Origin of the sequence: Pseudomonas resinovorans NBRC 106553 (genome assembly GCF_000412695.1) — a bacterium.
In the GTDB taxonomy this organism is placed as follows: Bacteria; Pseudomonadota; Gammaproteobacteria; order Pseudomonadales; family Pseudomonadaceae; genus Metapseudomonas; species Metapseudomonas resinovorans_A.
This window is the reverse complement of the sequence record NC_021499.1, coordinates 2,713,973-3,167,656: the sequence shown is the minus strand read 5'-3', so window position 1 is coordinate 3,167,656 and position 453,684 is coordinate 2,713,973. Positions and strand designations below refer to the sequence as shown.

Here is a 453,684-nt window from a genome sequence, read left to right as displayed (position 1 = left end):
TTTGTACGCCTTGATGTCCTGAGCGCTTAGGTTGCTCAGGTGTTTCCACAGCAGCGCCCCGAGCAGGTCGGACTCTTTAACGTCCTCCTTGGTCTCCACGATCATCTTGATCCGCTTGCTCTGTAGCGCTTCTACAGCCTCATCCCGCAGACGATATGTTTTGGCCATGTGCCACCATCACGTGTGATTTCCGACGAGTATCATTTTTGCACGTGTTGCATTGTGATTTGTGATTCATGTATAAAGCACCGAAAGATCATTTGTGATTTTGCAACACGGTCACAAGTGACGTCTCTTTCGAGGTGCACGGATGTTCATCGACTGGCTTAGCGTTACTCAGGAGCACAACCACGACCTTCCGGTCGTGTGTGACGTGTTCACGCTGACCATCGATGCCAACACTCATGAGGTGCTCAGCACCCGCCAGCCCTGGTTCAAGCATGAGGGAAGCTACTCAACCTCGATCAGTATTAGCGTCCAGGGACGAAAGGTTCGCGTTGAAGGCAACCCCAGCAAGATCGACCGCCTCGACAACCTGTTCGGTTACGAAACGATTGAGCAGTGCATCGCGGTCTACAACCGCCTGCTTGCTGAATACGGACTGCCGCCATTCACCCGCTGCACTCAGGTTTCTCTGCGCGATGGCGCTTCCGGTGCCCGTGCTGGTGATTGGGTTTCGGATGGTTGCACCGTCGAGCGTATCGACCTGACCACAAACGTCGCTGTAGGGGAGGGCAACGTACTCGCTTACTTGCGCGGCCTCTCAACTCAACGAATCGGCCACTCGGTTGGCTATCTGTTCCCCAACGGCCGTACGGTCGATTGGACAGCTGGCGGCAAGAGAAAAGGGGGCGTGCGCCTCCAGTACCGCAAGGCCTACGACAAGGGCTTTGAAATGGCGGAACACGCCCGCCCGCGCATCCTGCGCATGTTTGGCGAGCAATCGCCGGAGCTGGCCTACATCGACCAGCTGATTTCCTACTGCAACCAGCATGGCGTTGTGCGGCAAGAACAGGAGCTCAAGCAAGAGTTCCTGGCTCGCGAAGGTCTTCGCTACTGGGGCCTGTTCAACGAATCCCGTCTCCGCACCATTCACGACGAATTCCTCGCGGTGGACAACAAGCTGAAGGTAACGGCCATGGACCTCGTAACCATCTCTGGGCAATTGCTCGCTGAGGGCATTGTCACTAGCACTTATGCCGCCAACATGACCGCGATGGTTGCGATCAATTGGAGCAACGGTCAGCCCTTCGACAAGGACAACCGCTCGCTCCAGAAGCATCGTGCACGCCTCCGCCAGATCGGTATCGATATCGCCAACCCCTGCGATACCAGCCGCTTCACGCCGGTCATCGTCCGCCAGGCTCGCGAAGTCACGAAGGTCTACGACCTGCCGATCCCCGCTTGGTATCGCCGTCCTGCTGGTCACCTGCAACTGGTGGCGGCATGAGAACCGTCAGCTTCCAGGGCACCGGCCTGAGCCATTCCCAGCGCCTGCGTATGGACCAGCAACAGGCGATTGCCCGTAGCTTCATCAATCCGATTCTCCAGGCCCAGGTCGACCAGACCATTCGCACCCTGGACGAGCGGAAAGAGCAGGGCGCCAAGTCCGAAAAAGTCTGGTTCCTGGACTACGAGGAAAAGGGCACTCCGTGTGTCGCTGAAATGGCGGGGTACACCCTGTGATTGCCGCCATCGTAGACCTGATCGTCGTCCTGATCCTGGGCGTCCTGGCCATCCACGCGCTGGGCGTGTGGGCCCGTTCTCCAGCTGCTCCGCGCAGCCCCAAATACCCCGCTGCTGGGAACCTCCCTCGACAGCACATTCCAGGGCAATTCCGCCCGATCACTAGCAAGAGGATTTAACCCATGCCGTTCGTATTCCTGGGCATCACCCGCGACGCTGGCACTTCGAAGAACACTCAGAAGCCTTACGACATCTGTCAGCTGCACTACGCCGACGACGCCAGCAACACCAGTCGTCCCGATCGCAAAGCCGCTGTCGGTCTGGAGGGCAAAACCATCGCTTGCAGCCCTGACGTGATCCTGAAATTCCAGCAGCTGCCGCCGCTGTCGGTGGTCAATTTCGAGTTCGAGCCGGACCCCCGAAGCATGGAGCGCAACCGTGTTTGCGGCTTCAAGTTGGTCAAGCAGTCCGAACAGGCCGCCTGATCATGGCCACCTGTCCCGAGTGCGGAGAAGAGTCCGCCCTGGACGACTGGGATCTGAGCTTCATTGACGGCGAACTTGAATGTCCGGCGTGCAATGAGTCGGTTCCAGAAGATGAACTTGGGGACGATTAAATGCCCGAGTCTCTAACAACTTTGACGGTTGACGGAGTTATTACCGTGTATACCGCAGGTTTCATGCTCACAGTCGCTGGTTGGGCTTTGGGCTGGAAAATAGGCGTCATTATCGGCGTCATTCGCAAACTCTGAGGAGAAACAAAATGGATGCAATCTTCGCTGCTGTAGACCTCGCTGAAGTCGCTACCTGGGTAGCTGCCACTGGCGTTCTGGTGATCGGTATTACCATGGCGTTCAAGGGCATCGACCTGGGCAAGCGCGGCGTCAAAAAGGCCTAAGTTGGCCAGGGGAGGGGATAGCAATATCCCCTCTAAACCTTATGGAACAATTAGCGATTACCCCGGCGGATATAGCCATGCTCGCTTACTCGCTGGTGTTTATCGGCGGAGTGATTGGCGGATGGGCATTTGTTATCGGTATGCAGCAGCGCTAATCGCGCTGTTTGTTTTCTCCCCCGCTGCGCTCGCAACGCAGCGCGTCAAAGTTGACCCCTATATCAAGGCCGGCCCTGGTTACACAGCGGCAACTGGCTCTGTTACCGGTTATGTGCCGACCAAATCCAATCAGGACTTGTTACTTGAAGCTGAGCGAAAAGGCTGGCTTGGCAATGGTTCTGCAAAAACTCCTGTGACGGTAAAGCCGAAGGTCAAAGTCCCTATTTCTGGTGTTGCTGGAAAGTTGAAGAACCTCGTCAAACTCAATCCGGCCCAGGTGATGCTTCACGCTGCGACTACTGCTGCTGTTAATTCTGTCGGCTGGGTGATGGATGAGGGTTCTAAGACAATTAAGAAAGAGGTCAAGAACTACGAAAACGCGCCGATCGCGACGTTTTACTGGCGGGGTGCTCCGGAGACTGGGGTTTATGTCTATGGCGTATCGGCTACGGCGGCTTGCCAGCAATTCGTGGGTTACAAGCCTCAGTGGTTGTCCCTTATTGGCGTCGAGTCGGTTAGTGCCACCGTAAAGAACTGCCGTCTTCAGAGTACGGGTGGTCCTTTCCTTATGAGCATCAATCGTTTTGGCACCTGTACTGCGCCGTACGTGTTAGACGGTGATCAGTGCCGTCGTGAATCTGGTACTACGAAGGTGGACCTGCAGGAATCTGACTATGCCTCCCTGGACCCGGTGATCACGGCCGCGACAGCCGGTTTCATCCGCGACATCCTCCAGCAGTCCTGTGAAGGGTCGTTGAACCCGCAGGGCTGCTATGACGATCTTCAGAAGCAAGCGCCTCCAGCTGTTAGTGGCCCGGCATCTGTTGCTGGTCCGGCTTCCTCAACTACTGGTACGTATACAAAGCCTGACGGCACTCCCGGAACGACTTCCAGCACAACCACCACGAATTACAATATTCGTTACGGTGATAATTATTTTGACTACGACACCGTAACTAATACCGCTAATTATAAGGACGGCGTGAAAGACTCCGAGGAATCGACTACGGATTCCGGCACTCCAGAAGAGAACCCAGAAGAGGATAATCCGGAAGAAGAGCAATATAGTTTCCAAGATTCGGACCTTCCGGAAATCGAGCCGTTCTATGAACAGAAGTATCCGGATGGCATGCAAGGTGTCTGGAGTGATGCTAAGGCTGATTTCGAGAACAGCGAATTTGTGTCGTTCATGCAGTCGTTTGTCCCGAGCTTCTCTGGTAGCTGTCCGAGTTGGTCAATGAACTTTGCGATTGGCGCTCTGGCTAACTTCGGCACTATTCCTTTTCAGAGTCTCTGTTACATATTTGATTTCATCAAAGTCATCATGCTTGTGACGGCAGTATTCACTTGCCGCGCAATTATCTTTGGAGGCTGATATGGGCGGAATCTTCCAATTCTTTACTTCGCTACTGGCCAAGATATCGGCTGTTGCTAGCTGGTTGCTCGCCCTGGTCAAGCGGGTTTTCGATGACCTTTGGAACATCGTTACAGATGCGGCCTGCTGGGTGTTTGAGGGGCTTCTTGGTGTTGCTTCGTCTGCGTTGTCGGGGATTGATGCGCCGTTCAATCCGCAGACCTACTACGGACTGATTCCGGCTGAGGTCGGCAACATGCTCGGCGTGATCGGTGTTAGCCAGGCCCTGGCCATGATCGTTGCGGCCCTGCTGATTCGCTTCCTGCTGCAAACCATCCCGTTCGTTCGCTGGGGTTCCTGATCATGATTAACCTGTTGCTTGGCCAGCCTGGTGGCGGCAAATCCTATGAATCGGTGGCGTTCCATGTGATCCCGGCCGTGGTGCAGCAGGGGAGGAAAGTCATCACGAACCTGCCCCTTCGCCTGGATATGTGGGAACACTTCTTCCCCGGCTCGACGAAGCTGATCGAGATCCGCGGGAACTACCAGTTCGACGGCAAGCTACATCGGCCATTCAGCCGCGTTGAGGATTTCGGCGACACCTGGCGCAAGGACCTCGGCGACGGCAACGAACTCGGTCCGCTGTACATCATCGACGAATGCCACAAGTCGTTTCCCTTCAAGGGCACGCCGGTAGCAGTCGAGGAGTGGTTTGCCGAGCATCGTCACGAGGGTGCTGACGTGCTGCTGATTACCCAGTCGTACGGCAAAATCAGCTCGGCCATTCGTGACCTGGTGCAAGTGGTTTACCGCTGCAAAAAGGCTACGGCGTTCGGCAGTAATGAGAAATACATCCGCAAGGTTCAGGACGGTCTACGCGGCGAGGTGGTCAACACCTCGGTTCGTGAATACGAGTCCAAGTATTTCCCGCTCTACAAGTCGCACACGAAGAGCAACGGTGCGGTGCTGGAAGCGATGGCGAATGACATTGTGCCGCTGTGGAAACGCTGGCCGTTCAAGGGTGCGGCTATCTGCGTCGTGCTGTTCCTGTCGATCGTGGCCTACCAGCTGCTCAAGGATGACAAGAAAAAGCTGCCTCCGGCGCCGGCGAAGCCGGTTCAGGTTCAGCACCAGGAACAACCTGCGTCTCAGCCGCTGATGCCTGTGGCGCCAGCTGCCGATACGGCCCAGCCTCGCGGCCCTGAGCAGAAGATGCACCCGTACCAGGGCCTGTCTATGCACCTCCAGGCGCTGCTTAAGGGCAAACGCACTAGGGAAGGTGTCGAGGAGGATTTCCTGGGCGGCTACGTCACCATTGCGCAGAACGGCCAGGCCATCCGTCGCGTATCGTTCGATGACCTGCGTACCGCTGGCTACGAGATCGTCTACGAGTCCGCTACAGTCATCAGCCTGACGTACAAGGGCGTTGATGTCGGATTCGTCGTTGCCGACCTGCCGACTACTGGACTTGCTTCGAAAGTGGCTACAGCCGGCGTGACGAACTGATCGGATCGGGAGGGCTCCCGCTTGCGGGAGGGACCCGATCCGGGAAGGCATCCCGCCACCTGCAACACCTCAACGAACAACCCAATTGGTTGCCAGCTCGCCAAGGCCGGTGGCCGGCAGACTTGCCCTCGTAGTTGTTGCTGATAACCTTCGGCGACGATCAAACGAGGGTTTTTTATGGGCATGCAGGACAGGGATTGGTATCGGCAGGAGCTTAGGGAAAAGCGATATGAGGAGTATCAGCGCCAGGTTATCCCGATACCGACTGAGGACAAGCCTGTGCGACGCCAAATCGGTTCCGGCGTTTGGCTGCTTTTGGTCATGGTGATCGCCATCGTTCTTACCTTAGGCTTCGCATAATCTATATTATGTTAAACCAGATGCTATGTCATAGATGTTCATGAGTAGCTTAAGGCGCCCTGTCCTAAAGTTCTCTGAACTAAAGATTCACATTTTTGGGAACTACAGATTCACATTGGAAACGCCGACTCCGTTTTGAATCTGTAGTTCACGAATTGGCCGTTACTACCAGCTTTCCTCTCCATCGGCGCCACTCGACACATCCTGTTGCAATCCTCGTCAACGGCGCCGCGCACGTAGACGACCTACTCGCCCGGGATTAGCATGAGTTTGACCATGCCCCCCGTTTCGGGCCGAAGCTGCGTGCTGCATGCGAGGGTTTGGCGCGCCAGGTTTCGGAGAGATTCGCGCCGTAATTGAGCGTGCCGGTTGGGCCGATCTCTAGGCTCGATGTGTAAGCATCCGTGTAGCTCAGCTGCTGACTGGATCCGCGATCCAACTCCAGTGAGGGAGATTCCGATGTGACCGTGCCTTACGAGCGCACCAGAGCCGTAATCCAGACCGGTGAGTTCCTGAAACGACTGGAGCAAGATGTGTCGCTGAGCGAAGACATCCGCGGTATGGCAAATCAGCTTTTGCGGCATTACCCAAGCAAGGCGGAGGTGCTTTTGCAGGGACTGCTTGAAGAAAGTCGTCCGGCTGACGTGCGGATTTCACCCTTCTTTAGTTCCTCACCCACCTACCACCCGATGGAGCCCCCCATCGTGTCCCGAGTGTGGCGTAGCCTGCGCAGAAAGGTGGCGCTGTCGTTGTTCAGCTGATCAGTGGTTTGGTCGAAGGGGCTGGGGGGAGGAATCAGCATGTCGAAGTCTCCGCAGCCTCTCTTTGAAAGCCTCGCCCGATTTAATGAACTCAACTTTCAGACACTCGGACTGTCAGCCGAGCTCCCCGTCGTGCGCGACTTCCTGGAAGGTTTCCCGGCAGTGTGCCGGGCCATAGAGGGCTACGTTGTCGTCCGCTCGTTCCTAAGGGTTCACAGCGGAAACCAGGCGACCTTCGCATCGTATCGGACCCATGTTGAGCGCTTACTGCTGTGGTCGCTGCTAGTTGCGCACAAGCCGCTCCTGGACCTGCAGAGCTACGATGCCAAGGACTACGTAGAGTTCTACCTGAATCCCACGCAGGACTGGGTTGGGCCTGTGGTGAAGTCCAGGTTCTTGCGTATCGGCGGCAGGGCGAGGCGGGCAACGGATACCTATATCCTCAATGTCAAATGGCGGCCGTTCAATGTCACCAGGCCTACGCGAGAACCTACGGGGGCTGCACAGCTGACCACTCCCCTACCCTGTCCTCCCTACCTGAAGTCCTTGGCGGATGTTGCTCACTCGATTGCGGTGTGCGGAAGCTTCTTCCGCTATGCCATCAGTGAGGGGCTGACCGAAATCGACCCCTTCATAGCTGTCAAAGACAATCCAAGCTACAAGCAGCACCAAACCACGAACGTGGCCGCGCGCTCCTTGAGCAAGGTGCAGTGGCTCTATGTGATTGAGACGGCAGAAGCGATGGCCTCGGAAGACGTGAGGCATGAGCGAACACTGTTTCTGGTTGCAACGATATTTGCCCTATACCTGAAAGTATCAGACTTGGCAGGCCACGGTCCCCATTCGCCGACCATGGGCGACATTCGTTGCGACGCTGCCGGGAGCTGGTGGTTCTATCCGCAAAACACGGGCGGAACAAAGGGACGAATCAGCCTGCGTGGCGAGTATGTCCAGAATTACCTGGTACGTTACCGTCGTCATCTGCAGCTGCCCCCTCTGCCCTCAGATGATGAAAAGACTCCCTTGATCAGCACCCTCAAGGGTCGCGCAGGCTTATCCGACCGTCATATCCGCCTGTTGCTGCAAGACGTGTTCGATCGGGCCTTGGCGCGAATGCAGGAGGAAGGTTGGAATGATCAGGAGATCGACCACTTGCGCTCCGCATCACTCCAGTGGTTGCGCTACACATCGGCCACCTTTGATGCGCCGCACCGGGAACCAACGGATTTGCAGGCGGACCTTCGGCTCCAACCCTTAACGTCCTACTCCGCTAGTTCCGATCAACGTCGAGCGCTCTCTATTAAGGGCTTGCGACTTAAGGAGTGATTGACGGATACATTGTCGTAGAAAAGCGAAATAGGCCTCGTCCCAGCCGTTTTCTGCCAACCGGCTGATTGGCAAGCCAGCTGCCATACGAGCCAGATGCGGGGTGCATGCCGGCTTGCTGACGGGCAACTTAGGACGAGAACTTAAACCTGTTCCACTTGACGATAAATGATGCATTCGGCAGTGTTGCTCTCAATCGCGCCCGATCCTCTGGTGCTGGCAAGTCCGGCATTACGCTCGGGCCTTCTCATTTCTTAGGCAAGAAAGGCGGCGTATGAAGGCGCGGTGATGAGCGGAGCTCATATCCGCGGCGCGGGCAGTTGATCACCTCAGACCAGCCGTCTCAGTTATCGAAAACTGGGCGAAAAGCCTTTTCGATAGCAACCATTGAGTCTACCTGAGACATGACTTTCTTCTGTTCCATGCTCACGAGCAACGGGCTCCCCTCCTCCTCCGATTGACGTTCCAGCTTGCTGACACGGGCGTAGCCCAAACGCCGGTAATCCTGACCAGATGTGGTGACTGATGGCAATTCTGCAGCGGCTCCCCACGGCTTTCTACGACCCGTGTGCGTGACGCCCGTGGTGCTAATAGATGCGTAGCCTCTTCTATCATTAGGTAGAAGGGTTTTCTTAGCTGACCAGCTAAACAGCCTCTAGAAGATAAATTTCCATGACATCGGTTTCTCACGCGCTGGGCTCATCTGTGTTCGAAGGCAAGATGCTTAGCCTCCTCATAGCCGCGCTTTCCGAAGCCTTAATGGGTACAGCCAACGTAGAACCTGGTCCTGATGCTTCTTTTTCGACCATCAACTCTACGGACGCTCTACTCACTCTGAAAGGTAAAGGAGAGTCCGTTGTGGTGGTTGTCGAAGTGCTTCGCAACGCCTACCCACGGGATGTCAGGCGAGCGATCTGGAGCCTGAATGAGTTCAAGCCTCAGAACCGCAGTCTGATTCGGTTGATCGCTGCTGAAACCCTAAGCCCGGGGGCAAAGCAAACGCTGAAGGACCACGGCTTCGCCTACTTCGAGAAGAGTGGCAGCCTGTACCTTCGCTCAAGGCGTTGGTTCATCAACATCGAGCGCCCTTCAAAAGCACCTGCGAAACCGTCCATCGTCCCTCTCTTCACTGTGGCTCGTGAAGATGTGGTGCATGCGCTACTCATGCACACGCATCAGTGGATGACTGGCAGCGAGCTTGCCGGACTGGCAAAGACCTCTTCGTATACTTGTTCGGTGGTGCTGCAGGAGCTTGAGCGACGGGAGTGGTGTGAGTCGAGCGGTGGCGGGCCGACCAAACGCCGCCGGCTGGTGAAGCCCGCGGAGTTGCTCGACGCCTGGGCGGAGCATTGGACGCAGCGGAAAGAACAAAAGGCGAAGGGCTACCTCTTCGTTGAAGACTCGAAGTACCTTCTCAGTGAAGCAGCCAACCGGATCTACGAGGCGGGGCTTGCATCCAAGTGCGTCTTGACCGGCCCGGCTGCGGCAAACGAATTTGCTCCTCTTCTGACAGAGGTCGGCTCGATTGACTTGATTGTTCCGCCAGGGATGACATTGGCGGTGATGCAGGCTCTCAAGCTGAAACCGATGGTCAGAGGGGCGAATGTGTCGATCGTGGAACGCGAGGCATCGATCCTGCTTGGCCAACCTTTCAAGAACAATTCGTGCCACTTCGCGAGCCCCTACATACTCTACCTGGACTTGCTGGATGGTCGCGGCAGGAACAAGGAACTGGCTGAACACCTCAGGGTGAAGCTGGAGCAGACGTGGCCAACATGAAACAGAGGATAGCCAGCGGGTAAGCGGCTTACCCCTGCGTCCGTCTGGCTCGTGGAGACTTGAAGGTAGCATTCTCCAAACATGCCCTTAAGCGCGACACAGAAGCGTTGATTTGCACCCACCCAAGACGTCAAAAGCATGTCTCGCGATGACCGCTAACTTGTCGCTACACGGTCGCCGTGCGGGGAAGCGCCACGATGATCACCGACAGAGCCCCATGCTCATTTTCGAGATAGTTCCCGCCGGCCCAGCCGACAGCTAGTTGCTGATAGCCCACCTCAATGACGTCGGTACAACAGATCAGCTCCAGGGAATCACGCGCCTTTGTCTCAAAGATCTCGGGGGCTCTTCGTCAGGATTCTGCCAGGCGGCTGGGCGTTTCTTGGCATTCTCCTCAGACTCATCCAATTCCAGAATACGAACCGCACCCCCAGTATTTGGTGCTGGCGCCGATAAAATCGTTGCGTCGTTGGTTCAGTCAATGTCGCTTGCGTCGTTGGCCAACGCGGGCATTTCACGCTTGATGTGCAGAAGGTTTTGCTTGACCCTGCTGAGCAGATCCACGAACTGCTGACGCTCAGTCTGGCTCAGCCCTTCGAGAATGCGTTCGCTCATCTCGTTGCTTTCAGCGGTCATCGTCCGAATGAGCTGCTTGCCCTTGTCCGATAGGTAGATGCGCTTGACGCGTCGGTCCACTGCATCCGATCCGCGCACGACCAACTCCGACTCCTCGAGCCGATCGATGAGGCTGCCGAGTGCTGCCTTGCCGATTTCAAGCATGTTGGCCACATCGCTCTGGGTCATTCCGTCATGGCGTGAGACACACGCCAACACCCACCACTGCGAGCGGGTGACACCGAGCGGCTTCATGAACTCATCGAAGACGGTGCGGCGCAGCCGAGAAACGTCGTGCATGAGAAAGCCAAGACGCTGCTCCCAGTTCACATCCTTGAGGATTTTACTTTCCGTCTTGCTGGAAGTTTTGCTCTTCTTCGAGGCCCCAGGCTTTGGTGCCGAGATGATTTCCATCGCATCGACTCGCATAAATTCTAGACACTCCGGATTTATTAAGATGGAGAGTTTTTCCATCAACTCTTGGCTCAGGGCACGCCGATGTGCTGAGCGGTTGAGCTGCAGAGTCTCAACGGCGCCTTCGCGGCGAAGTAGCAGGAGGGCCAATTCCGCAATCCTATTTGTTGAGGAATGCCTCGAAAGCAGCCTGGGCCTCATCTGATGCGCAGCAGTCAAGGAATTCACGTTCTTCGGCAGCCATTGCAGCGTTCAGCGTGCTACGTCTGTGACTTGCCAACAGCGCCTTGGTCTTGCTCAGTGCTCGGGAAGGCAGCTGCGCGAGAGCTTCTCCACGCTTAATCGCCACTTCAAGGGCTCTGCCCTCCTCCACTACTTCATTTATCAGGCCAATCTCCCGTGCCAGGTCGGCCAGGAAAGGCTCGCCGAAGAACAGCAAGTTGCTCGCCACCTTGCTGCCCGAGAGCAGCGGCAGCAAATAGGTAGCACCGCCTTCAGGACATAGCCCCAGTCCCACGAAAGGCAGGCGGAAGGTGCTGCCCTTGCCGCCGTAGGCAAGGTCGCAATGCAACAACATGGTCGTTCCGATTCCGATGGCGTAGCCCTCGATCGCTGCGATCACCGGCTTGCTCACCCCAGCAAGAATGCGCAGGAAGTCGATGCCGGGTACCGATTCCGCGCCCTTCAGCAGGCGAAAGTCCGACAGATCGTTGCCTGCGGTAAAGTGCTTGCCCTCTCCGCTCAGAACTATGACCCGGATGGCGTCGTCCTGGTCGGCTGCCAGCAGTACCTCTCCCAATCTTGCATAGGTCGCAACGTCCAGCGCATTGCGCCGCTCGGGGCGGTTGATGCTGATCTGGCAGATACCATCTGCTGGTTTAGCGACCAGAACTCCGCCGCTCATCAGGACAGTCCTACCACGGGGATCACCGCACCGTGGATGGCGCTGGCGCGCTCGGAGGCAAGGAAGCCGATCACGTCCGCCAGTTGCCGAGTGGACACCCACTTGCTGGCGTCGGCGTCCGGCATGGCTCCACGGTTCGCTGGAGTGTCGATGATGCTAGGTGCCACGGCATTCACATTGATACCCCGCTCGCGCAGCTCCTGGGCCATGGACTCGGTAACACGCGCCACCACGCTTTTCGACGCACAGTAAGCGCCCATGCTCCCCTTGCCGCTGCTGGCGGAAGCCGCCGAGACGTTGACAATCTTGCCACCTCCAGCCGCCAGCATACCCGGCACCACTGCCCGGCAAGCATTCAGGGTGGTAGACACGTTCATGTCCATCATGCGCTCCCACACGGAAGCGTCGGCGTCGTGTACATCCACACCCATGGCAAACCCACCGGCGATATTGCAGAGCACTGCCGCCGGACCATGGGCCTCTATAGCACCACCCAGCGCCGCCAGGGTCGCCGAAGCATCGGTCAGATCAGCTACCACGAAATGCAGAGTACCGGTTGCCCCTTCATAGGCCGAGCGAAGCACCGCTTCGTTGCAGTCCACAAGCAGCAGCCGATGGCCTTCCTCGATGAAGGCATGGGCAACCGCACGCCCGAGGGCGCCAGCGGCGCCTGTAACCACGACCAGACTGGACATTCATGAACCTCCTTACGCCTTATATAGCTGACCCATAGTCAGCTTGATTATTCCCCTCGCAGAATGCCTGAAGCACAGAAGACATAGGGGATCCCGATCATTCAGGCTTAGCTCGTAGGACGCTTGCCTCGGAAGGAACTATACAACAAAAATAACAGTGTGTTAGTTTTAATCCCAAGCGAGCGAGCCATAGATGGCTGGGCGGAACCTGACGCATGATGCAAGGCAACGCCAACGCCCCCTGGAGAACCCCATGAGCACTGCTTCGAACCGAATCCTTCCCGAGCTGGACAGCCTGAACCGCTTCTTCTGGACCAGCGGTGCAGATGGCCAGTTGCGCGTCCTGCGCTGCGCCGATTGCCGCTTCTGGCTGCACCCGCCGGGAATCGTTTGCCCCAAGTGCCTGAGCCGGAACCTCGCTCCCGAGACCGTTTCGGGCCTGGGCACCATCGAAGCCCTGACCGTCAACCACCAACCTTGGAGTCCGGGCCAGGAAGTTCCCTACACCGTCGCCATCGTCAGTCTCGACGAGCAGCAAGGTCTGCAACTGACGACCAATATCGTTGGCTGCCCACCCGAATCCGCCTTCATCGGCCAACGGGTGAAGGTGGTCTTCGAGGCGGCGGAGGACGTGTACCTCCCCCTCTTCACTCCAGCCTGAGAGAGTCCGCATGCAAGCCGATCACGCTGAAGACCTCGCCAGCATCCGCGAACAGGCCCGACGCCTGCTCCAGGACCAGGCGACACCCGAGCACCTGAAATCACTGCTCAACGAGCCCGGCAGCTTCGACCGGGTGCTCTGGCACCATGCCGTCGAGCAGGGCTGGCCGTCCGTGGCTATTCCGGAAAGTGCCGGAGGTCTGGGACTCGGCTGGAGCGGCCTTGCCGTGATCTGCGAAGAACTGGGTCGGCTCACCGGCTCCCTGCCCCTGATTGGCAATACCCTCGCCGCCCATGCCCTGATTCATGCCGGTAGCGATGAACACCAGGCATTGATTGACTCCCTGACTAGCGGTGACGCCATCGCCACTCTGGCGCTGGCCGATCCCTCCGAAAGCGGCCTCTGTGGAAGCAGCTCGGCCCAGGTGCGCAACGGTCGTATCAACGGCGAGAAGGCCCTGGCTGCTTTCGCTGCCGTCGCCGACATCGCGCTTGTTCAGGCCGGCAATGAACGCGGCAATGGACTCTACCTCGTTCGTCTCGACCAGCCGGGCGTACAACGTCGCTTGGTAGAAGGCTTCGATAACTCCCGCGCAACGGCGTTGCTTCAATTCATCCAGGCGGAGGTCACCCCTCTCGGCGGCGCCGAACTGCTTGGTGAAATCGGCAATCTTGCCGCCCTAGCCACTGCCTTCGAACAGATTGGCGGCACCCAGGCCTGCCTCGACATGGCCTGCGACTACGCTCGCGAACGCCGCGCCTTTGGCCAGCCTATCGGTGGTTTCCAGGGCATCAAGCACAAGCTCGCGGAGATTTACTGCCTGCTGGAGATCGCCAGGGGCTGTGCCAGTGACGCCCTGGATGCGTGGGAACAACAACAGCCCACGAGACGACAACTGACCTCCTCCGCGCGCATTGCCGCCATTCGCGCCTACAACCTGGCCGCCCAGGAGAACCTCCACGTGCACGGCGGCATGGGCGTGACCTGGGAAGCCATGCCTCACCACTTCTACCGGCGCTCTCGCAGCCTGGCCCTGGAACTAGGCAGCCTCGCCTACTGGCGTGAGCGCCTCTTGGCTGATCTTGGACTCGAATCCGCAACCGCGCTGGTGGGGTGAACAACATGAATCATGAACTCAAGCTCTATCGCGAACGCGCCCGGGCCTGGCTAGCCGAGCACGCGCCCCGATACTCGGGCCAGGCCCGCCACGGCCTGCCCTTCGAGGATGACCTGGCCCTGGCCCGGGCCTGGCAGGCCCACAAAGTCCAGCATGGCTACGGTTGCATCACCCTGCCCCGCGAGTTTGGCGGCGCAGGTGGCAGCGAGCTGGAAAAGGTCATCTTCTGCGAAGAGGAAATGCGCTACGACCTACCCCTGGTCTACTTCAGTATCAGCCTGAACAACCCGTTGCCGATCTTCCTGCGCTATGCGCCGGACGCGTGGAAACAGAAACTGGGACCGGCCACCGTGCGCGGTGAACTGATCTGGTGCCAGTTGTTCTCCGAGCCCTCGGCTGGTTCCGACCTCGCCTCATTGCGTCTGAAAGCCGTGCCTACGGAAGGCGGCTGGCTGCTCAGCGGCCAGAAGGTCTGGACCAGTTGGGCGCAGATTGCCGACTGGGGAGTGGTGGTCGCCCGTACTGACCCCAGCCTGCCTAAGCACGCCGGCCTCACCTACTTCTTCCTCGATATGAAGTCGCCGGGCATCACAGTCCAGCCAATTCACCGCCTGGGCGAGGAAAAGGACCTCAACGAGGTCTTCTTCGATGAAGTCTTCGTCCCTGACGAGCAACGCTTGGGTGAGATCAACGGCGGCTTCAAGGTGGCGGTCGAGACGCTGATGATCGAACGCTACGCCGTCACCGACGAGTCTGGCTACGGCCCCACCCTGGAAAACTTCGTCGACCTGGCTGGTAATGCCCGTCTCAACGGCCGGCCAGCGCTGGAGGACGGCGAAGTACGCGCACGCATCGCCGAAGTCTTCGTCGAGCGCCAAGGCTTGCGTGCCATCCACCGTCGTGCCCTTGAAGCCTTTGCCCGCGGTCAGGCTCCCGGGCCAGAAGGCGCTATCCGCAAGCTGCTGCTGGGTCGCACCCGACAGTCACTGGGTGCTATGGCCATGGACATGCTGGGCGCCAATGGCGCGCAACTGGCCCCTCATGGGCACGCGGTAACTGACTTCGCGCGCGCCTGGCTGGATCCCAGTCTGCGCATTGCCGGCGGAACCGACGAGTTGTTGCTCAACACCCTGGCTGAACGGGTCCTGGGGTTACCCCAGGACCATCGGCCGGACAAGGGCATTCCCTTCAACGCCGCGCCCAAGTAAGGCCGGGCCACGGCTGAACTCTGTCCGCCGCCCCCACACCGGGCGGCGTATGCGACACCCGCTAATAACAGGAGCGGAACCACCGCTCGCAGCAAACAGGACTGAACCCATGCATTTCACACTGGATCAGGAAGACGAACACTTCCGCCAGGAGGTCCGCGCCTTCCTCAAGGACAACCTCCCGACAGACCTGGCCGAGCGCAACCGCCGTGGCTATCACCCGTTGCGCGAGGACATCCGTCAATGGACAAAGATCCTCAACCGCCAGGGCTGGTCCGGCGCCAACTGGCCCAAACACTGGGGCGGCACTGGCTGGTCGCCGGTACGCCAGTTCATCTTCGATGAAGAGTGCTTCCTCGCCGGCGCACCGCCGGTGGATACCGCCGGGTTCAAGATGATCGGCCCGGTGATCATGACCTTCGGCAGCGAAGCCATGAAACAGGAGTACGGCCCACGCATCCTCAACGGCGATGTGTACTGGGGCCAGGGTTTTTCCGAGCCCAACGCCGGTTCCGACCTGGGCTCGCTCAGCACTCGTGCCGACCGCGTCGGCGACGAATATGTGATCAACGGCCGCAAGATCTGGACCTCCTTCGTCGAGACCGCGGAAATGATCTTCGTCCTGGTGAAAACCGACCCCGAGGCTCGCCAACGCGGCATTTCCATGATCCTGGTGGACCGTAAGGCCCCCGGCGTGACCATCCGCCCGATCTACGACATCGGTGAGAGTCACAGCCTCAACGAAGTCTTCTTCGACGATGTGCGGGTGCCGCTGACGAACTTGGTAGGCGAGGAAGGCAAGGGCTGGACCTACGCCAAGTTCCTCCTGGAGAACGAGCGTGCTTTCAGTGCCGAGTGGCCGCGTAACAACGCCAACCTGGCTCGACTGCGCAAGTTCCTCAATCTCAGGCAGGCCGATGGCCACCGTCTGATTGATCGCCCTGGTTTCGCCAGCCGCCTGGCCCAACTGGAGACCGACCTGCTCGCCCTGCGTTGGCTCTCCCTGCGTGCCCTGCACGAAAAAGCCGGTGGCCAGAGCAAGCTACCGGTGGGCTCGCTGCTGAAAATCCGTGGTTCGGAGCTCCTGCAGAAGATCGGCGAACTGCAAGTCGAAGCACTGGGGTGCTACGCCAGTTACGTCTACCCGGACCCATTGGGTGACTCCAGCCTCGAAGAAACCTGGGCCCCTGGCCCGGACTACGCGCCCGGCATCATGGCCGACTACTTCTACCGCCGCGCCACGACCATCTACGGCGGGGCCAACGAGGTCCAGCGCACCATCATCGCCCGTTCATTCCTGGAGCTCTGAGCCATGGATTTCCAACTCAACGAAGAACAGAGCATGTTGCAGAACAGCGTCCGCCGGTTCATGGAGGACAACTGCGCATTCGACAAGCGCGCCTCGGTGGTCGACAAGGGCTCCTTCGACTCGGGCCACTGGCAACAACTGGCCGACTTGGGGCTGCTGGGGCTGACAGTGCCGGAGGAGTTCGGCGGGATGAACTGCACGGCAGTCGAATCCGCTCTGGTGATGGAAGAAATCGGCCGGGTACTCTGCGTGGAGCCCTACTGGGCTGTGGCGGTTCTGGCTGCCCAGACCCTGGTCGCCACCCGTGACGCCAAGGCCGCACCATTGCTCCAGGCACTCTGCCTGGGCGAAGTACTGCCGGTACTGGCGCACGAAGAAGCCGAAGCGCGAGGTAACACGGCCCTGGTGCAGACCCGTGCCACCGCCATCGATGGCGACCGTTGGCACCTCAATGGCGAGAAGGTCGCGGTGGTGGCGGGCAACGTCGCCGAACTGCTGATCGTCTCTGCCCGTACCAGCGGCAATCACGACAGTGAACAAGGTATCAGCCTGTTCCTGGTGGACCCCAAAGCGCCGGGCGTGGAACGTCGCGATGTGCGCTTGATCGACAACCGTTGGGCCAGCCACCTTTACTTGCGCAACGTGGAGGTTAGTCAGAAGAACCTGCTGGGTGTCGCCGGCCTCGGCCTCGCCGCCCTGCGCCATGGCATCGAGCAGGCCACGGCGGCGCTCTGCGCCGAAGCCGTTGGCGTCATGGAGCGTTCCCTCTGGATCACCCGTGACTACTTGAAAATCCGCAAGCAGTTTGGCCAGTTGCTGGGGGACTTCCAAAGCCTGCAGCACCGCATGAGCGAGATGCTGATCGAGCTTGAACTGTCTCGTGGAATGCTTCACTACGCCCTCTCCAGCCTGGACAAGGGGCCGGCCGAACGTGCCCGCGCACTGTCGGCGGCCAAAGCCCATATCGGCAAGAGTGGTCACTTCGTTTGCGGCCAGGCCATCCAGCTGCACGGTGGTATCGGCGTCACCGAGGAATACGTGATCGGCCATTACTTCAAGCGCATGACGCTGATCAACAGTGCCCTTGGCAGCAGCATGCACCACTTCGAGCAGCTGGCAGCCCAGGAGAGGTCAGCCGTCGCCTGAGCACGAGTGCAAGCCCGGGCGTCGATTGCTGTCCGGGCATATCGAGCACCCTCCAACGCCGCTGGAGGGTGCTCCTTCACAAGGCATGCTCGGGTTCGCCCGGCCATGCCTTGTTTTTTTTGGGGAACAAGCAGGCCCTCCCCCTACATATCTCAGCATCGCTGAGAGGACGCCTGCACTGCTCAAGCAAATCGGCGCAACACCTCGGCCAGCAACTCTGGATGGGACACAAAGGGCTCGTGAGGCGTATCGATCGCAATCACATCTTCACAACCCAGACGCTCGGCAAAGCGCCGCTGCCAGTCTGGCGGCAGGATATCGTCTCGCAAGGTCAGGATGTAGCTTGCCGCAGTTCCGACTTCCTGGTAACCCCGCCGCGACACCGGTTCGAACTGGGCCGCAGGCGGCGTGCGGTCTTGACTGACTTCATTGAGCAGCCATGTCAGTTGTACGGGACTGAGATCGCGACCGAAAATGGCAACGCTAAGCGCCTCGGGTGACGTGGTCGCCAGATCAACTGGCCAACCCACCTGCTCCGGATTTTCGCCCTGCCGCGTCGTTCCCAGCATCTCCATGATGGTCTGGCCTTCCTTTGGCGCAGCGGTGGTCAGGTAGACCAGGCGCGAGAAGAGCGAGGGGTCCTCCACAGCCATCATCGGCAGCAGCACACCTGCGATGGAGTGACCGACCAGGACACCGCCCTGCACTCCTTGGGCTCGAAGCTCGTCATTCAGCTCCCGAGTGATATCGGCCAGCGACGCGTCCTGTGGATCGCGATGACGCTTGCGCCCACAGCCTGGCATATCAAGCGCGATAATGCGGTCGAAGGGATGTCCACCGGCACCCAGTGTTTCGATCAGCGGTTCCCAGCACCAGGAACCATGCTGACCGCCGTGGAGGAAGATCAGGTCTGCCATTCTGGTTGCTCTTCTCCCAGGAAATGAACATGGCCGGACATCCCATTACCAGGATGTCCGGCCATTCATTCAAGCAATCAGCCGTAGACTTCGAACAGCCCGGCTGCGCCCATTCCGCCGCCCACGCACATGGTTACCACCACGTAGCGCACACCACGACGTCGGCCTTCCAGAAGCGCGCTGCCCACCAGGCGCGAACCGGTCATGCCGAAAGGATGACCCAGTGCAATGCCACCACCATTGACGTTGAAACGCGCAGGGTCGATGCCCAACTTGTCACGGCAGTAGAGCGCCTGGCAGGCGAAAGCCTCGTTCAGCTCCCAGAGACCGACGTCGCCCACGGTCAGGCCATGCTTCTTCAGCAGTTGGGGAACGGCGGTGACCGGACCTATGCCCATCTCCTCAGGTGCGCAGCCTGTAACCATGAAGCCACGATAGGCGCCCAGGGCTTGCAAGCCACGCTGTTCGGCCAGTCGCGCCTCCATCAGCAGGCAGGCCGAGGCACCATCGGACAGCTGGCTGGCGTTGCCAGCGGTGACACTGCCACCTTCCAGCACCGGCTTGAGATTGGCCAGGCCTTCGGCCGTGGTGTCGAGACGCAGACATTCGTCCTTGCTGAACAGGAAGTCCTTGTAGCTGACCTCCTTGGTTTCCTTGTGCACCAGTTTCTGCCGGACCTGCAGCGGCACTATTTCCTCATCGAACACACCACTGGCCTGGGCGGCTGCCGCGCGACGATTGGCCTCCAGGGCGAAGGCGTCCTGAGCCTCGCGGCTGACGCCGAACTTCTTCGCGACGTACTCGGCGGTTTCGATCATCGGCATATAAGCATGCGGTACCACTTCAACCAACGCGTCGTCCTTGTCCCGCACCGCCCACTCCAGATAGCTGGGGGTCAAGGCACTGACATTCTCCGAACCACCGCCGATCACGATGTCCATCTGGTCGACCATGATCTGTTTGGCGGCGATGGCCACCGCCATCAGCCCTGAGGCGCACTGGCGATCGACGGTGGAGCCGGCGACATTCACGCCCATGCCGGCACGCAAGGCAGCGGCGCGGGCCAAGTTACGGCCGGCGGTGCCCGCGCCCATGGCCGCGCCGATGATCACGTCTTCCACCTCGGCCGGATCAATGCCCGCGCGCAGGGCAGCCTGCAGCAACACATGGCCGGTCATTGAGGGGGACTTGATGTCGTTCAGTGCTCCGCGGTGGGCTTTGCCTATGGGGGTACGCGCGGTGGATACGATGACAGCTTCTCTCATGAGGTTCTCCAGATGGCCGCTTCAGCCACGGGGTGCATTGGGCAGATTGAGGACGGCCTTGGCCAGGATGTCCCGCTGAATCTCGTTGGCGCCGGCATAGATGGTCACTGGCCGGGACATCATCAGCGGCCAGTGCAGGTCGGTATGCAGATCGCCCAGCTGGACGTCGCCCACAATGCCACCGTGCTCACCGCTGACTTCCAGGTTGAACTCAGTGATCCGCTGCAACAGCTCGGAGACATAAACCTTCAACACCGAAGCCTCGGCGCCCGGCTCTATGCCTTCCAGGGCGATGCGATCGCAGAGCTGGGCGTACAGCAGGCGATAGTCGTGCAAGTCGGCCTGCAGCTCGGCCAGGCGATCGAGCACGCCTCGATCGGTCGAGAGGCCCAGTTGGGCGACCAGGCGCTCCGCCAGGTCCAGCGCGCTGCCGGCCATAGCTGAACTACCCAGCCAGATACGCTCATGCCCCAGCAGCGCCTTGGCCACGCTCCAGCCCTGATGCAGCTCGCCCACCAGATTCTCGGCAGGCACCCGCACCGCGTCGAAGAACACCTCGCAGAACTCGTTCTCGCCGGCGATATTGGCGATCGGACGGATACTGACGCCAGGAGCCTTGAGGTCGATCAGCAGGAAGCTGATGCCCTGCTGCTTCTTCTCGAACTTGCCGGTGCGCACCAAGGTGAAAATATGCGTGCAGTCCGTGGCGTGGGTGCTCCAGATCTTCTGCCCGCTGACGACGAACTCGTCGCCGTCCCGCACCGCCTGGGTGCGCAGGCTGGCCAGGTCGGAGCCGGCGCCCGGCTCTGAATACCCCTGGCACCAGACATCCTCGCAACGCAGGATGCGTGGCAGGTAATAGGCTCTCTGCGCCTCGCTGCCCCACTTGATAAGGGTCGGGCCGAGTTGGGTTTCGCCGTTGTCGATGATCCGTCCAACGCCGGCGCGCTCCATTTCCTGCTGGTAGATCCACTGCTTGCTGAAGGAAATCCCCATTCCGCCATGTTCGCGTGGCCAAGCCGGGGCGCGCCAGCCGTGATCGTCGAGCAACCGCAGCCAGTTGCACAGGTCGTCACCGCGCAGACGCAGGAACGGTCGCTTGTCGTTTTGCTTCAGGTGCTTCGGGTAATGCTCGTCCAGCCAGCGGCGCAGGCGCAGGCGAAACTCGTCGTCGCTCCAGTCACGCGGGTCACTGGACAGGCTGAACTCCACATCCAGCCGGTCGCCGCTGGCCAACTGATCCTGACGCAGAGCCGGATACGCAGCGGCAAAGGCACGTCGGTGGGCCTCTACCGAGCCGAGCCAGGCCGCGCCAAACAACGCCGATCGCAGATAGAGGCCGATATCCACTTCCTCGGCGAAGCCCATCGCACCGTGCAACTGCACCGCCTGCTTGCCGGTGATCAGTGCTGCAGTGGCGCAACGGGCTTTGGCGGCGCTGATGGCAGCCAGGGTGTCGCCGGCGAGCGGCGCGCGTTCATAGCTGTCCAAGGCGTGACGCCAGGCGGCGTTCGCCAGAGAGATTTCAATGTGCAGGTCCACGCAACGATGTTGCACGGTCTGGAATGCACCGAGGGGGCGTTCGAACTGAACCCGCTGGCTGACATAGTCGATGGTCTGACGCAGGCATCCCGCGGCCTGACCGGCCAGTTCGGCACCGAGGGCCACGCGCCCGGCGGCTCGCGCCTGTCGCAGCGCTATCTCAGCCCCTTCGCCCAGTAGTAATGGCTCGGCGAACAACAGCGGCGCCTTCTGGAAATGCACATGTCCCTGCGTACCGATGCCGGCCGCGAAGGCGTCAATGCAGACGCCGGGGGCATCAGCCGCGACCGCCACCACCGCCAACTGACCCTCCAGCTGCGCAGACACCAGGAGAACGGAATCGGCCTCGCAGCCAAGCACGAACTGCTTACTGCCACTCAGCAGACCATTCTCGATACGGCAGGTCGGCAGGCCTGGCTCGAGCTGCCCGGCACCTTCCTGCCAGGCCAGCGCGAGTGGGCGCTCAGCAGTCTGCAACCAGCCCGCGAGCTGAGTGACGCCATTGACGGCGCCCTTGGCGTAAGCGGCCTCCAGCAGTACCGACGGCATCACGCAGCAAGCGACGAAAGGCTCGGCCAGCAGCCGCTCGCCCATTACCTCAACCAGTACGCACGCTTCACGCAAGCCAAGCCCGCTTCCGCCCAATTGTTCCGGCAGCATGACCGAGGTCCAGCCAAGCTCTGCCATGCCTTGCCATAGCTTGCGCTCGAGGGGACGTACACGCCCGATCCAGCCACGCAGGCGGGCTGGTTCGTGGTTACCGGCCAAAAAGTCGTTAGCCGAGTCCTTGAGCAGTTGTGCCACACCCGTATCATCATTCATTTCAGCTATCTCGTCGCTTAATAACTGATAAACTATCAGCTATAATGCCTCAGCAACGCAACAAGTCAATCCGTTGGAATAGGTTCGCCTCGACAACAACACGTAGATACTGGAGGTTCCATGCTCAGAGGGTTGGATAAAGGGCAGCGCGCTGCACTGCTAATCAGCGAATGCCAGCAAGGGGTAATCGACCCTGCTCTGTCGCCGTTCCAGAGCCTGGCCGAACAAGCCGCGACGCGAAACATCGTGCCGTGCATCGCCCGCCTGGCACAGTGCTTTAGAGATGCAGAACTGCCGGTTATTCATTTACACGTAGTGCATCGACCAGGTTACCCAGACCTGCCCCGCACCAGCGCGATCATCGTCCGCTCAGTCAAGGACCAGCGAATGATCGCGGGCAGCCAAGACGTGCTGGCGGTGGACGAACTGCAGCCCCACCCGACGGATATCGTTCACGCTCGCAGTTTTGCCCTGGTGGCTTTCCACGGCACCGAACTGGACGCCATGTTGCGCCACATGGGCGTGCAGACGTTGGTAGCGGTCGGAGTGTCCACCAATGTGGCGATTTCCGGGCTATCTCTCTGCGGCTCGGACCTCGGCTACCAGGTGGTGGTCCCCGAAGACTGCATCGCCGGCGCCTCGGCAGAGAGCCACGAATTCATCCTGCGCAACCTCCTGCCCCTGTACAGCACTGTGTGCGACAGCGATGCGGTGGTACAGGCGATAAGCTGAGGACCTGCTCTCAGCGCTCTGCGTGGGGGCGAGTTCATTCGCGGATGAACTGGCCCCCCATTTACCGGACGACCATTGGGCTTCCACTGCCCCTGATGCTTCAGCTGGCGAAGCGCTCCCTGAGGACATGCTTGAGTATCTTGTTCAGGGTCTCGTTGCGCGGCAGGCGCTCCACCAGTTCCAACTGCTCTGGGATCTTCTGCACCATGATCCCGCTGGCCCAGAAGTAGGCGACCATTTCCTCGAACGCCAGCGGCGGCTGACCCTCGGCAGGCTCGACTACCGCGCAGACCCGCTCTCCCCGCTCGGCGTCAGGTAGGCCTATAACGGCCACTGCGCGCACCTTGGGATGGCCGTAGAGGATATCCTCAAGCTCCCGCGCGGAGATGTTCTCGCCCTTGCGGATGATGACGTCCTTGAGGCGTCCGGTGAGCGTCAACCGGCCATCGGTGCGTAGCAGGCCGAGGTCGCCGGTGCGGAAAAAGCCATCAGCATCGAATGCATCCGCTTCCAATGCCTTATCCGTATAACCCTTGAACACGCCACGACCGCGTACTCGTATTTCGCCGGTCTCTCCCGCGGCGGCAAGACTGCCGTCCGGGCGCACGATGCGCAGCTCTATGTCTTCGACGGGCAGACCTTCGGAGAAGGCCAACTGATCGTCTCCATGGCCGGGGGAACCGGCGCAGATCAGCGGCACCTCGGTCATGCCGTAGTTGTGGGTGAGCACGCAGCCCAGTTCGGCCTTCACCTGGTAGTAGAGCTCCGGCGGCTTGGGCGCGCCGCCGCCACAGAGCAGGCGCAACGATGGTATTAGTGGCTCGCCCGGTTGGCGGCGCTGCTCCGCTAGCAAGGCTTCGTAGTGGGCAGTGCTGCCGCCTGTTGTGGTGACGCCGAACTGGCAGAAAATGGCCGCCGCCTCTCCTGCCTGGAACCTGTCCAGCAGCACGGCGCTCATGCCGCTGGAAAGCAACATGGCGGTATACATGGCGCCGCCTATATGGGCGTAGGGGAACGCCACGGTACCCACATCGGCGGATCCGACGCCCATGGCCCGCGCCAGGTTACGTCCACCGATCATCAGCGTCTGGTCGCTGTGGCAGGCTCCCTTGGGTTCCGAAGTGGTACCCGAGGTGTAGTAGACCCAGCGCACGGCCTCGCCGTCTTCCGGGGCCGGCGGAAGGTCGGCGGCCTTGCCCTGGGGCAGGTCTCCGGACATGACGATGACCTGAGGGGGATGCTCCAGGCTGTCGCGAATGCGTTCGGCCATTGCCGGAAAGTCCCGCTCGGCTGCACCTGGGACCAATAGGAAGTCTGAGCGGTTGCGCTCCACGATGCAGCGCACTTCACGCTCGCCATAGAGCGAAATGATCGGGTTCTGCACGGCCCCCAGTCGCGCCAGCGCAAGGGCGGTCATCACCGCAGTTATCCCGGTGGGCAACTGCCAGGTTACCACCGAGCCAGGTCCGATACCGCGCTGCTGAAAGCCGGCAGCCAAGCGCGCCGAAATATCCAGGGCTTGAGAAAAGCTCAGGTGTAGTCGGCGACGTCCGTCGATCAGCATGTTGGCCTGGGGCGTAAGCACCACTCGGCGCTGCAGCAGTGCCCAGAGCGTTGGTGCTTCCAGGATTCGATGTTCCATGATGTTTACCAGGCTGCGCGATGGGCGCCGCCATCCACCGGGATCAGACAGCCGGTGAGGTAACCACCCAGCTCCGAGCAGAGATAGGTCGCCAGGGACGCGATCTCCTCCGGCCGGCCCATTCGTTGTATCGGCACACCACGAGACAGGCGTTGGAGGAGGTCGTCCGGCGCCATGCCCTTGGCCGCGGCCATCTTGCCCACCTGATCGCGCATGTGCTCGGTGGCAATCCAGCCGGTGGCGAGGGTATTGACGGTTATGCCGAAAGCAGCGAACTCGTCGGCCAGTTGCTTGTTCAGGGTCACCACACCGGCGCGCGCGGTGTTGGCCGCCATCAAGCGCAGCCCAGGCGCAGGTTCCTTGGCAGCGGCCGTGCCTATGGTAAGCAGGCGCCCCCAGCGCTGTTCCCGCATATGCGGCAAGGTTGCCCGAGCCAAATGCACCACACTCATCACCAGGCCCTGGAAGGACTCGATGAAGACGTCGGCGCTGTCCTCCAGGAAGTCCCCGGGATCTCCGCCGTGGACGTTGGTTATGACGATATCCGGTGCACCGAAGGCCTCACGAGCAAGGGCCACGGCACGCTGGACGTCGGCCTCGCGGGTCAGGTCAGCGCTGACCCCCTCGGCTGTTCCGCCAGCGGCGCGTATGGCGGCGACCGTCTCCGTGATCGCTTCGCTGCCGCGAGCGACTACCACGACCCGACAACCTTCGGCGGCGAGCATCTCGCTGCAGGCGCGACCTATACCCTTGCTGCCGCCCGAGACCAGGGCCACGCGTCCATCCAATCCAAGTTTCATGGTTCGCTTTCCAAGCATCATTGCGGTTTCAGGCGCGCGGGAGCAGGCCGGATGGCCTGTTACCAGAGCCCCGCCCTACCCTGCTCCGACGCCGGGACTCCTCTGTCAGACCGTGGCCCGGTAGTGTCGGGCGCGATGATCTTCGTCAAGCTCTTCCGCTTCCGGCTCAATGGTATTGGGCTGTCCGCTTCCAGAAGTTGTGGTCTGGGCCAGCTCGCCACTGGAGGAAGACGGGAGGAGGAAATAGGACAGCGCCGGGATCAAAATCAGCGCCCCCAGCATGTTCCAGAGGAACATGAAGCTGAGCAGAATGCCCATGTCAGCCTGGAACTTGATCGGCGACCAGATCCACGGCAGTACGCCGGCCGCCATGGTCAGGCCAACCAGCCCGACGATGCGCCCGACGAAGTCGAGGGAGCCTTCATAGGACTTGGCCAGTGTCATGCCCTGGCGCTGCATGCCGAGCTGCACGCTCAGCAGGTAGAGGGCGTAGTCGACCCCCACGCCGACGCCCACGGCGATTACCGGCAAGGTGGCCACCTTGATGCCAATGTTGAGCATCACCATCAGGGCCTCGCAGAGTATCGAGGTGATGATCAGCGGGATCAGCGCCACCACCACCGCGCGCCAGCTGCGGAAGGTGATGAAGCAAAGCAGCGCAACCGCACCGTAGAGCACGAGGTGCAGCGTCCAGAAGCTGCGCTTGACCACGATGTTGGTGGTGGCCTCGATCCCGGCGCTACCGGCCGCCAGCACGAACTCGCGACCTGCGGTGTTGAATTCGGCTGCATGCTTCTCCACCTCCTGCACTACGCGGTCCAGCGTGGCCGCCTTGTGGTCGGACAGGTACGCGACAATAGGCGTGATGGCACAACTGCGGTCGGCCAGTTCGGGCCGGTCCGTAGAAAACATGTTGAAAGCCTGGGTGCGGTTGCTGTCGTTGCGTGGGATGGTCATCCACTTTGGGTTGCCTTCGAACGTACCGGACGTGGCCAAGCGTATTCCGTCAGCCGGCGAAAAGGTGGTCTGCACGCCAGGCAGCTCACGCAGGCGCGCGCTCAGGCGATCGGCTTCGACCAGCGAGGCAAACTGGGTGCACTCCCCCAGTGGGGTCTTCAACATCACCACGAACTGGTCGGTGGACAGGCCGTAGTTCTGGCTGACGAACGCCACGTCACGGTTATAGCGAGATTCTGGGCGCAGTTCCGGCGCGCCGGGGTTTAGGTCGCCGAACTTGACATGCTGGCTGATCGAAATGCCGATGGCGGTCAGCACCACCGCGACGCACACGGCCACAGTGGCGCGTCGGCGCTCGGTTAGCCGAATTAACCAGGCGCGTATGGCCTGCATCGGGCTGCGACCGGCGTCCAGCTGCGCCGCCGACTGCACGCTACGTTTGGCAGCAGCAGGGCTGACACCGAAGTAGGACAGCAGCACCGGAATCAGGAACAACTTAGTGAAGATCAGAATGGCCACGCCCAGGCTGGTGGTCAGCGCCATGTCGCGGATCACCGGAATGTCGATGATGACCAGCACGGCGAAGCCGACAATATTCACCAGCAATGCTGTCAGTCCGGCCATGAACAGGCGACGGAAGGTGTAGCGAGCGGCGACGTACTTGTGGGTGCCACGACCAACATCCTGCATGATGCCATTCATCTTTTGCGCGCCATGGGACAGGCCGATGGCAAAGATCAGGAAGGGCACCAGGATCGAATAAGGGTCGAGTACGTAACCCAGTACGCTGAGCAAGCCTAATAACCAGACCACACCCAGCATCGCGCAGAACACCAGCAGCAGCGTACTGCGAAGGCAGCGGGTGTAGGCCAGCACCAGGGCGCTGGCGATCAGCACCGAGTAGGCGAAGTAAGTCATGACGTCGTAGAGGCCGTCGATCAGATCGCCAACCAGCTTGGCAAAACCAATGATGTGGATCTTGATCTTGTCGTTCTCGAGCGAACGTACCTGGGTTTCCAGCTGCCGAGAGAACTCCGCGTAGTCCAACGCCTTGCCGGTCTCGGGATTGATGTCCAGCAGCGGCACGAAAATCATCGAGGAACGCAGGTTGTTGGCCACGTAGCTACCGACGATACCGGCGCGGGTGATGTTTTCCCGTAGGCGCTCCATCGCTGCCGGACTACCATCCCAGCGATCCGGGATGATCGGGCCGCCGCGATAACCTTCTTCAGTCACTTCAGTCCAGCGCAGGCTGCTGGTCCAGAGCCCTCGCATCCAGCCCTGGTCTACGCCGGGCATCAGGAATACGGCGTCGTTCACTTTCTGTAGGGCCAGCAGGTAGTCCTTGTCGAAGATATCGCCTTGGGTATTTTCCACCACGATGCGAGTGGAATTGCCCATGCCGCGCAGCGCCTCACGGTGCTTGAAGTAGTTCTGAATGTAGGGGTGGGACTGCGGAATCATCTTCTCGAAGCTGGTGTTGACCGGCAGCTTGAGTGCGCTCCAGCCGAAGAACAGGGTCAGCAACGCACAGAGCAGGATGACCATGCCGCGATGGTTGAACACCATACGCTCCAGCCAGTTCCCACTTGCCCTGTCGAACTGCCGCAGATCCGAGATGACAGGCATGTCGAGTGCGTTTGAAAAAGCCATATTCGCCTCTTGTTGTTCTTTATTTCGACTGACGTCTAACGCAGGCTTACCTGGCGCGCACCAGAGTATCCAACTGTGGTCACTTTGCCGCCCGGCAATAGAGCCAGGCTGGAGAACCGCCCCGGTCGGCTGGTCGCAACGACCTGGAAGCCCTCAAGCTTCGCGTCGCTAATGATTACCCGGCCATCAACGCTGGCCATCAGGAAGCGCCCGTCCGGCAACGCCTGGACATCGCTCAGCGCCACCTTCACACCGGTCTCCATGGACGACCAGGAGACGCCCTGGTCCAGCGATTTGTACGCAGTACCGCGCAGGCCTGCGGCTACCACTGCACCGGGTGTGACCTCGATACCGAAGAAACTGCCGGTATACCCGGTTTCCACCAGGTCGAAACGGCCGCTGTCCTTGTTGAGACGGAAGACAATGCCGCGCTCAGAAGCGATGAACACCTGCTCACCGGAACCGGCTATCGCCAGGTAATGAAGGAACTCTGGGTTATCCACCCGCTCCATCCAGGACACCCAGGTCTTGCCGCCGTCCTCCGTAGCCAGCAGGGTGCCGAAGGTACCGGCAACAAAGCCACGCTGATCATCGGCAAACCAGACGTCCATCAACGCCTGCTCCGGGCCGTCCTTGTAGTTCAATTTCACACCGTCGAGGTAGGCCTGGGCTGTCTGGTCCCCGCCTTCCGCCAGTTTGGTGAAATGCTCCACCAGTTGCTTGGCTGCTTGGCGACCATCGTACTGCTTGACCCAGCTATGACCCTGATCGGCGCTATGCAGCACCACGCCTTCGTGACCCACCGCCCATCCCTGTTGCGGCGTTGGGAAGTGCACTCCCAGCAAGTCGGAAGACACCGGCGAGTCGACCTGGCGCCAGGTCGCCCCAGCGTCATCGGAGACCATGATCAGGCCTCTGGCCCCTACCGCCACCAGGCGTTCCCCTGCCGCAGCCACCGCATTGAGATGGGCTCCAGCCAGATTGCTTACTGCAGACGCCGGACGATCCAGTGGATCGAGGAAGTCGCCCGCCTGACCCGCAAAGGCCGGCAGGCAGCTCACCAGGAGGAACATCAGGAACAGATTACGTACAGCAGCCATTTCATCCTCACAGCAGCGCCGGACCGTTGTGCATTCAATCCCTGAACAGTCAGGAAAAAAAGGGGGATTTCTCCCCCTAACGCTCAAACTTTGCAGCGGGATGCTCAGCGCACCCCACCACCGGCCAGTGCCCCCGAAGTGAAGAAGCTCACCGGGTAAGGTTTGACCTCGAAGAAGCCGGTCATCTTCGGTGCGCCCATCAGGGAGCCGTTGCCGTATACGCCTTTGGTCATGTCGTAAAGCACGTACTGGCCGTTACGGTAGGCGGGCTTCTCGTACTGCTGGATGGACGGTTGGTACATCAGGTGATGGACCTTGCCGGCCTGATCCAGCGAGTGGTACACGAGGATGCTCCAGCTGTCTTCGTCCAGCAGGAAACGCTTGACCTTCTGTACATGGCGCTCGCCCGACTTCAGGGTCGCTTCCACCACCCACACCCGGTGCAGCTCCCAACGCAGTACATCCGGATTCAGGTGCTTGGGCGTGTTGGCTACCTTCGGATCGACGCTCCAGGCCTTGTACGTGTTGTAAGGCACGAGCATTTCCTTGCGACCGACCAGCTTGAAGTCGAACTTGTCCATCTTGCCGTCGAAGCCGTTGATCTCATCGAACAACAGGATGCCGCCGCTGGAGGTACTGACGGTGTCGTACTTGAACTCCGGCGCCAGACGTACGCGGCGCTGGCCAGGCACATACGACCAGGCCATGGCGTCACGTTCGTGGACATTCAGGAAGTTGAAGCGCATCTGCTTGACGCCGGCGGAAGCCGACGGCTCGCTGGTGGATGCGATCAGCGCCCAGTACGGCTGGTTGTCCGGCACCTTCTCCAGGCTGTTGTCCCAGTAGAGGTTGCGGTTCTCGATCTTCTGGGTACTGGTCAGGCTCACGCCGCCGGAACTGTCGATCAGGTAGGCTGCCTGAGTTCCCTCGGAGAACGGCAGCTCGTACTTGACGTTGGCGTTCCACATGGCCTCGTAGCCATCTTTTGGAATCGGGAACGGAATCTGCGCATGAGCGCCTTCCAGACCGGGAGCATCACCCACGAGCTTGGGATTCTTCACGCGCTTGATGGTGTTGTCGTATACCCATTGCGGATAGCAGGCAGTCCGGTGGGTCGGATACACATCAACGCGGAAGCTGTCCGGGTAACGCTTGAACAGCTCCAAGGTACCCTCGTCCAGCTTGTCCTTGTACTGCGCCAGGTTGGCCGCGGTGACGCTGTAGAGCGGCTTCTCGCTGGCGAAGGGGTCGACATAGGGTGAGCCGCCCTTGGCGCCCATGATCGGCTTGTAATCGGCCGGTGCCGAGCACAGGCCGCCATCCCAGGCGGGGATGGTGCCGTCGGCATTTCCCGCTTTGATCGCACCCAAGGGTGTCAGGGTACTGCCGAGCTGACTGATCTCTTCATCCGTCGGGGCTGCAAAGGCCTGACTGGCGAGCAACACGCCAGCGGTACCGACCATCAACATTTTCTTGTAGTTCATTGACTATTCCCTCACATCGGGCAGGAAAAGGGGAACGGACTAGAAAGTCGCCTTGTAGGTGAAGGACAACCAGCCATGGTCGTTCTGCACGGCGGAGCCGTTGGTGTAGTCGGTCGTCACGTAGTTACGTGCCGGATTGACGTCGTAGTCGGCATAGGAATCGATCCACTTCAGGGTGAAGTTGTGCACCTGGCGGTACTTGCCACTGATGCCGATCGAATAGTTGTATGCGCCTTCGCTGGTACCGCCCAGGGTCGGACTATTGCCATCCAGGCCATAGGCGACGCTGACCGGCATCGACACATCCCAACCCGGGAACAATTGCGGCCACTCGGGAGTGAAGCCGACCTGCATGCCCCAGGAATCCTTGGTGGCACAGTTCTCGGTAAAGGCGGTGACGCACGCGTGGGCACGATCGTTGAAGCGCGCCTCGTTCTCGGTGATCTTGTCCAGGCGGTTGTATGTCAGTTCGCCCTGCAACGTACCACCTTCCCAGAGCGGGGTCTTGGGCAGCAGGTAGATGCCGTTGATCAGCGCATGCCAGGTATTGCCCCGGGCACCCTCGGCCTCATCGTACGTGGCCTGGGCGTTGTTGCCCGGCAGGACGGTGAAGCCAGCAACCGAGTTCAGTGCGGTGTCCTTGCGATAGGAGAGCTCACCCGCGACGCTCACGGTGCCGACGTTCTTGGTCAGGCTAAGGCCATACAGCTCGGTATCCCGGGCGTAGTTCAGGCGAATTGCGTTAGGCAGGGGCCGGAATACACCAGGCGCGACCTGGACCACACCGAGCTGGGTAAAGCTCCAGGGCAGCTTTTCATCGAACTTGCGGTAGTAGAGACCCGCAGTGCCTTCCAGCCAGTAGGGGCTCCAGCGCAGATTCACGCCGAAATCGCCTCTATCGTCAGGCTCCAGGTCGTCGCCGTTAGGAATACGGAAGACCGCGGCCGCCGACCCCAGGTCGGAGCGCGCACCGTCGGACCCAGCGAAGTAGGTGCCGCCCGGTACCAGGCGGAAGGGTTTCCATTCGAACAGATACTGCGCTGACAGCGCGAGCTCGTCGGTCAACTGCAAAGTAGTGGAAATCTGGTCGAGCGGCAGGAACAGCTCCTTGGCCTCCGAACCCGGACTGGTGGCTGCCTTGATCGTATCCACCGGTCCCTGGGAGTAAGCGATGCTGTTGCCGATGGAGAATAGTGACTCGCCCCAGTAGACGTTGTGCTGACCAGCCTTGACGTTGACACCTACGTTGCCCAGCTGGAAGCCGGTGAAGACGAACGCATCGAGAAACTCCCCGGACGGGCCAGAAATGTAGCGGTCCACGTAAGAGTTGTATCGATTGTTGTTGTAGTTACCACTCCCCACCAGAGCAGGGTTCGGCTCGGGATTGCCTTGGTAGGCATCGTCATACCAACCTGCCGCGCTGACACGGAAGCCGTGCTTCTGCTGCCAGACCACATCGAGCTCGGTCAACAGGTCCAGGCGATTGGTCACCAGATCTCCGCGATCGAACTTGTTCTCCGTGTCATCGAAGAAGGGCGAACGATTGAAGTCATCGTTCTGCCCTTCCATCCGCCAACCGGCGTTGTAGCGAATGGTGTTGTCCCAACGGACTTCGAGATCCGGGTTACCGGTATCGATGGGCATTGCCTGCACGCAGGTGGACCCCGCCGCACCAAGGATCAGCGCGATCGAGCAGGACAGTTTGGAAGGGCTTGGACGGCCGGAAACACCACTGCAAGCACTTCTTGTTTTTGTTCTTTTCACTTGGCTGCTTCTCCGATTCAGATCGGTTTTTATTGTCGGTCCCGCACGCCGAGGCGGTCGGAACATCGGCAAGGAGAGGAGTCGACCGGTCCACGATGAAAGCCCTATCGACCGGAACTCCTGGGCCATAAGCTAACACACAGTCAGCTTTGCGCAACCCCTATGCCCAGAAAAAATGGCCACCCCAACGGTTTCCGTTTCCAATCAGTAACTTAACCTTCCCGATGCCGTGCCGACAGCGCAATAGTCCTACCCGCCAGAGTGCAAAAAAAATTGTCGGCGCAAATACGTAACAGCCACACAGGTGGCGTGCTAGAGCGTCCTGATTGAGTTACCGGGACAAACCTGGAGCCGCCTCTCGGGCGACGAGCGGCGTCCGCCAACCCGCCCATACTCCGCACCACCAATCAGGCGCAACGCCAGCCGTGCCGTCATCCAAGCAACTTCGCCCAGCCTCCTGATTCCCATGCGTATCCCCTAGCGTAACCGCTATAACTGATATATCGTCAGCTCTACATTTTCAAAAGATGCGCCCCGACGACGGCAGGCCAGATCTGTCCCAGGGCCGAAGGCCACGAGCGGCTCAACAAGGAGGCAACAATGCCCGACGCTCCCTACCCCAACCTGTTCCAGGACCTGGTCCTGCGCAACCTGCGAATTCCCAACCGCACCGTGATGGCTCCCATGTCCACCAACCTGGGCAGCCACGAGGGTTTCGTAACCCCCGAGCAGATCGCCTTCTACCGCGAGCGTGCGGCCGGTGGCACGGGAATGATCATCGTCGAATTCTGCTGCGTGGAAGGTGCGACCGGGCGTTCCGAGCATCGCCAACTAACCTTGGAATCCCCTGCTCAGGTAGCCGGACACCAGCGCCTCGTGGAAGCCATAACCTCGGCCGGCGCCGTTGCCTGCCTGCAGCTGCAGCACGGCGGTCGTGGCGCCAAACGCGACCTGCTGAGCGATGGCATGCCCATTGCGCCCAGTGATGTCGCTACGCGCTCCGGTCGACTGATGGCGCGCGCCATGGACGATGCCGAGATCGAGCGTCTGATCGAGGCCTTCGGCCGTGCGGCCGAACTTGGCGTGCAGGCGGGATACCAGGCCGTTGAGCTGCATGGCGCCCATGGATACCTGCTCACGTCCTTCCTTTCGCCCTACTCCAACCAACGTACGGACCGCTGGGGCGGGGACGAGGAACGCCGACTCAACTTCCCGAGGCGGGTGATCCAGAGGGTGCGCCAGAGCATCGGTGACCGGCCGCTGATATTCCGCCTATCCGCCGACGAGTTCACCCCAGAGGGCCTTTCCATCGAGGACATGGAGCGCATCGCCCCCAAACTGGAAGCGGCCGGGGTGGATGCCTTGCACGTTTCCATCGGGCTAGGCTGGACCAGCTTCGACAAGGTGGTGGAACCCATGTCCACCCCCGAGGGCTGGCGCCTGCCCTACTCCCGGCGTATTCGTGCCGTCACTGGCATACCGGTGATCAGCGTCGGCCAGATCCGTTGGCCGGAAACCGCCGAGCGCGCCATTCGCGACGGCGACGCTGACATGATCGCCCTCGGCCGGCCGTTGCTGGCCGACCCGGAGTGGGCGAACAAGGCCCGCCGCGGCGAACGGGACTGCATCCGCCCCTGCACCTCCTGCAACTACTGCGTCGCCGTCAGCTCGGCTGCCGATGGCGCCATCGGTTGCGCCGAAAACCCACGCACCGGCCATGAGCTGGACAGCCTCCCGGACGCCGGGAGCCGGCGGGGACAGCGTGCCGTAGTGATCGGCGGCGGCCCCGGCGGCATGGCCGCGGCGCTGATGCTGCAGCAGGCCGGCTTTACCACCGAGCTGCACGAATCCCGTTCGATACTGGGCGGCGGCCTGATTGCGTCGGCCGCCCCACCCTTCAAGGACAAGCTCACCTGGTACCTGGACTACTTGCACCGCCAGCTCGAAAAAAGTGCGGTAGAGGTACACCTGGACAGCCGGGTAGACCTGGCCGGTCTCATCCAGGGCGAAGCTCCGGCCATTGTCATGCTCGCCACCGGTGGCCAGCCCATTCGCATGCCAATAGCAGGGGTGGATGGCCCGGCCGTGCGCGACGCCTACGACCTGTTGATGGGTGACAGTCCGCGCCTACCGGTCGAGATCGGTGAATGGCCGGTGCTGGTTTACGGCGGTGGCGAGACTGGCTGTGAAACCGCCGAACTGCTCAGCGAGCAAGGCCATGAAGTCGTACTGGTAAGCCGTTCCCCGGTCGAGCAACTGGCTCGCTCCGCGGAAATGATCTACCGGGGCGTACTCAAGCGCCGTTTACTGGAAAACCCGCGTATCCACATACAGGACAACGCCAGCATCGAGCGTATCGACCACGACGGCCGCGTGCTGCTGCGTCACCAGGACGGCGGTAGCAGTGAGCTGCAAACCAGCGCCGTGCTCATCGCCCAGGGCCGCCGCCCGGACGAAAGTCTGCTGCGCAGTCTGCTGGAAGCCAACCTGCCGGTAACCGTAATCGGCGACGCACGCCGCGGCGGACGCATCGGTGACGCCGTGCACGATGCTTACCGCGCGGTTCATAGCCTCTGCTCCAGTGCGGCTCCACTGCGCCCACTGGCCTGCTGATCAAGAACGGGAAACCTGTCGAAGGAAACAGCCATGCAACTTAATCTCACCCCGGAAGACGAAGCCTTCCGTGACGAAGTCCGCGACTTCCTCAAGGCCAACCTGCCCGGCGACGTGATCCGTCGCAGCCGCACCGGTATGCATCCGCCGAATGAGGACGACCGCCGCTGGTGGAACCGGATCCTGCACGACAAGGGCTGGGCCGCGCCCCACTGGCCGGAGGAGTACGGTGGCACTGGCTGGTCGCACCTGCGGACTCACATCTTCGAATACGAATCCTGGCTGGCGGGTGCTCCCGAGCTGCGCTGGCAAGGTCTGCGCCTGCTCGGCCCGGTGCTCTACACCTTCGGCTCCCCTGAGCAGAAGGCCCGCTATCTGCCTGCGATACTGAAGGGGGAGGAAATGTGGGCTCAGGGCTTCTCCGAGCCCGGCGCCGGGTCTGACCTGGCGTCCTTGAAGACCAGCGCGATTCTGGACGGCGACCACTACATCATCAATGGACAGAAGCTCTGGACCACCGAGGGCCAGTACTGCGAACAAGGCTTCTTCCTGGTCCGCACCGAAAATAGCGACCGTCCGCAGAAAGGCATCTCGATGATCATCATCGACATGCGCACGCCGGGTGTGACCGTGCGGCAAATACCCATGATCAACGGCGAGGGCTCCACCTGCGAGGTATTCCTCGACAATGTCCGGGTGCCGCGCGAGAACCTGATCGGCCAGCCGGGCAGCGCCTGGACTCAGGCCAAGTTCCTGCTTTCCAACGAGCGTACCTCCAGTGCAGATCTCTACAAGGCCCGGGGCGACCTGGAACGCATTCGCACCATTGCCAGCCAGGAACTCAAGGACGGCCGGCCACTGCTGGAAGATTCGAACTTCGCCCGTCGCTTCGGCACCCTGCGACTGGAGGTGGAAGCACTGGAGTGGTCAGTGTTGCGGGTGATGCACGAAGCCCCCAGCCGTCACCCCATCGCCGCTTGCGCCTCGGTGCTCAAGGTACGCGGCTCCAGCCTGCAACAGAAACTTACCGAGATGATGGTGGAGGCCCTGGGTCAGCGCAGCCTGCGCCAGTACCGCCGCGACGAAGCCTATGCGGAGCCCACCGGCAACCCGCTATGGCCGGCCTATACCCCGGGGGTAACCACCGACCTCATGTACCTACGGGCCTGCACCATCTATGGCGGTGCTATGGAAGTCCAGAAAAACATTATCGCCAAGCTGGCGTTCGGATTCTGACCATGAACTTCGACTTCACCGATGAGCAGAGACTGCTCTCCGACAGCGCCGAGCGCTATATCCGCGAACGCTACTCCTTCGAGGAACGCAGGCATCTGTTCAAGAACCCCGAAGGTTTCTCTCGCCAGCACTGGAACGCCTTTGCCGAAATGGGCTGGCTGGCCCTGGACATTCCCGAGGAGTTCGGCGGCCTGGGCGGCAGCAGCCATGACCTGGTCCTGCTGATGGAACAGCTTGGCAGCGGCCTGGTGGCCGAACCTCTGGTGGACAGCGCCGTGCTCTGTGCCCGAGTGCTGCGCGCCTGTGACAACCTCGAATTGCGCGAACGCCTGCTCGCTCAGGTCGCTGCCGGCGATGTGGTACTAGCTCTGGCGCACCAGGAGCAACAGATGCGTCACGAGTATGATTTCGAGCTGACTACCAAGGCGCGTCCTGTGTCCAACGGCTGGAACCTATCCGGGGGCAAGCACCGGGTGTTCCATGGCGCCAGTGCCGACTATTGGGTAGTTAGCGCCGAAATTGAAGGCACCGGTGACTTTGCTTTGTTCCTGCTGGAGCGTCATCCGGTGGGAGCGGCCGTGGACAGCTACGAGCTGATCGATGGCACCCGCGCGGCTGATATCACACTGGACCATGTTGTGATTCCGGAAAGCGCCCTGCTCATCCGTGGCGAGGCTGCCCAGGAAGCCCTGGAGGAAGCCCTCGACCACGCAGTGCTTGCCACCAGCGCTGCTTGCCTGGGCTCCATGGAACAGGTCATGGCCATGACCGCCGACTACCTCAAGACCCGCGTGCAATACGGGCAACCTCTGGCGCAGTTCCAGGCCCTGCAGCACCGCATGGCGGAGATGTTCATCGAGACCGACCAGGCTCGCTCGATGCTGTTCAGCGCTGTTCGGGCCGTTGAGTCCGGCGATTCCCTGCAACGCCGTCTGGCCATTTCTGGCGCCAAGGTGATTGTGACCCGCGCCCAATACTTCGTCAGCGGTCAGGGTATCCAGCTCCACGGCGGCATAGGCACTACCGATGAATACGCCGTCGGCCACCACTACAAGGCCGCGGTGGTCTACGACAAGCGTTTCGGTGACAGCGAATTCCACCTCGACCGCTCCAATGCCGACCTGAGACCGGCTGATGGTCGTCCCCTGCGGAGTGCCCTCAATGCATGACTACTTGCCCCTTTCCTTCGCCGACGACCTGGAGCAGCGCGCCCGTTTCTATTCCCATGAGCCGGCCTATATCCAGGGTGAGCGCCGCATCAGTCACGGCGAGCTGCTGACCAGCGCCAAGCTGATCGGCTCTGCCATCTACAGGGCTGGATTACGTCGCCAGGACCGAGTCGGCATCTTCTCGATGAACTCCATCGAGTTCGGCGAGATCATGGCCGCTACCCAGTGGGCCGGCTTCATCCTGGCGCCGGTGAACTTCCGCCTGGCACCTGCAGAGATAGCCAGCATCATCCGCGACGGTGCGCCCAAGCTGTTCTTCTTCGAGGCCCAGTACCTGCCGGTGATGGAGCAGTTGCGTCATGAACTGCCGTCGGTACAGACCTACGTCTGCATCGGCGGTGAGACGGATTGGGCCGTGCATCACGAGGACTTCTTCAGCGCCGGAGACGAGGCCGGCCCGCCAATTCGCTCTACCGAGGAAGATATCTGCTGCCTGATCTACACCAGTGGTACCACCGGCAAACCCAAAGGCGTGATCTGGGGGCACCGTGAGTACCGCCAACTGGCCCAGGTGGATACCTGGTTATGCGACATGCAGCAGCCGGATGTCACCTTGATCGTCATGCCCATGTTCCACCTGGGCGGCATGGTCATCAGCCTGTCCCAGCACGTGCGTGGTGGCGCCGCCTATCTGCAGCGGCAATTCGAGCCGCTGGACGTACTCAAGGCCATCGAGCAGGAACGCCTTTCCATCCTGCTTCTGGCTCCGACCATGGTGCAGATGGTGCTCGACCACCCCTATGTAGCCGAGGCCGATCTCTCCAGCGTCCGCACCATCATCTATTCCGCCGCGCCCATGCCGGTGCCGGTCCTCAAGCGCGCCATCGAAGTGTTTGACGGCTGCGGTTTCGTCAACCTCTTCGGTCAGAGCGAAATCTGCATGTTCTGCCTCTCTCCCGAGCAACACAGGCCGGACGGCAGCGAAAAGGACCGCAAGCGCTTGGGTTCGGTGGGCAAGCCCTACCCCAACCTGCTGGCCAAGGTCGTGGACGAAGATGGCAATGACTGCCCGGTCGGTGAACCCGGTGAGATCCTTGCGAGAAGCAGCGCCATGTTCCGCGGCTACTGGAATAACCACGGAGCCACCCTGGAGACCCTGCGCGATGGCTGGTGCCATACCGGTGACATGGGCCGTTTCGACGAGGATGGCTTCCTGTACCTGGTGGATCGCAAGAAGGACATGATCATCACCGGCGGCGAGAACGTGTACTCCCGCGAGGTGGAGGAAGCCTTACTGCAACACCCGGCGGTATCGGAATGCGCGGTCATCGGTATCCCCGATCCCAAGTGGGGGGAGAACGTCTGCGCAGTGATCACCTTCAAGACCGGCCACAGTGCCAGCGAGGCTGAGCTCATCGAGCACAGCCGCAGCCTGATCGCCGGTTACAAGAAACCGAAGAAAGTCATAGTGGTCGACGCTCTGCCCAAGCTGGTGACCGGCAAGGTCAACAAGATCGAGCTGCGCAATCTGTACGCCCGGGCCTGAGGGCCTGGCACAGGTAATAACAACAAGAGGCACTGAGAAGATGCTCAATCTGTCCATGAAACCCACCGGCTGGTTCCAGATCGGCTGGAGCGCGGAAATTCCACCGGGCGGCGTCAAACCGATGAAGTACTTCGGGCATGACCTGGTGGCCTTTCGCAGCGACGCCGGCGTATTGACCGTGCTCGACGCCCACTGCCCGCATATGGGCGCCCACCTGGGCTATGGCGGAAAGGTGAAGGGGGACTGCATCGCCTGTCCCTATCACGGCTGGGAGTGGGGAGCCGAGGGGCAGAACACCCTGATTCCGGGCGAGGAGCGCAGGATTCCCAAGAAGATGCGCAAATGGCATGCAGTGGAACGCCACGGCATCCTCTTCCTCTGGCACGACCCATCGGACCTGGGCGGCAAACCCCGTGAAGGCTGGGAACTGCCGGATATCTTTGCGCACCCGGATCTCCCGGCAGATCCCCAGGACTTCTATCCCTGCTATCCCGATGCCATCGTCTTCAAGCCCGATGAGCGCATCCATCCGCAACTGATGACCGAGAACGCAGCGGATACCGCGCATTTCCGCTACACGCACCATGCCCCGGAAGATCCTGTGCTGCTGGAATTCGACACCAGTACCACAGTGTGGAAGTCGCAGATGGGCTTCCTCAACAAACACACCAAGGAAATCGCCCTGCGCCTGCACGCGCGCAATGCTGGTGTGGGCCTGTCCTTCACCATCTTCGAACACGGAGCTCTGGGCCGCCGACTGGTGCTTTCCTGCACGCCGGTGGACGACGAAATCTCGGATCTGCGCGTCAGCTACTTCTTCCCGCGGGACCCCATATCACCTGAAGTGATGCCCGAGCACGTGCGCAAGATGGCTCGACAGACCGAGGAACTGTTCGAGGAGGACGCACGTATGTGGCGTCATCAGCGATTCCGCCAGCAGCCGATCTTTGCCAGACGGGACGTCGAGGGCTACCGCGCCCTGCGTAAATGGTGCAAGCAGTTCTACGAGGCCGAAGGCTACCCAATCGGACCGCTGAAGGTGATGGAGGACGAGTAGTGACCCCCACCAGCATTGAGGTCTTGCCATGAATTTGTCGTTTACCGAAGAACAACTGCTGCTGCGAGACACTGTCGCTCGGCTGTTCGCTAGCGAATCCTCCCCGACTCGTGTGCGCGAAGTCGAAGCCGACGGCTTCGACCCGCACCTGTGGGAGCAGTTGGTAGAGCTTGGCATCCCCATGATGCGCGTCCCGGTCGAAGCCGGCGGTAGCGACATGGGCGTGCTCGACGCCCTGCTGGTGGCCGAGGAAGCGGGCCGCCACCTGGCCTCAGTGCCCTTGGCCGAAAGTCTTCCGGCGGCGCGTCTGCTGGCTCGACTGGACAGCCCCGAGGCCGCCGCGTTGCTATCTCGGATCGCCGAGGGAGCAGTGGTCAGCTTGCTACCACAGCCCCTGGACGCAGCTGCGCCCCTGGTAGTTCCGGGTGCACGCGCCGCGGAGGCAGTGCTGGCCATGGAAGGAAAACGGATATTCGCATTGCGCGGAGAAGCACTGCTGCAGCTACAGGCCAATCTGGGTAGCGACAGCTGTACCGTGCTGGACATCGACCAACTGGCCAGCCTGGAGCGCCAGCACCTGGCCTCCAGCGACGGTGCGGGCCGTGCCTTTCTCGCAGCGGTGGAAGAATGGAAGCTGCTCAAGGGAGCCATGCTTGCCGGGCTGGCGCGGCAAGCCATCCAACTGGCGGCTGACTATTCCTGTGAGCGCACGCAGTTCGGCAAACTCATTGGCAGCTTTCAGGGTATAGCTCATCCCCTGGCTGACGCCCTGACCGAAATCGAAGGTGCCCAACTGCTGCTCTGGCATGCCGTATCCGCCATCGCCCGCAACGAGCCGGATGCCGCCGCCCTGGTGCCCATGGCCTGGTGGTGGTCCGGACAGTCCGCAAACCGTGCCGTGGCCCGAGCCCTGCATAGCTTCGGTGGCTACGGCGTGTCGCTGGAGTACGACATTCAACTTTACTATCGCCGCGCTCGCGCTTGGTCCCTGTTGGCCGGCGATCCGGCACAGCAGCTGGACGCCATAGCCGACCGTCTCTGGAATCCGGAGTCCGACACGCCTCTGCCCGAAGCCGGCGAGGTGACCCTCGAATTCGGCTATGGCGAAGCGGCTGCCCGTTTTGCCGAAGAAGTACGCGCCTTCTTCGAGGCCAACCTGACCGACGAACTCAAGGCGCACGCCCATCATTCAGTGGACGGCTACCACGCGGGCTTCAACCGCCAACTGGCAAACGCCGGCCTCCTCTTCCCGCACTGGCCGGAACAATGGGGCGGCAGGAACAAATCGGCCTTCGACATGCATGCCCTGCAGGAAGTCTTCGAGTCGTTCAATTGGCAACGCATCACCGGCCCCATCACCAACCAGGTGGCGCAAATCGTCATGCGCTTCGCCAGCGAGGAGGCCAAGCAGGAGGCACTGCCCCGCTTCGCCCGCGGCGAGGCCCTGGCCTGCCTGGGCTTCAGCGAACCCACTTGTGGGTCCGATGTTTTCGCAGCCAGGACCCGCGCTACCCGGACCGTCGAGGGCGACTGGCTGATCGAGGGACAGAAGATTTTCACCACCGCGGCGAATCTGGCCGATTACTGTTTCCTGCTTGCACGCACCGATCCGGACGCACCGAAACACGCAGGCCTGACCTTGTTCCTGGTGCCGATGGACCTGCCGGGCATCGAGGTACACCCGGTGTACACCGTGCAGGACGAGCGCACCAACATCACTTACCTGAGCGGCGTGCGCGTACCTGACTGTTACCGAGTCGGCGAGATCAACGCTGGAACCTCGGTGATGGCCGCGACCCTGGAGCTGGAGCACAGCGGCGACCAGTACCGCATCAGCTTCTGGAATATGTACCGCCATGCCGTGAGCTGGGCTCGCGAGCAGGGCCGCCTGGGCGAGCAGGATGTGCGCCGCCGCCTGGCCAAGGTCGCAGTGCATACCACCATCGCCCGCGATCTCTGCTATCGGGCCAGTTGGTCGGTACAGGCCCAAGCCCCGAACCGGGCGGCCTATGGCCCAATGTCCAAGCTGTTTTCTACCGAGCAGTACCAACGGGATGCAGTAGAACTGATGGAGCTGTGCGCGCCCCGCTCCCTACTGTGTGACGACCATGGCGTGGGTCTGGTCGAACTGGGATATCGACAGTCCATCGGCATGACAATCTACGGTGGCACCAGCGAGATCCACCGTAGCCTGATCGCCGAACAGGGCCTGGGCATGCCACGTTCCCGTACCTGACCCGCCGCCGCGCTCCATCAAGAGCCAGGGGGCGCGGCATTCTCACCCAGGTACGATCGTCGATCGAGTGTCGGTCAGTGGCTTCCCGCCAATGTGCCGACCGGAGCCGGCAAGTCGAGGACACTGCGCCATCCGGGTGCAGCGGCCGCGATGCGCGGCAGGAAGTTCAGAGCTCTAGCGGCGTTCAGCGCTGCAACATGATCCGGCTCATCGGGATTCGCCACCAAGCCCAGTTCGCACTGAATCGTCGGAGATCCCTCGATAACCACGCGCCAGTTGGATGCATGCTCGGAGTCGCGCCAACCCGAGCCGATATCCAGTCGCGTCGTCTGCTCGTTGACCAGCTCATAGAACGGCTTGCCCCCGGAGAAGGCGGTAAACGTCCAACGCACGCCGGCGACCGTGTCTTTCGCCACTGCAAGCCCACTGGGCTGCAGAACCATATCGGCTTGCGACGCACCAAACTCCTTATTGGTCAGGCGAAGCTCATCCATCGTTACGCCCAAGCCCTGAGCCACCAGAGCAGCGGACTGGGCAATTCCCCACATCCATAGCCTGTCTATTTCCGAAGGGACGGCCGACGGATCGAATGGCGCTTCGGGAATAGGTTGGCCGATTCCCAGGTACTGCCCCATCTGAATCGCGGAGGGATAGTGCGGTATGTAGTTGCGTTGCATGGCTCTGACCATGCGGATATTGCTGGAGTAGCCCGAACAGAACAGCGGCAGTACATCGCTAATCAGTCCGGGAATGTTGCCACCGGCGACCAGCGCAGCACTACCCTGCTCCGCTGCCTCCTGAAGCATCCGATGTTCGGGCTGGCTCGGCAGATACCAGCCACCGATGCCGGAATAGACGCTGATCCCTGCTCGGAGAAACCGGGCGATGACCGCAGGCTCCCACTTCAGCCCGTGCCAGGACATGACATCAGCACCTAAGGTCGTAAGTGCGCCTACGTCACGCGTGGCAGCGATGCCGGTCGGAGCGGCTCCCACAATCTCTCCGACGTCTTGCCCGTCCTTGTCTTCACTGTGCACCAGCACACCCACCAGCTCGTAGGCCGGGTTACGCAGCAACTGACGGATCAGCTCGCGGCCGACGCCGCCGGTGTAGCAAACGATCACGCGTAAGGTCATCTGTTCTTTTCCCGCTGTGTTTTGGCGAAAAACAAAAGCCCCGGTCGTCTGAGCCGGGGCCTTGTCGTAATCGCTTTACCTACTACCGCCCTGGTCTACAGCCCCACGAATCCGGGCGCACGCTTATTTAGGAAGGCATCCACCGCCTCACGATGGTCGCGGGTGAGATACAGGGCGGCCTGGTTATCCATCTCGTAATCCAGGGCATCGCCGAGACAGGTAACGCCACGAGCAAGTGCCGAGCGCACCAGTGCAACAGACAAGGGTGCATTGGCGGTGAACTCAGCGGCGATTTCCAGACTCCGTGCCAGCAGGTCGGCGCCCTCTTCCAGGAGTTCATCCACTATGCCCAGCTGAGCCGCTTCGGCCGAAGCCACCACCCGTGCGCTATAGAAGATTCGTTTGGCCTGTGCCAGGCCTACACGCTGGGGCAAGGTCCAGAGCAGACCGAGATCGGGAATCAGGCCCACCTTGGCAAAGGACGACACGAACTTGGCACTGGGGGCTGCCACCACGAAATCGGCTGCCGTCGCAAGGGAGAAGCCGGCCCCGGCGGCGTAGCCTTCCACCATGGCGACCACGGGCTTGGTGCCTTCGACCACTGCCCGGATCACTCGATGGCCGAGCACCATGCGGCCGCGTCCCACTGGCAACGGCCGCTCGGCCGACATGCCGGAGACATCGCCCCCCGAGCAGAAATGCCCGTTGGCGCCCTTGAGCACAATGGCGCGCACCTCGGTATCGTCGTTCAGGGCCTCGAGGCACTCGGCCAGGGCAAACAGCATGTCCCGCGACAGCGCATTGCGGGTCTTCTCGTTGTTCAGGGTGACGACGGCGACGGCGCCGTGCCTTTCCTGCAGGACCAGTTCACTCATGTTCCGCTCCAGAGGCCAGCAGCCCGCGTAAGATCGAAATCACCGCGAGAGGCTGGTCAATCATCATATGATGGTAGGTTCCGGGTATGCCGAATGGGCCGCGCCCAAGGGGCAACAGCTCGACGGCCTGCTGGGCGTCCTGACGGCTGACCACCGGGCTGCATTCGCCATAGACCACATCCACGGGACGCTGCACGCGGGGCAGCAGGCTGACGCCAAGCTCCTCGTGGGCAAGGCCGACCGGCAGGTTGAGGTCGAACTTCCAGCACCAGCCCTGCTGCTCTTCACGCACTGAGTGGCGGGCAATATTTGCCAGAATCGGCAGCACCGGGTTCGGTTGCTCCGGCATCAGTCGGTATCGCTGCAGGGCGCTGGGCAGGTCCGGGTAATAGCGCTTGCTGCTGGTATTGGCGGTATCGACGGGAATCTCGACACCGGGCAAGACAATGAACGAGTCCAGCACTAGCAGACGTTTGAATAGCTCAGGACGGTCGGCGCAGGCGCGCAGTACCCGCGAGCCGCCGTAACTGTGACCGACGCCGATCACCGGGCCGAATCCGGCACCTTCGACCAGGTCAATGATGTCCAGAGCACCGAACTGCTCCGGATAGCTTTGGCGATGGTCGCTGTCGCCCATTCCAGATAGATCCAGAGCGACCACGCGGTAATCTTCGCTGAAGTAAGGTGCAATGGCGTCCCACCAGTGGGCGTGGCCACGCATACCGTGCACCAGCAACAACACAGGCCGCTCCGGCCCCTCCTCACCCCAACTCAGGTAATGCAGGCGCCGACCGTCCACCTCGAGAAAGCATGGACGGCCAGGACGCTGCATTGCCCAGGCAAGCCAGGCGGGCACTTCCACCTGCTCACGCTCCTGCGCAATGCCCATCAATACTTACTTCTTGTTGAACACAGGCTTGCGTTTTTCACGGAAGGCAGCGATGGCCTCGACGTGGTCCGGATGCTGCGAGGAGATGGCCTCGTAGGCCATGCCCACGTCCATCATGCTGGCGGCCATCTGGCGCAGCGGCACGTTGATGGTGGACTTGCTCCAGCGCAGCGACTGCACCGGCATAGCCGCCAGCTTGTCGGCATAGGCATCGACGTAGTCGTTCAATTCTGCTGCCGGCATGGCCTTGTTGATAAGACCAAAGCGCTCGGCCTCGGCCGCGCTCAGTTTCTCGCCGGTGAACAGATAGTGCTTGGCGCGAGCGTAGCCCATCAGGTAGGGCCACATGATCTGGCCGCCGTCGCCGCTGATCAGGGCAACGTTATTGTGCGGATCGCCAAAGCGAGCGGTGTCGGCGGCGAAGATCACGTCGCTGAATACGGCAACGGTCGAACCCAGGCCGATGGCATCGCCATTGACCTTGCAGATGATCGGTTTATCGCACTCCAGCATGCCGTTGACGATGCGCTTGGCTTCGCGAACGCAGCGGTAGAACTCGGCCGGGTTGTCATGCAGCCACTGCATGTACTCGATATCGCCACCTGCACTGAAGGCGCGCCCGGCACCGGTGAGGACGATGATGTCGCTCTCCTTGTCCTCCACCAGGTCATAGAACAGCCAGGACAGTTCGGTATGCGAATCCCCGGCGAAGCTGTTCAGTTTCTCGGGCTGGTTGAAGGTAACGGTGAGAACGCGGCCACGGCGTTCGAAGGTCATCGTCTTGTAGTCAGCGAAATTCATCGTCGCTCTCCAGGTCATGCGGGCTGTTGGTTTTTTCTTAAAGCTGACATTTGGTCAGTTCTGTGTAGAATGTATAGCACTGCACATGGGCTGGCAAGCAACTCGAAGCTTCGATGTTTATGTCAGGTATGGCGCCGCACCCGCTAATCAATCGGGAAACGGCGCAGCAGTTGGGTCAACGCGGATTCAGAGAACTAAAACTGACTCATATTCCACTCTAGCCAGGAGTCACCAGATGCGGATCTTTGCGGCAACCTCTCGATACGTGCAGGGCGCGGGGGCGCTTGACGACCTCGGCCGACATTGCCGTCCATTGGGCAGAAACGCCTTCGTAATCACCGATGCGGATATGGCCAGGTTGCTCGGTGCACGTGTAATGGCCAGTTTCGAAATAGCGGAGATGACCAGTTCTCTGGAGGTTTTCCCGGGAGAAATCACCCACGCCGCCATCGTCGAACTGGCGGAGCGGGCTCGCGGTTTCGGCGCGGACATGGTGGTAGGTCTGGGCGGCGGCAAGGCGCTGGACACCGCCAAGGGCGTGGCACTCAAGATTGGGGCTCGCAGCGTCAGCGTGCCCACCATCGCTTCCAACGATGGGCCTGCCAGTGCTGCCATCGCCATTTACGACGAGCACCACATCATGCAGGACATCCTCCACCTGCCGCGCAATCCCGAGCTGGTACTGGCCGACACCCAAGTGATCGCCAATGCGCCGGTGCGTTTCTTGCGTGCCGGCATAGGCGACGCCATCTCCAAGAAGTTCGAGGCCGAGGCATGCGCCGCAGCCGGGGCTACGACCCTGCTCGGCACCCCCGCTTCCCTGACTGGCCTCATGGCGGCCGACGCCTGCTATCGGATCATCCGCCAGCACGCGGTCGGTGCCGTGCGAGCGGTGGAGCGCAAGCAAGTCAACGAAGACCTGGAGGCCCTGGTGGAAGCAACGGTGTTGCTCAGCACCCTGAGCTTCGAGAATGGTGGGCTGTCCCTCGCCCATGCCTTGGCGAGGGGCTTTTCCTACCTGGACCGGGCCCGCGGTACCTTGCACGGTGATCACGTCGCTTACGGCCTACTGGTACAGCTGGTCATGGAGAATCGCAGTGAGCATTTCATTAGCGAGCTCTGCGCGTTCTACCGAGAGGTTGGCCTGCCCACCCGCCTGGCGGAATTCGGTCTGGAACAACCCACCGCGGGTGAAATCCGCGAGCTGGCGGAGAAGTCCATGGTCAGCCCCAGTGCGGCCCGTTTCGCTCCGCCGGTGAACGCCGACCAGCTGGAGGTCGCGATCCTAAAAGTAGAAGCCATTACCACTGCACAGACGTAATCGAGACAAAAAGAAAACGGGGAGCTCTGCTCCCCGTTATTTCACTTGCTCAATCAGCCAAAACGCGCCAGCAGCGCTGCCATACCAGGGGATGGAATCATCTTGCCCGGGTTGTAGAAGGGCGAAAGCACCTTCAGCAAGCGCTTGCGGCTGGCCTTGGAGATCTTCGCCTTGAGGGTCTTCTGCCGCTCGATGGAGCGCTCGCGCTCTTCAGGAGTCATGGACTCACGATCGACGCCATTAAGGTAGGCCGCCACTCTCGCGGTATGGGTTCCGATGTGCTTGACCGCGAAGATAAAGGCCCACACTCGGTAGAAATAAGCGAAGGGGCCGCTGCCAAAGAGCGCCTTATAGGCCTGGAAGCAGACCTCGCGGTGCTCGAACTCCTCGGCCAGATGCCACTTCCACAGGTCCACGGCTTCCTGGTCGGCCCCTTCCAGGTAGTCCTCGAGCTCTTCGAAGAATACCTGTCCTGCGGCCGACCCCATGGCCTCGAAACCTTCACAGTAGGCCACGTTGAAACGAAGGGACCTATTGGCGAGGAAGCTGGCGTAATCGTCGCGGTAGGGCTTTTCCAGATCCTGCATGCCGGCATAGCCCAACTTGTAGAGCATCTTGTTGAAGGCTACGTGTTGTTTGCAGTGCTGTACTTCCTGCTTGTTGAAGATCTCGATGTTCTCGCGTAGCGCCTGGTGCTCTTCACCCAGTTCATCCTTGACGCGCATCATCACCTTCACCAGGTAGGGCTCGATATGAGCCGGCACCGTGGAAAAGGCGTTATAGCTCTGGGCAAATTCGCGAACGGGCGCCCAGTGCGGGCGAATGCTGGCGAAATCGAAGCCGGGTTGGCGGACTTTCATCCCACTGTTCCTCTTGTTGTCATGTGATGCATCCGGTACATAGCCGAATGCTCGTCAGTTCATCGCGCGATACGGATCTGACGCCATAAATGACTATTTGTCAGTTGTAAGCTCATACCTGTCCCGCGTCAATCAGCGCTGCGACGATCGGTTACCGGTGGTTCAGTGCCTTCCCCAACGGCGCAGGTCCTCGACGAAGGCAGCCGGACTTTCCATGGCAGCGAAATGCCCGCCCTCCTCCAGATCGCTCCAGCCCGCAAGGTTGTAGACCAACTCCACCCGGCTACGTGGCGGTGCCGGCGATAGTGCGTCCCCGGTGCATTCGAGGAAGTGGGTCGGCACCTCGCATCGCTTGCCTTCCGGCAACAGGGTAAAGCCGTCCTTGACCACTCCGGGGTAGAACCAGGCGGCGCTGGCGAAACTGCCAGTCATCACGTAGATCAGGATATTGGTCAGCAGGCTATCGAGGCTGAACACCTCCTCGAAGGGGCGATTGCGCAGATCGGCCCAGTCGTGGAAACGCTCCAGAATCCAGGCGGCCTGGCCCATTGGGTTGTCAGCGGTGGCCCAGGCAATGGACTGCGGTTTGGTCATTTGTACGGCGGCATAGCCACTGTAGCCGCGCTGCGCAGCTTCGGCCCGAGCCTGCCAGGCCTTCTCGGCCTCATCCCGCGGCGGCACAAGGGAACGGAAACCCAGCATGTTCAGATGGATAGCCTCCACCTGGGCACCATGATCCAGCCCCAGCCAGGAGGTCACTATGGCGCCCCAGTCTCCGCCTTGGGCGCGATAACGCGTGTAACCGAGCACTTCGGTCATCAACTTGTTCCAGAGTGCAGCGGTCTGGCGTTGGGAGGTGACTCCGGCCGGCTTGCCGCTGAACCCGAAGCCAGGCAGGCTGGGGATCACCAGATCGAAGGCATCTTCGGCGTTGCCACCATGGCGCGACGGATAGGCCAGAGGCTCGATGGATTGCCAGAACTCGAAGTGCGACCCCGGCCAGCCATGCGTCAGCAGCAACGGCCGACGCCCTTCGGCCTCGCCCTTCACGTGGACGAAATGAACCACCTGGCCGTCGATCTCCACCTGGAACTGGGGATAGCGATTGAGCACCGCCATACAGGCCTGCCAGTCGAATGTCTCGACCCAATGGCGCTGCAATCCAGCTAGGAACGCTGCATCGCAACCCAGGGACCAGCCGGCTCCGGCGGGCGCAGGTGGCAGGCGGCAATCGGCAACCTTGGCAATAACGCGATCGATTTCGCTGCGCGTCCACTCGACCTGAAAATTCTTCATTTTTATTGTCTGCCTGTTCAGGGATGAAAAACGGCTGCAGGGGCAGCCGCGGCCATCAGGACCAAGACCAGTCCGGATCGCGTTTTTCCAGGTAGGCCTTGCGTGCTTCCTGGGAGTCGTTATAGCGCGTTACCCGGCCGGTATAGTCCTGCTCGATGCGGTACCCCTCTTTCAGCGACAGGTCTTCCACCCGGCTCAAGGACTCCTTACCCAGTCGCAGACCAATGGGGCTATTGCGCGCGACCTGCGCCGCCAGCTCCAGGGCAGCGCTCATCAGTTGCGCCGGCGGTACCACGGCTTCCACTGCGCCCAGTCGGTAGAACTCCTGGGCAGGCACCGCCTCACCGGTGAAGAACATTCGGCGGGTTTTGAAAGGGCCGACCAGGCGCTGCAAGTGACGGGCGCCGCCCAGTACTCCGGCCTTGATTTCGGGCACGGAGAAGCTGGCGTTTTCCGAGCAGACGATCATGTCACAACTGGCCACCAGGACCAGCCCGGCGCCGATGGCCTTGCCGTTGACCGCGGCTATCACTGGTAGCGGGCATTCGAGAATGGCCCAGAAGCATTCGCGTACTACAGCGCCCGGGTCGAGCAGGTCGATACTGCTGTCGTCCTCGACCAACTGGCGAGCATGACGGCGCGACGAGTCGTTGAGGTCGATGCCGCCGCAGAAGATCTTTTCACCAGGCGCAGTGAAGACAATCACGCTGGCTTCGGTGGAGCGCGCCAGGGCATTGAAGGTGGCCGTCAACTCGCGAATAGCCACCGAGTCCAGTGCATTGACCGGCGGCCGGTCGAGGGTGACGGTGGCAACGCGCTCGCGAATCTCGACCTGTACATGACGCATCGCGGGCAAACTGGCAGGGATATTCATGTTTGGATCTCTCGGGTTATCAGGCCGGCGGCCTTCTTGTCGTGAGGGACGGTCAGACACAGTCTGCCGTTCCCAGGATCATGGTCGCCTGGCTGGACAGGGTGCCGCCGTTGGCATGGGCTAGCGCCAGACGTGCCCCCGCCACCTGGCGATCGCCGGCCTCTCCGCGTAATTGCAGGCAGGATTCGACCAGGGTGAACAGCCCGTACATGCCGGGATGGCAGCACGACAGACCGCCGCCATTGGTGTTGACCGGCAGCGAGCCGCCCGGACCAATGTTTCCGCCGGAAACAAAGCGCCCTCCCTCCCCTTTGGGACAAAAGCCCAGATCTTCGAGGAACAGAATGGTGTTTATGGTGAAGGCGTCGTAGAGCTGGACCACATCGATGTCCTGCGGCCCGACGCCGGCAATGGCGTAGGCGCGCTGACCCGACTCGCGAGCAGCGGTAACTGTCAGGTCATGGGACTGGTCCACCCCGGAGTACCAGGTGGAGGCAGCCGCGCCCAGTACGTGGATAGGCTGTGCATGGAGGTCACGGGCACGGTCGGCGCGCGTGAGCACTATGGCAGCGGCGCCGTCGGTAACCAGGCAGCAGTCACGAACGCTAAGCGGATCGGACACCATACGGGCCTTCAGGCAGTCCTCGATGGTCAACTCGTCGCGGGCAAAGGCTTCCGGATTCAAACGGGCCCAATTGCGCGCGGCCACTGCGACCTCTGCCAGTTGCTCGCGGGTGGTGCCGTATTCATGCATATGCCGCGACGCCGCCAGTGCGTAGGACGACAAGGGCGTCAATGGCTTGTAGGGCTTCTCATAGGGCGACGGTAGACGCATGGACACCAGTCCGCCTGACACCGTGCGCTGGTTGCTGCCATAGATGATCAGCGCCGTATCGCAATAGCCCGCCTCCAGCATCAGGCTGGCCGCTATCACATGGGAATGGAAGGCCGAACCGCCGGTGCGATTGTTCTCGGTGAAGCGCGGCGTGATTCCCAGGTATTCGGCAGCGCTCAGCCCAGACAGCGCGTCGTCCGGAGTACAGACAAACAGCGCATCGACATCGGTCAGCTTGAGGTTGGCGTCCTTCAACGCCAGCACCGCCGCTTGCGCGGCAAGGTCCAGCGGACGCATCCCGGGAGATTCGCCCATGCCATAGGTGGCTGCACCGACTATGGCCACGCGGCCACGAGGAAACTGCTCCATTGCCCTACTCCGCTGGCGACCTTTCGAAGGTCGCATTGTTCTGGACTCGACTTACATAACTAACATAGTATCAGTTACGACCTAAGCTACTCCATGCCGGAGTCCGGCGCAAGGAGCTCCTAGCCAAGGGCAGGTGTCTAGTTTTCAGTTTCCGTGACGGATAAGGCCATTGCATGAGCGAGTTATCCAGCAATCTCACATCTCTTTGTGCAGTCCGCCCCGAATGGGTCGAGTGGGCCCTGGCACAGCCAGGTCGTTCGCACTTCGTCGAAGCCAATGGCTCCCGCCTACACTTTCTTTCCTGGGGATTCGAGGACACACATAAGCCCACTCTGCTGTTCGTCCATGGTTTTCGCGGCCACGCCCATTGGTGGGATTTCATCGCGCCCTGGTTCGCCGAGGAGTACCGGGTCGTGGCCATGGACCTCTCCGGTATGGGCGACAGCGCCCACCGTGCGCAGTACGACGCCACCACCCTGGGGCGTGACATCGCCGCCATCGCGGAACACATAAGCCAATCACCGTTAATCGCGGTCGGCCATAGCTATGGCGGTTCGCGCCTGTTGCGGGCCTGTGGCGAGAGACCCGAACTGTTCCAGCGTCTGGTGATAGTCGACAGCTATGTGCTGTTCGAGGGTGAGAGCCTGCCGCCCGAACCCATCAAGGTTCGCGGCAACCACGAGTACCCTGACCTCGAAAGCGGCGCCGCACGATTCCGCCTGATACCCGCGCAGGCGGACGCGATGCCATGCCTGGTGGAACATGTGGCCGGTCATTCCCTGCGGCGAAATGGCGAAGGCTGGCGTTGGAAGTTCGACATCGGTCTGCCGCCGGGTGGCGCCCGCGAGACGGACGGCGGGCAGATGCTCGCACGGGTGACCCGTCCGGTTGACTACCTCTATGGAGAGCGCAGCGTGGTGGTCAGTCGGCAGCGCGCCGAGCAAATCGTCCAGGCCCTGCCCCATGCCCGCGGCCCCATCGCCATTCCTGCCGGACATCACCACCTGATGTTCGACCAGCCCCTGACCTTGATCAGCACCCTGCGCGCGCTCCTCGCCGCGCAGCCTTGAAGACCACAGGAAGACCCAAGATGGCCATCGACTACGAAAAGCTCCTCGACCTGCAGATCCCGGACACCCAACAGACCTATACCCACAAGGACAGCATCCTTTATGCCTTGAGCCTGGGTTATGCCAGCGACCCGCTGGACGCCAGGCAGCTGCCCCTGGTCTATGAGGCCGAGCTGCACGCCGTGCCCACCATGGGCGTGGTCCTTGCTCACCCCGGCTACTGGCCCAGGACCATGAACACCGGACTGGACTGGGTACGCATCGTCCACGCCGAACAGGGCCTGACATTGCACAAGCCCCTGCCGGCCGAAGCGCAAGTGATAGGAAAGTCGCGAGTGGTGGACATCATCGACAAGGGCGCCGACAAGGGCGCGCTGATTACCTATGAGCGGCGCATCCTCGAGCGATCCAGCGGCGATCTCCTGTGCACCATCACCCAGACCATGCTTGCCCGTGGTGACGGCGGCTTTGGCGGCCCGCAACGGAGCGTAGCGCCACCCCCGTCTGTACCGGAGCGCCCGGCCGACCATTGGGTGGACCTGCCTAGCTTGCCAAGCATGGCACTGCTCTATCGGCTCAACGGCGACTGGAACCCGCTGCACGCCGACCCGGAAGTCGCACGTAAGGCTGGTTTCGAGCGCCCCATTCTGCATGGCCTGGCCACCTGGGGCATCGCCGGGCGCGCCATAATGCAGGCAGTGTGCGATTTCGACGGCAGCCGCATCGCCTCGATCTTCGGCCGGTTCACTGCCCCAGCCTATCCCGGCGAAACCTTCCGTACCGAAATTTGGGTCGACGGTTCCACTCTGGCCTTCCGCGTGCGGGCCGTGGAGCGCGACGTTATCGTGATCAATAACGGCCGCGTCGAGCTGCGCGCCTGAACTGAGGGATATTCCATGACACCCAAAGATATTCAACTCGATGGCAAGGTGGCATTTATCACCGGAGGCTCCGGTGGAATAGGAGCGGGTATCGCCCGCAACCTGGCTAACTTTGGAGCTTTGGTGGCCATCGCCGATATCGATGTGGAAGGCGGCGAACGCCTGGTGGCAGAGATTCGAGAACAGGGCGGGGACGCGCTGTTCTTGCAGACCGATGTCAACCATACCGAGCAGATCAATGCGGCTGTCGAGGAGGCGGCGCGACACTTTGGGCGGCTCGACATTCTCGTGAACAATGCGGGCGGCGTGCGCAGAAGGCCCTTTCTGGAACAGACCGAAAAGAGCTGGCGCAAGCACATCGACTTCAATCTGATCAGCACCCTAGCTGCGACTCAGGCAGCGGCCAGGGCCATGGTCGGCTTCGGCCGCGGCGGCACCATCATCAACATTGCCAGCAGCGAGGGGCTTCGGGCAGCGCCGGGCTTCGCCGTTTATGCGGCCTGCAAGGCAGGGATGATCAGTTTCACCCGCTCCATGGCGCTGGAACTGGCCGAGCACAATATCCGCGTGCATGCCCTGGCTCCGGACATGATCCTCACACCTGGGCATGCGCCCTACTTCGAAGCGGCAGGCGAAGCCGGACGCGCCGCTCGCGACCGGTACATTCCTATGGGGCGTGTCGGCAGTACGGATGAATTGGCGGGAGTGGTGATCTTCCTAGTGTCCAACCTGGCTACTTTCGTCACCGGCCTGACCCTGCCGGTGGACGGCGGTGCCATCGCCTCCAGTGGCTGGACACGTTCGCCGGTGTCCGGGGCCTGGGACCTTTACCACGCACCGGAGTGACAACTTCGCGCAGGTCGGCCCCCGCGTGCCGACCTGCAAGCCTCCTGCCCTGGCAGTCCCTCACAGCCTCAGAGCTGAGATATCGGCAGCTTCACCATCAGCCCATCCATCGCCTCGCTCAACACTACCTGGCAAGCCAGCCGGCTGCTCGGTAGTACGTGCAAGGCGCAATCCAGCATCAACCGTTCCTCCTCGACTGGCTCCGGCAAGGCTTCCGCCCAGGCGCCCTCGACATAGCAGTGACAGGTGGCGCAGGAGCAGCTGCCGCCGCAGTCTCCGAGGATTCCCGGTACCAGATTGGCCAGGGCCGCCTGCATCAATGACTGGCCAGCTTCCGCCTCGATTCGGTGCTGCCCGCCATCGTGCTGGATGAAGGTAATGGTCGGCATGTTGAATCCTCCGGGGTTGTTGTTTTTCGTTCCCGATGAGTAATATAACTAAGCATTCGCCAGCTTTCCAAGTCGACCGCCAAGCCGATTCGCAACCGCGAATGGCGAAGGCGACGAAAAGCTATCAATGCTGGCGAATCACGAGGGCTTACCCATCAAAACAACAATACGAGGGACCCATCATGACCGCTCCACTCAGCGAACTCCCGGATCACGTACCCGCCGACCTGGTTCGCCACTTCGACCTCTATGAACCCATCGAGGGAGATGACGATTACCAGACCTGGTTCACCAAACTGCAGGCCGCAGGTACGCCCGACATATTTTGGACCCGGCACAATGGCGGCCACTGGGTAGTGACCCGGGGCGAAGACTTCGATCACGTCCTGAAGACCCCCGAGACCTATTCTTCGCGCATCAACGTGGTGCCGCGCGAGCGGCTCATGCCCATCGTCAGCAAGCCGATCCAGCTGGACCCTCCAGACCATACTCGCTACCGCAACTTGCTTATACCGGCCTTCTCCCCCAAAGCGGTCGTACCCCTGGGCGAAAAAGCGCGGGCGCTAACCATCGAGCTGATCGAAGGATCTCTTGCCCGTGGGCGATGCGAGTTCGTTTCGGAGTTCGCCCGCCGCTTGCCGATCGGCATTTTCATGGACATGGTCGCCCTGCCGACAGCAGATCGCGAGCAGTTGCTGGAGTGGGTGGACGAAATGATCCGTCCAACCCAGGTGGACAGCCTCGAAGCCGGCAACCAACTGATACGGTACGCCTTCGACCAACTTCAGGAGCGTCGCGCCGAACCGGGCAGCGACCTGCTCTCGGAGCTGACCCGAGCCCAAGTGGGCGGCAACCCCCTGCAGGATGAAGAACTGGTGGGCATGTTCTTCCTGCTGCTGCTGGGCGGACTGGACACCGTGGCCGCCATGCTCAGCTTCATCATCCGCCATCTGGCCTCTCATCCCGAGGCGCGCCGCGAGCTGATCGAGCACCCCGAGCGGATTCCCGCTGCAGCAGAGGAACTGATGCGGCGTTTCCCGATTTCCACTCTGGTGCGCGTGGTAACCCGGGATCACGAATACAAGGGCATCAATTTCCGCGAGGGCGACCTGGTACTGATGCAGACCTCCGCCCACAGTGTCGACGATCGCTTGTTCAACGATCCGCTGGCAGTGGACTTCGAACGCAAGGTGGTGTTCCACGGCACTTTTGGTAGCGGCGCTCACCGCTGCATCGGTTCAATGCTGGCGCGCGTCGAGGTCCGCGTGTTCCTTGAAGAGTGGCTCAAGCGCATTCCCGAGTTTCGCCTCAAGCCAGGCCAGCCCTTGAGAGTGGAGCCCGGCATGGTGCTGGCCATGCCGCGTCTTGAGCTCGAGTGGGATATCACCGAAAGCCGCCCCTGACCCCTACCGAATAACAACAAGAGGCTATTCCCATGAGCACATCGAGTCTGCAAGGCAAGGTTGCAGTGGTAACCGGCGGAGCGCTTGGCCTTGGTCGCCAGGTCACCGCCCAATTGTTGGAACAAGGCGCTCGCGTCGCCATCCTCGGTCGTACCGCCGCAACCCTGCAACGCGCCGCCGACGAACTGGGCGAACACCTGCTGCCCGTGGTAGCGGACGTTGCCGACCCTCAACAGGTGCGGCACGCGTTTGCCAAGATCGTCACGGCGTTCGGCGGCGTCGATATCCTGGTCAACAACGCCGCCGTCTACCAAGCCTTCGGCCTGGACGAGGCCAGCGACGAAGAGTTGCAGACCACCTTCGCGGTCAATGTGCTCGGCCCGTCTTTCTGCATACGCGAGGCGATCCCGCTGATGCGCCAGCGCGGTGGTGGTGACATCGTCAACGTTTCATCGGAGTCGGCACGTGCTCCCTTCCCGCTATTGGCGGCCTACGCCGCCTCCAAAGCCGCGCTGGAAACCCTCTCTGCCGGACTGCGCAACGAACTCCGGGCAGACGGCATCCGGGTCACGGTATTCCGCTCCGGGCATATGAACGGCGACAACACCAGCGTGCTCTCCTGGCCCGAAGGCCGTCTCCAACGTTTCCTCGAGGCTATCGAGCTTTCCGGGCACGGCCGCTTCGTGGGTGCAGGCATGGCGCCGCAGACAGTCGCCAGGGCATTGGTCTCGGCCATCGCCCTGCCACGCGAGGCGAATGTTGATTTTCTCGAGGTGCGCCCGGCCTGACGGGTCGCGTCATGAATCGCCCCGCTCGAGGCAGCGCTTGCCTCGTGTGGGTAGCCGGATCGGCCGATAAAACATCCAGAGGAAAACACACATGAACAAGGAATTGGTGATCATCACTGGCCTTGGCGCGATGGGCCTTGCCTGTGCCCGAAGGCTGGGCACGGGCCGCCACCTGCTGCTGGTGGACAACTCCAGTGAGCGACTGCACGAGGCCGAACAGGCACTGGCCGAAGACGGTCACAGCGTCGAGAGTCTCCTGCTTGATTTGGGCGCCAGCGACGCGGGACAACGTCTGGCCGAGCGGATAGAGGCCGCTGGTGTAGCTTTGCGACTATTGCTGCACACGGCGGCGGTATCTCCCACTCAGGCCAGCGCGCGAACCATCTACCAGGTCAACCTAGAAGGCACCGCATATATGCTGGAACAGCTGACGCCCTACCTTGCCCCCGGCTCGGTGGGCATCGTGATCGCCAGCATGGCCGGACAGTTCGTCAGCCTGACCCCGGAGCAGGAACAGGCCTTGGCAAGCGGTCCAGCTCAGTCGCTTGCGGCATTGGCAGCCAACTGGGAAGGCTCGGAGGATACCAATCGGGCCTATATGGTCGCCAAGCGTGGTAACCAGCTGCGCGTCGAAGCCGAGGCATTGCGCTGGGCCCGACATGGCGCTCGCCTGGTCTCTATCAGCCCAGGCATCATCTCCACTGCGCAGGGCCGCCAGGAGGTGGCCGAACAACCCCAGGTTGCGCAACTGGTACACGACTGCCCGGTTGGCCGCATCGGCACGCCGGAGGACATCGCAGCCTGCGTAGAGTGGCTAGCGAGCCCCGCCGCGGGATTCGTCACCGGTACCGACCTGCGCATTGACGGTGGCACCATTGCAGCACTGCGCTGGGCCTCCGAGAGATGAGCACCCGTAAGTACTTTGCTGGCAGAATGTCGCACGCCACGTAACACTGTTCAGAAAAAGAAGGCATTGCATGTCCGTGAAAACCAGAGGGCGGCCCCGCAAGGAACTCGATGTCGCCCTGCTAGAGGCCGCTGCCGCGGAATTTCTGGAGTTCGGTTACACCGACGCCAACATCGAGCGAATTGCCGCTGCGGGAAACACCACCAAGCCAGCGCTGTACCGCCGCTACCCGAGCAAGGAAGCGCTGTTCGAGGCCACCCTCTCCCACCTGGCAAAGGACTTCGAGCTGGACTTGGGCTTTCTCGACCATACACGGCCCGTCGAAGATGCTCTCTACGATCTAGCGCTGCTGTTCTATGAGAAATTGGGTACCACCAAGGTGGTGTCCATGACGCGGTTGAGCGCCTTCACCAGCAATCGATTTCCTGAGCTGATCCTGGCCTTCCGGGCCGAGGTGATGAAGGGTTTCATGGGGCCTCTGACCGCTTACTTCCAGTGGCTCAACGAGCAGGGGGTGGTGAGCATGCGGGACACCCTGGACGCCGCAATCATTTTCACCACCCTCACCGGGCGGCCCCATGAACGGCTGATGGGCGTGATCATGCCCGAGGAGAAGGTCGAACCCCATCTGCGCGAGCTTGTCCGGTTCTTCCTGGCAGGTTATGCGCCAGGTAAGTCTCGGAAGCCAGGTAAATCTCGGAAGTAGTCCTGCAACCGGGTTGCCGCAAAGCCCAACAAACGCCCCTGGATTTTTCGTTCGTTGGGCTTCTCTCCGCTTCGTATTGCTTGCAGCCAGCAGGGATGGGCCTTGCTACTTGACCGCCCCTAGCTTGCGCAGCGACATCAGCTCGCTCTCCCCTATCCCGATCTCGCGAAGCACTTCATCCGTGTGCTGGCCGAATCCCGGCCCCATACGGAGTTCACCCACGGGCCGCTCATCGAATTGAGCGGGTGATACGCCCGTCATGTAACGGTCCGCCACTGGGCTGACGAAGCCATTCTCCAGGGCCTGGGCATCGGCCAGAACTTCCGTCGGGTTCTGGACGGGAGCCCAGACGCCTTCCAGGCTCGCCAAGCGCGTGCACCAGTCGGCATAGTCGCGGCCGGCGAAGACGTCGTTCAGTACGGCAATCAGCGCTCGCGAATTGATGTGCCGCGCGCGGATATCGACGAAGCGCGAGTCCTCAAGCAGATCAGGGCGCTCTACATGGGCGACGAAGTCCGGCCACCACTTGTCCATCAGCAGGCACAAGCTGATCCAGCGGCCGTCGCGTGTGCGGTAGTTGTTGGCCAAGGCGAAGTCGCTGTCCGCCTGCGACTGCACGGGGATGGTTGGCGCACCGATGCTGGTCGCCAGCAAGGATTGCGACATCAGGTAAGTCCCCACCATATAGAGCGCGTTGTCCACCACCGCCCCCTGCCCCGTGCGTTCGCGACGGAACAGCGCTGCAGCTATTGCGCCGGCCAGCGTGACGCCACCGGTGAGGTCGCCAATCGAGCCAGGCTGACGCGGCGGCATGTCACCCGGCAGGGCCTGGCCATTGGCGGCCCCTGCGCGACACCAGGCCGAGGGGTAATCGAAACCTCCATCATTGGCCAAGGCGCCGCGAAGGCCATAGCCAGTGCCGCGGGCATAGATCAGCCTTGGATTGCGCGCCATGAGGTCGGCTGCCTCTATGCCCAACTTCTGCCGAGCGTCCGCGCGCAGGTTGGTGAGGAACACATCGGCGCCATCGATCAGCCGGTACAACTGCTCACGGCCCGCCGGCTGGGTCAGGTCCAGCGCGATACCGCGCTTGCCGCGGTTGGCGGCTTCGAAGAAGGGGTTGATTGCACCGTCGGCACCCGGCAGTTTCATGTGCCGCGCGGCGTCACCACCCTGGGCGCGCTCCACCTTGATCACATCCGCCCCCCAGTCGGCCAGCACCATTCCGGCAGCGGGTACGAAAGTGTGCTCAGCGACCTCGATTACCCGCACTCCGTTCATGACGTCGTACATAACTTCTCCTGGCTAAACAGAAACAAAACAGGGCAACCCTCCCGGGGCGGCCCCGATTAGGCGCCACGACCGCGATGGGCGAACGATTTTTCTCGTAGACACCGGTCCGCGTGCAATTTGCCCAGCTCGGTGAGCAGCACGTACTTGCCGACCACCTCACGGTTCAGAATCGAGCGCAACGCGGCAGCCCCATCAGCCAGGTCGAAGGTGCGCGCAACGAAGGGTACAAGTTGCCCAGCGGCAATCCGCGCCTGGATATCGACCAGGTTCTGCCTGCTGGCCGCGGGATTGCGTCGGGTCCACTGGCCGATATTGACGCCTATCGCCACGGCCTCGCGCAGCAGCAGCAGGTTGCTCGGCAGCTGGGCGATCTGCCCAGAGGTGAATCCGATCACCAGCAAGCGGCCAAACGGTGCCAGGGACTTCAGCGTGGCATCCACCTGCGCCCCGCCGACCGGGTCGAAAACCACGTCGACGCCGGCGCCATCGGTCAGCTCGTGCAGGGCCTCGCGTAGCGCCCGGGTGCGGCAGTTGATCACCTGGTCGGCGCCCAGGCGGCGAACCCGCTCCAGCTTGTCGTCGCAGGAGCCCGTAGCGATCACCCGCGCGCCCAGGTACTTGCCGATCTGTACAGCGGCCAGGCCGACCCCACCGCTGGCGCCATGCACCAGCAGGGTTTCTCCGGCTCGCAGGTCTCCGCGTTGCAGCAGCGCGTGCCAGGCGGTGTTGTAGGCCACCGGGAAGGCCGCGGCGCTGACCATGTCGATGCCCTCGGCGAGCTTCACCAGCGCCGCCGCCGGCACGCACACCTGCTCGGCCCAGCAGCCCATGGCCAGGACCAGCACTCGGTCGCCCGGCCGGAACTGCTCCACCCCGGCGCCACATGCTATAACTTCGCCGGCCCCCTCGGCACCGAACACGCACGGAATGGCCGAGCCAATCTGGTAGGTGCCGGCGACTTGCAGGATATCCGGGTAGTTGAGCCCCGCTGCATGCAGGGCGACCAACACCTCCCCGTCCCGCGGCGTGGGCGCCGGCCAGTCCTCGAAGCTCAAGCTTTCGGGCTCACCGTGATGTTTGCAGACCAATGCTTTCATCCGTTCCTCCTCAACGGCCCTGCCAGTGCGGCGCGCGCTTCTCGGCAAAGGCCAGGGCGCCCTCGCGCGCATCCGCGCTATCGAACACCTGGCGGATCGCCTCCTGCACCTTTGGCCGCACGGCTGTGCCCCCCTCCTGCACGCACGCCCACATCAGCCGCTTGGTCGCCGCCAGCCCCAGCGGCGCATTGGCGGCAATGCGCCGAGCCAGCTCCAGGGCCGTGTCTAGGACCTGCTCCGGCGCCACCACCCGGTTCGCCAGCCCCAGTTGTTCGAGCCGCGTGGCACTGATGGTGTCGCCAGTCAGACCGAGTTCGAGCGCCACCGCTAGGGGAATCCGCGCCGGCAGCAGGACCCCGCCGCCGCCCGGGAACAAGCCGTGCTTCACCTCCGGAATCCCGAAGCGGGCCGCCTGAGATACCACCGCCAGGTCGCAGCTGAGCATCAGCTCGAAGCCACCAGCTACCGCGCTGGCCTGCACCGCGGCGATCACCGGTTTGCTGAAGCGCCCCTCGATGAATGCCTCGAAGTGTACGGTGGAGCGCGGCACGCGGTTGTCCGGTCCGGCCGCGAAGTCCTTAAGGTCCATGCCAGCGCAGAATGCCTTGGCGCCGGCCCCGGTCAGTATCAGCACGCGCACCTCGGCGCAGCGCTCGGCCTCCTCCAGGGCGGTGGAGAGCTCCTCCATCAACTCGGCGCTCAGCGCATTACGCTGAGCCGGGCGGTTCAGGGTGAGTATCTCGATGAAGCCTTCGCGTGAACGCAGTAGAACGGACATACGTCTCTCCAGTTGATCTGACGACCTTCAGCCGATCGGGTAGGTGATGGACTTCTCCAGCAGGAACTCATTGAGCCAGTCCTTCCCCAACTCCCGGCCGATGCCCGAATGCTTGAAGCCACCGAAGGGCGCCTTGACGAAGAAGTCGCCAGTGCCGCCATTGATGGAAACGCCACCGGTACGAAGCTTGAGCGCCATGCGGTACGCGGTAGCACGGTCGGCGGACATTACCGCGCCACTCAGGCCGAACTTCGAGTCATTGGCCAGGCGGATAGCTTCGTCGTCGCTGTCAAACCCGATCACGACACCGACTGGGCCGAACACTTCCTCCTGGGCCAGTGTCGAGCTGTTGTCGACGTTGTCGAACAGGGTCGGCTCGTGGAAGAAACCACGCGGCAGGAACGCCGGGCGCCTGCCACCGGCCACCAGGCAAGCCCCGGCGTCCAGCCCCATCTGCACGAACTGCTCGGTCTTCTGTCGCGCACTTTCACGAATCAGCGGCCCCACCACCACGCTGGGGTCAGCCGGGTTACCCAACTTGAACTGGCCCAGCACAGCCTTGACCGTCTCGACGAAAGCCGGGCGGATCGAGTTGTGCACCAGGTAACGGGTCAGCAGCGCACAACCCTGACCGGCATGCAGAGACATGCTGAAGGCAGCGGTGGCGGCAGCCTTGAGCAAGTCGGCGTCTTGCCGGACGATCAGCGCCGACTTGCCCCCCAGTTCCAGGTGGACCTTCTTCAGGGTGCCGGCGGATTGGCGGAGGATCGCCTGCCCCACCTTGTCCGAGCCAGTGAAGGTCACCAGGTCGACGCGCGGGTCTTCGGTGAGCATGGCGCCCACCTCAGGCCCGCCGTTGATCACACTGAGCACGCCATGGGGCAACCCGGCCTCGACTATCATCTCGCCCAGCAGCAGTCCGGAGAAGGGCGTGAACTGGGAAGGCTTGATCACCACGGTATTGCCCGTCAGCAAGGCTGGCACCGCCTTCACCACATTGAGCAGGAAGGGATAGTTGTAGGGCGTGATGCCCACCACGACGCCGTAGGGCTCATGCACCACCATACCGGCGGCCAGAATCTCGCCCCCCGCCGAGTCAAAGGGGTTGGGTTTGAGTTCGATGGGCGTACCGTAGGGCTCGAGCTTCTCGGCCAGGCTGATGGCGTAGTCGATGGCTTCGATGGCGCCATTGAACTGGGCACTGTTGAGCAGCAGTTGGGCCGCGCCAACCTCGGCGATCAGCAGCGCCTTGATGCGTACCTCGCGCGCCAGGATGGCAGCGCGCAGGCGTTTGACGGCGGCGATCCGCTCGGCCATCGGCAGACCCGGCCAGGGTCCCTGGTCGAAGGCCTGGCGCGCCGCCGCAAGTACCATTTCTACTTCAGTACGGCCAGCTAGCGGTGCCTCGCCGATGACTTCTTCAGTGGCCGGATTGAGGATGGGCTCGTACCCCTGAGTCGGCAGGACCCATTCGCCGTCGATGAGGAAGGACTTGATATCGGTGTACGGAACACTCATTGCTGTTGACCCTCGAGTTCGTGGAGGTCCAGTTGACGATGGGGCGAGTCTGACTGGCGGCGGGTTGCGCCCTCCAGGATGAGTTCTGCCGCGCGCAGGGCGATGGCCATGGCCGGGGCGTTGGTATTACCGGAGACCAGAGTCGGCATGATGGAGGTGTCCACCACACGCACGCCGCTGACACCCCGTACACGAAGTTCGGGGTCAAGCACGGAAGCGCTATCCCCGCCCATTCGGCAGGTGCCGGATACGTGGTAGGCGGTCTGTCCGATGGCACGTGCGGCGGCGAGGACTTCCTCGTCGCTCTGTGCGGCCCTGCCGGGAACCTCCTCGCTAACGATGTAAGGAGCCAGCGCTGGCTGGGCGCAGAGTTGGCGCACCCAGCGTATCAGGGCGATGGCGGCGGTCTGGTCGACCTCCGAGTCCAGGAAGTTGGCGTCTATGGCCGGCGGCACGTCCGGATCGGCGGAGCGGATGCTCAACTGGCCCTGACTCTCCGGGCGCATGAAGTAGCAGTAGAAAGTCAGGCCCGGTAGTTTCTCCGGCACCACTGTCTCCCCCTCCTGCACTAGCGAGTGCAGGCTGACGCCGATCTGGGCATCGGCACGGTCCAGCTCCGGTCGGGTCTTGATAAACCCGCCGGCCTCATGAGCGGCGTGAGTGAGCGGACCACGGGAGTGGGCGTAGTACTTCCACAGCGAACCCAATAGACCCAGGCCTCGGAAGCAATGGTTCAGGCTGCCGCCAGTGACCCGGTACTGCATGGCCAGGCAGACATGCTCACGCAGGTTGCGCCCGACGTTCGGCGAGTCGCTGATCAGTGGGACACCGTGCTCAGCCAGTAGCGCGGCCGGACCGACGCCTGAGAGTTGCAGCAACTTGGGCGACTGGATGGCTCCGGCGCTGAGGATCACTTCACGACGGATTCCGAACTGCCGCTCGCCGCGTTTGTCGCGGACCAGCAGACTGACAGCGCGTCGCTCGCTGAAGTTGATCCGCAGAACCTCGGTGCCAGTGAGAATGCGCAGGTTCGGGCGCTTGCGGATGGGATGGAGAAAAGCACGGGCTGCGCTGAAGCGCTTGCCCTGCCAGGTGGTCTGTGGCTGGTAGCCGAAGGCACCCTGCTCCACCGTAGCCACGTGATTGGTGTCTGATACCCGCTGCACACCAGATTGTTCGGCTGCCTGGATCACGGCCTCGCAGAGCGGCGAGCCCGAGGGATGGATAGACACCTTGAGTGGGCCGCTGTCGCCGCGCGCTTCCGAAGCGCCAAGCTGGTGGTCCTCCAGGGCGACAAACTGGCGGGCCATATCCTTCCAGCCCCAGCCGATGCAGCCGGCCGCTTCCCAGGCGTCGTAGTCGGCCGGCGCGCCGCGGACGTAGACCATGCCATTGATGGAGCTGGAGCCACCGATGGCGCGCCCTTTGAGCCAGACCTCAGCGGGCATGCCTTGACCCCGGGACACCTGGTAGTCCCAGACGTGCGGATTGCCCGGAGCCAGAAGCTTGCCTATTCCTCGCGGCATCCTGATCAGCGGGCTGCTGTCGTCCGGGCCACTTTCCACTAGCAGGACGGATATCGATGGGTCTGCGGATAGTCGGTTGGCCAGTACGCAGCCAGCCGACCCCGCCCCCACAATGATGTAGTCATATTGCTCTTGCATGGAAGGCACCTGATTGTTGTTGTTTTACGTTACCTAGAAGTAACATAACATCAGCTTTGGGGCTTTGCCACTGCCTTCCTGCGGAACGAGTCAGCCAATCACTCCGGCCCCTCAGGACTACGCTCCCAGAGCACTTCCTTGACTGTTGGTGCCGCCACCTCGCCTTCCATCCAGTACAGGATGTCGAAATAATCCTGTTTCAGTTCGTCCTGCAGAACCTCTGCTCGCTGCTTGACCTTGACGACATACATGCCCTGAACGTTCTGGTGATCCAGTGCGCGCCATTTCTGTTCGTCCTTGAGCAGGCGATAACTGTGATCTTCCAGAGCGGCGATAACGGCCGAGGACTCTGTCGAACCAGCGCGCGCCACAGCTTCGGCCCACTGCCGGACAATGCCGTAGGCCGACGCCGCAGCGCTTGACGGGTAGCTCTGGTAGCGGCCGCTGTAGTCGACAACAAAGCGTTTGCCCCGCAGGTTTCTCTCACGCTCGGGGACCCGCCAAGTCCAAGTATCGGTGCCAATCACACCACTCATCAGCGCCGGCCCGGCCTGGTCGACCACGTCCTGATTGAGGTTGGGCACGACAACCAACATGCGGTCCTTGAGTTTCAGGTGGTCGACCAAACGCATGGCATTAACCACGTCTGTACCGTAGAGCATGAGGATTAACACGTCGGCATCGCTCTGCGCCGCCTGCTTGAGCGCATCGCGGTAGTGTCGCTGGCTGGACAGGTCGCGGCCGCGCGAAGCCTCGCCCAGGCTACCGCTCCTACCATTGGGGATGACGTCGTCGCTGGTGATGATGAAATAGCGCTTACCCGGCAGAGTGGTCTCCAGGTATTCCATCAACAGGTTGTTGGCCATCCGAGCACTTGCCCCTTCGCGGAACAGGTATGTATGGCCAGCGCGGCCAGTCACCCGATTGGCGTAGGCGGTGGGCACAAAGTACGGTAAGCGCAATTGCCGGGCGCGCTCGCCGGCGGCAATGACCTCGTCACTGGACGCACCGCCCATCAGCATTACGGCACCGTCCGCAGCCAGGCGCTCGACATTCTCCGCCGCCCGCTCGGGTGTGGCGCCGCTATTGCGGCTGACAATTTTGAGCGGCCGCCCCAGAATGCCGCCCTCTCGATTGATCTCCTCCACCGCCATCAGCGCCCCGCGCTTCTGTGACAGCCCCTCCCACTTGTAGCTTCCGGTACTGGGGTAGCTGAGACCGATCACCACGGGCTCCGCAGCGTAGGCTTGGGCTTGCAGCCAGAAAAAAGACAATGCGGCGGCCAGGACTCTCATGTCCGTCTCCTTGAGATTGTTGTTCTTGTCGTTATCTCGCACGCGCCTGGTCATCCCGCCCGATCAGGGCGGGCCATCATCCAGGAGTCACTCTCGCGACAGCAGCACAGCACCGGCCAGAGGCCCGCCACCATTACTGGCTACGGCCAGTTTCGGAGTGCCCGGCACCTGCCGTGCCTCGCCCTCACCGCGCAGCTGCACTACGGCCTCGTGCACATGGCCGAGACCGTGCAAGCGCCCGGCGGAAAGCTGTCCGCCGTGGGTAGCCAGGGGCAGCTCGCCGTCGAGTGCAATGCGCTGGCCACCCTCGACGAAATCTCCCGCTTCGCCACGGCCGCAGAAGCCCAAGCCTTCCAGCCAGAGCAGGGAGAGGAAGCTGAAGCCGTCATAGAGTTCGGCGAGGTCAACGTCCGCTGGTTTGTAGTCCGTCCGGCTCCACAGGCGTTTCCCGCAGGCTTCGGCTGAATACCGGGTGAGGTCATCCATCTGGTCCCAGGCATCACGACCGCTGAAGGGGCCGCAGATGGACTCGACAAACACTGGTTTACTGCGCAGATCCGGCGCGGTGTCGCGGTGCGAGATAATGAGCACGGTGGAACCATCCACCGGCACATCGCAGTCGAACAGGCACAGCGGTGTCGAGATCATTCTCGAGGCCATGTACTGGTCGAGGCTCAATGGGTCGCGGTAGACCGCCTTGGGATTGAGCATGGCGTTGCGCCGAGCGTTCAATGCGATGGCCGCCAGTTGCTCGCGACGGGTGCCGAACTCATGGAAATAGCGACTCGCCGCAAGGGCAACCCAGTTAGCTGCGGAGGCCGCCTGGAAAGGCACCAGGAATTCGGCGAAACCCGACACCCGCGCTGCCGCCCCTCCCACGGTGCTGGAGCGCACACCCTGCGCCAGGGCGCTCGATTCGGTAACGGTACGGAAGCACAGCACATGGCGCGCCTGACCAGAGGCCACGGCCATGCAGGCATTGATCAGAGCACTCATCTGGGTAGCCTCGTTACCCGCGCAGTACCAGTTCAGCTCCAGCCCGAGGGCCTCCTTTACCTGGCCGATGGACACCGGCGAGAAGGCTGGCATATCGGCGCGATAGCCCGGCCAACTGGCCACACCGTCTATCTGGCTGCGGTCGAGGCCGGCGTCTGCCAGCGCCGCGAACACGGCTTCAAGGGTAAGATCCAGACCTGTGCGCCCCAGCCTGCGCCCCACGGCCGACTGGCCGATGCCGGAAATGATCGCTGTTCGTTCCAGAGCCGACACCATGGAGCTTCCTCTTTGCTTGTTATCGGGTTTCAGGCGGGTTCAGGGGGACTCTTCGAGAGAGTATTGACCCCCCATCCAGACTGCGGCAGACTCTAAAAAATGTCAAACAGTCAGTTTTTAACTACCAATGGCCAGAGTGGCCAATGCTAAGGAAACCTGACTGCAGGCCATGGTAGCGGGACTGCCTCTCGATCCAGGCTCCACGAGAGGCACCTACAAAAACAACATCGAGGTCCAGATATATGTCAACACGCGAACCCGGCTGGAGCACTGAACAGGTCGACACCATCAATGCAGTGCTGCAACGCTCGACTGAAAAGTATGGTGAACGCAAGTTTCTCGATTTCCTCGGTGAGACCTACAGCTTCGCTGATCTCAACCGGACCGCATGCCGCCTTGCCAATGGCCTGCGCGCCCTGGGGGTGAGCAAGGGCCAGACCGTGGTCACCATCCTCGATAACTCGGCCGACGCAGTATGCATCTGGTTCGCCATCAACAAGCTGGGCGCCATCAGCGTACCGGTGAACACCGCACTCAAGGGTGAGTTTCTCCGCCATCAGGTGTCGGACGCCGATTCGGTTCTGGTGATCGCGGAAAGCGACTATGCCGAACGCGTGGCGAGCATCGCCAGCAAGTTGCCCAAGCTGGAAACCCTGGTCTATCGCGGCGCGGTACCGGATCTCGTGTTCGACAAACAGCTCCTGTCCTGGACGAGCCTGCTCAGCGATGACTCCAGCGAGCCTGGTGTGGACGTGCAGCCCGGCGATCTGGCCATGCTCATCTATACCGGCGGCACCACTGGCCCATCCAAGGGCTGCATGATCAGCCACAACTACGCCTGCAGCCTGGCCCGGCAGATGCTGGTGATCACCAACCGCCAGGAAGACACCATTACCTGGTCTCCGCTGCCGTTGTTCCACTTCAATGCGGTGGCCACCACCGTGCTGTCGAACATGATGGTCGGCGCTCAGGTTGCGCTTTATACCCGTTTCTCGGTTTCCAACTTCTGGCCGGAGATCGAGCGCACCGGTGCCAACGATGTGCAGTTGCTGGCCTCCATGATGCCGATGCTGGCCGGCGCCCCGGAAAACGACTCGATGAAACGCTGCTTCGGCCAGCTGAAGGCAGTCTGGGGTGCGCCCTTCCCGGTTCCGGTGCAACAGCAGTGGAAAGAGCGCTTCGGTGTCACTCATACCATCTGCGGCGGATTCGGTCTTAGCGAATGCTCGCTGCCGACCATCCTTCCCTTTGGCACGCCGATGCGCCCGAACAGCTCCGGCAAGCGCAACACCGAGTACTTCGACGTGCGTATCGTCGACGACAACGATGTCGAGCTCCCGCCCAACACCCCCGGCGAGATCATCGTTCGTCCGCGCAAACCCCATGTGATGTTCGAAGGCTACTGGAAGCGTCCGGAAGACACCCTCAAGGTGATGCGCAACATGTGGTTCCACACCGGCGATATCGGCATGTTCGACGAGGATGACTATTTCTACTTCCTCGATCGCAAGAAGGACTACCTGCGTCGCCGGGGAGAGAACATTTCCAGCTTCGAGGTGGAAAGTGCCTTTCTCCAGCACCAGGCGGTGGACGAGGTGGCCGCCCATGCTGTGCTGTCCGATTTGGGCGAGGATGAGCTGAAGGTGACCATCACCCTCAAGCCGGATGCGGTGCTGAACGAAGTAGACCTGTGTCATTGGGCGGCCGACCAGATGCCCTACTATGCGGTGCCGCGCTATATCGAGTTCCGTAGCGCCTTGCCGAAGAGCCCGCTGGGTCGCGTCTACAAGTTCCAGTTGCGTGACGAAGGTGTCACCGCCGGCACCTGGGACCGTGAGAAGGCCGGCTTCAAGCTGCAGAAACGCTAGGGAGCCGCGACGATGAAAGTGCAGGCCTGGTTCAAGGGCGCCAATGGCAACCGTCTGGCGGCGGACCTTTCAGGTGCGGAGGATGCCCCCACGGTCATCCTCCTCCACGGTGGCGGACAAACCCGCCACTCCTGGGCGCGCGCGCACCAGGTACTGGCCGACAAGGGTTATCGCGTGGTCTCGGTGGATGCCCGCGGCCATGGCGAGTCCGACTGGGCAGCAGATGGCGACTACAGCCTGGAGGCCCAGGTCGCCGACCTGCTTGCGGTGATCAAGGCCCTTGGCGGTCGTCCGGTCTTGGTCGGTGCCTCCATGGGCGGCACCCAGTCACTGGTGGTATGCGGTAGGTATCCCGATATCGCGAAAGCCTTGGTCCTGGTGGACGTCACGCCGCGCCTGGAGCCTCAGGGTATCGAGCACATCGTCGGCTTCATGACCAGGCACCCGGACGGATTTGCCTCACTGGAGCAGGCAGCCGAAGCCGTTGGCGCCTACAACCCCAACCGCCCTCCTCCACGCGACCTCAGCGGCCTCGCCAGAAACCTGCGCCTGCGCGACGATGGCCGCTGGTACTGGCACTGGGACCCGTGCTTCATCGTTGGCGACCACAGGGACAAGGTCGAGCGCATCAGCCAGACGATGAAGGCGGCGGCCCCGGCTGTCAGGGTCCCCACCCTGCTGGTACGCGGTCGCCAGAGCGACGTAGTCAGCCCGGATGGCGTGGAAGAGTTGCGCAGCATGCTGCCGCATCTGGCCTTCGTCGATATCGAGGGCGCCGGGCACATGGTCGCCGGCGACAAGAACGATCACTTCAACTCCGCCATCATCGACTTCCTGCAGGAACACCATCCATTGCCCCAGGAAGAGCAGACGGAAGCAGGGCTGTAGATTCAAGCCCTGCAATTCGCTCATTTTTACTCCCGCTCCCCAACAAGACAGTCTTGGGCAATGGACGCCACCAGGTTCCGCGACTGGTCGAACACCCGGGCCTGCGTAAGGCCGCGCCCCCTCTGCATGCTTGGGCTTTCGCAGACGAACAACAGCCAGTCATCGGCAACAATGGGACGATGGAACCAAAGGGAATGGTTGAGGCTGGACACGAACAGCCGCTCCCGCGCCTGCTCGATGGGCACGTGGTAGCTGATGGCCGCCGAATTGATCCAGTAGTCGCTCAGATACGCCAGTATCTGGGCATGCAAGGCGGGCGACGACGGCAGGCTCTCGCGCAACTTCAACCAGTAGGCGATGGCTGGCGCTTCGGCACATTGGCGTAGGTAGTGTTGCGGCTCGACGATGCGCAGCTCCACGAACGGTCTGACAAAGCGCGCCCAATGGCCGTCCTCGACAACATCTAGCGACAGCAGTTGCTCCGGCCCGGGCAGTTCGGTGGCGGTTTCCATATGGAAGAATCCGCTGATCGGCGCCTGTAGCGTGACCTGCGCATCCACTATCCGGCGTTCGCCCTGCTGGCCGCTTACATGCAGGCTGGTGAAACGTTTTCCTTTCTGCAGGGGCGTCACCCGATAGTCCAGCGGCTGGTCGGTGCGCGCGCCCTGGAGAAACAGACAATGCAGTGTCGCTGGCATCAGCTCCGGACTGTAGCGCTGGGCTACGGCCAAGGCCTGTCCCAGCAGTTGGCCACCAAATACCCGGCCATTGAGGTTGGTGTCGTGAGTGCTGGCGAGGAATGACCCGGGGGCCTCCCGCTCCAGCACGAACAGTTCCGCTAGGCGCTCCTGACTCCAGTTTCTTGGCCTTACCGCCGCTGCTGCCGTCATGAAATATGTACTCCGAAAACTGGCTCTCGTGCCCTTGTTGATGGTATCGAAACTAACCAATAAACTGACACATAGTCAATTATTAGCAGGTAACCAGGACAGTGATGAAGGCCCATGACGCCAGCACGCAGATGATCGAAGCCATTTGTTCAGCCCAGGCAAGGAGTGCCCGGTTGCGAATCAGGGGTGGTGACAGCAAAGGCTTTCTTGGCCTGAGCAGCTGTGGAGAAAGCCTGGACAGTCGCAATCACCGGGGCGTCCTCGAACTCGATCCAGCGCAACTCTGGATTCGCGCGCGGGCGGGCACCGCCTTGCGGGAACTCAACACCACTCTGGACGAATACCAGCTAATGCTCGCCTTCGAGCCACCGAGTTTCTCAGCGGGCGCCACGGTCGGTGGCATGGTCGCCACTGGCCTGGCGGGCCCCCGTCGCCCCTGGGTCGGGGGCGTGGCGGAACACCTACTGGGTGGCAGTCTGATCGACGCTAACGGTCAGATACGCCACTTTGGCGATGAAGCCATTCCAAGCCGGCTGGTGGCCGGCAGCTTGGGCCGCCTGGGCTTTATCTCCGAGATCTGTCTGCAAGTGCGCCCTAAGCCTCGCCAGACCCTCAGTCTTCGCCTGGAAATCAGCCAGTCGCTAGCACTACGCCAGCTCCAGGCCTGGATGCGCTATCCCTCCCCGCTCAGCGGCGGATGCCACACCGGCGATGCGCTTCACCTGCGCCTGGAAGGCACGCCGGAAGCCGTGAAACGAACCAGGAGCCTGATTGGTGGAGAGGAATCCAACTCCAGCCTGTGGGACGAACTGCGCGAACAGCGCCTGGGATTCTTCCGCGACCCACGTCCGCTCTGGTGCGTTCAGGTAGCAGCAGAAGCTCCGCAACGGGAGCTGCCGGGCATGGTGCTACTGGACTGGGGCGGAGCCCAGCGCTGGCTGAAAAGTGCTGAGCCGGCACTGGTGATCCAGCGCCACGCCCAGGCACTGGGGGGGCGGGCAATCTGCTTCACGCCGGATGGTTGCGCACCTGGTCTCGGTCAGTTGCCGGAAGCAGAGGACATGCGGCTGCTCCGCAAGCAGTTGGACCCGCAAGGCCTGTTCGCCGACTAGGCCGCCGGCGTCTTGCGATTCACGTACTTGAAGGTACCCGACGCAGTGGCGAGCAGTTCGCCCGCTTCGTTGCGCACCTCACCGTCGCAGAATACCAGTGACTTGCCACTAGAGCGCAGGAACCCCCGAGCGACCAGCAAACCACCAACGCCGCCGCCAGGCCGCATGAAGTTGGTCTTGAGCTCCACTGTGACACAGCTGCGACCACTGCCGTGCCCCAGGGTGCAACAGGCCAGCACGGCATCCATCAGGGTCATCATCAATCCGCCGTGGGCAGATGCTCCGCCATTCATGTGATGCTCTTTCAAGCGCAGGCGCAAGGTGGCCCCCTCCTCGTCGAACTCCGGAGTGCCAAAGATCTCGAGGTGGGTCAGCAAGGGGTCCATGCCCGCTTGTGGCGGGACACTTGCCACATAGGCGCTCACTTCCTGGACGTTTCTGCCGCTCATCTTCGCACTCCTTATACCTGGCTGCGGGACAGGCCCGGTAGGTCGTTACTCGACTGATCGGCAGTCTGCTGGGCTGGCTCTGGCAGGTCGAATTTCGGGTATCGACCCAGAGTGAGAATCAGCACCGAGCCCAGGGCGAAGGTGATGACACAGTGGGTCAGCAAGCCGGAATAAGAACCGGTCTGGGCGTAGAGATAAGCGAAGTACAGCGGTGCCAATGTAGCCCCCAGGCCGATGAAGCCCATGTGCAGGCTGAAGATGCGGCTGTAGTCACGCATACCGAAGTAACGCGCCATGAGAAATGCGGCGATGTCCATCTCCGCCCCCGCACCTACACCGACCAGGACCGAGGCCAGCATCAGGCTGGTCATGTGGGTATCCGCGCCGGCGAACATCAGGCAGCCAAAGGCGGGCAACGCTAGCACCACAAAGGCAACCCCCGGTGCCCAGAGGCGGTCCACCAGGTAACCCACCACCACTCGACCGAGAATCAGGGAGATGCCATAGACACTGAATGCCAGTCCCGCGTCGGTGGCGGACAGCCCCTTGTCGCGCAACATGGGAATGGTGCTGGTGACCATTCCAATCATCGATGTCACCGAAAGCACTAGTGCCACGTTACACAGCCAGAACCGTGGCGACAGCGCCGCCTGGCGCAGGGACATGCCTGGCAGTTGGGGAGCAGTGCCGGGCTCGGCGGCCGCACGGGTGATCGGGCTGTCGCTACGCATCCACAGCAGCGAAAGCGGCCATGTGATCAGCAGCGGCATGGCGCCCAGCACCCAGAATCCGGCGCGCCAGTCGGACTGGGCAATTACCCAGCTCAGCACCGGCGGCAGCACCAGAGCGGCCAGCCCGGTACCACTGAGGATGATGGCCAGGGCCAAACCGCGATTGCGGTCGAACCAGAGGTTCACCAGCTGCGTCCAGGTCACCATGGTGGTGCCCATGCCAACAAACGCCAGCAGGGAGTAACCGGCATAGAGCTGCCAGATCGGGCCGGTCATCAGGCTGATGGCGAAGTAGCCGAGGGCCAGGGCAACCAGCGAGGAGATTGCCACCGGACGCAGGCCATAGCGGCGGATCAGCCAGCCACTGATTTGCACTGCGACGATGGTAAAAGCAAAGAGAAAGGCGATGGCGGGCTGAATCTGCTCGCGAGACCAGCCGAAAGCCTCCTGCATGGGCAGTACCAGGGTACCGAAGGAATACAGCGGAGCGACCCCCACCGATGTGCCAATACCCAGCAGTGCCAGGATGAGAATGCGCCAACCCTGGCGAAACTCGGTGAGGTCAATCGCCAGGGAAGGACCGGAATGGTGCTGGGAACTCATGCGTGGATACCCCGCTCAGCCTTGTTGTTGTTTTAGCCGGATTCTATACCCGCGAAAGCAATAAATGACACTCTTTTATTTTTCGCCATCCATGTCGCCCCGAAAGGACACTCGATGGCTGGGTGCGGCGCCTCACCAGAAATAGTGTTGGGCAGGTATCGCCGCACTTCAGGAGGTCAACGTTTGGCAAAGGTCAGGTTCGCCTTGACCCTGTCCCAGGTCTGCGGGGTAACCCCGTCATCGCGTAGCTGGTATTTGAGAATGCGCCCTACCGGGCTGCGCGGCAGGCTGGTGCGAAATTCGATGAACCGAGGGACCGCGTAGTAGGGCACGCGATCGATGGCCCAGCGACAAAGATCCTCTTCGCGGAGCATGCTGCCCTCCCGCAGTACGGCGGTAACCTTCACCTCGTCCTCCGACAGTTCGGAAAACACCGCATGGACCGCCACTTCCTCGATCTCCGGGTGAGCACCAAAGCTGCGCTCCATCTCGAAGCCGGAGATGTTCTCGCCGCCGCGACGCATGTAGTCCTTCTTGCGGTCAAGGAAGAAGAAGTAGCCGTCCTCGTCCATCTTTCCGATGTCGCCCGTGTGGAACCACATGTTGCGCATCACCTTGAGCGTGTCAGCCGGACGGTTCCAGTAACCCTCGAACATCACGTGAGGTTTGAGTGGTCGAACGATCAGCTCTCCGGGAGAGCCATAGGGCAACTCGACATCGTTGTCGTCGACCACACGGATATCGAATGAATCGCAGCGACGCCCTGCACAACCTGGCTTTACCGGAGCGCCAAAGGGAAGCATGGTGACGATGGCGCATTCAGTCAGACCGAAGCCGGCGCCGCCAACGGTGTGACGTACGCCGAAGCGCTCGCGCCAGCGCTGCTGCACTTCTGCCGTGAAGGGTGCGCTGTAGACCTTGTCGAGCTGCCCATGGCAACGCTTCATCGCGTCGCTTTCCGGCGCCTCGGCCAGCAACGGAGCCATGGTGGCCAACAGATTGGCCTCGTTGGCGCCGCTGCGCTCGATGTCGGCCCAGAACCCGGAGACCGAGAAACGCGGGTAGATCACGGAGCGGGCGCCGATCATCAGGTTGCACAGGACTGTCGTAACCGTGGCGTTGAGGTGGAACAAGGGCAATGGTGTCCAGGTGATGGACTCCGGCGTACGCCCGTGGGCTTCGATGATCTGCCGTGCCTCGTTGCAGGCGTTGTTATGGCTGATCATGCAGCCCTTGGACGGGCCGGTGGTGCCGCCGGTATAGATGAGCATGGTCAGGTCGCTGGGTATTACCTCGACCTGCGGATCGCTGGCATCGTCACTGCGCAGCGCCTCGAGAGAGATAAGCGTCTTGCCGCTGAGGTCCGCCTCAGGCGCGGCGCCACGATAGGCGATGTGCCTGAGGTGCGGCAGTTCGTCCTTCACCAGGGCGATGCGCTCGGCGTACTCGGTTTCGGCGATCACCATCGCGGCGGTGGCGTCGGCAATCTGATGGCGCAGGAAATCGCCCTTGAGCGCGGTGTTCACCGGCACGCTGATAGCGCCCAGCTTGTTCAGCGCGAACCAGAGCAGTACGGCATCGGCGTTGTTATCGAGGATGGTCACTACCGTCTGGCCCTTGACCACGCCCAGGGCCGCCAGGCCGTTGGCCAGCCGGCAGCTTTCCCGCTGGATGGCGGCGAAGCTGTAAACATCGCCCTGCACGTCGAGGAAGGGACGCTCGCCATGCTCCCGCGCCGCGCGGCGCACCACGTCGTTAACGGTGTCCATTTGGCCGACGGACCAGCCCGGCAACGCCTTGTCGTTGAGTTGGGTGGAAAAGCTCATGATTTCAGACTCCGGATGGGTACTGGTCGACCAGGCGTTTCCAGCGCTGTCCTGCCAGCGCCAGAGAGCCCTCATGGGTCAACACGTGGAAGCGTTCTTCGCGAATGGCCTCGAGCAGCACTTCAGCCACGCTTTCGGCGCTCATCTCAGCCTTTTCCAGCGCCTTCTGGGTGCCTTGTTGGAAGGCCAGCGCAGCAGTCGAAGGCTCGGGCGCCCGCGACAGCGGATGATCGCGTCCCGGCCCCGTGAGGCCGGTGCGTACCAGCCCTGGGCAGAACACCGAGACTGCGATGGGAGCCCCTTCGCTCTTGAGTTCCAGGGCCAGGGATTCGGACAGCGCCACCAGCGCCGACTTGGCCGCCACATAGGGCGCGATGTAGGGAATAGCCATCAGCCCGCCCATGGAGGCCGTGTTGACGATATGGGCCGGACGCCCCTGCCGCAGCAAGCGCGGCACGAAGCTGTGCAGTCCATGGATGACTCCCATCAGGTTGACGTCCAGCACCCGCCGCCAATTGCCCAGGTCATGCTCCCAGCTGTTCCTTGGTCGGTCGCCGGTGATGCCGGCGTTGTTGCACAGGATGTCCAGCCCGCCGATGGTATCTACCTGGCGCGCCAGCTCCTCCACCGAGGCGGCATCGGTAACGTCAACTGGAATGGCCAGGACCTCGCCGCCCAGTTCTGTCAGGCTGGCCCGCGCTGCCTCCAACGCCGGACCAGGCAGATCTCCCAGGACAACGCGCATGCCCTCACGCTGGAAGGTGCGCGCCATGGCCAGGCCGAGGCCACTGGCTGCGCCAGTGATAACGGCGGTCTTGTTCGAAAATTCGCGCATCGCTCGCCTCCCTCAGCGGACCGGCACAGTGCCGCCATCCACACAGAGGGTCTGGCCGGTAATGAAACGCGAGCCCTCCCCGGCGAGGAAGACCATCACTGGCGCCAGGTCCCGCTCGGCGTCTCCAAGCTTGCCACCCAAAGGGATGATGCGGCTGAGCATCTGGTCGTGGGCGGCAAGTTCCTCGACACTCATCTTGGCCCGGTGGGCGTCGTACATGGGCGTCCAGATCATCGGCGCGAGGGCGTTCACCGTAATGCCGTAGCGCGCCCACTCCTGGGCCAGGGTGCGAGTCCAGGCCAACACGGCGCCCTTGGACGCGGCATAGTGGGCGGCGCCTGGCATGCCACCGAGGCCGGCAGCGGAGCCGAAGTTGATGATGCGCCCGCCCCGGTCCTTCAAATAGGGAAACGCCGCCTGATTGGTGTGCAGCGTGCCACGCACGTTGACATCGAAAATCAGGTCCCAGTCCGGTTGGCCAATGGACTCGGCCGGTGCTGTGCGCTCCACCGCCGCGACGTTGGCCAGCACATCGAGTCCGCCCAGCCAGCCCACAGCCTCGCGGAAGGCACCATCCACTTGCGCCTTTTCAGCAATATCGCAATGGAGGAACAAGGCCTTGCCTGGATGGCTGGCCTCCAGTTCATCGACCAGAGCCTTGCCCTGCTCATCCAGTACATCCAGGGAAACCACACGCGCGCCTTCCGCTACGTAGGCACGTACCACGCTGGCGCCTATACCGCGGGCACCACCGGTGACGATCGCATTCCTGCCTGCCAGCTGCATGGCATCGACCTCTTGTTCTTGTTGTATGGGGAGTTGATTGCGTCCGCGGGTGGGCATCCGCCCATCCTTCCTAAGGCAAGCCGCCATCCACCTTGATCAGCGAACCGGTGGTGTAGGTGGAATACGGGCTGGCCAGGTAGAGCGCAGTAGTAACGATCTCCTCCGGCTGACCCGGTCGACCGAGCGCGTTGGCACAGCTCTGCCGCATGTCCTCGGTCCAGGCCTTGGCGATATCCGTAAGGAATGGGCCGGCGGAGATGGTGTTTACCCGCACCTTGGGTCCGTACTCCTGGGCCAGACCGACGGTCATTGCGTTGAGCGCGGCCTTCGCACCGGCGTAAGGCACGATTTGCGGAGCAGGACGGATGCCACCGGTGCTGCTGATATTGATGATGGAACCACCCTCTCCCGCCGCCATCCGCTGGGCAACCAACGCGCTCAGCCGGAAAGGCCCCTTGAAGTTGAGGCCGAGAACCTTGTCGAACAGCTCCTCGGTCACTTCGTGGCTGGGCACCGCCGGCGACATACCGGCGTTGTTCACCAGCACGTCGATACGGCCGAATTCGGCGTAGACCACATCCACCAAGCGCTCCACTTCGGCCCACTTGCCCACGTGACAGGCTACGGCCAAAGCGCGCCGGCCAAGAGCCCGCACCTCCTCAGCCACGGCTTCGCAGGCGTCCAGCTTGCGGCTGGCGATGATCAGGTTGGCGCCGCGCTCAGCGAATGCCTTGACCATCTGATAGCCAAGCCCTCGGCTTCCCCCGGTGACGAGAATGACCTTGCCGCTGAGGTCGAACAGCTTGTCGCTCATCATTGCTCCCCCAGGATGTCGGCGTAACGGTCACGGGCGGCGGCGATCTTCGGCGGCAGGTGTTCGGAGGGGAACAGACCCTCGGCAGCCTTGTAGTTGCGCAGCAGTTCACGGGCGACGGTGACCTGGTGCACCTCGGTCGGGCCATCGGCCAGGCCCATGGTGGGCACGTTGTTCCACATGTAGGCCAAGGGAGTTTCGAAAGTCGCCCCGAGTGAGCCGTGCAGATGGATGGCGCGGCGGACGATCTCGTAATAGATCTTTGCCATTGCCACCTTGACCATGGCGATATGGGCGCGCGCCTTGCGCGGATCGCCGTGGCTGTTGTCGATGATCCAGGCGGTCTTGAGTACCAGCAGGCGGAACTGCTCCAGCTCGATCTGCGTGTCGGCGAGCATGGCCTGTACCGTGCCCTTCTCCGCCAGCAGGGTGCCCTGGGTGTACCGGCTGAGGGCCCGCTCGCACATCATGTCCAGCGCACGCTGGCACTGGCCTACGGTGCGCATGGCATGGTGAATGCGGCCTCCGCCAAGACGTGCCTGAGCCACCGCGAATCCGCCACCGATATCGCCGAGCATATGGTCCAGCGGCACCCGCACATTGTCGTAGCGCAGGTAGCCTTCGGTGGCTTCGTCCTGCTCAAGGCGCTCGCCCATGTGCGGCACGTTGCGGATGATTTCCAGACCCGGAGTCTCCCGCGGCACGATGAACATGGACATGCGGTTCTGGATCGGCGCGTCCGCTGCGGTCACTGCCAGTACCAGGATGAACTCGGCGTAACGGGCATTGGAGGAGTACCACTTCTCGCCATTGATCACCCAGTGTTCGCCATCGCGCACGGCGGTGGTGGTGAACACCCGCGGATCCGCACCACCCTGAGGCTCGGTCATCGAGAAGCAGGAAACGATGTCGCCATCCAGCAGTGGCTGCAGGTAGCGTGCTTTCTGCTCGGGGGTGCCGAACATGGCGAGAATCTCGGCGTTGCCGGTGTCCGGTGCGGCGGTACCGAAAACCGTGGGCGCCCAGAGGGATCTGCCCAGGCGCTCATTCATCAGCGCCAGCTTGAGTTGACCATAACCCTCCCCGCCCAGATGTGGGTCGAGGTGGCAGGCCCAGAGCTTCTGCTGGCGTACTTTCTCCTGCAGTGGCCTGAGGATTGCGCGGGATTTCTCGTGGCGGGTGTCATAAACAACGCTTACCGAGGGATAGAGCACATCCAGCGGCTCCACTTCCTCACGCAGAAATCGGTCGATCCAGTCCAGCTTGGCTTGAAATTCGGGGTCGGTGGAAAAGTCCCACATCTGTTGTGCTCCAGGCAGTTTCGGCGGACCGCGTCAGGCGGTGGCGATGAGTTGTCGGGCCTTGGCCATCAGCCAGGTGGCGTAGTCGTGCAGGTAGTCCCCCAATTCTTTCGGGGCCTTGCCGATCAGCGAGCGTGCATAGGTGCCTTCGAGCAGGCAGGCGAGCTTGTAGCAGGCCAGAACGAAGAACCACGGCATGCTTGCCATGTCACGACCGCTCAGCTCGCCGTAGAGGGCGATAAGCTCGGAGCGGCTCATGAAACCATCCCAGGGCTCCACCACCGGCTTGGCACCGGCGCCGCCCTCGGGGTCGCCCCGCTCGCGCCAGGAGGTCAGCACCCAGGCCAGATCCAGCAGTGGATCCCCGAGGGTGGAGAGTTCCCAGTCGATCAGCCCGGAAATTCGGGGCGCGTGCAGGGAAAACATGACGTTGGGCCACTGGAAATCGCCGTGAATGATGCCGATGCGGCCATCCGAGGGGACATTGTCGGAGAGCCAGCGACCCACCTCGTCGACATGCGACAAGGAGGTCTCGCTGTAGCCGGGAGTGTCACGGTAACCGTCCAGCTGCGAGCGCCAGCGTTCCACCTGGCGACCATGCCAATCATTGGGCCGACCGAAGCCCTCGAGGCCGAGGGACTGATAGTCCAATCCGCCCAGGGCTGCCGCGGCGCGGACGAACTCTTCTCCCATGCTCCGGCGCCAGCTGGCATCCGTGGCATAGCGTCCCTGCAGCTGACCCGCAGGAGAGAAGCCCTCCAGTGGCTCCATCGCATAGAAATTGACACCCATCACCGCGCCATCAGTGCTGGCGGCCAACAGACGTGGATGGGGTACGTTGCTGCCTGCGATCGCCGCCAGGACCCGAGCCTCACGGGCCATGGTCTCGTTGCTGTTGGTGCGCAGATGACGCGGCGGGCGACGCAGCACGAAACGGGTTTCGCCACGCTGCATGAGGAACAGATTGTTCTGCGAGCCGCCGGTCAGTTGGGTGACTTCTGTCACCGGACCACGACCAGGCAGACCGGCCGACTCGACCCAAGGGGCCAGGGCGGCCCAGTCGAGCAGTCCGTCGAAATCGGGAAGGGTCCAAGTCATCTGGTTCGCTCCCTGACTGCTCGCCCCGCCTGACTGGCGGGGCGGCGCGGATCACTCACTGTTGCGACCATCGACCACCTCCCGTTTACCTGGTTCTTGTTGTTATGCCGGCCCTCCTGCGGACTCTTGTTTGTCCAGCTCGAGGTTCCGGCGAATTTGCCTCAGCACACTCAACGTCTGCTCCAAATCCACGACTTCCAGCCCACGGGAGATGCGCTCGGTCCACTCCGCGCTTTCCCGGTTGGCCTCGGCGTAGGCCCGGCGCCCCTGTTCAGTGGGAACCAGCTGCTTGGAAGTCTTGTGATGAGGGTTGTCCACGTAGAGGACATGCCCGTCCTCCACCAGCACATCGGCCACCCGCTGCACTGCCTGACGGCTGTAGCCCAGGCTGCGCGCAATGCGCGCCACGGTGGGCGGCTCCTGCGCCAAGACCACCGAGGCCAGCACGATGATCTGAGCGGAACTGCCCAGCGCTGCCGGCTTCCTTGCACTCATCACCCGACCGTGCAAACGCAACACCTCATCGACCAGCTCAGCCAGGCGAGCACCCTGCTCGCTGTGGACCGAGTGATCGAACGTCACTGCACCACTTGAATCGGACGTCTTGCTCAAACTATGACACCTCATTTCCAGATTGACAACATGCTGTCAATTTATCTCTTGTTGAACTGCCTTTGATCCGACAGGCCGGATTAGAGGGGAAGGCTATGCGGTGCTTGGGTCCCGGGCAACAGGGTTGCAGCGCTTCAGCCGCTGCGAACTGTCGGCGGTGACATGGATGCAGGGGTTGCCACGAATGCAAAAGGCGGAGCAGAAAAAGAAAGGCCCGGCGAATGCCGGGCCCAAGTTCAAACGCCGTTGGCCATGTATCCGCCATCCGCCGCCAGCACATGACCAGTGACGAACGAGGCTGCCGGCGATACCAGAAACAGAATGCACGCTGCTATCTCTTCCGGCCGGGCCCAGCGCCCGAGAGGCGTACGCGCCAGCACCCGGGCATTACGCTCGGCGGCATGCTCCTGGATACCTCGGGTCATTGGGGTATCGGTCCAGCCCGGCGCCACGGCGTTGACCCGAATACCTTCCTTGCCCCAGGCCACCGCCAAGCTACGGGTCAACTGGACTACACCGCCCTTGCTGACGGAGTAGGCCGGCGCCGTGGGGCTGCCGAAGAAGCTCATAACCGAGGCCAGGTTGACGATGGCTCCACCATTACGCGCCAACAGCTCGCGGGCGGAATAGCAACAACGCATGGAACCGTTGAGGTTGATCTCCACCGTCTGCAGGAAGCCCTCTTCCTCGAACTCCGCAGCCCCCCGACCGATACCAGCGGAGTTGACCAGGATGTCCAAGCGCTCGAGCTCGGAGAAGTAGCGCGTCACCGCCTCACTATCGCGGACATCAAGCAGGTCGAACACTGCGCCGGCCAGCTCAGAGTCGGCCCGGCAGGCCTCAATTTCTGCTGCGGAGACCCCGGTGGCACGCACCGCGCAGCCCGCCCTCAATAGGGCAGCCACAGTCGCCAGGCCTATCCCGCTGCTCCCGCCAACTACTACTGCAATCTTCCCCGCCAATGCGTCGCTCATGCTTCGTTTCTCCGGGCCGGAGGCCCAATCAGTGATAACACGTCAGTTAATAACTCTTGATACGCGTCAATCCAAGCTGTCTTGACGCACACACATAACTAACATGCAGTCAGTTTCACTAATCAACCAGACCGATCACAGAGGTCATGATGCGTAACGTCAATTACCCGATCTACGATGTCGACCGGCACTTCTACGAGCCGCCGGAGGCCTTCCTGACCCACCTGCCCAAGGAATACCGCAAGGAATTCCAATACGTGCAGGTCAACGGCCGTACCAAATTGGCCGTCGGCGGCGTGATCAGCGACTACATCCCGAACCCGACTTTCGATGTGGTGGCTGCACCGGGCGCTCACGAAAAGTGGTACCGCGGTGAGAACCCCGAGGGCCTGTCGCTGCGTGAAATCGGCGGCGAGCCGATACCCTCGGACCCGGCCTTCTTCGATGGTGCCGCACACCTGAAGGTGATGGACGAGCAGAAGATTCATGCCGCATTGTTCATTCCCACCCTGGCCTCGGTGATTGAAGAACGCCTGGCTGACAAGCCGGATGTGATTGCCGCCCTGATGCACGCCTCCAACCGCTGGCTGGCCGAGGGCTGCGGTTTCGCCCGCGAGAATCGACTGTTCCCGGTGCCGATGATCAACCTCTTCGATGTCGATCGCGCTGTCGAAGAGCTGGAGTACGTCCTGAAACATGGTGCTCGTGTCGTAGGCATCCGCCCTGCCCCGGTCGCCGGCACCAAAGACCCGATGGAGGGCCGCGCTCCAGGCATGTCGGAGTTCGACCCGTTCTGGGCCAGGGTCAACGAGGCGAAGATCTTCGTCATGCTGCATGTCTCCGACTCCGGCTACGACAAGATCAACCGCTGGTGGACCGCCGGTGGCAAGGGCGAATTCCGTCCCTTCGAGAAGGATCCCTTTGCCGAAACCCTGGACTGGATGGGGCGCGCCATCTCCGACACCCTGACCTCGCTGGTCTGCCACGGCGTCTTCGACCGTTTCCCGGACGTGCGCGTGGCCTCGCTGGAGAACGGCAGCTCCTGGCTGGAGCCGCTGCTGGAACGTTTGGCGATGAACTACAAGAAGATGCCAAAGGCCTTCAAACAAGACCCGGTGGAAAGCTTCAAGAAGCACGTCTTCATCTCGCCGTTCTACGAGGACCCGGTGCTGCGTATCTGCGAGATCATGGGTGACAACCGCGTGCTCTTTGGCAGCGACTGGCCGCACCCGGAAGGCCTGAGCCACCCGTGGGACTTCTTCAAGGACATCGAGGATCTCAGCGATGCCCAGGCTCAGCGTGTCATGAGCACCAACTTGAAAGGTTTGCTGGAGGGCGTCCGCGACTGATCCGGTGCGGACTTCGCTAGCGACAGGGCATGGGCACAATCCATGCCCTTTTTTATGGCATTACGAGCGGAGAAAGACCTCCAGTGACACTCCCCCCCTGGGCGAACATGGAAGCCCGCCGCTGCGAATCGCGCTCAAGCCCAGCCTTCGAGGCGCAGGGTCGCCCGTACCAACCGCTGCTCTTCCTGCTCGATCTCCTTGAGACTGTCGCGAATGCCGTGGATGTGATCGCGGGCCGCGCGCTGAGCCTGGTCGGGCAAGCGCTCGGTCACTGCGTGGTAGAGACGGGAGTGCTGGCGATCCAGCTGTTTCAGGCTGAGCGGCCGGTGGTAGAGGTTGTTAACCGAGGCAAACACCGAGCTCAACATCAGGTCGGTCAGCGATTTCAGGGTGTGCACCAGGACCGGGTTATGGGAGGCCTCGCATACCGCCAGATGGAAAGCATGGTCGAGGTGCGCATGTTCCTGGGAGTCAAGGCCCTCTGGAGCAGCATGGGCCGCAAGCATTTCCTCGTAACGTCGCGTAATCAGCACGAAGTCCGCCTGGGTACCGCGCAGCGCGGCCAACCTGGCGGATTCGCCCTCCAGCAGCGCGCGCACTTCCAACAGGTCGTAGAGGGTGCGCGGCTGGGATCTGAACAGGTGCATCAGCGGACTGGAATCGCGCGGTCCGGTCAGCTCAGCCACATAGGAACCACTACCCTGGCGGGTTTCGATGATGCCGCGCCCACGCAACACCTTCAGCCCCTCGCGCAGGGCCGAACGGGAAATGCCCAGCTTGTCGCACAGGCGTCGCTCAGAAGGCAGCGACTGGCCGCTCTTGAGCACGCCATCGACGATCAATTGCTCGATGCGCTCGGCCACCACATCGGCGACGTGTCGACGTTCGTCAGTCTTTTCGCTGGACATTGGCCTCTCCTCAAATTGGTAGGACCAGTTGCTAAACACCCTTTCAAGGCTTGAATGAAACTCCCTACAGCATAGAGACCGCTTTAGTAGCAATGAACAACCTTAGCTCTATTTGTCACAGAAACTGGTAGGACCAGTTGACAGACCAATGGACGGCCAGCTGAAGCGGGACCAATGATGGTTCTACAAACGCCCCGGCAAACGCTGGCGCCACAACAACAAGACCGATGAGCCTGCCATGAATATCCTCTACGACGAGCGCGTCGACGGCGCGCTGCCGAAGGTCGACAAAACCGCGCTGCTGGCCGAACTGCGCGAGCGGCTGCCCGACCTGGACATCCTCCACCAAGAGGAAGACCTCAAACCCTACGAATGCGACGGCCTGTCCGCCTACCGCACTACGCCGATGCTGGTGGTGCTACCCGAGCGTGTTGAGCAGGTGGAACAGTTGCTCAAGCTCTGCCATGAGCACCAGGTACCGGTGGTGGCCCGCGGTGCTGGCACCGGACTTTCCGGCGGAGCCCTGCCCCTTGAGCAGGGCATCCTGCTGGTGATGGCGCGCTTCAACCGCATCCTCGAAGTGAACCCGTCCGGGCGCTTCGCCCGGGTCCAGCCTGGCGTGCGCAACTTGGCGATTTCCCAGGCGGCAGCGCCCTTCGACCTCTACTACGCACCGGACCCCTCCTCGCAGATCGCCTGCTCCATCGGCGGCAACGTGGCGGAGAACGCCGGCGGCGTGCACTGCCTCAAGTACGGGCTGACCGTGCACAACCTGCTCAAGGTGGACATCCTCACCGTGGAAGGCGAACGCCTTACCCTGGGCTCGGATGCGCTGGACAGCCCCGGCTTCGACCTGCTGGCACTGTTCACGGGCTCAGAAGGAATGCTCGGCGTGATCACCGAGGTCACGGTCAAGCTGCTGCCCAAACCGCAGGTGGCCAAGGTGCTACTGGCGGCCTTCGATTCGGTGGAAAAGGCCGGCCGCGCGGTGGGCGACATCATTGCCGCCGGCATCATTCCCGGTGGCCTGGAGATGATGGACAACCTGGCCATTCGCGCCGCCGAGGACTTCATCCACGCCGGCTACCCGGTGGACGCCGAAGCCATCCTGCTCTGCGAACTGGACGGTGTTGAGGCGGACGTCCACGACGATTGCGAGCGGGTTCGCCAGGTGCTGGAAACAGCCGGCGCCACCGAAGTGCGCCTGGCTCGCGACGAAGCCGAGCGGGTGCGCTTCTGGGCCGGACGCAAGAATGCCTTCCCGGCGGTGGGCCGCATCTCGCCGGACTACTACTGCATGGACGGCACCATCCCACGCCGCGAACTGCCCGGCGTCCTGCGCGGAATTACTGAACTGTCGGCCGAGTACGGCCTGCGGGTGGCCAACGTGTTCCATGCCGGCGACGGCAACATGCACCCGCTGATCCTCTTCGATGCCAACCAGCCCGGAGAACTGGAGCGGGCCGAAGCTCTGGGCGGCAAGATCCTCGAACTCTGCGTGGCGGTGGGCGGCAGCATTACCGGCGAACACGGCGTGGGACGCGAAAAGATCAACCAGATGTGTGCCCAGTTCAACGCCGACGAACTGACCCTGTTCCACGGCGTGAAAGCAGCCTTCGACGCCACCGGCCTACTCAATCCCGGCAAGAACATCCCCACCCTGCACCGCTGCGCCGAGTTCGGCGCCATGCACGTGCACCATGGCCAAATGCCCTTCCCCGAACTGGAGCGCTTCTGATGAGCCAGACATCTTTCGATGCCAGTGCGCGGCTGCTGGAGCAGGTCAACGATGCCATCGCACAGCGCAAACCGTTGCGGATACAGGGCGGCGGCAGCAAGTCGCACCTAGGCCGCGTGCTGACAGGCGAGCTGCTGGATACCCGGGAACATCGTGGCATTGTCACTTACGACCCGACCGAGCTGGTAGTGACGGTACGCACTGGCACGCCGCTGGCGGAGCTGGAACAGACGCTGGATGAGCAAGGCCAACTGCTGGCCTGCGAACCACCGCACCTGGGAACCGATGCGACCGTGGGAGGCATGGTCGCCGCAGGCTTGTCCGGTCCGCGCCGCCCTTGGGCCGGCTCGGTGCGAGACTTCGTCCTCGGCACTCGCGTCATTACGGGCCAGGGCAAGCACCTCCGTTTCGGCGGCGAAGTGATGAAGAACGTTGCCGGCTATGACCTGTCACGCCTGATGGCCGGTAGTTTCGGCTGCCTTGGGGTGGTTACCGAAGTTTCCCTCAAGGTGCTGCCCAAACCCCGTGCCGTGGCCAACCTGCGCCTGGAGCTTGATCTGTCGCAAGCCCTGCAAAAGCTCGCCCAATGGGGCCAGCAGCCGCTGCCCATCAGCGCCGCCTGCCATGACGGCGAATACCTGCATCTGCGCCTGGAAGGCGGCGAGGGCTCGGTGGCCGCAGCTCGCGACCGCCTCGGCTGCGAAACCATCGGGCTCGATTTCTGGGAAGACTTGCGCGAACAGCGTCTGTCCTTCTTCAGCGATAAGCGCCCACTTTGGCGTGTCTCTCTGCCCAACAACACCCCGCCCCTGTTGCTTCCAGGAGCACAGCTGGTGGATTGGGGTGGTGCCCAACGCTGGTTGAAATCCGAGGCGCCGGCCGAAGACATCCGATCTGTAGTGAGCCACGCCGGCGGCCACGCAACCTGCTACGAAACCTGCGACAGCCCCTTCCAGCCGCTGCCGGCGGCGCTAATGCGCTACCACCGCCAGCTCAAGGCGCAACTGGACCCGCATGGGATCTTCAATCCCGGGCGGATGTACGCGGAAATCTGAGGCCGACCATGCAAACCCAATTAAGCGAACAAGCACGCGCCCTGCCGCGCGGCGAGGAAGCAGAAGCGATCCTGCGCTCCTGCGTGCACTGCGGCTTCTGCAATGCCACCTGCCCCACTTACCAGTTGCTCGGCGACGAACTCGACGGCCCACGCGGGCGCATCTACCTGATGAAACAGGTGCTCGAAGGCTTTGAACCCAGCGCCAGCACCCTGCAACACCTGGATCGTTGCCTGACCTGCCGCAACTGCGAAACCACCTGTCCCTCCGGCGTGCAGTACCACAACCTGCTGGATATCGGCCGCGCCGTGGTCGAGGAGTGGGTGCCACGCCCATTGGGCGAACGCGCTATCCGCGCCGGACTGCGCGCCGTGGTGCCTCATGCAGGGCTGTTCAAGACCCTTGTACGTACCGGCCATGCCTTCCGTCCCTTGTTGCCGGAGGCACTCAAGGCCAAGCTGCCCCGCCAGATTCGGCCAGCACAGCCACGCCCCGAGGTGCGCCATGAACGCCAGGTACTAATGCTGGAAGGCTGCGTGCAGCCCGGGCTCTCACCCAATACCAATGCCGCCGCCGCGCGTGTGCTGGACCGCCTCGGTATCAGCGTCGTCCCCGCCCGTGAAGCCGGTTGTTGCGGTGCCGTGGACTATCACCTAAACGCCCAGGACGCCGGCCTGGACCGGGCACGGCGCAACATTGACGCCTGGTGGCCGGCCATCGAAAACGGTGCCGAAGCAATCATCCAAACCGCCAGCGGCTGTGGCGCTTTCGTCAAGGAATACGGTCACCTGCTTAAGGATGACCCGCGTTACGCCGCCAAGGCTTCGCGTGTAGCGAATCTGGCAAAGGACCTGGTGGAAGTACTCCGCGATGCACAGTTGGAAAGCCTCGGTATCCGCAGCGACCTACGCCTTGCCTTCCACTGCCCTTGCACCCTGCAGCACGCGCAGAAGCTCGGCGGCGCGGTGGAAAACGTGCTCAGCCGGCTCGGCTTCCACCTGACCCCGGTGCCCGACGGACACCTTTGCTGCGGCTCGGCCGGCACCTACTCCATCACCCAGCCAGAACTGTCGCGGCAACTGCGCGATAACAAGCTCAACGCCCTGGAAAGCGGCCAGCCCCAGGTGATCGCCACCGCCAACATCGGCTGCCAGACCCACTTGGACGGCGCGGGTCGCACTCCGGTGCGACATTGGATTGAGCTGGTGGATGAGGCCATGGACTGACACAGCGCATCGCGCCGTTCGTAGCCCGGATGCAATCCGGGGCCGTCCTGGCGCTGCACTCCCCGAATTGCATCCGGGCTACATGAACTGAACACACTTGCGAGAAAAACCATGCAAACCAAAGCAGTGCTCAACCAGAACGAAGTCACCCGCATCCTCGCCGCCGCTCGCGCCGAGGCCGAAGCCAACCAGTGGACCGTGTCCATAGCCATCGTCGACGACGGCGGTCATCCGCTGGCATTGGAGCGTCTCGACGGTTGCGCACCGATTGGCGCCTACATCGCCACGGAGAAAGCTCGTACCGCCGCCCTCGGCCGCCGTGAATCCAAGGGCTACGAAGATATGGTCAACGGCGGGCGCAGCGCCTTTCTCTCGGCACCCTTGCTCACCTCCCTGGAGGGCGGTGTGCCGGTGATGGTGGACGGCCAGGTGGTCGGTGCCATCGGCGTGTCCGGTGTCAAGGCCGAGCAGGACGCCCAGATCGCCCGCGCCGGTGCCCAGTGCCTGGCCTGATTTTCAACGGAGAAACAGCATGACCGAACGCGTGAGTCGCCACCGCCTGCAGGTGGCCACTGAACTGGCTGCCTTTATCGAAAACGAAGCGCTGCCGGGCACCGGCCTGGACCAGGACAGGTTCTGGCAGGGCTTCAATGCCCTCGTCCACGACCTGGCGCCGAAGAACCGCGACCTCCTCGCCGAGCGGGATCGCCTGCAAAGCGAACTGGATAGCTGGCACCGCAGCCACCCAGGCCCCATCCGCGACATGTCGGCGTACCGCAAATTCCTGGGCGAGATAGGCTATCTGGCGGCGCAATCGAAGCAAGTGCAGGCCACGACCACTGATGTCGATCCGGAGCTCGCCGAACAGGCCGGGCCGCAATTGGTCGTCCCCATGTCCAACCCGCGTTACGCGCTGAACGCCGCTAACGCGCGCTGGGGTTCGCTTTACGACGCGCTCTACGGCACCGATGCCATCCCTGAAGACGACGGCGCGGAGAAAGGTGCCGACTACAATCCGGTGCGCGGCGCACGAGTGATTGCCTTTGCCCGCGCCTTCCTTGACCAGGCCGCGCCGCTAGCCGACGGCTCACATACCGAGGCTACCCGCTATCGGGTGGAGAATGGCCAGTTGCTGGTTAGCCTCGGCGACCGCCAGAGCACGCTGCGCGATCCACGGCGCTTCATCGGCTTCCAGGGCGCGGCACAAGCACCGAGCGCCATCCTGCTGAAAAACCACGGCCTGCACTTCGAGATCCAGATCGACACCAACCACCCCATTGGCACAACCGACGCCGCCGGGATCAAGGACGTGCTGCTGGAAGCCGCCCTCAGCGCCATCATGGATTGCGAGGACTCGGTGGCCGCGGTGGATGCCGCCGACAAGGTACAGGTCTATCGTAACTGGCTTGGCCTGATGAAGGGCGAGCTCACCGAAGAAGTCAGCAAGGGCGGCAAGACGTTCACCCGCAGCCTCAATGCCGACCGTAGCTACACGGCTGCTGACGGTTCGGCCCTGAGACTGCCCGGCCGTTCGCTGATGTTCGTGCGTAACGTCGGCCACCTGATGACCAACCCGGCCATCCTCGATGGCGAAGGTCGGGAGATTCCCGAAGGCATTCTCGACGGCGTGGTCACCACCCTCGCCTCGCTGCACGATCTGAAGAGCCGGCGCAACTCGCGGTGCGGCTCCATCTATATCGTCAAACCGAAAATGCATGGCCCGAGCGAAGTCGCCTTCGCCAATGAACTCTTCGGCCGCGTGGAGGATTTACTGAATCTGCCACGCCATACGCTGAAGATGGGGATCATGGACGAGGAGCGACGCACCAGTGTCAACCTCCAGGCCTGCATCAGCGCTGCCTCGGCACGAGTGGCGTTCATCAACACCGGCTTCCTCGACCGTACCGGCGATGAGATGCACACCGCCATGGAAGCTGGCCCGATGCTGCGCAAGGGCGATATGAAATCCACCGCCTGGATTCAGTCCTACGAGCGCAACAACGTGCTGGTGGGCCTAGCCTGCGGCCTGCGCGGCCGCGCGCAGATCGGCAAGGGCATGTGGGCCATGCCGGACCTGATGGCGGCCATGCTGGCGCAGAAGATCGCCCATCCCAAGGCCGGCGCCAACACCGCCTGGGTGCCCTCTCCAACTGCGGCTACCCTACACGCCTTGCATTACCACCAGGTGGATGTGCAGGAGGTGCAGCAGGAGCTGGAGCGCATCGATCTCGCCACCGAACGCGAAGGGTTGCTCAACGGCCTGCTGACGGTGCCGGTGGCCGAGAGGCCTGAGTGGGACGCCTCTGCCATTCGCGAAGAGCTGGAGAACAACGCCCAGGGCCTGCTCGGCTATGTGGTGCGCTGGGTAGAACAAGGTGTCGGCTGTTCCAAAGTGCCGGACATTCACGACGTGGGCCTGATGGAAGACCGCGCCACCCTGCGCATCTCCAGTCAACACATGGCCAACTGGCTCCGCCATGGCGTGGTCAGCCGCGACCAGGTTCTTGAGGTGCTACAGCGCATGGCCAAGGTGGTTGACCAGCAGAACGCTAGCGACCCGAACTACAGGCCCATGGCGCCGGACTTCGACTCTTCCGTTGCCTTCCAGGCCGCTTGTGCGCTGGTCTTCGAAGGTTGCGCGCAACCAAGCGGCTATACCGAACCTCTGCTGCATCGTTTCCGCTTGTCGTTCAAGAGCAGAAACTGACCTTCTCGCACCAAGCCGGCAAAGCCATCCGTTAACATGGATGGCTTGCCCCCCCTCCGCTTTTACCACCTTCAGTCCCGCACCGGCCCAGTCCCGGACGGCCAGAGTGCCGTTCCTGCCAGCAGTACCGCCAGTACCCAGAACGGTACTGTTGAGCCGATGCCGAGCAGCAGCGTCCCGGCCAATGGGCCGACCACGATGCCAAGCCCCTGCATTACCCCGATCGAACCCGCCGCTGCCCCCTGTTCGTGAGGCTCGACCGCATTCGTCGCCAGGGCCGCGAAGGCCGGGAACAACCAGCCCATGCCTAGGGCGGAAATGAAGAAGCTGACAGCAAGCAACATGACCGAGGAGGTCAGCGCGGTCATGAAAAAACCTGCCGCCGCAACCAAGCCGCCGATGCGGATGAGCCGCTGCGCCGACCAGCCCAGGCGACGCACCAGCAATTGCGCCAGGATCATGGCGAGACCGGTCAGCGTCAGCGCGAGGCTGGCGGCCCTGGCTGCGGAAACCGGCTCTAGGTGCAGGCGGTCAAGGGCATAAAAACCCGCGGTCATCTGCGCGGCACCTATGGCACTCACCACGACCAGACAGACCGTCATGGCCCGGCGTAAGCGAGGATCGGCCAAGCGCAAAAGTACCTTGCTGCGGTGGCGCAGGTGCTCATGACGCGGCAAGGTGTACCACAGGGCAAAAAAGCCGATTACAGGCAGCAACGCGGTGACATAAAGCGGCAAGGTCAGGTTGGATTGCGCCAGCAGGCCAGCCAGGGCCGGGCCAGCCACCATGCCGAAGGCGCCTGAGGCGCCCAGAGCCGCCAATGCTCCGGCCCGTTCGGCCGGGGCGTAGTGATCGGCGATCAGGGCCTGGGCCGTGGTAGGGATCGCAGAATAGAAAGCACCGACCGCGCCCCGGGTGAGCACCAGTCCGATGAATGCCAGTAACGCCGGAGGTAGCAGGCGCAGCGACAGAACGATGACCGCGCACATGCTCCAGTACGCCAAAATCACGCCTGCTGCACCCAGCAGCAGGGTATGCCGGCGTCCGTGGCGGTCGGCCATCGCTCCCCAGAACCGGGCCAGCAGCATCCACAGGATGCCACCCAGGGTGACAGCAAAGCCCGCCTGCCAGGGTTGCAGGCCTAGCAGGCGCGAGATTGGACCGGCCAGGGAGACAAACGAGACCACGGCCATGGTGCAGGCCATGTTGGCGAACAGCAAGGGTGGCAGGGACAGTACAGCGGGAGCTGAAGTTTCGCTCATCAGTTGGTCCTGTTTTGGGCTTCTGCGTCCGCCACATCGCAGACAAGCCGAGGGTGCGGAGGCGTCATGTGAGTCTTCAGATACGGAAAGTTCCGATCACCTGTTGAAGATTTCCCACTTGTCCGAGCAATTCCTCACTGGCTTGCTCGGCACGGGCTGCGTCCTTGGCAGTTCGCTCGCCCACCTGACTGATCCCCACCAGATTCTTGTCGATGTCCTGGGACACCGCAGTCTGCTGCTCGGCCGCCGCAGCGATCTGCTGACTCTGGTCGACAATGGTGCCGATGGCACCAAGGATGTTGTCCAACGCCGCCTCCACGTGGTCGGCCTGACTCGCGGTTGCCCCGGCCATCTGGTGGCTCTCGCCCATGGCCTTGACCGTTGCACCAACCCGGTTACGCAGGTTGACGATCATCTGCTCGATCTCGGTGGTGGACTGCTGAGTGCGCTGGGCGAGAGTACGCACTTCGTCGGCCACCACTGCGAATCCACGCCCCTGCTCGCCCGCTCGCGCCGCCTCGATAGCGGCATTGAGTGCCAGCAGGTTGGTCTGTTCGGCGATGCTCTTGATCACGTCCAGCACCTGGCCTATGGAATTACTGTCGGCAGCCAGCTGATTGATGACCAACATCGACTTGTCGATCTCCCCGGCCAAGGCTTGGATGTTCTCTACCTGACGACGAACCATGCCACGCCCGCGCACAGTCTCGTCATTGGCGCTGCGGGCACAGTCAGCAGCGGCCACGGCGCTACGTGCCACTTCCTGGGCCGTGGCGGACAGTTGGTTCATGGCCGTAGCAACCTGTTCGAGCTGGCCACGTTGCTCCGCCACGGCTCGAGAGCTGGCGGCCGAGACTGACTGCACCAACGCGGTCTGCTGACCGACCTGCAGGGCAACACCACTGACTCGGCGGATCAGGTCCTGGATCTGCCCCACAGTGCCGTTGAAGATGGTTCCCAAGTCAGCCAATTCGTCGCGGCTGTCGCCATGGAAACTTGCCGTCATGTCACCGGCCGCCACCTTGTGCATGACCCTCCCCAACTGGCCGAGCACGCCACGAGTAGAGAGGTAGAAGGCACTATAGAGGTAGAGGATCAGCAAGAAGATCGCCGCCAACGTTGCCAGCAGCAAGGTCATTTGCCGACGGGCCTCGGCGACACGCGCCTCGAGCTCTTCGCCAAGGACATTTAGCGCAGTTACACCTAGGCGCTGACTGGTCTGGCTGAACCCGGCCATTTGGTCGAAGAAGACGGTCCACGGCGTCTTCAGTTCTGTGGCATTCAGGACTTGCTCATCCACCAGCATACGGGCGCCGGTCACGCCATTGAGACTCTCACCTACCGCGTGAGCGAGATCCTGGTAGCCCTTGGCGCTCGCCAACAGATCCTCGGTCTTGAGTCCGTACTCACCACCCAGTTGCCCCAGTTCGACCACCAAGTTGTCGAGCAGAATGGTGTCGTTGGAACTGAGGAAGCCCTGGCCCAGCGCCGCCGCGCCCTGGGCACGTGCACTGTTCAGAAGTTGCATCACCTTTGGTGCCGTGATGCTGACCAACTCGGCCACCTGGCGCACAAGTGGCTGCGGATCCTGGCTGAGACCGACCTGAGCTACCAGGTAGATCAGGAACAGCTCGCAACGCTTGGCCAGCTGACCTGCAAGCTCCATTTTAGGAGCACCGCCATCGGCCCCGGCCAAACGCTGCAACCCTTCCCGCAGCTCATCTCGCTTCTGCCCGAATATGCGCTCCTGCTCGATGTCTGCGCCGCTCCATTCAAGTCGTTGCGCCAGTTCCACCGCACGAGCCTCGGCCGCACGAATGCGTTGATCGATGTCACTGCTCTTGTTCACCTGGCTGACCCGCACGCGAATCAGGGTGAGGTCCTTCAGTTGGTCCAGTTGGTACTGCAGATCGAGAGCCTGCTCCACCAGCGGCAGGCTACCCAGCAAGGCGCTGGCGTCGCTCCACTGGCGCTGGGCATCACGCACCAGGTAGTAGTTGGTGCCCAACAAAGGCACGAAGAACAGGGCGCTGATCAGGCTGAACTTCATGGCGAAGCTCAGACGATTCATCAGCAGTATCCCGGGATTCAGCACAACCTTCATCACGATGCCCTCATTGTTCTTGTTCAAGTGGCGTGGGTTGCAAGCCTCGGCGCTGGCAATGCCAACGGCGAATGCGGAATAATAACTGACTAGTAGTTATTTTTACAGCATCACGCCAAGCATGAGGAACGAAGATGAGCGAGCATGAAGTGGTAATCGTCAGCGGGGTTCGCACTGCGATCGGGGATTTCGGCGGCAGCCTGAAAGACCTACCGCCAACGGAACTGGGTGCCCTGGTGACAGAGGAAGCCCTGCGTCGAGCCAGCGTATCTGGTGAAGAAGTAGACCATGTGGTGTTCGGCAACGTGATCCACAGCGAAGCCCGGGACATGTACCTCAGCCGGGTAGTGGCCATGCAGGCTGGAATCGGCCAACAGGTTCCTGCCCTGACGCTGAACCGCCTGTGCGGTTCGGGCCTGCAGGCGATCATCAGCGCTGCCCAGGGCATCCTCCTTGGCGACAGCAAGGTCGCTGTGGCCGGCGGCGCGGAGAATATGAGCCGTGCACCCTACTCCAGCGCTACCAATCGATTCGGAGCGCGCATGGGTGATGTGAAACTGACCGACATGCTTACCGGCGCGCTCACCGACCCTTTCCACAATGTTCACATGGGAATCACCGCAGAGAATGTCGGCAAAGCCCACAGTATCTCCCGCGAAGAGCAGGACGCCCTGGCACTGGAGTCCCACCGTCGAGCAGCCGTCGCCATTGAGCAGGGTCACTTCCGCGAGCAGATCCTGCCGATCACCCTGAAAAGCCGAAAAGGTACGGTGCAGTTCGACACCGACGAGCACGTGCGTCGCGATGCTTCGCCGGACGACTTCACCAAGTTGAAACCTGTATTTGATCGTCAGTTCGGCAGCGTCACTGCTGGCAACGCTTCCGGACTGAACGATGGTGCCGCCGCGCTCGTGCTGATGGAGCGCGCCACCGCCGAGCGCCGAGGCATCAAGCCGTTGGCTCGCATCCTCTCGTATGGCCATGCCGGGGTGGACCCGTTGCAGATGGGCATTGGCCCGGTGCCGGCCTCGCGCCAGGCACTGGAACGCGCTGGCCTCAGCATTGCCGACCTTGACCTGATCGAAGCAAACGAAGCCTTCGCCGCCCAGGCATGTGCCGTCACCCGCGAACTGGGCCTGGACCCAGCCAGGGTCAATCCCAATGGCTCGGGCATCTCCCTTGGCCACCCGATAGGCGCCACCGGCGCCATCATCGCCATAAAGGCCATCTACGAGTTGCAACGCACTGGCGGACGCTACGCCCTGGTAACCATGTGCATTGGCGGCGGCCAGGGCATTGCCGTGGTGCTCGAACGCCTCTGAAGGCTTTCCTCCAGATCAGAGAACCGGCCCTTGTGGCCGGTTCTTTCTTTTCGGCTAACAAACAAATAACTGACATATATTCATTTATTGATCTAGATCAAGAGCCGCGAGAATCCGTCGGAATGTAATGGCTGCGGGCCTTCGACCCAACCACAACAACCGAGGATCTGCGCGTGAGCACTATCGACTACCCCATCTACGACTGCGACCAGCATTACTACGAAACACCGGACGCCTTCCTGCGCCACCTGCCCAAGCAGTTCCGCAACGACTTCCAGTACGTACAGATCAACGGCCGCACTAAACTGGCGGTGGGCGGCGTGATCTCCGACTACATCCCCAACCCGACCTTCGAGCATGTCGCCGATATTGGCTCCCACGAGGGCTGGTACCGTGGCAACAACCCCAAGGGACTGTCCCTGCGCGAGTACGGCGGCGCCCCGATTCCCTCTCGCCCCGCCTTTCACAACGGTGCCGAGCACCTAAAAGTGATGGACCAGGAGGGCATCCACGCGGCCATCATTCTGCCGACTCTGGCCTCGGTCATCGAGGAACGCCTGGAGCACAAGCCGGAAGCCATCCAAGCGCTGTTCCACTCGCTCAACCAGTGGGTCGCCGAGGAATACGGTTTCGGCAACGGCCGCCAGTTCCCGGCCGGCGCCATCAACCTGTCTGACTGTGAAACCGCCTGCAAGGAACTGGACTTCCTGCTCGCCGCCGGCGCCCGCTGCGTGCTGATCCGCCCCGCTCCGGTGGCCGGTATCCGCGGCAGCCGCTCCCACGGTTTCAAGGAGTTCGACCCATTCTGGGCGCGCATCAACGAGTCGAAGATCTTCGTCATCCACCACGTCTCCGACTCCGGCTACAACCGCATCTACCGCTGGTGGACCGCCGGTGGCCAGGGCGAATTCCGCCCATTCGAAAAGGACCCGTTCAACGAGATGCTCGACTGGATGGGCCGGCCGATTGCCGACTCGCTGTCGGCACTGGTCTGCCATGGCGTGTTCGACCGCTTCCCCGACGTACGCGTGGCGGTGCTGGAGAATGGCTCGGCGTGGCTGGAGCCGCTGCTCAAGCGCTTCGAGCACGTCTATTCGAAGATGCCCAAATCGTTCAAGCGTGACCCGGTGGAGAGCTTCCGCGAACACGTATTCCTGGCGCCCTTCTATGAGGACCCGGTGGACAAGGTAATCGAACTGCTCGGCGCCGACCGCGTGCTATTCGGCAGCGACTGGCCGCACCCGGAGGGCCTCAAGCGCCCGCTGGACTTCTTCAAGGACATCGCAAACCTGTCCGATGCCGATACCAAGAAGATCATGCACAGCAACCTCAAGGGCCTGCTCGAAGGCGCCCGCGACTGAGTCCAGCGACAACAAGAGGGTACAACCATGGACATGAACGATCTCATTCTTATCAGCGTCGATGATCACGTCATCGAACCGCCGAACCTGTTCGACAAGCACCTGCCGGCCAAGTACAGGGATGTCGCGCCGCGCCTGGTGACCGACGAAAAAGGCGCCGATACCTGGGTCTACGACGGCCAGGTGATCCCCAACTTCGGCCTCAACGCCGTGGTCGGCCGCCCGCCGGAAGAGTACGGCATGGAACCGACCGCCTACAGCCAGATCCGCCGCGGCACCTTCGACGTGGCCAAGCGCGTGGAGGATATGAACGCCGATGGCGTGCTGGCCTCGATTTGCTTTCCGACCTTCCCGCACTTCGCCGGTAACCGGCTGATCGCTTCCAGCGACAAGCAGGCCGCTCTGGCCATAGTGCAAGCCTACAACGACTGGCATATCGACGAGTGGTGCGCCGCCGCCCCTGGCCGCTTCATCCCGCTGGCGATCCTTCCGTTGTGGGACGTTCAGGCCTGCGTGGCCGAGCTCAAGCGCGTGGCTGCCAAGGGCTGCCGCACCGTGACCTTCCCGGACAACCCGGCGGCCGTCGGCCTGCCGAGCATCCACCTGGGCTACTGGGACCCGCTGTGGCAGGCGGCTGTCGAGGAGCGCATCGTCATCAGCAGCCACATCGGTTCCGGCAACCAGGCGCCGCACTCGTCGATGGACTCGCCGATCGACGCCTGGATCGTGACCATGCCCATGGCCATCTCCGGGGCCGCTGCCGACTGGCTGTTCTCGCCGGTGTTCAAGAAGTTCCCCGATCTGCGGCTGTCGCTGGCCGAGGGTGGAATCGGCTGGATTCCCTACCTATTGGAACGCGCCGATTTCGTCTACAAGCACCACCATGCCTGGACCAACGCTGACTTCGGCGAGCTGCTACCCAGCGAACTGTTCAAGCGCAATGTGTTGACCTGCTTCATCGACGACCAGTTCGGCCTGCACAGCACCGACTTCCTGAACATGGACATGGTTGCCTGGGAGTGCGATTACCCGCATTCGGACTGCGTCTGGCCAAATTCGCCGGAAACCGTCTGGGGGGCGATCAAACACCTGCCCAACGAGATGATCGACAAAACCACCCACCTCAACGCTATGCGCGAGTTCCGCTTCGACCCGTTCGCCATCCTCGGCCGCGAGAACTGCACCGTGGGTGCCCTGCGCGCCCAGGCCAGGCACGTCAACGTGACGCCGGTTCCCGGCATGGGCGGACACAACCCGTCGAACCGCCATGGCAACCCGGTCACCTCCGGTGAAGTAGTCAAGCTATTCGCCTGACCTCCCCGGCCTGGGCGCTAGCCGTGCGTCCAGGCCGTTGGCCTTGGCTCCCGAAAACCATCCGCAAGGAGATTCCATGCGCGTTCGCAGCCCCGCAATCGATTTCGCCAACGTACGCCCCGACTGGGCGCCGAACCGCGAGTTCGCCCAGTACTACAACGCCGCATCCACCGTACCCGCCCACATCGAACCCTTCCTGGTAAAGGTGATGATGCGCGCCCGCGACGAACTGGCCTCTCGGCCTGGCCAGCAGCGCCTGCTGGAGGAGGTCGACATCTTCATCAAGCAGGAAGTGCAGCACTGCAAGCGCCACCTAGCCTTCAACCAGCGCCTGTACGAGAGCGGCTACGCCGGCATGTGCAAGCTGGAGGCGACCTATGAGGCCGATTATCGGCGCTGGCTGAAAGACAAGCCACTACGTTTCCTGCTGGCCTACTCCGAAGGCTTCGAGGCCATGGGCTCGTCCAGTGCCGAAGTGTTTTTCACCGACCTGGACGATTACCTGGAAGGTGCCGATGAAAGCGCTGTGACCCTGTGGAAATGGCACCTCGCCGAGGAATTCGAGCACCGCAGCGTCTGCTACGACGTGTACAAGGCGCTCTACGGACACGGCCTGCGCGGCTACCTGTACCGCCTGTATGGCTTCATCTACGCGATTGCCCACATCGGTCGGCACGTCAAACGGATCAATGCCTACCTGCTCGAGCAGGACCGCCGCAATCTATCGGAGGCAGACCACGCCGCCTCGGTCGAGCGCGAGCGGGTGGTCAAGCGGCACCTCGCCAGGGCCAGTCTGCCCCGCCTGCTCAAGGTGTTCTCGCCACGCTACGACCCGGCTCTCAAGAAGGCTCCTGCAGGTATGGCGCAGTATCTGAACCTCTGAGGCGGACTTGCTCAGGCTGCGTTTGCTTCCATTGCCTCATAGCCCAGATGAAATCCGGAGAGCAGGGCTTGTTTGCCCTCCGGCATTCGTTGAAGCCACGCGCTTCCCCTTTCTCGCTCCTGTATGTTCAGGAATCGTTGCGCGGCAAAGGCTCGCTGAGGTAATGGGAAACCCGAGGAGCCTCACTGCCTACGTGCAGCGCGCGAACGCTCTCCTCCGCCTCCCGGTCAGCCAGTGTGGCGCGGGTTTGCTGCCGCAGGTAGTCCGACCAGGAGTCCACCATGAAGCGTTCCATGTACCAGGCCGGGCGCTCCAACTCGCGGTAGACGCGCCAGAAACTGGCGCCGTCTCGACGACGGTTGACGCCCATCGCATGGATGCGGCGGAGGAACTCCGTGCGTTCTTCAAGACGGATCTGGTAGGCGATCTGAACGGTCACCGGGCCGTCCTGAGGTTGCAGCTCAGCGAAGGAAAAGGCCGGCACCTCGTGGCTGGAAGGCGTCACCTCGGCCTCCTCTCCCAAGCGAGCACGATAGCGGCGCATGACCAGCAGTGACACCACCACCATCAGGGACGCCACAAGCAGCGCATCGGGCGTGCCGATCCGAGTTGCCACCGCCCCCCAGGCGGCTCCGCCTATGGCCAGGGAGCCCTGGAACACAAGCATGTAGATGGCCACGGAGCGAGCACGGATCCAGGGCGGAACAGTGGACTGGATCGCCACCAGGTTTATCGTGCCGACACAAAGCCAACCTATCCCGGCGAAGAAGAGTGCCACGCACTGAACCATCGTACTCGGCACCTCGGCCACCACGAGCATTCCCAGCGCATAGACAAGGCTGGCGATCAACACCATGCGGTTGATTTCCAGATGTGCCCGCAGCATAGGCAGAACCAAGGCCCCGCACATGGTGCCGACACCAATACTGCCCAACAGCAGGCCGTAGCTCCCTGCACCGCCGGACTCGCTGGCAACTACCGGCAGCAATGCCCAGAGCCCGCTCCCCGCGCCAACGAAGGCAATAGTGCGCAGGCACTGGGTGCGTACCACCTCCGAGTAACGCGCATAGCGCAGAGCACCACGCAATCCGGCCCAGAGGGTCTCCGCGGGCATCGAGGCATCCTCGGTAGGGCGGCGCATGCATGCCACCACCAGCACCGAGCCCGCCAGCAACAATGTGCAGATGATGAACACGCTGACGATGCCTGATGCCGCCATCACCCCGCCGGCCAACGCAGGCCCCACCGCCCTGGCAGAGCTGTAGGAGACCGAGGACAGCGCCATGGCCGAGGCCATGAAGGCACGCGGCACTGCTTCAGCCTGAGTGGTGTACCAGGCAGGCCCCTGGAGGGCGAAGCCGATGCCGAAGGCGAAGGTCAGCGCGAGAAGCGACCATGGGCTGATCATCCCGCTGACGCAGAACCCCACCAGCGCCAACGCGGCCAGCAGCATCCCGGCATGGGTCAACAGCAGATAACGGCGCCGGTCGAAGATATCCGCGAAGACTCCACCCGGGAGACCGAAGAAAAAGGACGGCAGGCTGATGGCGGTCTGCACCAGCGCCACCAGCATCGGCGAGCCACTCAGGGACACCATCAACCAGGCCGCACCGACGTTCTGCATCCAGATCGCCAGGTTCATCGCCAGGGCTCCCAGCCACAGCCAGCGAAAGGCACGAAAGCGCAAGGGCGCCCAAAGGGAGTTCGAGCTATCGGTCATCAGGTTTCCCGTTTCAGCGAAAGCGGCCCCGGCTTGACTAGCCGTTTGAATGCTCGCATATTAAAAACTAACTGATCGCCAGTTTTAACTTTAAGCGTTGCCTCGTCAACCAGGGCAGCGGTGGCTATCAGGGCAAACAATGACAATCAGACAGTTTTAATCAGGCGCGAGCAGCTTGGCTCCAGGCGCCCACCAGGGATTGCACACCATGGCCCTATGCCCCGATCTCGAATTCCAAGGGTTCCTCAAGCAGGGGCGATTCATGCTCCAGCGCAGTCAGTCCAGCCAGCGTCACTTCTTCTATCCACGAGTACTGGAGCCCGGCACCGGAGCCACTGACCTTGAATGGGTGGAGGCCTCGGGCCTGGGCACGGTCTATGCGGTCACCGTGGTGCGCCCCAAGCCTCCGGCCGAGCCCTACACCGTCGCCCTGGTCGACCTGGATGAAGGCCCACGCCTGATGTCCCGCGTCGAGGGCCTACCTGCCGACCAGGTGACCATTGGCTTGCGGGTCAAGGCGCGCATCAGCGCCGAGCCGGAGCAGTTCTTCGTCGTTTTCGACCCCCACCGCAACTAGGCGAACATCATGGCCAACAAGAATCCGATGTCCCTCCAGGGACGTACCATTATCATCACCGGCGCCGGACAAGGCATCGGCCTGGGCATTGCCCGCCTGGCCATAGAGCTGGGCGGCAATGTGGCCGCAGTGGATCTCAATGCCGAGGCTCTGCAAGCGGCGGCCGAGGATCTGGGTGAGCGCTACCTGCCTCTGGCCGGTAGCGTGGCCGACGCCGATTTCGTTCAAAGTGCCGTGGAGCAGGCCATCACCCGCTTCGGCGCAGTCCACGGCCTGGTCAACAATGCCGGAATCGGTCGTCCGGCAATGATTGAAAAGATGACCTTGGAACAATGGCAACTGGTGCTGGACGTGCACCTCACCGGATCCTTCCTCTTCACCCAGGCCGTCGGTCGCCACCTGCTGGAACGTAGCAAGGCCGGCGACCAGGCTCCTGGCTCGATTGTTTTCATCTCCTCCGACGCCGGGCGCCGGGGCAGCCTCGGACAGATCAACTACTCGGCAGCCAAGTCCGGCATGTTCGGCATGGCCATGACCGCCGCCCGCGAGTGGGCGAAGCACGGCGTCCGTGCCAATGCCGTGTGCTTTGGCATGGTGGAAACCGCGATGACCGAAAAGGTGCGCACCGATCCGCGCTTCCTCGACACCTACTTGCAGCAGATTGCCCTGGGCCGCTTCGCCTCTCCCGAGGAAGTATCGGTACCGGTCTGCTTCCTACTCTCCGAGGGGGCTTCCTACATCACCGGCCAGGTCCTTTCGGTCAATGGCGGCTACACCATCGCGGTATGACCATGAACGACATCTCCCCTGAAGTACTCGGCGGTATCCGCATTCTCGACATGACCCGAGTGATCGCCGGGCCCTACGCCGGACAGATCCTCGCCGACCTTGGCGCCGAGGTGATCAAGGTCGAGCGCCAGGGCGAAGGCGACGACATCCGTCGCATCGGCCCCCCCTGGATCAAGGGCACTGAGAACCAGCCGCACCAGGAATCCACCTACAGCCAGGCGGCCAACCGCAACAAGCGCTCCATCACGGTGGACTTCGCCCAACCCGAAGGGGCTGAGTTGATCCGCCAGCTGGTGGCCAACTGCGACGTTCTGCTGGAAAACTACCGCACCGGAACCCTGGCCAAGTACGGCCTGGGTTACGAGGACCTGCGCAAGATCAATCCGCGCCTGATCTACTGCTCCATTACCGGCTTCGGCCAGACTGGCCCCTACGCCAACCGATCTGGCTACGACTACCTGATCCAGGCCATGGCTGGGGTGATGTCAGTCACTGGCCATCGCGAAGGCGAGCCAGGTGACGGTCCGATGCGTGTGGGCATTCCGGTAGCGGACATCTGCGCCGGCCTCTACGCCGCCATTGGCGTGCTCGGGGCGTTGAATCACCGCAACAGTAGCGGCGAAGGCCAGCATATCGACGTGTCGCTGTTCGACGCCCAGGCAGCCACCCTGCTCAATACCTTGTCCGCCTGGCTCAACGGTGGCAAGGAACTGGGCAGGACCGGGAACGATCACCCCAGCGCCTCGCCGTATGGCGTCTATCCGGTGGACGACGGTTTCATTCTGGTCGCCACCTTCAATGATCGTGAGTTTGTCCGCCTTGCCAAGGCGGTGGGCCGCGAGGACTGGATCGAAGACCCGCGCTTTGCCAGGAATGGCGCCCGAGTGGCCAACCGCCGCGAACTGTCGCAGCAACTCACGGAGGCGCTGCGGGGACGAACCAAGGCCGAATGGATCGAACACCTGAACGCCAACACCGTGTCCTGTGGCCCAATCAACAACATGCAGGATCTTGAGCTGGATCCCCATGTGATCGAGCGGGAGATGATCGTTTCCCAGGAGCATCCGTTGAACGGCACCGTGCGCTCGGCTGCAAGCCCGATGCGCTTCTCCGCCACTCCCGTGCGCTACAAACTGGCGCCGCCGGCCATTGGCGAACACACCGACGCGGTCCTTGGCGAATGGTTGGGCCTCTCGGCCGAGCGCATCGCCGAACTGCGCCAGCGCAACGTCATTTGAGGGACCTGCCGTGACATCCCCATTCAGTTTCAAGCCCTTGCAACTGCCCTCCTCCCTCGAACCCTTGCGCCTAGAAGCCCGCGCCTTCCTGGCCGAAGCAGCGAAAGATTGGTCCGGTTGGAAGGTCGGCCACTCCTGGACCGGCTTCGACCGCGATTTCAGCCGAGAAGTCGGCAAGCGTGGCTGGATCGGCATGACCTGGCCGAAAGCCTATGGCGGCCATGAGCGTTCCGGCCTGGAGCGCTATGTGGTAGTGGAAGAGATGCTTGCAGTGGGAGCGCCCCTAGGTGCCCATTGGTTTGGTGATCGCCAGAGCGGCCCGTTGCTGCTGCGCTTGGGCACCGAGGCCCAACGCCAGCGCTTCCTGCCGCTAATCGCACGAGGCGAAGCTTCATTCTGCATCGGTCTCAGCGAACCGGACTCGGGTTCCGACCTGGCTTCCCTGCGCTCCCGTGCTACCCGCGTGGAGGGCGGTTGGCGCCTAAACGGCCGCAAGGTATGGACCACCAACGCACACCTCTGCGACTTCATGATCGGCCTATTTCGCAGTGGCGGCCAGGCCGACACCGAGAAGCACAAAGGCCTGTCGCAGTTCCTCATCGACATGAGTGCGTCCGGCATCGAAGTCCGACCTATTCACGACCTGACTGGCGAGGCGCATTTCAACGAAGTGACCTTCGATAACGTGTTCGTTCCCGACGACATGCTGGTCGGCCGCGAGGGCGACGGCTGGGCGCAGGCCAGTGGTGAACTGGCCTTCGAGCGCAGCCAGCCGGACCGCTACATGAGCGCCTTCCCTCTGCTGCCGCTGACCATCGACGCCTTGCGCGAGGCGGGCACCGACGATCGTCTCGCCTCCCGGCGTCTGGGCGAAGCGGTGGCCGAGTTGGCTGTGCTACGGGAAATGTCCCTCTCAATAGTCGGACAATTGCAGGATGGCCACTCCCCCGCCAAGGAAGCCGCGCTGGTCAAAGACCTCGGCAACCTCCATGAGCAACGCATGCCGGATCTGGTCCGCGAATTGTTGGACTGCCCGTCCAGCATCGTTGCCGCCGACCGGCTCAGCGAGCTCCAGGCGTTCCTGGTGCAGAACGTGCCCTCCTTCTCCCTGCGTGGCGGCACCCGGGAAATCCTGCGCGGCATCATCGCCAAGGGGCTAGGACTGAAATGAGTAACAGCGAAATGAACATCAGCGAAATGCTCGCAGAGCAGGTCCAGCGTCTGTTCAGCGCCCGGATCGACCGCGATACCTGGGTGCACGCCGAAGACGGTGAACTCGACAGCGACCTCTGGCAGGAAATCGAAGCCATGGGCATCACTCTCGCCCTCAGCGACGAGAACGCCGGCGGAGCTGGACTCAACTGGGCCGATAGCGAACCGGTGTTGCGCCTCTGTGGCGTGCACGCCGCTCCCGTGCCGATAGGCGAAACCACCATCGCAGCCTGGGCACTGTCACGCGCAGGGCTGGAGGTTCCCGAAGGCGTACTGGCGATCTCCGGCGAAATCTTCCAATTGGATGCCCAGGGCAGACTGCAAGGACAGGACGCCCAACTGAGCTGGCTGCCTGTAGCCGGGCATGTGCTGGTTGCCGCTCTGCGCGAGGGAGTCACGCACCTCTGCCTGGTGAGCGCCGACGCCGGTCGCCAACAGGCCATCGACACGCTCGACCGACTGCCCTGTGCCAGCATGGAGCTGGAAAACGTCATACCGCTGCAAACTGCCGAGGCGCCGTTCCTCGACGAGCTGGGCTTGCGCCCACACCTCGCAGCGCTGCGCAGCATGCAAATGGCCGGTGCCCTGGCCAGGGTGCTGGACCTCTGCGTGGAATACGCCAATACCCGCGTGCAGTTCGACAAGCCCATCGGCAAGTTCCAGGCGATCCAGCAGATGGTCGCCGAGCTCGCGTCCCAGGCTGCCGCGGCACAGGTTGCAGGCCTCTATGCAGCGCGCCAGGTGGATGCCGGCAACGCCAGCTACGGCGCCGCCGTGGCCAAGAGCCTGGTAGGCCGGGCAGCAACCCGAGCGGCGGCCATCGCCCACCAGGTGTTCGGCGCCATAGGCGTGACAGACGAGCACAGCCTGCACTACTACACCCGCCGTCTCTGGCAGTGGCGGTCCGAGGGCGGCAGTGAGCATTGGTGGTCGGAGCGAATTGGCCGGAAGGTGCTGGCGAAGGACGGTGCCCACCTGTGGCAACAGCTGACTGCTCCCATCGGAGCTTGAAACGAGCGTCCCCCTCTTCCTTTGGTAGAGGGGGACGGGATGCTTCGAAGGGGGGTGTCGGCCGCATGGCCCTGAGCGGCCGAGACGATCAGCGCCCATTGGCCAGTGTGATCGAAACCGACTCGGCAAAGCGCAAGGCGTGCGGTTTGTCCACTTCCACTTCGGCATACCGAACACGTGGCTCGCTCATCACCAGATCGAGGATTTCCTGGGTCAGGCGCTCCAGCAGAGCAAAGCGATTTGCCTCGACGTGGCGAATGATCGCCTTGGTGATGGTGCGATAGTTCAACGCCTGCTCGATCTCGGTTCCCTGCACCGCCGCACTCGCCAGGTAGTGGATGCACAGGTTGATCAGCACATCCTGCCGGTTGAGGATCTCGTCTTCCTTGATGCCGATATAGGTGCGCAGGCGCAAATCCTTGACGCGGATGCGGGCCATGCCGGGTTGAAGGCCAGGCATAGGCTACTTCCGCCCTATCAACTGGAGGAACTCGGAACGGGTGTTCTGCGACTCGCGGAAAGCGCCGAGCATCACCGACGTGCTCATCACCGAGTTCTGCTTCTCCACGCCGCGCATCATCATGCACATGTGCTGAGCCTCGATCACCACAGCGACGCCGGCGGCGCCGGTGACCTGCTGGATAGCCTCGGCGATCTGGCGGGTGAGGTTCTCCTGGATCTGCAAACGCCGTGCATACATATCGACGATGCGAGCCACCTTGGACAACCCCAGCACCTTACCGGTAGGAATGTAGGCCACGTGGGCCTTGCCGATGAAGGGCAGCAGGTGGTGCTCGCAAAGGGAATAGAGCTCGATTTCCCTGACGATCACCATCTCGTCGTTGTCCGACTCGAACAACGCACCGTTGACGATCTCAGCCAGGGTCTTCTGGTAGCCATTGCAAAGGAATTGCATCGCCTTCGCGGCGCGCTTGGGAGTATCGAGCAGGCCTTCGCGGGCGGGATTTTCGCCAACGCCGAGCAGGATTTCCCGGTAATGCTGGGTCATGGGTTCGCTCATCTGCGCCTCTCCCATTGATGACATTGAACAGGCGCCCAGCCACCACTGGGCGCCCCGACCTCAGATGCGCTTGAGGATGGTGACCACTCCGGCGCCACCCAGCCCGATGTTGTGCTGCAGCGCGAGGCGGGCGTTCTCAACCTGGCGATCGCCGGCTTGACCGCGCAAGTGCCAGGTCAATTCAGTGATCTGTGCCAGACCGGTTGCGCCCAGAGGGTGCCCCTTGGACAGCAGGCCGCCGGATGGGTTGGTAATCACGCGACCACCGTAGGTGTTCTGCCCGTCAATGACGAACCTCTCCGCACCCCCCTCCTCGCACAGCCCGAGCGCTTCGTAGGTGATGACCTCGTTGGGCGAGAAGCAGTCGTGCAACTCGACCACATCGATATCTTTCGCACCAACGCCAGCTTGTTCGTATGCCTGGGCCGCCGCGCGACGGGTCATGCCGGCACCGACAACGTCCAGCATGCTGCCGGATTCGAAGCTTTCAGCGGTGTCGGTTGCCAGGCCCATGCCAGCGATCTCAACGCAGTTGCCCAGGCCGTGTTTGCGCGCGTAGGCCTCGGAAACCACCACAACGGCGGCCGCGCCGCAGGTGGGCGGACAGCACATGAGGCGGGTGACTGGTCCGAAGATCTGCGGCGAGGTCATCACCTGCTCCAGAGTCAGAGGTTCGGTAAACAGCGCATAGGGATTGCGCAAGGCGTGACTACGAGCCTTGACCGAGACACGGCCGAACAGCTCAGCGGAAACGTTGTACTTCTCCAGATATTCGGCACCGGCACCGCCAAAATACTGCGGGCCGCTGGGGGCGTTGTCATCCCAGCCACGGATTTTGCGCACCGCCTCGTCGATCTTCACCGTGATCGGTGTGCGCAGCGCGGCGTCACCGGTGGACATGGCTCCCGGGTTCATTTGCTCGAAGCCGACCGCCAGGGCGACATCGACTACGCCGCTGATAACCGCCTGCCGCGCCAGAAACAAAGCAGATGATCCACTGGCACAGGCGTTACTGACGTTGATCACTGGAATGCCGGTGATTCCCACACGGTACAACGCGGTTTGTCCGGAGCAGGTATCGCCAGCGACGAAACCCGCATAGGCCTGCTGCACGTCGCTATAGGCGATGCCCGCGTCCTTCAGCGCCAGCGCGGCGGCATCGCCGCCCATCACGTCATACATCTCGCTCTTGCCGGGTTTGGTGAACTTGACCATCCCCACGCCGGCAACCAGCACCTTATTGCTCATGTTGAACTCCCTGGGGCCATTCGCCCCGCAGCTATGGGACGGTTACTTGGCGAAGTCCATGATGGTCAGAGCGGCCTCGGGACGAAAAACCTTGTCCTCCGCCGCGGCAAGGCTGTGGGCGTCGAATGCCGCGTTCTTGCCGCCTCCTGGAATGCCCTCGGCGGACAGCAGCTTCAGCTCACGCACACTCTGGCCGGAGGCGAACAGGCAGTGGCCGGTGCGTTGGCCCGACAGCTCGCTGACCATGTAAAGCACGACCTGAGCCACATGCTCGGGCGCCATCTGGGCCTTGGTGGCCTCGTCCATCAGCGGAGCGGTCAGGGCGGAAACGGCCGCCGGAGCGAGGGTCCAGACGCGGACACCGAACTTGGCGCCCTCGATGGCCAGCACGTTGGAGAAGCCCCAGGCGCCACACTTGGACGCGGCATAGTTGCTCTGACCGAAGTTGCCGACCAGGCCGGATGTGGACGAGGTGTTGACGATCACCCCACCACCGTTTTCCTTCATCCAGGCAAATACAGGCTGGGTGACGGCGTACATGCTCTTCAGGTTGACCTTGATAACCGCATCCCAGTCCCCTTCCTCCAGTTTGAGGAAAGACTTGTCGCGCAGGATGCCGGCGTTGTTGATCAGGATGTCAGCACGACCGAACTCACCAAGAGCGGTTGCCAGTAGCGACTGACCGCCTTCCGCCGTAGAGATGTCCTGGGTGTGCGCCACGGCGCGACCGCCGGCCTCACGCACAGCGGCGACCACCGCCTCAGCGGTGTAGCTGCCGTTCTCGTCACGCCCCAGGTCGTTGACCACCACTGCCGCGCCTTCGGCGGCCAGGAGTTGTGCATAGGTGGCGCCCAGGCCACGCCCGGCACCGGTGATGATCGCGACCTTTCCTTCCAGTAGAGCCATTGTCTGTCTCCGAAATGTTCTTGTTTGGGTGGGCTCCGGCCCTTGCCCGGAAGCTCCCGTGCGTCTCGGCACGGGAGAGTTTTCGTCGCAAAGCAACTGAAATGCCATCAGAAAAGGCAGAACAATCACCCGCACTACATGCCCCACACAGGCATACTACATCATGTAACTGACTGTTTGACAGTTTTCAAGCAAAGCGCAATGCTAGAGACAAGAACCGCCCTACTGAGGAAAACGACGTGCCTCTCGACTACCACCGCATCAAGAACTGGCCCATTACCGAAGGCCGGCAGAGCTACAGCACTCGCGACACCATCCTCTACGCACTCGGCGTAGGGGCGGCGACCAGCAACCCTCTGCCGGACGGCGACCTGCAGTACGTCTATGAAAAAGGCTTGAAGGCACTGCCCACCATGGCCACCATCATGGCCAGTGGCGAGTTCTGGTTGGCCAATCCGGAAACCGGCATCGACTTGACCAAGGTGCTGCATGGCGAGCAGTTCTTGCGCATCCATAAGCCGCTGCCGGCCAAGGGCACCCTGATTGGGCGCGACAGCGTAGATGAGATCTACGACAAGGGCGCCGACAAGGGTGCCGTGATGTACATGTCACGGCGCATCTACGATGCCGAGACAGAGGAACTTCTGGCCACCTCCACCTGGTCCACCTTCATGCGCGGAAATGGCGGCTTCGGCGGCACCGCCGAGGGCCAGCCCAAGCCTCATCCGCTGCCAGAGGACCGCCCCTTCGACCTCAGCATCGAACTGTCCAGCCGCCCGGAACAGGCCACCATCTATCGCCTGTCGGGAGACCTGAACCCGCTGCACATCGACCCCGCCTTTGCCGCCAGGGCCGGCTTCGACAAGCCGATCCTCCACGGCATGAGCAGTTACGGCATGGCCGGACGCGCCATCGTCCGCCTGCTCTGCAACGATGACCCGCACCGCCTGCGTGCACTCAACCTGCGCTTCGCCTCGCCCATGTATCCAGGGGAAACCCTGAAGGTCGAGGTCTGGCATGAAGGTCCCGGCAAGGCCAGCTTCCGCGCGCGAGTGGTAGAGCGCGATCTGATCATTCTCAACAATGGCTACGCGGAATTCGCTGCCTAGCCGCAACGAGGAATAACAAGATGGAATACTCGGACATCAGCTACGAAGTGATCGGCGCCGTCGCGCGCATCTGCCACAACCGTCCCGGCCAGGCCAACGCCGAATCGGAGAACCTGCTGGCCGAACTGGATGACGCACTGGACCGCGCCAAGCGCGACGATGCCATTCGCGTGATCATTATCGGCGCCAAGGGCAAGCACTTCTCCGCCGGTCATGACCTGATGGATGGCATGGAAAAGCGCGGCGACTTCTCCCCCGAACAACACTGGCTGTGGGAAAGCGAACACTACCTGGGCAACGCCCTGCGCATCTGGGACTTCCCCAAGCCCACCATCGCCCAGGTGCAGGGCGCCTGCATTGCCGGTGGCTTCATGGTGGCCAACATGTGCGACATGGTGGTCGCCGCCGACGACGCCTTCTTCAGCGACCCGGTGGGCCACAGCCTGGCGGCCGCCTCGGTTGAAGCCCTGGTACATCCCTGGGTAATGGGGCTGCGCAAAGCCAAGGAGTTCCTCTTCACCGGCCAGAGAATCAGTGCCGCGGAAGCCAAGGAATGGGGCATGGTCAACCATGTGGTGCCCCGCGCCGAGATGGAAGACTTCACCCTGGAGCTGGCCAACCGCATCGCCGCGGCCCCCCCTATCGGCATCCGCATGCTCAAGCGTTCTCTGAATCGCTCGGCGGACATCATGGGCTTCCGCAATTCGCTGATGGCGCACTTCGATACGCACATCCTCAGCACGTCCACCAAGGAGCACTTCGAAGTCGCGGCAGCCGGTATGCGCGCTTCGATGGAAGCTGCCAAGAAAGCCCAGTCCTGACCCCGGCCGGGGCGAAGGCATCACGCCTTCTCCCCCATCCTTTCCTTCCCTTCATGTCCTTCCGGAGTCCCAGGTGTCCCTCGACTACCAAAAGCTTATCGACTGGCCCTTCCCCGCCGTGACCCGACATTACGGCCAGGAAGACTGCATCCGTTTCGCCCGCGGTTTCGGCGCGGGCGCATCGACGGACTGGGCCGAAGCCGACCGTCCCTACCTTCTGTCCGACAACGAGTTTCAGGTACTGCCGATGTCTGCCGTGGCCCTGGCCGACGGTGAGTTCTGGCAGATGGACCCGCGTACCGGCATCGCCTGGCAGCAGATCGTTCACGCCCAGGAAACCCTGCGCCTGCATCGTCCGCTGAGCAGCGAAGGCGAACTGGTAGTCACCCAGAAGATTGATGAGATCTTTGATCGTGGCGCCGACAAAGGGGCCGTCATGCTACAGACGCTGACGCTCAGCGAACCGGAGGGCGAGGCCGTCGCCAGCATCGAGGTCACCACGGTCCTGCGCGGCAACGGCGGGTTCGGCGGCAAGCCGCAGGATACGCCACGCCCCACTCCACTACCGGAACGAGCCGCTGACCTGGTACTGGAGATTCCTACGCCGCTGGAACCGGACACGCTGTTCCGTCTCTCGGCGGATATCGCCATTGCAGCTCAAACCCAGGGCAAACCCCAGGCAATGATCCGTGGCGTCGGCTGTTTCGGCCTGGCTGGCCGCGGTGTGATACGGATGGTCTGCGACAATGACGCCACGCGCCTGCGTAGCCTGTCGGTCCGCTACGCTGGACCGATGTACAGCGGAGAAACCATGCGCATCGAGCTTTGGCGAATGGAGCCCGGCCTCGCACTGTTCCGCATGCATGCGGTAGAGCGCGACAAGCCGGTACTTAGCCATGGCGTCATCGAGTTCGAGGTCTGAACGAACGCCGTTGACAGGAAAGCGGGCTCAACCCTCGGCAGCCACTTCCGTCGCCGGGGCTGCAGCCTTGGCCTTCGCCGCACGCGGCTTACGCGCACGGGCGGCGGGGGCGGTTTCGCCGACAGCCTCGTCAGACATGCCGGAACGCAGAGTCTGCACGACAATGCGCGCAATGGCAGCGTTCACCCGCTTGGAACCCAGCCCACGTTCCATCACTACCGGGTCGGTGGACGCCAGCCGCTCCATGGCAGCCTGCAGGACGGTAGCCTCTGCGTAGGCATCACTCTTTTTGCGGCTTCCCTCGGCCGGATTGACCGTGAGGATCAGCTTGGCGAAGCGTTCGATGAATGGAATATAGGTGTTCATCCGCAGCTCCTCAAAGCGCGGGTCGCCACGATCTGCTTCGAGGTTGCGGTAGCGCAACACTTCACGATGGCGGCTCCAGACCCCATTCATCGACTCAATCAGGCGCAGCGCTTCTTCCTCGAAGCGTTCAGGAGCCCAGGGCTCTTCCAGCAACTTCGAAACTTTGGCCATGTCTTCGCCGGCTTCCAGAGCCAGCGAATAGAGCACGTCCTGCACGTCGTCGAAGTACATGTAGAAGCTGGCGGAGGACGTGCCCGCAGCCTTCGCAATGGCCACGGCGGTGATGTCCACCAGGGCGTGAGTGAAAAGTAGGCGGCGAGTGGCGGCCATCAGACGCTGGCGGGTTTCCTGGCCCTTGCGGCCAAGTACCTGCCCCTGCTTGTTCATGCTGACTTCAAATGCCATGGCATGGTCCCTTTGACTCGAAATTCAAGATTGGCGCGCCCGCCTCCCGGCATTGAAGTGCCAGGGTCATTGGCCTTAACGGCCCCTGCTGGACGCAAACACCGCAATAATAAACAAAATGACAGCTCTTGGTCGAACCTATAGAAAGCCGCCGAACATTTCAATAGCCCGCAGGCTAAGGGCCTTGAGGACTTTACGTCATCATCGAGTATCGATAATAGTCCGAACGGACTAGACATAACTGACACATTTACAGTTATCATAGAGGCATGAACCCAACGCGCAGGCCCCTGCCCGCGCCAGGAACCCAGAAGCCAATTCAGGAGGCGACATGCCGAACATGGTTGCAGACAAAGTCGTGGTCATCACCGGGGCCGGCAGCGGCATTGGCCGAGAGTTCGCCCTGGCCTTCGCCGCCCAGGGTGCGCGTGTCGTGGTCAATGACCTGGGCCGGACCGAGGCTGGCGGTAGTGCGGCGGAGGCCGTGGTCGCAGAGATCCGAGGTGCAGGCGGCGAGGCTGCTGCCAGTATCGACAGCGTCGCCGAATGGGATTCTGCCCAGCGCATCGTGGAGACCGCGCTCGACAACTTCGGGCGAGTGGATTGCGTGATCAACAACGCCGGCATCGTCCGCGACCGCTTCTTCTTCAATATGAGCCTCGAAGAGTGGCAAGCGGTGATCAACGTCCACCTCAACGGCTCCTTCTATGTCGCCCGCGCTGCGGCCCCGCACTTCAAGGCCCAAGCCAGCGGTGCCTACATCCACATGACGTCCACCAGCGGACTGATTGGTAACCCGGGCCAAGCCAACTATTCGGCAGCCAAGCTGGGCCTCGTTGGCCTATCGAAGACCATCGCTCTCGACATGGCGCGCTACAACGTGCGCTCCAATTGCATCGCCCCCTTCGCCTGGACAGCCATGACCGCCTCAGTGCCCACCGATACCCCGGAAGCCGCGGCGCGCATGGAAAAGCTCAAGGCCATGGAGCCGCGCAAGATCGCCCCGCTGGCGGTGTATCTGGCCAGTGATTCGGGTGCCGGGGTGTCCGGACAGATCTTCGGTGTGCGAGCCAACGAGATCTATCTCTACTCCCAGTCCCGCGTGATCCGCTCGGTGCATCGTAGCGAAGGCTGGACTCCTGAAAGCATCGCCGAGCACGCAATCCCCGCGATGAAGAATTCCTTCTACGAGAACATCCCCTCTCCCCAGCTCACCACCTGGGACCCGATCTGACAGCCTCTGGCCAGAACAACAAGGAACACAGCATGAGCGCGATTGAAACCATCGGCACCGGCTTCACCTGGGACGAGCTGCCCGTGGGCCGCAAGTTCAAGACTTACGGGCGCACCATCACCGAGGCGGACATCGTCAATTTCATTTCCGCCACCGGCATGCTGGAGGTGCTTTTCACCAACAAGGAGTTCCTCCGCGACGCCGGCTTCGACGGCCGTCTCGTCCCCGGTGGCCAGGTGTTCTGCATGGCCGAAGGCCTGCTGTTCCAGACTGCCCTGCAGGGCGTGGGCGTCGCCTTCCTGAATATGGAGCTGGACATCAAGGGGCCCACCTACGCGGGCGACACCATCCATGTCGAGGTAGAAGTGATCGAGTCCCGCCCGAGCAAGGGCAAGCCCGGCATGGGTCTCGTGCGTACCCGCAACCAGGTGGTCAAGCAGGACGGCAGCGTGGTCATGATCTACACCCCGCTGCGCCTGGTGAAAGGCCGCGAAAACCTGCACGCCTGAGTTATCACCGGTCGCAGTGCGTCGACCATAGCCGGAGATGAAGATGAAGCAAGTGCGTTTGTACGGCCCACAGGACTTGCGTATCGACGAAGTGCCGATGCCGCAAGCCGGACCACGGGACGTGGTAGTTCAGGTCGCTGTATTCGGTATTTGCGGCAGCGACATCGGCTTCGCCAGAAATGGCTATATCGGCCGACCGGGTCCGCAGCCCATGCCCCTCGGACATGAGCTGGCGGGCACCGTACATCAGGTCGGCGAGGCTGTGCAGGGCATTACGGTCGGCCAGCGCGTAGTGGTCCATCCGATGAAAGGAAGCAATCGCATCGGCACCGGCGACCCTGAGCACGGTGGGTTCGCCGAGTTTCTTTTGGTGCGCGAGGCAGTTCCGGGTGAATCGATCTTCCCGATTCCTGATGCCCTGGCGTTTGATCGAGCAGTTCTGACCGAACCTGTCGCGGTCGGTGTGCACGGCCTGAATCTTTGCCAAGCCGGTCCGGGCGACCAAGTAGTCCTGTTCGGTGCCGGCCCCATCGGCCTGGGTGTTGTTGCAGCCCTCAGGCACCGTGGCGTCGAACGAATCGCGGTCGTCGACATCATCGACGAGCGACTGGAGCGCGCTCGCCAGCTGGGCGCCGAGCGATGCATCAATCCGACGCGAGAAGACTTGGCCACTGCGCTGCAAACGACCTTTGGCACAGTCCCCGGCAAGCTTTCTGCGCAGCCAATGGTGAACTGCTCCCTGTACATCGACTGCGCCGGCCAGGGTGCCATGCTCCAGCAGGCGGTCGCCATGGCCAAGGACATGGCGCGCATCCTGGTATTGGCCACCCATAAACAGCCGGTAGAGCTGGATATGGTCCAGGTCATGGTCAAGGAGCTCGCCATACGCGGCTCCCTGTCCTATCCCGACGAGTTCCCGGAAGTCCTCGCGATGCTGGGCGACGAGCGACTGGCACTCGAAGGGATGCACAGCCACTCCTTCGACTTCGACCGTTTCGCCGAGGCCTTCGCCATGGCCCAGGATCCCCACCAGTCCGCCAAGGTGCTTGTACAAGTCAGCTGAAGGGAAAGACCCTCCTCGATCGACCCCCAGGGGCGGTCGAGGGCTACCCCAAAAAACCAACGAACATCGTGCCGTTAGCGGCACAGCCTGAGCCCGGAGTGGATATGAAGAAGTGGCAATGCTTTTTCTGCAGTTTCATTTATGACGAATCCCTTGGCCTGCCCGACGAAGGCATAGCGCCGGGCACTCCCTGGGAAGACGTACCGGACGACTGGATCTGCCCGGAATGCGGCGCCACCAAGGAAGACTTCGCCATGTTGGAAATCGCCTGAGCCGCGCCTGACGCCCCTGGAGAATCGCCATGACAGCCCCAACCCAAGCATGCGCAGTAATAGTCGGCGGTGGTCACGCCGGCAGCGAGGCGGCCATTTCGCTACGACAGAACGGCTTCGAAGGGCGCATCCTGATCGTCAGTGATGAGCCCGGCCTTCCCTATCAGCGCCCACCGCTGTCCAAGGCCTTCCTTGCCGGTACCCTCGGTGCTGAGGCGTTGCCGATCCGTCCGGCAGCCACTTACGAAAAAGCTGCTATCGAAATCCTCAATGACGCTTCGGTCAGTGCCCTGGATCTGGACAGTCGCTCGGTGCAGCTTGCCGACGGCCGACGCCTTGGCTGGACCCATCTGGTCCTGGCTATCGGTAGCCGCGCGCGACAGCTCCAAGTCGCCGGGCTCGGTGAGCGCCAACCGGATAACCTGCACTATCTTCGCAGCCAGGCGGATTCCGAGCGCCTGCGTGAACAGCTAGTAGAAGGCCAGCGCCTGGTGATTGTCGGCGGCGGTTACATCGGTCTGGAGGTGGCGGCAGCAGCCCAGAAAGCCGGGCTGCAGGTCACACTGCTGGAGGCCCAACCACGGGTTCTAGCGCGAGTTACAGCCCCTGATGTATCGAGCTTCTATGAGCAGGTACACTGCGCCGCCGGCATCGAGTTGCGCTTGAACGCCCAACTGGAACAGGTCTGCCTGGACGCTTCGGGCCAAGCGGTGGAAGCCTTGGTCACCACAGACGGCGCGCGCATCCCAGCTGACCTAGTGCTGGTGGGAGTGGGTGCCATCGCTAACACCGAGCTGGCCGAGCAGGCAGGCCTCGTGGTCGACAACGGCATTGTCGTGGACGAGTTCTCCCGCACCAGTGCCGCCGATGTCTATGCCATCGGCGACTGCAGCAACCACCCCAGCATGCTCTATGGCTGCCGTCTTCGCCTGGAGTCCATTCCCAACGCCATCGAGCAGGCCCGCGCGGCGGCTTCGGCCATAGCCGGCAAGCCGACACCTTATCGCGCCATGCCCTGGTTCTGGTCCGATCAGTACGACCTCAAGCTACAGATCGCGGGCATCAACCAGGGCTATGACCAGGTGCTGATACGCGGCAGCAAAGCGCTGCGATCCTTCGTCGCCTTCTATCTGCGCGAGGGTCGTTTGATCGCAGCTGATTGCGTCAACCGTCAGCAGGAATTCATGGCCATCAAGAAGCTGGTTCAGGCGGGCTTTGCCGGTAACGCCGAACTGCTCGCCAACGAGTCGGTCAGCCTCAAGGACCTGGCAGCGAGCCAGCCGGCCTGATACTCGCCATGTCCAGGATCGAGGAAATCCGCAGCAATGCCATCGAGCTGATCGCCCTGCACGGCTTTGGCGCGGTATCCCTGCGCCAACTGGCCAGGAGCTGCGGCCTGCAGGCCGGTTCGCTCTATGCCTACTATCGAAGCAAGGATGATCTGCTGCAGGACCTCATCGCCAGCTACCTGGAAGACCTGCAGCAATCCTGGCAAGAATCGTCAGGAAATCGTGGAGACCCGATACGTGCGCTCGCGGACTTCATCGCACACCACCTGGAATTCCAGAGCGCGCGACGCGCCGAAAGCCTGATTGTCAGCATGGACCTGCGCAATCTGCCGGAGCACGGCAGGCATCAGGTGATCGCCGTGAAGGCATGCTACGAGCGGGAGCTGAAGGACATTCTCGAGAGCGGTGAGCGCCAGGGCTTGTTCAGCCAGGACAGCATGACCAGCACCGCCATTCTCTCCATGCTCACCGGCCTCTGCCTGTGGCAGGAGGCCGACGAGGATGACCCCAGGCAGTTGATCCACGTCTGCCAGCGGATCGCCCTGCAGATTGCCGGCGCGAACCAGCACTCCGGCGCCTACGGCATTCAGTCGCCGACTTTTTCGTAGTAGCCGACGGACACCAGGTAATCGCCGACCCGCCGGAAGTAGGTGTGCTTGCGCTCCAGCTTGCGGCTCAGGGGATTCTCCCAGAGGTAGTCGTACTCGCCTGAGTTGCTCTTCTTCGCGGCCGCCAGCATCGGCTCACCCACCGGCTTGCCCTGCGGGTCCTTGACCCGGCGGAAGTCGGTGCCGACCAAGCGCTGGTTGTAACCATGGGCCACGTAGCGGGATGTGCTCATATCAACAACGAAGACGTAAAGGTCATCCTGCAGGAAAGCCAGGTTCTCACTGTTGATCGCGGCAAAGGTCTGCTGGGGGCCCGCCGACACAGCTGCCGCAGCTTTTGCAAGGAGATCCCGGGCATGGGCCGGGGATGCCTTGGAAATGAAATAGCCAGCGCCCAGCAGCACATCATCTACCCGCTGGAACAGCACGCGCTTGCGCTCGGTGCGCCCGGTCTGCCAATTGGTCCAGTGGTACTCCGCCTCCTGGATACCCTGCCCTTCCTTGACCTTCAAGGCTTCGTCGAAGGATGTCTTGAGCTCAGGCGGCAATTGCTCCAGCAGGTTGCTGCCGATAAGGCTGGCGGATGGTCCGCCACTGGCCAGCATCACACCGTTGATATCCAGCACGTAGACATAGTGGTTGCCACGCACGAAGGGCCCCTGCCGACTGAACACCGGCAAGGCCTGCGCCTTATGCTCCCGATAGTAGGCCACGGCGCTTTCCAGCAACGCTCGCGCCTCCTGCTCCTCAGCCTCGTAACCACCCGGCGCGGCGCTGACGCCTCCAGCGAGTACAGCGCTAACCAGCATTCCTACCCAGCCCATGATCCTGCCAAATTCCATAGTTGCCGTTCCCCCCGCCGCTTTGTCCGCAGTCGCAGATAAAAATGACATTGTATTATTTAACCCAAGAAGGCTCCAGCCTGGCGTCAGCCACCCGTCGCATGTATCAGGGTCGCCAAGGATCCAAGCCCTGTCGCCTATTGACAGGTAATCACTTCGACTGGAAGGTTGGGAGTCAATCGGCAAGGTCTCCAATCCTGCCATGCAAAAACCACAATAACTGACTATTTGTCTGTTTTGCTATTGATGAACGCCTCGACTCGGGGTAACGTTCGATATCGCATACAACAACAAACCTGAAGCAGTCCGAACCTGCCTGGTGAGGGGCCGCTTGAGCGATGGAGATAACGCATGAAACTTGATGATCTCATTCTTGTCAGCGTCGACGACCACATCGTCGAGCCGCCCACCATGTTCGAGCAGCACCTCACCACTGCCCAGAAAGCTTTCGCCCCCAAGGTACTGAAAGACAAGAACGGGGCTGATTACTGGCTGTTCGAAGGCCGTCGTGCCGGCAACATCGGCCTCAACGCCGTGGTCGGTCGCCTGCGCGAGGAGTATGGCTGCGAGCCGATCTCCTTCGATCAGATGCGTAAAGGCGCTTGGGACATCCATGCGCGCATCGACGATATGAACGCAAACGGCCTGCTGGCCTCGCTGAATTTCCCCAGCGTAGTGACCTTCGACGGCAGCCTGTTCCACCAGTTCGAGAACAAGCAGAACGCGCTCGCCCTGCTGCAGGCCTACAACGACTGGCACATCGACGAATGGTGCGGCAGCTACCCGGGCCGCAACATCCCCAACGCCATCATTCCCTACTGGGACATCAACGCGTCGGTGGCCGAGATCAAACGCGTCGTTGCCAAGGGCTGCCACGCCATCTCCTTCTCCGACAACCCTTCGCTGAAGGGCCAGCCGAGCATCCATGACGCCCATTGGGAACCGCTATGGAAGGTCTGTGCCGAGAACAAGGTGGTTATCAACATCCATATCGGCTCAGGTGCGCAGGCTCCCCATGCTTCGATGAATTCGCCTATCGACTCCTGGATCATCACCATGCCGATTTCCATCGTGAACTCGGCTGCCGATTGGCTGCACCTCAAGGCCCTGCAACGCTACCCCGACCTGAAGATATCCCTGTCCGAAGGCGGTATCGGCTGGATTCCCTACTTCCTCGAGCGCGCCGACTTCGTCCACGAGCACCACAAGGCCTGGACCTACGCCGATTTCGGCGGCAAGAAGCCCAGCGAAGTGTTCCGTGAACACTTCCAGACCTGCTTCATCGACGACCGCTTCGGTCTGAAGAACCTCGAGGACATCGGCGAAGACAACGTCGCCTACGAGTGCGACTACCCGCACTCGGATACCGTCTGGCCGGAATCGGCCGACATGCTGTTCGACTCCCTCAAGCACCTGCCCGACTCCACCATCGACAAGATCACCCACGGCAATGCCCTGCGTCTCTACAACTTCGATGCTTTTGGCAAGATGGGCGGCCGCGACAAATGCACCGTGAGCGCCCTGCGCGCCCTGGCGACGAACGTGGACACCACACCGAAGTCCTTTGGTGGCCCGGCCCCGCTCAAGGAAGGTGAAGTTCGCCGTCGCGTGACCTCCGGCGACATCATCAAGATGTTTACCGCCGTGGCCAAGGAAGACGGCAAGATCATGGCTGAAGAAGCCTGATCGCGTGCACTAAGGAAACGCCCCGTTTGACGGGGCGTTTTCGTTTTAGAGCAGATCTTTCGCTTGTCGCTACCAGGTGCCTGCTACCAAGTTGTCGCGCCCTGCTTTGCGGATATCAGCAGTGCCACTCAGAGCCAATGTCGCATCGAGCTCCCGGCGAATGATGTCCAGGCATTTATCGACGCCAGCCTCACCTTCCGCGCCCAGACCGTAAAGATAACCACGTCCGATCATGACTCCCCGGGCGCCCAAGGCGCAGGCTTTGAAGACGTCCTGTCCGCTGCGCACACCTCCATCCATCCAGACTTCAGTGCGCGCTGCCACGGCATCCACAATGGACGGCAGAACGCTGATGGTACTCAGAGTGAAGGGTACGCCAAAACGCTCAGCCGCGCGGGCCGCAAGTATCTCACCGTCGGCTCTCTGCATGCCGGTGAGGCCGGCCGGTGCCAGGGCCACTGGCATGGTGACCTCCTCGCCCAACAGGCAGGTCTTCAGGTTACGCGCGCCGACATCGACGGCGACGCGCTGGCGTAGCTTGATACGCGAGAGGTCCGCCTCGTTGGCGCGGTAGGTCCCTTCGCTGTATGAGTCGGCGTCCACCAGGTCGTAGAACATTCGCGGTACGCGGCGGCTGGCAAGCCGCTGAAGGTCTTCGATGGTTGCAACTATGGTCAACGTACTGCCCTCGGATTCAACGCCGGGGCCGGCCGGCCGCGGCGCGGGAAAAGGGAAAGAGAAAAAGGGTGTGCCTGCCGGCTGGACTGCGCCGGCAGGATGGTCCGAGCCACCGATCTGATAAGGGCCCGGACCCACACCATCAACTCAGCGAATGCCGGTACCGGCCAGAGAGCCGGGGGAAAAGTAGGTGCTGGGGTAGCGTGCCACTCGATAGAAGCCGGATGACTTCTCCGCGCCCATGCGTGCGCCATGGGTGTATACGCGTTTGGTCAGGTCGTAGAGGACGTTGGGCGCCGTGCGGTACTGCGGCTTGTCATACTCCTGGAACCCTGGGTAGTAGGTAACTTTCTGGATAGCCCCGGTGTTGTCGAAAGCGTTGTAGATGGCCACCGACCAGCTGTCCTCGTCCAAGTAGAACATCTTGGTTTTCTGCACATGACGCTCACCCGGCTTGAGGTGGGCCTCCACGACCCAAACTCGGCGCAGTTCGAACCTCAGATAGTCAGGGTTCGCGTGGTTCGGGGTGTTCACCAACTCGCTGGAAGCTCCGTTGAATTTATAGGCGTTGGCCGGGATGTACATCTCCCGCTTGCCCTTCAGCACAAAGTCGAATTTATCCATCTTGCCGTCGAAGCCACTGATCTCGTCGAACAGCAGAACCCCGCCGGAGCTGGTGGAGACGGTGTCGTACTTGAACTCGGGCGAAAGCCGGACCCTTCGCTGCCCCGGCACATAGGACCAGGCCATCGGGTCACGGTGCTCCGTGTCGAGGAAGTTGTGCCTTAGCTGCTTGACCCCGGCGCTGGAAGCCGGCGCCACTGTGGTGGAAATCAGGGTCCAGTAGGGTTGCTCGTCCGGCACGGCCTGTCGCTCGTTGTCCCAATACGGTTTGCTCTGCTCGACCCGGTTGATGGAGGTAAGGGTGACGTTGCCGGCAGCGTCCACCAGCCAGGTTTCCTGGTCGCCCTTCACATAGGGCACATCCACCCGCACCGACTGGTTCCACATGGCCTCATAGCCGTTCTTGGGGATAGGGAAAGGAATCTGCGCGTGGGCATTGAGCAGTCCGGGGGCTCCGCCCACCAGTTTTGGGTTGCGCACATTCTTGATGGTGTTGTCATAGACCCATTGTGGGTAGCACGCGGTCCTGTGAGAGGGATAGACATCGACCCGGAAGCTCGCCGGGTAGCGCTGGAACAACTCCTTGGTCCCCTCATCCAGCTTGTCGGCGTACTGGGTCAGATTGTCACTGGTGATCTTCAGGATCGGTTGCTCGTTGGCGAAAGGATCCATCCAGGGGCCACCACCTGACTCACCCTTCTTCGGCTGATAGCCCGCCGGAGGCTTACAGAGACCGCCATCCCATGGAGGAATGCTTCCATCCCGATTACCCGCCATCTCTGCACCCAGTGGTGTGAGAGTGGTACCCAACTGGCTAATTTCCTGTTCCGTGGGTGTCGCGAATACCCGCATGGCAACTAGGAGGCCCAGGGTCGCCAGCGTCATGCACTCAAGCTTTTTCATTGTTGTTCTCCCGGATTGTCGCTGCGGATCAGAAGGTCGTCTTGTAGGTGAAAGACACCCGTCCATGGTCGTTCTGCACTGCCGCACCACTGGTGAAGTCAGTCGTCACGGTGCCGTCGGCGCGGGTGTCGTAACGGGCGTAGGAGTCGATGTAGCTGAGGGTGAAGGTATGGGCGCTGCGGTATACGCCACTGAGGCCCACCGTCCAGCTGTAGGAACCTTCATTGGTGCCACCTAGAGTCGGACTGTTGCCATCGATGCCCCAGGCCAGGTTGACCGGCATAGAGAGGTTCCAACCCGGCAGCACCTGCGGCCATTCAGGCGTGAAGCGCAGCTGCATGCCCCAGGCGTCGCGGGTGGCGCAGTGCCTGGTGTATGCCGAGGTGCAGCCATGGCCTTCGGCGTTGAACCGGTTCTGCGGGTCGTCGGTGATCTTGTCCAAACGGTTGTAGGTAACCTCTCCCTGGAAGGTGCCCCCCTCCCAGAGGGCAGTCCTAGGCAGCAGATAGACCGCATTAACCAGGGCGTGCCAAGAATTACCCCGAGCGCCTTCGGCAGTTTCGAAGCTGGGCTCCTCGCCCGCGGCAACGAGCACTGGGTATCCGGACCGGGACACCAGGGCGGTGTTCTTGCGATAGGACAACTCGGTAGCCACGCTCATCTGGGCGATGTTGCGGGACAGGCTAAGGCCCCAGAGTTCAGTATCCCGCGCGTAGGCCAGTCGTACTGCGCGCGGTGTACGACCTTCGATCTGGGTGAAGCTCCAGGGCAGCTTCTCGTTGAACTTGCGGTAGTACAGTCCCAGCGTGCCGCCCAGGGCCATGGGGCTCCAGCGTAGGTTCAATCCATACTCGCCGTGTTTGCTACCAGGCTCCAGGTCGTCGCCGTTGACCAGTGCCGGCGGTGAGGCAAGATCCGCGCGCGAGCCGTCAGAGTTGGCGTAGAAAGTGCCTCCCGGTACCAGGCGGAACGGCTTCCAGTCCAGCAGATACTGCATGCCCAGGGACAGCTCGTTGCTCAGGCTGAGGTCAGCCGACAACTGGTTTATCGGTAGGAACAGTTCCTTGGCCTCGGTGCCAGGGCTGGAGGCGGACTTGATGGTGTCCACCGGCCCTTGGGAATAGGCGATGCTGTTGCCCAGGGTGAATAGAGACTCACCCCAGTAGACGTTGTGCTTGCCAGCCTTGGCACCCACGCCCACATCTCCAAGCTGGAAGTTGGAGAAGACGAAGGCGTCCAGCAGCTCGCCGGAGGGGCCGGCCATGTATCGGGTGGCGTAACTGTTGTAGTGATCGTTGAAATAGTTGCCGCTGTTCACCAACTGCGGATTTGGCTTCGCCTTGCCCTGGTAGACCTGGTCGTACCAGCCGGCAGCGCTCAATCGGAAACCGTGGCTGCCCTGGTACACCGCGTCCAGTTCGCTGAGCAGGTCGAAGCGATTGGTCACCAGATCACCGCGGTCAAACTTGTTTTCCGTGTCGTCGAAGGCCGGCGAGCGCAGGAAGTCCTTGTTCTGGCGCTCCATGCGCCAGGCGGCGTTGTAACGGATGGTGTTGTCGAAGCGGACTTCCCAGTCGTCGCTCTCCAGATCGAGCAACATTGCCCCGGCATCCTGCGAAATGGCTGGTGTGAGTAGCCAGAGAGAGGTCAGTAGACGGGTAACAGTCGATACGGCTCTTGTATTTATTGTCGCCATGAAACCTTACTCCAGAGGTCTTTCCTGAGGGTGAGCGGAAGCCTCCAGGACAATCCTGGAAGCCTTCATCCGCGGGAGTCAGTTTGAGTCGGTCAGCCGTTTGTAACCGGCAGCGATCAGTTCCTGGTATTTGGCCAGATAGTCATGGGGATACTGCGCGGGTGGCGCTCCCAACTCGGCGAGGGTCGCTAGGTGCCCTCGCTCCAGCTGGAAGTCCAGGCAACCGAGGTTGTCCTCTAGTTGCGCGAAGGTCCGCACGCCCAGCAACGGGATCACGCCCGGCTGCGCACGCAGCCAATTAAGCGCCACCTGCGAAGGGCTGCGGCCGATCGCGTGAGCCACCTGGCTTACCGCCTCGGCAATGGCCAGACTGCGCTCGTCCAGGGTCTTGAGCCCGGCCACGTCTAGACGCTTGGCCTGACCAGCGTCCTTACCGGAGCTGTACTTGCCGCTGAGGATGCCGCTCGCCAGCGGCGACCAGGCGGCCAGGCTCAGCCCGAAGTGCCGGCACATGGGTAGCAGATCATGCTCCACACTTCGCTCCAGCAGGTTGAATTCCGCCTGCAGCGCGGCAAAAGGAGTCCACCCCTGAAGCCGCGCCTGAGTATTTGCGCTGGCCACCACCCACGCCGGCGCGTTGGAGATACCGGTGTAAAGCACCTTTCCCTGGCGTACCAGGTCGTCAAGCGCGCGAAGTGTTTCCTCCATTGGAGTGTTGCTGTCCCAGGCGTGTACCCAGAGCAGGTCAATGTAATCGGTGCCGAGCCGCTGCAGACTCGCCTCTACCGAGCGCCGCAGGCTTTTGCGGTGGTTACCGCCCGCATTGGGGTTGCCGCCACCGGGATAGGCCAGGGAGTACTTGGTGGCCAGAACCATCTCCTCGCGGTAGCCCTCGACCAGGCGCCCCACGACCTCTTCGGAGCGGCCTCCGGCATAGACTTCATTGGCGGTGTCGATGAAGTTGCCGCCGCACTCACGGAAGCGCGCGAGTATCCGGGCCGCTTCGCCCTCCTCTGCCCCCCAACCCTGGGTGCCAAAGGTCATGGTGCCGAGGCAGAGCTCCGAAACGCGCAGCCCTGTATTACCGAGTAACTTGTAACGCATGATCAGCCCCTATAACTGACTATATGTCATTTTAATGGGCATGCTAACACCGCTTCGCCGAGCTGGCGTTGGCGAGTTGGCCTGCCTTCGATTCAGTAATGCGCCAGCAATCCTCCATCCACCGCCAGCACTTGGCCGGTGACGAAGGAGGCCGCCGGAGATGCAAGGAATACGGCCGCGCCCGCAATTTCCTCGGGTCGCCCCCAGCGGCCCAGGGAGCTGCGCCGGGCAATCCAAGCCTGGCTCTCCGGGCTGCTCGCCAACCCCTGGTTGGTCTCAGTGGCAAAAGGCCCGGGCGCTATGGCATTAACCGTGACTCCATGGCCCCCGAGTTCTGCTGCAAGCGCACGGGTCAAGGCAACCAGACCGCCCTTGGCCGCGATGTAGGCTGCATCTTTTGTCGAAGCGAGGAAGGCGGAGACCGAGGCCAGGTTGATGATCCTGCCACCGCCCTGCTCCATCATCGGTGCCGCCACCAACCTGCTCAGGCCGAAGGCCGCCACCAGGTGGTTTTCGAGCATGGCGCGCAGCGTCTGGCTATCCAACTCGAACAAGGAGCGGCGATCACGCCGGCCGACATTGTTTACCAAGATGTCCAGCCGCCCTTGCTCACAGAGAATGAGCCGCACGGCCGCAGCCGCCGCTGTCTCGTCTTCCACGTCGAAGGGCAAGGCCCAAGCCTGCAGCCCGCTTTCGACCAGCCGTGCGCAGGACTCTTCCAGTTGCTTCGAATCACGGCCATTGAGCCAGACCCGTGCCCCGGCCTGGGCCAGCCCCTTCGCCATTTCGAAGCCCAACCCCCGACCGGCGCCCGTAACCAACGCCACTTGGCCAGCCAGGGATAGGCCGGGGAATCCGCACTGCATCTGTTCGCTGCTCATCCACCCCTCCCCCTTCGACTCAGCCTTCATCGTTGATCCAGCGCACCAGCCTCGCGAGCGGCAGGAAGCCGTCGTGGGCCAGTCCGCCCTCCATGCCGCCGGAAGCACCGATGCAGGTAACACGTTGGGCACCGGCCGAAGCCAGCAGATCACGCAGTTCAATCTTGCGTTCATCGGGGAAAAGGCTGACGGTTTGAGTCGCGACGTTGACGAAGCGCAGTGCATCTCGCAGATCCTTGACCGGCACCACATTGACCACGCGGAACTCAGGGTGGAAATCCACCGGTTCCTCCGAACGGACCACCAGACCAGAACCGCTGTAGTCGCCCCATATCCGGTAGTAGTCCGGCATCACCCGCAGGCCGTCGATCTCTTCACGAAGATGACCAGGTACCGGGCGCCCCTCCGCGGAAGCCAGCTGACGTTCCGTGCCCATGCGCTGTTGCAGCAGTTCGGCGAAGCGATCAGCTTGCTCCTGGGTGCCCTCCACGAACTGGTATCGACTGGAGGCGCAGGCCAGTTGCTCAACCAGGGTGGCATCGGCGGCGGCCTTGTCCGCTACTTCGGCGAGCAATTCGTCGGAAGCAAAGGCTTCTCGCCCGATCATGGAAATGGATGTTTTCGGATCGAAGGACACCAGTTCGAAGCCCGGGCAGATGTAGTTCTTCGCGCTTCGCAAGGTGGCGTCGCCGCCCCAAGCCGCCAGCTTGTCGAAGAACTGCGGCCGCATCAGCAGGCTTTCCACCTTATCGTCGCCCCCGCGCCAGTATGCCGCCGAGAAAGAGCGCGCCAGGGCATGACCCGGCGCTACCGCGGAGAGGCCGCGCAAGATGGCGGGAGCCGTGAACAGGTCGTTGGACGGCAGTTTGATCAGGTTGACCGCCTTGGTCACCGCGCCCCTAGCGATGGATACGGCCGCGACCCCAGGTGCATTGCCAGCGATGATGTGGAGGATGCGCGCGGGAAAGGCACGCATTGCTGCGGAGCGGCCACTGAGCAGATTGGTGACCGGCTTCCAACCGTCCACGGCTGTCTTGCCGCCCAGTTCGTTGTCGATCTGCACCATGAGCCGCTCGCGGTCGAAGATTCGCGGCATCATCTCGTAAGAGCGCTGCATGACTCTTGGGTGCATGGGGTTGTTACGGATGGCATTTTCCAGAGCCTGCCTGACCAGGCCTTCCGGATCGCGCTCCAGCCAACGGCCAAGCTCGCCAAGAATGTCGAGAATCTCATCCAGCGGAGTATCGAAGGCCGGGCCTGGCGCCTGGCGGCTCCAGACCAGATCGTCCAGCTTCAGCGCTGGCGTGGTGAAGCGTGCATGAGCTGGGCCGTACTCGAGCTCAGCCCCCTCCACCACCTCGCCCTTGACGATGTGGCAGACGCGGGAAATCTGGGTTTGGTTCACTGCATTCATGCGATGGCACCCCGGATGTAAGCGTCTATGGTCCCGGCACAGCCGATGTTGTCTTCCTGACCAAGCTGGGTGTACCGGGTGATGGAGTCGTGGATGACCGGCCCGTGGCGGCCACATTCGCACTTCGAAGCAAAATCCACGGTGACCTTGTCACCCGTGATCAATCCGCCCCAGCGCCCCTCGTAGGCAAGGTCGAGGAAAGCGAAGCGACCGCTCTGCAGGCCAACGGGATCGAGCAGCTTCTCGCCGCTGTCGTCCAGCAGCAGAACGATCAGACCCGGTGGAATGTGGTAGTGCCCTCTCTCGCAGCGCGGCATTGGCTGCGACAGCTCGGTCATGGCATACAGACCGGGGCGCAGCACATTGCCGTAGAAGGTGTTGACACGCTCCTTGTAGTCCGGCGGAAGCGGTATACCCTTCACCCCGCCACCAGCGCCGATAATGCTGTTGGGATGAAAGTCGCCATCGGCGATGCCGCGCTCGCGGGCGCGCTCGATGATTGCCAGGTGCTGGGCCCAGAAACCAATCAGGTAGATTGGCTCATGGCGATGATCGAGCACCTGGTCCGCAAAGGTGCGCATCTCCTCGTTTCCTCGAGCGCCCTTGACTGCGGATTCGGTCTCGAATGCGGCGATTTCCTCTGGAGTCGCCGAGCCGTCGGCCATCCGCTTGCGCATCGCGGCCATGCGGCTCACTTCAGAAATGCGCAACGGCTCTTGGGTCAGGGTGAAGATAGCGCCCTCCCGCCCCCAGTTCGCCATGGCGAACTGGCCAGCTTCCACCGCACTGTTAGGGCCTTTGACCTGGCCCATCCAGAACACCGGCCGGTCCTTGCTGGCCGCCTGTACCGGCCAGGCGGCAGCGTATTTGAAGTGACGACGCTTGTTGTCCTGATCACCGGCGGTATGGTTGAGGAACGAGCACTTGCCGCTCGAACCACTTGTGGCCAGGACCCGGTGATCGGCTGCCCAGAGCCGGTCCAGCCACTCGTCGACGTTACTGACTCCGCTCATGTCGACCCCGGACAGGTCCGGTACCGATAGCGCATCGAGCCACTTGAGCAGCCGCTCCCACTGACCTTTCTCGACGAAGGACGCCGGATAGGACTTGTAGGTAGTGTGGGCGAACAGCAGCGGCACCAAGTCTTCGTACCTTTCGATTCGACTGATGCCGGCCTCCTCGGCGCGGTGTTTAAGCAGGGGAATCTGTTGCACGCGCTCTTCGAACAGCTCCTGGGCGGCGGCCAAGCGCAGGGGGCCAAGTTCGCTCTCGCATATATTGAACGCCTCATCCGGCTTGTCGATCAGGTCCAGCAGAAATTTACGCTTTGGTGACATGTTGCTTTGCTCCGGCACTTAATTAACGCAGTTAAGTAACTCATCGAGTGACCTCACGTTATTCGCTAATAGAAAGCGCACTCAAGCAAAATCAAATAAGTACAAACTTATATGAATCACGAGCAAGCACAGAAGAATCGCTTTAGTCTCCGAAACCACAACAATAAGTTCCGCTATCGATGAATCCGGAGAGTTCGAATGACAGTATTACAACAAGAACACATGTCCCCACGTATTGCCTGGCGCATCTACGCGGTACTGTTGTTCAGTACCTTCGTCACCATCGAAGCGATGACTTTCCAGGCCCCGGCGCTGCCTAGCATCGTCCGACACTACGGCGTTTCGATGAATTCATCGGCGTTGATCATTCTGGTGTTCTTCGTCGCATCCACCACCTGCTCGCCGATCATGGGGCGCCTGGCCGACGCCATTGGCCGCAAGAAGATGCTGATGATCGGCCTTGTGGTGTTCTCCGCTTCCGAATTCGCCGCGGCAGTCTCACCCACCTTCGAGCTCCTCCTGGCTGCGCGGCTGCTACAGGGGGTGGGCGTGGCCTGCATCATTCCCGTAGTGCTGGCCTATATCGGCTTTCTCTTTCCCGATGAGCGGCGCGGCATGGCGCTTGGTATTTTCACCGCTGCCATGAGCCTTGGCGCCACCACCGGCGCCCTGCTCGGCGGCCTGCTGGTGGACGCTTTCGGTTGGCAGATCATCTATTGGCTAAGCGGCCTGCTGGGCGTCGTCGGCCTGCTGCTAATTGCCGCCCTGGTGCCGGAAACCACCGTACTCGGCCAGCGCCGTGGCTACGATCTGGGCGGCTCGCTGTTGCTTTTCCTGGCTCTCGGCGGCCTGCTGTCAATCCCCACCGCCGCCAGTAAGCTCGGCCCGACCTCGCCCTACACTCTCGCAGCTCTCGTCATTGGCGTGGTCGCCGCGCTGTTGCTGTGGAAGCTGGAACAACGCGTGGCCGACCCAGTGATCGACATTGGCATCCTGCGCAACCCCGCCTTCACCCTGCCCGCCGGACTTTACCTGCTGAGTGTCATGTGCCTGGCCGGCCTCACCTATTCGCTGGCCTTCTTCATCAGCGAGCGCCCGGGTGGTAGCGCCTCCCAGGTGGGCTTCATCAACATGTGCGTGTACGGCTGCTCGATGATCTCCGCCCCAATAGCCGGGCGCCTGGCCGACAAGTACGACTGCCGACGCATCGTGGTGGTGTCTATGTTCGCCATCCTGCTGGGCATGCTGACGATAAGCACTATCCGACTGAGTACGCCGCTGTGGATGATCGCCGGCATTGTCGTACTGATCGGTTTCGCCAACGGCATGAAGACACCGGCGCTGATGAAACTGATGATGAGCGCAGTGCCACGCGCCAAGCTGGCCGCGGGCAGCGGTTTGTTCACCATGATGAAGGACTTCGGCTCGCCCGCCGGCGCCACCTTCGGCCTCGGCGTGTTTGGCAGCGCGGTGACCCTGATCGCCCAGCAGTCGATCCAGGAGCGCGCCAGCCAGATTGGCGCCAGCCCCGAGTTGCTTGGCCAATTGGCGCGTATTGATCAGACCACGCCGAGCCCGGAACTTAGCGCTCAACTGCAGAAACTTGGCGTCGATGCCAGTGAACTGCTTCTAGCCGGCAGGTTGGACGGACTGGCCTCGGCCATCCCTTGGGTAACCGGCTCGCTGGTCGCAGTGCTGGTACTGATGCTGCTACTCAGTTTGCGCCTGCAGCGTCGTCCAGTGCAGGCGAACAACACCCCTCATCAACCCGCGAATGTGCCCGAAGCGCTTCGATGAAGGCTGCATGACGAAGAACTAAAGATTTATTTCAAGAACATCTCAAACTCCAACGAAATGCTCCAAATATAAACATTTCAAACCAAGAGATAATAACGATGAAAATATCCAGCCTGGCCGGCGGTATTGGAGTGCAATGCAGTGAACTCGACCTGACTCACCCCATTCCGACGCACGTCGCGCAACAACTTCAAAAAGCCTGGATCGACTCCGGCATAGTTGTTTTCAAGAGCATGGGCAAAAGTCCGGAGCAGCAACTCAGCCTCAGTCGCTGCTTCGGTGAACTGGACGTGCACCCAGTCAAGAATCTGGTGACCGAAAGCCAATATCCGGAGCTGATGGTGCTCGATAGCGACGCCCAAGCCAGGCTCAGTGTGTACTACCGTGAATCGGCGCCGGACAGGCCCTTCGTCGGCTTCATCCCCTGGCATTCCGACCTGATATTCACCAACCGCCCCAACCACGGCGCCATGCTGCGTGCCGTGGAAACTCCACAGCATGGAGGAGAAACTGCCTGGATCGATACCATCGCCGCCTACTCAGCACTGCCGGAGGCGATGAAACAGCGCATCGAGCACCTGGAAGTGGAATACCGCTTCTGCACATCGCTGCTCGATGCGCCCTACGGACGAGACTCGCAGCTGCGCATGCAGGTCAAGGGCGACAGAAACTTCCCCGCCTTCCCACCAGTGGCTCACCCTCTGGTATGGCGTCACCCAGTTAGTGGTCGCAAGGTACTGAACCTAAGCCCACTGCACCTGCAAAGGGTGGTCGACATGGACACCTCGGAAAGTCACGCTCTGCTCGAAGAACTAGTCGCCCACGTTACCAGCCGGACCTTCTGCTACGTACACCGCTGGGAGCCGGACGATATGGTGCTGTGGGACAACTGGCGTACCTTGCACTCTGCGCTTGGTTATCCCTTGGGTGACCGGCGCCTGGTACACCGCACCACTATTGGCGGCGACACGCAGATGGGCCGAGCGCTGGAAACCGATCAAGTCGCCTGACGCGTAGGGCACCCCTCGACGGGGGGGTGCCCCACCTCACCCCTGGATATCACCCAGATCGCGCATTAGCGAGCGCAGCATCCTGGCAAGACGCAGTTGGTCGTCTCCCGCCATCTTGTACACCGGCGCATGTTCGTGCTGGCGCTGCGAGTTCATGATCTTGTGCAGCACCTCGCGCCCTTTTTCAGTGATGCGAATCAGGTTAGAACGAGCGTCATTCTCGTCCGGCCTGCGGCTAATAAGGCCGCGCTTCTCAGTCTGGTCGAGGTAGCGTGCGGTGGCCGGTAGCGACATGAAACTGACCTTTGACAGCTCAGTAAGGGTGCTCTCATGAGGCGGCTCGATGCGGTCCAGGGTGGCCAGTAGCAGCACCTGCACGACGTTAAGGTGGTGGCGTGAGGCAGTCAGCTCAGACAGCCGCTCCAGATGCCGAGCTACCAAGCGTAAGCGCACAATCAGTCCGACGCTCAGCGGATCGTGCTCCGGCCATAGCCGCGCCCACTGTTGCATGGCGCGATCCACTGAATCGAATTCTCCTGGCGTGGCGCCTTGCGGTTCGCCATCCTCCAGCAGGTAGTCGCGCAACTGGCCGAACTGCAAGGAAAGAGCCTCCAGTGCCTGGGGATTGGCCGAATACAATCGATATCGGCCCTGGCGCTGGTCGAGAATAAGGTTGGCTTCCTTGAGTACCTTCAGATGCTGAGAGATGGCTGGCTGGGAGATCGGCATTTCCGCCGCAAGCACCTTGACGGCTGCAGGGTGCTCCATCAGGCGGGTGAAAATCGCGCGGCGGGTCGGGTCAGCCAGCGGGCTGAACTGCCCCCAGTTGAGCGCCGCCAGCTCTTCATTGACTCGTGCCATGAGGCATCACCTGTTTTGCGAAGCCAAGCTCGCCGGCAGACAGCTCTTCGACCGCCTGCCGGCGCTCGCCTCAGACCACGCCTTCTAGCTCCGGCACCGCCTCGAACAGATCAGCCACCAGGCCGTAGTCAGCCACCTGGAAAATCGGGGCTTCTTCGTCCTTGTTGATCGCGACGATGACCTTGGAGTCCTTCATACCGGCCAGGTGCTGGATGGCACCAGAGATGCCCACGGCGATGTACAGCTGCGGGGCAACGATCTTGCCGGTCTGACCGACCTGCATGTCATTCGGTACGAAACCGGCGTCGACGGCGGCACGGGAAGCGCCGACACCTGCGCCGAGCTTGTCGGCCAGGCTATAGAGCAGCTTGAAGTTGTCGCCGTTCTGCATGCCGCGGCCGCCGGAAACGACGATCTTGGCAGCGGTCAGTTCCGGGCGATCGGACTTGGCCAGTTCTTCACCCACGAAGGCGGACTTGCCTGCGTCAGCCGAGCCGCTCACGGCTTCAACGGCAGCGGAGCCGCCTTCGGCAGCAACCGAGTCGAAACCGGTGGAACGCACGGTGATCACTTTCACGGAAGCCGAGGACTGCACGGTAGCGATGGCGTTACCGGCATAGATCGGACGCTTGAAGGTGTCGGCGCTTTCAACGGCGATGATCTCGGAGATCTGATCGACATCCAGCAAGGCGGCAACGCGCGGCAGGATGTTCTTGCCGTTGCTGGTGGCAGCAGCCAGGATGTGGCTGTAGCCCTTGTCCCCCTGCTCTTTTACAAGCAGCGCGATCAGCGGAGCGACGTTTTCCGGCAGCTGGTGAGCGTAAGCGGCGTTGTCGGCAACCAGGACCTTGGCTACGCCAGCGATCTTGGCAGCGGCTTCGGCAGCGGCAGCGGCGTTGGCGCCGGCAACCAGCACGTGGATATCACCACCGATCTTGGCGGCAGCAGCCACGGTGTTCAGGGTGGCGGCAGCCAGCGCGGCGTTGGTGTGTTCAGCGATAACCAGGATAGCCATCAGATTACCTTCGCCTCGTTCTTCAGTTTTTCGACCAGTTCAGCCACGGACTTGACCTTGATACCAGCCTGGCGGGCGGCCGGTGCTTCGACTTTCAGGGTCTTGACGGTGGAAGCGGTGGAAACACCCAGGGCGTCCGGGGTAACTACGTCCAGCGGCTTCTTCTTGGCTTTCATGATGTTCGGCAGCGACGCGTAGCGCGGCTCGTTCAGGCGCAGGTCGGTGGTGACGATCGCCGGCAGATTCAGCGCGACGGTCTGCAGACCGCCGTCGATCTCGCGGGTGACGTTGACCTTGTCGCCAGCAACCTCGACCTTGGAGGCGAAGGTGCCTTGGGCGTAGCCGGTCAGGGCGCCCAGCATCTGGCCGGTCTGGTTGTTGTCGCTATCGATGGCCTGCTTGCCGAGGATGACCAGTTGCGGCTGCTCCTTGTCGACCACAGCCTTCAGCAGCTTGGCTACGGCCAGGGAGTTCAGCTCCTCAAAGGACTCGACCAGGATGGCGCGATCAGCGCCCAGGGCCAGGGCAGTGCGCAGCTGCTCCTGAGCACCGCTGGTTCCCACGGTCACCACCACCACTTCCGTGGCGATGCCTTGTTCCTTAAGGCGCACGGCCTCTTCCACGGCAATCTCGCAGAAGGGGTTCAGGGCCATTTTCACGTTGGCGAGATCGACGCCGGATTGGTCCGCCTTGACGCGGACCTTGACGTTGAAATCGACCACGCGTTTTACCGCGACCAGTACTTTCATGTGATTTCTCTCAAATGACGGTGGCGTATCGCCGCTGGCCGAAGGCCAGGCACACAGCGGCGCACGAAGGCGCCAGCGGCCTAACTTTTGTGTTCCGGCAAGGAAATGTCAACATGTCAGTTGTTGAATAACTGAAATATTGTTATTTTTCTCTTGCTTGCCGACGACCTGCTGAAACCCATCTGCGGTGGGCGTCGCACACCTTTCGTAGGTGCAGGTTCCCATGGCGGCCCGCTGAGTCGTCATCCTCGATGGCCGTCCCTGCCCTACTTTTTATTTGTGTCCTACGGGAGAGATCGCAGTGCTTGAAGCCTATGTCCAACACGTGAAGGAACGTGCCGAGGAAGGGCTGCCGCCCCTTGCACTTGATGCCGCGCAAACCGCAGAGCTGGTGGAACTGTTGAAAAATCCGCCAGCCTTCGAGGAAGCCTTTCTCTTTGACTTGATCGCCAACCGCGTGCCCCCGGGCGTCGACGAGGCCGCCTATATAAAGGCAAGCTTTCTTTCCGCCATAGCCCGCGGCGAATCCAGCTCTCCTATCATCGGTAAACAACGAGCCGTAGAACTGCTGGGCACCATGCAGGGCGGCTACAACATCGCCACCTTGGTCGAGCTGCTGGACGATGCCGCACTGGCCACCGTCGCCGCTGAGCAACTGAAGCACACCCTGCTGATGTTCGACTCCTTCCACGACGTCGCCGAGCGCGCCAAGAAGGGCAACGCTTGCGCCCAGGCCGTGCTGAAGTCCTGGGCCGAAGGCGAGTGGTTCCAGGCCAAGCCGGCCGTCGCCGAGAAAGTCACCCTGACCGTATTCAAGGTCCCCGGCGAAACCAACACCGACGACCTGTCCCCCGCTCCGGACGCCTGGTCGCGCCCGGATATCCCGCTGCACGCCCTGGCCATGCTGAAAATGGCCCGTGACGGCATCGAGCCGGAACAACCCGGTTCCATCGGCCCGCTGAAGCAGATCGAAGCCGTCAAGGCCAAGGGCTTCCCGGTTGCCTACGTCGGTGACGTGGTCGGTACCGGTTCCTCCCGCAAGTCCGCCACCAACTCCGTGCTGTGGTTCTTCGGCGACGACATCCCCTTCGTGCCGAACAAGCGCGCCGGTGGTTTCTGCTTCGGCAATAAGATCGCGCCGATCTTCTATAACACCATGGAAGACGCCGGCGCCCTGCCCATCGAGTTCGATGTCGCCAACCTGGAAATGGGCGATCTGATAGACGTCTATCCCTATGCCGGGAAAGTCTGCAAATACGGCACTGAGGAGCTGCTGGCCAGTTTCGAGCTGAAATCCCCGGTGCTGCTCGACGAGGTCCGCGCCGGCGGTCGTATCCCGCTGATCATCGGCCGTGGCCTGACCGAGAAAGCCCGTGCTGAACTGGGCCTGGGTTCTACCGACCTGTTCAAGATGCCGGAATCCCCGGTCGACAGCGGCAAGGGCTTCACCCTGGCGCAGAAGATGGTCGGCCGTGCCTGCGGTCTGCCGGAAGGCCAGGGCGTACGTCCGGGCACCTACTGCGAGCCGAAGATGACCACCGTCGGTTCCCAGGACACCACTGGCCCGATGACCCGCGACGAGCTGAAAGACCTCGCCTGCCTCGGCTTCTCGGCCGACCTGGTGATGCAGTCCTTCTGCCACACCGCCGCCTACCCCAAGCCGGTGGACGTGCGCACCCACCACAGCCTGCCGGACTTCATGCGTAATCGCGGCGGCGTCTCGCTCAAGGTAGGCGACGGCATCATCCACAGCTGGCTGAACCGCATGCTGCTGCCTGACACCGTCGGCACCGGTGGCGACTCCCACACCCGCTTCCCGATCGGCATTTCCTTCCCGGCCGGTTCCGGCCTGGTAGCCTTCGCCGCCGCCACCGGCGTCATGCCGCTGGACATGCCGGAATCCGTTCTGGTGCGCTTCAAGGGCAAGATGCAGCCCGGTATCACCCTGCGTGACCTGGTGCATGCCATCCCCTACTACGCCATCCAGGCTGGCCTGCTGACCGTCGAGAAGAAGGGCAAGAAGAACATCTTCTCCGGCCGCATCCTCGAGATCGAAGGTCTGAACGACCTGACCGTCGAGCAAGCCTTCGAGCTGTCCGACGCCTCGGCCGAGCGTTCCGCCGCTGGCTGCACCATCAAGCTGCCGGAGTCGGCCATCGCCGAATACCTGCAGTCCAACATCACCCTGCTGCGCTGGATGATCGGTGAAGGCTACGGCGACGCCCGTACCCTGGAGCGCCGCGCCCAGGCGATGGAAGCCTGGCTGGCCAAGCCGGAGCTGCTGCAAGGTGATGCCGACGCCGAATACGCCGCCGTCATCGAAATCGACCTGGCCGACGTGAAAGAGCCCGTGCTCTGCGCGCCGAACGACCCGGACGATGCCCGCCTGCTGTCCACCGTGGCCGGCGACAAGATCGACGAAGTGTTCATCGGCTCCTGCATGACCAACATTGGTCACTTCCGCGCCGCCGGCAAGCTGCTGGACAAGGTCAAGGGCGGTATCCCGACCCGTCTGTGGCTGGCTCCGCCGACCAAGATGGACCAGCACCAGCTGACCGAAGAAGGCTACTACGGCATCTACGGCAAGGCCGGCGCTCGCATGGAAATGCCGGGCTGCTCCCTGTGCATGGGTAACCAGGCCCGCGTACAAACCGGCGCCACCGTGGTCTCCACCTCCACCCGTAACTTCCCGAACCGCCTGGGCGACGCCACCAACGTCTACCTGGCCTCCGCCGAACTGGCGGCCGTTGCCTCCATCATGGGCAAACTGCCGACCGTCGAGGAGTACATGGAATACGCGAAGAACATCGACAGCATGGCTGCCGATATCTACCGCTACCTATCCTTCGACCAGATAGCCGAGTACAAGGAGGCCGCGGCAAACCGCCGGATCCCTGCCGTCGAGATGGTTTGATTGCTCCACTGGGCTCCCGAGTGGGGAGCCCAGAAGTCCCTGCCACACACTCCATCAGGCTGGCGATGATCACAACTGACAGCATCCAGACATTGCTCAAAGCGCTGCAGAACGCGCGCGATCAAAAGAAACGCATCGGGTTGGTACCGACAATGGGCAACCTGCATGAAGGGCACATCTCGCTACTGGAGTTGGCACGGCGGGAAAGCGATTTCGTCGTCACCAGTCTCTTCGTCAATCCAATGCAGTTCGGTCCCCAGGAAGATCTTCAGAGTTACCCCCGAACCCCTTCTGCAGATCAGAAGGCACTGTCCCGAGCTGGCTGCGCCGCGCTCTTCGCTCCAAGCGTGAAAGAGATGTACCCGAATGGGTTGAGCAACCACTGCAGTGTGCTTGTTCCCGGCGTTTCGGGAGGACTCTGCGGCGAAAGTCGACCGGGGCACTTTCAAGGCGTGGCGACTGTGGTGACCAAGCTGTTCAATATCGTTCAACCCGATATTGCGGTGTTTGGCCAGAAAGACTACCAACAGCTCGCCGTAATTCGGGCATTCACCCAAGACTTGAATTTCGCCACTCGCATACTCGCCGCGCCCACTTTTCGTGCGCCCGACGGGCTGGCACTGTCCTCACGGAATGGGTATCTAAGCCCTGTCGAACGCGACATCGCCCCCCTGCTCTACCGCTGCATCAGGCAAATCGCGGAAGCTGTCGAACAAGGCGAGCGCGACTACGCCTCACTCATCAAAGATGGCAAGACCATGCTGGAGGGAGCCGGATTCCGGATGGATTACCTTGAAATCCGTGCAGCACGAACACTTGAAGCACCCGCCCAACAGGACAAATCGCTGGTCATCCTCGTCGCCGCATTTATCGGTACTACACGCCTGATTGACAATATCGAGTGCTGCTTGCCCTGACCGCCGGAATGCGCACTCGGGCGCTCTACACTCGTTGCCTACCGCCGACTCGCAAAGTCCCTCGTTGACATTGAACTCGTCTCTAACTCGTTTGTCCGCTTTCGGCCGATAGCAGTCACTTTCGAATGGCAGCTACCGGACAATAGCGGTCATCGAGCACCTAGAAAATCCGGTGCGATTCGCTGGGTTGTCGGTCATGACGACCGTGGTCTAACTTCGTTCGACAAGATCTATAAGGCGCAAATAGCGTGGATCTGATGTCAGCTCAGGTTCGGTTTCCGCTATCAGTGCTAGCACCTTCGGTAACTCGTACGGCGGTCGGGTGAGGACCTGAGGTGTGGCTCTGTTCATCAAATCCAGCGTCGCTTCAGGGAATAGAGCGGTAATCGGCTTCTCATCACTAATCTCTCGGGTGAACCGGTAGAACGGATGGTCGTTTGTCTCAACCGGCACCAAGAACTTCTTCACCGCTTTGTAGACGGCCGGGAAGCTATCGCCGGTGTCATCAAGCAGGCCAATCCACGCCCTCATCGATGCAGAAGTTCTGTATTGGCGTTCTCTCGGCCAGTCTTCGTTGATTACGGGGATGACGTGTTTGGTCCAGCCGTTCTCGTTTTTCTGCCCAACCAGCCCCAACCAGGAAACGAACCGATTCCGAGTATCGTCAGACATCGTTCGCAAGACCGAACGCATTTCTCCTCGTGAAAGACCACTTGGCTCATCTGGGTAAAACACCCTCATGTAGCCTAGCCACTGGGCGGCCGCCTCTAAAAGTCCGTGATCCCAGGAAAGGCTTTCGACCCACGGGATGAGGTCAAGCAGAATCGGCTTAATGATCTCGGCCAACGGGGGCGAAGGCACGTGGCCACGAAGAAAACCGCTCCAAGCTGGTTCCGAAGCGGGATGCTCGAAGGCCAACATGGGGATAAGGCGTTCTTCAGTCCAACTGGGGTCTACAACCATGAGCCAGTTCAGTTTGCTAGTCGTTATCGACACAGCATGGTCCGCCCCCTCTCCCAGCGCAGTAAAGAGATGCTCGACACGTGACTTGATGCAATCAGGGATTAGTGAAGAGGCCTCCTGCTCCTCTCCGGGCACAGCACGGAAAAGGGCCTCAGCACACATGCCGACGGGGCCATTATTCGCATGGCTGAATGTGCGCCGGGACTGTTGAGTGACCTTTCCACCTTGGCGAACTTCGCCCAGACCGCTCTTCGCTGCATCTGCTCCGCCGCTCAGAATGCCATCGACGATGTGATCGTAGACTGCCCATCCGAGAGCCTCATCAAACTCAAGGATCGCGACCAAGTTCTGTTCGAGCCATCGGCCCAAGGTATGGCGTAGTTTGGCGATGACCGTATGTGGGAGTCGCGCTACCCGGTTCAGGAATGCCCGTCTCAGCCTGGGCGTGATGCCTGCGGGAAGTTCATTGATCATCGACGACCAGAACGCCTCTGGATAGTCGTCAGCCTTTCCGGCAATGGTCAGGGCAGACAATGCCTTGCGCGGATTGGCTTTCACCAAACCAGTAAAGGGCCGCTTCTCGGTAAAGCTGCCAAAGTCACGCTTCAGGTCTTCTTTTGCCCTGGAGACTACCTCGTTTACGGGAAGGTCCAAGACTGCATCTGGTTTCTCGTCTGTATCGACCCAACCGGTGCGCGAGCCGCGTTGGATCACCGTCGAGGTCGCCCGAGCGTCGCTCCATCCAGGAATACTTCTAATCAGATCGGCAAGCCGTTCACAACGATCTGCCGTCAGTTCACAGCCCTGTAGTTCCAGATACCGAGCGTATCTGGTGGCGAACTCATCTCGCAGTTCAGAAAACTCCTCCTCAGACCAGTAGGAGCGCTGATCGGGGCCCATCAGGATGCGGTCGGCGAGTTGATCTCGGTTCTCCTGGGCGAACTCCTCCCACCGGTCTACCAGCAGGAAAAGCAGCTCGCGCACCACATCGATGTCCCAGAACGTCTCCTGATCTAAGGACAAGACTTCTTCGGCAACATGGTCGGCCTCGAAGGTGTCTACTTTGCTGAACGCATACAGCTTCAGCTTCCGGAAGAAGAAACGGTCTGTCACAGGCCAGGTCGTTGCATAAGCATTCGCTAGTTCTGGCCACTTGGCAGCCATTCGGTCAAAAAGCTGGACGAACCAAGTCACGACCTCTGCGGCTTCCGTGATGTGCTCTCTCCCATCGACCTCACGGTCCGGATAGCAGGTCGGTGTATGAAAGTAGACGTTCTCGATATCCCCCAGTAGTCCAGAGGCGACGTTCAGCTGTTCCTCTAGAATGCCAATTACCTGTGGCAACAGATCGTCGGGGACGTCTACATCTTCGTTGTGCCGTTCAAGGAACACGACTTCCCACTGACCCAGGTCGCCGAGATGAATTTCCTCCCAGGGTGCACACGGCGGTTTGGCCTGCCGCAAGCCAAGCCGTGGCTTGATCTCCAAGCGCGGCGTCGAAACTCTCCGGAATTCTCGCAGGACACTGGCCGTCCAACCCTCCGCCTTGATCCGCTTCTTCAAGTCGAACCAGTCGCCATTCCACTGACGATTACGAGGGTCTCGATGGTGTTCGAGGATCAGGTTCCAGATATGACGAGCACGATCGTGAAGAGCCTCCGAGTGTTCCATTTGCCACTCGAACTGTTTCAGCAGTCGCGGATGCAGTCCGTTCTGCTGAGCGGCCCACCAGGCCAGCACGGGGCTATCGAAGGACTTGCTGACCCAGGTGATGAGGTGGCCAAGCCTAATCGGGGTCGCCTCGAAACCTTCGACCTGTCGCCAACCCAACCGATGAGACTCATATGGATTGTCGTCTTCGTCGCGCCAAACCAAGAGATTGTCGTTGCTGACCCCCTGTCTGCGATCATCCTCAGAGATATCTCTTAGATCATCATCGAGTCCATAAGCAGCCGCAGGATCGAAGACTTCTGCATCGTCGCCATAGCCGCGGCTCTGCTTCGCTGACCGGACTCTCGCATCCAACACACAAACCCATTCAGGATGAGCTAGCGGATCAGCCTCCGCGAACAATCTCGCCCCCTGCACTGTTCGAAGGACATGACCAACTTGGCCACGCTCATGAGGGCCCAGAACCTTCGGATCCTGCTGGCTTTTAGCGATTATGGATGCACGCCATCTGCGCGGATCGTCGGCCCGGTCGGCCCAGGCTTCCATGCTCCTCCATAAGTCCGGATGGTCGGAATAAGCTATGGCCGTGACGCCTCGGTCACGCCACTTGGCTTCGATCTCTTCCGGAAGCCCACGGTCAAAGGCATAGAGCCTAGACCGATCGTACTGGCCGTCATGATTGAGACCCTGGAGCAGATATTTGATTGGTGGGTCTTCCGCCTGATAGCCGACCAAAACGACGGTATATCGTTCGAGGAGGTGTCTGATGAAGTTGGTCGCCCATCCTTCGGAGAGGTAGGCACGCCCGAAGTCCGCGCTGCTTAGAACGTAGGGATGACTATCAGAGGTTGCTTCCACCAGCCGCCCGTGCAGATACGTGATCCCCTCTATTTTCGATCCGAAGTTCAGGTCGGGAAACGCAGGCGGCACGTGTCGAACCAGATGCTCTCCCCCTTGTCCGGCCTCAAACAATCGGTCGAAGTTGGTCGTGACAATCTGGGGCACGCCGTTCTGGCTCGAAGAAATCCGCTTAATCAGAGCGTGCTCACGTCCAAAATCGTTGGTTCTCAGGGGAGCACTCAGCCGCTCCGTGACCAGAGCGTTGACTTCATCCTTGCCGTATTCAAGGTGGAGGAGGTTGAAGATTTGGTCGAGTGGGACATTCGCTGCAGATTGGCTATCCAACCATGGCCGAAACGCGGTCATGATTTCTGAATCGGCTGGCGGGTCAAAGAACTCTATGACGTACCGAGTGAGGCCTACAAAAGTCGGCATTCCAGATGGCAACGAAACTCCGGCACCGCACAGAAATACGACACGACCCGCATCACAGCGTTCTAGAAGGATATCCGGTATGGAGGGACCATCGGGGTAGAATCTCATGAGTTCAATCCATGAATGCTGTTATAGGTTCCACTACCGGATTGGTGAGTGAAACTGCTTCGACGGTGGCTCCACGCATGTTGAGCCGCATTAGTATCGGGGCGCGTCGACGATGCCTAACGTTACTGTCGCCAATTAGCTCTCTTCGATGCTCAATAACCGCCCCATTTGCGAGCTTTGGAGTCTCAGGTCTGGAACCGAAAAGCCGGCGTCAGGAATGCGTCGATTATGCCCGCGCTCTGAATGCAATGTAGTGACTAGAGTGTGGATGTAAGTGGCGTGCCGTGGCGCGCACGATACGGAAATTTTCGAGCAGAAAAGGGGACCGGCAGAGAAGGGGACAGATTTATTTTCTCTACTCTAATGACCGCTGCTGGCCGATAGCAGCCGGTGGTATACGGCAGCCAGCGGCCAGAAACGGCCATTCTGCCCAACAAATAAATCTACCCCCCTTTTCCTAAATGCTCATTTCCGCTCGCAAGTTTCAGGTTAGGCGATTTGGTTTCGTTTGCTGAACACGACGGTGCGTTTGGCTTCAAACCTCACAGCCCCCACGAATCCTCGCCGTTTCAGCGCCTCAACCAGCTTTCTATCATCCTCGGAGGTTGGTAGGTGTGCACGTTTCTTTACAACGAGTGCACCATGTTCCTCTCCAAGAAGTGGAAGTACCTTTGCCACATCAGCCCAGCTGCAGTTCATCTGCAGCGCCTGGATAATCATCTCTGTCCGCTTCCGGGTGCTCACAGATGTATCTGAAAGGCAGTGCATAATCACGGGCAAGTAGCTGGACGGGAATGTGGCTTGCTCCTTATTCGCGCGTACGCAAGCGTTTGCCAGCTCCTCGACCGAGCCTTCCCAGGTGCTGAACATCTCTGCAGTAATGCCCTGCCACATCGTCATGGTATCCGCTAGGGATGCGACACCAGAGCGACTCAGACAAGTCACCAACCGAACTGGTAATGCCGACAAACTCAGAATGTCACGGGCTTTCCGCCAATGATGGGCGATATAGCGAGCCTCCACTGAAGGGTCGTATTGAGCGATAAGCTCTCTGATTTCTGAACTGAATGGGACGAAGGCCGCGTTAGAGAAAGAGACCCACCGCGCCATTGGGACAGCCCCTTTCACCAATACTGACGGAGCCAAGACGATCGACGAGAAAAGGGTCTTCAGTGTGTCATTGCTGACCTGCTCATTTTGGATAAGGAAGGTCTGCAACTCCTCCTCGCCTTCAACGCCCCAAAGCTCATTGGCCAGGGTTGATGCATTACGGGTCAGGAACTCGACGAAGATAGGTATAGCAGTGCTGCCCAAGTCAGGTCGCGCAGGATTATCAGAGGATTTGGTGTCGCTGTTGGGTGCAATGACAACGCCGTCGAAGAATGTCCACGCGGCATTCCCGGCGTTGCTGAGACGCTCAGACTGCAAGGCCGGCAACCACAGCAAAGATGGAAGCTTATCCAGCTCGGTCAGCATGCATGTTGTACGCTCGAACATTGCCAACCGAAGGTCATCTTCGTCTTGAAGGAGAGCAAGCACAGCAAGTAGTGAGGCCTCCGTTTCGTCCAGGATGCCCATCTGGCCCAGCAGCTCGCCCACATACTTTGAGGGTGATTTTTCAACAAGGCCATCGAAGCCCACCAGCCCCAACTGGCCAAGTCGGTGATGAGAAACCGTTCCGACTTCGGTGTATGGCTCCAAGGTGCTGCATAGCAGCCTCAGCATCGGCATAGTAGGACTGATGCAGCCCCACTCGACCAAGGCTTTGAGATCTTCAGCTGTCGTCGCGTCGCTGACATTGCAAAACTGTGCCGGTTTTTCTTTCAGCCAGGCCCAGCCCAATTGCCCGGAGGCAAGTCCAGGAACCAGCTTGGAGACCTCACGCAGGTCGTTGATGACCTTCAGCAGCGTACCCCTACGCCCCTGCAGTTGTTCAACCTGATCAGCCGACAAGCTGTCCAGTACAATAACCACCAGATCTTCGCGAGCAAGGTTTGCCTTGTCGTAGGAAAGGAGCTGATTGATGAGGTTGGAATCATTCCTGAAAAGTGCCTTGATGAAGGCGCTCCTATCCTCCTCTGGTAGCAGCTCGACCGCCTCAGAAAGGCGCCCCATGTGGTGATGGCTGCTTTTGAGGATTACCGACAGCTTTTCTTCCCTGGCCTCGGCGTCATCCTGGCGCGGGCGAACGAGCTCAGCCATCAAGTGCACTAGCAGTCCTTTGCCCTTGTCGACTGAGTCAAGATCTAGCTTGCTAACGACTCGCTCCGGATTTCGTATCGGCGTACCGACATCCAGCATTTCGCCCCGGGCGAGAGCCATCGTGAGTTTCTTGTCCGACTGGGTCAGCGAGCCCTCGTAGAAATAGCCAAGGTAATCAGTGTAATCGGTGTCCAGGTAGCCCCGATGCAGCAGGAAGGTGATCAGCTCGTAGCCTTTGAGCTGTGGAGAGAGCGAATCCCCATAGCCGTCATTACATGCTTCCCTGAATGGCATGGTCTTCAACTTGGTAATTTTTCGCTGGAGCCCACTTATCTCTTCATCAATGTCATCAATTGACACCTCGAGGCCGGCTACGCGCTCGGCGTACGACAAATCTTTCAGCACAGCTTTAGGACTTTGGGCCTCGCCCCTCGGATTTCCAAATGATCTGGAATACTGAGTGGGATAGACATTTCTCAGGTTGACCACTTGGTCAAACGATTCTTCTTCGACAAATTCCAGTAATGAGAAAGCTGTTTGGTCTTCCGAGTATAGGGCGTTGGCGCTTCTGAGACCGCCTCTGCGGATGAGCTCGAACCATACACATGCACGAAGACTCGCCAAGTCAGTGGCGACCTCAGCTTCACGCGTCGCTCGGCGTTTCTTCAACGCTGCTATGGCGAGCTGATGGCGTTGAACCTCCGATTTGGTCCAAGCGGGATAGCCTTCGATGGCTTGAAAGACCACGCCTCTTCGCTTGAGTAGATCGGAATACACCTCAGGATGCAGGTTCCTCAGCGCTACCATTGCGAAAAGCTTGTTCGGGTCAAGCACCAAACCGTCATTTGCGAGGATGTTGGCGTAGATGTCGAACTCATTCACGATGTTCTTGATCAACCGCATCTCATCGATGTGGTAGCCCACCGTCTCGATTAGCTTGGGCGTGAGGTCTAAATTGAGCGGCTGACCACCCACGTGCCGCTTCCTCAAGAGTTCAATGAGCTTTTCCCGCGAGTTTTCCGAGTTCACCACAGGGATGATGGGGATGATCAGGTCAAAGAATTTTGTCTTGTCCGTGACGGTAAACATCTCATCTCGCAGCGCATAGATGAAATGGATGGGGCGCTTGACCTGTGGGGACTGCCGAATGATGAAGTTGATCTCGCGCAATCTGAAGAAAATCTCCTGGATGTCGAACCTATCTAGGTCTTCGATCACCACAACATCGATGTCGCTGCGTTCAAAGCAGTAAATGATCTCGTCGATGTTCTTGTGCAACACCGACCCATGATGGGTCGCCTCAAGCTTGCCGCCCTTGAGCGTAAGGCCGTCGATGCTGAAGAGTGAGAGCAGCTTTAAGCCTGAATACAAGGCCCACACGCCGCCGGCCACCACCACGCCGAGCGCAATAGGTTCGGGCACCCACATAAGCCCATTCAGCGCCCAATCCTTTGCTACCGTGGAAAGGGTTTGTAGCTTCGGCGCTCCAAGCCGTAATGCGCATATCCCGATTACAGCAACGCACAGAGTCCGCCAGCAAACTCGTAGAGTTGAAGCATGAGAAATACGTTTGAGCCGCGTTTTGGGGAGCTGCTTCGCTTGTACCGCGTACAGAAGCTGTTGAACGATCGTTTCTTCGATACGGTTGATCAGATCGGCGCTGGCTGTTCCATCGCTACTGGCGGCAACAATTGCAGCAGCGCCAGGAATCGGAGTTCCCGCTGACTCATCGGACGGTTTTTGGGCGGTTGTGGGAGCTTTTGCTTTGGTGAAGGTGGCTAGCGAGACGAAGGTGTGCTTGAAGCCGCGATGGTGCTCGAAAAACGTCTTCAGAACACTGCTCTTGCCCGCGCCATAGCCACCAGTGATCGCAATGTTAAGCACTTCCTCGTTGTGCAGCGCCCGTAAAAGCTCGCGTTCGTACCGCGCTGCCCTATCGTCCTCCACAAATACCGGGGTCAGAGGTTCGAAAAAGCGGTCATCGTCACTACGCCAAGCTTCAAAGGATCGCCGTGCTGCACGGCCACCGGCGACAAGCGCCCACCAACAGCGGCTAGCGCCGCGCGCGATTCTCTCAAACATCTACCTGATCCTGGTTCGTGGCCTTTCGTGCAACGCTGACCGCACACACCACCTTCCGATGCTATGTCCATGCCGGGGCCCTGTTGGGCTAGGCGACGCCTGTTATAGTAGCTATATGCCACACGCCAAGGCTTTGTGCTAGGAGTCCGGCCGCCTCGCATGGCGATCCTCATCTCTCTGAAACGAGCGCCATCTTGATAGGCAAATTTCTTCTCGCTAAATATTGCCACTGGAGAACTCACCGACTTGAACGGCCTGTCCCTGGGACTGATGGACATGTAGCTAAGAGCTATAACTCCTATTTCGCCGCTCAAACTTCATTAGGTTCTGTTGCATGCGGTGGTGCATCACCCTATAGGCAACTATACGCGAACAAAGATCGCCGATAGGTATAGCTACGCATGAACGTTGCCTGTCTTCAGCTGGCTAGCGAATGACTGCTATTGGCCGGTTACTGCCGCCAGTAAAGGGCAGCTTCGGTCCGAAGGCAGTCTGAATCGCCCCTAGTTTCGTAGACACCTCCAAGCCTCATAATGAGGCCCATTAGGAGGTGCCATGAGCAACCAGCGTTACCCCGAAGAATTCAAAATCGAAGCGGTCAAACAAGTGACCGAGCGCGGCCTCCCCGTAGCCGAGGTGGCAGCGCGGTTAGGCATGTCGGTGCATAGCCTGTATGCCTGGATCAAGCGCTACGGCAAGCCCCAGGCGCAGCGGCAGCAAGACGACGATCAGCAGGCCGAACTGCGTCGTCTGCGCGCCGAACTCAAGCGAGTGACCGAAGAGCGAGACATCCTAAAAAAGGCCGCCGCGTACTTTGCCAAGGAGTCCGGCTGAAGTACGCCTTCATCAGCAAGCTGTCGGTGGAGTACCCGGTTCGACGTCTCTGCCAGACCCTGAAAGTGCATCCCAGCGGTTACTACGCCTGGCTGACCGAGCCGAAATCCGTACGCGCCAAGGAAGATCAGCGCCTACTCGGGTTGATCAAACATGCCTGGCTGGAAAGCGGTGGGGTCTACGGCTATCGCAAGATTCACGACGACCTGCGTGAGCTGGGGGAGTCCTGTGGCCGGCACCGCGTGGCTCGCCTGATGCGAGGAGAAGGGCTGCGCTCACAGACCGGCTATCGGCGGCGCCCCGGCTATTACGGCGGCCGGCCAACGGTGGCTTCGCCCAATCGCCTGGAGCGGCAATTCAACGTTAGTGAACCGAACAAGGTCTGGGTCACCGACATCACCTACATCCGCACCTATGAAGGCTGGCTGTATTTGGCGGTGGTGCTGGATCTGTTTTCACGCCAGGTGATCGGCTGGTCGATGAAGCCACGGATGTGCAGCGACCTGGCTATCGATGCCCTGTTGATGGCGGTGTGGCGGCGCAAGCCCAAGCAGGAAGTGATGATCCACTCCGACCAGGGCAGCCAGTTCAGCAGCTCGGACTGGCAGAGCTTCCTCAAGGCCAACAACCTGATCAGCAGCATGAGTCGACGCGGTAACTGCCACGACAACGCGGTGGCGGAAAGCTTTTTCCAGTTGCTGAAGCGGGAACGCATCCGACGAAAAACCTACGGCACCCGCGAAGAAGCCCGGAGTGATGTGTTCGATTACATCGAGATGTTTTATAACCCCAAACGCCGGCACAGCAGCGCTATGCAGCTATCGCCAGTGGAGTTTGAAAAGCGTTATTTCCAGAGCTTGGAGAGTGTCTAGGAAAGCCGGGGCGATTCAGACATTGCTCAGCGCTTGGGTACCAGCAAGGATGTCGTATCGCGGTGGAGGCAGCGTTTCGCTAAGTTGGGCTTGTTGGGCTTGAACGATGAACCGCGCTCTGGCCGCCCACGCACGATTTCGGATGAGCAGGTTCAGCAAGTAGTAAATCAGGTGCTGCAAGGTAAGCCCGACGATTCCAGCCACTGGAGTACGCGCCGCATGAGCCGCGAGACGGGCCTTTCTCCTGCCAGCATCATGCGTATCTGGCACGCGTTTGGGATCAAGCCGCATCTGGAAAAAACCTTCAAACTTTCCACCGATCCGTTGTTTGTCGACAAGGTTCACGACATCGTTGGGCTGTACTTGACTCCACCCGAGAGAGCCTTAGTACTGTGCGTTGATGAGAAGAGTCAGATTCAAGCCTTGAACCGCACACAACCTGGTTTACCCCTATCTCCGGGCAATCCTGCAACTCGCACGCACGATTACAAACGACACGGTACGACCTCTCTGATCGCTGCTCTGGATGTAGCAACCGGTGAGGTCATCGGCCGCTTAAAGCGTCAACATCGCAGTACAGAGTTTCTTGCCTTTCTGAGAGAGATCGATGCATCGGTACCTGCCGAAATGCCGATTCATCTGATCATGGATAACTACGCAACACACAAGACCGACAAAGTCAGAGCCTGGCTTGCGGCGCGTCCGCGGTTTGAACCTGGTGGAACTTACAGGAGCACACTGGCATTATTGCGAACATCGACCCAACGTGGACTTAGACTAAGCGGCCGGTCGGCAGTGCGTCCAGTTGTCGCCGTACGGCGGGGACATTGTTGATCCCAATAGCTGCCGTTCAATCCGCTTGCGATGTGTTCCTAGTTGGACAGTGCTCCGGTCAGCGACGAAAAATTCGTATCCTCAAAAGTGGTCCTTCATTTGCACCAACCTACCAGCGACGCCCAAGCAGCCCCTGCGCCCTCTCGAAATTTGACGAGTTGGGCAGGAATTGTGTCCCTTATCTATATCGTGATCGTCTTGGGCGCGCCGCTCGTCGTAAATCTCGGCGTCTGCAGTAACAGCACGGCGCACGTTTTCTGCTGGTTGCTGCCAAGGACGGCGCTCACCGAATTCGATAAGTGGGGATCCTACTTGTCGGGGGCATTGGTGCCGTTGTCCCTTGTATGGGTGGGCCTCGCGTTTCGATTGCAGCAGCGCCAGTTACTTGACCAGGGTCGACAGCAGGCTCGCGCCTCGGAGATTGCCTTTGAATCCCAGCGGATCGCCGACCGACAGGCGCTGAGCGCGCTAGCGCCGACCTATCTGACACGGATGGATGCAGCGCTTCGGGATTTTGCGGAGCTAATCAACAGCAACCTCCATCGATCGACCGAAGGAGAAGTTGGAGGGCGGGTCCCCGATGCGGAGGTGGCGACGTCGATGTCGGCTGTTGGCTCGGTTTTCACTACTTATCACAACCGTCTAATCGGTCTCGCGAGGGGCGAGCTAGGCGACGAGGAAGTCCATGATCTGAAGCAGTTGTTTATCGACAGCGACATGTCAGACCACCTCGACTTCTTCTTCGAGCCGTTCAACGAGTTTGAGCGTAGATGTCGCAATCTCGACTGCATGATCCTTATGCCGCCTCATGTCCGCTCGATGGCGGGATCGATCAAGTGGAACTTCCTGCGGTCAACTTGGCGCTGGCATCCGGACCAAACCGAGCGGCTTCGCCTCGCGCACCTAGTTGGGTGGACGGCCAGCGAGTTGGAGGCTCGATTCGCCGAAAATCCGGAGGATGAGGCGTGGGTCCCGTACGACGCCGAACGCGAACACGAACGTCTTGCCAGTCAGCGCCGACGTCGCCGCGCGCAGCATGGTTCATGATAGGCAACGTCGCCGCATTCGAATTGTTTGGAACTTTCTGAGCTTTCCTCCTTTCAGAGCATTCGCGGTTTTGCTGGATGGTTGGAGTTCAGCGTGGGTCAAGTGGAATGCTTCAAAGGCCTTGCTGATCTCCTGATCAACCAAGGCCAATGCCTCACCGCTTCCCACCGTATCGAGTAGGGATAGGTCAACTTCATTGATCTCTGAGAAGGCCTGCAGCAACAGCCAGAACGGAGCCTTGTGGTCTATATGCAGATTGCCACGATGCACGATGTTTTCGCCGCTGATCGTACATCTAGCGGGTAACTTCAGTGTCTCTCGAAACTCTATTAGCTGTGAACGAACCGAGAACCTAAGTGCCTCGCAGACCTTCCCGTAGGATGATTGGCGCACTCCGGTGATGCAGCGCTTGTAGGAGAATGAGTCTTCTGTGCCATCGCTGCGAACAAGCCAAAGCCCCTGGCCTGCGCCTAAAGCATTCCGTTCGACTCTGAAGTGGTCAACGCCTGATCCAATCTTCCGCTCTGCGTCTGGGTGTAGCGCAATGAGTAGATGAAGCTTTTGGATGGCAACTTTGTGGGAAACCCTGCCAACCGGTGCTGTAGCCACGAAGATCTTTAGCCTATCAAGCAGCTCTTGTTTGGATGAGTACTGAAATGGCCCTAACCAGTACAAACCTGAATCTCCCTCACCTGCCGTGTCTTTATAGATCTGCCAATGGATCCGTGGCGCACAGAGGCCTGTCCCCGCCTTTGATGAGCTTCTCATGAACATGAAACTTTGAACATTGGAAACTATCACGGAGCCGGATGACTAAAGATCTCTACGACAAAGACGCTCATGAACGAAATACATCGGCTATAAGTTCAACCAGATGCTATGTTAGAAACGAACCCGACTATGCGAGTTCTTTATTAACTCATGAAGACTGAACGTCGGGCTTGCCCTGAGCGATTGACTACAAGAGCCATTCATGAAATGTGCTTGAACAGTAACCCCGTCGGCGAGTTTTCACGAGCAATTTGTTCTGCCTGCAGATCTTTGTACTTTGTTCTGATGTCTTTGAAATTAGGGAGGCCAACCATCCCTAGAACACCACCCAGCGCACCTAGGATAATGTTTCCTGTCAGAGCTCCCGCTACGCCGATTGTTCCGGCAGCTAGGCATGATGCGACGTCGATTCCGTAAAGCTTGAGTTTTTTATCACGTGCGTCTTTTAGCGACGCCTGATGCGCGGCGAAAGCCCGATCTAGGTTTTCTACGACTTGGTCGGCTGTACGGAAGTAATTCTCTGGCCGAACTTTGATCAGCTCAGAAACACCCTGGCCCAGTAAAGACCTCAGCTCTTCAGCCAAACCAGCCTTCCGGATATTTAGCACTGTTTCCGGAGGAACCTTGCCGAGCCATTCCAAATTTTTATCTGCCTCAGCGCTCAATGCACGCATCACATGCATGCTCTTTCGATCATCAGATGGACGCTCAACTGTTCCACCTTGGTAGTCCAGCATCCAATTGAAGTACTTCCACGACGTCTCCGCACCTATAAATGGTGTCCCACCAAAGTGATTAGCGCACTGCTGAGAGGCCAATGCTTGGGGCATGCGTCCCAAGCAAGCATGCAATACATGATTTCCTGCTATAGCTTGGTTCAAGCCTGGGGTGGCTCCTTCTTTCAGGGCCCTGACCAATTGCGCACGAGCATCCCTGCCCCACAATGTATCAATGATCAGTCGATCAGCACCCTTAAGCTCAGCTAACACGGCGTCAATAGAATGCAGCTCTCCACAAAAATCCACCAGGTGTTCAACGGACTCGAAATCACGGCCAAACAGGTAGCCACCATGATCACAGGACAGAGACCGACTCTGCTCAGCTAGCAGCTCTCTATCTTCATCATTCATATCTCTTGGATTAGGTGAAATAACCACCAATGGAGGGGTTATTTCAGCCAGTGCGATATCCCTGTACGTCATCGCATTCAAAACGTGCTTGATAAATAGCTCAACGACTTGTTTGGCTGGCAATGCCTCAAAAAGCGGGGCGATCTTGAGAATCGGACAAGGGAGCACGATAGTGTCGATGTAAAGTCCAGCAGTCGATACAACGTTTTCCCAATGAGCGGGGAACAGATCACCAGAGAAAGTAGCTTTGAACTGCTGGCCATCTTGAAGGTGGAATGCTGCGGGATCTGACACCGACGACCAGAACTCCCTAATGCCCTCCGCGAATTCAGGAAGAGCTTTTGTGCAATGCTTCACCAACTCGTCATTTCTCACCGCAACTGCAGCTGCTTGTGCAGGTGTCGCATCAGCCTTGACCATTGGGTTGTAAAGAAAATCGAATTCCCGGAACAAAAAATCGAAATAAACACTTTGGATTTTTTGCAAGCTTATCGAGTTTTTAGATGCATCTCGGTAGGCAAAGGCTCTGATGGCCAAAGTCATGGCCCGAATCCTGCCATCAACAGTTGTCGGATCGACTAAGCCGTCAGGGCGTAACCTAATCGCCATTAAACTTTCTCTGAAGCCATCTACCAGATGCGCTGCAATATGAAGTTTTCCCTCATCAAGCCGGGCTCGGAGCAAGAAGACTCTGTCAGTAAGATCCTGAACTTCTTCTTCCGAGTATTGGCGCATCCTGGTCGTCTCTTCATTGTTTGATGGTGGGTCGGCACTAACGACCCGCATACTTTCTATGGCAGATCACGCTGGCAGCGCACGCAACCTTGCTTTCATCGTTGCGAAAGGGATCATGGCGCGACATCCCTACCTTGCTCTGCGCGACCGACTGTAACCGCCAATCCCGAGGTGCTGAAAGCTCTGGGCGCGGTTCGACGGCGCGAGGGGTGACGCTCCAATAGCTGCAGTCATTTGGAATGCCCCGTCTAAATGGCTACATCAAGCGGCTCGCTCGGATGCCTCCATCGGCCAGGAAACCCTGCCAACCGGTGCGGTGGCCACGAAGACCTTGAGCCTATCAAGCTGCTCTTGTTTAGATGAGTACTGAAATGACCCTAACCAGTACAAACCTGCATCTCCCTCACTGTCGCGCCCTTTCAGCTCTGCCGACGAAACCGTCGCCTGCAGAGGCGTGCCCCCCTTTGCATGAGCTTCTCATGAACGTGGAGCTATGAACATTGGAAGCTTTCTCGGAGCCGAATGGCCAGTGGCGCTTATTGAAAATACGGTCATGAACGAAGTACATCGCCTATAAGTTAAATCATGCGTTATAGGCACTGACTCGACAAACCAGCTTCCGTCCACTCCCTCAATAAACCAATGAAACGGTGAACGGCGCAGCCCCTTCTTTGGGGGGATCTTCGCGCCTGATGGACGAACACTGAGCTAAACGCGCAATTACAGGTGGAAGTCGCCCGCGGCCTCCGGCTGGTAAAGCACTTTCCTGATCTCGATCCGGCGGGTCCGATCAGAAATCCGCCAGTCGATGGCGTCCCCTTCCTGATAGCCCAGGATGGCGGCGCCGATGTCGGAACACACGGAATGTTTCCCGGCGCTGCTGTCCGCGTCCTCTGGGTAGACCAGGGCCACTTCGATCTCTTCGTCGTCCAGCTGCAGCAAGGCCCTGGAGTTCATCGTGACGACATTGCGCGCCACCTGCTGCGGCTTGACCACGATGGCCCGCTCAAGCTCATGTTCGAGTTCAACGACGGCCGGGCCTTGCTCGAGCACGATCAGACTCTCGAGCCTGGCCTTGTCGATTTCAGTGATGCAAATCCCAGTGGAGTCGCCAACGGCACCTTCGCGCAAGAACTGGCGATAGCTTCCTGCTGTCATGGAGAATGACTTCGATGTCGGCGTTTCGCTCTCAAGCAGAAAGCCGCTGCGCACAAAGGCTTTCAGCGAGCGCACGTTGTCCGGGTGGATCTTGGCGATGAGCTTCTGGGCCCGCATGTCGAGGAAGGCCAGTTTCATGCCTTCGCGTATCGTGCGGGCGCCAAGGTTTCGGCCCCATTTGTCGCTGTTTCCGATGACCAGGACTATCTCGCAATCTGAGCCGGTCTTGACGAGACGGACAAAGCCCACCGGGGCGTCATACCGGTCATAGGCCATGAAGAATCGGCCGCCCCGGTTGAAAAGATGGGTCAGGATCGGCGATTGAGTCCGATCGATGGCTTGCTCGATGGAGCGGGAGACATCACGCGAATCGCTCAAATAGCAGGTGACTCGCTCATCCTCCAACCAATCCATCAGCGTCAGCGCGTGTGCCCGAGTAATTTCAGGGCACAGCGAAATGAAAGGCTTGTTCATCTTCACCACACTCATATGCAAAGGATGAAAGCCCTTCATGGCGATGCCATGACGGTTCTTTCGGCAACCGGCTATCTTAAGCCATTACGCGAGTAATGCCGAACAGCCTGCGTAACCTCCCTTGTAGGATGGGTTGAGCGAAGCGATACCCCCGGATTACATCCGGGCTACGTCCTTGGGCGCGTTGATGTATCGGACATTCCCTACCCCGTAACCGCGTTGCCGTCCTACAGGGACCTTGGGCAGCATCCGATCCGTTCTGGCTTCGGCCGGGACCTGGGTGTGGAAACCCGGTAGTTGGCTGAGTGCGACACCGCCATAGCAAGGTCCCGTGGTCCCATGGGAGTGCCTTGGCAGTCTATGGCGGACCGTGCGAGGCGGACGCAAGTCCGGCCGGCTGGCTAGCTCCGGTTTTCCACCCTCGCACGGTCCGCCACCCAAAATGAGGAAGTTACCGGTGGCGGTTCCCTAATCCCGATATGGATGGAACCGCGATGAACAACACCTGCTACATCCCCCGCACCTACCTGCGTCACCACCGCCAGTTGCGCGCCCTGCTGATCGGCCACGAAGCCTGGTTCAGCGCCCAGGACCTGTCGCGCCTGCTCAGTTGCCACTTCAGCGCCCGCCTCCCCTCCATGCTCGACCCGGACCAGAGCCGGCGGGAAAACCTGCGTGACGCCAATGGCCAGTTCATTGATGAGCTGCTGCTGAGTGAGTCCGGCGTCTACAACCTGCTCAGCGTGCAGTTCTACCATCCGGAAAACCGCAACCTCAGGCAGTGGCTCACCCACGAGGTGGTGGCCGACCTGCGCGGCGCCTTTGGCCGGTAGGCTGCGTGCAACGACGGCGGCCCGGGCATCTACAGCGGGCCGCCCTCCCCACCCGGCTCCGTCAACCATAGCGAGATCGTTTGGGTGCTGCACGGTTGGCCACTCCCCTACCCTGTGCTCCCTACTGAAGTCCCAGGCCGATAACGTTACGTATACGAACCATTTATAAATAAATGTTATGCATATGTAACATTTAAATTGACTGAACAGAATGTTACGTATACGGTTCACTTCATCTTGAATGTTATGCAGACGTAACCTATGGATGCCTCAATTCTGGCCCGCCGCCTTGGTGCTCAGATCACCGAAATGCGCCACAACCGTGGCCTGACCATCATAAAACTGGCCAGCCTGGCTGGCGTGACCCGTCAGAAGCTCTCCGAGATCGAGAAAGGCAGACTGACCGTGTCGATGGCGATGTACGCCCAGGTCATTTCAGCACTGGATGCCCAGATCACCTTGGTTCCGGCGTTCAAGCCGACCCTGGAAGAGCTGGAAGACTTGTTCAAAGAGTCCAAGGAGTAAGAGGCATGCGAGCCCTTGTCAGAACGCCACAGGGCGAGAGCGGAGAGCTGTCTTTCCACGGGAAAGACGGCTACCTCTTTCGTTACGGACTCGGTGCCGGGGAAGATCAGCAAATCAGCCTGAGCATGAAAGTGCGGGAGAGGGGCTACGAGTACCCGCAGCTTCATCCCATCTTCCAGATGAACCTGCCGGAAGGCTACCTGCTGGAACAGCTGCGCAACCGCTTCGCCAAAGCGACCACACTTGATCCGATGATGATGCTGTCGTTGACCGCCAGGGGCGCTCAGATCGGTCGCGTCTCCGTGCACAACCGCGCCATTCACCAGTTCATGGCTGATCAGGGGTATTCCACGGAAGCCCCCCCTAAGGGGGAGAGGCTTGATGAGATCCTCGCCTGGGATGGCAGCGAGGACATCTTCGCCGAGCTAGTGAACAAGTACATCCTGCGAGCCGGCGTCTCCGGTGTGCAGCCAAAGGTACTGGTGCCCGAGACGCTTACCGTTGTGCCGCATCCGACCATGGCAACCCCCGACCTGATCGTAAAGACCGGTAGCGATGATTACCCCGGCCTGGCCATCAATGAGTTCGTCTGCATGGAGGCGGCACGCCTAGCTGGTATTCCTGTGCCGGAGTTCTTCCTCTCGAACAACCACCAGCTCTTCGTCATGCGCCGCTTCGATCGTGATGACCTGCTGCGCCCACTGGGCTTCGAGGACATGGCCGTGCTTATGGGTCTTCCGGCAGACAAGAAGTATGACCGGAGCTACGAGATGGTCGTCCGGGCCATCAACCTTTACTGCCAAGGTGAACAGGCCAGCCAGTCCGTCATTCAGTTCTTCGACATGGTGGCCCTCAGCTGCATCGTGGGGAACGGCGATGCACACCTGAAGAACTTCGGCCTGCTGTACCAGGATCCGATGGGTACCGATGCGCGTCTAGCACCTGCCTACGACATCGTGAATACCACCGCGTACATTCCCGAGGATGCCTTGGCCTTGAACATGGGCGGGTCGAAAGGGATGTTCCAGTCCAGGCTTACGATCTTGGATTTAGCCAAGACCTGCCACATTAGCAACGTGAAGGGCCGGATCATCAACCTGCTCAACGCGGTACGCGAGAGCCTGCAGACCCATCGACACCTGGAGCCGGAAGCCCCAGCCGTATTTTCGGCGATCCGCACCCAGGCCGAGCACTTCGCCAAGACCTTTGCATAGGAAGGCGGAAAACGTACCGGAAAATAGCCGGCCCCCTCGTGCCTATCGATAAGCAGCTGCCTAGCCGGACTTGTCCTTCTTGCGCACGAAATCCAGATAGAAAGTCACCACTGCAAACAGAACGATCAGGGACATCACGAGCAAGCCAGCTTCAGTGCTGTTCATCACCATCTCCAGGCAAACGCCTGCCGATGAGCCACCAGGCGTTCCAGCGGATGAGCCTGTTCGGTGGTAGCAAGCTGCGCGCTGCGGTCATCGTCCTGCCCGGGTAGGCGGCAACCCGGTACGCGGCAGGTGCTGCCGGCGGGTCGAGCACCCGCCGGCCTTGTCGTCCCGCGCTCAGGACAGGGTCGGGTAGTCCGTGTAGCCCTCCGCGCCACCGCCGTAGAAGGTCGCGCGATCCGCTTCGGCTATCGGCGCATCGCGGCGCAGCCGCTCCACCAGGTCGGGGTTGGCGATGAACGGCCGCCCGAAGGCCACCATGTCGGCGTGGCCGGACGCCACGGCGGCCATGGCCATCTGGCGGTCGTAGCTGTTGTTGGCGATGTAGTGGCCGCCGAAGGCCGCATGCAGGGTCTTGAAGTCGAAGTCGTCGGCTGCATTGGTGCCCTGGGTCTGGCCTTCGACGCAGTGCAGGTAGGCCAGGCCCAGGCGGCCCAGTTGCTCGGCGAAATAGCCGTAGGTCGCCTGGGGATCGCTGTCCAGCGGGGTATCGCCGACGGCGCGGGTGATGGGCGACAGCCGCAGGCCGACGCGGTCCGCCCCCCAGACGTCCGACACCGCCTGGACCGCCGCCAACGGGAAGCGCACGCGGTTCTCCACCGAGCCGCCGTACTGGTCGTCACGCAGGTTGGTGCTGTCGCGAATGAACTGCTCCAGCAGGTAGCAGTTGGCCGAATGCACTTCCACGCCGTCGAAGCCGGCTTCTTTGGCGCAGCGTGCCGCGTTCCGGTAGTCGTCCACGATCAGGGGGATCTCTTCGGTACGCAGTGCACGGGGCATCGAGGGCGAGCCCAGGGTCTGGGATTCCAGGAACACCACCTCGCCCGCCTGGATCGCCGAGGGCGCCACCGGCGCGGCGCCGTTCTCCTGCAGGCTGCTGTGGGACATGCGCCCGACGTGCCAGAGCTGGCAGACGATCTTGCCGCCCGCCTCATGCACGGCATCGGTGACGCGGCGCCAGGCGGCCACCTGCTCCTGGGTGTAGATGCTCGGGGTGAAGGCGTAGCCGCGTCCCTGGCGGGAGATGTTGGTGGCCTCCGAGATGAGCAGGCCGGCGGAGGCCCGCTGCCGGTAGTACTCCACCGCCAGCTGCGAGTGCACGCCGTCCATGGACGCGCGGGAACGGGTCAGCGGCGCCATGGCGACCCGGTTGGCCACCTGGATCGCGCCGATCGTCAGAGGTGAAAAAAGGTCTGGTGCTGGATGGTCGGCCATGTGAGCTCACTCCAAGGTTGCGGACGAGCGGCAGCGCGCTCGCCCTTCACGATCAGGTTGATGAGGCGAGTACATCAGGTTAGACCCGCCGGCCCGGATTGGCGGTAAAGCGTTGTTAATGAGCGACTGATGGAATCCGCGCGGCTCCGTCTAGCGCCGACCGCGCGTTGTCGCGGTCAAGCGCGGTCGATTCGTCTAACGGGCCCCGGGAGCGTCTCGCCCTCTTCCACTCACAGGCGCTCGCCCATTGCCAAGGCTACCCGCCAGGCGAGCGGGTTTGCCTGCGAATTCACTGCGCTTAACAACACCTAACTCCGGGCAGACGGCAAAGCGGCTTAGCATCGGACTCGATGTTCACCACGCAATCGCCAGCTGATGGGAGGCGTTATGTCGAACGACAAGCTCGAGAATGCAACCGGTCCTGATGACCCTCTGCGCCGCGAACTCCTGCGGGCCGCCGGCGTCGTGACCATCGGCGGCATCGCCGGCTCCGCCCTGGGGCTGGGCTCGGTGGCCCAGGCTGCAACCAGCGCCGAGGCGTCGGGCGCGGCCGGCCTCGGCGCCAAGCTGCGGGGCGTCCAGCATTTCGGCATCACGGTGGAGCACATGGATCGCGCCTTCGAGTTCTACACCCAGGTACTGGGCGGGACCGAGGTGATGCGCGATGGCGACTTCTTCGGCGATCGCATCCAGAACACCCTGCTGCTGACGGAGGAAGTCCGGGCGGTGGCGGACAAGGTCAACCCGCTGACCCTGGGTATTCCGGACCTGCGCAGCGGCGCGCAACGCCTGGATGTCCGCTTCATCCAGTTCGACAACGTGGTGATCGAGCTCCTGCAGTACCGCGACAAGGAGCATCCGGCGGGCGGCGACAACAACTTCGCGCCCACCCAGGACCGGACCAGCCCGGCCTTCCCGCGCTCGATGCACGTGTGCTTCTACATTCGCGACGACGTCGACTTCAACCAGTTCATCCGCGATCTGGAGGCGGAGTCCGCCCGACGCGGCATGACCAACGTCAAGGCCAACCGGATCATTCGCGCGACCACCGAACAGGAACGCGTCAGCGCGCCCCTGGACAGCAACACCAACCGGATCACCGAAGGGGCTTCCGCCGGCTGGTCGTTGATCTATTGCAAGGGGCCCGAGGGCGAGCAGCTGGAGTTCGTCCAGGTGCAGGGGCATGCCAAGCAGGTCTTCGACGGCGCCTTTGAGTCCCGTCGCAAGCAGCTCGGTGGATGAGGCGGCCGTCCAGGTTCGATGAAGGGGAACACCATGGCACTCAAAGATATCCTGCCCGGCCAGCTCGGCTTCGGCACCGCGCCGCTGGGCAACATGTTTCGCGAGATCCCCGAAGAACAGGCGCGGGCAACGGTGGACGCCGCCTGGAACGACGGTATCCGCTACTTCGACAATGCCCCGCTGTATGGCGCCGGGCTGGCCGAACTGCGCATGGGCGAGGCACTCGCCAGCCGCCCCCGTGGCGAGTACGTCATCAGCACCAAGGTGGGCCGCGTGGTCCTCGACGAAGTCGAGGACCCGAGCACCCGCGACATGGGCGACAAAGGCGACGTGTTCCGCTATGGCCGGCCGAACAAGATCGAAAACGACTACTCGGAGAGCGCGACCTTGCGCTCCATCGAGGACAGCCTGGAGCGCCTGAAGACCGACCACATCGAGATCGTCTGGGTGCACGACGTGGCGCAGGACTTCTTCGGTGACGAGTGGCTCGGTGTTTTCGAGAGCGCGCGCAAGGGCGCTTTCAAGACCCTAGACCGCCTGCGCGACGAGGGGGTGATAAAGGCCTGGGGCCTGGGGGTCAATCGCGTCGAGCCCATAGAGCTGCTGCTGGCCCTGGAAACGCCGCGACCGGATGGCTTCCTGCTCGCCGGCCGCTACACCCTGCTCGACCATGACCGGGCCTTGCAGCGGGTCATGCCCCAGGTGTCCGAGCGCGGCCTGGGCATAGTCGTCGGTGGCCCCTACAGCTCGGGCGCCCTGGTGGGCGGCCCCAACTTCGAGTACGCGCCGGCCAAGCCTTCGATCCTCGCCAAGGTCGCGCAGATCAAGGCAATAGCCGATGCCTGTGGTGTCAGCATGAAAGCCGCCGGCCTGCAGTTCGCCCTCGCCAATCCGGCGGTGGCCGCAGTGATTCCCGGTGCCAGCCAGCCAAGCAGGATTGCCGAGGACCGCGCGGCGCTCAACGAAGCGATACCCGCCGAGTTCTGGCGCAGGCTGCGCGACGCCGGGCTGGTGAACCCGGCCGCGCCGTTGCCGATCGCCGATTGATCGAGGAGCCCGGGCGCACCACCGCCCGCCTCCACCCGTCAACTTTCCAGGGGCCCCGCCCCGCAGGTACTGACATGAGTAAGGCCGAGGCTTCGATTCAACTGCGCGCCAGTGCCGACCAGGTATGGCAACTGATCGGCGGCTTCGACTCGCTGCCGGACTGGCTGCCGGCGATTCCCGAGAGCCACCTGAGCGAAGGTGGCCGGGTGCGGAACCTGAAGACGGCGGACGGCGCGGTGATAGTCGAGCGCCTGCTGCAGTTCAGCGAAGCCGAACGGCGCTACAGCTACAGCATCCTGCAGGGGCCGGCGCCCGTGCGCGACTACCGGGCGACCCTGTCCGTCAGCGCCGAGGGAAGCACGACGCGGGTCGAGTGGTCCGGCACCTTCACCCCGGATGGCGTCAGCGAAGCGGAGGCGCAGCAGCTGTTCGCCTCGATCTACCGGGACGGCCTGGCGGCCTTGAAACAGACCCTTGGCGAATAGCCCGGATGAAAGCGCCTGCCGCCTTGCTCCTGTTGTCGATCTGGCTGATCTGCGCCACGCCAGCCCACGCCGCGCCCGAGCCCGAAACTTTGGTGATGGGGCAGATCAACCTCAGCTTCTATACCACCAGCGCGGCCGTGGTGAAGGAGGTGCTCCAGCGCCTCGGGCATCCGGTACAGGTGGTCGAGGGCAACCATCCCGATATCTATGGCCGGCTGGGACGCGGCGAGGCCGATCTGCTGGTGGCGTCCTGGCTGCCCAATGCCCATGGCCACCTGCAGGCGCCGATTGCCGACCGGCTGGTGGAAGCCGCGACCCTCTACGAGGACGCGCGCCTGTACTGGGCGGTACCCGCCCATGTGCCGGCCGAGGCGGTAGCGTCCATCGATGACCTGAAGAAGCCCGACGTGCTGGCCCGCATGGACCGCCGCATCGTCGGCGTTGGGCCGGGTTCCGGCCTGATGAAGGGTTCAGAGCGGGTGATGCAGGGTTACGGCCTCCAACAAGCCGGTTACCAGCTGGACGTGGCCCCCGCTCCCGAATGGTCGAAGCGTCTGGCCGACGCCTCCGCCAACGGTGGCTGGATGGTGATGCCCCTTTGGCAACCGCAGTACCTAAATGCGCTGTATCCGCTCCGGGTACTGGAAGACCCGCAACAGGTGTTCGGCGTGGACCGGGCCGTGGTGGTGGTGCGCAAGGAGGTCTGGCAGCAGTTGCCCGCGCGTAGCCGCGAGGTACTGGGGCGGGTGTACCTGGGCATTCCGCTGGCCACCGAACTGGAGCGCCGGATGATGGTTGACGGCACCCCCGCCGAGCAGGTCGCCCGTGACTGGATGGCGGCGAATCCGGCAACGGTCGAGGCCTGGTTCCACGAATAGCGAAGGCGTTTTCAACGGTGCGCGCGGCTCCGCCCCCGGAGCCCCATGAGTGGCAGTCCATGAGGCCCTTGTCGACTACCCGGTCGCTGCGGACTTGCATCAGACCCTGGTCCATCAGGAGGTACTGCGATGAACAGATTCAGCCCCACCCTGCTCGCCACCGCGTTGGCGGCCACCGTTTTCGTCACCCTGGCCCAGGCCGACGAGCCCAAGGTGGGCCAGGTGGAAGTGATCGCCGAGCTGGAAATCACCCCCGGCAATGTCACCGCCTCGAAAGACGGCCGGATCTTTGCGAGCGTTCACGGCATGCGCCGTGGCCCGGTGCAACTGGTGGAAGTCACCGGGCGCGACAGCTATGTGGCCTTCCCCAACGACGCCTGGAATGCCAAGCCGGGGAGCGGCCAGGACGTCATGAACACGCCCCATGGCGTGGTCATCGACAGCCGTGATCGCCTCTGGGTGGTCGACCACGGCAACTGGCTGGAAAAACCCCAACCGCCCAAGCTGGTGGCGTTCGACATCAACTCCCGTGAGTTGGTCTACCGTCACGACTTCAACCCCTGGGTCGCGCCTGCCGGCCAGATCCTCCAGGACCTGGCGGTGGACGGCGAACGGGGCTTCGTCTATGTCGCGGATTGCGGGCTGGACCCGGCCATAGTGGCGGTCGATACCACGCGCGGGACGAGCCGGCGCTTCAGCGGCCACCCCTCCCTCGCCGCCGAGGACGTCGAACTGGTGGTGGAAGGCAAGCCGTTGCTGTTCCCGGGCGAAGGCGGCCGCATGGCCCCGGCACGGGTGGGCGTCAACCCGATCACCCTCTCGGCCGATGGCGAAACCATCTACTACGGCCCGATGAATGGAACCAGCTGGTACTCGGTGCCGGCCCGCCTGTTCCGCGAGGGGGCTTCGGATGCCCAGATAGCCGCGGCGATCAAGCGCGTCGGCGCGAAACCTGTGTCCGATGGCGCGGCAACGGATGCGGAAGGCAACCATTTCATCACCAACCTGCCGGACAACGGTATCGACATGCTGACCAGCACGGGCGAGTTGAAACCCCTGGTCCGGGACGATCGTTTCCTCTGGGCCGACAATGCCCACTTCGGCCCGGACTCCTGGCTCTACGTGGCGATCAACCAGCTGCATCGCAACCCCATCTTCACCAACGCCGCCGATACCGGAAAACCGCCCTACCTGATCGTGCGGATCTGGACCGGCACCGAAGGCCAGCCGGGGCGCTGAGGGTCAGCAATGGGGAGCCTGTTCAGGGGACAGGCTCCGCGCACAGGGCTTCCAGCGCCTGCGCCGCCGCCATGAGGTCGCGGGTCTCGAAGCCTTCGCTGCAGCGCGCGTAGACCTCCTCGAGCAGCGCCCGGGCTTCGCGGGGTTTGCCGAGGGAAGCCTTGAGCCGCGCCAGGCTCAGCGCGACCCGCAGTTCCCAGCCGAGTGCGGCCTGTTCCCTGGCGCAGTCCAGGGCCTGGGCCAGCAAGTCCTCGAGGAGCTCCTGCCGGCCCTGTGGCAGGCCCTGCAGCACCTCGACGCGGGTACGCAGCAGGTCGGCCAGGTTGAACGCGCCGCCGGTTTTCTCCGCCAGCTCGATGGCCTCGTCTATGGACGCCAGCGCGGCCAGGGCTTCGCCGCAGGCGAACTGCGCCTCCGCCAGGGCCTGCAGGGCGTCCGTGCGCACCACGCTCATCTTCGGTGGCGGCAGCATGTCCAGGCACTGCCGCAGATGCACGGCGGCGGCCGGGAAGCCGCCCCGGCCATGCAGCAGCAGGCCCTTGAGGAAATGCACGACCTGGCTGCGCACCGCCACCTTGTAGTCGTTGGCGACGTTCTCCAGCTCCTGGATGAGCTCCTCCGCCAGGTCCGTCAGGCCATTGCCCAGCAGGATGGGAAAACACAAGGTCGCGCACAGGTAGAAGGAGTCCGGGTGGCGCCGGCTCTCCTCCATGGCGCCAAGGGCCAGCTGCAGCGCCTGGATCGGCAGGCCGCGCATCCACTTCACGCGCGCCATGCCGAGGCCGGCGACCACCTGCTCCTTGAGCTCGAAATAATGCAACGGGCGCAACTCGTGCAGTGCGACCAGCTCGACGCTGGCGCCATAGCTGTCGTCGGCCGCCCGCTGGAAGCCCCTGAAGTGCCTGGACGAACCTTCCATCCAGCGTGCGATGACGGCCTCGCCGGGGCCGCCCTGGGCGGCGGCCATGGCGGCGTACTCGTCGCTGACGGACAAGGACTCGGCGAACCTGCCATTGGCCATCAGCGCCAGGTGCAGGCCGGCGAGGAACTGGAACGCCGATCTGACGTCGCCCAGCTCGCGGGAAAGCGCCAGGCCGCGCTCCACCACATGGGTCATCTCGCCGTCGTAGTCGCCACCGGCGTAGTAGGTGATGGCCGCCGACTCCAGCAAGCCGAGCTCGATGGTCGACGACCGCAGCGACTCCGGCAGCAGCTTCAGCGCCCGCTCGCAGCAGCGCTTGCACTCCCTGAACAGGCCCAGTTCCAGGAGCAGCGGCGCCGCCATGCCACTGATCTCCGCCGCCAGGGCGAGGTCCTGCTGGGCGGTGAAGGCCCACTCCATCGCCGCGCGGACATTGCCGATCTCCGGTGCGCAGGTCGGCACGTCGGCGCTTCCGGGCTGTGCCTGGCGGCCCGCGTGGTTGCGCAGTTGCTGCGCGTAATACAGCGCGTGCCGGCGCGCGATCTCGTCCCGGCCCTGGAGCCTGGCCAGGCGGGTCGCGGCATAGGCCTTGGTGGTCTCGAGCAGGCGGATCTGGATTTCCTCGTTCAGCGAACTCACGGCCACCAGTGACTTGTCCACCAGGTCGCCGATGGCCTCGGCCACCTGGAAGGCGTCGAACCGCTCATCCGAGACCACGGCCACGGCGGCGCCAATGGGAAACTCCCCGCAGAACACCGACAGCCGGTACAGCACCTGTCGATCATGTTCGGTGAGCAGGTTGTGGCTCCAGTTGATCATCGCCTCCACCGTCTGCTGCCGTGGGCAGGCATCCCGACGGCCCTGCCAGTGCAAGGCGAACTGGTTCTCCAGCAGGTCGGCGACACCCTGGATGCCATAGGTCCCGACCCGACTGGCCACCAGGCCGATGGCGTGCGGGTTGCCGTCCAGGCGTCGACACAGGGCGGCCACGGTGGGGGCGTCGTCGTCGCTCAGGCCGTCCCGCACGCCGCCTTCCCGTGCGCGCTCCATGAACAACTGGATGGCGGGCCAGTCCATGGCCTGCTGCGCGGATAGGCGGCCGGTGTTGGGGGGAGACGCCAGGGGGCGCAATAGATAGACGAACTCCTCGCTGACCCGCAGCGCTTCCCGGCTGGTGGCGAGGAAGGTCACGCTGGCGCATCCCTCGAGTATCCGCACGCAGAGCGCCGCCGCCGCGCCTATCACGTGCTCGCAGTTGTCGAGGACGATCAGCGTCCTGCGCGTGGACAGCACTTCCAGCAAGCCGGGGAACAGCTCGGCGCCCGGGCCGGTGTAGCCGACCGCGCACGCCAGGGCTTCCGCGACCATCTCGCCGCAGTCCTGGGTGCTCAGGTCGACGAAGAAGATCGCCTCCTGAAACACATCGTGCAGGCCATGGGCGACGAGCACGGCGAGGGTGGTCTTGCCGACGCCGGCGGCGCCGACCACCGTGACCAGGCGACTGTCCTGGAGCACCTGGGAGAGTTCGACGACGGCTTCTTCCCGACCCACGGCGCCCTTCAAGGGCAATGGGAAATTGAACAGCGACGGCGCCTTGGCCTCTGCCGTGGTTCGCGCAACCTCGGCCACGAAGCAGTAGCCACGCCCGGCGACACTGGCGATGTAGCGCGCACCGTCCTGGCCGCAGCCCAGCGCACGGCGGATGTTCGCCACCTGCACGCGCACATTGGAGTCTTCCACCACCAGGTCCGGCCAGGCGATCGCCATCAGCTCCCGGCGTGTGAGGACCTTGCCGTTGCACTCCACCAGGGCGGTGAGGATGTCGAAGGCGCGGCTCCCCAGGGACAGCTCCGCGCCGTCCTTGCGCAGGACGCGGGTGCCGGGGGACAGGAGGAATGGACCGAAGGTGAACGTGTCGCTCATGGTCTGCTCTCCCGCGGCCGCATTGGAAATGAGCGATGTTTTACGGCTTTGGCAGCAATGGATTTTTCTAGTGGATGTCTCTCACCAGCGCCAGTCGATAGCGGTAACAACAGGTAAATATGGACGCCGCCGCGACGGCGTGCGCGCCCGGCGGGCGAGTGGCCGTTGCGCGCTTTCACAGCCTTTGACGACGTTTAATTTAGTGCTTCGCATGCCTGCCGCCACACTGATGGCGCTGAGAACCCTTTCGCCTTGGGTTCGACGGCAAGGAGAAGTCACGTGCCTTATTCCAGATTGTTCGAGCCGGTGCGCCTCGGGTCTCTCGAACTGGCCAATCGCGTTCTCGTCGGGCCGATGTGCCAGTACTCCGCTGACGATGGCTGCATGAGCGACTGGCATCTGATCCACCTCGGCCATCTGGCGTTGTCGGGCGCGGGCCTGCTGGCCATCGAGACCACCGCCGTGCTGCCGGAAGGACGCATGACCCATGCCGATGTCGGGCTCTGGAACGACAGGACCCAGGCGGCGATCGCCCTGACCCTGGAAAGCATTCGCCGCTGGTCGGATATCCCCATCGCCATCGAGCTCAGCCATGCCGGCCGCAAGGGATCGGTGCAAGTCCCGTGGAAAGGCGGCGCACAACTCACCTCGCGCCATGCCCTGGGCTGGCAGACCAAGGCGCCCTCCGCGCTGCCCTACCGATTTGGCCAGAACGCCCCGGAGGCCCTCGACCGCGCCGACTTGCAGCGCATCCGCGAGGGCTTCGCCAGGGCCGCGCGGCGCGCGTCCCGCGCCGGTATCGACGTCGTGCAGATCCACGCGGCCCATGGCTACCTGCTGCATCAGTTCCTCTCCCCGCTCTCCAACCACCGCAGCGACGCCTACGGGAGTTCGCTGGATGGACGGATGCGTTTTCCCCTGGAGGTGTTCGAGCAGGTTCGCAGTGCCTTCCCGGCCAATCTGCCGGTGACGGTCCGGCTGTGCGCAGCGGACGGTATCGACGGTGGCTGGACCCTGGATCAGGCGCTGTCGTTCGCCAAGGAGCTGGAGCGCAGGGGCTGCGCCGCCATCCAGGTCTCCAGCGGCGAACTGCTGCCCAGCCAGGTCGTGCCGGTGGTGCTGGGTGAACCGGCCTGGCTGGCCCGCGAGATCAGGCGCGCGGTGGCCATACCGGTGGTGATGACCAGCCAGACGGGCGATTACCGGCAGGTCGAAGCGCTGGTGGCGGGAGGCAATGTGGATCTCGTCGCCTTGACCGGCACCCTCCTCCGCGAACCACGCTGGCCCTGGCAAGCGGCACGCTCCCTGGGTGCCCGGGTGCAGGTGCCCCTTCAGTACCTGGCCCTTGCCGACACCCTGGCGCCGGTTTCGGGACTGGACTAGTTCGACGCGTCCGCCGGTCAGCCGGGGGACGGCGATTCGCCGAGGTTCGACCACACTGGGAATTCCCGTCCTGCGAAGGCCCGGAACCACTGCGGAGGTGCCCCATGCTGACGCTCTATTCCTACCCCGAGCTCTTCGGCGTGGCCGACAACAACCCCTTCGGCCTGAAGGTCCATGCCTTCCTGCACCTGTGCGACCTGCCGTTCGAGCACCGGCATATCTTCGATGCGCGCAATGCGCCGCGCGGGCAACTGCCCTACCTGGTGGACGGCGAGCACAGCATCGGCGACAGCGACGCCATCATCAATCACCTCCTGCAACGCTACGCGCTGACCATCGACGACGGCCTTACCCCGGAGCAACGGGATATCCATCTGTTGATACGCCGCACCCTGGATGACCTGTATTGGTCCATGAGCTATTCGCGCTGGCAGGACGATCGATTCTGGCCGCAGTTCCGCGATGCGCTGCTGCGCACCCATGCCGAACTCACCGAGGAAGGCCTGCTGGCGGCCCGGCAGTACAACCTGCAGCGTTATCACTACCAGGGCATCGGCCGCTACGACCGGGAGCAGGTCTACGAACGCGGCATTGCCTCCTTGCGCGCCATCAGCCACCTGCTGGGGGACCAGGACTGCCTGTTCGGCGAGGCGCCGGGCTCCATCGATGCGGCGCTCTACGGTTTCGTCGCGAACATCCATTTCTATGCCATCGATACGCCCCTGCGCCGCTTCGTGGACGCCCAGGCCAACCTCGTGCGGCATTGCGAGGCCCTGCACCGACGGGTGACCGGCAGCATCGCGCGAATAGAAGACGTCGGGTAACCGGCAGCCCGGCGGGTCTGGCTGGAGCCCGTCGGTCCACTGCTTTCCAGCCGACCCGCAAGGAGTTGCCCATGCGTACCCTGATCATCCCCCTTGCCGTCAGTCTGTTCCTGCTGGCCAGCGCGGCGGCCCCCCTGGCACTGGCCGAAAGCGAAATCGAGAAGGACGTCCGCGACGCCGCCCGCGATCTCGACAAGGGCATCGAGCACGATGGCAAGGAAACCCGCAAGGAACTGAGCCACGACGGCCATGAGCTGTCCAAGGAAGGCGACCACCTGGACAAGGAGCGGCACAAGGAAGACAAGCTTCTGGACAAGGAGGAGAAGAAGCTGTTCTGAGCGGGCTGGCCTGTTGGTGCTGTGCAGGATTCTTCGATGGCTTTGTCTGCGTTAGCTGTTGCAGCACCCAAGAGAGGTCTCTAGTACGGGGTTTTCAGGCCTCCGTGCGAGCCTGACACATCCCTCTCCCCCGCCCCTCTCCCAGAGGGAGAGGGGTGACGAATTCTGATGCCTATACCGGCCTGATACGGAGCAGCGAAGATGACGCCGCGCAAAGCGCCCCTTCAGGAGGCCGAGTGGAATCGCTGTGGAAGGGGGTGAGCGGCATGGATGCCGCGAGAGGCGCGTGGGGCCATGGATGGCCCCTCGCGCCGTACCCCTGGAACAGCGATGGAATGAGGGAAGTTTGGCGAAGCCAAACCCGGATGTCGGGGCAAGCCCTTTGCTTCCTTTGGGGCGACTGCCAAAGGGAGTCGCCCGGCAAGGCGAAACAGAAACCCGCAGCCCACTCGACAACCAGCTTGGAACACCTAACGCAAACATAGCCGGTTCGATTGATGCGCCCTACCCCTCACTCCCCCTCACCCATCAGGGCTTCCAAACGCTGACGCAACCAGCTTTCCGCCGGGTCGTTGTCCAGCACGCTGAGCCAGACCATGTCCAGTTCCAGCACCGGGGTCTCGAAGGGCAGCGACTCATAGCGCAGCTGGCCGGAGGCGGCCATGGCCTCGGCAATGTAGTCCGGCAGGCTGACCAGCAGGTCGGTGTCGGCGAGCAGGCCGGGCAAGGCACTGAACTGGGGGACCGACAACACCACCCGGCGCTTGCGGCCGGTGGCCTGCAGCCATTCGTCGGCCATGCCGTGGGTGCTGGCGGTGGGGGAAACCTGGACGTGGGGCCGGGCGCAGTACTCGTCCAGGCTCAGGGGCTCGTCACCCGCGTCCGCCCGCAGCACCTTCGGCTGCACGCGGCGCAGGGTCTTGCGCTTGGCGTTGGCCGGCAGGTCGCGGGTCTGGGTGATGCCGACGGTGATCTCGCCATTGGCCAGCAACTCGGGAATCCGCCAGTAGTCGGCGCGCTGGACCACGATCACGATGTTCGGCGCCTCGCTGCGCAACGCCCGCAACACCGGAGGCAGCAAGGCGTACTCGACGTCGTCCGAGAGCCCGATGCGGAAGTTCATGTTGCTGGTGGATGGGTCGAACTCGTGGGTCAGGCTGAGGGCCACCGACAGCGCGTCCAGGGCCGGCGACAGGTGCCGGTAGATGGTCTCGGCGCGGGAAGTGGGCTCCATGCGATGACCGACACGCACGAACAACGGGTCGTTGAACAACGCGCGCAGGCGATTCAGCGCCGCGCTGATGGTGGGCTGGACCAGGAAGAGCTTTTCCGCGGCGCGGGTGACATTGCGCTCCTGCATCAGCGTCTCGAACACCACCATCAGGTTGATGTCGGCCTTGCGCAGTTCGTTGCGATTCATGCGCCGCTCTCCCCTGCACGCGTGTCGATGGACGAGCCGGCACGCCGCCGTGGCTCGGATGGGGCGTGGTGTCGCACTGGGTTTCGGGGAATTGCCATGGAGGTATCTGTCTGCAGGTTACTGGGGTGCCAGGGCCAACGCCGGTGCTAGGGCCGCCGGATCGGCCGGCGTGAATCACCACGAAAGGGAACGCCGCGCAACACAGTGTTGCGCAAACTTACCCTTGAAGAGCATTTTGTCGAGTGATTAGATAGCATCCTAATAGATAGCTCGCACTCTTTATATATGTCTATCGAAGCCCTGCACTTGCAAGTCAGCAGCCGCCTGGTCATCAGCGGCCGCATCTGGCGCCGTTTCTGCCAAGCCAACCTGTCCAAGTTCGGTATCAGCGAAGCCTGCTTCGGACCGCTGCTGACCATCGGCCGGCTGGGCGACGGCGTGCGCCAGGTTCAGGTGGCACAGGCCATCGGTATCGAGGGGCCGTCCCTGGTGCGACTGCTCGACCAGTTGTGCGCCGCCGGCCTGATCGAACGCCACCAGGACGCCAGCGACCGCCGGGCGAAAGTACTCAGCGTCACCGACGCCGGGCGCAAGGCCCGGGAAAAGCTGGAAGAAGAGCTGATCGAACTGCGTCACCGTGCCCTGTCGCACCTGTCCGAGGACGACCTGCGGGCCGCCCTGCGCGTATTCGACGCCTTCGACCAGTGTAGTCAGGCCGAGTGATCGTGCTCCCACTGCCTCCCGCCCGCGACTGGTTCTACTCGATCAAGGTCTTCGCCGCTTCGATGCTGGCGTTGTACATCGCCCTGTACATGCAGCTGCCGCGCCCCTACTGGGCGATGGCCACGGTCTACATCGTCGCCAACCCCTTCGTCGGGCCCACCAGCTCCAAGGCCCTGTATCGCGCCCTCGGCACGCTGCTCGGCGCCGCGGCCGCCGTGTTCATCGTGCCACTGCTGTCCCAGCAACCGCTCCTGCTGAGCATGGTGGTGGCGCTCTGGACCGGGAGCATGCTGTTCCTCTCGATGCACGTGCGCACCGCCGACAACTACGCGCTGATGCTGGCCGGCTACACCATGCCGATGATCGCCCTGCCGGTGGTGGACAACCCCCAGGCGGTGTTCGACCTCGGCTACTCGCGCTTTCTCGAGATTCTCCTCGGCATCATCTGCGCCAGCGTGGTCGGCAGCCTGTTCTGGCCCAGCCGCTTGGCGCCAGTGCTGGCCGGCAACGCCCGCCGCTGGTTCCTCGATGCCCGCGACTACTGCGCCTTGCAACTGCAACACCCCCGGGACCTGCAACGACTGGTGCAGCTACGCGCCGCCATGATCACCACCTTCAACGGCCTGGAGCTGATGATCGGCCAGCTGCCCCACGAGGGCGCCCATCCCCGCGTGGTGCGCAACGCCCGCGAGCTGCGCGAACGCATGGCCCTGCTGTTGCCGGCGGTGGACACGCTGCAGGACAGCCTGCGCGCCCTGCGGGAACAGGCCCCGCACCTGGCCGCACGCCTGGCGCCGACCCTGGGTAGCTGCCTCGACTGGTTGCAGGGCGACGCCGACAACGCCACCCGCGAGCGGCTGCGCCAGGAACTGGACGCCCTGCAGCCGGACCTCGCCTCCCTGGGGGATGCCGGCCAGTCGCAGCTGTGCAACATCCTCTACCGCCTGGGGCAATGGCTCGACCTGTGGCAGGACTGCCGCAACCTGCATCAGCGCCTGAACAGCGACGACCATTCGCCCTGGACCTCGGTGTACCGCCACTGGCACCTGGGCAGCGGCACGCGCTTCTTCGACAAGGGCCTGATGCTCTACACCGCCGCGTACATCATTCTCGGCATCTTCGTCGCCAGCCAGCTGTGGATCTGGCTGCAATGGGCCGACGGTGCCAGCGCCGTGGTCATGACCGCCGTGGCCTGTTGCTTCTTCGCCACCCTCGACGAGCCGGCGGTCCAGATCAAACGCTTCTTCATCTGGACCAGCTTCAGCGTGGTGCTGGCCAGCCTCTACCTGTTCCTCGTGCTGCCCCAGGTGCACGACTTCCCGCTGCTGGTGCTGGCCTTCGCCGGCCCCTTCATCTGCGTCGGCACCCTCACCGTGCAACCACGCTTCTACCTGCCGACGCTACTGATCGCGGTGAACACCGCCACCTTCGTCAGCATCCAGGGCGCCTATGAGGCCAATTTCCAGGTCTTTCTCAACAGCAGCCTGGCCGGCCCCATCGGCCTGTTGTTCGCCTTCCTCTGGACCCTGGTGTTCCGCCCCTTCGGCGCCGAGCTGCTGGCCCGGCGCATGACCCGTTCCAGCTGGCAGGACCTGGCGGACATGAGCCGTGCCGACACCCTGGTGGCCCAGCGGCGGCTCGCCGGCCGCCTGCTGGATCGCTTCGCCCAGCATCTGCCGCGCCTGAGCCTGAGCGGCCAGGACAGCGGCGACGCCGAGCGCGAGCTGCGCATCGCCTACAACCTGCTGGACATCAAGGCCCACCAGGGCCGCCTGCCGGCGCACGCCCAGCAGCCTCTGCAACTGGTGGTGCGCGGCGTGGGCCGGCACTTCCGGCGCAACCTGCGCCAGGGTATCGCCCTGCCCGTTGAGCCCTCCCTGCCGAACCTCATCGAGCACGCCCGCCAGGCCGTGGCCGCCGCCGCGCCGACCCATGGCGACGCCGCGCTGGCGGTGCTGCATGCCCTGGGTGGGCTGGCCACCGCCCTGCAACCGGCGCTTGCCGCGCCACCCGTGCCGAGCACGGAACATCACCTACCCCAGGGCCTGGACGGAGCAGCTTTGTGATCGGCGACATCAATATCTTCGGGGTCTTCCTGCCCACCGCCCTGGTGCTGATGCTCCTGGCCTACCTGGTCTACCTGCCCCTGCAGCGGCTGCTCAACGCCCTGCACGTCTATCGCCTGGTCTGGCACCGCGCGTTGTTCAACATCGCGCTCTATGCCGCCCTGCTGGGCACCTTCGAACACCTCAGCCGAATCCTGATGCAACCATGAAACGACTCGCGCTTTCCGCCTCCCGCCTGCTGGTCACCCTCCTTGCCGTCGCCGTCGCCGCGGTGCTGATCTGGCAGATGGTGGCCTACTACCTGTACGCCCCCTGGACCCGCGACGGCCATATCCGCGTGGACGTGGTCCAGGTGGCGCCGGATGTCTCGGGCCTGATCGCCAAGGTCGAGGTGCACGACAACCAGCCGGTCAGCAAGGGCCAGGTGCTGTTTCTGATCGACCAGGAGCGGTTCAAGGTGGCCCTGCAACAGGCCCAGGCCGTACGTGACGCCCGCCGAGAATCCCTGGCCCAGGCCCGTCGCGAGCAAGCGCGCAACCGCAGCCTCGGCAAGCTGGTGGCCCGCGAACTGGTGGAGGAAAGCGACTCCGCCGTACTGCGCGCCAGTGCCGCGCTGTCCGAGGCCGACGCCACGGTGGACGGTGCCCAGCTCAACCTGGCGCGCACCGTCATCACCAGCCCGGTGGACGGCTACCTCAACGACCGCGCACCCCGGGTCGGCGAGTTCGTCAGCGCCGGGCACAACGTGCTGGCGGTGGTGGACAAGGCGTCCTTCCACCTGGATGGCTACTTCGAGGAAACCAAGCTCGGCCAGATCCATGTCGGCCAGGGCGTGGACATTCGCGTGATGGGTGACGGCCGCCGCCTGACCGGCCGCGTGGAAAGCATCGCCGCCGCCATCGAGGACCGCGACCGCACCAGCGGCGCCAACCTGCTGCCCAACGTCAACCCGGCGTTCAGCTGGGTGCGCCTGGCCCAGCGGGTTCCGGTGCGCATCCAGTTCGACGAAGTACCGGACGACTTCGCCATGGTGGCCGGACGTACCGCCACCGTCTCCATCATCGAGGCGCCGGTCGCACCATGAGAAGCCGCCTGCTCGCCGTCGGCATCAGCCTGGCCCTGGGGCTTTCCGCCTGCCAGGTAGTCGGCCCCGACTACGCCGTACCCGCAGACGCCGCGATCAACCGCGCCGACGCCCAGGGCGAACTCGCCGTCGGCGACGCCCCGGTGATCTCCGCGCCGGTGCCCGCCGACTGGTGGCGCCTGTACCGCGACCCACAGCTGGAGCGCCTGGTGGAACAGGCGCTGGCGGCCAACACCGACCTGCGCGTGGCCGCCGCCAACCTCGGCCGCGCCGCCGCCCAGATGCACGAGGCACAAGACCGAGGCGGCTTCGAGGAGTCCCTGAGTGCCGACGCCCAGCGCGTGCAGGTGGCCGGCCAGCAGTTCCTGTTGATGGAAAAGGTCCCGGTGGTCAACTTCGCCAACCTCAATGCCAGCCTGTCCTACCAGTTCGACCTCTTCGGCAAGCTCCAGCGCGGCGTCGAAGCCGCCCGCGCCGACACCGACGCGGCCCAGGCCGCCGCCGACCTGACCCGCATCAACGTGGTCGCGCGGGTGGTCAGCGCCTATGCGCAGATCTGCTCGGCCAACGAGGAACGCGAGGTGGCCCTGCACTCCCTGGACCTGCAGCGCCAGAGCCTGGAACTCACCCGGCAACTGCATGCCGCCGGACGTGGCAACGAAACCGAAGTGACCCGCTCCAGCACCCAGTTCAAGTCCCTGCGCGCCAGCTTGCCGCGCTACACCGCCGCCCAGCAGGCGGGCATTTTCCAGCTGGCCATGCTCACCGCGCAGCCGGCGGAGTCCCTGCCCAAGGGCGTCACCGACTGCCGCCACCTGCCGGAACTGGCCCAACAGCTACCGGTAGGCAACGGCGCCGAACTGCTCAAGCGGCGTCCGGACATTCGCCAGGCGGAGCGCCAGCTCGCCGCCTCCACCGCCCGCATCGGCGTGGCCACCGGCGAGCTCTATCCGGACATCAGCATTGGCGCTTCCACCGGCCTGATCGGCATTGTCGACGACCTGGGCGACCCTTCCACCCAGCACTGGGGCTTCGGTCCGCTGATCCACTGGAACTTCCCCAGCACCGGCGCCCGTGCCCGGGTGCATCAGGCCGAGGCCGCGACCCAGGCGTCGCTGGCGCACTTCGACGGCGTGGTGCTCAATGCCCTGCGGGAAACCCAGACCGCCCTGGCCCAGTACAGCGCCGCCCTGCAGCAGCACGCGGCCCTGGAGGAAACCGCCCATTCGGCGCAGCTCAGCGCCGAGCAGACCCACGCTTTCTACCAGGCGGGTCGCGAGTCCTTCCTGGCCGAACTGGAAGCCATGCGCACCGAGGCCCAGGTCGCCGAGCAACTGGCCGCCAGCCAGAGCCAGGTGGTCCAGGCACAGATCGGCCTGTTCATGGCCCTGGGCGGCGGTTGGCAGCAGACGGAACAGCAGGCTGCCCTGTTCAAGTAAGGGCTAGGGGAAGGCCTGTTCACACTGGATTGGCAAGTTCTTGAGATTGCCTCGCCTGGCTCCTAGCTGCCGGATATTGCCCTCTTCCGAACGCGGCCCGCCCCTCCCCTCTCCCGGAGGGCGAGGGGAGTTTGGCGAAGGCAAACGGGGACGCCGAGTTCCGGATGTCGGGGCAAGCGTTTGGTTACTTTTCCGTGGTTCGGCATCCAGACGACTGGCAAAAGTGACTCGCCCGGGTGGGCGAAACAGAAACCCGCAGCCCACTCAGAAATCAGCTGAGAAAAAACACACCAGCTCGCCAATCCAGCACAAACAGCCCCTCCCCCCGCTCCCCCCTGAAGAACCTTATAATTCGCTCGTCATCCTTCGATTTGCACGAGCACCTACCAGTGGAAAGCAAGACCGCGCGCCTTGGCGTCCCTATCGGCCCGCACCAGAAGAACGCCTTATGAGCTGCACGGGGCGGAAGATCGATCAATTGCGCCGGCAGATCCCGTCGTTCGCCTGCGTGCCCGGCTGTCACGACTGCTGCGGGCCGGTGACGGCCTCGTCGGAAGAAATGGCGCGACTGCCGGTGAAGAGCGACGCCGAACATGAGGCGGCCCTCGAACACTGGAACTGTGTGCACCTGGGCCCGGATGGTTGCCAGGTATACGACCAGCGACCACTGATCTGTCGCCTGTTCGGGACCACGGCGAGCCTGCCCTGCCCCCGTGGCCGTGGACCGGAAACGCCGACCCCGCCGGAAGTCGATCGGCGGGTCCATGAGTTGATCGCCAGCACCCGCCAGGTGCTGGTCTAACGGCTCGCCGCCCGTGCCTGGGGCGCGGGCATATAGAGCCTCACCAGGTCCATGCAGGCGTTGATGCCATGCTCGATGGCCTTCATGTTCTTGCGTCGTTGCCAGTCCAGCCAGAGGCCGTCGAGCATCGCCATGAGGGCATCCGCCGATTTTTCGATGCGGTCCTGGCCCGCCCCGTGTTCCGTGGCGATCTTGCGCAGGATTTCCAGCAGCCGCTCGCGGTAGACCGCGTACAGCTTGCGTTCGGTCTCGGCGATATCCGGCTGGAACAGTGACGCGGACCAGAGATCGATACGCACCGAGAGGTAGCTGCGATCGAGGAAGGTCCCGGTGAAGCCGCTACGCAGGAACACCTCCAATTGCTCCACGGAGGACCTGGGTTCCGCCACCAGGCTGGCGTAAGTGGCCTCGTAGAGCTTGTGGGACGCGTGCTTGTAGGCCTCCACCAGCAGCTCGTTCATGTCCTTGAAGTGGTAGCTGATATGGCCGAGGGCCATTTCCGCCCGTGCCGCGACCTTGCGCGCCGAGAGTTTGGCGTAGCCTTCCTCGCTGAGGCAGAGGAAGGCCGCCTTGATGATTTCCTCGCGGCGCAATTCCGGGTCGTAGATTTTCTTCGGTTTCTGCTGCGCCATCGTGCCGTTCCTGAGGTTGGCGATTCGGGGCGGGATTATCCCGCCCCGCTTCCATTCTGGTCAAAGCGCCGAGCTCGGTCAGAGCTTTATCCAGGTGGCCTTCAGCTCAGTGTACTTGTCGAAGGCGTGGAGTGAGCGATCGCGGCCATTGCCGGACTGCTTGAAGCCGCCGAAGGGGGCTGTCATGTCGCCGCCGGAATACTGGTTGACCCAGACCGAGCCGGCGCGCAAGGCACGGGCCACCTGATGGGCCCGCGACAGGTTCGAGGTCCAGAGCCCCGCCGCGAGGCCATAGGGGGTGTCGTTGGCGATGGCCACGGCCTCCTCGGCGTCATCGAAGGCGATCACCGACAACACCGCGCCGAAGATTTCCTCGCGGGCGATGCGCATGTCGTTGCGCACCCCGTCGAAGACCACCGGTGCCAGGTAGCAACCGCTGTCCCGGGTGCCGTCCAGGCCGCCGACGAACAGCCGCGCGCCCTCCTCCACGCCGCTGGCCACATAGCCCTTCACCTGCTCCAGGTGTTGTGCGTCCACCAGGGCGCCATAGCGGCTGGCCGGGTCCAGGGCGTTGGCCGGGGTCCAGGCCTGCAGGGCGTCCCGCAGGTGTTCGAGGAATTCGTCCTTGACCGAGCGCTGGACCAGCAGCCGGGAACCGGCGGTGCACACCTGGCCCTGGTTGTAGGCGATGGCCGCCGCCGCGCTGGTGGCCGCCGCGCGCAGGTCGGGCGCATCGGCGAAGACGAGGTTGGGGCTCTTGCCGCCCGCTTCGGTCCAGACCCGCTTGAGGTTGGACTGCCCCGCCGCCACCATCAGCCGCTTGGCGATGTTGGTGGAGCCGGTGAAGGCGATGGCGTCCACGTCCATATGCAGGGACAGTGCGTTGCCCGCCTCGGCGCCGAAGCCCGGCAGCACGTTGAACACGCCGTCCGGGATGCCCGCCTCGCTGGCCAGCTGGGCGATGCGGATGGCGGTGAGCGGCGAGCGCTCGGACGGCTTGAGGATCACCGAGTTGCCGCAGGCCAGCGCTGGCCCCAGCTTCCAGCTGGCCATCAGCAGCGGGAAGTTCCACGGCACTATCACGCCCACCACGCCAACCGCCTCTCGGGTCACCAGGCCCAACTGGTCGTCGGCGGTGGCGGCGACCTCGCCATAGACCTTGTCGATGGCCTCGGCGCTCCAGCGGATCGCGTTGGCCGCGCCGGGCACATCGGTGGCCAGGGAATGGGCGATGGGCTTGCCCATGTCCAGGGTTTCCAGCAGGGCCAGCTCCTCGGCATGGCGCTCCAGCAGCTCGGCAAAATACAGCAGCGTGCGCTTGCGCTGGACCGGGGCCATGCGCGACCAGTGGCCGGCGTCGAAGGCCCGGCGGGCGCAGGCCACCGCGAGGTCGACGTCGGCCTGGCCGCAGCGGGCGATCGCCGCCAGCCGGCGGCCGTCCAGCGGGCTGTGCTTGTCGAAGCTGCGCCCGTCGAGGGCCTCGCGGTAGCGGCCGTCGATGAAGCATTGCCCCTCGATCTCGATCTGCGCGGCCCAGCCGGCCCAGTCGTTGAGTGTTTTCGCGGACACGGATTGTCTCCCTTGCAATGGATGTTCAGGCCACGCCGCGCTGCACCAGCGCGTCGAGCCAGTCCGGATTCATTTGCGGCATGCTGTCGAGCAGCCGTGTGACGTAGCTGTCGCAGGGCGGGGTGAAGACCCGGTCCTTGTCGCCGAAATCGACGACACGCCCGGCCTTCAGGACCAGCACGTCGTCGGCGATGGACTGCACCACCGACAGGTCGTGGGTGATGAACAGGTAGGTGATGCCCAGGCTGTTCTTCAGGTCGTCGATCAGCCGCAGGATGCCTTCCGCCACCAGTTGGTCGAGGGCGCTGGTGATCTCGTCGCAGATGATCATGCTCGGCTCGGCCGCCAGCGCACGGGCGATCCCCACCCGTTGCTTCTGCCCGCCGGAGAGTTCGGCCGGGCAGCGCGAGAGGAAGCGGTTCGGCTCCAGCCCCACGGCATCCAGCAGCTCACGCACCCGCGCCTCGCGCTGCGGGCCGCGCAAGCCGCCGTAGAAGCTCAGCGGCCGGCCAACTATGTCGCCGATGCGGTGACGCGGATTCAACGCGGTATCGGCCATCTGGTAGATCATCTGGATCGAGCGCAACTGCTCGCGGCTGCGCTTGCCGTAATGGCCGGCCAGGGCCTCCCCATGAAAGCGGATGCTGCCGCCCCGGTTGGGCAGCGCCCCAGTGATGCAGCGGCCCAGAGTCGACTTGCCGGAGCCGGACTCGCCGACTATGGCCAGCGTCCGGCCGGGGAAGACCTTCAGCGATACGTCTTCGAGCACCGGCTTGTTGCCGTAGCCCGCGCGAATGCCATCGAGCTCCAGGATCGGCCGCTGGTCCCGGGCAACCGCCGGCCGGGTTTCGCAGGCGAGGTTGCGCACCGCCCAGAGGGACTTGGTGTAGTCCGCCTGGGGCTGTTCGATCAGCCGGCGCTTGTCGCCTTTCTCCACCACCTGGCCGTCCTTCAGCACCATGACCTCGTCGGCCATCTGCGCCACCACCGCCAGGTCGTGGGAGATATAGATGGCGGCCACCTGGAACTCGCGGACCAGTTCGCGAATGGCCAGCAGCACGTCGATCTGGGTGGTGACGTCCAGGGCCGTGGTGGGTTCGTCGAAGATGATCAGGTCCGGCCGGCAGGACATCGCCATGGCGGTCATGATGCGCTGCAGCTGGCCACCGGAAACCTGGTGCGGGTAACGCTCGCCAATGGACTCGGGCTCCGGCAGGGAGATCTTGCGGTACAGCTCCACCGCATCCCGACGCGCCTCGTCGCGGGGCAGCAGGCCGTGTTCCAGGGCGCTTTCGCAATGCTGGTCGATGAGCCGGTGGGCGGGGTTGAAGCTCGCCGCGGCCGATTGCGCCACATAGGCGATGCGCGCCCCGAGCAACTCGCGGTGGGCGGCCTCGGAGATCTCCCGCAAGTCCACGCCGTCGAAGACGATGCGCCCGGCGGAAATCCGGCAGCCGTCGCGGGTATAGCCCATGGCGGCGAGCCCGATGGTGGACTTGCCGGCGCCCGATTCGCCGACCAGGCCGAGGATCTTGCCGCGTTCGAGCGTCAGGTCGACGCCCTGGACGATCTCGCTCCAGGCGTCCCCCGAGGAGGCTTCGATGCGCAGTCCGGTTATTTTCAGAAGCGGTTCAGTCATGCTGCGATTCCTCACGCAAGGGTGGTCGGGCCGGTCATCGCCGCTTGGCGAGGAACCAGTCGGCGACGAAGTTGACGGCAATGGCCAGTACGCCAATGGCAGCCGCGGGGATCAGCGGGGTGAGGTCGCCGAAGGAAATCAGCGACGCGTTCTCACGCACCATGCTTCCCCAATCGGCCAACGGCGGCTGCAGGCCGAGCCCGAGGAACGACAGCGAGGAAATGGTCAGGAACACGAAGCAGAAGCGCAGGCCGAACTCCGCCACCAGGGGCGCCCTGACATTGGGCAGCAGTTCCACCGCCACCAGCCAGAACAGGCCCTCGCCGCGCAGGCGCGCCACTTCCATGTAGTCGGTGACCACCACGTTCAGGGAAACCGAGCGGGCCAGGCGGAAGATCCGCGTGGCGTCCACCAGGGCGATGACGAACACCAGGTTGGCGATGCTGGTGCCGAAGATGGTCAGCAGCAACAGCGCGCAGATCAGTTGCGGCACGGCCATCAGCACATCGTTGAGCCGTGACAGCACGCCATCCACCCAGCCGCCCAGCGCGGCCGCGATCAGCCCCAGGGTGCCGCCGATGAAGAACGCCAGGGCCGTCGACACCAGGGCGATGCCGATGGTGTTGCGCGCCGCGAAGATCACCCGGGAAAGCATGTCGCGACCCAGGCTGTCGGTTCCCAGCCAGTTCTGCGCGCTCCAGGGTGCATAGGCGTCGCCGACTATCTGGGTTTCGCCATAGGGCGCGATGAACGGCCCCAACAGTGCCAGGAAGGCGTAGAAGAGAATGATCAGCAGGCCGATGCGGGCGGTCCAGCTCATCTGCTTGAAGGTGATGTACAAGGCATTCATTGGCTCGCCCTCAGGTGCGGTGCAGCAGGCGCGGGTTGGTCATGATGGACAGCACGTCGGCGAGCAGGTTGATGCCGATGTAGACGACGGCGAAGATGCAGCAGCAGGCCTGCACCACCATCACGTCGCGCTTGATCACCGCGTCCACCATCAACTGGCCGAGCCCCGGATAGACGAAGACCACCTCGACCACCACCACCCCGGTGATCAGGTAGGCCAGGTTCACCGCGATCACGTTGACGATGGGAGCCCAGGCATTGGGCAGCGCGTGGCGCAGGACGATCTTCAGCCGTGACAGCCCCTTCAACCGCGCCATCTCGATATAGGGCAACTGCAGCAGGTCGAGCACGGCCACCCGGGTCATCCGCATCATGTGCGCGGTGATCACCAGGGTCAGGGTCAGCGCCGGCAGGAAGGCCGCGTGCAGGTGCTCGGCGAGGCCCGCCGATGCCGGGACATCGGCGATGGACGGGAACAGCGGGAACTTCACCGCCAGCAGCAGGATGAGGATGTAGCCGATGAAGAACTCGGGCAGTGACACCGCGGCCAGTGAGATCACGTTGACCACGCGATCGAAGATCGAGTCCTTGTAGAGCGCCGCGAACAGGCCCAGGAGCAGCGCCAGTGGCACCGCGATCAGGGCCGTGTAGGCGGCCAGGAAGAAGGTGTTGAGCAGCCGCTGGCCGATCAGCTCGGACACCGCCCGGCCATTGGACAGCGAGACGCCGAAGTCGCCACGCAGGCTACCCAGCAACCAATTGACGTAACGCGTGAGCGCCGGCTGGTCCAGCCCCAGTTCGTGCCGCAGCGCGGTCAGCGCCTCGGGGGTGGCGGCCTGGCCGAGGAGCTTCTGCGCCATGTCGCCGGGCAGCAGCTGGACCGCCGCGAAGATGAGGGCGGAAACCGCCAACAAGGTCATGGCTCCGAGGAGCATGCGCCGCAAGATAATCGGATAAATCAATGCCATGGCTTCGACCTGCTGATCCGTGAGGCAATTGTTCTTATTGGTTCCGGGAGGGCCGGGCCCTCCCGGGCATAGCGGCAGGCCCTAGTGCGAAACTTCGTCGAGGAAGGCCCGCAGATGGGGCACCACCTGATCGCTGGCTTCGATGAGGATCGCGTGCTTCAGGTCGGGCAGCACCACCAGCCGGGAATGGGGCAGCGCGTCGGCGATCTTCTGGTTCAGGCCCGGATTGCAGCCACCGTCGAACTCTCCGGTCAGCACCAGGCACGGCTGCTGGACTTCATGCAGCCAGGGCGACATCTCGGTCTCGGCGTAGATATGGAAGACTTTGAGGAAGACCTCCGCCGGGGTGTCCATGACCTGCTGCTTGCGCCACTCGATCACCTCCGGGCGCGCGGCGCAGAAGGCTTCGGTGAACCAGCGTTGGGTCAGGGTATCGAGCACCGGGCCGATGCCCTTCTCCTCCATGGCGCGGACCACCTTGCAGACGTTCTCGCTGTCCTGGGGAGAGCGGAATGCCGCGGTAGACAGCAGGCCGACACTGAGCACGTGCTGCGGGTACTTGCGGGCATAGGCCGGGCCGATCATGCCGCCCAGGGAATGGCCGATCAGGTGCATGCGTTCCACCCCCAGCCGAGCCCGCAGGGCTTCCAGGTCCTCCACCAGTTCGTCGAGGCCGAAGGGGCCGTCCGGCAGCGGCGACTCGCCGTGGCCACGCAGGTCGTAGCGAATGCAGGTGAAGCTGTCCTTCAGGGCTTCGGTCACCTTGTCCCAGCCGGTCTTGCGCGCGCCGATGCCGTGGATCATCACCAGGGCCGGGCCCTGGCCGTCCACCACGCAGGCGCAGTCGATTGCCTTGCTCATCTGCTCACCTCGTTACGCCTGGGCCTTGGATTCGGCAATGATGTCGGCATAGGTCTTGCCGCCCACGCCCCAATCCGCCGGGTCCACTTCCTTCAACAGGATGGTGACCGCCTGGGGCTTGCCGCCGCAGACCTCGACGTAGGTGTCGGTCAGGGCCTGGATGAGTTCGCGCTTCTTGTCGGGGGTGCGTCCGGGGAAGAGTTCAACGGTGATCAAAGGCATTGGCCGATCCTCTTGGTCTTGGCGGGTTGGTTGTTGCTGAAGTACGGAATGATCTGCTCGCCGAAGCGCTGCATCATGTCCAGGGTGTCTTCCTGGGACTGGCCGAAGTTGGCGGTCATGATGACTTCGTCGATGCCGGCCTCGGCGTAGATCGCCAGTTGATCGAGCATCCGTTCGCGGGTGCAGATGAGCAGGTTGTTGCCCAGCTCCTCGATCGATTGCTTGCGCGGCAGCGGCTCGATGGCGCCGTTCCTGACGATGCCCGGCCCGGTGAAGACGTTGTCGAAGCGCATGTAGTACTCGTGGGCCAGTTGCAGCTTCTCGCGGGCGTCGGCTTCGTCACGGGCCAGGTAGGTCGCGCGCTGCAACGAAAGGCGGCTGCCGGCACCCTTGTTGCGGGCTTCGGCCTTGCCCCGGCGGAAGGCGTTGACCTGGTCGAGGAGCATCTGGTGGTCGCCGCTGAGCGGCGTGGTCTGCACCGAGAAGCCCTGCCGCGCGCAGGCCCGGATGCCCTCCGGCGCCATGGTGGCGACCATCAGCGGAATCTCCCGCTCGGGGCGCGGCATGATGGTCAGCGGGTCGAACTGGTAGTACTTGCCGTCCCAGGACACTTCCTCGCGGGTCAGCAGCGCCTCCAGCACGGCGAGGGATTCGTCGAAGCGCTCGCGGGTCGAGTCCATCGGCACGCCGAGCTTTTCGATCTCGTAGCGGAAGGCGCCACGGCCCACCCCCAGCACCAGGCGGCTGTCACTCAGCGCGTCGGCCTGCACCACTTCCCCGGCGAAGACCCGCATATCGCGGATCGGCAGCACGGCGATGGAGGTGACCAGCTCGATGCGCCGGGTGACCGAGGCGATCTTCACCGCCATCTGCAGGGGCGACGGCACCAGCAGGATGTTGATCAGGTGATGCTCGGGAATGGAAATGCCGGCGTAGCCGACCTGCTCCGCCACCACGGCCTGCTCGACCATGTCGTCGTAGAGCTGTCTTCCCGAGGCTTGCGGATCGGGCAGGTAAGAACTGAGGAAATGATTGAATTCCATGCTTGTGTCCACTTGATGGGCTTAGTGTTTCCAGTCCAGCCAATGCACGGGCTTGCCCGCGATGCCGGCGATTCGTCCGCCATCGGCGGTGTCGCAGTAGATGCCGAAGGCGTCGGCCTCCCGTTCGGTGAAGAAGCGCTGGATCATGCTCACCGTGTATTCGCCCTTCACCAGCAGCCAGGGCGTCTCGTCCGCGGCGAACACCCGCACCTCGCGCTCACCGGAGCGGGCGGCGGGTGCGCCGGCGGCCGCGTCGGCACGGAAGATCAGGCGCGTGAAGTCGTCCCCTGCCTCTTCGAACATCGAGTAGATGAACGACACCTGGCCCGATAGGCCGACCCGGCGGAAAACGTCTTCGATGACCGCCTTCTGGCTCACCCCCGAGTGCCAGAACACCTCGGGAATGCTCCAGTGGGCGCAGCCGGGTTCGCGCACCAGGACCAGCCCGTTGCCCTGGGCGATCAGGCAGCCGACCTTCAGTGCGCTGCCCCGCTCCACCTGGATGGCCTTGGCGCCTTCGGCGAAATCCACGTAACTGCCACGGAAATACCCCAGGGGGCTCCCCAGGCTGCTGCGGTAGCGCTGCACCTCGCCGATCAGGATCACGTGGTCGCCCGCCTCCACCAGGCTGTGCCGGGTGCAGCGCAGCACGCTGAGGCTATCGGCCAGGCACGGGGCGCTCGGCTCCGACTCCAGCAGCTCGACGCCGGCGAACTTGTCGACGCCGCGCCCGGCGAAGGTGGTGGAGAGGTCCCGCTGCCAATCACCGAGGATGTTGATGGCGAAGTCCGTGGCCTCGCTGAACACCGGCAGGCTGCCGGCGCTCCTGGCGATGCACACCAGGACCAGCGCCGGGCTGAGGGACACCGAGGTGAAGGAGTTGGCGGTGAAGCCCCGTGGCGTACCTTGCGCATCCCAGGCCGTGACAATGGTGACGCCGGTCATGAAGGTGCCGAAGACGCTGCGCAGGCTGCGGGTATCGTCCGCGCTGACCGGGTGCCAATCGAGATTGCTCATGTTCGACTCCCGCACTCAGGCCAGCGACCAGCGTTCGATGGCGCGCATGCCGTCCAGCGCCATGTTCCCGGCGATGGTGCCGGAGGCCACCACGTCGGTACCCATGCCCATGATGTGGTTCATGAACATCGGCACCACCGTGGCGCCCTCCTCGTGCAGCATCTTCTGCATGTCCCAGTAGATCGCCTTGCGCCGCGCCTCATCGAGTTCCGAGCGGCCTTGCAGCAGGAGCTTGTCGAAGCGTTCGTTGTTCCACTGGGTGTCGCCCCAGGAAGCGCCGCTGGCGTAGATCTGGCTGAAGATCCAGTCCGGGGTCGGGCGGCCGGTCCAGTAGCACATGCAGAAGGGCTTCTTGGCCCAGACGTCGATCCAGTAGCCGTCGTTGGATTCGCGCACCACTTTCAGGTTGATGCCGGCCTGGCGGGCGCTCTCCTCGAACAGCACGCCGGCGTCCACCGCCCCGGCGAACGCGGCGTCGGCACTGCTGATGGCGATGTCCAGGCTGCCGAGCCCGGCCTGCTTGAGGTAGAAGCGCGCCTTGTCCGGGTCGTACTGGCGCTGCGGCAGCTCGCTGTTGAAGTACTTCTGCTGGGCGCCGATGGGGTGGTCGTTGCCGACACTGCCGTGGCCACGCAGAATCGACTTCACCCACTGCTCGCGGTCCACCGCGTACTTCAGGGCGAGGCGCACGTTGTTGTCCTGGAAGGGACTGGCGGTGGCGATCATCGGCATGGTGGCGTGGTTCAGGCCGGTCACTTCGGCGATCCGCACCTTGTTGCTGCGCTGCAGCAGCGAGAGGGTCTTGATCTCCACCCGGTTGATCACATTGACCTTGCCGGTGAGCAGGGCGTTCTGCCGCGCGACCGAGTCGGCCACCGCGATCAGCTCGGCTTCGTCCACATGGGCCCTGCCCGGCTTCCAGTAGTTCGGGTTGCGCACCACGAAGGCCCGCACGCCGGGGTTGTATTCCTTGAGCATGTAGCCGCCGGTGCCGACACCGGAGCGCCAGTCCACCTGCCCGTCGGCACCACGGGGCAGGATGCCCAGGTGGTAGTCGCTCATCAGCACCGGGAAGTCGGCGTTGCCGCCCTTGAGGCTGACCCGCAGGGTGCTGTCGTCCAGCGCCTTCACTTCGTCGATCTGCGCGACGATGGATTTCGACAGGGACTTGGAGCCTTCCATGCGGTGATAGTCGAGGGTGGCGACCACGTCGTCGGCGACGAAGGGCTTGCCGTTGTGGAACTGCACGCCGCCGCGCAGCTTGAAGGTCCAGACCTTGGCGTCCGGCGTGGACTCCCAGGATTCCGCCAGCTCGGGGATGGCGTTGCCGGCGCTGTCGATCTCCACCAGGTTGCCGCGCAGGGCCTGGCTCAACAGCATCATGAAGTCATCCTCGGCCAGGCCCGGGTCCAGGCTGTCGGTGGTCGACGCCCCCGCCAGGCCGAATACCAGCCGTCCGCCTTTCTTCGGCTCGGCGAAGGCCGGCAACGGCAAGCCGTTGAGCATCATCCCCGCCCACAGCAGGCCTACGGTGCCTTTCACCAGCTCACGACGGGTTACGCCGAAGCGCTCGTCCCCAGGTTGCTTTTCCTTCATTCCACACCTCGCAAGACACAAGTTTTTTTGTACGACCGTACAAGCGCAATCCGGAAAAGCACCTACGGTCTGTTAGTGTTCAGTGTTGTGGCGAATGCACCATCAGTGTGCGTCTTGTGCTCAGCACATCTGTACAGTCGTACAATAATTATCAGAAGGTATTTGGACTTGCAAGGGATTTTTTGTACGACTGTACAGAAGGCAGGAGAAAGCGCGCCCGGTGCGAGGCGGCAGCGGCGCGGGAGAGGAAACGACACGGGCGGAGAAGGACCGTGCAGTCACGCTTCGGCGGGAAAAACATCATCCTTAGTAGTGACTTTCAATATCACTACTTTGTCCGTTACCTCGCCCTCCCCTGATTGATTAGCTTGCCCTCGCCGACAACAAGAACAGCAGGGGCCACGCTGCATGACTGCAAGAACAAGACACACCCGTTTCCGCCATCACGCACTCTTCATCGCCGTCACCCTGGCCTACTCGGCCAGCTCCCAGGCGGTCAGCTTCAACATTGGTGAAGTCGAGGGCCAGTTCGACTCGTCGCTCTCGGTGGGCGCCAGCTGGTCGATGCGCAGCGCCGACCCGGACCTGATCGGTGCCAACAACGGCGGCGACGGGCTGAGCCAGACCTCCGACGACTCGCACCTGAACTTCAAGAAGGGCGAGACCTTCTCGAAGATCTTCAAGGGCATCCACGACCTCGAACTCAAGTACGGCGACACCGGCGTGTTCCTGCGCGGCAAGTACTGGTACGACTTCGAGCTGAAGGACGAGAACCGCCCGTTCAAGCCCATCGAGGACAGCGGCCGCAAGGAAGGCGCCAAGTCCGCCGGCGCGCAGCTGCTGGACGCCTTCGTCTACCACAACTACCTCATTGCCGACCTGCCTGGCTCCGTGCGCCTGGGCAAGCAGGTGGTGAGCTGGGGCGAGAGCACCTTCATCCAGAACGGCATCAACGCGATCAACCCCATCGACGTGTCGGCCTTCCGCCGCCCCGGCGCCGAGGTCAAGGAAGGCCTGATCCCGGTGAACATGTTCTATGTCTCCCAGAGCCTGACTGACAGCCTGTCCGCCGAAGCCTTCTATCAGCTGGAGTGGGACCAGACCGTCGTCGACAACTGCGGCACCTTCTTCTCCCAGCCCGACGTGGTGGCCGACGGCTGCACCAACAACCTGGCGGTGCTGTCCCCGGCCTTGGCGCCCTTTGGCCCGGCCTTCGGCTACCAGACCACCCGCGAAGGCGTGATCGTGCCGCGTGGCGCTGACCGCGACGCCCGTGACGGCGGCCAGTTCGGCGTGGCCATGCGCTACATGTTCGAGCCGCTGGACACCGAGTTCGGCGCCTACTTCATCAACTACCACAGCCGCGCGCCGATCTTCAGCGTGCAGGCGGCGGACCAGGCCACCTACCAGCGCTCCCTCGGCATCCTGGCCGGCGCTTCGAATCCGGCGGTACCCGGCCCGGCTCGCCAGGGCGTGGCCATCGCCAACGTGGCGGCAGGCAGCAACTATTTCATCGAGTACCCGGAAGACATCCGTCTCTACGGCCTGAGCTTCTCCACCACGCTGCCCACCGGCACCGCCTGGAGCGGCGAAGTCAGCTACCGGCCCAATGCTCCGGTGCAGCTCAACACCACCGACCTGCTGTATGGTGGCGTGCGCGGCCTGGCGCAGTTCGGCGGGCCGTTCGCGGCGTTCTCCAACTTCTCCGTGCTCGGCGGCGATCCGGCGTCCATCCCCGGCAGCACCCTGGCCGGCTACGACCGCAAGGAAATCACCCAGCTGCAGACCACCTTCGTGCACTTCTTCGACCAGGTGATGGGTGCCGAGCGCCTGACCCTGGTGGGCGAAGTGGGCGTGACCCGTGTGGGCGGCATGGAAAGCACCAGCCAGGCCCGCTATGGCCGCGACCCGGTGTTCGGCCCGGGCGAGCTGCCGAACAACACCTGCCCCGCCATCAACGCCGGCACCGTCGGCCCCAATGGCGAGAACGTCAGCAAGTACTGCAACGACGACGGCTTCACCACCAGCACCTCCTGGGGTTACCGCGCCCGCGCCGTGTGGGACTACAACGACGTGTTCGCCGGGGTGAACCTGAAACCGAGCATCGCCTGGTCCCATGACGTCGACGGCTACTCCCCCGGCCCCGGCGGCAACTTCGAGGAAGGCCGCAAGGCCGTGAGCCTGGGCCTGGATGCCGACTACCAGAACACCTACACCGCCAGCCTGTCCTACACCGACTTCTTCGGTGGCGACTTCAACACCTCGATCGACCGCGACTTCCTGGCGCTGAGCCTCGGGTTGAGCTTCTAAGTAACGAATTCCACGAGGAATAGACCGATGACCACGACCCGTACCCTCCTGACCACCGGTGCGCTGGCCTTGAGCCTGCTGGCTACCAGCGTGATGGCCAAGGTTTCCCCCGATGAAGCCGCCCAACTGGGCACCAGCCTGACCCCCATGGGTGCCGAGAAGGCCGGCAATGCCGATGGCAGCATCCCCGCCTGGACCGGCGGCCTGGCGAGCAACGCCGGCGCTGTGGACGCCAAGGGCTTCCTGGCCGACCCGTTCGCCGATGAGCAGCCGCTGTTCACCATCACCGCCGCCAACGCCGAGCAATACAAGGACAAGCTGTCCGCCGGCCAGATGGCGATGTTCAAGCGCTACCCGGACAGCTACAAGATCCCGGTGTACAAGACCCACCGCACCGCCGCCCTGCCGGACGACGTCTACTCGCTGGTCAAGACCAGCGCCCTGAACACCGAAAGCGTGGGCGGCGGCAACGGCCTGAAGGGTTTCGCCGACAGCCGCTACTACGCCTTTCCCATGCCCAAGACCGGCGTCGAAGTGGTCTGGAACCACACCACCCGCTACCGGGGCGGCAACATCAAGCGCCTGATGACCCGCGTGCAACCGCAGGTCAACGGTTCCTACAGCATGGTGCACTTCGAGGATGAGGTGTCCTATCCGGGCAACCTCGCCGACCAGGCCCCGGGCAAGGCGGACAACATCCTCTTCTACTTCATCCAGCGGGTAACCGCGCCTTCGCGCCTGGCCGGCAACGTACTGCTGGTCCACGAGACCATCGACCAGGTCAGCGAACCGCGCATGGCCTGGCTCTACAACGCCGGCCAGCGCCGCGTGCGCCGCGCCCCGCAGGTGGCCTATGACGGCCCGGCCACCGCCGCCGACGGCATGGCCACCTCCGACAACTACGACATGTACAACGGCGCGCCGGATCGCTACGACTGGAAGCTGGTGGGCAAGAAGGAGATGTACATCCCCTACAACGCCTACAAGCTGGATTCGCCGCGGCTGACCTACGACCAGATCATCAAGCCGGGCCATATCAACCAGGACCTGACCCGCTACGAACTGCACCGCGTCTGGGAAGTGGTGGGCACGCTGAAGCCGGGCGAGCGCCACATCTACGCCACCCGCCACATGTACTTCGACGAGGACAGCTGGCAGCTGGCCCTGGTGGACCACTACGACGGGCGTGGCCAGCTGTGGCGCGTGGGTGAAGGTCACATCCAGCAGTACTACAACGCCAAGGTGCCCGGCTACACCGCCGAAGCGCTGTACGACGTGATCTCCGGCCGCTACTCGGTGGTGGGCCTGAAGAACGAGGAAAAGCGCAGCCTGGAGTTCGGCTTCAAGGCCACCGCCTCCGCCTACACCCCGGCCGCCCTGCGCCAGGCCGGCGTGCGCTGATCCAAACCTTCTGCATTCGACGCGTTCAGGCGGCCTTCGGGCCGCCTTTTTTTATTTTTCGCAGAGACTCGGGGGAAGGTACGGTTCATGCCGGTTGAGAGATTCGGTGTGGAGCGTGCTTGGAGATGGGGTGTTCGGTTCATTGCCGAGTGTGCCTCGGCTTTCTGTTTCGCCTTCCCGGGCGACTCCCTTTGGCAGTCGACGGAGTGCCGCCCACCCCAAAGGAAGCAAAGGGCTTGCCCCGACATCCGGGTTTGGCTTCGCCAAACTCCCCTCTCTCCATCCTTGCGCCGGGGGCCCGCCGCGAAGGGCCATCCATGGCCCTGCGCGGCTCTCGCGGCATCCATGCCGCTCGTCCCCCTCTGCAAGGATTCCACTCGGCCTACTGAAGGGGCGCTTTGCGCGGCGTCATCTCCTCTGCTTCGTGTCAGACACCGATCAGGCAGCAGCATCGTAGGATGGGTTGAGTGCAACGATACCCATCAACCCGAGCCAACACGCGCCCCACTCACACCAACCCCAACTCCTTCGCCCGCACCAGGGCCTGGGTCCGGCGCTCCACCCCGAGCTTGAAGTTGATGCGCTGGGCATGGGTCTTCACCGTGTGCAGGGAGATGAACAGCGCCTCGGCTATCTGCTGGTTGGCCAGCCCCTGGGCCACCAGCTTGAGCACTTCCATTTCCCGTCGGGTGAGCAGCGCGACCGGTTCGCCGTCACCGCGAGAGGCATCCCCGGCCCAGCGCATCAGTGCCGGGCTGCGCAGGGCGAAGGCCCGTTCGGCACTGGCCAGGCCCAGTTGCCGGGCCAGGGCCAGGGTGTCCAGCAGCAGCTGCTTGGCCTGGCCGGGCTTGTTCGAGGCGTAGAGCCCCTCCACCAGGCTGAAGCCAACCTCGCAGGCCACCACCCGCCGGCCCTCCGCCAGTGCCCGGGCATGCAGGGCGGTCAGTTCCGGCAGCGCCTGGTCCAGGTCGCCGACGGCCAGGCGCGCCTGCAGTTGCAGCAGGCGCAGGCCCAGGTGCAACTCGGGTGCGCCGTAGGGGGAGGTATTCAGCATCGACGCCGGCATCGAACGCAGGACCTTGTCCGCCTGGGCCGCGCGGCCCTGGCTGAGCCACAGGCGCGCGCGGGCGCGCAGGAGGTGCCCACGGTACAGCGCCTCGTCGACGTGGCTGAAGTGCATGAAGCGTTCCGCGTCGGCGATACGTTGGTAGGCGGCATCCGGATCGCCCTGCAGGGCGTCCAGTTCGGCCAGGCCCAGGTAGCCCCAGAACGCCGCCGGGTCACCGCAATCCAGGGCTTCCTGCTGGCCCGACTGGAACTCGCGGGCCGCTTCCGGGTAGCGCCCCTGCTGCGTCAGCAGCATCGCGCGGCGCAGTTGCACGCGCCCGCGCATGGGGCTCGGTTCATTGTCCCAGGCCTGGGTGAGCTCGCTGTACAGGCGCTTGAGCAGAGTTTCGGCGCGCAGCAGTTCACCGCGGATCTCCAGCAACTTCACATGGCCCAGGACCAGCACGGCCTCCATGGCCAGGCTGGCGTGCTGGCGCGCTTCCTTGGTGGCGGCGCGGTTGAGTTCCGCGGCCTCGTCCAGGCGTCCGTCGATCAACGCCTGCTCGACCTGCAAGGCGCGGGAGAACAGGCGTTGGCCCCAGGAACGCGACGACAGTTCGGCCAGCGCCTCGGCCAGCAGTTCGCGGGCACGCTCGGGCTGCCCACGGTGAAAGGCCAGGTTGCCGTGGAGGGCTTTCCACTGGGCCACCAGCTCGTGCTGGCGGCGGACATCGCCCTGGGGCAGGAAGTCGCCCAGCCGTTCGGTGTACGCCTCGGCTTCGTCCAGCCGGCCGCTGAGCATCAGGGTCCAGGCATTGAGCACGGTCAGTCGCGGGGTACTGGTCAGCAGCTCCGCAGGGAGCTCACGGCGCAGGTTCATCAGCTCCATCAAGCTGCGACCCTGCAGCAGCAGGTCGTTGGAATAGCGCTGCATCAGGCTGGCCGCCACGTCCATCTGCCCGGCCTTGACCGAGTACTCCAGCGCCTGACGCACCTTGTCCTGGCCCAGGTACCACTGGCAAGCCCGGCGAAACACGGCCTTGACCATGGGCTCCGGTAACTGGCCGGCAAGCACCCGGGCCTGTACCGGCTGCATCTGGAACGAATAGCCACCCTCCCCGGCCGGCTCGATGAACAAGCCGCAGTTCACCAGCTGCTCCAGCAGTCGCGCGCCCTCCCCGGCGCCCAGCAACTGTTCGCAGAGCGCGGCGTCGAACTGCGGCAGCAGGGCCAGGGTGAACAGGGCCTGGCGCCAATCCTCGGGCAACTCGTCGAGCACCTCGCTGCGCAGGTAGCCCAGCACCAGCGGATGATCCGGGTCGAACGCCACGGAGCCGCCAGTGGGGCCCTGGCTCAGCAGGTGCAGGCGGATGCCGGCGCACCACCCCCGGGTATCCCGATGCAGGTGATCGATGGCGTCCCGGGGCCAGCGACCGGCGAGCAGCATCACCAACTCCTGGAGATCGAACGCCAGCTCGCCGGCCCCCAGCTCGAACAGGTCGCCATCCAGCAGCAGCCGGGCCAGTTGCAGTTCGGGCCGGCGGCGGCTGGCGATCCACCAGGCGACATGGCGCGGCGAAGACTGGATCAGGTCATTGAGCAGCTCATCCAGCTCGCGGTCGGGAAAGCGCGGGTAGTCGTCCAGTACCACCCAGAGCCCGCCGCTGACCATGGCCAGCTGTTGGCACACCCCCGCCCAACTGGCATCAGGTGCTTCCAGGGCAACGGCCAGGCGCTCCAGCAAGTCCTGCCGGCCAAGGCGCTTGCCGTTCAGTTCGAGGAATACCGCGCGACAAGACGCCGGGCGCTGTTGCAGGCACTCCTTCAGCAATACGCTCTTGCCACTGCCGGCGGGCGCGCAGAGCAGGCGCAGGCGGCAATCGGCCTGGAGCAGCGAATCGCGCAGGCGCGGACGGACAAGATGATCAGGGGGTAGACGGAAGGACACGGCATCCCGATGGGGCGGTGGGAAGGATGAAGCCATGGGCGAATTGTTCTTCTTGTAGGGAAACGGATTGCTTGGCCCAGGCCCCGTTGCCGACTCCTTCCCTGGGGTCACGACGGCCTGGCGCAGATGCTCGCGATTTTAGCGGGAAAGCCCGGCGTGCGGGTGTCTCCGGTCAGCTCGCGGGTGGTTTTTTTAACGCTTTGCGGTCAGGGCTGGATACCGGCGGGGAACGCATGGCTGCCCAGGACCTCGCCATCCACGGTCTTGCCGTAAAAACCCTGGTCGGAGGCGTGGAAGGCCTTCGCGGTGTTGGCCAGGTTGCCGTCGTACCGGGGGTCCTGCGGCCGCTCGCGGCTGTTTATGTAGGCGGCCACATCCCAGGCCTGCTGGACATCGAGCTGGACGCCCTTGCCCAGCGGCATGTTCTCGTAGATGAAGGTCGCGGCGGTGTTCACCCGGTGCATGCCGGCGCCCCAGTTGTAGGAATCGCCGCCCCACAGCGCCGGGATCACCGCCACATCGGCCATCTTGCGCCCCTGCCCCTGGTCGCCATGGCACACGGCGCAATGCTGCCCATAGACCTGCTGGCCGCGCTCCGGCGACGGCGCCTGGAGCGGCGCCGCCAACGCGGCGAAGGCGCGACCCGGCATCTGGTCGCGACCGGCCATTTTCACCCGATCGGCCAAGGGGCCGGGCAGCACGAAGGATTCTTCCCGCCCGCCCAGCTGGAGTTGCTGGTCGCTGAGTTCGGGCACCGGCTTGTCGCGCTGGCCGAACATGTCCAGCAGCCCGCCCATCAGCAGCCAGTAGGAATACGCGGACATGGCCACCAGCTCCGGCGAATCCAGGGCCGGGGCCTTGCCATTCATCGAGTAGTTGAAGCAGCCCTGGATCCGTTCGGCGAAGTTGTTCACCCGGTTGTCCTTCGCCCGGAACGCCGGATAGGCCAGGTAGGCCGCCCACATCGGCGCCGCATAGGCCTTGGAGCCGGCGTCCAGGTGACAGTTGGTGCAGTTGAGCTGGTTGCCCACGTAGCGCCCCTTGAGCTGCTGCGTATCGACGAACAGTTCATAGCCCCGGCGCACCTTGTCGCCGAACGCGCCCTCAGGGATCCGCGACAGTTCCCGTGGCACGAAGTAGAGGGTATCGGCGGCCTTGGCCTGTGCCGCGACTTCCTCCTGCATGTCCGGGTAGGCCGCCAGCGCCGGCAGCGCGACGCAGCAGAGCAACGCGAGGCAAAGCTTCTCGATTCCCATGCCCGTCTCCTCAGCGAATGCCGGCCAGGTAGCTGGCCAGGGCCTGGATGTCCTGCGCGCTCAGGCGCCCGGCGATGGCGCCCATCATGTTGTCCGGGTCGCCTTTGCGCTGGCCCTTCTGCCAGGCCAGCAGTTGCGCGGCCAGGTACTCGGCGCGCTGCCCGGCGAGGCGCGGGAAAGGTCCGCCGCCCACGGCCGAGGGGCCATGGCAGCTGTAGCAGGCGGGAATGGAGCGGGACAGGTCGCCCTGGTAGTAGAGCCGCTCGGCGGGGGACCCGTTGCTGAACTGGCCGCGCAGCTGGAGCTTCGGCGTATCGCCCAGGGCGGCGAAGTAGGCCAGCACCGGCTTGCGCTGCTGCGGGTCGGCGTTGCCCTGCGCCATGGGGGTCATCAGCGGATTACTGCGGCGACCGCTGATGAAGTTCTCGATCTGCGCGTCCAGGTACGCTTCGGAAAGCCCGGCCAGCGCCGGCCCCAGGGCGGTGCCCTCGCCGTGCTGGCCGTGACACGCCACGCAGGGCTGGGCGCCCTTGGGCATCTCCAGCGCCATGACGGGGCTGGCCATCAGCACCAGCCAGGCGACTGCCGCGTTCGCGTAGGACATCCCGCCCTCCTGCTTTCATCCGTTCAGGGTTCCAGAAGCGTAGGCGATCGACGGAAAAGCACGAACAGCCCGCTGGCGACCGGGCTAGGGCCGATCACCGCCGATAAACCAGCGGTAATAGGGATTCTCCCCGTCGCTGCGGGTCACCTCGCGCATCTCCCGGGCCCAGGCCTGGCGATTGCCGTTGTAGGCGTGGAGCATCAGGCCATAGAAGCGGCCCAACTCGCGCCAGTCATCCTCCACCGCCCCACGCAGGCCGGCGTCCGCATTCAGCAAGGGCGGCGGCACACGCAGGGCCAGCAGCTCCGGCAATACCCGGGTGATTTCCTTGGGCCTTACCCAGGGGGCGTACTCGATGCGCGGCCGGTCGTCGGTCACCGCTGGCGCGTCACCGGCGTAGCGCACCAGCCCCGCCCGGTCGGTCACCCAGGTGGCCAGCAAGGCGCTCACCGAATCCACGCCGACCTCCGCCAGGGCCGCCGCGACCTGGGGCTGCGAGAAGCGTTGGCGGATGCGCGGTACATCCAGCTCCAGGGGTTCCAGCGAGCCGATCAGCAGCATCTCGTGGAATTCGGTGGTCCACAGCGACGCATAGGGGAACACCTCGAGGAAGCTGCGTACCAGGGAGCGGCTGTCCTCGCCGTTCTGGGTCGGCAACGGCAGCCACTGGGCCACCAGCCCGCTCGGTTCCAGCCGGTTGGCGGCCAACTGGTAGAAGTCCCGCGAGTAGAGATTGACCACGCCCGCGGCCGAGGGTGGCGGCGGTTCCAGGGTGATCAGGTCGTAACGCTGTTCGCTGCGCAGCAGCTCACGGCGGCCATCGCGCAGACGGATGTCCAGGCGCGGGTCGTTGCGCGCATCGAAGTTGCCCTTGAACAGATCGGCCGCGGCGAGCACCTCCGGCAGCAACTCGGCCACCACCGGTTGTTGCAGCCCCGGATAGCGCAGCATGGCGCCGGCGGTAATGCCGGTACCGAAGCCGATGACCAGCGCCGAGCGCGGCTCTTCGCGATGGATCAGCAGCGGCAGCAGCGCCTGCAGGCGCATGTAGCGCAACGAGGGCATGGCATCGCCCGTATTGGATACGCCCTGGATGTAGAGACGGCTGAACTCCCGCCCCGGCCGCCCCTGGGTGACCACGGCCACCGTGCCGCCCCTGCCCTCTTCATAGAAGGCGAGCTGGCCATTGCGCGCACCGGGCAGCAAGTCCGCCAGGCGTTGAGGCGGCGTCAGCACCCCGATCACCAGCGTCGCCAGGGCCACCGTGAGGATCGCGCCGCGCATGCCCCGGCGGACGCCCTCTCCGCGCCAGGCGGCCAGGCAGCCCACCAGCGCCGCGACCAGGGCGAGTACCGCCAGGGTGCGCACCAGGCCGACGGCGGGTACCAGCACGAAACCGGTGAGCATTACCCCGGCGATGCCGCCCAGGGTGTTCAACGCCACCACCGCACCGACATCACGGCCAACGTGCCCGCTGTCCACCGAGAGCCGCAGTGCCAGCGGAAAGGCCGCGCCCAGCAAGGTGGTGGGGAGGAACACCATGCTCAGGGCCGCCGTGGCGAAACGCGCGCACATGCCGGCCAGCTCATTGCCGGTGGCCTGCAGCACGAGCAGCTCCATCTGCGTCTGCGCCACCACCAGCCAGCGGCCGAGGCCGGCCACCTGCAGTAGGGCGAGTAATCCGGCACTGGCGATCAGCAGGCCGAACAGGCCCCAGGGATCGCCGATGCGGTCGGCGCGTCGGGCATACAGGGCGCTGCCCAGCACCAGCCCGGTCAGGTAGGTGGCGAGCACCATGGCGAAGGCGAAGGTGCGCGTGCTCATGAACTGCACGATGGACTGGCTCCAGACCACTTCGTAGCCCAGGGCCACGCCACCGGCCACGCAATACAGGGCGATGGCCAGACGTGCCGCCGGCGAACGGGGCGCCCGCGCGGCTTCCGGGGCCTGGGCCGGCACCTCCTCGCCGCGGCGCGCCAGCGAGGCGCCGGCGGCGGCCAGCAGGTTCAACGCGGCCGCCGCCAGGGCGCTGCCGGTCACGCCCAGTTGCGGCAGCAGGACAAAGGCCGCCAGCAGGGTGCCGGCGATGGCCCCGGCGGTATTGGCGGCATAGAGCCGGCCACCCGCCTCGCCCAACTGGCCCTCTGCCGGGGTCAGCGCGCGGACCAGTACCGGCAAGGTGCCGCCCATGAGGAAGGCCGGCAGCCCCACCAGCACGAAGGGCAACAGCCAGGCGAGCAGGCCGACCTTGTCTTCCAGGCGGGCGAACAGGCCGGCGGCATTGGCCAGGGCCAGCGTGGCGCCGACGCCGAGCAGCGCCACCGCCAGTTCGAGAAAGGCGTACAGCCGCACGGGGTGGCGCAAGCGGTCGGCCCAGCGGCCGAAGACCAGCCCGCCCAAGGCGAGCCCGGCGAAGAAGGCGCTGATGCCGGTGGTGACGGCGTAGACCTCCACCCCCACCACCAGGGACAGTTGCTTGACCCAGAGCACCTGATAGACCAGAGCCGCACCGCCCGAGATGAACAACAGGACGGTAGGAATCAGCATCTGCAGGGGAACCCGCTTGCGGGCATCGTCACCAACCCGGGCGCGGGAGCGCATACGGGACGAACTGGCGGCTGAAGACATCGACTGGGCCTTAGCGGATCGAACGCTCCGCGCAAACGGGGAAAAGGACGGCGCCCGCACAGGGCGGGCGCCGGGGTAACGCATTACTGTTGTTGCTTCATCTTCTCTTCGATCTTCTTGTCCACATCGGAGCGGATCTGGTCGATGCTGAAGCTCGCCGGACGCTGGCTCGGCGGGTACTCGACGAAGGTCTGCAGGAACTTCGCGGCCTTCTGGGTGCCCTGGAAGAGCAGGTAATCGTTCTTGGTCAGCCAATCGTAGTACTGGTCGGAGACGATATCCGCCCGCTCGAAGGGGTCCATCCTCAGGTTGAACAGCTTGGGCACCCGCAGGCAGGTGAAGGGCTCGCTCCAGACCTGCAGCCCGCCCGGCGCGCGCTGTTCGCACCAGACGATCTTCCAGGGACCGAAACGCATGCCCACCAGCTCGGCGTCGTCGTTGAAGTAATAGAACTCGTTGCGGGCGCTCTTGTCGGTCTTGCCGGTCAGCATGTCCAGCTGGTTGTAGCCATCCAGGTGCACCTTGAAGCTCTTGCCGCCCAGGTCGGTGCCCTTGAGCAGGCGCTCCTTGATATCGGTGTCCCCCACCGCCGCCAGCAGCGTGGGGAACCAGTCGAGGCCGGAGAACATCTCGGTGGAGATCGAGGCGGGCTTGACCTTGCCCGGCCAACGGATCATCGCCGGCACCCGGTAGGCGCCTTCCCAGTTGGAGTTCTTCTCGTTACGGAACGGCGTGGTCGCCGCATCCGGCCAGGACCACTGGTTCGGGCCGTTGTCGGTGGTGTAGACGACTATGGTGTTGTCGGTGACTTTCAGGTCATCGAGGGCCTTGAGCAGCTTGCCCACGTCACCGTCGTGCTCGAGCATGCCGTCGGCGTAATCGTTGCCGAGCATGCCGCTCTGCCCTTTCATCGAGTCGCGTATGTGGGTGAATGCGTGCATGCGGGTGGTGTTCATCCAGACGAAGAACGGCTTGTCGGCCTTGACCTGCCTGTCGATGAAGTTGATGGCGGCCTGGGTGGTCTCGTCGTCGATGGTTTCCATGCGCTTGCTGTTCAGCGCGCCGGTGTCCTCGATCTTGCCGTCGGCGCTGGACTTGATCACGCCGCGCGGCGAGGCGGCCTTGACGAAGGCCGCGTCATCCTTGGGCCAGTAGGGACGCTCTGGTTCCTCTTCGGCATTGAGGTGGTAGAGGTTGCCGAAGAATTCGTCGAAACCATGGTTGGTGGGCAGGTACTCGTCGCGGTCGCCCAGGTGGTTCTTGCCGAACTGGCCAGTGGCGTAGCCGTGGGATTTCAATGCCTGGGCGATGGTGACATCGCGGGCCTGCAGGCCCACCGGCACGCCGGGCATGCCCACCTTGGACAGGCCGGTGCGCAGGATCGCCTGGCCGGTGATGAAGGTGGAACGCCCGGCGGTGCAGCTGTTCTCCGCGTAGTAGTCGGTGAACATCATGCCTTCCTTGGCGATGCGGTCGATGTTCGGCGTCTGGTAGCCCACCACACCCTTGCCATAGGCACTGATGTTGGTCTGGCCGATGTCGTCACCGAAGATCACCAGGATGTTGGGTTTGTCCGCGGCGCTGGCGATGCCCGCGCCGAGGACGGTGGTCGCCGCCAGCGCGACCGTTGTTAACCAGTTCCTACTGCGTTTCATATGGCCTTTCTCCGTCTCACGTTGCTGTCGTTTCCACGACTACGTGCACGAGAGCGTCCGACTGCCCGGCTGGGTCCCTGTGCTCCTGCGGATGTCCTCGTCAGGGGTGGTCAGTTGTTTTCAAAGGGGTAGACACGGCTCCACTCCTTCGCCATGTCCACCACTGTCCAGTTGCCTTGCTTGGCCGCATCCAGCGCCTTGTCCAGGCGGCCGACCTTGCTTTCGCGGTCATAGGCCCATTCGCGCTTGGCGTCGGTGTGATGCACCAGCCCGGCGAAGCGCTTGCCGCGCCCGGCCATGGTCCACTGGAGCATCTGCAGGTCGCCGTCGGAGTTGCCGAAGGCAAGGATCGGCCGGCGACCGATGACCTGTTCGATGCTCACCGGCTTGCCCGGCCCGTCGTCGTTGTGGGCGAGCTGGGGCAGGCGCTGGATCGACAGCTTGCCGTCCTGGTCCTGGAACTCGCTCTGGAAGGTGGTACCGATCACCTGTTCCGGTGGGATGCCGTAGACCTCCTCGGCAAACGCCCTCATGAAGGCCACCTCGCCACCAGAGACGATATAGGTCTTGAAGTCGTTGGCCCGCAGGAAGCGCAGCAGTTCCAGCATCGGCTGGAAGACCATTTCGGTGTAGGGCTTGCCGCTCTTCGGGTGCACGGCATTGGCCAGCCAGCTGCGGCTCTGGTCGATGAAGGCCTCGGTCGCCATGCCCGAATGGGTGGCGGCGATGATCTTCATCAGCCCTTCCATGCCGCTGTCGGCCAGGGCTTTCTGGTCGCCTTCGAGCACCGCCTTGAAGGGCTGCTGCTCCTTCCACTCCGGGTGCTGCGGCGCCAGGCGCTTGACCTCGTCCAGGGCGAACAGCACCTCGAAGTACATGGGCTGCTCGCTCCACAGGGTGCCGTCGTTGTCGAACACCGCGATGCGCTCGGCCGGAGGGACGTAGTCCTTGCTGCCCTCGTCCGTCACCGCGCTGACGAAGGCCAGGATGGCCTGACGCGATGGGCCATCCTTCCACGACGGCAGCGGGACGGCCGCCTGGGCCAGCAAGGGCAGGACCAGGAGCAGGCTGAACCACCAGCGCAAACGGTAAAGGGGAGATGACTGGCTCATGTGACGTCCTTGCTGAGTTGGCTTTTGCCTGGCCCGACCGGGTCAGGGATTCAGCGGTTTCAATCCATGCCGCGTACGAACTGCCTGTTTCCTCGCGGTTACCGCACGCCGCACATCCGGCAATGCCTCTGTCAGGTCGGCGACTGCTTGACTGTCAGCCTGTTCCGCGCCAAAGCGCGATTTGAAGAAGGCTAGCAAACGATTTGCAATAAGGTCGGGTAGCGGTCGGGAAAAATCCGACAGTGTCCTATCCCCCGTGCTGCGACGAACCCACAGGTAGAGGCCACCCAGTTGCGCCGGCCTGGCCGCCAGCTGCCGGCGGGCGAGTTCCCAGGCATGTTCGGCGGAGTCCAGCCGCGCCCGCTGGCGGGCCAACCGCCAGTGCCGCAACCGGCCCAGAGCGGCTCGGTACCAGGGACGACCGAAATAGGCGAGCACGGCCACCAGCACGAGCAGCACGCACAACAGCAGCCAGTGGCCGGCGATTTTCACCCGGGCTTTCTGGCCCAGGTCACGCAGGTCCTGGCTGATGGAAAAGGGCGCCTGGTAGGTGCCCTGCTCCGCCGTCAGCTGCACCGCCGGCACCGAGGCGGTCTGGGCTTCTCCGGTTGTCGCGTCCCACCATTTCAGTTCGATGGCGGGCAGGCTGTGCTCGCCCGGCTTGTCGATCACATAGGTGACGGAATCTTCCCTGGCGCCGCCGGTAATGCCGCCGCGACCGTCGCTGATCGGTTGCACCTTCGGGGTCTGCACATAGCGCTTGAGGCCCTCCACTTCGGCGAACTGCGGGGGCGGGAGCAGCATGGCCTGGGCGCCTTCGGCCTCCACCTCGAGGCGGCGGGTGATGCTGTCGCCAACACGCAAGGGGTCGTGGGAGCGCTGGATTTCCTGGGTGAAGTCAAGGCTATTGGCCACCAGCCTGTGCTCGTCGCCGGCGCCCGCCAGGGGCTTGGCGGTAAAGCCCAGGGGCTGGCTTTTCAGTTTCATCGGACCACTGGCCTGGCCTGGCTGGACCTGGAATTCCAGCGCCGGGATCTCGAAGCGTTGCGCCACTTGCGGGGTGATCTGGTAGGTGAAGCGCAGGCCGAAGAAGGTCTTCCCGTCCTGCTGCTGGGTAAGGTGCTGCGCCTCGCCGCCGGGGGCATTCACCAAGGCACCCGGCAGGTCGAGCCTGGGCAGGATCGGAGCGGCGGTGAACCAGGTATCCACCAGTAGGTCCACCTCCATGTTCAGGCTGCCGCCCACCATGACGCCGTCCGCCGGCACCAGGCGGTTCTGCACCCGCACCTCGGGTTCGGCGGCCAGCCCCAGCACGGGCAGGCACAGCAGCAACCACGCCAGCCAGCGTTTCATGGCCTGCCCTCCCCGGCTTGTCGGCGCGCGGTTTCCTGGAGCATGAACTTGCGCTTGAGGAACTGCGCCGGCGAGGTGGTGAGGTTGTTCAACCAGACCTGATCGGAGGCGGCCTTGGCCTTGTCCTGCTGCACCGCCTTGCCGCCCTTGGAAGGTGTCTGGTCTTCCACCACCTTGTCGGGCTTTTCATTTGGCGTGCCCGCCTCCTGCTGGTCTTCGTAGTCCTTCAGCAGGGCCTCAGCCAGGGCCAGGTTGGCGCTGGCCTCGGGAAAGGCCGGCTGCTTGGCCAGGGCCTGCTTGTAGGCGGCGATGGCCTCGGGGAACTTGAACAGGCGGACATAGGTGTTGCCGAGGTAGAAATACGCTGGCGCCGTGTCCAGCCGGCCGAAACTGGCCAGGGCAGCGTCGAAGTCCGCCGCGTTGTAGGCCGCGAGGCCCTTCCAGTAGGGGTCGGTGAAGTGCGCCGCGGCCTGGGGGTAGTGCTCATGCTCGAAGGCCCAGCGGCCCTGCTGGTCCGGGGTGAAGAGGGCGTCCGCCAGGGCGCCGGCCCGTGCCGCCTCGGGCGCACCGCCCAGCGCCACGGCCAGCAGCAGGCCCCCCAGCCAGTGCACCCGCCAGCCCCGCCGCAGGCAAAACAGAGCGATCAGCGCCAGGGGCCAGCAGAGCCAGTAGCCGGCGTCCTTCCAGTGCACCTCCTCGCCGTCGCCCTGCACCGCCTGGAAGTGCCGCTGGGCGTGGAGTTCGATCCAGTCCAGGTCGTCATCGTCGAGGGTCAGGCTGCCCAGGGGGGCATCGGCGGCGGCGGCGAGGCGCTTGAGGCCTTCGGCGTCGAAGCGGCCCTCCACCGGCCGGCCGTCGGCGCTGATCCGTGGCTTGCCCTGGGTGTCGCGCACCAGGCCCCCATCCTGGCTCCCCACCGCCAGCACCAGGACCTGCAGGTCGCTGCCGGCGAGGCGCTTGCCAATGGCGTCGAACTGGCTGGCGTCGGCGCCATCGGTGAGCAGCACCAGGGTACCCGGGGTACGTTCCGCGTCGAGCAGCTTGCGCGCCTGCTCCACCGCACCCAGCACGTCCTTGCCCGGTTGCACCATGAGGTCGGTGGCCAGGGCCTGGACGAAGGTATCCAGCAGCGCGGGGTCTTCGGTGGCGGGTAGCACCAGGTGGGCGCCGCCGGCATAGGCGATCAGCGCGGTGCGGGCGCCGGCCCGGCGCTGGATCAGGTCATGCAGCTTGTGCTTGGTGGCTTCGAGGCGGGTGGGCGGTACGTCATCGGCGTCCATGGAGGGCGACAGGTCCACCGCCAGGATCAGCGGCGCACGGTTGTCGAGAAAGGCCGGCGTGTCCTGCTCCCAGGTGGGGCCCGCAGCGGCCAGGCCGCCCAACACCAGCAAGGCGCCCAACAGGTGCACGGGACGCAGGCGCGACTCGTCCTCAGGGGTGATGACCAGGTGGTCCACCAAGTGCGGCGCGATGATTCCGTCGAGCTGGCGTTTGAGGTCGTGGCGGCGCAGCCAGAGCAGCGGCAAGAGCACGCCGGGCGGGATCAGCAACAGCCAGAGGGGGCGCAGGAAGTGAAAGGCGCTGAGGTCGATCTCCATCTCAACGCTCCGTTTCCGGGCGGGCCGTGGCGCCCGACGCAACTCCGCCGAACAACGCCGCCAGCCCATGGCTCGCCGCCAGGAGCAGCAACGCCGCCCCCAGGGGCCAATGGAACAGGTCGCGTTTGGGCTGGTGGCTGAAGGTCTTCACCTTGTGCGGGGTGAGCTGGTCCAGGGTGGCGTAGACCTCCCGCAGGGCATTGCGATCGTCGGCGCGGAAGTAGCGGCCGCCGGTGGTCCGGGCGATGGCCTGGAGGGTTTCCAGGTCCACCTTGGCATCGCCGCTGGCTTCAGGGTCGCCGATGCCGATGGTATGCACCACGATGCCCCGTTCCCGCGCCAGCTGGGCCGCATGATCGGGGGTGATGGCGCTGCCGGTGTCGTTGCCGTCGGTGAGCAGGATCAGCACCTTTTCCTGCTCCTTGGCGCTCTCCAGCAACTTGATGGTCAGCCCGATGGCATCGCCCAGGGCGGTGTTGGGCCCGGCCATGCCGATGCCGACTTCGTCCAGCAGCAGCCCCAGGCTGGCGTGGTCGAGGGTGAGCGGCGCCTGGGGATAGGCGCCGGTGCCGAACACGATCAGGCCGATGCGGTCGTCCTTGCGCTGCGCGATGAAGTCCCGGACCACGCCTTTCACCGCAGTCAGGCGGTCGACCTGGCGCCCGTCGGCGTCGGTGTAGTCGGTGGTTTCCATGGACTGGGAGATGTCGATGGCGAGCATCATGTCGCGGATCGGCTGCTCGCGCTGGATGGCCTGTTCGACGAACACCGGGCGTGCGCAAGCGGCCAGCAGCAGTGCCCAGACCAGCAGGTTGAGCGGCAGTTGCCAACGCCTTCCCCCGGCGCCGCCCTGCCCTGGCGCCTGCCCCACCGCGCGGCTCACGGCGGCGAAGAATGGCACCCGCAAGGCGCTGCGGGCCTCGCGGTACTCGCGCAGGTAGCGGTAGGCCAACCAGGCCAGCGGCAGCAGGAAGAGCACCCAGGGATAGTCAAACTGCCACACGGTGCGCCTCTATCCAGTGCCGGCTGGTGGAGAACAGCGCACGGACCTCGGCATCCGGCATGCCCTTTACCTGGGCATCCGGCGCATAGGCGACGGTGAACAGCTGCGCGGCGAAATCCTCAGGCAGGGGCCGTGGCGCACTGCGCGCGAGGAAGGCCTGCCACTCCACGCCGCCCAGGCCGGCCACCTCCGGTGCGTTGGGCATGGACAGGGCAACGCGCTTGAGCAGCACGGGCAGCTCGCGCAGGGCCGGCAGCCGCCGCTCGGGGTCGGCCAGGGCCTGACCCAGGGTATCCAGGCGGGCCAGCGCCTCGCGGCGGTAGCGGTCCCGTTGCCAACGCCGCCAGCGCAACGTCGCCCACATCCCGGCGATCAGCAGCAACACCAGCAACAACACCAGCCAGCCCCAGGTCTGCGGCCAGTAGCTGACCAGCGGCGCGGGTACGGCCAGTTCCCTGAGTTGGTCGATGCTCGGTGCGGCGGCGGTCATCGCGGTATCCCGCTCAGTCGGCCCAGCTCCCGGCGCAACTGCGCAAGGGCATCCTCACCGGTGCTGATCATCATCAGCGGCACCTGGCTGCGACGCAGCAGTTCGGCCACGTCCTTCAGGCGTCCGGAGAGGAAATCCCCCAGGGGTTGATGGACCTGGCGGCTGCCCACTTCCATTTCCACCTGGAGCGCTCCCTGGGTAACGGTGATCCGTCCCTTCTCCGGCAGCTTGAGGGCCATGGGGTCATAGACCAGCATGGCGATCACGTCGTTGTGGGCGTTGAGCTGGCGCAGCAGCTGCAAGGTCTTGGCCGTGACGCCGGCAAAGTCGCTGATGATGCAGACCAGGTGATCGTGGCCGGCGGCGGCTATGCAACTGCGCAGCACCTGGTCGAGCTGGTCCTGGTGCTCGCTATCGACACCTGCGGCATTCAGGCTGTGGTTGGCGCGGATTACCGCCGCGCAGAGGGCCTCGATTCGGGTGCGGCTACGCAGCGGGCGAATGTGCTCCACCCGCTGGTCACCGAACACCAGGCCACCGACGCGATCGCCGGCGTGGAAGGCGATCCAGGCGGACAGGGACGCCAGCTCCGCCGATGTGACCGACTTGAAGCTGCGCCGGGAACCGAAGTACATGCTCATGCGCTGGTCCACCAGCAGCAGGGTCGGCCGGTCCCGCTCTTCGGTGAAGGTCCGCACGAAGGGCTTGCCGTAGCGCAGCGAGGCGCGCCAGTCGAGATGACGCAGGTCGTCGCCGGGCATGTAGTGGCGCAGTTCGTCGAAGTTCAGGCCGCGCCCGCGCAGGCGTGACGCGTGGTTGCCGGCGAGTATGCTCGCCAGGGGCTGGCGGGCGAGAAAGCTCAGGCCGCGCACGCGATGTTCCAGCGCCATCAATTGCGCGAGCGAGGCGTAGACGAAGCCGTCCGCAGCGGGCTGTGTCTGATCCATGGCGTCGATCCCGTCAGGCCGGAATGGCCACCTTGTCGAGCAGCCGGTCGATCACCTGGTCGGCGCCCACGCCATCGGCGATGGCGTCGTAGGAAATCTGCAGGCGATGGCGCAACACGGGATGCAGGACGGCGCGCACGTTGTCCGGGGAAACGAAGTCCTGGCCCTCCAGCCAGGCGTGGGCCCGGGACACGCGATCCAGGCTGATACCGCCCCGGGGGCTGGCGCCGATGTTGATCCAGCGGGCAAGGTCGGCGTCGTAGTCGGCGGCGTGGCGGGTGGCGTTGATCAGGTCGATCAGGTAGCGGTCGATGGCGTCGGACACATGCACCCCGGCCACTTCGCGGCGGGCCGCGAAGAGCACCTCCTGGGCCAGGCGCGCCGGCTCCCCCGCATCGGCTCCCTTCTGTTCCTCGCCGCGTACCAGGCGCAGGACCAGGGTCTCGTCCGCAACCGCGGGGTAGTCCAGCTGCAGCTTCATCAGGAAGCGGTCCATCTGCGCCTCGGGCAGCGGGTAGGTGCCTTCCTGCTCGATGGGGTTCTGGGTGGCCAGCACCATGAACAGGCCGGGCATGGGATAGCTCTGGCCGGCCACGGTGATCTGCCGCTCTTCCATGGCTTCCAGCAGCGCGGCCTGAACCTTGGCCGGGGCGCGGTTGATCTCGTCGGCGAGGATCACGTTGCCGAACAGGGGGCCCGGCTGGAACTTGATCTGGTTGCCGTCGGCGGTCTGCTGGAGGATCTCGCCACCGGTGATGTCCGAGGGCAGCAGGTCGGGGGTGAACTGGATGCGCCGCATCTGGGCTTCCAGGTGGGTGGCAAGGGCCTTGACGGTGCGGGTCTTGGCCAGGCCCGGCAGGCTTTCGAGGAGGACGTGGCCGTTGGCCAACAGGCCCAGCAGCACATGGCGAATGGTGTCGGCCTGGCCGAGCACCATTTCCGCGACGCTAGCTTCCAGCCCTTTTATCTGCTCGCGTGTAGTCACTGATCCATTCCCTGACTGAGCGTTGGAATTCGACGTTAGCGTGGGGCGACATGCCGAATTCGAGTTTGGCCGGAGACTGCGACACCGGCGCGATACCCATTCGTCATCGGCGGTCAGGTAACTCTAGTTGCTGATCCTTGCCCTGCCATAAATCCCCCGCCCCCTCCGGTTTGCGTGGGGATAAGGCTGGCCGGCGGCGCAAAAGAAAATGCCCTCCGAAGAGGGCATTCTTTATATGGTGACTCAGCTCGGCAGCTTGGAGTAACGCGCCAGTTGCTGGTCGCGGCTCATCACGTCGAGGGTCGCGGCCAGCACTTGCTCGCCGGTCGCGTCCGGGCTGGAGAAGATGGTGGCGAAGTTGGCCTGGGTGACCTGGGCGAAGTGGGCACGGTCGCCCTCCTCGATCCCCAGCAGCACCGCGTAGGCGTCCAGCGCTTCGCCCTGGCCCTGGGCCATGTCTTCGGCGATGTTGTCGAGCATGCCGTTCATCGCCAGCAGCGAGCGACCGCCGTAGCCCAGGCGCACGCTGGAGTCGCAACCGTTGGTGCCCGAGGTCAGGCCGAAGGTGGCGTTGCCCGAGGTGCCGTTGGTGGTGGTGGCCAGCAGGTGCGGGACCAGGCCGCGCTGGCCTTCGAACACCATGTTGCCCCAACCGCAGCCGCCGCCACCGGCCTGGCCCGCCTGGGCCATTACCCCGGCGGTGCTGAGCAGCCCGAAGATCACGGCTTTGCCTATAAGTTTCTTGGTCATGTCCTTTGTTCCTTGGTCGTGGGTCGTTAGTCGTTGTAGACGCGCGACGGCTCGTTCGGCTTCCTCAGGTGAACGACACGCGAACTGCTTGAATATTTAGGCGACGAAGTCGCGATTTACAAATCCACCGGGGCGGAACAACCCGCAAGTTGTCCGCCACTGGGACCTCACTGCCTCCAGTAAGGTTCGATGGCCTGCAGACGGGGGTCCTCCGGGGCCGCCAGGCGCATGCGCTTGACGTACTCGAAGGCCTGTTCGCGTTCTCCCGCCACGGCGTGCAGGTAGATCAGCGAATACAACAGGTCCGGGTCGTCGGGGGACTGCTCAAGGCCACTGCGCAATGCCGCCAGCGCTTCGTCGCGGCGGTTCAGGCGCGACAGCAGCAGGCCCTGGTTGTAGCGGATGCGCGAATGACCGGGCAGCGCGACGGCGGCCTTCTCCATCCAGGTCAGCGCTTCCTCCGCCCGTCCCCGTTCCACCAGCAGCAGGGCCAGCATGTAGGCCAGGTTGCCGTGGTCGGTCACCGGCATCTTCTCCAGGGCCAGGCCCTCGCGCAGCAGCTGTTCCGCCTCGTCCAGGCGCTGGGAGGCGCTGGCGAGGGTGACCAGGTTGACCCGCGCGGGCGAGAAGTACGGGTCGAGCTTCAGCGCCTGGCGATACTCGTCCATGGCCTCCCCATCACGTCCCTGGCGCGACAGCAGCACGGCCAGGTTGAGGCGTCCGCCGGGCAGGTCGGCATTGCCACGCAGCCGCTGCTCGTAATCCGCCAGCAGTGCCTGGAAGGCTTCGCGACGCTCGGCCGGCAACTGCTCCGGCGGCACATCGGCGAGGGCGCGTACGGTCTCGTCGCGCACCGCCAGGGATGGGTCATCCAGCAGCGCCAACAGGGGTTTCAGGCGCTCGGCCGAGGGCATGTTGGCGAACCCCGGAATGGCGTAGGCCCGTACCAGGGCGCTGTCATCCTTGAGCGCCCACTGCAGGTTGGACATGGCCGGCGGGCCGAGATCGACCAGTTGCTCGGCGGCGGTGGCACGGACGATGGCCGGCTTGCCCTTGTCCGCCAGCACTTCGCCCAGCAGGCTCAGGGATATGCCCTGGCCGTTGCGCACCGCATGGAAGTTCTCGCCATAGTGCGGCGGGCGTTGCGGTTTGCCGAACCAGCCCTCGATGGCCGCGGCCGCCCACGCCGGTTGCTTATCCTGGTGGCAGCTGGTGCAGGCGTCCGGGCTACCGGTCTTGTCCGCCAGGTCCGGGCGGGGAATGCGCAGGCTGTGGTCACGGCGCGGGTCCACCACCATGTAGGTCTTGGTCGGCATATGGCAGTTCACGCACTGGGCACCGGGGGTGCCCGGCTCGTGGTGGTGGTGCGCCTTGCTGTCGTAGTCCTTGGCCTGGAGGCTGGGGAAACGCGACTTGGGCGGGTTGGCGTTGTGGCATTGCAGGCAGAGGCCGTTGCCCTCGATCCGCACCTTGGTGGTGTGGGGGTCGTGGCAGTCGGTGCAGGCCACCCCGGCGGCGTACATCTTGCTCTGGGTGAAGGAGCCGTATTCGTAGACTTCGCCATCGATCTGCCCATCGGCGTGATAGAAGCCGGTGCGCAAGGTGGCCGGCAGGCTCTGGTCGAGCTGCGGATGCCCCGGCATCTGCCCCGTGCCCAGGGACTGGCGACGGCTATGGCAGAAGGCGCATTGCTCCACCAGCCCCTTGCTGCCGAGGGCCTTGAAGTCCACCGTCAGGCCCAGCTCCTTGGCCGAGGCGTAGGTGGCGTTGGTCGATTTGTTCTGCTTGGCCCAGTCCACATGGGCCTGGCCCGGGCCGTGACAGCCCTGGCAACCGACGGTCTGCTCGTGCCAGGTACTGGCAAAACTGTCCTGCTTGTCGTCGTAGTTTTTCATCAGGCGCGTCGAGTGGCAGTCGGCGCACATGGCGTTCCAGTTCTGGTAGCGCCCGGTCCAGTGCAGTGGGTCGTTGGGTGCGAAGCGCTGGCCGGGGTAGAGGGAGAACCAGCGTTGCCCGCCCTCCTCCTGCTTGCGGCTGTCCCAGGCGATGGTCAGGGCTTGCAGCCGGCCGCGAGGCAGCGCCACCAGGTACTGTTGCAGCGGGTAGAAACCAAAGGTGTAGAGAATGCGGAAATCCGTGGGCTTGCCGTCTTCGCCCTCGGTGTTGACGTAGAAATCGTCGCCCTGGCGGAAGAACCGCGCCGTGACGCCGGCTTCGTCGAAGCGGGCATCGGCGAAGTTGCCCAGGACGTTTCCGCCACTGGCCTCGCGCATGGCCCAGCCGTGGTCGGAATCCTTCCATTGGCCAGCCTGGGTGGCGTGGCAGCCGAGGCAACTGGCGGCGTCGGCATAACCTTCCGACGCGTTGGCCAGCGCTGGCGGCTTGCCCTGCACCGGTTCATCCGCCCAGCTCGCCGGCGTGACCAGCAAGCCCAGTACCACTGCACAGGACTGCAACACCGCCCGCAGTCGCGCCCCCGTCTTTCGACACCCCATTCCTTGCTCCACGGTCTAACGGCTCGCCCTTGATCAGGCTTTTCTTGGTCAGGCTCCCTGGCCTGTGGGATGGAGGCTAGTGCAAGTTTCCAATTCGGGTCTACCCGGCAAGTCGGATTTTCTGCGGATCATGCAGGCGTCCGCGAAACAGGGACGGCAGCCGCGCCTGTTTCGCGGGCCGCCCTGCCTTCATCGCATCAGGCTCAAGGCGTGACGATATCGAACCAGAAGTCGAACTTGTCCAGCAGGCCCATGAACTCGCCGAAGGCCGGCTGGCGACCGTCGAACTTCAGCTCGCCGGACGCCACCTTCTGCTCCAGGGTCGCCTTGCCCAACTGGATGTCGGTCAGGGTGTCCTTGCGCAGGGTCAGGCCCACGTCGGCCTGGTCACTGGCCTTGGGCGCATAGGTGAGCACGGCGTTCTCCACGGTCACGGCGTATTGCTTGCCGAGGTCGGTGAAGTTGAAGTTGAGCACCAGCTTCTTGCCCGCCGCGCGTTCGCCATTGAGGCGCACGGCCAGGTAGTCGAAGAGCATTTCCGGGGTCATGGCGCGGACGATGTCGGGGCTGGCGGTGGCCAAGCCACCGGCCTTGGGTACGCCGTTACGCAGCTCGAAGGCGCCTTGCAGGTACACCGAACGCCAGGGGCCGGATTCGGCCTGGTAGCCCATTTGCTCGAAGGCGTCGGCCATCAGGTTCTTGGCATCAACGTTGCCCGGCTCGGCGAACACCACCTGCTTGGCCGCCTCGGCCACCCAGCGGTACTCACCCTTGGCGAAGTCGGCGCGGGCCTTCTTCAGCACCTCGGCGGAACCCCCCATGTACTCGACATACTTCTTCGCCGCCGGCTCCGGCGGCAACTTGTCGAGGTTGGCCGGGTTGCCGTCGTACCAGCCCATGTAGCGTTGATAGACCGCCTTGGCGTTGTGCTTGAGGGTGCCGTAGTAGCCCCGGGTCGGCCAGTTGCGCTCCAGTTCTGGCGGCAGCTTGATGGCCTCGGCGATTTCCTCGCCGGTCAGGCCCTGGTTCATCATCCGCACCGACTGGTCATGGATGAACTTGTAGACCGCACGCTGCTTGGTCAGGTAGTCGGCGATCCGCGCTTCGCCCCAGACCGGCCAGTGGTGGCTCTGGAACTTGACGTCGCTGCGGGCGCCATAGCGGTCCATGGCTTCGCCGATGAACTTGGCCCAGCCGAGCGCGTCGCGCACCTGGGCGCCGCGCAGGGTGTAGAGGTTGTGCAGCGTGTTGACGGTGTTCTCGGCCATCCACAGCGCCTTGAACTGCGGCAGGTAGGTGTTCATTTCCGACGGCGCCTCGGTGCCCGGCGTCATCTGGAACTCCAGCTTCACCCCGTCTACGGTCAGCTCCTGGCCGGTGCGGTCGATCAGGTCGGTGGGCTCGATCAGGCCAATGCTCCCCTGGGAGATGGTCTGGCCGAGGCCCGCGTTGACGCTGCCCTCGGCACTGCGCGGAAGCATGGCGCCGTACATGTACACGGCGCGGCGGGACATGGCGTTGCCTGCGATGACGTTCTCGCTGATGGCGTGTTCGCTGAAGCCGGCCGGCGCGATGATGCGTACCTTGCCGGACTTCACGTCGGCCTCGTCGAGGATGCCGCGCACTCCGCCGAAGTGGTCGGCGTGGGAGTGGCTGTAGAGCACCGCCACCACCGGCTTCTTGCCAAGGTGCTGGTTGACCAGGTCCATGGCCGCGCGGGCGGTTTCCTCGGACAGGAGCGGGTCGAAGACGATCCAGCCGGTGTCGCCCTGGATGAAGGTGATGTTCGACACGTCATAGCCGCGCACCTGGTAGATGCGGTCGGTGACCTTGTACAGGCCGTACTGCACGTTCAGCTGGGCGTTGCGCCAGAGGCTGGGGTTGACCGTGTCCGGCGCGGGTTTGTCGTCCGCGATGAAGCGCTTGTAGCTCTCCAGGTCCCAGACCACCTTGCCGTTGGCATCCTTGATGGTGAGGGTGTCGGGCCGGGCGATGAAGCCGCGCTCGGCGTCGGCGAAGTCCTGGCGGTCGGCGAAGGGCAGCTTGCCCAGCACGGCCTGGTTGGCGGCGCGGGTCACGTCGGTGGCCGGGTTGGCGGGAACCGGCGCGGCCTGGGCGACCGCGCTGGCCAGCAAGGCCAGGCTGAGGCCGGCGGCGATGAGACGTTCAAGGCAGTGATGCATGGGATGCTTCCTCGTTGTTGTTGTTATCAGGCGCGGGCGATCCACTCGGCCGCGCGCTCGGCGATCATGATGGTGGGGGCGTTGGTGTTGCCGCCCACCAGGGTCGGCATGATCGAGGCGTCCACGACCCGCAGGCCCTGGATTCCGTGCACGCGCAGCTGGCCGTCCACCACCGCATGCTCGTCGTTGCCCATGCGGCAGGTGCCCACCGGGTGGTAGATGGAATCGGTGCGCTTGCGCAGCAGCTCGATCAGTTGCTCGTCGCTGGCGAGGCCCTGGCTGAACTTGTCCTTGAGGCCGAAACGCGCCATGGGCGCCTGGGCGATGATCTCGCGGGCCATGCGATAGCCCTTGAGCAGGGTCTGTACGTCGTCGTCGTGGCCGAGGAAGTTCGGGTCGATGCGCGGCGGCGCGCTGGGGTCGGCCGACTGCAGGCCGACGCTGCCGATGCTTTTCGGCCGCAGCACGCAGACATGGCAGCTGAAGCCATGGCCCCAGTGCAGCTTGCGGTTGTGGTCATCCAGCAGGCTGACCACCGAGTGCAGCTGGATATCCGGGCGTACCAGCTCGTCGCGGGTCTTGAGGAAGGCGCCGGCCTCGGCGAAGTTGCTCGCCAGCGGGCCGCGCCTGCGCGCCAGGTACTGGGCGAGCGCCGAGCCCATCTTCAGGCTGCCGCCGACGGAATAGCCCATCAGCGAGTTATCGGTGCTCTGGTAGCCGAGCACCACGTCCGGGTGGTCCTGCAGGTTCTGCCCCACGCCCGGCAGCTCGTGCTGCACGGCGATGCCCTGGGGCTTGAGCTCGGACTCCGGGCCGATGCCGGAAAGCATCAGCAGCTGCGGGCTGCCGAAGGCGCCGGCACTGAGCACTACCTCGCGGCGGGCCTTCAGGGTCAGCGAGCGGCCCTTGATCCGGACCTGCACGCCGGTGGCCTGCTTGCCCTGCAGCACGATGCGCTCGGCATGGGCGTCGGTGAGCACGCTGAGGTTCCTGCGGCTGTCGCGGATGGGCGTGAGGAAGGCCGTGGCGGTACTCCAGCGGCGGCCCTCGCGGATGGTCACGTCGTACTGGCCGACGCCTTCCTGCTCGACGCCATTGAAGTCCGAGTTATGGCGATGGCCGGCCTGCTGCCCGGCCTCGATGAAGGCCCGGGTGGCGGCGTGGGCTTCCACCTGGCCGACATAGAGCTCGCCCTCGCCACCATGGAAGTGGCTGGCGCCGCGAAAATGCGCCTGGCTCTTGCGGAAGTACGGCAGCACCTCGTCGAAGGACCAGCCGGCATTGCCCAGGGCAGACCATTCGTCGTAGTCACCCTGGTGGCCACGGATGTAGATCATGCCGTTGATCGAGCTGCTGCCGCCGAGCACCTTGCCTCGGGGCTGGTAGCCGCGACGATTGCCCAGGCCCGGTTGCGGCACGGTATCGAAGGCCCAGTTGACATGGCGGGTCGGCAGGATCGCGGCGATGCCGGCCGGAGCATGGATCAGCGGCGACCAGTCACGGGGGCCCGCTTCGAGCAGGCACACGGAAACGCTCGGGTCGGCGCTCAAGCGGTTGGCCAGCACGCAGCCGGCCGAGCCGGCACCGACGATGATGTAATCGAATTCCATGGGTCGCTCCGAAGTGGGGAGTAGCCCTGGGATTCTTCGTCGGACAGGCATGGCAAGGATTGATCTTTGCTGACAGATAATTGATCTTTGCCGACATGGAACCCTTGATCAGAACCACCTCGTTCGGCGGCTTTCGCGAACTGGTCAGCCAGCTCGGGCACGACCCCACCCTCCTCCTCTCGCGCTTTCGCGTGCGTCCGGAACTGCTCGACGACGAAGACGCGCGGGTACCGCTGCGCTCGCTGGTGGGCGTGATGGAGCAGGCGGCCGATGAGCTCGGCGCCGCCGATTTCGGCCTGCGCATGGCCGACTACCAGAACCTCGCCGTACTGGGCCCGATTGCGCTGATGGCGCGCAACGCACTGACGGTGGGCCACGCGTTGACGGAAATCGTCCGCTTCATCGGCTACCACAGCTCCGGCGTGCTGCTGGACCTGGACCGCAGCGACCCGGAGTCACCGCGCCTGGTGATCGAGATCAAGGTGCCCGGCCCGCGCCGGCAAATGGTGGAGCTGGCGCTCGGCGTAGCCCACAACACCATGAAGCTCCTGTGCGGGCCGACCTTCAGCGCCAAGGCCCTGCTGCTGGCTGGCGGCAGCCCCTTGCCGCTGGCGCGCTACCGGCGCTATTTCGGCTGCGAGACCTACACCAACCAGGCCTGCAACGCCCTGGTGATCAGCGAACGCCAGCTGGCCCAGCGCATCGAGCAGCACGACCCGGCCCTGCACCGCGTGCTGGTGCAGTACCTCAGCCAGGCACAGCAACTGGCTCCCACCGACCCGCTGGACCGGGTACGGCGCCTGGTCTTGCGCCTGCTGCCCACCCAGCAATGCCGCCTGCCCCTGGTGGCCGAACAGCTCGGCCTGCACGAACGTACGCTGCAGCGGCAACTGGCTGAACTCGACTGCCGCTTCGAGGAACTGTTGGAAGAGATTCGCCAGGAACGCGCCGATTTCTACCTGGTGGAGCGGGACATTCCCCTGTCGCAGATCGCCGGCATGCTCGGCTACAGCGAACAGAGCGTGTTCAACCGCGCCTGTCGGCGCTGGTTCGACATGACGCCCGGCGCCCGCCGGCGGCAGTTGCTGGAACAGCGCCGCCCGGCCGATCAGCCGATCAGGCCGCCACGAAGATGATGATGGGCCCGCAGACCGCCAGCAGCACGTTGGAGATGGCGTAGCAGACGGTGAAGCCGATCACCGGGGTGTTGCTGCCGGACAGCTCGATGATCTTGTTCATCGACGCCGCCTCGGTCTGGGCGCCGGCCAGGGCACCGAACAGGATCATCGGATGCAGGCGCAGCACATAGCGGCCGAAATACAGCGCCACCAGCGGCGGCAGCAAGGTCACAACCACCCCCGCGAACAGCAGCGCCACCCCCTGGTCCTGCATGGCGGTGATCGCCGCCGGCCCCGCCAGCAGCCCGACCACGGCGCCGAAGGCGGTCAGGCCGAACTCGGAAAAGGCCCACTGAGCCGCTGGCGGTAATGCACCCCGCTCCGGATGCCGGGAGTTGAGCCAGCCGATCACCAGGGCCGCCACCAGCACGCCGCCTCCCGCGCCCAGTTCCACCGGGATCATGCCGATATGGGTCGACAGCATGCCCAGCAGCGAGCCCAGCACCATGCCCAGGGTGTGCACGGCGATGTCGCTCTTGTAGCTCTTCTCGCGGATCCGCCCCAGTTGCGCCGCCAGTGCCTCGACGCTGGAGGTGCGCCCGGTCAGGGAAATCACGTCGCCACGGCGCAGCACGGTATTGGGCAGCTGCGGCAGGTCCAGCCCCTGGCGGGTAATGCCTTCCACAAAGCAGCCCATGCGTTCGCTGCCCACCAGGCGCGACTTGATCTCGTGGAGGGTCTTGCCGGCGAACTCCGCCGAGGTCAGGACGATGTCCGCCGAGTGCGTGGGGAAGGACAGGGACTCGGGGTGGTCGATTTCCGGCCCCACCCACTCATCCAGCGCACCCACCGCTTCACGCAGGGCGTAGACCCCGAGGATGTCTCCCGCTGCCAGCACAAGGTTCGGATCGCGCTCGAACACCTGGCCATTGCGCACCACCCGTTCCACGCTCAAGGCCGTATGCGCCCCCTCGACATCGGCGATGGTCTTGCCGATTGCGGATCCGGCCTCCAGCTGGTGGGCGCGCACCACGATGCGGGTGTAGGGAATGCTGATGGCTTCTTCTCCGCTGGCGATCCCCAGTTCCAGCTCCAGTTCCCGGGCCGAGGCGCGCAGGTCCACCCCGAGCAGTTTGGGCGCGATGCTGCCGACGAAGACGATCAGGCCGATGGTGCCGAACAGGTAGGTGATGGCGTAGGCGATGGCCATGTGGCTGTTGAGCTGGGCCCGCGCCGCGCTGTCCAGGGGCAGGTGATTGATGGCGCTGCTGGCGGTGCCCATGATCGCCGTGTCGGTCAGCGCGCCGGCGCCGAGGCCCGCGGTGAAGCCGGCATCGAAGTGGAAAATCGCATTCATCAGCAGGATGGTGCCCAGCGCCACGGCGCAGAGCACCACGGAGAACAGCACCAGCTTGAGCGTGCCCCGGTTCAGGCTGCCGAAGAACTCGGGGCCGCTCTTGAAGCCGACGGCATAGATGAACATGACGAAGAACACCGATTTCAGCACCGGAGGTACTTCGATGCCGATCTGGCCGATGATCAGCCCCATCAGCAGCGCCCCGGCCACCGAGCCCAGGTGGAAGCTGCCGATCTGGACCCGGCCGATCAGCACACCCAGGGAGATGGCCAGGAACACGGCGATCTCGGGGTTGGAACGCAACGCGTCGAATGCGAGATCGATCATCGCCCTGGACCCTCGCTCCCTTCATCCCGGGCCGGCGCCGCGAACCACCTGTCCCTGGGTACCGATTTTTCCTGCGCCGGGTCGCCCAGGTAGTGCGGCGACATGATCTGCACGCCGTACTCGTTGAACACGTCCTGGATATTGGCGTGCAGCATGCTCAGCAACTCGGCGCGCGGCCTCGGCTCGCTGGGCACGGCCTGGGCCACCAGGCGGTACTCGGGATAGAAGTCCGAGAGCGCGGTCTGGAACACCTGGGGCACCGGCTTCTGCAGGATGCCGGGGGTGCGCCTGGCGGCCTCCTTCAGCATGGCCTCGACCTGCCGCCAGGGCGTGTCGTAGCCGATGGTGACCACCGTATCCACCACATAGCCGACACCCTGGACCACACGGGAGTAGTTCTTGGTGACCGAGCCCGTGATCATCGAGTTGGGGATGGTCAGCACCTCGCCAAGGCCCGTGCGGATGGTGGTGGTGAACATGCCCAGTTCGGTGACCGTGCCCTCGTGCTCGCCCACCCGGACGAACTCGCCGGGCCGCAGCGTGCGGGTATAGGTGAGGATCAGGCCGGCCGCGGCCTGCCCGACCACACTGGACGCGCCCAGGGAGATCATCAGGCCGATCAGCACCGACAGCCCCTTGAAGGCCTCGGTCTCCGCGCCGGGCAGGTAGGGATAAGCCATGGCGAAGGCGAACAGCCAGATGGCCAGTGACGTCAACCGCGTGGTGGGTTGCAGGGTTTCGTGATTGAGCCAGCTGATGGTGCCGGGTGCCGCCATGCGTTGCAGCAGGCGCCGGATGAAACCGCTGACACCACGGGCGATGAAGAAGATCGCCAGGGCGATGACCAGCCCCGGTATCGCGCCGACTATGGCATCGAGCAGGTAGGTGACCAGTTGCACCAGGTAGCGATTGAGGCTCTCGCCCCAGGGCCGGGTATACGGGAAGCGCTCGAGGACGAAGCTCAGCCATTCATAGGTCAGCAGAAGCGCCAGGGCCCAGCTGACCAGCGCCAGCAGGCGCTTGAAGACGGTGAACAGGTTGCTGGTGTCCAGCAGCTGCGTCTCGCCGATCCGCAGGGCGCGGGAGTGGCGCCGCATCGCCTTGGGCAACAGTCCCAACAGCTTGCGGCGTGTATGGAAAACCAGCCGCAGGAGCAACACATAGAGCAGCGTCGCGGCGGCGGAGAACCCGGTTGCGGTCAGCAGGAAGCGGAAACTGCGGGCCTCGCGGGTCTCCTCCACCACCCGGCGCAGGTTCTTCGCGGCGGCTTCGGCGGCCTGCTGGACGTCACTGTCCCCCGGCCCGAGGTCCTGTGGCGAGAGGATGAAGGCGCGCCGGTCCCCCAGCAGGACCAGGTAGCTGTTCTGGATGGTGTCGAGCCTGACTTCCTTCTCCTCGGTGCCCTCCAGCACTTCGCGGATCACCGCCTCCGCCCGAGCGACCCGGGTTTCCGGCGTCTCGCCGAGCAGGGTGTCACGCAGCGTGACGATGCCCCGATTGGCGATCTTCAGTTCTACCGCCGGGGCCGGTGCGGCGGTTTCCGTCGCACCCTCCTGTGCCCAGGCCGGCCAGGACAGCGCCAGCCAGGCAAGACCCAGGCAGGCGCCGATCCACGAATATGTCCCCTTCCCCATGACTGAAGCTCCCCGCCCCGAAGATCCGATCCGTGCCAGCTATTGATAAGGGAGCCTAGCTCAATTGCCTTCGGTTGGCGGGCGGCTCCCGGCGAGAGAAAACGGCGCCGGGCACGCGGCTGATTCATGACCTCCCAGCAACTATCTTGTGCCACATCCGGCCTGTTTCCACGGGGCCCGGGTGGCGATACTGCACCGCCCAATTTCCCCGGAGGTCTCCCATGACCGCTGACTACGCCGCCTGGTGCTGGACACCCGGCCAAGGCCTGGCCGGACTGCGACTGGCACGCAAGGCCCTGGCGCAACCCGGCCCCGGCGAAGTGCTGGTGGCCAACCGCGCCATCGCCCTCAACCCGGTGGACTGGAAGATGATCGATTGGGGCCGCGCCGACTGGAACGCGGGCCAGGTGCCCGGCGTCGACGCCGCCGGCGAGATCGTCGCCACCGGCGCAGGAGTGACCCTCAGGCCCGGCACGCGCGTGGCCTACCACCAATCCCTGGCGCGGGATGGCAGCTTCGCCGAATACGCTCTTCTGGATGCCCGCGCCCTGCTGCGGGTGCCCGACGCCCTGGATGATGGCGTGGCTGCCTCCCTGCCCTGTCCCGGCCTCACCGCCTGGCAAGCGCTGGAGAAGGTTCCGGCGGCAGCTGGGCGTGACCTGCTGGTGGTGGGCACCGGTGGCGCGGTGGGCCTGTACCTGTTGCAGCTGGCGGTGCGACGCGGTTTCCGCGTCTGGGCCACGGCGGCGCCGGTCCATCACGACCTGCTCCTGGGACTGGGTGCGGTCGGCGTGTTCGACTATCGCGACGGGCAATGGGCGGAGGCCCTGCAAGCGCGCCTCGGTGAGCGCCGCCTGTACGCGTTGTTCGACACCGTCAGTGGCGCCCATGCCGCCCAGCTGGCCTCCCTGCTGGGCTACAACGGCCATCTGGTGTGCATCCAGGACCGCCAGGAACAGGCGCCGTTGCCGCCCTTCACCAGCGCCATTTCCCTCCACGAAGTCGCCCTCAACAGCGTTCACGCCTGTGCCGCGCCAGCGGACTGGCAGGCCCTGCGCGAAGCCGGCGAAGCCATGTTCCAGGCCCTGGCCGGTGGCGCGCTGCAACCGCCCAGGTTGCGCGAGTTCCACTTCGCCGCCTTGCCCGCCGCCCTCGCGGAACTGAAAAGCGGTGGCCAGGCCGGTAAGTGGATCGCCCGCCTGCCTGGCGCCTGATGCCCGCCGCGCCGGGCGCCTCCATGCCGACTCCGTGGTGTCGCCCCGCTCGACTCAGTCGAAGCCACGCAGCACGGCGAACTCCTCCACCGGCGCGCGTTCGGAGCGCAGGCCGTTGACCGGCGCGGAGCGGTCCGCGTAGCCCAGGGCCATGCCGCAATAGACCAGCTCGTTGTCCGGCAGCTGGAAGTGCTGGTGCAGGCTGTCCCGAACCATGGCCCAGGCTTCCTGCATGCAGGTGGCCAGGCCCTGCTCCTCGGCAACCAACGCCAGGGACTGCATGAACATGCCCAGGTGGGCCCACTGGCCATGGCCCATGGAACGGTCGATGACGAAGAACAGCCCCACCGGCGCGCCGAAGAGCTGGTAGTTGCGCGCCACCGCGCGCAATCGTGCAGCCTTGTCTTCGCGGGGAATGCCCATCAGCTCATAGAGGTCCTCGCCTATCCGGTAGCGGCGCGTGCGATAGGGTTCGGCCAGACCTTGCGGGTAGATCGGATGGTCGCCCGCCTCGCCCCCCGGATTGCGCGACAGGGCCTGCATGGCCAGGCGCTCCACGGCGAGCCGTTCGGCGCCGCTGACCACCACGACTTTCCACGGCTGCAGGTTGCCCCCAGAGGGTGACCAGCGCGCGGTTTCCAGCAGGTCCAGAACCTGTTGCGCGGTGACGGGTGAATCGCTGAAGGCACGGACGGAGATGCGTTTCTTCAGGAGTTCGGCTACGGACATGATCAGGCTTCCTGGCTGGTTTCAACGCTAATCGATGGTGGGGGCTCGCGAATCGCTCGCATCATGCAGGAGGAACGCAAGGCTGGCCAACTGGCCTCAATGGGGGGAGCGTGGGAAGCCGTCGGCGGTGGATGGCCGCTTGCCGTAACAACGGAGCAGTCATACGCCTATACCGCCCGTCAATTATCCGAAGTAACTTCCCAGTCATTCGAAACGATACTTGCTTCTCTTGGCGATTATCTGGTAATCGCGAAAACACTCAACTTTCCAGACCATGAAAGTTGATGAAAAAACACTCAGAAATATTGAATCGCATGACTATCCAGCGGACTCTTGTCAACCCCGGATGTTCGGCGATGTCATTTGATCCGCCCGATTATCGGTATCGTTCTAGACATGCACTCCAGAACCCGATCGACAGTATTCAGGATTACTGGAACACTCGCCCTTGAGCGGCTTCATCATCAAGAAGCGATCATGAATTGTTCAATTGCTTTTCTGCGGGCATAAAAAAGCCGCCTCCAGGGGAGGCGGCAAACAAACCAAAGGAGATGAATTGGAGCAATCTGTCAATCACCAATAAGGCGACCAACAGCCTGTGAATTCATCCCGACCAGCCTAACGCCTTGGGCTGCACATGGGTTATCAATATCATCGATACAGGGAATTAATAACCTTAGCTTGATCAATGACGATCAAGTGATAACTCTTGCGCGGCTGCTTCATTGCTGGACCCCCTTTGAAACATCAAACAATCAAATAGTCCGCAGGTGTCTGCAACAGCCGACACCTGGTCAGATTCGCAGCACCCTGCCTAAACAAAATCCAACAAGGCCAGATATCAGGAGCAACTATGAACAACCGCACTCGCATCGCGGCCGCCTGCGCGTTCCTTTCCGTGGGAACCCAGTACGCCATTGCCAGCGAGCAGTCCGAATCCAAGGGTTTCGTCGAGGACGCCAACGCGACCCTGCTGCTGCGCAACGCCTACTTCAACCGTGACTTCAAGGACGGCGCCAACGATGCCAAGACCTGGGGCCAGGGCTTCATCGGCACCTTCGAGTCGGGCTTCACCCAGGGCACCATCGGTTTCGGCGTGGACGCCTTCGGCCTGCTCGGGGTGAAACTGGACAGCGGCCGGGGCCGCAACTACGCCGCCTTCTTCGATACCGACAGCGAAGGCCGCCCGGTGGACGACCTGTCCCAGGCCGGTGCTGCGGTGAAGCTGCGGTTCTCCAACACCGTGATCAAGTACGGCAACCAGTTCCCGTCCCTGCCGGTGCTCGCCTATGACGACAGCCGCCTGCTGCCGCAGTCCTTCACCGGCACCCTGGTCACCAGCAAGGAGATCGAGGGCCTGGAACTGAACGCCGGTCGTTTCACCGGCGACAGCCCCATGGGCGACCCGGCCCGCGACCCCAACCGCCTCAAGAGCATCGACGTGCTCGGCGGCAGCTACGCCGTCAGCGACGATCTGAGCGTGTCGCTGTACCACTCCGACGTGGAGGACATGTTCGAGAAGTACTACGCCAACGTTAACTACAACATCCCCTTCAGCGACCTGCAGGCGCTGAACTTCGACTTCAACATCTACCGCACCAAGTACGACGACGGCTCCGTCGCCGCCCTGGCGATGGGTGGCGATGGCCAGGACGACCGCAACACCATCTGGAGCCTGGCGGCCAAGTACAGCGTGGGCGCCCACGCCTTCATCCTCGCCCACCAGCGCAACACCGGCGACGCCGGCTATGCCTACGACTTCGGCGACGGCGGCAGCACCATCTACGTGGCCAACTCCTACTACGCCGACTTCAACCTGAAGGACGAGCGTTCCTGGCAGGCGAGCTACGAGCTGGACTTCGCCACCTACGGCGTACCGGGTCTCTCCTACAAGTTCGCCTATGTGCGCGGCAGCAACATCTCCGTAGCCGGCGACGACAACGCCACCGAGCGCGAGATCTTCAACCAGTTCAAGTACGTGGTGCAGGAAGGCCCGGCCAAGGATCTGTCCTTCAAGCTGCGCAACTCGATCTACCGCGCCGACAACGATGTGGGCCCGGACCTCAATGAAGTCCGCGCCTTCATCGAGTACCCGCTGAGCATCCTCTGATCCTCAGGATCGCGCCGGTTCGCCGGCGCGATCGCCCCCGGCAACACAAGCCGCGCCTGCCTTGACCCCGATCAAATCCCCTGGAGCGCTTTGGCGCTGAAATAGCCACAGGATCTTCAGACGGAGTACGCAGCATGTCCCGGCTACAGAGTGCGCAACCCCTCACCGCCTCCCCCGCCGTTCCCGCCGATGACCACTGGATAGAGGCCCTGGACGATGGCAGCCACGTCCTGATCCGGCCGCTGCGCGCGGAAGATCGCGAGCGGGAACGGGAATTCATCAGGCGGCTGTCCCCCGAAACCCGCCACCTGCGGTTCCTCTGCGCGATCAAGGAGGCCAGCCCGGCGCTCCTCGACCAGTTGATGGACGTCGACTACCGCGACCGCATGGCCTTCGTCGCACTGGTACACCGGGATGGCGAGTTGATCGAAGTCGGCGTCAGCCGCTACGCCGCCACGGACGAGCCCGGCCATTGCGAATGCGCGGTGACCGTGGCCGATGACTGGCTCGGTCGTGGATTGGGTGTGGTGCTGATGCGCCACCTCATCGACTCCGCCCGCAACAACGGCTTCAAGCGCATCTACTCGGTGGACGCCGCCACCAACGCAGGCATGCAGCGCACCGCCCGCGCACTGGGATTCAACTGCCGGCGCGACCCCCATGACGCGACCCAGGTGATCCACAGCCTGGAGCTCTGATCCGCCGAGAAGAAAAGTCGTACTGGTCAAATCGGAAAAGGCGCGGTAGTTTACGGCCCGGGTGTCTGGCTGCCCTGTGAGCGGCCAGACAGGTTTCATGTGTTGGTCGGGCCGCCGCACAAGCCGCCGAGTATTGACGAGCATGAACCAAGCCCCTTCCCCAAAGGCGCTGCCGGCTGCGCAGCGTATTGCCGACAAGGCATTCTCCACCTTCGAGAAATTCCTCCATATCGAGGCCGTCAGCGGCATTGTCCTGCTGATCGCGGCCGCGGTCGCGCTGATCTGGGCCAACTCGCCCCATGCCAGCGGCTACGAACACTTCTGGCACATGCCGCTGTCCTTCGGCATCGGCGATTTCGTGGTGTCCAACTCGCTGCACTTCTGGATCAACGACGGGTTGATGACCCTGTTCTTCCTGGTGGTTGGCATGGAGATCCGCCGGGAAATCCACGAAGGGGCGCTGGCCAACATCAAGCTCGCCGCCCTGCCCATGTTCGCCGCCCTCGGTGGCGTGGTGGTTCCCGCCCTGCTCTACCTCGCCTTCAACAGCGCCGATGGCCTGCGCCAGGGCTGGGCGGTGCCGACCGCCACCGACATCGCCTTCGCGGTGGGCGTACTGGCGCTACTGGGGCGCTCCGTGCCGGCATCGGTGCGGGTGTTCCTGCTCACCCTGGCGATCATCGACGACATAGTCGCGGTACTGATCATCGCCCTGTTTTATTCCGGTGGCCTCGACCCCGTGGGCTTCGTCATCGCCGGCGCCGGCATCCTGCTGGTGCTCGGCCTGCAACGGATCGGCGTCGGCTCGGCCTATGCCTACCTGCTGCCGGGCGCGCTGCTCTGGTTCGGCCTGCTGAAAACCGGCGCCCACCCCACCCTTGCGGGTGTCGTGCTCGGCCTGATAACGCCGGTACGCACGATCAGGGTCATGGAGCCGCCCCTGGAGATGGCCTCGCAAGCCATCAGCGATATCGCCCAGCGTGAACAGGCCGATGGCGGCGCCGCGGCATTGGCGCAACCGGTCAAGCACCTGCGCCTGGCCCAGCGCGAACTGCTGCCGCCGGTCAGACGCGTGCAAATGGCGCTGCACCCCTGGGTCGCGTACCTGGTGATGCCGCTGTTCGCCCTGGCCAACGCAGGCGTCAGCCTGGGCGGGGTGAACCTGGCCGACGGCAACTCACTGGCGGTGTTCTCCGGCGTCATGCTGGCCCTGCTGCTGGGCAAGCCGCTGGGTGTGCTGGCGAGCAGCTTCCTGCTGGTGCGCCTCGGCTGGTGCCGTCTGCCCCCGGGCATGAACTGGTGGTGGATGGGCCTGATCGGCTGCCTGGCCGGCATCGGCTTCACCATGTCGATCTTCATCGCCAACCTGGCCTTCACCCAGCAGGAGCTGCTCAGCGCCGCCAAGCTCGGCGTGCTCGCCGCCTCGCTGATCGCGGGCATCGTCGGCTTGTTGTATGGCCGCGTCCTGATCGCCCGGATGCGCCCCGGCAAGGCGGCTACCCGCCCAGTGGCGAACCAGCACGCCTGACCGTGCTCACCCCCGGCGGGCGCAGCGCTCGACCATCGCGATGATGCTCGCGCGGATTTCGTCCCTGGCCTCAATCGCGCTGATTTCCCCCGTGGCGGCGGCATGGGACAGGGCTTCCGCCGCCCCCAGCATCCCCCGCAGACCCGCCGGGGTGATGCCGCGCTCGCCGGCGAACGGCGCCAGTGCCGCGCGGCATTTCTCCATGAACAACGACTCGTACTCGCACTTGATGGCTTCCAGCTCCGGTGAACCGGTCAGCGCCGCGATCACCCCTGGAATTTCCCGCCCCTGCAGCAACACGCACTCGACATAGGCCGCGGCGATCACCTCGGCCCTGCCCGCCAGGCTGGCGTCGCTGGCCTGCAGGGCGGCCTCCATCAGCGCCGTCTGGCGTGTATCGAATTCGATGAAAAGAGCCGCCAATAGCCCCGCCCGGGTACCGAAGTGGTCGTAGACCACCGGCTTGGTCACGCCCGCCAGCTCGGCCAGCCGGCCCAGGGTCAGGGCATCGGTGCCCTCCTCGCGGACCATCTGCCAGGCCAGGTCCAGCAACTGCCGCTGCCGTTCTTCCCGGGATAAGCGCCGGCGCGGACGCACCTGCCCGTCATCTGTTGACATAGGAAACCTACCAAAGGTAACTTACCAATCGTAACTTACTGAAAGTAACTTGCGCCCAGCATATCGGGCCGACCCACTTGCCGCAAATCCGCTACAGGAGTTCCACGCATGCACGCCCTGATCGTTGTCGCCCACCCCGATCCCAACTCGCTCACCCACAGCCTGGCGGCCCAGGTCGCCGAAGGCCTGCAGGCGGCCGGCCACAGCTTCGAGCTGGCCGACCTCGCCGCCGAAGGCTTCGACCAGCGCTACGGCATGGCCGACCTCAACGTCCACCGCCAGCAAGCGACGCCGCCGGCCGATGTGCTGGCCGAGCAGGCGCGCATCGACCGCGCCGACAGCCTGGTGCTGGTGTTTCCGGTCTACTGGTGGTCGCTGCCGGGGCTGCTGAAGAGCTGGGTCGAGCGGGTCTTCTCCCACGGCTGGGCGTTCGGCTACAGCGCGGACGGCGCGCTGCAGAAGAAGCTGCGCCACCTCAAGGTCCACCTGATCGGCGTCGCCGCCGGCGATGCCGGCCTGTTCGAGCGGCACGGCTACGGGGATGCCATGAAGACCCAGATCGAGCACGGGATATTCGATTACTGCGGCGCCAGCGTGCTGAGCTCGCAACTGGTCTACGAGTCGGAGTCCCGCGACCCGGCGCACTACCTGCGCGCCGCCCGCGCCACCGGCCTCGACCTCTTCGCGACGACCGCCGAGCCAGAGCTGGTCTGAACCCATCACGGCGTGCCTAGCCTTGGCCAGGCACCGCCACCCCCAGGTACTCGGCCAGGATCGACAACTGAACCTCCGCCGCTTTCAATTCCGCCTCGCCGGCCACTTCCCAGCGGTCCTTGAGCACCAGCAGGTCCGCCTCCTGGTCCGCCTTCAGGCACCACTGGAAGTGATCGTGCCAATCCCCCAGGGCGGACTGCACGGCCTTCAAGGCACGCGCCACTTCGTCCGTGATGGGCGAAAGTCCGGCATAGGCTTCGTGGGCGTAGCGCATGCGTTTGACCAGCAGGCGCAGCGCATGGCGGTCGAAGTCGGGATCGGCCAGCGCCTCGCGCAAGCGCTGCAATTGCCGCTCCAGGCGTACCTCGACCCGTCCACGCAAACGCTGCAGCTCGCCGCTGCGCTCGGCGTCACGCATCTTCGCCGGCCAGCCGTCGAGCACCGCTTCGAAATGACGCAGCGTGGCACTGGCCTGGATGCTGGCGTAGCGCGACTCCAGCAAGCGTTCACGGCGCTCGGCCTGGTCATGAAAGCCCTGGCGGCGCAGTTCCACGATCAGCACCTCCAGGTCGCGTACCGGCGTGGTCAGCCGGCCGACATCGGCGGCCGCCGCATCCAGTTGCCTCGGCGCCTCCAGCCGGCGCATCGGGCGTAACAGGCTGCGCAGCTTGCGCAGGTTGATCCGCAGGTCGTGCAGGGCCTCGCTGTCGGTGCGCGCGGCAAGGCGCGCGTGGGCGTGATGGAGCCTGGTTTCCAGGGTCAGGACGCGGGCGACGATCGAATCGACGAATGCCATTCGGCACCCCCTATGGACAAGGTCCCCGCAGCTTAGCCAAGGAAGGTGATCAGCACATTGCACCAGGTCAACGCGGCGCCTTCGACGCTCCGCGAGTGGCGAAGTCCCCGTGAGCCCGGGCATATTGGTAGTTCATGCCTTGCACCAGGAAGCCGAAATGACCGACCGGAAAGACGCCATCGCCCGATTCCTCAAGGAGGAATTCCCCCAGGCCCGAATAGTGGTCGAGTCCGTGGGCGATCGCTGCGCCCGAGTTTCCCAGGCCGTGGACACATCCGACCTGCGTCCCGGCGGCACCGTCTCCGGGCCCACCCTGATGGCCATCGCCGACGTGGCGCTGTATGTGGCGCTGCTGGGCGAGATCGGCATCGTGCCGCTGGCGGTGACCACCAGCCTGACCATCAACTTCCTGCGCAAACCCGCGGCGGGCAAATCGGTCATCGGCGAATGCCGGCTGATGAAGGTGGGCAAGACCCTCGCCATGGGCGAGGTGTCCCTGTATTCGGAGGGGCAGGAAGAACCAGTGGCCCATGTCGTGGGTACCTACTCGATTCCCCCGCGCTGAAACCAGATGCGTTCGAGGCAGCGCAGCGTCGCTGCCCGGCCCACCGCCGGGCGTAGCGGGGTGCCGGAGCGGCGACGGGCCGCTACAATGGCGCCCTAGCTTCAAGCCGGACGTGATTGCCATGCCTTTGCCCAAAAACCAATTAGAACTGCTGAGCCCCGCCCGCGACGTCGACATCGCCCGCGAGGCCATCCTCCACGGCGCCGACGCCGTGTACATCGGCGGCCCGAGCTTCGGCGCCCGCCACAACGCCTGCAACGAAGTGGCGGATATCGCCAGGCTGGTGGAATTCGCCCATCACTTCCATGTGCGGGTGTTCGTCACCATCAACACCATCCTCCACGACGACGAGCTGGAGCCGGCGCGCAAGCTGATCCACCAACTCTACGACGCCGGCGTCGACGCGCTGATCGTGCAGGACATGGGCGTCCTCGAACTGGACATCCCGCCCATCGAGCTGCACGCCAGCACCCAGACCGACATCCGCACCCTCGAGCGCGCCAAGTTCCTCGGCCAGGCCGGCTTCTCCCAGCTGGTGCTGGCCCGCGAACTGGACCTCAAGCAGATCCGCGCCATCGCCGACCAGACCGACGCGGCCATCGAGTTCTTCATCCATGGCGCGCTCTGCGTTGCCTTCTCCGGGCAGTGCAACATCTCCCACGCCCAGACCGGCCGCAGCGCCAACCGTGGCGACTGCTCCCAGGCCTGCCGCCTGCCCTACACCCTGAAGGACGACCAGGGCCGCGTGGTGGCCTTCGAGAAGCACCTGCTGTCGATGAAGGACAACAACCAGAGCGCCAACCTCAGCGCCCTGGTGGACGCCGGCGTGCGCTCCTTCAAGATCGAAGGGCGCTACAAGGATGCCGGCTACGTCAAGAACATCACCGCCTACTACCGCCAGCGGCTGGACGGTATCCTCGCCGAGCGCCCGGACCTGACCCGCACCTCCAGCGGCCGCACCGAGCACTTCTTCGTGCCGGACCCGGAAAAGACCTTCCACCGCGGCAGCACCGACTACTTCGTCACCGAGCGCAAGATCGACATCGGCGCCTTCGACACCCCGACCTTCACCGGACTCTCGGTAGGCCAGGTGGAAAAGGTCGGCAAGCGCGACCTGATCGCCGTGACCCATGACCCGCTGTCCAACGGCGACGGCCTCAACGTGCTGGTCAAGCGCGAGGTGGTGGGTTTCCGCGCCAACATCGCCGAGCTGCAGGACGAGTTCGAGGAAGACGGCGAGAAGCGCTGGCGCTACCGCGTCGAGCCCAACGAGATGCCGGCCGCCCTCGCCCGCCTGCAGCGCAACCATCCGTTGAACCGCAACCTGGACCACAACTGGCAACAGGCGCTGCAGAAGACCTCCGCCGAGCGCCGCATCGGCCTCGACTGGACCGCCCGCCTGCGCGAAGAGCAGCTGGAGCTGACCGCCACCAGCGAGGAAGGCGTCAGCGTCAGCGTCAAGCTGGACGGCCCCTTCGGCGTGGCGAACAAACCGGAGAAGGCCCTGGAGCAACTGCACGACCTGCTCGGCCAGTTGGGCACCACCAGCTACCACGCCCGACGCATCGAACTGGACGCGCCCCAGGCCTGGTTCATTCCCAACTCCCAGCTCAAGGCCCTGCGCCGCGACGCCATCGAGGCCCTGACCGCAGCCCGCGTCCAGGCCCACCCCCACGGCCATCGCAAGGCCGTCAGCGTGCCGCCGCCGGTCTACCCCGAGGCGCACCTGTCGTTCCTCTACAACGTCTACAACCAGAAGGCCCGCGACTTCTACCACCGCTACGGCGTGCAACTGATCGACGCAGCCTATGAGGCCCACGAGGAAAGCGGCGAAGTGCCGGTGATGATCACCAAGCACTGCCTGCGCTTCTCCTTCAACCTCTGCCCGAAGCAGGCCAAGGGCGTGACCGGCGTGCGCACCAAGGTCGCGCCGATGCAGCTGGTCCATGGCGATGAAGTGCTGACCCTGAAGTTCGACTGCAAACCCTGCGAGATGCACGTGGTGGGCAAGATGAAGGGCCACATCCTCGACCTGCCGCAACCGGGCAGCGCCGCGAGCAACGTGGTCGGCCAGATCAGCCCGGACGACCTGCTGAAGACCATTCGCCACCGCGCGCCGCACTGACAGGCCTAGCCGCCGATGGGCCAAGGACGGCCCTTGCTCCCCCCGCGCGTCGGTTGCGAATCACCAACCAGGCACGCCTGCCAAGCAATCTGACAGGCAGACGCAAGTCCCCGGCCGCCATATGTGGTGAAAATCCTGTCGATACCGCGCGTATCGACAGGAAGTCATCGACCGGAGCCATGCATGGTTGCACTCACCCTCAGACTGGCGATCTTCTGCCTGCTGCCCTTCGCCCTGGTGCTCCTGGTGGGCGCCAAACCCGGGCTCGCGCCGAGCTGGGACTTCGCCAACGCCGCAGGCCTGCTCGCGGGCCTGCTGCTGTTGCTGCTGTTCATCTATACCGGCCGCCCCCTGTCGCGCCCCTACTTCGACGGCAAGTTCTTCATGGCCCTGCACCGTGACCTCGGTTACGTGGCAGCCCTGTTGCTGGCGCTGCATATCGCGGTACTGCTGGTGAGCGAACCGCAGACAGTGGACTACCTGCTGCCCTCGGCGTCCTGGACCATGCTCTGCGGCACCCTCGCCGCCCTGCTCCTTTTGATTCTGGTGCCCATCAGCCTGCCGGCGATACGCCAGCGGCTATGGCGTCACCACCTGCGTTTCAGGCGCTGGCACCTTAGCCTCAGCGCCTTGCTGCTGGTGTTGATGGCGGTCCATGTGATCGGCGTCGGCTACTACACCGGGGCGCTCTGGAAGGCACTGCTCTGGGGCGGGCTGACCGGCGTCGCGCTGCTCTGGCCGCTGCTGCCGCAGGCGCCCCTGGAACGGAAAGCCGAGAAGCGGCGACGCAATACGGCGCCCATCGCCAGGCGACTGAGCCTGGCCCTGCTGCTGGCGGCCCTGGGTCTGGCGGGAGGCTTCGCCCTGGTCGCCAACACGGACCTGCCGCTATGAAAAGGCTCTACCTGCTGGCCGCAGTACTGCTGGTGGCGCTGCTCGCCTACGGCCTGGTCAAGGGACACGCCGAACTCGTGCGCGAGCGACCGCTACTGCCGCTGAATTTCGACCATGGCCTGCATGGCAAGGTCAATTGCATCACCTGCCATCACGACTACGCCGACCGCTCGCCGGCAGCGCCCAGCGGCGACCGCACCTGCCTGTTCTGCCACAAGAAGACGCCGCACCTGGCCCTGCGCATGGAACGGGACTTCCACGAGCTGTGCCGTGGCTGCCACCTGCAGAAGCTGCAGGCCCTGCACAGCGCCGGGCCGGTACAGTCCTGCCGCCAGTGCCATACGCCGCCGGTCCTCACCTTGCCCACGTCAAACAAGGACTGAGCCACCCGCCCATGGCAAGTGGTGCGGCGGTGTGGCCTAGCCCTTCTGCTTGGCCAGGTAGGCACCCAGCCGCCGCCCCATCTCCTCGCCCAGGGCCTGCAGGCCGCTCATGGGGCGAACCATCACCTCGAAGTCGATGATCCTGCCCTGCTCGTCGAAACGGATCATGTCGATACCCTTGAGGTCACGCCCATCGACCCGCGCGCTGAATTCCAGCACCACGTTCAGGCCATCGGCCGTGGTCAGTTGGCGGTGATAGCGGAAGTCGCCGAAGACCTGGATCACCGTGCCGAGAATCGCCGCGACCACCACCGGCCCCGGATAAGGCGTGTGCGCCATGGGGGAGCGGAACACCACGCTTTCGGCCAGGAGTTCGGGCAGCGCGGACAAGTCGCCTTTCTCGACCATCTCGTGCCAGCGTTGCAGCGAAGCCGCGGCCAGGGGATGCAGGGTCAGTTCGGACATGGGGTGTTCCTTTCGTTTGTTCTTCTTGTGGAGGTCCGCTCGGCAACCGTCCGGCGCCCAGCGGGTGACTGAAGAACGACGATAAGACCCGCGAAACCCAGGCTCAATGATCGAAACTGACAGTCTGATGATCCTGCCGCACAGCTTTAGCGCGGCGTGCTCAATGGACCGAGCGGGTCACCAGGAAGCTCAGCAGGTGCGGATCGTCATCCGGCTCCACGCTGCGCACCGGCCTCGGCAGTTCATCCAGCACGCTGCGCCAGAACGCCAGGGCGACCTCGTCTTCGCGGTAGAAGCGCACCAGCCAGTCATGGTCGCCACCCAGCAGCACCTGGGTGACCAGGGTCTTGCCGATGCCATGGCGGCGGTACTTCTTCAGGATGAACAGGTCCGACAGCTCCAGCGCGTCGAATCCCGCCAGCTCGCTGCGCTCGATCAGCAGGAAGCCGGCGATGAAACCATCCACCAATACCAGGTGGGCGCTCCATTGCGGTTCCTGCCAGTAACGTGCCAGGTGCTCCTCATGGATATAGAAGCGGCCGTCCACCTCCACGTCCTCGTCCTCCCAGTCCGACGACTCGTAGGCGTAGTACTGGTAGAGATTGCGGATCAGATCGGCCTGTTCGGGACCGGTCTGCACCAGCTCGACAGTGGCGTCATTCATGGGCGGACCTCGCATCGGCAAGGCCGCGGAGGGAAGGCATCGGCAATCGAAGGCATGGGGATCTCGATGACGGCAACAGGGTTGGGAAGCGGCGGATTGTCCCACAAGCGCCGAAGGAATCTGAATAATCCGGATATCGGAAAATAGTACCGCCGCACGTTCACCCCACTGCCTGCGGACTAGGGCTCCAGTTTCAACAGCGGCTCACCCTTGCGGACTATGTAGGTCGCCAGCTCCGAGGCAGTGCCCTTGCCGACGTTCTTCGCCACATGGGGCGTGCCGGCGGGTATGTACAGGGACTCGCCGGCCTTGAGGGTCACCGGTGCCCGGCCCGCGAGCTGGTACTCGAAGGTGCCGTCGATCACGAAGGCGACTTCCACACCAGGGTGTGAGTGCTTGGGAGAGGCCACGCCCGGCTCGAAATCCACGCGGGCCTGGATCACTTCGGTTCCGGGGTTGTCCAGGTCGCTGCGCAGCAGATCCGCGCGCTTGAGGTCTTTCTGCCAGCTTTGCGCGGGGGCCGGCTCCTGGCCGGTTTCATGGGCCTGGGCCAGGCCGGCGAAAGCGGCCAGTGCCGCCAGGATGGTGAGCGTACGGAGGTGTGCCATGGTCATGCCTTTTCGATGAGTGGAAGCGGAGTTCCATTTCATCCTCGGCATGTGGGGCCGATGTGTCGGCCGTGGGGCTTCTTGCAAGCCTCTGTATGCAGACAAATGCCAGATACAAGCGGATACAGCGGCGGGCGGCAGCTTGGCCGCCCTGCCCTCACTCGCCGCGCACCGACTTCAGCAGGTTGTCGCGCAGGGTCACGATTTCCTTCTGCAGCCTGGCGAACTCGGCAGGGCCAAGGCCACAGGCCTTAGCCAGGCTCACACTGAAGGCGCGCTCGCGCAGTTGCCGGCCATTTTCCGTCAGGCTGATCCGCACCTGGCGTTCGTTGGCCTTGTCGCGGGCGCGCACCAGGTAGCCCTGGGCTTCGAGCTTCTTGAGGATCGGCGTAAGGGTGTTGGATTCGAGGAAGAGTTTCTCGCCCAGGCCGCCGACGGTCTGATCGTCCTCTTCCCACAGCGCGATGATGGTGACGAACTGGGTGTAGGTGAGCCCGAGCTCATCGAGCAGCGGCCGGTAGACCTTGCCGAACGCCAGGTTGGTCGAATACACCGCAAAGCACAGGTAGTCGGCCAGCTTCAGTTCCGCTGCGGTGTCCGGCTGGCTGGAATGGGGTTGTATGTCGTTCATGTCGGCATCTCTCGCGGGCGTCAGGTCCGGCCTGACCTGCAGCGCATATTACATCGGACACGAACTGTTCGGTACCGCGATGAGCCGGGAGGAAGTCGAAAGGGAGGATATCGAGGGTGAAACGCAGCCGATAGCGTTTCACCCATGACCGTCTCGCCGACGTGGCGAAACTAGGTGTTGCCGTCCGTAGCCAGCAGCAGCGGCGCTTCGCCGCGCAACGAGTGGATCTCACCGATTATCTGCGCCACGGTGCGCTCCATGGCGCCGCGCCCAACCAGCGACTGCATGGGGATACCCGAGATAAGCCAGCTTTCTCCCGATGCCGGTTGCTCGATGGTGATCGACACGCCGCCGTCCATATCGATCACGCAGCTGACGATGTGTCCAGGCATCTGTCCGGACAACCGGGTTTGCAGGCGTTGTTCCAGTCTTTTCCTCATCGGCTCTCCATGGGGCGCGCGATCGCTGCCCCCCATGATCGTGGGTGGACGAAACTCATATTTAGCTCATCCACGGAGCCTTCGTCGGGGAGATTGATGACCGTTCGGCACCTGCCGTCGATAGGCCGATCGGTAGGTCCAAACCAGGGCTGCGGACTGGCCCTAGTGGTCCTTGCCATTGCCGCCATCGGGGCTGGCGTCCACCAGCAGCGGCATCACATGCAGCACCGCCAGAGCCATCAGGGTGCCGAGCACCGCGGTGCCCTCGCGGCCTAGCCCCACGGCCACGCCGATGGCGGCCGCGGACCAGATGCCGGCGGCGGTGGTCAGGCCCTTGACGTCGGCTATGCCCTGGATCACCCGCGACATGGCGTCGTGGCCGGCGCCCTCCTGCTCCAGGGACATGACGAACAGCGTCGCCCCCAGGCACACCAGCATGTGGGTGCGCACCCCAGCGGCCTTGTACTTCCCTCTCCCCCGCCCCTCTCCCGCAAGCGGGAGAGGGGTGACTCGCGCCTGATGCCCGTACCGACCTAAAACGAAGCAGAGAGGATGACGCCACGCGAGTCGCCCCTTCAGGAGGCCGAGTGCAGTCCTTGCGAAACGGAGCGAAGCGAAGTAACAGCCGCAGGCTGGCCCGAAGGGCGAGCGCAGCGAGTCAGGGGGCGGCCCCCGGAGCAAGGATGGAACGAGGGAACCCCGGCGCAGCCGGGGCCGGATGCAGGGGCAAGCGTTTTGCTTCCTTCTAGGTGACTGTAAAAGGGACTCGCCCGGGAGGGCGAAACAAAACCCGCAGCCCACTCGACAACGAACCGTAATCAAGGCCCCACCCCCAAAACGTTGGGTTTCGCTTCGCTCGCGGAACGCCGCCCGACCCAACCTACGAAAGCAGGCTCCGTGAGCCAAGGGTGGACCACGCTTCATCGGTCCACCGTTCGAGGTCCGGTGTGGCGCCATTGGTGGATGGAAGAGCGCCATCCACCCTACGGGGTCAGCGGCTCAAGGCGAGATGGGGTCGCTGGCGGGGAAGGTTTCTTCCAGGGCCTGGTCCACCCGGGACTCCCTGGGTTGCGCCAGTTCGGCGCAGTGGCAGCCGGTTTCGTGGCAGGGTTCGCCATCCTTGTGGCCATCGGCGCAGGCGGCGCAGCAATAAGCCTTGCCGTCGCGCACGAGGGCCCTGGCGTCCACCACGCAGCTGCAGCTGGCGCAGGCGCAGCGTTGCTCGGTCATCATCGGATCCTCGGCAGCAGGAAGCCCAGGGCGGTGTTGGGCGAAGGCACGAAGCCGACGCCGGAGCGCCTCGGCAGTTCGGTATAGGGGCGCTTGCGCAATCTCGGCAGGGTCGGCATGGCTCAGCCCCGTCCGCCGCTCACAGGCTTGGCGCGGCGACGTCGGCGGGACAGATGAACCGCAACCTTGACGCCAAATCGCTTGGCCGGCGCCCAGCCATTCACGGGACTCTTCATCTTCAACCTCCTCGCGTCAGACGCGAGTTCGTCATGCCTGGCCGCTCGCTGGCGACCACGGAGAGGGCCGCCACCGGGCGGCCCCTCCTCACTCAACTGCGGGCACGCTCGACGTTGCGCAGGGCCTTGATCTGGTCGTGGTTACGCAACACGCCTTCGTACTGGCGCTGGACGATGGCCCGGACGTCGGTGGGCAGCTGCTTGTGCAGCGCTTCGGCGAAGTGCTTCTTGGCAACGTCTTCGCCACGCTCGGCCTCATTGAGGATGGCCACCTCGTCCTTGCCGGTGACCAGGGACTTCAGGTCCACCCAGCGGCGATGAAGGTCGCCACTCACACTGGTGCTGTCCTCCGGCTTGCCGCCCATTTCCACTACAACCCGCTGCAGCTCGACCGCCGCGGTGCCGCACTGGCGCGAACGCTCCATGAACAGCTGCTTGAGGTCCGGCCGCTTGACGTCCTCGGCGCAGACCTTGAAGCCGGCCTCGCCGTCCTTGCTGGTCTCGATCAGGTTGTTGAGGGTGTGGATGATCTCTTTGCGGTCGTCATTGATATCCATCGGTCCGTACTCCCGGCTCGACGCAGCGCCGAGCCCGTTAAGGGTTGGATGACCCACTTGGGGCCTACCCCCTTTCCGACGCGACGCCATTGCGGATCGTTCAGCCTTTTTGCCCGGACGGCGTACATGCAAGGCCAACTCGGCACCGTGGAATGCATCCTGGCCGCCTACCCCAGCCACTGACCGCGCCATGGGGTTGCCTACCGTTCGGCGGCACAGCCAATCACTTCGTTGACAGCAATTTATTTGTGCGCAAAGATTCACACATCGCATCCGATCTGCTCGCATACGATAGCAACTCGAAACCCAGCTCAACGACCTGCAGACAGGTCACCCCTACCGAGGATCGCCAGCATGACCAAGATCGAAAAAGTACTGTTCACCGGCAAGACCAACACTCAGTTCAGCCGCCGTGAAGGCGCCGCGCGCAATGACCATGGCCGCGTCGACCTCAAGCTGTCGGTTCCCGGCAGCAGCGCCCCGGCGCAGGTGTTCGACGCAGTAGTGGCCCACCCCACCGCCGAGCAGCTGTTCGCCGGCGCCTGGTCGGCCTGCTACATCTCCGCCATCGGGCTGGTGGCCCAGTCGCGCAAGGTGGCGCTGCCGGACGACCTGGCGGTGGATATCGAGGTGGACCTGGGCATGACCGGCAACGCCTACTTCCTCCAGGCCCGGATCAACGTCCGCGCACCGGGCCTGCCCCGTGAAGTGACCGAGGCCCTGGCCCACGAAGCCCACGAGATCTGCCCCTACTCCAAAGCCACTCGCGGAAACATCGACGTCGCCGTGAACGTCATCGAGGCCTGATGACCGGGGCGGCCGGTTCTGCTCGAGCCGGCCGCCCGCTTCCAGCCTTCAACCAGGTCGCTGCGGTTGGCCATTCGACAGGAGACGCATTTTCGACTGGACTGAGTGGACCTTAATCCCAGGGGCTGGAGATGTGATGAAACGGCATGGAACCCTCGTTAGCTTGATTCTCCTGGCCATCGGTGCCGTCTCGGCCACTACCTACGCGCAGACCGACGCCGCTGGCGCCACCGAGCCACAGCCGGCCGCGACGCTGTTTCGCAACGTGCGGATCTTCGATGGTCAGAACAGCAGTTCCTCCACCGGCAACAACGTGCTGGTTCGCGGCAACCTGATCGAACGCGTGTCCACCGGCGACATCGAATCCCCCGCGGGTGCGCGGGTCATCGACGGGGGCGGTCGAACGCTGATGCCGGGCCTGATCGACGCGCACTGGCACGCGATGTTCGTGCGCCCGAACTTTGCCAGTATCCAGAACCCCGACGTAGGATTCCTCAACATCCTGGCCACCGCCGAGGCCCACGACACCCTGATGCGTGGCTTCACCACCGTGCGCGATGTGGGGGGCTCGGTGTTCGCCCTCAAGCGGGCCATCGACCAGAAGGTGGTGCCCGGCCCACGGATTTTCCCATCGGGCGCGATGATTTCCGTCACCAGCGGCCACGGCGATTTTCGCCAGTCGGTCGACCTGCCCCGCGCCATCGGCGGTACCCCCACGCACATGGAGCAGACCGGCAACGTCGCCATCGCCGACACCCCCGATGAAGTGCGGGTCCGCGTCCGCGAACAGCTGATGCAAGGCGCCTCGCAGATCAAGCTCACCGCCGGCGGCGGCGTCTCCTCGCCCCACAGCCCGCTGGATGTCACCACCTTCACCGAGGCGGAACTGCGCGCCGCGGTGGAAGCGGCCGAAAACTGGGGCACCTACGTCGCGGTGCACGCCTACACCCCGCAAGCCGTCCAAAGGGCCATCGCCGCCGGGGTGAAATGCATCGAGCATGGCAGCCTGATGGATGAAGAGACCGCCAAGTACATGGCCAGCCGCGACATCTGGCTGAGCATCCAGCCCTTCCCGGATGAGCTGGCCAACGCCTTCCCGCCCAATTCGGAAGAACGGCGCAAGGCCATGGAAGTCTTCGCCGGCAACGACAACGCCTACGCGCTGGCCAGGAAGTACAAGCTCAAGACCGCCTTCGGCACCGACGTGCTGTTCTCCGCCGCGCTGGCCACGCGCCAGGGGCAGATCCTGGCGAGCCTGTCGCGCTGGTACAGCGCCCCGGAGATCCTGACCATGGCCACCAGCACCAACGCCGAGCTGCTCTCGCTCTCGGGCAAGCGCAACCCCTACCCCGGTGCGCTGGGTGTGGTGCGTGAGGGCGCGTTCGCCGACCTGATCCTGGTGGACGGCGACCCGGCAGCGGATATCGGCCTGGTCGCCAACCCCGCCAAGAACTTCCTGGTCATCATGAAGGACGGGGTGATCTACAAGGACGTCCAGCCCCAATAAGGGGCCGGTCGAGGGAGTCGCTCGCACTGGGCGATGGATGACATGGAGCGCCGTGCGCGGCACGGCGGTCACAACAGCATGCCATCCCCCACGTGCGAGACCGGACATGGACAAGAGCAAGAGCGCCAAGACCCCCGGACTGACCGCCAACGAACAGCAAGAAGTGCACAAGAACCAGCCGCCACGCGCCGCGGTGGTCCACGAGATCATCCGCGTACAGGGCGACAAGGAGTTGCAGCGCACCGCCACCGCGCTCTGGTGGTCGGCCCTGGCGGCGGGGTTGTCCATGGGCCTCTCGCTGATGGCCATGGGGTTGTTGCGAGCGCGCCTCGAGGGTGTCGAGGGCGCCCACGCCATCGCCTGCATCGGCTATTCGGCGGGCTTTCTGGCGGTGATCCTGGCCCGCCAGCAGCTGTTCACCGAGAACACCCTGACCGCCGTGCTGCCGGTGATGAACAAGCCCTCACCGGGTAACTTCGCGCGCCTGGGCAAGCTCTGGAGCGTAGTGCTGCTGGGCAACCTGGCCGGCACCTTGCTGGTGGCCTATGTGATGCTGCACTTGCCGATCTTCGATGCGGCCACCGATGCCGCCTTCCTCGACATCGGCCGCAAGCTGATGGAAAGCGACAGCGGGCAGATGTTCGCCAAGGGCATAGTCTCCGGCTGGATGATCGCCACCATGGTGTGGATGATCCCGGCGCAGGAGCAGGCCAAGGTCTGGATCATCGTCATGGTCACCTCGCTGATGGCCCTCGGCGACTTCACCCACATCGTCGTCGGCTCGGTGGAGGCCTTCTACCTGGTGTTCGCCGGCGAGCTGGCCTGGGTGGACTACTGGCTGGTGTTCGCGATGCCGACCCTGGCCGGCAACATAGTCGGGGGCAGCTTCATCTTCGCCCTGATCAGCCACGCCCAGGTACGCAGCGACGTGGAACTGCAGGAAGCCCAGCGCGAGGAACGCCAGGCCCGGCTGGAGAGCAAGGAAAGCCAGGGCTGAAGGGTTCGACTGCATTCACGGCCGCCCGGACGTCCCGCAAGCCTGGGCGGTAGCGCCATTATTCCGTAGCATTGGCCGCCGCCCGACCTATGGGCGGGCCCGGGCCTCGATTGAGGCGATAGCAGCAGTCGGAGTTGAAGATGGCGTTGTATAGCGCGGGGGTCGAGTACGGCATTCATTGCCTGCTGTTCCTGACGGACGAAAAGGGTGACGGCCGCGAGGCCAATGTGCGCACCCTGGCCGAACTGCAGGGTGTTCCCCCGGAACTGCTGGCCAAGGTATTCACGCGCCTGGCCAAGGCCGGCCTGGTGGCGGCCACCGAAGGCGTGCGCGGCGGTTTCCGCCTGGCGCGGCCCGCCGACGAGATATCGGTACTGGATATCGTCCGCGCCATCGATGGCGACAAGCAGATCTTCGAATGCCGCGACGTACGCCAGCGTTGCGCGGTGTTCGAGGAAGGCTGCCCGGCGCCGGACTGGGGCAGCCTCGGCCCCTGCACCATCCACGCCGTGATGCTCCAGGCCCAGCAGCGCATGGAAGAAGCCCTGGCCCAGCAGACCGTGCTGGATATCGTCCGCCGCGTGTCACGCAAGACCCCACCCGCCTACGGCGAGCAGGTACTGCGCTGGATGAGCGACAAGCGCGACGGCAAGTAGCAAGTAGCAAGTAGGATGGGTTGAGCGGAGCGATACCCATGCTGAAAGAGCTGATGGGTATCGCAAGCTCAACCCATCCTACGGTTACTCCCGGCCACCATCAGAACCTACTGCCCGAGGAACAGGCCACGGGTGAAGAACACGTAGTTCGCCTCGGCGAACATCAGCCCCACCAGCACCAGCAGGCACAGGGGCGGCACCAGGATGGCGTAGATCATCGCCAGGCGCTCCCAGGCCATGTGCATGAAGATCGAGACGATCAGCCCCGCCTTCAGCAGCATCAGCACGATGATCATCGTCCAGCGGAAATAGCCGGTGAAGTGGAAGTAGTCCACCAGGTAGGACAGGGTGCTGAGGATGAACAGCAGCCCCCAAATCTTCAGGTACAGGCTGATCGGGTGTTGCTGCCCTTCGGCGTGAGCCATGTCGATGCTCCCCTGCTCTACCACAGGTAGAAGAACGCGAAGATGAAGACCCAGACCAGGTCGACGAAGTGCCAGTAGAGGCCGGCGATCTCGACTATCTGGTAGTTCCCGCGCTTCTCGTAATCCCCACGCAGCACCTTGAAGGCCACGGTGCAGAGATAGATCACCCCCACCGACACGTGCATCCCGTGGAAGCCTGTGATCATGAAGAAGCTCGCGCCGAACTGCGCCGCGCCCATGGGGTTGCCCCAGGGCCTTACGCCCTCGCCTATCAGCTTGCTCCACTCGAAGGCCTGCATGCCGACGAAGGTCGCGCCGAGGGCGGCGGTGGTCAGCATGAGCAAGGCGCAGCGCACGCGATCGCGGCGGTAGCCGTAGTTCACCGCCATGGCCATGGTGCCGCTGCTGGTGATGAGCACGAAGGTCATGATGGCGATGAGGATCAGCGGGATGCTCCTCCCGCCTATGGTCAGCGCGAAGACTTCACTGGGGTTGGGCCAGGTGGCCGTGGTGCTCATGCGCACCGACATGTAGCCGATCAGGAAGCAGGTGAAGATGAAGGTGTCGCTGAGCAGGAAGATCCACATCATCGCCTTGCCCCAGGGCACGCCCTTGAAGGCATCGCGATCCGACGACCAGTCCTGGACCACCGCCTGCCAGGTCGAGGGGTTCTGCCCTGTGCTCATGGCCTCACCTCAGTCCGCAGAAGGCCGCGATGGCCTGGTAGGTTTCCGGAGTGCTGGTCAGCACCGCGAAGAGCAGCAGCCACAGCCCGAGCAGGTAATGCCAGTAATAGGCGCAGAGTTCGACGCCGGTGCGCAGGCTGTCGCTCGGCCCCTGGCGCAACATGCGCCGGGCCACCAGCGTCCAGGCCACCAGGCCGCCGGCCAGGTGCAGGCCGTGCAGCCCTGTCAGCAGGTAGAAGAAGCTGTTGGCCGGATTGCCGGCCACCGGGTAGCCACGGGCGCCCAGCCACTGCCAGACCCAGAGCTGGCCGGCGAGAAAGGCCAGGGCGAAGACCCCGCCGAGGAGGAACGCCAGGGTCGTCCAGGCCTGGCTGCGGCTCATCTTCGCCCACTGCAGGCTGGCGCTGGCCAACAGCAGCAGCCCGGTATTCACCCAGAGCATCCAGGGCTGGGCCAGGGGCGCCAACGGGTCGGTCAGCGGGCGCCAGTCCGCCACCTGGGAACGGACGATGAAGGCCAACAGGAACAACAGGAACAGCGAACTCACCACGCCAAGGAACACCCCCAGGCCGACCTTGGCCGTGCGCCGCCGCGCCCGCGCCGAGGCTTCACGCTCCAGGCCGTCGCTCCAGCCGCCGGGTTCGACGCCATCGGCGCCCTTCCAGAGCTGCCCGCTCATGATTTCTGCTCCGTGGCGGCCCGGTCGGCCTCGCGCATGCGTTCCAGTTCTTCCTCGGAGACCGTCTGCGGCACGAAGTCCTGGCGCACGCCCGGCACGCTGTAGTCATAGGGCCAGCGGTGCACCACCGGCAGCGATTCCCGCCAGTTGCCGTGCACCGGCGGGGTGTCCGGGGTTTGCCATTCCAGGCTGGCGGCCTTCCAGGGGTTGCCGCCGGCGGGCCGGCCCTTGAAGGTGCTCCAGGCCAGGTTGTAGAGGAACAGCAGCTGGGCCACGCCCACGGTCAGCGCCGCCACCGTGATGAAGGCGTTGAGGTCCTGGGCCGAGGCCGGGATGAACTCGTAGTCCGGGTAGGCGTAGTAGCGCCGCGGCATGCCGAGGAAGCCCAGGTAGTGCATGGGGAAGTAGATGGCGTAGGTGCCGAGGAAGGTGATCCAGAAATGCAGTTTGCCGAGGCGGTCGTCGAGCATCCGCCCGGTGACCTTCGGGAACCAGTGATAGAGGGAGCCGAACACCACCAGGATCGGCGCCACACCCATCACCATGTGGAAGTGCGCCACCACGAAGTAGGTATCCGACAGCGGGATGTCGACTATCACATTGCCGAGGAACAGCCCGGTCAGGCCGCCCACCAGGAAGGTGACGATGAAGGCCAGGGCGAACAGCATCGGCACCGTCAGGTGGATGTCCCCGTGCCAGAGGGTCAGGGTCCAGTTGTAGACCTTGAGCGCGGTGGGCACCGCGATGATCAGCGTGGTGATGGCGAAGAAGAAGCCGAAGTAGGGATTCATGCCGCTGACGTACATGTGGTGTGCCCAGACCACGAAGCTCAGCACGCCGATGGCTACTATGGCCCAGACCATCATGCGGTAGCCGAAGATGTTCTTGCGCGCGTGGGTGCTGATCAGATCCGACACCAGCCCGAAGGCCGGCAGCGCGACTATGTAGACCTCCGGGTGGCCGAAGAACCAGAACAGGTGCTGGAAGAGGATCGGGCTACCGCCCTGGTGCTCCAGCGGCTGGCCCATGGAAATCAGCGCCGGCATGAAGAAGCTGGTGCCCAGCAGGCGGTCGAAGAGCATCATCACCGCGCTGACCAGCAGCGCCGGGAACGCCAGCAACGCCAGGATCGAGGCCATGAAGATGCCCCACACCGAGAGCGGCATGCGCAGCAGCGTCATGCCCCGTGTCCGCGCCTGCAGCACGGTGGTCACGTAGTTCAGCCCGCCCATGGTGGCGGCGACGATGAAGATCGCCAGGGACACCAGCATCAGCACGATGCCCCACTCGGTGCCCGGCGTGCCCTGGGTGATTGCCTGGGGTGGATAGAGGGTCCAGCCCGCCCCGGTCGGCCCGCCGGGGACGAAGAAGCCGGCCAGCAGCACCAGCACCGAGAGCAGGTAGAACCAGTAGCTGAGCATGTTGACGTAGGGGAACACCATGTCCCGCGCGCCCACCATCAGGGGGATCAGGTAGTTGCCGAAGCCGCCCAGGAACAGCGCCGTGAGCAGGTAGATCACCATGATCATCCCGTGCATGGTCATGGCCTGGTAATAGGCGGCAGGGTCCATGAATTCGAGGCTGCCGGGGAAGCCGATCTGCATGCGCATGAGGCCGGACAGCACCAGGGCGATCAGGCCGACGAAGATCGCGGTCAGGGAGTACTGGATGGCAATGACCTTGTGGTCCTGGCTCCAGATGTAGCGGGTCAGGAAGCTTTTGGGCTCGTGCAGCGCGTCGGCTTCTGCATGCTCGACATGGGCCATCGGAAACCCTCCGTAACGCGTCGGGGTCCGTCCATTGCTAAGGCGCCGGTTCCTTCTCGGTGGCGTCGGGATTCGCCCGGGACCTGATGAAGGCGATCAACGCGTCCAGTTCCGCGTCGCTGGGGGTGAAGGCCGGCATCACCGGCGCGAACCCCTGGACCAACTGGGCAGCGGGCTGTAGTACCGACGCCTTCAGGTAGGCGTCGTCCACCTCGACCTGGCTGCCATCGGCCAGGGTTTCGTGCTTGCCGTACAGCCCCTGCCAGCTGGGTCCTATGCCCTTGCTGCCGTCCAGGCTGTGGCAGGCCAGGCAACCAAGGGACTCGGCCAGGCGCTGGCCCTGGCTCACGGCATCACCGCCGGAGGCGCCCTGCCCGGCGGCACTGAGGGACTGGATGTAGGCGACCAAGGCGGCCAGCTCATCCTGGTTGAAAGTATAGGGCACCATCACCGGCGGATAGCCCTGCACCAGGCGTGCCTTGGGATCGAGGATGGATTGGCGCAGGTAGGCGTCGTCCACCGTCACGCTGCTGCCATCGGCGAGCTTCTCCTCGCGGCCGAAGAGGTCCTTCCACCCCGGTCCCAGGCTGGCGCTGCCGTCCAGGCTGTGACAGGCGCGGCAGCCATGGCTCTCTGCCAGTTGCCGGCCCTTCTCGATCAGGCCGCCCTGGTCGGGCTTGGCGACGGCGGCCAGGGTCTGGGCGAAGGTGGGCTGGGCCGCCAGCCACTGGTCGAACACCTCGGGGGGTTCCATCAGCAGCGTGCCGCGCATGTTGAAGTGCCCCACCCCGCAGAACTCCGCGCAGAGGATCTCGTACTTGCCGGCCACGGTGGGGGTGAACCAGAAGTGCGAAACCATGCCGGGGACCATGTCCATCTTTCCGCGGATCTGCGGGATATAGAAGTTGTGCAGCACGTCCTTGGAGCGCAGCAGCACCTTCACCGGACGGTCCAGGGGCAGGCGCACCTCGTTGTTGCGGATCAGCACATCGTCCTGGCCAAGGGGGTCGTCCGGGTCCAGCCCCAGCGGGTTGCCGCCGTTCACCCACTTCACGTCCGCGCGGCCCAGCTGGCCATCCGCGCCGGGAAAACGAAACGCCCACTGCCATTGCTGGGCGACCACCTCCAGCGGATAGGCGTCCTGCGGCACCCGGACGAAATCGCTGTAGACCACCAGGCCCGGCGCCAGCATGCCGATGATGCCCAGGGAGGTGACCACGGTGAGCCACCATTCCAGCTTGTGGTTCTCCGGTTCGTAGGCGGCCCGCCGGCCCTCACGGTGGCGGAAGCGGATGAGCGCCACCACCATGAAGCCGACGATGGCGACGAAGAACACACCGGTGATGAGCAGGGTGATGAGCAGGGTGGTGTCGATGGAGCCCCAGTTGGATGCAGCCGGGGTCAGGTGCCAGGGCGCCAGGAGATGGAACAGAACAGACGCGACAGCGATGATCACCAGGATGATTGCGAACGCCATGTTCTCGTCGCCTCGTTGCCGATGCCCAGGCGCCGGTGGTGCGCGCATTGATCATCGGCGGTGCAACAGCTTCGTGTTCCGGCCGCAGGCGCGCCCGGAAGCACGGGTTCTCCCCCCAAAGGTCAAAGTTGCTGGCAAGTATAGTCGCTGCCGCCCCGCTGCCCGCCCCGCAGGCAAGGTGCCGGCTCGCGATATGGCTATTTCGATTGGGGATCGGGACGACCGTTCGTAACTTTTCCAGCGAAGCCGCTTGCCCTTTGAGAACGATCGTTCTACCTTCTCTTCCATGGACAGCAAATCAACTTCCGACGCCCGAGAAAAGCTTCTCGAAACCACCGAAGACCTGATCTACAGGAACGGCATCCAGGCCACCGGCATGGACTTCCTGGTCAAGGAATCGGGTGTCTCGAGAAAGACCATCTACAAGTATTTCGGAACCAAGGACGAACTGGTGGCCGAGGTATTGCGGCGCCGCGACGAACGCTGGATGAACTGGTTCATGACCTCGGTCGAACGGGCCGAGACCCCCGAGGCACGCCTGCTGGAGATATTCAGCGTGCTCAAGGGCTGGTTCCTGGCCGAAGGTTTTCGCGGTTGCGCCTTCATCAATACCGCAGGCGAGACGGGTGATCCGCAGGACCCCGTCCGGCTGGTCGCCAAGGAGCACAAAGAGAAGTTGCTCGAGTTCGTTCGAACGATTTGCCAGGAATATGGCGCCCCCGATCCGGATGCCCTGGCCAGGCGGTTTCTGGTCCTGATCGATGGCGCCATTACCGTTGCCCATGTGCTGGGGGATTCCAGCTCGGCGGATGATGCGCTGGAGGTTGCGCGCACACTGCTGGGTAAATAGGGATACCTGCCAGCGGGCAGCTTTCAACTCTAGAACCGCTCTTTCAATTGGAGACAGCTCATGTCCTCTAACGCTGAAGTTCGTCCGCCACTTCCCCCTTTCACCCGTGAAACGGCCATCCAGAAAATCCGCCTGGCCGAAGATGGCTGGAACAGCCGCGACCCCGAGAAAGTGTCCCTGGCCTATACCCTGGACACCAAGTGGCGTAACCGCGCCGAGTTCGCCAACAACCGCGCCGAGGCCAAGGCCTTCCTCACCCGCAAGTGGATCAAGGAACGCGAGTACCGGCTGATCAAGGAACTCTGGGCCTTCACCGACAACCGCATCGCCGTGCGCTACGCCTACGAGTGGCACGACGATTCGGGCAACTGGTTCCGCTCCTACGGCAACGAAAACTGGGAGTTCGACGAGAACGGCCTGATGTTCAACCGCTACGCCTGCATCAACGACCTGCCCATCAAGGAGTCCGAGCGCAAGTTCCGCTGGCCCCTCGGCCGCCGTCCGGATGACCATCCGGGGCTTTCCGAGCTGGGTCTGTAAGCCCTTCGCGAGATGGGTGGCGCCCCTCGGCGTCACCCTCAGCCATCGACGATACCTATTGGCTACCCTACTCCACAGGTATGGCCGATAAGCCTTGATAGACTTCATCGATGACCCGGTCATGACCAGCGATTGGACGCCACGCGTCCCGACGCCTTAGCTTTCACCTGGTCCTACTCCCTGGCGCCAGGTACTTCGATGATCGTCCGCCCCAAACCCAACCTGCTGAGCATCCTGACCACCCTGAAGGGCTCCATCGCCCGGCACATCGCCCTGCGCACCCTGATGGTCACCCTCCTGGCCTGCCTGATCGTGGTGGTGGAGAACCTCTACCCCGGCTGGTTCAGCCGGGTCGATGCCATGCCCTTCACCCTGCTCGGGCTGTCCCTGTCGATCTTCATGAGCTTTCGCAACAATGCCTGCTACGACCGCTGGTGGGAGGGCCGCAAGGCCTGGGGCCAGGTGATGGTGGAAGTGCGTTCGTTCATTCGCCAGAGCGTGGCGATCAGCGACCCGGCCCTGCGGGAAAGCCTGCTGCGCGAGCTCTGCGGCTTCGCCCACGGGCTCAAGGCGCGGCTGCGCGAGGAGGACGAACGCAAGGCTGCGCGCCCCTGGCTGGCGGACGCCCCGGAAGCCTACGGCCTCAACCTCTGCGACGGCATCCTGCGACGCGTCGGCCGGCAATGCTCGGAGCTGGCCAACCGCGGCGAGATCAGCGAGTGGCGCTACACCAACCTGGAGGCGCGCCTCTCGGGCCTGTCCGCCGCCCAGGCCACCTGCGAACGGATCAAGGGCACACCCCTGCCCTTCCCCTACACCCTGCTGCTGCACCGCACCATCTATCTGTTCTGCCTGCTGCTGCCCTTCGCCCTGGCCCATTCCCTGGGCTGGCTGGCCCCCATCCTGACCACCATGGTCGCCTACACCTTCTTCGGCCTGGATGCCATCGGCGACCAACTGGAAGACCCCTTCGGCCTCGATGAGAACGACCTCGCCCTCGAAGCGCTGGTGCGCACCCTGGAGCGGGAGGTCCTCGATGCCCTGGGCCAGCGCGACCTGCCGCCGGCGCTGGAGCCGGTGGACTATGTGTTGAGCTGAGGGCGGTCGGTAGTCCCCCCGATTCGGTGCGCGCGGCGCACCCTACGGTTGATTCCGTGTAGTGTGCGCCATGCGCACCGCCTTCGAAGCGGTGCATCTCCTCTCGATGCGAAAAAAGCCGCCCTGGCAAAAACCGGGGCGAGCCAGCCCGTAGGATGGGTTGAGCGGAGCGATACCCATGCGGACCGCGCTGATGGGTATCGCAGGCTCAACCCATCCTACAAACAGGCGGTGCGCGACATGCAAAAAAACTCGCCCCGGCAAATGCCGGGGCGAGTGTTCAGGCGAAGCTCGGATCGCCGAGCGGTCATCACTCCACAAGATCGGTGGACATCGCCAGCTCCTTCCAGGCCGCCAGCTCGCCTTCCACCAGGCTGTGCTTGTCATGGATGCGCTGCACCGCATCGCTGCCGATCGGCAGGCGCTGGGGCGCCACCTCGGCGTTGACCAGCTCCAGTACGGCACCGGCGAACTTGTTCGGGTCGCCCGGCTGGGCGTGGTTGGCGCCTTCGGCGAAGCGGCGCATGGCGCCTACCGTCTCGTCGTAGTCCGGCAGTTCCAGGGCGGTCTTGACCAGGGACTGCTCGTCGAGGAAGTCGGTGCGGAAGAAGCCCGGCTCCACCACCGTGACCTTGATCCCGAGGGGTTTCAGCTCCTGGTACAGGGCTTCGCTCAGGCCCTCCACCGCGAACTTGGTGGAGCCGTACACGCCCCAGCCGAAGTAGGCCTGGTAGCCGCCCAGGGAGGAGAAGTTGATGACGTGGCCGGAGCCCTGGCGGCGCATGTGCGGCAGTACCGCACGGGTGACGTTGAGCAGGCCGAACACGTTGGTGGCGTAGATGCGCTCCACTTCCGCGCCGCTGGTTTCCTCCACCGCACCGAGGATGCCGTAGCCGGCGTTGTTCAGCAGGACATCGATGCGGCCGAAGCGCTTGATGCCTTCCGCTACCGCCTCATGGGCCTCGCTCTCGCGGGTCACGTCCAGGCGCACGGCCAGCAGGTTGGGGTGTTCACCGAGGCGGGCCAGCACATCCTCGGGTTTACGGGCGGTGGCGATGACCGCATCGCCCACTTCGAGCGCCTTGGCGGCGATGAGGGCACCGAGACCACGGGAAGCTCCAGTAATGAACCAGGTACGCATAGCAACTCTCCTGTGTGGGAACCCGCACCGTGCGGGCTTTCTGTTTGAGTCGGGTTCACTTTATGGCGCCTTTACTCCTGTGATAATCCCAATAAAATTGCATGGGTCTTTGAACAGAATTCAGCAATGAAAGCCGTCGCCGCCGCCGATCTGGTCGTCTTCCTCTGCATCGCCAACCACCTGAGCTTCAGCCGCGCGGCCGTCGAGCTGGGGCTCTCCCCCTCGGCCCTGAGCCACGCCTTGCGCGCGCTGGAGGAACGCCTGGGGGTGCGCCTGTTCAACCGCACCACCCGCAGCGTGGCCCTCACCGAAGCCGGCGAACGGCTCTACGCGCGGATCAGGCCGGCGTTCCGCGATATCGACGACGCCCTGGAAGACCTCAACCAGTTCCGCGACACCCCCTCGGGCACCCTGCGCATCAGTGCCGGCCGTGCCGCAGCGCAGCTGGTGCTGCTACCCCTGGCGAGCCGCTTCCTCGCCGCCTACCCGGAGGTGAACCTGGAGATATCGGCCGATGACGCCCTGGTGGACGTGGTGTCCGCCGGCTTCGACGCCGGGGTGCGGTTCGGTGAGCGCCTGGAGGCCGACATGGTGTCCCTGCCGCTCGGCCCCTACATGCGCTCGGTGGTGGTGGGCTCGCCGGAGTTCTTCGCGCGCCATCCACGGCCGCAGAAGCCCCAGGACCTGCAGGGCCTGCCCTGCATCCGCCACCGATTCCCCAGCGGCAGCCTGTACCGCTGGGAGTTCGAGCGCGGAGGCATGCAGCTCGAGATCGAGGTGGACGGCCCGCTGACCCTGGGGGATGTCGGCCTGATGGTGGGCCCGGCCCTGCAAGGCAGCGGCCTGGCCTATGTGTTCGAGGAGATGGTCCGCGAGCATGTCGCCGACGGCCGTCTGGTGCAGGTGCTGGAAGACTGGTGTCCCTACTACCCCGGGCTGCACCTCTACTACCCCAGCCGCCGCCAGGTGCCGGCGGTGCTCAAGGCCTTCATCGAGTTCGCCCGGGCGGCACGGCAGCCGGCGTGACCAAGCCGTAGGATGGTGTAGAGCGGAGCGAAACCCATCAGCCCCGAACGATGGGTTTCGCAGGCTCTACCCATCCTACGAGGTAGTTCGTAGCCCGGATGCAATCCGGGAACGGTGGTCGGGTTTCCCCGGATTGCATCCGGGCTTCAAGCTGTAGGAGCGGCTACTCAGCGCAGCGGCTGCCCTTTCATCTCCGGCATGCGGATGTACACCACCAGGCTCACCAGGCACACCGCCACCGGGTAGATCCAGAACAGGTGCCCGTAACCGGCGCCGGAAATGGCGGTCATGATGTAGGGCGAAGTGCCGCCGAACAGGGTGACCGACAACGCGTAGGGCAAGGCGATGCCGGTGACCCGCACCTCGGCCGGGAACTGCTCGGCCATGGTCACCGCCGACGCCGCACCGAAGCCGGTCATGATCACCATGGAGATCGTCTGCAACAGCGCCACTTCGGCCAGGCTGATGCCCTGGTAGAGCAGGCCGAAGCTCGGCCAGGCCCAGAGGATGGAAGCCACCGCGAAGGCGATCAGCACCGGACGACGGCCGATGCGGTCGGCCAGCATGCCGGCGAAGGGCATCAGCACCAGCGACACGCCCACGGCGATCACGCCGGCCAGTAGCGTCTCGCGGATCGACATGCCGGTCACCAGGTGCACCTGGGACGGGTAGCTGACCATCCACACGTAGTTCAGCAGGTTGCCGGCCATGGCGACGCCGATGACCCGCGCCACGTCCTTGCGATGCTTGGTGAAGATGTCGCGGACCGGACGCTTCTCCACGGCCTTCTTCGCCACCCGCGACTTGAACACCTCGGTCTCGCGTACCGACAGGCGGATCCACAGGGTCAGCACCCCCATGAAGGCAGCGATGACGAAGGCCACGCGCCAGCCCCAATCCTCCAGCGCCGTGTCGCTGCCCACCGAGGCAAGGACGAAGCCGAGGAGGAAGGACACCAGGGTCCCCGCGTTGATCGCGAACCACTGCCAGGAACCGGCGAAGGCGCGACGGTTGGACGGCGCCGACTCGATCAGGAAGGCCGAGGCGGAGCCGAACTCGCCGCCGGCGGAAAAGCCCTGGGTCAGACGCGCCAGCACCAGGATGATGGGCGCGGCGATGCCGATGCTCTCGTAGTTGGGGCAGATGCCGATCACGAGGGAGGCCACCGACATCAGCAGGATCGACAGGGTCAGGCCCTTCTTGCGCCCGTAGCGGTCGGCGAACGCACCGAGCACCGCGCCACCGATGGGGCGCATCAGAAAGCCCACGGCGAACACCGCCAGCACCGAGAGCAGCGCGGTGAGGCTGTTTCCGGCGGGGAAGAACTGCTTGGCAAGGATGGAAGAGAAGGTGGCGTAGATCACCCAGTCGGTGTACTCGACTATGGTGCCCAGGGTGGCGGCCACGATGGCCTTCTTCTCGGTCGGTGTCAGCTTGCGGCCGTCGGCGACCGGGCTGGCGGGGGCGATGGCGTCAGGCATGAGACCACCGATGGCACTATTGTCGTTGTTCATTACGTAGCTCCCATGAGCACTCTTCTTGTTGTCGAACGCCCGTGGGCGCCCTCTTCTGGTTGGGGAGCAAGATGCAGCGCCGGCGTGATGCGGTGAAGCGAGATTTCTGCCGCTTTCGATTGAGCTTTAATCAAGCCACAAACCTGGCGTGACAAGCGTTACGACTCAACGGCTGGTTGATATTTTCTCAAGCCTGATGGGCCGAAATATCCTTTGAAGGCGGGGCGTCGAAGGCCGAACCTGCCCCCGATGCCCGGGTCGACGAACAAGAATGGCACCCCATGGCCCGGGCCACGAACTGAGGAGACTCGAAGATGTTCCTGAAAGTTGAGAGCTATGTCGGCGGGCGCTTCCTGCCGCCGGCCGAAGGCCGTTACGTCGACAAGCTCGACCCGCGCACCGGCCAGAAGCTGGGCGAAGTCGCCAACAGCGGCCCGGCCGAAGTGGAGTTGGCCATCCAGTCCGCCCAGGACGCCCTGCCCGCCTGGCGCGACATGCGGCCCTCCGAGCGCGGCCGCATCCTCCTCGAACTGGCGCGCATCGTGCGCCACAGCGAAGACCGCCTGGGCGCCCTGGAAAGCGCCGAGACCGGCAAGCCCGGCCACGAGATGGCCGCGCTGATGGACCTTACCGCCCAGTACTTCGAGTTCTACGCCGGCCTGGTCAATGTCATGGACGGCGAAGTCATCAACCAGGGCCCCGGCTACCACGTCTACACCCGCCGCGACCCCTTCGGCGTGATCGGCGCCATCCTGCCCTGGAACGCCCCGCTGCATCAGGCAGCCCGCGCCATCGCCCCGGCCCTGGCCACCGGCAACACGGTGGTGGCCAAACCCTCGGAGCACACTTCGGCGTCCCTGGTGGAACTGGCGCGCATCGCCGTGGAAGAGGCCGGCCTGCCTGCCGGCGTGTTCAACGTGATCGTCGGCAAGGGCAGCGTCATCGGCCCGGCCATGGCGCGCCATCCGCTGATGCGCAAGATCTCCTTCACCGGCGGCATCACCGCGGGCCAGGAACTGGGCCGCATCGCCGCCGAGCGCATCCTGCCGCTGACCCTGGAACTTGGCGGCAAGTCGGCCAACATCGTCTTCGACGACGCCGACCTCGACGCCGCCGCCAAGGGCGCCACCCGCGCCTTCACCTGGAACAGCGGCCAATGGTGCTGCGCCGGCACCCGTCTGCTGGTGCAGGAGAGCGTCCATGAACGCTTCGTCGAGAAGCTGGTGGCCGAAGTGGCCGCCCTCAGGGTGGGCCCGCAGTTCGACGCCACCTCCGGCCCCATCACCACCCACGCGCAATTCGAGAAGATCCAGAGCTATTTCGAGATCGCCAAGCGCGAAGGCCTGGAGCCGGCCATCGGCGGCAAGGTGGCCAGCGGGGAGCACCTGGGCAACGGCTGGTACATCGAGCCCACGGTCTATACCGGGGTGCGCAACGACATGACCCTGGCCAAGGAGGAAATCTTCGGCCCGATACTGGTGGTCATCCCGTTCAAGGACGAGGCCGAGGCCCTGCACCTGGCCAACGACAGCGAGTTCGGCCTGGGCGCCGGTATCTGGAGCCGCGACATCGGCCGTGTGCATCGCATGGCGGCGGGCCTGGAGGCCGGGCGCATCGTGGTCAACGAGTACAGCGGCGGCTTCGTGCAGACACCTTGCGGCGGCTTCAAGCAGAGCGGCTATGGTCGCGAGCAGGGCATCGACGCCCTCTCCCACTACACCCAGCTTAAATCGGTGATCATCCGTCTCTGACACCGACTCGCCGCAAGGCAAACCCCGCCTCGCGCGGGGTTTTTCTTGCCTGGGCGAAATCCGGGAATGCTTCCGCCACCTTGCTTTTTTGTCGGCCGGCCAGGCCCCCCCATCATCTCCGCCCACGAAAAAGCCGGCCATCCGGGCCGGCTCGTTCATGCCAAGCACATCACCACTCGTAGGATGGGTCGGGCGGCGTTCCGCGAGCGGAGCGAAACCCATCAAGCCTGAACGATGGGTTTCGTACCTCAACCCATCCTACGACTGCCCTTCATTCGCCAAGCGGGCCGCAGGCCCGCCCTTCTCCGAAGCTACCAAAGCGGCAGGCTGTAGCTGAGGATCAGCCGGTTCTCGTCGATATCCGGGCCGAAGCTGCTGCGCACACTCGCGTTGCGCCATTTGACGCCGAGGTTTTTCAAGGGCCCGCCCTGCACCACATAGGCGATGTCGGTATCGCGCTCCCACTCCTTGCCCTCCTCCGTCCGGCCGACCACGTCCACGTTGTCCCCCGACAGATAGCGGGTCATGAAGGTCAGGCCGGGAACGCCCAGGCTGGCGAAGTCGAAGTCGTAGCGCGCCTGCCAGGACCGTTCTTCGGCGTTGCCGAAGTCGTTGACCTGCACCAGGTTCACCAGGTAGCCATCGGCGCCGCTGACGTAGGCGAAGCCGGTATCGCCAGCCATGCGCTGGTAACCCAGGCCCAGGGCATGGGGGCCGCGCTTGTAGGTGAACATCGCTCCCAGGGCGCGGTTGTCCACGTTGCTGCCGCCGTCGCCCCGGCTGCTTGCCCAGCGCAGGTCGGACTTGATGGAGCCGGCCTCGCCCAGCTCCTGCAAGTGGCCCAGGGTGAAGTAATGCTGGCGGTAGATGCCGTCCAGCGCAGCGTAGTGGTAGGCGGTGCTCAGCGCCGGCGTCCAGCGGTAACTGGCCCCGGCGAAGTCCAGCGCATTGCTGGTCTTGCTGCGACCGAGCAAGATGTTCCGCGCGCCGCCGTTGAACACCTGCATCTCCTCGTTATCGGTGGAGTTGCGCAGGTTGATGCGGTCGAAGCGACCGAGGTCCAGGCTCAGGTCACGCAGCTCTGCACTGCTCAGCCAGACACCGCGAAAGGTCTGTGGCAGCAGGCGACTGTCATTGGCCAGGGCGATGGGCAACTTGGGCTGCAGGGTGCCGACCTTGAGCAGGCTGTTGGAGGCCCGCAGCTTGGCGGTGAGCCCCAGTTCGCTGAACTCGTCCTGGGCACGGTTGGGCTTTTCCCGGTCGGCCGCAAGCAGACCGGTGCCGCTGCGCGAGGGGCTGGAGTCGAGCTTTACCCCGAGCAGGCCCAAGGCGTCGATACCCATGCCCACGGGGCCTTCGGTAAACCCCGAATCGAAGCGCAGGAGGAAACCCTGGGCCCACTCCTCGGCCTTGCTCTGGGTGGCGCCGTCCTGGCGGAAATCGCGATTGAAGTAGAAGTTGCGCAGCTCGAGGCTGGCCTTGGAATCCGCAAGGAAGTCGGCACTGGCGGTGCCGGCGAGGCCCAGGCCGCAGAGCGCAAGAAGGGTCTGCGGGCCGAGGTGGCGGGCCCGATCGGGAGTGGTCATGGAGCGGCTCTCTGTTGTTGTTGTGATAGGTCCGGGACCGATCCTAGAAAGCCGCCGGAGGCGGTGACAAACGACTAAATAGGGGTGTTCGCTTGAGATTTACTCACGCAGAACTAGAGTAAGATTCCGCGCCCACAGAGCCCCTGCCAAGAAGAATCCCCCCATGGACAGACTGCCGCCGCTCAACGCCGTACGGGCCTTCGAAGCCGTCGCCCGCCACCTCAGCATCACCCTCGCCGCCGACGAGTTGAATGTCACGCCCGGCGCCGTCTCGCGGCAGATCCGCACCCTCGAGGAGTACATGGAGCAGCCGCTGTTCGTCCGTGGTCACCGGCAGATCACCCTGACCCCGGCCGGCGAGCAGTACTTCAAGGCGGTGGCGCGCATCATCGAAGACCTGCGCGGCGCCACCCGCAAGCTCAAGCGCCCGGCCAAGCGGCGGCAGATCAAGGTGCGCGCCTACACCACCTTCGCGATGCAGTGGCTGATCCCGCGGCTGGCCAGCTTCCACCAGGAGAACCCCAAGATAGAGGTGCTGCTCACAGCCTCCCTGGACCCGGTGGACTTCCACAAGGAGGACCTTGACGCCGCCATCCGCCTGGGGGCCGGCGACTGGCCCAACTGCAACTGCTACGTGCTCAGCGACAATGTCCTGGCCCCGGTGTGCAGCCCTCTGCTGCTGGATGCCGGCCCCGGCCTGCAGGAGCCGGCGGACCTGGCCGAGTACACCATGCTGCACTCCATCGCCCGGCCGGACGACTGGGCCCATTGGCTGCAGGCGGCGGGCGTGGCCAACGCCGTGGACGCCCGCGCCGGCATGACCTACCAGAGCTCGTCCATGGCCTACGCGGCGGCGGCCGGCGGCCAGGGCATCGCCATCGCCCAGCTGTTCCTGGTGGAGAAGGAACTGCGCGAAGGCACCCTGGTGCGACCCTTCACCCAGACCGTGGACATGGGCGCCTACACCTACTACCTGCTGACGCCCCGCCACCGCGCCGAAAGCGAAGACATGGCCACCTTCCGCCAGTGGCTGCTGGAACAGGCGCGCCAGACTCGCCACGCCGCTTGAGTTTTCCTCAAGGCCCCATGGCCTAAAAGTGCTTTGTCCGCGTCATTCGCGGCTCCCTAGGATGGATCGGCTCGGCCACCGGCCGGGCCACGTCCATCCGTTGCACTGGAGAACAAGAATGAGCGAAAGCATCGGCTTCATCGGCCTCGGCGCCATGGGCCAGAGAATGGCCCGCCACCTGCTGGATCACGGCTTCGGCCTGGAACTCCACGATCCCGATCCCCGCGCCCTGGCGCCCCTGCTGGCACGGGGCGCGCGCAGCCACGCTTCACCGAAGGCGGTGGCCGACGCCACTGCGATCGTACTGGTCTGCGTGCCCACTCCGGAGATCGTCGAGCAAGTGGTGCTGGGCGATTCAGGGGTAATCCACGGACAGGCCGTGCGCGTACTGGTGGACCACTCCACCACCGGCCCCAGCGTCGCCCGGCGCCTTGACCAGGCTTTGGCGGCACAGGGCATCGCCACCCTGGACGCGCCGCTGGCCGGTGGTGTGGCGGGCGCCGAGGCCGGCACCCTGTCGGTGATGGTGGGTGGCCCGGCCGACGCCTATGCCCGCTGCGAACCGGTGTTCGCCGCCTTCGGCCGCAAGGTGGTGCACCTGGGGGACGCCGCCGGCCTGGGCCAGACCCTCAAGCTGGTGAACAACATGATCGTCGGGGCCACCCTGGTGACCACCAGCGAGGCGCTGCTGTTCGGCATCAAGGCGGGACTCGACCCTGCGCAGATGCTCGACATCCTCAACGCCGGCACCGCCCGCAGTTACACCAGCGAGCAGATGCTCGCCGGCACCGTGCTGAGACGCGAATTCGACTTCGGCTTCCGCCTCGACCTGATGCGCAAGGACCTGCGCCTCTTCCTCGCCGAAGCCGAAACCACCGGCGTGCCGGCGCTGGCCTGCGCGGTGGTGAAGCAGATGTTCGACCAGGCCGTGAACAGCGGCGAGCCCACCCGCGACATGACCCATGTGGTGCAGGTGCTGGAAGGCTTGGCGGGGGTGCGAATCCAGTAGGGAGAGTCCCGTAGGTTAGGCCAAGCGCAGCGCGGCCCAACTTGGGTTGGCGCGACGCGGATGTTGGGCTTCGCGTCGCTCAGCCACAACCTACGGTTCGCGGCTTGTTCCGTAGGAGCGAATTCATTCGCGAAACGGTCCGAAGGACCGCATAGCGCGGCTGGGAGAACGGGCAGCGGAGCTGCCCTTCGCGATTGAAATCGCTCCTACAGGGATTGGCCTTGCACCGCCCCGCTTTCCAGCAACGCCGCCACATCCCCCTCGCCATACCCCAGCTCCGCCAGCACCTCGCGGGAATGCTCGCCCTTGTCCGGCGCGGGCTTGTACGGCTGGCGCGCAGCCTCCTGGCTGTTCACCGGGAAGCCGGGCACCCGCAGGGTGCCGTGGCGGGGATGCTCGATGCGGGCGAGCATGCCGTTGCTGGCCAGTTGCGGGTGTTTCAGCAGGTCCGAATAGTCGGCCACCTTGGCGCAGAGGATGTCGGCCGCGCGCAGGCGTTCCAGCCAATGGGCGGTGTCTTGGGTGGCGAACACGGCGTTGAGCGCTTCCTGCATCTCGGCGCGGTGCGCCACCCGCTGGGCGGAGCTGGCAAAGCGCGGGTCGTCGGCCCATTCCGGGTGGCCCAGCAGGGTGCACAGGCGCGGCCAGCGGTTGCCGTTGTAGGCCGCCACCATGATCCAGCCGTCATTGGTGCGGAAGGCTTCGTTGGGCGCCGAGTAAGGCGCCGCGCTGCCGATCGGGCTGGGCAGCTCGCCGTCGTGCAGGTAGCTGCTGATGGACGACTGCTGCAGGGCCAGGGCCGAGTTCATCAGGCTCACGTCCAGGTGCCCGCCCTCCCCGTCGCGGTGCCGCGCCTGCAGCTTGGCGAGGATCGCCATGCAGGCCATGTAGCCGGTCACCACGTCCACCACCGGCGCCTGCACCTTGCAAGGCGGTGCGCCGGGGATGCCGATCAGGCTCATTAGCCCGGAGTCGGCCTGGAGGATGCCGTCCACCCCGGCGCGGTCGGCGTAGGGGCCTTCCTGGCCGTAGGCGGAGATCGAGCAGTAGACCAGCGCCGGGTTCAGCGCCGCCACCGCCTCGAAGCCCAGGCCCAGGCGTGCCATGACCCCGGGCCGCATGCTCTCGATCAGCACGTCGGCCTCGATCACCAGGCGCCTCGCCACGTCCAGGGCGGCGGGGTTCTTCAGGTCCAGGCAAAGGCCCTGCTTGCCCCGGTTGAAGCCGTGGTAGAGGGCGCTGGAATCGCCTACCCAGGCCGGGCCCAGGGTGCGGCCAAGGTCGCCTTCCGGCGGCTCGACCTTGATCACCCGGGCGCCCATGTCGGCCAGCAGCATGGTGCAGGTGGGACCGGCGGCGATCTGGGTGAAGTCCAGCACGGTCAGGCCCGCGAGTGCGTCACGCAGCATGGCGGCCACCTCCCTGCTTGAACGTGCCCTGGGCGGTGGCCAGCAGCTCGCCCTCCTCCGTCGCCAGCGAGGCTTCGGCGAAGTACAGGCTGCGGCCGCTGCGGATCACCCGGCCACGGGCGATCACGGTGCCGGCGCGGGCGGGCTTGAGGTAGGCGATGTTGAGCATCACGGTGACGCCATGGACCTCCTCCTCGCCCTCGCCGGCGTGCAGCCCGGCGTAGCCGCAGGCGGCATCCAGCAGGCTGGCGATCAGGCCGCCGTGGAGCATGCCCTGGCGGTTCAGGTGGCGCGGCTCCAGGGCCAGGCGGAACTCGGCTTCGCCGGTGCTCCAGCAAGCCAGTTCGACCCCCAGCCCCTGGAGGAAGGGATTGTGCAGTTGCATAGGGTTCTCCCGGCGCCTAGCGCCCCTTGTACTGGGGCGGGCGCTTCTCGGCGAAGGCGGCGCGGCCTTCCAGGCGGTCCTCGGTGTCGCGCAGCACGCCCCAGTAGAGCTCGGTGAGGCGCTGGGCGTCGGCGTCGGAGAGGTGCGCGGTCTGCCGCGCCAGGGCCTGTAGCGCCTGGATCGCCAGGGGCGCCTGGGCGGCGATCCGGCTGGCCAGTTCGAAGGCCCGCTCCACCAGCGCCTCGGGGCACTCCAGCACCTCGGACACCAGGCCCATGCCCTGGGCGCTGGCGGCATCGACCCGCTGGCCGGTCAGGGCCATCTGCATGGCGTGGGCCTGGGGCACCGCCTTGAGCAGGCGGTGCAGCCCGGACACCGCCGGGATCGAGCCCACCACGGCTTCGGGCAGGCCGAAGCTGGCGTTGGCCGAGGCCAGGCGCAGGTCGCACTGCAGGGCCAGTTCCAGGCCGCCGCCCAGGCAGTGGCCGTTGACGGCGGCCACCAGGGGCTTGCGCAGCTCCAGGTCGGCCAGGTCCATCAGGCGGATGTAGAGGCCGGCGTCGGCCGCCGGCTCCTTGTCGAGGAACAGCGCCTCGGCGTAGGACGCCCCGGAGGCCCGGGTGCTCTTGAGATCGGCGCCGACGCAGAAAGCCTTTTCGCCGGCGCCGGTGAGCACCGCGGCCCGCACCTCGCGGCGGTCACGGACCTCCGCGAGGTGGGCGCGCAGCTCACGCAGGGCGTCGACATCCAGGGCGTTGAGGGCCTCGGGGCGATCCAGGCGGATCAGCGCGACGCTGCCCTGGATCTCGAAATGCACGGACATGGCGGGCCTCCTCAGACGCTGGCCGACGACAGGCTGCGCCCGCCGCAGACGTAGAGGGTCTGGCCGGTCACATAGGAACTGGCCGGGTCGAGGAAAAACTCCACCGCGTTGGCGATATCGTCCGGGGTGCCGATTCGCTTGACCGGCACCGTGTCCTTCAGGCGTGCCTGCACCTCGGGCTCGAAGGCCTGGAACAGCGGCGTGTCGACGATGCCGGGGGCTATGGTGTTGACCGTGATGCCCTTGGCCGCGAACTCGATGGCCAGGCTGCGGGTCAGGCTCACCACCCCGCCCTTGGCGGCCGAGTAGTTGGCCTGGCCGAAGCCACCCAGCCAGGCGCGGGACGAGAGGTTGACGATGCGCCCGAAGCCGCGCTCCAGCATCAGCGGCAGCGCTTCGCGGCAGCAGAGGAACTGCGCCCGCAGGTTGGTGTTGACCACCAGGTCCCAGTCCTCCTCGGTCATCTTCAGGAAGCGCTTGTCGCGCACCACCCCGGCGTTGTTCACCAGGAAGTCGAGGCCCGCGCCGGCTTCGGCGATGCGGGCGAAGGCGCGCTCCACGGCGGCGCCGTCGGTGAGGTCCAGGGCGATGCCGTGGACGTCCAGGCCTTCGCCACGCAGGTGTGCCACCTCCTCATCGAGAGCGGCTGCATCGCGATCCAGCAGATAGGTGGTGACCCCTTGGGCCGCCAGGCGACTTGCGATGCCCAGGCCAATGCCACGGGCCGCGCCGGTGATGGCGGCGACCTGGCCCTTGTGGAAACGTCGTGCGCTCATCTCACACCCCCAGCACATGCACGGAAGACGCGGCGTGGTCGACGCCGGCGATGCCGCCGCCGGTGCACTGGGCAACGCCGATGCGCGGCTGGTTGTTGGCCTGGCGGGTGCCGGCACGGCCTTGCAGCTGCCACATCAGCTCCACCATCTGCGCCACGCCGGTGGCGCCCAGCGGGTGCCCCTTGGCCAGCAGGCCGCCACTGGGGTTCACTGGCACCCGGCCACCGAGTCGGGTGGCGCCGGAGTGCAGCAGGGACACCGCGTCGCCGTGGGGCGCCAGGCCCAGGGCCTCGTAATAGATCAGCTCGGCGATGGTGAAGGCGTCGTGCAGTTCCACCACGGCGACGTCGCGCGGGTCCACGCCGGACTGCTCGTAAGCCTGGCGCGCGGCACGGGCGGTGATCTCGGCGTCGAGGATGTCGTCGCGGGCGCCTTCGCGCAGGCCGGACACCACGCTGGAAGCCAGCACGCGCACGTCCCTGGCATGGGGGCCGGGCTTGTCGCCCAGCACCAGGGCGGCGGCCCCGTCCACCTGGGAGGGGCAGCACTGCAGCAGGGTCAGGGGGTCGGCGATCATCCGCGAACCGAGCACCTCCTCCAGGGTCACCTCCGTACGCTGCTGGGCGTACTCGTTGAGGGAGCCGTGGTAGCGGTTCTTCACCGCGATGGCGGCGAGGTCCGCCGGGCTTGCGCCGCGCTCGTGGATGAAGCGTGTGGCACGCATGGCGTACACCGCCGGCAGGACCATGCCGGCGCGGGCATAGAGGTCGGTCTTCTCGTCGTTGCGCTGCAGCGGGATGGTGCCGCCGCCCAGCTGGGTGAGCTGTTCGATGCCGAACACCAGCACCCGCTGGTACTGCCCCGCGAGCAACGCGTGGCGCGCCAGATGCACGGCGGTGGCGCCGCTGGCGCAGGCGTTCTCGACGTTGTAGACCGGGATGCCGGCCAGGTTCAGGTCGCGCAGGATCACCTGGCCGAGGATCATGCCGCCCAGCACGTTGGCGCAGTAGATGGCCTGGATGTCCTTGAGCTCGACGCCGGCATCGGCCACGGCGGCGAGGATCGCCTGCTGGGCCAGTTCCGGCGCCATGACGCCCTGGTGGCGGCCGAAGCGGGTCATGGCCCCGCCCATCACATGCATCTGGCTCATGGGCGCACCTCCAGGGCTTCGAACACATAGCCGTAGTCGGCGTCGGCAACGATGCGGTAGCGGCCACCGATCAGCGGGCGCTCGCCGCCAGTCAGGCGGCCGAACAGGCGCACCGGGCCTTCGAGGTCCAGGTAGCCCAGGGCGAAGGGATTGATGCCACTCTTGGCGCTCGGGTGGATGATGGTGAAGCTGTACAGCTCGCCCTCGCCGGCCAAGGATTCGACCTGGTACTGGTCGGCCAGCGGCGAGTGGCCGGGCAGCGCTGGGAAGACCAGCTCGCCGGTGGCGATATGGCGGGAGCCAAGCAGGCGCGAGGGGCTATCGGCCCCCCAGAGGGATGGCAGCGGGTTCATGTCGACCTCCTGTTGTTGTAAGCCGCACGGGCGGCTCCGGACTGGGGTCATGGTCGACATCGGGACTGGGCGCGACAAACGATATAAAGACCGCTGCCAGTTGAGTTTTTCTCAAGCCATCAGGCGTACGGCTCTGTAGGTTGGCGCAGAGCGAAGCGAAGCCCAACAGCGGGATGGTGGCCCGTAATCGTTGGGCTTCGCGTAGCTCAGCCCAACCTACGGGAGGGGGCGCACCTTACCTCACCGGCACGGTTTCGTGCCGGTGGGGATGATGGCGATCAGGCTTGCTTCAACTCCGCCGGATCGATGGGCAGACTGCGCAGGCGCTTGCCGGTGGCGGCGAAGATGGCGTTGACCACCGCCGGGGCGATGACCACGGTGGAAACCTCGCCCAGGCCGCCGGGGGATTCGCCGCTGTTGATGATGTGGGTTTCGATGGGCGGCACCTCGTTCATCCGCAGCAGCCGGTAGCTGTCGAAGTTGCCCTGCTCCACCCGGCCGTCCTTGAAGGTGATGTTGCCGAACAGCGCCGCCGTCAGCCCGAAGACGGTGCCACTCTGCATCTGCGCCACCACCGAGTCGGGGTTGATGGGGATGCCGCAGTCCACCACACCGGTGATCTTGTGCACCTTCACCGTGCCGCTGGCGTCCACGCTCACCTCCGCCACTTGGGCGGCGTAGGTGCCGAAGCAGTAGGTCAGCGCCAGGCCGCGACCGTGGCCGGCCGGCAGCGGCGAATCCCAGGCGGACTTTTCTCGGGCCGTTTCCAGCACCTTGATGGCGCGGGGGTGCTTCTGCAGCAACGGCGTGCGGTAGCTGAAGGGGTCCACCTGGTTCATGGCCGCCAGCTCGTCCATGAAGCCCTCCACCATGAAGGCGTTCTGGGTATGGCCCACGCCGCGCCAGAACGCCGGGACTATGCCCTCCGGCGGTTCGTGCCGCACATAGTGCACCGCCAGGTTGGGGAAGGCGTAGGGCCCGGCGGCGTCGCGCACGGCGTCGCCGTCGATGCCATCCTTGAAGCGATCCGGCGCCCAGCGCGCGATGATCGAGCCGCCGGTCACCTTGTGGGTCCAGACCACCGGCCGGCCCTCGTCGTCCAGGCCGGCGGCCAGGTGGTTGTAGTGGAACGGCCGCAGGGTGCTGTGGCGGGTGTCCTCCTCGCGGGAGTAGACGACCTTCACCGGGTAGTCCACCTGCTTGGCCACCTCCACCGCGTGCTGCACGAAATCCACCTCCAGGCGCCGGCCGAAGCCGCCACCCAGCAACTGGTTGTGCACCACCACCGACTCCTCCGGCAGGCCGGTGAGCTGGGCCGCCAGGGCCTTGGCCCGAGTCGGCACCTGGACGCCTAGCCAGAGGTCGCAACCGTCCTTGCGCACATGGGCGGTGCAGTTCACCGGTTCCATGCAGGCGTGGGCAAGGAACGGCACCTGGTAGACCACCTCCACCTTCTTCGCCGCCTTGGCCATGGCGCCCTGCACGTCGCCCTCGGCGCGGGCCTGGACGCCATCGGCCATGGACGCCTGCTTGATGTTCTCCAGCAGGCTGGCGCTGGAGACCTTGCCGTTGGCGCCCTCGTTCCACTTGATCTGCAGCGCGGCCAGGCCCTTGCGCGCGGCACCGGTGTGGTCGGCGATGACCGCCACGGCGTTCTTCGTGTGCACCACCTTGCGCACGCCGTTGACCGCCATGGCCGGCGCCGCGTCCACCGACTCGAAGGTGCCGCCGATGATGGGACAGATGGTCAGTGCCGCCACCTTCACCCCTTCGGGGCGGGCGTCGATGCCGAACATGGCCTTGCCGGTGACCTTGGCCGGACCGTCGGTGCGCTGGGCCGGCGTGCCGATCAGCTTGAACCGGGCCGGGTCCTTTAGCGCCACCTCGCCCGGTGCCGGCAGCTTGGCGGCGGCGTCCACCAGCTCGCCGTAGCCCAGCTTGCGGCCGCTTTCCGGGTGGAGTACCGCGCCGTTCTCGGCCTTGCAGCTTTCCATCGGCACGCCCCACTGTTGCGCCGCCGCCGTCACCAGCAAGGTCCGCGTGGCGGCACCGGCCTGACGCAGGGGCAACCAGTTGGCCGGCACCGAGGTGGAGCCGCCGGTGACCTGGAAGCCGAGCATGGGGTTGGCGTAGCGTTTGTCATCGGCCGGGGCGTGTTCGATCAGCACCTGGTCGAGGGGGACCTCCAGTTCCTCGGCGATCAGCGCCGGCATGGAGGTATAGGTGGCCTGGCCCATCTCCACCGGCTGGATGATGAAGAACACCTGGCCGCTGCGGTCGATGCGGATATAGGCGTTGGGGGTGAACTCGCCCTCGGCGGCCTCGGCGTCGGTCATCAGGCCCGGCAGTGCGAAGCCCACCAGCAGGCCGCCACCGACTGCGGCCGATACCTTGAGGAAACCCCGGCGGCTGAAACCGACGGGGGCGGTCATGCCGTTCATGCTGCGTCCTCCGCTTTGCCCGGTTGCGCCTTGGCCGCCACCTTGATGGCCTCGCGGATACGCAGGTAGGTGCCGCAGCGGCAGATGTTGCCGGACATGGCGCCTTCGATTTCCGCATCGCCGGGGTTGGGGTTGCTCGCCAGCAACGCGCTGGCCGACATGATCTGCCCCGACTGGCAGTAGCCGCACTGCACCACCTGCTGCGACAGCCAGGCCTCCTGCACGCGCTTGCCCACATCGGTGGCGCCTATGCCTTCGATGGTGGTGACCTCGGCCCCCACCATGGCGCTCACCGGCATCACGCAGGAGCGCACGGCGTTGCCATTCATGTGCACGGTGCAGGCCCCGCACAGGGACATGCCGCAGCCGAACTTGGTACCGGTCATGCCCAGCACGTCACGCAATACCCAGAGCAGCGGCGTGTCGGGATCGACGTCGACGCTGTGCTCGACGCCATTGATTTTCAAGGTGAGGGCCATATCGCCTCCCGTTGCTTCTCATCAGGACGGAGCCCGTCTCGGCGGGCATTCCACGGTTGCCCAGGGCACGGCGATGGCCCTGGTGGATAGGCAGTAGCGAAAGAATCAGGGAGCGCCTGAATGCAGTTCGGGAACAGGGCTTGAGCGGCGATCAAGCGCTTCCCGGAACATGCTTGCCTCCACGGGCAGGGCGTTCCTTCTGGATGGAACGGCCGGCGGCGTCAGGTCGCCGGTGCGGGTGACCCCAAAAAGGCTAGAAGCGCCTGGGGAAACTGCCAATTGATTTAAACGCACTACTGGGCTGAGTTTTTTTCAAACCATGTCCTGTGCAGCCCGCTTAAGCCAAGCTTAAATTCGCCCCCCAGGCCCTCAACCTGCGCAGCCCATCGCGTTATCCTGTTGCGTCCGATTGCCACAGGCCCGTTGTCCCGATGTCCGCTCCCGTCCCCCAGCAAGCCCTGCCACCCGTCCTCGCCGGCCCCATGCTGCGCCGCCTCGAACCCGGGCGCCTGGTGCTCTGGCTGGTGGGCACGCGGCAGCTGGCGCCGGTGCTGCGGCTGTGGGTGGACGGCGAGAGCCGCGACTACCCCCTGCAAGGCGAAGCCTGCTGGGTGCTGCCCTTCGGCCGTCATGCCTTCGTGCACCTGATCGACCTGCGGCTGGAGCAGCCCCTGCCCCAGGACCGGCAGATCGACTACGACCTGCTGCTCGACGGCGAGGGCATCGCCTGCTGGGCGCCGCATCTGCTCCACGCCCAGGCGCCGCGGCCGAGCTTCGTGCTGCGCAAGCGCATCGACCAGTTGCTCCACGGCTCCTGCCGCAAGCCCCACTTCCCCTGCAACGACGGCCTGCTCTGCGCCGACGACCTGATGGCCGCCGGGCCGGCGCCCGAGCAGCGCCCCGCCCTGCTGATGCTGAGCGGCGACCAGATCTACACCGACGACGTGGCGGGCCCGATGCTGCGGGCCATTCACCAGTTGATCGAGCGGCTCGGGCTGTTCGACGAGCACCTGGAGGGCGCCGTGGTCAGCGACAGCGCGTCGCTCTACCAACACCCGGCCAGCTACTACCACCGCGCCGACCTGCTGCCCGCGCTGAAGAGCAATGAAACCCTGCGCGAACGCTTCTTCGGCGGCAAGCGCAAACCCATCTTCACCAGCAGCAACGCGGAGAACCACCTGGTGACCCTGGCCGAGGTCATGGCCATGTACCTGCTGAGCTGGTCGCCCGTGCCCTGGACCCTGATCGAGCCGCGAATGCCGGAACTCGGCCCCCGGGAAGCCGAGCGCTACCGCCTGGAGGAAGGACGACTGCAAGGCTTCCGCGCCAGCCTGCCGCGTGCGGCGCGGGTCTTCGCCCACCTGCCGACGCTGATGATCTTCGACGACCACGACATCACCGACGACTGGAACCTCTCCGCCCAATGGGAAGAGACCGCCTACGGCCATCCGTTCTCCAAGCGCATCATCGGCAACGCCCTGGTGGCCTACCTGCTCTGCCAGGGCTGGGGCAACGACCCGGACGCCTTCGGCGAGCCGCTGGACGACCTGCAAGCCCTGGCCGCCACCGCCCGCACCGATCACCACCTGGACAGCGGCGGCCTGGATGCCCTGATCGACCGGCTGATCGCCTTCAACCGCTGGCAGTACGTGCTGCCCACCGAGCCCGCCCTGGTGGTGCTGGACACCCGCACCCGTCGCTGGCGCAGCGAGATCAGCCTCGCCCGGCCCTCCGGCCTCCTGGACTGGGAGGCCCTCAGCGAATTGCAGCAGGAGCTGCTGGACCATCCCTCGGCGATCATCGTCTCGCCGGCGCCGATCTTCGGGGTCAAGTTGATCGAGACGGTGCAACGGATCATCAGCGCCTTCGGCTACCCGCTGCTGGTGGACGCGGAGAACTGGATGGCCCATCGCGGCGCCGCCCAGGTGATCCTCAATATCTTCCGCCACTCGCGTACGCCGGGCAGCTACGTGATCCTCTCCGGCGACGTGCACTACTCCTTCGTCTACCAGATCCTGATTCGTCATCGCCAGGGCGGCCCGAAGATCTGGCAGATCACCAGCAGCGGCATCAAGAACGAATTCCCCAGGGCCCTGCTGGATGTGTTCGACCGGCTCAACCGCTGGCTCTATGCGCCGCGTTCGCCGCTCAACTGGTTCACCAAGCGCCGCCCGATGAAAGTGGTGCCGCGCACCCCGGCCCACAGCAAGGCCGGCGAGCGGCTGTGGAATTCCGCCGGTCTAGGGCGGGTGTTCTTCGACCAGGAGGGCCGGCCGTCGCGCATCTTCCAGCTGAACGCCAATGGCGCCGAGCCCACCGAGTTCCTCGAGGACCGCGACGACCAACCGGCTGAACAGACTCAGGCGCGGCGCGTATGATGCAGGCCCCGATTTCCTGATGGCCCCCTCCATGAGCACGACCCCTTCCTTCGGCACCGGCGATGCTTCCTACCTGGCGGCGGGCGGCATCGACGGCCTGCGCCGCCTGGTGGACGACTTCTACCGGCTGATGGACGAACTGCCCGAGGCCGCCGACCTGCGCCGCCTGCACCCGGAAAGCCTGGAGCAGTCCCGCGACAAGCTGGCCTGTTTCCTCAGCGGCTGGCTCGGCGGGCCGAAGCTGTTCAGCGAGAAGTACGGCTCCATCGCCATTCCCTCCTTCCACGCCCAATGGCCCATCGACCAGGCCCGGGCCGATGCCTGGCTGCTGTGCATGGCCCGCGCCATCGCCCTGCAGCCCTTCACGCCCGAGTTCGCCGAGTACCTGCTGGCGCAATTGCGGGTGCCGGCACAGCGAGTGGTACAGGCCAGCCGCGCGCGCCACGGCTGAGGTCGGCGCGCCCGGCGGGCGCGTTGACGGTGTTCTCTTCACGAATATATAGTAAGCACCGCTTATTATGAGGCGAACACACAATGCCTACCCATGAAGAAAGCCTGGGGTTCCTCCTTGCCGATGTCTCGCGCCTGATGCGCCGTGGCTTCGAGCAGAACATCTCGGGCAGCACCCTGACCCTCGGCCAGGCCCGCGCCCTGGCCCATGTGGCGCGCAACGAAGGCTGCCGCCAGGTCGAGCTGGCCGAACAACTGGAGGTCAAGCCGATCACCCTCGCCCGCCTGCTGGACCAGCTGGAACAGGCCGGACTGGTGGAGCGTCGCGCCGATCCGGACGACCGCCGCGCCTACCGCCTGTACCTGCGCCATGAGGCCGAGCAGGCCCTCGGCGATATCCGTACGGCCGGCACCGCGCTGCTGTCCCAGGCCATGCAGGGCATCGACGAAACCGAAGCCGCAGCCCTGGCCAGCGCGCTGCGCAAGATGCGCGTGAATCTCTCCTCCCGTTGATTCCCCCCGAGGAACCGCAACGTCATGAACACCCACACGGTCATAGTTCCGGAACAGGAAGTGCCGGCCGCAACCAATCCCCGCCGCACCCGCCTGCTGCTGATGGGCATCGCACCCCTGCTGGCCCTGGCGGCGGGCCTGGGCGCCTACCTCCACGGCGGCCGCTATGTCGAGACCGACAACGCCTACGCCAAGGCCGACAAGGTGCCGGTGAGCGCCGATGTCTCCGGCACCATCACCGAAGTGCTGGCCCATGAGAACGACCAGGTCAGCGCCGGCCAGCTGTTGTTCCGCATCGACCCGGCGAGCTTCCGCATCGCCGTCGCCAGGGCCGAAGCGCGCCTGGCCCAGGTGCGCAGCGACCTGGCCGCGTTGAAGGCCAGCTACCAGGAGAAATCCGCCGAGCTGGAACTGGCGCGCACCCGCCACGGCTTCGCCGAGAAGGACCTGCAACGCCAGGCCAACCTGGCGCAGCGCGGCTACCTGTCCCCGGCCCGCCTGGACGAATCGCGCCAGGCGGCCCAGGTGGCCGCCCAGGAAATCAACGCCCGCGAGCACGACCTCAAGCGCATCGCCGAGAACCTCGGCGGCAGCCTCGACCTGCCCATCGAGCAGCACCCCAGCTACCTCACCGCCCAGGCCGAACTGGACCAGGCGCGGCTCGACCTCCAGCGTTCCGAGGTGCATGCCTCGCTGCCGGGCACCATCAGCAAGGTGCCCCAGCCCGGCCAGTACATCAGCGCCGGCAACACCGCCATGACCCTGGTGGTGGACAGCAACCTCTGGGTGGAAGCCAACTTCCCGGAGAAGGACCTCACCCATGTACGCCCCGGCCAGGCGGTCGACGTGACCTTCGACATCTACCCCGACAGCACCTGGCACGGCGAGGTGGAAAGCCTGAGCCCGGGCACGGGCGCGGAGTTCTCGGTACTGCCGGCGCAGAACGCCACCGGCAACTGGGTGAAGGTGGCCCAGCGGGTGCCCGTGCGCATCCACCTGAAACCCGACGCCGCGCTGCCGCCCCTGCGCGCCGGCCTCAGCGCCGTGGTCGAGATCGACACCGGCCACAAGCGCAGCCTCGCCAGCCTGGTGCTCTGATCCCATGGACACCACTGCCGTCCAGGATGGCGCGTCGAAGCGCTGGCTGATCACCGTCTCGGTGATGCTCGCGACCATCATGCAGGCGCTGGACACCACCATCGCCAACGTCGCCCTGCCGCACATGCAGGGCAGCATGGGCACCACCCAGGACCAGATCAGCTGGGTGCTGACCTCCTATATCGTGGCCGCCGCCATCTGCATGCCGCTGACCGGCTTCATCGCCGCGCGCTTCGGCCGCAAGCGGCTGTTCATGTGGTCCATCGTCGGCTTCACCATCGCCTCCATGCTCTGCGGCGCGGCCCAGAGCCTGGAGCAGATCGTGCTGTTCCGCCTGCTCCAGGGCGTGTTCGGCGCCAGCCTGGTGCCGCTGTCCCAGGCGGTGCTGCTGGATACCTACCCCAAGGAGCAACACGGTTCGGCCATGGCCATCTGGGGCGTCGGGGTGATGGTCGGCCCCATCCTCGGCCCGAGCCTCGGCGGCTGGCTCACCGAGTACTACAACTGGCGCTGGGTGTTCTACATCAACCTGCCCTTCGGCCTGTTGGCCTGGTTCGGCCTGGCCAGCTTCCTCAAGGAAACCCCGATCGAGCACGAACGGCGTTTCGACCTGGCGGGCTTCGCCCTGCTCGCCCTGGCCATCGGCGCCTTCCAGCTGATGCTCGACCGTGGCGAATCCCAGGACTGGTTCCAGAGTGGCGAGATCCTCATCGAGGGAGCCCTGGCCGCCCTCGGCCTCTACCTGTTCGTGGTGCATGTGCTGACCCACCGCCATCCCTTCATCGACCCGGCGATGTTCCGCGACCGCAACCTCAGCGTCGGGCTGATCTTCATCTTCATGCTGGGCATCATGCTGTTCGCCACCATGACCCTGCTGCCGCCCTTCATGCAGAACCTGATGGGTTACCCGGTGATCGACGTCGGCAACCTGATCGCGCCACGGGGCCTTGGCACCATGGCCGCGATGCTGCTGGTGGGGCGCCTGATCAACCGTTTCGACCCACGGGCCATGATCGGCCTGGGCCTGTTGCTCACCGCCCTGTCGCTCTGGGAGATGACCGGTTTCACCGCCGAGATCGGCAGTGCCGCCATCGTCCGCAGCGGCCTGGTCCAGGGCTTCGGCCTGGGGCTGATATTCGTGCCGCTGTCGACCCTGACCTTCTCCACACTGGCGCCGCGCTACCGCAACGAAGGCGCCGCGCTATTCAGCCTGATGCGCAACGTCGGCAGTGGTATCGGCATTTCCCTGGTGATCAGCTACCTGGCCCAGCGCACCCAGATCAACCACGCGGTGTTCAGCGACCTGATGACGCCATTCAACCAGGCGCTGACCCAGGCCACCGAAAGTGGCGCCCTGAACATCAGCAGCCCGGCCGGCCTGGTGGCGCTGAACGCCGAGGTCACCCGCCAGGCCACCGTGCTGGCTTACCTGCAGGACTTCCGCCTGATGATGTTCGTCACCCTCGCCTCCCTGCCCCTGCTGCTGCTCCTGCGCAAACCGCCCAAAGGCGCTGCCGCGATGGAGCCCCATGCGGTGATGGACTAGCCCATCGACTGACGACGCAACTGGTTGCGCCGCCAGGCTGCCGGCGGCGCGCCGTATTCCCGGCGAAAGGCCCGGCTGAAGGCGGTATCGGTCTGGTAGCCGACGTCTTCGGCGATGCGCGCCAGCGGCGCATTGCTGCGGCACAGCAGATTGGCCGCCAGCAGCATGCGCCACTGGGTCAGGTACTGCATGGGCGAACTCCCCACTATCTGCTGGAAACGCTCGGCCAGCACCGAGCGCGAGGTACCGGCGGTGCGCGCCAGCTCCTCCAGGGTCCAGGCCTGGGCCGGGCACTTGTGCAACGCGTTGAGCGCACTGCCCACCACCCGATCGCCCACACCCGCCAGCCAGCCGGTGTGCCCCTCGGCCTGCTCGTTCATGTACAGGCGCAGCACCTCGACGAACAGCACCTCGGCCAGCTTGGCCAGCACCCCCTCGCCGCCCGGACGGGGCGACTTGGCCTCGGCCAGGGCGTAGCGCACCGAGGCTTCCAGCCAGGCGCCGGCATTGGAGCCGCGCACATTCACCCGCACCAGGGCGGGCAACCCGGCCAGCAACATGTCCGCCAGTCGTGCGTCGCAGGCCAGGTAGCCGCACACCAGGCGGGTGATCGCGCCGCCGCCGCCATAGGCCAGTTGCCGGGGCCGTCGCGCCAGCACCGCGTCCAGGCGCGCGCCGGTGGCCGGAGGTACGCCGGGCTGGGAGGTCATGCGGTGGGCGTCGCCCTGGGGAAAGATCACCACGTCGCCGGCTTGCAGCTTCACCGGCCGCTCGTGTCCCATCTCGACGAAGCACTCGCCCTCGATGATCAGGTGGAAGATCACCACCCGTTCGGCGCCGGGCTCCAGCAGGGACACCACCGAATCCGCACGGGGCGACTGGTAGCACCAGGGCGCGCTGAATCGCGCATTGATGAATATGGCGCCGACCAGGCGGACGACGCGCAGGGTTTCCGAGAGTGCGTCCATCAGCCCTCACCTCCGGCGCATTCCTGCAATTCTGGGCGCCCGGCCGCCGCCAGGGAGCCCGCCCGGATAAATGGCGCGATTGGCGGACGATCGGGCAGGCCTTGCCGACGTTCGGGCAGGACGCCACCGCCGGGGAGGCGGATAGTTCGCCTGCTCGCCCTCGCTGCCCGCTTCATCCGGGGCGAGCCCGCAAGCCAACAAGAAAGAGGTCACCATGCCCAAGTTCCTCATTGAAAGAGAGATACCGGACGCTGGAAAACTCACGGATCGAGACCTCAAAGCCATATCGCAGAAGTCCTGCCGGGTGCTGAAGGAGCTCGGCCCGCAGGTGCAATGGGTCCAGAGCTACGTCACCGATGACAAGCTGTACTGCGTCTACCTCGCCACCAGCGAAGAGTTGGTGAGGGAGCACGCAGAACGGGGCGGTTTCCCCGCAAACCGCATCTCCCGCATCAGCACCATCATCGACCCGACCACCGCCGAATGAGCCCCGCCATGACCACCGCAACTGATCTTGAAGCACTGAAAAGCCGGCAGATGGCCTCCTGGGCCAGCGGCGACTACGCCGTGATCGGCACCACCCTGCAACTGGTCGGCGAATTGCTGGCCGAAGCCTGCGACCTGCGCTACGGCGAACGCGTGCTGGATGTGGCCGCCGGCAACGGCAACGCCACCCTGGCCGCCGCGCGCCGGGGCGGCCAGGTGACCTCCACCGACTATGTGCCGGCCCTGCTGGAACGTGGCCGCGAGCGCGCCCAGGCCGAGCGCCTGGACGTGAAGTTCCAGGGTGCCGACGCCGAGAACCTGCCGTTTGCCGACGCCAGCTTCGACGTCGTGCTGTCCACCTTCGGCGTGATGTTCACCCCCGACCAGGCCAAGGCCGCCGCCGAACTCGCCCGGGTGTGCCGCCCAGGTGGACGCATCGGCCTGGCGAACTGGACACCGGAAGGCTTCATCGGCCAGGTGTTCAAGACCCTCGGCCGTCACCTGCCACCGCCACCCGGCGTACTGCCGCCGTCACGCTGGGGCGTGGAAGCCAACCTGCGCGAGCTGTTCGACGACAGCGCCCGGGAAATCTCGGCGGCGCGGCGCCTGTTCAACTTCCGCTATCGCTCGCCGGCGCATTTCCTCGAAGTCTTCCGTACCTGGTACGGACCGGTGCACAAGGCCTTCGCCGCCCTGCCGGCCGACGGTGCCGCCGCCCTGGAAAGCGACCTGCTGGAACTGCTCGAGCGCTACAACCGCGCCGGGCCGGATTCCCTGGTCATTCCCAGCGAGTACCTGGAGGTGGTGATCACCCGGCGCTGAGGTGGAGTACCTGTGGGGGCGAACTCATTCGCCCCCACACCCTCCCTTGTGCCGCGACGCGCTTCTGAATCGATGGAAATCTGGTAGCCTCGGAGCCCTGTGCCGCAACGGCCCTGCCATGGAATCCCCGTCCCGATGCCCAACTCGATTCTCGACCCGCTGGACTACGAAATCGTCCGCGAACTCCAGGAAGATGGCCGCCGGGCCTTCCGCGAAGTCGCCCGCAACCTCTCGGTGCCGGAAGCCACGGTGCGCACCCGGGTCAAGCGCCTGCAGGACCAGGGCATCCTGCAGATCCTTGCCTTCACCAACCCCTCGAAGCTCGGCCAGGCCAAGCTGGCGCTGTTCTTCGTCTCCGTGGCGCCCCAGGACCACGACCGGGTGGTGGACACCCTCGGCCGCTGGAGCGAAGTGAGCTACCTCTCCACCACCCTAGGCAGCGCCGATGTCTGCGTGCAGGTGCTCTGCCGCGACGACGAGAGCCTCTGGGCCCTGCAGCAGAAAGTGCGCAGCCTGCCCGGCGTGGAGGAAGTGCGGGTGATGCAGGAAGTGAAGGTGCACAAGATCCGCTTCACCATCCCCACGGTTCAATCGACCGAAGAGTGATCGCGCAGCGTTTTCGTAGGAGCGAATTCATTCGTGATCGTGCCCCGCGCGTATCCCTAAGGTGCGCCATCGAGCCGATACATCCCTCACCGCCATCCCCTCTCCCGAAGGGAGAGGGGTGATCCAGCCCCGGATGTAATCCGGGCAAACCCCGACCAACGCTCCCGGATTTCATCCGGGCTACGACTCCACCCCTCCGAAATCCCCGCCGTTCATCCGCCAACTGCGCAAAATCCACTGAATCCCTTCGCGCATTGCGCAATCCCACCTAGGCCATTTTCGCGCACAGGTGTTCCACCTTCCTGCCACTGATTTGCCCCGACCCTTCAAGCACGGGCCTTGCGGCCCGGGTTCCGTCCTGGTGCATTCGCCGTGCCATCTTGGCGCAATGCGTATTTTTATTACACTCATATTGCGCAATGCGTATTTTAAATCGACATAAACGTATACATGCGCAAATAAACGACTTAGCATCAACTCATCGCGCGACCCAACAACAAAACACGACACAAGATGAGGGCGATGCACATGCAACAGGCCAATCCAGGCTCCGGACACTCCGCGGCACTTGCCAAGACCATTCGCTGGTGGGATGGGGTGGCCATCACCCTGAGCCTCCCGGCGGCCCTGTTCGTCGGCCTCGGCTACTCCATCGGCGCCATCGGTGCCTGGGCCGCCATCGCCCTCTGGGCGCTGATCGCCGTGGTCGCCGTGCTGCACAACTGGCTCTATTCGGAAATGGGCGCCATGTTCGGCGACAAGTCCGGCGGCATCGCCCTCTACGCCAACGAAGCCTGGAGCCGGCGCATCCCCTGCCTCGGCCCGCTGGCCACTTACGCCTACTGGTTCGCCTGGGCCACCGCGCCGGCGATCTGGGGCCTGGCGGTGGCGCAGATCCTCACCGAACAGTTCTTCCCCAACGCCAGCTACAGCCTCGATATCGGCGTGATGCAGCTGGACCTGCCGCAGCTGATCGCACTGGGCGTGGCGCTGTTCTCCTGGGCCCTGTCCATGGTCAACCTGCGCTTCACCATGATCATCATCACCGCCGCCGGCGTGCTGCTGATGATCCCGGTGCTGATATTCAGCGGCAGCTTCCTCGCCAGCGGCTGGAGCACCGCCAGCTTCAGCTGGGGCATCAGCGCCGACGCCGCCGGCCTGCGCACCGTCCTGGCCTGGCTGTTCGTGATGGCCTGGTCGGCCTATGCGGTGGAAGCCGCCGCCTCCTTCATCCCGGAGTTCCGCGACACCGTGCCGGATACCCGCAAGGCCCTGCGTATCTCCGCGCTGATCCTGCTGCTGGTGTTCACCCTGACCCCGCTGGGCCTGGCTGGCCTGCTGGGTGAAAAAACCCTGGCCGAGCACCCCTACGGCTTCCTCCAGATCGGCGCCCAGGTGCTGCTGGGCGGTGGCGCCGCGCTGATCACCCTGGTGCTGATCGCCGGCATCCTGGTGCTCTCGGTGATGGGCACCGCCGACGCCGGCCGCGCCCTCTACCAGAGTTCGCTGGACGGCCTGACCGTGCGCCAGTTCGGCACCCTCAACCGCGCCGGCGTACCGGCTCGCGCCGTCACCGTGCAGTTGCTGATCAACGTCGCCCTGGTGCTGTTCGTGGGCAATGCCCTGGCGGTGATAGTCGCCGGCAACGTCGGCTACGTCCTCGCCCACCTGCTGGCGGTGGCCGGTTTCGTGGTGCTGCGCAAGGACCGTCCCGAGGCCGCCCGGCCGATCCGCCTGGGCCGTGGTTGGGTCGCCATCGCCGTGGGCCTGGTGCTGTTCGACGGACTGATCCTGGTGGTCGGCACCACCAGCGCCTCCATCACCGGCTACGGCGGCCTGAAGGAAGTCGGCATCGCCATCGCCGTGCTCGCCCTGTCCCAGGTGCTGTATTTCCTGCGTCGCCTGCAGGACCGGGCCCAGCCCGCCGCCGCGCCCTTTCACTGATAACCGCACCTCAACTAGGAACCGCCCTGATGAGCATCGATAACAAGGCCCACGTGCAGTGGCCGAACAAGTGCCCTGTCGCCGTTTCACTGACCTTCGACGTGGACGCCGAAGCCGGACTGCTGGGCGAGGGCCCCAGCTTCGCGCGCCGCCTGACCAGCCTCTCCGAGGGCCGCTTCGGCGTCACCCGTGGCGTACCGCGCATCCTCGAACTGCTGCGCCGGCACCGTATCCGCGCCACCTTCTTCGTGCCCGGCCACACCGCCGACCTGCATCCGCAGCTGGTGGAGCAACTGCTCGCCGATGGCCACGAAGTGGGCCACCACGGCCATATGCACCTGCGCAGCGACCGCATCTCGGCCGAGCAGCAGCTGGAAGAAATGGAACGGGGGCTGGACGCCCTGGCCCGGGCCGGCGCGCCGAAACCCGCCGGCTACCGTTCCTCCTCCTGGGAGCTGACCCCGGAGACCTTCGAGCTGGTCCTGGCCAAGGGCTTCGTCTACGACTCCAGCTGCATGGGCGACGACCGCCCCTACTTCGAGACCTGGAACGGCCAGTCGATCCTAGAACTGCCGGTGCACTGGTCCCTGGATGACTGGCCGATGTTCGGCTGGGGCATCGACAACGGCGGCAACTTCACCCACCCGCGCACCCTCGCCGACACCTGGCTGGCCGAGTACGAGTCGGCCCGCCGCGACGGCCGCCACACCAGCTTCACCATGCACCCGGAAGTGATCGGCCGCGCCGCCCGCTTCGAGCAGCTGGAGCGCCTGGTGGAGCGCATGGTCAGCGACGGCGATGTCTGGTTCGCGCGCCTGGACGAAGTGGCCCGCCAGGTCGAACCGCAACTGAAGAAGGTGGCCTGATGAGCATCCTGTTCCGCTCCAGCGTCCTTGCGCCGCGCGAGCGCGGCCGTGAATTCGGCGACGCCCACGCCCGCCAGATCGCCATGACGGTGAGCAATTACCAAGGCCTGTTCCAGCGTGTCGCCACCCGCCCCTATGACGTGGGCGCCCTCGGCGCCCAGGCGCTGGAGCAGATCGCCGCCTTCGCCGCGCCGTTGCACGAAGAAATCCTCGGCATTGCCGAGGGCGCGGGGATCGACGCCGAGTTCATCGGCGCGATCAACGCCCGTACCGAGATCCTCGCCTACCTCGGCGCGCAACTGCGCGGCGAATGCTCCACGGTGGTCCAGGCCAACCCCTTCGGTGCGCCGGTGACGGCGCAGACCTGGGACTGGTACGCCGAGTTCGCCGATACCTGGCTGACCTGGGAGATTCCCCATGCCGATGGCCGCCTGACCACCACCGTCACCGAGTTCGGCATCGTCGGCAAACCGGGGGTGAACAACCGTGGGCTCGGCACCCACTTCAACATCCTTCACCACCAGCGCGACGGCGAGCGCATCGGCGTGCCGGTGCACGTGCTGTCGCGCTGGATCCTCGACAGCTGCGGCGACATCAACCAGGCCATGCTGCTGTGCCACGCCGCCGGGGTTTCCGCCTCCAGCGTGCTGACCCTGGTGGCGGCGGTGGAAGGCGCCAGCGCGGCGGTGTCGGTGGAGCTGCACCCCGGCGGCCCGGCCCTGGTGTTCCCGGACGACAACGGGCTGTTGATCCACACCAACCACTTCCTGGCCGAAGCGGTGCGGCCGTTCGACACCGAGCCTGCGGCCTACCCGGACACCCTGGTGCGCTACGACCTGCTGCGCCGGCGCCTGGCCGGGCGTGCCGGGCTCGAAACCCATGACCTGCTCACGGCGCTGAACAGCCACCTGGGCAGCACCGGTGCGCTGTGCTGCCACCCGGCGGCGGACCTGCCGCAGACCGGCCAGTACGCGACCCTCGCCAGCATCACCCTCGATGTGCTCGCCGGCACGCTGCAGGCGCTGCCCGGCGGCCCCTGCCGTCACCTCTAACCCCCGACAACAACAACGGAGCCATTCCCATGCTCAAGCTCAAACGCCTCGACAACATGGACATCCTCACCCCCGACGTGCAGCGCCTGGTGGACTTCTACCACGGCACCCTGGGCCTGGGTTTCTTCCTGCCCTACGTGGCTGAAGAGAAGTGGGCCGCCATCGAAATGGGCAACGTCACCCTGTACATCTTCCACACCACCAACGACACCCCGGTGGAGCGCCGCACCGCGGTGAACCTGGAAGACAAGCCGGGCTTCGACTCCTTCGCCTTCGAGGTTGAGAACCTCGACGCCGCCATCGACTACCTGGACGGCAAGGTGGAATGGGTGACCGCCGAGCCCATCGAGTGGCAGCACCCCAACGGCACCCACTACCGCTACCGCCCGATGTTCGACCCGGACGGCAACATGTTCTACGTCACCCAGCCGCACAAGACCGTCTGACCCACCCGCTATCGGAGAAACCCCATGACTGCTGCAACCCAAGGGGCCCTGGCTACCCAGGCGCCCGAGGCGGTGCTCGCCCTGTCGCCGGCCGCCCAACGCCTGGAAGGCCGCGTCGCCCTCGTCACCGGAGCCGGCCGCGGCGCCGGCCGTGCCCACGCCCGCCTGCTGGCGGCCCGTGGCGCGGCGGTGGCGATCGTCGACATCGATGCCGACGTGGCGCAGGCCACCGCGCTGGAAATCATTGACGCCGGCGGCAAGGCCATAGCGATCGCCGCCGACATCACCGACCGCGGCCTGGCCGAGCGCCTGGTGGCCTCGGTGGCCGAACGACTGGGCGGGCTCGACATCCTCGTGCACAACGCCGGCCTGATCTATTCCATGACCGGCCTGGAAGAGACCGACGACGCCAACTTCGACCGCCTGCTGTCGATCAACATCCGCGCCCCGCTGTTCCTCACCCGTGCGGCGCTGCCGCACCTGCGCAAGAGCCGCGCGCCCCGGGTGATCTTCATCAACTCGCAGTGGGGCCAGGTGCCGGACGGCCATTCCTACGCCTACATGGTGTCCAAGGCCGGCCAGTTGGGCCTGATGAAGACCCTGGCCAAGGAGTTCGTCGGCGAGGGCATCCTGGTCAACGCCATCACCCCCGGCGCCATCCTCACCCGCATGGTGCCCGACGAGTACATCGAGGCCGAGAAGGCCGCCATCCCCCTGGGCCGACTGGTCCATCCCGAGGAAATCGCCGCCGCCGTGGCCTTCCTCGCCTCCGACGAAGCCGCCTTCATCACCGGCCAGGCCCTGCCGGTCAACGGCGGCGCCCTGGTCGTCGGCATCTGAACAACAAGAACAACCTGTGAGGAAATCCCATGACTACTGAAGTGACCCAACGCCAGCGCGCCGAACAGGCCATGCGCCGCCAGTGGTTCCCGGTTGCCCGTTCCGTCGACCTGGACAAGCCGCAGTCCGCCACCCTGCTGGGCGAGAAGCTGGTGGTCTACCGCACCGCCTCCGGCAAGGTCGTGGTGCAGGAAGCCCGCTGTCCCCACCGTGGCGCCGACCTGTCCCTGGGCGAGGTGCATGGCGAGAACATCGCCTGCCCGTACCACGGCTGGCAGTTCTCAGGCGAGAACGGCAAGTGCAGCCACATCCCGGCCCTGGAAGACCAGTGCAAGATCCCCCAGGCCGCCGCCATCCGCACCCTCGCCTGCCAGGAGCGCTACGGGCATGTCTGGACCGCCCTGGAAGAGCCGCTGTTCGATCTCTACGACCTGGCCGAATGGCGCGAGCTGAACCTCGAGTGGCTGGCCGCCGAACCGCTGGACTCGCCTACCGGGGTGGCCGTGGCCGTGGAGAACTTCGGTGACGTGGCGCACTTCGCCTACATCCACCGCGGCATGATGGGCAAGCTCAACCCGCAGGTGGAGCCGCTGAACGTGCGCCGCGAAGGCCTGGACGTGTGGATGGATCGCCCGCTGATCTCCTGCGAGGGCGAGTGGGCCAACGACGGCGACTGCATGATGAACTACCACATCGTCGCGCCGGGTCTGGTGGCCATCACCTACGACTACGAGCGCCTGGGCAAGCGCATCGTCGCCGGCTTCCCCTGCCCGATCGCCTACGACCACGTGAAGATCTTCTGGGCCGTGGCCAACGACCGCGACTACACCGGCGGCGACCTGCAGGAATGCCTGCGCGTGGAAGAGCTGCTGTACCTGGAAGACCTGCCGGTGGCCGCCACCATCATCCCGCGCGAGATCGACTGGGACGGCAACCATGTCGAGCATTCCACCGCCGCCGACCTCTACACCATGAACTACCGCCGAGCCTTCCGCGAGTTCATCGAGCGCGGCCAGCATGCGCCGGTTCGCCTGGTGGGCGAGCAGCGGGTGGCGCCGTGAGCGCCCTGGCTGCACAGCTCGAGGTACAGGTCACTGGCATGCGGCTGGAAGCCGAAGGGGTGATCTCCCTCGAACTGCGCGCACCGGAGCGCACGCCCTTGCCGGCATGGAACCCGGGGGCGCACATCGACCTGCTGCTGCCCTCGGGTCTGGTGCGCCAGTACTCGCTGTGCGGCGACCCGTTGGATAACACGCGCCTGTGCGTCGCGGTGCTGCTGGAGGCCAAGGGTCGCGGCGGTTCGCGAGAGGTGCACGATGGCCTGCGGGTGGGCCAGCGCATTGCCATCCGTGGCCCGCGCAACGCCTTCCCGCTGGAAGCGGGCCAGCGCTACCTGTTCGTCGCGGGGGGGATCGGCATCACGCCGATCCTCGCCATGGCCCGCGCGGCCGAGCGCGCCGGCGCCGACTGGCAGCTGGTCTACGGCGGCCGTTCGCGCCGTTCCATGGCCTTCATCGACGAGCTGCTGGCCCTGGGCGGCGAGCGGGTATCCATCCAGCCGGCGGACGAAACCGGTCTGCTGGACCTGGAAGCCATCGCCGCCCTGGCCGCCGACGACCGCCACACCTACAGCTGCGGCCCGGCGCCGCTGCTGGACGCGCTCAGCGAGCGCTTCGCGGTGGAAGGCCTGGCCGAGCGCCTGCACCTGGAGCGTTTCGCCCCGGCCGCCCCGGCGCCCGGCGCCGCCAATGGCCAGGGCCTCACCTTGATCCTCGCCCGCAGCGGCATGGAAGTGCCGGTGGCGGACGACCGCAGCGTGTTGCAGGCCCTGCGCGACGCCGGCTGCAGCGTGTCCACCTCCTGCGAGCAGGGGGTGTGCGGCATGTGCGAGACGCGGGTGCTGGCGGGCGAAGTGGACCACCGCGACATGCTGCTCACCGACGCCGAACGCGCGCGCAACAACGTGATGATGGTCTGCGTGTCCCGCGCGCGCACCGCCACCCTCACCCTGGACCTGTAAAGGAGGCATCTCGGGATGGCCGGGATCGAACAACGCATCCTCAAGCTGTCGATCCTGGCCACCGCCCTGGTGGCCTGTGGAGGCATCGCCTTCGGCCTCTGGTCGGGCTCGCAGTCCATCGTCTTCGATGGCCTGTTCAACGCCATCGACTCCTGCATGGCGCTGCTCGCGCTGCTGGTCTCGCGGCTGCTGGTGAAGCAGCCGGGAAGGCGCTTCCAGCAAGGCTACTGGCACTTCGAGCCGCTGGTACTGGCGCTCAACGGCAGCGTGCTGGTGCTGCTCTGCGTCTATGCGCTGATCAACTCCATCGGCGGCCTGCTGCGTGGTGGCCACGCCCTGGCCTTCGATGCGGCGCTGGTCTATGCGCTGCTCACCCTCGCCTGTTCGGTGCTGATGCTCGGCTACCAAAGGCGGCACAACCGCAAGCTGAAGTCCGAGCTGATCCAGCTCGATATCCAGAGCTGGCTGATCTCCACCCTGATCACCGCCGCCCTGCTGGCCGCCTTCGTCGTCGGCTACCTGCTGCAAGACACGTCCTGGCAATGGCTGACGCCCTACATCGACCCGGCGGTCCTCGCCCTGCTCTCCCTGCTGCTGATCCCCGGCCCGCTGCGCACGGTGATCAAGGCAGTGAAGCAGGTCCTGCGTATCACCCCCGAGGCGCTGGAGCATGAAATCAGCGGGCTGATGGCGGGCATGACCCGGCGCTACGGCTTCGAATGCAGCTCCCACTCGGTGGCGCAGATCGGCCGGGGGCTGTTCGTGGAAATCCAGATCGTGCTGCCTGAAGCCATGGACCGCTGGAAGGTTTCCGAACTGGACGACCTACGCGCGGAGATCGCCGCCGCCATTGGCCGCGAAGGCCCCAACCGCTGGCTGGCGATTGCCTTCACCCGCGATCGCCGCTGGCTCTGAAGCACCCACCCCAAGAAGAAAAAAGGAGATAGTCCCTTGAACCACGCCCTGAAAATGGCCGTGGCCGGCACCCTGCTGGCCCACTGCAACCTCAGCTCGGCCATTACCCTCAACGACGACTTCAGCCTGGCCCTGGAAGCCGGCGTCTTCAGCGACTACCGCATGCGCGGGCTGTCCCAGACCCAGGGCGACCCGGCGGTGCAGGGCTCGGCTACCCTGCTCCACTCCAGCGGCCTGTACGCCGGGGTCTGGAGTTCCAACGTGGACTTCGGCCTCGGCAGCAAGACCCGCCAGGAGCTGGACGGCTACGTCGGCTACTACTGGCAGGCCACCGACGACGTGAGCCTGGATGTCGCCTGGTACAAGTACGTCTATCCCAAGGTAGGCGGTCTCAACTACAGCGAGTACTTCGCCGAACTGAAGGCCTACGGCGCCAAGCTGGGCGGCTACTACTCCGACGACCTGATGGGCGACCAGAGCATGCTCTACAGCTACCTCGGCTATGGCTTCACCTTGCCTGGCGAGGTGAGCCTGGAAGCCCGCTACGGCTGGGTGGACTACAAGGACCCGGTGTGGATCTCGGCCAGCGGCGCCACCCGCGACAGCTACGACGAGTGGGAAGTGAAACTCGGCAAGAACCTGTTCGGCCTCGACTGGTCGCTGAGCTATGTCGATACCGACTTGTCCCGGGCCGAGTGCGCCAACTACCTGGGCTTCGACGACCTCTGTTCCGCCACCCTGGTGGCCGGAGTCAGCAAGACCTTCTGACGTGGCGACGTGCGCCGTGCGGCGGCGCACGTCCGGGAGTAGCTGTCATGTGGTTCAACAACGAAGCGACGCGACTGGCGCCGCAACTCTGCGAATGGATAGCGCGCCTGCTCAATGGCCAGGCCATCGAGCCCAGCGGACAACTGGCGGTGCACCCGCTCCTGCGTCAGTCCCTGGAGCGCCTGCGCCTGGCCTGGCAACAGCAAACCGACACGCTGCGCGAACCCCCACCGCCCTGCACCGAGGCGGAGCTGGGCCAGTTGCAGCGGCAACTGGACGATGGCCTCGCCCGCCAGTCCCTGCTACAGGCTCAGCTGGACACAGCCCGGCAGCTACTCGGCGAACAACAGCAGCGCCTCGCCGCCTGGGACCAGGAACGGCGCGCCTGGGAGCTGGCGCGCCAGACCCTCACCGAAGGCACCTGGGACCTGCTGGTGGCCCATGGCGACGCCGACCACCCGCAGAGCAGCATCCACTGGTCCGAGCGTTTCTGCGCGCTGATCGGCTACAGCCGCACCGAGCTGCCCGATGGCTGGGACAGCTACAACCAGGTCGCCCACCCCGAGGACCTCAAGCAGGTGATGCGGCAGTTCCGCGAGCTGCTGCGCGACCCTGACCCGGAGGCTAGCTACGTGGCCGAGTACCGCATGCGCCACAAGTCACGAGGGGAAATCTGGTTCCGCGAGCGAGCCCGCTGCCTGCGGGACGAACGCGGCGTGCTGCTGCGAGTGACCGGCGCGGTGCGCGACATCAGCGACGAGAAGCAGGCCGAGGCCGCGCGCCAGCGGGAGCAGGCCGCCATGCAGGCCACCTACGGACAGATTGCCCAGGTAGTCGGGGTGATCAAGGCCATCGCCGACCAGACCAACCTGCTGGCCCTAAATGCCGCCATCGAGGCCGCCCGCGCCGGCGAAGTGGGCCGGGGCTTCTCGGTGGTGGCGGACGAGGTGAAGAACCTCGCCAGGCGCACCCGCGTCGCTACCCAGGAAATCCAGGACATGCTGGAGAACGGCCGAGGCACCTAGCCGGAATGCCTCGCGCCGTTGCCGGCAAGGGCATCCAGGGCCAGTGCCAGGACCTGGAAGTCGGAGTCGGCGTACGTCTCATCGCCGTCCTCCAGGAACCAGGCGGCGGACAGCCCCGCGTAGGCCGCCACCCACTGCAGCAGGCGCGTCGTCCCCAGGCCGGAGGCCTCGGCCACCACCGCGACCTGCCGATGGAAGCGCTCCGGGCGGGTGACCGTGGGCAGTTCGGGGTTGCAGATGAGGTTGGCGTAGTCGTAGCCCCGGTCGCCCAGGACCCGCTTGGGATCGATGGCGAGCCAGCCACGGGGGCCGAAGTCCAGCACGTTGTCGTGATGAACATCGCCGTGGAGCACCACCACGTCACGCTGGGAGCCCAGCAATCCGCGGGCGATGGCCGCCGATTCGGCAAAGCGCGCCGGGACCTCGCGGGCCGCCAGGAACAGCGCCGCAAACCAGTCTTCGAGGCTGGCCAACCCCGCCGGCGGCGCGCCCCGGGGCCGATGCAGACGCGCGATGGTGGCGCAGGCGATGCGGCTGGCCTCATCGTCCTGCCCGTCCAGGGCCATGCGCATCAGGGAACCCGGGCCGGTGGCCCGCTCCATCAGCAATGCCTGCTCGTCCTGGCGATACACCTCGGCGGCGCCGTCGCCGGCCCACCAGGCCATCACCCGGGCGCCGATCCGTTCCTCATCGTCATGAGCCACTTTGAGCATCGCCGCCCGACCTTCGAAGCGCACCGGCAGCAGATCGCTGCCCGGCGTATGGATGGGGGCGCCCTCGGGCTGCAGCCGCCACTGGTTCAGATAGGGTTCGAACACGGGCATTTCCTCCTTGAAGGGCACCAGCATGGCACATGGGTCGAGACGGCGGTGTAGCGTCGCCCAGTGGCATTGAAGACAAACGGAACAGCTACACGTCCGATAACCGCACAGAACCCCCTGGGGCAAATTGACGTAATTAACTAGTTCGTACATTTTCTATCCATTGCGTCCCGGTGCTGTCGCCGGGGCTAGAACAACAATGGAGACACCGCTGCAATGACCCGTACCGTCCTGGTCCTCAACGGCCCGAACCTGAACATGCTCGGCACCCGCGAGCCCGCCAACTATGGCCATGAAACCCTCGCCGACATCGCTGCCCAGTGCAGCCAAACCGCCGCCGGGCTGGGCTTCGAGGTGGACTTCCGCCAGACCAACCATGAAGGCGAGTTGATCGACTGGATCCACCAGGCACGCGGACGCTGCGCCGGCATCGTCATCAACCCCGCCGCCTGGACCCACACCTCGGTGGCGATCCGCGACGCCCTGGTGGCCGCCGATCTGCCGGTCATCGAAGTGCACATCTCCAACGTGCACAAGCGCGAAGAATTCCGTCACCACTCCTTCGTGTCCGCCATCGCCGTCGGCGTGATCTGCGGGCTCGGCAGCCAAGGCTACAGCCTGGCGCTGCAACACTTCGGCCAGCTGTTTTCCAAGGTTTGACTGCCATGACCCAGAACACCTCCTCCGTTCTCGCCGGCCTGATAGGTGCCGGCATCCAGGCCTCGCGCACCCCCGCCATGCACGAGCGCGAAGGCGACGCCCAGGGCCTGCGCTACCTGTACCGGCTGATCGACCTGGACCAGCTGAGACTGGACAGCAGCGCCCTCCCCGACCTGCTCGGCGCCGCCGAACGCATGGGCTACACCGGGCTGAACATCACCTTCCCCTGCAAGCAGGCGATCATTCCGCTGCTGGACGAACTCTCCCCCGAGGCGGCCGGTATCGGCGCGGTGAACACCGTGGTGCTGAAGGACGGCAAGCGCGTCGGCCATAACACCGACTGCCTCGGCTTCGCCGAAGGCTTCCGCCGTGGCCTGCCCGATGTGCAGCGCCGCCAGGTGGTGCAAATGGGCGCCGGTGGTGCCGGCTCCGCGGTGGCCCATGCCCTGTTGGCCGAAGGCGTCGAGCGACTGACCCTGTTCGAAGTGGACGCCGTCCGTGGCCAGGCCCTGGTGGACAACCTCAACGCACATTTCGGCGCCGGTCGCGCGGCGCTGGGCAGCGACCTGGCCAACGCGATGGCCGAGGCCGATGGCCTGGTCAACACCACACCCATCGGCATGGCCAAGCTGCCGGGCACCCCGGTGGCCGCCAACCTGCTGCGGCCGGAGCTGTGGGTCGCGGAGATCATCTACTTCCCGCTGGAAACCGAGCTGCTCCGGGATGCCCGCAGCATCGGTTGCCGCACCCTGGACGGCGGCACCATGGCCGTGTTCCAGGCGGTGAAGGCCTTCGAGCTGTTCAGCGGCCGCAGCGCCGACGCCCAGCGGATGGTGGCGCACTTCACCAGCATGAATGGGTGAGTGACGCTCCCGTAGGATGGGTCGGGCGGCGTTCCGTGAGGTACGAAACCCATCGAAAGCGTTGGGCTTCGCTACGCTCTGCACCAACCTACGGCAGGCCTTTGGCCTGCTTCGCGAATGAATTCGCTCCTACAGGTAGGTGCCACACGCCCGTGTAGGAGCGATCAATCCAGCACCGGCTTCAACAGCGCCTGGGCCTCATAGAGGGCATGCAGGTAGCGCTGGCGCATCTCGTCGCCATTCATGCGTGAGGCATGGGTGGTGATCGTCAGGCTGGCCTTCAGCTCGCCCTTGCGATTGGTCAGGGGCACGCCCAGCACGCACATCCCCGCCTCGTATTCCTGGTCCACCACCGCATAACCCTGGGCCGCCACCTTGCGCAGCTCGTCCCGCAACTCGGGAATCTCCGCGCGGGTGAAGGGCGTCAGCCGCCGTAGCGGTACCCGCGCCAGGTACGCCTCCAGCTCCTCTTCGCTGAACGACGCCAGCCAGATGCGCCCGCTGGCCGTGCAGTACATGGGCATCCGCGAGCCGGGACGGATCGACAGCGAGGCGATATGGCTGTAGCGGCTGCGCACGATGTGCACGATGTCGTCGCCATCGCGCAGGCCCACCGACACATGCTCCTGGGTCGTCCGCGCCACCTGCTCGACGATCGGCCGCAGCATCCGTGGCAGCTGCGCGGAGTCCACATAGGCCTGGCCGATGCGCAACGCCTTGGCGGTGAGCCAGTACTGGCGGCCGTCGGTTTCAGCGAACCCCTCGTGCACCAGGGTCAGAAGGAAGCGCCGCGCGGCGCTGGCGGTCTGCCCGGACAGGGCGGCCGCCTGGGGCACCGAGAGGCGCGGGTGCTCGTCGCTGAACAGCTGCATCAGGGCCAGGCCCTTCTGTAGCCCCGCGATCAGGTCGCGGGGGTGGATCACCGGTGTTTTCATCGCCCTACCCGATCAAATTCGCTAAAGACTGCGATTATCGCATCACCACTGCGATAAACAACCAAAACCTCCTTCGGCTTCATTGGCCGCCCCTGGGGTGCCGGCAATACTGCCGGCACAACAACAAACCCAGGAGATCGACATGATCCGTGGTTCGACCCAGCTGGTGGCAATCATCGGCAGCCCCATCGCCCAGGTTAAATCGCCCGAGAACTTCAACGCCTGGTTCGCCGAGAACGGCCAGGACCTGGCGATGATCGCCGTGGACATGGCCGAGCAGAACCTCGCCGGTTTCATCCAGGCCCTGCGCGGCTGGAACAACCTGCGCGGCTGCGTGGTGACCGTGCCCTACAAACAGGTGCTGGCCAGCCAGCTCGACGGCCTCAGCAAGCGCGCCGCCGCGCTGGGTTCGGTGAACGTGATCCGCCGTGAAGCCGACGGCCGCCTGCTGGGCGACAACGTCGACGGCGAAGGCTTCCTCAAGGCGGCCCGCGCCCATGGTTTCCAGCCGGCCGAACGCCGCGCGCTGGTGATCGGCTCCGGCGGCGTCGGCGCGGCCATCGCCTACTCGCTCTGTGAGGGTGGTGTGCGCCAGCTGGTGATCGCCGACCTCGACCAACCCCGCGCCCAAGCCCTCGCCGAGCGTCTCCAGGCCGCCTTCCCGCAGCTGGAAATCGGCAATCGCTACGCAAGCCTCGAGGCCTTTGACCTGGTGGTGAACGCCACGCCGGTGGGCATGGGCGGCACCGGTGAAACACCGCTGCCCGGCGTGCTGCTGGAAACCCTGTCCCCCGCCGCCCTGGTGGCCGACGTGGTGACCAGCCCGGTGCTGACGCCGTTCCTCGAACTCGCCCGCAACCTCGGCTGCCGCATCCAGACCGGCCCGGAAATGGCCCGCGCGCAGATGGGCAACCTCGGCGCCCACATGGGCGTGATGCCCCTGGACGCCTGAGGAGTCCCGCCATGAACACTGCCGTGCAACCTCCCGAACAACTGGCGGGTAGCTGGGACCTGATCGTCCTCGGCAGCGGAGCCGCCGCCTTCGCCGCCGCCAACACCGCCGCCTGCAAGGGGCTCTCCGTGCTGATGCTGGAGAAGTCGCCGCACTTCGGCGGCACCTCGGCCATCTCCGGTGGCGCCGTGTGGATCTTCGACAGCGACCAGGCCCGCGCCGCGGGCATCCAGGACAGCGTGGAGGCGATCCGCACCTACCTGAAGAAGACCATCGGTGCCGGCTACAAGCCCGAACTGGTGGACGCCTTCATTCGCCACGGCCGCGAGGCCCTGGGTTTTCTCGAGCAGCACACCGAACTGGCCTACGCCCTGCGCCCCTTCTCGCCGGACTACTACCCGCTGGAGGACGGCGCCACCGACCGTGGCCGCGCCCTGGAGATGGTGGAGTACGACGGCCGCCGACTGGGCACGCGCTTCAAGCAGCTGCGGCGCCCGCCGGAAGGCATGCTGTTGTTCGGCGGGATGATGGTCAACCGCGTCGATATCCAGCATTTCCTCAGCTTCCGCCGCTCGCCCCGCTCCCTCTGGCACTGCATCAAGCTGATGGCCCGCTATGGGCTGGACCGCCTCGGCCATGAACGAGGCACCCGCCTGACCGTGGGCAACGCCATGATCGCCCGGCTGGCCACCAGCGCCTTCGAGCGCGGGGTGGAGCTGTGGCTGGAGAGCAGCGCCGAGTCGCTGCTGGTGGAGAACGGCCGGGTGGTCGGCGTGCGCGTGCGCAAGAACGGCCAGACGTTGCAGGTCCGCGCCCGCGCCGGGGTGGTCTGCGCCATGGGTGGTTTCGCCGCCGGCGAGATGGCCGCGTCTTTCCGCCCGGATACCGGCAGCGCCCACTGGACCATGTCCCCGGCCAGCAACGACGGTGCCGGCCTGGCCCTGGGGGCCGAAGTCGACGCCGCCACCGGTGAAGCCATGGCGGCCAACTTCTTCTGGGCACCGGTGTCGGTGCTGCAACGGCCCGGTGGCGAACTGGAGCGCTTTCCCCATCTGGTGACTGACCGTGCCAAGCCGGGAATCATCGCGGTCAACCGCCAAGGCCAGCGCTTCACCAACGAGGCCAACTCCTACCACAGCTTCGTCCAGGCCATGCAGCGGGACGGCAACACCCCCTGCTGGCTGATCTGCGATGCCGAGGCCATGGGCCGCTACGGCATGGGCCTGGCGCGGCCGAACCCGGTGGACAACAGCGCCCTGGTCAAGGCTGGCTACCTGCACCGCGCTGACAGCCCGCAAGCGCTGGCCGGCGCGCTGGGTATCGATGCGCAAGGCCTGGCCGCGACCCTGGCGCAGTACAACGAGGATGTCCGCGCCGGCGTCGACCGCCAGTTCGGCAAGGGCTCCACCAGCTACAACCAGTCCCTGGGCGACCCGCACCACCAGCCCAATCCCTGCCTGGCACCGCTGGGCCGCGCACCCTGGTACGCCATTCGCGTCGACACCGGTGACCTCGGCTCGGCCCGTGGCCTGGTGACCGACGCCAACGCCAACGTGCTGGACCGCCAGGGCCAGCCCATCGCCGGCCTCTACGCCGCCGGCAACGACATGAACTCGATCATGGACGGCACCTACCCGGGCCCCGGCATCACCCTGGGTCCGGGCCTGACCTTCGGCTACCTCGCCGCCTGCCATGCCGCCAACCACCTGCAAGCCAACCTCTGAGGACAACCCCATGTATTACGAACTGCGCACCTACACCATCAAGCCCACCAAGCTGGCCGACTGGCTGGCCCTGTACCGCAGCCACTGCCTGGAGCTGCAGACCGAGCACCTGGGCAAGCTGGTGGGCTTCTTCACCACCGAGTTCGGCGAAGCCAACCAGGTGGTGCATATCTGGGCCTACGAGAGCCTGGACGAGCGCATCGAGCGTCGCGCGAAGATGGCCGCCGACCCGCGTTGGGCCGAGTTCGGCCGCCTGAACAAGGAACTGGATGCCGTGGTGCATCTGGAATCGCGCCTGATGCGCCCCACCGGTTTCTCCCCGCTGCAATGAACAGGGCTACCCAACGCCAGTGCGACGTCCTGGTGATCGGCTCCGGCGCCTCTGGCCTGGCGGCGGCGGTCAGCGCCGCCCACCAGGGCCTGGAGGTGCTGGTGGTGGAGAAGGCCGCGCAACTGGGCGGTACCAGCGCCTGGTCCGGCGGCTGGTTGTGGATTCCACGCAACCCGCTGGCCCGCGCCGAAGGCATCGAGGACAGCGAGGAAGCGGTGGAAACCTACCTGCGCAACGAGCTGGAAACCGACGCGCTGGATGAGCGCCAGCGCGCCTTCCTGCGCCACGGCCCGGAGATGGTGGAGTTCTTCGAGCGTCACACCCAGGTGCGTTTCTACTCCGGCAGCCGCATGCCGGACATGCACGACAGCCCCGGCGCCGCCCGTGGTGGCCGCTCCCTCTGCGCCCGACCCTACGACGGTCGCCAGCTCGGACCCTGGCTGCAGGCGCTGCGTCCGCCCCTGGACCTGATCAGCCTCGGCGGCATGGGCATAGCCGGTGGCGCGGACCTCAACCACTTCCTCAATGCCCGTCGCTCGCCCCGTTCGGCCCTCTATATAGCTGGGCGCCTGTTGCGCCACTGGCGCGACCGTCTGCTGCATGGCCGTGGCCTGCACCTGGTCAATGGCAATGCCCTGGTGGCGCGGCTGCTGCGCAGCGCCCTGGACCTGGACGTGAGCCTGGAAACCGGCACGGCCGCCCGGCGCCTGCTGCGGGATGGCGAGCGTGTGATCGGTGCCGAGCTGGAGCAGGACGGACGCACCCTGGAAGTATTCGCCAGGCGTGGCGTGGTGCTGGCTTGCGGCGGCTTCCCCCACGACCGCCAGCGCACCACCCAGCTGTTCGGCCACCAGCATCTCTCCGCCGCCCCCCGCAGCAACAGCGGCGACGGCCTGCGTCTGGGTGAAGCGGTGGGTGCGCAGGTAGCGGACGACCTGTCCAGCCCCGCCGCCTGGGCGCCGGTTTCCCGGGTGCCCCGGACGGACGGCAGCTTCAGCGCCTTCCCGCACCTGATGGAACGCGCCAAGCCGGGCTTCATCGCCGTGCTGCGCAATGGGCAGCGCTTCACCAACGAGGCGGATTCCTACCACGATTTCATGAATGCGCTGCTGCGCTGCACAGCGCCGGGCGAGGAACCCGCGGCCTGGCTGATCTGCGACCAACGCGCACAACGGCGCTATGGCCTGGGCTGGGCGCGACCCTTCCCCTTCCCCACCGCTGGCTACGTGCGCAACGGCTACCTGCACAAGGCCGCCAGCCTGGCGGAGCTGGCGCGCCAGTGCGGCATCGATGGCGCGCAGCTGGAGTCCACGGTGCGGGCCTTCAATGCCCACGCCGAGCGCGGCGCGGACCCTGACTTCCAGCGTGGCGCTTCGGCCTACAACCAGGCCCAGGGCGAACCGCTGCACGGTCCCAACCCGTCGCTCGGGGCGTTGCGCCAGGGCCCGTTCTACGCACTGAAACTGGTTCCCGGCAGCCTTGGCACCTTCGCCGGCTTGCGCACCGATGCCACGGCGCGGGTGCTGGACGGCCAGGGGGTGGTTATCCCCGGCCTCTATGCGGTGGGCAATGACATGGCCAGCGTGATGGACGGACGCTACCCCAGCGGCGGAATCACCCTAGGGCCGGGCATGACCTTCGGCTACCTCGCAGGCAGGGCGCTGGCGAAGGAGGAACTCAGGCCTGCAGGTAACGCAGCACCGACTCGCAGATCATCGCCTTGTGCCGCGCCTTGACCTCGTCGTCGGTCAGGTCGATCTGGAAGATCTGCCCGAAGGTGTTGCGGTTGGACACCCTATAGAAGCAGAAGGAGCTGATCAGCAGATGCAGGTCCAGCGGATTGATCCCCGGACGGAACAGGCCCTCGGCCTGCCCGCGCCGCAGCACCTCGCCCATGGTGTCGAGGATGGTGGTGCTCATGGAGCGGATCGCCGTGAACTGCTTCACGTACTCGCCGTAGTGAATGTTCTCGATGGAGACGATGCGCACGAAATCCACGTTGCGGTCGTGGTGGTCGAAGGTGAATTCCACCAGCCGCTGGATCGCCATGGAGGGCTCGAGTTCGGCCAGGTGCAGCTGGCCTTCGGTGCTGCGAATGTCGCCGTAGAGCTTCTCCAGCACTTCGACGTAGAGCTGCTCCTTGCTGCCGAAGTAGTAGTAGATCATCCGCTTGGAGGTGTGCATGCGCTCGGCGATGGCGTCCACGCGGGCGCCGGAAAGGCCCTGCTGGACGAATTCGGTGATGGCCGCCTGGAGGATGTTCTCGCGGGTTTTCTCGGGGTTGTTCTTGCGGCCCTTGCGGGGAGCGTCGGCGGGCAAATCGGGCAATTCGGTCGTTGTTGTCATTATCGGCTCACGGCCAGCGGAAAACTGGCCTCGATTATGGGCTGGAGCGGCACCCGAAGGAAGCCCGGCACAGACGCTGTGCCGGGCCCCAGGACCTTACAGCTTGGCCTTGGCGAGCGCCCCGCTGCGGGCCTTGGCCATGGCCGCCAGGCGCACCGCGACGTTGGCCGCGCCGTAGCCGACATAGCCGTTCTTGCGCTGCAGGATCTCGAAGAAGAAGCGCCCCTCGAACGGCTCGGTATAGACGTGGAACAACTCGCCGCCCTGGGCGTCGCGGTCGTAGAGCACGTTGTAGTAGGCCAGTTCGCTGAGGAACTCGTCGTCGAAGTCGAAACGTGCCGCCAGGTCGTCGTAGTAGTTCAACGGGATGTCCAGCAGCGGCACCCCGGCGTCCTTGGCGCGGCTCACCTCGGCGAAGATGTCCTGGCAGGAGAACGCGATGTGGTGCGCGCCCGAGCCGCCATAGCTGGACAGCGCGTGGGAAATGGCGGTGTTGCGGTTCTCCGAGATGTTCAGCGGCAACCGGATGCTGCTGCAGCGGCTGCGCAGGGCGCGGCTCTTCACCAGGCCGTAGGGGTCCGGCAGCACCACTTCGTCGTCGGCCTCGAAGTCCAGCACGCTCTTGTAGAACAGCACCCAGCTGTCCAGGCCGTCGGCCGGCAGGGCCAGGGCCATGTGGTCGATCCGTTCCAGCTGGCCGGTCTGCGGGGCGTCGGCATCGAGGACGAAGTCGCTGTCATAGATGGTCTGCCCGGCCGGCGCCTGCTCCACCAGGTAGATCAGGCTGCCGTCCGGCGCGCGCACGGCGGGGATTTCCCGCTCGTTGGGACCTACCAGGCCGCGGAACGGCTGGCCCTTGAACTCGCGGGCGCGCTCCAGGGCGCTGGTGCTGTCCTTGACCCGCAAGGCGGTGGCGCACAGCGACGGGCCGTGGGCCTCGAAGTAGCCATGGGCGAAGGAATAGGGTTCGGCGTTGAGCACGATATTGATATCGCCCTGGCGCAGCAGGTTCACGCTCTTGGAGCGGTGCTGGCCGGCACGGGCGAAGCCCAGGCGCTCCAGCCAGCCGGCCAGTTTGGCGCCCTGGGCCTCGTCCACGGCGAACTCGAGGAACTCCACACCGTCGTAGCGGCTGGCCGGCGGCGGCGCGAAGAGAATGTCCAGGTTGGCCGGCGGCACCGGGTCCTTGGCCAGCAGCTTGCGGGTCTTCTCCTCCAGGTAGAGCAAGGAGCGCAGGCCGTCGGCGGCGTTGGCCCGGGGCGGCGCGGCGCGGAAACCGTCGTTGAAGATTTCCAGGGAAAGCGGGCCGGTATAGCCGCTGCGGATGATGGGCGCGAGGAAGCCCGCCAGGTCGAACTCGCCCTGGCCGGGGAAGCAGCGGAAATGCCGGCTCCACTCCAGCACGTCCATGGCCAGCAGCGGCGCGTCGGCCATCTGCACGAAGAAGATCTTGTCGCCGGGGATCTCGGCGATGGCGCTCGGGTCGCCCTTGATGGACAGGGTATGGAAGCTGTCCAGCAGCACGCCCAGGGCCGGATGGTCGGCCTGGCGCACCAGGTTCCAGACCTGCTGCCAGCTGTTCACATGACGGCCCCAGGCCAACGCCTCGTAGCCGATGCGCAGGTTGCGGGCGCCGGCGCGTTCGGCCAGCAGACGCAGGTCGTCGACGAGGATTTCCTCGTCCGGGAGGGAGTCGGGCTGGACGTTGCTGCACACCAGGACCAGGTCGGTGCCCAGCTCCTGCATCAGGTCGAACTTGCGCTCGGCGCGGTCGAGGTTCTTCTGCAGGCGGTCGCGGCGGCAGCCTTCGAAATCGCGGAACGGCTGGAACAGGGTGATGGCGATTCCGAGGTCGGCGCACATCTGGCGAATTTCGCGGGGGCTGCCGGCGTAGTACAGGAGATCGTTCTCGAAGATCTCCACCCCGTCGAAACCGGCGGCGGCGATGGCCTCGAGTTTTTCCGGCAGGGTACCGCTCAGGGAGACGGTGGCAATGGAACGCTGCATGCTTCAGCTCCTTGTGGATGGGCGCCGGCTCTGCGGTCAGCGGCCAGGAATACGGGGATCGGCCAGGGATACGAAAAATGCTTCGGTTTCGTAGCTGGATTGATTATTCGCGCGTAAAGTCAGCCCAGCAACGCAATTGTACGAACTAGTTAGTTTTGCGTTCGATTAACGCACAAAAGGCCGGTTATCGAATTGACGCTTTTTCGATCACTGCGCAACATGAACCCCATGTTGCAGACAACCCACCGGGTGGCATCACTGCCAGCCCAGTCATCCGGTAGGCCCTGCGATGGCAATCAAGTGTCACTACATAACAATTTCAAGAAACGGGTAACTGCTCATGCTCACCTCCAGCTCCCTGATCGAAGCCCCTCCTCTCCCGGTACGCGCCCGCCGGCGCCAGGTCCGACTGCGCCCAGCCGCGCGGCCCATCTGACCCGCCCCCCCTGAACCCAACCGGACAGCAGTAACCGGGCAGACTCCAGCCAGTCCGCCAGTCCGGTCACGACAGCGTGCATGCGTGCCGCTCCGGCCCAGTGTCGAGCGCATCCGCTCGCCCGGCATCTAACAAAAACAACGGAGACAACGATGGCTACTCCCTCCAGCTCCCAAGCCAAGAAAGCAACCGCCAGCGGATGGATAGGCTCCGCCCTGGAGTACTACGACTTCTTCATCTATGCCCAGGCGGCAGCCCTGATCTTCCCGCAGATCTTCTTCCCCAACACCGATCCGAAGATGGCCATCATCGCCTCGCTGGCGACCTATGGCGTGGGCTACCTGGCCCGCCCGGTGGGCGCATTCGTGCTTGGTCACTGGGGTGACACCCGCGGCCGCAAGAACGTACTGCTGCTGTGCATGTTCCTGATGGGCATCTCCACCATGGCCGTCGGCCTGCTGCCGACCTACCACGACATCGGCATGCTCGCCCCCGTCCTGCTGGTGCTCCTGCGCCTGGTACAGGGCTTCGCCGTGGCCGGCGAGATCTCCGGTGCCAGCTCGATGATCCTCGAACACGCGCCGTTCGGACGGCGCGGCTTCTACGCCAGCTTCACCCTGCAGGGCGTACAGGCCGGCCAGGTACTGGCGGCCGCCGTGTTCCTGCCGCTGGCCTACTTCATGCCGAGCGAAGCCTTCAACGAGTGGGGCTGGCGGATTCCGTTCCTGCTCAGCGCCTTCGTCCTGGTAGCCGGCTTCATCATCCGTCGCGAAGTCCATGAGACACCGGCCTTCGTCAACGAAGAGAACAAGCAGAAAGTCGCCAAGTCCCCGGTCGCCGAAGCCTTCCGCCATAGCTGGAAGCACATGGTCCTGGTGATGTTCATGGCCCTGATGAACGTGATCCCGGTGGTCGCCACCATCTTCGGTGCGGCCTACGCGGTGCAGCCGGCCTATGGCATCGGCTTCGACAAGAGCGTCTACCTGTGGATTCCGGTGGTGGGCAACATCGTCGCCGTACTGGTGATCCCCTTCATCGGCAACCTCTCCGACAAGATCGGCCGTCGCCCGACCATGATCGCCGGCTGCCTGGGCTCGGGCCTGCTCGCCTTCGTCTACCTCTACGCCATCAGCATCCAGAACATGCCGCTGGCCTTCGCCACCTCGATCCTGATGTGGGGCATGGTCTACCAGGGCTACAACGCGGTGTTCCCGAGCTTCTACCCGGAGCTGTTCCAGACCCGCTACCGCGTCTCGGCCATGGCCATCGCCCAGAACATGGGCACCATGCTCACCGCGATGCTCCCGGCCATCTTCGCCGCCGTCGCCCCGCCCGGTTCGGAGAACATCCCGCTGGTGGTCGGCAGCCTGGCCTTCCTTATCACCTGCGTCTGCGCCCTGGCCGCCTACATCGCGCCGGAAACCAACCGCCTGGCCATGGAAGACCTCGGCAAACCGGGCGCCAAGCCGATGGACAAGCAGGAGTACGAAACCAACCGCGCCAACAGCATGCGCGCCGTCAGCCACTGATAGCGCCAACCGCAAGCGAAGAGGGCCCCAATCGGGGCCCTCTTCGTTTCCACGGATCGACCTTCACCGCTCATGACAATGGAGATGAGCATGGCATTCCTTCGTCTCAGCATCGCCCGCCGCGCCCTGGTCAGCTTCGGCCTGATCGCCCTGTTGGTCCTGCTGCAGGGCCTGTTCGCCCTGCGCCAGGTGGCGGAAGTACGCGCCACCGGCCAGCACACCGAGAACGTATCGCTGCCCAGCACCCGCTACCTGGGCGAGATCCGCGACTACATCCTCAGCATCCGCGTACTGAGCCTGCGCATGGCGCTGAACCGCGAGCCCGAGGTCCTCGGCCCCACCGTCGAGCGCCTGCACCTGGTGGAAGGCTGGCTCGACCAGGCCCTGAAGAAATTCCAACCCCTGGTGCGCGACTACAACCGCCAGCAGTACCAGGCCTTCGCCGCCACGGTGGCCGAGTACAGCCAGGTGCTGGATCGCTACGAACAACTCTCCGCCGATGGCCGCCTGGAAGAGATGAGCCGGCTGCTCAATGGCGAGATCCAGGCGCTGTCCACCCGCACCGGCGATCAGTTCGCCCTGCTGATGAAGCTGACCAGCGAGGAAGTCGCCCGCTCCGCGCAGCACGCCGACGACCTGTATGCCGGGGTCAAGCGCACCGTAATCGGCGCCCTGCTGGCGGTGGCCCTGCTCACCGCCCTCCTCGCCTGGCTGCTGACCCGCAGCATAGTGGGGCCGATCCGCGACGCCGTGGCGGTGGCCGAACGCATCGCCGAGGGCGATCTCAGCCAACCGGTGCGGGTCCGCGGCGAGGATGAAACCGGCCGCCTGCTCGGCGCCCTGGCGCGCATGCAACAGGGCCTGCGCGACACCCTGGAGCTGATCGCCGGCTCGTCCCGGCAACTGGCCGGCGCCGCCGAGCAGATGAGCCGTGGCACCGAGGAAAGCTCGGGACGGCAGCTGCAGCAGCACGACGAAATCCAGCAGGCCGCCACCGCGGTCACCGAAATGACCACCGCCGTGGAAGAAGTCGCGCGCAACGCGGTGTCCACCTCCGATGCCACCCGCCAGTCGGCCACGGCGGCCAGCCAGGGCCAGGCGCGGGTCGAGGAAACCATCGGCTCGATCCAGCGGGTGCGCGGCGAAGTGCACACCGCCTCCGCCCAGGTGCAAGCCCTGGCCGAGCAATCGCGGGAAATCGGCAAGGTACTGGACGTGATCCGCGCCATCGCCGAGCAGACCAACCTGCTGGCCCTCAATGCGGCGATCGAAGCGGCCCGCGCCGGCGAAGCGGGACGCGGCTTCGCCGTGGTGGCCGACGAGGTCCGCGCCCTCGCCCACCGCACCCAGCAGTCGACGCGGGAGATCGAGCAGATGATCGCCAACGTGCAGAGCGGCACCGATGGCGTGGTGCAATCCATGGAAGGCAATAGCCAGCGGGTCGCCAGCACCCTGGAAATCGCCGAACGCGCGGGTGCCGCGCTGGACGCCATCACCCGGGCCATGGAGGAGATCCACGAACGCAACCTGGTGATCGCCAGCGCGTCGGAGGAACAGGCCCAGGTGGCCCGCGAGGTGGATCGCAACCTGCTGAACATCAGCGACCTGTCCCACCGCAGCGCCGAAGCCTCGGCCCAGGTCAAGGACGCCAGCCAGGAGTTGTCGCGCCTTGCCCTGGAACTGCAGGAACGGGTGGTGCGGTTCCGGCTGTAGCCGGTCCGTAGGATGGTTCGGGCGGCGCTCCTCTGAGCTTGCGATACCCATCAATCCGGACCGCATGGGTATCGCTCCGCTCAACCCATCCTACGGCCAAGCCATACCGCCTCAGGCGCGGCGCTGCATCCACGCGGCGCCCAGGCCGCTCAGGCAGATGATGGCGATGCCCACCAGGGTGCTGGTTTCGGGCACATGGGAAAAGATCAGGAAGCCCAGCAAGCCGGCGAACACGATCTGGCAGTAGCCGAATGGCGCCAGCAGCGCCGGCGCCGCCAGGCGGAACGCCTGGGTCAACAGCAGGTGCGCGGTCATCCCGGCGGCACCCAGGGCCAGCATCAGCAGGCCATGGCCCAGGCTCGGCACCTGCCAGAAGAACGGCACCAGAGCGCTCATCACCAGGGTGTTGCACAGGCCGGCGAAGAAGTTGCTGGTGGTCGGGCTGTCGTGGCTGGCGACCAGGCGGGTGAGGATCTGGTAGAAGCAGAAGCCCAGGGCCGAGCAGAACGGCAGCAGCACCGCCGGGGTGTACAGCTCACCGCCCGGATGCACGATCACCAGCACACCGATGAAGCCCATCACCACGACCAGCCATTGCCCGAGGCTGACCTTCTCTTTCAGCAGCGGCACCGAGAGCGCCGTCACCAGCACCGGTGCCAGGAAGTTCACCGCCGTGGCTTCGGCCAGGGGGATGTATTGCAGGCCGGCGGTGAACAGCAGGCTGGTGCTGAGCAGGCTCAGCGCACGCAGCAGCTGGAGCAGCGGTCGCTTGGTCCGCAGTACGCGCAGGCCCGCGCTGGGCAGGAAGATGCCGGCCATCAGCAGGGTATGCACCAGGTAGCGGACCCAGACCACCATCACCACCGGGTAGAGGCCGCCAAGGAATTTGGAGAGGGCATCGTGCCCGGCGAAGAGAAAGGTGGCCAGCACCACCAGCAGGATGCCCCGCAGCGGTTGGTTGGCTCCGGACAGCGGGGTACTGATGCTCATGGGTCACTCGAAAAAAGGCACGCGGCCCAGCCGACCGCGCGCAAAGTGGAACTCAGATCCGCTCGAGGAGCACGCGCGCCTTGTCCATCGCCATCCGCGCGCGCTCCTCGCCGCTGACGCCCTGCTCCATCAGCTGCCGCGTGGGAATCTCCAGGCTGAGCGGGATGTCGTGGGGCAGCGTGCGCAGCAGGCCGACCAGGTCGCAGTCGCCATCACCGGGGAAGCGTCGCTCGTTGCGCGCCTGGCGCAGTATCTCGTCCATGTCGTCCGGTCGCGGCCCGGCTACATCGCAGAGCTGGGCGTAGCGCAGGCGCGATGGCGCCACCCGGGCCAGGTCTTCCAGGCTGGATGCCGAACGATTGAAGTGGAAGGCATCCACCAGCACCCCGCCGTTATCACGCCCGGCGTTCTCGACGATGCGCAGCGCCTGGGTCAGGTCGCGGGCATCGGTCCAGGGCATGAACTCCAGGCTCGGGTGAATGCCATAGGGCGCGGCCAGGTCGCAGAAAGCGGCGAAGTTGTCGGTCAGGCGCGCCTCAATGCCATCGTTGCCGGCCACCAGCACCTCGCTGGCGCCGAACTCCGCGCCCGCCGCCAGGATGGGCTCGAAATCGGCCACACGGGTGTCCGCCTTGAGGCGCAGGATTTCGATATCCATCACCTTGATCCCGGTATCGCGCAGGCGCTCGAGGGTCTGGCGACGCAGGGCGGCATCGGCCACCAGCGGGAAGTGATATTCCTCCGGCGTGGCCGGCACCAGGCGCAGCCCGACGTGGCTGTAACCGGTGCGCGCGGCCACTTCCACCATCTGCGGCGGCGAGAGTTCGAGGACGGTCAAGGCGGCAAGGGAGAAAATTCGGTCGGTCATGCTGTTCTCGGAATCGGGTTCCACAATCGTTCTAGCGATATTTAGAACAAGGTTCCACATTTTCGCAAGAAGAGATTTTCCGCGATGAACCTGTAGGAGCGATTTCAATCGCGAACCGGGCCGAAGGCCTGCCCCTCGAATCCGCCGTGGCAGCTGCGCTGCCATTCGCGAATGAATTCGCTCCTACACGGGATGTCGAGAAACGTAGCCCGGATGAAATCCGGGAGCGGCGGCCGGATGGTCCCCGGATTTCATCTGGGCCACTGACTGGGTGGATCACGCTTCACCGGTCCACCATCCGAGGTCCGGCATAGCGTCGCTGGTGGATGGAAGAGCGCCATCCACCCTTGAAGGGAGGGCGTCGACAGGGAATCAACGCCGATGGATCAGACGAAGAATTCCGACGCCTGGCTCGCCGCGGAAAGCTCCGCGCTGGCCTCCAGCAGCTGCGGCGCCACGTCGTGCATGCGCTCCTCGGGCAGACGCGCGCTGGGGCCGGCGACGCTCAGCACGCCGATGGCACGACCGCTTTGCGGGTCGCGCACCACGCAGGCCAGGGCCGAGGTGCCCAGCGCCGAACTTTCCACCACCCAGGCATAGCCGCGCTCGCGGGCCAGGCGCAGGCGCTCCAGCAGTTCGATATTGGAGCGCGGCGCGTTGGGGCCGAAGTCGGCGCGGTCGCCCACGCCCTGGCGCTCCACCAGCCCCAAGGCCTCGGCGTCGCTCAGGCTGGCCAGCCAGGCATGCCCGGAGGCGGTGTAGAACAGCGGCGCGTCACGCCCCATGTCCGGGTCGTAGCGCAAGCCGGAACGCGCCCCCTGGGATTTGACGATCCAGGTCAGGCGGTCGCCCTCGATCACCCCCAGGCGCACCAGTTCGCCGGTTTCCCGGGCCAGGCGGTCGAGGATCGGCTGGACGATATCCGCGCCGCTGCTCGCCAGGTAACGGAAGGCCATCGCCACCAACCGGGTGGACAGGTGATAGCGGCTGTTTTCCTGGTTCTGGCGCACATAGCCGAGGCGGATCAGCTCGGCCAGCATGCGGTGAGTGGCGCTCTTGGGAATGTCCAGCTCATCGGCCAGGGTCTGCATGGGCACGCCGCCGGGGTCGCGGGTCAGGCGTTCGAGGAGATTGAAGGCGCGTTCGATCTGGCTGCCGGCCATGGGATGGGATCCTTGTGGGTGTGGGCCGATTCTAAAAGACAACCGCCACCCTCTGAAACCTGGAACCGCGACAAGGGTTTCCGGGATTTCGACACGAATAATGTACGGAATAGTTAGTTTTCGTTCGATGATCGAACAGAAGCGTTCCCGATCAATTGAACGACAGGCCGGCGGATTTCACTATCGGTCCCAGGTGCGAGGCGTTGCCGCAACCAGCCTGCGATCCATGCAACGCCTCGCCGTTTACCGACATAAATACAAGAAAGGTCGACCACGATGCTCCAGCCCCGTACCCCCCTTGCCTCGCCGCCCGCCCCCGGGCCGCTCTTCGATTGCGCGTCTCCTTTCGCCTCCATTGCCCTGGTCCAGCCGGCGCATGGCGAGCGCTTGGGCGACCACCTGGGTGACCGCTTGCAGCGCTGCCTCGCGCGCCTGTTCGAGCGCCGCAAGACCCGCTGACACCCCGGTTCCATCCCCTTGACCAGTCATCGCGCTTTCGCCGCGAAGGGGTGCCTGCGCACCCGCAAAACAACAATCAAAGAGGCCAACACGAGCATGAACCCCATCCGCCGCCAGCCCCAACGCTTCGTCCCCTGCATTCTCGCCGCCGCCGTCACCCTGGCCGCCCTGCCCGTGCAGGCCGCCGACGAGCACGGTTTCGTCGAAGACGCCACGGTTGGCCTGAACCTGCGCAACTTCTACATCAACCGCAACTTCGTGAACCCGACCAACCCCCAGAGCAAGGCCGAGGAGTGGACCCAGAACTTCATCCTCGATGCCCGCTCGGGCTTCACCGAAGGGCCGGTGGGCTTCGGCGTCGACATGCTCGGCCTGCTCTCGGTCAAGCTCGACGGCGGCCGCGGCACCCGCGGCACCCAGTTGCTGCCGGTGCACAGCGATGGCCGTCCGGCCGACGACTTCGGCCGCCTGGGCGTGGCCGGCAAGATGCGTGTGTCCAAGACCGAGCTGAAGGTGGGCGAGTGGATGCCGGTGCTGCCGATCCTGCGCTCCGACGACGGCCGCTCCCTGCCGCAGACCTTCCGTGGCGGCCAGGTGACGTCCCAGGAAATCGACGGCCTGACCCTCTACGGTGGCCAGTTCCGCCAGAACAGCCCGCGTAACGACGCGAGCATGGAAGACATGTCGATGAACGGCCGCGCGGCCTTCACCTCCGACCGCTTCAACTTCGCCGGCGGCGAATACGCCTTCAACGAGAAGCGCACCCTGGTGGGCCTGTGGTACGCCGAGCTGGAAGACATCTACCAGCAACAATACCTGCAGGTGATGCACAGCCAGCCGGTGGGCGACTGGACCCTGGGCGCCAACCTCGGCTACTTCAACGGCAAGGAAAACGGCAGCGCCCTGGCCGGCGACCTGGACAACCACACCTGGTCCGCCCTGCTCTCGGCCAAGTACGGCGGCCACACCTTCTATGTCGGCCTGCAACGCGTCGGCGGCGACGACGCCTGGATGCGCGTCAACGGCACCAGCGGCGGCACCCTGGCCAACGACAGCTACAACTCCAGTTTCGACAACGCCCGGGAGAAGTCCTGGCAGGTGCGCCACGACTACAACTTCGCCGCCCTCGGCGTACCCGGCCTGACCCTGATGAACCGCTACATCAGCGGCGAGGACGCCGAAGTGGGCGCGGTCACCGACGGCAAGGAATGGGTCCGGGAAAGCGAGCTGGGCTACACCGTGCAGAGCGGTGCGCTCAAGGCGCTCAACGTGCGCTGGCGCAACTCCAGCATCCGCCGCGACTTCAACAACAACGAATTCGACGAGAACCGCCTGATCATCAGCTACCCGCTGTCGATCCTCTGATCCTTTGGTCTGCGTGCAATGACCCCTTTGGCCCGCCTCTTCGGCGGGCTTTTTTATGGAGCCGGGTATTGCGAAACCCATCGAACCCCGCTGATGGGTTTCGCTTCGCTCTACCCATCCTACGACTAGCGCCAGCGCCTATTCCGTTCGCTGACCGGCCATTTCCAGACGCTTTCGCTTGGTACCTGCGAAGGCCATCCATAAAATACGGAACATGGTTCCACTATTTAAGGATCTACCGAAATGCCTGCCGCAAGCCCTACCCCAAACAGCCTCGAATGCGACCTGCTGGTCATCGGCTCCGGCGCGGCGGGCCTCGCCGCTGCGGTTACGGCGGCCCATCACGGGCAGAAGGTGATTGTCCTGGAGAAGGCACCGGTGTTCGGCGGCGCCACCGCCTGGTCCGGCGGCTGGATGTGGGTGCCGCGCAATCCGCTGGCACGTCGCGCCGGCATCGAGGAAGACCTCGAGCAACCGCGCAGCTACCTGCGCAATGAACTGGGCGAGCACTTCCGCCCGGAACTGGTGGACGCCTTCCTCGAAGCCTGCCCGGAAATGGTCGGTTTCTTCGAACAGCACACCGCGCTGCAGTTCGTCGACGGCAACGCTATCCCGGACATGCATGGCGACACCCCCGGCGCCGCCACCGGTGGGCACCAGGTGATCGCCGCGCCCTACGACGCCCGCGAGGTCGGCGACCTGTTGCCGCGCCTGCGCAAGACCATGCGCGAAACTTCCTTCATCGGCATGCCGATCATGGCCGGTGCCGACCTGGCCGCCTTCCTCGGCATGACCCGCTCCCTGCGCGCGTTCATCCATGTGACCCGGCGCTTCACCACCCACCTCTACCACCTGGCCCGCTACGGCCGCGCCATGCACCTGGTCAACGGCGTGGCCCTGGTGGCGCGCCTGGCCAAGTCCGCCAACGACCTGGGCGTGCGACTGATGGAATCGACGCCGGCCAAGCGCTTGATACTGGAAGACGGCCGGGTACGTGGCGCCGTGGTGGAACAGGGCGGCGCCGAGCTGTCCATTCGCGCCCGCGCCGTGGTGCTGGCCGCCGGCGGCTTCCCCAATGACCCGGCACGGCGCAAGGCACTGTTCCCCCGCGATGCCAGCGGCCACGACAACCTCGCCCTGCCCCCGCTGTCCTGCTCCGGCGACGGCCTGCGCCTGGGCGAGTCCGCCGGTGGCCGGGTCGCCGAGGACCTGCGTTCCCCGGTGGCCTGGGCCCCGGTTTCCAAGGTGCCCTACCCCGACGGCAGCGTCGGCCACTTCCCCCACATCATCGATCGCGGCAAGCCCGGGATCATCGGCGTGCTGAAGGACGGCAAGCGCTTCGTCAACGAGGCCGGCGGCTACTACGACTATGTCGACGCCATGAACCAGGCGCTGCCCGAGGGTGAGGAAAGCTGCTCCTGGCTGATCTGCGACCACCGTTTCCAGCGCCGCTACGGCCTGGGCTTCGCCCGTCCCGCGCCGCTGCCGCTCTGGCCGCACCTGCGCAATGGCTACCTCAAGCGCGGCAGGACCCTGGTGGAACTGGCGCAGGCCTGCGGCATCGATCCGGCGGGCCTGACCACCACAGTGGCGGCGTTCAACCACCACGCGCGCCAGGGCCAGGACCCCGAGTTTGGCCGCGGCAGCACGCCCTTCAACCGCCGCGCCGGCGATGCCCTGCACAGCGGCCCCAACCCCTGCGTGGCGCCCATCGAGCACGGGCCTTTCTATGCGGTGAAAGTGCAGCCCGGGTGCTTCGGCACCTTCGCCGGCCTGCGCACCGATGGCCAGGCGCGGGTGCTGGATGGGAACGGCGTGCCGATTCCCGGACTCTATGCAGCAGGTACCGACATGGCCAGCGTCCTCGGCGGGCACTACCCCTCCGGCGGGATCAACCTCGGGCCGGCCATGACCTTCGGCTACATCGCCGGCCGCCACGCGGCCGGCGCCACCCCCCAATGAACAAGGAGTCATCCATGCGCACGCTGACCACCGCCAACGGACTGCACATGCCCCAGCTGGGACTGGGCACCTGGCCGATGAAGGGCGAGGAATGCACCGCTGCCGTCGTCCAGGCACTGGAACTGGGTTACCGCCATATCGATACCGCCCCCGCCTACGAGAACGAGGACGCCGTGGGCCAGGCCCTGCGCCAGACCCAGGTGCCCCGCGAGGCCATCCACCTGACCACCAAGGTCTGGTGGGACAAGCTGCAGCCGGCCGCCATGCGCCAATCCCTGGAGGACAGCCTGCGCGCCCTGGGCACGGAGCAAGTGGACCTGTTCATGATCCATTGGCCGGCGAAGGACTGGGACCTGCGGCGCAGCATCGAGACCCTGGTCGCCCTGCGCGAGGAAGGCAAGGCGCGCAACATCGGCGTCGCCAACTTCCCCCTGGCCCTGCTGCGCCAGGTGGTGGAAGAGCTGGGCGCGCCCCTCTCGGCCATCCAGGTGGAGTACCACGTGCTGCTCGACCAGCAACACTTGCTGGACTACGCCCGCGCCCACGGCCTGGCGCTGACCGCCTACACCCCCTTGGCCCGTGGCCTGGCCGCCGAGCAACCGGCGATCCGCGAGATCGCCGCCAAGCACGGCGTGCTGCCGAGCCAGGTGGCGCTGAAATGGCTGCTGGACCAGGACGGCGTGGCCGCCATCCCGAAAGCCTCCAGCCGCGCCAACCAGCAGGCCAACCTGGATGCCCTGAAGGTGCAACTGGACGACGCCGACCGCGCCCTGATCGCCGCCCTGCCCAAGGGCAAGCGTGTGGTCAGCCCGGAGTTCGCACCGGAGTGGGATGCCTGACACGGGTCGCCCTGGCCTTTCTGTGGGGGCGATTTCAATCGCCAAGCAGGCCGAAGGCCTGCCCAGGGTCTTATCAAGGGGCGACTACGTCGCCCTTGGCGAATGAATTCGCCCCTACAAGAAAACAATGCCCCCAATAAAAAACGCCGCCCGGATGCGTGGTCCGGGCGGCGTTTCGTCTTGCTACGGCTCAGTCTTGCAGCGATTCCACCCCAAGCTCGTCCCACGCGGCCTCGGCCAGGTGGAAGGTCGCGTTGGCCGCGGGGATACCGCAGTAGATGGCACTCTGCATGATCACTTCCTTGATCTCTTCGCGGGTGACGCCATTGTTCTTCGCCGCGCGCAGGTGGAGCTTCAGCTCGCCCTCGCGGTTCATGCCGATGAGCATGGCGATGGTGATCAGGCTGCGGGTGTGCCGGGGCAGGCCCGGGCGGGTCCAGATATCACCCCAGGCATGGCGGGTGATCATTTCCTGGAACTCTTCGTTGAACGGCGTGAGGTTCTGCAGGCTGCGGTCCACATGGGCGTCGCCCAGTACCGCGCGGCGCACCTGCATGCCGGCTTCGTAGCGTTCTTTCTCGTCCATTGCGAACTCCTCGAATGGGGCCGTAGGAGCGAGCTCTGCTCGCGAAAGCTCTCGCTCCCCCGGAAGTGAATCAGGCTTTGAGGAAATCCAGCACGCGCTGGCTGAAGGCATCGCCGGCCTGCACGTTGGACAGGTGCGCGGCGTGGAATTCCACCAGCTCGGCACCCTGGATGCGTTCCTGCATGAAGCGGCCATGCTCGGTGGTGGTCACCGGGTCGCCGCTGCCGCAGACCACCAGGGTCGGGGCACGCACGGCGCCCAGTTGTTCACGGTAGTCGGCGTCGCGCACGGCGGCGCAGTTGGCGGCGTAGCCCTCGGGGGAGGTCTGCGCCAGCATGCCGACAATGGGCTCGACCTTGGCCGGCTGGGCCTCGGCGAAGTCCGGGGTGAACCAGCGGGAAATCGAGGCATCGCGCAGGTCGCGCATGGCCTGGGCGCCGCCGGACAGCACGGTGTCGATGCGCGGGTTCCAGACTTCCGGGGTGCCGATCTTGGCGGCGGTGTTGCACAGCACCAGGCGCTCGATGCGCTCAGGGGCGTTGATGGCCAGCCACTGGCCGATCAGGCCGCCCATGGACAGGCCGCAGAAGCTCGCCTTCTGGATGTCCAGGGCGTCTAGCAGGGCCAGCACGTCGCCGCCCAGCTGCTCGATGCTGTAGGGGCCTTCGCTGACCAGGGACTTGCCGTGGCCACGGGTGTCGTAGCGCAGCACCTGGAAGTGCTGGGTGAAGGCCGGGATCTGCGCGTCCCACATGTGCAGGTCGGTGCCCAGGGAGTTGGACAACACCAGCACCGGCGCGCCGGCGGGGCCTTCCAGTTGGTAGTTCAGGTTGCCATCGGCGAGGGTTACAGCAGGCATGCAAGGCTCCTAACGCGAAATCTGTTGGTGTTCGGCCAGTGCGCGGTCCACCCAGCGGCGGGCCTGGCCAAGGTAATGGGCCGGGTCGAGCAGGCGGTCCAGCTCGGCGGCGGAAAGTTGTGCGGTGACCTCAAGGTTGGCGCCGAGCACGGCGCGCAGGTGGGCGCCCTCCTTCACCGCCTGACGGCAGCACTGCTCCACCAGGTGATGGGCGGCGTCGCGACCGATGCGCTGGGCGAGCGCGATGCTCACGGCTTCGGCCAGCACCAGGCCCTGGGTCAGGTCGAGGTTCTCGCGCATGCGCGCGGCATCCACTTCCAGGCCGGGCACGACCAGCAATGCCTGCTGCAAGGCACCGGACACCAGGCAGCAGAGCTCCGGCAGGGTTTCCCATTCGGCGTGCCACAGGCCGAGGCTGCGCTCGTGCTCCTGGGGCATGGCGGCGAACATGGTGGACACCAGGCCCGGCGCACGGGTGGCGGCGCCGATCAGTACGGCGGCGCTCACCGGGTTGCGCTTGTGCGGCATGGTGGACGAGCCACCCTTGCCCGGCGCCGAGGGCTCGAAGACTTCGCCGGCTTCGGTTTGCATCAGCAGGCTCAGGTCGCGACCCAGTTTGCCGAGGCTGCCGGCGATCAGGCCCAGCAGGCTGGCGAACTCCACCAGGCGGTCGCGCTGGGTGTGCCAGGGCTGGTCGGGCAGGTTCAGTTGCAGCTCGCCGGCCAGGGCCTCGACCACCGGCCAGGCCTGCTCGCCAAGGGCGGCCAGGCTGCCGGAGGCACCGCCGAACTGCAGGCAGAACAACCGTGGCTTGAGTTCGGCCAGGCGCTGGCGATGGCGGGTGACGGCACCCAGCACGCCGGCGAGCTTCATGCCGAGGGTGACGGGGGTGGCCTGCTGCAGCCAGGTGCGACCGGCCAGCGGCGTGTCGGCGTAGCGCTCGGCCTGCACCGCCAGGGCCTGGCCCAGGGCGGCGAGGTCACGCTCCAGCAGTTCGACGGCGGCGCGCAGTTGCAGCACCAGGCCGCTGTCCATGGCGTCCTGGCTGGTGGCGCCCAGGTGCACGTAGCGCTCGGCTTCGCTGCTCTGGGCCGCGACCCGCTTGCCCAGGGCCTTCACCAGCGGGATGGCCGAGTTGCCGGCGCTGGTGATGGCCTGGGCCAGGGCGGCGTAATCGTAGAGTTCGGCGTTGCAGGCCGCCACGATGGACGCCACGGCGTCCCTCGGTACCAGGCCCACGTTCGCTTCGGCACGCGCCAGGGCGGCCTCGAAGTCGAGCATGCCCTGCACCCTGCCCCGGTCGCAGAAGACCGCGCGCATGGCCGGCGCCGTGAAGTAGGAATCGAAGAGTTGGTTGCTCGGGCTGTTCAAGCCAGTGCTCCGAAATTCGGGATGGTGTTTCGTTTTATAGCAGCCGGCCCTTGCGGGCCAGCTTTACAGTCGCAGGCGACCTGTAGGATGGGTAGAGCGGAGCGAAACCCATGCGGGTTGCAATTGATGGGTTTCGCAGGCTCTACCCATCCTACGTGGGTCAGACTCGTTCTATGGCCAGGGCGAGGCCTTGGCCCACCCCTACGCACATGGTGGCCAGGCCGATCTTGCCGCCGGATTTCTCCAGCTGGTGCAGGGCGGTCTGGATCAGCCGCGCGCCGCTGGCACCCAGGGGGTGGCCGAGGGCGATGGCGCCACCGTTGGGGTTGACCTTGTCGCTGTCGTCGGCGATGCCGAGTTCACGCATCACGGCCAGGCCCTGGGCGGCGAAGGCTTCGTTGAGTTCGATCACGTCGAAGTCACCGATGGCCAGGTTCAGGCGTTCCATCAGTTTGCGCACCGCCGGCACCGGGCCGATGCCCATGACGCGCGGGGCGACGCCGGCGCTGGCCATGCCGAGCACTTTCGCGCGCGGGGTCAGGCCGTGCTTCTTGACAGCCTCGGCGGAAGCCAGGATCAGCGCCACGGCGCCGTCGTTGACGCCCGACGCGTTGCCCGCGGTGACGGTCTTGCCTTCACCGTTGACCGGCTTCAGCTTGGCCAGGGCTTCGAGGGTGGTGTCGGGACGCAGGTGCTCGTCCTGGTCGACCACGGTCTCGCCCTTCTTGCCCTTGATCACCACCGGGACGATTTCCTCGGCGAAGAAGCCTGCGGCCTGGGCACGGCCGGCACGCTGCTGGCTGCGCACGGAGAACAGGTCCTGGTCGGCGCGGGAAACCTGGTAGTCGTCAGCGACGTTGTCCGCGGTCTGCGGCATGGCGTCGACGCCGTACTGGGCCTTCATCAGCGGGTTGATGAAACGCCAGCCGATGGTGGTGTCTTCGATCTTCTGGGTGCGGCCAAAGGCGCTGTCGGCCTTGCCCATCACGTAGGGGGCGCGGGACATGGATTCCACGCCACCGGCGATGGCCAGCTCCATCTCGCCTGCGGCGATGGCGCGGAAGGCGGTGCCCACCGCGTCCATGCCCGAAGCGCAAAGACGGTTCAGCGTGACGCCGGGAATGCTGTCCGGCAGGCCGGCCAGCAGCAGCGCCATGCGCGCCACGTTGCGGTTGTCTTCGCCGGCCTGGTTGGCGCAGCCGAGGAACACCTCATCCAGCTCGTCCCATTTGACCTGGGGGTTGCGCTCGACCAGGGCCTTGATCGGTACGGCGGCCAGGTCGTCGGCGCGCACCGGAGCCAGGGAGCCGCCGAAGCGGCCGATGGGCGTACGGATGGCGTCGCAGATGTAGACGTCGCGGCTCATTCCTCACCCCCCAGCTGGCCGTGGGCGGCCGCGGTGCGGGCTTCCAGGGCGCGCAGCGCGGTCAGTTCGGTCTCGTTGGGAGCCAGGGTCTCGGCCACGTCCGGCGCAAAACGGATGGCCCAGCCGGTGTTCTCGATCACCTGCTCACGGGTTACGCCCGGGTGCAGCGAGGTGACGATGAATTCGCTGGTGCCGGCTTCCGGTTCCATGATGCAGAGGTCGGTGATCAGCGCCACCGGACCTTTGCCCGGCAGGCCCAGCTGCTTGCGGTGGTCGCCGCCCTCGCCGTGGCCCACGGAGGTGATGAAGGCCAGCTTGTCGACGAAGGTGCGGTGGGACTGCTTGAGGATGATCAGCACTTCCTTGGCGGAACCGGCGATTTCCGGAGCGCCGCCGGCACCCGGCAGGCGCACTTTCGGGCTGTTGTAGTCGCCGATCACGGTGGTGTTGATGTTGCCGAAGCGGTCCACCTGGGCGGCACCGAGGAAGCCGACGTCGATACGGCCGCCCTGCAGCCAGTAGCGGAAGATCTCGCCAGTGGGCACTACGGTGTCGGCGGTTTCGGCCAGCTCGCCGTCACCGATGGACAGCGGCAGCACGGTCGGCTTGGCGCCGATGGGGCCGGATTCGTAGATCAGTACCACGTCCGGGGACGAGGTCAGGCGCGCCAGGTTGGCGGCCTTGGACGGCAGGCCGATGCCGACGAAGCAGACGGCACCGTTCTTCAGGCGACGGGCAGCCGCCACGGTCATCATTTCATTAGTGGTGTAGGCGCTCATCACTTGGCCTCCGCAGTCTTGGCTTGGGCGATCTTCTGCTGGAACTCGCTGAAATCCTTGGTGCCACGGATGTATTCATCGATCCAGGCGGTGAAGGTTTCGCGGTTGCGGGCGATCGGGTCCCAGGCCTGGTAGAAGCGGTTGTCGCGCTCGTAGTAACCATGGGCGTAGGACGGATGGGCGCCACCCGGCACATGGCACACGGCGGTCAGTGCCCAGGTGGGCAGGACGCAGGCGTTCATCGGTGCGTTCAGGTCGTCGACGATCTCTTCGACGGTGACGATGCAACGCTTGGCCGCCAGGGCCGCTTCCTTCTGCACGCCGAGGATGCCCCACAGCAGGACGTTGCCCTTGCGGTCGGCCTTCTGCGCGTGGATCACGGTGACGTCCGGGCGAACCGAGGGAACGGCAGCCAGCGTCTCGCCGGTGAAGGGGCAGTTGATGAACTTGATGTTCGGGTTGACCTTGGGCAGGTCGGAACCGACATAGGCACGCAGCACGGCGAACGGCAGGCCCGAGGCACCGGCCACATAGGAGTTGGCCAGGTCGGCGTGGCTGTGCTCGTCGATCTCCAGGGCGTTGGGCCACTGTTTCTCCACGGCGTCACGCAGGCGATGCAACGAGCCCACGCCGGGGTTGCCACCCCAGGAGAAGGTCAGCTTGCGAGCGCAGCCGGCGCCGATCAGCAGGTCATAGACCAGGTCGGGAGTCATGCGCGCCAGGTGCAGGTTCTTCTTGCCCTGGCGGATGATCTCGTGGGACGCGGCAGTGGGAATCAGGTGGGTGAAGCCCTCAAGGGCTACGGTGTCGCCATCGTTGATGAAACGTTCGACGGCTTCGCGGAGGGAAAGGATTTCAGCCATGGTCGATCTCGTGTTGTTATCCAGGGCGTATTGAGCGCCGGGTGGTGAAAAAGTACTCCCCGACGCTCCCCCGAACAATCCGATAATCGACTATTGGTGCGTTTATCGAACAGATGTGTGCCCTGCTACCTTTCCCTCCACGCCCTCATCTCCCGCCCTCGCCTGCCTGCCCGAGAGCGGCGATATCCAGGGCTACCCCATCGCCGTATTCAGTTCCGTCACCAGCACCTGCACCAATTCCGCCGCCGGCAGCTCCCGCGCCAGCGGCGCGCCCTGGCCGGCCCACTGCACGGCGAAATCGTTGCAGCCCTTGGCGCTGGCAGCCGCGTGCAATGCCTTGGCGGCATCGTAGGTGGTGGGATAGTCCGGCAGCGTCGGCGCCTGGGAGCTGTCGAGGTCGGTCCAGAGGCGGTTGACCATGCCCCGCGCGGGACGCCCGGAAATGGCAGCAGTGATACGCGTGGCATGGGCGCGCGGCCCCTTCAGCGCCGCAAGGTAGGCAGCGTTGGCCGCCGATTCCGGACATGGCACGAAGGCGGTACCCAGCTGCGCGCCTGCGGCACCCAGGGCCAGCGCCGCCGCTATGCCCTGGCCATCCATGATGCCACCGGCGGCGATCACCGGCAGGCGACATTGGCTGGCAATCAGGCGAACCAGGGCCAGGGTGCCGATGGCCGCGTCGCCCTGCTCCGGCTCGAACACTCCACGGTGGCCACCGGCCTCGATGCCCTGGGCGACTATGGCGTCCACTCCGGCTGCCTCTACCAGGCGGGCCTCATCGAGATTGGTGGCGCTGGCCAGCAGGCGGATGCCGGCGGCCTTGAGCGCGTCGATCCAGCCTTGTGGCGGCAGGCCGAAGTGAAAGCTGACGACGGCCGGGCGCTCGTCGAGCAGCATCTGCAGCATGTCCGGGTCGTCGAGGAAGCTTTTGTAGATCTCGCGGATCGCAGCCGGCGGTTCGGCATCGAACTCGGCGAACAGCGGCCGCAGGTGTTCCAGCCAGGCGGCCTCGCGCTGGGCATCGGCCGCGGCCGGACGATGGCAGAACAGGTTGACGTTGAACGGACCGCTGGTGAGCGCGCGGGTTTGCGCGAGCATGGCGCGGGCCTGTTCCGGGGTGCTGGCACCGATACCGATGGAGCCCAGGGCGCCGGCATTGGAGACGGCGGCCGCCAGGGCCGGGGTGGAAACGCCCACCATGGGGGCCTGGATGATGGGATGCCGGATGCCGAGCAGTTGCGTGAGAGACATGGTGACGGGACTCCGAGTGCGACGAAAACCTGGCCAATCTATCTCAGATAGAGAATAATTTTAATATCTAATTCTCTATAAGAGATTTAAATCCATGGATCTATCCAGCCTGGAGATTTTCCGCGCCGTGGCCCTGGAGCACAGCGTGACCCGCGCCGCCCAGCGTTTGCAGCGGGCACAGTCGAACGTCACCACGCGGATTCGCCAATTGGAGGAGGAGCTGGGCGCCCCGCTCTTCCTCCGCGACGGCAAGCGCATGACCCTCACCGATCGCGGCCAGACCTTCCTCGACTACAGCGAGCGCCTGCTGGCCCTGGCCGATGAAGCGCGTCAGTCCATGCACCCGCAACGGCCGGGCGGCCGCCTGCGCCTGGGGAGCATGGAGAGCACCGCCGCCAGCCGCCTGCCCGCCCCGCTGGTGCGATTCCATGGCCGCTGCCCGGAGGTGGAACTGGAGGTCAGCACCGGCACCAGCCAGGCGCTGCTGGACGGCGTGCTGGCGCGGCGCCTGGACTGCGCGCTGGTGGCCTGGCCCAGGGGCCGGGAGGAAATCGCCCAGCTGGACCTGGAGGCCCGGCCGGTGTTCGAGGAGGAACTGCTGCTGGTGCTTCCCGCCGACCATCCGCCGGTGGCGGACCCGGCGGATGTACAGGTACGCGGCCTGGCGGGTTTCGCCGAAGGCTGCACCTACCGGCAGATCGCCGAGGACTGGCTGTCCGTCGAAGGTCGCCCGCCAGCGAAGGTGCAACAGGTGGGGTCCTACCACGCCATCCTCGCCTGCGTGGCGGCGGGCTCCTGCGTCGGCATCCTGCCGCGCTCGGTGCTGGACCTGCTGCGCGAACCGCCGCGCCTGCGCCAGGTGCCGCTGATGCGAGTGGAGACCCTGCTGGTATGGCGCCAGGGCTACGCCACGGCCGCCTTCGAGGCATTGCGCGAGGTGCTGGCCAGCGCCGACTGAACCCGCACGTTCGTACATCGTTGGGTTTCGCTTCGCTCTACGCCAACCTACGGAACGTGCGCGTCAAGCGGCCACCGCCTCGCCGCTGTTGGCCCAGCCCTGGTGGCGTGGCAGGCCATCGTCCGGCAACGTCAGCAGGGGGTGCTTGGAGCGCACGAAGACATAGCGATCCGGTTTGCCGCCGACCTCGGAATCGCGATCCAGGGGGGGCACATGGACCAGCTGGAAATCGGGGAAGCCGTCCACGTGCAGATACAGGTGGCAACCGCACTCCGAGCAGAAGTAGCGGTGGCAGGTGGATTTGGAGTGGTAGCACTTCAGTTTGTCGGCGTTGGCGGTGATGCTGAAGGCCTTGCGATCCACCACGGCGATTATCGCCATGGCACCACCGCAGATATCGGTACAGTCGGTGCACAGGCAGTCATGCACTTCCGCCGGCCGGGCGTTGTATTCGTAGCGCACCGGGTTGTCGTCGCAGCGGCAGCCGCCAACCGCCCTGAATGAGTCGGTCATGTCCGTTCTCCCATCGAGGTTGAACCCACAGCCAGCAACGGCCCTGGCCGGTGTGCACCGGCAAGGGTCTGGTTCGTGGGTAGGGGAACGGCCCGCGAGGGCACGGATCAGGTGGACCTCACCGCTGCATTGATCAGATTAATTCAGAGGCGACCGTGCAGGGCCTTCTCGAAGATGCGGCTGTAGGTAGCGGCGTCATGGCTGACCGGGTTGGTGCCGGCCGAAGGGTCGACCTCGGCCATGCGCCCGATCTGCTCGATGCGCCCGTCGTCTATGCCGATTTCCGCCAGGCTGTGGGGGATGTCCAGCTCGCTGCGCAGGTTAACCACCCAGTCCAGCACCCCGGCGAAACCCGCCTTGGGCAGCCCGAGGTAGCGCGCCAGGCGCACCATCGGCCCTTCTATATGTGCCCGGTTGGCCTGCAGCACATAGGGCATCAGCACGGCGTTGAGCATGCCGTGGTGGGCGTCGTACAGCGCGCCCAGGGGATGGGCCAGGGCATGCATGGCGCCGAGACCGCGCTGGAAGGCCGTGGCGCCCATGCTGGAGGCCACCAGCATCTGCAGCCGTGCCTCCACATCACTGCCCCGTGCGGTGGCCCGGGGCAGGTAGTCCTTGACCAGGCGCATGCCCTCCAGGGCGATGCCTTCGGCCATCGGGTGGTAAAGCGGCGAGCAGTAGGCCTCCAGGCTGTGGGACAGCGCGTCCATGCCGGTGGCGGCGGTGATCTTCGGCGGCAGGCCGAGGGTCAGTTCGGGGTCGAGGATGACGATGGCCGGCAGCATGCGGGCATGGAAGATGATGCGCTTGATCTGCGCCTGGTCGTCGGTGATCACCGCCGCGCGGCCGACCTCCGAGCCGGTGCCGGCGGTGGTCGGCACCGCGACCACCGGTGCCATGCCGGCGACATTGACCCTGGATGCGTTGTCGCCGATGTCCTCGAAATCCCACAGCGGACGATCCTGCCCCACCATCAGGGCGACGGCCTTGCCGGCGTCCAGAGCCGAGCCGCCGCCGAAGGCGATCACCCCGTCGTGGCCGCCGGCCTTGAAGGCGGCCACGCCGTCGGCGACGTTGGGGCCGGTGGGGTTGCCCTTGATCCCATGGAACAGCCCGGCCTTCAGCCCGGCATCCGTGCACTGGCGCTGCGCCTCGGCGATCATAGGCAGCGTCGCCAGGCCCGGGTCGGTGACCAGCAGCGGCGCCTGCATGCCCAACTCCCGGCAAGCCTTGGGGAGTTCGGCGATGCGGCCGACACCGACCCGCACCGAGGTCGGGTAATTCCAGTTCATGCGGTAATGGCTCAGGTCCATGGCTCGCCTCACAGGCTGGTCTTGAAATGGAACGACTTGGGCCGCGTCAGGTGTTCGAACCCCACCCGCGACAAGGTGCAGCCGCGCCCGGAGTGTTTCACCCCCGTCCAGGCCAGGGCCGGGTCCAGGTAGTCGCAGCGGTTGAGGAACACGGTGCCGGCCTCCACCCGGTCGGCCAACGCCAGGGCACTGGCCTCGTCCTGGCTGAAGATGGCGGCGGTCAGGCCGTAGGGGCTGTCGTTCATCAGCGCCAACGCCTCCTCATCGTCATGGACTTTCTGGATACCCACCACCGGGCCGAAGGATTCCTCGCTCATGACCCGCATGCCGTGGTGCACCCCGGTCAGCACCTGGGGTGCCAGGTAGGCGCTGCCGGGCAGGTCCAGGGGGAAGGCGGCGGCATCCAGGTGGGCCCTGGCGCCCTGCCCCAGCGCCTCGCGGACCTGGCCCCGGACGAACTCGGCCGCTTCACTGCGCACCAGCGGGCCGAGGGTGGTCTCCGGATCATCGGAACGTCCCAGTCGGTACTGGCCCACCAGCGCCACGGCCTGTTCGACGAAGGCATCGAAGAGGTCGGCATGCACGTAGATGCGCTCGATGCCGCAGCAGGACTGGCCGGAATTGAAGAAGGCGCCGTCGATGGCGGTTTCCACGGCATGGCCGAGGTTGGCGTCAGCCCTCACGTAGGCCGGGTCCTTGCCGCCCAGTTCCAGTCCGGAGCTGATGAAGCGCCCGGCCGCCGCGCGCTCGACCATGGCGCCGCCCGCCACCGAGCCGGTGAAGGCCACATGGCGCACGGGTTCGGCCTGGATCAGCCGCTCGGTGTCGCCGTGGTTCAGGTGCAGGTATTGCAGCACTCCCGACGGCAGGCCCGCCTCGGCGAAGGCCTCGACCATGCGCTCGGCACAGAGCGGAGTCTGCGCGGAATGCTTGAGCAGCACGCAGTTGCCCGCCAACAGCGCCGGCACCACGGCGTTCACGGCCGTCAGGTACGGGTAGTTCCAGGGGGCGATCACCAGCGCCAGCCCCAGGGGCTCGCGGCGGATCAGGCGGGTGAAGCCGGGTTTGTCCGGCAGATGGATGTCGGCCAGGGCCTCTTCGGCGATATCGGCCATGTAGCCGGCGCGCTCGGCGAAGCCACGAATCTCCCCCGGCGCGTAGCGAATCGGCCTGCCCATCATCCAGCACAGCTCGCGCGCCAGCTCTTCCTCACGGGCGGCGAAGGCGGCGATGGCGCGCCGGGTGATGGCCACCCGCTCGGCCAGCGGCGTGCCCTTCCAGACCGGGCGCGCGGATTCGGCTCGTTCCAGCGCCGCGGCCACCTCGGTCGCCGTGGCCCAGGGACGCTCGACATAGAGCGAGCCGTCGATGGGTGAGAAGGTCTGCAACAGCTTGCTCATGGCGCCACTCCCTTTGCTTGCCTTATTCAGCCTAGCCAACGCGCCTACTGGCCAAAGACTTCCTTGAACAGCGCCTGCATGTCGGCCCAGGAGTTCTCGTCGGCCACCTGGCTGTAGCCGAGGTCGGGGCCTTTCTCGCTGCCGTGCCCGGCATGGCTGAGACGGTCGGCGTCGGGGTTGGTGAAGCTGTGCTTGGCCTTGGGCTGGATCACCACGCGGTAGTCGGCCCCGGCGTTGTCGAACTCTTCCTTGAAGGTGGTCACCGAGGCCATGGGCACCAGGGTGTCCCGCTCGCCGTGCTCCACCAGGACCTTGGCCTTGACCGCGCCGGGCTTGGCCGCAGTGGTGGCGGCCAGCACCCCGTGGAAGCTGGCCACGGCCGCCAGCGGCACGCCGTCGCGGGCCATGTCCAGCACCACCTTGCCGCCGAAGCAGTAGCCAATGGCGGCCAGCTTGTCCGGGTCGGTCTGGGGCTGCGCCTTGAGCAGGTCGAGGCCGGCGAGGAAGCGCGCCTTGGCCGCCGGCGCACTGGCCAGGGCGGCCTGCATGAAGGCCTGGGCGTCGGCCGGGTGCTCGGTGTTCTTGCCCTCGCCGTACATGTCGATGGCCAGGGCGCTGTAGCCCAGGGCGGCGAGGTCGCGGGCGCGGCGTTTGGCGTAGTCGTTGAGGCCCCACCACTCGTGGACCACCACCACGCCGGGTCGCTTGCCGGCGATGGCGTCGTCATAGGCGTAGTAGCCCACCAGGGCGGTACCGTCCGGGCCTTTATAGGAGATTTCCTGGGTCTTGATCTCGGCCTGGGCAAGGCCGCTGGTGAGGATCAAGGCGAATAGCAGGGCGAATCTGGACATGGCGTTTCCCTCTGGCCAATGGTGAAGAATGGCTGCATCCAGTGTCGCGGGTTTGCCGGATTTCGCCAGCGAGGGGCGTAAACATCCGGTTTCCGGGTGTACCTCGCAGGGTGTGCCATGCGCACCGTTCGGGCAGTAGAGGCGGTGCACGCGGCGCCCCCTGCGGGAGGCGCCGATCGGTCACTCGCGATCGAGCAGGTGGAAACGTGGCAGGGACAGTCGCCAGTGAATGGCCGCCAGGCGGATCAGCAGCACCGCCAGCATCGAGCCGGTGGTCACCAGCCAGCTCGGCAGCGCCACCTCGCGCAGCCCGATGAACATCAGGGAGCCGGCGATGCAGGCGATGGCGTAGATCTCCTTCTGGAAGATCAGCGGCACCTCGTTGCAGATGATGTCGCGCATGACGCCGCCACCGACCCCGGTGATAACCCCCATGATCACCGCCGTGCCCGGTTGCAGGTTGTGCTGCAGGGCGAGTTCCGTGCCATAGACGGTGAAGACCGCCAGGCCGAAGGCGTCGGCCAGGAGCAACCCGTATTCATTGATCGGCCGGGTCAGGCGCACCCAGACCACGGTGCCCAGGGCGGCCAGGGAGGCAACCAGGATGTAGGTGTCGTCCTTGATCCAGGCCACCGGGTGGTTGCCGAGGATCACATCGCGCAGAGTGCCGCCTCCCAGAGCGGTGATGATGGCGATCACCAGCACACCGAACAGGTCCATGGACTTGCGCCCCGCCATCAGGGCGCCGGTGATGGCGAAGACCGCCACGCCGAACAGGTCGGCCAGGTAGAAGAGCTGATCCATTGCGGGTCAGGCACCCACCGGGGTTCGCATGGTGACGAACTCTTCCGCGGCCGTGGGATGCACGCCGATGGTTTCGTCGAAGATGCGCTTGGTGGCGCCGGCCTTGAGCGCCACCGCCAGGCCCTGGACGATCTCGCCGGCTTCCGGCCCGACCATGTGGCAACCCAGCACGCGGTCGCTCTCGGCATCCACCACCAGCTTCATCAGGGTGCGTTCCTGGTTCTCGGTGAGGGTCAGCTTCATCGGCCGGAAGCGGCTCTCGAAGACCCTCACCTTGTGGCCCCTGGAACGCGCCTCCTGCTCGGTGAGTCCCACGGTGCCGATGTTCGGCAGACTGAACACCGCGGTGGGGATGTGATCGTAGTCCACCGGGCGGTATTCCTCGGGCTTGAACAGGCGGCGGGACACGGCCATGCCTTCGGCCAGCGCCACCGGCGTGAGCTGCACGCGGCCGATCACATCGCCCAGGGCGAGGATGGAGGGCTCGGAGGTCTGGAACTGGTCGTCGACCTTGATGAAACCGCGCGAATCCAGCTCCACGCCGGTGTTCTCCAGGCCCAGGTTGTCCAGCATCGGGCGGCGGCCGGTGGCGTAGAACACGCAGTCGGTCTCCAGGTGGCGGCCGTCCTTGAGGGTGGCCAGGAGGCTGCCGTCGGCCTGCTTGTCGATCCGCGCGATGTCGGAATTGAACTGCAGGTTCAGGCCTTTCTTGCCCAGTTCATCGCGCAGGTGGTGGCGCACGGCGTCGTCGAAGCCGCGCAGGAACAGCTCGCCCCGGTAGAGCAAGGAAGTCTGGGCCCCCAGGCCGTGGAAGATCGAGGCGAACTCGACCGCGATGTAGCCGCCGCCCACCACCAGCACGCGCTTGGGCAGTTGCTCGAGGAAGAACGCCTCGTTGGAGCTGATGGCCAGTTCGCGGCCGGGGACCTCGGGGATCTGCGGCCAGCCGCCGGTGGCGACGAGGATGTGCCTGGCCGTGCAACGCTGCCCGGCGACTTCCACGGTATGGGGGTCGACCAGCTTGGCGTGGCCCTCCAGCAGCGTCACGCCGCTGTTGACCAGCAGGTTGCGATAGATGCCGTTGAGCCGCTGGATTTCGCGGTTCTTGTTGGCGATGAGGCTCGGCCAGTCGAAGCCCGCTTCGTCCAGGCTCCAGCCGAAGCCACGGGCCTGCTCGAAGTCCTCGGCGAAGTGGGCGCCGTACACCAGCAGCTTTTTCGGCACGCAGCCGACGTTGACGCAGGTGCCGCCCAGGTAGCGGCTTTCGGCGATGGCCACGCGGGCCCCGTAGCCCGCCGCGAAGCGTGCCGCACGCACACCACCGGAACCGGCACCGATGACGAAGAGGTCGAAGTCGTAAGCCATGACAAGTCTCCAGAAACAAGCAGCCAGCATACCGGAAGATCTGTCTCTGGCCAGTTGTCGGGCCTATTCTTGAGGCATCCCGCAGGAGGTTTCCCATGCGCCCCACCCTCACCCATGTCGCCCTGCACGTCCCGGACCTGGAACCCTGCATCCGCTTCTATGCGGACTTCTGCGGCATGCGGGTGATCCACGAGCGGGCGGGCAAGGGCTCGAAGATCGTCTGGATGGCCGAACCCGGCAAGGAACACCAGTTCATCTTCGTGATCATGCCCGGCGGCCAGGCCCGTCACCTGGCCAGCGATGACTACAGTCACTTCGGTTTCGCCGTGGACAGCCGCGAGCGGGTCGACGCCATCGCCACCCGGGCCGAGGCGGCCGGTTGCCTGATCTGGGCGCCACGGGACGAGCCCTACCCGGTGGGCTACTACTGCGGCCTGCGCGACCCGGCGGGCAATTATGTGGAGTTCAGCTACGGCCAGCCGCTGGGGCCGGGGTCCGAGGCGCTGCCGATTCCGTAGCGCGGCTGATTCGCGCCCTGCGGGAGCAACGGATGGGTTGAGGTACGAAACCCACGCGGACTGTGGTTGATGGGTATCGCCGGCGCGCGGAACGCCGCCCGCCACATCCTGCGACGTCCTCGGACCTTGCATCGCAAATCCAAATGAAAAAGGCCGCCCGAAGGCGGCCTTTTCGCAGCAGCGGCCCGATCAGTAGGCCTTGCCGGTCTTGTACAGGTTCTCGAAGCAGTAGTTGGTGGCTTCGATGTAGCCTTCCGCGCCACCGCAGTCGAAGCGCTTGCCCTTGAACTTGTAGGCCAGCACGCAGCCGCTCTGGGCCTGCTTCATCAGGGCGTCGGTGATCTGGATCTCGCCACCCTTGCCCGGCTCGGTCTGCTCGATGAGATCGAAGATGTCCGGGGTCAGGATGTAGCGGCCGATGATCGCCAGGTTGGACGGGGCGTCTTCGGGCTTGGGTTTTTCCACCATGCTGTTCACGCGGAAGATGTCGTCGCGGATCATCTCGCCGGCGATCACGCCGTACTTCGAAGTTTCCTCGCGCGGCACTTCCTGGATGGCGACGATGGAGCAGCGGAACTGGTTGTACAGCTTGACCATCTGGGTCAGCACGCCATCGCCTTCCAGGTTCAGGCAGAGGTCGTCCGCCAGGACCACGGCGAAGGGTTCGTCGCCGATCAGCGGGCGGCCGCTGAGGATGGCGTGGCCCAGGCCTTTCATCTCCACCTGGCGGGTGTAGGAGAAGCTGCACTCGTCGATCAGGCGACGAATGCCGACCAGGTATTTCTCCTTGTCGGTGCCTTTGATCTGGTGCTCCAGCTCGTAACTGATGTCGAAGTGATCTTCGAGGGCACGCTTGCCACGGCCGGTGACGATGGAGATCTCGCTCAGGCCGGCATCCAGGGCCTCTTCAACGCCGTACTGGATCAGTGGCTTGTTGACCACTGGCAGCATTTCCTTGGGCATCGCCTTGGTAGCCGGCAGGAAGCGGGTACCGTAACCAGCAGCGGGGAACAGGCATTTCTTGATCATTTCGAACCTTGAGAGGTGGATGTTATGGCGAATTGCCGCGCAGTCTAATCAGGCCGCAGTCGCCTTACAATGCCCGCTCGCGGGCCGTCCTATGCCCCGATAGAGGAACCCCGCTTCGACCAGCTGCGCCGGCTCGTAGAGGTTGCGTCCATCAAAGATCACGGGCATGCGCATAAGACCACGAATTCGCTCGAAGTTCGGTTGGCGGAACTGTTTCCACTCGGTGACCAGCACCAGGGCGTCCGCGCCCTCGGCCGCGCCGTAAGGGGAATCCAGCAGGCGCAACTGGCCCGACTCCACCGCCTTCGGGTAGCGCGCGGCGACCCCCGCATTGGCTGCCGGGTCATGAGCCTGCACCCGCGCGCCGGCCTGTAGCAGCGCCTCCAGCAGCACCAGGCTGGGGGCTTCGCGCAGGTCATCGGTGCCCGGCTTGAACGACAGCCCCCATAGCGTCACCACCCTGCCCTGCAGGAAACCGCTGAAATGCTCGCGCAGGGCCTGGAACAGCAGAGTCTTCTGCAGCGCATTGCGCGCTTCCACCGCCCGCAGGATGCCAGGCTCCATGCCCTCCTGCTCGGCGGTGCGGATCAGCGCGCGCACATCCTTGGGGAAGCAGGAGCCGCCATAGCCGCAGCCGGCATAGATGAAGTGGGTGCCGATGCGCTTGTCGCTGCCCACGCCCCGGCGCACGTCCTCGATATCCACCCCAAGGCGCGCGCAGATACCCGCCATCTCATTCATGAAGGAGATCTTGGTGGCGAGGAAGGCATTGGCGGCGTACTTGGTGAACTCGGCGGCGCGCACGCCCATGCTCAGCAGCCGCTCGTGGTTGCGCAGGAACGGCGCGTAGAGGCGGCGCAGCTGTTCGCTGGCGTCGGCATCGTCGCAACCGATGATGACCCGGTCCGGGCGCATGAAGTCGTCGATGGCCGAGCCTTCCTTGAGGAACTCCGGATTGCTCGCCACCTGCACCCGGAAGCCCAGGCCCCTGGCCGCCAGCCCGGCATTGATACGCTGCGCGACCCGCTCGGCGGTTCCCACCGGCACCGTCGACTTGTCCACCACCAGGCACGGCCGCCTGAGGCTGGCGCCCAGCTCGTCGGCCACCGCCAGCACGTGGGACAGGTCGGCCGAGCCGTCTTCGCCGCTGGGCGTACCCACGGCGATGAAGACGATGTCGGCCTCGGCCACGCCCTCTTCGACACGCGCCATGAAACTCAGCTGGCCGCTGGCCAGGTGGGCCTGGAGCATGGGCTCCAGGCCGGGCTCATAGAGGGGGACCTGACCATGGGCCAGGCGCGCCAGGCGAAAGGGGTCGCGCTCCACGCAGCTGACCTGGTTGCCCATCTCGGCAAAACAGGTGGCCGTTACCAAGCCCACATACCCCGCACCAATCACGCAAATCTGCATGGATAGCCCTCCGCCGGTGATAGGCGGATTCCATCCAAGGCTCATGGCAGGGCCATGACAGCGAAATGAATGTACGGAGAAACCGCGCAGGCGGAGAAAGGACAACGGCCCGAGCGGGCCGTCTTGTCAGGATTCCTGGGGCAGTTCGTTGAGTTCGAGTTCCACCAGCGCCCCGCTGCCGTCGTGGTCGATGGGCTGGTCGCTGTAGACGGCCAGGGCTTCCCAGTGCTGGTCCAACCCGGCGCCTATGGCGGCCAGGTGGTCGATCATCCGCCCACCCGCGCTTTTTACCGCCGGATCCTCGCTGCGCATCATCTCGAACGACATCTCGCTCATTGCCGCCGTCAGATGCGTAAGACTGCGAGTCGTCAGACTGAGCAGGCGCACCAGATGCTGCTCTTTCGATTCCATTCGATACCTCTCTTTCACCCGATCCATTCAGGCCCCCTTAAAACTAGCTGAAATTGCGTAACTAATGCATCGAAAAGACGCATCAGGGCTTCAGCCTTAGTCCACGCACAAACGCGAAAGGTTCTACGCTACTAGCGAGCCGGGCCATCCGGGACCCCGTTGGAACCATGGCCCGCCGCCTTCCGCCTGCCTTGGCCTTTGATTCAGGGAAGTCCATAGGCTTTATTCGTTTGCAGTTGATCGTTGCGCGCAGGTGATTCCCATGAAGGCCACGCAATCCGGGACGCTGGTTCTGGCACTGACGTTGACGCTCCAGTGCTCCCCTCTGGCGGTCACCAGAGTCCTGGCGCAGGATGCCCCCCTGGTGGCCGTCGAGGCGGTTCCAATCAAGGACACGGCGCAATCCCATGAGTTCGTCGGACGTGTCGAGGCGGTCAACGCCGTCGACATACTCGCCCGGGTCGATGGCTTCCTCGATGGCCGCCTGTTCAACGAGGGCGACGCCGTCCAACGAGGCCAGGAACTCTTCGCCATCGAGCGGAAAACCTACGAAATCGCCCTGACCGAGGCCCAGGCGGCACTCGCCAGCGCGCGGGCCGTTGCGCTGGACGCCGAGCGCGAGCTGCAACGGAACCAGACGCTGGTCCGCCGGCAGAACGTCGCCCAGGCGGTGCTCGAACAGAGCGAAACGGCGCGCGACTCCGCCCGGGCCTCGGTCATGGCCGCCGAAGCACGGGTCAGCCAGGCGGAGCTCAACCTCAGCTATACGCACATCAAGGCGCCGATCGACGGCCGCATCGGCACCGCGACCTTTTCCGTCGGCAGCCTGGTCGGCCCCTCCTCCGGCCCCCTGGCCCGTGTGGTGCAGAGCGATCCGATCCGCGTGGTCTTCTCGGTCAGCGATCGCACCATCCTCGATCTTCGCGCGGCCGCCGGCGGCCTGACCAAGGATCAACTGGCCAAACGGTTCAGCACCGCGGTGCGCCTGTCGAACGGGCAGCAACTCGACCAGGCGGGCGCCATCGACTTCTTCAACAACGAAATCGATCCCCTGACCGGCACGCTGGCCATCCGGACGCTGGTGGCCAACCCGCAGGCCCTGCTCCTGCCGGGCCAGTTCGTCACGGTGGTGGTGCGGGACATCGACCAGAAGCTGCGCCCGGTCGTGCCCCTGGGCGCCGTCCAGCAGGATCGCGAGGGCAAGTTCGTCCTGCTGGTCGACTACGCCAGCAAGGTGGCGGTGCGGCGTATCGGCGTGTCGACCCAGGTGGCCGGCGGCTGGGTCGTCGATGACGGACTCGAAGGCGGCGAGAAGCTGATTGTCGAGGGCTTCCAGAACGCGGCGCCGGGCACCCTGGTCAAGGTCACCGAAGTCGGCACGGACGATCCGGCCGGCGCGGCGCAGTCGGGTAAAGCGCCATGAACCTGTCCGCCCCCTTCATCGGCAGGCCGCGCCTGGCGATTGTGATCGCCCTGGTCATGACCATCGCCGGCGCCCTGGCGCTCCTGCGCATTCCGGTGGCCCAGTTCCCGCAGATCACGCCGCCTGAGGTCCAGGTGACGGCCAGCTACCCCGGCGCCAATGCCAGCGTGATGACCGACAGCGTCGGCGCCCCCATCGAAGACCAGGTGAACGGCGTAGAGGACATGCTCTACATGTCCTCCTCCAGCACCGACAACGGCACCTACTCGCTGACGGTGACCTTCGCCGTGGGCACCGATCCGGCGATCGCCCAGGTCAACGTGCAGAACCGCGTCGCGATGGCGACCCCGCGCCTGCCCGCGGCCGTGACGCAAACCGGCGTGTCGGTGAGAAGCCGCTCATCGAGCATGCTGATGGGAATCGGGATCTACTCCCCCAGGGGCACCAGGGACAGCATCTTTCTAAGTAACTACGCCACCATCAATGTCCGCGATGCCCTCGCCCGCATCGGCGGCGTCGGTGAAGCCAGCGTGTTCGGGCCGGTCTACAGCATGCGCATCTGGATGAACCCGGACCGCATGCAGGCCCTGGGGATCACCGCCGCCGACCTGATCGCCTCGATCCAGTCGCAGAACGCCCAGGCATCGGCCGGCCAGATCGGCTCCGCGCCCTCGGTCAACGGCCAGCAGCTGCAGATGACGGTGACCGCCCAGGGCAGGCTGTCGAGCGAAGAGGACTTCGGCAACATCGTCATTCGCACCAACAGCGACGGGGCGATAGTCCGCCTGCGCGACGTCGCGCGCATCGAGCTGGGCGCGCAGTCCTATGACACGACGTCCACGCTCAACGGCCAGCCCAGCGCCACGCTGGTCATCCACCAATCCTCCGACGCCAACGCACTGAACGTGGCCGAGGCCGTACGCAACGAACTGCAGACGCTTTCAGCGCAGTTTCCTGACGACGTGGCCTATACGGTCGTGTTCGACACCACGAGCTTCCTGACCGAGACCATCAAGGAAATCATCATCACCCTGATCATCACCTTCGCGCAGGTGGTCGTGGTCACCTACCTCTTCCTGCAGGACTGGCGCGCCACGCTGATCCCGACCTTCACCATTCCCGTCTCCCTGATCGGCGGTTTCGCGGCGCTGTACCTGATGGGCTACTCGGCCAATACCATCACCCTGTTCGCCATGGTGCTCGCCATCAGCCTGGTGGTGGATGACGCCATCATCGTGCTGGAGAACGTGCAGCGCCTGATGCGCGACAAGGGGCTGGACGTTCGCGAGGCGACACTGCGCACCATGGGCCAGGTGACCAGCCCGATCATCGCCACGACCCTCGTGCTCGCCGCGCTCTTCGTGCCGGTCATCTTCCTGTCGGGCATCACCGGCCGCCTCTACCAGCAGTTCGCGACGACCATCCTCGTCACCATCACCTTTTCAACCATCAATGCCCTGACCTTGAGCCCCGCGCTGTGCGTGATCATGCTGCGGCCGCCGAAGGAACCGGCACGGACCGGACTGTTCGGCCGCTTCAACCGAGGGCTGGACGCCTCGCGGGCGGTCTACCTCAAGCTGTTGACGGGCGTGGGCCGGAAGCTGGCGCTCGTCGGCATTGTGATGGTGGCGCTGTTCGCCGGGATCTACGGCCTGTTTCGCGTCCTGCCGACGGGTTTCGTGCCGCCGGAAGACCAGGGCTACCTGTTCGTCAACGTCCAGCTGCCGAACGCCGCCTCCCTGGAGCGCACCGAGCAGACCTTGGCCAATGTGGTGTCGGTGATGCGGGCAACGCCCGGCGTCGCGAATGCCATCGGCATCTCCGGCTCCAGCCTCGTGGGCGGTGGCGGCTCCAATACCGGCATGGTCATCTCGGCGCTCGAGCCCTGGAGCGAGCGCGGCTCGGATCAGGGAATCAACGCCATCATGGCGCACCTGCGCGCCGAGTTCGCGAAGATCTCGACGGCGTCCATCGTGCCGTTCAACCCCCCTGCCATACCCGGGCTGGGTACCACCGGCGGTTTCGACTTCCGCCTGCAGGCCCGTGGCGGGCAGAGCCAGGAAGAGCTGGCCGAGGTCATGCGCGCGCTGATCATCAGGGCCAACCAGACGCCCGGCCTGAGCGGCGTGTTCAGCACCTTCAGCGCGGACGTGCCGCGACTCTATCTCGATGTGGATCGCGGGCGGGCGGAACTGCTCGGGGTATCTCCGGCCACCATCTTCAGCACCCTTCAGGCGCATCTGGGCTCGGCCTATGTCGATGACTTCAATATCTTCTCGCGGGTCTTCCAGGTTCGTATCCAGGACGAGCCCGAGTTCCGCAATCGGATAGAAGATATCCAGCGCTTGCGCGTGCGCAGCCAGAGCGGCGCGATGATTCCCCTGCAAGGCCTGCTGTCGATCACCACCATCTACGGGCCGAGCACCATCAACCGCTACAACCTGTTCCCAACCGCCGCCATCAACGGCCAGGCGTCGGCTGGCGCGAGCACCGGCCAGGCGCTGGAGAGCATGGAATCCCTGGCCGCCGAGGTCTTGCCGAGCGCTTTCGGGTTCGAATGGACCGGGTTGGCGCTCCAGGAAAGGCAGGCCGGCAACGAAACCGCGCTGGTGGTACTGATGGGCATTCTATTTACCTACCTGTTCCTGGTGGCCCAGTACGAAAGCTGGTCGGTGCCCGTTTCAGTGATGCTGTCGGTCTCGGTGGCCGCGCTCGGCGCGTTGGGTGCGCTGCTGCTGTCGGGTATCGACCTGAACATCTATGCGCAGATCGGCCTCCTGCTGCTGATCGGCCTGGCGGCCAAGAACGCGATCCTCATCGTCGAATTCGCCAAGGAGCGGCGCGAGGAAGGGCTCGGCATCATGGAGGCCGCCGTGGCCGGGACATCCGAGCGCTTCCGCCCGGTACTGATGACCGCGGCGGCGTCGATATTCGGCGTCATCCCGCTGATCATCGCCACGGGCGCCGGTGCCGGCAGCCGCCGGGCTATCGGCATGACCATGTTCGGCGGCCTCCTGGTGGCCACGGTGTTCGGCCTGCTGTTGATCCCGGTGCTCTACATCCTGGTGCAGACGCTGCGGGAAGGGATCAAGCGGCGCGTGTACGGCGACGCCGCCACCGCCAAGCAGGCCGCCGAAGTCGAAAACTGATCAGGAAGGATCAAGGCCCCGGAAACGAACAGGCCCGCACGAGGCGGGCCTGGAATTCGTAGTAGGTGGCCGGTGCTGGTTTCCGGCTTAAGAGGTTTATCAGGCATCCCACAGAAACATGTAAGCCTTCTGCTTCACACGGCGTAAGGGCTGGATCTCATCGGGGAGATCTTTCTAACCGTGTACCCTTCGGAACGCGCCCCACGTTTCCTCTCTATCCGCTTGCGCATCAGTCTGCGTATCCACCTACTGAGTTAGAGGCTAGCAAAGCCCCGCGTATCCGGTAGGCGCTTTTTAGACCGATTTCTTTTCGCAGGAAGCCGGGCAGGAACCGAACGTACTCAGCCCATGGCGGCAGCGAAACAAGGCGCCCTGCTCCCCAGGGCCAACGCCGTCTTCATCCAGGCGAGCTGCTAGTTTCCGTCCCGCACCTTCTCGATCCGATCGGCACCGGTGACCGCGCGGATTTCGAACATGAGCTGGTCGACCATCTCATCGAAAGCCCCGGGACCGAGCAAGGCCCCCAACTGCACACCGGTAATCCGCAGGGCCTCGTGGGTTGCCTGGTTGCTCAGGCTGATATCGATCGAGCGATCAGTCGCAAACTCGCAGGTCACCACGAATCCTGGTAGTGCCTCCGACACCTCGGCCTGGAGACGCTGTTGCAGCCTTCGCTTCATACGTCCTCCGGATTGAGTCGCCTTCCTTTATCCCGGGAACATCCGCGTCAGTCACCCCGCCATGTACTGCAGTGTGGCACGCGGAGTACCCAGCGACGCACGCACAACGCATCACCTTAGCCCTCGGAACCCATGATGAACACTGATGACAGGCCGGCACCATCGACCTGGTGGCCGTGCATTCGGTGCCCTGGCGTGGGGTCAAGCCATGAGGACAGGCACAAAAAAACCGGCTCTAATGGCCGGTTTCTGCGGGTTTCAGACTCAGGTGGAGACAGCTGAAACCGCATCGATGGTGCCCGGAGCGGGACTCGAACCCGCACGACCGAAGGTCGAAGCATTTTAAGTGCTCTGCGTATACCGATTTCGCCATCCGGGCAGGAGGGGGTTTGGTGCAGGGCGCTGATTTAAGCCTAAATAAAATTCCGAATCAATCACTTAGGCGCAAGACGGGGGGCGAAACCAGACTCTGGTGGCAGCCGCACGAAGCGCTGCCCATACCTGGCTTCAGCCTGGCCGGGGAATACCCTCGTGGCCCGATGAGGGGAATTCCCGCATATGGCCTACTTGTCTCGGCACATGAAAAAAGCCCCGTAGGCGTTTGATCTACAGAGCTTTTAGAGGGAGGCCGAAGTCAGAATCGAACCGGCGTGCAGGCTTTCTTCAATCCACCGACAAACCCCTGAGTTACGCGGCCTGCAGACTGGTTCCGTTTCCAGGATCTCCCTCATGCGGCTGCGGACATCCACACAGTTCAGCAAGCGGCCACTTCGAGCAATAGCCCGCGCAACCATGCCAGGGCCGGGTCGCCGTCCTGGTAGGCATGCCACTGCAGCACCTGGCGAGTGGCCGGGAAGGCCAGCGGCGGTGCCAGCAAGCGCAATGGGAAGCGCCGCGCATAGAGTCGCGCCAGGCGGCTGTGGAGGGTGGCCAGGCACGGACCGCCGACGACGAACTCGGGGATCAGCCCGAACTGTTCGACCGCCACCGCCACGCGCCTGTCCAGGCCCTGGCTGGCGAGGAACTCCGCTTCCATGCTGCCCTGGACGCCAGCGCCGGTCTCGCGCACCACATGCGGGGCCGCCAGGTAATGTTCCAGGGTCAGTCCGTCGACGAAGGACGGGTTGTCGGCGCAGGCAATGACGCTGAAATCGTCCTCGAACAACGGCTCGCGCGGATGCCGCTCCGAGCCGTGGGCATGGGGCAGGATCACCAGGTCGCAATGCCGCTGCTCCAGGGCCTCGTCCACCAGTGCGCCGCCTTCGCTGCTGCGCTGCGGGACCAGGCTGAGCAGTTGCAGGTCCACCCCGGGCGCTTCCCGCGCCAGGCGCTGCCGAAGCGCCGGCAGCAGGACCGCTATCACGTAGTCGGAAGCCATGACGCGGAAGCGCCGCTGCGCCTCTCCTGGTTCGAAGCTGGCGTTGGCGAAGGCGATGCCACGGGCGCTGTCCAGCACCCGCTGGATATCCGGCTGCAGCCGCTGCATCAGCGCGGTGGGCAACATGCGCCCGCCCACCAGGACGAACAGTGGGTCCTGGAAGTGTTCGCGCAAGCGGCCCAGGGCGGCGCTGACCGCCGATTGCGTCAGGTGCAGGCGCGTGGCGGCGCGGGTGACATGACGCTCGAGGAACAGCGCATCGAGCACCACCAGCAGGTTCAGGTCGAGGCCGTGGAAGCGCACGCCGGCTCCTCCAAAGCGGCGCCGCCGGGTGGTACTTCGAGCCACAAGCCGCCATCGGCGTCGGTACTTACCGTCAACGCTTGCAGCGACTGGCCGAGGCACGGGCCCAGCACGCAGAAGCCGTTATCGGGGCGGAACAACGCGCCATGAGCGAAGCACATGATGTGCTGGCCGTCGCCGGCCATGAAATGGTCCTTGCGGTATTGCATGGCCACGTCCAGGTGCGGGCAGAGATTGCGGTAGACCCGCACCTCGCCACGCCAGCGCAGGGCAAGCACGGTATCGCGGCCATGACCCCAGGGGTCGAACCCCCGGGCACGGCCCTCCTCGAGTTGGTCGTCGTGGCAGAGGTAGTTCAGATGATCGGGCACGGGCGGTCTCGGGAATCCTGTTTGGGGCGCAGGCTGCCATGGCCCGCGGGCCCCAACCAATCGCGAGTGGCAATGCGAGGTATCGCCACTCGGGATACTCAGGCCTCCAGCGCGCGCACGCTGATCTGTGCCGCCTGCTCATCGGCGATCAGCTTGTCCAGCACGCGGCGGGCGCGCACCGCAGCCGCGTCGCCGGGCAACAGCACCGGTTTGAGGGACCAGAAGTCGGCGTCGCCGATCATTCCTTGCTGGGCTTCGAGCATCGGCAGGTCCTCGGTGCTGAACGGCTGGTTGAGCGCCGACACCTGCTCTTCGGCGATGCGCTCGCCCATCTCGCCCATTTCCCGTGGCATCGGGAAGGAGAACCAGTAGTGGGTGGTGGTATCGGTCTCCGGGGTGAACAGGTGCGGCAGCGGAGTCTCCCGGCCTTCGGCACGGGGCCGCCCGGTGGCCACCGCTCCGGCCAGCAGGAGCATGTTGGCCGGGGCGTCCCAGCGCACGTCGATCCAGCGGTCCACCGGCGTACCGAAGGGGATGCCCATGGCGCCGTAGAGGAAGTCCGGCATGATCTCGGCCACGGTCTGGCGGTACGACCAGATCGTCTCGCCCTGCTGCTCGACGCGGGTGATGGCCTGGCTGACATCGCTGCTGCCGAGGGTGCTCGGGTGCAAGTACTGGATGTGCGACAGATCGAGGATGTTGTCCGACTCCAGCACGTAGTTGGCGCGCGCATGCAGGTAGCGCTTTGCGACGTAGAAACGCGCCGGGTCCATGCAGCCGAAGTCCGGGATCAGCGCCTCGTCCGCCGCCTCGGCATCGCCCATCCAGATCCAGATGACGCTGTACTTTTCCGCCACCGGGTAGGCCCGCACCCGCGCAGCGCGGGGGATGGCGCCATCGCCATGGGGGTTGCGGGTGCAGGCGCCACTGCCGTCGAACTCCAGCCCGTGGTAGGCGCACTGCACCTGGCCGCCGCACAGCTTGCCCATGGACAGCGGTGCGAAACGGTGTGGGCAGCGGTTGTGGATGGCCTGCACCTTGCCGGCCCCATCACGGAAGAAGAGCACGGACTCGTTGAGCAGGGTACGGGCGAACAGGTCGCCGGGCTCCACCTCGTTGTCCCAGGCGGCGACGTACCAGGCGTTCTTCAGGAATTTCATCTTGTTCTTGTCCTCATGGGCGTATCGACAGGGTTGCCTGCATCGAGCCCTCGTCCCCCTGATATGCTCGCGCCTTTCCGCCGTTGCAGCGGCGGTGAATGGCTCGTGGGACGATTGAACGAGCAATGTAAGCACCGCTCACATTAGTCATCCCCTCAACTCCGGTCAATGGTTAATCGGCATGAACGAGACACGTGCGTACCACCATGGAAACCTGCGCCAATCCCTGATCGACGCCGCGCTACAGGCGGTCGAGGAACAGGGCTACCAGGCCCTGTCATTGCGTGACCTGGCCCAGGTGCTGGAGGTTTCCAGGGGCGCGCCCTACCGGCATTTCGCCGACCGCGACGCGCTGCTGCGCGCCTGCGCCTGCGAAGGATTCCGCCGGCTACTGGACGCCCACAGCGAGACGGCACGGAGCAGCGGCACCGCCGGGGACAGGGCGCGGGCGGCTTGCCGTGCCTTCCTCGCCTTCGCCGAGGCGCAACCGGGGCTGTTCCTGCTGATGTACGACTCGGGCCTGCTGCAGCAGGCGGAGGAGGAAGATGAGCTGGGCGCCCGGCTCCACCAGATCTATTGCGGAATCGCGGCGACCCTGCGCGACGCCCTGGAGGAGTCCGATGACGAACGCCTGCAAGCACGACTGATCGCCATGTGGTCGACCCTCTACGGCTACGCGCGCCTGCGCCAGAGCAACATGCTCAAGCCGTACATGCTGGGTGCGCTGAGCCGCGAGCAGACAGAGGCGGCGGTGATCACCGCCGCCATCGGCCCGCTGCCCGGGGCGCATGGCACACGTAGGATGGGTTGAGCGCAGCGATACCCATGGGGACAGGGCTGATGGGTATCGCAAGCTCGCGGAACGCCGCCCGACCCATCCTACGCCGCTACAGGTCGCACGAATGAAATCGCGCCTACAGGTCCAGCACCAGGCGCGGGCTCCGGGAGCGCGAGCAACAGGGCGTGAACTGGTCGTTGCGCGCCTGCTCGTCGGCGGTGAGGAACATATCGCGGTGCTCCGGCTCGCCGTCCAGTACCCGGGTCAGGCAGGTGCCGCAGATGCCCTGCTCGCAAGACAGCGGCAGGTCGATCCCCGCCTCCAGCAGCACGTCGGCGACGCTACGCTCGGCCGGCACCTGGAAACAGCGGCCATCGCGGGCCAGCTGCACCTCGAAGGCGCCCGCCTCGACCTGCGCCCTGGGCTCGGCGGCGAAGTATTCCCGATGCAGGCCGGCTTCCGGCCAACCGGCCCGTCGCGCCTCATCGAGCACGTGCCCCATGAAGCCGCCGGGGCCACATACGTACAGGTGGTCACCGCTGCGGTAGCCCTGCAGCAGTTCGAATGCGCGCAGCCGTTGTTCCTCGCCCTGGTCGTCGAAGTGGAAAACCACCTTGTCATGGAAGGCCGAGGCACGGATACGTTCGACGAAGGCGGTCCGCGCCTGTTCGCGGCTGCAATAGTGCAGCTCGAAGGCAGCGCCACCGCTGGCCAGCCGCTCGGCCATGCAGAGGATCGGAGTGATGCCGATTCCGCCGGCAAACAGCAGTGTGCGCCCGCTGTCATGCACCAGGGGAAACAGGTTGCGCGGCTCGCTGATGCGCAATGTCGCCCCTTCCTGCACCGCGTCATGCATGGATCGGGAACCACCCCGGGAGGCGGGGTCCAGCAGCACCGCAATCTGGAAGCGGTGGCGTTCGTCCGGGTGATTGCACAGGGAATACTGACGCACCAGGCCATCGGGCAGGTGGACGTCGATATGGGAGCCCGCGCTGAAGGGCGGCAAGGCGCCGCCAGCCGCGCGGACCAGTTCGAAACTGCAGATGCCTTCGGCTTCCTGCAGTTTGCGGGTGACCGTGACCTCGATCATGGATCGCTGACCTCAGGGATGGGACGACGCCGCGCACCCGACTGGGCGGCTACGCGGCATGGCGGAACCGGGCCGGGACGGCCCGGTGGGCTCAGATGGGCTCGGCGGTGCGCGCGAGCATGGCCTTGGTCAGGCCAATGCGATCGAAGCTCGCGTCGTGGGCCATCTCGCGCTCGCCGGCAAGGATGGAGTTGCCGCTGATGTACTTGCAGCGTTCGAAGCGACGCGCCATGAAGCGCTCCAGGCGTTCGTCGAGCGAGCCGCCGGAGACCAGTTCCAGGCTCAACACCAGGGCGTCCTCGATGGCCATGCCGGCACCCTGCCCCAGGTGCGGCGTGGTGGCGTGGGCGGCATCGCCGATCAGCAGCACCCGGCCCTTGAACCAGGGCTCATCGACGAACACCACTTCCATCGGCTTGTACACCACCTGGCCGCTGTCGGTGATCTGCTCACGCAGCTCCCCCACCAGGCCGCCGATGTGCTTGATGCGGTCACGCATCAGTTCGGCCAACTGCTCCGGTTCGTACCAGGGGTTACCCGGCTCGTGGGAGGTGGAGAACATGTACATCAGGTTGTCTGCCAGCGGCACCAGGCCGGCGTTGCCCTCGGCACCGGTGTAGCTGGCCAGGTGGTCGATGGACGGGTGCCGGGGGAAGTTGTAGCGCCACACGGCCTGGCCGGTGAAGCGTGGCGTGTAGGTATCGCCGAAGAGCATGCCGCGGATCTTCGAGTAGACACCATCGGCGCCGACTACCAGCTCGTAACGGCCGTGGCTGCCGTCGGTGAAGACCACATCGACGCCATCGGCATCCTGCTCCAGGGTCTCCACCGTGATCCCCAGGCGGACCTCTGCGCCGAGCTCGATGGCGGTGCCGCTCAACACCTGGTGCAGGGCCAGCCGCGAGATACCGACGTTGGCCGGGTACTCCGGGCCCGCCAGGCGCTGGCCTGGGATGCGTACGCGGGCATTGCCCTGCAGGTCGTAGATGCCCACGTCATCGAAGGCATAGGCGGCGTCCAGGTAGTGGTCGAGCACACCGAGGCGCGCCATTTCACGGACCACGTTGCTCTGCTGGATGATGCCGACGCCGTAGACGGTCCACTCGGACTTGATCTCCACCAGGTCCACAGAGATGCCCTGGCGCCGCAACGCGATGGCCGCGCAGAGTCCACCGATACCACCGCCGACGATGAGTACCTTGCTGATATCACTCATGGATGAATCCTTGTTCTTGTTGTGTGACGCACGGGCGATCACGAGCGCAAAGGCCCGGGCGAGCGTTTTTCGGGACGGGGGACCACAAGGGCCTGGCGGCCTCCGGGCGGTCCTTGGAAGCACAGGCTAGAAAGGCGGGAACAATTTGACTAATCGTTAGTCGGGATGCAGGGTATCGCGAAAATAAATACAACAAGAGACGCCTGATATGCGCTTCAAGCACCTGGACCTGAACCTCCTGGTGGCCCTGGATGTGCTGCTCGAAGAACAGAACATCACCCGCGCCGCCACCCGCCTGCACATGACCCAGTCCGCCACCAGCGGCGTGCTTGGCCGCCTGCGTACTTACTTCGAGGACGACCTGCTGGTGCAGGTGGGGCGCAAGATGATGCCGACCCCGCTGGCCAAGGAACTGGAGATCCCGGTCCGCGAAGTCCTGCTGAAGATCCAGACCTCCATCACCGCCAAGCCGGTCTTCGACATCGCCGAGAGCAGGCGGCATTTCCGCATCATGGCCTCGGATTATCTGATCAGCGTGCTCTTCGCCGAGGTGATCCGCGAGGTGAACCACGAGGCGCCGCAGGTGACCTTCGAACTCATCAGCCCTGGCGAAACCGCCGTCGAGATGCTGATGCGCGGCGAAGTGGACCTGATGATCGCGCCGGAGAACTACGTCGTGAAGGATCACCCCTCCCGGTTGCTGTTCGAGGAGCAGCACGTGTGCGTGGTGTGGGACCAGAACCAGGCCGTCGGCGAGCGGCTGACGCTGGAGCGCTACCTGGAGCTGGGACACGTCAGCGTCGCCTTCGGCCGTAGCCGCACACCGGGCATCGAGGAGTGGTTCATGTCCCAGTACGGTTGCAAGCGCCGCCTGGAGGTCATCACCCACGACTTCAACACCCTGCCCCAACTGGTGATCGGCACCGAACGGGTCGCCACCATGCATAGCCGCCTGGCGCGACTCTATGCGCGCACCCTGCCGCTGCGCATCCTGCCGCCGCCGGTGGAACTGCCGGCAATGCAGGAGTACATGGGCTGGCACCGCAGCCTGGACCGCGATCCCATGCTGCGCTGGCTGCGGGAAAAACTGATCGACATGCTCCAGCGCCCGGAATACCTGGTTTCGCCCTGAGGTTCAGGCGCGCTAGCCACGGCGAAACGCGCCCACCGCTCCGCCCAGGCTGGCACTGAGCAGTTGCAGGCTGTCCGAAGCCGCCTCCAGTTCGGCGCAGTCCCTCGCGTTCTGCTCCACCACCTCGCCGACCCTCGCCACCGCCTCGTCCACCTGGCAGGCCAGTTCGTGTTGCTGGGCCGCGGCCTGGGCGATGGTCAGCCCCGTGCGTTCGAGCTGCCCCATGGCGTCGGTGATCGAGGCCAGCACGCCGCTGGCGCGCCCCGCCAGGTCCACCCCCTCCGCGGTCAGCCGCTGGCTGCCGCGCAAACCCTCGGCCGTCTCGCGGGTCACTTGACCGAGACGCTGGATCATCGTCTCGATCTCGCCGGTGGAACTGCGCGTGCGTCCGGCCAGGGCGCGAACCTCGTCCGCCACCACGGCGAAACCACGACCATGCTCTCCGGCGCGGGCCGCTTCGATCGCCGCATTGAGGGCCAGCAGGTTGGTCTGCTCCGCCACCGAGCTGATCACATCCAGCACCGCGGTGATGGCCTCGCTCTGGGTTTCCAGCAGCTGCATGGACGCGGCGCTGCCGCTCACCTCCCGGGACAGCCGCTGCAGGCTGGCACTGGCTTCGCGCATCAGCGCATCGCCCTCGCGAATCAGCTTTCCCGCATCGCCCAGGGCGGCCTGGCTACCCTCCACCTGGACGTTCACCTGGGCCGCCGAGCGGGTTACCCGCTGCATGGCGTCGGCAACACGATCGGCCTGCTGGCGCTGGGCGCTGACACCATGCCCGGTACGCCCGACCATCCCGGCCAGGGAGCCGGCAGCCTGGTCGAGGCGCGCCACTTCCGCACCGATTCGCCCGACCAGCACGCGCAGGGCCTCCTGCATCTGGCCGATGGCCTCGCCCAACTGGCCGAGCTCATCACGCCGAGCGATGGGCAGCGAGCCCTCGGCCAGGTCACCGGCGGCGATCCGTCGGGCCAGGCCGAGCATCTGCCGCAACGGCGCCACGATGGCGCGCCGGATCGCCAGGCAGGCCGCGATGCTCGTTGCCAGGGCCAGCAACACCATGGCCGCCAGCTGCAGGTCGAGCCGCTTGCGCATCGCGCCATCTGCCTCGGCGCGTCGCTCCCTTTCCCGCTGCAACAGCCCGGTCACCTGGGTCGCGGCGTCGCTCATGCCGGCCTGGGCCGAGGCCGCCGCCTCGCCGCTGGCGACGAAACGCAGGAACGCCTGGCGGTACTGGTCCAAGGCGCGGTTCGCCTCGTCGAGCGCGCCTCGACGCTCGCCGTCCAGGCGCGAGGCCAGGCTGGACAGGGCACTGCCCAGCTCGTTGACGCGGTTTTCCCAGTCATCGCGAAAGCGCTTCTGCGCCTCCAGGGAGAAATACAACTCGGAGTCCCGAAGGTAGGCGAGGCGCTCTCGCAGACTGGCCGCCTCTTCCAGCAACTGCATCTGCTGCGGGTCGGGGACACCACCCTGCTCCAGCGCGAGATTGATGTCGTCCACCTGATCGAGGAACAGTCCGCTGAAACTCTGGCCGGTGTCCTCGGCCAGTCCCTGCATGCGCAACCGCGCATCCACCGCCGTGCGCCTTGCATCGGCGTAGCGGTGGAAGGCATCGAGATAGCCCTGGGCGCCAGCCCCCAGGGCCGTGCGAAAGTCGTCCCCCGAGCCGGACCGGGGAGCCTCGGCCTGCAGCTGGCGCAAGGCGGCGTCGACCTGCGCAGCGGCCTCGGCCGAGGGCGCCAGGCCGAACGCGCGCTCCGCCAAACGCGCCTCGGCCAGGGCGCCCTGCAGGCGATCCAGCACCCGGAGCTGGGCCGAGCTGGACTGGCTGAGCTGCAAGGCGTGCAGGGCGGCAAAGGCCACCCCCAGCGTGCACGCCAGCACCAGGCCGAAGCCCAGCGACAGCTTGCCGCCAACGCTCAGGTGGACCAGCCAACGCCATGGCGCGGCGGCGTTCGTTGGCCATCGTGGAGTGGTAGTGGGCAAGGGCATCCTCCTCAGCGGATCGGGCGCATGGAGCGCGGCCGCGTACCCTAGCCAGCCCCGCGGCGGACCCACCAATCGAGACTGGCGATGCGTGGCATCGCCGTTGGCCATGGCTGCCGCAAGGTATCTCGCCGCGAGATAGCTGGCATCCGAACAAGCGATTTGTCCAATCCCTGACCCCATGCGAGCTTGCCAGGGCCGCCCCAGCCGGGTGGTCGACGCCCGCACCACTGCCTGATGCGGGAGCAGTCATCCAGGGAGCGCCCGCCTTGCGCCCGGCGCCAACCGCCCGAAGGCGCGCCCCGGATCAGAAGAAGGAAAACAACAACATGTTCCGTTACTTCCCCACGAACTACGTCTGGAATCTCTCCGTGGACCTGGCCCTGGAGATGGGTGCGCGCATCGGCGAGATCGTCGAAATGTGCGAGCCCCTGCAGGAGGCCGCCAAGCAACCGGACGCCGCCGGCACCCGGGCCTTCCGTGAAACCTGGTCGAAGATGGCCGACAAGCTCTGCGACCTCGCCCGCGAAGACGAAGAGCAAGGCCGCCTGCTCTCGGCCGGCGAGAAATACAACCGCGCCGCCACCTACTACCTGACCTGCGAGCGCCTGCAGGCCCACGGCGCCCCCGGTCGCCTGGAGCTGTACCAAGGCTTCCTCGACACCTTCGCCCGTGGCATCGCCCTCTCCGGCGAGAACTGCAAACGGGTGGAAATCCCCTACGAGGGCAAGGTGATCTCCGGGCTGTTCGTCCGCGCCGAGGGCGTGGAAGGTCCCGCGCCGCTACTGGTGCAGCTCAACGGCCTGGATTCCACCAAGGAAATGAAATACCGCGTCGGCCTGCCGGCCTGGCTCGCCAAGCGCGGCGTGTCGTCGCTGGTGATCGACCAGCCGGGCACCGGCGAGGCGCTGCGCCTGCACGACCTGAAAGCCCGCTTCGATACCGAGCACTGGGGCAGCCGCGTGTTCGACTGGCTGGAGACCCGCGAGGACGTGGACGCCAGCCGCATCGGCTGCGAAGGCGTGTCCCTCGGTGGCTACTACTGCCCCCGCGTGGTGGCGTTCGAACCGCGCTTCGCCTGCGGCGTGGTGTGGGGCGCCAACCATGATTGGCGCGACGTGCAGAAGCGCCGCCTGGAACGCGAGGGCAGCTTCCCCGTGCCGCATTACTGGGAGCACGTGCGCTGGGTCTGGGGCGGCAAGGACGTCGACGAGTTCATGACCATCGCCGAGAACGTCCACCTGGACGGCGTGGTGGAGCGCATCAAGGTGCCTTTCCTGGTCACCCACGGCGAGCAGGACTCGCAGATCCCGCTGAAATGGGCCCACCGCACCTACGAGCAACTGGTGAACAGCCCGAAGCGCGAGCTGAAGATCTTCACCCCGCGCGAAGGCGGTGTGCAGCACTCCAGCTTCGACAACTCCATCAACGCCGGCCAATACATTGCCGACTGGGTCGCTGAGACCCTCGGCGGCCGCACCGCCTGATTGCCGAGACGAGAACCGAACATGAAGATCATCGGACCCGACTACCTGGTATTCGGCGTCGACAATGTCAACGCCTGCGTGCAATACCTCACCGACTATGGCCTCAAGCCCCAGGGGCTGGACGATACCGGCGGCTACCTGGAAGCCCTGGACGGCACCGGCATCGTCATCCGCCACCGCGACGACCCACGCCTGCCCAAGGCCATGGAAACCGCCAGCACCCTGCGTGAAACCGTGTATGGCGTCGCCGACGAGGCCAGCCTGCAAGCCATCGAGGCCGAGCTGTCGAAGGACCGCGAGGTGATTCGCGGCGAGGATGGCGTGCTGCGGGTGGTGGACGACATGGGCTTCGCCCTGGGCTTCCAGATCACCTGCCGCCGCGCCCTCGACCTGCCGGGCGAGCTCTCCAACGCGCCCGGCGCCAGCGTCACCCGGGACGTCAACGCCCTGGGCGCCAGCGACGAGATGCCCGCCCTGCCCCGCAGCCTGTCCCACGTCGTCTACTTCGTGCCCGACCACGCCAAGGCCGAGGCCTTCTACACGCGCATCGGCTTCGTCTGCACCGACCGTTTCATCGAAGTCGGCCCCTTCCTGCGCCCCGCCGGAACCCTGGACCACCACACCCTGTTCATGATCCAGACACCGCCTTTCATGAAGGGCATCGAACACTTCACCTTCCATATGGGCGGCCCCACCGAAGTGATGCTGGCCGGCACCCGTTTCGTCGAGAAAGGCTACGAGTCGTTCTGGGGACCCGGCCGCCACCAGTTGGGTTCCAACTGGTTCTGGTACTTCAACAGTCCCATGGGCTGCCACGTGGAGTACGACGCCGACATGGACCTGCATGACGACACCTGGACCGCTCGCGTGGCGCCCGCCGGTGCCGACAACTCCCAGTACTTCCTCTTCCACTACCAGGAGAAATGGGCGCCAGGCGGCCCGCCTCCCAAGCATTGACGCGCTCCGACGTCATCGGCGGGCTTTCCCACAGCAACGTGCGCCAGCGCTCGGGAAGCCTGCCGCCTCAACTCCCGGTAGCCGGCTGGCCCGGGAGTCTTTTTTTACCGCGTAAGGGCTTTGCGGAGATCATCCGCCAGGCCAGCGCAACCAGCCCCGCCCACAAGGCACGGGCCTGGCCTTTCCATTCCCTCGGACCGATGTGCCACGCGGCGACAGGCTGTAAAGCGCACCGGTCGATCCACTAACCTGTGGCCCTATCCTTCCTGCCCCTCCGACCTCCCCACCAAGGATTTCGATGAACGCGCCACCCCGCCAACTCCCCGCCGGCCATGCGCAACTGCGCAGCCTGCTGCCCGGCCTGATGCTGGGCCTGTTCATGGCCGCCCTCGACCAGACCATCGTTGCCGCCGCCCTGCCCGCCATCGCCCGCCAGCTGTCGGGCGCCGAGCTGCTGGCCTGGGTGGTTTCCGGCTATCTGCTGGCCATGACCGTCGCCACCCCGCTGTTCGGCAAGCTGGGTGACCAGTTGGGCCGACGGCGGATGCTGGCCGTCGCGCTGTTCCTGTTCGTGCTGGCCTCGGTGCTCTGCGCCCTGGCCCGGGACATGGGTGAGCTGGTGGGCGCCAGGCTGCTGCAGGGCATCGGCGCCGGCGGCCTGATGGCCACCACCCAGGCCCTGGTGGGCGACCTGGTGGAACCCGCCGAACGCGGTCGCTACCAGGGCTGGTTCAGCAGCATGTTCGCCCTGGCCAGCCTCGCCGGTCCGCTGCTCGGCACCTTGCTCAGCACCAGGCTGTCCTGGCACTGGGTGTTCTGGCTGAACCTGCCCCTGGGCGTGCTGTGCTTCCTGCTGGCCCGTCCCGCGCTCAGGTCGCTGGTGCAGCAACGCCGCGATTCACCCATCGACTACCCGGGCGCCGCGCTGCTGACCCTGGGCCTGGCCAGCCTGCTCTGGCTGGTGGGCCGGCTCGGCCATGCGGTGGATCCTCTGGACGCCGGCAACCTCGCGGCGCTGGGATTGTTCGCCATGGCCCTGCCGCTGTTCGTAGCCAGCCAGAAACGCGCCAGCGATCCGCTGATCCCATTGCCACTGCTGCGCATCGCCACGGCACGGGGCGGTTGGCTGCTGCTGTTCTTCGCAAGCTTCCAGGCGATCGGCCTGGCGGTACTGATCCCCCTCCACGCCAGCGGCGAAGGGCTCTCCGGCAGCACGGCGCAACTCACCGCCATCGCCTTCGGCGCGCCCCTGGGGGCCTACATCGGCGGGCGGCTGAGCGCCCACTGGGGCCGCTACAAGAGCCTGCTGGTGACCGGCAGCAGCCTGCTGCCGCTGGCCTTGCTGGCCTGGGCCTGGCTGCCGCTCTCGGCGACGGGTCATCTGCTGGTTCTGCTGTTCTGCGGCGCCGCCCTCGGCCTGCAGTTCCCCACGTCCCTGGTGGCCGTGCAGAACGCCGTGCCGGCCGAGCACCTGGGCGTCGCCACCGGACTCTGCGGCCTGTCGCGCGGCCTCGGCGGTGCACTGGGGGTGGCGGCCCTGTCCAGCCTCTACTGGCTGCTGTCGCCCGGCGCTCCGGACACGGCGCTCGAACTCGCCGGTGGCGCGCTCGCCAGCGAAGCCTTCCGCCAGTTGCTGATGCTCAACGCGTTGCTCGCCCTGCTTCCGCTAGTGATCGCCCTGCGCCTGGAGAACCTGCCGCTGCGCCGCGCATAGCGACCTGCCGCCTCGACGGGGCTTGCCGGTGCGCACGGCGCCCCCTACGAGAGAGGGAGTCGCTCTTTCGCAGGATGGTTCCGCGAGCAACGAAACCCACCGTCTCGTTGGTAGCCCCAGGGCGTTAATTCGTCCCGGCGCCCGGCGGCGCGACCACGCCGACCCGGCGGGCGTAGTCCTGCCAGGCCTGCTTCAAGCGCTCCAGGGTTTCCGGCTGGCTGGCGGAAAGGTCCTGCTGCTCGCCCCGATCCCGCGACAGGTCGAACAGCTGCCAGCGCAGCGGCGGCAGGGGTTGCCCCGGCATGCTCCAGGGCACCAGGCCAAGGAGCTTGAGGTTGCCTTCGCGGTAGTAGCGGCTGCCGAACAGTTCGCCGGCCATCACCGGCTCGGCGCGGCCCTGGCCTTCCAGCATCGGCAACATGGAGTGGCCGGTGATGGGGTGCTTGGGCTGGCCCTGGTACTGGTTACCCGGGTCCGGCAGGCCCGCCAGGGCGAGGAAGGTCGGCGCCAGGTCGTCCACCCGCGCCACACCGCGCTCCAGGCCCTGGCGACGCAGGCTGGCCGGCAATTGGACGATGGCCGGCACGCTGATCCCACCTTCAGCGGTACTGCCCTTGAACAGCCGCAGGGGCGCCGCGCTCACCTCGGCCCAGCGCAGCCCGTAGTCGATCTGCGAACCGCGCCGGCCGAGGTTCTCCAGGCGGTTGTCGGTGTCCGGCCCGGCCGGGTAGAACTGTTCGTGGCGCTCGCCGGCGGCACCGTTGTCGGACATGAAGACGATCAGGGTGTTGTCCAGCTGGCCGCTCTGGCGCAGGTAATCCAGCAGGCGGCCGATGTTGTGGTCGAGGTTGTCGACCATGGCAGCGTAGATCTCCATCTTGCGCGCCTCGATGCGCTTGCGCTGCGGGTCCAGTTGGTCCCAGCCGGGCAGCTGCTTTGATGCCGGCAAAGGCGCGGCGCTCTGGAAGTCGACCGGCAAAATGCCCTTGGCCTTCATCCGTTCGATGCGCGCCAGGCGCACCGCGTCGTAGCCGCCGTCGTAGTGCCCCCGGTACTTGTCCAGGTAGGCCTCGGGCGCCTGCAATGGCCAGTGCGGCGAGGTGAAGGCGGCATAGGCGAAGAACGGCTTGCCGCTGCCCTCCCCGGCCTTCAGGTAGCTGATCAGCTTGTCGGTGTAGAAGTCGGTGGAATAGAAGTCGTCCGGCAGCTCCACCGGCTGGCCATTCTCCCGATAGGTGATCTGCTCGATCTTCGCGGTCGAGCCCGGCGTCGGCTTGAAGTGCACCCCGCCACCCTGCAGCAGCGTGAAGGACTGCTCAAAGCCACGGCGGTCCGGCCCCTGCTCGGGGGCCAGGCCCAGGTGCCACTTGCCCACCATGCTGGTGCGGTAGCCGCCGCCCTGCAGCAGCTCGGCAATGGAGTGGGCCTGCTGGTTGAGGTAGCCCTCGTAGCCCGGCTTGCCGCGCTGGAAGGGTTGCAGGCCTTCGGCCATGGTGCCCAGCCCGGCCAGATGGTGGTCGGTGCCGGACATCAGCATGGCCCGCGTCGGCGAGCAGGTGGGCGCGGCGTACATCCTGGTCAGTTGCAGACCGCTCTCGGCCAGGCGGTCAAGGCTCGGCGTGGCGATCTCGCCGCCGAAGGCGCCGAGGTCGGAGTAACCCAGGTCGTCGGCCAGGATCAGCAGGATGTTGGGACGCTCGGCAGCGCCGGCGAAGGCCGGGGCGATGCACGCCAGGGCCGCCAGCAGGAAGGGGAATCGCACGGGAATGCTCCTGTTCTTATTCTTCGAAGATGGCCACGGCGCGGATGAAGCCGGCCGACGCGTGCTTGATCTTGTAGGGGAAGCAGGACACCAGGAAACCGTTGGCCGGCAGGCCCTCGAGGTTGGCCAGCTTCTCCATCTGGCCGTAGCCGATGTCGCGCCCGGCCTTGTGGCCTTCCCAGATGATCGAGGCATCGCCCGATTCGGCGAAGCGCTCGCGGGTGTACTTGAACGGCGCGTCCCAGCTCCAGGCGTCGGTGCCCACCACCCGTACCCCGCGTTCCAGCAGGTAGAGGGTGGCTTCGCGGCCCATGCCGACGCCCGCGTCCAGGTACCCCGGCTGGCCGAACAGGCTGCCGGCGCGGGTGTTCACCAGCACGATGTCCAGCGGCTGCAGCTCATGGCCGATGCGCGCCAGCTCCGCTTCCACCTCGGCGGCGGTGACCACATGGCCATCGGGCAGGTGGCGGAAGTCCAGCTTCACCCCCGGCTGCAGGCACCACTCCAGGGGCAATTCGTCGATGCCGAAGGCCGGCTTGCCGCCATCGGTCGTGGACGCGTAGTGCCAGGGCGCATCCATGTGGGTGCCGCTGTGGGTGGTGATCGCCAGGCGCTCGGCGGCCCAGGATTCATTGCCCGGCATCTGGTCGAGGGACAGGCCGGGGAACATGGCGGCCATTTCCGGCCAGCCCTGCTGGTGATCCATGTAGTCGATCTTCGGCAGCAGCGGCGGCGGGTCGGTGTAGGGGTTGTTGTCCAGGGTCACCGAGAGGTCGACGAGGCGGCGTTTGCGGGCAGGGGTCATGGTGGCAGTCCTCAAGCGGAGTGTTCGACGGCGTGGGAGCGCCGGGAGGCGAGGTTCAAGGCGTTACGCACCAGGGCCTGGGCCGAACCGTCGTGGCGGAAGCCAAGGGCGCGGGCCTGGGGCGTGCGCAGGGGTGGATAGCGGCCGAACAGGGCCTCCAGGCCGGCGTCCGGCAGGTAACTCACCAGTGCGCGACGGTCGTCGCCAAAGGCATCGGCCAGGGCTTCCACCACTTGGGCGATGGACAGCTGCAGTACCGGCAGCTGCCAGATGGGCTGCGCCCCGGGGTTGTCGAGTTCGGCGGCGTGCAGCAGGTTGTCGACGCAGCAGCTTGCCGACATCCACCAGGCGGTGGCGTCCGCCGACACCGGGCACTCGTAGGCTTCACCAGCAGCCAGGGCATGCATCAGGTCGCTCATGAAGGCCGAGCGCAAGCCATTGGGTACCCGTGGGCGGGCGACGATTCCGGGCAGTCGCAGGACGCGGCCGTCCACCTCTCCGCGCCGGGACAGGTCGCTGATCTGGGTCTCCACCATCAGTTTGTGGGCGCCATAGGACAGCGCCGGCTGCGGCATCAGGCCTTCGTCCATGCGTTTGGGCAGGTCGACGCCGTACACCGCCACGCTGCTGGCGTACACCATTACCGCCGGGGCAGCCGCACGGCGCAGCTGCTCCAGCAACTCCAGGCTCGCCAGCAGGTTCACCTGGTGGCCGAGGGCGTACTGCTGCTCCGCCGCGCCGCCTGGGACGCTGACCAGGTGGAAGACCACGTCCATGCCATCGGCCAGGGCCCTGCGCAACAGGCTCGGATCGGTGATGCTGCCCTCCAGCAGGCGCAGGCGACGGTCCACCGCGAAGCCTGTCAGGCGCTGGTCCAGCAACACCAGCGCCTCGATTTCGCGACCCTGAAGACGGCCCGACTCCAGTAGGCGCTGGACCAGTTGTCGTCCGAGAAAACCGGCGGCGCCGGTGATCATCACGCGCATGGCGCACCTGCCTGGACCACCCGCTGGTCGATGGCGCCGAACAGCACCGAACCGTCGCTATGGCGCGCTTCCATGCGAACCCGGTCGCCGAAGCGCATGAAGCCGGTGGCCGGCGCGCCCTGGGCGATCATCTCGATGGCGCGACGCTCGGCGATGCAGGCAGAACCGACACTGCGGTCGGCGTTGGAAACGGTGCCCGAACCCAGGATGGTCCCGGCAGTGAGACGCCGGGTAAGCGCTGCATGGGCGATCAGCTGGTGGAAGCCGAAATGCATGGCGCCGCCGTGGGGATGGCCGAACCACTGGCCGTTCCACTCCACCTTCAGCGGCAGGTGCACGCGGCCGTCGCGCCAGGCGTCGCCCAGTTCGTCCGGGGTGACCGCCACCGGGGCGAAGCTGGAGGACGACTTGGCCTGGACGAAGCCGAAGCCGGTCTTCATTTCCCTGGGCGCCAGGGCGCGCAGGCTGACGTCGTTGACCTGCAGCACCAGGCGGATGTGCCCGAGCGCCTGTTCGGCGGTGCAGCCCATGGGCACCTCGTCCACCAGCACGGCGAACTCGCCCTCGAAGTCGATGCCGTGGGCTTCGCTGGGCAGCGGAATGTCCTGGCGCGCGCCGAGGAAGTCGTCGCCGGCCCCCTGGTACATCAGCGGCGTGGTCTCGACGCCGTCGATGGGGTCGAGATTGAACGCGCGCTGCATCAGTTCGCCATGGCTGAGGAAGCAGGAACCGTCGAGCCATTGCCAGGCACGCGGCAGGGGTGCCATGACCCGGTCCGGGTCGAAGTCGAAGGCCCCGGCGAGACTCCCCCGGTTGAGCGCGTCGTAGCGGCTGCGCAGGTCGGCCTCCACACTCCACCAGTGGTCCACCGCCGCTTGCAGGGTGGGCGCAATATCGGCGGCGTCCACCGCCTGGGCCAGGTCACGGGAAACCAGCAGCAGGCGGCCATCGCGGCTGCCGTCATCGAGGGTCGCCAGCTTCATCCCAGCACCTCCTGGAGTTCGGCGGCGTAACGGCCATCGAGGAGGATGAAGACCATCCGCGCCATGGCCTCGGTGCGGTTGCTCCAGGCGTGGTTGGTGCCACGCTGCACCACGATGTCGCCACGCTTGAGGTGGACCTCCTCGCCATCCAGCACCAGCCAGACCTCGCCCTCGGTGACGATGCCGTAGTCGAGCGTTTCGGTGCGGTGCATCAGCTTGTGCTTCGAATCGGCCTTGCCAGTGCCGGCATGGGCTTCGCCGATCTCGGCGAAGACCGCCGCCGCGTCTTCGGCGCTGACCTGGTTCTGCACGCTGTCCGGCGGGATGTCGACCACCCGGATCACGCTGCCCAGGGGGCCGGGGGACAGTTGCAGCGGCTTGGCGGTGGGATCGTCGCCGTTGTCCAGGGTCGCCGGGCTGGCGGCGCTGTTCCACACCTCGTAGAACAGGGTGCCGGGCACCGCTTTGAGCGGGAAGTTGTTCGGCGTCGGGCCGGCCATGGCCACCACGGCCAGGCCGCTGGCGTCGTGGCCGGTGACCACGCGCTGGAAGGGGGGAAGTGTGTGCATGGAAACTCCTTTCAATTGCCGTCGCCGATGGTGGTGCCACCGTCGACGATGATGTTCTGTCCATTGATGAAGGCGCCGCCCGGGGCGGCCAGCAGCAGCGCCAGGGCCGCCACCTCCTCCGGCCGGCCGACCCTGCGCAGGGGGGTCAGCGCCAGGCGCCGCTGCATCACCTCGGGGTTGTCGGTCAGGGGGCGGGCGAACTCGGTCTGGATCACACCGGGGCTGATGGCGTTGACGCGAATGTTGGCCGGGCCCCACTCCACCGCCAGGTTGCGCGCCAGCTGGGCCAGGGCCGCCTTCGACAGGCCGTAGAGCCCCAGGGCCTTGTTGCCGCGCAGGCCGGCGATACTGGCCATCAGCACCAGGCTGCCACCGCCCTGCTCCGCCATCACCGGCAACAGCTCGTTGCTCAGCCACACCGCGCTTTCCAGGTTGATCCCCATGGTCAACCGCCACGCCGCGTCATCGGCGCTGAGCAAGGGGCCGAAGTGCGGCGCCACGCCGGCGTTGCACACCAGCGCATCGATCCGCCCGTGCCGGTCGAGCACCTGGCGCGCCAGGGCGCGGACCTCCTCCGGCTGGGCGAGGTCCGCCGGGATGCCGCTGACGTCGAAGCCTTCACCGCGCAGTTCGGCCGCCACGCGCTGGCAGTCGTCGGCGTTCTCGCTGCTGATCGCCAGGCGCGCACCGGCGCGACCGTACTCGCGGGCGATGGCCAGGCCGATGCCACGGGTTGCGCCGGTGATAAGCGCGACCCGGCCTTCGAGGGAAAACAGCGGGCTGCTCATAGGATGCGGCACCCCTGCTCGAAGGACAGGCGCGGACCGGCCGGGCGCAGGCCGGTGTCATCGCCATAGCCCAGGCAGCAGAGGAAGTTGCTGCGCAAGCGGCCGTCCGGGAAGAAGGCCGCGTCCACCCGGGCATTGTCGAAGCCCGACATGGGGCCGCAGTCCAGCCCCAGGGCGCGCGCCGCCATGATCAGATAGGCGCCCTGCAGGCTGCTGTTACGCAACGCGGCGGTGAACGCCGCCTGCGGATCGTCACGGTAGGCCGCGCCGGCGTCATAGATCGGGAACAGCTCGGGCAGCAGCTCGAAGAAGCGGCTGTCCCAGGCGACGATGACGGTCACCGGCGCTTGCAGCATCTTGTCGCCGTTATGCCCCTTGAGGGCCGGCAGGAGTTTCTGCTTGGCCTCCGGGCTGCGCACGAAGACGAAACGCGCCGGGCAGCAGTTGTTGCTGGTCGGGCCCTGGCGCAGGGCGTGGTAAAGCTGCTGCAGCAGCGTGTCTGGCACCTCGCGGTCCAGCCAGAGATTATGCGAGCGTGCGCGCAGGAACAGTTGGTCGAGCGCGGCGCTTTCCAGGGGGTGGGCCATGGCTACCTCTAGGCGTGATCAGGTGTGGTGGAAACGGCGGCGCCGAGCGAACGGAACAGCTTCGGCAGCGCCAGGCAGGCGAGCGCCAGCAGCAGCTGGGCGATGCCCACCAGGGCCAGCGCCGCCGGCAGTTCGGCCACCACACCGGCGTTCAGGCCGAACACCACCAGGGGGCTGATGAACTCGCCGGCGAACAAGGCTGCCGTGAAGCCACCGGTGGCGCGGCCGCGCTGGGCGAAGCTGACCCGGCTCATCACCCAGGTGATCAGCGTCGGCAGCATCAGGCCGATGCCCAGGCCATTGACCAGCACCGCGACTATCACCAGCGCGTGGTTGCCGGCATTGGCCATCAGCAACCCGCCGCCACCGGCGATGGCGAAGGCCAGCAACAGCAAGTGCTGCCGAGGCAGGCCGCCGAGCAGGCGGAAGCTCAGGGCGCCGGCCAGCACACCGAGCTGGTTGGCGCCCATGGTCATGCCGATCTGCTGGGGCGAATCCACATGCAGCAGGGTCAGCAGGAAGCCCGCCTGCACCGGCACGATGAACAGGCTGACGCCGGCCAGCAGGGTGAGCCCGTACAGCGGCAGCAGCGCGCCCCAGGGGAAACCCCCGGACTCGCTGGACGCAGGCCGGGCCTCGCCGGCCTTGGGTTCCCAGAGCAGGGTCGCCATCAGCGGCAGGACAAGCAGGCCGGCGCCGTAGAGCATGAAGGGCGTGCGCCAGTCGTTCTGCCCGAGGGCCCCGCCCAGGGCGATGAACACCGCCGCCGAGAGCGAGGTGGCGACCATCTGCAGGGCGAACAGGCGTTCGCGGCGCTCACCCTGGTAGTAGTCGCCCATCAAGGTGGTGCAGCAGGTCATGATGCCGGCCTCCGCCAGGCCCAGGCCGGCACGGCTGATGACGATCCCCGGCAGCGACTCCAGCCACAGCGGCAGCAGGCCGAACAGGCTGTAGAGCACCATCGAGACCAGCAGCAGCGGCTTGCGCCCCAGGCGGTCGGCGATGACCCCGGCGAAGGGTGCCAGCAGCGCGATCACCAGGGCCGGGATGGTCAGGCTGATGGGCACCAGCACTTCGGCGCCCGGCGTCTCGGCGAAGTGCGCCTGCATGCGCGGCAACACCGGCGCCAGCAGCACCGCGCCCAGCACCGGCAGGCAGCTGCCAAAGAGCAGCAACAGGGATTGCGGCAGGCCCGCCTGGCGTTCAGCGGCGCTCACGGCGCACCTCCGACATGAACCCGTAGGCGCCTTCGGCGTAGTGCCCGACGGCCTCGGGCAGGCTCTTCCAGATGCTTCGCAAGGTGGTGATCAGTCGTGTCATCGCGATCTGCTCTTGTTCTTGTTGTGGGAGTTCAGGAATTGACGCTGTCCAGCAGCAGCGGCCGGTCGGTCCGTGCCTCGCGCCAGGGCGCCGGCGCGGCGGCGTCTTCGGCGGCCGCGTCGCGGCGGCGAGTGGCCGGCAGCAGGAAGTAGGCGAGCGCCGGCAGCAGCACCAGGGCGCCGACCATGTTCCAGACGAACATGAAGGCCAGTAGTACACCCATGTCCGCCTGGAACTTGATAGGCGAGAAGATCCAGGTGCCGACGCCAATGGCCAGGGTCACGCCGGTGAGCATCACCACCTTGCCGGTGGAGAGCAGCGCCCGGTAATAGGCTTCGGAGAGGCTGGCACCCTGGCGCAGATGGCCGAGCAGGATGCTCATCACGTAGAGCGCATAGTCCACGCCAATGCCCACACCCAGGGCGATCACCGGCAGGGTGGCGACCTTGACGCCGATCCCCAGCCAGACCATCAGCGCCTCGCAGAGGATCGAGGTGAGCATCAGCGGGATCACCGCGCAGAGGGTCGCGCGCCAGGAGCGGAAGGTGATCAGGCAGAGCAGGATCACCGCGCCGTAGACCCAGAACAGCATCTCGCGGTTGGCTTCCTTGACCACGATGTTGGTGGCGGCCTCGATCCCGGCATTGCCGGCGGCCAGCTGGAACTTCACTTCGTCCGTGTCGTTGACGGCGGCGAAGGCTTCGACATGCTCCACCAGGCGGGTCAGGGTCTCTGCCTTGTGGTCGGTCAGGTAGACGTAGAGTGTCAGCAGGCTGCACGACTCGTTGTAGAGGCCGCGCGGCGCACTGGCGGTGATCATGTTGAGCATCGCCTGGTTGTTCTGCAGCTCATACCACTTCGGGCTGCCTTCGGAGAGGCCCACCAGCATGCGGCGGTTGAGCAGCGCCAGGGAGTTGGTGGAATCCACGCCGGGCAGGCTGCGCAGTTGCCAGTCCAGTTCGTCCACCTTGTGCAGGATGTCGTAGCGCGCGCAGGCGCTGTCCGGCGTACGCACCATGATCGCAAAGAGGTCGCTGCTGGCCCCGTAGCTGCGGGTCATGAAGGCGTCGTCCTGGTTGTAGCGCGAATCGGCACGCAGCTCGGGGGCGCCGGCATCGAGGTCGCCGATGGCCAGGTGCAGGCTGACCATGAAGCCGAGCACCGCCATCACCAGGCTGACGCCCACACAGATGGCGGCCCAGGGTTTGCGGGTGAACAGGTCGAGGAAGCGCCAGAACAGGTGCCGGGCCTGGCCGCCCTGCTCCGCCCGCTCGCTCTTCAGGCTGAGCTCGGCGGCACGGGGGCTGACGCCGACATAGGAAAGCAGCACCGGCAGCAGGATCAGGTTGGTGAAGATCAGTACCGCCACGCCGATGCTGGCGATGATCGCCAGGTCCTGGATCACCTGGATCTGGATGATCATCAGCACGGCGAAACCGACCGCGTCGCACAGGAGCGCGGTGAGGCCGGCGAGGAACAGACGGCGGAAGGTGAAGCGCGCCGCCACCACGCGGTGCATGCCTCGGCCGATGTCCTGCATGATGCCGTTCATCTTCTGCGCGCCGTGGCTCATGCCGATGGCGAACACCAGGAACGGCACCAGCACCGAATAGGGGTCCAGCTGGTAGCCCAAGAGCGGCAGCAGGCCGAGCTGCCAGACCACCGCCACCAGCGAGCAGAGCACCACCAGCAGGGTGCTGCGCACGCAACGGGTGTAGCCGTAGAGCACCACGGTGGTGATGAGGATGGCGACGGCGAAGAACAGCAAGATCTGCTCCAGGCCCTCGATCAGGTCGCCCACCTTCTTGGCGAAGCCGGTGATGTGGATGTCGACGCTGTCGCTCTGGAACTTCGCCCGCAGGGCCTCCAGCTGGTCGGACAGGGCCTTGTAGTCCAGCGGCTTGCCGTCCGGGGTCCGCGATAGCAGCGGCACGTAGATGATGCTGGAGCGCTGGTCGAAGGCCACCAGCTGGCCGATCTCGTTGGACAGTTGCACGTTGCGCCGCAGGTCACCCAGGGACGCCGGGCTACCGTCGTACTCGTCGGGGATCACCGGGCCGCCATCGAGGCCCTCTTCGGTCACCGACACCCAGCGGGTGGCCGGCGTCCACAGCGACTTCATATAGGCACGGTCGACGCCCGGCAGCAGGTAGATCTGGTCGCTCAGGGCCTGCAGGGTGCGCAGGTAGTCGGCATCGTAGATGTCGCCGTTGCGATGGGCGACGGCGATGCGCAGGGCGTTGCCCAGGCCCGACAGTTCCTTCTGGTTGGCCAGGTAGTTGGCGATATAGGGATGCCCGGTGGGGATCATCTTCTCGAAGCTGGCGTTCAGCTCCAGGCGGGTCGACTGCCAGCCGAGCAGCACGGTGGTCAGCAGGCACAGCAGCAGCACCCAGTGACGGTGGTTGAACAGGGCCCGTTCCACCAGCGAACCGGAGCGGGGGTCGAACGCGTCCTGGCTGGACGGAATGGCTTGGCGAGCGGAATTCATGAACTCACTCCGAAGCGGAAACGGCGGACTGCGGCAGGCGCGACAGGCCGGTGAAACCAGCAAGGACCAGGCTGCCGTCGGCGGCCTGGACGACGCCCGAAACCGGCTTGCCCAGGGGCCTGGCCGCCGGGGCGAAGTGGCCTGAGGTGCTGGCGAACAGGCCGCCGGACTGGTTGGCCAGGAGCACGCGACCGTCATCCAGGCGGATGGCGTCGCTGAAGGACACTGGTGCCATCATCGGCAAGGCTTCTGCGCTGTCGGCGCCCTCGGCGAGGAGGAAGGCATGGCCCTTGAGGCCAGCGATCAGCAGCGCGCCATCGGCGCGGCTGGCGAGGGTGAACAGGGTGCCGGCGTAGGGGCTTTCCAGCTGCTGGAACTGCTGACCATCCGGCGAGCGCGCCAGGTAGCCCTGCTCGCCGGCAAGGAACCAGGCCGCACCCTGACGGGCCACGGCGTAGAGGTGCAGTCCCATCGGGTTATCGATGCGCCCCACCACGGATTGCCAGGTGACGCCGCCATCGTAGGTAGCGAAGGCCAGGCCGTAGGCGCCCACCACCAGGCCGTGGCGGGCATCGCTGAAGGCCAGGGCCAGGAAGGGTTTGTCCGGTCCTTCCTGTACCAGACGCTCGGCGGTCTGCACCCGCACCTCGGCGGCTTCGGCGTCCGCCGCAACCGGCAGTTCGCGGCGTGCGGCATCCAGTTCCAGCTGCGCGGCGCGGTGGCCGTCGAGCTGCAAGGCCCAGTTTTCGCCGCCGTCGGTGGTCGCCAGGACCACGCCGGCATGGCCGACCGCCCAGCCATGGCTGGCGTCGACGAACTGCACGGCGGTCAGCCCCACCGACACCGGCACCCGGGACTGGCGCCATTGCTGGCCGTTGTCGTCGGACAGCAGGATCAGGCCACGCTCGCCCACCGCCACCAGGCGATCGCCGGCGCGGGCGAGGTCGGTGAAGACCGCGCGTTCGGCATTCGGCACCTGCATCGCGGGGCTTTCCAGGACATCGCCGACGGCCTTGGCATCCGCCAGACAGGGCGCTGCGATCGGCAGGGCGAGGGCTAGCAGCAGGCCGCTCACCTGACGCAATCTGTTCATGTTCTACCTCGAATTTCAGCCAAACCAGGGGAAGACTGGCGCCCTCCCCTCACCTCATCAACGCACGCCGCGTCCGGCCATCGCCGCCGGGGAGAACTCCGCCGGCTTGTAGCGATCGACCACGCCGTACTGCTGGTCCTTGCCGGCGTAGAGGTTCTGGATGAACCAGGCACCGGAGACCAGGTCGTAGAAGCCCGAGGACAGCTGGGCCACGGCGGGCAGGTCGGGCATCACGGCGGGCAGCGACCAGAGGGTCTTGGCCAGTTGGCCATTGGCGTCCCAGCGGTCGCCGAGCAGCGCTTGCCAGGTGTCCTCGTCGAGGTAGTAGCGGCCCTTGGGCAACTGGTGACGCTTGCCAGGGGCGAGATCGGCTTCCACCACCCACACGCGGTGCAGTTCCCAGCGCACGTAGTCGGGGTTCAAGTGGTGCTTGTCGAACAGGTCCTCGGGCTTGGCGGCGGTCTGCGCCTTGTTGGTGTTGTAGGGGATGTACATCTCCTGCTTGCCCACCAGCTTCCAGTCGAAGCGGTCCATGCGGCCCTGGAACACGCTCAGCTCGTCGAAGGACATCACTCCGGCGGTGGCCGGCGTCGGTGTGTCGCAGCAGGCGTTAGGCAGCTTGCGCACGCGGCGCTGGCCGGTCAGGTAGACGTGGGCCTGGGACTTGTCGCCGTTGAGGTTGGTGCGCCCCATGATCTGTTCGCCGGCGCGCAGCGGCGGTCCGACGTTGAGCAGGCGGAACAGCCAGTAGTCGCCCTCGAAAGTGGCGGCGCTGCCGTCCTGGTAGTAGTAGGGCATCTCCTGCACGGCCTTGCCGTCGGTGGTCAGCACCTGTGCGCCGTCGGCGGTCATCAGGTAGTGGCGGAAATCCATCGCCACCGAAGTACCGCGCCAGTTCAGCAAGTGGTTCCACATGGCCTCGGCGCCGTTCTTCGGCACCGGGAACGGGATGCCGCCAAAGGCTCCTTCCGGTACCGGGCCGGCGCTGCTGTCCACCAGCTTCGCGTTCTGCGCGTTCTTCAGGGTGTTGTCGTAGACCCATTGCGGCGCCGCGGCACTGCGGCGGGTCGGGTAGACGTCGATGCGGTAGGTCTCGGGGTAACGCTTGAACATGGCCTTGACACCATCGCTGAGCTTGTCGGCGTACTGGTCCAGGTTCTTCGCGGTGATGGTGAACAGCGGCTTGTCGGCGGCGAAGGGATCGCCGCGCTTGCCGCCTTCCTTGAACGACGGGTCCACCTTGGTGTAGCCGCCATCCCAGGCCGGGATGCTGCCGTCGGCGTTGCCGGCGCGCTCGGCGCCCAGCGGGGTCAGGCTCTTGCCGAGGTCGTCGACGGAAGCCGCCAGGGCCGGTTGCAGGCTCAGCGCGGCGGCGCCGACCAGGGCCAGGCAGAAGGTCTTGAGAGTGAACGGGATAGTCATGCGCAAGTCCCTCAGAAGGTGGTTTTCACGGAGAAGGCCAGGTAGTCCCGGTCCTTCAGCGACTGCTTGAAGGTGAAGTGCGATACGGAGTCGAGGTTGGTGTCTTCCGAGCCGTAGAAGTGCGTGTAGGTCAGGCCCAGGGTGACCCGGTCGAGATAGGTGGCGCTGACGCCGATGTTGAAGTCGCCGCCGTTGTCCGGTCCGAAGCTGCTGACCACCGCCGACTTGCCCATGGGGAAGTAGCTGATGCCCACCGGCACGCTGAGGTCGACGCCGGGGAACACCTGGCGATAGGTCGGGCTGTAGACCAGCTTGATGCCGACGCCGTCGTCGGTAGCGCCAGGGTCCAGCGCCGCCTGGTTCTTGGTGACGTTGAGCAGGCGGTTCCAGGCGATCTCGCCCACCAGACTGGCCTCGTTGGAAATGAACGACGGGCCGAGCGAGGCGAGCACGTTCAGGTTGACGTGGGCGGTGCGGCCCACCGCGTAGAGCGGGTTGTTGTCGTTGTCGGCGGCTACGCCGGGCAGCACGGTCTGGCCGTTGGAAACCAGCGGCATGTTCCAGCGCATGGAGGCTTCACCGGCGAAGCTGAACTCCTCCACCGTGGTGGCGAAGCTCGCACCCAGTGCACGGATGTCCTCCGGGTAGACCCAGTAGAACTGGCCTACCTCGCCGGTGGCGAAGTTCGGCCCGGTGGCGCTGGGCTTGAGGTACAGCTTGGGCGTCTTGTCGTGGTACTGGATGGCGTAGAGGCCGTATTCGACGGTTTCCGCGCTGTAGCGCAGCTGCAGGCCACCCTGCCCCGAGCTCTTGGCTTCCTTGTCGTTGCCATGGAAGAAGGCCGCCGGGCTACTCGGGTTGCCCCCCAGGAAGTCCGGGAAAGGCGCGCCGACGATCAGGCGTTCGGCCCCTTCGCCCAGCACATCGCTGACCGAGAAGTAGCTGCCGGCAGCGGGCAGGCGGGTCTCCTCCCACTCGAACTGGTAGAAGGCGCCGAGGGAGACGTCGTCGGTCAGTTGGTAGGTGGTGGACAGTTGGTTGACCGGACGGGTGATCTCCTTGAACTGGGTGTTCGGCACGGAGATGGCCTTGACCACATCCACCGGGGCCATGCCGCCAGCGATGCCGTTGGCGCCGAAGAACAGGCTCTCGCCCCAGATCAGGCCGTGGCGGCCCAGGCGTACCGAAGTGGCCCTGTCGGCCAGGGAGCCGTTCCAGTAGACGAAGGCGTCGAGAATCTCGCCGTCGCCGCCATGCAGGTGCCGGGTATCGTCGGTGAACTCGTTGTAGGCCACCGAGCGTGCGTTGGCGCGGGTCGGGTCGTCGTTGTCGTTGTCCTTCTGGTATTCGGTGTCGTACCAGGCGGCGCCGCTGACGCGGGCACCGAAATCGCGGTAGCCGATGTCCAGTTCGGAGAGGATGTCGAGACGGTTGGAGATCAGCCCCTTGTCGAAGGCGCGGTCGCCGTCGTCCTGGTTCAGGGCGACCTGCCCTTCGCTGAGCTTGCTGCTCTGGTCCTTCAGGCGCCAGGCGGAGCTGTACTTGAGCGTGTTGTCCCAGCGCAGACTCAGGTCCGGATTGCCGGTCTGGATCTCGAAGGCGTGGATGGAGGGGGCACCGCATACCAAAACCGCGGCGAGCGTCAGGGTGAACGGCGCACACCGCGATGCGGCGCTATAGCGTATAGCCATCGAACGAACCCTCTTATTGTTCTTGTTGGCGAACTTCTTGTGAGCCACCACCGGCCGGATCAAGGCAATCCGGACCGGTGCGGTCGAAATGCCGGAGTGGCATCGCTCGGCGGGATTGACCGGGCGACGGGCAAAGGTTGACGTGGCTCGTGGTCTCTGACTAATCGCTTGTCGGGATGCGACCTATCGTCAATCGCGATACCTGAGGGACGCAGAAGAGACACGCCTCGAGGCCCGGCGAGAGGTGTGAACCTTCACCAGGTACTCGGGCGCGTTGGGGACGGAAAACGGGAGGGAAACGGGGTATCGCGCGGCGATACCCTCACGCGTGGCTGTCGCCTGGCGGCGGGCGAAACCGAGCGCGGTCAGTCGTTGGCGGGGTCGTAGTCGTTCACATTGTTGACCTGGGAATGCAGGCGTCCCAGGAGCTCGATCAGCGTGTCCACTTCCTCGGCCGACAAGCCACTCAGCAACCGACGCTCGCGTTCGAGCGCGACCTTCAGCACTCGGCCATGCAGCTCATACCCACTGGCGGTAAGGCTCACGGTATTGCGTCGGGCGTCCTGCGGGTCCACCTGGCTGCTGACATGTCCGGCGGCTTCCAGTGTCTGCAGCGAGCGGCTGACCGCGCTCTTGTCCAGGCCGATCACCTGGCAGATGCGGTTGGCCGTGATGCCGTTCTCGACGGCCAGCATGGACAGCATCCGCCACTCCACCACGCCGATTCCGAAGTGCTTGCGATAGCACTGCGAGGCCCCTGTGGCGAGCTTGTTGGCGAGGAAGGTGAGCAGCGCGGGAACGTAGCGGGCGAGGTTCAGTTGCGAATCGGTGTGCATGGACAAAGCGCCTTACTGACGAGGTGCGAGATAAAATTGGTTGACACCGCAACCAATTACTCCGAGGATGGCCTCCATCGAAGCGGCGCGGGCATTCGCCCGCATGATATGCCGCCGCGCAACCACACAAAAATAATTATCAGGTCCTTGCCATGAACCACCTCGATTACGCCTACCCCTCCCTGCACTCCCGCCGCAGCGCCCTCCCCAACCCGGCCTCGGGCTGAGCCGGCACCCACACCGGGCTCTCACATTCCATTTTTTGCAATCACCACTTCAGTGTGGAGGGACGAGTCATGCTCCAGGTTCGTGTAACCCGAAAAACCCGAGAAGCCGAAGGCATCTGCTGCTTCGAGCTTTGCGCCGCCGATGGCGGTGAACTGCCGCCGTTCGAAGCCGGCGCCCATATCGATGTCCACATCGCTGCCGGGCTCACCCGCCAGTACTCCCTATGCAATCACCCGGAGGAGCGCCATCGTTACCTGATCGGCGTTCTCGACGACCCCGCCTCGCGCGGCGGCTCCCGGGCGATGCACGAGCAGGTGGTGCAAGGACAAACGCTCGAAATCAGCGAGCCCCGCAACCTGTTCGCCCTTGACCACCAGGGTACCCGGCACCTGCTGTTCGCCGGTGGCATCGGCATCACGCCGATCCTGGCGATGGCCTGTGAGCTGTCCCACCGGGGAGCGGACTTCGAGCTGCATTATTGCTATCGCTCGCAGGAGCGCGCGGCATTCATCGATCTGCTGCGGAACTCACCCTTTGCCGGGCGCGTGCACCTGCACGACGACAGCGGCGCTCAGGCGCAGAAGCTGGATGCCGCCACGCTGCTGGCCAATCCCGATGCCGGCAGCCACCTCTACGTCTGCGGCCCGGGCGGGTTCATGGGCTACATCCTGGGCGCCGCGGAAGACGCTGGTTGGCCGGAGGCCCAGGTGCACCGCGAGTTCTTCGCGGCGACGCCTACCGAGCATGGCGCGGATGCCCCCTTCGAGGTCGAGCTGGCCAGCAGTGGCAAGGTCTTCCATATCCCCTCTGACCGCAGCGTGTTCGAGGTACTGGACGAGGCCGGGATCGAGATCGAGACCTCCTGCGAACAGGGCATCTGCGGCTCCTGCATCACCCGCGTCCTGCAAGGCATCCCGGATCACCGCGACCAGTTCATGACGGCGGCCGAGCACGCGTGCAACGACCAGTTCACGCCGTGCTGTTCACGGGCCCGATCGCCACGCCTGGTCCTGGACCTCTGACCCCACTCCCACAACAACCACCGTGAGCCATGGAGACCACCATGAGTGCATCCGCTGCTGAATCCCTCGCCCATGACGCTGCCCCGTCCGTGCCCCGCTTCCCCCTGGACCAGTGGTACGTGGCGGCCCTGGGCTGGGAACTGAAGGACCAACCGCTGGGCCGCACCCTGCTGAACAAGCCGGTGGTGCTGTTCCGCACCGCCGATGGCCAGGTGGCGGCACTGGAAGACCGCTGCTGCCACCGGGCACTGCCGTTGTCCAATGGCACCCTGGAAGAACGTGGCGTGCGCTGCGGCTACCACGGGCTGCTGTTCAGCGCCGACGGCAAATGCCTGGAAATCCCCGGCCAGGACAAGCTGCCCAGCAAGGCCAAGGTGCCCGCCTACCACGTTCGCGAGCAGGACCGGATCGTATGGATCTGGTTCGGCAGCGAGGCGCATCCGCAGCCCACCTGCGAACCGCCGGTGTACGACGTGCACAGCAGCGGCAAGTACCTGTTCGATGGTGACGTCTACCACTACGACGCGCCCTACCAGCTCATCCACGACAACCTGATGGACCTCAGCCACCTGGGCTACGTCCACCTGCACACCATCGGCGGCAATGCCAGCATCCACATGAATGCGCAGATGAAGGTGGAAGAGATTGGCGATGTGGTGCGCGTGGTGCGCCATATGCCGGACTCGGTGCCGCCACCCACCTACACCGCCGCCTACCCGTTCAAGGGCAATGTGGACCGGTGGCAGGAAATCGAATTCCACGTCAGCCACCTGCGCATCTGGACCGGCGCGGTGGATGCGAGTACCGATGCCGTGGACGACCCCGAGCGTGGCGGTTTCCACATGCGCGGCTTCCATGGTGTGACCCCGGAAACGGACACCACCAGCCACTACTTCTGGACCATGGCCACCAACCCCAAGAGCGACCCGGAAGCGGTCAAGGCCAAGGTCATCGAGCAGACCATCCTGACCTTCGACGAGGACAAGGTCGTGGTCGAGGCCCAGTACCGGAACATGTGCCGTTTCGAAGGCCGTCCCCTGCTCGATATCCACGTCGACGCCGGCGCCAACCGCGCTCGCCGGATCATCGAACAGCTTCGCAACTCCACCCGTTGAGTGCACGGCGGGTGCTCCCGGCTGGAGGGGCTCCCGCTGACTTTATGTCGCTTCGCGCAGATCCCCTGCGCATTCAAGGAGGTCTCATGACTGGTAATCGTGGTGTCGTTTATCTGGGTCCGGGCAAGGTCGAAGTGCAGAAGATCGACTACCCGAAGATGCAGGACCCCCGCGGCAAGAAGATCGAGCACGGGGTCATCCTGAAAGTCGTTTCCACCAACATCTGCGGTTCCGACCAGCACATGGTGCGCGGCCGTACCACTGCCCAGGTCGGCCTGGTGCTCGGCCACGAGATCACCGGCGAGGTGATCGAGAAAGGCAGCGACGTGGAAAACCTGAAGATCGGCGACCTGGTTAAGGCCGTCGGGTTCGAGATCGCCTACCTGTCGCTGGACACCCCGCTGCACGAGCAGATCGCCGCCCTGCTGGGCGAGCCGGAAGTGGATTGCGCGGTCGACGCGGTGGGCTTCGAGGCCCGTGGCCACGGCCATTCCGGCGCGCAACACGAAGCGCCGGCCACCGTGCTCAACTCGCTGATGCAGGTCACCCGCGTGGCCGGCAAGATCGGTATCCCCGGCCTCTACGTCACCGAAGACCCGGGCGCGGTGGACGCCGCCGCCAAGATCGGCGCCCTGAGCATCCGCTTCGGCCTCGGCTGGGCGAAATCCCACAGCTTCCACACCGGCCAGACCCCGGTGATGAAGTACAACCGCGCGCTCATGCAAGCGATCATGTGGGACCGCATCAACATCGCCGAAGTGGTGGGTGTGCAGGTCATCAGCCTGGACGACGCGCCCCGTGGCTACGGCGAGTTCGATGCCGGCGTGCCGAAGAAATTCGTCATCGACCCGCACAAGACCTTCAGCGCCGCCTGACCCTTCGCAGTACCCCGACGCCGTGTCGTGACAGCCGCGGCGTCTGTCCCTCAAGGGGCCCTTCGGGGCCCCTTTCTTTCGGGGGAAATCCAGGAAGCAGCGGATGTAGGAGCGATTTCAATCGCGAAGGGCCGCCTAGCGGCCCGTGGCCCCCAATCGCGAATGAATTCGCTCCTACAAGAATTATTCATCTTCCAGCTCCACGAACCGCTCCAGGTCGATGACCTCCACGTTGATCCGCCCGACGGGGGTGGAGAACGCCAGGGTGGCCGCCAGGCGGCGCAGGTCGGCGGCCCAGAGCTATCAAAATCCTGCATGCCCCGCGACCAATATCATTCACTTCCCGGCACAAGCGGTGCCGCATACGGTGGCGTCCTGACAACAAGAGGCGCAACCAGCCATGTCCCGCATCCATGTTCAATGCAAAACACTCTTCACCGGCCTGGAGGACGAGGCGCGCGCCGATCAGTCCCTGATCATCGAGAACGGCGTCTTCAGCTACGTGGGTCCTCGTGCTAGCGCACCGCAACCGCTGCCGGGCGAAGCCATCATCGAAACAGGCGACCACTTCGTGATGCCCGGATTGGTGGATGTCCACACCCACATCATCTTCGGCAACGCCAAGAGCGAAGAGGACGTCGACATCCACGTGTCCCCCGAGTTTCGCGCCCTGCGTGGCCTGTTCTTCACCCAGCATGTCCTCGCGGCCGGTTACACCTCGGTGGTCGTTCCGGGTGACGCCGGGCAGTGCAGCATCGCCGTCCGCAACGCGATCAACGCCGGCATGTTCACCGGCCCCCGCCTTGCCGCCAGCAGCAATGTGATCTCCAACCGTCAGAGTCTCAACGACTGGTTCCCGAGCTGGGTCGGCACCCCGGAGTACTTCACCGGCCGGCTCTGCGTGACGCGCGAGGACCAGATCGCGGAGATCCGCCGTCAGGCCAAGGACGGCGTGGATATCATGAAGATCGCCATGGATGGTCCCCACATGCGGCCCAATGGCGAACACATCGCCGCCTTCACCCAGGATGAAACCAGGGCGATGGTCGACGAGATCCACCGTCTCGGGAAAAAGGTGGCGGTCCACGCCTATGGCAAGGAGGCCGTGCTTTACGCCGCGAAAGCGGGGGTCGATGTGATCTTCCACGCCTTCTTCATGGATGACGCCTGCATCGAGGCGATCCTCGAGTCCGGTAGCCATGTGGCGCCGACCTTCACCATGCTGGCGAACAACGTCGAGTTCGCCGAGGACTATGAGCCGTCGACGCGCTGCGGATACGCCGCCATGCAGCAACGGGTCATAGACGCCGGCTGCAGGAATCTACGACGTGCCCGTGATGCCGGCGTGCCCTTCATGACCGGCAGCGACAGCGGGTTCGCGATAACGCCCTACGGTGAGTGGCACGCCCGCGAGATCGAGATCCTGGTCGATTGGCTGGGGTTCACCCCTGCCGAAGCGCTGCGCGCGGCAACGTCGGTGTCCGCACGCCTGATGCCCGCGAACCAGCAGGTCGGTGCGATCGAAGTCGGAAGACGCGCCGACTTCATCCGCGTCGACGGGTCCCCGCTCGAGAACGTCGCCTACCTGCAGGAGCGCGAACGCATCAAGGGGGTGTATCTCGGCGGCAAGCGCATGGAGCCACAGGTGCCGGGCTACGACCCTTACAAGGTGACGGACTTCAACACGGTGAAATGGGCGGAGCTGCACACCCGGCAGCGAGCCGTCGAGATGGGCAAGCGCCCTGCCTCCGCCCATGACGCGCGCTGAGGATTCGACCATGCACAAACTGACACTCGAAACGGCGGAAACCATGGTGGATGTCGCGCTGGCGGAGGGGGACCGACTTGGTCTGCAACCGCTCTGCGTTGCGGTTTTGGATACCGGCGGACACCTGCTGGTTCTCAAGCGCAATGAGCACGCAAGCCTGCTTCGGCCGCAGATCGCCACCGGCAAGGCGGCCTCGGTGCTGGGCATGGGTTTTGGCGGACGGGAACTGGCTCGTCGCGCCGACTTGATGCCCGCCTTCTTCAACGCCCTGAGCGACCTCACGGGTGGGCACATGCTGCCCGTTCCCGGTGGCGTGCTGATCAGGAACTCCCACGGCGAAATCCTCGGCGCACTGGGCATCAGCGGTGACACCTCGGACAACGACGAGCTCTGCGCCATCGCTGGCGTGACAGCTACCGGCCTGACCTGTGATACCGGCGCCTCCTGAGGCCTTTACCCAATGATTCTGCAAGGAGAAAGAATGGACACGCAAAAGCTGGTCAATGAAGTTCTGGCCGCGGAAGAGGCTCGCCGGCGCGCCTTGATCGATGACAACGCCGCGAAGGTCGCCGAGGTTTTCGCGCAAGACCTCGTTTATGTGCACACCTCCGGGCTGATCCACGACCGTGACCAGTACCTGGCCTATGCGCGCGACGTGGTGCGCTACCTGAACGTCGAGCGCGAAGGCCTGGCTGTAAGGGTCTACGGCGACACCGCGGTGATGACCGGGTATCAGGTCAACACTCTGCAGAAGCGCGGCGAAGATGCCGTCGTGCGTGGCGAGGGGTTCGTGACCCAGGTCTGGGTCAAGGGAGCGAAGGGTTGGCAGATCAGCTCCTTCCACGGCAGCCGCCTCCAGGGCTAGGCGGCGCGACCCCGCTGCGAACCGAACGCACAAGAACAAGAAGAGGAACCGAGATGAGTGACAGGCCTGTAAAGATTCCCCTCGAACAAGACATCGTTGCGCCCAACTACCCCCGCAACTGCTGGTGGGTCGCCACCACGTCGGACAAGGTCGGCCGCGAACCCCTGGCGCTGACCATGCTGGAGATGCCGGTCGTGCTCTACCGGAAGGAAGATGGCAGCGTGGTTGCGCTGGACGACCGCTGCCCGCACCGCTGGTGCACCGCTTTCCTCCGGAAAGGTCGTGGGCGACAACATCCAGTGCGGCTACCACGGCTTCACCTTCGACTCGAAAGGCAGCTGCGTGCGGATTCCGTCCCAGGCACAGGTTCCGAGCCGTTGCCGGGTTCACGCCTACCCGGTGGTCGACCAGCCGCCCTTTGTCTGGGTGTGGATGGGGGATCCTGAAAAAATCGAGGCCGGGCCGCCAGTCGAGGCGCAGTGGCCCGCCGATCCGGGGTTCTCGTCCTGGCGTGGAGAGACCTTGGCCGAGGGTAACTACATGCTCCTGAAGGAGAACGTCCTGGACCTGACCCATTTCGGTTATGTGCATGCGACGACCTTCAAGATCACCGACTGGGTCAACCCGCCTACCGTCTCCGTCACCGACGAGCAGGTGACCTACCGCCAGGAGTTCATCGGCTGCAACCTGCCGCCGATGTTCGCCGAAGTCACGGGCTTCGGCATGCAGAAGAAGGTCAACCGATACAACTACGGCTCTTACGTTTCTCCAGCCATGAACATGGCGGCACTGGACATCGAAGACCCCGAGCCGGCCCCTGGCCAACGCGCCAACTACCAATTCAGGATCATGCACATCACCACACCGGAATCACCAACGCGATTCCGCTACCTGTGGTTCGGCGGCTTCGATATCCCCGACATGGATCCTGCAAAGCTGAAAATGTGCCAGGAGCTGACGGAACTGGGTTTCGCCGAGGACAAGGCAATCATCGAGGCTGTCCATAGCCGAATCATGCTGGACCCACGACATCTCGATTACCCCGAGATCATCGTGCAGACCGACCAGGCGGCGATCCAGGCCCGGCGCAAGCTCGCGGCTCAACTCGCCAAGGAACAGGGGTGCTGATGCTTCCCTTGCCTCGCTGGAAGCCTCGCCGTTTGCGGGTTCTGCGTTGTTCTTGGTCGGTTGCTGTTCTGGTTGTTCATCGGTTGCTGATGTTTTGGACGGACCATCACTGCGTGCGAGTGGCAGCTCGAAAACCATGGGCTCGATGGGTACCAGGACACCCAGCTTCACCAGGCGGTCAACGATCGACCTGACCTTCTGCCGGGATGGGGAGCCAGACTCATGACGACCGCGAATAGGCGCCACGTAGAGCACCTCCGATAGCATCTGCTCGCTGATCCGATGGGGTTGGCCGGCGATGCCGGTCCTGTAGTCCATGAACCGCCGGATCGCGCAATAGGACAGGAACAGGTCGCTTGGCTCCTCCACCAAGGCGCCCCACTCCGCGTCGTTGATCTGGAAGGACGGCACTCCTCACTCCTGCCCCACCAGCACGCGCTCAGCAGCGTCGACCAGCGTCTGGCCTTTCGCACACATCGCACGTATCAGGGTGATCATCTCCGGCAGGTGTTCGCGGTCCTGGCCGTCGATGCGCAAGTCGTCGAAGACGTTGCTGCAAATCTTGGCCACCGCCCCCATCCGCCCATCAGACCGCCGAAGGCAATCATCCGGGCCATGCCGTCGAGGCCTACCTGGTGGACGGCAAGCACGCCGTTGTGGTGTTGACCGGGAGCGGGGTGGTGAACTGGTCGAGCGTTGTGATCCGTTCGCCCAAGGGACTGTCAGCCACGCGGGGATATCTCGACAGCGGCAGCGCGGCCATCACCTGGTCCTCCGTGCCCCATGAGTTCCCGAGGCAGACCGGGGCGGTATAGGTCACCGGCAATGGGACCGTCCAAGCCAGCACTGCGGTTACCCTCAAGCACCCGTATCCCAGTGGCTTGACGCCTTCGTACCAGATCACCGGCCCGGTGCTATACGTGAGTCCGTCGCTGATTGGATACGGCGTAGGCGCCCCGACCAACGCCGGCTTCAATGCGCAGATTGCGGCAGCGGCCAGCAGCACGCTGATCACCAATGCCACCACCCAGGACCCTTGGTGGACGGCGTCGGCGAACACGCTGTGACGATGCGGTGATGTGAAAAGAAAAAAGCCCCTCGTTTGAGGGGTTCCTCTTCACAAGTTCAGCTTTTCGAATATTTTCGCCGAGCCGAGGTAACTGAGGTGCACTGGATCTCGGTATACGGGGGCGTTGTCGATGATGGTGTTGCAGATGTTGCCGGAACAGATCGCGTCTTGCAGGTAGACGATCTTGAAGTCGTATTTCTTCTGGAGATCGGTCAGTACTGCATTGAGCACCTTGGAACTGTTCGCATGGTAGGTCATGCTGAATGTGCAGTTCTCCTGGCCGCCAATGAAGAACCTGCCGCTAATCTTTTTCTCCATGCAATTCAATAGGCCGTTGTCGACTGGCGGTGGCGGGAAGACGACCGATATTTCCTTGTGGTGTTCTTTCAGTGCTTTCAGGATTAGGTCGAAGTCTCGGGTGAATTTTTCACGACTTGTCGGTTCGACGACGAACTCCTCGCCTCTTTCAGAAAGCATATTAAGTTTGCCGTTCGTGTAGCCTACATAATTGGCGGCAAGTATTACTTTCGTGATGTTTTTGTCTTTCTCGATATAGCTGAGGACGTCTTTGTTGAACTGGATGCATTGGCGCGATGTTTCATCCCCATTTGCGTAGGTCGGGATGTACGGAGAGGTACCAATGAATGGCGCACAAGCCGAGCGCGTCGCCTGCGTTAGGTCTAACCCTTCGGACTTCCTCAGGCCTTCCACGATGTGCATGGCGAACGAATCGCCCCATACCACAGTGTTTGGGTTATTGCTGGTCTTGCATACAGGCTTGGCGAACTGGGCGTAGCAAGATCCATGAAGACCGTAGTTGATGCGGCGCATGTAGGCGAAGCCAGATTCGCTATTGTCATGGAGCACCACCGCCGTTTGGACGCCTGCAATCAGGATGCCCACCGAGGCCAGCGAAACTGCCAGCTTGCGCGTAGAGGTCTTGCTGCCCCGGAAGGGCTCCTCCACCGTTCGGTACATCAGGTAGGCCAGCGTAATCGTCAGGGCGACGGTGAAAACGCGGACACTGGCAGGCACGGCCTCGATGTAGAGGTTGTTCATGAAAACGATGATCGGCCAGTGCACCAGGTACAGCGAGTAGGAAATGTTGCCGAGGAATACCAAGCCGGTCTTCGGCGCGAGCCGTTCGAAAAGGGCGCTGCGGCCAACCAGGATCGAGACGGTCGCCAGGCAGACAATCGCGGCATCAGCGCCGGGGTGGGCATGCCCGGTCCTTACGAACGGCAGGATCGCCAGGGCAGCAAACGCCGGCAACAGCAGCGCGCGAGCGCAACGGATGGCCGTGGGGTTCGTGGCCAGCAGCGCGCCTAGGGCGCCGATCAGCAGTTCCCATGCACGAGTGGGTAGCAGGTAAAAGGCGGTGGAGGTGTCCTTGGCTGCGATGTAGACGCAAGCGACCAGACTGATGGTTGCCAGTATTGCGAGCACATGGCGCCAAGCCTTTATTGGCGTGAAGGCCAGGATGGCTGGGAACAGGATATAGAACTGCTCCTCGATCGCCAGGGACCACATATGCAGGAGTGGCTTCGACGCCGCTGCTACGTCGAAATACCCGACTTGGTTCCACAACACGAAGTTGATCGAGAAAGTGAGGGCGCCGACAACCTGGCTGGTTACCGTTGCTGCTTCTACCGAGTTGAGGAAGTAGGCAGAACCTATGACTGTGAAAAGGACCGTTACATAGGCGACCGGAAGAAGGCGCTTTACACGGCGCAGATAGAATTCTTTGAAAGAAAATTTACCTGAAACGATCTGTTTACTGATAATCCCGGTGATCAAGAAGCCGGAAATAACGAAGAATATGTCTACCCCGAGGAAGCCATTCTTAAACCAAGTAGCACCGATATGTTCGAGTACCACTAGGGAAACTGCGATCCCTCGCAGAGCTTGTATGTCTGATCTGAATCCGCTCATTTCCTAACCATCGATAGCCCCAGCAAAAGCGAGATTCTATACGTTCGCGCATTCAGCCGGGAGCCAGTTCCATCGATTCCGCGTCAACCCCAGCCCGCCTTGAGCGGGCTTTTCTTTCTGGAGACTTCCATGGCTCGGCTTACTGCATCCCTAGCGGGCGGCACGAACGTGCTCGCCTTCCTGGACATGCTGGCCTGGTTGGAGGGCACTGATCATCCACGCCAGCCCACCAAGGATCAGTGCTACGACGTGATCCTCGGCGGCGCAAGCTTCACCGGCTACGCCGATCACCTCCGGCGTCTGGTCGACCTGCCGCGCCTGGGTATCAAGTCCACGGCCGCCGGCCGGTACCAGCTCCTGTCTCGGTACTGGGACTCCTACCGCAAGTCGTTGAAGCTCGAGGGCGGCTTCCCGCCGGAGAACCAGGACCGGGTGGCAATCCAGCAGATCCGCGAGCGCCGAGCCCTAGCTGACATCAAGGCCGGGCGCATCCCGCATGCGATCAACAAGTGCTGGAGCATCTGGGCCAGCCTGCCCGGGGCAGGGTATGGCCAGAACGAACATTCATTGGACGACCTGCTGGCGCACTACGTGGCGGTGGGCGGGAGGTTGGCATGAGCGGATTTACCAGGCTGTCCGCGGTGCTGGAGGATGCAGACGGCAAGCTGTTCTTCGGATGCCCTGGCTGCAACATGCTGCATGGTCTCAACGTCCTCAATGGACTCAAACCCGACTGGACCTGGAACGGTGATGCTGAGAAGCCGAAGTTCTCGCCCTCGGTTCTGGTGACTTACCGCTGGGGGCCGGAGCAGGCCGAGGTGCGCTGCCACTCCTTCGCCCGGGAGGGGCGCATCGAGTTCTTTAGCGACTGCACCCACGCCCTGGCCGGGAAAACGGTCGACCTACCCTCGGTGGAGGACTACTGATGGCCTGGCTTAATCCTATCCCGGCCTGGTGCTGGCTGCTGGCCGTGCTGCTGGTAGGCGGCGGACAGCAGATGAGGGTGTGGTGGGCCGAGACGGATGGAGCCCAAGCGAAAGCTGAGCTGGCCGACTACCGGCTGCAGGTCTCCGAGCGTGACCGGCGCGCCGACGCCAAGGCCAGGACCGAAGAGCAACGCCGCCAGCAGGCGGCCGATGAGGAAGACCGGAATGTTCGTGAAACGCTTGAACGCGCCGAGAGCCACGCTGCTACTGCTGAGTCTGCTGCTGGCGGCATGCGCGGTGAGATCGCCAGACTGCGCGCCGGCCGGGCAGCAACCTGCGGTGCCATCGCTGCCCAGCAGCGCCAGGCAGGAGAGTCTGCCATCGTGGTGCTCGGGGGACTGCTTGAAGAAGCTGGCCGAATGGCGGGAGACCCGCGGCAGCGCTTGAGCGAAGTCGAATAAGGGGGCTGGCCTGCGAGGCCGTCTCGGATCGGATAAGGGGAGGTGGATAGTTGCCCAGAACGGGCGAGGAGGGGGTAAAAATGGTTCCAGAACTGACCTGTGTACACCAGTATCCATGCGGCATACAGACGGACAGATGCGACAGATGCGACAGATGCGACAGATGCGACAGAGTAATGGGACGCGAGCGTTGCTCCAGCCAGCGTAATAGCTGAATTTCATAATCGGATTGCAAATCCGTGTACGCCGGTTCGATTCCGACTTCGGCCTCCATCTAAAAAGCCTCGTAGATCATCGATCTACGGGGCTTTTTTCTTGCTCTGCAGAAAGTGCATTGGCGAAGAAACAAGGCATTACCTGGCTTCAGCCCTGGTCATGGCCTTCTGCGGCGCGATGGTGATCTACATCCTGGACGGCAAGGTGCGGATCGAGCCGCGCCCCTGACCACTGGCAGGCCTGCTGGCGCTGTTCGCCGCCGGCGTGTGGCGCTGCCGTGGCAACCTGGCTGCACTGCTGGATTACCCCCAGGCTGGGACGGCAAGGAGCGGCGTCAGGCTCACAAGTGACGGCATACTGCCTGTCCACTCACGACAGGAGGTTGCCATGCAATTTAAACAGTTCACAGAGGAAGAGGTCAGGCTTGTCCGCCATGCTACCCACGACACACACAACCTTCTTGGTCGAGCAAAGACTATTCTCCAAAAGATCAAGTCGGTCTTTGACTCTGAGTATGCGAAAGAAGAGTGGGGAGTGAACTTCGACCTTCAGAACGACGGTAACGTGGCAATCGATACACCCTACGGGGAGGCCAGAATTCGCTTGGTCTTTTCCGTTGACGAAAAGGGCAGCAGATGCCAGTGCCTGGTCGAAAAGGTGGAACTCAATCGTCAAGACCAGAAGGAGTGGATACCAGTTTGGGCGATCTGGGTAACCGAGTTGGGGGTATTCCCGGGGAGTGAAATCGCGCCTCCAATGCCAACATTCGGCAACAGCAATGGCTATGCGATGCTAGCGCTTTCCATCCTTTACGCTGTTGCTCGCGGACCTGAGAAGTAGGTCTCGCTCAACTACGAGCCCCGCCCAGTGCGGGGCTTTTCGTTTGTGAGGTAACACATGGCGCTGACCAAGAAGCGGCGCCTGTTCGTCGAGGAATACCTGGTCAATCTCAACGCGACGCAAGCGGCGATCAGGGCCAAGTGCAGCAAGAACCGCGCGACGGAGATCGGGTACTGCGGGTTTCCTGGCCGATGCTGCGCAACCGCTGGGACGACGCCCGTGCAAGCGCCGCAGCGGCGGCCGACGAACGCGGCGAGGCGGAACTGGCCGATCGCATTCGTCAGTTCCAGTTCCGGGATATCAGGCCGAAAGCGGCCAGCGAGATCCGCGACGTGGCCGATGCCAGCGTGCTTCTCGGTCATAGCAAGGAAGAGATCACGGAGCGCGTTTACCGCCGTGTCGGTGCCGTTGCGAAGCCGTCGAGGTGATGGAAGTTATGGGACGCGTCCCAAAACTATCCGCCAAGCGTACTTTCGCAAGGAATGAAAAAAGCCCCGTAGATCGATGATCTACGGGGCTTTTTAGATGGAGGCCGAAGTCGGAATCGAACCGGCGTACACGGATTTGCAATCCGCTGCATGACCACTCTGCCATCCGGCCTAAACGATGACGCCGCTATCGGCGGCGGCGTCGCGTGAAACTGGAGCGGGAAACGAGACTCGAACTCGCGACCCCGACCTTGGCAAGGTCGTGCTCTACCAACTGAGCTATTCCCGCTTTGTCGTGTTGACGGGCGCCATTCTATAGATTCACGAACAGCCGTCAACCCCTTGATTCAAAAAAGCTTTATTTTTCCTTTGGGTCCGCCCGCAGGTGCGGCCAGGCAGCCAGCAGGTAGTGCAGCATGGACCAGAGGGTCAGTGCCGCAGCCAGGATCAGCAGGAAATAACCGATACCCACCCAGAGGTTGAGCAGCGGCGGGTTGGCCAGCAGGATGACCAGGGCCAGCATCTGCGCCGCGGTCTTCCACTTGCCGAGATTGGATACCGCTACATGAGCGCGCGCGCCCAGTTCCGCCATCCATTCGCGCAAGGCGGATACCACGATCTCACGACCGATGATGGTAGCCGCCGGCAGGGTCAGCCAGAGGTTGTGGTGCTCTTCCACTAGCAGGACCAATGCGACCGCCACCATCAGCTTGTCCGCCACCGGGTCGAGGAAGGCGCCGAAGGGCGTGCTCTGCTGCCAGCGCCGCGCCAGGTAACCATCGAACCAGTCGGTAATCGCGGCGATGGCGAAGACCACGCTGGCTGCCAGGTAGCTCCAGGAGAACGGCAGATAGAACAGCAGAATGAAGACGGGAATGAGCAGTACGCGAAGAACGGTGAGGAGGTTTGGAATATTCATCGTTACGGCTGGTTCTGAAGGAATGCGGCATTCTACTCGCTGTGCAGGGCCGCATAAATCGACTCAGCAAGCTTTTTGCTGATCCCGGGCGCCTTGGCGATTTCCTCGATGCTGGCGCGGTTGAGCTCCTGCAGCCCGCCAAAGTGCTTGAGCAGCTCCCGACGGCGCTTGGGCCCTACTCCCGCCACCTCTTCCAGGCTCGAGGTACTCCGCGCCTTGCCACGCCGCGCACGGTGCCCAGTGATGGCAAAACGGTGCGCCTCGTCGCGGATCTGCTGGATCAGGTGCAGTGCGGGGGAGTCCGCCGGCAAGGTGAATTCGTGGGCAGCGTCGTTCAGGTAGAGGGTTTCGAAACCGGGCTTGCGGGTTACACCCTTGGCGACGCCGAGCAGGATCAGCTCCGGTACCGCCAGCTCCCGGAGGACTTCCTGGGCCATGGCCAACTGGCCCTTGCCACCGTCCACCAGCAACACGTCGGGCAGCTTGCCCTCCCCGTCCTTCAGTTTGCTGAAGCGCCGCGACAGCGCCTGGTGCATGGCCGCGTAGTCGTCGCCCGCGGTGACGCCTTCGATGTTGTAGCGGCGATAGTCGGACTTCAGGGCGCCTTCGGGCCCGAACACCACGCAGGACGCCACGGTGGCCTCGCCGCTCGAATGGCTGATGTCGTAGCACTCCAGACGCTGCGGCGCCTCGTCGAGGCCCAGGGCTTCGGCGAGGGCCTCGAAACGCGCGGCCGTGTGCTGCCGATTGGCCAGCCGCGCCGTCAGGGCTTGCTCGGCGTTGGTGACCGCCAGCTGCTGCCAGCGCGCGCGAGTGCCACGCACCCGGTGACTGATGTCCAGCTCCCGACCGCGCAGTTCGGCGATGGCGGCGATGAGGGTCGGGAAGTCTTCATGGGTCGTGTTGACGATCAGTTCGCTGGGCAGGTCCCGTTCCTGGTTGCCCAGGTAGTACTGGCCGATGAAGGCCACCAGTACGTCGGCGCCCTCTTCTTCTATCGCGACCTGGGGGAAGAAATTCTTGCTGCCGAGCACGCGTCCGCCGCGCACGCTGATCAGGTGCACGCAGGCGCCGCCCGGCGTGGCGAAGGCGGCGATCACATCGATATCGCCGGTGCCGCCCTCCATGCTCTGCTGGTCCTGCACGCGGCGCAGGATGGAAATCTGGTCACGCAGTTCAGCCGCACGCTCGAAGTCCAGGCGCATGGCCGCCTCTTCCATGCCGCTGGAGAGTTCCTGGGACAGTGCATTGCTGCGCCCCTCCAGGAACATCACCGAGTGGCGCACGTCTTCGGCGTACTCGCCCGGCTCCACCAGCCCCACGCATGGCGCCTTGCAGCGCTTGATCTGGTATTGCAGGCAGGGCCGTGTGCGGTTCTTGTAGTAGCTGTCCTCGCACTGGCGAACCAGGAAGGCCTTCTGCAACAGATTGAGGCTCTCGCGGATGGCACCGGCACTGGGATAAGGGCCGAAATAGCGCCCCTTCTGCTTCTTCGCGCCACGGTGGATACTCAGCCGGGGGAAATCGCCGTCGCTGAGATGCACGTAGGGGTAGGACTTGTCATCCCGGAGCAGGATGTTGTACGGCGGCCGCCATTCCTTGATCAGCGTCTGCTCCAGCAGCAGCGCCTCGGTTTCGTTGGCGGTGATGGTGGTCTCGACCTGGGCGATCTTCCCCACCAGGGCGGCGGTCTTGGGTGCCAGGCCGGTCTTGCGGAAGTAGCTGGCGAGACGCTTCTTCAGGTTCTTCGCCTTGCCCACATAAAGCAGCTTGCCGCCCGCATCGAACATCCGGTAGACACCCGGACGACCGCTGCAGGCGGCAAGGAAAGCACTTGCGTCGAAGGAGTCGGACATCTTAGCTGACGGCGTCTACCATGCCGTGCCGAACCGCCAGCAGTACCAACTCCACGTCGCTGGAAATCGAGAGCTTGTCGAAGATGCGATAGCGGTAGGTGTTCACTGTCTTCGGCGACAGGCAGAGCTTGTCCGAAATGCTCTGCACCTTCTGGCAGTTGGCGATCATCAGGGCGATCTGAATCTCCCGTTCGGAAAGCAGGTCGAACGGCGAACCATTGGACTGCGGCTGGAAGGACTTGAGCGCCAATTGCTGGGCGATCTGCGGACTGATGAAACGCTGGCCGGCAAAGACCTGGCGGATCGCCTGAATCATCTCTTCCAGGGCGGCGCCCTTGGTCAGGTAACCCGCCGCACCGGCTTGCAGCAGCCGGGTCGGGAAAGGGTCTTCCTCGCAGGCGGTCACCGCCACCACTTTCATGTCGGTATGGCTGCGCAGCAGCTTGCGAGTGGCTTCAAGGCCACCGATGCCGGGCATCTTGACGTCCATCAGGACGACGTCAGGCTTGAGCTCCCGCGCTTTCTTCAGGGCTTCCTCGCCGCAATCGGCCTGGCCTACTACCTGCAGGCCATCTACATCGGCCAGCATGCGGGTAATCCCCGTTCTCACCAGATCGTGGTCATCGACCACCAGCACCCTAATCAAGCCACACCTCTCAGTGCATCGCGCGCTACCGCGGCAGCAAGCTTGTTCAAATGAAGCTCACATTAGCAAATGACCGGAAAATGACCTAGCGCCAGATGCAGCCAGCGTCAAAGTGGCAGCGCCAAATTTTCAACCGAAAGGACTGGACGCGACGAATAACGAGGGAATTTTACGAGAAGTACATTTATTAAAAACAACAGCTTACACAGCTTTAATCATGTTAATTATCACCAAAAGCAAGCAAGGAAAGCGAGGTGTCCCTGTTACGCCAGGGACACCCTCGTGCCTTTCAGGACGCCGCGCTCCAATCGTGGTCGACGTGGTTCAAGGTTGAGAAGATGTGCTGCGCTCCGGTCAACGCCGGTGCCATGGTCCAGCGCTGGTAGCTGTCGTTGCCCATGCGCACCAGGCCGGTATGGCTGGTCAGGTCCCGATCGACCTCGGGGTCCACGTCATAGAAGCCCAGGCTTACCCGCACCGCCTCTATGTCGTCCGGATCGCCGGTGAGGAACTGCCAGCCCTCTCCCAGATGATATTTCTCGACATAGGCCCTCAGTACCTCAGGGGTATCCAGTAGCGGCTGCAAGGTAATGGAGTGCATGTGGACACTGCGCCCCGCCCTGTCCCCCAGCAACTGCTGGAACTGCCGCAGGTTGGCGGTCATGGTCGGGCACTTGCCCGTGCACTGGGTGTACATCATGTTGAAGGTCACGACCTTGCCGCGAATGAGGTCGTCGTAGAACTTCACCTTGCGTCCTTCATGGGTGTAGAGCGTGACATTGGGGAAAGGCACAGCCCCGGCGGCATGCGCCGGAGCGGCCTGCAGCATGTCGCCATTGCGGGTCGCGGCCCAGCCCGCCAGCAGGGCGGCCGCGCCGCCGAGCCCCGCCAGCATATTTCTGCGCGTATTCATGGTGATTGCTCCTCCGCCGGCGGCCTCAGACGATGTCCCAACGCAACATCATGGCGTGGTCCTCGTGGATCAGGTTGTGGCAGTGCATGGGGTACTTGCCCTTGTAGTCACGAAAGCGCAGGAAAATCCGCAAGGTGGTGAACGGCTCGACCACATAGACGTCCTTGCGACCCTGCTCATGGGCCGGGATCGGGACGCTGACGCCCTTGACCAGCTTCTGCAGTATTCGCCCTTCCTCGAAGTGGATATGGATGGGGTGGCTCCAACCGTCGTTGACGTTGGACAGCTCCCAGATCTCGTAGCCACCCTTGGGTATCTGCGCCCGGGGGACGTTCACGTCGACGAACTTGGCGTTGATCGCCCACATGCCCTTGTCACGCTCGAAGATCCAGCGGCGTACCGGCGCCGCGGCGATCTCGGCCGGGGTGATCACTGGCAGCGGCCGCAAGCTGGCGGGCACGCGACTGAGGTCCTGGGTGGGTGGATAGCGGTCGACGATGATCTTCAGCACTCGATCACCGGGTTCCTTGACGTCCTTGGGCAGCCGGGTCTCCACCTGGCGCATGCGGTTGACCAGGTACAGCTGGGTGCCGATCACGTACTTGGAGAAGTCCACCACTATGTCGGCGCGCTCGGCCACGCCCAGGGTCACGCTGGTCTGGTTGAGCAAGGGCGCCGGCAGCAGGTTGCCGTCGTTGGAGATGTAGGTGAACTTCTGCAACACATTGGTCGGCGTCACCAGGGCCAAGTTGTAGAAGCGGCTCGGGCCGGTATTCAGCAAGCGGAAACGGTACTTGCGCGCCGCGACCCGCAACACCGGCTCGATGCGTCCGTTGACCGCGACCTTGTCGCCAAGCACGCCTTCCGGGTGGACCTGGTCATAGAAGAGCCGGCCGCTGGCGTCGAAACGCCTGTCGTTGAAGTTCAACGGATAGTCGTAGGGATGGCTCGGCAAACGCAGCGCAGTGGGGCTTGGGTCGGCTTCATTACCGGAATCCACTTCATCGAAGATGTAATAGAACCCCGCCAGGCCGAGGTAGAGGTTCGGCGCGGTGAAGTCCAGGGTGTGGTCGTGATAGAAGAGCGTCCCCAGTGCCTCGGTGGGATCGCCCTTGAGATCCTGGCGCGCCTCGAACCCGGCCTTGACGTTGGAGTAGAGGTGATCCTTGAAGCGACCCTTGGCCGTCAGCGTCGGACCGTACTTGTTGGGGCTGTAGTAGTCGCCCGGGAAGCCATCGCTCTCCGACCCGCAATGCAGGTTGTGCAGGTGGGTGGATATCTCCGGGGTGCCGAAGCCGACGTGGTTCTGCGGCAGCTTGTTATGGATGCGGCAGATCAATGGGCGCCCGTAGCGCGCGAAGAAGGTCGCGCTGGGCATGCTGTTGTCCGGGTTGCTATTGGTCTGGTAACCCCAGATGCGCTGCGGTGGGTAGGACGGGCTGTACACCCAGTCGTTGCGCTCGACCGCGCTGATCTCGTAGAGCAACGCGCCCGGGGCGAACTGCGCCCAGCGCTGGTGGGGGCTGCGCCCCGCCTCGCCACCGGCGACGTTGGCCGCCTCCGTAGGTACCGGACTCAACGACGAAACAGCGCCCGCCGGATTCACCTGGGTGGGCAGTTCATGGGCCCAGGGCACCGTGGGTGGACTGGGTGGAAACACTGGAATCGCGGTTTCGGCCCGGGCCCTCGTCGTGGTTGTCATCAGCAGCGGCGCCGCCATGGTCGCTGCCGTCAGTTTGAGAAACTTCCTTCTCCCCTCGCCGTCGACCGAGTCCTCCGGCCGACCTGTCGCGTGCTCGCAGTCAGGGCGTTTCATGACTATCTCCAGTTGCTGGCCCTCGACACCGGCTGGATGCCTTATGGCATCTCTGTTGGAAAACGCGCCGACGAAGGTATGGGCTGATTGAGCTTTCGCTCGTTTTGTTTAGCGCCGCAGAACGTCAATAAGCTGACTTAAGAGCAGATGTATCAAAATGTAAATGCCACACAGTCAAGGTATTGGCACGCCCGTCGAAAGCCCAAAGAAATGGCAGAAAAATGACGGAGAAAGGATGGAAAACGCCTGAAAACGCGGCATTGAGAGCGGATGGCGCCCAATCGACAGGAGGTTGGCGCGATTGCGCAAGCGCGAGGTAAAGAAGGCCTTTAGCGTTCTTTATCAGAACTATCTGACAGGCCACTTCCTTTCTGCCGACACCAGGGTCCCCGGGGTGTGGCCGAACAGGCTCAGGCATTGCTAGAGTGCGCCCGATCACCAGCCTTCAAGCCCAGGCCTCCGGGCGACAGCCAACACATCGATTCGCCATGCGCCCTGCCAGTACAAGTGCCGCCTTCGTCAGTCACGTCCTCAGCATCGCCGTCCAACAGGGTTGCGACGAGGACGCCCTGTGCCGGCAGGTGGGCCTGTCCAGGACCCAGCTCGCCGATCCCATCCAACGCATCCCCATGCGCCAGCTGCGCGACTTGATGGCACTGGCCAGCGAGGCCTGCGGCCAGGCACATTTCGGTTTGCTGGTGGGGGCCACCGTGCGGCCCGGCACCTACGGCTGCCTGGGCTACGTGGCCATGACCAGCAACACCCTGGGCGATGCCATGGGCATGATCCGGCGCTTCGGCAAGATCGTCTTCGACAGCCCCTCGAGCCAGACACGCATCGCCATGGACGGCGAGCGTGTGACGATCGAGGACTGTCGCATCACCGAACTGGAACCCTACAGCGCCCTGCTGCAAGAGGCGGTACTCATCGGCTGGACCGCGTTCGGCCGCTGGTTGATCGGCACGAACATGCCACCGCTGGAAGTCCATATGCGCCATGCCGCGCTGGGCGCCCCCGAACACTACGAGCGTTTCTTCGGCTGCCCCGTGCAGTTCAACAGCCACATGAACGGCCTGGTATTTCCCGAGGAGATGCTGCGCGCCCCGGTGCTGGGCGCCGATCCACGCACCCACCGGAGCATGCTGCTGGAGGCCGACGTCCAGCTCGGGCGCTCCTATGCGCCCTACTCCGTCATCGCCCGGGTGCGCGCCTTTCTCGTCGAGGCATTGCCCAACGGCGACGCCAGCCTGGAAAGCGTCGCCCGCCATCTGGCCATGTCGCCACGCACCCTGCAGCGCAAGCTGGCGATGGAGAACGAGAGCTTCTCCCTGGTGCTTGAAGCCGTGCGCATGGAACTGGCCGATCACTACCTGCGCTGCACCGAATCCAGCGTCATGGATATCTCGCTGATGCTCGGCTATTCCCAGGCCAGCGCCTTCAGCCATGCCTTCCGCCAGTTCCGTGGATTGTCGCCGGCGGACTACCGCAAGTTCCTGGCCATGGCCGAGGATAGCTGAGCACCAAGTTGTCGCCTTACAGCACGCGACCCGGCGCCTTGCCGAAGGCTCGCCCTGGGCCCAGGGGTTAGCCTGCCTCCGACAACAACAAGGAGGCAGTATGCCCAACGCAATTGTCTACGCCGTCCCCCTGTTCATTCTCCTGCTGGTGGTGGAAATGCTCTGGGGTGCCTGGCGTCATAAACAGACCTTCGCCTTGAGCGACACGCTCTCGAGCATCTCCCTCGGCCTCAGCGGCCAGGTGGTCAACCTCTTCGTCCGGGTACTGAACTTCGGCGTCTACGTACTGGCCTACCAATACCTGGCGCTGTTCGAGCTGGACACCTCGCAGTGGTGGGTCTGGGCCATCGGCCTGATCGGCTACGACTTCTGCTACTACTGGCACCACCGTATGGGCCACGAGGTCAATCTCCTCTGGGCGTCGCACGTGGTCCACCACTCCAGCGAGGAGTACAACTACGCCACCGCCATGCGCCAGACCAGCACCGGCTTCCTGAGCAACTGGGTGTTCTACTGGCCGTTGGCGCTGATCGGCATCCCGCCGACCGTGTTCGTGATCGCCGGCGCCGTGGTCCTGGGCTACCAGTTCTGGGTCCACACCCGCCACGTCGGCAGCCTCGGCTGGTTCGACCGCTGGTTCTGCTCGCCCTCCAACCATCGCGTTCACCATGGCCAGAACGCCTACTGCGTGGACCGCAACTACGCCGGCGTGCTGATGATCTGGGACCGCATGTTCGGCACCTTCGCCGAAGAGCGCCCGGAGTCGGAAGAGCCGATCATCTACGGCATCCACGGCCAGCTGAAGACCTTCGACCCGCTGCGCGCGAACTTCCACAAGTACGGCGACCTCTACGCCGACTTCCGCCTGGCGGACAACTGGAAGGACCGCATCAAGGTCTGGTTCGCCCGCCCCGGCTGGCGCCCCGCCGCCGCCGAACGGCTGGACCCGAAGAAGCCCTACGACATCGCCGAGTTCCGCATCTACCGGCCGCGCATTTCCACCGCCACGTCCATCTACTGCGTACTGCAGATGTTGCTGCTGATGGTCCTGGGCCTGGGCCTGCTCGCCTTCGCCGCGCAGATGCCGCTGACCTGGAAGTTGCTCGGCGCCGCCTGGGTCCTTGCCACCGTCTGGATCATGGGGCGCACCCTGGAAAATCGTCCCGGCCATGCACGCTGGCAATGGTTGTGGCTGTTCTCCCTGAGCGTGCCGGCGCTTATCGTGCACCAGCACTGGGGCCTGCCGCCGACCTGGGCCGCCCTCCTGGCACTGCCCCTGCTTGGTGTCCTGGCGTTCGCACTCCTGCGAGCCGTGCGTCAACTGCAGCCTGTGGAGGCCTGAGATGGTCCAGAGCGTCATCTGTGAGCTGTTGCTGTTCGGTGCCTGCCTCCTGGCGGTCACCCTCAGCCTGCGCGCGGGCCATTACTGGCGGGGCCTGGGGCTTGCGCTGATCGGCCTGGCGGCGCTGCTCGGCGCCTTTCACTATGCCGGCATGGAAACGGTCAAGCCCTTGCACCAGGCGGCGTCGAGCCTCTCCGGGCGAGTCAGCCTGCTGCTGATCGCGGCGGCCAGCCTGGTGGGCCCGGCGCGAAACGCACTGCTGCTGGCCCTGGCGGGCGTGATGCTCTGGTTACCCGCGCAAGCCGCACTGGCCGGCAACGTCCTGGCGCTGATGGTAATCGCCTGGAAAGGCCGCTCGCGCCACTGGCCGCTGGCAATCGCCGGCTGTCTGCTGTTCATGGCCGCCGGACTCCTGGTGGGCACCCAGGGCGAGTGGCTGGGGATTCCCCGGCTGGACCTCTTCCACCTGACCCTGGCGCTGGCCGTGGGCTGCTGGCTGCTCGCGGGCGGGCCACCGCTGCGGCAACAAGCAGAGCCAAGAACCCCGATGCGCCTGGAAAAGGAGGGCTGAGCGCAGCGGGCCGCGCGACAGTTCCAACCCCGCTACCAACGGCGTCCACGCCCGGAGCACCGGGCGCCGCCGACCAAAGACAAACACAACAATAAGCAGTCTCTGGAGTAAAACCCCATGCAATCCAAATCCCGCAAGCGCTGCTTGCAGGCGGCGCCTGCTATCGCCTGCGTTTTGCCTCTGATGCTTTCCGGTCAAGCCAAGGCCGTGGAATTCAGCTTCCTCGACAACGAAGTCAATGGCTCACTGGATACCACCCTTTCCTACGGCACGCTGTGGCGCGTCCAGGGCCAGGACCGCACCAACAACGACGTCAACAGCAACGATGGCAACCGCAACTTCAACACGGGGCTGGTTTCCGAGGTCTACAAGATCACCTCGGACTTCGAGGCCACCTACCGCAACTACGGCGTCTTCGTCCGCGGCTCGGCGTTCTATGACACCCGCATCATGGACCACCGCAACGACTACTACGACAACAACCGGCCGCCCCAGCCCAGCCAGAACTACCCCCGCGACGACCGCTTCACCAGCGAGACCCGGGACACCGCCGGGCGCAGCGCGGAAATCTACGACGCCTATCTCTACGGCAACTGGGACGTCGCCGATATGCCGCTGACCGCGCGCATCGGTCGGCAGGTCTTCAACTGGGGCGAGGGGCTGTTCTACCGGGGCGGGATCAACACCACCAACCCGGTGGACTCCGCGCGCTTCCGCCTGCCCGGCTCCGAACTCAAGGAAGTCCTGCTGCCGGTGGAAGCGGTCAACTTCAATATCGGCCTCACCGACAACCTGGCGATGGACGCCTTCTACCAGTGGAACTGGAAGGAAACCCGCATCGACCCGGTCGGCACCTTCTTCTCGGAAACCGACCTGTTCGCCGATGGCGGCAACACCGGCTACACCCGCGTCAACGCCTTCGCCGACCCGACCTTCCAGGGCCTTTACCAGCAGCTGGCGGGCATCAACTTCGGCGGCCTGCAGGGCACCGACTACCTGGACCGCAACGGTTTCTTCAAGGTATCCAGCATCGGCCAGGACCTGAACGCCAAGAACGACGGCCAGTTCGGCGTGTCCTTCCGCTACATAGCCGAGGCGCTCAACTCCACCGAGTTCGGCTTCTACTTCGTCAACTACCACGCCAAGGAGCCGATGATCTTCGCCGAGGTCGACCCGGCCTACGCCGGCCTGAACATCGACCAGTTGGCCGGACTCGGCGGCTTCGGCAGCTATGACGCCCTGGTGGCGGCGGCGCGCTCCGGCAACCCCGCGGCAGCCCAGGCCCTGGGCCTGGTCAATGGCATGTCGGCGGTGGACCTGGCCAACCAGGTGATCGCCCGTCGCGACTACGTCGAAGACATCCGCATGTACGGCCTGAGCTTCAACACCACCATCGCCGATGCGTCGGTATTCGGCGAGATCGCCTATCGGCCCAACATGCCGGTGGGCATCTCCACCACCAACGACCTGCTCTACGACATGCTCGCCCAGGCGGCGCCCATGGCCGGTGGCCGGCCGGTGAGCATCGGCGGCAAGCAAGTGAGCATCGGCGACCAGGTCCACAACTACGAGCGGGCGGAGTCCTACAACACCTCCCTGGGCACCATCTACAACTTCGGCCCGTCGCTGTCCTTCGACTCGCTGATGGGTGTCGCCGAGTTCGCCTCGGAGCACCTGCGTGGCAGCAGCCTGAAATACCGTGCCTACGACGGCTCGATACGCCGCTACGCCGGCCGCGCCAACGGTGCCTACATCTCCGGCTTCGACAATGGCGACCAGGTCAGCCGCGATGCCTACGGCTACACCCTGCTGCTCAGCGGCACCTGGAACGACCTGTTCGCCGGGGTGAACCTCTCGCCCTACGGCGTCTTCAAGGAAGACATCTCCGGCAACTCCCACCAGACCGGCAACTTCATCGAGGGACGTCGGGCCTTCACCCTGGGCGTGAAGGCCACCTACCTCAACGCCCTGGAAGCCGAGTTGCAGTACACCGAGTTCTACGGCGCCGGACAGGCCAACGCCGGCCGCGACCGCGACAACATCGGATTCAACGTCAAGTACTCCTTCTAACGCCGACCGCCGCCGGCCCCTTGCCGGCGGAACCCCATCTGGAGAGTCACCATGCGCAACTTGCGTACCCTGATCGGCGCAGCCATGACCCTGGCGCTGTGCAACGGCAATGCCCTGGCGGCGGTGTCCGCCCAACAGGCGGCCCAGCTGCAATCCACCCTGACCCCGCTGGGCGCCGAGCGTGCCGGCAACGCCGCCGGCACGATCCCCGCCTGGACCGGCGGCATCACCGCGGCGCCGGCGGGCTACCAGCCCACTCAGCACCACATCGATCCCTTCCCGGACGACAAGCCGCTGTTCACCATCACCGCGGCCAACCTGGCGCAATACCAGGACCAGCTGACCGCCGGCCAGATCGCCCTGTTCAAGACCTATCCCGACAGTTTCCGCATGCCCATCTACCCCAGCCGCCGCAGCGGATCGGCGCCACAATGGGTCTACGACAACACCTTCAGCAACGCCACCAGCGCCAAGCTGGTGGCCGGGGGCAACGGTTTCGTCGATGCCTTCGGCGGCATCCCCTTCCCCATTCCGCAGAGCGGCGTGGAAGCGGTGTGGAACCACATCGCGCGCTACCGTGGCACCTACATCGTCCGTCGTGCGGCGGAAACCGCCGTGCAGCGCAACGGCGATTTCTCCCTGGTGACCTCCCAGCAGGAAGCCCTGTTCAAGTACTACCAGCAGGGTGGCAACTTCAACGAACTGGGCAACCGGATGTTCTACTTCCTCGCGTTCACCCGCAGCCCGGCACGCCTGGCTGGCGGCGCCTCGCTGGTGCACGAGACCCTCGACCAGGTCAGGGAGCCGCGCCAGGCCTGGGCCTACAACGCCGGTCAACGACGCGTGCGTCGCGCGCCGAACCTTGCCTATGACACGCCCATCGCCTCGTCCGACGGACTGCGTACCGCCGATGACACGGACCTGTACAACGGCTCGCCCGATCGCTACGACTGGACACTGGTAGGCAAGCGCGAGATCTACATCCCCTACAACAACTACCGGCTTTCCGCGGGAACCCTGAAGTACCGCGAGCTGCTGCAACCCAACCACATCAACCCCGAGCAGACCCGCTACGAACTGCATCGGGTATGGGTGGTGGAAGGCAAGCTCAAGCCCGGTGCCCGGCACATCTACGCCAAGCGCGTGCTGTTCCTGGACGAGGACAGCTGGGGGGCGGCGGTGGTCGACCAGTACGACGGCCGCGGCGAACTCTGGCGCGTCTCGATGGCGTACCTGAAGAACTACTACGAGCTGCCGACAGTCTGGACCAGCCTCGATGTCTTCCACGACCTGCAAGCCCGGCGCTATCACGTGATGAACCTGGACAACGAGGAAGCCACCAGCATCGACTTTGCCCAGGCAGAACCGAGCAGCGACTATTTCACGCCCTCCGCCCTGCGTCGTCGCGGTACCCGCTAAAGCAGAAAGGCGGGCGAGCCCTCGAGGGCTCGCCCGCCTCCGCAGGTCAACCCGGGATGCCCGCCCGCACCCGGCGCTCCTGGCGCAGTGCATGAAGCGTCCACAGTCCCCCAAGGAAATCCACCGCGCCGAACAGCACCATCATCGGTGCGGCAAGCCCCAGTGCGGCAAACAACGCGAAACTCGCCAGCACCAGTGCCCGGGTGTAGACCGACGCGAGAAACAACGGGCGCGACTCACTCAACGCCGCGAACCAGTAATAAACGCCGATATTGAACACCAGCACGCCCACCACCCGGATCCACACCTCCCGGGCGGGCTCCATGAAGAACAGCGGCAGCAACAGATTGGGTATCGCCGCCAGGGCGAGTCCCAGCAGCATCAGGTAGACCCCGAACCACTTCAACGTCAACGCGGGTTTGGACATGTTCAGCTCTCGATTCGATGAATGACCGGCACCATCACCAACGGCGGCGCCTTCTGGCCCGCGCAGGCTAACCAGCTCCGCCAACGGCTGCGCGCGCCCAGGCGCCACCTCGAATGCGCAAGGACGCCAAACTGCCGCAGAGGGGCATCGGAGAGCGGTTGAAATGATCCGTATCGACTGCGAGGTTGCGAGATCGGCCAATAGTGGCTATCAAAAATGTTCCACTTCTTCCCTAACAAGGAGTTCCGCCATGAGTGCACGCTTCTCGGTGAAAAGGATCCCGCGAGCCGACGTCAGAGGAATCAGGAACGGCGATGTTCTAGGAGGAACGGCCATGGATGCCTACTGGTACCGAATAATCGACAGGGCGACGGGGGTCTATGTCGGTAACAAGCATCACGACGAAACGCTGGCAAACCACGAATGCGAGAAGCTGAACACCCGGACGTGACCACCATGGCTGTGGCCGTCGAAACCCGAAAAGACAAAAGCCCCTATTCGGGGCTTTTGTTTTGGGATTCGGTTTCCGGTTTCCTGGCCTGGGCCTTGGTCCACTGTGACTTCTTGCGATCCGCGTCCCACCCGGTCGCTCCGGTAGGTATCTCCTTGATCTCGCCACCTTTCGACAGGAAGGCCTTGGTCTGCTCGTCCAGCTCGGATCTCGCTCGGCTTGTCTCTGCATCGGACACGTGGGTCACCTCTCAGTGATGAGCCCTCATCGCGAGCGGCTCGACTGGAGACTATACAGCTATAGCTGCGCGCGTGTCGGGATCCTGGGTCGCCCGTCCAGCGCCAAGCTCGAAAATCGGCACTCCAGCAGAAAAGGCTTTCTAATCCCGGCAGACCCTGTATCCTGTCGCGACTGCCTGCTCAGTCTTGCGGCACCGTTTTGATGTTCTGTCCTACGATTTTCCATCTCCTCGGCACGCTTCACTTCGCATACAGTCCTGGCCAGGTTTTTCGCCTGCCAATTTCCCTACACCTTGGAGATAACAACATGTCTACTCGTCAAAACGGTATCGTTAAGTGGTTCAACGCCGAGAAAGGTTTCGGCTTCATCACCCCTGAGCAAGGTCCGGACGTATTCGTTCACTTCCGTCAGATCGAAAGCGACGGCTACAAGTCCCTGGACGAAGGTCAGCGCGTGAGCTTCCTCGTCACCGCCGGCGCCAAAGGCCCTCAGGCTGAGCAAGTTCGCGCCCTGTAAGGGTTGCTGAATTGCTGAAAGAGCCCCGCTTATGCGGGGCTTTTTCGTTTCTGTTGCCATGAAAGCCGCGAATCCGGTTGGAGATGGCTGCACGGCCGCTATCCCCACTTGAGACAGCATGCATGCAGGCATGACGAGCAAGGGAAACGAGAGGGGGTTACCCCGGAAACACAAAAGCCCCGAAAACCGGGGCTTTCAGCTATATAGATGGCGGAGGCGGTGAGATTCGAACTCACGGAAGAGTCTCCCCTTCGGCGGTTTTCAAGACCGCTGCCTTAAACCACTCGGCCACACCTCCGCTGCGCGGGGCGCCATAGTACCGGAACGCAACACGCTGTCAAACTCTTGCATTTGGCGCGTTTCGAGCGTCTGTTAATATCCAGGACTGACCAAGGTCACGGAAACCATTTCGGGAGCGTCGCGATGAACGAACAGAACTATGCACTCAACCCCGCGCAGGCGGAGCAGCTTGAAGTCAGCCGCGTCCTGCGCAACACCTACGGGCTGCTGGCCCTGACACTCGCGTTCAGCGGCCTGGTTGCCTATATCGCCCAGCAGATGCGCGTACCCTACCCCGGCTTCTTCGTGGTGCTGGTCGGCTTCTACGGCTTGTTCTTCCTCACCGTGAAGCTGCGCGATTCGGCTTGGGGCCTGGTGTCCACCTTCGCCTTGACCGGGTTCATGGGTTACACCCTGGGTCCGATCCTGAACGCCTACCTCGGCATGCCCAACGGCAGCGAAGTGGTGAGCTCGGCCTTCGCCATGACCGCCCTGGTGTTCTTCGGACTGTCCGCCTACGTGCTGACCACCCGCAAGGACATGAGCTTCCTTGGTGGCTTCATCACCGCCGGTTTCTTCGTCCTGATCGGCGCCACGCTGGCCAGCTTCTTCTTCAACATCAGCGGCCTGCAACTGGCGATCAGCGCCGGCTTCGTGGTGTTCTCCTCGGTCTGCATCCTGTTCCAGACCAGCGCCATCATCCACGGCGGCGAGCGCAACTACATCATGGCCACCATCAGCCTGTACGTGTCCATCTACAACCTGTTCATCAGCCTGCTGCAACTGATCGGCGTGTTCGGCAGCAACGACTGACAACCAATCGACTCTTCGGACTAGCCCGCTTCGGCGGGCTTTTTCGTGTCCGGGCGGGCAAAATGGCGCGTCTGGCCGTATCATTCCAGCTGCTTTCCATTCGCCCGAGCGACCATGAAATTCGCCATCGCCCTGTTCGCCCCCGCCCACGCACCTTCTTCCCGACGAGCCCTGCGTTTCGCCGAAGCCTGCCTGGCCGGCGGTCATGAGATCGTCCGCCTGTTCTTCTATCAGGACGGCGTACACAGCGCCTCCGCCAACGTCGTCGCCCCCCAGGACGAACCGAACCTCTCCGCCGAGTGGAGCGCCTTCGTCGTCGAACACAAGCTGGACGGCGTCGTGTGCATCGCCGCGGCATTGCGACGCGGCGTACTGAACGCGGAAGAATCCCAGCGCTATGGACGCCCCGCTGACAATCTGGCGGCCGGCTGGGAGCTGTCCGGCCTGGGCCAACTGCACGAAGCGGCGCAGATGGCCGATCGCCTGGTCAGCTTTGGAGGCAACTGAAATGAAATCAATGCTGATCATCAGCCGCCAGGCTCCCTGGAGCGGCCCCGGCGCCCGCGAGGCACTGGACATCGCCCTGGCCGGTGGCGCCTTCGACCTGCCCCTGGGCATGCTGTTCCTCGATGACGGTGTGTTCCAGCTGGTGGCCAGGCAGCAACCAGCGGCACTCCAGCAAAAGGACCTGACCGCCAACCTGCAGGCGCTCCCGCTGTTCGGTGTCGAGTGCCTCTACGCCTCCGCCCGCAGCCTGCAGGAACGCGGCCTGCACGGCACCGAGCTGAACCTCGCCGTAGAGGTTCTCGACGACGGTGCCCTGACCGCCCTTATCGACCGTTACGACCAGGTGCTCACCCTCTGATGGCCACCCTGCATATCCTCTCCCACTCCCCGTTTGCCGACAGCCGCCTCGGCAGCTGCCTGCGCCTGCTGGCGCCGAACGATGGCCTGCTGCTCAGCGGCGACGCGGCGTACGCCCTGCAACCCGGCAGCCTGACGCGCCAGGCGCTGGATCTGATGCCCGACGCCATTGCCCTGTACGCCCTGGCCGAAGACCTCGAAGCCCGCGCCCTCCCCGACTTGCCGCCGCGCCTGATAGCGCTGGACTACCCGGCCTTCGTCGAGCGCTGCTGCCACTACGACAAGGTGAACAGCTGGTTATGAGCGATCTACTCATCGACGACCGCAGGATCCCCCTGGACAAGGATGGCTACCTGCAGCAGCTGAGCGACTGGAACCCCACCGTGGCCGAGGCCCTGGCCGAGCGCGAAGAACTTCAGTTGCAGCCGGAACACTGGGAGATACTCGAACTCCTGCGCGGCTTCTACGCGGAATTCCAGCTGTCGCCGGCCAATCGCCCACTGGTCAAGTACGTGGCGCAGAAGCTCGGCCCGGACAAGGGCAACAGCCTGCACCTCAACCGCCTATTCAAGGGCGCCCCGGCCAAGCTTGCTGCCAAGCTCGCCGGCCTGCCGAAGCCGACCAACTGCCTATGAATCTCGTCACCCCAGCCGAACACCCCTTCGCCCACTTCGTCCGCATCCTCGGCAAGGGCAAGCGCGGCGCCCGCGCCATGACCCGCGAGGAAGCCCGCGAAGCCATGGGCATGCTGCTCGATGGCAAAGTGGAGGACACCCAGCTCGGCGCCTTCCTCATGCTGCTGCGGCACAAGGAGGAGAACGCCGAGGAGCTGGCCGGCTTCACCGAAGCCTTCCGCCAGCGCAACCAGGCGCCGGAAATTTCCGTCGACCTGGACTGGCCGAGCTACGCCGGCAAGAAACGCCACCTGCCCTGGTACCTGCTGGCCGCCAAGGCCCTGGCCGACAGCGGCGTACGCATCCTGCTCCATGGCGGCGGCGCCCATACCGCCGGACGCGTCTACAGCGAACAGCTGCTGGAGCTCCTGGATATCCCGCTCTGCCGGGACTGGCAGCAGGTTGCCACCGCCCTCGACGAGCGCCGACTGGCGTTCATTCCCCTCGGCGCCTGGGCGCCGCAGCTGCAACGGATGATCGACCTGCGCAACACCCTCGGCCTGCGCTCGCCGATCCACTCCCTGGCGCGCATCCTCAACCCGCTCGGCGCGCGCTGCGGCCTGCAGAGCATCTTCCACCCCGGCTACCAGGCGGTTCACCGCGAAGCCAGCCAACTGCTCGGCGACCACGCCGTCGTGATCAAGGGTGAAGGCGGCGAGATCGAGGTCAATCCCGATGGCACCTGCCACCTCTACGGCACCACCGACGGCCAGGCCTGGGACGAGGAATGGCCGGCGCTCTCAGCGCTGCGCCACGTGAAGCCGGAAAGCCTGGACGCCAACCAGTTGGTAGCCGTCTGGCGCGGCGAGGCCGAGGACGCCTACGGTCACCTGGCGATCCGCTCCACCATGGCCTTGGCCCTGCACGGATTGGGCATGAGCCGCGAGCAGGCGTTCACCGAAGCCGACCGGATCTGGGCCGCCCGCCAGATATCGAGCTGATCGATAATAGAACCCACGAATTTGCGCTTTTACATCGATCAACCGCCGATAGACTGAACTCCGAACTCAACTGCGGAGAACGACCATGGGCCTGTTGATCGATGGCAAGTGGCATGACAAATGGTACGACACGGCCAAGGACGGACGTTTTCAGCGCGAGAGCGCGCGGCGGCGCAACTGGATCACCACCGACGGAGCCCCTGGCCCCTCCGGCCTGGGCGGTTTTCCGGCTGAAGCCGGCCGCTACCACCTGTACGTGTCCCTGGCCTGCCCCTGGGCGCACCGCACCCTGATCTTCCGCAAGCTCAAGGGCCTGGAATCGCTGATCGACGTCTCGGTAGTGAGCTGGCTGATGCTGGAACAGGGCTGGACCTTCGACCCGCAATACGGCTCGACCGGCGACAAACTGGACGGTCTTACCTACCTGCACCACCGCTATACCCTGGACAGCCCCGACTACAGCGGCCGCGTCACGGTGCCGCTGCTCTGGGACAAGCAGACCGGACGCATCGTCAGCAATGAATCGTCCGAGATCATCCGGATGTTCAACAGCGCCTTCGACCATCTGACCGGCAACCGCCTGGACTTCTACCCCGAAGCCCTGCGCGGCAAGATCGACGCCCTCAACGAGCGCATCTACCCAGCCATCAACAACGGCGTGTACCGCGCCGGCTTCGCCACCACCCAGGCAGCCTATGAAGAAGCTTTCCACGCCCTGTTCGACGAGCTGGACCATCTGGACGCCCTACTGGCAACCCGACGCTACCTGACGGGCGAACGGATCACCGAAGCGGACTGGCGTCTGTTCACCACGCTGATCCGCTTCGACGCCGTCTACCACGGGCACTTCAAGTGCAACCTACGGCGCCTGGAGGACCACCCCAACCTGTCGGGCTGGCTGCGCGAGCTCTATCAATGGACGGGTGTGGCAGAGACGGTGAACTTCACCCACATCAAGCACCACTACTACGCCAGCCATCGCACCATCAACCCCACTGGCGTGGTGCCCCTGGGCCCGGTGCAGGACTTCAGCCGCCCCCATGATCGCGGGCACCTGAAGGCGCTGCCGATGGCACGCAAGGATCAGGCTCCGGCCTGATCCCCTTCGAACCAGGCAAGCTTCTCGCGCAGGGTCACCACCTCGCCCACGATCACCAGGGTGGGCGCGTGGACCTCATGCTCCACCACCAACTGCGGCAGATTGGCCAGGGTACCGGTGAACACGCGCTGGCGGCTGGTGGTGCCTTGCTGCACCAGGGCTGCCGGTGTTTCGGCGGCACGGCCATGCTTGACCAACTGCTCGCAGATCATCGGCAAGCCAACCAGCCCCATGTAGAACACCAGGGTCTGGCCGGGCGCCACCAGGTCACCCCAAGGCAGGTCGCAGCTACCATCCTTCAAGTGGCCAGTGACGAAGCGCACCGACTGCGCGTAGTCGCGATGGGTCAGCGGAATGCCGGCATAGGCGGCGCAGCCCGAGGCCGCAGTGATGCCGGGCACCACCTGGAAGGGAATGTCGTTGGCCGCCAGCTCTTCGATCTCCTCGCCACCACGGCCGAAGATGAAGGGATCGCCGCCCTTCAGGCGCAGTACGCGCTTGCCCAGCTTGGCCTGCTCGATCAACAGCCGGTTGATCTCGTCCTGGGGCAGCGCGTGGTCGGCGCGGCGCTTGCCGACATAGATGCGTTCGGCATCGCGGCGGCACAACTCGATGATCGGCTCGGCCACCAGGCGGTCGTAGAGCACCACATCGGCCTGCTGCATCAGTCGCAGGGCGCGGAAGGTCAGCAGGTCGGGATCACCCGGGCCGGCCCCAACCAGATAGACCTCGCCAAGCGCCTTGGGCGCCCCGCCGGCAACCCGCTCGGCAAGCAGGCGTTCGGCTTCGGCGCCCTGCCCGGCCAACATGCGCTCAGCCACCGGCCCCTGGAAGACCTCCTCCCAGAACACCCGGCGCTGCTGCACATCAGGGAGCAAGGCCTTCACCTGGTCGCGGAACTTCTTCGCCAGGCCGGCCAACTGGCCATAGGCGGAGGGAATCCAGGTCTCGATCTTGGCGCGGATCAACCGGGCCAGCACTGGCGCGTCACCGGCACTGGAGACGGCGACGATCAGCGGCGAACGATCGACGATGGCGGGGAAGATCACGCTGCAGAGTTTCGGTGCATCCACCACATTGACCGGAATGCCACGGGCCTGGGCCTGGGCGGACACTTCGGCATTCAGGGCCTGGTCGTCGCTGGCGGCGATGACCAGCACGCAACCGGCCAGGTCAGCCTCGCCATAGCCGCGCAGATGGGCTTCGCCCGTGCTGCCTTCGACCATTTCCAGCAGCTGTGCCTCGATCCGCGGCGCCACCACCCGCAGCCGCGCACCGGCATCGGCCAGCAGCCGCGCCTTGCGCAACGCCACTTCGCCGCCACCGACCACCAGCACCTGGCGCCCTTGGAGATTGTGGAACAGCGGGAGGAAATCCATAGCGGGGCCTTCTTGCGATAGCGGGTGGGGATACAGCTCAACGGTCACCGCCCGCGTGCAGCCTGGCTACGACGCGGGCGGTGGGGTTTTCCATTTCCCCTGCCGAGGCAGGGGACGGCGATCAGCCGATGACTTCGAGGCCGCCCATGTAGGGCTTGAGTACCTCGGGTACGCGGATGCTGCCGTCGGCTTGCTGGTAGTTCTCCAGCACGGCCACCAGGGTACGGCCAACGGCCAGGCCGGAGCCGTTCAGGGTGTGCACCAGTTCGGGCTTGCCGGTTTCCGGGTTGCGGTAGCGCGCCTGCATGCGGCGGGCCTGGAAGTCGCCGCAGTTGGAGCAGGAGGAAATCTCGCGGTACTTGTCCTGGCTCGGCACCCAGACTTCCAGGTCGTAGGTCTTCACGGCGGAGAAGCCCATGTCGCCGGTGCACAGGGCCAGCACGCGGTAAGGCAGTTCCAGCAGCTGCAGTACGCGCTCGGCGTTGGCAGTCAGGCCTTCCAGGGCCTCGAAGGACTTGGACGGCTCGACGATCTGCACCATCTCGACCTTGTCGAACTGGTGCTGGCGGATCATGCCACGGGTATCGCGGCCGGACGCGCCGGCTTCGCTGCGGAAGCACGGGGTGTGGGCGACGAACTTGATCGGCAGCTGCTTGGCGTCGAGGATCTCGCCGGCCACGATGTTGGTCAGGGAGACTTCGGCGGTGGGGATCAGGTAGAAGTCGGCCTCGTCTTCGCGGGAGATCTTGAACAGGTCTTCCTCGAACTTCGGCAGCTGGCCGGTGCCCTGCAGGGCCGGGGCCTGGACCAGGTAAGGCGTGTAGGCCTCTTCGTAGCCGTGATCGGTGACGTGCAGGTTGATCATGAACTGCGCGAGGGCGCGGTGCAGGCGGGCGATGGGGCCGCGCAGCAGGGCGAAACGTGCGCCGGACAGTTTGGCGGCGGTCTCGAAGTCCAGCCAGCCGTATTGCTCGCCCAGGGCCACATGGTCCTTGATCTCGAAATCGAAGGCCTTCGGCGTGCCCCAGCGACGCACCTCGACGTTGCCTTCTTCGTCTTCGCCTACCGGCACGGACTCATCGGGCAAGTTCGGGATGTTCAGCAGCAGGTTGTCCAGCTCGGCCTGGATGCTTTCCAGCTCGCGCTTGCCCTCCTCCAGCTCGCCGCCCATGCGGTCGACGTCGGCCAGCAACGGCGCGATGTCCTCACCACGCTGCTTGGCCTGGCCGATGGACTTGGAACGGGCATTGCGCTCGGCCTGCAGCTGTTCGGTGCGGGTCTGCACTGCCTTGCGCTGGTTCTCCAGCGCTTCCAGGCGCACTACGTCCAGTTCAAAGCCACGGGTGGCGAGGCGTTCCGCGATTTCCCGGGGCTGGGTGCGGACCAGTTTGGCGTCGAGCATGTCAGGTTCTCGTCTCTCAGATTTTCGTCAGTATCAGGCCGGCCCAGGTGGCGAGCAGGCCGCCCAACACGCTCAGCGCGCCATAGCCCAGGGCCATTGGCAGCTGGCCATTTTCCAGCAGGCGCAGCGTGTCGAGGGAAAAGGATGAAAAAGTCGTCAGGCCGCCCAGAAATCCCACCATCAGCCCGGAACGGACCTCCATCGGGATATCCGGGCGCGCCAGGAACAGACCATATAAATAGCCGATCAGCAGGCAGCCAACGATATTGACCGCAAGGGTACCGGCGTAGAAGTGGCGTGGCCAGTAGCTGGCCACCAGATTGCCGGTGGCGAAGCGCAACAGGGTACCCGCCACGCCGCCGGCCGAGACCGCCAGGATCAGTCCGATCATGACTTTCTCCGCTGCCAGGAGCTGTTGCGGTCGAGGTTGTCCAGATGCTGCAACTTGTCGCGGATCTTCAGTTCCAGCCCGCGCGGAACCGGCTGGTAGTACTGGCGCGGTTCGAGCCGTTCGGGGAAGTAGTCCTCCCCTGCCGCGTAGGCATCCGGCTCATCGTGGGCGTAGCGGTACTCTTCGCCGTAGCCCAGCTGTTTCATCAGCTTGGTCGGCGCATTGCGCAGGTGCAGCGGTACTTCCAGGGACCCGTTTTCGGCGGCATCCCGCATCGCGGCCTTGAAGGCCATGTAGACAGCGTTGCTTTTCGGCGCGCAGGCCAGGTAGGTGATGGCCTGGGCGACCGCCAACTCACCTTCGGGGCTGCCGAGGCGCTCCTGCACATCCCAGGCCGACAGGCACAGGCTGAGGGCGCGGGGGTCGGCGTTGCCGATATCCTCGCTGGCCATGCGCACGACACGGCGGGCGATGTAGAGCGGGTCGCAGCCGCCGTCGAGCATCCGCGCATACCAGTAGAGGGCGGCGTCGGGGTCGGAGCCCCGCACGGACTTGTGCAGGGCGGAAATCTGGTCGTAGAAGGCCTCGCCACCCTTGTCGAACCGGCGGCGGCTATCCCCCAGCAGGTTCTGCAGCAGGTCGGCGCCTATCGCGTCGCCGTCCTCGGCCAGGTCGGCGGCATTCTCCAGCAGGTTGAGCAAGCGACGACCATCGCCGTCAGCAGCCGCCATGAGTATGGCGAAACTGTCGTCGGGAAGGCTCAGGCGACGCTTGCCCAGCCCCTTGTCCTCGTTCAGTGCCCGCGACACAAGCTTGCGCAGCGCCGCCTCGTCCAGGCTTTTCAGCACGTAGACACGGGCGCGGGACAGCAGCGCGTTGTTCAGCTCGAAAGACGGGTTCTCGGTGGTGGCGCCGATGAAGATCAGCGTGCCGTCTTCCACATAGGGCAGGAAGGCGTCCTGCTGGGACTTGTTGAAGCGGTGCACTTCATCGACGAAGAGAATGGTGCGCCGGCCGTACTGGCCTGCCTGCTGCTTTGCCACTTCCACCGACTGGCGGATTTCCTTCACCCCGGACAGCACCGCTGAGATGGTCTCGAAGTGGGCGTCGCTGACCTGTGCCAGCAATTTCGCCAGGGTGGTCTTGCCCACCCCGGGCGGCCCCCAGAAGATCATCGAATGCAGCGCGCCCTGCTCCAGGGCTTCGCGTAGCGGCTTTCCCGCACCCAGCAAGTGTTCCTGGCCGACGTACTCATCCAGGCTGGTGGCGCGCAGACGCGCCGCCAGGGGCTGGGCGATGGGTTCGGAGCGGAAGAGATCCATGGGCGTTGCGGCTTATTCCTGGATGACGTCGGCGCCTTCGGGAATCTTGAAGGTGAACTGCGCGGTATCGATCGCCTGGTTCATCTTGATCCCGAGGAACAGGATGTTGGTGCGCTGGCCGACGCTGTCGATCAGCTGCATGTCGTTGATCACGCCGTTGCGGAACGACAGGCGCAGGGTATCGAACAGGGTGTCCTTGGCCTTGGGCTTGAGGATGAAGTCCACCACGTCGCCGCCTTCCTTGTGGGTGATCTCGAAGTTCTCGCTGATCTTCGAGATGTCACCGGAAAGCAGCAGCGCCGGGGTGTGGGTCAGGCGCTGGTCGAGGGTCTGGATGGTCACCTGCTCGAGGTCCGGATCGTACAGCCAGACCTTTTCGCCATTGGAAACCAGCAGTTGCTCCATGGGGGCGTCGGTGTGCCAGCGGAACAGGCCCGGGCGTTTCAGCGACAGCTCACCGGAGGTCTCCTGCAGCTGGGTGCCGGAGCCGTCCAGGGTCAGCTGGGAGAAACGGCCGGTAATGGTCTGGGCCTTGTTGAGCATTTCGGTCAGGCGGCTGATAGCCACCTTGTCGTCAGCCTGGACGCTCAGGGCAGTCAGGCCGAGCACAGCCACCATGAGCATGCGGATCAGTCGCATGGATATCCTCTCTAGAGTCCGTTTCGGATCAGTCACGTATCGGTGCCGGCGCGATCACCTCGCGCGACCCGTTGCCATTCATCGCGCTCACCACCCCGGCCATTTCCATCGCCTCGATCATGCGCGCGGCGCGGTTGTAGCCAATCTTGAGCTTGCGCTGCACCGCGGAAATCGAAGCGCGGCGACTTTCGGTGACGAAACGCACGGCCTCGTCGTAGAGCGGATCGTCCTCACTGCCCTCGCTGCCACCTTCGCCACCCTCGAAGCTGCCACCGCCGCCGCCACCTTCGTCGGCGCCAGCGAGGATGTCTTCGATGTAGTCCGGTGCGCCACGCAGTTTCCAGGCTTCCACCACGCGGTGTACTTCGTCGTCGGAGACGAAGGCGCCATGGACGCGAATCGGCAGCCCGGTGCCGGGCGGCAGGTAGAGCATGTCACCGTGGCCGAGCAGTTGTTCGGCGCCACCCTGGTCGAGGATGGTGCGCGAGTCGATCTTGCTGGAGACCTGGAAGGCCATGCGGGTCGGGATGTTGGCCTTGATCAGGCCGGTGATCACGTCCACCGAGGGGCGCTGGGTGGCGAGGATCAGGTGGATACCGGCGGCCCGGGCCTTCTGGGCGATACGGGCGATCAGCTCTTCGACCTTCTTGCCGACGATCATCATCATGTCGGCGAATTCGTCTACCACCACCACTATGGTGGGCAGGGTTTTGAGCAGCGGCGCCTCGTCTTCCATGCTCTCGCGACGATAGAGCGGATCGGTCAGCGGCGTACCGGCTTCCTCGGCATCCTTCACCTTGCGGTTGAAGCCCGCCAGGTTACGCACGCCCATCGCGGCCATCAGCTTGTAGCGGCGCTCCATCTCGGCAACGCTCCAACGCAGGGCGTTGGCCGCTTCCTTCATGTCGGTGACCACCGGGCACAGCAGGTGCGGAATGCCTTCGTAGATGGACAGCTCGAGCATCTTCGGGTCGATCATGATCATCCGCGCCTGCTCCGGCGTGGACTTGAACAGGATCGACAGGATCATGGCGTTCACCCCCACCGACTTACCGGAACCGGTGGTACCGGCCACGAGCAAGTGAGGCATCTTGGCGAGGTCGGTGATGATCGGCTTGCCGCCGATATCGTGACCAAGAGCCAGGGTGACCGGCGACTTGGCCTCGTCATACTCGTTTGATGACAGCACCTCGGAGAACCGCACCATCTGGCGGTCTTCGTTGGGAATCTCGATACCCACGGTAGTCTTGCCGGGGATCACCTCCACCACGCGCACGCTGATCACCGCCAGGGAGCGGGCCAGGTCCTTCGCCAGGTTGGAGATACGGCTGACCTTCACGCCGGCGGCCGGCTGGATTTCGAAACGGGTGATCACCGGGCCCGGATGGACCGATTCCACCAGGACTTCGACGCCGAATTCCTTGAGCTTGATCTCCAGCAGGCGCGACATCGCCTCCAGGGATTCCGGGGAGAAGCTTTTCTGCTTCTTCTCGGCCACATCGAGAATAGAGATGGGCGGCAATGTGCCTTCCACCGCGGTGTCGACGAACAACGGCGCCTGCTTTTCCTTCTGCACACGCTTGCTCGGCTCCGCCGGCTTGGGCGGTGGCGGCGGCGTGATCACCGGTGCCGGGCGCTTCTCGCGCTCGGTCATGTGCTTGGTCAGGGCCTCTTCACGCTCGATCAGGCGCTCTTTCACCTTGGCCTGCTCGCGACGATCGGACACCACGGGAACCGCGACCTCGTTCACCCGCACATCCACCTCGCGCAGCTTGGCCACCAGTTGCTTACGCTCCAGGCGCGCGCTCCACCAGCGGTTTACCGCGCTCTGAATGAGCTCGAAGAGGTCGAGTGTGATCTTGCCGGTCAGGTCCATGACCTTGAACCAGGACAGGTCGGTGAACACGGTCAGGCCGAAGAGGAACAGCGCGAAGAACAGCAGCGTGCTGCCCTGCACGTTGAGGGCGTTGACCGCCAGATGGCTGAGGCTCTCGCCAAGGGCGCCGCCGGCCGAGGCAGGCAGACCGGAGTTGTCCTGGAAGTGGATGTCGGCCAGCGCGGCGCCGGACAGCACCAGGAACACCAGGCCGATCAGGCGCCAGGAGAACAGCCAGCCGCTCCAGTCGATGGGTTCGTGGCGATGGCGGAAGACCTGCAGGGTCTTGATCGCCAGCAGCAACGGGAAGACGTAGGCGAAGTAACCCAGGGCCATGAAGAGGATATCGGCGAACCAGGCACCCAGGCGGCCGGCAGCGTTCTGCACCTGCTCGACGTTACTGGTGTGGGTCCAGCCCGGATCGGAGGAATCGTAGGTCAGCAGCGCCATCCACAGGTAGAGGCAGACGGCGCCCAGCGCGATCAACGCACCTTCCTTGAGGCGATAATGCAATTGCTGGCGCCAGACGGGTGTCTGGGCTCTGGTCGTGGAATTCTTCAAAACGCGTCTTTTCCTGCGCCCGTGGCGCGCTCAAGAGTCGGTCGAGGGTGAAATACCGCCAGGCAGTGTGCCATCACGGGCCCACCCATTCTGAACGATGCCCATTGTACGGATTTGCCCGCGCGACGCCATGCGGCAACGGATTGTCGCTCTGGCGTTTTGGCGACGTCTCGCGCTTCGGTGTAGCATAGCCGCCAACAATTTGCGTGATGCTCAATTGGAGCATGCATTCTCTTTTGTGACAAAGACTTATGGAGCCTTTTTATGAGCGAAGTCAAGCATTCCCGATTGATCGTCCTGGGCTCCGGCCCGGCGGGCTACACCGCTGCCGTCTATGCAGCGCGTGCAAACCTCAAGCCGGTGGTCATCACCGGTATCCAGCCCGGCGGCCAACTGACCATCACCACTGAAGTGGACAACTGGCCCGGCGACGTCGAAGGCCTGACCGGCCCGGCCCTGATGGAGCGCATGCAGAAGCACGCCGAGCGCTTCGACACCGAGATTGTCTACGACCACATCCACACCGCCGAGTTGCAGCAGCGCCCCTTCATCCTCAAGGGCGACAGCGGCACCTACAGCTGCGACGCGCTGATCCTCGCCACTGGCGCCTCCGCCCAATACCTGGGCCTGCCGTCTGAAGAGGCCTTCGCCGGCAAAGGTGTATCCGCCTGCGCCACCTGCGATGGCTTCTTCTACCGCAACCAGGTTGTCTGCGTGATCGGCGGCGGCAACACCGCCGTGGAAGAAGCGCTCTACCTGTCCAACATCGCCAAGGAAGTGCACCTGATCCACCGCCGCGACAAGCTGCGCTCGGAGAAGATCCTCCAGGACAAGCTGTTCGAGAAGGCCGCCAACGGCAACGTCCGCCTGCACTGGAACCACACCCTGGACGAAGTCCTGGGCGACAACACCGGCGTGACCGGCGTGCGCCTGAAGGACACCACCAACGGCAGCACCAAGGAACTGTCGCTGGCCGGCGTCTTCATCGCCATCGGCCACAAGCCCAACACCGACCTGTTCAAAGGCCAGCTGGAAATGCGTGACGGCTACCTGATCGTCCAGGGCGGCCTCGACGGCAACGCCACCGCAACCAGCATTCCGGGCGTCTTCGCCGCCGGCGACGTGGCCGACCACGTATACCGCCAGGCGATCACCTCCGCCGGCTCGGGCTGCATGGCTGCACTCGATGCCGAGAAATTCCTCGACGACAACTGAGATCAGGGGCGGGCCCACGGGCCCGCCCTCCCCTCCCCCATGCTGACCTGGCTGCAACGCGACTCCCTCGACTTCCCGCCGCTCGGACGCGCCCTGCGCGAACCCAACGGCCTGCTCGCCGCTGGCGGCGACCTTTCGCCGGAACGGCTGGTCCAGGCCTATCGCCACGGCTGCTTCCCCTGGTACCAGGAAGGCCAGCCCATCCTCTGGTGGTCCCCCGACCCGCGCACCGTGCTGCCACCCCAGGAGATCCACATCTCCCGCAGCCTGGCCAAGCTGATGCGGCAGAATCGCTTCCGCGTGACCTTCGACCAGGCCTTCCAGGCCGTCATCGAAGGCTGCTCAGGCCCGCGCAGCTACACCGATGGCACCTGGATCACCGCCACCATGCAAGCCGCCTACATCGAGCTGCATCGCCGCGGCATCGCCCACTCGGTGGAAGTCTGGATGGATGACGAGCTGGCTGGCGGCCTGTATGGACTGGCCATGGGCAAGCTGTTCTTCGGCGAATCCATGTTCAGCCGCACCGACAATGCATCGAAAGTCGGCTTCGCCACCCTGGTGCAGCACCTTAACCAATGGGGTTTCGTGCTGATCGACTGCCAGATGCCCACCCAGCACCTGCAAAGCTTCGGCGCCCGCAGCATCAGCCGGGAGAAATTCGCCCGCTACCTGCAGCTCTACCTCGACCAGCCGAACAGCGCTGACTGGATCGCCTAGGCGAGCCTCGCAGGCTGACATACACTTGCAGAAGGGTTTTCCCGGGGGTTGACCATGACCGAGCTGGCTCGTCTCAAGTTTTACGCCACTCAGCCGCATCCATGCAGCTACCTGCCCGAGGAACAGGCCACTACGCTGTTCCTCGACCCCAGCCAGCCCATGGACGTGGAAGTCTATGCCGAACTATCGGAGATGGGCTTTCGCCGCAGCGGCGACCATCTCTACCGACCGCACTGCCAGCGCTGCAATGCCTGCGTCCCGGCGCGCATCCCCGCCGACCAGTTCATCCCCAACCGCCAGCAGAAGCGCATCCTCAAGCGCAACGCCGACCTCAGCGTGGCAGCCGTGCGCCCGACCTTCACCGAGGAGTACTACGCGCTGTACGTCCGCTACATCGAGCAGCGCCATGCCGACGGCGACATGTACCCGCCGAGCCGCGACCAGTTCTCCACCTTCCTGGTGCGCGACCTGCCCTTTTCGCGCTTCTACGAGATCCGCCTGGGCGGGGAGCTCAAGGCCGTAGCGGTGACGGACGTACTTCCCAACGGACTTTCCGCTGTCTACACCTTCTACGACCCAGCCGAAGAACGCCGCAGCCTGGGCCGCTTCGCCATCCTCTGGCAGATCGGCGAAGCCGCGCGGCTTGGCCTGCAAGCCGTCTATCTGGGGTACTGGATCAAGAACTGCAGGAAGATGAATTACAAGACCCAGTACCGCCCCATCGAACTGTTCGTCAACCAGCGATGGGTGACGCTCAGCTGAAGCCCTTGGCGAGCACCCCTGTTTTCGGGCACAATGCACGCCGTTTTTGCCCGCCGCATTTGCGGCTGGCCCATCTCTGAATACCGAGGGCTTTACTGCATGTCGAAAGAAGACAGCTTCGAAATGGAAGGCACTGTCATCGACACCCTGCCCAACACCATGTTCCGTGTGGAGTTGGAAAATGGGCACGTCGTCACCGCGCACATTTCCGGCAAGATGCGCAAGAACTACATCCGCATCCTTACCGGCGACAAGGTTCGCGTCGAGTTGACGCCGTACGATCTGAGCAAGGGCCGCATCACCTACCGCGCCCGCTGATCGGATGGTCATGAAAAAGCCCGGCAAGTGCCGGGCTTTTTTGTGGGCGGCCGTCAGGCCATTTCCGCGGTCGTCTCGAACTCGAAGCTGAGCTCCTCGTCCTTGATGTCGACGTGGACCACACCACCGTTCTCGGCCAGTTCGCCAAACAGGATCTCTTCCGCAAGGGGTCGCTTGATCTTGTCCTGGATCAGGCGGGCCATGGGACGAGCCCCCATCTGCGCGTCGTAGCCGCGCTCGGCCAACCAGCCGCGCGCCTCGTCGCTGACCACCAGCTGCACCCGCTTGTCTTCCAGCTGCGCCTGCAACTCGGTCAGGAACTTGTCCACGACGTTCTTGATCACTTCGTGGCTCAGGCGGCCGAACTGGATGATGGTGTCCAGGCGGTTGCGGAATTCCGGCGTGAAGCTCTTGCGGATGACTTCCATGGCGTCCGAGGAGTGATCCTGCAGGGTGAAGCCGATGGAAGCCCGAGCCGCCGTTTCAGCGCCGGCGTTGGTGGTCATGATCACGATCACATTGCGGAAGTCCGCCTTGCGGCCGTTGTTGTCGGTCAGGGTGCCGTGGTCCATCACCTGCAGCAGCAGGTTGAAGACTTCCGGGTGGGCCTTCTCGATCTCGTCCAGGAGCAGCACGCAGTGCGGCATCTTGGTGATGGCCTCGGTCAACAGGCCGCCCTGATCGAAACCGACATAGCCCGGAGGCGCACCGATCAGGCGCGAAACGGTATGCCGCTCCATGTACTCGGACATGTCGAAGCGGATCAGCTCGATACCCATCGCCTTGGCCAGCTGGCGCGCCACTTCGGTCTTGCCGACGCCCGTGGGGCCGGCGAAGAGGAAGGAGCCCACCGGCTTGTCCGGCGACTTGAGGCCGGCACGGGACAGCTTGATCGCAGTCGACAGCGAATCGATGGCGGCGTCCTGACCGAACACCGTCAGCTTCAGGTCGCGCTCCAGGTTACGCAGCAGCTCCTTGTCGGAACTGGTGACGTGCTTTGGCGGAATCCGCGCGATCTTGGCGACGATGTCCTCGACCTGGGCCACCTCGATGCGCTTGGCGCGCTTCTCTTCCGGCTGCAGCCGCTGGTAGGCGCCCGCCTCGTCGATCACGTCGATGGCCTTGTCCGGCATGTGGCGGTCGTTGATATAGCGCGCCGCCAGCTCGGCCGCGGCACGCAGCGCCTCATCGCTGTACTCGATGTGGTGATGCTGCTCGAAGCGCGCCTTGAGCCCCCGGAGGATGCCCACGGTGTCTTCCACCGAAGGTTCTGTGACATCGACCTTCTGGAAGCGCCGGGCCAGGGCCCGATCCTTCTCGAAGATGCCACGGAATTCCTGGAAGGTGGTCGAGCCGATGCAACGGATCTCGCCCGAGGAAAGCAGCGGCTTGAGCAGGTTGGACGCATCCATCACCCCGCCCGATGCCGCACCGGCACCGATGATGGTGTGGATCTCGTCGATGAACAGGATGGCGTGCGGACGCTTGCGCAACTCGTTGAGCAACGCCTTGAAGCGCTTCTCGAAATCGCCGCGGTACTTGGTTCCCGCCAGCAGCGCGCCAAGGTCCAGGGAGTAGACGACGCTGTCGGCCAGCAGGTCGGGGACCTGGTTGTCGACGATGCGCTTGGCCAGGCCTTCGGCGATGGCGGTCTTGCCGACACCGGCCTCGCCCACCAGCAGCGGGTTGTTCTTGCGGCGACGCGCCAGGATCTGCGCGACGCGCTCCACCTCGTTTTCGCGACCGACCAGAGGGTCGATACGCCCCATGCGCGCCAGCTCGTTCAGATTGCTGGCGTAGGCGTCCAGCGGATGACCGGAGGCGGCAGCCTCGCCACCCTCCTCGTCCTGCATCTCCTGCTCGTGATCATGCTGCTCGCCATGGCCCGGCACCTTGGAAATACCGTGGGCGATGTAATTCACCACGTCGATGCGCGCCACGCTCTGCTGCTTGAGCAGGAACACGGCCTGGCTCTCCTGCTCGCTGAAGATGGCAACCAGCACGTTGGCGCCGGTCACTTCACGCTTGCCGGAGCTTTGCACATGGAACACCGCTCGCTGCAGGACGCGCTGGAAACCGAGCGTGGGCTGGGTTTCACGGTCTTCGTCGTGTTGTGGGATCAGCGGCGTGGTGGAGTCGATGAACTCCTGCAGGTCGTGCCGCAGCTTGTCCATGTTCGCGCCACAGGCGCGCAGCACGGTGGCGGCGGCTTCGTTGTCCAACAGGGCGAGCAACAAGTGCTCTACCGTCATGAATTCGTGACGCTTGGCGCGGGCCTCCTTGAAGGCAAGATTGAGGGTGACTTCGAGCTCGCGGTTCAACATGGCTTCACCTCATACCCAAGCGGCGGAGTTAACCGTCCTTCTCGATCTCACAGAGCAGCGGATGCTGGCTCTCTTTTGCATATTGATTGACCTGCATGGCCTTGGTTTCAGCGATATCGCGAGTGAACACGCCGCAAACCGCCCGGCCTTCCGTATGCACGGTCAGCATGATCTTGGTGGCCAGTTCCCGGTTCATACCGAAGAACACTTCGAGCACCTCGACCACGAAATCCATAGGGGTGTAGTCATCGTTAAACATCACCACCTTATACATAGGTGGCGCCTGCAAGGCCGGCTTGGCCTCCTGCACCGCCAGGCCCGTGGAGTCGTCCTCATGATGCTGCGGACCATCCTGATTGAATGTTAGTCGAATCTGGCTGCTTGCATGCATGCTGGAATTAAAGGTCATGAATGATTGAAAAACGGCCTGTGGAAAGACTTTGATCCGCTTCTCAGGCAATACCGGGATCGCCTTGACTAACGGAAAAACAGTGTTACAACCAGTGGATACCCGTCTACGGGTATCAGGGGTTCCGCGCGCGCGGCCAAGGTGGCCATCAAGGCGTGGAGTCGAAGTGGATGATACTCCAGTGATGGAGTCCTTTGCAGAGGGATATCAGCATGCTTAGCGGTAAGGTCAAGTGGTTCAACAACGCCAAAGGCTATGGATTCATTCTTGCCGATGGCCGAGATGAGGACCTGTTCGCCCACTATTCGGCCATCCAGATGGACGGCTACAAGACGCTAAAGGCTGGACAGCCGGTAAGCTTCGATATCATCCAGGGCCCGAAAGGCCTGCACGCCGTGAACATTCGACCGGTCACGGCCACCACCGAAGCACCTGCCGCAATCAGCCATCCCCAGGGCAGCACGGTAGAAGTTTAAGCCCGCAATATTTGGGCATAAAAAAGGCCGGTCTAATGACCGGCCTTTTTGTTTTCCGCCTTCAAATCTTACATATGGGCAATGAGGGCGTCGCCGAACTCGGAGCAGGACAACAGTTTGGCACCGTCCATCAGTCGCTCGAAGTCGTAAGTCACGGTTTTAGCGGCAATGGCGCCATTGGTGCCCTTGATGATCAGGTCGGCCGCTTCGGTCCAGCCCATATGGCGCAACATCATCTCGGCGGAGAGGATGACCGAACCCGGGTTCACCTTGTCCTGGCCGGCATACTTCGGCGCAGTGCCGTGGGTCGCCTCGAACATGGCAATGGTGTCGGACAGGTTGGCCCCCGGCGCGATACCGATACCACCCACTTCCGCCGCCAGGGCATCGGAGAGGTAGTCACCGTTGAGATTGAGGGTGGCGATCACGTCGTACTCGGCCGGGCGCAGCAGGATCTGCTGCAGCATGGCGTCGGCAATGGCGTCCTTCACGACGATATTCTTGCCGGTATTCGGGTTCTTGAACTGCATCCACGGGCCGCCATCCAGCAACTCGGCGCCGAACTCGTCACGCGCAACTTCGTAGCCCCACTCCTTGAAGGCACCTTCGGTGAACTTCATGATGTTGCCTTTGTGCACGATGGTCACGGAGCTGCGATCGTTGTCCACGGCGTATTGCAGGGCCTTGCGCACCAGTCGCTTGGTGCCTTCGAGGGATACCGGCTTGATGCCGATACCGCAGTTCTCGGTGAAGCGGATCTTCTTGACGCCCATTTCCTCGGTGAGGAACTTGATGACCTTCTCAGCCTCGGGGCTGCCGGCTTTCCACTCCACACCGGCGTAGATGTCCTCGGAGTTCTCGCGGAAGATCACCATGTCGACGTCACCGGGCTTCTTCACCGGGCTCGGCACACCCTCGAACCAGCGTACCGGGCGCTGGCAAACGTAGAGGTCGAGCTCCTGGCGCAGGGCCACGTTGAGGGAACGGATACCGCCACCCACCGGGGTGGTCAGCGGACCCTTGATGGAAACGACGTAGTCGCGGACGGCTTCCAGGGTTTCCTTCGGCAGCCAGGTGTCCTGGTCGTAGACCTGGGTGGCTTTCTCGCCGGCGTAGACTTCCATCCACGAAATCTTGCGCTCGTTGCCATAGGCCTTGGCGACGGCGGCATCCACGACCTTGATCATGACAGGACTGATGTCGACACCAATGCCGTCACCCTCGATGAAGGGAATGATCGGATTGTTCGGTACGTTCAGGGTCATATCTGCATTGACGGTGATTTTGTCACCGGCTGCGGGCACCTGGATCTTTTGGTATCCCATGCTGAGCTCCATGTTGTGGTTGAGAACGCTCTTGCAGCTCGTGAGCCTACTCCAGTTGGGCGGTCATCGACCATATCTTCCTTAGTCGAAATACCCCTCTGATTCAGCCTCCCGAAAAGGAGTGATATACTGCGCGCCGTGACTTGACAGTCATCGGGGTCGAGCAGTCTGGGACCAGACTCACTGTCCTCGCAGCGGCCGGGCCATCACCATGGCGCGGGCGCACAACGCTCTACTGGCGCTCCATTACCCCCGCGGCATTTCTCGGCATAGCTCAACGTCGACATTGAGCGAACGCGCCTACAAGTGCGCTTCGAGACTCTGTGCGCGCCCAGAATAGAAGAGAGTTAAACGTTAATGTCCAACCGTCCGAAGATCACCTATACCTTCACCGACGAAGCCCCTGCGCTCGCCACCTACTCCCTCCTCCCCATCGTCAAGGCCTTCGCCGCTTCGGCAGGCATAGACGTTGAAACCCGCGACATCTCTCTCGCGGGACGCATCCTGGCCTCTTTCGCCGATAAGCTTGCCGCAGACAAGCGCATCGAAGACGACCTGGCCTACCTGGCAGTCCTGGCCACCTCGCCCGACGCCAACATTGTCAAACTGCCGAACATCAGCGCCTCCGTGCCGCAGCTCAAGGGCGCCATCGCCGAGCTGCAGGCCCAGGGCTACAGCGTCCCGGACTTCCCGGAAGACCCGCAGACCGACGAAGAGAAAGACACCCGCGCCCGCTACGCCAAGATCCTCGGCAGCGCCGTGAACCCGGTCCTGCGCGAAGGCAACTCCGACCGCCGCGCCCCCGCCGCCGTCAAGGCCTACGCCCGCAAGAACCCGCACTCCATGGGCAAGTGGAGCATGGCCTCCCGCTCCCACGCCGACTACATGCGCGGCGGCGACTTCTTCTCCAGCGAGCAGTCCATCACCATGGCCAAGGCCGGTGACGTACGCATCGAATTCGTCGGCAAGGACGGCAAGGTCGACGTCAAGAAGACCCTGAAGCTGGAGGACGGCGAAGTCCTCGACAGCATGTTCATGAGCTGCAACAAGCTGCGCGCCTTCTTCGAGAAGACCCTGCAGGACTGCAAGGAAACCGGCGTCATGTGGTCCCTGCACGTCAAGGCGACCATGATGAAGGTCTCCCACCCGATCGTCTTCGGCCACGCGGTCAGCGTCTACTACAAGGACGTGTTCGACAAATACGGCGAGCTGTTCAAGGAACTGGGCGTCAACCCGAACAACGGCATCAGCAGCGTCTACGACAAGATCAAGGTGCTGCCGGCTTCCCAGCAGGAAGAGATCCTCCACGACATCCACGAGGTGTACAGCCACCGCCCGGAAATGGCGATGGTCGACTCCGTGAAGGGCATCACCAACCTGCACATCCCGAGCGACGTGATCGTCGACGCCTCCATGCCGGCGATGATCCGCAACTCCGGCCAGATGTGGGGCAAGGATGGCAAGCAGAAGGACACCAAGGCGGTGATGCCGGAGAGCACCTATGCCCGCATCTACCAGGAGATGATCAACTTCTGCAAGACCAACGGCGCCTTCGATCCGACCACCATGGGCACCGTGCCAAACGTCGGCCTGATGGCGCAGAAAGCCGAGGAATACGGTTCCCACGACAAGACCTTCGAGATGACCGCCGACGGCACCATGCGCGTCGTGGCCGCCGATGGCACCGTGCTGATGCAGCACGAAGTGGAAGCCGGTGACATCTGGCGCGCCTGCCAGACCAAGGACGCCCCGATCCGTGACTGGGTCAAGCTGGCCGTGACCCGCGCCCGCCTGTCCGATACCCCGGCCATCTTCTGGCTGGACCCGGAGCGCGCCCACGACCGCGAACTGCGCAAGAAGGTCGAACTGTACCTCAAGGACCACGACCTGAGCGGCCTGGACATCAGCATCGCCGGCTACAACGAAGCCATCCGCACCAGCATGGAACGCCAGCTGCGCGGCCAGGACACCATCTCGGTGACCGGCAACGTACTGCGCGACTACCTGACCGACCTGTTCCCGATCATGGAACTGGGCACCTCGGCCAAGATGCTGTCCATCGTTCCGCTGATGGCGGGCGGCGGCATGTACGAGACCGGCGCCGGCGGTTCGGCGCCCAAGCACGTGCAGCAGCTGGTGGAAGAGAACTACCTGCGCTGGGATTCCCTCGGCGAGTTCCTGGCCCTGGCCGTGTCCCTGGAAGAAACCGGTATCAAGACCGGCAACGCCAAGGCCAAGCTGCTGGGCAAGACCCTCGACGCAGCCACCGGCAAGCTGCTGGACAACAACAAGTCGCCGTCGCGCAAGGTCGGTGAAATCGACAACCGCGGCAGCCACTTCTACCTGTCCCTGTACTGGGCCCAGGCCCTGGCCGCCCAGGACGAAGACGCCGAACTGAAGGCCTACTTCGCGCCCCTGGCCAAGACCCTGACCGAGCAGGAAGCGACCATCGTCGCCGAACTGAACGGCGCCCAGGGCAAGGCCGTGGACATCGGCGGCTACTACCGTTCGAACCCCGAGCTGACCAGCCAGGTGATGCGCCCCAGCGCCACCTTCAACGCTGCGATCGACGGCCGCGCCTAAACACCACGCGCTGTAAAAGGAAACCCCGGGCCAGTGCCCGGGGTTTCTTTTGGTTCTTCGCGGATTCAGGGGGAAGAGCGAGTTGACAGTCAGGGAAGTGGGTAGATTGGCAGTCGCCAAACGAACCAACCCCCACTCCCTGCTGCCGCCGTGAATCCTATTGATCTTGCCCAGTTCTGGCCAGGCTACGAGGTCGTCGCCTGTCGCCAAGCCACTCACGACACCCTGCTGATTGAGCTCGAACCTCAAGCCGGCTCCCTCCCCAAATGTGGCCGCTGTCACCAAGACTGCCCGCTGATCCACGAGCGGCGAATCCGCCAGGTGCGTGACCGTGACCTGCTGGATCAGCGCGTGCTGCTCCAACTGCCGGTGCGTCGCGTCGATTGCCTGGATTGTGGGCGGGTGACCGAGCGGATCGACTGGCTGGAGCCGGCGTCACGCCTGACTCAGCGTTTGCGCGTCTGGCTCGAGGGTTTGCTGCAATTGCTGCCGATCAGTCACGTCAGCCGCCTCACTGGCCTGCATTGGCACACGCTCAAGACGCTCGACAAGCGCCGCCTGGACGCCTCGGTTGGCGCGTTTGAGCCAGGCGAGGTGCGTCGGCTGGTGATGGACGAGTTTGCCCTGCACAAGGGGCATCGTTACGCCACGGTGATCATGGATGCCGAGCGCACGCGGGTGCTGTGGGTCGGGCATGGCAACAGCCGTGAGGCGATCCGTCCGTTCTTCGAATTGCTCGGCGAGCACTGCCGGCAGATCGAGGCGGTGGCCATGGACATGAACACCGCCTTCGACCTCGAGGTGAAACGGCATTGCCCGCAGGCCGAGGTGGTGTACGACCTGTTCCACGTGGTGGCGCGCTACGGCCGGGACGTGATCGACCGGATCCGGGTCGACCAGGCCAACCTCCTGCGCCAGGACAAACCGGCGCGCAAGGTGGTCAAGCAAAGCCGCTGGCTGTTGCTGCGCAATCGCGAAAACCTCAAGGGCGGACAGGCCGTGCAGTTGCAGGAATTGCTCGCGGCCAACCAGCCACTGGCCACGGCCTACGTGCTCAAGGACGCATTAAAGGAAATCTGGTACGCCCCCAGTGTGCAGGACGGCTGGCGGCGCTGGCGAACCTGGCTGCGGCACGCCCGGGACAGCGGCTTGGCGCCGCTCCAACGCTTTGCCAGGAACCTCAAGCGTTACGCGCGCGGCATCCTCGCCAGCGCCCGTTTCCCCTTGCACACCAGCCAGCTGGAAGGGGTGAACAACCGCATCAAAGTGATCAAGCGCATGGCCTATGGCTTCCGCGACTCGGCCTACTTCTTCCTGAAAATCAAGGCCGCCTTCCCCGGGAAAGCGCGATGAACCTTTCTTTTTGGCGCCGCTGGCGCCATACCATTGCAAATTCTTTCAGGAGCCCCCGATGAGCCGGCAACCCCACATCACCGTCGCAACCATTGTCGAAGACCAGGGACGCTTCCTGCTGGTGGAGGAACTGGCCGAGGGTCGCCCGGTGTACAACCAGCCCGCCGGCCACCTGGAAGCCGACGAAACCCTGCTCGAGGCCGCCCTGCGCGAAACCTTCGAAGAAACCGGCTGGGAAGTCGAACTGACCGCCGTGACCGGCATCTACCTCTACACCGCCCCCAGCAACGGCGTCACCTACCAGCGCGTCTGCTTCGCCGCCAAGCCCCTGCGCCACCACCCCGACCAGCCCCTGGACGACGGCATCATCGGCCCGCGCTGGTTGACCCGTGACGAACTGCTGGCCGAGAAGGACCGCTGGCGCAGCCACCTGGTATTGCGCTGCATCGACGACTACCTGGCGGGCGAGCGCTTCCCCCTGAGCCTGATCCGCGCTTCCTGACCACACACCCTGCAGGAGCGAGCTCTGCTCGCGAAGCCTTGTCGTCCGCCCATCGCGAGCAGGGCTCGCTCCTACGAAAGGCAGGCCTACACATCTGATCCTGAACCGGTTCTGATAGAATTCCGCTTTTGCTTACACGACCAGTGCAAATTCCCATGCGTGATCCAGCCAATACCCGCGTCATAGTCGGCATGTCCGGCGGCGTCGACTCCTCGGTTTCCGCCCTCCTCCTGCTCGAACAGGGCTATCAGGTGGAAGGCCTGTTCATGAAGAACTGGGACGAGGACGACGGCACCGACTACTGCACCGCCAAGGTGGACCTGGCCGACGCCCAGGCCGTCTGCGACCGTATCGGCATCAAGCTGCACACCGCCAACTTCGCCGCGGAATACTGGGACCACGTGTTCGAGCATTTCCTCGAGGAGTACAAGGCCGGCCGTACGCCGAACCCGGACATCCTCTGCAACCGCGAGATCAAGTTCAAAGCCTTCCTCGACTACGCCCTGTCCCTCGGCGCCGACCTGATCGCCACCGGCCACTACGTGCGCCGCCGCGATATCGACGGCCGCACCGAGCTGCTCAAGGGCCTGGACCCGAACAAGGACCAGAGCTACTTCCTCCACGCCGTCGGCGGCGAGCAGATCGCCCGCACCCTGTTCCCGGTAGGCGAACTGGAGAAGCCGGAAGTACGTGCCATTGCCGAGAAACACGGCCTGGCCACCGCGCGCAAGAAGGACTCCACCGGCATCTGCTTCATCGGCGAGCGGCGCTTCACCGACTTCCTCAAGCAGTACCTGCCAGCCCAGCCGGGCGACATCGAAACCACCGAAGGCGAGGTCATCGGCCGCCACCACGGCCTGATGTACCACACCATCGGCCAACGCCAGGGCCTGGGCATCGGCGGCATGAAGGATGCCAGCGACGACCCCTGGTACGTATTGGCCAAGGACCTGTCGCGCAATGTGCTGGTCGTCGGCCAGGGCAACGACAATCCCTGGCTGTTCTCCCGCTCGCTCAAGGCCTCCGAGATCTACTGGGTCAACCCGGTCGACCTCGCCCAGCCCCGCCGCCTCAAGGCCAAGGTGCGCTACCGCCAGAGCGATCAGCCCTGCACCCTGGAAAAGACCGCCGATGGCTATGTAGCCGTGTTCGACGACGCCCAGCGCGCCGTTACCCCGGGCCAATCGGTGGTGTTCTACGACGGCGAGATCTGCCTTGGCGGTGGCGTGATCGAAAGTGCCGAACCCGCGGATGCGGGAGTGCAACGCCCATGAACCAGACCCGCGAACAACTGATCGCCCTCGGCGCCGTCTTCGAAGCCGCCGCCCTGGTCGACCGCATCGCCAAGACCGGCCAGGTCAGCGAACCGCCGCTGGGCTGCATGCTCGGCAGCCTGCTGATCCGCGACCCGAAGAGCACCCTGGAGGTCTACGGCGGCGACGATCTCAACCTGCGCGACGGCTACAAAGCCCTGGTCAGCGCCCTGGAGCGCGAACCCGCGAGCCTGCAACGCGAACCCCTGCGCTACGCCCTGGCCCTACTCACCCTGGAGCGGCAACTGGCCAAGCGCGGCGACATGCTGGACGTCATCGGCACCCGTCTGGACCAGATCCAGCAGCAGGTGCAGCACTTCGGCCTGGTCCACGACAACGTCATCGCCGCCTGCGCCAGCCTCTACCAGGACACCCTGAGCACCTTCCGCCAGCGCATCCAGGTTCATGGCGACATGCGCCACCTGCAGCAGTCCAGCAATGCGGCGAAGATCCGCGCCCTGCTCCTCACCGGCATCCGCGCCGCGCGCCTCTGGCGCCAGCTCGGCGGCAACCGCTGGCAGCTGCTGTTCAGCCGTCGCAAATTGCTGGGCGAACTCTACCCGCTCATGCGCGGCTGACCCTCGCCGCGCCATGCGTCGAACGAGCATGGCGCTTGAGCAGCGGCCGGGGCGAAATACATGTATGATGTGCGCCCCTTTTCGTTGACCGATTGTCCGAGAACGCCCTCATGCAGCTTTCTTCGCTCACCGCGGTTTCCCCCGTAGACGGCCGCTACGCCGGCAAAACCAGCGCCCTGCGCCCGATCTTCAGCGAGTACGGCCTGATCCGTTGCCGCGTACAGGTAGAGGTCCGCTGGCTGCAGCGCCTTGCCGCCCACGCCGGCATCCCGGAAGTCGCACCGTTCTCCGCCGAAGCCAACGCCCTGCTCGACAAGCTGGCCGAAGACTTCCAGCTCGAGCACGCCGAGCGCATCAAGGAAATCGAGCGCACCACCAACCACGACGTCAAAGCCGTGGAATACCTGCTCAAGGAACAGGCCGCCAAGCTGCCGGAACTGGCCCAGGTCAGCGAATTCATTCACTTCGCCTGCACTAGCGAGGACATCAACAACCTGTCCCACGCCCTGATGCTGCGCGAAGGCCGCGACCTGGTCATGCTGCCGCTGATGCGCCAGGTGGCCAACGCCATCCGCGACCTGGCCGTCCGCTTCGCCGACGTTCCCATGCTGTCGCGCACCCACGGCCAACCGGCCTCGCCGACCACCCTCGGCAAGGAAATGGCCAACGTCGTGTACCGCCTGGAGCGCCAGATCGCCCAAGTGGCCGCCGTGCCCCTGCTGGGCAAGATCAACGGCGCCGTAGGCAACTACAACGCCCACCTGTCCGCCTACCCGGACGTGGACTGGGAAGCCAACGCCCGCGAATTCATCGAAGGCGACCTGGGCCTGGCGTTCAACCCCTACACCACCCAGATCGAGCCGCACGACTACATCGCCGAGCTGTTCGACGCCATCGCCCGCTTCAACACCATCCTCATCGACTTCGACCGCGACGTCTGGGGCTATATCTCCCTCGGCTACTTCAAGCAGAAGACCATCGCCGGCGAGATCGGCTCGTCCACCATGCCGCACAAGGTCAACCCGATCGACTTCGAGAACTCCGAAGGCAACCTGGGTATCGCCAACGCCCTGTTCCAGCACCTGGCCAGCAAACTGCCGATTTCCCGCTGGCAGCGCGACCTGACCGACTCCACCGTGCTGCGCAACCTCGGCGTCGGCTTCGCCCACAGCGTTATCGCCTACGAAGCAAGCCTCAAGGGAATCAGCAAGTTGGAGCTCAATGCTCAACGTATTGCTGAAGACCTGGACGCCTGCTGGGAAGTCCTCGCCGAGCCGATCCAGACCGTGATGCGCCGCTACGCGATCGAGAATCCGTACGAGAAGCTCAAGGAACTGACCCGTGGCAAGGGCATCAGCCCGGAAGCCCTGCAGACTTTCATCGATGGCCTGGACATCCCGGCCGAGGCCAAGGCCGAACTGCGCAAGCTCACCCCCGCCAGCTACATCGGTAACGCCGTAGCTCAAGCCAAGCGCATTTGATCGGTTTTGAACCAATGCACGCCCGGCTGTGCCGGGCGTTTTTATTTCAAAGGCTTAAGTATGAATCCTGATACTCCTCTTCAACTTCTGGGCGGCCTCACCGCGCGTGAATTCCTGCGCGACTACTGGCAGAAGAAGCCACTTCTGATCCGCCAGGCCATCCCTGGATTCGAAAGCCCCATCTCTCCCGACGAGCTCGCCGGCCTGTCCCTGGAAGAGGAAGTCGAGTCGCGCCTGGTGCTCGAGCACGGCGAACGCCCCTGGGAACTGCGTCGCGGCCCCTTCGCCGAAGACACCTACCAGAACCTGCCGGAGCGCGACTGGACCCTGCTGGTCCAGGCCGTCGACCAGTTCGTTCCGGACGTCGCCGAGCTGCTGGAGCAATTCCGCTTCCTGCCGAGCTGGCGCATCGATGACGTGATGATCAGCTTCGCCGCACCGGGCGGCGGCGTAGGGCCGCACTTCGACAACTACGACGTGTTCCTGCTCCAGGGCCAAGGCCGCCGCAACTGGAAGGTCGGCCAGATGTGCGACGCCGAAAGCGCCCTGCTGCCCCACGCCGACCTGCGCATCCTCGCTGACTTCCAGCAGACAGACGAATGGGTCCTGGAGCCCGGCGACATGCTCTACCTGCCGCCGCGCCTGGCGCACTTCGGCATCGCCGAAGACGACTGCATGACCTATTCCGTGGGCTTCCGCGCCCCCAGCGCCGCCGAAGTGCTCACCCACTTCACCGACTTCCTCGCCCAGTTCCTGCCGGACGAAGAACGCTACAGCGATGCCGGCGCCGCCCCCGTCAGCGACCCGCACGAGATCCAGCGCGACGCCCTGGACCGCCTGAAGGCCCTGCTCAGCGAGCACATGAGCGACGAGCGCCTGCTGCTCACCTGGTTCGGCCAGTTCATGACCGAGCCGCGCTACCCGGAGCTGGTGGCCGGCACCGAGGTGGAAGAAGACGACCTGCTAGGCGCGATCGAAGACGGTGCGGTACTGATCCGCAACGCCAGCGCTCGCCTGGCCTGGTCCGAGGTGGACGTCGGCCTGGTGCTCTTCGCCAGCGGCCAGAGCCGCCTGCTGCCCGCCAACCTGCGCGACCTGCTGAAGCTGATCTGCGCCGCCGAGGCACTGCATCTGGAGAATCTCGGCCAATGGCTGGCCGACGACGAGGGGCGTAAGCTTCTGCTGGAACTGGTCAAGCAAGGAAGTCTGGAGTTTGCCGATGAGTGAGATACACGTCCGCGTTGCCGACTGGCAAAAGGACAATGCCGACCTGCGCCGTATCCGTGAGGCCGTATTCATCGCCGAGCAGTCGGTGGCGCCGGAGTTGGAGTGGGACACCGAAGATGTGGACGCCGTGCACTTCCTCGCCTTCGAGCGGGACTATGCTATCGGCACCGCCCGCCTGCTGCCCGACGGCCATATCGGCCGCGTGTCGGTACTCAAGGACTGGCGCGGACTGAAGGTCGGCGACCGTCTGCTGCAGGCGGCCATCGCCGAAGCCGAGCGCCGTGGACTGCAGCGCCAGATGCTGTCGGCCCAGGTACATGCCACCGCGTTCTACGAGCGCCACGGCTTCAAGGTCGTCAGCAGCGAGTTCCTCGAAGCTGGCATCCCCCACGTGGACATGGTGCGAGAAAGCCACTAGAGGCCAAGATGAACGAGAACGCCCCGGAACCCGCTGAAAACGACGTCGAACTGCCGGCCATCGAATTCCAGTCGCCGGGGCGCTTCAGCGTTCACAACCCGCCCTCTCCCCAGGCCGAAGGCCCCGCGTGGGAACCCGCGCCCTTCGGCCTTGGCCAGCACGACCGCCTCGAACGCTTCAGCAACCCGGAGGGCGCCCGCGCCCACGCCCTGGCACTGATGCAGCAGGCGCGCCGCCGAATCTACCTGTACAGCCCCGACCTCGAACCCTGGCTCTATAACAACGGCGCCATCCAGCAAGCCTGTACCCGGCTGCTGGTCAGCGACCCGAAATGCCAGGTGCGCATCCTGGTGCGCGACCTCAGCCGCGCCGTCAAGGAAGGCCATCGCCTGCTCGGGCTGAGCCGGCGCATCTCCAGCAACTTCCAGATCCGCCGGATCAACCCCGACCATCCCTCGGAGGACCTCGCCTACCTCATCGCCGACGATCGCGGCCTGCTGGTACGCCCCGAGCACGACCAGTACGCCGGCTACGCCCTGTACAACGACCCCGGAAGGACCCGGCTGCAGCAGACCCGCTTCGACCAGGCCTGGGACATGAGCATCACCGACCCCGACTTGCGGAATTTCCTGATATGACCCCACGCGCCCTGTTCGCCGCCCTGCTCCTGCTCGTTTGCCTGCCCGCATTGGCGGCGACCGAACTCATCCAGCTGCGCTATCGCACGGCGGACGAGTTGCTGCCCATGGCGCAGTCGATACTGGGCAACGAGGGCCGCGTCAGCGCACATGGCAACCAGTTCATCGTCAACGCCTCGCCGGCGAAGATCGGCGAACTGCGCAACCTGCTGGAGCAACTGGACACCCGCCCGCGCCGCCTGCTGATCAGCGTGGATACCGCCGACAGCAACTTCCAGAGCGACCGTGGTTTCGCCGTCAACGGCTCGGCCAGCGTCGGCGGCGTCGACGTCCAGGCCGGGCGTGGCGAGGTCAATGGCCGCGACCAGGTCCGCATCATCCGCCGCACCACCACCAGCCGTGGCGGCGGCGTGCAACAGGTGCAGACCACCGAAGGCTTCCCGGCGCTGATCCAGGTGGGCCAGAGCGTGCCCATCACCACCACCAGCAGCGGCTCCTTCGGACAGGTCTACAGCAACACCGAGTACCGCAACGTCACCCGTGGCTTCTACGTCACCGCCACCCTCTCCGGCGAGCTCGTGCATGTCAGCATCAGCAGCAACAACGACCGCCTGAACAACAGCCGCCCCGGCGTGATCGACGTACAGAGCACCGATACCCGGGTCAGCGGCCGCCTCGGCGAGTGGATCACCATCGGCGCCGTGAACGAGAACAGCCAGGCCGACCAGAGCGGCTTCCTGCGTCGCAACACCACCCAGGGCCGGGAAGACATGACCCTGCGCCTCAGGGTCGACGCGGTCGACTGATCGCGTCTTTTTAGACCGCCCGGTCTCAGCCGAAAGTATTATGTAGTAGTCCGAAAAAAACACTACAAAACGTTTGACGAACGCCCGTTTGAAAGAGCATGATGGCCTCGCTCCCGCTAGCCAGGGGCCCTGAATAGGGCCTCCGGATCGCGCTCTCAGCCAACCAGCCGAGCCGATCCGCGTTGTGAAAGCCCAAAAGGCAGTGCGACAAGGTTGCGACTGGAACGTAGTTGTCCTGAGGGACGGGGAAGCGTCAGCAACATCAGCAAGATCGAAGGCAGTGCCCGGCAGATCGCCCAACGGTTACCACGAACCGGCAAGCGAGTCAGGAGCGCAAAACCACCCATCGATCCTGCGAGCGCTTGCAACTCCTCACCTACCCTCAGCTTCAATCTCTGTTCCATTCGGTCCTTCGACGCGCTGCGGTGAGCAACCCGCAATAACCTTCAGAACGCAGGTTTTTGAGTGGGAAAGTCGGTGCTCAACCACATATACACTTTGAAGGATTGACCATGTCCGCTTATCAGAACGACATCAAGGCCGTTGCTGCACTCAAAGAAGTGAACGGTAACAGCTGGAGCGCTATCAACCCCGAGTCGGTTGCCCGTATGCGCGCCCAGAACCGCTTCAAGACCGGTCTGGATATCGCCAAGTACACCGCGGCCATCATGCGCAAGGACATGGCCGAGTACGATGCCGACGCCTCCGTCTACACCCAGTCGCTCGGTTGCTGGCACGGCTTCATCGGTCAGCAGAAGCTGATCTCCATCAAGAAGCACCTGAAGACCACCAACAAGCGCTACCTCTACCTCTCCGGCTGGATGGTTGCCGCGCTGCGTTCCGATTTCGGCCCGCTGCCCGACCAGTCCATGCACGAGAAAACCGCCGTTTCCGGCCTGATCGAAGAGCTCTACACCTTCCTGCGCCAGGCTGACGCCCGTGAGCTGGACCTGCTCTTCACCGCCCTGGACGCTGCCCGCGCCGCTGGCGACAAGGCCAAGCAGGACGAAATCCAGGCCCAGATCGACGGCTACGAAACCCACGTAGTACCGATCATTGCCGACATCGACGCCGGCTTCGGCAACCCGGAAGCCACCTACCTGCTGGCCAAGAAGATGATCGAAGCGGGTGCCTGCTGCATCCAGATCGAGAACCAGGTTTCCGACGAGAAGCAGTGCGGCCACCAGGACGGTAAAGTGACCGTTCCGCACGAAGACTTCCTCGCCAAGATCAACGCGGTTCGCTACGCCTTCCTCGAACTGGGCGTTGACGACGGCGTAATCGTTGCCCGTACCGACTCCCTGGGCGCCGGCCTGACCAAGCAGATCGCCGTGACCAAGCAGCCGGGCGACCTGGGCGACCAGTACAACTCCTTCCTGGATTGCGAAGAAGTGTCCGCCGCCGACCTCGGCAACGGTGACGTAGTCATCAACCGCGGTGGCAAGCTGCTGCGTCCCAAGCGCCTGGCTTCCAACCTGTTCCAGTTCCGCGCTGGCACCGGCGAAGACCGTTGCGTCCTGGACTGCATCACCTCGCTGCAGAACGGCGCCGACCTGCTGTGGATCGAAACCGAGAAGCCCCACGTTGGCCAGATCAAGGCCATGGTTGACCGCATCCGCAAGGTCATCCCGAACGCCAAGCTGGTGTACAACAACAGCCCGTCGTTCAACTGGACCCTGAACTTCCGTCAGCAAGTGTTCGATGCGTTCGTAGCCGAAGGCAAAGACGTTTCCGCCTACGACCGCGCCAAGCTGATGGCCGTCGAGTACGATGAAACCGAACTGGCCCAGGTTGCAGACGAGAAGATCCGCACCTTCCAGCGCGACGGTTCGGCTCACGCCGGCATCTTCCACCACCTGATCACCCTGCCGACCTACCACACCGCCGCGCTGTCCACCGACAACCTGGCCAAGGGTTACTTCGCCGACCAGGGCATGCTGGCCTACGTGAAAGGCGTACAGCGTCAGGAACTGCGTCAGGGTATCGCCTGCGTCAAGCACCAGAACATGGCTGGCTCCGACATCGGCGACAACCACAAAGAGTACTTCGCTGGCGAAGCCGCTCTGAAAGCGAGCGGCAAAGACAACACCATGAACCAGTTCCACTAAGAGGAACTGCCACCGGCCGACCACGCATCGGCCGGACATGGCGAGTCAGAGAACCCCGGTGCTTGCACCGGGGTTTTTCTTTTTGCGGCGAGGATTGATGGGAAGTGACAGAGGGAATGGCAAGAAGGTGCGAAGTCGGTTGCTCAGCTCATTGTCGAGCGGGCTGTGGGTTTCTGTTTCGCCTTCCCGGGCGAGTTACTTCTGGCAGTCGTCGGGGTGCCGAACCACCCAGAAGTAACCAAGAGGGCTTGCCCCGCCATCCGGGTTTGGCTTCGCCAAACTTCCCTTGCTACATCGTCGCTCCGGAGGCCCGCCGCGAAGGGCCATCCATGGCCCTGCGCGGCTCTCGCGGCATCCATGCCGCTCATCCTCCTCCACAACGATTCCGCTCGGCCTTCTGAAGGGGCGGTTTGCGCGGCATTAACTTCCATCCCCCGTTTAAGGCTGGTTTGAGCATCAGGACTGTGTAGTGCTCGCCGGCGCGCGTCACCCCTCGCCCTCCGGGAGAGGGGCGGGGGAGAGGGTGGCGTCCGTCAGCTGGGGCCAATTCGAACACTTACGTTAAATTGCCAGTCCAACGTGAACAGGCCTTACAAAGACCCTTTATGTTGTCCATGCGAAACAACCCCAACCGTCAGCCCCCAGTTGCCAGCTCACGCCACCTCCCTAGAATCAACACAAACCCCCGGAGCTTGTGCCGTGCCCCGAATCCTCCTGCTGATCCTCCTGCTCATCTCCCCCGTGCTTCGTGCCGGCGACCTCGAGTTGCTGGTCAGCCAGCCCCAGCTGGGCGAGATCCTCGACGACCTGAAAACCAGCCAGCACCCGCGCTTCGCCGTGGTCGACTATGGCCGCGCCTCCACCCTGCCGCGCTTCTACCTGTTCGACCGGCGCAACCATGCCTTGCTGGGCAGCTTCCGGGTCGCCCACGGCAAGGGGTCGGACGCCGATCACGACGGTCATGCGGAAAGTTTCTCCAACGACCCGGGCAGTCGCGCCACCTCCCTTGGCCTGTTCCGCACCTCAGAAGTGTTCGACAGCGAAGAAGCGGGCCACGGCCGCTCCATGCGCCTCGTCGGCCTCAGCCCGAGCAACAGCAATGCTGAAGAGCGCGCCATCGTCATCCACGCCAACGCCTACATGGAAGACGCCTTCATCCGCGCCCATGGCGTACCGGGCCGCAGCTACGGCTGCCTGGTCCTGGCCGGGGCCGACCGCGACAGGGTGATCGAGCAACTGCAAGGCGGAGCGCTGATCTTCGCCATCCGCCAGCCGGAGCGCAGCGTTACGCGCAACTGAAACCCACTGTGCGGCAGGTCCCACGCAACAGTTTCTCCATCCCGCTGTAACCGTTCCGTCGCTTTCAGCCATTAGCGTCAGGTCTCCGTCGATTAGCCCGCGTGGAGATCCGCCTTGAACCAACAAAACGACAATACCGTGCTCTTTGGCAACGGCGACGAGCTACCCAGCAACCGTTCCGACAACCCCCATATCAACGACCTGATCGGCGGACTCAACCGCCGTCAGGTACTGGTCGGCGGCGCCGCCATGAGCGCCCTGGCCTTCCTCGGTGCGGCCCTTCCGGGCGATGCCATGGCCGCGGATACCCAGGCCCGGGGCAATCCCTTCAAGCCGCGCTCGCGCCTGCCCTTCGAGGCCATCCCCACAGGCCGCGCCGACACCATCAGTGTGCCGCCCGGCTACAAGGCAACGCCCTTCATCCCCTGGGGCACGCCGATCACCGGCCGCTACCCGGCGTTCCTCGACGACGCCAGCAACAGCGCCCAGGACCAGGCGGAACAGGTCGGCATGCACCACGACGGAATGCATTTCTTCCCCATCGATGCCCGCCGTGGCCCCGGCCTGCGCTCGGACCACGGCCTGCTGGTGCTCAACCACGAGTACATCGACGCCCCGCTGCTGCACCCCAACGGCCCCACCCTGGTGGACGGCAAGCGTGCCAGCGCCGAAGAAGTGCGCAAGGAGATCAACGCCCACGGCGTCTCGGTGGTAGAGATTCGCCGCAATGTCCGTGGTGATTGGGAGGTGGTGCCGAGCCGCCGCAACCGTCGCGTGACCGCCGCCACGCCCATGAGCATCGCCGGCCCGGCTCGTGGCAACAAACTGCTGCAGACCCGCTACAGCCCGAACGGCACCGCCACGCGCGGCACCCAGAACAACTGCTCGAACGGCTTCACGCCCTGGGGCACCTACCTCACCTGCGAGGAGAACTGGGCGGGCTACTTCGCCACCCGCGATAGCGCCCTGCCCCGCGAGCTCCAGCGCTACGGTCTGCGCAGCAGCAGCCGCTTCGGTTGGGAAACACTGCCGGGGGACGACTTCGAGCGCTTCGACGCCACCCGCAAGGCCGCCGACGCCAAGGGCGACTACCGCAACGAGCCGAACCACTTCGGCTGGATAGTCGAGATCGATCCCTTCGACCCGGACTCCACCCCGATCAAGCGCACCGCCCTCGGCCGCTTCGCCCATGAAGGGCTGATCTTCGCCCCGGTGAAACCCGGCCGTCCCGTGGTCTGCTATTCCGGCGACGATTCGCAGAACGAGTACATCTACAAATACGTCAGCCGCGACAAGTACCGTCCCGGCAAGGCCAACGGCCGCCTGCTGGACGACGGCACCCTTTATGTGGGCCGCTTCAACGCCGATGGCAGCGGCGACTGGCTGCCCCTGGACCTCAACGACCGCAATTTCCTCAAGGCCTGCCTGGCCGCCGGTGTCGCCTTCGCCGACCAGGGCGAGGTACTGATCAACACCCGTCTGGCCGCGGACGTCGTCGGCGCCACCCGCATGGACCGCCCGGAATGGGGCGCGGTCAACCCGGACAATGGCGAGGTCTACTTCACCCTCACCAACAACACCGCGCGCACGGTGGCCGATGCCGCCAACCCGCGCCCGGCCAACGCCTACGGCCATATCATCCGCTGGCGCGAGAACAGCCGCGACCACGCAGGCAAGCGCTTCGACTGGAACATCTTCCTGCTCGCCGGCCCCGAGGGCGACAGCCGCGCCCCCAACGGCCAGCCACTGGGCGCGCAGAACATCCTCGCCAGCCCGGACGGCCTCTGGTTCGACGATGAAGGCCGGCTGTGGATCCAGACCGACATGAGCGGCAGCCAGCTCAGCGCCGGCCCCTTCGGCAACAACCAGATGCTGGTGGCCGATCCGCGCAGCGGCGAGCTCAAGCGCTTCCTGGTGGGCCCGCTGGGCGCCGAAGTCACCGGCATCAGCGCCACGCCGGACTTCCGCACCCTGTTCGTCAACATCCAGCACCCGGGCGAAGGCTCCACGGCCACCAACCTGCTCAGCACCTGGCCGGACGGCCCAGGCAAGCGCCCGCGCTCCTCCACCGTGATCGTCACCCGCGAAGACGGACGTCGCCTGCTCTGAACCCTCTCAAGGCTTTCGGCCGACCTTCGGGTCGGCCACTTTTTCTCCCCGCGCAAGGCAGCATGTACAAAAACAGATGTATTTGTCGCAAATACGAAAGTGCTCCGCAGAGCAACTTTCGAGTACACCAGGCTTATTTATCCGGTAAGTTTTCTTAGTTTCGCGAGGCCATTCTTCTGTAGTGCTTAATTAACCACCAATCAAACGCTAATGACTCTCATTATCTCGCAAATCTCCAGCCTTCTGCGACATAAGGCCGCAATCAGACCAAGGCCTAAGAAATTCGCCAAAGCCCCATGCCTTCTGGCCTGCAGGAGGGAAGAGGGGTGAAAATCCGGCCGTGCGGGCAATTTTTTGGCCTGAAAAATTTACTTGCACACCCGGTCGGGCATAAAATTGTCGGAATCGATTGCCAGGGCATCATTGATACCCGGCATTAAACCTTTATACGCAAGTGAACGCCGTTCCTTGTCTTAAGGAGTTCCGGCATGTCGGAAGCTACTGCCATCATGTCCCACAACTGGGGTTTCGCTGTTTTCCTGCTGGGCGTTCTCGGCCTCTGCGCCTTCATGATCGGCGTCTCGAGCCTGCTCGGCAGCCGCGCCATCGGCCGCAGCAAGAACGACCCCTTCGAATCGGGCATGCTTCCCACCGGCACCGCGCGCCTGCGCCTCTCCGCAAAATTCTATCTGGTCGCGATGCTCTTCGTGATCTTCGACGTCGAAGCCCTCTTTCTCTTCGCCTGGGCCGTCTCTGTCCGTGAAAGCGGCTGGGCAGGTTTTATCGAAGCAACCATTTTCATAGCAATTCTGTTGGCAGGTCTTGTCTACCTTTGGCGCATCGGGGCGCTTGATTGGGCTCCCGAAGGTCGTCGCAAGCGGCAGGCGAAGCTAAAACAATGAGGCTTTGGCAATGCAATACAAACTTACTCGGATCGATCCGGATGCGACTTACGAGCAGTATCCGATCGGCGAACGGGAGACCGTTTCCGACCCGCTGCTAGAAGATGAGGTGCACAAGAACATCTTCCTGGGCAAGCTCGAGGATGTTCTCAACGGCGCAGTCAACTGGGGTCGCAAGAACTCCCTGTGGCCGTACAACTTCGGCCTCTCCTGCTGCTACGTGGAGATGACCACCGCCTTCACCGCACCGCACGACATCGCGCGCTTCGGTGCGGAAGTCATTCGTGCATCACCACGCCAGGCGGACTTCATGGTCATCGCCGGCACCTGCTTCATCAAGATGGCGCCGGTCATCCAGCGTCTCTATGAGCAGATGCTCGAGCCCAAGTGGGTAATTTCCATGGGTTCGTGCGCGAACTCTGGTGGCATGTACGATATTTACTCGGTCGTTCAGGGCGTGGACAAGTTCCTCCCCGTGGACGTCTACATTCCCGGCTGCCCGCCCCGTCCGGAGGCGTTCCTGCAAGGCCTGATGCTGCTGCAGGAATCCATCGGCCAGGAGCGCCGCCCGCTATCCTGGGTCGTGGGGGATCAGGGCGTTTATCGTGCCGACATGCCCTCGCAGCGGGAACAGCGCCGCGAACAGCGTATTCAGGTTACCAACCTGCGCAGCCCCGACGAAGTCTGAGCCTGTTCTTCCAAGGAAGACCCCAGGCTCATTCTTTACGTTGACGAATAGCGACCGAGACCATGACTGCAGACACCGTTCTGTCCATTCCGCCTTACAAGGCTGACGACCAAGATGTCGTCGTAGAGCTGAATTCCCGCTTTGGCGCCGAAAGCCTCACCATCCAGTCCACCCGCACCGGCATGCCGGTGATCTGGGTCGGCCGTGACAAGCTGATCGACGTCCTCAAGTTCCTGCGCAACCTGCCGCGCCCCTACGTCATGCTGTACGACCTGCATGGCGTGGACGAGCGCCTGCGCACCCAGCGCCGTGGCCTGCCGAACGCCGATTTCACGGTGTTCTACCACCTGATGTCGCTGGAACGTAATAGTGACGTGATGATCAAGGTGGCCTTGTCCGAGGGCGACCTCAACCTGCCCACCGTCACCGGTATCTGGCCCAACGCCAACTGGTACGAGCGCGAAGTCTGGGACATGTACGGCATCACCTTTGCCGGCCATCCGCACCTCTCGCGGATCATGATGCCCAACACCTGGGAAGGTCACCCGCTGCGCAAGGACTACCCGGCGCGCGCTACCGAATTCGATCCCTTCAGCCTGACCCTGGCCAAGCACCAGCTTGAAGAAGAAGCCGCGCGCTTCCGCCCGGAAGACTGGGGCATGAAACGCCACGGCGAGAACGAGGACTACATGTTCCTCAACCTCGGCCCAAACCACCCCTCCGCCCACGGTGCCTTCCGCATCATCCTGCAGCTGGACGGCGAAGAGATCGTCGACTGCGTACCGGAAGTCGGTTACCACCACCGCGGCGCCGAGAAGATGGCCGAGCGTCAGTCCTGGCACAGCTTCATCCCCTACACCGACCGTATCGACTACCTCGGCGGTGTGATGAACAACCTGCCGTACGTCCTCGCGGTCGAGAAGCTCGCCGGCATCAAGGTGCCGCAGCGCGTCGACGTCATCCGCGTGATGATGGCCGAGTTCTTCCGCATCACCAGCCACCTGCTGTTCCTGGGTACCTATATCCAGGACGTCGGTGCCATGACCCCGGTGTTCTTCACCTTCACCGACCGCCAGCGCGCCTACAAGGTGATCGAGGCCGTCACCGGCTTCCGCCTGCACCCGGCCTGGTACCGCATCGGTGGCGTCGCCCATGACCTGCCGCGCGGCTGGGACGGCCTGGTGAAAGAGTTCGTCGAATGGCTGCCCAAGCGCCTCGACGAGTACGAGAAGGCCGCCCTGAAGAACAGCATCCTCAAGGGCCGTACCATCGGCGTTGCCCAGTACAACACCAAGGAAGCCCTCGAGTGGGGCGTCACCGGTGCCGGCCTGCGCTCCACCGGTTGCGACTTCGACCTGCGCAAGGCCCGCCCCTACTCCGGCTACGAGAACTTCGAGTTCGAAGTGCCCCTGGCCCACAACGGCGACGCCTACGACCGCTGCATGGTCCGCGTGGAAGAGATGCGCCAGAGCATCCGCATCATCGACCAGTGCCTGAAGAACATGCCGGAAGGCCCGTACAAGGCGGACCACCCGCTGACCACGCCGCCGCCCAAAGAGCGCACGTTGCAGCACATCGAGACCCTGATCACCCACTTCCTGCAGGTTTCCTGGGGCCCGGTCATGCCGGCCAACGAAGCCTTCCAGATGATCGAGGCGACCAAGGGCATCAACAGCTACTACCTGACCAGCGACGGCAGCACCATGAGCTACCGCACCCGGATCCGGACGCCCAGTTTCCCCCACCTGCAGCAGATCCCCTCGGTGATCCGCGGCAGCATGGTGGCTGACCTGATCGCCTACCTGGGCAGTATCGACTTCGTAATGGCTGACGTGGACCGCTGATCATGAGCACCCTTATCCAGACCGACCGTTTCGCCCTCAGCGAAACCGAGCGCTCGGCCATCGAGCACGAAATGCATCACTACGAGGACCCGCGCGCGGCGTCCATCGAAGCCCTGAAGATCGTCCAGAAGGAACGTGGCTGGGTGCCGGACGGCGCCGCCGACGCCATTGGCGCGATCCTCGGCATCCCCGCCAGCGACGTCGAAGGCGTGGCCACCTTCTACAGCCAGATCTTCCGCCAGCCGGTCGGCCGCCACGTGATCCGCGTGTGCGACAGCATGACCTGCTACGTCGGCGGTCATGAGTCCGTGGTCGCCGAAATGCAGAAGCAGCTCGGCGTCGGCCTCGGCCAGACCACCAGCGACAACCGCTTCACCCTGCTGCCGGTCTGCTGCCTGGGCAACTGCGACAAGGCCCCGGCGGTGATGATCGACGACGACACCTTCGGCGACGTGCAGCCTGACGGCGTTGCCCGACTGCTGGAGGCCTACCAATGAAGACCCTTACCTCCATCGGCCCGGCCAACCGCATCGCCCGCAGCGAAGAGACCCATCCGCTGACCTGGCGCCTGCGCGAAGACGCTCAGCCGGTATGGCTCGACGAGTACCAGCAGAAGAACGGCTACGCTGCCGCACGCAAGGCCCTGGGTGAAATGGCCCAGGCCGACATCGTGCAGCAGGTCAAGGACTCCGGCCTCAAGGGCCGCGGCGGTGCGGGCTTCCCCACCGGCGTGAAGTGGGGCCTGATGCCGGCCGACGAATCCATGAACATCCGCTACCTGCTTTGCAACGCGGACGAAATGGAACCCAACACCTGGAAGGACCGCATGCTGATGGAACAGCTGCCCCACCTGCTGGTGGAAGGCATGCTGATCTCCGCGCGCGCCCTCAAGGCCTACCGCGGCTACATCTTCCTGCGTGGCGAATACGTCGACGCGGCGCGCAACCTCAACCGCGCCATCGACGAAGCCAAGGCCGCCGGCCTGCTGGGCAAGAACATCCTGGGCAGCGGCTTCGACTTCGAGCTGTTCGTCCACACCGGCGCCGGTCGCTACATCTGCGGCGAAGAAACCGCACTGATCAACTCCCTGGAAGGCCGCCGCGCCAACCCGCGCTCCAAGCCGCCCTTCCCCGCCGCCGTCGGCGTCTGGGGCAAGCCCACCTGCGTCAACAACGTCGAGACCCTGTGCAACGTGCCGGCGATCGTCGCCAACGGCGTGGACTGGTACAAGGGCCTGGCCCGTCCGGGCAGCGAAGACATGGGCACCAAGCTCATGGGCTTCTCCGGCAAGGTGAAGAACCCCGGCCTCTGGGAACTGCCCTTCGGCGTCCCGGCTCGCGAGCTCTTCGAGGACTACGCTGGCGGCATGCGCGACGGCTTCAAGCTGAAAGCCTGGCAGCCCGGCGGCGCCGGCACCGGCTTCCTGCTCCCCGAGCACCTGGACGCCCCGATGTACGCGGCCGGCATCGCCAAGGTCGGCACCCGCATGGGCACCGGACTGGCGCTGGCGGTGGACGACAGCATCAACATGGTTTCCCTGCTGCGCAACATGGAAGAGTTCTTCGCCCGCGAGTCCTGCGGCTGGTGCACCCCCTGCCGCGACGGCCTGCCGTGGAGCGTCAAGCTCCTGCGCGCCCTGGAGCGCGGCGAGGGCCAGCAAGGCGACCTGGAGACCCTGGAGCAGCTGGTCAGCTTCCTCGGCCCAGGCAAGACCTTCTGTGCCCACGCACCGGGCGCCGTCGAGCCGCTGGGTAGCGCCATGAAGTATTTCCGTCCGGAGTTCGAGGCAGGCATCGCCCGCCAGATCCCGGCAGCGCGACCGATACCGGTCGGCGCCTAAAAAAGGATTCGCGCAGCGGTGGCCGTGACCCGGCCCCGCGCGCACGCTGATTCCATTAGCCAAAGCCCGGTCACACGGGCAGATGAAGACTGAACCATGGCCACTATCCACGTAGACGGCAAGACGCTCGAAGTCGATGGTGCAGACAACCTCCTGCAGGCCTGTCTGTCCCTCGGACTCGACATCCCCTACTTCTGCTGGCACCCGGCGCTCGGTAGCGTCGGCGCCTGCCGCCAGTGCGCGGTCAAGCAGTACACCGACGAAAACGACAAACGCGGTCGCCTGGTCATGTCCTGCATGACTCCCGCCACCGACAACTCCTGGATTTCCATCGACGACGAAGAGGCCAAGCAGTTCCGCGCCAGCGTCGTCGAATGGCTGATGACCAACCACCCGCACGACTGCCCGGTGTGCGAGGAAGGCGGCCACTGCCACCTGCAGGACATGACGGTGATGACCGGCCACAACGCCCGTCGCTACCGCTTCACCAAGCGTACCCACCAGAACCAGCAGCTCGGCCCGTTCATCTCCCACGAGATGAACCGCTGCATCGCCTGCTACCGCTGCGTGCGCTACTACAAGGACTACGCCGGCGGCACCGACCTCGGCGTCTACGGCGCACACGACAACGTCTACTTCGGCCGCGTCGAAGACGGCGTGCTGGAGAGCGAGTTCTCCGGCAACCTGGTGGAGGTCTGCCCCACCGGTGTGTTCACCGACAAGACCCACTCCGAGCGCTACAACCGCAAATGGGACATGCAGTTCGCCCCGAGCATCTGCCACGGTTGCTCCAGCGGCTGCAACATCAGCCCCGGTGAACGCTACGGCGAGATCCGCCGCATCGAGAACCGCTTCAACGGCTCGGTGAACCAGTACTTCCTCTGCGACCGCGGCCGCTTCGGCTACGGCTACGTCAACCGCGAGGACCGTCCGCGCCAACCGCTGCTGGGCAACCAGCAGCTTGGTCTGGATGGCGCCCTGGACAAGGCCGCCGAACTGCTGCAAGGCAAGCGCGTGATCGGCATCGGCTCGCCGCGCGCCAGCCTCGAAGGCAACTTCGCCCTGCGTGAGCTGGTGGGCGCCGAGAACTACTACTCCGGCATCGCCGCCAGTGAGCTGGCCAACCTGCGCCTGATCCGCGACGTCCTGCAGAACGGCCCGCTGCCTGTGCCCACCCTGCGCGACATCGAGAAGCACGACGCGATCTTCGTCCTCGGCGAAGACCTGACCCAGACCGCCGCCCGCATGGCCCTCGCCCTGCGCCAGGCCGTCAAGGGCAAGGCCACCGACATCGCCGCCTCGATGAAGATCCAGGATTGGCACATGGCCGCCGTGCAGAACGTCGCCCAGGACGCCCTGAACCCGCTGTTCATCGCCAGCGTCGCCGCCACCCGCCTGGATGACGTCGCCGCCGAAAGCGTCCACGCCGCCCCGGCCGACCTCGCCCGCATCGGTTTCGCCGTGGCCCACGCCATCGACCCGAGCGCCCCAGCCGTGGAAGGCCTGGAAGCCGAGGCCGCCGAGCTGGTCAAGCGCATCGCCGATGCCCTGCTGGCCGCCAAGCGCCCGCTGGTCATCTCCGGCGCTTCCCTGGGCGAAAAGGCCCTGATCGAAGCCGCCGCCAACATCGCCAGCGCGCTGAAGAACCGTGAGAAGAACGGTTCCATCAGCCTGGTGGTGCCGGAAGCCAACAGCATGGGCCTTGCCCTGTTCGGTGGTGACTCCGTGGATGCCGCCCTGGAAGCCCTGACTTCCGGCAAGGCCGACGCCGTGGTGGTACTGGAGAACGACCTGTACCGCCGCGCCGACGCCGCCAAGGTGGACGCCGCCCTGGCCGCCGCCAAGGTGGTGATCGTCGCCGACCACCAGCACACCGCCACCGTCAAACGCGCCCACCTGGTGCTGCCGGCCGCCTCCTTCGCCGAAGGCGACGGCACCCTGGTCAGCCTGGAAGGCCGCGCCCAGCGCTTCTTCCAGGTCTTCGAGCCGACCTACTACGACGCCAACATCCTCGTCCGCGAAGGCTGGCGCTGGCTGCACGCGCTGCACAGCACCCTGCAAGGCAAGTCGGTGGACTGGACTCAGCTGGACCAGGTCACCAGCGCCTGCGCCGACAGCAGCCCGCTGCTGGCCGGTATCCGCGACGCCGCGCCGACCGCTTCGTTCCGCATCAAGGGCATGAAGCTCGCCCGCGAGCCCCATCGCTACAGCGGCCGTACCGCCATGCGCGCCAACATCAGCGTGCACGAGCCGCGCCAGCCCCAGGACAAGGACTCGGCCTTCGCCTTCTCCATGGAAGGCTATGCCGGCAGCGTCGAACCCCGTCAGCAGATCCCCTTCGCCTGGTCCCCGGGCTGGAACTCGCCCCAGGCCTGGAACAAGTTCCAGGACGAGGTCGGCGGCCACCTGCGTGCCGGCGATCCGGGCGTACGCCTGATCGAAGCGCGCGGCCAGGTTCTGCCCTGGTTTGGCATCAATGCCGCCTTCAACCCGGCCCAGGGCACCTGGCAGGCTGTGCCGCTGCACCACCTGTTCGGCAGCGAGGAGAACAGCTCCCGCGCCGCCCCGGTGCAAGAGCGCATCCCGCAAGCCTACGTGGCCCTGGCCAAGGACGAAGCCGATCGCCTCGGCGTCAATGACGGTGCCCTGCTCACCCTGACCCTGAACGGCCAGACCCTGCGCCTGCCGCTCGCCGTCAAGGAAGAGATGGGCATCGGCCTGATCGGCCTGCCGGTCGGCCTGCCGGGCATTCCGGCGGTGTTCGCCGGTGCCACCGTCACTGCCGTACAGGAGTCCGCGCAATGAGCTGGCTGACGCCCGAACTGATCGAGATCGTCATCGCCGTCCTCAAGGCCATCGTCATCCTCCTGGCGGTGGTGGTGAGCGGTGCGCTGCTGTCCTGGGTGGAACGTCGCCTGCTGGGCCTCTGGCAGGACCGTCATGGTCCGAACCGGGTTGGTCCCTTCGGCGCCTTCCAGCTGGGCGCCGACATGATCAAGATGTTCTTCAAGGAAGACTGGACCCCGCCGTTCGCCGACAAGCTGATCTTCACCCTGGCGCCCATCATCGCCATGAGTGCCCTGCTGATGGCCTTCGCCGTGGTCCCGGTCACCCCCACCTGGGGCGTGGCCGACCTGAACATCGGTGTGCTGTTCTTCTTCGCCATGGCCGGTATCGCGGTGTACGCGGTGCTCTTCGCCGGCTGGTCGAGCAACAACAAGTTCGCCCTGCTCGGCAGCCTGCGCGCCTCGGCCCAGACCATCTCCTACGAGGTGTTCCTGGCCCTGTCGCTGATGGGCATCGTGGCCCAGGTCGGCTCGTTCAACATGCGCGACATCGTCGAATACCAGGCCCAGCACCTGTGGTTCATCATTCCGCAGTTCTTCGGCTTCTGTACCTTCTTCATCGCTGGCGTCGCGGTAACCCACCGCCACCCCTTCGACCAACCGGAAGCGGAACAGGAACTGGCCGACGGCTACCACATCGAATACGCCGGCATGAAATGGGGCATGTTCTTCGTGGGCGAGTACATTGGCATCGTGCTGATCTCCGCCCTGCTGGTGACCCTGTTCTTCGGCGGCTGGCACGGCCCGTTCGGCATCCTGCCGCAGATCCCGTTCATCTGGTTCGCCCTGAAGACCGGCTTCTTCATCATGCTGTTCATCCTGCTGCGCGCGTCCATCCCACGCCCGCGCTATGACCAGGTGATGGCCTTCAGCTGGAAGGTGTGCCTGCCGCTGACCCTGATCAACCTGCTGGTAACCGGCGCCCTGGTGCTGGCCTCGGCCCAGTAAGGAGAAATGCCATGATCAAAGAAATCATCCACGTCATACATGGCACCTTCACCCAGCTTCGCAGCCTGGTGATGATCTTCGGCCATGCCTTCCGCAAGCGTGACACCCTGCAATACCCGGAAGAACCCGTTTACCTGCCGCCGCGCTACCGTGGCCGCATCGTCCTCACCCGCGACCCCGATGGCGAAGAGCGTTGCGTAGCTTGCAACCTCTGCGCCGTGGCCTGCCCGGTCGGCTGCATTTCCCTGCAGAAGGCCGAGACCGACGATGGCCGCTGGTATCCCGAGTTCTTCCGCATCAACTTCTCGCGCTGCATCTTCTGCGGCCTGTGCGAAGAAGCCTGCCCCACCACCGCGATCCAGCTGACCCCGGATTTCGAGATGGGCGAGTTCAAGCGCCAGGACCTGGTGTACGAGAAGGAAGACCTGCTGATCTCCGGCCCGGGCAAGAACCCGGACTACAACTTCTATCGCGTGGCGGGTATGGCCATTGCCGGCAAGCCGAAAGGCGCCGCGCAGAACGAAGCCGAACCGATCAACGTGAAGAGCCTGCTGCCCTAAGGAGACGTGCGTGGAATTCGCCTTCTATTTCGCCGCCGGTGTGGCCGTTGTCTCCACCCTGCGGGTGATCACCAACACCAACCCGGTTCATGCCCTGCTGTACCTCATCGTCTCGCTGCTGGCGGTGTCGATGTGCTTCTTCGCCCTCGGCGCGCCCTTTGCCGGCGCACTGGAAATCATCGTCTACGCCGGCGCCATCATGGTGCTGTTCGTCTTCGTGGTGATGATGCTCAACCTCGGGCCGGCCATCGCCGAGCAGGAGAAGAAGTGGCTCAAGCCCGGCATCTGGACCGGTCCGGCCCTGCTCTCCCTGATCCTGCTGGCGCAGCTGCTCTACGTCCTGTTCGGCACTGCCAGCGGCGCCACCATCGGTCACACCACCGTGGACGCCAAGGCGGTCGGCATCGCGCTGTTCGGCCCGTACCTGCTGGCCGTGGAACTGGCGTCCATGCTGCTGCTCGCAGCCCTGGTCGCCGCCTTCCACCTCGGCCGCCACGAAGCTAAGGAATAACGCCATGAACGCAATCCCACTGGAACATGGCCTCGCGGTCGCAGGCATCCTCTTCTGCCTGGGCCTCACGGGCCTCATGGTGCGCCGCAACATCCTCTTCGTGCTCATGAGCCTGGAAGTCATGATGAACGCCGCTGCCCTGGCCTTCGTGGTCGCCGGCGCCCGCTGGGGCCAGGCCGACGGCCAGATCATGTTCATTCTGGTGATCAGCCTTGCAGCCGCCGAAGCCAGTATCGGCCTCGCGATCCTGCTGCAGCTGTACCGCCGCTTCCATACCCTCGATATCGACGCTGCCAGCGAGATGCGCGGATGAACCTTCTATTCCTCACTTGCCTGTTCCCGCTGCTTGGCTGGTTCATCCTGGCCTTCTCCCGCGGGCGTCTGTCCGAAAATGCCTCCGCCGTCATCGGTGTGGGTTCCGTAGGCCTTTCCGCGCTCACCGCGGCCTGGATCATCTTCCAGTTCAACGTGAACCCGCCGGAAGGCGGCGTCTTCACCCAGGTGCTCTGGCAGTGGATGAGCGTGGCCGGCTTCGCGCCGAGCTTCACCCTCTACCTGGACGGCCTGTCCCTGACCATGCTCGGCGTGGTCACCGGCGTCGGCTTCCTGATCCACCTGTTCGCCTCCTGGTACATGCGTGGTGAAGAGGGTTACTCGCGCTTCTTCGCCTACACCAACCTGTTCATCGCCAGCATGCTGTTCCTGGTGCTGGGCGATAACCTGCTGTTCCTCTACTTCGGTTGGGAAGGCGTGGGTCTGTGCTCGTACCTGCTGATCGGCTTCTACTTCAAGCACACCCCCAACGGCAACGCGGCACTCAAGGCCTTCATCGTCACCCGCGTGGGCGACGTGTTCATGGCCATCGGCCTGTTCATCCTGTTCATGAACCTCGGCACCCTGAACATCCAGGAGCTGATGAAGCTGGCCCCCGAGAAGTACGTGGCCGGCGACGCCTGGCTGTGGATCGCCACGCTGATGCTGCTCGGCGGCGCCGTGGGCAAATCCGCCCAGCTGCCGCTGCAGACCTGGCTGGCCGACGCGATGGCGGGTCCGACCCCGGTATCCGCGCTGATCCACGCGGCCACCATGGTGACCGCGGGCGTCTACCTGATCGCCCGTACCCACGGCCTGTTCCTGCTGACGCCGGAAATCCTCGAGCTGGTAGGCATCGTCGGTGGCGTGACCCTGGTCCTGGCCGGCTTCGCCGCCCTGGTGCAGACCGACATCAAGCGTATCCTCGCCTACTCCACCATGAGCCAGATCGGCTACATGTTCCTCGCCCTGGGCGTTGGCGCATGGGACGCGGCGATCTTCCACCTGATGACCCACGCCTTCTTCAAGGCCCTGCTGTTCCTTGCCTCCGGTGCGGTGATCAACGCCTGCCACCACGAGCAGAACATCTTCAAGATGGGCGGCCTGTGGAAGAAACTGCCGCTGGCCTACGCCAGCTTCATCGTCGGTGGTGCCGCCCTGGCCGCCCTGCCGCTGGTGACCGCGGGCTTCTACTCCAAGGACGAGATCCTCTGGGAAGCCTTCGCCAGTGGCCACCAGTGGCTGCTCTACGCAGGCCTGGCCGGCGCCTTCCTGACCTCGATCTACACCTTCCGCCTGATCTTCATCGCCTTCCACGGTGAAGCCAAGACCGAAGCCCATGCCGGCCACGGTGTCGCCCACTGGCTGCCGCTGACCGTGCTGATCGTGCTCTCCACCTTCATCGGCGCGCTGATCACCCCGCCGCTGGCCGGTGTGCTGCCGCAAAGCGTCGGCCATGCCGGTGGCGAGGCCAAGCACAGCCTGGAAATCGCCTCGGGCGCCATCGCCCTGGCGGGCATCCTGCTGGCCGCCCTGCTGTTCCTCGGCAAGCGCACGCTGGTCACCGCGGTGTCCCAGAGCGCCCCGGGCCGCTTCCTCGGTGCCTGGTGGTACGCCGCCTGGGGCTTCGACTGGCTCTACGACCTGCTGTTCGTCAAACCCTACCTGGCGATCTGCCGCCTGCTCCGTCGCGATCCCATCGACGGCAGCATCGGCCTGATCCCGCGCCTGGTACGTGTTGGCAACGGCACCCTCAGCCGCAGCCAGACCGGCCAGCTCCGCTGGTACGCCGTTTCCATCGTCGGCGGGGCCGTGCTTGTGCTCGGCGCCGTGCTGCTGACCTGAATCTTCTTAAGGAATTGAGCCCGTCATGATTCTGCCCTGGCTAATCCTGATTCCCTTCATCGGCGGCCTGCTCTGCTGGCAAGGTGAGCGCTTCGGCTCCACCCTGCCCCGCTGGATCGCCCTGCTCACCATGTCCCTGCTGTTCGTCCTCGGCCTCTGGCTGTGGGCGACCGGCGACTTCACCCTGGCTCCCGCGCCCGGCACCGAGCCGGTGTGGGCCGAAGAGTTCAAGGTGCAGTGGATCGAGCGTTTCGGCGTCACCATCCACCTGGCCCTGGACGGCATCTCCATCCTGATGATCGTCCTCACCGGCCTGCTCGGTGTGCTGTCGGTACTCTGCTCCTGGCGTGAAATCCAGAACCGCGTCGGCTTCTTCCACCTCAACCTGATGTGGATCCTCGGCGGCGTGGTCGGCGTGTTCCTCGCAATCGACCTGTTCCTGTTCTTCTTCTTCTGGGAAATGATGCTGGTGCCGATGTACTTCCTCATCGCGCTCTGGGGTCACAGCGGCAGCAAGGGCAAGACCCGCATCACCGCCGCCACCAAGTTCTTCATCTACACCCAGGCCAGCGGCCTGATCATGCTGGTGGCCATCCTCGGCCTGGTCCTGGTGAACTACAGCAACACCGGCGTGCTGACCTTCAACTACGCCGACCTGCTCAAGACCCAGATGGCCCCCGGCACCGAGTACCTGCTGATGCTCGGCTTCTTCATCGCCTTCGCGGTGAAGTTCCCGGTGGTGCCCTTCCACTCCTGGCTGCCCGACGCCCACGCCCAGGCGCCGACCGCGGGCTCCGTGGACCTGGCCGGCATCCTGCTGAAGACCGCCGCCTACGGCATGATCCGCTTCGCCCTACCGCTGTTCCCCAACGCCTCGGCCGAGTTCGCGCCGATCGCACAGTGGCTCGGCGTGTTCGCCATCATCTACGGTGCCCTGCTGTCCTTCGCCCAGACCGACATCAAGCGCCTGGTGGCCTACTCCAGCGTGTCGCACATGGGCTTCGTGCTGATCGCCATCTACTCCGGCAGCCAGATCGCCCTGCAGGGCGCGGTGGTACAGATGATCGCCCACGGCCTCTCCGCCGCTGCGCTCTTCATCCTGTGCGGCCAGCTGTACGAGCGCCTGCACACCCGTGACATGCGCGAAATGGGCGGCATCTGGGGCCGCATGCCCTACCTGCCGGCCGTCAGCCTGTTCTTCGCCGCCGCCGCCCTGGGCCTGCCGGGTACCGGCAACTTCGTCGGCGAATTCCTGATCCTGGTGGGTGCCTTCCAGCACGTGCCCTGGATCGCCGTCCTGGCCTCCACCGGCCTGGTGTTCGGCTCGGTCTACTCGCTGATCATGATCCACCGTGCCTACTTCGGCCCGGCCAAGCACGAGAAAGACTACGAAGGCCTGCGCTACCGCGAGCTGACCATGGTCCTGGGCCTTGCCGGCCTCCTGATCCTGCTCGGCGTCTACCCGCAACCGGTGCTGGATACCTCCGCTGCGAGCATGCATGGCGTGCACCAGTGGCTGGACTCCGCCGTCAATCAACTCGTCGCCCGGTAAGTAGGTTATGGAATTCACGACTCAACACCTGATCGCCCTGCTGCCGTTGCTGGTCACCTGCGCCACGATAGTCGTGGTCATGCTGGCCATCGCCTGGAAGCGGCACCACTCCTGGACCTTCGGCCTCTCGGTCATCGGTCTCAACCTGGCCCTGGTTTCCATCCTGCCCGCCCTCAAGGTCGCCCCCCTGGCGGTGACTCCCATGCTCATGGTGGACAACTTCGGCGCCTACTACATGGCCCTGGTGCTGGCCGGCACCCTGGCCTGCGTCACCCTGATCCACGCCTACCTGGGCGGTGAATCGGGCAAGGGTTATCCGGGCAACCGCGAAGAGATGTACCTGCTGATCCTCCTGGCCGCCGCCGGCGGCCTGGTGCTGGTCACCGCGCAGCACCTGGCCGGCCTGTTCATCGGCCTGGAGCTGCTCTCGGTGCCGGTCTACGGCCTGGTGGCGTACGCCTTCTTCAACCGTCGCTCCCTGGAAGCCGGCATCAAGTACATGGTGCTGTCGGCCGCGGGCTCGGCCTTCCTGCTGTTCGGCATGGCCCTGCTCTACGCCGACGCCGGCAGCCTGAGCTTCAGCCAGCTGGCCGCCTCCGGTAACACCCTGCTGTCGCAGATCGGTATCGGCATGATGCTCATCGGCCTGGCCTTCAAGCTGTCCCTGGTCCCCTTCCACCTGTGGACCCCGGACGTGTACGAAGGCGCCCCGGCGCCGGTGGCGGCCTTCCTGGCCACCGCCAGCAAGGTGGCCGTGTTCGCCGTGCTGCTGCGCCTGTACCAGATGTCCCCGGCCACCGCCGGCGGATGGCTGAACGACCTGCTGACGGTAATCGCCATCGCCTCGATCATCTTCGGCAACCTGCTGGCCCTGCTGCAGAACAACATCAAGCGCCTGCTCGGCTACTCCTCCATCGCCCACTTCGGCTACCTGCTGATCGCCCTGATCGCCAGCAAGGGCCTGGCGGTGGAAGCCATCGGCGTCTACCTGGCCACCTACGTGCTGACCAGCCTCGGCGCCTTCGGTGTGGTGACCCTGATGTCCACCCCCTACAGCGGCCGCGACTGCGACGCCCTGTACGAGTACCGCGGCCTGTTCTGGCGCCGTCCGTACCTGACCGCGGTGCTCACCGTGATGATGCTGTCGCTCGCCGGCATTCCGCTCACCGCGGGCTTCATCGGCAAGTTCTTCGTGATCGCCACCGGTGTCGAGTCCGGCCTCTGGTGGCTGCTGGGGGCCATGGTCCTGGGCAGCGCCATCGGCGTGTTCTACTACCTGCGCGTGATGGTCACCCTGTTCCTGGTGGAGCCCAACCTGCGCCGTCACGACGCGGAACTGCACTGGGCCCAGCGCGCCGGCGGCATCATGCTGCTGTTCGTTGCCCTGCTGGCGTTCTTCCTCGGCGTCTACCCGCAGCCGCTGCTGGACCTGGTCCAGCACTCCGGCCTGGTGGCCCTGGCCAACTGAGGCTGACCCCTTGCAACGAAAAACCCGGCCATGTGCCGGGTTTTTCTTTGGTTCTTCGCGCACGTTCGGGAAGACGGGATTAGCAGTGCGGTGTGAGGGTTTGTTGCCCGTCTCATTTCCGTATGGGCTGTGGGTTTCTGTTTCGCCCTCCCGGGCGACTCCCTTTGGCAAACGCCCCAAAGGAAGCAAAGGGCTCGCCCCGACATCCGGGTTTGGCTTCGCCAAACTTCCCTCGTTCCATCGCTGTTCCAGGGGCACGGCGCGAGGGGCCATCCATGGCCCCGCGCGCCTCTCGCGGCATCCATGCCGCTCAACCCCTTGACTCGCTACGCTCGCCCTTCGGGCCAGCCTGCGGCTGTTACTTCGCTTCGCTACGTTTCACAGCGACTCCACTCGGCCTCCTGAAGGGGCGCTCCGCGCGGCGTCATCTTTTCTGCCTCGTATCAGGCACGTTTGGGCAACAGGACTGCTTCGCGCCTGCCGGCGCGAGTCACCCCTCTCCCTCCTGCGGGGTGAAGAGGCATGCCTTCGGAAGCACCGCTTCCGGTGCCGATGAACGACTGAGAGCGAAGCGATCAGGCTGGGGCTCAGGGCGGGGTCGGGGGAGAGGGGCTCCGCAGGCGGGAAGCCAATCAGGACACTCACACAATATTGCCAATCCAGCGTGCGCACCCTCCCCATGGACTCCACGATGAACCCGTTCTTCTCCCGCCCTACCCCGACAACTGGACCTTCTGCCGCGTCTCGCGGAACAGCCCCGCCCCCAACCAGCGGCAACAGCGACAGGAAGGCCATGGTTACGCCCCACACCGCCCTGCCCGACAGGGTGCTGGCCACCTCGCACCGGTCTGCCGAGTAAGGCAGCAGGAGCTCAGGGCAGCATCACCTTCTTCCGGGTTTCGTTGAACAGCTCCCAGCTGGCCACGAACAGCGCCGCGATCAGCGGCCCGATGACAAAGCCATTGAGCCCGAACAGCGACAGCCCGCCGAGGGTGGAAATCAGCACCAGGTAGTCCGGCATGCGCGTGTCCTTGCCCACCAGCATCGGCCGCAGGACGTTGTCCGCCAGGCCGATCACCAGTAGGCCGAATGCCGCCAGGCCCAGCGCCTGCCACATCTGGCCATTGAGGAACAGGAACAGCGCCACCGGCCCCCACACCAGGCCGGCGCCCACCAGCGGCAGCAAGGAAAGGAAGGTCATGATCACGCCCCAGAACACCGGGCTGGGAATCGACATGGCCCAGAACACCAGGCCGCCCAGAGTGCCCTGGACTATCGCCACCAGGATGTTGCCCTTGACGGTTGCACGCACCACGCGGGTGAACTTGATCTGCAGCCGACGCTTGTGCTGTTCGCCCAGGGGGATGGCCAGGCGCACGTTGCGCGCCACGTCCAGGCCGTCGCGCAGCAGGAAATAGAGCAGGTAGATCATGGTGAAGAAGCCCACCACGAGCTCGAAGGTGTTCTGGCCGATGGTGAACGCCTGGGTGGCGAGGAACTGGCTGCCCTGGAGCATGCCGGCCACCAGGCGATCACGCAGGACGTCGAAATCCCCCAGGCCCAGGCGGTCCAGATGCTGCTGCAGGAAGCGTGGCAACAGCGACCTGAACTGCTGGACGTAAGGCCCTATGTCCAGCTCGCCGGTGTCCAGGCGGTGATAGAAGTCGGCGCCTTCCTGCACCAGCATCATGCAGATCAGCAGCACCGGCAGCACCGCCACCAGCAGGCAAGTGCCCAGGGCGATCAACGCCGACAGGTTGCCGCGCCCGCCCAGGCGCAAGGCCAGGTGGCGTTGCAGGGGGCTGAACATCACCGCCAGGACCACGGCCCAGAACACGGCGCCGTAGAACGGCAGCAGAATCCAGCAGAAAGCCAGGGAGACCAGCACCACCAGCAGGAGCAGGGTGCCGCTTTCCATTTGGCGCCGAGATGCCATGGCGAGGCCGAGGGGGTTGGGGACTTAAAGCTTAGTCCGTGGCGCCTTCCGGAAAGTGCGAAGTGTTTTTTGCGCCCTGCCCTGGGCGCAACTCGTTGCCGGCGGGAGGAATCGACCGGGCGGCCAGCGCCGCCCGGTCAGGCTCAGATGCGGAACTGGCGCACCAGCCCGCCCAGGCTGTCGCCCAGGCGCGCCAGGCTGCGGGCGGTGTCGGCGCCATGGCGGGTCTCTTCCGCCACGCTGTCCACCGCCACGGCGATCTGGTGCACGCTGCGGTTGATCTCCTCGGCCACCGCGGTCTGCTCCTCGGCGGCGCTGGCGATCTGCGCGTTCATGGCGTTGATGGTGCCGATCAGGCCGGCGATGGCATCCAGGGACGCGCCGGCCTGGTTGGCCTGATTACTGGTGGTCTCGCCGGCGTCGCTGGAACGGCGCATGGCGGTCACCGCGTCCTGGGTGCCCTGTTGCAGGCGGTCGATCATGCCCTGGATTTCCTGGGTGCTCTGCTGGGTGCGGCTGGCCAGGGCGCGCACCTCGTCGGCCACCACGGCGAAGCCACGCCCGGCCTCACCGGCGCGGGCCGCCTCGATGGCGGCGTTGAGCGCCAGCAGGTTGGTCTGTTCGGCGATCGAGCGGATCACCCCGAGCACGCTGACGATGGATTGCACGTCCTGCTGCAGGCTGTCCAGGGAGACGCCGCTGCTGCGGATGTCGCCCACCAGCGCATGGATGCGGGTGATGCTGCCGTCCACCACCTGCTTGGCGGCCTGGCCCTCCTGGTCGGTCTGCTGCGCCGCCTCGGCCGCGCCCTGGGCGCTCTTGGCCACTTCATGGGCGGCGGCGGACATTTCATTGATAGCGGTGGCCACCTGGTCGGTTTCCTGGCGCTGGCGCTCCATGGCCTGCTCCGAACGCTGGGCCTGGGCCGCCACCTCGCCCACCAGACCGGTGAGCTGACCGGTCATGTCGACTATCTGCCGCACCAGGCCGTGGATCTTCTCGACGAAGCTGTTGAAGGAGGTGGCCAGGTCACCCAGTTCGTCCTGGCTGTCCACCACCAGGCGGCGGGTCAGGTCGCCCTCGCCGGCGGCGATATCGTCCAGGTTCGCCTTGATCCGCTGCAGCGGACGCACCAGGGCGTTGGCCAGACCCATACCCACCAGGCCGAAGATCACCAGCAGCACGGCGGCGATCACCAGCACGCTGGTGACGATGGTGCTGACGCGCTCTTCGATCTCGCGCTGCACCTCGGCCACCTCGGCCTCCACGCCGTCCAGGTTCACCGCGGTGCCCACGGCCATGTCCCACTTGGGCAGGTAATAGCTGTAGGCCAGCTTGGGCACAAGCACGCTCTCGTTGTCCGGCAGCGCGGAGCTGTATTCCACATAGTTGGAACCGTCCTTGGCCACGGCCACCAGACGCTCGTTCACCGCCACGCCGTTGGGGTCCTTGCGGCCGACGAGGCTCTTGCCCACGTCCACCGGGCTGTCGCCACGGAACAGGCGGACCACCTGGGAGTCGTGGCCGAAGAAGTAGCCATCCTTGCCGTACTTGATCTTCGCCAGAATGGCGATGGCCTTCTCGCGGCTGGCCATGTCACCGGGTGCCGCCCCGTCATACAGGGCCTGCACCGAACCCAGGGCGATCTGCATGTAGCTCTTCAACTCCTGGCGGTTTTCCTCCACCAGGCGCTCCCGCGTGTTGCGCACCTCGTCTTCGGCCAGGTTGCGGAGTACCTGGGTCACGGCGCCGGACAGCACCAGCGCGAAGAGGATCACCGGCACCAGGGCCAGCAGCAGAACTTTGGTTTTCAGGGTGAAACGCATCGAGCGATCCTCGGGAGGCGGGGCCAGAAAGCAGTGCGGGGTTGCCAAGCTATCGGCAACCCCGCACGGACCTTAAGCGACCGGTTGGTCAGAATGATTAAGCCGGCACCGCCGACGAGGCTCAGAGCACCATGGCGGCCACCCAGCCGAAGGCCAGCAGCGGCAGGTTGTAGTGCAGGAAAGTGGGCACCACGGTGTCCCAGATGTGGCTGTGCTGGCCGTCCACGTTCAGGCCCGCGGTCGGGCCCAGGGTGGAGTCGGAGGCCGGCGAACCTGCATCGCCCAGGGCGCCCGCGGTGCCGACGATGCTGACGATGGCCAGCGGGCTGAAGCCCAGTTGCACGCACAGCGGCACGAAGATCGCCGCGATGATCGGCACGGTGGAGAACGACGAGCCGATCCCCATGGTCACCAGCAGGCCCACCAGCAGCATCAGCAACGCGCCGAGCGCCTTGTCATGGCCGATCCAGCCGGCCGAGGCCTCCACCAGGGTCGCCACCTGGCCGGTCTCGCGCATCACTTCGGCAAAGCCCGAGGCGGCGATCATGATGAAGCCGATCATGGCCATCATCTTCATGCCTTCGGTGAACAGGTCGTCCGCTTCCTTCCAGCGCACCACCCCCGACAGCGAGAAGATCACGAAGCCCAGCAGCGCGCCGATGATCATCGAGTCCAGCCACAGCTGCACCACGAAGGCGACCAGGATGGCCACGCCGGCCACCGCCAGGCTCCGGGGGTTGTAGGCGACGGTGACCTCCTCGGCCCGGGCGATGCGCTCCAGGTCGTAGACGCGCTTCTTCCGGTAGCTGAACAGCACCGCGATGAGCAGGCCGACCACCATGCCCAGGGCCGGTATCAACATGGCCCGGGTAACGCTCACACCGGTAACGTCGACGCCACTTTTCACCACATTGGCCAGCAGGATCTCGTTGAGGAAGATGTTGCCGAAGCCCACCGGCAGGAACATGTAGGGGGTGATCAGGCCGAAGGTGATCACGCAGGCGATCAGTCGGCGGTCGATCGACAGGCGCGTGATGACATAAAGAAGTGGCGGCACCAGCAGCGGGATGAAGGCGATGTGGATCGGCAGGATGTTCTGCGAGGAAACCGCCACGCACAGCAGCAAGGCCACCAGGCCCCATTTCAGTGCAGTGCCGCCCTCCACTTCCTGCCGACCCACCATGGCCAGGGCGCGGTCCGCCAGGGCGTGGGCCAGGCCGGAGCGGGCGATGGCCACGGCGAACGCGCCCAGCAGTGCGTAGGACAGCGCCACGGTGGCACCGCCGCCCAGGCCCTTGTTGAAGGCCGCCAGGGAGCCTTCGATCCCCAGGCCGCCCACCAGGCCACCGGCCAGCGCGCCGATGATCAGCGCCACCACCACATGCACCCGGCACAAGCTGAGGACCAGCATGAGCCCCACCGCCACCACTACCGCATTCATCGCTTCACCTCGAATTTCCTGGCCAGACCGACCGCAGCCCGGCCGCAAAAAAAGCGCGCACTCTGCCGAAACCAGGGGGTCCTGTCAAAAGCGTTCGGAATATTGGGCGCAGTGTGCATAATTCTTGCCTGCAAATTGCCACCTCGTGCAATCCGCACGGCTATTCGTCGCCTTCGCGTCAAGAAATCGCCACCCGCGCCGACAACGAATGTAGTTCCGACGAGACAGAAGGAAAAACCAATGCTGTTCAATCGCCTGTCCATCCAGTGGAAGATCACACTGTTGTCCGGCCTCTGCCTGCTGGCCATCGTGACCCTGCTGATCGGTTCATCGCTCTACCAGTCCAAGCGCAGCGCCAAGCTCGTGCAGGCCGAGAGCAGCCAGATGCTGGACCAGAGCGCACGCCAGCGCCTGCAGGCCCGCGCCGAGCTGCAGGCCATCCGCATCCAGCGCTACTTCATGGACAACTACCAGTACGGCAAGGGCTTCTCGCGCCAGGTGCTGTTCCTCAAGGAACAGGCGGAAAAGCGCTTCCTCGACGCCTTCGACCTGCGCGAGGACCTGACCCGCCAGGTACGCACCAGCCTGGAGGCCAACCCGGAAATCCTCGGCCTGTACCTGGTGTTCGAGCCCAACGCCCTGGACGGCAAGGACGAACTCTTCATCGACCAGGCGGAACTGGGCAGCAACGACAAGGGCCGTTTCTCCCTCTATTGGGCGCAACCTACCCCCGGCAAGCTGGAATCCGAGTCCATGACCGAGGAGCTGCTCGCCGACGCCAGCATCGGCCCCAGCGGCGCGCCCTACAACGCCTGGTACACCTGCCCGATGAAAACCGGCCAGGCCTGCGCGCTGGACCCGTATTTCGATGACGTTGGCGGCAAGAAGACCCTGATGACCAGCATCGCCTTCCCGCTGCAACTGAACGGTAAGACCGTGGGCGTCATGGGCCTCGACATCAGCCTGGAAAGCCTCCAGCAGCTGAGCCTGGCCGGCAACCGCGAACTCTATGAAGGCAACGGCCACGTCAGCATCATCAGCCCGGCCGGGCTGCTCGCCGGCCACAGCCGCGATGCCGGCCTGCTCAGCGCCAAGCTGGACAAGGCCTTCGGCAGTGATGCGGCGGAAATCGCCGCCAACCTCCAGGCCGGCAAGGCCGAGGAGATGAACCACGCCGGCATGCTGCGGGTGATGCAGCCGTTCAAACCGATCCCCACCGCGGCGCCCTGGAGCGTGCTGCTGGAAGTGCCGGGGAAGGTACTCCAGGCACCGGCCCTGAAACTGGAAGCCCAACTCGCCCAACAGAACCAGACCGCCAACCTCAGCGGCCTGCTGATCGGCCTCGCCGCTGCCGTCGCCGGCCTGCTGCTGGTGTGGCTCACCGCCCGTGGCGTGACCCGGCCGATCCTCGGCGTGGCGAGCATGCTCAAGGACATCGCCAGCGGCGAAGGCGACCTGACCCGGCGCCTGGACTACGCCCGCCAGGACGAACTCGGCGAGCTGGCCGGCTGGTTCAACCGCTTCCTCGACAAGCTGCAACCGATCATCGCCGACGTGAAACGCTCGGTGCAGGACGCCCGGGGCACCGCCGACCAGTCCGCCGCCATCGCCAGCCAGACCAGCGCCGGCATGCAGCAGCAGTACCGCGAAGTCGACCAGGTGGCCACCGCCTCCCACGAGATGAGCGCCACCGCCCAGGACGTCGCCCGCAGCGCCGCCCAGGCCGCCGAAGCCGCCCGCGGCGCCGACCATGCCACCCGCGAGGGCCTTGGCGTGATCGGCCGCACCACCAGCGCCATCGAGCAACTGGCCAGCGAGATGAGCGCGGCCATGGAAGAAGTGCAGAACCTCTCCGTCAGCAGCGACCAGATCGGTTCGGTGCTGGAAGTGATCCGCGCCATCGCCGAACAGACCAACCTGCTGGCGCTCAACGCCGCCATCGAGGCGGCCCGTGCCGGTGAGGCCGGGCGTGGCTTCGCCGTGGTGGCGGACGAAGTCCGCAACCTGGCCAAGCGTACCCAGGACTCGGTGGAAGAAATCCGCCAGGTGATCGAGGGCCTGCAACACGGCACCCGCGAAGTGGTGGGCTCGATGCACAGCAGCCACCGCCAGGCCCAGGGCAGCGTGGAGCAGGTGGAGCAGGCGGTGGCCGCGCTGCAACGCATCGGCGATGCGGTGACGGTGATCACCGACATGAACCTGCAGATCGCCAGCGCCGCCGAGGAACAGAGCGCGGTGGCCGAGGAGATCAACCGCAACGTGGCGGCGATCCGCGATGTCACCGAGTCCCTCTCCGGCCAGGCCCAGGAATCCGCCCAGGTCAGCCAGGCCCTGAACCGCCTGGCCAACCACCAGCAGGGGCTGATGGACCAGTTCCGCGCCTGACCTCCCGGCTCTCTCCATTCGTAGGATGGGTTGAGCGACGCGATACCCATCACTCGGACTCGATGGGTTTCGTACCTCAACCCATCCTACAAAAGCAGTCCGTGCCGAGACGCCCCCTCACCCCAACCCTCCCTCATTCTGGCGTCATTGGTGTTCCACTCTGGCGCCCTCTCGCTTGCCGGCGAGCCAGCCGCCAGCTAGCCTGCCCGCGGTCTAAACAAGGAACCCCAAGATGCTGAACTTCGTCCTGATCGCCGGCTCCAGCCGCGCCAACAGCCAATCGGGCAAGGTCGCCCGCTTCATTCGCCAGCGCCTGATCGAACTCGACAAGGCCAGCCCCAGCAGCTGCAGCATCATCGACCTGGGCGAAGGCCCGCTGCCGCTCTGGCCAGCCGACGACACCGGCCCCTGGAGCCAGTACCAGCAGCAGCTGCGCAGTGCCGACGCGGTGGTGGTGATCGCTCCCGAGTGGAACGGCATGGCCTGCCCGGCCATCAAGAACTTCTTCATCTATGCCAGCAAGGCGGAGCTGGCGCACAAGCCGGGCCTGCTGGTGGGTGTCTCCTCCGGTATCGGCGGCGGCTACCCGATCAGCGAGCTGCGCGCGTCCAGCTACAAGAACTGCCGTCTCTGCTACCTGCCGGAGCACCTGATCGTGCGCGGCGTGGAGAAGGTGCTGAACGACGTCGAAGCGGTGAGCGAAGACGACGAGCGCATTCGCGCACGCCTGGACTACGACCTGGACATCCTGGCCCGCTATGCCGACGCGTTGAAGCCGGTTCGCGAAGCCATCGACATGAGCATCCCGGCCTTCGCCAACGGCATGTAACCCGCCGCCGGCCAGTAGGAGCGAATTCATTCGCGAAGGGCGGCACCGCCGCCCCCTCACGACTACAACAGCTGATGCTTGTGCAACAGCCGATAGAACGTCGGCCGCGACACCCCCAGCACCTTGGCCGCCAGGCTGAGGTTGCTGCTGTAGTGGGCCAGGGCGTCGCACAGCGCCTGGTATTCCGCCCGGCGCTTGTAATCCTCAAGCGTTCCCAGCAAGGCGCCGTCCACCGGGGCGCTCTTGAGTCCCAGGTCATCCGCCTCGATCGGCCCGTTCTGCGCAAGCGCGTAGCCACGCCGCACCCGGCTGGCCAGCTCGCGCACATTGCCGGGCCAGCGATGACGGGCCATGGCGGCCAACGCCTCCTCGCTGAAATGGCTGGGCCGGCGCCCGGCCTCCAGGCTGTAGAGGTCGACGAAATACCCCGCCAACAGAGCGATATCGCCCTGGCGCTTGCGCAATGGCGTGATCACCAGCCGATGCTGCTCCAGCCACTGGTACAGCCCCGGATGGAAACGCCCCTGCTCCACCAGTTCGGCCAGTTCGTCCCGCGCGGAGGCCAGCACCCGCACGTCCAGGGGCAGCACCTCGCCGTCGGCGTAATGCAGGGATTTCCCGCGCAGGCAGGTGAGCAGGCGTTCCTGGGAGCCCGAGGGCAGTTCGTGGATGGCATCGAGGAACAGGGTGCCGCCGTTGGCCGAGGCCAGCTTGCCCTGGTGACCGAACAGCAGGTTGGCGGTTTCCCCATCCGGCAGTACGCCACAGCTGAAACTGACGAATGGACCGGCCACCCGTCGCGACATCCGGTGCAGGGTCCGCGCCACCAGCTCCTTGCCGCTGCCGCTTTCACCGCAGATCAGCACCGGCTTCTCGCTCGGCCCCAGGCGCGCCAGCTGCTTGCGCAGGTCCCGCAGCGGGCGGCTCTGGCCCAGCAGTTCGTGCTGGTCGCCACGGCGGTTGCCGATGCCGCGCAGGCGGGCGATGCCGAAGGCGCGGCCGAGCAGCCCCTGCAGGCGCGGCAGGTCCACCGGCAGGATCAGGGCGTCGAAGAACCATTCACCGATGAACTCCTCGATACCATCGGCCGGCTCACCAACAGGGTCGATCAGGGCGATCCACTCGGTGCCGCTGCGGCTGATCAGGTGCTTGACCCCTTCCGGGCGCTCCAGGTGCTCGCTGCGCAGACGCAGCAGGCCGATGTCGTAGCTCGCCGCCAGGGCCTGGTCGAGGCTCTGGCTGGAAACCGACCAGCCCGCCTCTTCGAGGTGTGGGAGGATTCGCCGGCAGTGATCGCAAGGATCGACCACCAAGAGACGTCGCGGTGCGGCGGAGGGAGCTTCCACGATAGACCTTCCTTGACGTCAAAAAATTGATTTATCAATAAAAACAATAGGTTGAAGCCTCAATCTGTAACGCTAGCAATAACTTTGACGCGCTATGGAACGTTTCTCTATAGGGCCAATTTCCGTTCGCGCTTAAGGCCCTGTGCCCTACCCGACAAGCGTCTCGACAGCGTTCCAATACAGGCCAATACTCGGGCAGCTCACTCCCTGCCTTGCGGGGCCTGCCATGAAACTGAATCTGCGTGCCGCCACGCTGGACGACCTGTCGCCGCTGGTGGAGCTCGAGGGCCATTGCTTCGAGGCGCCTCGCCTCGGTCGCCAGCAGTTCCGCTGGATGCTCGCCCAAGCCAACGCCAGCCTGATACTGGCCGAGGGCGACGGCCGCATCCTCGGCTACACCCTGGTGCTGTTCCGCCAGGGCAGCCCCCTCGCCCGCCTGCACTCCATCGCCACCGAGCCACGGGCCCGGGGCAACGGTATCGGCCAGCGCCTGCTGGAGGCGGCCGAAACTGCCGCCCGCGACCATGACTGCGCCTACCTGCGGTTGGAGGTCTGCCCTGACGATCGCCCGGCGGTGGCCCTGTTCGAGCGCAATGGCTACAGCGACCTGGGGCTGCTGACCGACTTCTTCCCCGACCACCGCGAAGCCACGCGCATGGAGAAACGGGTGGTGCGGCATCCCCAGGCCCTGCACCGCGCCGTGCCCTACTACCACCAGACCACCGAATTCACCTGCGGCCCGGCCTGCCTGCTGATGGCCATGGGCGCCCTGGACAGCGTGATCAGCGGAACCGCCGAAGACGAATTGCGCCTGTGGCGCGAAGCCAGCAGCGTGCACATGCCCGGCGGCCACGGCGGCTGCAGCCCCCACGGCCTGGCGCTGGCGGCCTGGCGGCGCGGCTACCGGGTCAGCCTGCGACTGAGCCACCAGGGGCCGCCCTTCCTCGACGAGGTCCGCAACGCCGGCAAGCGCGAGGTGATCCGCCAGGCCCACGAGGACTTCTGCAGCGCCCTGCAGGACACCGACATCGAGCAGCACCTCAGCGACCAGTTGGACCTGCGCCCCCTGCTGGATGCCGGTGGCCAGCCCCTGGTGCTGGTGGACGGCCATCGTCGCAGCCGCAGCCGCGCGACCCACTGGGTGCTGGTCACCGATTGCGACCGCAACTTCATCTACCTGCACGACCCCAACGCCGAGCGCAGCCTGCAAGGGCGCCTGCAGGACTGTCAGCATGTGCCGGTCACCCACCGGGAATTCGACCGCATCAGCCGATTCGGCCAGCACAAGCAGCGCGCGGCCGTGGTGCTTTATCCGCGAAGCCCTTAGCACTATTACGTAGTAGCACCTTGCCAATACCCCCACCGATTGGCATAACCTAGGAAATTAAACAAAGCTACAAGGAAGTATCTGATGCGCGTCCTACGCCGTGTCCTTTGGCTGGTGCTCCTCCTCCTGCTCGCCGGCCTCGCGGTTGTCCTCTACTACGTCGCCAACCCCAACCTGCCGACCTACCAGGCGCCCAGCCAACTGCACTACCTGCAGCAATGGAGCGACCAGCAGCGCCAGACCTACTACTACACCCCCCAGGGCACCACGGTTAAAGGCCTGCGCTACGAGTGGTTCACCGCCCTGGAGCTGCCTTTCTCCAGCGACCGTTTCGCCCGCCCCGAGTACCTCGCGCGCTTCGGTTTCCTGGTGGACCCGCAGCAGCAGGCCACCCCGCTGAACCCCGGCAACCTGCCGGTAGGCATGGCCCGCCACGAGGACGAGCGCACCGGCAAGCAGTACCTCGACATCAGCTGCGCCGCCTGCCACACCGGCGAGCTGCGCTACAAGGGCCAGGCCGTGCGCATCGACGGCGGCGCCGCGCTGCACTCCCTCGCCTCCACCGTCCCCACCCTGCGCGGCGGCGGTTTCGGCCAGGCGCTGGGCATGAGCATGGCCTTCACCTACTACAACCCGCTGAAGTTCAATCGCTTCGCCAAGGCCGTGCTGGGCGAGGGCTACCCGGAAGGCAAGGACCAACTGCGCCGCGAGTTCAAAGCGGTGCTCGACCGCCTGCTGGGCACCGCGTGGAACGACACCCACCGCGGCCTCTACCCCACCGAGGAAGGCTTCGGCCGCACCGACGCCTTCGGCCGCATCGCCAACAGCGTCTACGGCGACGTCATCAGCCCCGACAACTACCGCATCGCCGACGCCCCGGTGAGCTACCCGCACCTCTGGGACATCTGGAAGTTCGACTGGGTGCAGTGGAACGGCTCCGCCATGCAGCCCATGGCGCGCAACCTGGGCGAAGCCCTGGGCGTGGGCGCCAGCCTGCACCTGTTCAAACCCGACGGCGGCCAGGTGGCCGAAGCCGATCGCTACGCCTCCAGCGTGCGCGTGCGCGACCTCTACACCCTGGAAGAAACCCTCAAGCACCTGGCCCCGCCCGCCTGGCCGGAAGCGGTGTTCGGCAAGATCGACCTGGCCCGCGCCAGCCAGGGCCGCGCCCTGTTCGCCGAGAACTGCGCCTACTGCCACGCCCCCAACGTGGTACCCGCCGACCAGCGCATGGCCCCCGGCCGCGATCCGGAATGGCACCTGCGCATCGTGCCCATCGAGGTGATCGGCACCGACACCACCACCGCCGACAACATCGCCGACCACCGTTTCGACATCAGCAAGCTGGGCTGGACCCACGAGCAACTGGCCAAGCTCGACGTCAGGCTGTTCGGCGCCACCCTCGAACAGGTGGACTTCAAGAATATTTCCAGTGCCAAGGGGCTGGCCTACATCACCGCCTTCGTGGAAGACCAGGCCTACAAGCGGGCCGGCATCTCCGACGAAGAGCGCGGGCGCATGAACGGCTTCGGCCTGCCCATCGGCGTGCAGGAGAAACGTGGCTACAAGGCGCGCCCGCTGGATGGCATCTGGGCCACCCCGCCCTTCCTGCACAACGGCTCGGTGCCCACCCTGTTCCAGCTGCTCTCGCCGGTCAGCGAGCGCGCCAGCCAGTTCCATGTGGGCAGCTTCGAGTACGACCCAAAGTTCGTCGGATTCCAGACCCGGGAATTCCCCGGCAGCTTCCTGCTGGATACCCGCGTGCGTGGCAACGGCAACAGCGGCCACGAATTCCGCGACGGTTGCCGCAAGGACGGCGTGATCGGCCGCGCCCTGCAGCCGGACGAGCGCCTGGCGCTGATCGAGTACCTCAAGGTGCTGGGCAACGCGGAGCTGGAAGGCCGGCTCTCCCCCGTCGAAGCCAGGCCCTGGACGCCCGGCCCGGATTGCTCCAACTGAAGCGGATAAAGGACTCGAATACCCATGCTCAAGCGCTTCTGGCTCTGGCTCGGCCGACTGGTCGGCAAGCTCCTCCTGGTATTGCTGGTGGTCGGCCTGGTCGGCTGGATTGCCGGCGAGGCCTATTACGGCTGGAAATTCTCCGGCCCGGTGTCCACCGAGGAGGTCATCCCCGCCGATGAGGCGGCGCAGACCCGCGCCATCATCGACGACGCCATCCGCATCGTCGAACAGCACCGCGACAACACCCGCGTACTGCGCGACGCCCACGCCAAGGCCCACGGCTGCGTGAAGGCCGAGGTCAGCGTCCTGCCGGGCCTCGACGCCGACTTGCGCGCCGGTGTCTTCGCCGAGCCGAAAACCTGGCAGGCCTGGATGCGCCTGTCCAACGGCAACGCCTTCCCGCAGTTCGACCGCGTGCGCGATGCCCGTGGCATGGCCATCAAGCTGCTCGACGTGCCGGGCGAGAAAATGATGAAGGGCGCCACGCACCTGGGCGAACAGGATTTCGTGATGTTCAACCACCCGGTGTTCTTCGTCCGCGACGTGGCCGAGTACCGGCAGAACTTCAACGCCCAGGCCAACGGCCAGAAGATCGCCGCGTTCTTCCCCAGCCTGGACCCGCGCCGCTGGGAAATCCGCCACCTGATCATCGCCCTGAAGACCCTGGCCCCGGCCCCGGACAGCCCGGTCAGCGCCACCTACAGCTCCATCTCCCCCTACAAGCTGGGCGCGGCCAACATCAAGTACCGGGTCATTCCCGATCCGCAGAGCTGCCCGCCCTACCAGGTGCCCGAGCAGAACACCGCGCTGCCCAACTTCCTCCGCAACGCCCTCTACCAGCAGTTGTCCCTGGACCGCGTGCCGGCCTGCTTCGCCCTCCAGGTGCAGAAGCAGAACGCCCAGTACTACATGCCTATCGAGGACACCAGCGTCGAGTGGGATGAATCCATTTCGCCCTTCGTGACCGTCGCCACCATCCGCGTCCCGGCCCAGGACTTCGACAGCCGCGAGCAGAACCTGGCCTGCGACAACCTCTCCTTCAACCCCTGGCACGGGCTGCCGGAGCACCGCCCCATCGGCGGCATCAACCGCCTGCGCAAGTCGGTCTACGAAGCGGTGAGCGCCTACCGTCACGAGCGCAACCAGTAGGGGCGAATTCATTCGCCAAGGGCAGCGCAGCTGCCCCTCGATGATCGAATGGCAGACCTACGGTCTGCTTGGCGAATGAATTCGCCCCCACAAGAAAGACCACACCCCGAATCCCCACCCATCAGCCCGCTGGGCCGCGCCCCGCGCGGGTGCTAGCCTTTTCTGTTACCCGCCGAACGCAAAAGCCCGCCCGGCGTGGCGCCTACGGGCCAGCCCAACCACCACGGAACCCGCCCGAGGCCAAGCGGTTGCCCGCACCACCTTCGCCATGAAGCCCACTGCGGACAGCCAACGTCCACAGGTCAGGAGTCATGCTGATGGCCCAGTTTCGCGGCGCCCTGCCACAGCTGCAGGGCGAACTCTTCCTTACCGATGGCGGCATCGAGACCACCCTGGTCTTCCACGAGGGCATCGCCCTGCCGGACTTCGCCGCCTTCGTGCTGCTCAACTACCCCGATGGCCAGGAAGCCCTGCGCAAGTACTTCCTCAGCTACTGCGCCATCGCCCGCCAGTACGGCACCGGCCTGATCCTGGAAAGCCCCACCTGGCGCGCCAACCCTGACTGGGCCAATCACCTTGGCTTCACGCCCCAGGGCTTGGCCGACGCCAACCGCCAGGCCATCGCCCTGCTCCAGGCACTGCGCAGCGAAGTGGGCGGTGAAGCGGGCAGCGCCAACATCCCCATCGTGATCAGCGGCTGCATCGGCCCCCGGGGCGACGGCTACATCCCGGACGACGTCATGGACCCCTTCCAGGCCCAGCAATACCACAGCGAACAGATCGGCATATTCGCCGAGACCGCCGCCGATATGATCACCGCCCTCACCATGAACTACGCCGACGAAGCCGTGGGCATCGCCCTGGCGGCCCGGGACGCGCACATGCCCGTGGTAATCGCCTTCACCGTGGAAACCGACGGCAGGCTGCCCACCGGCCAGGGCCTGCTGGAGGCCATCGAGGCCGTCGACAGCGCCACCGCTTCCTACCCCGCCTACTACATGATCAATTGCGCCCACCCGGACCATTTCGAGGCTGTGCTGACGCCGAGCAATCGCCGGGTGCAACGCATACGCGGTCTGCGCGCCAACGCCTCGCGCAAGAGCCACGCCGAGCTGAACGATGCCGTCGCCCTGGACAGCGGCGACCCCGCGGAACTGGGGGCCCAGTACGCCCGGCTACGCCAGCGCCTGCCACAGATCAATGTCATGGGCGGCTGTTGCGGCACCGACCAGCGCCATATCGAGCAGATCGCCAAGGCGTGCAAGCCGCTGTTCCACGCCGCTCTCTAACGGACGAATCCAACAGGAAGACACGCCGTAGGAGCGAATTCATTCGCGAAGCAGGCCGGAGGCCGGCGTGGTCCCCATCGCGAATGAATTCGCTCCTACAAGGCTCGTGCCCCGAATACCCGACAAAAGGCCTCAACTATGCTGTAGGTGAACACGGCATTTCGGGAGGCCCCCATGATCCGCTGGCTGCTCGGCCGGCTCCTGTGTCTGGCCCTGCTGGCGCCCGGCCCCCTGCTGGCCGCCGCAAGCGTCACGGTGCTGACCGTGGACGGTCCGATCGGCCCGGCCACGGCCGATTACCTGACCCGTGGCATCCAACGCGCCGAGGCCGACAAGGCGCAGTTGGTGGTCATCCAGATCGACACCCCCGGCGGCCTCGACACCTCCATGCGCAGCATCATCAAGGCGATCCTCGCCAGCCCGGTGCCGGTGGCGAGCTTCGTCGCCCCCAGTGGAGCGCGCGCCGCCAGCGCCGGCACCTACATCCTCTACGCCAGCCATATCGCCGCCATGGCGCCCGGTACCAACCTGGGCGCGGCGACGCCGGTGCAAATCGGCGGCATGCCCGGCCAACCGCAAGGCGACAAGCCGGCCGCCGACAAGGACGAAAAATCCAAGGACGACAAGGCCAAGCCGGCGGATGACCAGGAAACCCTCACCCGCAAGCAGGTCAACGATGCCGCCGCCTATATCCGTGGCCTGGCGCAAATGCGCGGGCGCAACGCGACCTGGGCCGAGCGGGCGGTGCGCGAGTCGGTCAGCCTGTCCGCCAGCGATGCCCAGCACCTGAAGGTGGTGGACCTGCTGGCCCGTGACATCCCCGACCTGCTCCGCCAACTGGATGGCCGCACCCTGGAAGTCGCCGGGCAGAAGATCACCCTGGCCACCGCCGGTGCGCCGCTGGTGCAGCGTGAGCCGGACTGGCGCGCGCGGATCCTGGCGGTCATCGCCAACCCCAGCGTGGCGCTGATCCTGATGATGATCGGCGTCTACGGGCTGATCTTCGAATTCTCCAACCCGGGCAGCGCGGTCGGCGGCGTGGTCGGCGGCATCTGCCTGATCCTCGCGCTCTACGCCTTGCAGCTGATGCCGGTGAACTTCGCCGGGGTCGCGCTGATCCTGCTCGGCATCCTGTTCATGGTGGCGGAAGCCTTCATGCCCAGTTTCGGCATCATCGGCTTCGGCGGCATCGCCGCGTTCGTGGTAGGCGCGGTGATCCTGATCGACACCGACGTGCCCGGCTACGGCATCCCCCTCGCACTGATCATCACCATCGCGCTGGCCAGCGCGCTGGTGATCTTCGCCATTCTCGCCATGGCCCTGCGCGCCCGGCGAAAAGCCCTGGTCAGCGGCGACGCCGGCCTGGTGGGCAGCGAGGCCACCCTGCTCGAACAGACCCTGGACGACCCGCGCAGTGGCTGGGTGCAATTGCAGGGCGAGCGCTGGCAGGTACGCAGCGCCCAGCCCCTGAAGAGCGGCCAGCGCGTGCGTGTGCTGGCGCGCAACGGACTGATGCTGGACGTGACGGCGGACGACCGACCGCCCCAAGGAGACTGACCATGGCTGTTCCCCTGAGTTTTGCCACCCTCCTGTTCCTGGCCATCGTGCTGGCGGCTTCGGCCATCCGCGTCCTGCGCGAGTACGAGCGGGGCGTGGTGTTCCAGCTCGGGCGCTTCTGGATGGTCAAGGGACCGGGGCTGGTGCTGATCATCCCGGCCATCCAGCAGATGGTGCGGGTGGACCTGCGCACCGTGGTGCTGGATGTGCCGCCCCAGGACGTCATCTCCCGCGACAACGTCTCGGTGAAGGTCAACGCGGTGGTCTACTTCCGCGTGCTAGACCCCCAGCGCGCCATCATCCAGGTGGAGAATTTCCTCATGGCCACCAGCCAGCTCGCCCAGACCACCCTGCGCGCGGTGCTCGGCAAGCACGAGTTGGACGAGATGCTCGCCGAGCGCGAACGCCTCAACGTCGATATCCAGCAGGCCCTGGACGCCCAGACCGACGCCTGGGGGATCAAGGTCTCCAACGTCGAGATCAAGCACGTCGACCTCAATGAATCCATGATCCGCGCCATCGCCCGCCAGGCCGAGGCGGAGCGCGAGCGGCGGGCCAAGGTGATCCACGCCGAAGGCGAGCTGCAGGCCTCGGAAAAGCTCATGCAAGCGGCGGAAATGCTCAGCCGCCAGCCCGGCGCCATGCAGCTGCGCTACATGCAGACCCTGGGCTCGATCGCCACCGACAAGACCAACACCATCGTCTTCCCCATGCCAGTGGAGTTGCTCGGCGGCATCCACAGGAGCGAAAAAAAGGACCAGGGAGAGTGACCGTCTTTCCGTTACGCCCTGTTTTCCCCGCATTTTTCAGGGAGATCCCCTGAAAACCCACCAGTATTCGGCGGGGCCGCCCCGGCCGGGTTTCTACACTTGTCAAAGGACAA

Annotated in this window: 396 protein-coding genes, 4 tRNA genes and 6 pseudogenes (1 of these 406 running past the window's edge); 213 read left to right on the top strand and 193 right to left on the bottom strand. The window is 64.3% G+C overall.

Translation table 11 applies throughout. The features are described 5' to 3' along the window. Positions 1-168 carry the 5' portion of a hypothetical protein gene (locus PCA10_RS14230; protein ID WP_016492799.1) on the bottom strand. 24 nt of this gene lie to the left of the window's left edge, so the window shows 168 of its 192 coding nt (coding positions 1-168); its start codon is at positions 166-168; its stop codon lies off the left edge, out of view. Positions 169-310: 142 nt separating this feature from the next. Here PCA10_RS14230 and PCA10_RS14225 point away from each other — a divergent pair, with 142 nt between their 5' ends. From PCA10_RS14225 to PCA10_RS14175, 10 genes are all read left to right on the top strand, one after another. Then, positions 311-1,450 carry a phage/plasmid replication domain-containing protein gene (locus tag PCA10_RS14225; RefSeq protein ID WP_016492798.1) on the top strand — a complete coding sequence of 380 codons (1,140 nt, stop codon included), beginning with the start codon at positions 311-313 and terminating at the stop codon, positions 1,448-1,450. After that, complete coding sequence (locus PCA10_RS14220) at positions 1,447-1,686, top strand: hypothetical protein (protein ID WP_016492797.1); 240 nt, start codon at positions 1,447-1,449, stop codon at positions 1,684-1,686. The genes PCA10_RS14225 and PCA10_RS14220 overlap by 4 nt, the downstream gene beginning before the upstream one ends. A 182-nt stretch (positions 1,687-1,868) precedes the next feature. Further along, the gene (locus PCA10_RS14215) at positions 1,869-2,171 is read left to right on the top strand and encodes a hypothetical protein (protein ID WP_016492795.1); all 303 of its coding nucleotides are present in this window, start codon (positions 1,869-1,871) and stop codon (positions 2,169-2,171) included. A gap of 277 nt (positions 2,172-2,448) precedes the next feature. Then, entirely contained in the window at positions 2,449-2,583 is a 135-nt protein-coding gene (locus PCA10_RS31135) for a hypothetical protein (RefSeq protein ID WP_016492794.1), read from the top strand. 121 nt (positions 2,584-2,704) lie between these two features. Beyond that, entirely contained in the window at positions 2,705-4,114 is a 1,410-nt protein-coding gene (locus PCA10_RS14205) for a hypothetical protein (RefSeq protein WP_016492793.1), read from the top strand. Position 4,115: 1 nt separating this feature from the next. Further along, positions 4,116-4,454, top strand: a complete 339-nt coding sequence (locus PCA10_RS14200; protein WP_016492792.1) for a DUF2523 family protein — start codon at positions 4,116-4,118, stop codon at positions 4,452-4,454. A gap of 2 nt (positions 4,455-4,456) precedes the next feature. Then, a complete protein-coding gene (locus PCA10_RS29240) occupies positions 4,457-5,599 on the top strand; it encodes a zonular occludens toxin domain-containing protein (RefSeq protein WP_016492791.1) in 1,143 nt (380 codons plus the stop codon). Between the two features lie 821 nt (positions 5,600-6,420). After that, the gene (locus PCA10_RS14185) at positions 6,421-6,720 is read left to right on the top strand and encodes a BPSL0761 family protein (protein WP_016492789.1); all 300 of its coding nucleotides are present in this window, start codon (positions 6,421-6,423) and stop codon (positions 6,718-6,720) included. A 39-nt stretch (positions 6,721-6,759) separates the two neighbouring features. Then, on the top strand, positions 6,760-8,046 hold the full coding sequence (locus PCA10_RS14180; protein WP_016492788.1) for a hypothetical protein: 1,287 nt from the start codon (positions 6,760-6,762) through the stop codon (positions 8,044-8,046). A 672-nt stretch (positions 8,047-8,718) separates the two neighbouring features. After that, complete coding sequence (locus tag PCA10_RS14175; protein ID WP_016492787.1) at positions 8,719-9,825, top strand: type IV toxin-antitoxin system AbiEi family antitoxin; 1,107 nt, start codon at positions 8,719-8,721, stop codon at positions 9,823-9,825. Positions 9,826-10,299: 474 nt separating this feature from the next. On the opposite strand, the gene PCA10_RS14170 is transcribed toward PCA10_RS14175, so the two are convergent. From PCA10_RS14170 to PCA10_RS14160, 3 genes are read right to left on the bottom strand one after another with little or no spacing between them, the layout of a single operon-like run. Further along, positions 10,300-11,004, bottom strand: a complete 705-nt coding sequence (locus PCA10_RS14170) for a MarR family winged helix-turn-helix transcriptional regulator (protein WP_197539851.1) — start codon at positions 11,002-11,004, stop codon at positions 10,300-10,302. Positions 11,005-11,014: 10 nt separating this feature from the next. Beyond that, positions 11,015-11,758 carry an enoyl-CoA hydratase-related protein gene (locus PCA10_RS14165; RefSeq protein WP_016492785.1) on the bottom strand — a complete coding sequence of 248 codons (744 nt, stop codon included), beginning with the start codon at positions 11,756-11,758 and terminating at the stop codon, positions 11,015-11,017. Further along, a complete protein-coding gene (locus tag PCA10_RS14160) occupies positions 11,758-12,453 on the bottom strand; it encodes an SDR family NAD(P)-dependent oxidoreductase (RefSeq protein WP_016492784.1) in 696 nt (231 codons plus the stop codon). The genes PCA10_RS14165 and PCA10_RS14160 overlap by 1 nt, the downstream gene beginning before the upstream one ends. A 253-nt stretch (positions 12,454-12,706) precedes the next feature. On the opposite strand from PCA10_RS14160, the gene PCA10_RS14155 reads away from it, so the two are divergent. From PCA10_RS14155 to PCA10_RS14135, 5 genes are all read left to right on the top strand, one after another. After that, the gene (locus PCA10_RS14155) at positions 12,707-13,114 is read left to right on the top strand and encodes a Zn-ribbon domain-containing OB-fold protein (RefSeq protein ID WP_016492783.1); all 408 of its coding nucleotides are present in this window, start codon (positions 12,707-12,709) and stop codon (positions 13,112-13,114) included. Between the two features lie 10 nt (positions 13,115-13,124). Continuing rightward, positions 13,125-14,231, top strand: coding sequence for an acyl-CoA dehydrogenase family protein (locus PCA10_RS14150; RefSeq protein ID WP_016492782.1), 1,107 nt, complete (start codon positions 13,125-13,127; stop codon positions 14,229-14,231). A gap of 5 nt (positions 14,232-14,236) precedes the next feature. Further along, on the top strand, positions 14,237-15,439 hold the full coding sequence (locus PCA10_RS14145) for an acyl-CoA dehydrogenase family protein (RefSeq protein ID WP_041770752.1): 1,203 nt from the start codon (positions 14,237-14,239) through the stop codon (positions 15,437-15,439). A gap of 109 nt (positions 15,440-15,548) precedes the next feature. Further along, entirely contained in the window at positions 15,549-16,748 is a 1,200-nt protein-coding gene (locus PCA10_RS14140) for an acyl-CoA dehydrogenase family protein (RefSeq protein ID WP_016492780.1), read from the top strand. 3 nt (positions 16,749-16,751) lie between these two features. After that, positions 16,752-17,894, top strand: a complete 1,143-nt coding sequence (locus PCA10_RS14135; protein ID WP_016492779.1) for an acyl-CoA dehydrogenase family protein — start codon at positions 16,752-16,754, stop codon at positions 17,892-17,894. Between the two features lie 182 nt (positions 17,895-18,076). Here the strand turns inward: PCA10_RS14135 and PCA10_RS14130 are convergent, their stop codons facing one another. The 3 genes from PCA10_RS14130 to PCA10_RS31255 form a co-directional block, all read right to left on the bottom strand. Next, the gene (locus PCA10_RS14130) at positions 18,077-18,811 is read right to left on the bottom strand and encodes an alpha/beta fold hydrolase (RefSeq protein WP_016492778.1); all 735 of its coding nucleotides are present in this window, start codon (positions 18,809-18,811) and stop codon (positions 18,077-18,079) included. Between the two features lie 77 nt (positions 18,812-18,888). Continuing rightward, complete coding sequence (locus PCA10_RS14125; RefSeq protein WP_016492777.1) at positions 18,889-20,076, bottom strand: acetyl-CoA C-acyltransferase; 1,188 nt, start codon at positions 20,074-20,076, stop codon at positions 18,889-18,891. A gap of 21 nt (positions 20,077-20,097) precedes the next feature. After that, positions 20,098-22,440, bottom strand: coding sequence for an acyl-CoA dehydrogenase (locus PCA10_RS31255; protein WP_016492776.1), 2,343 nt, complete (start codon positions 22,438-22,440; stop codon positions 20,098-20,100). Between the two features lie 120 nt (positions 22,441-22,560). Between PCA10_RS31255 and PCA10_RS14115 the strand changes: the two genes are divergently transcribed. Then, positions 22,561-23,172, top strand: coding sequence for a cysteine hydrolase family protein (locus tag PCA10_RS14115; protein WP_016492775.1), 612 nt, complete (start codon positions 22,561-22,563; stop codon positions 23,170-23,172). Between the two features lie 100 nt (positions 23,173-23,272). On the opposite strand, the gene PCA10_RS14110 is transcribed toward PCA10_RS14115, so the two are convergent. The 6 genes from PCA10_RS14110 to PCA10_RS14085 form a co-directional block, all read right to left on the bottom strand. Then, positions 23,273-24,814, bottom strand: a complete 1,542-nt coding sequence (locus PCA10_RS14110) for an AMP-binding protein (RefSeq protein ID WP_016492774.1) — start codon at positions 24,812-24,814, stop codon at positions 23,273-23,275. A gap of 5 nt (positions 24,815-24,819) precedes the next feature. Continuing rightward, entirely contained in the window at positions 24,820-25,614 is a 795-nt protein-coding gene (locus PCA10_RS14105) for an SDR family oxidoreductase (protein ID WP_016492773.1), read from the bottom strand. A gap of 105 nt (positions 25,615-25,719) precedes the next feature. After that, a complete protein-coding gene (locus PCA10_RS14100; RefSeq protein WP_016492772.1) occupies positions 25,720-28,224 on the bottom strand; it encodes an efflux RND transporter permease subunit in 2,505 nt (834 codons plus the stop codon). 35 nt (positions 28,225-28,259) lie between these two features. Continuing rightward, on the bottom strand, positions 28,260-29,324 hold the full coding sequence (locus tag PCA10_RS14095) for a WD40/YVTN/BNR-like repeat-containing protein (RefSeq protein ID WP_016492771.1): 1,065 nt from the start codon (positions 29,322-29,324) through the stop codon (positions 28,260-28,262). A 104-nt stretch (positions 29,325-29,428) separates the two neighbouring features. Next, positions 29,429-30,808 carry a DUF1329 domain-containing protein gene (locus tag PCA10_RS14090; RefSeq protein ID WP_016492770.1) on the bottom strand — a complete coding sequence of 460 codons (1,380 nt, stop codon included), beginning with the start codon at positions 30,806-30,808 and terminating at the stop codon, positions 29,429-29,431. 39 nt (positions 30,809-30,847) lie between these two features. Continuing rightward, positions 30,848-32,572, bottom strand: coding sequence for a DUF1302 domain-containing protein (locus PCA10_RS14085; RefSeq protein WP_231866632.1), 1,725 nt, complete (start codon positions 32,570-32,572; stop codon positions 30,848-30,850). Between the two features lie 600 nt (positions 32,573-33,172). Between PCA10_RS14085 and PCA10_RS14080 the strand changes: the two genes are divergently transcribed. The 6 genes from PCA10_RS14080 to PCA10_RS14055 are packed head-to-tail and all read left to right on the top strand — an operon-like array spanning position 33,173 to position 42,429. Further along, the gene (locus tag PCA10_RS14080) at positions 33,173-35,185 is read left to right on the top strand and encodes an oxidoreductase (protein ID WP_016492768.1); all 2,013 of its coding nucleotides are present in this window, start codon (positions 33,173-33,175) and stop codon (positions 35,183-35,185) included. 33 nt (positions 35,186-35,218) lie between these two features. Then, on the top strand, positions 35,219-36,421 hold the full coding sequence (locus PCA10_RS14075) for an acyl-CoA dehydrogenase family protein (protein WP_016492767.1): 1,203 nt from the start codon (positions 35,219-35,221) through the stop codon (positions 36,419-36,421). Between the two features lie 2 nt (positions 36,422-36,423). Then, positions 36,424-37,590, top strand: a complete 1,167-nt coding sequence (locus PCA10_RS14070; RefSeq protein WP_016492766.1) for an acyl-CoA dehydrogenase family protein — start codon at positions 36,424-36,426, stop codon at positions 37,588-37,590. Beyond that, the gene (locus PCA10_RS14065; RefSeq protein WP_016492765.1) at positions 37,583-39,136 is read left to right on the top strand and encodes a class I adenylate-forming enzyme family protein; all 1,554 of its coding nucleotides are present in this window, start codon (positions 37,583-37,585) and stop codon (positions 39,134-39,136) included. Before PCA10_RS14070 ends, PCA10_RS14065 begins: the two co-directional genes overlap by 8 nt. 40 nt (positions 39,137-39,176) lie before the next feature. Continuing rightward, a complete protein-coding gene (locus tag PCA10_RS14060; protein WP_016492764.1) occupies positions 39,177-40,193 on the top strand; it encodes a Rieske 2Fe-2S domain-containing protein in 1,017 nt (338 codons plus the stop codon). A gap of 28 nt (positions 40,194-40,221) precedes the next feature. Next, on the top strand, positions 40,222-42,429 hold the full coding sequence (locus tag PCA10_RS14055; protein ID WP_016492763.1) for an acyl-CoA dehydrogenase: 2,208 nt from the start codon (positions 40,222-40,224) through the stop codon (positions 42,427-42,429). Between the two features lie 74 nt (positions 42,430-42,503). Here the strand turns inward: PCA10_RS14055 and PCA10_RS14050 are convergent, their stop codons facing one another. The 4 genes from PCA10_RS14050 to PCA10_RS14035 form a co-directional block, all read right to left on the bottom strand. After that, positions 42,504-43,565, bottom strand: coding sequence for a hypothetical protein (locus PCA10_RS14050; RefSeq protein ID WP_016492762.1), 1,062 nt, complete (start codon positions 43,563-43,565; stop codon positions 42,504-42,506). A gap of 95 nt (positions 43,566-43,660) precedes the next feature. Next, a complete protein-coding gene (locus PCA10_RS14045) occupies positions 43,661-44,440 on the bottom strand; it encodes an enoyl-CoA hydratase/isomerase family protein (RefSeq protein ID WP_016492761.1) in 780 nt (259 codons plus the stop codon). Further along, positions 44,433-45,329 carry an alpha/beta fold hydrolase gene (locus PCA10_RS14040; protein WP_016492760.1) on the bottom strand — a complete coding sequence of 299 codons (897 nt, stop codon included), beginning with the start codon at positions 45,327-45,329 and terminating at the stop codon, positions 44,433-44,435. Before PCA10_RS14040 ends, PCA10_RS14045 begins: the two co-directional genes overlap by 8 nt. A gap of 6 nt (positions 45,330-45,335) precedes the next feature. Further along, on the bottom strand, positions 45,336-46,130 hold the full coding sequence (locus PCA10_RS14035; protein ID WP_016492759.1) for an enoyl-CoA hydratase/isomerase family protein: 795 nt from the start codon (positions 46,128-46,130) through the stop codon (positions 45,336-45,338). A 235-nt stretch (positions 46,131-46,365) separates the two neighbouring features. Here PCA10_RS14035 and PCA10_RS14030 point away from each other — a divergent pair, with 235 nt between their 5' ends. Next, the gene (locus PCA10_RS14030; RefSeq protein ID WP_041770270.1) at positions 46,366-47,451 is read left to right on the top strand and encodes a glycerol dehydrogenase; all 1,086 of its coding nucleotides are present in this window, start codon (positions 46,366-46,368) and stop codon (positions 47,449-47,451) included. Positions 47,452-47,504: 53 nt separating this feature from the next. Here PCA10_RS14030 and PCA10_RS14025 read toward each other — a convergent pair whose 3' ends face one another. From PCA10_RS14025 to PCA10_RS14010, 4 genes are all read right to left on the bottom strand, one after another. After that, positions 47,505-48,311 carry a metal-dependent hydrolase gene (locus PCA10_RS14025; protein ID WP_016492757.1) on the bottom strand — a complete coding sequence of 269 codons (807 nt, stop codon included), beginning with the start codon at positions 48,309-48,311 and terminating at the stop codon, positions 47,505-47,507. 162 nt (positions 48,312-48,473) lie between these two features. Next, a complete protein-coding gene (locus tag PCA10_RS14020) occupies positions 48,474-49,607 on the bottom strand; it encodes an epoxide hydrolase family protein (RefSeq protein WP_016492756.1) in 1,134 nt (377 codons plus the stop codon). Positions 49,608-49,662: 55 nt separating this feature from the next. Beyond that, positions 49,663-50,481: an enoyl-CoA hydratase-related protein gene (locus PCA10_RS14015; RefSeq protein ID WP_197539868.1), complete on the bottom strand. Its 819-nt coding sequence runs from the start codon at positions 50,479-50,481 to the stop codon at positions 49,663-49,665. 52 nt (positions 50,482-50,533) lie between these two features. Further along, the gene (locus tag PCA10_RS14010; RefSeq protein ID WP_016492754.1) at positions 50,534-51,685 is read right to left on the bottom strand and encodes a thiolase; all 1,152 of its coding nucleotides are present in this window, start codon (positions 51,683-51,685) and stop codon (positions 50,534-50,536) included. 173 nt (positions 51,686-51,858) lie between these two features. On the opposite strand from PCA10_RS14010, the gene PCA10_RS14005 reads away from it, so the two are divergent. Genes PCA10_RS14005 through PCA10_RS13995 form a run of 3 tightly spaced genes read left to right on the top strand, consistent with a single transcriptional unit; the run spans position 51,859 to position 54,482 of the window. Further along, positions 51,859-52,755: an alpha/beta fold hydrolase gene (locus PCA10_RS14005; protein ID WP_016492753.1), complete on the top strand. Its 897-nt coding sequence runs from the start codon at positions 51,859-51,861 to the stop codon at positions 52,753-52,755. Between the two features lie 20 nt (positions 52,756-52,775). Then, positions 52,776-53,636, top strand: coding sequence for a MaoC/PaaZ C-terminal domain-containing protein (locus tag PCA10_RS14000; RefSeq protein WP_016492752.1), 861 nt, complete (start codon positions 52,776-52,778; stop codon positions 53,634-53,636). Positions 53,637-53,651: 15 nt separating this feature from the next. Next, positions 53,652-54,482, top strand: coding sequence for an SDR family NAD(P)-dependent oxidoreductase (locus tag PCA10_RS13995; RefSeq protein ID WP_016492751.1), 831 nt, complete (start codon positions 53,652-53,654; stop codon positions 54,480-54,482). Positions 54,483-54,550: 68 nt separating this feature from the next. On the opposite strand, the gene PCA10_RS13990 is transcribed toward PCA10_RS13995, so the two are convergent. Next, positions 54,551-54,871: a 2Fe-2S iron-sulfur cluster-binding protein gene (locus tag PCA10_RS13990; RefSeq protein ID WP_016492750.1), complete on the bottom strand. Its 321-nt coding sequence runs from the start codon at positions 54,869-54,871 to the stop codon at positions 54,551-54,553. Positions 54,872-54,972: 101 nt separating this feature from the next. Between PCA10_RS13990 and PCA10_RS13985 the strand changes: the two genes are divergently transcribed. The 4 genes from PCA10_RS13985 (at position 54,973) to PCA10_RS13970 (ending at position 58,675) form a co-directional block, all read left to right on the top strand. Then, entirely contained in the window at positions 54,973-56,274 is a 1,302-nt protein-coding gene (locus PCA10_RS13985) for a cytochrome P450 (protein ID WP_158491045.1), read from the top strand. Positions 56,275-56,306: 32 nt separating this feature from the next. Next, positions 56,307-57,062 carry an SDR family oxidoreductase gene (locus PCA10_RS13980; RefSeq protein WP_016492748.1) on the top strand — a complete coding sequence of 252 codons (756 nt, stop codon included), beginning with the start codon at positions 56,307-56,309 and terminating at the stop codon, positions 57,060-57,062. Between the two features lie 91 nt (positions 57,063-57,153). Beyond that, on the top strand, positions 57,154-57,969 hold the full coding sequence (locus PCA10_RS13975; protein ID WP_016492747.1) for an SDR family oxidoreductase: 816 nt from the start codon (positions 57,154-57,156) through the stop codon (positions 57,967-57,969). A 70-nt stretch (positions 57,970-58,039) separates the two neighbouring features. Continuing rightward, complete coding sequence (locus PCA10_RS13970; RefSeq protein ID WP_016492746.1) at positions 58,040-58,675, top strand: TetR/AcrR family transcriptional regulator; 636 nt, start codon at positions 58,040-58,042, stop codon at positions 58,673-58,675. Positions 58,676-58,780: 105 nt separating this feature from the next. Here the strand turns inward: PCA10_RS13970 and PCA10_RS13965 are convergent, their stop codons facing one another. From PCA10_RS13965 to PCA10_RS13935, 7 genes are all read right to left on the bottom strand, one after another. Continuing rightward, positions 58,781-59,968, bottom strand: a complete 1,188-nt coding sequence (locus tag PCA10_RS13965; protein WP_016492745.1) for a CaiB/BaiF CoA transferase family protein — start codon at positions 59,966-59,968, stop codon at positions 58,781-58,783. Positions 59,969-60,024: 56 nt separating this feature from the next. Further along, positions 60,025-61,065 (bottom strand): NADPH:quinone oxidoreductase family protein, encoded by a 1,041-nt coding sequence (locus PCA10_RS13960; protein WP_016492744.1) that lies wholly within the window; start codon positions 61,063-61,065, stop codon positions 60,025-60,027. A gap of 10 nt (positions 61,066-61,075) precedes the next feature. Next, positions 61,076-61,843, bottom strand: coding sequence for an enoyl-CoA hydratase-related protein (locus PCA10_RS13955; RefSeq protein ID WP_016492743.1), 768 nt, complete (start codon positions 61,841-61,843; stop codon positions 61,076-61,078). A 27-nt stretch (positions 61,844-61,870) separates the two neighbouring features. Next, positions 61,871-63,361, bottom strand: a complete 1,491-nt coding sequence (locus PCA10_RS13950; RefSeq protein ID WP_016492742.1) for an aldehyde dehydrogenase family protein — start codon at positions 63,359-63,361, stop codon at positions 61,871-61,873. After that, complete coding sequence (locus PCA10_RS13945) at positions 63,358-65,025, bottom strand: GMC family oxidoreductase (RefSeq protein WP_016492741.1); 1,668 nt, start codon at positions 65,023-65,025, stop codon at positions 63,358-63,360. The genes PCA10_RS13950 and PCA10_RS13945 overlap by 4 nt, the downstream gene beginning before the upstream one ends. Positions 65,026-65,123: 98 nt before the next feature. Then, a complete protein-coding gene (locus PCA10_RS13940; protein WP_041770745.1) occupies positions 65,124-66,320 on the bottom strand; it encodes an ABC transporter substrate-binding protein in 1,197 nt (398 codons plus the stop codon). An 87-nt stretch (positions 66,321-66,407) separates the two neighbouring features. After that, positions 66,408-67,592, bottom strand: coding sequence for a thiolase family protein (locus PCA10_RS13935; protein WP_016492739.1), 1,185 nt, complete (start codon positions 67,590-67,592; stop codon positions 66,408-66,410). A 242-nt stretch (positions 67,593-67,834) separates the two neighbouring features. Here PCA10_RS13935 and PCA10_RS13930 point away from each other — a divergent pair, with 242 nt between their 5' ends. Together PCA10_RS13930 and PCA10_RS13925 are read left to right on the top strand one after the other, a co-directional pair. After that, positions 67,835-69,460, top strand: coding sequence for an AMP-binding protein (locus PCA10_RS13930; RefSeq protein WP_016492738.1), 1,626 nt, complete (start codon positions 67,835-67,837; stop codon positions 69,458-69,460). A 12-nt stretch (positions 69,461-69,472) separates the two neighbouring features. Beyond that, on the top strand, positions 69,473-70,348 hold the full coding sequence (locus PCA10_RS13925; protein WP_016492737.1) for an alpha/beta fold hydrolase: 876 nt from the start codon (positions 69,473-69,475) through the stop codon (positions 70,346-70,348). Positions 70,349-70,374: 26 nt separating this feature from the next. On the opposite strand, the gene PCA10_RS13920 is transcribed toward PCA10_RS13925, so the two are convergent. Then, complete coding sequence (locus tag PCA10_RS13920) at positions 70,375-71,238, bottom strand: acyl-CoA thioesterase (RefSeq protein ID WP_016492736.1); 864 nt, start codon at positions 71,236-71,238, stop codon at positions 70,375-70,377. 104 nt (positions 71,239-71,342) lie between these two features. Between PCA10_RS13920 and glcE (PCA10_RS13915) the strand changes: the two genes are divergently transcribed. Continuing rightward, complete coding sequence (gene glcE / locus PCA10_RS13915) at positions 71,343-72,350, top strand: glycolate oxidase subunit GlcE (protein WP_041770269.1); 1,008 nt, start codon at positions 71,343-71,345, stop codon at positions 72,348-72,350. On the opposite strand, the gene PCA10_RS13910 is transcribed toward glcE (PCA10_RS13915), so the two are convergent. From PCA10_RS13910 to PCA10_RS13865, 10 genes are all read right to left on the bottom strand, one after another. After that, the gene (locus PCA10_RS13910; protein WP_016492734.1) at positions 72,347-72,799 is read right to left on the bottom strand and encodes a PaaI family thioesterase; all 453 of its coding nucleotides are present in this window, start codon (positions 72,797-72,799) and stop codon (positions 72,347-72,349) included. The genes glcE (PCA10_RS13915) and PCA10_RS13910 overlap by 4 nt on opposite strands. Positions 72,800-72,810: 11 nt before the next feature. Further along, entirely contained in the window at positions 72,811-74,133 is a 1,323-nt protein-coding gene (locus tag PCA10_RS13905; protein WP_016492733.1) for an MFS transporter, read from the bottom strand. A 176-nt stretch (positions 74,134-74,309) separates the two neighbouring features. Continuing rightward, the gene (locus PCA10_RS13900; RefSeq protein ID WP_016492732.1) at positions 74,310-75,959 is read right to left on the bottom strand and encodes an AMP-binding protein; all 1,650 of its coding nucleotides are present in this window, start codon (positions 75,957-75,959) and stop codon (positions 74,310-74,312) included. 4 nt (positions 75,960-75,963) lie between these two features. Then, positions 75,964-76,794, bottom strand: a complete 831-nt coding sequence (locus tag PCA10_RS13895; RefSeq protein WP_016492731.1) for an SDR family NAD(P)-dependent oxidoreductase — start codon at positions 76,792-76,794, stop codon at positions 75,964-75,966. A gap of 12 nt (positions 76,795-76,806) precedes the next feature. Beyond that, a complete protein-coding gene (locus PCA10_RS13890; protein ID WP_231866630.1) occupies positions 76,807-77,637 on the bottom strand; it encodes an SDR family NAD(P)-dependent oxidoreductase in 831 nt (276 codons plus the stop codon). 13 nt (positions 77,638-77,650) lie between these two features. Further along, positions 77,651-78,394: an SDR family NAD(P)-dependent oxidoreductase gene (locus tag PCA10_RS13885; RefSeq protein ID WP_016492729.1), complete on the bottom strand. Its 744-nt coding sequence runs from the start codon at positions 78,392-78,394 to the stop codon at positions 77,651-77,653. Next, a complete protein-coding gene (locus tag PCA10_RS13880) occupies positions 78,394-79,695 on the bottom strand; it encodes an acyl-CoA dehydrogenase family protein (RefSeq protein ID WP_016492728.1) in 1,302 nt (433 codons plus the stop codon). Before PCA10_RS13880 ends, PCA10_RS13885 begins: the two co-directional genes overlap by 1 nt. 33 nt (positions 79,696-79,728) lie before the next feature. After that, positions 79,729-80,793: a phosphotransferase family protein gene (locus PCA10_RS13875; protein WP_016492727.1), complete on the bottom strand. Its 1,065-nt coding sequence runs from the start codon at positions 80,791-80,793 to the stop codon at positions 79,729-79,731. 102 nt (positions 80,794-80,895) lie between these two features. Next, the gene (locus PCA10_RS13870) at positions 80,896-81,405 is read right to left on the bottom strand and encodes a MarR family winged helix-turn-helix transcriptional regulator (protein WP_016492726.1); all 510 of its coding nucleotides are present in this window, start codon (positions 81,403-81,405) and stop codon (positions 80,896-80,898) included. A 236-nt stretch (positions 81,406-81,641) separates the two neighbouring features. Beyond that, entirely contained in the window at positions 81,642-82,379 is a 738-nt protein-coding gene (locus tag PCA10_RS13865) for an SDR family NAD(P)-dependent oxidoreductase (RefSeq protein ID WP_016492725.1), read from the bottom strand. A gap of 149 nt (positions 82,380-82,528) precedes the next feature. Between PCA10_RS13865 and PCA10_RS13860 the strand changes: the two genes are divergently transcribed. Continuing rightward, positions 82,529-83,728 carry an amidohydrolase family protein gene (locus PCA10_RS13860; RefSeq protein WP_016492724.1) on the top strand — a complete coding sequence of 400 codons (1,200 nt, stop codon included), beginning with the start codon at positions 82,529-82,531 and terminating at the stop codon, positions 83,726-83,728. Between the two features lie 134 nt (positions 83,729-83,862). Here PCA10_RS13860 and glcC read toward each other — a convergent pair whose 3' ends face one another. Beyond that, positions 83,863-84,636 carry a transcriptional regulator GlcC gene (gene glcC / locus PCA10_RS13855; RefSeq protein WP_016492723.1) on the bottom strand — a complete coding sequence of 258 codons (774 nt, stop codon included), beginning with the start codon at positions 84,634-84,636 and terminating at the stop codon, positions 83,863-83,865. 238 nt (positions 84,637-84,874) lie between these two features. Here glcC and glcD point away from each other — a divergent pair, with 238 nt between their 5' ends. The 5 genes from glcD to PCA10_RS13830 all read left to right on the top strand — a co-directional run bounded on the left by glcD (position 84,875) and on the right by PCA10_RS13830 (position 91,362). Beyond that, positions 84,875-86,374, top strand: coding sequence for a glycolate oxidase subunit GlcD (glcD, locus tag PCA10_RS13850; protein ID WP_016492722.1), 1,500 nt, complete (start codon positions 84,875-84,877; stop codon positions 86,372-86,374). Further along, on the top strand, positions 86,374-87,429 hold the full coding sequence (glcE, locus tag PCA10_RS13845; protein ID WP_016492721.1) for a glycolate oxidase subunit GlcE: 1,056 nt from the start codon (positions 86,374-86,376) through the stop codon (positions 87,427-87,429). Before glcD ends, glcE (PCA10_RS13845) begins: the two co-directional genes overlap by 1 nt. An 8-nt stretch (positions 87,430-87,437) precedes the next feature. Continuing rightward, positions 87,438-88,655 carry a glycolate oxidase subunit GlcF gene (glcF, locus tag PCA10_RS13840; protein WP_016492720.1) on the top strand — a complete coding sequence of 406 codons (1,218 nt, stop codon included), beginning with the start codon at positions 87,438-87,440 and terminating at the stop codon, positions 88,653-88,655. A gap of 111 nt (positions 88,656-88,766) precedes the next feature. After that, positions 88,767-89,168, top strand: a complete 402-nt coding sequence (locus PCA10_RS13835) for a heme-binding protein (RefSeq protein ID WP_016492719.1) — start codon at positions 88,767-88,769, stop codon at positions 89,166-89,168. Between the two features lie 19 nt (positions 89,169-89,187). After that, the gene (locus PCA10_RS13830) at positions 89,188-91,362 is read left to right on the top strand and encodes a malate synthase G (RefSeq protein WP_016492718.1); all 2,175 of its coding nucleotides are present in this window, start codon (positions 89,188-89,190) and stop codon (positions 91,360-91,362) included. Positions 91,363-91,433: 71 nt separating this feature from the next. Here PCA10_RS13830 and PCA10_RS13825 read toward each other — a convergent pair whose 3' ends face one another. Then, the gene (locus PCA10_RS13825) at positions 91,434-92,624 is read right to left on the bottom strand and encodes an MFS transporter (RefSeq protein ID WP_016492717.1); all 1,191 of its coding nucleotides are present in this window, start codon (positions 92,622-92,624) and stop codon (positions 91,434-91,436) included. Positions 92,625-92,700: 76 nt separating this feature from the next. Continuing rightward, positions 92,701-94,728, bottom strand: coding sequence for a methyl-accepting chemotaxis protein (locus tag PCA10_RS13820; protein WP_016492716.1), 2,028 nt, complete (start codon positions 94,726-94,728; stop codon positions 92,701-92,703). Between the two features lie 134 nt (positions 94,729-94,862). Between PCA10_RS13820 and PCA10_RS13815 the strand changes: the two genes are divergently transcribed. The 4 genes from PCA10_RS13815 (at position 94,863) to PCA10_RS13800 (ending at position 99,608) form a co-directional block, all read left to right on the top strand. After that, a complete protein-coding gene (locus PCA10_RS13815) occupies positions 94,863-96,050 on the top strand; it encodes an acetyl-CoA C-acyltransferase family protein (protein WP_016492715.1) in 1,188 nt (395 codons plus the stop codon). 173 nt (positions 96,051-96,223) lie between these two features. Continuing rightward, entirely contained in the window at positions 96,224-97,411 is a 1,188-nt protein-coding gene (locus tag PCA10_RS13810; protein ID WP_016492714.1) for an amidohydrolase family protein, read from the top strand. A 27-nt stretch (positions 97,412-97,438) separates the two neighbouring features. After that, positions 97,439-98,725 carry an amidohydrolase family protein gene (locus PCA10_RS13805; protein WP_016492713.1) on the top strand — a complete coding sequence of 429 codons (1,287 nt, stop codon included), beginning with the start codon at positions 97,439-97,441 and terminating at the stop codon, positions 98,723-98,725. 76 nt (positions 98,726-98,801) lie between these two features. Further along, entirely contained in the window at positions 98,802-99,608 is an 807-nt protein-coding gene (locus PCA10_RS13800) for a metal-dependent hydrolase (protein WP_016492712.1), read from the top strand. Positions 99,609-99,735: 127 nt separating this feature from the next. Here PCA10_RS13800 and PCA10_RS13795 read toward each other — a convergent pair whose 3' ends face one another. Beyond that, entirely contained in the window at positions 99,736-101,328 is a 1,593-nt protein-coding gene (locus tag PCA10_RS13795; protein ID WP_041770267.1) for an MFS transporter, read from the bottom strand. A gap of 262 nt (positions 101,329-101,590) precedes the next feature. On the opposite strand from PCA10_RS13795, the gene PCA10_RS13790 reads away from it, so the two are divergent. The 5 genes from PCA10_RS13790 to PCA10_RS13770 are packed head-to-tail and all read left to right on the top strand — an operon-like array spanning position 101,591 to position 106,155. Then, entirely contained in the window at positions 101,591-101,905 is a 315-nt protein-coding gene (locus PCA10_RS13790) for a Zn-ribbon domain-containing OB-fold protein (protein ID WP_231866628.1), read from the top strand. A 9-nt stretch (positions 101,906-101,914) separates the two neighbouring features. Further along, positions 101,915-102,694 carry an SDR family NAD(P)-dependent oxidoreductase gene (locus PCA10_RS13785; RefSeq protein WP_016492709.1) on the top strand — a complete coding sequence of 260 codons (780 nt, stop codon included), beginning with the start codon at positions 101,915-101,917 and terminating at the stop codon, positions 102,692-102,694. Then, positions 102,691-103,932 carry a CaiB/BaiF CoA transferase family protein gene (locus tag PCA10_RS13780; RefSeq protein WP_016492708.1) on the top strand — a complete coding sequence of 414 codons (1,242 nt, stop codon included), beginning with the start codon at positions 102,691-102,693 and terminating at the stop codon, positions 103,930-103,932. The genes PCA10_RS13785 and PCA10_RS13780 overlap by 4 nt, the downstream gene beginning before the upstream one ends. A 10-nt stretch (positions 103,933-103,942) precedes the next feature. Then, a complete protein-coding gene (locus PCA10_RS13775) occupies positions 103,943-105,103 on the top strand; it encodes an acyl-CoA dehydrogenase family protein (protein ID WP_016492707.1) in 1,161 nt (386 codons plus the stop codon). Continuing rightward, positions 105,100-106,155, top strand: a complete 1,056-nt coding sequence (locus PCA10_RS13770; RefSeq protein WP_016492706.1) for an acyl-CoA dehydrogenase — start codon at positions 105,100-105,102, stop codon at positions 106,153-106,155. The genes PCA10_RS13775 and PCA10_RS13770 overlap by 4 nt, the downstream gene beginning before the upstream one ends. A gap of 88 nt (positions 106,156-106,243) precedes the next feature. On the opposite strand, the gene folX is transcribed toward PCA10_RS13770, so the two are convergent. Genes folX through PCA10_RS13750 form a run of 4 tightly spaced genes read right to left on the bottom strand, consistent with a single transcriptional unit; the run spans position 106,244 to position 109,330 of the window. Beyond that, on the bottom strand, positions 106,244-106,615 hold the full coding sequence (gene folX, locus PCA10_RS13765) for a dihydroneopterin triphosphate 2'-epimerase (RefSeq protein ID WP_016492705.1): 372 nt from the start codon (positions 106,613-106,615) through the stop codon (positions 106,244-106,246). Positions 106,616-106,618: 3 nt separating this feature from the next. Further along, positions 106,619-107,176 (bottom strand): GTP cyclohydrolase I FolE, encoded by a 558-nt coding sequence (folE, locus tag PCA10_RS13760; protein ID WP_016492704.1) that lies wholly within the window; start codon positions 107,174-107,176, stop codon positions 106,619-106,621. A gap of 60 nt (positions 107,177-107,236) precedes the next feature. Then, positions 107,237-108,424 carry a thiolase C-terminal domain-containing protein gene (locus PCA10_RS13755; RefSeq protein ID WP_016492703.1) on the bottom strand — a complete coding sequence of 396 codons (1,188 nt, stop codon included), beginning with the start codon at positions 108,422-108,424 and terminating at the stop codon, positions 107,237-107,239. Between the two features lie 42 nt (positions 108,425-108,466). Further along, positions 108,467-109,330, bottom strand: a complete 864-nt coding sequence (locus PCA10_RS13750; protein ID WP_016492702.1) for an SDR family NAD(P)-dependent oxidoreductase — start codon at positions 109,328-109,330, stop codon at positions 108,467-108,469. Positions 109,331-109,569: 239 nt separating this feature from the next. On the opposite strand from PCA10_RS13750, the gene PCA10_RS13745 reads away from it, so the two are divergent. The 3 genes from PCA10_RS13745 to PCA10_RS13735 all read left to right on the top strand — a co-directional run bounded on the left by PCA10_RS13745 (position 109,570) and on the right by PCA10_RS13735 (position 112,182). Next, complete coding sequence (locus PCA10_RS13745) at positions 109,570-110,439, top strand: MaoC/PaaZ C-terminal domain-containing protein (RefSeq protein ID WP_016492701.1); 870 nt, start codon at positions 109,570-109,572, stop codon at positions 110,437-110,439. Positions 110,440-110,459: 20 nt separating this feature from the next. Then, a complete protein-coding gene (locus PCA10_RS13740; protein ID WP_016492700.1) occupies positions 110,460-111,260 on the top strand; it encodes an enoyl-CoA hydratase in 801 nt (266 codons plus the stop codon). A 73-nt stretch (positions 111,261-111,333) separates the two neighbouring features. Then, the gene (locus PCA10_RS13735) at positions 111,334-112,182 is read left to right on the top strand and encodes a hotdog fold domain-containing protein (protein WP_016492699.1); all 849 of its coding nucleotides are present in this window, start codon (positions 111,334-111,336) and stop codon (positions 112,180-112,182) included. 27 nt (positions 112,183-112,209) lie between these two features. Here PCA10_RS13735 and PCA10_RS13730 read toward each other — a convergent pair whose 3' ends face one another. Further along, positions 112,210-112,953 carry a TetR/AcrR family transcriptional regulator gene (locus PCA10_RS13730; protein ID WP_016492698.1) on the bottom strand — a complete coding sequence of 248 codons (744 nt, stop codon included), beginning with the start codon at positions 112,951-112,953 and terminating at the stop codon, positions 112,210-112,212. A gap of 331 nt (positions 112,954-113,284) precedes the next feature. On the opposite strand from PCA10_RS13730, the gene PCA10_RS13725 reads away from it, so the two are divergent. From PCA10_RS13725 to PCA10_RS13700, 6 genes are all read left to right on the top strand, one after another. After that, entirely contained in the window at positions 113,285-114,187 is a 903-nt protein-coding gene (locus PCA10_RS13725) for an SDR family NAD(P)-dependent oxidoreductase (protein WP_016492697.1), read from the top strand. Positions 114,188-114,219: 32 nt separating this feature from the next. Beyond that, the gene (locus PCA10_RS13720; protein ID WP_016492696.1) at positions 114,220-114,696 is read left to right on the top strand and encodes a MaoC family dehydratase; all 477 of its coding nucleotides are present in this window, start codon (positions 114,220-114,222) and stop codon (positions 114,694-114,696) included. A 43-nt stretch (positions 114,697-114,739) separates the two neighbouring features. Continuing rightward, on the top strand, positions 114,740-115,759 hold the full coding sequence (locus tag PCA10_RS13715) for a zinc-dependent alcohol dehydrogenase (protein WP_041770265.1): 1,020 nt from the start codon (positions 114,740-114,742) through the stop codon (positions 115,757-115,759). A 104-nt stretch (positions 115,760-115,863) separates the two neighbouring features. Then, a complete protein-coding gene (locus PCA10_RS13710) occupies positions 115,864-116,031 on the top strand; it encodes a rubredoxin (RefSeq protein WP_016492693.1) in 168 nt (55 codons plus the stop codon). 29 nt (positions 116,032-116,060) lie between these two features. Next, a complete protein-coding gene (locus PCA10_RS13705) occupies positions 116,061-117,320 on the top strand; it encodes an NAD(P)/FAD-dependent oxidoreductase (protein WP_016492692.1) in 1,260 nt (419 codons plus the stop codon). Positions 117,321-117,328: 8 nt separating this feature from the next. Further along, complete coding sequence (locus tag PCA10_RS13700; protein WP_016492691.1) at positions 117,329-117,928, top strand: TetR/AcrR family transcriptional regulator; 600 nt, start codon at positions 117,329-117,331, stop codon at positions 117,926-117,928. Here the strand turns inward: PCA10_RS13700 and PCA10_RS13695 are convergent. Further along, positions 117,907-118,770 (bottom strand): cache domain-containing protein, encoded by an 864-nt coding sequence (locus PCA10_RS13695; protein ID WP_041770264.1) that lies wholly within the window; start codon positions 118,768-118,770, stop codon positions 117,907-117,909. The two genes, PCA10_RS13700 and PCA10_RS13695, sit on opposite strands and share 22 nt — an antisense overlap. Before the next feature lie 351 nt (positions 118,771-119,121). Between PCA10_RS13695 and PCA10_RS13690 the strand changes: the two genes are divergently transcribed. Beyond that, positions 119,122-120,456 (top strand): amidohydrolase family protein, encoded by a 1,335-nt coding sequence (locus PCA10_RS13690; protein WP_016492689.1) that lies wholly within the window; start codon positions 119,122-119,124, stop codon positions 120,454-120,456. A 69-nt stretch (positions 120,457-120,525) separates the two neighbouring features. On the opposite strand, the gene PCA10_RS13685 is transcribed toward PCA10_RS13690, so the two are convergent. The 7 genes from PCA10_RS13685 to PCA10_RS13655 form a co-directional block, all read right to left on the bottom strand. Further along, the gene (locus PCA10_RS13685) at positions 120,526-121,134 is read right to left on the bottom strand and encodes an alpha-hydroxy-acid oxidizing protein (protein ID WP_081663948.1); all 609 of its coding nucleotides are present in this window, start codon (positions 121,132-121,134) and stop codon (positions 120,526-120,528) included. 147 nt (positions 121,135-121,281) lie between these two features. Next, entirely contained in the window at positions 121,282-122,661 is a 1,380-nt protein-coding gene (locus PCA10_RS13680) for a DUF1329 domain-containing protein (RefSeq protein ID WP_041770262.1), read from the bottom strand. Between the two features lie 28 nt (positions 122,662-122,689). Beyond that, complete coding sequence (locus tag PCA10_RS13675; RefSeq protein ID WP_331711928.1) at positions 122,690-124,357, bottom strand: DUF1302 domain-containing protein; 1,668 nt, start codon at positions 124,355-124,357, stop codon at positions 122,690-122,692. A 78-nt stretch (positions 124,358-124,435) separates the two neighbouring features. After that, positions 124,436-125,461, bottom strand: coding sequence for an aldo/keto reductase (locus PCA10_RS13670; protein WP_016492685.1), 1,026 nt, complete (start codon positions 125,459-125,461; stop codon positions 124,436-124,438). Between the two features lie 92 nt (positions 125,462-125,553). Further along, on the bottom strand, positions 125,554-126,342 hold the full coding sequence (locus PCA10_RS13665) for an SDR family oxidoreductase (RefSeq protein ID WP_016492684.1): 789 nt from the start codon (positions 126,340-126,342) through the stop codon (positions 125,554-125,556). 19 nt (positions 126,343-126,361) lie between these two features. Continuing rightward, a complete protein-coding gene (locus PCA10_RS13660; protein WP_016492683.1) occupies positions 126,362-127,756 on the bottom strand; it encodes an acyl-CoA reductase in 1,395 nt (464 codons plus the stop codon). Further along, complete coding sequence (locus tag PCA10_RS13655; protein WP_016492682.1) at positions 127,753-129,093, bottom strand: hypothetical protein; 1,341 nt, start codon at positions 129,091-129,093, stop codon at positions 127,753-127,755. The genes PCA10_RS13660 and PCA10_RS13655 overlap by 4 nt, the downstream gene beginning before the upstream one ends. 198 nt (positions 129,094-129,291) lie before the next feature. On the opposite strand from PCA10_RS13655, the gene PCA10_RS13650 reads away from it, so the two are divergent. Together PCA10_RS13650 and PCA10_RS13645 are read left to right on the top strand one after the other, a co-directional pair. Beyond that, positions 129,292-130,890: an MFS transporter gene (locus tag PCA10_RS13650; protein WP_144276974.1), complete on the top strand. Its 1,599-nt coding sequence runs from the start codon at positions 129,292-129,294 to the stop codon at positions 130,888-130,890. Positions 130,891-130,988: 98 nt separating this feature from the next. Continuing rightward, the gene (locus tag PCA10_RS13645) at positions 130,989-131,900 is read left to right on the top strand and encodes a TauD/TfdA dioxygenase family protein (protein WP_016492680.1); all 912 of its coding nucleotides are present in this window, start codon (positions 130,989-130,991) and stop codon (positions 131,898-131,900) included. A 36-nt stretch (positions 131,901-131,936) separates the two neighbouring features. On the opposite strand, the gene PCA10_RS29230 is transcribed toward PCA10_RS13645, so the two are convergent. The 3 genes from PCA10_RS29230 to PCA10_RS13630 all read right to left on the bottom strand — a co-directional run bounded on the left by PCA10_RS29230 (position 131,937) and on the right by PCA10_RS13630 (position 134,525). Next, on the bottom strand, positions 131,937-132,761 hold the full coding sequence (locus PCA10_RS29230) for a metalloregulator ArsR/SmtB family transcription factor (RefSeq protein ID WP_016492679.1): 825 nt from the start codon (positions 132,759-132,761) through the stop codon (positions 131,937-131,939). A 70-nt stretch (positions 132,762-132,831) separates the two neighbouring features. Further along, complete coding sequence (locus PCA10_RS13635) at positions 132,832-133,776, bottom strand: electron transfer flavoprotein subunit alpha/FixB family protein (protein ID WP_016492678.1); 945 nt, start codon at positions 133,774-133,776, stop codon at positions 132,832-132,834. Next, complete coding sequence (locus PCA10_RS13630; protein WP_016492677.1) at positions 133,776-134,525, bottom strand: electron transfer flavoprotein subunit beta/FixA family protein; 750 nt, start codon at positions 134,523-134,525, stop codon at positions 133,776-133,778. Before PCA10_RS13630 ends, PCA10_RS13635 begins: the two co-directional genes overlap by 1 nt. A gap of 301 nt (positions 134,526-134,826) precedes the next feature. On the opposite strand from PCA10_RS13630, the gene acnB reads away from it, so the two are divergent. Both acnB and panC read left to right on the top strand, forming a co-directional pair. Then, on the top strand, positions 134,827-137,439 hold the full coding sequence (gene acnB, locus PCA10_RS13625; RefSeq protein ID WP_016492676.1) for a bifunctional aconitate hydratase 2/2-methylisocitrate dehydratase: 2,613 nt from the start codon (positions 134,827-134,829) through the stop codon (positions 137,437-137,439). Between the two features lie 65 nt (positions 137,440-137,504). After that, on the top strand, positions 137,505-138,356 hold the full coding sequence (gene panC / locus PCA10_RS13620) for a pantoate--beta-alanine ligase (RefSeq protein WP_016492675.1): 852 nt from the start codon (positions 137,505-137,507) through the stop codon (positions 138,354-138,356). A 210-nt stretch (positions 138,357-138,566) separates the two neighbouring features. Here the strand turns inward: panC and PCA10_RS13615 are convergent, their stop codons facing one another. Both PCA10_RS13615 and PCA10_RS13610 read right to left on the bottom strand, forming a co-directional pair. Beyond that, positions 138,567-142,373 carry an SIR2 family protein gene (locus tag PCA10_RS13615; protein ID WP_016492674.1) on the bottom strand — a complete coding sequence of 1,269 codons (3,807 nt, stop codon included), beginning with the start codon at positions 142,371-142,373 and terminating at the stop codon, positions 138,567-138,569. A 489-nt stretch (positions 142,374-142,862) separates the two neighbouring features. Next, positions 142,863-146,657 carry a YobI family P-loop NTPase gene (locus tag PCA10_RS13610; RefSeq protein WP_016492673.1) on the bottom strand — a complete coding sequence of 1,265 codons (3,795 nt, stop codon included), beginning with the start codon at positions 146,655-146,657 and terminating at the stop codon, positions 142,863-142,865. A 555-nt stretch (positions 146,658-147,212) separates the two neighbouring features. Here PCA10_RS13610 and PCA10_RS13600 point away from each other — a divergent pair. The 3 genes and pseudogenes from PCA10_RS13600 to PCA10_RS13595 all read left to right on the top strand — a co-directional run bounded on the left by PCA10_RS13600 (position 147,213) and on the right by PCA10_RS13595 (position 150,244). Next, positions 147,213-148,363, top strand: a protein-coding gene (locus PCA10_RS13600) for an IS3 family transposase (protein WP_144276949.1) whose coding sequence is annotated in 2 segments (ribosomal slippage) — positions 147,213-147,450 and positions 147,450-148,363 — 1,152 coding nt in all. Because the reading frame shifts where the segments join, the coding sequence is not laid out codon by codon here. Positions 148,364-148,384: 21 nt separating this feature from the next. Further along, a pseudogene (locus PCA10_RS29610) lies at positions 148,385-149,074 on the top strand (IS630 family transposase); the annotation flags it as partial. Positions 149,075-149,368: 294 nt separating this feature from the next. Beyond that, on the top strand, positions 149,369-150,244 hold the full coding sequence (locus PCA10_RS13595; RefSeq protein WP_016492671.1) for a hypothetical protein: 876 nt from the start codon (positions 149,369-149,371) through the stop codon (positions 150,242-150,244). Here the strand turns inward: PCA10_RS13595 and PCA10_RS29605 are convergent. The 3 genes from PCA10_RS29605 to PCA10_RS13590 form a co-directional block, all read right to left on the bottom strand. Continuing rightward, positions 150,239-151,012, bottom strand: coding sequence for a DCL family protein (locus tag PCA10_RS29605; protein ID WP_197539867.1), 774 nt, complete (start codon positions 151,010-151,012; stop codon positions 150,239-150,241). The genes PCA10_RS13595 and PCA10_RS29605 overlap by 6 nt on opposite strands. Positions 151,013-151,215: 203 nt before the next feature. Then, positions 151,216-152,880, bottom strand: coding sequence for a hypothetical protein (locus PCA10_RS30340; RefSeq protein ID WP_144276973.1), 1,665 nt, complete (start codon positions 152,878-152,880; stop codon positions 151,216-151,218). Between the two features lie 720 nt (positions 152,881-153,600). Beyond that, complete coding sequence (locus PCA10_RS13590) at positions 153,601-154,551, bottom strand: bifunctional GNAT family N-acetyltransferase/nucleoside diphosphate kinase regulator (protein WP_197539866.1); 951 nt, start codon at positions 154,549-154,551, stop codon at positions 153,601-153,603. A 455-nt stretch (positions 154,552-155,006) separates the two neighbouring features. Between PCA10_RS13590 and PCA10_RS13585 the strand changes: the two genes are divergently transcribed. The 3 genes from PCA10_RS13585 (at position 155,007) to PCA10_RS13575 (ending at position 157,084) form a co-directional block, all read left to right on the top strand. Further along, a complete protein-coding gene (locus PCA10_RS13585) occupies positions 155,007-155,345 on the top strand; it encodes a BRO-N domain-containing protein (RefSeq protein ID WP_016492668.1) in 339 nt (112 codons plus the stop codon). Positions 155,346-155,606: 261 nt separating this feature from the next. Further along, positions 155,607-155,870: a helix-turn-helix domain-containing protein gene (locus PCA10_RS13580; protein WP_016492667.1), complete on the top strand. Its 264-nt coding sequence runs from the start codon at positions 155,607-155,609 to the stop codon at positions 155,868-155,870. Positions 155,871-155,875: 5 nt separating this feature from the next. Next, positions 155,876-157,084, top strand: a complete 1,209-nt coding sequence (locus tag PCA10_RS13575; protein ID WP_016492666.1) for a type II toxin-antitoxin system HipA family toxin — start codon at positions 155,876-155,878, stop codon at positions 157,082-157,084. Positions 157,085-157,423: 339 nt separating this feature from the next. Here PCA10_RS13575 and PCA10_RS13570 read toward each other — a convergent pair whose 3' ends face one another. Beyond that, positions 157,424-158,521, bottom strand: a complete 1,098-nt coding sequence (locus PCA10_RS13570; RefSeq protein WP_041770261.1) for an alkene reductase — start codon at positions 158,519-158,521, stop codon at positions 157,424-157,426. Between the two features lie 387 nt (positions 158,522-158,908). Here PCA10_RS13570 and PCA10_RS13565 point away from each other — a divergent pair, with 387 nt between their 5' ends. From PCA10_RS13565 to PCA10_RS13545, 5 genes are all read left to right on the top strand, one after another. Next, on the top strand, positions 158,909-159,763 hold the full coding sequence (locus PCA10_RS13565; protein WP_016492664.1) for a VOC family protein: 855 nt from the start codon (positions 158,909-158,911) through the stop codon (positions 159,761-159,763). A gap of 33 nt (positions 159,764-159,796) precedes the next feature. Next, positions 159,797-160,810: an aldo/keto reductase gene (locus tag PCA10_RS13560; protein WP_016492663.1), complete on the top strand. Its 1,014-nt coding sequence runs from the start codon at positions 159,797-159,799 to the stop codon at positions 160,808-160,810. Positions 160,811-160,884: 74 nt separating this feature from the next. Continuing rightward, positions 160,885-161,295, top strand: coding sequence for an SRPBCC family protein (locus PCA10_RS13555; protein ID WP_016492662.1), 411 nt, complete (start codon positions 160,885-160,887; stop codon positions 161,293-161,295). A gap of 5 nt (positions 161,296-161,300) precedes the next feature. Then, on the top strand, positions 161,301-162,173 hold the full coding sequence (locus PCA10_RS13550; RefSeq protein WP_016492661.1) for a glycine betaine ABC transporter substrate-binding protein: 873 nt from the start codon (positions 161,301-161,303) through the stop codon (positions 162,171-162,173). Positions 162,174-162,302: 129 nt separating this feature from the next. After that, entirely contained in the window at positions 162,303-163,412 is a 1,110-nt protein-coding gene (locus PCA10_RS13545; RefSeq protein ID WP_016492660.1) for an L-dopachrome tautomerase-related protein, read from the top strand. A gap of 22 nt (positions 163,413-163,434) precedes the next feature. On the opposite strand, the gene PCA10_RS13540 is transcribed toward PCA10_RS13545, so the two are convergent. Continuing rightward, entirely contained in the window at positions 163,435-166,257 is a 2,823-nt protein-coding gene (locus tag PCA10_RS13540) for an ATP-binding protein (protein WP_016492659.1), read from the bottom strand. A 279-nt stretch (positions 166,258-166,536) separates the two neighbouring features. On the opposite strand from PCA10_RS13540, the gene PCA10_RS13535 reads away from it, so the two are divergent. The 3 genes from PCA10_RS13535 to PCA10_RS13525 all read left to right on the top strand — a co-directional run bounded on the left by PCA10_RS13535 (position 166,537) and on the right by PCA10_RS13525 (position 168,802). Further along, positions 166,537-167,640 (top strand): oxidoreductase, encoded by a 1,104-nt coding sequence (locus PCA10_RS13535; protein ID WP_016492658.1) that lies wholly within the window; start codon positions 166,537-166,539, stop codon positions 167,638-167,640. A 104-nt stretch (positions 167,641-167,744) separates the two neighbouring features. Further along, positions 167,745-168,464 (top strand): glutathione S-transferase family protein, encoded by a 720-nt coding sequence (locus tag PCA10_RS13530; protein ID WP_016492657.1) that lies wholly within the window; start codon positions 167,745-167,747, stop codon positions 168,462-168,464. Between the two features lie 71 nt (positions 168,465-168,535). Beyond that, entirely contained in the window at positions 168,536-168,802 is a 267-nt protein-coding gene (locus tag PCA10_RS13525; protein WP_016492656.1) for a hypothetical protein, read from the top strand. 511 nt (positions 168,803-169,313) lie between these two features. On the opposite strand, the gene PCA10_RS13520 is transcribed toward PCA10_RS13525, so the two are convergent. Further along, positions 169,314-170,222 carry a LysR substrate-binding domain-containing protein gene (locus PCA10_RS13520; RefSeq protein WP_016492655.1) on the bottom strand — a complete coding sequence of 303 codons (909 nt, stop codon included), beginning with the start codon at positions 170,220-170,222 and terminating at the stop codon, positions 169,314-169,316. Positions 170,223-170,507: 285 nt separating this feature from the next. On the opposite strand from PCA10_RS13520, the gene PCA10_RS13515 reads away from it, so the two are divergent. From PCA10_RS13515 to PCA10_RS13490, 6 genes are all read left to right on the top strand, one after another. Next, positions 170,508-170,945: a MarR family winged helix-turn-helix transcriptional regulator gene (locus PCA10_RS13515; protein ID WP_016492654.1), complete on the top strand. Its 438-nt coding sequence runs from the start codon at positions 170,508-170,510 to the stop codon at positions 170,943-170,945. Continuing rightward, positions 170,942-173,011 (top strand): FUSC family protein, encoded by a 2,070-nt coding sequence (locus tag PCA10_RS13510; RefSeq protein ID WP_016492653.1) that lies wholly within the window; start codon positions 170,942-170,944, stop codon positions 173,009-173,011. Before PCA10_RS13515 ends, PCA10_RS13510 begins: the two co-directional genes overlap by 4 nt. Next, positions 173,008-173,220, top strand: a complete 213-nt coding sequence (locus PCA10_RS13505; protein WP_016492652.1) for a DUF1656 domain-containing protein — start codon at positions 173,008-173,010, stop codon at positions 173,218-173,220. Before PCA10_RS13510 ends, PCA10_RS13505 begins: the two co-directional genes overlap by 4 nt. Beyond that, positions 173,217-174,095 carry an efflux RND transporter periplasmic adaptor subunit gene (locus tag PCA10_RS13500; protein WP_016492651.1) on the top strand — a complete coding sequence of 293 codons (879 nt, stop codon included), beginning with the start codon at positions 173,217-173,219 and terminating at the stop codon, positions 174,093-174,095. The genes PCA10_RS13505 and PCA10_RS13500 overlap by 4 nt, the downstream gene beginning before the upstream one ends. After that, a complete protein-coding gene (locus PCA10_RS13495) occupies positions 174,092-175,534 on the top strand; it encodes an efflux transporter outer membrane subunit (protein ID WP_016492650.1) in 1,443 nt (480 codons plus the stop codon). Before PCA10_RS13500 ends, PCA10_RS13495 begins: the two co-directional genes overlap by 4 nt. A gap of 448 nt (positions 175,535-175,982) precedes the next feature. Further along, positions 175,983-176,336 carry a YkgJ family cysteine cluster protein gene (locus tag PCA10_RS13490; RefSeq protein WP_016492649.1) on the top strand — a complete coding sequence of 118 codons (354 nt, stop codon included), beginning with the start codon at positions 175,983-175,985 and terminating at the stop codon, positions 176,334-176,336. On the opposite strand, the gene PCA10_RS13485 is transcribed toward PCA10_RS13490, so the two are convergent. From PCA10_RS13485 to PCA10_RS13440, 10 genes are all read right to left on the bottom strand, one after another. Then, positions 176,333-176,968, bottom strand: coding sequence for a TetR/AcrR family transcriptional regulator (locus PCA10_RS13485; RefSeq protein ID WP_016492648.1), 636 nt, complete (start codon positions 176,966-176,968; stop codon positions 176,333-176,335). The two genes, PCA10_RS13490 and PCA10_RS13485, sit on opposite strands and share 4 nt — an antisense overlap. 78 nt (positions 176,969-177,046) lie before the next feature. Continuing rightward, positions 177,047-178,537: an aldehyde dehydrogenase gene (locus PCA10_RS13480; protein ID WP_016492647.1), complete on the bottom strand. Its 1,491-nt coding sequence runs from the start codon at positions 178,535-178,537 to the stop codon at positions 177,047-177,049. A 25-nt stretch (positions 178,538-178,562) separates the two neighbouring features. Beyond that, positions 178,563-180,176: an ABC transporter ATP-binding protein gene (locus PCA10_RS13475; protein ID WP_016492646.1), complete on the bottom strand. Its 1,614-nt coding sequence runs from the start codon at positions 180,174-180,176 to the stop codon at positions 178,563-178,565. A 34-nt stretch (positions 180,177-180,210) separates the two neighbouring features. Continuing rightward, on the bottom strand, positions 180,211-181,026 hold the full coding sequence (locus PCA10_RS13470) for an ABC transporter permease (RefSeq protein WP_016492645.1): 816 nt from the start codon (positions 181,024-181,026) through the stop codon (positions 180,211-180,213). Positions 181,027-181,036: 10 nt separating this feature from the next. Continuing rightward, positions 181,037-181,993, bottom strand: a complete 957-nt coding sequence (locus tag PCA10_RS13465) for an ABC transporter permease (protein ID WP_016492644.1) — start codon at positions 181,991-181,993, stop codon at positions 181,037-181,039. Between the two features lie 81 nt (positions 181,994-182,074). Further along, positions 182,075-182,854, bottom strand: coding sequence for an alpha/beta fold hydrolase (locus PCA10_RS13460; protein WP_016492643.1), 780 nt, complete (start codon positions 182,852-182,854; stop codon positions 182,075-182,077). A 12-nt stretch (positions 182,855-182,866) separates the two neighbouring features. Next, a complete protein-coding gene (locus PCA10_RS13455) occupies positions 182,867-183,076 on the bottom strand; it encodes a tautomerase family protein (protein WP_016492642.1) in 210 nt (69 codons plus the stop codon). Further along, positions 183,067-184,119 carry an LLM class flavin-dependent oxidoreductase gene (locus PCA10_RS13450; RefSeq protein WP_016492641.1) on the bottom strand — a complete coding sequence of 351 codons (1,053 nt, stop codon included), beginning with the start codon at positions 184,117-184,119 and terminating at the stop codon, positions 183,067-183,069. Before PCA10_RS13450 ends, PCA10_RS13455 begins: the two co-directional genes overlap by 10 nt. A 21-nt stretch (positions 184,120-184,140) precedes the next feature. Then, complete coding sequence (locus PCA10_RS13445) at positions 184,141-185,136, bottom strand: flavin reductase family protein (protein WP_016492640.1); 996 nt, start codon at positions 185,134-185,136, stop codon at positions 184,141-184,143. A gap of 15 nt (positions 185,137-185,151) precedes the next feature. Further along, positions 185,152-186,732: an ABC transporter substrate-binding protein gene (locus PCA10_RS13440; RefSeq protein WP_016492639.1), complete on the bottom strand. Its 1,581-nt coding sequence runs from the start codon at positions 186,730-186,732 to the stop codon at positions 185,152-185,154. A gap of 408 nt (positions 186,733-187,140) precedes the next feature. Here PCA10_RS13440 and PCA10_RS13435 point away from each other — a divergent pair, with 408 nt between their 5' ends. Together PCA10_RS13435 and PCA10_RS13430 are read left to right on the top strand one after the other, a co-directional pair. Continuing rightward, positions 187,141-189,042 carry a DUF1302 domain-containing protein gene (locus PCA10_RS13435; protein ID WP_016492638.1) on the top strand — a complete coding sequence of 634 codons (1,902 nt, stop codon included), beginning with the start codon at positions 187,141-187,143 and terminating at the stop codon, positions 189,040-189,042. Positions 189,043-189,069: 27 nt separating this feature from the next. Continuing rightward, positions 189,070-190,443 (top strand): DUF1329 domain-containing protein, encoded by a 1,374-nt coding sequence (locus tag PCA10_RS13430; protein ID WP_016492637.1) that lies wholly within the window; start codon positions 189,070-189,072, stop codon positions 190,441-190,443. Between the two features lie 508 nt (positions 190,444-190,951). Here PCA10_RS13430 and PCA10_RS13425 read toward each other — a convergent pair. The 16 genes from PCA10_RS13425 to PCA10_RS13350 form a co-directional block, all read right to left on the bottom strand. Then, positions 190,952-193,474 carry a LuxR C-terminal-related transcriptional regulator gene (locus PCA10_RS13425; protein ID WP_016492636.1) on the bottom strand — a complete coding sequence of 841 codons (2,523 nt, stop codon included), beginning with the start codon at positions 193,472-193,474 and terminating at the stop codon, positions 190,952-190,954. A gap of 170 nt (positions 193,475-193,644) precedes the next feature. Beyond that, on the bottom strand, positions 193,645-194,694 hold the full coding sequence (locus PCA10_RS13420; protein ID WP_016492635.1) for a c-type cytochrome: 1,050 nt from the start codon (positions 194,692-194,694) through the stop codon (positions 193,645-193,647). 10 nt (positions 194,695-194,704) lie between these two features. Further along, positions 194,705-195,298 carry a c-type cytochrome gene (locus PCA10_RS13415; RefSeq protein ID WP_016492634.1) on the bottom strand — a complete coding sequence of 198 codons (594 nt, stop codon included), beginning with the start codon at positions 195,296-195,298 and terminating at the stop codon, positions 194,705-194,707. An 84-nt stretch (positions 195,299-195,382) separates the two neighbouring features. Further along, complete coding sequence (locus PCA10_RS13410; RefSeq protein WP_051148074.1) at positions 195,383-197,845, bottom strand: fused MFS/spermidine synthase; 2,463 nt, start codon at positions 197,843-197,845, stop codon at positions 195,383-195,385. 164 nt (positions 197,846-198,009) lie between these two features. After that, positions 198,010-199,581: an arylsulfatase gene (locus PCA10_RS13405; protein WP_016492632.1), complete on the bottom strand. Its 1,572-nt coding sequence runs from the start codon at positions 199,579-199,581 to the stop codon at positions 198,010-198,012. Between the two features lie 110 nt (positions 199,582-199,691). Next, a complete protein-coding gene (locus tag PCA10_RS13400) occupies positions 199,692-200,693 on the bottom strand; it encodes an HAD family hydrolase (RefSeq protein WP_016492631.1) in 1,002 nt (333 codons plus the stop codon). Positions 200,694-200,735: 42 nt separating this feature from the next. Continuing rightward, entirely contained in the window at positions 200,736-202,046 is a 1,311-nt protein-coding gene (locus PCA10_RS13395; RefSeq protein WP_016492630.1) for a BatD family protein, read from the bottom strand. Further along, complete coding sequence (locus PCA10_RS13390) at positions 202,043-203,644, bottom strand: VWA domain-containing protein (protein ID WP_016492629.1); 1,602 nt, start codon at positions 203,642-203,644, stop codon at positions 202,043-202,045. The genes PCA10_RS13395 and PCA10_RS13390 overlap by 4 nt, the downstream gene beginning before the upstream one ends. 1 nt (position 203,645) lies before the next feature. Then, complete coding sequence (locus tag PCA10_RS13385) at positions 203,646-204,647, bottom strand: vWA domain-containing protein (protein ID WP_016492628.1); 1,002 nt, start codon at positions 204,645-204,647, stop codon at positions 203,646-203,648. Next, on the bottom strand, positions 204,634-205,137 hold the full coding sequence (locus PCA10_RS13380; RefSeq protein ID WP_016492627.1) for a DUF4381 domain-containing protein: 504 nt from the start codon (positions 205,135-205,137) through the stop codon (positions 204,634-204,636). Before PCA10_RS13380 ends, PCA10_RS13385 begins: the two co-directional genes overlap by 14 nt. Then, a complete protein-coding gene (locus PCA10_RS13375; RefSeq protein ID WP_016492626.1) occupies positions 205,134-206,084 on the bottom strand; it encodes a DUF58 domain-containing protein in 951 nt (316 codons plus the stop codon). Before PCA10_RS13375 ends, PCA10_RS13380 begins: the two co-directional genes overlap by 4 nt. A gap of 13 nt (positions 206,085-206,097) precedes the next feature. Continuing rightward, positions 206,098-207,069, bottom strand: a complete 972-nt coding sequence (locus PCA10_RS13370; protein WP_016492625.1) for an AAA family ATPase — start codon at positions 207,067-207,069, stop codon at positions 206,098-206,100. Between the two features lie 243 nt (positions 207,070-207,312). Beyond that, entirely contained in the window at positions 207,313-207,819 is a 507-nt protein-coding gene (locus PCA10_RS13365; protein ID WP_016492624.1) for a DUF3015 domain-containing protein, read from the bottom strand. A 167-nt stretch (positions 207,820-207,986) separates the two neighbouring features. Continuing rightward, a complete protein-coding gene (locus PCA10_RS13360; RefSeq protein ID WP_041770255.1) occupies positions 207,987-210,314 on the bottom strand; it encodes a tetratricopeptide repeat protein in 2,328 nt (775 codons plus the stop codon). 203 nt (positions 210,315-210,517) lie between these two features. Continuing rightward, complete coding sequence (locus PCA10_RS13355; protein ID WP_016492622.1) at positions 210,518-212,497, bottom strand: alkyl/aryl-sulfatase; 1,980 nt, start codon at positions 212,495-212,497, stop codon at positions 210,518-210,520. A 26-nt stretch (positions 212,498-212,523) separates the two neighbouring features. Beyond that, positions 212,524-214,107 (bottom strand): GMC family oxidoreductase, encoded by a 1,584-nt coding sequence (locus PCA10_RS13350; RefSeq protein ID WP_016492621.1) that lies wholly within the window; start codon positions 214,105-214,107, stop codon positions 212,524-212,526. 95 nt (positions 214,108-214,202) lie between these two features. Between PCA10_RS13350 and PCA10_RS13345 the strand changes: the two genes are divergently transcribed. Further along, a complete protein-coding gene (locus tag PCA10_RS13345; protein ID WP_041770715.1) occupies positions 214,203-215,243 on the top strand; it encodes an AraC family transcriptional regulator in 1,041 nt (346 codons plus the stop codon). Here the strand turns inward: PCA10_RS13345 and aspT are convergent. Continuing rightward, the gene (gene aspT, locus PCA10_RS13340) at positions 215,224-216,909 is read right to left on the bottom strand and encodes an aspartate-alanine antiporter (RefSeq protein ID WP_016492619.1); all 1,686 of its coding nucleotides are present in this window, start codon (positions 216,907-216,909) and stop codon (positions 215,224-215,226) included. The two genes, PCA10_RS13345 and aspT, sit on opposite strands and share 20 nt — an antisense overlap. After that, positions 216,906-218,543: a mechanosensitive ion channel family protein gene (locus tag PCA10_RS13335; protein ID WP_016492618.1), complete on the bottom strand. Its 1,638-nt coding sequence runs from the start codon at positions 218,541-218,543 to the stop codon at positions 216,906-216,908. Before PCA10_RS13335 ends, aspT begins: the two co-directional genes overlap by 4 nt. Positions 218,544-218,764: 221 nt before the next feature. On the opposite strand from PCA10_RS13335, the gene PCA10_RS13330 reads away from it, so the two are divergent. After that, on the top strand, positions 218,765-219,757 hold the full coding sequence (locus PCA10_RS13330) for a zinc-binding dehydrogenase (protein ID WP_016492617.1): 993 nt from the start codon (positions 218,765-218,767) through the stop codon (positions 219,755-219,757). 54 nt (positions 219,758-219,811) lie between these two features. Here the strand turns inward: PCA10_RS13330 and PCA10_RS13325 are convergent, their stop codons facing one another. Then, positions 219,812-220,486, bottom strand: coding sequence for a nitroreductase (locus tag PCA10_RS13325; protein WP_016492616.1), 675 nt, complete (start codon positions 220,484-220,486; stop codon positions 219,812-219,814). Positions 220,487-221,339: 853 nt separating this feature from the next. Between PCA10_RS13325 and PCA10_RS13320 the strand changes: the two genes are divergently transcribed. From PCA10_RS13320 to nhaA, 3 genes are all read left to right on the top strand, one after another. Next, on the top strand, positions 221,340-222,596 hold the full coding sequence (locus PCA10_RS13320; RefSeq protein WP_016492615.1) for an OprD family porin: 1,257 nt from the start codon (positions 221,340-221,342) through the stop codon (positions 222,594-222,596). Between the two features lie 134 nt (positions 222,597-222,730). Then, positions 222,731-223,294: a GNAT family N-acetyltransferase gene (locus PCA10_RS13315; RefSeq protein WP_016492614.1), complete on the top strand. Its 564-nt coding sequence runs from the start codon at positions 222,731-222,733 to the stop codon at positions 223,292-223,294. Positions 223,295-223,436: 142 nt separating this feature from the next. Further along, complete coding sequence (nhaA, locus tag PCA10_RS13310) at positions 223,437-224,822, top strand: Na+/H+ antiporter NhaA (RefSeq protein WP_016492613.1); 1,386 nt, start codon at positions 223,437-223,439, stop codon at positions 224,820-224,822. A gap of 6 nt (positions 224,823-224,828) precedes the next feature. Here the strand turns inward: nhaA and PCA10_RS13305 are convergent, their stop codons facing one another. Then, positions 224,829-225,440 carry a TetR/AcrR family transcriptional regulator gene (locus PCA10_RS13305; protein ID WP_041770252.1) on the bottom strand — a complete coding sequence of 204 codons (612 nt, stop codon included), beginning with the start codon at positions 225,438-225,440 and terminating at the stop codon, positions 224,829-224,831. Positions 225,441-225,548: 108 nt separating this feature from the next. Here PCA10_RS13305 and PCA10_RS13300 point away from each other — a divergent pair, with 108 nt between their 5' ends. Continuing rightward, entirely contained in the window at positions 225,549-226,154 is a 606-nt protein-coding gene (locus PCA10_RS13300; RefSeq protein WP_016492611.1) for an NAD(P)H-dependent oxidoreductase, read from the top strand. A 16-nt stretch (positions 226,155-226,170) separates the two neighbouring features. On the opposite strand, the gene PCA10_RS13295 is transcribed toward PCA10_RS13300, so the two are convergent. Further along, the gene (locus PCA10_RS13295) at positions 226,171-226,950 is read right to left on the bottom strand and encodes a CHAD domain-containing protein (RefSeq protein ID WP_016492610.1); all 780 of its coding nucleotides are present in this window, start codon (positions 226,948-226,950) and stop codon (positions 226,171-226,173) included. A gap of 157 nt (positions 226,951-227,107) precedes the next feature. On the opposite strand from PCA10_RS13295, the gene PCA10_RS13290 reads away from it, so the two are divergent. The 4 genes from PCA10_RS13290 to PCA10_RS13275 all read left to right on the top strand — a co-directional run bounded on the left by PCA10_RS13290 (position 227,108) and on the right by PCA10_RS13275 (position 230,917). After that, positions 227,108-227,515: a PaaI family thioesterase gene (locus tag PCA10_RS13290; protein ID WP_016492609.1), complete on the top strand. Its 408-nt coding sequence runs from the start codon at positions 227,108-227,110 to the stop codon at positions 227,513-227,515. Between the two features lie 121 nt (positions 227,516-227,636). Continuing rightward, a complete protein-coding gene (locus tag PCA10_RS13285; RefSeq protein WP_016492608.1) occupies positions 227,637-229,640 on the top strand; it encodes a peptidase U32 family protein in 2,004 nt (667 codons plus the stop codon). Between the two features lie 183 nt (positions 229,641-229,823). Beyond that, positions 229,824-230,534: a ferric reductase-like transmembrane domain-containing protein gene (locus PCA10_RS13280; RefSeq protein ID WP_016492607.1), complete on the top strand. Its 711-nt coding sequence runs from the start codon at positions 229,824-229,826 to the stop codon at positions 230,532-230,534. Beyond that, positions 230,531-230,917 carry a cytochrome c3 family protein gene (locus tag PCA10_RS13275; RefSeq protein WP_016492606.1) on the top strand — a complete coding sequence of 129 codons (387 nt, stop codon included), beginning with the start codon at positions 230,531-230,533 and terminating at the stop codon, positions 230,915-230,917. The genes PCA10_RS13280 and PCA10_RS13275 overlap by 4 nt, the downstream gene beginning before the upstream one ends. Positions 230,918-230,953: 36 nt before the next feature. Here PCA10_RS13275 and PCA10_RS13270 read toward each other — a convergent pair whose 3' ends face one another. The 8 genes and pseudogenes from PCA10_RS13270 to PCA10_RS13235 all read right to left on the bottom strand — a co-directional run bounded on the left by PCA10_RS13270 (position 230,954) and on the right by PCA10_RS13235 (position 235,748). Then, entirely contained in the window at positions 230,954-231,382 is a 429-nt protein-coding gene (locus PCA10_RS13270; RefSeq protein ID WP_016492605.1) for a nuclear transport factor 2 family protein, read from the bottom strand. Between the two features lie 160 nt (positions 231,383-231,542). Then, the gene (locus PCA10_RS13265) at positions 231,543-232,046 is read right to left on the bottom strand and encodes a GNAT family N-acetyltransferase (protein ID WP_016492604.1); all 504 of its coding nucleotides are present in this window, start codon (positions 232,044-232,046) and stop codon (positions 231,543-231,545) included. Between the two features lie 179 nt (positions 232,047-232,225). Continuing rightward, on the bottom strand, positions 232,226-232,654 hold the full coding sequence (locus PCA10_RS13260) for a cupin domain-containing protein (RefSeq protein ID WP_016492603.1): 429 nt from the start codon (positions 232,652-232,654) through the stop codon (positions 232,226-232,228). Between the two features lie 157 nt (positions 232,655-232,811). Continuing rightward, positions 232,812-233,285: a MarR family winged helix-turn-helix transcriptional regulator gene (locus PCA10_RS13255; protein WP_016492602.1), complete on the bottom strand. Its 474-nt coding sequence runs from the start codon at positions 233,283-233,285 to the stop codon at positions 232,812-232,814. A 170-nt stretch (positions 233,286-233,455) separates the two neighbouring features. Then, positions 233,456-233,725, bottom strand: coding sequence for a DUF1652 domain-containing protein (locus PCA10_RS13250; protein WP_016492601.1), 270 nt, complete (start codon positions 233,723-233,725; stop codon positions 233,456-233,458). A 162-nt stretch (positions 233,726-233,887) separates the two neighbouring features. Further along, a pseudogene (locus tag PCA10_RS13245) lies at positions 233,888-234,193 on the bottom strand (MgtC/SapB family protein); the annotation flags it as partial. A 531-nt stretch (positions 234,194-234,724) separates the two neighbouring features. Continuing rightward, complete coding sequence (locus tag PCA10_RS13240) at positions 234,725-234,955, bottom strand: metallothionein (RefSeq protein WP_016492599.1); 231 nt, start codon at positions 234,953-234,955, stop codon at positions 234,725-234,727. Between the two features lie 328 nt (positions 234,956-235,283). Continuing rightward, entirely contained in the window at positions 235,284-235,748 is a 465-nt protein-coding gene (locus PCA10_RS13235) for a PA2169 family four-helix-bundle protein (RefSeq protein WP_016492598.1), read from the bottom strand. A gap of 354 nt (positions 235,749-236,102) precedes the next feature. Here PCA10_RS13235 and PCA10_RS13230 point away from each other — a divergent pair, with 354 nt between their 5' ends. The 4 genes from PCA10_RS13230 to PCA10_RS13215 all read left to right on the top strand — a co-directional run bounded on the left by PCA10_RS13230 (position 236,103) and on the right by PCA10_RS13215 (position 239,715). After that, the gene (locus PCA10_RS13230) at positions 236,103-236,555 is read left to right on the top strand and encodes an Ohr family peroxiredoxin (protein WP_016492597.1); all 453 of its coding nucleotides are present in this window, start codon (positions 236,103-236,105) and stop codon (positions 236,553-236,555) included. Between the two features lie 136 nt (positions 236,556-236,691). Next, entirely contained in the window at positions 236,692-238,062 is a 1,371-nt protein-coding gene (locus PCA10_RS13225) for a metal-dependent hydrolase family protein (RefSeq protein ID WP_041770250.1), read from the top strand. Positions 238,063-238,168: 106 nt separating this feature from the next. After that, the gene (locus PCA10_RS13220; protein ID WP_016492595.1) at positions 238,169-239,059 is read left to right on the top strand and encodes a formate/nitrite transporter family protein; all 891 of its coding nucleotides are present in this window, start codon (positions 238,169-238,171) and stop codon (positions 239,057-239,059) included. 140 nt (positions 239,060-239,199) lie between these two features. Beyond that, a complete protein-coding gene (locus tag PCA10_RS13215) occupies positions 239,200-239,715 on the top strand; it encodes an RrF2 family transcriptional regulator (protein ID WP_016492594.1) in 516 nt (171 codons plus the stop codon). A 107-nt stretch (positions 239,716-239,822) separates the two neighbouring features. Here PCA10_RS13215 and PCA10_RS13210 read toward each other — a convergent pair whose 3' ends face one another. The 5 genes from PCA10_RS13210 to PCA10_RS13190 are packed head-to-tail and all read right to left on the bottom strand — an operon-like array spanning position 239,823 to position 244,748. Further along, positions 239,823-240,140 (bottom strand): cytochrome C oxidase subunit IV family protein, encoded by a 318-nt coding sequence (locus tag PCA10_RS13210; protein ID WP_016492593.1) that lies wholly within the window; start codon positions 240,138-240,140, stop codon positions 239,823-239,825. A gap of 17 nt (positions 240,141-240,157) precedes the next feature. Further along, positions 240,158-240,826, bottom strand: coding sequence for a heme-copper oxidase subunit III family protein (locus tag PCA10_RS13205; protein WP_016492592.1), 669 nt, complete (start codon positions 240,824-240,826; stop codon positions 240,158-240,160). A 4-nt stretch (positions 240,827-240,830) separates the two neighbouring features. Continuing rightward, positions 240,831-241,505: a cytochrome c oxidase subunit 3 gene (locus PCA10_RS13200; RefSeq protein WP_016492591.1), complete on the bottom strand. Its 675-nt coding sequence runs from the start codon at positions 241,503-241,505 to the stop codon at positions 240,831-240,833. Further along, complete coding sequence (gene ctaD / locus PCA10_RS13195; protein ID WP_016492590.1) at positions 241,502-243,271, bottom strand: cytochrome c oxidase subunit I; 1,770 nt, start codon at positions 243,269-243,271, stop codon at positions 241,502-241,504. Before ctaD ends, PCA10_RS13200 begins: the two co-directional genes overlap by 4 nt. Before the next feature lie 37 nt (positions 243,272-243,308). Further along, on the bottom strand, positions 243,309-244,748 hold the full coding sequence (locus PCA10_RS13190; RefSeq protein WP_016492589.1) for a cytochrome c oxidase subunit II: 1,440 nt from the start codon (positions 244,746-244,748) through the stop codon (positions 243,309-243,311). 286 nt (positions 244,749-245,034) lie between these two features. On the opposite strand from PCA10_RS13190, the gene PCA10_RS13185 reads away from it, so the two are divergent. From PCA10_RS13185 to PCA10_RS13175, 3 genes are all read left to right on the top strand, one after another. Further along, positions 245,035-245,598 carry a TetR/AcrR family transcriptional regulator gene (locus tag PCA10_RS13185; RefSeq protein ID WP_016492588.1) on the top strand — a complete coding sequence of 188 codons (564 nt, stop codon included), beginning with the start codon at positions 245,035-245,037 and terminating at the stop codon, positions 245,596-245,598. A gap of 60 nt (positions 245,599-245,658) precedes the next feature. Next, positions 245,659-246,138, top strand: a complete 480-nt coding sequence (locus tag PCA10_RS13180; RefSeq protein WP_016492587.1) for a nuclear transport factor 2 family protein — start codon at positions 245,659-245,661, stop codon at positions 246,136-246,138. A 198-nt stretch (positions 246,139-246,336) separates the two neighbouring features. Further along, complete coding sequence (locus tag PCA10_RS13175; RefSeq protein ID WP_016492586.1) at positions 246,337-247,236, top strand: bestrophin family protein; 900 nt, start codon at positions 246,337-246,339, stop codon at positions 247,234-247,236. A gap of 310 nt (positions 247,237-247,546) precedes the next feature. Here the strand turns inward: PCA10_RS13175 and PCA10_RS13170 are convergent, their stop codons facing one another. Further along, positions 247,547-248,377 (bottom strand): oxidoreductase, encoded by an 831-nt coding sequence (locus tag PCA10_RS13170; protein WP_016492585.1) that lies wholly within the window; start codon positions 248,375-248,377, stop codon positions 247,547-247,549. A gap of 126 nt (positions 248,378-248,503) precedes the next feature. Here PCA10_RS13170 and PCA10_RS13165 point away from each other — a divergent pair, with 126 nt between their 5' ends. Further along, entirely contained in the window at positions 248,504-249,403 is a 900-nt protein-coding gene (locus tag PCA10_RS13165) for a LysR family transcriptional regulator (RefSeq protein WP_016492584.1), read from the top strand. A 167-nt stretch (positions 249,404-249,570) separates the two neighbouring features. Here PCA10_RS13165 and PCA10_RS13160 read toward each other — a convergent pair whose 3' ends face one another. After that, positions 249,571-250,917 (bottom strand): MFS transporter, encoded by a 1,347-nt coding sequence (locus tag PCA10_RS13160; protein WP_016492583.1) that lies wholly within the window; start codon positions 250,915-250,917, stop codon positions 249,571-249,573. 314 nt (positions 250,918-251,231) lie between these two features. On the opposite strand from PCA10_RS13160, the gene PCA10_RS13155 reads away from it, so the two are divergent. Beyond that, complete coding sequence (locus tag PCA10_RS13155; protein WP_016492582.1) at positions 251,232-252,668, top strand: aldehyde dehydrogenase family protein; 1,437 nt, start codon at positions 251,232-251,234, stop codon at positions 252,666-252,668. A gap of 311 nt (positions 252,669-252,979) precedes the next feature. Here the strand turns inward: PCA10_RS13155 and PCA10_RS13150 are convergent, their stop codons facing one another. Further along, a complete protein-coding gene (locus PCA10_RS13150; RefSeq protein ID WP_016492581.1) occupies positions 252,980-254,254 on the bottom strand; it encodes an OprD family porin in 1,275 nt (424 codons plus the stop codon). A 163-nt stretch (positions 254,255-254,417) separates the two neighbouring features. Here PCA10_RS13150 and gcvA point away from each other — a divergent pair, with 163 nt between their 5' ends. Together gcvA and PCA10_RS13140 are read left to right on the top strand one after the other, a co-directional pair. Then, on the top strand, positions 254,418-255,323 hold the full coding sequence (gene gcvA / locus PCA10_RS13145; RefSeq protein ID WP_016492580.1) for a transcriptional regulator GcvA: 906 nt from the start codon (positions 254,418-254,420) through the stop codon (positions 255,321-255,323). Positions 255,324-255,441: 118 nt separating this feature from the next. Beyond that, positions 255,442-256,332, top strand: a complete 891-nt coding sequence (locus PCA10_RS13140) for an NAD(P)-dependent oxidoreductase (RefSeq protein WP_016492579.1) — start codon at positions 255,442-255,444, stop codon at positions 256,330-256,332. Between the two features lie 206 nt (positions 256,333-256,538). Here PCA10_RS13140 and PCA10_RS13135 read toward each other — a convergent pair whose 3' ends face one another. The 8 genes from PCA10_RS13135 to PCA10_RS13100 all read right to left on the bottom strand — a co-directional run bounded on the left by PCA10_RS13135 (position 256,539) and on the right by PCA10_RS13100 (position 264,148). Beyond that, positions 256,539-257,741, bottom strand: coding sequence for a CaiB/BaiF CoA transferase family protein (locus PCA10_RS13135; protein ID WP_016492578.1), 1,203 nt, complete (start codon positions 257,739-257,741; stop codon positions 256,539-256,541). Further along, positions 257,731-258,126 (bottom strand): PaaI family thioesterase, encoded by a 396-nt coding sequence (locus tag PCA10_RS13130; protein WP_016492577.1) that lies wholly within the window; start codon positions 258,124-258,126, stop codon positions 257,731-257,733. Before PCA10_RS13130 ends, PCA10_RS13135 begins: the two co-directional genes overlap by 11 nt. 16 nt (positions 258,127-258,142) lie before the next feature. Beyond that, the gene (locus tag PCA10_RS13125; protein WP_016492576.1) at positions 258,143-258,949 is read right to left on the bottom strand and encodes an enoyl-CoA hydratase/isomerase family protein; all 807 of its coding nucleotides are present in this window, start codon (positions 258,947-258,949) and stop codon (positions 258,143-258,145) included. A gap of 11 nt (positions 258,950-258,960) precedes the next feature. Beyond that, complete coding sequence (locus PCA10_RS13120) at positions 258,961-259,725, bottom strand: SDR family NAD(P)-dependent oxidoreductase (protein ID WP_016492575.1); 765 nt, start codon at positions 259,723-259,725, stop codon at positions 258,961-258,963. A gap of 1 nt (position 259,726) precedes the next feature. Beyond that, positions 259,727-260,875: a thiolase family protein gene (locus PCA10_RS13115; protein ID WP_016492574.1), complete on the bottom strand. Its 1,149-nt coding sequence runs from the start codon at positions 260,873-260,875 to the stop codon at positions 259,727-259,729. Then, positions 260,872-261,228, bottom strand: coding sequence for a Zn-ribbon domain-containing OB-fold protein (locus tag PCA10_RS13110; protein WP_016492573.1), 357 nt, complete (start codon positions 261,226-261,228; stop codon positions 260,872-260,874). The genes PCA10_RS13115 and PCA10_RS13110 overlap by 4 nt, the downstream gene beginning before the upstream one ends. Before the next feature lie 278 nt (positions 261,229-261,506). Beyond that, positions 261,507-263,669 (bottom strand): xanthine dehydrogenase family protein molybdopterin-binding subunit, encoded by a 2,163-nt coding sequence (locus PCA10_RS13105; RefSeq protein WP_041770248.1) that lies wholly within the window; start codon positions 263,667-263,669, stop codon positions 261,507-261,509. After that, complete coding sequence (locus PCA10_RS13100; protein WP_016492571.1) at positions 263,666-264,148, bottom strand: (2Fe-2S)-binding protein; 483 nt, start codon at positions 264,146-264,148, stop codon at positions 263,666-263,668. Before PCA10_RS13100 ends, PCA10_RS13105 begins: the two co-directional genes overlap by 4 nt. 431 nt (positions 264,149-264,579) lie before the next feature. Here PCA10_RS13100 and PCA10_RS13095 point away from each other — a divergent pair, with 431 nt between their 5' ends. From PCA10_RS13095 to PCA10_RS13075, 5 genes are all read left to right on the top strand, one after another. Then, positions 264,580-266,526: an alkaline phosphatase D family protein gene (locus PCA10_RS13095; protein WP_016492570.1), complete on the top strand. Its 1,947-nt coding sequence runs from the start codon at positions 264,580-264,582 to the stop codon at positions 266,524-266,526. Between the two features lie 31 nt (positions 266,527-266,557). After that, positions 266,558-266,977 (top strand): group II truncated hemoglobin, encoded by a 420-nt coding sequence (locus PCA10_RS13090; RefSeq protein ID WP_197539865.1) that lies wholly within the window; start codon positions 266,558-266,560, stop codon positions 266,975-266,977. Between the two features lie 83 nt (positions 266,978-267,060). Further along, positions 267,061-267,489, top strand: a complete 429-nt coding sequence (locus PCA10_RS13085; protein ID WP_016492568.1) for a MarR family winged helix-turn-helix transcriptional regulator — start codon at positions 267,061-267,063, stop codon at positions 267,487-267,489. A 24-nt stretch (positions 267,490-267,513) separates the two neighbouring features. Beyond that, positions 267,514-268,587 carry an HlyD family secretion protein gene (locus tag PCA10_RS13080; RefSeq protein ID WP_016492567.1) on the top strand — a complete coding sequence of 358 codons (1,074 nt, stop codon included), beginning with the start codon at positions 267,514-267,516 and terminating at the stop codon, positions 268,585-268,587. 4 nt (positions 268,588-268,591) lie between these two features. Further along, positions 268,592-270,133 carry a DHA2 family efflux MFS transporter permease subunit gene (locus PCA10_RS13075; protein ID WP_016492566.1) on the top strand — a complete coding sequence of 514 codons (1,542 nt, stop codon included), beginning with the start codon at positions 268,592-268,594 and terminating at the stop codon, positions 270,131-270,133. Here PCA10_RS13075 and PCA10_RS13070 read toward each other — a convergent pair. After that, the gene (locus tag PCA10_RS13070; protein ID WP_016492565.1) at positions 270,130-271,101 is read right to left on the bottom strand and encodes an AraC family transcriptional regulator; all 972 of its coding nucleotides are present in this window, start codon (positions 271,099-271,101) and stop codon (positions 270,130-270,132) included. The two genes, PCA10_RS13075 and PCA10_RS13070, sit on opposite strands and share 4 nt — an antisense overlap. A gap of 214 nt (positions 271,102-271,315) precedes the next feature. Here PCA10_RS13070 and PCA10_RS13065 point away from each other — a divergent pair, with 214 nt between their 5' ends. From PCA10_RS13065 to PCA10_RS13010, 13 genes are all read left to right on the top strand, one after another. Then, positions 271,316-271,588 carry a DUF4242 domain-containing protein gene (locus PCA10_RS13065; protein WP_016492564.1) on the top strand — a complete coding sequence of 91 codons (273 nt, stop codon included), beginning with the start codon at positions 271,316-271,318 and terminating at the stop codon, positions 271,586-271,588. A gap of 8 nt (positions 271,589-271,596) precedes the next feature. Further along, positions 271,597-272,409: a class I SAM-dependent methyltransferase gene (locus tag PCA10_RS13060; RefSeq protein ID WP_016492563.1), complete on the top strand. Its 813-nt coding sequence runs from the start codon at positions 271,597-271,599 to the stop codon at positions 272,407-272,409. A gap of 135 nt (positions 272,410-272,544) precedes the next feature. Further along, positions 272,545-273,015 carry an Lrp/AsnC family transcriptional regulator gene (locus PCA10_RS13055; protein ID WP_016492562.1) on the top strand — a complete coding sequence of 157 codons (471 nt, stop codon included), beginning with the start codon at positions 272,545-272,547 and terminating at the stop codon, positions 273,013-273,015. 528 nt (positions 273,016-273,543) lie between these two features. Next, complete coding sequence (locus PCA10_RS13050; RefSeq protein WP_158491044.1) at positions 273,544-274,959, top strand: APC family permease; 1,416 nt, start codon at positions 273,544-273,546, stop codon at positions 274,957-274,959. Between the two features lie 29 nt (positions 274,960-274,988). Next, positions 274,989-275,825 (top strand): polysaccharide deacetylase family protein, encoded by an 837-nt coding sequence (locus PCA10_RS13045; RefSeq protein ID WP_016492560.1) that lies wholly within the window; start codon positions 274,989-274,991, stop codon positions 275,823-275,825. Continuing rightward, the gene (locus tag PCA10_RS13040; RefSeq protein ID WP_016492559.1) at positions 275,825-276,877 is read left to right on the top strand and encodes a C45 family autoproteolytic acyltransferase/hydolase; all 1,053 of its coding nucleotides are present in this window, start codon (positions 275,825-275,827) and stop codon (positions 276,875-276,877) included. Before PCA10_RS13045 ends, PCA10_RS13040 begins: the two co-directional genes overlap by 1 nt. A gap of 29 nt (positions 276,878-276,906) precedes the next feature. Beyond that, positions 276,907-277,323, top strand: coding sequence for a VOC family protein (locus PCA10_RS30805; RefSeq protein WP_016492558.1), 417 nt, complete (start codon positions 276,907-276,909; stop codon positions 277,321-277,323). A 24-nt stretch (positions 277,324-277,347) separates the two neighbouring features. Continuing rightward, complete coding sequence (locus tag PCA10_RS13035) at positions 277,348-278,163, top strand: SDR family NAD(P)-dependent oxidoreductase (RefSeq protein WP_016492557.1); 816 nt, start codon at positions 277,348-277,350, stop codon at positions 278,161-278,163. A gap of 29 nt (positions 278,164-278,192) precedes the next feature. Next, positions 278,193-279,224: a Rieske 2Fe-2S domain-containing protein gene (locus PCA10_RS13030; RefSeq protein WP_016492556.1), complete on the top strand. Its 1,032-nt coding sequence runs from the start codon at positions 278,193-278,195 to the stop codon at positions 279,222-279,224. Beyond that, positions 279,221-280,183, top strand: a complete 963-nt coding sequence (locus PCA10_RS13025) for a PDR/VanB family oxidoreductase (protein ID WP_016492555.1) — start codon at positions 279,221-279,223, stop codon at positions 280,181-280,183. Before PCA10_RS13030 ends, PCA10_RS13025 begins: the two co-directional genes overlap by 4 nt. A 15-nt stretch (positions 280,184-280,198) precedes the next feature. Continuing rightward, positions 280,199-281,098, top strand: coding sequence for a cation diffusion facilitator family transporter (locus PCA10_RS13020; protein ID WP_016492554.1), 900 nt, complete (start codon positions 280,199-280,201; stop codon positions 281,096-281,098). A 36-nt stretch (positions 281,099-281,134) separates the two neighbouring features. Next, positions 281,135-281,866: a TorF family putative porin gene (locus PCA10_RS13015; protein WP_016492553.1), complete on the top strand. Its 732-nt coding sequence runs from the start codon at positions 281,135-281,137 to the stop codon at positions 281,864-281,866. Between the two features lie 47 nt (positions 281,867-281,913). Beyond that, entirely contained in the window at positions 281,914-282,891 is a 978-nt protein-coding gene (locus tag PCA10_RS13010; RefSeq protein ID WP_016492552.1) for a methyl-accepting chemotaxis protein, read from the top strand. On the opposite strand, the gene PCA10_RS13005 is transcribed toward PCA10_RS13010, so the two are convergent. Then, entirely contained in the window at positions 282,888-283,709 is an 822-nt protein-coding gene (locus PCA10_RS13005) for an aminoglycoside phosphotransferase family protein (protein WP_041770701.1), read from the bottom strand. The two genes, PCA10_RS13010 and PCA10_RS13005, sit on opposite strands and share 4 nt — an antisense overlap. Before the next feature lie 219 nt (positions 283,710-283,928). Between PCA10_RS13005 and aroQ the strand changes: the two genes are divergently transcribed. Both aroQ and PCA10_RS12995 read left to right on the top strand, forming a co-directional pair. Further along, positions 283,929-284,372 carry a type II 3-dehydroquinate dehydratase gene (gene aroQ / locus PCA10_RS13000; RefSeq protein WP_016492550.1) on the top strand — a complete coding sequence of 148 codons (444 nt, stop codon included), beginning with the start codon at positions 283,929-283,931 and terminating at the stop codon, positions 284,370-284,372. 5 nt (positions 284,373-284,377) lie between these two features. Continuing rightward, positions 284,378-285,235 (top strand): shikimate dehydrogenase, encoded by an 858-nt coding sequence (locus PCA10_RS12995; protein ID WP_016492549.1) that lies wholly within the window; start codon positions 284,378-284,380, stop codon positions 285,233-285,235. Between the two features lie 164 nt (positions 285,236-285,399). Here the strand turns inward: PCA10_RS12995 and PCA10_RS12990 are convergent, their stop codons facing one another. Beyond that, positions 285,400-286,170, bottom strand: a complete 771-nt coding sequence (locus tag PCA10_RS12990; protein ID WP_016492548.1) for an IclR family transcriptional regulator domain-containing protein — start codon at positions 286,168-286,170, stop codon at positions 285,400-285,402. A gap of 142 nt (positions 286,171-286,312) precedes the next feature. On the opposite strand from PCA10_RS12990, the gene PCA10_RS12985 reads away from it, so the two are divergent. From PCA10_RS12985 to PCA10_RS12970, 4 genes are read left to right on the top strand one after another with little or no spacing between them, the layout of a single operon-like run. Next, positions 286,313-287,122, top strand: a complete 810-nt coding sequence (locus PCA10_RS12985) for a shikimate dehydrogenase family protein (RefSeq protein WP_016492547.1) — start codon at positions 286,313-286,315, stop codon at positions 287,120-287,122. Positions 287,123-287,133: 11 nt separating this feature from the next. Then, the gene (locus PCA10_RS12980; protein WP_016492546.1) at positions 287,134-288,846 is read left to right on the top strand and encodes an FAD-binding protein; all 1,713 of its coding nucleotides are present in this window, start codon (positions 287,134-287,136) and stop codon (positions 288,844-288,846) included. A 10-nt stretch (positions 288,847-288,856) separates the two neighbouring features. Then, positions 288,857-289,177, top strand: a complete 321-nt coding sequence (locus PCA10_RS12975) for an NIPSNAP family protein (protein WP_016492545.1) — start codon at positions 288,857-288,859, stop codon at positions 289,175-289,177. Next, entirely contained in the window at positions 289,174-290,913 is a 1,740-nt protein-coding gene (locus PCA10_RS12970) for an FAD-dependent oxidoreductase (RefSeq protein ID WP_016492544.1), read from the top strand. The genes PCA10_RS12975 and PCA10_RS12970 overlap by 4 nt, the downstream gene beginning before the upstream one ends. Here PCA10_RS12970 and PCA10_RS12965 read toward each other — a convergent pair. Further along, positions 290,855-291,523 (bottom strand): TetR/AcrR family transcriptional regulator, encoded by a 669-nt coding sequence (locus PCA10_RS12965; protein ID WP_016492543.1) that lies wholly within the window; start codon positions 291,521-291,523, stop codon positions 290,855-290,857. The genes PCA10_RS12970 and PCA10_RS12965 overlap by 59 nt on opposite strands. A 96-nt stretch (positions 291,524-291,619) precedes the next feature. Then, positions 291,620-293,530: a 3-dehydroshikimate dehydratase QuiC gene (quiC, locus tag PCA10_RS12960; protein ID WP_016492542.1), complete on the bottom strand. Its 1,911-nt coding sequence runs from the start codon at positions 293,528-293,530 to the stop codon at positions 291,620-291,622. A gap of 588 nt (positions 293,531-294,118) precedes the next feature. On the opposite strand from quiC, the gene PCA10_RS12955 reads away from it, so the two are divergent. Beyond that, complete coding sequence (locus tag PCA10_RS12955) at positions 294,119-295,495, top strand: MFS transporter (protein ID WP_016492541.1); 1,377 nt, start codon at positions 294,119-294,121, stop codon at positions 295,493-295,495. Positions 295,496-295,585: 90 nt separating this feature from the next. After that, on the top strand, positions 295,586-297,208 hold the full coding sequence (locus tag PCA10_RS12950; RefSeq protein WP_016492540.1) for a methyl-accepting chemotaxis protein: 1,623 nt from the start codon (positions 295,586-295,588) through the stop codon (positions 297,206-297,208). A 111-nt stretch (positions 297,209-297,319) separates the two neighbouring features. On the opposite strand, the gene PCA10_RS12945 is transcribed toward PCA10_RS12950, so the two are convergent. The 3 genes from PCA10_RS12945 to PCA10_RS12935 form a co-directional block, all read right to left on the bottom strand. Further along, positions 297,320-298,198, bottom strand: coding sequence for a DMT family transporter (locus tag PCA10_RS12945; protein ID WP_016492539.1), 879 nt, complete (start codon positions 298,196-298,198; stop codon positions 297,320-297,322). 52 nt (positions 298,199-298,250) lie between these two features. Continuing rightward, the gene (locus PCA10_RS12940; RefSeq protein ID WP_041770698.1) at positions 298,251-299,066 is read right to left on the bottom strand and encodes a sugar phosphate isomerase/epimerase family protein; all 816 of its coding nucleotides are present in this window, start codon (positions 299,064-299,066) and stop codon (positions 298,251-298,253) included. Between the two features lie 386 nt (positions 299,067-299,452). After that, on the bottom strand, positions 299,453-300,229 hold the full coding sequence (locus tag PCA10_RS12935) for an IclR family transcriptional regulator (RefSeq protein ID WP_016492537.1): 777 nt from the start codon (positions 300,227-300,229) through the stop codon (positions 299,453-299,455). A gap of 276 nt (positions 300,230-300,505) precedes the next feature. On the opposite strand from PCA10_RS12935, the gene PCA10_RS12930 reads away from it, so the two are divergent. The 4 genes from PCA10_RS12930 (at position 300,506) to PCA10_RS12915 (ending at position 304,854) form a co-directional block, all read left to right on the top strand. Continuing rightward, positions 300,506-300,688 carry a hypothetical protein gene (locus PCA10_RS12930; protein WP_016492536.1) on the top strand — a complete coding sequence of 61 codons (183 nt, stop codon included), beginning with the start codon at positions 300,506-300,508 and terminating at the stop codon, positions 300,686-300,688. Positions 300,689-300,784: 96 nt separating this feature from the next. Then, positions 300,785-302,053 carry an OprD family porin gene (locus PCA10_RS12925; protein ID WP_016492535.1) on the top strand — a complete coding sequence of 423 codons (1,269 nt, stop codon included), beginning with the start codon at positions 300,785-300,787 and terminating at the stop codon, positions 302,051-302,053. Between the two features lie 243 nt (positions 302,054-302,296). Further along, positions 302,297-304,015 (top strand): FAD-dependent oxidoreductase, encoded by a 1,719-nt coding sequence (locus PCA10_RS12920; protein WP_016492534.1) that lies wholly within the window; start codon positions 302,297-302,299, stop codon positions 304,013-304,015. Between the two features lie 14 nt (positions 304,016-304,029). Further along, a complete protein-coding gene (locus tag PCA10_RS12915) occupies positions 304,030-304,854 on the top strand; it encodes an aldo/keto reductase (protein ID WP_016492533.1) in 825 nt (274 codons plus the stop codon). A 190-nt stretch (positions 304,855-305,044) separates the two neighbouring features. Here PCA10_RS12915 and pcaC read toward each other — a convergent pair whose 3' ends face one another. The 7 genes from pcaC to PCA10_RS12880 all read right to left on the bottom strand — a co-directional run bounded on the left by pcaC (position 305,045) and on the right by PCA10_RS12880 (position 311,929). After that, positions 305,045-305,440, bottom strand: coding sequence for a 4-carboxymuconolactone decarboxylase (gene pcaC / locus PCA10_RS12910; protein ID WP_016492532.1), 396 nt, complete (start codon positions 305,438-305,440; stop codon positions 305,045-305,047). A 70-nt stretch (positions 305,441-305,510) separates the two neighbouring features. Beyond that, positions 305,511-306,299, bottom strand: coding sequence for a 3-oxoadipate enol-lactonase (pcaD, locus tag PCA10_RS12905; RefSeq protein WP_016492531.1), 789 nt, complete (start codon positions 306,297-306,299; stop codon positions 305,511-305,513). A 9-nt stretch (positions 306,300-306,308) separates the two neighbouring features. Further along, positions 306,309-307,670 carry a 3-carboxy-cis,cis-muconate cycloisomerase gene (locus PCA10_RS12900; protein WP_016492530.1) on the bottom strand — a complete coding sequence of 454 codons (1,362 nt, stop codon included), beginning with the start codon at positions 307,668-307,670 and terminating at the stop codon, positions 306,309-306,311. Between the two features lie 160 nt (positions 307,671-307,830). Further along, positions 307,831-309,036, bottom strand: coding sequence for a 3-oxoadipyl-CoA thiolase (gene pcaF, locus PCA10_RS12895; RefSeq protein ID WP_016492529.1), 1,206 nt, complete (start codon positions 309,034-309,036; stop codon positions 307,831-307,833). Next, the gene (locus PCA10_RS12890; protein ID WP_016492528.1) at positions 309,033-309,815 is read right to left on the bottom strand and encodes a CoA-transferase subunit beta; all 783 of its coding nucleotides are present in this window, start codon (positions 309,813-309,815) and stop codon (positions 309,033-309,035) included. The genes pcaF and PCA10_RS12890 overlap by 4 nt, the downstream gene beginning before the upstream one ends. Further along, positions 309,815-310,678, bottom strand: coding sequence for a CoA transferase subunit A (locus PCA10_RS12885; RefSeq protein WP_016492527.1), 864 nt, complete (start codon positions 310,676-310,678; stop codon positions 309,815-309,817). The genes PCA10_RS12890 and PCA10_RS12885 overlap by 1 nt, the downstream gene beginning before the upstream one ends. A gap of 192 nt (positions 310,679-310,870) precedes the next feature. Further along, positions 310,871-311,929 (bottom strand): NAD(P)H-dependent flavin oxidoreductase, encoded by a 1,059-nt coding sequence (locus PCA10_RS12880; protein WP_016492526.1) that lies wholly within the window; start codon positions 311,927-311,929, stop codon positions 310,871-310,873. Between the two features lie 94 nt (positions 311,930-312,023). On the opposite strand from PCA10_RS12880, the gene PCA10_RS12875 reads away from it, so the two are divergent. Continuing rightward, on the top strand, positions 312,024-312,887 hold the full coding sequence (locus PCA10_RS12875) for a LysR family transcriptional regulator (protein ID WP_016492525.1): 864 nt from the start codon (positions 312,024-312,026) through the stop codon (positions 312,885-312,887). 63 nt (positions 312,888-312,950) lie between these two features. Here the strand turns inward: PCA10_RS12875 and PCA10_RS29225 are convergent, their stop codons facing one another. From PCA10_RS29225 to gorA, 6 genes are all read right to left on the bottom strand, one after another. Continuing rightward, the gene (locus PCA10_RS29225) at positions 312,951-313,400 is read right to left on the bottom strand and encodes a GFA family protein (RefSeq protein WP_016492524.1); all 450 of its coding nucleotides are present in this window, start codon (positions 313,398-313,400) and stop codon (positions 312,951-312,953) included. 143 nt (positions 313,401-313,543) lie between these two features. Next, complete coding sequence (locus tag PCA10_RS12865; protein ID WP_016492523.1) at positions 313,544-314,713, bottom strand: iron-containing alcohol dehydrogenase; 1,170 nt, start codon at positions 314,711-314,713, stop codon at positions 313,544-313,546. Between the two features lie 8 nt (positions 314,714-314,721). Further along, entirely contained in the window at positions 314,722-316,113 is a 1,392-nt protein-coding gene (locus PCA10_RS12860; RefSeq protein WP_016492522.1) for an aldehyde dehydrogenase family protein, read from the bottom strand. Positions 316,114-316,157: 44 nt separating this feature from the next. Then, positions 316,158-316,964 carry a dienelactone hydrolase family protein gene (locus tag PCA10_RS12855; RefSeq protein ID WP_016492521.1) on the bottom strand — a complete coding sequence of 269 codons (807 nt, stop codon included), beginning with the start codon at positions 316,962-316,964 and terminating at the stop codon, positions 316,158-316,160. 180 nt (positions 316,965-317,144) lie between these two features. Next, complete coding sequence (locus tag PCA10_RS12850) at positions 317,145-317,768, bottom strand: trimeric intracellular cation channel family protein (protein WP_016492520.1); 624 nt, start codon at positions 317,766-317,768, stop codon at positions 317,145-317,147. A gap of 6 nt (positions 317,769-317,774) precedes the next feature. Then, positions 317,775-319,133, bottom strand: a complete 1,359-nt coding sequence (gene gorA / locus PCA10_RS12845; RefSeq protein ID WP_016492519.1) for a glutathione-disulfide reductase — start codon at positions 319,131-319,133, stop codon at positions 317,775-317,777. 95 nt (positions 319,134-319,228) lie between these two features. On the opposite strand from gorA, the gene PCA10_RS12840 reads away from it, so the two are divergent. Next, a complete protein-coding gene (locus PCA10_RS12840; RefSeq protein WP_016492518.1) occupies positions 319,229-319,651 on the top strand; it encodes a VOC family protein in 423 nt (140 codons plus the stop codon). 189 nt (positions 319,652-319,840) lie between these two features. On the opposite strand, the gene galU is transcribed toward PCA10_RS12840, so the two are convergent. The 3 genes from galU to PCA10_RS12825 all read right to left on the bottom strand — a co-directional run bounded on the left by galU (position 319,841) and on the right by PCA10_RS12825 (position 322,501). Beyond that, positions 319,841-320,680, bottom strand: a complete 840-nt coding sequence (gene galU / locus PCA10_RS12835; protein ID WP_016492517.1) for a UTP--glucose-1-phosphate uridylyltransferase GalU — start codon at positions 320,678-320,680, stop codon at positions 319,841-319,843. A 48-nt stretch (positions 320,681-320,728) separates the two neighbouring features. Further along, the gene (locus tag PCA10_RS12830) at positions 320,729-322,090 is read right to left on the bottom strand and encodes a UDP-glucose dehydrogenase family protein (protein ID WP_016492516.1); all 1,362 of its coding nucleotides are present in this window, start codon (positions 322,088-322,090) and stop codon (positions 320,729-320,731) included. 126 nt (positions 322,091-322,216) lie between these two features. Beyond that, positions 322,217-322,501 carry a hypothetical protein gene (locus tag PCA10_RS12825; RefSeq protein WP_016492515.1) on the bottom strand — a complete coding sequence of 95 codons (285 nt, stop codon included), beginning with the start codon at positions 322,499-322,501 and terminating at the stop codon, positions 322,217-322,219. A 262-nt stretch (positions 322,502-322,763) separates the two neighbouring features. On the opposite strand from PCA10_RS12825, the gene PCA10_RS12820 reads away from it, so the two are divergent. Further along, a complete protein-coding gene (locus PCA10_RS12820) occupies positions 322,764-323,924 on the top strand; it encodes an efflux RND transporter periplasmic adaptor subunit (RefSeq protein ID WP_016492514.1) in 1,161 nt (386 codons plus the stop codon). After that, positions 323,921-327,073 (top strand): efflux RND transporter permease subunit, encoded by a 3,153-nt coding sequence (locus PCA10_RS12815; protein WP_016492513.1) that lies wholly within the window; start codon positions 323,921-323,923, stop codon positions 327,071-327,073. The genes PCA10_RS12820 and PCA10_RS12815 overlap by 4 nt, the downstream gene beginning before the upstream one ends. 413 nt (positions 327,074-327,486) lie before the next feature. Here the strand turns inward: PCA10_RS12815 and PCA10_RS12810 are convergent, their stop codons facing one another. The 5 genes from PCA10_RS12810 to PCA10_RS12790 form a co-directional block, all read right to left on the bottom strand. Further along, positions 327,487-327,753 carry a hypothetical protein gene (locus PCA10_RS12810; protein WP_016492512.1) on the bottom strand — a complete coding sequence of 89 codons (267 nt, stop codon included), beginning with the start codon at positions 327,751-327,753 and terminating at the stop codon, positions 327,487-327,489. 293 nt (positions 327,754-328,046) lie between these two features. Continuing rightward, positions 328,047-328,132, bottom strand: a tRNA-Leu gene (locus PCA10_RS12805). 375 nt (positions 328,133-328,507) lie between these two features. Continuing rightward, positions 328,508-329,434, bottom strand: coding sequence for a LysR family transcriptional regulator (locus tag PCA10_RS12800; RefSeq protein WP_016492511.1), 927 nt, complete (start codon positions 329,432-329,434; stop codon positions 328,508-328,510). Further along, complete coding sequence (locus PCA10_RS12795; RefSeq protein WP_016492510.1) at positions 329,410-329,805, bottom strand: Rieske (2Fe-2S) protein; 396 nt, start codon at positions 329,803-329,805, stop codon at positions 329,410-329,412. The genes PCA10_RS12800 and PCA10_RS12795 overlap by 25 nt, the downstream gene beginning before the upstream one ends. 98 nt (positions 329,806-329,903) lie before the next feature. Next, positions 329,904-330,965: an aromatic ring-hydroxylating dioxygenase subunit alpha gene (locus tag PCA10_RS12790; RefSeq protein WP_016492509.1), complete on the bottom strand. Its 1,062-nt coding sequence runs from the start codon at positions 330,963-330,965 to the stop codon at positions 329,904-329,906. A 181-nt stretch (positions 330,966-331,146) separates the two neighbouring features. Between PCA10_RS12790 and PCA10_RS29220 the strand changes: the two genes are divergently transcribed. Further along, complete coding sequence (locus PCA10_RS29220) at positions 331,147-331,776, top strand: TetR/AcrR family transcriptional regulator (RefSeq protein ID WP_016492508.1); 630 nt, start codon at positions 331,147-331,149, stop codon at positions 331,774-331,776. 103 nt (positions 331,777-331,879) lie between these two features. On the opposite strand, the gene PCA10_RS12780 is transcribed toward PCA10_RS29220, so the two are convergent. Further along, entirely contained in the window at positions 331,880-332,833 is a 954-nt protein-coding gene (locus PCA10_RS12780; RefSeq protein ID WP_016492507.1) for a PDR/VanB family oxidoreductase, read from the bottom strand. A gap of 91 nt (positions 332,834-332,924) precedes the next feature. Continuing rightward, positions 332,925-334,049 (bottom strand): FAD-dependent oxidoreductase, encoded by a 1,125-nt coding sequence (locus tag PCA10_RS12775; RefSeq protein WP_016492506.1) that lies wholly within the window; start codon positions 334,047-334,049, stop codon positions 332,925-332,927. A gap of 208 nt (positions 334,050-334,257) precedes the next feature. On the opposite strand from PCA10_RS12775, the gene PCA10_RS12770 reads away from it, so the two are divergent. Further along, positions 334,258-335,181 carry a LysR family transcriptional regulator gene (locus tag PCA10_RS12770; protein WP_016492505.1) on the top strand — a complete coding sequence of 308 codons (924 nt, stop codon included), beginning with the start codon at positions 334,258-334,260 and terminating at the stop codon, positions 335,179-335,181. 12 nt (positions 335,182-335,193) lie between these two features. On the opposite strand, the gene PCA10_RS30635 is transcribed toward PCA10_RS12770, so the two are convergent. Then, positions 335,194-337,173 carry a methyl-accepting chemotaxis protein gene (locus PCA10_RS30635; RefSeq protein WP_051148033.1) on the bottom strand — a complete coding sequence of 660 codons (1,980 nt, stop codon included), beginning with the start codon at positions 337,171-337,173 and terminating at the stop codon, positions 335,194-335,196. 323 nt (positions 337,174-337,496) lie between these two features. On the opposite strand from PCA10_RS30635, the gene PCA10_RS12760 reads away from it, so the two are divergent. The 3 genes from PCA10_RS12760 to PCA10_RS12750 all read left to right on the top strand — a co-directional run bounded on the left by PCA10_RS12760 (position 337,497) and on the right by PCA10_RS12750 (position 341,325). Then, positions 337,497-338,654, top strand: a complete 1,158-nt coding sequence (locus PCA10_RS12760) for an alpha/beta hydrolase family protein (protein WP_016492503.1) — start codon at positions 337,497-337,499, stop codon at positions 338,652-338,654. Positions 338,655-338,675: 21 nt separating this feature from the next. Further along, positions 338,676-339,611: a VOC family protein gene (locus tag PCA10_RS12755; RefSeq protein ID WP_016492502.1), complete on the top strand. Its 936-nt coding sequence runs from the start codon at positions 338,676-338,678 to the stop codon at positions 339,609-339,611. Between the two features lie 298 nt (positions 339,612-339,909). Continuing rightward, positions 339,910-341,325 carry an MDR family MFS transporter gene (locus PCA10_RS12750; RefSeq protein ID WP_016492501.1) on the top strand — a complete coding sequence of 472 codons (1,416 nt, stop codon included), beginning with the start codon at positions 339,910-339,912 and terminating at the stop codon, positions 341,323-341,325. A 124-nt stretch (positions 341,326-341,449) separates the two neighbouring features. Here PCA10_RS12750 and PCA10_RS12745 read toward each other — a convergent pair whose 3' ends face one another. The 13 genes from PCA10_RS12745 to PCA10_RS12685 all read right to left on the bottom strand — a co-directional run bounded on the left by PCA10_RS12745 (position 341,450) and on the right by PCA10_RS12685 (position 356,658). Continuing rightward, positions 341,450-343,087: an arylsulfatase gene (locus tag PCA10_RS12745; RefSeq protein ID WP_016492500.1), complete on the bottom strand. Its 1,638-nt coding sequence runs from the start codon at positions 343,085-343,087 to the stop codon at positions 341,450-341,452. Between the two features lie 16 nt (positions 343,088-343,103). Further along, positions 343,104-343,892: a cyclase family protein gene (locus tag PCA10_RS12740; RefSeq protein WP_016492499.1), complete on the bottom strand. Its 789-nt coding sequence runs from the start codon at positions 343,890-343,892 to the stop codon at positions 343,104-343,106. Positions 343,893-343,903: 11 nt separating this feature from the next. Continuing rightward, on the bottom strand, positions 343,904-344,878 hold the full coding sequence (locus tag PCA10_RS12735; RefSeq protein ID WP_016492498.1) for an NAD-dependent epimerase/dehydratase family protein: 975 nt from the start codon (positions 344,876-344,878) through the stop codon (positions 343,904-343,906). Then, the gene (locus PCA10_RS12730; protein WP_016492497.1) at positions 344,869-345,861 is read right to left on the bottom strand and encodes a fumarylacetoacetate hydrolase family protein; all 993 of its coding nucleotides are present in this window, start codon (positions 345,859-345,861) and stop codon (positions 344,869-344,871) included. The genes PCA10_RS12735 and PCA10_RS12730 overlap by 10 nt, the downstream gene beginning before the upstream one ends. Continuing rightward, positions 345,858-346,430, bottom strand: a complete 573-nt coding sequence (locus PCA10_RS12725) for a cupin domain-containing protein (RefSeq protein WP_016492496.1) — start codon at positions 346,428-346,430, stop codon at positions 345,858-345,860. Before PCA10_RS12725 ends, PCA10_RS12730 begins: the two co-directional genes overlap by 4 nt. A gap of 11 nt (positions 346,431-346,441) precedes the next feature. Next, a complete protein-coding gene (locus tag PCA10_RS12720) occupies positions 346,442-347,218 on the bottom strand; it encodes an SDR family NAD(P)-dependent oxidoreductase (RefSeq protein ID WP_016492495.1) in 777 nt (258 codons plus the stop codon). Then, positions 347,215-347,805 (bottom strand): malonic semialdehyde reductase, encoded by a 591-nt coding sequence (locus PCA10_RS12715; protein ID WP_016492494.1) that lies wholly within the window; start codon positions 347,803-347,805, stop codon positions 347,215-347,217. The genes PCA10_RS12720 and PCA10_RS12715 overlap by 4 nt, the downstream gene beginning before the upstream one ends. 8 nt (positions 347,806-347,813) lie before the next feature. Continuing rightward, positions 347,814-349,022: an MFS transporter gene (locus PCA10_RS12710; protein ID WP_016492493.1), complete on the bottom strand. Its 1,209-nt coding sequence runs from the start codon at positions 349,020-349,022 to the stop codon at positions 347,814-347,816. A gap of 134 nt (positions 349,023-349,156) precedes the next feature. Further along, positions 349,157-351,616, bottom strand: coding sequence for an efflux RND transporter permease subunit (locus tag PCA10_RS12705; RefSeq protein WP_016492492.1), 2,460 nt, complete (start codon positions 351,614-351,616; stop codon positions 349,157-349,159). Positions 351,617-351,620: 4 nt separating this feature from the next. Next, positions 351,621-352,709 carry a WD40/YVTN/BNR-like repeat-containing protein gene (locus PCA10_RS12700; protein WP_016492491.1) on the bottom strand — a complete coding sequence of 363 codons (1,089 nt, stop codon included), beginning with the start codon at positions 352,707-352,709 and terminating at the stop codon, positions 351,621-351,623. Between the two features lie 57 nt (positions 352,710-352,766). Next, on the bottom strand, positions 352,767-354,131 hold the full coding sequence (locus PCA10_RS12695) for a DUF1329 domain-containing protein (RefSeq protein ID WP_016492490.1): 1,365 nt from the start codon (positions 354,129-354,131) through the stop codon (positions 352,767-352,769). An 11-nt stretch (positions 354,132-354,142) separates the two neighbouring features. Next, on the bottom strand, positions 354,143-355,822 hold the full coding sequence (locus tag PCA10_RS12690) for a DUF1302 domain-containing protein (protein ID WP_016492489.1): 1,680 nt from the start codon (positions 355,820-355,822) through the stop codon (positions 354,143-354,145). 365 nt (positions 355,823-356,187) lie between these two features. After that, positions 356,188-356,658 (bottom strand): MarR family winged helix-turn-helix transcriptional regulator, encoded by a 471-nt coding sequence (locus PCA10_RS12685; RefSeq protein WP_016492488.1) that lies wholly within the window; start codon positions 356,656-356,658, stop codon positions 356,188-356,190. Between the two features lie 296 nt (positions 356,659-356,954). Between PCA10_RS12685 and PCA10_RS12680 the strand changes: the two genes are divergently transcribed. The 8 genes and pseudogenes from PCA10_RS12680 to PCA10_RS12650 all read left to right on the top strand — a co-directional run bounded on the left by PCA10_RS12680 (position 356,955) and on the right by PCA10_RS12650 (position 363,659). Next, complete coding sequence (locus PCA10_RS12680; RefSeq protein ID WP_016492487.1) at positions 356,955-357,908, top strand: PDR/VanB family oxidoreductase; 954 nt, start codon at positions 356,955-356,957, stop codon at positions 357,906-357,908. 41 nt (positions 357,909-357,949) lie between these two features. Then, positions 357,950-359,023: an aromatic ring-hydroxylating dioxygenase subunit alpha gene (locus PCA10_RS12675; RefSeq protein ID WP_016492486.1), complete on the top strand. Its 1,074-nt coding sequence runs from the start codon at positions 357,950-357,952 to the stop codon at positions 359,021-359,023. 86 nt (positions 359,024-359,109) lie between these two features. Then, positions 359,110-359,898, top strand: coding sequence for an alcohol dehydrogenase catalytic domain-containing protein (locus PCA10_RS12670; protein WP_016492485.1), 789 nt, complete (start codon positions 359,110-359,112; stop codon positions 359,896-359,898). Between the two features lie 400 nt (positions 359,899-360,298). Then, positions 360,299-361,666, top strand: a complete 1,368-nt coding sequence (locus PCA10_RS12665; protein ID WP_016492484.1) for a metal-dependent hydrolase family protein — start codon at positions 360,299-360,301, stop codon at positions 361,664-361,666. A 10-nt stretch (positions 361,667-361,676) separates the two neighbouring features. Then, positions 361,677-362,114 (top strand): GlcG/HbpS family heme-binding protein, encoded by a 438-nt coding sequence (locus tag PCA10_RS12660; protein WP_016492483.1) that lies wholly within the window; start codon positions 361,677-361,679, stop codon positions 362,112-362,114. Positions 362,115-362,147: 33 nt separating this feature from the next. Beyond that, the gene (locus PCA10_RS12655; protein WP_016492482.1) at positions 362,148-362,531 is read left to right on the top strand and encodes a nuclear transport factor 2 family protein; all 384 of its coding nucleotides are present in this window, start codon (positions 362,148-362,150) and stop codon (positions 362,529-362,531) included. A 53-nt stretch (positions 362,532-362,584) separates the two neighbouring features. Beyond that, positions 362,585-362,846: pseudogene (locus PCA10_RS31300) on the top strand (Rieske 2Fe-2S domain-containing protein); the annotation flags it as partial. A 117-nt stretch (positions 362,847-362,963) separates the two neighbouring features. Continuing rightward, on the top strand, positions 362,964-363,659 hold the full coding sequence (locus PCA10_RS12650) for an aromatic ring-hydroxylating dioxygenase subunit alpha (RefSeq protein ID WP_394296627.1): 696 nt from the start codon (positions 362,964-362,966) through the stop codon (positions 363,657-363,659). Positions 363,660-364,073: 414 nt separating this feature from the next. On the opposite strand, the gene PCA10_RS30630 is transcribed toward PCA10_RS12650, so the two are convergent. Beyond that, the gene (locus PCA10_RS30630; protein ID WP_158491043.1) at positions 364,074-364,229 is read right to left on the bottom strand and encodes a hypothetical protein; all 156 of its coding nucleotides are present in this window, start codon (positions 364,227-364,229) and stop codon (positions 364,074-364,076) included. Between the two features lie 350 nt (positions 364,230-364,579). On the opposite strand from PCA10_RS30630, the gene PCA10_RS30625 reads away from it, so the two are divergent. Next, the gene (locus tag PCA10_RS30625; RefSeq protein WP_158491042.1) at positions 364,580-364,726 is read left to right on the top strand and encodes a hypothetical protein; all 147 of its coding nucleotides are present in this window, start codon (positions 364,580-364,582) and stop codon (positions 364,724-364,726) included. Between the two features lie 50 nt (positions 364,727-364,776). On the opposite strand, the gene PCA10_RS12640 is transcribed toward PCA10_RS30625, so the two are convergent. Further along, positions 364,777-366,660: an acyltransferase family protein gene (locus tag PCA10_RS12640; protein WP_041770240.1), complete on the bottom strand. Its 1,884-nt coding sequence runs from the start codon at positions 366,658-366,660 to the stop codon at positions 364,777-364,779. Between the two features lie 129 nt (positions 366,661-366,789). Here PCA10_RS12640 and PCA10_RS12635 point away from each other — a divergent pair, with 129 nt between their 5' ends. The 7 genes and pseudogenes from PCA10_RS12635 to PCA10_RS30950 form a co-directional block, all read left to right on the top strand. Beyond that, positions 366,790-367,278, top strand: coding sequence for a glycoside hydrolase family 24 protein (locus PCA10_RS12635; protein WP_016492476.1), 489 nt, complete (start codon positions 366,790-366,792; stop codon positions 367,276-367,278). Beyond that, on the top strand, positions 367,275-367,586 hold the full coding sequence (locus PCA10_RS12630) for a ubiquitination-like system serine protease family protein (protein WP_016492475.1): 312 nt from the start codon (positions 367,275-367,277) through the stop codon (positions 367,584-367,586). Before PCA10_RS12635 ends, PCA10_RS12630 begins: the two co-directional genes overlap by 4 nt. Continuing rightward, positions 367,586-368,097: pseudogene (locus PCA10_RS12625) on the top strand (DUF2514 family protein). Before PCA10_RS12630 ends, PCA10_RS12625 begins: the two are co-directional and overlap by 1 nt. 265 nt (positions 368,098-368,362) lie before the next feature. Further along, positions 368,363-368,491: a hypothetical protein gene (locus tag PCA10_RS31130; protein ID WP_269451145.1), complete on the top strand. Its 129-nt coding sequence runs from the start codon at positions 368,363-368,365 to the stop codon at positions 368,489-368,491. Positions 368,492-368,650: 159 nt separating this feature from the next. Further along, the gene (locus tag PCA10_RS12620; RefSeq protein ID WP_016492473.1) at positions 368,651-369,103 is read left to right on the top strand and encodes a hypothetical protein; all 453 of its coding nucleotides are present in this window, start codon (positions 368,651-368,653) and stop codon (positions 369,101-369,103) included. A 57-nt stretch (positions 369,104-369,160) separates the two neighbouring features. Continuing rightward, positions 369,161-369,226 (top strand): annotated as a pseudogene (locus tag PCA10_RS31295) (terminase small subunit); the annotation flags it as partial. Between the two features lie 53 nt (positions 369,227-369,279). After that, a pseudogene (locus PCA10_RS30950) lies at positions 369,280-369,531 on the top strand (site-specific integrase); the annotation flags it as partial. Between the two features lie 98 nt (positions 369,532-369,629). On the opposite strand, the gene PCA10_RS12610 reads toward PCA10_RS30950, so the two are convergent. The 7 genes from PCA10_RS12610 to PCA10_RS12580 form a co-directional block, all read right to left on the bottom strand. Further along, positions 369,630-369,703, bottom strand: a tRNA-Cys gene (locus tag PCA10_RS12610). Positions 369,704-369,744: 41 nt separating this feature from the next. Then, positions 369,745-369,820 (bottom strand) — tRNA-Gly (locus PCA10_RS12605). Between the two features lie 69 nt (positions 369,821-369,889). Further along, positions 369,890-370,450, bottom strand: a complete 561-nt coding sequence (pgsA, locus tag PCA10_RS12600) for a CDP-diacylglycerol--glycerol-3-phosphate 3-phosphatidyltransferase (RefSeq protein ID WP_016492471.1) — start codon at positions 370,448-370,450, stop codon at positions 369,890-369,892. A 32-nt stretch (positions 370,451-370,482) separates the two neighbouring features. Next, a complete protein-coding gene (gene uvrC / locus PCA10_RS12595; RefSeq protein ID WP_016492470.1) occupies positions 370,483-372,306 on the bottom strand; it encodes an excinuclease ABC subunit UvrC in 1,824 nt (607 codons plus the stop codon). Between the two features lies 1 nt (position 372,307). After that, entirely contained in the window at positions 372,308-372,952 is a 645-nt protein-coding gene (gacA, locus tag PCA10_RS12590) for a response regulator transcription factor GacA (RefSeq protein WP_016492469.1), read from the bottom strand. A gap of 289 nt (positions 372,953-373,241) precedes the next feature. Further along, the gene (locus tag PCA10_RS12585; RefSeq protein WP_016492468.1) at positions 373,242-373,865 is read right to left on the bottom strand and encodes an SCO family protein; all 624 of its coding nucleotides are present in this window, start codon (positions 373,863-373,865) and stop codon (positions 373,242-373,244) included. Between the two features lie 25 nt (positions 373,866-373,890). Then, positions 373,891-375,444: a multicopper oxidase family protein gene (locus tag PCA10_RS12580; protein WP_016492467.1), complete on the bottom strand. Its 1,554-nt coding sequence runs from the start codon at positions 375,442-375,444 to the stop codon at positions 373,891-373,893. Between the two features lie 725 nt (positions 375,445-376,169). Here PCA10_RS12580 and PCA10_RS12575 point away from each other — a divergent pair. The 5 genes from PCA10_RS12575 to PCA10_RS12555 all read left to right on the top strand — a co-directional run bounded on the left by PCA10_RS12575 (position 376,170) and on the right by PCA10_RS12555 (position 382,600). Continuing rightward, complete coding sequence (locus PCA10_RS12575) at positions 376,170-377,198, top strand: AraC family transcriptional regulator (protein WP_016492466.1); 1,029 nt, start codon at positions 376,170-376,172, stop codon at positions 377,196-377,198. A 100-nt stretch (positions 377,199-377,298) separates the two neighbouring features. Further along, the gene (locus PCA10_RS12570; RefSeq protein WP_016492465.1) at positions 377,299-378,540 is read left to right on the top strand and encodes a sterol desaturase family protein; all 1,242 of its coding nucleotides are present in this window, start codon (positions 377,299-377,301) and stop codon (positions 378,538-378,540) included. 1 nt (position 378,541) lies between these two features. Further along, the gene (locus PCA10_RS12565; RefSeq protein ID WP_016492464.1) at positions 378,542-379,111 is read left to right on the top strand and encodes a hypothetical protein; all 570 of its coding nucleotides are present in this window, start codon (positions 378,542-378,544) and stop codon (positions 379,109-379,111) included. A 117-nt stretch (positions 379,112-379,228) separates the two neighbouring features. Then, complete coding sequence (locus tag PCA10_RS12560; protein ID WP_016492463.1) at positions 379,229-381,181, top strand: DUF1302 domain-containing protein; 1,953 nt, start codon at positions 379,229-379,231, stop codon at positions 381,179-381,181. Between the two features lie 51 nt (positions 381,182-381,232). Continuing rightward, positions 381,233-382,600 (top strand): DUF1329 domain-containing protein, encoded by a 1,368-nt coding sequence (locus tag PCA10_RS12555; RefSeq protein WP_016492462.1) that lies wholly within the window; start codon positions 381,233-381,235, stop codon positions 382,598-382,600. Between the two features lie 46 nt (positions 382,601-382,646). Here PCA10_RS12555 and PCA10_RS12550 read toward each other — a convergent pair whose 3' ends face one another. Continuing rightward, on the bottom strand, positions 382,647-383,027 hold the full coding sequence (locus PCA10_RS12550) for a hypothetical protein (protein ID WP_016492461.1): 381 nt from the start codon (positions 383,025-383,027) through the stop codon (positions 382,647-382,649). A gap of 250 nt (positions 383,028-383,277) precedes the next feature. Here PCA10_RS12550 and PCA10_RS12545 point away from each other — a divergent pair, with 250 nt between their 5' ends. Next, positions 383,278-383,478 carry a hypothetical protein gene (locus tag PCA10_RS12545; protein WP_016492460.1) on the top strand — a complete coding sequence of 67 codons (201 nt, stop codon included), beginning with the start codon at positions 383,278-383,280 and terminating at the stop codon, positions 383,476-383,478. 43 nt (positions 383,479-383,521) lie between these two features. Here the strand turns inward: PCA10_RS12545 and PCA10_RS31250 are convergent, their stop codons facing one another. Next, the gene (locus tag PCA10_RS31250; RefSeq protein WP_016492459.1) at positions 383,522-383,716 is read right to left on the bottom strand and encodes a hypothetical protein; all 195 of its coding nucleotides are present in this window, start codon (positions 383,714-383,716) and stop codon (positions 383,522-383,524) included. 308 nt (positions 383,717-384,024) lie between these two features. Here PCA10_RS31250 and PCA10_RS12535 point away from each other — a divergent pair, with 308 nt between their 5' ends. Further along, positions 384,025-384,234: a cold shock domain-containing protein gene (locus tag PCA10_RS12535; RefSeq protein WP_016492458.1), complete on the top strand. Its 210-nt coding sequence runs from the start codon at positions 384,025-384,027 to the stop codon at positions 384,232-384,234. Positions 384,235-384,442: 208 nt separating this feature from the next. Here the strand turns inward: PCA10_RS12535 and PCA10_RS12530 are convergent. Continuing rightward, positions 384,443-384,532, bottom strand: a tRNA-Ser gene (locus tag PCA10_RS12530). Between the two features lie 125 nt (positions 384,533-384,657). Here PCA10_RS12530 and PCA10_RS12525 point away from each other — a divergent pair. From PCA10_RS12525 to PCA10_RS12495, 7 genes are all read left to right on the top strand, one after another. Beyond that, positions 384,658-385,326, top strand: coding sequence for a Bax inhibitor-1/YccA family protein (locus PCA10_RS12525; RefSeq protein WP_016492457.1), 669 nt, complete (start codon positions 384,658-384,660; stop codon positions 385,324-385,326). 114 nt (positions 385,327-385,440) lie between these two features. Further along, positions 385,441-385,833 (top strand): sulfurtransferase complex subunit TusD, encoded by a 393-nt coding sequence (gene tusD, locus PCA10_RS12520; RefSeq protein ID WP_016492456.1) that lies wholly within the window; start codon positions 385,441-385,443, stop codon positions 385,831-385,833. Position 385,834: 1 nt separating this feature from the next. Beyond that, positions 385,835-386,191: a sulfurtransferase complex subunit TusC gene (gene tusC / locus PCA10_RS12515; RefSeq protein WP_016492455.1), complete on the top strand. Its 357-nt coding sequence runs from the start codon at positions 385,835-385,837 to the stop codon at positions 386,189-386,191. Next, positions 386,191-386,493 carry a sulfurtransferase complex subunit TusB gene (tusB, locus tag PCA10_RS12510; RefSeq protein ID WP_016492454.1) on the top strand — a complete coding sequence of 101 codons (303 nt, stop codon included), beginning with the start codon at positions 386,191-386,193 and terminating at the stop codon, positions 386,491-386,493. Before tusC ends, tusB begins: the two co-directional genes overlap by 1 nt. Next, positions 386,490-386,825 carry a TusE/DsrC/DsvC family sulfur relay protein gene (locus tag PCA10_RS12505; protein WP_016492453.1) on the top strand — a complete coding sequence of 112 codons (336 nt, stop codon included), beginning with the start codon at positions 386,490-386,492 and terminating at the stop codon, positions 386,823-386,825. Before tusB ends, PCA10_RS12505 begins: the two co-directional genes overlap by 4 nt. Further along, entirely contained in the window at positions 386,822-387,805 is a 984-nt protein-coding gene (locus tag PCA10_RS12500; protein ID WP_016492452.1) for a glycosyl transferase family protein, read from the top strand. The genes PCA10_RS12505 and PCA10_RS12500 overlap by 4 nt, the downstream gene beginning before the upstream one ends. An 85-nt stretch (positions 387,806-387,890) precedes the next feature. Continuing rightward, positions 387,891-388,904 carry a glutathione S-transferase family protein gene (locus PCA10_RS12495; RefSeq protein WP_016492451.1) on the top strand — a complete coding sequence of 338 codons (1,014 nt, stop codon included), beginning with the start codon at positions 387,891-387,893 and terminating at the stop codon, positions 388,902-388,904. Here the strand turns inward: PCA10_RS12495 and cysG are convergent. The 6 genes from cysG to ftsK form a co-directional block, all read right to left on the bottom strand. Beyond that, positions 388,889-390,283, bottom strand: a complete 1,395-nt coding sequence (cysG, locus tag PCA10_RS12490; protein ID WP_016492450.1) for a siroheme synthase CysG — start codon at positions 390,281-390,283, stop codon at positions 388,889-388,891. The genes PCA10_RS12495 and cysG overlap by 16 nt on opposite strands. Positions 390,284-390,404: 121 nt before the next feature. Next, positions 390,405-391,685, bottom strand: a complete 1,281-nt coding sequence (serS, locus tag PCA10_RS12485; RefSeq protein ID WP_016492449.1) for a serine--tRNA ligase — start codon at positions 391,683-391,685, stop codon at positions 390,405-390,407. A gap of 16 nt (positions 391,686-391,701) precedes the next feature. Further along, on the bottom strand, positions 391,702-392,076 hold the full coding sequence (gene crcB, locus PCA10_RS12480) for a fluoride efflux transporter CrcB (protein ID WP_016492448.1): 375 nt from the start codon (positions 392,074-392,076) through the stop codon (positions 391,702-391,704). Continuing rightward, entirely contained in the window at positions 392,073-393,398 is a 1,326-nt protein-coding gene (locus PCA10_RS12475) for a replication-associated recombination protein A (RefSeq protein WP_016492447.1), read from the bottom strand. The genes crcB and PCA10_RS12475 overlap by 4 nt, the downstream gene beginning before the upstream one ends. A gap of 12 nt (positions 393,399-393,410) precedes the next feature. Beyond that, the gene (gene lolA, locus PCA10_RS12470) at positions 393,411-394,037 is read right to left on the bottom strand and encodes an outer membrane lipoprotein periplasmic chaperone LolA (protein WP_016492446.1); all 627 of its coding nucleotides are present in this window, start codon (positions 394,035-394,037) and stop codon (positions 393,411-393,413) included. A 28-nt stretch (positions 394,038-394,065) separates the two neighbouring features. Continuing rightward, positions 394,066-396,474: a DNA translocase FtsK gene (ftsK, locus tag PCA10_RS12465; protein ID WP_081663936.1), complete on the bottom strand. Its 2,409-nt coding sequence runs from the start codon at positions 396,472-396,474 to the stop codon at positions 394,066-394,068. 264 nt (positions 396,475-396,738) lie between these two features. On the opposite strand from ftsK, the gene trxB reads away from it, so the two are divergent. The 4 genes from trxB to infA all read left to right on the top strand — a co-directional run bounded on the left by trxB (position 396,739) and on the right by infA (position 399,489). After that, positions 396,739-397,689 carry a thioredoxin-disulfide reductase gene (gene trxB, locus PCA10_RS12460; protein ID WP_016492444.1) on the top strand — a complete coding sequence of 317 codons (951 nt, stop codon included), beginning with the start codon at positions 396,739-396,741 and terminating at the stop codon, positions 397,687-397,689. 39 nt (positions 397,690-397,728) lie between these two features. Further along, positions 397,729-398,409 carry a leucyl/phenylalanyl-tRNA--protein transferase gene (gene aat, locus PCA10_RS12455; RefSeq protein WP_016492443.1) on the top strand — a complete coding sequence of 227 codons (681 nt, stop codon included), beginning with the start codon at positions 397,729-397,731 and terminating at the stop codon, positions 398,407-398,409. A gap of 54 nt (positions 398,410-398,463) precedes the next feature. After that, on the top strand, positions 398,464-399,171 hold the full coding sequence (locus tag PCA10_RS12450; protein WP_016492442.1) for an arginyltransferase: 708 nt from the start codon (positions 398,464-398,466) through the stop codon (positions 399,169-399,171). A 99-nt stretch (positions 399,172-399,270) separates the two neighbouring features. Next, the gene (gene infA / locus PCA10_RS12445; protein WP_016492441.1) at positions 399,271-399,489 is read left to right on the top strand and encodes a translation initiation factor IF-1; all 219 of its coding nucleotides are present in this window, start codon (positions 399,271-399,273) and stop codon (positions 399,487-399,489) included. Between the two features lie 53 nt (positions 399,490-399,542). Here the strand turns inward: infA and clpA are convergent, their stop codons facing one another. Beyond that, positions 399,543-401,813, bottom strand: coding sequence for an ATP-dependent Clp protease ATP-binding subunit ClpA (gene clpA, locus PCA10_RS12440; RefSeq protein ID WP_016492440.1), 2,271 nt, complete (start codon positions 401,811-401,813; stop codon positions 399,543-399,545). A gap of 28 nt (positions 401,814-401,841) precedes the next feature. Next, entirely contained in the window at positions 401,842-402,204 is a 363-nt protein-coding gene (gene clpS, locus PCA10_RS12435; RefSeq protein WP_016492439.1) for an ATP-dependent Clp protease adapter ClpS, read from the bottom strand. Positions 402,205-402,434: 230 nt separating this feature from the next. Between clpS and cspD the strand changes: the two genes are divergently transcribed. Next, the gene (cspD, locus tag PCA10_RS12430) at positions 402,435-402,698 is read left to right on the top strand and encodes a cold shock domain-containing protein CspD (RefSeq protein WP_016492438.1); all 264 of its coding nucleotides are present in this window, start codon (positions 402,435-402,437) and stop codon (positions 402,696-402,698) included. A gap of 68 nt (positions 402,699-402,766) precedes the next feature. Here the strand turns inward: cspD and icd are convergent, their stop codons facing one another. Beyond that, on the bottom strand, positions 402,767-404,023 hold the full coding sequence (gene icd / locus PCA10_RS12425) for an NADP-dependent isocitrate dehydrogenase (protein ID WP_016492437.1): 1,257 nt from the start codon (positions 404,021-404,023) through the stop codon (positions 402,767-402,769). A 357-nt stretch (positions 404,024-404,380) separates the two neighbouring features. Between icd and PCA10_RS12420 the strand changes: the two genes are divergently transcribed. From PCA10_RS12420 to nuoN, 26 genes are all read left to right on the top strand, one after another. Then, entirely contained in the window at positions 404,381-406,606 is a 2,226-nt protein-coding gene (locus tag PCA10_RS12420; RefSeq protein WP_016492436.1) for an NADP-dependent isocitrate dehydrogenase, read from the top strand. A gap of 150 nt (positions 406,607-406,756) precedes the next feature. Further along, positions 406,757-407,959, top strand: a complete 1,203-nt coding sequence (locus PCA10_RS12415) for an ISL3 family transposase (protein WP_016491200.1) — start codon at positions 406,757-406,759, stop codon at positions 407,957-407,959. 58 nt (positions 407,960-408,017) lie between these two features. Continuing rightward, positions 408,018-408,461: an NUDIX hydrolase gene (locus PCA10_RS12410; RefSeq protein ID WP_016492435.1), complete on the top strand. Its 444-nt coding sequence runs from the start codon at positions 408,018-408,020 to the stop codon at positions 408,459-408,461. Between the two features lie 155 nt (positions 408,462-408,616). Then, positions 408,617-409,735, top strand: coding sequence for a tRNA 2-thiouridine(34) synthase MnmA (mnmA, locus tag PCA10_RS12405; RefSeq protein ID WP_016492434.1), 1,119 nt, complete (start codon positions 408,617-408,619; stop codon positions 409,733-409,735). Further along, entirely contained in the window at positions 409,732-410,352 is a 621-nt protein-coding gene (gene hflD / locus PCA10_RS12400) for a high frequency lysogenization protein HflD (protein ID WP_016492433.1), read from the top strand. Before mnmA ends, hflD begins: the two co-directional genes overlap by 4 nt. Positions 410,353-410,462: 110 nt before the next feature. Further along, positions 410,463-411,833, top strand: coding sequence for an adenylosuccinate lyase (gene purB, locus PCA10_RS12395; RefSeq protein ID WP_016492432.1), 1,371 nt, complete (start codon positions 410,463-410,465; stop codon positions 411,831-411,833). Positions 411,834-411,893: 60 nt separating this feature from the next. After that, positions 411,894-413,060 (top strand): ribosomal protein uL16 3-hydroxylase, encoded by a 1,167-nt coding sequence (locus PCA10_RS12390; RefSeq protein WP_016492431.1) that lies wholly within the window; start codon positions 411,894-411,896, stop codon positions 413,058-413,060. After that, positions 413,053-413,478 carry a GNAT family N-acetyltransferase gene (locus tag PCA10_RS12385; RefSeq protein WP_016492430.1) on the top strand — a complete coding sequence of 142 codons (426 nt, stop codon included), beginning with the start codon at positions 413,053-413,055 and terminating at the stop codon, positions 413,476-413,478. The genes PCA10_RS12390 and PCA10_RS12385 overlap by 8 nt, the downstream gene beginning before the upstream one ends. Positions 413,479-413,486: 8 nt before the next feature. Then, positions 413,487-414,116: a DUF7931 domain-containing protein gene (locus PCA10_RS12380; protein WP_016492429.1), complete on the top strand. Its 630-nt coding sequence runs from the start codon at positions 413,487-413,489 to the stop codon at positions 414,114-414,116. Beyond that, on the top strand, positions 414,113-414,922 hold the full coding sequence (locus tag PCA10_RS12375; RefSeq protein ID WP_016492428.1) for a secretin N-terminal domain-containing protein: 810 nt from the start codon (positions 414,113-414,115) through the stop codon (positions 414,920-414,922). Before PCA10_RS12380 ends, PCA10_RS12375 begins: the two co-directional genes overlap by 4 nt. Positions 414,923-415,434: 512 nt before the next feature. Continuing rightward, positions 415,435-417,030 carry an isocitrate lyase gene (locus tag PCA10_RS12370; protein ID WP_016492427.1) on the top strand — a complete coding sequence of 532 codons (1,596 nt, stop codon included), beginning with the start codon at positions 415,435-415,437 and terminating at the stop codon, positions 417,028-417,030. Positions 417,031-417,729: 699 nt separating this feature from the next. Continuing rightward, on the top strand, positions 417,730-418,329 hold the full coding sequence (locus PCA10_RS12365; protein WP_016492426.1) for a murein L,D-transpeptidase catalytic domain-containing protein: 600 nt from the start codon (positions 417,730-417,732) through the stop codon (positions 418,327-418,329). A 114-nt stretch (positions 418,330-418,443) separates the two neighbouring features. Beyond that, entirely contained in the window at positions 418,444-420,438 is a 1,995-nt protein-coding gene (locus PCA10_RS12360; protein WP_016492425.1) for a PhoX family protein, read from the top strand. A 488-nt stretch (positions 420,439-420,926) separates the two neighbouring features. Next, entirely contained in the window at positions 420,927-421,340 is a 414-nt protein-coding gene (locus tag PCA10_RS12355) for an NADH-quinone oxidoreductase subunit A (protein ID WP_016492424.1), read from the top strand. Between the two features lie 10 nt (positions 421,341-421,350). Next, positions 421,351-422,028 (top strand): NuoB/complex I 20 kDa subunit family protein, encoded by a 678-nt coding sequence (locus PCA10_RS12350; protein WP_016492423.1) that lies wholly within the window; start codon positions 421,351-421,353, stop codon positions 422,026-422,028. A gap of 62 nt (positions 422,029-422,090) precedes the next feature. After that, positions 422,091-423,872: an NADH-quinone oxidoreductase subunit C/D gene (gene nuoC / locus PCA10_RS12345; RefSeq protein WP_016492422.1), complete on the top strand. Its 1,782-nt coding sequence runs from the start codon at positions 422,091-422,093 to the stop codon at positions 423,870-423,872. Then, positions 423,869-424,369 (top strand): NADH-quinone oxidoreductase subunit NuoE, encoded by a 501-nt coding sequence (nuoE, locus tag PCA10_RS12340; RefSeq protein WP_144276970.1) that lies wholly within the window; start codon positions 423,869-423,871, stop codon positions 424,367-424,369. The genes nuoC and nuoE overlap by 4 nt, the downstream gene beginning before the upstream one ends. Then, complete coding sequence (nuoF, locus tag PCA10_RS12335; RefSeq protein WP_016492420.1) at positions 424,366-425,712, top strand: NADH-quinone oxidoreductase subunit NuoF; 1,347 nt, start codon at positions 424,366-424,368, stop codon at positions 425,710-425,712. Before nuoE ends, nuoF begins: the two co-directional genes overlap by 4 nt. A gap of 96 nt (positions 425,713-425,808) precedes the next feature. Then, positions 425,809-428,517, top strand: coding sequence for an NADH-quinone oxidoreductase subunit NuoG (nuoG, locus tag PCA10_RS12330; protein ID WP_016492419.1), 2,709 nt, complete (start codon positions 425,809-425,811; stop codon positions 428,515-428,517). Then, positions 428,514-429,506 (top strand): NADH-quinone oxidoreductase subunit NuoH, encoded by a 993-nt coding sequence (gene nuoH / locus PCA10_RS12325; RefSeq protein ID WP_016492418.1) that lies wholly within the window; start codon positions 428,514-428,516, stop codon positions 429,504-429,506. The genes nuoG and nuoH overlap by 4 nt, the downstream gene beginning before the upstream one ends. A gap of 11 nt (positions 429,507-429,517) precedes the next feature. Further along, the gene (gene nuoI, locus PCA10_RS12320; RefSeq protein ID WP_016492417.1) at positions 429,518-430,066 is read left to right on the top strand and encodes an NADH-quinone oxidoreductase subunit NuoI; all 549 of its coding nucleotides are present in this window, start codon (positions 429,518-429,520) and stop codon (positions 430,064-430,066) included. 10 nt (positions 430,067-430,076) lie between these two features. Further along, positions 430,077-430,577, top strand: a complete 501-nt coding sequence (gene nuoJ / locus PCA10_RS12315; RefSeq protein ID WP_016492416.1) for an NADH-quinone oxidoreductase subunit J — start codon at positions 430,077-430,079, stop codon at positions 430,575-430,577. Positions 430,578-430,581: 4 nt separating this feature from the next. Then, entirely contained in the window at positions 430,582-430,890 is a 309-nt protein-coding gene (gene nuoK, locus PCA10_RS12310; RefSeq protein WP_016492415.1) for an NADH-quinone oxidoreductase subunit NuoK, read from the top strand. Continuing rightward, a complete protein-coding gene (nuoL, locus tag PCA10_RS12305) occupies positions 430,887-432,734 on the top strand; it encodes an NADH-quinone oxidoreductase subunit L (protein WP_016492414.1) in 1,848 nt (615 codons plus the stop codon). The genes nuoK and nuoL overlap by 4 nt, the downstream gene beginning before the upstream one ends. A gap of 25 nt (positions 432,735-432,759) precedes the next feature. Next, a complete protein-coding gene (gene nuoM, locus PCA10_RS12300) occupies positions 432,760-434,286 on the top strand; it encodes an NADH-quinone oxidoreductase subunit M (protein WP_016492413.1) in 1,527 nt (508 codons plus the stop codon). Positions 434,287-434,293: 7 nt separating this feature from the next. Beyond that, positions 434,294-435,754 carry an NADH-quinone oxidoreductase subunit NuoN gene (gene nuoN, locus PCA10_RS12295; protein WP_016492412.1) on the top strand — a complete coding sequence of 487 codons (1,461 nt, stop codon included), beginning with the start codon at positions 434,294-434,296 and terminating at the stop codon, positions 435,752-435,754. 871 nt (positions 435,755-436,625) lie between these two features. Here nuoN and PCA10_RS12290 read toward each other — a convergent pair. The 3 genes from PCA10_RS12290 to PCA10_RS12280 form a co-directional block, all read right to left on the bottom strand. Beyond that, positions 436,626-437,672: an AI-2E family transporter gene (locus PCA10_RS12290; protein WP_016492411.1), complete on the bottom strand. Its 1,047-nt coding sequence runs from the start codon at positions 437,670-437,672 to the stop codon at positions 436,626-436,628. A 161-nt stretch (positions 437,673-437,833) separates the two neighbouring features. Beyond that, the gene (locus PCA10_RS12285) at positions 437,834-439,516 is read right to left on the bottom strand and encodes a methyl-accepting chemotaxis protein (protein ID WP_016492410.1); all 1,683 of its coding nucleotides are present in this window, start codon (positions 439,514-439,516) and stop codon (positions 437,834-437,836) included. 121 nt (positions 439,517-439,637) lie between these two features. Beyond that, entirely contained in the window at positions 439,638-440,957 is a 1,320-nt protein-coding gene (locus tag PCA10_RS12280; RefSeq protein ID WP_016492409.1) for a Na+/H+ antiporter family protein, read from the bottom strand. A gap of 240 nt (positions 440,958-441,197) precedes the next feature. On the opposite strand from PCA10_RS12280, the gene PCA10_RS12275 reads away from it, so the two are divergent. Both PCA10_RS12275 and PCA10_RS12270 read left to right on the top strand, forming a co-directional pair. Further along, positions 441,198-443,342, top strand: a complete 2,145-nt coding sequence (locus PCA10_RS12275; protein ID WP_016492408.1) for a methyl-accepting chemotaxis protein — start codon at positions 441,198-441,200, stop codon at positions 443,340-443,342. A 232-nt stretch (positions 443,343-443,574) separates the two neighbouring features. Further along, positions 443,575-444,171: an NADPH-dependent FMN reductase gene (locus PCA10_RS12270; protein WP_016492407.1), complete on the top strand. Its 597-nt coding sequence runs from the start codon at positions 443,575-443,577 to the stop codon at positions 444,169-444,171. A 62-nt stretch (positions 444,172-444,233) separates the two neighbouring features. Here PCA10_RS12270 and PCA10_RS12265 read toward each other — a convergent pair whose 3' ends face one another. Next, positions 444,234-445,520 carry a sigma-54-dependent transcriptional regulator gene (locus tag PCA10_RS12265; protein ID WP_041770233.1) on the bottom strand — a complete coding sequence of 429 codons (1,287 nt, stop codon included), beginning with the start codon at positions 445,518-445,520 and terminating at the stop codon, positions 444,234-444,236. 223 nt (positions 445,521-445,743) lie between these two features. Here PCA10_RS12265 and PCA10_RS12260 point away from each other — a divergent pair, with 223 nt between their 5' ends. From PCA10_RS12260 to PCA10_RS12235, 6 genes are all read left to right on the top strand, one after another. After that, positions 445,744-446,844 (top strand): peptidase C39 family protein, encoded by a 1,101-nt coding sequence (locus PCA10_RS12260; RefSeq protein ID WP_016492405.1) that lies wholly within the window; start codon positions 445,744-445,746, stop codon positions 446,842-446,844. Positions 446,845-446,928: 84 nt separating this feature from the next. Further along, a complete protein-coding gene (locus tag PCA10_RS12255) occupies positions 446,929-448,803 on the top strand; it encodes a di-heme-cytochrome C peroxidase (protein WP_016492404.1) in 1,875 nt (624 codons plus the stop codon). A 24-nt stretch (positions 448,804-448,827) separates the two neighbouring features. Next, positions 448,828-449,955 (top strand): catalase family protein, encoded by a 1,128-nt coding sequence (locus tag PCA10_RS12250; RefSeq protein WP_016492403.1) that lies wholly within the window; start codon positions 448,828-448,830, stop codon positions 449,953-449,955. Between the two features lie 317 nt (positions 449,956-450,272). Beyond that, positions 450,273-451,244 (top strand): homocysteine S-methyltransferase family protein, encoded by a 972-nt coding sequence (locus tag PCA10_RS12245; protein WP_016492402.1) that lies wholly within the window; start codon positions 450,273-450,275, stop codon positions 451,242-451,244. A 174-nt stretch (positions 451,245-451,418) separates the two neighbouring features. Further along, positions 451,419-452,801: an NfeD family protein gene (locus PCA10_RS12240; protein ID WP_016492401.1), complete on the top strand. Its 1,383-nt coding sequence runs from the start codon at positions 451,419-451,421 to the stop codon at positions 452,799-452,801. 2 nt (positions 452,802-452,803) lie between these two features. Continuing rightward, the gene (locus PCA10_RS12235; RefSeq protein ID WP_016492400.1) at positions 452,804-453,571 is read left to right on the top strand and encodes a slipin family protein; all 768 of its coding nucleotides are present in this window, start codon (positions 452,804-452,806) and stop codon (positions 453,569-453,571) included. The last annotated feature ends 113 nt before the right edge of the window (positions 453,572-453,684 follow it).

What these genes read in the sequence shown, in the direction of transcription:
- glcC (WP_016492723.1), bottom strand. Translation starts at nt 84,636, where the DNA reads ATGTCCAGCGAAAAGACTGACGAACGTCGACACGTCGCCGATGTGGTG.
- PCA10_RS13205 (WP_016492592.1), bottom strand. Translation starts at nt 240,826, where the DNA reads ATGAGCACAGGGCAGAACCCCTCGACCTGGCAGGCGGTGGTCCAGGAC.
- PCA10_RS14045 (WP_016492761.1), bottom strand. Translation starts at nt 44,440, where the DNA reads ATGAGTGAACTGGTCCTGCAGGAAAGGCACGGCGCCGTCGCCGTCGTC.
- nuoK (WP_016492415.1), top strand. Translation starts at nt 430,582, where the DNA reads ATGAACGCAATCCCACTGGAACATGGCCTCGCGGTCGCAGGCATCCTC.
- gcvA (WP_016492580.1), top strand. Translation starts at nt 254,418, where the DNA reads ATGGACAGACTGCCGCCGCTCAACGCCGTACGGGCCTTCGAAGCCGTC.
- tusB (WP_016492454.1), top strand. Translation starts at nt 386,191, where the DNA reads ATGGCCACCCTGCATATCCTCTCCCACTCCCCGTTTGCCGACAGCCGC.
- gorA (WP_016492519.1), bottom strand. Translation starts at nt 319,133, where the DNA reads ATGGCTTACGACTTCGACCTCTTCGTCATCGGTGCCGGTTCCGGTGGT.
- PCA10_RS13815 (WP_016492715.1), top strand. Translation starts at nt 94,863, where the DNA reads ATGAGCGAGCATGAAGTGGTAATCGTCAGCGGGGTTCGCACTGCGATC.
- aroQ (WP_016492550.1), top strand. Translation starts at nt 283,929, where the DNA reads ATGACCCGTACCGTCCTGGTCCTCAACGGCCCGAACCTGAACATGCTC.
- PCA10_RS14070 (WP_016492766.1), top strand. Translation starts at nt 36,424, where the DNA reads ATGAACTTCGACTTCACCGATGAGCAGAGACTGCTCTCCGACAGCGCC.
- PCA10_RS12475 (WP_016492447.1), bottom strand. Translation starts at nt 393,398, where the DNA reads ATGGATCTCTTCCGCTCCGAACCCATCGCCCAGCCCCTGGCGGCGCGT.
- PCA10_RS13045 (WP_016492560.1), top strand. Translation starts at nt 274,989, where the DNA reads ATGAGCATCGATAACAAGGCCCACGTGCAGTGGCCGAACAAGTGCCCT.
- PCA10_RS14220 (WP_016492797.1), top strand. Translation starts at nt 1,447, where the DNA reads ATGAGAACCGTCAGCTTCCAGGGCACCGGCCTGAGCCATTCCCAGCGC.
- PCA10_RS13215 (WP_016492594.1), top strand. Translation starts at nt 239,200, where the DNA reads ATGGCGTTGTATAGCGCGGGGGTCGAGTACGGCATTCATTGCCTGCTG.
- PCA10_RS14175 (WP_016492787.1), top strand. Translation starts at nt 8,719, where the DNA reads ATGACATCGGTTTCTCACGCGCTGGGCTCATCTGTGTTCGAAGGCAAG.
- PCA10_RS13325 (WP_016492616.1), bottom strand. Translation starts at nt 220,486, where the DNA reads ATGTCCGTAGCCGAACTCCTGAAGAAACGCATCTCCGTCCGTGCCTTC.
- PCA10_RS13400 (WP_016492631.1), bottom strand. Translation starts at nt 200,693, where the DNA reads ATGAGCCAGTCATCTCCCCTTTACCGTTTGCGCTGGTGGTTCAGCCTG.
- PCA10_RS13940 (WP_041770745.1), bottom strand. Translation starts at nt 66,320, where the DNA reads ATGAGAGTCCTGGCCGCCGCATTGTCTTTTTTCTGGCTGCAAGCCCAA.
- PCA10_RS13140 (WP_016492579.1), top strand. Translation starts at nt 255,442, where the DNA reads ATGAGCGAAAGCATCGGCTTCATCGGCCTCGGCGCCATGGGCCAGAGA.
- PCA10_RS13820 (WP_016492716.1), bottom strand. Translation starts at nt 94,728, where the DNA reads ATGAAGGTTGTGCTGAATCCCGGGATACTGCTGATGAATCGTCTGAGC.
- PCA10_RS13440 (WP_016492639.1), bottom strand. Translation starts at nt 186,732, where the DNA reads ATGAAGGAAAAGCAACCTGGGGACGAGCGCTTCGGCGTAACCCGTCGT.
- PCA10_RS13230 (WP_016492597.1), top strand. Translation starts at nt 236,103, where the DNA reads ATGACCAAGATCGAAAAAGTACTGTTCACCGGCAAGACCAACACTCAG.
- PCA10_RS31135 (WP_016492794.1), top strand. Translation starts at nt 2,449, where the DNA reads ATGGATGCAATCTTCGCTGCTGTAGACCTCGCTGAAGTCGCTACCTGG.
- PCA10_RS13395 (WP_016492630.1), bottom strand. Translation starts at nt 202,046, where the DNA reads ATGAAACGCTGGCTGGCGTGGTTGCTGCTGTGCCTGCCCGTGCTGGGG.
- PCA10_RS13150 (WP_016492581.1), bottom strand. Translation starts at nt 254,254, where the DNA reads ATGACCACTCCCGATCGGGCCCGCCACCTCGGCCCGCAGACCCTTCTT.
- PCA10_RS29225 (WP_016492524.1), bottom strand. Translation starts at nt 313,400, where the DNA reads ATGACCGACTCATTCAGGGCGGTTGGCGGCTGCCGCTGCGACGACAAC.
- PCA10_RS13470 (WP_016492645.1), bottom strand. Translation starts at nt 181,026, where the DNA reads ATGAATGCCTTGTACATCACCTTCAAGCAGATGAGCTGGACCGCCCGC.
- PCA10_RS12505 (WP_016492453.1), top strand. Translation starts at nt 386,490, where the DNA reads ATGAGCGATCTACTCATCGACGACCGCAGGATCCCCCTGGACAAGGAT.
- PCA10_RS14000 (WP_016492752.1), top strand. Translation starts at nt 52,776, where the DNA reads ATGGCCATCGACTACGAAAAGCTCCTCGACCTGCAGATCCCGGACACC.
- PCA10_RS13115 (WP_016492574.1), bottom strand. Translation starts at nt 260,875, where the DNA reads ATGAGCCAGATGCATGTGATGGGCGGGGCCATGACCCGCTTCGGCCGC.
- mnmA (WP_016492434.1), top strand. Translation starts at nt 408,617, where the DNA reads ATGCGTGATCCAGCCAATACCCGCGTCATAGTCGGCATGTCCGGCGGC.
- PCA10_RS13965 (WP_016492745.1), bottom strand. Translation starts at nt 59,968, where the DNA reads ATGTACGACGTCATGAACGGAGTGCGGGTAATCGAGGTCGCTGAGCAC.
- PCA10_RS13550 (WP_016492661.1), top strand. Translation starts at nt 161,301, where the DNA reads ATGAAAGCGCCTGCCGCCTTGCTCCTGTTGTCGATCTGGCTGATCTGC.
- PCA10_RS12880 (WP_016492526.1), bottom strand. Translation starts at nt 311,929, where the DNA reads ATGTCTCTCACGCAACTGCTCGGCATCCGGCATCCCATCATCCAGGCC.
- nuoI (WP_016492417.1), top strand. Translation starts at nt 429,518, where the DNA reads ATGATCAAAGAAATCATCCACGTCATACATGGCACCTTCACCCAGCTT.
- PCA10_RS14005 (WP_016492753.1), top strand. Translation starts at nt 51,859, where the DNA reads ATGAGCGAGTTATCCAGCAATCTCACATCTCTTTGTGCAGTCCGCCCC.
- nuoM (WP_016492413.1), top strand. Translation starts at nt 432,760, where the DNA reads ATGATTCTGCCCTGGCTAATCCTGATTCCCTTCATCGGCGGCCTGCTC.
- PCA10_RS13500 (WP_016492651.1), top strand. Translation starts at nt 173,217, where the DNA reads ATGAAACGACTCGCGCTTTCCGCCTCCCGCCTGCTGGTCACCCTCCTT.
- PCA10_RS29230 (WP_016492679.1), bottom strand. Translation starts at nt 132,761, where the DNA reads ATGGCACGAGTCAATGAAGAGCTGGCGGCGCTCAACTGGGGGCAGTTC.
- PCA10_RS13875 (WP_016492727.1), bottom strand. Translation starts at nt 80,793, where the DNA reads ATGACTTGGACCCTTCCCGATTTCGACGGACTGCTCGACTGGGCCGCC.
- PCA10_RS12290 (WP_016492411.1), bottom strand. Translation starts at nt 437,672, where the DNA reads ATGGAAAGCGGCACCCTGCTCCTGCTGGTGGTGCTGGTCTCCCTGGCT.
- PCA10_RS12275 (WP_016492408.1), top strand. Translation starts at nt 441,198, where the DNA reads ATGCTGTTCAATCGCCTGTCCATCCAGTGGAAGATCACACTGTTGTCC.
- PCA10_RS12670 (WP_016492485.1), top strand. Translation starts at nt 359,110, where the DNA reads ATGACTGGTAATCGTGGTGTCGTTTATCTGGGTCCGGGCAAGGTCGAA.
- PCA10_RS12730 (WP_016492497.1), bottom strand. Translation starts at nt 345,861, where the DNA reads ATGAAGCTGGCGACCCTCGATGACGGCAGCCGCGATGGCCGCCTGCTG.
- PCA10_RS13200 (WP_016492591.1), bottom strand. Translation starts at nt 241,505, where the DNA reads ATGAGCGGGCAGCTCTGGAAGGGCGCCGATGGCGTCGAACCCGGCGGC.
- PCA10_RS13985 (WP_158491045.1), top strand. Translation starts at nt 54,973, where the DNA reads ATGGCGAAGGCGACGAAAAGCTATCAATGCTGGCGAATCACGAGGGCT.
- PCA10_RS30635 (WP_051148033.1), bottom strand. Translation starts at nt 337,173, where the DNA reads ATGCCCTTGCCCACTACCACTCCACGATGGCCAACGAACGCCGCCGCG.
- PCA10_RS13080 (WP_016492567.1), top strand. Translation starts at nt 267,514, where the DNA reads ATGAACACCCACACGGTCATAGTTCCGGAACAGGAAGTGCCGGCCGCA.
- PCA10_RS13785 (WP_016492709.1), top strand. Translation starts at nt 101,915, where the DNA reads ATGGCCAACAAGAATCCGATGTCCCTCCAGGGACGTACCATTATCATC.
- PCA10_RS12875 (WP_016492525.1), top strand. Translation starts at nt 312,024, where the DNA reads ATGGATCTATCCAGCCTGGAGATTTTCCGCGCCGTGGCCCTGGAGCAC.
- PCA10_RS12865 (WP_016492523.1), bottom strand. Translation starts at nt 314,713, where the DNA reads ATGGACCTGAGCCATTACCGCATGAACTGGAATTACCCGACCTCGGTG.
- PCA10_RS13210 (WP_016492593.1), bottom strand. Translation starts at nt 240,140, where the DNA reads ATGGCTCACGCCGAAGGGCAGCAACACCCGATCAGCCTGTACCTGAAG.
- PCA10_RS13345 (WP_041770715.1), top strand. Translation starts at nt 214,203, where the DNA reads ATGGAACCCTTGATCAGAACCACCTCGTTCGGCGGCTTTCGCGAACTG.
- PCA10_RS13805 (WP_016492713.1), top strand. Translation starts at nt 97,439, where the DNA reads ATGGACATGAACGATCTCATTCTTATCAGCGTCGATGATCACGTCATC.
- PCA10_RS13265 (WP_016492604.1), bottom strand. Translation starts at nt 232,046, where the DNA reads ATGAATGACGCCACTGTCGAGCTGGTGCAGACCGGTCCCGAACAGGCC.
- PCA10_RS12495 (WP_016492451.1), top strand. Translation starts at nt 387,891, where the DNA reads ATGGGCCTGTTGATCGATGGCAAGTGGCATGACAAATGGTACGACACG.
- PCA10_RS13830 (WP_016492718.1), top strand. Translation starts at nt 89,188, where the DNA reads ATGACCGAACGCGTGAGTCGCCACCGCCTGCAGGTGGCCACTGAACTG.
- PCA10_RS13545 (WP_016492660.1), top strand. Translation starts at nt 162,303, where the DNA reads ATGAACAGATTCAGCCCCACCCTGCTCGCCACCGCGTTGGCGGCCACC.
- PCA10_RS12760 (WP_016492503.1), top strand. Translation starts at nt 337,497, where the DNA reads ATGTTCCGTTACTTCCCCACGAACTACGTCTGGAATCTCTCCGTGGAC.
- infA (WP_016492441.1), top strand. Translation starts at nt 399,271, where the DNA reads ATGTCGAAAGAAGACAGCTTCGAAATGGAAGGCACTGTCATCGACACC.
- nuoF (WP_016492420.1), top strand. Translation starts at nt 424,366, where the DNA reads ATGAAGACCCTTACCTCCATCGGCCCGGCCAACCGCATCGCCCGCAGC.
- PCA10_RS12860 (WP_016492522.1), bottom strand. Translation starts at nt 316,113, where the DNA reads ATGAGCAAGCTGTTGCAGACCTTCTCACCCATCGACGGCTCGCTCTAT.
- PCA10_RS12935 (WP_016492537.1), bottom strand. Translation starts at nt 300,229, where the DNA reads ATGGCCGGCAGCCAGATCGAACGCGCCTTCAATCTCCTCGAACGCCTG.
- trxB (WP_016492444.1), top strand. Translation starts at nt 396,739, where the DNA reads ATGAGCGAAGTCAAGCATTCCCGATTGATCGTCCTGGGCTCCGGCCCG.
- PCA10_RS13260 (WP_016492603.1), bottom strand. Translation starts at nt 232,654, where the DNA reads ATGGCACACCTCCGTACGCTCACCATCCTGGCGGCACTGGCCGCTTTC.
- cspD (WP_016492438.1), top strand. Translation starts at nt 402,435, where the DNA reads ATGCTTAGCGGTAAGGTCAAGTGGTTCAACAACGCCAAAGGCTATGGA.
- PCA10_RS13165 (WP_016492584.1), top strand. Translation starts at nt 248,504, where the DNA reads ATGAAAGCCGTCGCCGCCGCCGATCTGGTCGTCTTCCTCTGCATCGCC.
- PCA10_RS13665 (WP_016492684.1), bottom strand. Translation starts at nt 126,342, where the DNA reads ATGAGCAGCGAACAGATGCAGTGCGGATTCCCCGGCCTATCCCTGGCT.
- PCA10_RS13715 (WP_041770265.1), top strand. Translation starts at nt 114,740, where the DNA reads ATGAAGCAAGTGCGTTTGTACGGCCCACAGGACTTGCGTATCGACGAA.
- PCA10_RS14160 (WP_016492784.1), bottom strand. Translation starts at nt 12,453, where the DNA reads ATGTCCAGTCTGGTCGTGGTTACAGGCGCCGCTGGCGCCCTCGGGCGT.
- PCA10_RS13580 (WP_016492667.1), top strand. Translation starts at nt 155,607, where the DNA reads ATGGATGCCTCAATTCTGGCCCGCCGCCTTGGTGCTCAGATCACCGAA.
- PCA10_RS12245 (WP_016492402.1), top strand. Translation starts at nt 450,273, where the DNA reads ATGGCCCAGTTTCGCGGCGCCCTGCCACAGCTGCAGGGCGAACTCTTC.
- PCA10_RS12355 (WP_016492424.1), top strand. Translation starts at nt 420,927, where the DNA reads ATGTCGGAAGCTACTGCCATCATGTCCCACAACTGGGGTTTCGCTGTT.
- PCA10_RS12705 (WP_016492492.1), bottom strand. Translation starts at nt 351,616, where the DNA reads ATGAATTCCGCTCGCCAAGCCATTCCGTCCAGCCAGGACGCGTTCGAC.
- PCA10_RS13460 (WP_016492643.1), bottom strand. Translation starts at nt 182,854, where the DNA reads ATGAGCAAGGCAATCGACTGCGCCTGCGTGGTGGACGGCCAGGGCCCG.
- PCA10_RS13420 (WP_016492635.1), bottom strand. Translation starts at nt 194,694, where the DNA reads ATGGGAATCGAGAAGCTTTGCCTCGCGTTGCTCTGCTGCGTCGCGCTG.
- PCA10_RS13555 (WP_016492662.1), top strand. Translation starts at nt 160,885, where the DNA reads ATGAGTAAGGCCGAGGCTTCGATTCAACTGCGCGCCAGTGCCGACCAG.
- nuoL (WP_016492414.1), top strand. Translation starts at nt 430,887, where the DNA reads ATGAACCTTCTATTCCTCACTTGCCTGTTCCCGCTGCTTGGCTGGTTC.
- PCA10_RS13225 (WP_041770250.1), top strand. Translation starts at nt 236,692, where the DNA reads ATGAAACGGCATGGAACCCTCGTTAGCTTGATTCTCCTGGCCATCGGT.
- PCA10_RS12700 (WP_016492491.1), bottom strand. Translation starts at nt 352,709, where the DNA reads ATGAACAGATTGCGTCAGGTGAGCGGCCTGCTGCTAGCCCTCGCCCTG.
- PCA10_RS13430 (WP_016492637.1), top strand. Translation starts at nt 189,070, where the DNA reads ATGACCACGACCCGTACCCTCCTGACCACCGGTGCGCTGGCCTTGAGC.
- PCA10_RS13695 (WP_041770264.1), bottom strand. Translation starts at nt 118,770, where the DNA reads ATGGAATTTGGCAGGATCATGGGCTGGGTAGGAATGCTGGTTAGCGCT.
- PCA10_RS12740 (WP_016492499.1), bottom strand. Translation starts at nt 343,892, where the DNA reads ATGACCCCTGCCCGCAAACGCCGCCTCGTCGACCTCTCGGTGACCCTG.
- PCA10_RS13235 (WP_016492598.1), bottom strand. Translation starts at nt 235,748, where the DNA reads ATGGATATCAATGACGACCGCAAAGAGATCATCCACACCCTCAACAAC.
- PCA10_RS13090 (WP_197539865.1), top strand. Translation starts at nt 266,558, where the DNA reads ATGAGCACGACCCCTTCCTTCGGCACCGGCGATGCTTCCTACCTGGCG.
- PCA10_RS12695 (WP_016492490.1), bottom strand. Translation starts at nt 354,131, where the DNA reads ATGACTATCCCGTTCACTCTCAAGACCTTCTGCCTGGCCCTGGTCGGC.
- PCA10_RS13160 (WP_016492583.1), bottom strand. Translation starts at nt 250,917, where the DNA reads ATGAACAACGACAATAGTGCCATCGGTGGTCTCATGCCTGACGCCATC.
- folX (WP_016492705.1), bottom strand. Translation starts at nt 106,615, where the DNA reads ATGCCTGGCCTTCAACCCGGCATGGCCCGCATCCGCGTCAAGGATTTG.
- PCA10_RS12890 (WP_016492528.1), bottom strand. Translation starts at nt 309,815, where the DNA reads ATGAGCGCCTACACCACTAATGAAATGATGACCGTGGCGGCTGCCCGT.
- PCA10_RS13660 (WP_016492683.1), bottom strand. Translation starts at nt 127,756, where the DNA reads ATGAATGCAGTGAACCAAACCCAGATTTCCCGCGTCTGCCACATCGTC.
- PCA10_RS13360 (WP_041770255.1), bottom strand. Translation starts at nt 210,314, where the DNA reads ATGGGGTGTCGAAAGACGGGGGCGCGACTGCGGGCGGTGTTGCAGTCC.
- PCA10_RS14215 (WP_016492795.1), top strand. Translation starts at nt 1,869, where the DNA reads ATGCCGTTCGTATTCCTGGGCATCACCCGCGACGCTGGCACTTCGAAG.
- PCA10_RS12380 (WP_016492429.1), top strand. Translation starts at nt 413,487, where the DNA reads ATGAACGAGAACGCCCCGGAACCCGCTGAAAACGACGTCGAACTGCCG.
- PCA10_RS29220 (WP_016492508.1), top strand. Translation starts at nt 331,147, where the DNA reads ATGAACGAGACACGTGCGTACCACCATGGAAACCTGCGCCAATCCCTG.
- PCA10_RS13570 (WP_041770261.1), bottom strand. Translation starts at nt 158,521, where the DNA reads ATGGCCGACCATCCAGCACCAGACCTTTTTTCACCTCTGACGATCGGC.
- glcE (WP_016492721.1), top strand. Translation starts at nt 86,374, where the DNA reads ATGAGCCAGACATCTTTCGATGCCAGTGCGCGGCTGCTGGAGCAGGTC.
- PCA10_RS14015 (WP_197539868.1), bottom strand. Translation starts at nt 50,481, where the DNA reads ATGAATATCCCTGCCAGTTTGCCCGCGATGCGTCATGTACAGGTCGAG.
- PCA10_RS13405 (WP_016492632.1), bottom strand. Translation starts at nt 199,581, where the DNA reads ATGAAACGCAGTAGGAACTGGTTAACAACGGTCGCGCTGGCGGCGACC.
- PCA10_RS12950 (WP_016492540.1), top strand. Translation starts at nt 295,586, where the DNA reads ATGGCATTCCTTCGTCTCAGCATCGCCCGCCGCGCCCTGGTCAGCTTC.
- PCA10_RS12255 (WP_016492404.1), top strand. Translation starts at nt 446,929, where the DNA reads ATGCGCGTCCTACGCCGTGTCCTTTGGCTGGTGCTCCTCCTCCTGCTC.
- panC (WP_016492675.1), top strand. Translation starts at nt 137,505, where the DNA reads ATGATCACAACTGACAGCATCCAGACATTGCTCAAAGCGCTGCAGAAC.
- PCA10_RS13125 (WP_016492576.1), bottom strand. Translation starts at nt 258,949, where the DNA reads ATGTCCGTGCATTTCGAGATCCAGGGCAGCGTCGCGCTGATCCGCCTG.
- PCA10_RS12985 (WP_016492547.1), top strand. Translation starts at nt 286,313, where the DNA reads ATGATCCGTGGTTCGACCCAGCTGGTGGCAATCATCGGCAGCCCCATC.
- PCA10_RS13910 (WP_016492734.1), bottom strand. Translation starts at nt 72,799, where the DNA reads ATGAGCGGCAGAAACGTCCAGGAAGTGAGCGCCTATGTGGCAAGTGTC.
- PCA10_RS12270 (WP_016492407.1), top strand. Translation starts at nt 443,575, where the DNA reads ATGCTGAACTTCGTCCTGATCGCCGGCTCCAGCCGCGCCAACAGCCAA.
- PCA10_RS12285 (WP_016492410.1), bottom strand. Translation starts at nt 439,516, where the DNA reads ATGCGTTTCACCCTGAAAACCAAAGTTCTGCTGCTGGCCCTGGTGCCG.
- PCA10_RS12680 (WP_016492487.1), top strand. Translation starts at nt 356,955, where the DNA reads ATGCTCCAGGTTCGTGTAACCCGAAAAACCCGAGAAGCCGAAGGCATC.
- PCA10_RS12720 (WP_016492495.1), bottom strand. Translation starts at nt 347,218, where the DNA reads ATGAGCAGCCCGCTGTTTTCCCTCGAAGGCCGGGTCGCGCTTATCACC.
- PCA10_RS13610 (WP_016492673.1), bottom strand. Translation starts at nt 146,657, where the DNA reads ATGTTTGAGAGAATCGCGCGCGGCGCTAGCCGCTGTTGGTGGGCGCTT.
- PCA10_RS13680 (WP_041770262.1), bottom strand. Translation starts at nt 122,661, where the DNA reads ATGAAAAAGCTTGAGTGCATGACGCTGGCGACCCTGGGCCTCCTAGTT.
- PCA10_RS13520 (WP_016492655.1), bottom strand. Translation starts at nt 170,222, where the DNA reads ATGAATCGCAACGAACTGCGCAAGGCCGACATCAACCTGATGGTGGTG.
- nuoH (WP_016492418.1), top strand. Translation starts at nt 428,514, where the DNA reads ATGAGCTGGCTGACGCCCGAACTGATCGAGATCGTCATCGCCGTCCTC.
- PCA10_RS14130 (WP_016492778.1), bottom strand. Translation starts at nt 18,811, where the DNA reads ATGGCAGACCTGATCTTCCTCCACGGCGGTCAGCATGGTTCCTGGTGC.
- nuoG (WP_016492419.1), top strand. Translation starts at nt 425,809, where the DNA reads ATGGCCACTATCCACGTAGACGGCAAGACGCTCGAAGTCGATGGTGCA.
- PCA10_RS13035 (WP_016492557.1), top strand. Translation starts at nt 277,348, where the DNA reads ATGACTGCTGCAACCCAAGGGGCCCTGGCTACCCAGGCGCCCGAGGCG.
- PCA10_RS14075 (WP_016492767.1), top strand. Translation starts at nt 35,219, where the DNA reads ATGCAACTTAATCTCACCCCGGAAGACGAAGCCTTCCGTGACGAAGTC.
- PCA10_RS12820 (WP_016492514.1), top strand. Translation starts at nt 322,764, where the DNA reads ATGAAGGCCACGCAATCCGGGACGCTGGTTCTGGCACTGACGTTGACG.
- icd (WP_016492437.1), bottom strand. Translation starts at nt 404,023, where the DNA reads ATGGGATACCAAAAGATCCAGGTGCCCGCAGCCGGTGACAAAATCACC.
- PCA10_RS13835 (WP_016492719.1), top strand. Translation starts at nt 88,767, where the DNA reads ATGCAAACCAAAGCAGTGCTCAACCAGAACGAAGTCACCCGCATCCTC.
- PCA10_RS13710 (WP_016492693.1), top strand. Translation starts at nt 115,864, where the DNA reads ATGAAGAAGTGGCAATGCTTTTTCTGCAGTTTCATTTATGACGAATCC.
- PCA10_RS13995 (WP_016492751.1), top strand. Translation starts at nt 53,652, where the DNA reads ATGACACCCAAAGATATTCAACTCGATGGCAAGGTGGCATTTATCACC.
- PCA10_RS13905 (WP_016492733.1), bottom strand. Translation starts at nt 74,133, where the DNA reads ATGAGTTCCCAGCACCATTCCGGTCCTTCCCTGGCGATTGACCTCACC.
- PCA10_RS13900 (WP_016492732.1), bottom strand. Translation starts at nt 75,959, where the DNA reads ATGAGCTTTTCCACCCAACTCAACGACAAGGCGTTGCCGGGCTGGTCC.
- PCA10_RS13435 (WP_016492638.1), top strand. Translation starts at nt 187,141, where the DNA reads ATGACTGCAAGAACAAGACACACCCGTTTCCGCCATCACGCACTCTTC.
- PCA10_RS30340 (WP_144276973.1), bottom strand. Translation starts at nt 152,880, where the DNA reads ATGCGCCAATACTCGGAAGAAGAAGTTCAGGATCTTACTGACAGAGTC.
- PCA10_RS12660 (WP_016492483.1), top strand. Translation starts at nt 361,677, where the DNA reads ATGCACAAACTGACACTCGAAACGGCGGAAACCATGGTGGATGTCGCG.
- quiC (WP_016492542.1), bottom strand. Translation starts at nt 293,530, where the DNA reads ATGCAGCGTTCCATTGCCACCGTCTCCCTGAGCGGTACCCTGCCGGAA.
- PCA10_RS13410 (WP_051148074.1), bottom strand. Translation starts at nt 197,845, where the DNA reads ATGCTGATTCCTACCGTCCTGTTGTTCATCTCGGGCGGTGCGGCTCTG.
- PCA10_RS12535 (WP_016492458.1), top strand. Translation starts at nt 384,025, where the DNA reads ATGTCTACTCGTCAAAACGGTATCGTTAAGTGGTTCAACGCCGAGAAA.
- PCA10_RS14225 (WP_016492798.1), top strand. Translation starts at nt 311, where the DNA reads ATGTTCATCGACTGGCTTAGCGTTACTCAGGAGCACAACCACGACCTT.
- PCA10_RS13475 (WP_016492646.1), bottom strand. Translation starts at nt 180,176, where the DNA reads ATGACTGAACCGCTTCTGAAAATAACCGGACTGCGCATCGAAGCCTCC.
- PCA10_RS12735 (WP_016492498.1), bottom strand. Translation starts at nt 344,878, where the DNA reads ATGCGCGTGATGATCACCGGCGCCGCCGGTTTTCTCGGACGACAACTG.
- PCA10_RS13575 (WP_016492666.1), top strand. Translation starts at nt 155,876, where the DNA reads ATGCGAGCCCTTGTCAGAACGCCACAGGGCGAGAGCGGAGAGCTGTCT.
- PCA10_RS12885 (WP_016492527.1), bottom strand. Translation starts at nt 310,678, where the DNA reads ATGGCTGAAATCCTTTCCCTCCGCGAAGCCGTCGAACGTTTCATCAAC.
- PCA10_RS12630 (WP_016492475.1), top strand. Translation starts at nt 367,275, where the DNA reads ATGAGCGGATTTACCAGGCTGTCCGCGGTGCTGGAGGATGCAGACGGC.
- PCA10_RS12725 (WP_016492496.1), bottom strand. Translation starts at nt 346,430, where the DNA reads ATGCACACACTTCCCCCCTTCCAGCGCGTGGTCACCGGCCACGACGCC.
- PCA10_RS12260 (WP_016492405.1), top strand. Translation starts at nt 445,744, where the DNA reads ATGAAACTGAATCTGCGTGCCGCCACGCTGGACGACCTGTCGCCGCTG.
- PCA10_RS12770 (WP_016492505.1), top strand. Translation starts at nt 334,258, where the DNA reads ATGCGCTTCAAGCACCTGGACCTGAACCTCCTGGTGGCCCTGGATGTG.
- PCA10_RS12715 (WP_016492494.1), bottom strand. Translation starts at nt 347,805, where the DNA reads ATGGCCCACCCCCTGGAAAGCGCCGCGCTCGACCAACTGTTCCTGCGC.
- PCA10_RS13300 (WP_016492611.1), top strand. Translation starts at nt 225,549, where the DNA reads ATGCACGCCCTGATCGTTGTCGCCCACCCCGATCCCAACTCGCTCACC.
- PCA10_RS12930 (WP_016492536.1), top strand. Translation starts at nt 300,506, where the DNA reads ATGCTCCAGCCCCGTACCCCCCTTGCCTCGCCGCCCGCCCCCGGGCCG.
- PCA10_RS13490 (WP_016492649.1), top strand. Translation starts at nt 175,983, where the DNA reads ATGAGCTGCACGGGGCGGAAGATCGATCAATTGCGCCGGCAGATCCCG.
- PCA10_RS13930 (WP_016492738.1), top strand. Translation starts at nt 67,835, where the DNA reads ATGTCAACACGCGAACCCGGCTGGAGCACTGAACAGGTCGACACCATC.
- PCA10_RS12665 (WP_016492484.1), top strand. Translation starts at nt 360,299, where the DNA reads ATGTCCCGCATCCATGTTCAATGCAAAACACTCTTCACCGGCCTGGAG.
- PCA10_RS12675 (WP_016492486.1), top strand. Translation starts at nt 357,950, where the DNA reads ATGAGTGCATCCGCTGCTGAATCCCTCGCCCATGACGCTGCCCCGTCC.
- PCA10_RS14155 (WP_016492783.1), top strand. Translation starts at nt 12,707, where the DNA reads ATGAGCACTGCTTCGAACCGAATCCTTCCCGAGCTGGACAGCCTGAAC.
- PCA10_RS12650 (WP_394296627.1), top strand. Translation starts at nt 362,964, where the DNA reads ATGGGGGATCCTGAAAAAATCGAGGCCGGGCCGCCAGTCGAGGCGCAG.
- PCA10_RS12570 (WP_016492465.1), top strand. Translation starts at nt 377,299, where the DNA reads ATGCCCAACGCAATTGTCTACGCCGTCCCCCTGTTCATTCTCCTGCTG.
- PCA10_RS13390 (WP_016492629.1), bottom strand. Translation starts at nt 203,644, where the DNA reads ATGGAGATCGACCTCAGCGCCTTTCACTTCCTGCGCCCCCTCTGGCTG.
- PCA10_RS13180 (WP_016492587.1), top strand. Translation starts at nt 245,659, where the DNA reads ATGTCCTCTAACGCTGAAGTTCGTCCGCCACTTCCCCCTTTCACCCGT.
- PCA10_RS13495 (WP_016492650.1), top strand. Translation starts at nt 174,092, where the DNA reads ATGAGAAGCCGCCTGCTCGCCGTCGGCATCAGCCTGGCCCTGGGGCTT.
- PCA10_RS13075 (WP_016492566.1), top strand. Translation starts at nt 268,592, where the DNA reads ATGGACACCACTGCCGTCCAGGATGGCGCGTCGAAGCGCTGGCTGATC.
- galU (WP_016492517.1), bottom strand. Translation starts at nt 320,680, where the DNA reads ATGATCAAGAAATGCCTGTTCCCCGCTGCTGGTTACGGTACCCGCTTC.
- PCA10_RS13270 (WP_016492605.1), bottom strand. Translation starts at nt 231,382, where the DNA reads ATGTCCGAACTGACCCTGCATCCCCTGGCCGCGGCTTCGCTGCAACGC.
- PCA10_RS13885 (WP_016492729.1), bottom strand. Translation starts at nt 78,394, where the DNA reads ATGAGCGACAAGCTGTTCGACCTCAGCGGCAAGGTCATTCTCGTCACC.
- PCA10_RS13795 (WP_041770267.1), bottom strand. Translation starts at nt 101,328, where the DNA reads ATGACCGATAGCTCGAACTCCCTTTGGGCGCCCTTGCGCTTTCGTGCC.
- PCA10_RS13750 (WP_016492702.1), bottom strand. Translation starts at nt 109,330, where the DNA reads ATGGCTCTACTGGAAGGAAAGGTCGCGATCATCACCGGTGCCGGGCGT.
- PCA10_RS13645 (WP_016492680.1), top strand. Translation starts at nt 130,989, where the DNA reads ATGAAAATATCCAGCCTGGCCGGCGGTATTGGAGTGCAATGCAGTGAA.
- PCA10_RS14060 (WP_016492764.1), top strand. Translation starts at nt 39,177, where the DNA reads ATGCTCAATCTGTCCATGAAACCCACCGGCTGGTTCCAGATCGGCTGG.
- PCA10_RS13250 (WP_016492601.1), bottom strand. Translation starts at nt 233,725, where the DNA reads ATGAGGAAAAGACTGGAACAACGCCTGCAAACCCGGTTGTCCGGACAG.
- PCA10_RS12825 (WP_016492515.1), bottom strand. Translation starts at nt 322,501, where the DNA reads ATGGAATCGAAAGAGCAGCATCTGGTGCGCCTGCTCAGTCTGACGACT.
- cysG (WP_016492450.1), bottom strand. Translation starts at nt 390,283, where the DNA reads ATGGATTTCCTCCCGCTGTTCCACAATCTCCAAGGGCGCCAGGTGCTG.
- glcE (WP_041770269.1), top strand. Translation starts at nt 71,343, where the DNA reads ATGAAGGCCCATGACGCCAGCACGCAGATGATCGAAGCCATTTGTTCA.
- PCA10_RS13675 (WP_331711928.1), bottom strand. Translation starts at nt 124,357, where the DNA reads ATGGCGACAATAAATACAAGAGCCGTATCGACTGTTACCCGTCTACTG.
- PCA10_RS13895 (WP_016492731.1), bottom strand. Translation starts at nt 76,794, where the DNA reads ATGCGCGAATTTTCGAACAAGACCGCCGTTATCACTGGCGCAGCCAGT.
- PCA10_RS13980 (WP_016492748.1), top strand. Translation starts at nt 56,307, where the DNA reads ATGAGCACATCGAGTCTGCAAGGCAAGGTTGCAGTGGTAACCGGCGGA.
- PCA10_RS13355 (WP_016492622.1), bottom strand. Translation starts at nt 212,497, where the DNA reads ATGCATCACTGCCTTGAACGTCTCATCGCCGCCGGCCTCAGCCTGGCC.
- PCA10_RS14140 (WP_016492780.1), top strand. Translation starts at nt 15,549, where the DNA reads ATGCATTTCACACTGGATCAGGAAGACGAACACTTCCGCCAGGAGGTC.
- PCA10_RS12775 (WP_016492506.1), bottom strand. Translation starts at nt 334,049, where the DNA reads ATGAGTGATATCAGCAAGGTACTCATCGTCGGCGGTGGTATCGGTGGA.
- folE (WP_016492704.1), bottom strand. Translation starts at nt 107,176, where the DNA reads ATGAGCGAACCCATGACCCAGCATTACCGGGAAATCCTGCTCGGCGTT.
- PCA10_RS14145 (WP_041770752.1), top strand. Translation starts at nt 14,237, where the DNA reads ATGAATCATGAACTCAAGCTCTATCGCGAACGCGCCCGGGCCTGGCTA.
- PCA10_RS13720 (WP_016492696.1), top strand. Translation starts at nt 114,220, where the DNA reads ATGAGCGCGATTGAAACCATCGGCACCGGCTTCACCTGGGACGAGCTG.
- PCA10_RS12640 (WP_041770240.1), bottom strand. Translation starts at nt 366,660, where the DNA reads ATGAGCGGATTCAGATCAGACATACAAGCTCTGCGAGGGATCGCAGTT.
- PCA10_RS14025 (WP_016492757.1), bottom strand. Translation starts at nt 48,311, where the DNA reads ATGAAAGTCCGCCAACCCGGCTTCGATTTCGCCAGCATTCGCCCGCAC.
- PCA10_RS13515 (WP_016492654.1), top strand. Translation starts at nt 170,508, where the DNA reads ATGTCTATCGAAGCCCTGCACTTGCAAGTCAGCAGCCGCCTGGTCATC.
- PCA10_RS13155 (WP_016492582.1), top strand. Translation starts at nt 251,232, where the DNA reads ATGTTCCTGAAAGTTGAGAGCTATGTCGGCGGGCGCTTCCTGCCGCCG.
- PCA10_RS30805 (WP_016492558.1), top strand. Translation starts at nt 276,907, where the DNA reads ATGCTCAAGCTCAAACGCCTCGACAACATGGACATCCTCACCCCCGAC.
- PCA10_RS12850 (WP_016492520.1), bottom strand. Translation starts at nt 317,768, where the DNA reads ATGGATCAGCTCTTCTACCTGGCCGACCTGTTCGGCGTGGCGGTCTTC.
- PCA10_RS13970 (WP_016492746.1), top strand. Translation starts at nt 58,040, where the DNA reads ATGTCCGTGAAAACCAGAGGGCGGCCCCGCAAGGAACTCGATGTCGCC.
- PCA10_RS13295 (WP_016492610.1), bottom strand. Translation starts at nt 226,950, where the DNA reads ATGGCATTCGTCGATTCGATCGTCGCCCGCGTCCTGACCCTGGAAACC.
- PCA10_RS14090 (WP_016492770.1), bottom strand. Translation starts at nt 30,808, where the DNA reads ATGAACTACAAGAAAATGTTGATGGTCGGTACCGCTGGCGTGTTGCTC.
- pcaC (WP_016492532.1), bottom strand. Translation starts at nt 305,440, where the DNA reads ATGGACGAGAAAGAACGCTACGAAGCCGGCATGCAGGTGCGCCGCGCG.
- PCA10_RS13860 (WP_016492724.1), top strand. Translation starts at nt 82,529, where the DNA reads ATGCGTAACGTCAATTACCCGATCTACGATGTCGACCGGCACTTCTAC.
- PCA10_RS13630 (WP_016492677.1), bottom strand. Translation starts at nt 134,525, where the DNA reads ATGAAAGTACTGGTCGCGGTAAAACGCGTGGTCGATTTCAACGTCAAG.
- PCA10_RS12995 (WP_016492549.1), top strand. Translation starts at nt 284,378, where the DNA reads ATGACCCAGAACACCTCCTCCGTTCTCGCCGGCCTGATAGGTGCCGGC.
- aspT (WP_016492619.1), bottom strand. Translation starts at nt 216,909, where the DNA reads ATGATCGATCTCGCATTCGACGCGTTGCGTTCCAACCCCGAGATCGCC.
- PCA10_RS12815 (WP_016492513.1), top strand. Translation starts at nt 323,921, where the DNA reads ATGAACCTGTCCGCCCCCTTCATCGGCAGGCCGCGCCTGGCGATTGTG.
- PCA10_RS12235 (WP_016492400.1), top strand. Translation starts at nt 452,804, where the DNA reads ATGGCTGTTCCCCTGAGTTTTGCCACCCTCCTGTTCCTGGCCATCGTG.
- PCA10_RS13530 (WP_016492657.1), top strand. Translation starts at nt 167,745, where the DNA reads ATGCTGACGCTCTATTCCTACCCCGAGCTCTTCGGCGTGGCCGACAAC.
- PCA10_RS13415 (WP_016492634.1), bottom strand. Translation starts at nt 195,298, where the DNA reads ATGTCCTACGCGAACGCGGCAGTCGCCTGGCTGGTGCTGATGGCCAGC.
- PCA10_RS12620 (WP_016492473.1), top strand. Translation starts at nt 368,651, where the DNA reads ATGCAATTTAAACAGTTCACAGAGGAAGAGGTCAGGCTTGTCCGCCAT.
- PCA10_RS13240 (WP_016492599.1), bottom strand. Translation starts at nt 234,955, where the DNA reads ATGACCGAGCAACGCTGCGCCTGCGCCAGCTGCAGCTGCGTGGTGGAC.
- PCA10_RS12970 (WP_016492544.1), top strand. Translation starts at nt 289,174, where the DNA reads ATGAACAGGGCTACCCAACGCCAGTGCGACGTCCTGGTGATCGGCTCC.
- PCA10_RS13285 (WP_016492608.1), top strand. Translation starts at nt 227,637, where the DNA reads ATGCCTTTGCCCAAAAACCAATTAGAACTGCTGAGCCCCGCCCGCGAC.
- PCA10_RS31255 (WP_016492776.1), bottom strand. Translation starts at nt 22,440, where the DNA reads ATGAATGATGATACGGGTGTGGCACAACTGCTCAAGGACTCGGCTAAC.
- PCA10_RS13770 (WP_016492706.1), top strand. Translation starts at nt 105,100, where the DNA reads ATGAGTAACAGCGAAATGAACATCAGCGAAATGCTCGCAGAGCAGGTC.
- PCA10_RS12980 (WP_016492546.1), top strand. Translation starts at nt 287,134, where the DNA reads ATGAACACTGCCGTGCAACCTCCCGAACAACTGGCGGGTAGCTGGGAC.
- PCA10_RS13365 (WP_016492624.1), bottom strand. Translation starts at nt 207,819, where the DNA reads ATGACCAAGAAACTTATAGGCAAAGCCGTGATCTTCGGGCTGCTCAGC.
- PCA10_RS12240 (WP_016492401.1), top strand. Translation starts at nt 451,419, where the DNA reads ATGATCCGCTGGCTGCTCGGCCGGCTCCTGTGTCTGGCCCTGCTGGCG.
- PCA10_RS13955 (WP_016492743.1), bottom strand. Translation starts at nt 61,843, where the DNA reads ATGTCCGTTCTACTGCGTTCACGCGAAGGCTTCATCGAGATACTCACC.
- PCA10_RS13185 (WP_016492588.1), top strand. Translation starts at nt 245,035, where the DNA reads ATGGACAGCAAATCAACTTCCGACGCCCGAGAAAAGCTTCTCGAAACC.
- PCA10_RS13650 (WP_144276974.1), top strand. Translation starts at nt 129,292, where the DNA reads ATGACAGTATTACAACAAGAACACATGTCCCCACGTATTGCCTGGCGC.
- PCA10_RS12830 (WP_016492516.1), bottom strand. Translation starts at nt 322,090, where the DNA reads ATGCAGATTTGCGTGATTGGTGCGGGGTATGTGGGCTTGGTAACGGCC.
- PCA10_RS13790 (WP_231866628.1), top strand. Translation starts at nt 101,591, where the DNA reads ATGCTCCAGCGCAGTCAGTCCAGCCAGCGTCACTTCTTCTATCCACGA.
- PCA10_RS13565 (WP_016492664.1), top strand. Translation starts at nt 158,909, where the DNA reads ATGTCGAACGACAAGCTCGAGAATGCAACCGGTCCTGATGACCCTCTG.
- PCA10_RS14135 (WP_016492779.1), top strand. Translation starts at nt 16,752, where the DNA reads ATGGATTTCCAACTCAACGAAGAACAGAGCATGTTGCAGAACAGCGTC.
- pgsA (WP_016492471.1), bottom strand. Translation starts at nt 370,450, where the DNA reads ATGAATATTCCAAACCTCCTCACCGTTCTTCGCGTACTGCTCATTCCC.
- PCA10_RS12685 (WP_016492488.1), bottom strand. Translation starts at nt 356,658, where the DNA reads ATGCACACCGATTCGCAACTGAACCTCGCCCGCTACGTTCCCGCGCTG.
- PCA10_RS13465 (WP_016492644.1), bottom strand. Translation starts at nt 181,993, where the DNA reads ATGGCATTGATTTATCCGATTATCTTGCGGCGCATGCTCCTCGGAGCC.
- PCA10_RS12925 (WP_016492535.1), top strand. Translation starts at nt 300,785, where the DNA reads ATGAACCCCATCCGCCGCCAGCCCCAACGCTTCGTCCCCTGCATTCTC.
- PCA10_RS13730 (WP_016492698.1), bottom strand. Translation starts at nt 112,953, where the DNA reads ATGGCATTTGAAGTCAGCATGAACAAGCAGGGGCAGGTACTTGGCCGC.
- PCA10_RS13315 (WP_016492614.1), top strand. Translation starts at nt 222,731, where the DNA reads ATGTCCCGGCTACAGAGTGCGCAACCCCTCACCGCCTCCCCCGCCGTT.
- PCA10_RS13425 (WP_016492636.1), bottom strand. Translation starts at nt 193,474, where the DNA reads ATGGCTTCATCCTTCCCACCGCCCCATCGGGATGCCGTGTCCTTCCGT.
- PCA10_RS13865 (WP_016492725.1), bottom strand. Translation starts at nt 82,379, where the DNA reads ATGAGCGACGCATTGGCGGGGAAGATTGCAGTAGTAGTTGGCGGGAGC.
- PCA10_RS12585 (WP_016492468.1), bottom strand. Translation starts at nt 373,865, where the DNA reads ATGAATACGCGCAGAAATATGCTGGCGGGGCTCGGCGGCGCGGCCGCC.
- nuoN (WP_016492412.1), top strand. Translation starts at nt 434,294, where the DNA reads ATGGAATTCACGACTCAACACCTGATCGCCCTGCTGCCGTTGCTGGTC.
- PCA10_RS13100 (WP_016492571.1), bottom strand. Translation starts at nt 264,148, where the DNA reads ATGGCCCTCACCTTGAAAATCAATGGCGTCGAGCACAGCGTCGACGTC.
- PCA10_RS12955 (WP_016492541.1), top strand. Translation starts at nt 294,119, where the DNA reads ATGGCTACTCCCTCCAGCTCCCAAGCCAAGAAAGCAACCGCCAGCGGA.
- PCA10_RS13030 (WP_016492556.1), top strand. Translation starts at nt 278,193, where the DNA reads ATGACTACTGAAGTGACCCAACGCCAGCGCGCCGAACAGGCCATGCGC.
- PCA10_RS14205 (WP_016492793.1), top strand. Translation starts at nt 2,705, where the DNA reads ATGGGCATTTGTTATCGGTATGCAGCAGCGCTAATCGCGCTGTTTGTT.
- crcB (WP_016492448.1), bottom strand. Translation starts at nt 392,076, where the DNA reads ATGATCGGACTGATCCTGGCGGTCTCGGCCGGCGGCGTGGCGGGTACC.
- PCA10_RS12840 (WP_016492518.1), top strand. Translation starts at nt 319,229, where the DNA reads ATGCGCCCCACCCTCACCCATGTCGCCCTGCACGTCCCGGACCTGGAA.
- PCA10_RS14020 (WP_016492756.1), bottom strand. Translation starts at nt 49,607, where the DNA reads ATGAAGAATTTTCAGGTCGAGTGGACGCGCAGCGAAATCGATCGCGTT.
- PCA10_RS13635 (WP_016492678.1), bottom strand. Translation starts at nt 133,776, where the DNA reads ATGGCTATCCTGGTTATCGCTGAACACACCAACGCCGCGCTGGCTGCC.
- hflD (WP_016492433.1), top strand. Translation starts at nt 409,732, where the DNA reads ATGAACCAGACCCGCGAACAACTGATCGCCCTCGGCGCCGTCTTCGAA.
- PCA10_RS13375 (WP_016492626.1), bottom strand. Translation starts at nt 206,084, where the DNA reads ATGGATCAGACACAGCCCGCTGCGGACGGCTTCGTCTACGCCTCGCTC.
- PCA10_RS14200 (WP_016492792.1), top strand. Translation starts at nt 4,116, where the DNA reads ATGGGCGGAATCTTCCAATTCTTTACTTCGCTACTGGCCAAGATATCG.
- PCA10_RS13380 (WP_016492627.1), bottom strand. Translation starts at nt 205,137, where the DNA reads ATGACCGCCGCCGCACCGAGCATCGACCAACTCAGGGAACTGGCCGTA.
- PCA10_RS12915 (WP_016492533.1), top strand. Translation starts at nt 304,030, where the DNA reads ATGCGCACGCTGACCACCGCCAACGGACTGCACATGCCCCAGCTGGGA.
- PCA10_RS13670 (WP_016492685.1), bottom strand. Translation starts at nt 125,461, where the DNA reads ATGCGTTACAAGTTACTCGGTAATACAGGGCTGCGCGTTTCGGAGCTC.
- PCA10_RS12375 (WP_016492428.1), top strand. Translation starts at nt 414,113, where the DNA reads ATGACCCCACGCGCCCTGTTCGCCGCCCTGCTCCTGCTCGTTTGCCTG.
- PCA10_RS14065 (WP_016492765.1), top strand. Translation starts at nt 37,583, where the DNA reads ATGCATGACTACTTGCCCCTTTCCTTCGCCGACGACCTGGAGCAGCGC.
- PCA10_RS12390 (WP_016492431.1), top strand. Translation starts at nt 411,894, where the DNA reads ATGAATCCTGATACTCCTCTTCAACTTCTGGGCGGCCTCACCGCGCGT.
- PCA10_RS12810 (WP_016492512.1), bottom strand. Translation starts at nt 327,753, where the DNA reads ATGAAGCGAAGGCTGCAACAGCGTCTCCAGGCCGAGGTGTCGGAGGCA.
- PCA10_RS13455 (WP_016492642.1), bottom strand. Translation starts at nt 183,076, where the DNA reads ATGCCTTTGATCACCGTTGAACTCTTCCCCGGACGCACCCCCGACAAG.
- PCA10_RS13190 (WP_016492589.1), bottom strand. Translation starts at nt 244,748, where the DNA reads ATGGCGTTCGCAATCATCCTGGTGATCATCGCTGTCGCGTCTGTTCTG.
- PCA10_RS12920 (WP_016492534.1), top strand. Translation starts at nt 302,297, where the DNA reads ATGCCTGCCGCAAGCCCTACCCCAAACAGCCTCGAATGCGACCTGCTG.
- PCA10_RS13615 (WP_016492674.1), bottom strand. Translation starts at nt 142,373, where the DNA reads ATGAGATTCTACCCCGATGGTCCCTCCATACCGGATATCCTTCTAGAA.
- PCA10_RS12525 (WP_016492457.1), top strand. Translation starts at nt 384,658, where the DNA reads ATGAACGAACAGAACTATGCACTCAACCCCGCGCAGGCGGAGCAGCTT.
- PCA10_RS13170 (WP_016492585.1), bottom strand. Translation starts at nt 248,377, where the DNA reads ATGCGTACCTGGTTCATTACTGGAGCTTCCCGTGGTCTCGGTGCCCTC.
- PCA10_RS13050 (WP_158491044.1), top strand. Translation starts at nt 273,544, where the DNA reads ATGCAACAGGCCAATCCAGGCTCCGGACACTCCGCGGCACTTGCCAAG.
- PCA10_RS13540 (WP_016492659.1), bottom strand. Translation starts at nt 166,257, where the DNA reads ATGAGCGACACGTTCACCTTCGGTCCATTCCTCCTGTCCCCCGGCACC.
- purB (WP_016492432.1), top strand. Translation starts at nt 410,463, where the DNA reads ATGCAGCTTTCTTCGCTCACCGCGGTTTCCCCCGTAGACGGCCGCTAC.
- PCA10_RS13700 (WP_016492691.1), top strand. Translation starts at nt 117,329, where the DNA reads ATGTCCAGGATCGAGGAAATCCGCAGCAATGCCATCGAGCTGATCGCC.
- glcD (WP_016492722.1), top strand. Translation starts at nt 84,875, where the DNA reads ATGAATATCCTCTACGACGAGCGCGTCGACGGCGCGCTGCCGAAGGTC.
- PCA10_RS13960 (WP_016492744.1), bottom strand. Translation starts at nt 61,065, where the DNA reads ATGAAAGCATTGGTCTGCAAACATCACGGTGAGCCCGAAAGCTTGAGC.
- PCA10_RS13070 (WP_016492565.1), bottom strand. Translation starts at nt 271,101, where the DNA reads ATGGACGCACTCTCGGAAACCCTGCGCGTCGTCCGCCTGGTCGGCGCC.
- PCA10_RS13590 (WP_197539866.1), bottom strand. Translation starts at nt 154,551, where the DNA reads ATGAAGGGCTTTCATCCTTTGCATATGAGTGTGGTGAAGATGAACAAG.
- PCA10_RS12545 (WP_016492460.1), top strand. Translation starts at nt 383,278, where the DNA reads ATGAGTGCACGCTTCTCGGTGAAAAGGATCCCGCGAGCCGACGTCAGA.
- pcaF (WP_016492529.1), bottom strand. Translation starts at nt 309,036, where the DNA reads ATGAGCCGCGACGTCTACATCTGCGACGCCATCCGTACGCCCATCGGC.
- PCA10_RS14050 (WP_016492762.1), bottom strand. Translation starts at nt 43,565, where the DNA reads ATGACCTTACGCGTGATCGTTTGCTACACCGGCGGCGTCGGCCGCGAG.
- PCA10_RS14010 (WP_016492754.1), bottom strand. Translation starts at nt 51,685, where the DNA reads ATGGAGCAGTTTCCTCGTGGCCGCGTGGCCATAGTCGGTGCAGCCACC.
- PCA10_RS13445 (WP_016492640.1), bottom strand. Translation starts at nt 185,136, where the DNA reads ATGAGCAATCTCGATTGGCACCCGGTCAGCGCGGACGATACCCGCAGC.
- PCA10_RS13175 (WP_016492586.1), top strand. Translation starts at nt 246,337, where the DNA reads ATGATCGTCCGCCCCAAACCCAACCTGCTGAGCATCCTGACCACCCTG.
- PCA10_RS13780 (WP_016492708.1), top strand. Translation starts at nt 102,691, where the DNA reads ATGACCATGAACGACATCTCCCCTGAAGTACTCGGCGGTATCCGCATT.
- PCA10_RS12420 (WP_016492436.1), top strand. Translation starts at nt 404,381, where the DNA reads ATGTCCAACCGTCCGAAGATCACCTATACCTTCACCGACGAAGCCCCT.
- PCA10_RS13085 (WP_016492568.1), top strand. Translation starts at nt 267,061, where the DNA reads ATGCCTACCCATGAAGAAAGCCTGGGGTTCCTCCTTGCCGATGTCTCG.
- PCA10_RS14105 (WP_016492773.1), bottom strand. Translation starts at nt 25,614, where the DNA reads ATGAAACTTGGATTGGATGGACGCGTGGCCCTGGTCTCGGGCGGCAGC.
- PCA10_RS12975 (WP_016492545.1), top strand. Translation starts at nt 288,857, where the DNA reads ATGTATTACGAACTGCGCACCTACACCATCAAGCCCACCAAGCTGGCC.
- PCA10_RS14055 (WP_016492763.1), top strand. Translation starts at nt 40,222, where the DNA reads ATGAATTTGTCGTTTACCGAAGAACAACTGCTGCTGCGAGACACTGTC.
- PCA10_RS12555 (WP_016492462.1), top strand. Translation starts at nt 381,233, where the DNA reads ATGCGCAACTTGCGTACCCTGATCGGCGCAGCCATGACCCTGGCGCTG.
- PCA10_RS13585 (WP_016492668.1), top strand. Translation starts at nt 155,007, where the DNA reads ATGAACAACACCTGCTACATCCCCCGCACCTACCTGCGTCACCACCGC.
- PCA10_RS12575 (WP_016492466.1), top strand. Translation starts at nt 376,170, where the DNA reads ATGCGCCCTGCCAGTACAAGTGCCGCCTTCGTCAGTCACGTCCTCAGC.
- ctaD (WP_016492590.1), bottom strand. Translation starts at nt 243,271, where the DNA reads ATGGCCCATGTCGAGCATGCAGAAGCCGACGCGCTGCACGAGCCCAAA.
- PCA10_RS14095 (WP_016492771.1), bottom strand. Translation starts at nt 29,324, where the DNA reads ATGGCTGCTGTACGTAATCTGTTCCTGATGTTCCTCCTGGTGAGCTGC.
- PCA10_RS14040 (WP_016492760.1), bottom strand. Translation starts at nt 45,329, where the DNA reads ATGGGCATTGCGCAGGAGCGTGAGCAGGTGGAAGTGCCCGCCTGGCTT.
- PCA10_RS13280 (WP_016492607.1), top strand. Translation starts at nt 229,824, where the DNA reads ATGGTTGCACTCACCCTCAGACTGGCGATCTTCTGCCTGCTGCCCTTC.
- PCA10_RS13055 (WP_016492562.1), top strand. Translation starts at nt 272,545, where the DNA reads ATGCCCAACTCGATTCTCGACCCGCTGGACTACGAAATCGTCCGCGAA.
- nhaA (WP_016492613.1), top strand. Translation starts at nt 223,437, where the DNA reads ATGAACCAAGCCCCTTCCCCAAAGGCGCTGCCGGCTGCGCAGCGTATT.
- aat (WP_016492443.1), top strand. Translation starts at nt 397,729, where the DNA reads ATGCTGACCTGGCTGCAACGCGACTCCCTCGACTTCCCGCCGCTCGGA.
- PCA10_RS12750 (WP_016492501.1), top strand. Translation starts at nt 339,910, where the DNA reads ATGAACGCGCCACCCCGCCAACTCCCCGCCGGCCATGCGCAACTGCGC.
- PCA10_RS13690 (WP_016492689.1), top strand. Translation starts at nt 119,122, where the DNA reads ATGAAACTTGATGATCTCATTCTTGTCAGCGTCGACGACCACATCGTC.
- PCA10_RS13560 (WP_016492663.1), top strand. Translation starts at nt 159,797, where the DNA reads ATGGCACTCAAAGATATCCTGCCCGGCCAGCTCGGCTTCGGCACCGCG.
- PCA10_RS13450 (WP_016492641.1), bottom strand. Translation starts at nt 184,119, where the DNA reads ATGGAATTCAATCATTTCCTCAGTTCTTACCTGCCCGATCCGCAAGCC.
- PCA10_RS13020 (WP_016492554.1), top strand. Translation starts at nt 280,199, where the DNA reads ATGGCCGGGATCGAACAACGCATCCTCAAGCTGTCGATCCTGGCCACC.
- PCA10_RS13065 (WP_016492564.1), top strand. Translation starts at nt 271,316, where the DNA reads ATGCCCAAGTTCCTCATTGAAAGAGAGATACCGGACGCTGGAAAACTC.
- PCA10_RS13890 (WP_231866630.1), bottom strand. Translation starts at nt 77,637, where the DNA reads ATGCCCACCCGCGGACGCAATCAACTCCCCATACAACAAGAACAAGAG.
- PCA10_RS13130 (WP_016492577.1), bottom strand. Translation starts at nt 258,126, where the DNA reads ATGCAACTGCACAATCCCTTCCTCCAGGGGCTGGGGGTCGAACTGGCT.
- PCA10_RS13060 (WP_016492563.1), top strand. Translation starts at nt 271,597, where the DNA reads ATGACCACCGCAACTGATCTTGAAGCACTGAAAAGCCGGCAGATGGCC.
- PCA10_RS13330 (WP_016492617.1), top strand. Translation starts at nt 218,765, where the DNA reads ATGACCGCTGACTACGCCGCCTGGTGCTGGACACCCGGCCAAGGCCTG.
- PCA10_RS13920 (WP_016492736.1), bottom strand. Translation starts at nt 71,238, where the DNA reads ATGACGGCAGCAGCGGCGGTAAGGCCAAGAAACTGGAGTCAGGAGCGC.
- lolA (WP_016492446.1), bottom strand. Translation starts at nt 394,037, where the DNA reads ATGCGACTGATCCGCATGCTCATGGTGGCTGTGCTCGGCCTGACTGCC.
- PCA10_RS13110 (WP_016492573.1), bottom strand. Translation starts at nt 261,228, where the DNA reads ATGAACCCGCTGCCATCCCTCTGGGGGGCCGATAGCCCCTCGCGCCTG.
- PCA10_RS12755 (WP_016492502.1), top strand. Translation starts at nt 338,676, where the DNA reads ATGAAGATCATCGGACCCGACTACCTGGTATTCGGCGTCGACAATGTC.
- PCA10_RS13305 (WP_041770252.1), bottom strand. Translation starts at nt 225,440, where the DNA reads ATGTCAACAGATGACGGGCAGGTGCGTCCGCGCCGGCGCTTATCCCGG.
- PCA10_RS13725 (WP_016492697.1), top strand. Translation starts at nt 113,285, where the DNA reads ATGCCGAACATGGTTGCAGACAAAGTCGTGGTCATCACCGGGGCCGGC.
- PCA10_RS13755 (WP_016492703.1), bottom strand. Translation starts at nt 108,424, where the DNA reads ATGAGCAATAAGGTGCTGGTTGCCGGCGTGGGGATGGTCAAGTTCACC.
- PCA10_RS13485 (WP_016492648.1), bottom strand. Translation starts at nt 176,968, where the DNA reads ATGGCGCAGCAGAAACCGAAGAAAATCTACGACCCGGAATTGCGCCGC.
- PCA10_RS14180 (WP_016492788.1), top strand. Translation starts at nt 6,760, where the DNA reads ATGTCGAAGTCTCCGCAGCCTCTCTTTGAAAGCCTCGCCCGATTTAAT.
- tusC (WP_016492455.1), top strand. Translation starts at nt 385,835, where the DNA reads ATGAAATCAATGCTGATCATCAGCCGCCAGGCTCCCTGGAGCGGCCCC.
- PCA10_RS13655 (WP_016492682.1), bottom strand. Translation starts at nt 129,093, where the DNA reads ATGTCACCAAAGCGTAAATTTCTGCTGGACCTGATCGACAAGCCGGAT.
- PCA10_RS13880 (WP_016492728.1), bottom strand. Translation starts at nt 79,695, where the DNA reads ATGTGGGACTTTTCCACCGACCCCGAATTTCAAGCCAAGCTGGACTGG.
- PCA10_RS12350 (WP_016492423.1), top strand. Translation starts at nt 421,351, where the DNA reads ATGCAATACAAACTTACTCGGATCGATCCGGATGCGACTTACGAGCAG.
- PCA10_RS14110 (WP_016492774.1), bottom strand. Translation starts at nt 24,814, where the DNA reads ATGGAACATCGAATCCTGGAAGCACCAACGCTCTGGGCACTGCTGCAG.
- PCA10_RS13525 (WP_016492656.1), top strand. Translation starts at nt 168,536, where the DNA reads ATGCGTACCCTGATCATCCCCCTTGCCGTCAGTCTGTTCCTGCTGGCC.
- PCA10_RS13220 (WP_016492595.1), top strand. Translation starts at nt 238,169, where the DNA reads ATGGACAAGAGCAAGAGCGCCAAGACCCCCGGACTGACCGCCAACGAA.
- tusD (WP_016492456.1), top strand. Translation starts at nt 385,441, where the DNA reads ATGAAATTCGCCATCGCCCTGTTCGCCCCCGCCCACGCACCTTCTTCC.
- PCA10_RS13120 (WP_016492575.1), bottom strand. Translation starts at nt 259,725, where the DNA reads ATGAGCGCACGACGTTTCCACAAGGGCCAGGTCGCCGCCATCACCGGC.
- clpS (WP_016492439.1), bottom strand. Translation starts at nt 402,204, where the DNA reads ATGCATGCAAGCAGCCAGATTCGACTAACATTCAATCAGGATGGTCCG.
- PCA10_RS13010 (WP_016492552.1), top strand. Translation starts at nt 281,914, where the DNA reads ATGTGGTTCAACAACGAAGCGACGCGACTGGCGCCGCAACTCTGCGAA.
- PCA10_RS12635 (WP_016492476.1), top strand. Translation starts at nt 366,790, where the DNA reads ATGGCTCGGCTTACTGCATCCCTAGCGGGCGGCACGAACGTGCTCGCC.
- PCA10_RS29240 (WP_016492791.1), top strand. Translation starts at nt 4,457, where the DNA reads ATGATTAACCTGTTGCTTGGCCAGCCTGGTGGCGGCAAATCCTATGAA.
- PCA10_RS29605 (WP_197539867.1), bottom strand. Translation starts at nt 151,012, where the DNA reads ATGAGAAGCTCATCAAAGGCGGGGACAGGCCTCTGTGCGCCACGGATC.
- PCA10_RS13935 (WP_016492739.1), bottom strand. Translation starts at nt 67,592, where the DNA reads ATGGTGTCGGCTCTGGAACGAACAGCGATCATTTCCGGCATCGGCCAG.
- PCA10_RS12560 (WP_016492463.1), top strand. Translation starts at nt 379,229, where the DNA reads ATGCAATCCAAATCCCGCAAGCGCTGCTTGCAGGCGGCGCCTGCTATC.
- PCA10_RS12945 (WP_016492539.1), bottom strand. Translation starts at nt 298,198, where the DNA reads ATGAGCATCAGTACCCCGCTGTCCGGAGCCAACCAACCGCTGCGGGGC.
- PCA10_RS12280 (WP_016492409.1), bottom strand. Translation starts at nt 440,957, where the DNA reads ATGAATGCGGTAGTGGTGGCGGTGGGGCTCATGCTGGTCCTCAGCTTG.
- PCA10_RS12370 (WP_016492427.1), top strand. Translation starts at nt 415,435, where the DNA reads ATGTCCGCTTATCAGAACGACATCAAGGCCGTTGCTGCACTCAAAGAA.
- PCA10_RS14150 (WP_016492782.1), top strand. Translation starts at nt 13,125, where the DNA reads ATGCAAGCCGATCACGCTGAAGACCTCGCCAGCATCCGCGAACAGGCC.
- PCA10_RS13320 (WP_016492615.1), top strand. Translation starts at nt 221,340, where the DNA reads ATGAACAACCGCACTCGCATCGCGGCCGCCTGCGCGTTCCTTTCCGTG.
- clpA (WP_016492440.1), bottom strand. Translation starts at nt 401,813, where the DNA reads ATGTTGAACCGCGAGCTCGAAGTCACCCTCAATCTTGCCTTCAAGGAG.
- PCA10_RS13800 (WP_016492712.1), top strand. Translation starts at nt 98,802, where the DNA reads ATGCGCGTTCGCAGCCCCGCAATCGATTTCGCCAACGTACGCCCCGAC.
- PCA10_RS13990 (WP_016492750.1), bottom strand. Translation starts at nt 54,871, where the DNA reads ATGCCGACCATTACCTTCATCCAGCACGATGGCGGGCAGCACCGAATC.
- PCA10_RS13135 (WP_016492578.1), bottom strand. Translation starts at nt 257,741, where the DNA reads ATGCTGCGTGACGCACTCGCGGGCCTGACCGTGCTGGACTTCACCCAG.
- PCA10_RS12655 (WP_016492482.1), top strand. Translation starts at nt 362,148, where the DNA reads ATGGACACGCAAAAGCTGGTCAATGAAGTTCTGGCCGCGGAAGAGGCT.
- uvrC (WP_016492470.1), bottom strand. Translation starts at nt 372,306, where the DNA reads ATGTCCGACTCCTTCGACGCAAGTGCTTTCCTTGCCGCCTGCAGCGGT.
- PCA10_RS13825 (WP_016492717.1), bottom strand. Translation starts at nt 92,624, where the DNA reads ATGAGCGAAACTTCAGCTCCCGCTGTACTGTCCCTGCCACCCTTGCTG.
- PCA10_RS12690 (WP_016492489.1), bottom strand. Translation starts at nt 355,822, where the DNA reads ATGGCTATACGCTATAGCGCCGCATCGCGGTGTGCGCCGTTCACCCTG.
- PCA10_RS12855 (WP_016492521.1), bottom strand. Translation starts at nt 316,964, where the DNA reads ATGTCCAGATTCGCCCTGCTATTCGCCTTGATCCTCACCAGCGGCCTT.
- PCA10_RS13925 (WP_016492737.1), top strand. Translation starts at nt 69,473, where the DNA reads ATGAAAGTGCAGGCCTGGTTCAAGGGCGCCAATGGCAACCGTCTGGCG.
- PCA10_RS13740 (WP_016492700.1), top strand. Translation starts at nt 110,460, where the DNA reads ATGGAATACTCGGACATCAGCTACGAAGTGATCGGCGCCGTCGCGCGC.
- PCA10_RS12565 (WP_016492464.1), top strand. Translation starts at nt 378,542, where the DNA reads ATGGTCCAGAGCGTCATCTGTGAGCTGTTGCTGTTCGGTGCCTGCCTC.
- PCA10_RS12965 (WP_016492543.1), bottom strand. Translation starts at nt 291,523, where the DNA reads ATGACAACAACGACCGAATTGCCCGATTTGCCCGCCGACGCTCCCCGC.
- PCA10_RS13350 (WP_016492621.1), bottom strand. Translation starts at nt 214,107, where the DNA reads ATGGAATTCGATTACATCATCGTCGGTGCCGGCTCGGCCGGCTGCGTG.
- PCA10_RS12385 (WP_016492430.1), top strand. Translation starts at nt 413,053, where the DNA reads ATGAGTGAGATACACGTCCGCGTTGCCGACTGGCAAAAGGACAATGCC.
- PCA10_RS12250 (WP_016492403.1), top strand. Translation starts at nt 448,828, where the DNA reads ATGCTCAAGCGCTTCTGGCTCTGGCTCGGCCGACTGGTCGGCAAGCTC.
- PCA10_RS13335 (WP_016492618.1), bottom strand. Translation starts at nt 218,543, where the DNA reads ATGGGGAAGGGGACATATTCGTGGATCGGCGCCTGCCTGGGTCTTGCC.
- glcF (WP_016492720.1), top strand. Translation starts at nt 87,438, where the DNA reads ATGCAAACCCAATTAAGCGAACAAGCACGCGCCCTGCCGCGCGGCGAG.
- PCA10_RS13945 (WP_016492741.1), bottom strand. Translation starts at nt 65,025, where the DNA reads ATGCAAGAGCAATATGACTACATCATTGTGGGGGCGGGGTCGGCTGGC.
- PCA10_RS13705 (WP_016492692.1), top strand. Translation starts at nt 116,061, where the DNA reads ATGACAGCCCCAACCCAAGCATGCGCAGTAATAGTCGGCGGTGGTCAC.
- PCA10_RS13040 (WP_016492559.1), top strand. Translation starts at nt 275,825, where the DNA reads ATGAGCATCCTGTTCCGCTCCAGCGTCCTTGCGCCGCGCGAGCGCGGC.
- pcaD (WP_016492531.1), bottom strand. Translation starts at nt 306,299, where the DNA reads ATGCCTGCTGTAACCCTCGCCGATGGCAACCTGAACTACCAACTGGAA.
- PCA10_RS13255 (WP_016492602.1), bottom strand. Translation starts at nt 233,285, where the DNA reads ATGAACGACATACAACCCCATTCCAGCCAGCCGGACACCGCAGCGGAA.
- PCA10_RS12550 (WP_016492461.1), bottom strand. Translation starts at nt 383,027, where the DNA reads ATGTCCAAACCCGCGTTGACGTTGAAGTGGTTCGGGGTCTACCTGATG.
- PCA10_RS12940 (WP_041770698.1), bottom strand. Translation starts at nt 299,066, where the DNA reads ATGACCGACCGAATTTTCTCCCTTGCCGCCTTGACCGTCCTCGAACTC.
- PCA10_RS14125 (WP_016492777.1), bottom strand. Translation starts at nt 20,076, where the DNA reads ATGAGAGAAGCTGTCATCGTATCCACCGCGCGTACCCCCATAGGCAAA.
- PCA10_RS13095 (WP_016492570.1), top strand. Translation starts at nt 264,580, where the DNA reads ATGTCCGCTCCCGTCCCCCAGCAAGCCCTGCCACCCGTCCTCGCCGGC.
- PCA10_RS13290 (WP_016492609.1), top strand. Translation starts at nt 227,108, where the DNA reads ATGACCGACCGGAAAGACGCCATCGCCCGATTCCTCAAGGAGGAATTC.
- PCA10_RS14100 (WP_016492772.1), bottom strand. Translation starts at nt 28,224, where the DNA reads ATGGCTTTTTCAAACGCACTCGACATGCCTGTCATCTCGGATCTGCGG.
- PCA10_RS14165 (WP_016492785.1), bottom strand. Translation starts at nt 11,758, where the DNA reads ATGAGCGGCGGAGTTCTGGTCGCTAAACCAGCAGATGGTATCTGCCAG.
- PCA10_RS14080 (WP_016492768.1), top strand. Translation starts at nt 33,173, where the DNA reads ATGCCCGACGCTCCCTACCCCAACCTGTTCCAGGACCTGGTCCTGCGC.
- PCA10_RS14035 (WP_016492759.1), bottom strand. Translation starts at nt 46,130, where the DNA reads ATGAATTTCGCTGACTACAAGACGATGACCTTCGAACGCCGTGGCCGC.
- PCA10_RS13275 (WP_016492606.1), top strand. Translation starts at nt 230,531, where the DNA reads ATGAAAAGGCTCTACCTGCTGGCCGCAGTACTGCTGGTGGCGCTGCTC.
- nuoC (WP_016492422.1), top strand. Translation starts at nt 422,091, where the DNA reads ATGACTGCAGACACCGTTCTGTCCATTCCGCCTTACAAGGCTGACGAC.
- PCA10_RS13975 (WP_016492747.1), top strand. Translation starts at nt 57,154, where the DNA reads ATGAACAAGGAATTGGTGATCATCACTGGCCTTGGCGCGATGGGCCTT.
- PCA10_RS14115 (WP_016492775.1), top strand. Translation starts at nt 22,561, where the DNA reads ATGCTCAGAGGGTTGGATAAAGGGCAGCGCGCTGCACTGCTAATCAGC.
- PCA10_RS12450 (WP_016492442.1), top strand. Translation starts at nt 398,464, where the DNA reads ATGACCGAGCTGGCTCGTCTCAAGTTTTACGCCACTCAGCCGCATCCA.
- PCA10_RS12410 (WP_016492435.1), top strand. Translation starts at nt 408,018, where the DNA reads ATGAGCCGGCAACCCCACATCACCGTCGCAACCATTGTCGAAGACCAG.
- PCA10_RS12500 (WP_016492452.1), top strand. Translation starts at nt 386,822, where the DNA reads ATGAATCTCGTCACCCCAGCCGAACACCCCTTCGCCCACTTCGTCCGC.
- PCA10_RS13105 (WP_041770248.1), bottom strand. Translation starts at nt 263,669, where the DNA reads ATGAACGGCATGACCGCCCCCGTCGGTTTCAGCCGCCGGGGTTTCCTC.
- PCA10_RS12790 (WP_016492509.1), bottom strand. Translation starts at nt 330,965, where the DNA reads ATGAAATTCCTGAAGAACGCCTGGTACGTCGCCGCCTGGGACAACGAG.
- PCA10_RS12990 (WP_016492548.1), bottom strand. Translation starts at nt 286,170, where the DNA reads ATGAAAACACCGGTGATCCACCCCCGCGACCTGATCGCGGGGCTACAG.
- PCA10_RS14030 (WP_041770270.1), top strand. Translation starts at nt 46,366, where the DNA reads ATGCGGATCTTTGCGGCAACCTCTCGATACGTGCAGGGCGCGGGGGCG.
- PCA10_RS13950 (WP_016492742.1), bottom strand. Translation starts at nt 63,361, where the DNA reads ATGAGTGTTCCGTACACCGATATCAAGTCCTTCCTCATCGACGGCGAA.
- serS (WP_016492449.1), bottom strand. Translation starts at nt 391,685, where the DNA reads ATGCTCGACGCCAAACTGGTCCGCACCCAGCCCCGGGAAATCGCGGAA.
- PCA10_RS12780 (WP_016492507.1), bottom strand. Translation starts at nt 332,833, where the DNA reads ATGATCGAGGTCACGGTCACCCGCAAACTGCAGGAAGCCGAAGGCATC.